The organism is Bacillus sp. EU63 (assembly GCF_038592915.1).
In the GTDB taxonomy this organism is placed as follows: Bacteria; Bacillota; Bacilli; order Bacillales; family Bacillaceae; genus Bacillus; species Bacillus velezensis.
On the sequence record NZ_CP151944.1, the window covers coordinates 1,205,370 to 1,666,742 of the forward strand.

426 protein-coding genes, 6 pseudogenes, 9 riboswitches and 1 other annotated feature (2 of these 442 running past the window's edge) are annotated in these 461,373 nt (G+C 45.7%); of the genes and pseudogenes, 341 read left to right on the forward strand and 91 right to left on the reverse strand.

What is annotated here, in order from left to right; all coding sequences use genetic code 11:
• Positions 1 to 200: the end of a class A beta-lactamase gene (gene bla, locus NYE38_RS06270; protein WP_139068257.1), read on the forward strand. The gene continues 721 nt to the left of window position 1, outside the view; 200 of the gene's 921 nt are visible here — the last part of the coding sequence; its start codon lies off the left edge, out of view; it ends in the stop codon at positions 198 to 200.
• Positions 201 to 289: 89 nt separating this feature from the next.
• A complete protein-coding gene (locus tag NYE38_RS06275) occupies positions 290 to 592 on the forward strand; it encodes a putative quinol monooxygenase (RefSeq protein ID WP_223255052.1) in 303 nt (100 codons plus the stop codon).
• A 99-nt stretch (positions 593 to 691) separates the two neighbouring features.
• Here NYE38_RS06275 and NYE38_RS06280 read toward each other — a convergent pair whose 3' ends face one another.
• The 9 genes from NYE38_RS06280 to lacG form a co-directional block, all read right to left on the reverse strand.
• Entirely contained in the window at positions 692 to 2,104 is a 1,413-nt protein-coding gene (locus tag NYE38_RS06280; RefSeq protein WP_017417563.1) for an MDR family MFS transporter, read from the reverse strand.
• A 132-nt stretch (positions 2,105 to 2,236) separates the two neighbouring features.
• Positions 2,237 to 2,710: a MarR family transcriptional regulator gene (locus NYE38_RS06285; RefSeq protein WP_017417564.1), complete on the reverse strand. Its 474-nt coding sequence runs from the start codon at positions 2,708 to 2,710 to the stop codon at positions 2,237 to 2,239.
• A gap of 285 nt (positions 2,711 to 2,995) precedes the next feature.
• Positions 2,996 to 4,108, reverse strand: coding sequence for a glycosyl hydrolase 53 family protein (locus NYE38_RS06290; RefSeq protein ID WP_017417565.1), 1,113 nt, complete (start codon positions 4,106 to 4,108; stop codon positions 2,996 to 2,998).
• Between the two features lie 51 nt (positions 4,109 to 4,159).
• On the reverse strand, positions 4,160 to 5,659 hold the full coding sequence (gene galT / locus NYE38_RS06295) for a UDP-glucose--hexose-1-phosphate uridylyltransferase (protein ID WP_017417566.1): 1,500 nt from the start codon (positions 5,657 to 5,659) through the stop codon (positions 4,160 to 4,162).
• A 1-nt stretch (position 5,660) separates the two neighbouring features.
• Positions 5,661 to 6,653, reverse strand: coding sequence for a UDP-glucose 4-epimerase GalE (gene galE / locus NYE38_RS06300; RefSeq protein ID WP_017417567.1), 993 nt, complete (start codon positions 6,651 to 6,653; stop codon positions 5,661 to 5,663).
• A gap of 3 nt (positions 6,654 to 6,656) precedes the next feature.
• A complete protein-coding gene (locus NYE38_RS06305; protein WP_025649613.1) occupies positions 6,657 to 7,826 on the reverse strand; it encodes a galactokinase in 1,170 nt (389 codons plus the stop codon).
• 15 nt (positions 7,827 to 7,841) lie between these two features.
• Entirely contained in the window at positions 7,842 to 9,548 is a 1,707-nt protein-coding gene (locus tag NYE38_RS06310; RefSeq protein ID WP_063636835.1) for a PTS lactose transporter subunit IIBC, read from the reverse strand.
• Between the two features lie 11 nt (positions 9,549 to 9,559).
• Positions 9,560 to 9,874, reverse strand: a complete 315-nt coding sequence (locus NYE38_RS06315) for a PTS lactose/cellobiose transporter subunit IIA (RefSeq protein ID WP_063636834.1) — start codon at positions 9,872 to 9,874, stop codon at positions 9,560 to 9,562.
• 62 nt (positions 9,875 to 9,936) lie between these two features.
• The gene (gene lacG, locus NYE38_RS06320) at positions 9,937 to 11,337 is read right to left on the reverse strand and encodes a 6-phospho-beta-galactosidase (RefSeq protein ID WP_063636833.1); all 1,401 of its coding nucleotides are present in this window, start codon (positions 11,335 to 11,337) and stop codon (positions 9,937 to 9,939) included.
• Between the two features lie 252 nt (positions 11,338 to 11,589).
• Between lacG and NYE38_RS06325 the strand changes: the two genes are divergently transcribed.
• Positions 11,590 to 12,351 (forward strand): DeoR/GlpR family DNA-binding transcription regulator, encoded by a 762-nt coding sequence (locus NYE38_RS06325; protein ID WP_017417571.1) that lies wholly within the window; start codon positions 11,590 to 11,592, stop codon positions 12,349 to 12,351.
• Between the two features lie 17 nt (positions 12,352 to 12,368).
• The gene (locus NYE38_RS06330; RefSeq protein ID WP_017417572.1) at positions 12,369 to 13,052 is read left to right on the forward strand and encodes an HAD family phosphatase; all 684 of its coding nucleotides are present in this window, start codon (positions 12,369 to 12,371) and stop codon (positions 13,050 to 13,052) included.
• Between the two features lie 133 nt (positions 13,053 to 13,185).
• Here NYE38_RS06330 and NYE38_RS06335 read toward each other — a convergent pair whose 3' ends face one another.
• A complete protein-coding gene (locus tag NYE38_RS06335) occupies positions 13,186 to 13,575 on the reverse strand; it encodes a DUF3147 family protein (RefSeq protein WP_017417573.1) in 390 nt (129 codons plus the stop codon).
• Entirely contained in the window at positions 13,559 to 13,984 is a 426-nt protein-coding gene (locus NYE38_RS06340; protein ID WP_063636830.1) for a MarR family transcriptional regulator, read from the reverse strand. The genes NYE38_RS06335 and NYE38_RS06340 overlap by 17 nt, the downstream gene beginning before the upstream one ends.
• Positions 13,985 to 14,346: 362 nt before the next feature.
• On the opposite strand from NYE38_RS06340, the gene NYE38_RS06345 reads away from it, so the two are divergent.
• Positions 14,347 to 14,982, forward strand: coding sequence for an MgtC/SapB family protein (locus NYE38_RS06345; protein ID WP_063636829.1), 636 nt, complete (start codon positions 14,347 to 14,349; stop codon positions 14,980 to 14,982).
• Between the two features lie 340 nt (positions 14,983 to 15,322).
• Here the strand turns inward: NYE38_RS06345 and NYE38_RS06350 are convergent, their stop codons facing one another.
• From NYE38_RS06350 to NYE38_RS06360, 3 genes are all read right to left on the reverse strand, one after another.
• Positions 15,323 to 15,496, reverse strand: a complete 174-nt coding sequence (locus NYE38_RS06350; protein WP_012117340.1) for a YjfB family protein — start codon at positions 15,494 to 15,496, stop codon at positions 15,323 to 15,325.
• Positions 15,497 to 15,539: 43 nt separating this feature from the next.
• A complete protein-coding gene (locus tag NYE38_RS06355) occupies positions 15,540 to 15,941 on the reverse strand; it encodes a DUF2809 domain-containing protein (protein ID WP_063636828.1) in 402 nt (133 codons plus the stop codon).
• A gap of 98 nt (positions 15,942 to 16,039) precedes the next feature.
• On the reverse strand, positions 16,040 to 16,567 hold the full coding sequence (locus NYE38_RS06360; RefSeq protein ID WP_065180416.1) for a YjgB family protein: 528 nt from the start codon (positions 16,565 to 16,567) through the stop codon (positions 16,040 to 16,042).
• Between the two features lie 151 nt (positions 16,568 to 16,718).
• On the opposite strand from NYE38_RS06360, the gene fdhF reads away from it, so the two are divergent.
• The 4 genes from fdhF (at position 16,719) to NYE38_RS06380 (ending at position 22,820) form a co-directional block, all read left to right on the forward strand.
• Positions 16,719 to 19,676 carry a formate dehydrogenase subunit alpha gene (gene fdhF / locus NYE38_RS06365; protein WP_063636826.1) on the forward strand — a complete coding sequence of 986 codons (2,958 nt, stop codon included), beginning with the start codon at positions 16,719 to 16,721 and terminating at the stop codon, positions 19,674 to 19,676.
• Positions 19,669 to 20,211, forward strand: a complete 543-nt coding sequence (locus NYE38_RS06370) for a DUF1641 domain-containing protein (RefSeq protein WP_012117344.1) — start codon at positions 19,669 to 19,671, stop codon at positions 20,209 to 20,211. Before fdhF ends, NYE38_RS06370 begins: the two co-directional genes overlap by 8 nt.
• A 207-nt stretch (positions 20,212 to 20,418) precedes the next feature.
• Complete coding sequence (locus NYE38_RS06375) at positions 20,419 to 21,639, forward strand: cytochrome P450 (protein WP_063636825.1); 1,221 nt, start codon at positions 20,419 to 20,421, stop codon at positions 21,637 to 21,639.
• Complete coding sequence (locus NYE38_RS06380) at positions 21,636 to 22,820, forward strand: macrolide family glycosyltransferase (RefSeq protein WP_063636824.1); 1,185 nt, start codon at positions 21,636 to 21,638, stop codon at positions 22,818 to 22,820. Before NYE38_RS06375 ends, NYE38_RS06380 begins: the two co-directional genes overlap by 4 nt.
• A 38-nt stretch (positions 22,821 to 22,858) precedes the next feature.
• Here the strand turns inward: NYE38_RS06380 and NYE38_RS06385 are convergent, their stop codons facing one another.
• Positions 22,859 to 23,044, reverse strand: coding sequence for a hypothetical protein (locus NYE38_RS06385; RefSeq protein ID WP_003154919.1), 186 nt, complete (start codon positions 23,042 to 23,044; stop codon positions 22,859 to 22,861).
• A gap of 175 nt (positions 23,045 to 23,219) precedes the next feature.
• On the opposite strand from NYE38_RS06385, the gene NYE38_RS06390 reads away from it, so the two are divergent.
• Positions 23,220 to 24,038 carry a uroporphyrinogen-III synthase gene (locus tag NYE38_RS06390; RefSeq protein WP_063636823.1) on the forward strand — a complete coding sequence of 273 codons (819 nt, stop codon included), beginning with the start codon at positions 23,220 to 23,222 and terminating at the stop codon, positions 24,036 to 24,038.
• Positions 24,039 to 24,062: 24 nt separating this feature from the next.
• Here NYE38_RS06390 and fetB read toward each other — a convergent pair whose 3' ends face one another.
• Genes fetB through NYE38_RS06405 form a run of 3 tightly spaced genes read right to left on the reverse strand, consistent with a single transcriptional unit; the run spans position 24,063 to position 26,573 of the window.
• The gene (gene fetB, locus NYE38_RS06395; protein ID WP_017417582.1) at positions 24,063 to 24,824 is read right to left on the reverse strand and encodes an iron export ABC transporter permease subunit FetB; all 762 of its coding nucleotides are present in this window, start codon (positions 24,822 to 24,824) and stop codon (positions 24,063 to 24,065) included.
• Between the two features lies 1 nt (position 24,825).
• Positions 24,826 to 25,563 (reverse strand): ATP-binding cassette domain-containing protein, encoded by a 738-nt coding sequence (locus NYE38_RS06400; protein ID WP_021494043.1) that lies wholly within the window; start codon positions 25,561 to 25,563, stop codon positions 24,826 to 24,828.
• A gap of 26 nt (positions 25,564 to 25,589) precedes the next feature.
• On the reverse strand, positions 25,590 to 26,573 hold the full coding sequence (locus tag NYE38_RS06405) for a multidrug resistance efflux transporter family protein (RefSeq protein WP_065180403.1): 984 nt from the start codon (positions 26,571 to 26,573) through the stop codon (positions 25,590 to 25,592).
• A 129-nt stretch (positions 26,574 to 26,702) separates the two neighbouring features.
• Here NYE38_RS06405 and NYE38_RS06410 point away from each other — a divergent pair, with 129 nt between their 5' ends.
• The 21 genes and pseudogenes from NYE38_RS06410 to NYE38_RS06510 all read left to right on the forward strand — a co-directional run bounded on the left by NYE38_RS06410 (position 26,703) and on the right by NYE38_RS06510 (position 51,817).
• A complete protein-coding gene (locus NYE38_RS06410; RefSeq protein ID WP_014417507.1) occupies positions 26,703 to 27,200 on the forward strand; it encodes a cupin domain-containing protein in 498 nt (165 codons plus the stop codon).
• A 386-nt stretch (positions 27,201 to 27,586) separates the two neighbouring features.
• On the forward strand, positions 27,587 to 28,003 hold the full coding sequence (locus tag NYE38_RS06415) for a DUF1641 domain-containing protein (protein WP_003154908.1): 417 nt from the start codon (positions 27,587 to 27,589) through the stop codon (positions 28,001 to 28,003).
• Positions 28,004 to 28,042: 39 nt separating this feature from the next.
• The gene (locus NYE38_RS06420) at positions 28,043 to 29,221 is read left to right on the forward strand and encodes an NAD(P)/FAD-dependent oxidoreductase (protein ID WP_014417508.1); all 1,179 of its coding nucleotides are present in this window, start codon (positions 28,043 to 28,045) and stop codon (positions 29,219 to 29,221) included.
• Positions 29,222 to 29,406: 185 nt separating this feature from the next.
• A complete protein-coding gene (gene uxaC, locus NYE38_RS06425) occupies positions 29,407 to 30,804 on the forward strand; it encodes a glucuronate isomerase (protein WP_025649629.1) in 1,398 nt (465 codons plus the stop codon).
• A 24-nt stretch (positions 30,805 to 30,828) separates the two neighbouring features.
• Positions 30,829 to 32,206, forward strand: a pseudogene (locus tag NYE38_RS06430) (glycoside-pentoside-hexuronide (GPH):cation symporter).
• Between the two features lie 70 nt (positions 32,207 to 32,276).
• Positions 32,277 to 33,275 (forward strand): LacI family DNA-binding transcriptional regulator, encoded by a 999-nt coding sequence (locus NYE38_RS06435; protein WP_014417511.1) that lies wholly within the window; start codon positions 32,277 to 32,279, stop codon positions 33,273 to 33,275.
• Positions 33,276 to 33,350: 75 nt separating this feature from the next.
• Positions 33,351 to 34,796, forward strand: coding sequence for a tagaturonate reductase (locus NYE38_RS06440; RefSeq protein WP_017417586.1), 1,446 nt, complete (start codon positions 33,351 to 33,353; stop codon positions 34,794 to 34,796).
• The gene (locus tag NYE38_RS06445; RefSeq protein WP_063636819.1) at positions 34,793 to 36,286 is read left to right on the forward strand and encodes an altronate dehydratase family protein; all 1,494 of its coding nucleotides are present in this window, start codon (positions 34,793 to 34,795) and stop codon (positions 36,284 to 36,286) included. The genes NYE38_RS06440 and NYE38_RS06445 overlap by 4 nt, the downstream gene beginning before the upstream one ends.
• A 184-nt stretch (positions 36,287 to 36,470) precedes the next feature.
• Positions 36,471 to 37,142, forward strand: a complete 672-nt coding sequence (locus tag NYE38_RS06450; RefSeq protein ID WP_015417275.1) for a response regulator transcription factor — start codon at positions 36,471 to 36,473, stop codon at positions 37,140 to 37,142.
• Positions 37,139 to 38,497, forward strand: a complete 1,359-nt coding sequence (locus NYE38_RS06455; protein WP_017417588.1) for a HAMP domain-containing sensor histidine kinase — start codon at positions 37,139 to 37,141, stop codon at positions 38,495 to 38,497. The genes NYE38_RS06450 and NYE38_RS06455 overlap by 4 nt, the downstream gene beginning before the upstream one ends.
• Before the next feature lie 119 nt (positions 38,498 to 38,616).
• Positions 38,617 to 39,552, forward strand: coding sequence for an ATP-binding cassette domain-containing protein (locus NYE38_RS06460; RefSeq protein ID WP_017417589.1), 936 nt, complete (start codon positions 38,617 to 38,619; stop codon positions 39,550 to 39,552).
• Positions 39,533 to 40,264 (forward strand): ABC transporter permease, encoded by a 732-nt coding sequence (locus tag NYE38_RS06465; RefSeq protein ID WP_017417590.1) that lies wholly within the window; start codon positions 39,533 to 39,535, stop codon positions 40,262 to 40,264. The genes NYE38_RS06460 and NYE38_RS06465 overlap by 20 nt, the downstream gene beginning before the upstream one ends.
• 17 nt (positions 40,265 to 40,281) lie before the next feature.
• Positions 40,282 to 40,473 (forward strand): hypothetical protein, encoded by a 192-nt coding sequence (locus NYE38_RS06470; RefSeq protein ID WP_003154894.1) that lies wholly within the window; start codon positions 40,282 to 40,284, stop codon positions 40,471 to 40,473.
• 65 nt (positions 40,474 to 40,538) lie between these two features.
• On the forward strand, positions 40,539 to 41,789 hold the full coding sequence (locus tag NYE38_RS06475; protein WP_017417591.1) for an ATP-binding protein: 1,251 nt from the start codon (positions 40,539 to 40,541) through the stop codon (positions 41,787 to 41,789).
• Positions 41,790 to 41,800: 11 nt separating this feature from the next.
• Positions 41,801 to 42,466 carry a response regulator transcription factor gene (locus NYE38_RS06480; protein ID WP_017417592.1) on the forward strand — a complete coding sequence of 222 codons (666 nt, stop codon included), beginning with the start codon at positions 41,801 to 41,803 and terminating at the stop codon, positions 42,464 to 42,466.
• Between the two features lie 192 nt (positions 42,467 to 42,658).
• On the forward strand, positions 42,659 to 42,841 hold the full coding sequence (locus NYE38_RS06485; protein ID WP_003154891.1) for a plantaricin C family lantibiotic: 183 nt from the start codon (positions 42,659 to 42,661) through the stop codon (positions 42,839 to 42,841).
• Between the two features lie 86 nt (positions 42,842 to 42,927).
• Positions 42,928 to 46,110 carry a type 2 lanthipeptide synthetase LanM family protein gene (locus NYE38_RS06490; protein WP_017417593.1) on the forward strand — a complete coding sequence of 1,061 codons (3,183 nt, stop codon included), beginning with the start codon at positions 42,928 to 42,930 and terminating at the stop codon, positions 46,108 to 46,110.
• Positions 46,100 to 48,247: a peptidase domain-containing ABC transporter gene (locus NYE38_RS06495; RefSeq protein WP_017417594.1), complete on the forward strand. Its 2,148-nt coding sequence runs from the start codon at positions 46,100 to 46,102 to the stop codon at positions 48,245 to 48,247. The genes NYE38_RS06490 and NYE38_RS06495 overlap by 11 nt, the downstream gene beginning before the upstream one ends.
• A gap of 206 nt (positions 48,248 to 48,453) precedes the next feature.
• A complete protein-coding gene (locus tag NYE38_RS06500) occupies positions 48,454 to 48,630 on the forward strand; it encodes a class II lanthipeptide, LchA2/BrtA2 family (RefSeq protein ID WP_017417595.1) in 177 nt (58 codons plus the stop codon).
• 36 nt (positions 48,631 to 48,666) lie between these two features.
• Positions 48,667 to 48,843, forward strand: a complete 177-nt coding sequence (locus NYE38_RS06505; protein WP_017417596.1) for a class II lanthipeptide, LchA2/BrtA2 family — start codon at positions 48,667 to 48,669, stop codon at positions 48,841 to 48,843.
• Positions 48,844 to 48,931: 88 nt separating this feature from the next.
• The gene (locus tag NYE38_RS06510) at positions 48,932 to 51,817 is read left to right on the forward strand and encodes a type 2 lanthipeptide synthetase LanM family protein (RefSeq protein ID WP_025649635.1); all 2,886 of its coding nucleotides are present in this window, start codon (positions 48,932 to 48,934) and stop codon (positions 51,815 to 51,817) included.
• A gap of 46 nt (positions 51,818 to 51,863) precedes the next feature.
• Here NYE38_RS06510 and NYE38_RS06515 read toward each other — a convergent pair whose 3' ends face one another.
• Both NYE38_RS06515 and NYE38_RS06520 read right to left on the reverse strand, forming a co-directional pair.
• The gene (locus tag NYE38_RS06515; RefSeq protein ID WP_015388360.1) at positions 51,864 to 52,628 is read right to left on the reverse strand and encodes a sulfite exporter TauE/SafE family protein; all 765 of its coding nucleotides are present in this window, start codon (positions 52,626 to 52,628) and stop codon (positions 51,864 to 51,866) included.
• A 148-nt stretch (positions 52,629 to 52,776) separates the two neighbouring features.
• The gene (locus NYE38_RS06520) at positions 52,777 to 53,244 is read right to left on the reverse strand and encodes a DinB family protein (RefSeq protein ID WP_017417598.1); all 468 of its coding nucleotides are present in this window, start codon (positions 53,242 to 53,244) and stop codon (positions 52,777 to 52,779) included.
• A 204-nt stretch (positions 53,245 to 53,448) separates the two neighbouring features.
• Here NYE38_RS06520 and NYE38_RS06525 point away from each other — a divergent pair, with 204 nt between their 5' ends.
• From NYE38_RS06525 to NYE38_RS06535, 3 genes are all read left to right on the forward strand, one after another.
• On the forward strand, positions 53,449 to 54,585 hold the full coding sequence (locus NYE38_RS06525) for a Rap family tetratricopeptide repeat protein (protein ID WP_087920760.1): 1,137 nt from the start codon (positions 53,449 to 53,451) through the stop codon (positions 54,583 to 54,585).
• Complete coding sequence (locus tag NYE38_RS06530) at positions 54,575 to 54,709, forward strand: PhrA family phosphatase inhibitor (RefSeq protein ID WP_003154881.1); 135 nt, start codon at positions 54,575 to 54,577, stop codon at positions 54,707 to 54,709. Before NYE38_RS06525 ends, NYE38_RS06530 begins: the two co-directional genes overlap by 11 nt.
• 142 nt (positions 54,710 to 54,851) lie before the next feature.
• Entirely contained in the window at positions 54,852 to 55,805 is a 954-nt protein-coding gene (locus tag NYE38_RS06535; RefSeq protein ID WP_065180405.1) for an N-acetylmuramoyl-L-alanine amidase, read from the forward strand.
• A gap of 37 nt (positions 55,806 to 55,842) precedes the next feature.
• On the opposite strand, the gene NYE38_RS06540 is transcribed toward NYE38_RS06535, so the two are convergent.
• Positions 55,843 to 56,220: a PH domain-containing protein gene (locus NYE38_RS06540; RefSeq protein WP_017417600.1), complete on the reverse strand. Its 378-nt coding sequence runs from the start codon at positions 56,218 to 56,220 to the stop codon at positions 55,843 to 55,845.
• A gap of 109 nt (positions 56,221 to 56,329) precedes the next feature.
• Here NYE38_RS06540 and NYE38_RS06545 point away from each other — a divergent pair, with 109 nt between their 5' ends.
• Positions 56,330 to 56,935, forward strand: a complete 606-nt coding sequence (locus NYE38_RS06545) for a poly-gamma-glutamate hydrolase family protein (protein WP_017417601.1) — start codon at positions 56,330 to 56,332, stop codon at positions 56,933 to 56,935.
• Positions 56,936 to 57,089: 154 nt separating this feature from the next.
• Here the strand turns inward: NYE38_RS06545 and NYE38_RS06550 are convergent, their stop codons facing one another.
• Both NYE38_RS06550 and xre read right to left on the reverse strand, forming a co-directional pair.
• Complete coding sequence (locus NYE38_RS06550; RefSeq protein WP_003154873.1) at positions 57,090 to 57,680, reverse strand: ImmA/IrrE family metallo-endopeptidase; 591 nt, start codon at positions 57,678 to 57,680, stop codon at positions 57,090 to 57,092.
• A gap of 148 nt (positions 57,681 to 57,828) precedes the next feature.
• Positions 57,829 to 58,167: an HTH-type transcriptional regulator Xre gene (xre, locus tag NYE38_RS06555; protein WP_003154871.1), complete on the reverse strand. Its 339-nt coding sequence runs from the start codon at positions 58,165 to 58,167 to the stop codon at positions 57,829 to 57,831.
• Positions 58,168 to 58,358: 191 nt separating this feature from the next.
• On the opposite strand from xre, the gene NYE38_RS06560 reads away from it, so the two are divergent.
• The 15 genes and pseudogenes from NYE38_RS06560 (at position 58,359) to NYE38_RS06630 (ending at position 65,505) form a co-directional block, all read left to right on the forward strand.
• Positions 58,359 to 58,538 carry a hypothetical protein gene (locus NYE38_RS06560; RefSeq protein WP_104843288.1) on the forward strand — a complete coding sequence of 60 codons (180 nt, stop codon included), beginning with the start codon at positions 58,359 to 58,361 and terminating at the stop codon, positions 58,536 to 58,538.
• A complete protein-coding gene (locus tag NYE38_RS06565; RefSeq protein ID WP_101562925.1) occupies positions 58,528 to 59,355 on the forward strand; it encodes a FaeA/PapI family transcriptional regulator in 828 nt (275 codons plus the stop codon). Before NYE38_RS06560 ends, NYE38_RS06565 begins: the two co-directional genes overlap by 11 nt.
• On the forward strand, positions 59,255 to 60,055 hold the full coding sequence (locus NYE38_RS06570) for an ATP-binding protein (protein WP_063174228.1): 801 nt from the start codon (positions 59,255 to 59,257) through the stop codon (positions 60,053 to 60,055). The genes NYE38_RS06565 and NYE38_RS06570 overlap by 101 nt, the downstream gene beginning before the upstream one ends.
• Positions 60,055 to 60,222, forward strand: a complete 168-nt coding sequence (locus NYE38_RS06575) for a hypothetical protein (protein WP_340802969.1) — start codon at positions 60,055 to 60,057, stop codon at positions 60,220 to 60,222. The genes NYE38_RS06570 and NYE38_RS06575 overlap by 1 nt, the downstream gene beginning before the upstream one ends.
• Positions 60,223 to 60,319: 97 nt before the next feature.
• Positions 60,320 to 60,661: a hypothetical protein gene (locus NYE38_RS06580; protein ID WP_039251797.1), complete on the forward strand. Its 342-nt coding sequence runs from the start codon at positions 60,320 to 60,322 to the stop codon at positions 60,659 to 60,661.
• The gene (locus NYE38_RS06585; protein WP_003154859.1) at positions 60,651 to 60,854 is read left to right on the forward strand and encodes an XtrA/YqaO family protein; all 204 of its coding nucleotides are present in this window, start codon (positions 60,651 to 60,653) and stop codon (positions 60,852 to 60,854) included. Before NYE38_RS06580 ends, NYE38_RS06585 begins: the two co-directional genes overlap by 11 nt.
• Before the next feature lie 113 nt (positions 60,855 to 60,967).
• On the forward strand, positions 60,968 to 61,480 hold the full coding sequence (locus NYE38_RS06590; protein WP_340802965.1) for a sigma-70 family RNA polymerase sigma factor: 513 nt from the start codon (positions 60,968 to 60,970) through the stop codon (positions 61,478 to 61,480).
• 112 nt (positions 61,481 to 61,592) lie between these two features.
• A pseudogene (locus tag NYE38_RS06595) lies at positions 61,593 to 62,144 on the forward strand (terminase); the annotation flags it as partial.
• Positions 62,145 to 62,149: 5 nt separating this feature from the next.
• Positions 62,150 to 62,617 (forward strand): annotated as a pseudogene (locus tag NYE38_RS06600) (hypothetical protein); the annotation flags it as partial.
• A gap of 12 nt (positions 62,618 to 62,629) precedes the next feature.
• Positions 62,630 to 63,001 (forward strand): XkdW family protein, encoded by a 372-nt coding sequence (locus NYE38_RS06605; RefSeq protein WP_017417608.1) that lies wholly within the window; start codon positions 62,630 to 62,632, stop codon positions 62,999 to 63,001.
• Positions 63,002 to 63,005: 4 nt separating this feature from the next.
• Positions 63,006 to 63,203: an XkdX family protein gene (locus tag NYE38_RS06610; RefSeq protein ID WP_007610833.1), complete on the forward strand. Its 198-nt coding sequence runs from the start codon at positions 63,006 to 63,008 to the stop codon at positions 63,201 to 63,203.
• Between the two features lie 56 nt (positions 63,204 to 63,259).
• The gene (locus NYE38_RS06615) at positions 63,260 to 64,021 is read left to right on the forward strand and encodes a hypothetical protein (protein WP_025649639.1); all 762 of its coding nucleotides are present in this window, start codon (positions 63,260 to 63,262) and stop codon (positions 64,019 to 64,021) included.
• Positions 64,022 to 64,072: 51 nt separating this feature from the next.
• On the forward strand, positions 64,073 to 64,336 hold the full coding sequence (locus NYE38_RS06620; RefSeq protein ID WP_031378810.1) for a hemolysin XhlA family protein: 264 nt from the start codon (positions 64,073 to 64,075) through the stop codon (positions 64,334 to 64,336).
• Between the two features lie 13 nt (positions 64,337 to 64,349).
• Positions 64,350 to 64,613, forward strand: a complete 264-nt coding sequence (locus NYE38_RS06625) for a phage holin (RefSeq protein WP_003154813.1) — start codon at positions 64,350 to 64,352, stop codon at positions 64,611 to 64,613.
• A 13-nt stretch (positions 64,614 to 64,626) separates the two neighbouring features.
• Positions 64,627 to 65,505 (forward strand): N-acetylmuramoyl-L-alanine amidase, encoded by an 879-nt coding sequence (locus NYE38_RS06630; protein WP_007407257.1) that lies wholly within the window; start codon positions 64,627 to 64,629, stop codon positions 65,503 to 65,505.
• Between the two features lie 34 nt (positions 65,506 to 65,539).
• On the opposite strand, the gene NYE38_RS06635 is transcribed toward NYE38_RS06630, so the two are convergent.
• The 6 genes from NYE38_RS06635 to NYE38_RS06660 form a co-directional block, all read right to left on the reverse strand.
• Positions 65,540 to 65,665 (reverse strand): hypothetical protein, encoded by a 126-nt coding sequence (locus tag NYE38_RS06635; protein ID WP_003154809.1) that lies wholly within the window; start codon positions 65,663 to 65,665, stop codon positions 65,540 to 65,542.
• A 96-nt stretch (positions 65,666 to 65,761) separates the two neighbouring features.
• A complete protein-coding gene (locus NYE38_RS06640; protein WP_003154807.1) occupies positions 65,762 to 65,932 on the reverse strand; it encodes a type II toxin-antitoxin system SpoIISB family antitoxin in 171 nt (56 codons plus the stop codon).
• A complete protein-coding gene (locus tag NYE38_RS06645; protein ID WP_007407256.1) occupies positions 65,933 to 66,679 on the reverse strand; it encodes a type II toxin-antitoxin system SpoIISA family toxin in 747 nt (248 codons plus the stop codon).
• A gap of 103 nt (positions 66,680 to 66,782) precedes the next feature.
• A complete protein-coding gene (locus NYE38_RS06650; protein ID WP_017417610.1) occupies positions 66,783 to 67,781 on the reverse strand; it encodes an inorganic phosphate transporter in 999 nt (332 codons plus the stop codon).
• Between the two features lie 12 nt (positions 67,782 to 67,793).
• A complete protein-coding gene (locus tag NYE38_RS06655; RefSeq protein WP_003154804.1) occupies positions 67,794 to 68,411 on the reverse strand; it encodes a DUF47 domain-containing protein in 618 nt (205 codons plus the stop codon).
• Positions 68,412 to 68,697: 286 nt separating this feature from the next.
• On the reverse strand, positions 68,698 to 70,014 hold the full coding sequence (locus NYE38_RS06660; protein ID WP_007610842.1) for an amino acid permease: 1,317 nt from the start codon (positions 70,012 to 70,014) through the stop codon (positions 68,698 to 68,700).
• A 326-nt stretch (positions 70,015 to 70,340) separates the two neighbouring features.
• Here NYE38_RS06660 and NYE38_RS06665 point away from each other — a divergent pair, with 326 nt between their 5' ends.
• The 3 genes from NYE38_RS06665 to NYE38_RS06675 all read left to right on the forward strand — a co-directional run bounded on the left by NYE38_RS06665 (position 70,341) and on the right by NYE38_RS06675 (position 74,619).
• The gene (locus tag NYE38_RS06665; protein WP_237586758.1) at positions 70,341 to 71,276 is read left to right on the forward strand and encodes a ring-cleaving dioxygenase; all 936 of its coding nucleotides are present in this window, start codon (positions 70,341 to 70,343) and stop codon (positions 71,274 to 71,276) included.
• A 182-nt stretch (positions 71,277 to 71,458) separates the two neighbouring features.
• Positions 71,459 to 73,636, forward strand: a complete 2,178-nt coding sequence (locus NYE38_RS06670) for a glycosyltransferase family 39 protein (RefSeq protein ID WP_014417530.1) — start codon at positions 71,459 to 71,461, stop codon at positions 73,634 to 73,636.
• Between the two features lie 11 nt (positions 73,637 to 73,647).
• On the forward strand, positions 73,648 to 74,619 hold the full coding sequence (locus NYE38_RS06675) for a glycosyltransferase family 2 protein (protein ID WP_340802959.1): 972 nt from the start codon (positions 73,648 to 73,650) through the stop codon (positions 74,617 to 74,619).
• A gap of 86 nt (positions 74,620 to 74,705) precedes the next feature.
• On the opposite strand, the gene NYE38_RS06680 is transcribed toward NYE38_RS06675, so the two are convergent.
• Positions 74,706 to 74,882, reverse strand: coding sequence for a hypothetical protein (locus NYE38_RS06680; RefSeq protein WP_014417532.1), 177 nt, complete (start codon positions 74,880 to 74,882; stop codon positions 74,706 to 74,708).
• A 99-nt stretch (positions 74,883 to 74,981) separates the two neighbouring features.
• Complete coding sequence (locus tag NYE38_RS06685; protein ID WP_340802958.1) at positions 74,982 to 76,331, reverse strand: trypsin-like peptidase domain-containing protein; 1,350 nt, start codon at positions 76,329 to 76,331, stop codon at positions 74,982 to 74,984.
• A 288-nt stretch (positions 76,332 to 76,619) separates the two neighbouring features.
• Between NYE38_RS06685 and NYE38_RS06690 the strand changes: the two genes are divergently transcribed.
• From NYE38_RS06690 to NYE38_RS06735, 10 genes are all read left to right on the forward strand, one after another.
• A complete protein-coding gene (locus tag NYE38_RS06690) occupies positions 76,620 to 78,155 on the forward strand; it encodes an MFS transporter (protein ID WP_021493817.1) in 1,536 nt (511 codons plus the stop codon).
• Positions 78,156 to 78,310: 155 nt separating this feature from the next.
• Positions 78,311 to 79,135 carry a M55 family metallopeptidase gene (locus tag NYE38_RS06695; protein WP_007407248.1) on the forward strand — a complete coding sequence of 275 codons (825 nt, stop codon included), beginning with the start codon at positions 78,311 to 78,313 and terminating at the stop codon, positions 79,133 to 79,135.
• 14 nt (positions 79,136 to 79,149) lie between these two features.
• A complete protein-coding gene (locus NYE38_RS06700; RefSeq protein ID WP_021493816.1) occupies positions 79,150 to 80,076 on the forward strand; it encodes an ABC transporter permease in 927 nt (308 codons plus the stop codon).
• Positions 80,077 to 80,081: 5 nt separating this feature from the next.
• Complete coding sequence (locus NYE38_RS06705; protein WP_003154782.1) at positions 80,082 to 81,029, forward strand: ABC transporter permease; 948 nt, start codon at positions 80,082 to 80,084, stop codon at positions 81,027 to 81,029.
• Positions 81,030 to 81,034: 5 nt separating this feature from the next.
• On the forward strand, positions 81,035 to 82,063 hold the full coding sequence (locus NYE38_RS06710; RefSeq protein ID WP_159354056.1) for an ABC transporter ATP-binding protein: 1,029 nt from the start codon (positions 81,035 to 81,037) through the stop codon (positions 82,061 to 82,063).
• Positions 82,060 to 83,679: a peptide ABC transporter substrate-binding protein gene (locus NYE38_RS06715; protein ID WP_022553464.1), complete on the forward strand. Its 1,620-nt coding sequence runs from the start codon at positions 82,060 to 82,062 to the stop codon at positions 83,677 to 83,679. The genes NYE38_RS06710 and NYE38_RS06715 overlap by 4 nt, the downstream gene beginning before the upstream one ends.
• Before the next feature lie 75 nt (positions 83,680 to 83,754).
• Positions 83,755 to 84,702 (forward strand): LD-carboxypeptidase, encoded by a 948-nt coding sequence (locus NYE38_RS06720; protein ID WP_162131138.1) that lies wholly within the window; start codon positions 83,755 to 83,757, stop codon positions 84,700 to 84,702.
• A gap of 6 nt (positions 84,703 to 84,708) precedes the next feature.
• Entirely contained in the window at positions 84,709 to 85,806 is a 1,098-nt protein-coding gene (locus tag NYE38_RS06725; RefSeq protein WP_014417539.1) for a dipeptide epimerase, read from the forward strand.
• Positions 85,803 to 86,702, forward strand: a complete 900-nt coding sequence (locus tag NYE38_RS06730; RefSeq protein WP_014417540.1) for a C40 family peptidase — start codon at positions 85,803 to 85,805, stop codon at positions 86,700 to 86,702. The genes NYE38_RS06725 and NYE38_RS06730 overlap by 4 nt, the downstream gene beginning before the upstream one ends.
• A 3-nt stretch (positions 86,703 to 86,705) precedes the next feature.
• Positions 86,706 to 87,677 (forward strand): oligopeptide/dipeptide ABC transporter ATP-binding protein, encoded by a 972-nt coding sequence (locus NYE38_RS06735; RefSeq protein WP_285002077.1) that lies wholly within the window; start codon positions 86,706 to 86,708, stop codon positions 87,675 to 87,677.
• 27 nt (positions 87,678 to 87,704) lie between these two features.
• Here NYE38_RS06735 and NYE38_RS06740 read toward each other — a convergent pair whose 3' ends face one another.
• Positions 87,705 to 88,754, reverse strand: coding sequence for a lactonase family protein (locus tag NYE38_RS06740; RefSeq protein ID WP_012117380.1), 1,050 nt, complete (start codon positions 88,752 to 88,754; stop codon positions 87,705 to 87,707).
• Between the two features lie 70 nt (positions 88,755 to 88,824).
• A complete protein-coding gene (locus NYE38_RS06745; protein WP_061862113.1) occupies positions 88,825 to 89,685 on the reverse strand; it encodes a dimethylarginine dimethylaminohydrolase family protein in 861 nt (286 codons plus the stop codon).
• Positions 89,686 to 89,874: 189 nt separating this feature from the next.
• Between NYE38_RS06745 and NYE38_RS06750 the strand changes: the two genes are divergently transcribed.
• The 8 genes from NYE38_RS06750 (at position 89,875) to NYE38_RS06785 (ending at position 96,120) form a co-directional block, all read left to right on the forward strand.
• Positions 89,875 to 90,393, forward strand: coding sequence for an acyl-CoA thioesterase (locus NYE38_RS06750; protein ID WP_159354058.1), 519 nt, complete (start codon positions 89,875 to 89,877; stop codon positions 90,391 to 90,393).
• A gap of 99 nt (positions 90,394 to 90,492) precedes the next feature.
• Positions 90,493 to 91,038, forward strand: coding sequence for a GNAT family N-acetyltransferase (locus tag NYE38_RS06755; protein WP_159354059.1), 546 nt, complete (start codon positions 90,493 to 90,495; stop codon positions 91,036 to 91,038).
• 12 nt (positions 91,039 to 91,050) lie between these two features.
• A riboswitch (guanidine-I (ykkC/yxkD leader) is annotated at positions 91,051 to 91,159 on the forward strand.
• A gap of 66 nt (positions 91,160 to 91,225) precedes the next feature.
• On the forward strand, positions 91,226 to 91,564 hold the full coding sequence (locus NYE38_RS06760; protein ID WP_007407236.1) for a multidrug efflux SMR transporter: 339 nt from the start codon (positions 91,226 to 91,228) through the stop codon (positions 91,562 to 91,564).
• Positions 91,564 to 91,878: a multidrug efflux SMR transporter gene (locus NYE38_RS06765; RefSeq protein WP_007407235.1), complete on the forward strand. Its 315-nt coding sequence runs from the start codon at positions 91,564 to 91,566 to the stop codon at positions 91,876 to 91,878. The genes NYE38_RS06760 and NYE38_RS06765 overlap by 1 nt, the downstream gene beginning before the upstream one ends.
• 74 nt (positions 91,879 to 91,952) lie before the next feature.
• Complete coding sequence (gene purU, locus NYE38_RS06770) at positions 91,953 to 92,855, forward strand: formyltetrahydrofolate deformylase (RefSeq protein ID WP_003154764.1); 903 nt, start codon at positions 91,953 to 91,955, stop codon at positions 92,853 to 92,855.
• A 369-nt stretch (positions 92,856 to 93,224) separates the two neighbouring features.
• On the forward strand, positions 93,225 to 94,337 hold the full coding sequence (gene proB / locus NYE38_RS06775; protein WP_032874651.1) for a glutamate 5-kinase: 1,113 nt from the start codon (positions 93,225 to 93,227) through the stop codon (positions 94,335 to 94,337).
• Positions 94,334 to 95,581, forward strand: a complete 1,248-nt coding sequence (gene proA / locus NYE38_RS06780) for a glutamate-5-semialdehyde dehydrogenase (protein WP_012117384.1) — start codon at positions 94,334 to 94,336, stop codon at positions 95,579 to 95,581. Before proB ends, proA begins: the two co-directional genes overlap by 4 nt.
• A 113-nt stretch (positions 95,582 to 95,694) precedes the next feature.
• Positions 95,695 to 96,120 (forward strand): organic hydroperoxide resistance protein, encoded by a 426-nt coding sequence (locus NYE38_RS06785; protein ID WP_095061377.1) that lies wholly within the window; start codon positions 95,695 to 95,697, stop codon positions 96,118 to 96,120.
• A gap of 27 nt (positions 96,121 to 96,147) precedes the next feature.
• Here the strand turns inward: NYE38_RS06785 and NYE38_RS06790 are convergent, their stop codons facing one another.
• Entirely contained in the window at positions 96,148 to 96,657 is a 510-nt protein-coding gene (locus tag NYE38_RS06790) for a MarR family transcriptional regulator (protein WP_014417547.1), read from the reverse strand.
• A gap of 73 nt (positions 96,658 to 96,730) precedes the next feature.
• Between NYE38_RS06790 and NYE38_RS06795 the strand changes: the two genes are divergently transcribed.
• The 4 genes from NYE38_RS06795 (at position 96,731) to NYE38_RS06810 (ending at position 99,478) form a co-directional block, all read left to right on the forward strand.
• Positions 96,731 to 97,141 carry an organic hydroperoxide resistance protein gene (locus NYE38_RS06795; protein WP_003154758.1) on the forward strand — a complete coding sequence of 137 codons (411 nt, stop codon included), beginning with the start codon at positions 96,731 to 96,733 and terminating at the stop codon, positions 97,139 to 97,141.
• A gap of 140 nt (positions 97,142 to 97,281) precedes the next feature.
• Positions 97,282 to 97,860 (forward strand): hypothetical protein, encoded by a 579-nt coding sequence (locus tag NYE38_RS06800; protein ID WP_021493803.1) that lies wholly within the window; start codon positions 97,282 to 97,284, stop codon positions 97,858 to 97,860.
• Between the two features lie 21 nt (positions 97,861 to 97,881).
• The gene (locus tag NYE38_RS06805) at positions 97,882 to 98,346 is read left to right on the forward strand and encodes a hypothetical protein (protein ID WP_021493802.1); all 465 of its coding nucleotides are present in this window, start codon (positions 97,882 to 97,884) and stop codon (positions 98,344 to 98,346) included.
• Positions 98,347 to 98,350: 4 nt separating this feature from the next.
• Positions 98,351 to 99,478 carry a glycosyltransferase gene (locus NYE38_RS06810; protein WP_094295707.1) on the forward strand — a complete coding sequence of 376 codons (1,128 nt, stop codon included), beginning with the start codon at positions 98,351 to 98,353 and terminating at the stop codon, positions 99,476 to 99,478.
• A 21-nt stretch (positions 99,479 to 99,499) separates the two neighbouring features.
• Here the strand turns inward: NYE38_RS06810 and NYE38_RS06815 are convergent, their stop codons facing one another.
• On the reverse strand, positions 99,500 to 101,581 hold the full coding sequence (locus tag NYE38_RS06815) for a collagen-like protein (RefSeq protein ID WP_134986492.1): 2,082 nt from the start codon (positions 101,579 to 101,581) through the stop codon (positions 99,500 to 99,502).
• A 240-nt stretch (positions 101,582 to 101,821) separates the two neighbouring features.
• Positions 101,822 to 103,006, reverse strand: coding sequence for an MFS transporter (locus tag NYE38_RS06820; RefSeq protein WP_017417630.1), 1,185 nt, complete (start codon positions 103,004 to 103,006; stop codon positions 101,822 to 101,824).
• An 81-nt stretch (positions 103,007 to 103,087) separates the two neighbouring features.
• Between NYE38_RS06820 and yeiL the strand changes: the two genes are divergently transcribed.
• A complete protein-coding gene (gene yeiL, locus NYE38_RS06825; RefSeq protein WP_053285017.1) occupies positions 103,088 to 103,759 on the forward strand; it encodes a transcriptional regulator YeiL in 672 nt (223 codons plus the stop codon).
• 48 nt (positions 103,760 to 103,807) lie between these two features.
• On the opposite strand, the gene metE is transcribed toward yeiL, so the two are convergent.
• Positions 103,808 to 106,096, reverse strand: coding sequence for a 5-methyltetrahydropteroyltriglutamate--homocysteine S-methyltransferase (gene metE, locus NYE38_RS06830; protein ID WP_017417632.1), 2,289 nt, complete (start codon positions 106,094 to 106,096; stop codon positions 103,808 to 103,810).
• An 83-nt stretch (positions 106,097 to 106,179) separates the two neighbouring features.
• A riboswitch (SAM riboswitch) is annotated at positions 106,180 to 106,334 on the reverse strand.
• Positions 106,335 to 106,473: 139 nt separating this feature from the next.
• Complete coding sequence (locus tag NYE38_RS06835) at positions 106,474 to 107,433, reverse strand: S8 family peptidase (RefSeq protein ID WP_014417556.1); 960 nt, start codon at positions 107,431 to 107,433, stop codon at positions 106,474 to 106,476.
• Positions 107,434 to 107,652: 219 nt separating this feature from the next.
• On the opposite strand from NYE38_RS06835, the gene NYE38_RS06840 reads away from it, so the two are divergent.
• The gene (locus NYE38_RS06840; RefSeq protein ID WP_029974682.1) at positions 107,653 to 108,486 is read left to right on the forward strand and encodes an STAS domain-containing protein; all 834 of its coding nucleotides are present in this window, start codon (positions 107,653 to 107,655) and stop codon (positions 108,484 to 108,486) included.
• A 45-nt stretch (positions 108,487 to 108,531) separates the two neighbouring features.
• On the opposite strand, the gene NYE38_RS06845 is transcribed toward NYE38_RS06840, so the two are convergent.
• From NYE38_RS06845 to NYE38_RS06855, 3 genes are read right to left on the reverse strand one after another with little or no spacing between them, the layout of a single operon-like run.
• Entirely contained in the window at positions 108,532 to 109,293 is a 762-nt protein-coding gene (locus NYE38_RS06845) for an energy-coupling factor transporter transmembrane component T (protein WP_017417634.1), read from the reverse strand.
• Positions 109,268 to 110,905 carry an ABC transporter ATP-binding protein gene (locus NYE38_RS06850; RefSeq protein ID WP_017417635.1) on the reverse strand — a complete coding sequence of 546 codons (1,638 nt, stop codon included), beginning with the start codon at positions 110,903 to 110,905 and terminating at the stop codon, positions 109,268 to 109,270. The genes NYE38_RS06845 and NYE38_RS06850 overlap by 26 nt, the downstream gene beginning before the upstream one ends.
• The gene (locus tag NYE38_RS06855) at positions 110,892 to 111,491 is read right to left on the reverse strand and encodes an ECF transporter S component (protein ID WP_014417560.1); all 600 of its coding nucleotides are present in this window, start codon (positions 111,489 to 111,491) and stop codon (positions 110,892 to 110,894) included. The genes NYE38_RS06850 and NYE38_RS06855 overlap by 14 nt, the downstream gene beginning before the upstream one ends.
• 179 nt (positions 111,492 to 111,670) lie before the next feature.
• Positions 111,671 to 111,784, reverse strand: a riboswitch (TPP riboswitch).
• A gap of 148 nt (positions 111,785 to 111,932) precedes the next feature.
• On the opposite strand from NYE38_RS06855, the gene NYE38_RS06860 reads away from it, so the two are divergent.
• The 3 genes from NYE38_RS06860 to mgtE all read left to right on the forward strand — a co-directional run bounded on the left by NYE38_RS06860 (position 111,933) and on the right by mgtE (position 115,283).
• Positions 111,933 to 113,195 carry a glycoside hydrolase family 18 protein gene (locus NYE38_RS06860; protein WP_017417636.1) on the forward strand — a complete coding sequence of 421 codons (1,263 nt, stop codon included), beginning with the start codon at positions 111,933 to 111,935 and terminating at the stop codon, positions 113,193 to 113,195.
• A gap of 88 nt (positions 113,196 to 113,283) precedes the next feature.
• Entirely contained in the window at positions 113,284 to 113,421 is a 138-nt protein-coding gene (locus tag NYE38_RS06865) for a transcriptional regulator SplA domain-containing protein (RefSeq protein WP_003154740.1), read from the forward strand.
• Between the two features lie 106 nt (positions 113,422 to 113,527).
• A riboswitch (M-box (ykoK) riboswitch) is annotated at positions 113,528 to 113,693 on the forward strand.
• 234 nt (positions 113,694 to 113,927) lie between these two features.
• A complete protein-coding gene (gene mgtE, locus NYE38_RS06870; protein WP_017417637.1) occupies positions 113,928 to 115,283 on the forward strand; it encodes a magnesium transporter in 1,356 nt (451 codons plus the stop codon).
• Between the two features lie 35 nt (positions 115,284 to 115,318).
• Here mgtE and NYE38_RS06875 read toward each other — a convergent pair whose 3' ends face one another.
• Positions 115,319 to 115,651 carry a MerR family transcriptional regulator gene (locus NYE38_RS06875; RefSeq protein WP_014417562.1) on the reverse strand — a complete coding sequence of 111 codons (333 nt, stop codon included), beginning with the start codon at positions 115,649 to 115,651 and terminating at the stop codon, positions 115,319 to 115,321.
• Between the two features lie 193 nt (positions 115,652 to 115,844).
• On the opposite strand from NYE38_RS06875, the gene NYE38_RS06880 reads away from it, so the two are divergent.
• The 4 genes from NYE38_RS06880 (at position 115,845) to NYE38_RS06895 (ending at position 117,612) form a co-directional block, all read left to right on the forward strand.
• Positions 115,845 to 116,000 carry a hypothetical protein gene (locus NYE38_RS06880; RefSeq protein ID WP_003154733.1) on the forward strand — a complete coding sequence of 52 codons (156 nt, stop codon included), beginning with the start codon at positions 115,845 to 115,847 and terminating at the stop codon, positions 115,998 to 116,000.
• Positions 116,001 to 116,089: 89 nt separating this feature from the next.
• Entirely contained in the window at positions 116,090 to 116,272 is a 183-nt protein-coding gene (locus tag NYE38_RS06885) for a Fur-regulated basic protein FbpA (RefSeq protein WP_015388327.1), read from the forward strand.
• 142 nt (positions 116,273 to 116,414) lie between these two features.
• On the forward strand, positions 116,415 to 116,879 hold the full coding sequence (locus NYE38_RS06890) for a MarR family transcriptional regulator (RefSeq protein ID WP_007610911.1): 465 nt from the start codon (positions 116,415 to 116,417) through the stop codon (positions 116,877 to 116,879).
• 178 nt (positions 116,880 to 117,057) lie between these two features.
• On the forward strand, positions 117,058 to 117,612 hold the full coding sequence (locus NYE38_RS06895; protein WP_007407215.1) for a hypothetical protein: 555 nt from the start codon (positions 117,058 to 117,060) through the stop codon (positions 117,610 to 117,612).
• Positions 117,613 to 117,621: 9 nt separating this feature from the next.
• Here NYE38_RS06895 and NYE38_RS06900 read toward each other — a convergent pair whose 3' ends face one another.
• Together NYE38_RS06900 and NYE38_RS06905 are read right to left on the reverse strand one after the other, a co-directional pair.
• Entirely contained in the window at positions 117,622 to 119,457 is a 1,836-nt protein-coding gene (locus NYE38_RS06900; protein WP_065180230.1) for a DNA ligase D, read from the reverse strand.
• Positions 119,458 to 119,459: 2 nt separating this feature from the next.
• Positions 119,460 to 120,341, reverse strand: a complete 882-nt coding sequence (locus tag NYE38_RS06905; RefSeq protein ID WP_007610913.1) for a Ku protein — start codon at positions 120,339 to 120,341, stop codon at positions 119,460 to 119,462.
• A gap of 599 nt (positions 120,342 to 120,940) precedes the next feature.
• On the opposite strand from NYE38_RS06905, the gene NYE38_RS06910 reads away from it, so the two are divergent.
• The 4 genes and pseudogenes from NYE38_RS06910 to NYE38_RS06925 all read left to right on the forward strand — a co-directional run bounded on the left by NYE38_RS06910 (position 120,941) and on the right by NYE38_RS06925 (position 124,737).
• The gene (locus NYE38_RS06910; RefSeq protein WP_007407212.1) at positions 120,941 to 121,510 is read left to right on the forward strand and encodes a DedA family protein; all 570 of its coding nucleotides are present in this window, start codon (positions 120,941 to 120,943) and stop codon (positions 121,508 to 121,510) included.
• Positions 121,511 to 121,640: 130 nt separating this feature from the next.
• Positions 121,641 to 122,539, forward strand: a pseudogene (locus NYE38_RS06915) (TerC family protein).
• A gap of 276 nt (positions 122,540 to 122,815) precedes the next feature.
• Positions 122,816 to 123,571, forward strand: coding sequence for an RNA polymerase sigma factor SigI (gene sigI / locus NYE38_RS06920; RefSeq protein ID WP_003154719.1), 756 nt, complete (start codon positions 122,816 to 122,818; stop codon positions 123,569 to 123,571).
• Complete coding sequence (locus tag NYE38_RS06925) at positions 123,568 to 124,737, forward strand: anti-sigma factor domain-containing protein (protein WP_340802944.1); 1,170 nt, start codon at positions 123,568 to 123,570, stop codon at positions 124,735 to 124,737. The genes sigI and NYE38_RS06925 overlap by 4 nt, the downstream gene beginning before the upstream one ends.
• A gap of 6 nt (positions 124,738 to 124,743) precedes the next feature.
• On the opposite strand, the gene NYE38_RS06930 is transcribed toward NYE38_RS06925, so the two are convergent.
• Positions 124,744 to 124,938, reverse strand: a complete 195-nt coding sequence (locus NYE38_RS06930; RefSeq protein ID WP_003154717.1) for an alpha/beta-type small acid-soluble spore protein — start codon at positions 124,936 to 124,938, stop codon at positions 124,744 to 124,746.
• A 135-nt stretch (positions 124,939 to 125,073) separates the two neighbouring features.
• Positions 125,074 to 125,775, reverse strand: a complete 702-nt coding sequence (locus NYE38_RS06935) for a DUF1836 domain-containing protein (RefSeq protein ID WP_012117404.1) — start codon at positions 125,773 to 125,775, stop codon at positions 125,074 to 125,076.
• A 148-nt stretch (positions 125,776 to 125,923) separates the two neighbouring features.
• Here NYE38_RS06935 and htpX point away from each other — a divergent pair, with 148 nt between their 5' ends.
• From htpX to NYE38_RS06955, 4 genes are all read left to right on the forward strand, one after another.
• Positions 125,924 to 126,817, forward strand: a complete 894-nt coding sequence (htpX, locus tag NYE38_RS06940) for a protease HtpX (RefSeq protein WP_007407207.1) — start codon at positions 125,924 to 125,926, stop codon at positions 126,815 to 126,817.
• Between the two features lie 158 nt (positions 126,818 to 126,975).
• On the forward strand, positions 126,976 to 128,328 hold the full coding sequence (locus tag NYE38_RS06945) for a TrkH family potassium uptake protein (protein ID WP_007408478.1): 1,353 nt from the start codon (positions 126,976 to 126,978) through the stop codon (positions 128,326 to 128,328).
• 94 nt (positions 128,329 to 128,422) lie between these two features.
• The gene (locus NYE38_RS06950) at positions 128,423 to 129,097 is read left to right on the forward strand and encodes a YetF domain-containing protein (protein WP_017417641.1); all 675 of its coding nucleotides are present in this window, start codon (positions 128,423 to 128,425) and stop codon (positions 129,095 to 129,097) included.
• Between the two features lie 30 nt (positions 129,098 to 129,127).
• Positions 129,128 to 129,268, forward strand: a complete 141-nt coding sequence (locus NYE38_RS06955; protein ID WP_095240833.1) for a hypothetical protein — start codon at positions 129,128 to 129,130, stop codon at positions 129,266 to 129,268.
• A gap of 41 nt (positions 129,269 to 129,309) precedes the next feature.
• Here the strand turns inward: NYE38_RS06955 and NYE38_RS06960 are convergent, their stop codons facing one another.
• Positions 129,310 to 130,332: an acyltransferase family protein gene (locus NYE38_RS06960; protein ID WP_065180231.1), complete on the reverse strand. Its 1,023-nt coding sequence runs from the start codon at positions 130,330 to 130,332 to the stop codon at positions 129,310 to 129,312.
• Positions 130,333 to 130,587: 255 nt separating this feature from the next.
• Between NYE38_RS06960 and NYE38_RS06965 the strand changes: the two genes are divergently transcribed.
• The 3 genes from NYE38_RS06965 to NYE38_RS06975 all read left to right on the forward strand — a co-directional run bounded on the left by NYE38_RS06965 (position 130,588) and on the right by NYE38_RS06975 (position 133,511).
• Positions 130,588 to 132,807, forward strand: a complete 2,220-nt coding sequence (locus NYE38_RS06965; protein WP_014417571.1) for a PAS domain-containing sensor histidine kinase — start codon at positions 130,588 to 130,590, stop codon at positions 132,805 to 132,807.
• Positions 132,804 to 133,301 carry a methylated-DNA--[protein]-cysteine S-methyltransferase gene (locus NYE38_RS06970; protein WP_007610941.1) on the forward strand — a complete coding sequence of 166 codons (498 nt, stop codon included), beginning with the start codon at positions 132,804 to 132,806 and terminating at the stop codon, positions 133,299 to 133,301. Before NYE38_RS06965 ends, NYE38_RS06970 begins: the two co-directional genes overlap by 4 nt.
• Before the next feature lie 90 nt (positions 133,302 to 133,391).
• Positions 133,392 to 133,511, forward strand: coding sequence for a hypothetical protein (locus NYE38_RS06975; protein WP_003154705.1), 120 nt, complete (start codon positions 133,392 to 133,394; stop codon positions 133,509 to 133,511).
• A gap of 31 nt (positions 133,512 to 133,542) precedes the next feature.
• Here the strand turns inward: NYE38_RS06975 and mtnA are convergent, their stop codons facing one another.
• The 3 genes from mtnA to NYE38_RS06990 all read right to left on the reverse strand — a co-directional run bounded on the left by mtnA (position 133,543) and on the right by NYE38_RS06990 (position 136,931).
• Positions 133,543 to 134,604: an S-methyl-5-thioribose-1-phosphate isomerase gene (gene mtnA / locus NYE38_RS06980; RefSeq protein WP_017417644.1), complete on the reverse strand. Its 1,062-nt coding sequence runs from the start codon at positions 134,602 to 134,604 to the stop codon at positions 133,543 to 133,545.
• Between the two features lie 6 nt (positions 134,605 to 134,610).
• Positions 134,611 to 135,795: an S-methyl-5-thioribose kinase gene (mtnK, locus tag NYE38_RS06985; RefSeq protein WP_014417574.1), complete on the reverse strand. Its 1,185-nt coding sequence runs from the start codon at positions 135,793 to 135,795 to the stop codon at positions 134,611 to 134,613.
• 109 nt (positions 135,796 to 135,904) lie between these two features.
• Positions 135,905 to 136,060, reverse strand: a riboswitch (SAM riboswitch).
• Between the two features lie 91 nt (positions 136,061 to 136,151).
• Positions 136,152 to 136,931, reverse strand: a complete 780-nt coding sequence (locus NYE38_RS06990; protein WP_063636599.1) for a carbon-nitrogen family hydrolase — start codon at positions 136,929 to 136,931, stop codon at positions 136,152 to 136,154.
• A gap of 91 nt (positions 136,932 to 137,022) precedes the next feature.
• Here NYE38_RS06990 and NYE38_RS06995 point away from each other — a divergent pair, with 91 nt between their 5' ends.
• The 6 genes from NYE38_RS06995 (at position 137,023) to NYE38_RS07020 (ending at position 142,032) form a co-directional block, all read left to right on the forward strand.
• Positions 137,023 to 138,219: a pyridoxal phosphate-dependent aminotransferase gene (locus NYE38_RS06995; RefSeq protein ID WP_014417575.1), complete on the forward strand. Its 1,197-nt coding sequence runs from the start codon at positions 137,023 to 137,025 to the stop codon at positions 138,217 to 138,219.
• Positions 138,220 to 138,255: 36 nt separating this feature from the next.
• Positions 138,256 to 138,355: riboswitch (SAM riboswitch) on the forward strand.
• A gap of 81 nt (positions 138,356 to 138,436) precedes the next feature.
• Positions 138,437 to 139,651, forward strand: coding sequence for a 2,3-diketo-5-methylthiopentyl-1-phosphate enolase (gene mtnW / locus NYE38_RS07000; protein WP_044801329.1), 1,215 nt, complete (start codon positions 138,437 to 138,439; stop codon positions 139,649 to 139,651).
• A complete protein-coding gene (gene mtnX / locus NYE38_RS07005) occupies positions 139,648 to 140,352 on the forward strand; it encodes a 2-hydroxy-3-keto-5-methylthiopentenyl-1-phosphate phosphatase (RefSeq protein ID WP_017417648.1) in 705 nt (234 codons plus the stop codon). Before mtnW ends, mtnX begins: the two co-directional genes overlap by 4 nt.
• A complete protein-coding gene (locus NYE38_RS07010) occupies positions 140,310 to 140,939 on the forward strand; it encodes a methylthioribulose 1-phosphate dehydratase (RefSeq protein ID WP_022553436.1) in 630 nt (209 codons plus the stop codon). The genes mtnX and NYE38_RS07010 overlap by 43 nt, the downstream gene beginning before the upstream one ends.
• A 15-nt stretch (positions 140,940 to 140,954) precedes the next feature.
• On the forward strand, positions 140,955 to 141,491 hold the full coding sequence (locus NYE38_RS07015) for a cupin domain-containing protein (RefSeq protein WP_022553435.1): 537 nt from the start codon (positions 140,955 to 140,957) through the stop codon (positions 141,489 to 141,491).
• 280 nt (positions 141,492 to 141,771) lie between these two features.
• The gene (locus NYE38_RS07020; protein WP_003154690.1) at positions 141,772 to 142,032 is read left to right on the forward strand and encodes an aspartyl-phosphate phosphatase Spo0E family protein; all 261 of its coding nucleotides are present in this window, start codon (positions 141,772 to 141,774) and stop codon (positions 142,030 to 142,032) included.
• A 210-nt stretch (positions 142,033 to 142,242) separates the two neighbouring features.
• Here the strand turns inward: NYE38_RS07020 and NYE38_RS07025 are convergent, their stop codons facing one another.
• Positions 142,243 to 143,760 (reverse strand): ATP-binding protein, encoded by a 1,518-nt coding sequence (locus tag NYE38_RS07025; protein ID WP_050586618.1) that lies wholly within the window; start codon positions 143,758 to 143,760, stop codon positions 142,243 to 142,245.
• A gap of 198 nt (positions 143,761 to 143,958) precedes the next feature.
• Between NYE38_RS07025 and NYE38_RS07030 the strand changes: the two genes are divergently transcribed.
• Positions 143,959 to 144,405, forward strand: coding sequence for a MarR family transcriptional regulator (locus tag NYE38_RS07030; protein WP_003154686.1), 447 nt, complete (start codon positions 143,959 to 143,961; stop codon positions 144,403 to 144,405).
• Positions 144,406 to 144,440: 35 nt separating this feature from the next.
• On the opposite strand, the gene motB is transcribed toward NYE38_RS07030, so the two are convergent.
• The 3 genes from motB to clpE form a co-directional block, all read right to left on the reverse strand.
• Positions 144,441 to 145,226: a flagellar motor protein MotB gene (gene motB, locus NYE38_RS07035; RefSeq protein ID WP_017417652.1), complete on the reverse strand. Its 786-nt coding sequence runs from the start codon at positions 145,224 to 145,226 to the stop codon at positions 144,441 to 144,443.
• Entirely contained in the window at positions 145,198 to 146,013 is an 816-nt protein-coding gene (motA, locus tag NYE38_RS07040; RefSeq protein ID WP_007408461.1) for a flagellar motor stator protein MotA, read from the reverse strand. Before motA ends, motB begins: the two co-directional genes overlap by 29 nt.
• A gap of 169 nt (positions 146,014 to 146,182) precedes the next feature.
• Entirely contained in the window at positions 146,183 to 148,279 is a 2,097-nt protein-coding gene (gene clpE / locus NYE38_RS07045; RefSeq protein WP_017417653.1) for an ATP-dependent protease ATP-binding subunit ClpE, read from the reverse strand.
• A gap of 401 nt (positions 148,280 to 148,680) precedes the next feature.
• Here clpE and NYE38_RS07050 point away from each other — a divergent pair, with 401 nt between their 5' ends.
• The 6 genes from NYE38_RS07050 (at position 148,681) to queF (ending at position 153,526) form a co-directional block, all read left to right on the forward strand.
• Positions 148,681 to 149,718 (forward strand): membrane protein, encoded by a 1,038-nt coding sequence (locus tag NYE38_RS07050; protein ID WP_017417655.1) that lies wholly within the window; start codon positions 148,681 to 148,683, stop codon positions 149,716 to 149,718.
• Positions 149,719 to 149,815: 97 nt separating this feature from the next.
• The gene (locus NYE38_RS07055; RefSeq protein WP_257988936.1) at positions 149,816 to 150,937 is read left to right on the forward strand and encodes a hypothetical protein; all 1,122 of its coding nucleotides are present in this window, start codon (positions 149,816 to 149,818) and stop codon (positions 150,935 to 150,937) included.
• A gap of 108 nt (positions 150,938 to 151,045) precedes the next feature.
• A riboswitch (PreQ1 riboswitch) is annotated at positions 151,046 to 151,090 on the forward strand.
• Positions 151,091 to 151,186: 96 nt separating this feature from the next.
• Positions 151,187 to 151,846, forward strand: coding sequence for a 7-cyano-7-deazaguanine synthase QueC (gene queC / locus NYE38_RS07060; RefSeq protein WP_003154679.1), 660 nt, complete (start codon positions 151,187 to 151,189; stop codon positions 151,844 to 151,846).
• Positions 151,847 to 152,287 (forward strand): 6-carboxytetrahydropterin synthase QueD, encoded by a 441-nt coding sequence (gene queD / locus NYE38_RS07065; RefSeq protein WP_025650398.1) that lies wholly within the window; start codon positions 151,847 to 151,849, stop codon positions 152,285 to 152,287.
• Complete coding sequence (queE, locus tag NYE38_RS07070) at positions 152,280 to 153,011, forward strand: 7-carboxy-7-deazaguanine synthase QueE (RefSeq protein ID WP_017417657.1); 732 nt, start codon at positions 152,280 to 152,282, stop codon at positions 153,009 to 153,011. Before queD ends, queE begins: the two co-directional genes overlap by 8 nt.
• Positions 153,012 to 153,028: 17 nt before the next feature.
• Complete coding sequence (queF, locus tag NYE38_RS07075; protein WP_017417658.1) at positions 153,029 to 153,526, forward strand: preQ(1) synthase; 498 nt, start codon at positions 153,029 to 153,031, stop codon at positions 153,524 to 153,526.
• A 517-nt stretch (positions 153,527 to 154,043) separates the two neighbouring features.
• On the opposite strand, the gene NYE38_RS07080 is transcribed toward queF, so the two are convergent.
• A complete protein-coding gene (locus NYE38_RS07080) occupies positions 154,044 to 154,412 on the reverse strand; it encodes a winged helix-turn-helix transcriptional regulator (RefSeq protein ID WP_017417659.1) in 369 nt (122 codons plus the stop codon).
• A gap of 168 nt (positions 154,413 to 154,580) precedes the next feature.
• On the opposite strand from NYE38_RS07080, the gene NYE38_RS07085 reads away from it, so the two are divergent.
• A complete protein-coding gene (locus NYE38_RS07085) occupies positions 154,581 to 155,327 on the forward strand; it encodes a glucose 1-dehydrogenase (RefSeq protein WP_224443613.1) in 747 nt (248 codons plus the stop codon).
• A gap of 136 nt (positions 155,328 to 155,463) precedes the next feature.
• Positions 155,464 to 155,676, forward strand: a pseudogene (locus NYE38_RS07090) (7-cyano-7-deazaguanine reductase); the annotation flags it as partial.
• Positions 155,677 to 156,863: 1,187 nt separating this feature from the next.
• Here the strand turns inward: NYE38_RS07090 and NYE38_RS07095 are convergent.
• Positions 156,864 to 158,618, reverse strand: coding sequence for an AIPR family protein (locus tag NYE38_RS07095; RefSeq protein WP_017417662.1), 1,755 nt, complete (start codon positions 158,616 to 158,618; stop codon positions 156,864 to 156,866).
• A 698-nt stretch (positions 158,619 to 159,316) separates the two neighbouring features.
• Between NYE38_RS07095 and NYE38_RS07100 the strand changes: the two genes are divergently transcribed.
• Complete coding sequence (locus NYE38_RS07100; protein WP_014417589.1) at positions 159,317 to 159,592, forward strand: DUF3219 family protein; 276 nt, start codon at positions 159,317 to 159,319, stop codon at positions 159,590 to 159,592.
• Between the two features lie 72 nt (positions 159,593 to 159,664).
• Here the strand turns inward: NYE38_RS07100 and NYE38_RS07105 are convergent, their stop codons facing one another.
• A complete protein-coding gene (locus NYE38_RS07105; protein WP_003154669.1) occupies positions 159,665 to 159,850 on the reverse strand; it encodes a YkvS family protein in 186 nt (61 codons plus the stop codon).
• Positions 159,851 to 160,013: 163 nt separating this feature from the next.
• On the opposite strand from NYE38_RS07105, the gene NYE38_RS07110 reads away from it, so the two are divergent.
• The 6 genes from NYE38_RS07110 to NYE38_RS07135 all read left to right on the forward strand — a co-directional run bounded on the left by NYE38_RS07110 (position 160,014) and on the right by NYE38_RS07135 (position 166,483).
• On the forward strand, positions 160,014 to 160,208 hold the full coding sequence (locus tag NYE38_RS07110) for a hypothetical protein (protein ID WP_014304905.1): 195 nt from the start codon (positions 160,014 to 160,016) through the stop codon (positions 160,206 to 160,208).
• A 274-nt stretch (positions 160,209 to 160,482) separates the two neighbouring features.
• On the forward strand, positions 160,483 to 161,106 hold the full coding sequence (locus tag NYE38_RS07115) for a cell wall hydrolase (protein WP_014417591.1): 624 nt from the start codon (positions 160,483 to 160,485) through the stop codon (positions 161,104 to 161,106).
• A gap of 115 nt (positions 161,107 to 161,221) precedes the next feature.
• Positions 161,222 to 162,562 (forward strand): polysaccharide biosynthesis protein, encoded by a 1,341-nt coding sequence (locus tag NYE38_RS07120; RefSeq protein ID WP_003154663.1) that lies wholly within the window; start codon positions 161,222 to 161,224, stop codon positions 162,560 to 162,562.
• A 62-nt stretch (positions 162,563 to 162,624) separates the two neighbouring features.
• The gene (gene stoA, locus NYE38_RS07125) at positions 162,625 to 163,119 is read left to right on the forward strand and encodes an endospore biogenesis thiol-disulfide oxidoreductase StoA (protein WP_017417663.1); all 495 of its coding nucleotides are present in this window, start codon (positions 162,625 to 162,627) and stop codon (positions 163,117 to 163,119) included.
• Positions 163,120 to 163,361: 242 nt separating this feature from the next.
• Positions 163,362 to 165,275 carry a heavy metal translocating P-type ATPase gene (locus tag NYE38_RS07130; protein ID WP_017417664.1) on the forward strand — a complete coding sequence of 638 codons (1,914 nt, stop codon included), beginning with the start codon at positions 163,362 to 163,364 and terminating at the stop codon, positions 165,273 to 165,275.
• A gap of 113 nt (positions 165,276 to 165,388) precedes the next feature.
• The gene (locus NYE38_RS07135) at positions 165,389 to 166,483 is read left to right on the forward strand and encodes a Xaa-Pro peptidase family protein (protein WP_017417665.1); all 1,095 of its coding nucleotides are present in this window, start codon (positions 165,389 to 165,391) and stop codon (positions 166,481 to 166,483) included.
• A 57-nt stretch (positions 166,484 to 166,540) separates the two neighbouring features.
• On the opposite strand, the gene NYE38_RS07140 is transcribed toward NYE38_RS07135, so the two are convergent.
• Positions 166,541 to 166,666: a hypothetical protein gene (locus NYE38_RS07140; RefSeq protein ID WP_017417666.1), complete on the reverse strand. Its 126-nt coding sequence runs from the start codon at positions 166,664 to 166,666 to the stop codon at positions 166,541 to 166,543.
• 99 nt (positions 166,667 to 166,765) lie between these two features.
• Between NYE38_RS07140 and NYE38_RS07145 the strand changes: the two genes are divergently transcribed.
• The 9 genes from NYE38_RS07145 (at position 166,766) to NYE38_RS07185 (ending at position 177,535) form a co-directional block, all read left to right on the forward strand.
• A complete protein-coding gene (locus NYE38_RS07145; protein ID WP_017417667.1) occupies positions 166,766 to 167,731 on the forward strand; it encodes a LacI family DNA-binding transcriptional regulator in 966 nt (321 codons plus the stop codon).
• Positions 167,732 to 167,781: 50 nt separating this feature from the next.
• On the forward strand, positions 167,782 to 168,648 hold the full coding sequence (gene glcT, locus NYE38_RS07150; protein ID WP_012117426.1) for a ptsGHI operon transcription antiterminator GlcT: 867 nt from the start codon (positions 167,782 to 167,784) through the stop codon (positions 168,646 to 168,648).
• Positions 168,649 to 168,879: 231 nt separating this feature from the next.
• Positions 168,880 to 170,976: a glucose-specific PTS transporter subunit IIBC gene (gene ptsG / locus NYE38_RS07155; RefSeq protein ID WP_007409599.1), complete on the forward strand. Its 2,097-nt coding sequence runs from the start codon at positions 168,880 to 168,882 to the stop codon at positions 170,974 to 170,976.
• Between the two features lie 96 nt (positions 170,977 to 171,072).
• Positions 171,073 to 171,339, forward strand: a complete 267-nt coding sequence (locus NYE38_RS07160) for a phosphocarrier protein HPr (protein WP_003154654.1) — start codon at positions 171,073 to 171,075, stop codon at positions 171,337 to 171,339.
• The gene (gene ptsP, locus NYE38_RS07165) at positions 171,339 to 173,054 is read left to right on the forward strand and encodes a phosphoenolpyruvate--protein phosphotransferase (RefSeq protein WP_017417668.1); all 1,716 of its coding nucleotides are present in this window, start codon (positions 171,339 to 171,341) and stop codon (positions 173,052 to 173,054) included. The genes NYE38_RS07160 and ptsP overlap by 1 nt, the downstream gene beginning before the upstream one ends.
• An 87-nt stretch (positions 173,055 to 173,141) precedes the next feature.
• Positions 173,142 to 173,381, forward strand: coding sequence for a transcriptional regulator SplA domain-containing protein (locus NYE38_RS07170; protein ID WP_003154646.1), 240 nt, complete (start codon positions 173,142 to 173,144; stop codon positions 173,379 to 173,381).
• 84 nt (positions 173,382 to 173,465) lie between these two features.
• Positions 173,466 to 174,494, forward strand: coding sequence for a spore photoproduct lyase (splB, locus tag NYE38_RS07175; protein WP_017417669.1), 1,029 nt, complete (start codon positions 173,466 to 173,468; stop codon positions 174,492 to 174,494).
• Between the two features lie 126 nt (positions 174,495 to 174,620).
• Positions 174,621 to 176,588 carry a methyl-accepting chemotaxis protein gene (locus NYE38_RS07180; protein ID WP_063636805.1) on the forward strand — a complete coding sequence of 656 codons (1,968 nt, stop codon included), beginning with the start codon at positions 174,621 to 174,623 and terminating at the stop codon, positions 176,586 to 176,588.
• A gap of 80 nt (positions 176,589 to 176,668) precedes the next feature.
• Positions 176,669 to 177,535 (forward strand): NAD(P)-dependent oxidoreductase, encoded by an 867-nt coding sequence (locus tag NYE38_RS07185; RefSeq protein WP_003154640.1) that lies wholly within the window; start codon positions 176,669 to 176,671, stop codon positions 177,533 to 177,535.
• Positions 177,536 to 177,570: 35 nt separating this feature from the next.
• On the opposite strand, the gene NYE38_RS07190 is transcribed toward NYE38_RS07185, so the two are convergent.
• Positions 177,571 to 178,347, reverse strand: a complete 777-nt coding sequence (locus tag NYE38_RS07190) for a CAP domain-containing protein (protein WP_017417671.1) — start codon at positions 178,345 to 178,347, stop codon at positions 177,571 to 177,573.
• 340 nt (positions 178,348 to 178,687) lie between these two features.
• On the opposite strand from NYE38_RS07190, the gene NYE38_RS07195 reads away from it, so the two are divergent.
• Both NYE38_RS07195 and NYE38_RS07200 read left to right on the forward strand, forming a co-directional pair.
• Positions 178,688 to 180,820 carry a penicillin-binding protein 2 gene (locus tag NYE38_RS07195; protein ID WP_017417672.1) on the forward strand — a complete coding sequence of 711 codons (2,133 nt, stop codon included), beginning with the start codon at positions 178,688 to 178,690 and terminating at the stop codon, positions 180,818 to 180,820.
• A 177-nt stretch (positions 180,821 to 180,997) separates the two neighbouring features.
• Entirely contained in the window at positions 180,998 to 182,818 is a 1,821-nt protein-coding gene (locus NYE38_RS07200) for a PAS domain-containing protein (protein ID WP_017417673.1), read from the forward strand.
• 25 nt (positions 182,819 to 182,843) lie between these two features.
• Here NYE38_RS07200 and NYE38_RS07205 read toward each other — a convergent pair whose 3' ends face one another.
• Both NYE38_RS07205 and NYE38_RS07210 read right to left on the reverse strand, forming a co-directional pair.
• On the reverse strand, positions 182,844 to 184,013 hold the full coding sequence (locus tag NYE38_RS07205; RefSeq protein WP_007611083.1) for an aminotransferase A: 1,170 nt from the start codon (positions 184,011 to 184,013) through the stop codon (positions 182,844 to 182,846).
• 200 nt (positions 184,014 to 184,213) lie between these two features.
• Complete coding sequence (locus tag NYE38_RS07210; protein WP_007409608.1) at positions 184,214 to 184,375, reverse strand: hypothetical protein; 162 nt, start codon at positions 184,373 to 184,375, stop codon at positions 184,214 to 184,216.
• A gap of 188 nt (positions 184,376 to 184,563) precedes the next feature.
• Between NYE38_RS07210 and cheV the strand changes: the two genes are divergently transcribed.
• Positions 184,564 to 185,475 (forward strand): chemotaxis protein CheV, encoded by a 912-nt coding sequence (cheV, locus tag NYE38_RS07215; protein WP_017417674.1) that lies wholly within the window; start codon positions 184,564 to 184,566, stop codon positions 185,473 to 185,475.
• 42 nt (positions 185,476 to 185,517) lie between these two features.
• Here cheV and NYE38_RS07220 read toward each other — a convergent pair whose 3' ends face one another.
• From NYE38_RS07220 to NYE38_RS07235, 4 genes are all read right to left on the reverse strand, one after another.
• Positions 185,518 to 185,982 (reverse strand): YkyB family protein, encoded by a 465-nt coding sequence (locus NYE38_RS07220; RefSeq protein WP_014417605.1) that lies wholly within the window; start codon positions 185,980 to 185,982, stop codon positions 185,518 to 185,520.
• A gap of 122 nt (positions 185,983 to 186,104) precedes the next feature.
• Positions 186,105 to 187,397, reverse strand: a complete 1,293-nt coding sequence (locus NYE38_RS07225) for an MFS transporter (protein ID WP_326116773.1) — start codon at positions 187,395 to 187,397, stop codon at positions 186,105 to 186,107.
• Between the two features lie 75 nt (positions 187,398 to 187,472).
• Positions 187,473 to 187,967 (reverse strand): L,D-transpeptidase family protein, encoded by a 495-nt coding sequence (locus NYE38_RS07230; RefSeq protein WP_094296114.1) that lies wholly within the window; start codon positions 187,965 to 187,967, stop codon positions 187,473 to 187,475.
• A gap of 74 nt (positions 187,968 to 188,041) precedes the next feature.
• Complete coding sequence (locus NYE38_RS07235) at positions 188,042 to 188,905, reverse strand: metallophosphoesterase (RefSeq protein ID WP_022553417.1); 864 nt, start codon at positions 188,903 to 188,905, stop codon at positions 188,042 to 188,044.
• 143 nt (positions 188,906 to 189,048) lie between these two features.
• Between NYE38_RS07235 and fadH the strand changes: the two genes are divergently transcribed.
• From fadH to NYE38_RS07305, 14 genes are all read left to right on the forward strand, one after another.
• Positions 189,049 to 189,813, forward strand: coding sequence for a 2,4-dienoyl-CoA reductase (fadH, locus tag NYE38_RS07240; protein ID WP_003154618.1), 765 nt, complete (start codon positions 189,049 to 189,051; stop codon positions 189,811 to 189,813).
• A 113-nt stretch (positions 189,814 to 189,926) separates the two neighbouring features.
• Positions 189,927 to 190,475: a hypothetical protein gene (locus NYE38_RS07245; protein ID WP_017417677.1), complete on the forward strand. Its 549-nt coding sequence runs from the start codon at positions 189,927 to 189,929 to the stop codon at positions 190,473 to 190,475.
• A gap of 141 nt (positions 190,476 to 190,616) precedes the next feature.
• Positions 190,617 to 191,837 (forward strand): EAL-associated domain-containing protein, encoded by a 1,221-nt coding sequence (locus NYE38_RS07250; protein WP_014417611.1) that lies wholly within the window; start codon positions 190,617 to 190,619, stop codon positions 191,835 to 191,837.
• 442 nt (positions 191,838 to 192,279) lie between these two features.
• Positions 192,280 to 192,519 carry a DUF1797 family protein gene (locus tag NYE38_RS07255; RefSeq protein WP_003154613.1) on the forward strand — a complete coding sequence of 80 codons (240 nt, stop codon included), beginning with the start codon at positions 192,280 to 192,282 and terminating at the stop codon, positions 192,517 to 192,519.
• A 122-nt stretch (positions 192,520 to 192,641) separates the two neighbouring features.
• Positions 192,642 to 193,160: a ribonuclease H-like YkuK family protein gene (locus NYE38_RS07260; protein ID WP_012117439.1), complete on the forward strand. Its 519-nt coding sequence runs from the start codon at positions 192,642 to 192,644 to the stop codon at positions 193,158 to 193,160.
• Positions 193,161 to 193,300: 140 nt separating this feature from the next.
• Positions 193,301 to 193,492, forward strand: coding sequence for an antirepressor AbbA (abbA, locus tag NYE38_RS07265; RefSeq protein WP_003154609.1), 192 nt, complete (start codon positions 193,301 to 193,303; stop codon positions 193,490 to 193,492).
• Between the two features lie 143 nt (positions 193,493 to 193,635).
• Complete coding sequence (cbpB, locus tag NYE38_RS07270; protein WP_003154608.1) at positions 193,636 to 194,079, forward strand: cyclic-di-AMP-binding protein CbpB; 444 nt, start codon at positions 193,636 to 193,638, stop codon at positions 194,077 to 194,079.
• Between the two features lie 139 nt (positions 194,080 to 194,218).
• Positions 194,219 to 195,100 (forward strand): transcriptional regulator CcpC, encoded by an 882-nt coding sequence (ccpC, locus tag NYE38_RS07275; RefSeq protein ID WP_007611101.1) that lies wholly within the window; start codon positions 194,219 to 194,221, stop codon positions 195,098 to 195,100.
• 112 nt (positions 195,101 to 195,212) lie between these two features.
• Positions 195,213 to 195,686, forward strand: a complete 474-nt coding sequence (locus tag NYE38_RS07280) for a flavodoxin (RefSeq protein WP_017417678.1) — start codon at positions 195,213 to 195,215, stop codon at positions 195,684 to 195,686.
• Entirely contained in the window at positions 195,676 to 196,569 is an 894-nt protein-coding gene (locus NYE38_RS07285) for a sialidase family protein (RefSeq protein WP_017417679.1), read from the forward strand. Before NYE38_RS07280 ends, NYE38_RS07285 begins: the two co-directional genes overlap by 11 nt.
• Positions 196,570 to 196,595: 26 nt before the next feature.
• Positions 196,596 to 197,051 carry a flavodoxin gene (locus tag NYE38_RS07290; protein WP_340802905.1) on the forward strand — a complete coding sequence of 152 codons (456 nt, stop codon included), beginning with the start codon at positions 196,596 to 196,598 and terminating at the stop codon, positions 197,049 to 197,051.
• An 81-nt stretch (positions 197,052 to 197,132) separates the two neighbouring features.
• Entirely contained in the window at positions 197,133 to 197,843 is a 711-nt protein-coding gene (dapD, locus tag NYE38_RS07295; RefSeq protein ID WP_007409623.1) for a 2,3,4,5-tetrahydropyridine-2,6-dicarboxylate N-acetyltransferase, read from the forward strand.
• A gap of 70 nt (positions 197,844 to 197,913) precedes the next feature.
• Complete coding sequence (locus NYE38_RS07300; protein WP_063636606.1) at positions 197,914 to 199,038, forward strand: N-acetyldiaminopimelate deacetylase; 1,125 nt, start codon at positions 197,914 to 197,916, stop codon at positions 199,036 to 199,038.
• 60 nt (positions 199,039 to 199,098) lie between these two features.
• Complete coding sequence (locus tag NYE38_RS07305; RefSeq protein WP_003154596.1) at positions 199,099 to 199,344, forward strand: YkuS family protein; 246 nt, start codon at positions 199,099 to 199,101, stop codon at positions 199,342 to 199,344.
• A gap of 33 nt (positions 199,345 to 199,377) precedes the next feature.
• Here the strand turns inward: NYE38_RS07305 and NYE38_RS07310 are convergent, their stop codons facing one another.
• Positions 199,378 to 200,184, reverse strand: coding sequence for a mechanosensitive ion channel family protein (locus NYE38_RS07310; protein ID WP_025649509.1), 807 nt, complete (start codon positions 200,182 to 200,184; stop codon positions 199,378 to 199,380).
• Between the two features lie 287 nt (positions 200,185 to 200,471).
• Between NYE38_RS07310 and NYE38_RS07315 the strand changes: the two genes are divergently transcribed.
• Together NYE38_RS07315 and rok are read left to right on the forward strand one after the other, a co-directional pair.
• Positions 200,472 to 200,930 carry a TlpA disulfide reductase family protein gene (locus NYE38_RS07315; RefSeq protein WP_017417682.1) on the forward strand — a complete coding sequence of 153 codons (459 nt, stop codon included), beginning with the start codon at positions 200,472 to 200,474 and terminating at the stop codon, positions 200,928 to 200,930.
• Positions 200,931 to 201,381: 451 nt separating this feature from the next.
• On the forward strand, positions 201,382 to 201,978 hold the full coding sequence (rok, locus tag NYE38_RS07320) for a transcriptional regulator Rok (RefSeq protein WP_003154591.1): 597 nt from the start codon (positions 201,382 to 201,384) through the stop codon (positions 201,976 to 201,978).
• A 20-nt stretch (positions 201,979 to 201,998) separates the two neighbouring features.
• On the opposite strand, the gene NYE38_RS07325 is transcribed toward rok, so the two are convergent.
• Entirely contained in the window at positions 201,999 to 202,991 is a 993-nt protein-coding gene (locus tag NYE38_RS07325; protein WP_017417683.1) for a hypothetical protein, read from the reverse strand.
• A 145-nt stretch (positions 202,992 to 203,136) separates the two neighbouring features.
• Between NYE38_RS07325 and NYE38_RS07330 the strand changes: the two genes are divergently transcribed.
• From NYE38_RS07330 to lepB, 14 genes are all read left to right on the forward strand, one after another.
• On the forward strand, positions 203,137 to 203,739 hold the full coding sequence (locus NYE38_RS07330) for a molybdenum cofactor guanylyltransferase (protein ID WP_257989135.1): 603 nt from the start codon (positions 203,137 to 203,139) through the stop codon (positions 203,737 to 203,739).
• 51 nt (positions 203,740 to 203,790) lie between these two features.
• Positions 203,791 to 204,810, forward strand: a complete 1,020-nt coding sequence (locus NYE38_RS07335; RefSeq protein ID WP_110085530.1) for a molybdopterin-synthase adenylyltransferase MoeB — start codon at positions 203,791 to 203,793, stop codon at positions 204,808 to 204,810.
• Positions 204,811 to 204,827: 17 nt separating this feature from the next.
• Positions 204,828 to 206,120, forward strand: a complete 1,293-nt coding sequence (glp, locus tag NYE38_RS07340; RefSeq protein WP_065180238.1) for a gephyrin-like molybdotransferase Glp — start codon at positions 204,828 to 204,830, stop codon at positions 206,118 to 206,120.
• Positions 206,081 to 206,602 carry a molybdopterin-guanine dinucleotide biosynthesis protein B gene (mobB, locus tag NYE38_RS07345; protein WP_029973679.1) on the forward strand — a complete coding sequence of 174 codons (522 nt, stop codon included), beginning with the start codon at positions 206,081 to 206,083 and terminating at the stop codon, positions 206,600 to 206,602. Before glp ends, mobB begins: the two co-directional genes overlap by 40 nt.
• Positions 206,603 to 207,073, forward strand: coding sequence for a molybdenum cofactor biosynthesis protein MoaE (locus tag NYE38_RS07350; protein ID WP_021493751.1), 471 nt, complete (start codon positions 206,603 to 206,605; stop codon positions 207,071 to 207,073).
• Entirely contained in the window at positions 207,070 to 207,303 is a 234-nt protein-coding gene (gene moaD, locus NYE38_RS07355) for a molybdopterin converting factor subunit 1 (protein WP_007409633.1), read from the forward strand. The genes NYE38_RS07350 and moaD overlap by 4 nt, the downstream gene beginning before the upstream one ends.
• A gap of 323 nt (positions 207,304 to 207,626) precedes the next feature.
• Positions 207,627 to 208,325, forward strand: a complete 699-nt coding sequence (locus NYE38_RS07360) for a Yip1 family protein (protein WP_017417688.1) — start codon at positions 207,627 to 207,629, stop codon at positions 208,323 to 208,325.
• Position 208,326: 1 nt separating this feature from the next.
• The gene (locus tag NYE38_RS07365; protein WP_065180239.1) at positions 208,327 to 209,463 is read left to right on the forward strand and encodes an efflux RND transporter periplasmic adaptor subunit; all 1,137 of its coding nucleotides are present in this window, start codon (positions 208,327 to 208,329) and stop codon (positions 209,461 to 209,463) included.
• On the forward strand, positions 209,464 to 210,156 hold the full coding sequence (locus NYE38_RS07370) for an ABC transporter ATP-binding protein (protein WP_007409637.1): 693 nt from the start codon (positions 209,464 to 209,466) through the stop codon (positions 210,154 to 210,156). It abuts the gene before it with no gap.
• Entirely contained in the window at positions 210,153 to 211,346 is a 1,194-nt protein-coding gene (locus NYE38_RS07375) for an ABC transporter permease (RefSeq protein WP_014417626.1), read from the forward strand. Before NYE38_RS07370 ends, NYE38_RS07375 begins: the two co-directional genes overlap by 4 nt.
• 281 nt (positions 211,347 to 211,627) lie before the next feature.
• On the forward strand, positions 211,628 to 212,383 hold the full coding sequence (locus NYE38_RS07380) for a DeoR/GlpR family DNA-binding transcription regulator (RefSeq protein WP_014417627.1): 756 nt from the start codon (positions 211,628 to 211,630) through the stop codon (positions 212,381 to 212,383).
• Positions 212,380 to 213,291 (forward strand): 1-phosphofructokinase, encoded by a 912-nt coding sequence (pfkB, locus tag NYE38_RS07385; RefSeq protein WP_003154572.1) that lies wholly within the window; start codon positions 212,380 to 212,382, stop codon positions 213,289 to 213,291. Before NYE38_RS07380 ends, pfkB begins: the two co-directional genes overlap by 4 nt.
• A gap of 14 nt (positions 213,292 to 213,305) precedes the next feature.
• The gene (locus tag NYE38_RS07390; protein ID WP_014417629.1) at positions 213,306 to 215,210 is read left to right on the forward strand and encodes a PTS fructose transporter subunit IIABC; all 1,905 of its coding nucleotides are present in this window, start codon (positions 213,306 to 213,308) and stop codon (positions 215,208 to 215,210) included.
• A gap of 130 nt (positions 215,211 to 215,340) precedes the next feature.
• Entirely contained in the window at positions 215,341 to 215,922 is a 582-nt protein-coding gene (lepB, locus tag NYE38_RS07395) for a signal peptidase I (RefSeq protein WP_003154568.1), read from the forward strand.
• A 37-nt stretch (positions 215,923 to 215,959) separates the two neighbouring features.
• Here lepB and NYE38_RS07400 read toward each other — a convergent pair whose 3' ends face one another.
• Positions 215,960 to 216,229 carry a hypothetical protein gene (locus NYE38_RS07400; protein ID WP_017417691.1) on the reverse strand — a complete coding sequence of 90 codons (270 nt, stop codon included), beginning with the start codon at positions 216,227 to 216,229 and terminating at the stop codon, positions 215,960 to 215,962.
• A 162-nt stretch (positions 216,230 to 216,391) separates the two neighbouring features.
• Here NYE38_RS07400 and NYE38_RS07405 point away from each other — a divergent pair, with 162 nt between their 5' ends.
• Entirely contained in the window at positions 216,392 to 218,011 is a 1,620-nt protein-coding gene (locus NYE38_RS07405; RefSeq protein WP_017417692.1) for an ATP-binding cassette domain-containing protein, read from the forward strand.
• Positions 218,012 to 218,123: 112 nt separating this feature from the next.
• Entirely contained in the window at positions 218,124 to 219,032 is a 909-nt protein-coding gene (locus NYE38_RS07410) for a ketopantoate reductase family protein (protein WP_025649506.1), read from the forward strand.
• 28 nt (positions 219,033 to 219,060) lie between these two features.
• Here NYE38_RS07410 and NYE38_RS07415 read toward each other — a convergent pair whose 3' ends face one another.
• From NYE38_RS07415 to mreBH, 3 genes are all read right to left on the reverse strand, one after another.
• Positions 219,061 to 220,293, reverse strand: a complete 1,233-nt coding sequence (locus NYE38_RS07415) for an aminopeptidase (protein WP_007409644.1) — start codon at positions 220,291 to 220,293, stop codon at positions 219,061 to 219,063.
• 100 nt (positions 220,294 to 220,393) lie between these two features.
• Positions 220,394 to 220,528, reverse strand: a complete 135-nt coding sequence (locus NYE38_RS07420) for a protein YkpC (protein WP_003154559.1) — start codon at positions 220,526 to 220,528, stop codon at positions 220,394 to 220,396.
• 71 nt (positions 220,529 to 220,599) lie between these two features.
• On the reverse strand, positions 220,600 to 221,607 hold the full coding sequence (gene mreBH / locus NYE38_RS07425) for a cell shape-determining protein MreBH (protein ID WP_014417632.1): 1,008 nt from the start codon (positions 221,605 to 221,607) through the stop codon (positions 220,600 to 220,602).
• Positions 221,608 to 221,877: 270 nt separating this feature from the next.
• On the opposite strand from mreBH, the gene NYE38_RS07430 reads away from it, so the two are divergent.
• From NYE38_RS07430 to ade, 5 genes are all read left to right on the forward strand, one after another.
• Positions 221,878 to 222,162: an AbrB/MazE/SpoVT family DNA-binding domain-containing protein gene (locus tag NYE38_RS07430; RefSeq protein ID WP_014417633.1), complete on the forward strand. Its 285-nt coding sequence runs from the start codon at positions 221,878 to 221,880 to the stop codon at positions 222,160 to 222,162.
• 172 nt (positions 222,163 to 222,334) lie between these two features.
• Positions 222,335 to 223,639 (forward strand): ATP-binding protein, encoded by a 1,305-nt coding sequence (locus NYE38_RS07435; RefSeq protein ID WP_014417634.1) that lies wholly within the window; start codon positions 222,335 to 222,337, stop codon positions 223,637 to 223,639.
• A gap of 1 nt (position 223,640) precedes the next feature.
• Positions 223,641 to 224,468 carry a gamma-glutamylcyclotransferase family protein gene (locus NYE38_RS07440; protein WP_014417635.1) on the forward strand — a complete coding sequence of 276 codons (828 nt, stop codon included), beginning with the start codon at positions 223,641 to 223,643 and terminating at the stop codon, positions 224,466 to 224,468.
• 40 nt (positions 224,469 to 224,508) lie between these two features.
• Positions 224,509 to 225,174: a Ktr system potassium transporter KtrC gene (gene ktrC, locus NYE38_RS07445; protein ID WP_003154554.1), complete on the forward strand. Its 666-nt coding sequence runs from the start codon at positions 224,509 to 224,511 to the stop codon at positions 225,172 to 225,174.
• 148 nt (positions 225,175 to 225,322) lie between these two features.
• On the forward strand, positions 225,323 to 227,056 hold the full coding sequence (gene ade, locus NYE38_RS07450; RefSeq protein ID WP_017417696.1) for an adenine deaminase: 1,734 nt from the start codon (positions 225,323 to 225,325) through the stop codon (positions 227,054 to 227,056).
• Between the two features lie 31 nt (positions 227,057 to 227,087).
• Here the strand turns inward: ade and rnjA are convergent, their stop codons facing one another.
• Together rnjA and NYE38_RS07460 are read right to left on the reverse strand one after the other, a co-directional pair.
• Positions 227,088 to 228,755 (reverse strand): ribonuclease J1, encoded by a 1,668-nt coding sequence (rnjA, locus tag NYE38_RS07455; protein ID WP_003154550.1) that lies wholly within the window; start codon positions 228,753 to 228,755, stop codon positions 227,088 to 227,090.
• A 5-nt stretch (positions 228,756 to 228,760) separates the two neighbouring features.
• Positions 228,761 to 228,970: a DNA-dependent RNA polymerase subunit epsilon gene (locus tag NYE38_RS07460; protein ID WP_003154548.1), complete on the reverse strand. Its 210-nt coding sequence runs from the start codon at positions 228,968 to 228,970 to the stop codon at positions 228,761 to 228,763.
• Positions 228,971 to 229,324: 354 nt separating this feature from the next.
• Here NYE38_RS07460 and NYE38_RS07465 point away from each other — a divergent pair.
• A pseudogene (locus tag NYE38_RS07465) lies at positions 229,325 to 230,097 on the forward strand (Cof-type HAD-IIB family hydrolase).
• Positions 230,098 to 230,131: 34 nt separating this feature from the next.
• Here the strand turns inward: NYE38_RS07465 and def (NYE38_RS07470) are convergent.
• Positions 230,132 to 230,686 carry a peptide deformylase gene (def, locus tag NYE38_RS07470; protein WP_003154544.1) on the reverse strand — a complete coding sequence of 185 codons (555 nt, stop codon included), beginning with the start codon at positions 230,684 to 230,686 and terminating at the stop codon, positions 230,132 to 230,134.
• 112 nt (positions 230,687 to 230,798) lie between these two features.
• A complete protein-coding gene (locus NYE38_RS07475) occupies positions 230,799 to 230,978 on the reverse strand; it encodes a YjcZ family sporulation protein (RefSeq protein WP_007409651.1) in 180 nt (59 codons plus the stop codon).
• Between the two features lie 244 nt (positions 230,979 to 231,222).
• Between NYE38_RS07475 and NYE38_RS07480 the strand changes: the two genes are divergently transcribed.
• The 14 genes from NYE38_RS07480 to lpdA all read left to right on the forward strand — a co-directional run bounded on the left by NYE38_RS07480 (position 231,223) and on the right by lpdA (position 290,984).
• A complete protein-coding gene (locus NYE38_RS07480) occupies positions 231,223 to 231,861 on the forward strand; it encodes a YkyA family protein (protein WP_032864209.1) in 639 nt (212 codons plus the stop codon).
• 434 nt (positions 231,862 to 232,295) lie between these two features.
• Positions 232,296 to 234,602: an ACP S-malonyltransferase gene (gene fabD, locus NYE38_RS07485; protein ID WP_063636616.1), complete on the forward strand. Its 2,307-nt coding sequence runs from the start codon at positions 232,296 to 232,298 to the stop codon at positions 234,600 to 234,602.
• A 21-nt stretch (positions 234,603 to 234,623) separates the two neighbouring features.
• On the forward strand, positions 234,624 to 246,881 hold the full coding sequence (locus NYE38_RS07490) for an SDR family NAD(P)-dependent oxidoreductase (protein ID WP_340802889.1): 12,258 nt from the start codon (positions 234,624 to 234,626) through the stop codon (positions 246,879 to 246,881).
• Positions 246,881 to 251,653, forward strand: coding sequence for a type I polyketide synthase (locus tag NYE38_RS07495; RefSeq protein WP_340802887.1), 4,773 nt, complete (start codon positions 246,881 to 246,883; stop codon positions 251,651 to 251,653). Before NYE38_RS07490 ends, NYE38_RS07495 begins: the two co-directional genes overlap by 1 nt.
• A 47-nt stretch (positions 251,654 to 251,700) precedes the next feature.
• Positions 251,701 to 260,412, forward strand: coding sequence for a type I polyketide synthase (locus tag NYE38_RS07500; protein ID WP_340802885.1), 8,712 nt, complete (start codon positions 251,701 to 251,703; stop codon positions 260,410 to 260,412).
• Positions 260,405 to 267,409, forward strand: a complete 7,005-nt coding sequence (locus NYE38_RS07505) for an SDR family NAD(P)-dependent oxidoreductase (protein ID WP_340802883.1) — start codon at positions 260,405 to 260,407, stop codon at positions 267,407 to 267,409. The genes NYE38_RS07500 and NYE38_RS07505 overlap by 8 nt, the downstream gene beginning before the upstream one ends.
• Positions 267,410 to 267,432: 23 nt before the next feature.
• Complete coding sequence (locus NYE38_RS07510; protein ID WP_340802881.1) at positions 267,433 to 273,144, forward strand: SDR family NAD(P)-dependent oxidoreductase; 5,712 nt, start codon at positions 267,433 to 267,435, stop codon at positions 273,142 to 273,144.
• Complete coding sequence (locus NYE38_RS07515; RefSeq protein ID WP_110085520.1) at positions 273,144 to 280,526, forward strand: type I polyketide synthase; 7,383 nt, start codon at positions 273,144 to 273,146, stop codon at positions 280,524 to 280,526. The genes NYE38_RS07510 and NYE38_RS07515 overlap by 1 nt, the downstream gene beginning before the upstream one ends.
• A 50-nt stretch (positions 280,527 to 280,576) precedes the next feature.
• Positions 280,577 to 284,425, forward strand: coding sequence for an alpha/beta fold hydrolase (locus tag NYE38_RS07520; RefSeq protein ID WP_017417706.1), 3,849 nt, complete (start codon positions 280,577 to 280,579; stop codon positions 284,423 to 284,425).
• A gap of 32 nt (positions 284,426 to 284,457) precedes the next feature.
• On the forward strand, positions 284,458 to 285,549 hold the full coding sequence (locus NYE38_RS07525) for a serine hydrolase domain-containing protein (protein WP_014417648.1): 1,092 nt from the start codon (positions 284,458 to 284,460) through the stop codon (positions 285,547 to 285,549).
• A gap of 470 nt (positions 285,550 to 286,019) precedes the next feature.
• Complete coding sequence (gene pdhA, locus NYE38_RS07530) at positions 286,020 to 287,135, forward strand: pyruvate dehydrogenase (acetyl-transferring) E1 component subunit alpha (RefSeq protein ID WP_007611171.1); 1,116 nt, start codon at positions 286,020 to 286,022, stop codon at positions 287,133 to 287,135.
• Positions 287,136 to 287,138: 3 nt separating this feature from the next.
• On the forward strand, positions 287,139 to 288,116 hold the full coding sequence (gene pdhB, locus NYE38_RS07535; RefSeq protein WP_003154528.1) for a pyruvate dehydrogenase complex E1 component subunit beta: 978 nt from the start codon (positions 287,139 to 287,141) through the stop codon (positions 288,114 to 288,116).
• Between the two features lie 122 nt (positions 288,117 to 288,238).
• The gene (gene pdhC, locus NYE38_RS07540) at positions 288,239 to 289,567 is read left to right on the forward strand and encodes a pyruvate dehydrogenase complex dihydrolipoyllysine-residue acetyltransferase (RefSeq protein WP_134986500.1); all 1,329 of its coding nucleotides are present in this window, start codon (positions 288,239 to 288,241) and stop codon (positions 289,565 to 289,567) included.
• A gap of 4 nt (positions 289,568 to 289,571) precedes the next feature.
• The gene (lpdA, locus tag NYE38_RS07545; protein WP_007409663.1) at positions 289,572 to 290,984 is read left to right on the forward strand and encodes a dihydrolipoyl dehydrogenase; all 1,413 of its coding nucleotides are present in this window, start codon (positions 289,572 to 289,574) and stop codon (positions 290,982 to 290,984) included.
• Between the two features lie 47 nt (positions 290,985 to 291,031).
• Here lpdA and NYE38_RS07550 read toward each other — a convergent pair whose 3' ends face one another.
• Positions 291,032 to 291,406 (reverse strand): hypothetical protein, encoded by a 375-nt coding sequence (locus NYE38_RS07550; RefSeq protein WP_014417650.1) that lies wholly within the window; start codon positions 291,404 to 291,406, stop codon positions 291,032 to 291,034.
• Positions 291,407 to 291,654: 248 nt separating this feature from the next.
• Between NYE38_RS07550 and NYE38_RS07555 the strand changes: the two genes are divergently transcribed.
• Both NYE38_RS07555 and NYE38_RS07560 read left to right on the forward strand, forming a co-directional pair.
• Positions 291,655 to 292,455: a polysaccharide deacetylase family protein gene (locus NYE38_RS07555; RefSeq protein WP_007409665.1), complete on the forward strand. Its 801-nt coding sequence runs from the start codon at positions 291,655 to 291,657 to the stop codon at positions 292,453 to 292,455.
• 113 nt (positions 292,456 to 292,568) lie between these two features.
• On the forward strand, positions 292,569 to 292,688 hold the full coding sequence (locus NYE38_RS07560) for a GapA-binding peptide SR1P (protein WP_003154518.1): 120 nt from the start codon (positions 292,569 to 292,571) through the stop codon (positions 292,686 to 292,688).
• 47 nt (positions 292,689 to 292,735) lie between these two features.
• On the opposite strand, the gene NYE38_RS07565 is transcribed toward NYE38_RS07560, so the two are convergent.
• Complete coding sequence (locus tag NYE38_RS07565) at positions 292,736 to 294,208, reverse strand: aminotransferase class I/II-fold pyridoxal phosphate-dependent enzyme (protein ID WP_134986501.1); 1,473 nt, start codon at positions 294,206 to 294,208, stop codon at positions 292,736 to 292,738.
• 179 nt (positions 294,209 to 294,387) lie between these two features.
• On the opposite strand from NYE38_RS07565, the gene NYE38_RS07570 reads away from it, so the two are divergent.
• Positions 294,388 to 294,654 carry a UPF0223 family protein gene (locus NYE38_RS07570; protein WP_007409667.1) on the forward strand — a complete coding sequence of 89 codons (267 nt, stop codon included), beginning with the start codon at positions 294,388 to 294,390 and terminating at the stop codon, positions 294,652 to 294,654.
• Positions 294,655 to 294,688: 34 nt separating this feature from the next.
• On the opposite strand, the gene NYE38_RS07575 is transcribed toward NYE38_RS07570, so the two are convergent.
• The gene (locus tag NYE38_RS07575) at positions 294,689 to 295,321 is read right to left on the reverse strand and encodes a DUF1054 domain-containing protein (RefSeq protein ID WP_007409668.1); all 633 of its coding nucleotides are present in this window, start codon (positions 295,319 to 295,321) and stop codon (positions 294,689 to 294,691) included.
• A gap of 235 nt (positions 295,322 to 295,556) precedes the next feature.
• Between NYE38_RS07575 and NYE38_RS07580 the strand changes: the two genes are divergently transcribed.
• From NYE38_RS07580 to NYE38_RS07590, 3 genes are all read left to right on the forward strand, one after another.
• Positions 295,557 to 295,745, forward strand: coding sequence for a hypothetical protein (locus tag NYE38_RS07580; protein ID WP_003154513.1), 189 nt, complete (start codon positions 295,557 to 295,559; stop codon positions 295,743 to 295,745).
• Positions 295,746 to 295,878: 133 nt separating this feature from the next.
• Positions 295,879 to 296,676, forward strand: coding sequence for an inositol-1-monophosphatase (suhB, locus tag NYE38_RS07585; protein ID WP_065180249.1), 798 nt, complete (start codon positions 295,879 to 295,881; stop codon positions 296,674 to 296,676).
• Positions 296,663 to 297,115, forward strand: coding sequence for a GNAT family N-acetyltransferase (locus NYE38_RS07590; RefSeq protein WP_015239788.1), 453 nt, complete (start codon positions 296,663 to 296,665; stop codon positions 297,113 to 297,115). The genes suhB and NYE38_RS07590 overlap by 14 nt, the downstream gene beginning before the upstream one ends.
• Before the next feature lie 51 nt (positions 297,116 to 297,166).
• Here NYE38_RS07590 and NYE38_RS07595 read toward each other — a convergent pair whose 3' ends face one another.
• On the reverse strand, positions 297,167 to 298,732 hold the full coding sequence (locus NYE38_RS07595) for a M4 family metallopeptidase (protein ID WP_025649493.1): 1,566 nt from the start codon (positions 298,730 to 298,732) through the stop codon (positions 297,167 to 297,169).
• Between the two features lie 322 nt (positions 298,733 to 299,054).
• On the opposite strand from NYE38_RS07595, the gene NYE38_RS07600 reads away from it, so the two are divergent.
• From NYE38_RS07600 to NYE38_RS07615, 4 genes are read left to right on the forward strand one after another with little or no spacing between them, the layout of a single operon-like run.
• Complete coding sequence (locus NYE38_RS07600; protein WP_237586723.1) at positions 299,055 to 300,992, forward strand: hypothetical protein; 1,938 nt, start codon at positions 299,055 to 299,057, stop codon at positions 300,990 to 300,992.
• Positions 300,982 to 301,251, forward strand: coding sequence for a hypothetical protein (locus NYE38_RS07605; protein WP_017417713.1), 270 nt, complete (start codon positions 300,982 to 300,984; stop codon positions 301,249 to 301,251). The genes NYE38_RS07600 and NYE38_RS07605 overlap by 11 nt, the downstream gene beginning before the upstream one ends.
• On the forward strand, positions 301,252 to 301,773 hold the full coding sequence (locus NYE38_RS07610; protein WP_017417714.1) for a sigma-70 family RNA polymerase sigma factor: 522 nt from the start codon (positions 301,252 to 301,254) through the stop codon (positions 301,771 to 301,773).
• The gene (locus NYE38_RS07615; protein WP_017417715.1) at positions 301,770 to 302,063 is read left to right on the forward strand and encodes a zf-HC2 domain-containing protein; all 294 of its coding nucleotides are present in this window, start codon (positions 301,770 to 301,772) and stop codon (positions 302,061 to 302,063) included. The genes NYE38_RS07610 and NYE38_RS07615 overlap by 4 nt, the downstream gene beginning before the upstream one ends.
• Positions 302,064 to 302,100: 37 nt before the next feature.
• On the opposite strand, the gene NYE38_RS07620 is transcribed toward NYE38_RS07615, so the two are convergent.
• Positions 302,101 to 302,718, reverse strand: a complete 618-nt coding sequence (locus NYE38_RS07620) for a hypothetical protein (protein WP_017417716.1) — start codon at positions 302,716 to 302,718, stop codon at positions 302,101 to 302,103.
• 311 nt (positions 302,719 to 303,029) lie between these two features.
• Positions 303,030 to 303,218 (reverse strand): YlaF family protein, encoded by a 189-nt coding sequence (locus NYE38_RS07625; protein ID WP_003154504.1) that lies wholly within the window; start codon positions 303,216 to 303,218, stop codon positions 303,030 to 303,032.
• A gap of 111 nt (positions 303,219 to 303,329) precedes the next feature.
• Here NYE38_RS07625 and typA point away from each other — a divergent pair, with 111 nt between their 5' ends.
• Positions 303,330 to 305,168 (forward strand): translational GTPase TypA, encoded by a 1,839-nt coding sequence (gene typA, locus NYE38_RS07630; RefSeq protein WP_003154502.1) that lies wholly within the window; start codon positions 303,330 to 303,332, stop codon positions 305,166 to 305,168.
• Between the two features lie 56 nt (positions 305,169 to 305,224).
• On the forward strand, positions 305,225 to 305,545 hold the full coding sequence (locus tag NYE38_RS07635) for a YlaH-like family protein (RefSeq protein WP_014304952.1): 321 nt from the start codon (positions 305,225 to 305,227) through the stop codon (positions 305,543 to 305,545).
• Between the two features lie 41 nt (positions 305,546 to 305,586).
• Here NYE38_RS07635 and NYE38_RS07640 read toward each other — a convergent pair whose 3' ends face one another.
• Together NYE38_RS07640 and NYE38_RS07645 are read right to left on the reverse strand one after the other, a co-directional pair.
• The gene (locus NYE38_RS07640) at positions 305,587 to 305,796 is read right to left on the reverse strand and encodes a YlaI family protein (RefSeq protein WP_003154499.1); all 210 of its coding nucleotides are present in this window, start codon (positions 305,794 to 305,796) and stop codon (positions 305,587 to 305,589) included.
• A 101-nt stretch (positions 305,797 to 305,897) separates the two neighbouring features.
• A complete protein-coding gene (locus tag NYE38_RS07645) occupies positions 305,898 to 306,521 on the reverse strand; it encodes a YhcN/YlaJ family sporulation lipoprotein (protein WP_003154498.1) in 624 nt (207 codons plus the stop codon).
• A 154-nt stretch (positions 306,522 to 306,675) separates the two neighbouring features.
• Here NYE38_RS07645 and NYE38_RS07650 point away from each other — a divergent pair, with 154 nt between their 5' ends.
• On the forward strand, positions 306,676 to 308,004 hold the full coding sequence (locus tag NYE38_RS07650; RefSeq protein WP_003154497.1) for a PhoH family protein: 1,329 nt from the start codon (positions 306,676 to 306,678) through the stop codon (positions 308,002 to 308,004).
• On the opposite strand, the gene NYE38_RS07655 is transcribed toward NYE38_RS07650, so the two are convergent.
• On the reverse strand, positions 307,999 to 308,475 hold the full coding sequence (locus NYE38_RS07655) for a hypothetical protein (RefSeq protein WP_003154496.1): 477 nt from the start codon (positions 308,473 to 308,475) through the stop codon (positions 307,999 to 308,001). The genes NYE38_RS07650 and NYE38_RS07655 overlap by 6 nt on opposite strands.
• A gap of 103 nt (positions 308,476 to 308,578) precedes the next feature.
• Here NYE38_RS07655 and glsA point away from each other — a divergent pair, with 103 nt between their 5' ends.
• The 4 genes from glsA (at position 308,579) to pyc (ending at position 314,835) form a co-directional block, all read left to right on the forward strand.
• Entirely contained in the window at positions 308,579 to 309,508 is a 930-nt protein-coding gene (gene glsA / locus NYE38_RS07660; RefSeq protein WP_017417717.1) for a glutaminase A, read from the forward strand.
• A 107-nt stretch (positions 309,509 to 309,615) separates the two neighbouring features.
• Complete coding sequence (locus NYE38_RS07665) at positions 309,616 to 309,897, forward strand: YlaN family protein (RefSeq protein ID WP_003154494.1); 282 nt, start codon at positions 309,616 to 309,618, stop codon at positions 309,895 to 309,897.
• A 204-nt stretch (positions 309,898 to 310,101) separates the two neighbouring features.
• Entirely contained in the window at positions 310,102 to 311,313 is a 1,212-nt protein-coding gene (locus tag NYE38_RS07670; RefSeq protein ID WP_017417718.1) for an FtsW/RodA/SpoVE family cell cycle protein, read from the forward strand.
• Positions 311,314 to 311,388: 75 nt separating this feature from the next.
• Entirely contained in the window at positions 311,389 to 314,835 is a 3,447-nt protein-coding gene (pyc, locus tag NYE38_RS07675; RefSeq protein WP_017417719.1) for a pyruvate carboxylase, read from the forward strand.
• Positions 314,836 to 314,931: 96 nt separating this feature from the next.
• On the opposite strand, the gene ctaA is transcribed toward pyc, so the two are convergent.
• Entirely contained in the window at positions 314,932 to 315,858 is a 927-nt protein-coding gene (gene ctaA / locus NYE38_RS07680) for a heme A synthase CtaA (protein WP_017417720.1), read from the reverse strand.
• A gap of 343 nt (positions 315,859 to 316,201) precedes the next feature.
• Here ctaA and cyoE point away from each other — a divergent pair, with 343 nt between their 5' ends.
• The 6 genes from cyoE (at position 316,202) to ctaG (ending at position 322,175) form a co-directional block, all read left to right on the forward strand.
• A complete protein-coding gene (cyoE, locus tag NYE38_RS07685) occupies positions 316,202 to 317,119 on the forward strand; it encodes a heme o synthase (protein WP_003154486.1) in 918 nt (305 codons plus the stop codon).
• Positions 317,120 to 317,337: 218 nt separating this feature from the next.
• Positions 317,338 to 318,408 (forward strand): cytochrome c oxidase subunit II, encoded by a 1,071-nt coding sequence (gene coxB / locus NYE38_RS07690; protein ID WP_014417699.1) that lies wholly within the window; start codon positions 317,338 to 317,340, stop codon positions 318,406 to 318,408.
• A gap of 31 nt (positions 318,409 to 318,439) precedes the next feature.
• Positions 318,440 to 320,308, forward strand: coding sequence for a cytochrome c oxidase subunit I (gene ctaD, locus NYE38_RS07695; protein ID WP_014417700.1), 1,869 nt, complete (start codon positions 318,440 to 318,442; stop codon positions 320,306 to 320,308).
• Positions 320,308 to 320,931 carry a cytochrome c oxidase subunit III gene (gene ctaE, locus NYE38_RS07700; RefSeq protein WP_065180254.1) on the forward strand — a complete coding sequence of 208 codons (624 nt, stop codon included), beginning with the start codon at positions 320,308 to 320,310 and terminating at the stop codon, positions 320,929 to 320,931. Before ctaD ends, ctaE begins: the two co-directional genes overlap by 1 nt.
• A 2-nt stretch (positions 320,932 to 320,933) precedes the next feature.
• Positions 320,934 to 321,266 carry a cytochrome c oxidase subunit IVB gene (ctaF, locus tag NYE38_RS07705; protein ID WP_007409686.1) on the forward strand — a complete coding sequence of 111 codons (333 nt, stop codon included), beginning with the start codon at positions 320,934 to 320,936 and terminating at the stop codon, positions 321,264 to 321,266.
• Positions 321,267 to 321,290: 24 nt separating this feature from the next.
• Positions 321,291 to 322,175: a cytochrome c oxidase assembly factor CtaG gene (gene ctaG / locus NYE38_RS07710; RefSeq protein WP_025649488.1), complete on the forward strand. Its 885-nt coding sequence runs from the start codon at positions 321,291 to 321,293 to the stop codon at positions 322,173 to 322,175.
• 33 nt (positions 322,176 to 322,208) lie between these two features.
• On the opposite strand, the gene NYE38_RS07715 is transcribed toward ctaG, so the two are convergent.
• On the reverse strand, positions 322,209 to 322,568 hold the full coding sequence (locus tag NYE38_RS07715) for a YugN family protein (RefSeq protein WP_007409688.1): 360 nt from the start codon (positions 322,566 to 322,568) through the stop codon (positions 322,209 to 322,211).
• A gap of 139 nt (positions 322,569 to 322,707) precedes the next feature.
• Here NYE38_RS07715 and NYE38_RS07720 point away from each other — a divergent pair, with 139 nt between their 5' ends.
• The 8 genes from NYE38_RS07720 to coaD all read left to right on the forward strand — a co-directional run bounded on the left by NYE38_RS07720 (position 322,708) and on the right by coaD (position 327,297).
• Positions 322,708 to 323,151 carry a CBS domain-containing protein gene (locus tag NYE38_RS07720; protein WP_017417724.1) on the forward strand — a complete coding sequence of 148 codons (444 nt, stop codon included), beginning with the start codon at positions 322,708 to 322,710 and terminating at the stop codon, positions 323,149 to 323,151.
• 84 nt (positions 323,152 to 323,235) lie between these two features.
• On the forward strand, positions 323,236 to 324,276 hold the full coding sequence (locus NYE38_RS07725) for a CAP domain-containing protein (protein WP_014417703.1): 1,041 nt from the start codon (positions 323,236 to 323,238) through the stop codon (positions 324,274 to 324,276).
• A 164-nt stretch (positions 324,277 to 324,440) separates the two neighbouring features.
• Positions 324,441 to 324,851, forward strand: coding sequence for a YlbD family protein (locus NYE38_RS07730; protein WP_007409691.1), 411 nt, complete (start codon positions 324,441 to 324,443; stop codon positions 324,849 to 324,851).
• A gap of 15 nt (positions 324,852 to 324,866) precedes the next feature.
• Entirely contained in the window at positions 324,867 to 325,106 is a 240-nt protein-coding gene (locus NYE38_RS07735) for a YlbE-like family protein (protein WP_003154475.1), read from the forward strand.
• 70 nt (positions 325,107 to 325,176) lie between these two features.
• A complete protein-coding gene (locus tag NYE38_RS07740) occupies positions 325,177 to 325,626 on the forward strand; it encodes a YlbF family regulator (RefSeq protein WP_003154472.1) in 450 nt (149 codons plus the stop codon).
• Between the two features lie 58 nt (positions 325,627 to 325,684).
• On the forward strand, positions 325,685 to 325,957 hold the full coding sequence (locus NYE38_RS07745) for a YlbG family protein (RefSeq protein ID WP_014417705.1): 273 nt from the start codon (positions 325,685 to 325,687) through the stop codon (positions 325,955 to 325,957).
• 298 nt (positions 325,958 to 326,255) lie between these two features.
• Positions 326,256 to 326,810 carry a 16S rRNA (guanine(966)-N(2))-methyltransferase RsmD gene (gene rsmD, locus NYE38_RS07750; RefSeq protein ID WP_017417726.1) on the forward strand — a complete coding sequence of 185 codons (555 nt, stop codon included), beginning with the start codon at positions 326,256 to 326,258 and terminating at the stop codon, positions 326,808 to 326,810.
• A gap of 4 nt (positions 326,811 to 326,814) precedes the next feature.
• Positions 326,815 to 327,297, forward strand: a complete 483-nt coding sequence (gene coaD, locus NYE38_RS07755; RefSeq protein WP_003154467.1) for a pantetheine-phosphate adenylyltransferase — start codon at positions 326,815 to 326,817, stop codon at positions 327,295 to 327,297.
• A gap of 18 nt (positions 327,298 to 327,315) precedes the next feature.
• On the opposite strand, the gene ylbJ is transcribed toward coaD, so the two are convergent.
• Complete coding sequence (gene ylbJ, locus NYE38_RS07760; RefSeq protein WP_071181751.1) at positions 327,316 to 328,542, reverse strand: sporulation integral membrane protein YlbJ; 1,227 nt, start codon at positions 328,540 to 328,542, stop codon at positions 327,316 to 327,318.
• Between the two features lie 179 nt (positions 328,543 to 328,721).
• Here ylbJ and NYE38_RS07765 point away from each other — a divergent pair, with 179 nt between their 5' ends.
• The gene (locus NYE38_RS07765; protein ID WP_063636623.1) at positions 328,722 to 329,501 is read left to right on the forward strand and encodes a patatin family protein; all 780 of its coding nucleotides are present in this window, start codon (positions 328,722 to 328,724) and stop codon (positions 329,499 to 329,501) included.
• A gap of 5 nt (positions 329,502 to 329,506) precedes the next feature.
• Entirely contained in the window at positions 329,507 to 330,529 is a 1,023-nt protein-coding gene (locus NYE38_RS07770) for a SepM family pheromone-processing serine protease (RefSeq protein ID WP_003154464.1), read from the forward strand.
• A gap of 18 nt (positions 330,530 to 330,547) precedes the next feature.
• Here the strand turns inward: NYE38_RS07770 and NYE38_RS07775 are convergent, their stop codons facing one another.
• Entirely contained in the window at positions 330,548 to 331,795 is a 1,248-nt protein-coding gene (locus tag NYE38_RS07775) for a nucleotidyltransferase (protein ID WP_071181753.1), read from the reverse strand.
• A gap of 208 nt (positions 331,796 to 332,003) precedes the next feature.
• Between NYE38_RS07775 and NYE38_RS07780 the strand changes: the two genes are divergently transcribed.
• The 3 genes from NYE38_RS07780 to gerR all read left to right on the forward strand — a co-directional run bounded on the left by NYE38_RS07780 (position 332,004) and on the right by gerR (position 333,457).
• A complete protein-coding gene (locus NYE38_RS07780; RefSeq protein WP_003154459.1) occupies positions 332,004 to 332,522 on the forward strand; it encodes a DUF177 domain-containing protein in 519 nt (172 codons plus the stop codon).
• A gap of 21 nt (positions 332,523 to 332,543) precedes the next feature.
• Positions 332,544 to 332,723, forward strand: a complete 180-nt coding sequence (gene rpmF / locus NYE38_RS07785; protein ID WP_003154457.1) for a 50S ribosomal protein L32 — start codon at positions 332,544 to 332,546, stop codon at positions 332,721 to 332,723.
• Between the two features lie 158 nt (positions 332,724 to 332,881).
• On the forward strand, positions 332,882 to 333,457 hold the full coding sequence (gene gerR, locus NYE38_RS07790) for a sporulation-specific transcriptional regulator GerR (RefSeq protein ID WP_003154450.1): 576 nt from the start codon (positions 332,882 to 332,884) through the stop codon (positions 333,455 to 333,457).
• A 40-nt stretch (positions 333,458 to 333,497) separates the two neighbouring features.
• On the opposite strand, the gene NYE38_RS07795 is transcribed toward gerR, so the two are convergent.
• The gene (locus NYE38_RS07795; protein WP_007611262.1) at positions 333,498 to 333,980 is read right to left on the reverse strand and encodes an N-acetyltransferase; all 483 of its coding nucleotides are present in this window, start codon (positions 333,978 to 333,980) and stop codon (positions 333,498 to 333,500) included.
• Between the two features lie 162 nt (positions 333,981 to 334,142).
• Here NYE38_RS07795 and NYE38_RS07800 point away from each other — a divergent pair, with 162 nt between their 5' ends.
• The 51 genes from NYE38_RS07800 to NYE38_RS08050 all read left to right on the forward strand — a co-directional run bounded on the left by NYE38_RS07800 (position 334,143) and on the right by NYE38_RS08050 (position 391,562).
• Positions 334,143 to 335,024, forward strand: a complete 882-nt coding sequence (locus NYE38_RS07800; protein ID WP_026092251.1) for a 2-dehydropantoate 2-reductase — start codon at positions 334,143 to 334,145, stop codon at positions 335,022 to 335,024.
• Positions 335,025 to 335,110: 86 nt separating this feature from the next.
• Positions 335,111 to 336,730: a bacillithiol biosynthesis cysteine-adding enzyme BshC gene (bshC, locus tag NYE38_RS07805; RefSeq protein ID WP_017417730.1), complete on the forward strand. Its 1,620-nt coding sequence runs from the start codon at positions 335,111 to 335,113 to the stop codon at positions 336,728 to 336,730.
• Between the two features lie 125 nt (positions 336,731 to 336,855).
• The gene (gene mraZ / locus NYE38_RS07810; RefSeq protein ID WP_007409703.1) at positions 336,856 to 337,287 is read left to right on the forward strand and encodes a division/cell wall cluster transcriptional repressor MraZ; all 432 of its coding nucleotides are present in this window, start codon (positions 336,856 to 336,858) and stop codon (positions 337,285 to 337,287) included.
• A gap of 69 nt (positions 337,288 to 337,356) precedes the next feature.
• Positions 337,357 to 338,292 carry a 16S rRNA (cytosine(1402)-N(4))-methyltransferase RsmH gene (gene rsmH / locus NYE38_RS07815; protein WP_007409704.1) on the forward strand — a complete coding sequence of 312 codons (936 nt, stop codon included), beginning with the start codon at positions 337,357 to 337,359 and terminating at the stop codon, positions 338,290 to 338,292.
• A gap of 39 nt (positions 338,293 to 338,331) precedes the next feature.
• Positions 338,332 to 338,685 (forward strand): cell division protein FtsL, encoded by a 354-nt coding sequence (gene ftsL / locus NYE38_RS07820; RefSeq protein ID WP_017417731.1) that lies wholly within the window; start codon positions 338,332 to 338,334, stop codon positions 338,683 to 338,685.
• Between the two features lie 6 nt (positions 338,686 to 338,691).
• The gene (pbpB, locus tag NYE38_RS07825; RefSeq protein ID WP_017417732.1) at positions 338,692 to 340,836 is read left to right on the forward strand and encodes a penicillin-binding protein 2B; all 2,145 of its coding nucleotides are present in this window, start codon (positions 338,692 to 338,694) and stop codon (positions 340,834 to 340,836) included.
• A 113-nt stretch (positions 340,837 to 340,949) separates the two neighbouring features.
• Positions 340,950 to 342,869, forward strand: a complete 1,920-nt coding sequence (locus tag NYE38_RS07830) for a stage V sporulation protein D (RefSeq protein WP_014417716.1) — start codon at positions 340,950 to 340,952, stop codon at positions 342,867 to 342,869.
• Positions 342,870 to 343,065: 196 nt separating this feature from the next.
• Entirely contained in the window at positions 343,066 to 344,538 is a 1,473-nt protein-coding gene (locus tag NYE38_RS07835; protein ID WP_017417733.1) for a UDP-N-acetylmuramoyl-L-alanyl-D-glutamate--2,6-diaminopimelate ligase, read from the forward strand.
• 107 nt (positions 344,539 to 344,645) lie between these two features.
• Positions 344,646 to 345,620, forward strand: coding sequence for a phospho-N-acetylmuramoyl-pentapeptide-transferase (mraY, locus tag NYE38_RS07840; protein WP_007409707.1), 975 nt, complete (start codon positions 344,646 to 344,648; stop codon positions 345,618 to 345,620).
• A complete protein-coding gene (gene murD / locus NYE38_RS07845; protein ID WP_025649484.1) occupies positions 345,621 to 346,976 on the forward strand; it encodes a UDP-N-acetylmuramoyl-L-alanine--D-glutamate ligase in 1,356 nt (451 codons plus the stop codon).
• 58 nt (positions 346,977 to 347,034) lie between these two features.
• Positions 347,035 to 348,135: a stage V sporulation protein E gene (gene spoVE / locus NYE38_RS07850; protein WP_003154430.1), complete on the forward strand. Its 1,101-nt coding sequence runs from the start codon at positions 347,035 to 347,037 to the stop codon at positions 348,133 to 348,135.
• Positions 348,136 to 348,251: 116 nt separating this feature from the next.
• Positions 348,252 to 349,343 carry an undecaprenyldiphospho-muramoylpentapeptide beta-N-acetylglucosaminyltransferase gene (gene murG / locus NYE38_RS07855; RefSeq protein ID WP_014417719.1) on the forward strand — a complete coding sequence of 364 codons (1,092 nt, stop codon included), beginning with the start codon at positions 348,252 to 348,254 and terminating at the stop codon, positions 349,341 to 349,343.
• A gap of 25 nt (positions 349,344 to 349,368) precedes the next feature.
• Positions 349,369 to 350,280 (forward strand): UDP-N-acetylmuramate dehydrogenase, encoded by a 912-nt coding sequence (murB, locus tag NYE38_RS07860; RefSeq protein WP_015388267.1) that lies wholly within the window; start codon positions 349,369 to 349,371, stop codon positions 350,278 to 350,280.
• 128 nt (positions 350,281 to 350,408) lie between these two features.
• Positions 350,409 to 351,197 (forward strand): cell division protein FtsQ/DivIB, encoded by a 789-nt coding sequence (locus tag NYE38_RS07865; protein WP_007409710.1) that lies wholly within the window; start codon positions 350,409 to 350,411, stop codon positions 351,195 to 351,197.
• A 549-nt stretch (positions 351,198 to 351,746) separates the two neighbouring features.
• Positions 351,747 to 353,060 carry a cell division protein FtsA gene (ftsA, locus tag NYE38_RS07870; protein WP_003154425.1) on the forward strand — a complete coding sequence of 438 codons (1,314 nt, stop codon included), beginning with the start codon at positions 351,747 to 351,749 and terminating at the stop codon, positions 353,058 to 353,060.
• Between the two features lie 35 nt (positions 353,061 to 353,095).
• Positions 353,096 to 354,244 carry a cell division protein FtsZ gene (gene ftsZ / locus NYE38_RS07875; protein WP_029973501.1) on the forward strand — a complete coding sequence of 383 codons (1,149 nt, stop codon included), beginning with the start codon at positions 353,096 to 353,098 and terminating at the stop codon, positions 354,242 to 354,244.
• A gap of 272 nt (positions 354,245 to 354,516) precedes the next feature.
• The gene (locus NYE38_RS07880; RefSeq protein ID WP_110085516.1) at positions 354,517 to 358,812 is read left to right on the forward strand and encodes a S8 family peptidase; all 4,296 of its coding nucleotides are present in this window, start codon (positions 354,517 to 354,519) and stop codon (positions 358,810 to 358,812) included.
• 216 nt (positions 358,813 to 359,028) lie between these two features.
• Complete coding sequence (gene spoIIGA / locus NYE38_RS07885) at positions 359,029 to 359,958, forward strand: sigma-E processing peptidase SpoIIGA (RefSeq protein ID WP_014417723.1); 930 nt, start codon at positions 359,029 to 359,031, stop codon at positions 359,956 to 359,958.
• A gap of 57 nt (positions 359,959 to 360,015) precedes the next feature.
• On the forward strand, positions 360,016 to 360,735 hold the full coding sequence (gene sigE / locus NYE38_RS07890; RefSeq protein WP_007409714.1) for an RNA polymerase sporulation sigma factor SigE: 720 nt from the start codon (positions 360,016 to 360,018) through the stop codon (positions 360,733 to 360,735).
• A gap of 139 nt (positions 360,736 to 360,874) precedes the next feature.
• Positions 360,875 to 361,657, forward strand: coding sequence for an RNA polymerase sporulation sigma factor SigG (gene sigG, locus NYE38_RS07895; RefSeq protein WP_003154420.1), 783 nt, complete (start codon positions 360,875 to 360,877; stop codon positions 361,655 to 361,657).
• A 128-nt stretch (positions 361,658 to 361,785) separates the two neighbouring features.
• Positions 361,786 to 362,583 (forward strand): ABC transporter ATP-binding protein, encoded by a 798-nt coding sequence (locus tag NYE38_RS07900; protein WP_007611292.1) that lies wholly within the window; start codon positions 361,786 to 361,788, stop codon positions 362,581 to 362,583.
• A gap of 4 nt (positions 362,584 to 362,587) precedes the next feature.
• Positions 362,588 to 362,692: riboswitch (TPP riboswitch) on the forward strand.
• Between the two features lie 75 nt (positions 362,693 to 362,767).
• A complete protein-coding gene (locus tag NYE38_RS07905) occupies positions 362,768 to 364,048 on the forward strand; it encodes an acetylornithine deacetylase (RefSeq protein WP_065180259.1) in 1,281 nt (426 codons plus the stop codon).
• A 60-nt stretch (positions 364,049 to 364,108) separates the two neighbouring features.
• Positions 364,109 to 364,360, forward strand: a complete 252-nt coding sequence (locus tag NYE38_RS07910; RefSeq protein WP_003154415.1) for a YlmC/YmxH family sporulation protein — start codon at positions 364,109 to 364,111, stop codon at positions 364,358 to 364,360.
• Between the two features lie 154 nt (positions 364,361 to 364,514).
• Complete coding sequence (gene pgeF, locus NYE38_RS07915; RefSeq protein WP_014304972.1) at positions 364,515 to 365,351, forward strand: peptidoglycan editing factor PgeF; 837 nt, start codon at positions 364,515 to 364,517, stop codon at positions 365,349 to 365,351.
• Positions 365,352 to 365,355: 4 nt separating this feature from the next.
• Positions 365,356 to 366,048, forward strand: coding sequence for a YggS family pyridoxal phosphate-dependent enzyme (locus NYE38_RS07920; protein ID WP_017417740.1), 693 nt, complete (start codon positions 365,356 to 365,358; stop codon positions 366,046 to 366,048).
• Entirely contained in the window at positions 366,045 to 366,503 is a 459-nt protein-coding gene (gene sepF, locus NYE38_RS07925) for a cell division protein SepF (protein ID WP_007409719.1), read from the forward strand. Before NYE38_RS07920 ends, sepF begins: the two co-directional genes overlap by 4 nt.
• A gap of 6 nt (positions 366,504 to 366,509) precedes the next feature.
• Positions 366,510 to 366,788 (forward strand): YggT family protein, encoded by a 279-nt coding sequence (locus NYE38_RS07930; RefSeq protein WP_003154408.1) that lies wholly within the window; start codon positions 366,510 to 366,512, stop codon positions 366,786 to 366,788.
• Between the two features lie 61 nt (positions 366,789 to 366,849).
• A complete protein-coding gene (locus NYE38_RS07935; RefSeq protein ID WP_017417741.1) occupies positions 366,850 to 367,620 on the forward strand; it encodes an RNA-binding protein in 771 nt (256 codons plus the stop codon).
• 94 nt (positions 367,621 to 367,714) lie between these two features.
• Entirely contained in the window at positions 367,715 to 368,209 is a 495-nt protein-coding gene (gene divIVA, locus NYE38_RS07940) for a septum site-determining protein DivIVA (RefSeq protein ID WP_003154406.1), read from the forward strand.
• 61 nt (positions 368,210 to 368,270) lie between these two features.
• Positions 368,271 to 368,499 (forward strand) — a binding site (T-box leader).
• A gap of 51 nt (positions 368,500 to 368,550) precedes the next feature.
• The gene (gene ileS, locus NYE38_RS07945; RefSeq protein WP_110085515.1) at positions 368,551 to 371,316 is read left to right on the forward strand and encodes an isoleucine--tRNA ligase; all 2,766 of its coding nucleotides are present in this window, start codon (positions 368,551 to 368,553) and stop codon (positions 371,314 to 371,316) included.
• A gap of 149 nt (positions 371,317 to 371,465) precedes the next feature.
• Positions 371,466 to 371,837, forward strand: a complete 372-nt coding sequence (locus NYE38_RS07950) for a TraR/DksA family transcriptional regulator (protein ID WP_003154399.1) — start codon at positions 371,466 to 371,468, stop codon at positions 371,835 to 371,837.
• A 101-nt stretch (positions 371,838 to 371,938) separates the two neighbouring features.
• Positions 371,939 to 372,400: a signal peptidase II gene (gene lspA / locus NYE38_RS07955; RefSeq protein ID WP_003154398.1), complete on the forward strand. Its 462-nt coding sequence runs from the start codon at positions 371,939 to 371,941 to the stop codon at positions 372,398 to 372,400.
• A gap of 1 nt (position 372,401) precedes the next feature.
• The gene (locus NYE38_RS07960; RefSeq protein WP_063636627.1) at positions 372,402 to 373,316 is read left to right on the forward strand and encodes an RluA family pseudouridine synthase; all 915 of its coding nucleotides are present in this window, start codon (positions 372,402 to 372,404) and stop codon (positions 373,314 to 373,316) included.
• A 188-nt stretch (positions 373,317 to 373,504) separates the two neighbouring features.
• The gene (gene pyrR / locus NYE38_RS07965) at positions 373,505 to 374,050 is read left to right on the forward strand and encodes a bifunctional pyrimidine operon transcriptional regulator/uracil phosphoribosyltransferase (protein WP_003154392.1); all 546 of its coding nucleotides are present in this window, start codon (positions 373,505 to 373,507) and stop codon (positions 374,048 to 374,050) included.
• 154 nt (positions 374,051 to 374,204) lie between these two features.
• Entirely contained in the window at positions 374,205 to 375,515 is a 1,311-nt protein-coding gene (pyrP, locus tag NYE38_RS07970) for a uracil permease PyrP (RefSeq protein ID WP_007409727.1), read from the forward strand.
• Positions 375,516 to 375,656: 141 nt separating this feature from the next.
• Positions 375,657 to 376,571: an aspartate carbamoyltransferase catalytic subunit gene (locus NYE38_RS07975; protein ID WP_017417745.1), complete on the forward strand. Its 915-nt coding sequence runs from the start codon at positions 375,657 to 375,659 to the stop codon at positions 376,569 to 376,571.
• A complete protein-coding gene (locus NYE38_RS07980) occupies positions 376,555 to 377,841 on the forward strand; it encodes a dihydroorotase (protein ID WP_017417746.1) in 1,287 nt (428 codons plus the stop codon). The genes NYE38_RS07975 and NYE38_RS07980 overlap by 17 nt, the downstream gene beginning before the upstream one ends.
• Complete coding sequence (locus tag NYE38_RS07985) at positions 377,838 to 378,932, forward strand: carbamoyl phosphate synthase small subunit (RefSeq protein WP_007409730.1); 1,095 nt, start codon at positions 377,838 to 377,840, stop codon at positions 378,930 to 378,932. The genes NYE38_RS07980 and NYE38_RS07985 overlap by 4 nt, the downstream gene beginning before the upstream one ends.
• Positions 378,917 to 382,132 (forward strand): carbamoyl-phosphate synthase (glutamine-hydrolyzing) large subunit, encoded by a 3,216-nt coding sequence (carB, locus tag NYE38_RS07990; protein ID WP_237586718.1) that lies wholly within the window; start codon positions 378,917 to 378,919, stop codon positions 382,130 to 382,132. Before NYE38_RS07985 ends, carB begins: the two co-directional genes overlap by 16 nt.
• Positions 382,129 to 382,899: a dihydroorotate dehydrogenase electron transfer subunit gene (locus NYE38_RS07995; protein ID WP_063636628.1), complete on the forward strand. Its 771-nt coding sequence runs from the start codon at positions 382,129 to 382,131 to the stop codon at positions 382,897 to 382,899. Before carB ends, NYE38_RS07995 begins: the two co-directional genes overlap by 4 nt.
• Complete coding sequence (locus tag NYE38_RS08000; RefSeq protein WP_017417749.1) at positions 382,899 to 383,834, forward strand: dihydroorotate dehydrogenase; 936 nt, start codon at positions 382,899 to 382,901, stop codon at positions 383,832 to 383,834. The genes NYE38_RS07995 and NYE38_RS08000 overlap by 1 nt, the downstream gene beginning before the upstream one ends.
• Positions 383,803 to 384,522, forward strand: coding sequence for an orotidine-5'-phosphate decarboxylase (pyrF, locus tag NYE38_RS08005; RefSeq protein ID WP_063636629.1), 720 nt, complete (start codon positions 383,803 to 383,805; stop codon positions 384,520 to 384,522). The genes NYE38_RS08000 and pyrF overlap by 32 nt, the downstream gene beginning before the upstream one ends.
• A complete protein-coding gene (gene pyrE, locus NYE38_RS08010) occupies positions 384,519 to 385,151 on the forward strand; it encodes an orotate phosphoribosyltransferase (protein WP_007611309.1) in 633 nt (210 codons plus the stop codon). The genes pyrF and pyrE overlap by 4 nt, the downstream gene beginning before the upstream one ends.
• Positions 385,152 to 385,252: 101 nt before the next feature.
• A riboswitch (SAM riboswitch) is annotated at positions 385,253 to 385,357 on the forward strand.
• A gap of 127 nt (positions 385,358 to 385,484) precedes the next feature.
• Complete coding sequence (locus NYE38_RS08015) at positions 385,485 to 386,186, forward strand: phosphoadenylyl-sulfate reductase (RefSeq protein ID WP_003154369.1); 702 nt, start codon at positions 385,485 to 385,487, stop codon at positions 386,184 to 386,186.
• Positions 386,187 to 386,198: 12 nt separating this feature from the next.
• On the forward strand, positions 386,199 to 387,263 hold the full coding sequence (locus NYE38_RS08020; RefSeq protein WP_012117522.1) for an inorganic phosphate transporter: 1,065 nt from the start codon (positions 386,199 to 386,201) through the stop codon (positions 387,261 to 387,263).
• A gap of 48 nt (positions 387,264 to 387,311) precedes the next feature.
• Positions 387,312 to 388,460 carry a sulfate adenylyltransferase gene (gene sat, locus NYE38_RS08025; RefSeq protein ID WP_063636630.1) on the forward strand — a complete coding sequence of 383 codons (1,149 nt, stop codon included), beginning with the start codon at positions 387,312 to 387,314 and terminating at the stop codon, positions 388,458 to 388,460.
• A 13-nt stretch (positions 388,461 to 388,473) separates the two neighbouring features.
• Positions 388,474 to 389,067, forward strand: coding sequence for an adenylyl-sulfate kinase (cysC, locus tag NYE38_RS08030; protein WP_007611313.1), 594 nt, complete (start codon positions 388,474 to 388,476; stop codon positions 389,065 to 389,067).
• A gap of 124 nt (positions 389,068 to 389,191) precedes the next feature.
• Entirely contained in the window at positions 389,192 to 389,965 is a 774-nt protein-coding gene (gene cobA / locus NYE38_RS08035) for a uroporphyrinogen-III C-methyltransferase (protein ID WP_007409740.1), read from the forward strand.
• A complete protein-coding gene (locus tag NYE38_RS08040; RefSeq protein ID WP_340802830.1) occupies positions 389,966 to 390,751 on the forward strand; it encodes a sirohydrochlorin chelatase in 786 nt (261 codons plus the stop codon).
• Positions 390,732 to 391,220 carry a bifunctional precorrin-2 dehydrogenase/sirohydrochlorin ferrochelatase gene (locus NYE38_RS08045; protein ID WP_063636631.1) on the forward strand — a complete coding sequence of 163 codons (489 nt, stop codon included), beginning with the start codon at positions 390,732 to 390,734 and terminating at the stop codon, positions 391,218 to 391,220. The genes NYE38_RS08040 and NYE38_RS08045 overlap by 20 nt, the downstream gene beginning before the upstream one ends.
• Positions 391,221 to 391,313: 93 nt before the next feature.
• Positions 391,314 to 391,562: a hypothetical protein gene (locus NYE38_RS08050; RefSeq protein ID WP_017417756.1), complete on the forward strand. Its 249-nt coding sequence runs from the start codon at positions 391,314 to 391,316 to the stop codon at positions 391,560 to 391,562.
• Between the two features lie 81 nt (positions 391,563 to 391,643).
• On the opposite strand, the gene NYE38_RS08055 is transcribed toward NYE38_RS08050, so the two are convergent.
• Positions 391,644 to 393,350: an NFACT RNA binding domain-containing protein gene (locus NYE38_RS08055; RefSeq protein WP_014417738.1), complete on the reverse strand. Its 1,707-nt coding sequence runs from the start codon at positions 393,348 to 393,350 to the stop codon at positions 391,644 to 391,646.
• A 119-nt stretch (positions 393,351 to 393,469) separates the two neighbouring features.
• On the opposite strand from NYE38_RS08055, the gene NYE38_RS08060 reads away from it, so the two are divergent.
• The 17 genes from NYE38_RS08060 to spoVM all read left to right on the forward strand — a co-directional run bounded on the left by NYE38_RS08060 (position 393,470) and on the right by spoVM (position 411,023).
• Entirely contained in the window at positions 393,470 to 396,142 is a 2,673-nt protein-coding gene (locus NYE38_RS08060; protein WP_014417739.1) for a calcium-translocating P-type ATPase, SERCA-type, read from the forward strand.
• Positions 396,143 to 396,223: 81 nt separating this feature from the next.
• Positions 396,224 to 397,099, forward strand: coding sequence for a YicC/YloC family endoribonuclease (locus tag NYE38_RS08065; RefSeq protein WP_014417740.1), 876 nt, complete (start codon positions 396,224 to 396,226; stop codon positions 397,097 to 397,099).
• Positions 397,100 to 397,175: 76 nt separating this feature from the next.
• Positions 397,176 to 397,445 carry an extracellular matrix/biofilm regulator RemA gene (gene remA, locus NYE38_RS08070; protein ID WP_003154355.1) on the forward strand — a complete coding sequence of 90 codons (270 nt, stop codon included), beginning with the start codon at positions 397,176 to 397,178 and terminating at the stop codon, positions 397,443 to 397,445.
• Positions 397,446 to 397,452: 7 nt separating this feature from the next.
• A complete protein-coding gene (gene gmk, locus NYE38_RS08075; protein ID WP_003154347.1) occupies positions 397,453 to 398,067 on the forward strand; it encodes a guanylate kinase in 615 nt (204 codons plus the stop codon).
• A 3-nt stretch (positions 398,068 to 398,070) separates the two neighbouring features.
• Positions 398,071 to 398,274 (forward strand): DNA-directed RNA polymerase subunit omega, encoded by a 204-nt coding sequence (gene rpoZ / locus NYE38_RS08080; protein WP_003154346.1) that lies wholly within the window; start codon positions 398,071 to 398,073, stop codon positions 398,272 to 398,274.
• 90 nt (positions 398,275 to 398,364) lie between these two features.
• Positions 398,365 to 399,585, forward strand: coding sequence for a bifunctional phosphopantothenoylcysteine decarboxylase/phosphopantothenate--cysteine ligase CoaBC (gene coaBC / locus NYE38_RS08085; RefSeq protein ID WP_014417741.1), 1,221 nt, complete (start codon positions 398,365 to 398,367; stop codon positions 399,583 to 399,585).
• Positions 399,582 to 401,993, forward strand: coding sequence for a primosomal protein N' (priA, locus tag NYE38_RS08090; protein ID WP_017417759.1), 2,412 nt, complete (start codon positions 399,582 to 399,584; stop codon positions 401,991 to 401,993). Before coaBC ends, priA begins: the two co-directional genes overlap by 4 nt.
• Positions 401,994 to 402,017: 24 nt before the next feature.
• Positions 402,018 to 402,500, forward strand: a complete 483-nt coding sequence (gene def / locus NYE38_RS08095) for a peptide deformylase (RefSeq protein ID WP_014417743.1) — start codon at positions 402,018 to 402,020, stop codon at positions 402,498 to 402,500.
• A gap of 4 nt (positions 402,501 to 402,504) precedes the next feature.
• A complete protein-coding gene (fmt, locus tag NYE38_RS08100; protein ID WP_106067968.1) occupies positions 402,505 to 403,458 on the forward strand; it encodes a methionyl-tRNA formyltransferase in 954 nt (317 codons plus the stop codon).
• Positions 403,445 to 404,788, forward strand: coding sequence for a 16S rRNA (cytosine(967)-C(5))-methyltransferase RsmB (gene rsmB / locus NYE38_RS08105; RefSeq protein WP_003154341.1), 1,344 nt, complete (start codon positions 403,445 to 403,447; stop codon positions 404,786 to 404,788). Before fmt ends, rsmB begins: the two co-directional genes overlap by 14 nt.
• A 3-nt stretch (positions 404,789 to 404,791) precedes the next feature.
• A complete protein-coding gene (gene rlmN, locus NYE38_RS08110) occupies positions 404,792 to 405,883 on the forward strand; it encodes a 23S rRNA (adenine(2503)-C(2))-methyltransferase RlmN (protein WP_017417761.1) in 1,092 nt (363 codons plus the stop codon).
• A gap of 5 nt (positions 405,884 to 405,888) precedes the next feature.
• Entirely contained in the window at positions 405,889 to 406,650 is a 762-nt protein-coding gene (locus NYE38_RS08115) for a Stp1/IreP family PP2C-type Ser/Thr phosphatase (protein WP_017417762.1), read from the forward strand.
• Complete coding sequence (gene pknB, locus NYE38_RS08120; RefSeq protein WP_017417763.1) at positions 406,644 to 408,587, forward strand: Stk1 family PASTA domain-containing Ser/Thr kinase; 1,944 nt, start codon at positions 406,644 to 406,646, stop codon at positions 408,585 to 408,587. Before NYE38_RS08115 ends, pknB begins: the two co-directional genes overlap by 7 nt.
• 14 nt (positions 408,588 to 408,601) lie before the next feature.
• Positions 408,602 to 409,492, forward strand: a complete 891-nt coding sequence (gene rsgA / locus NYE38_RS08125) for a ribosome small subunit-dependent GTPase A (protein ID WP_014417748.1) — start codon at positions 408,602 to 408,604, stop codon at positions 409,490 to 409,492.
• A 1-nt stretch (position 409,493) separates the two neighbouring features.
• Positions 409,494 to 410,144 carry a ribulose-phosphate 3-epimerase gene (gene rpe, locus NYE38_RS08130; RefSeq protein WP_014417749.1) on the forward strand — a complete coding sequence of 217 codons (651 nt, stop codon included), beginning with the start codon at positions 409,494 to 409,496 and terminating at the stop codon, positions 410,142 to 410,144.
• A 68-nt stretch (positions 410,145 to 410,212) separates the two neighbouring features.
• Positions 410,213 to 410,857: a thiamine diphosphokinase gene (locus NYE38_RS08135; RefSeq protein ID WP_014417750.1), complete on the forward strand. Its 645-nt coding sequence runs from the start codon at positions 410,213 to 410,215 to the stop codon at positions 410,855 to 410,857.
• An 85-nt stretch (positions 410,858 to 410,942) separates the two neighbouring features.
• Entirely contained in the window at positions 410,943 to 411,023 is an 81-nt protein-coding gene (gene spoVM / locus NYE38_RS08140) for a stage V sporulation protein SpoVM (protein WP_003154329.1), read from the forward strand.
• A gap of 77 nt (positions 411,024 to 411,100) precedes the next feature.
• On the opposite strand, the gene rpmB is transcribed toward spoVM, so the two are convergent.
• On the reverse strand, positions 411,101 to 411,289 hold the full coding sequence (gene rpmB / locus NYE38_RS08145; protein ID WP_003154328.1) for a 50S ribosomal protein L28: 189 nt from the start codon (positions 411,287 to 411,289) through the stop codon (positions 411,101 to 411,103).
• A 258-nt stretch (positions 411,290 to 411,547) separates the two neighbouring features.
• Here rpmB and NYE38_RS08150 point away from each other — a divergent pair, with 258 nt between their 5' ends.
• The 56 genes from NYE38_RS08150 to fliR all read left to right on the forward strand — a co-directional run.
• Complete coding sequence (locus tag NYE38_RS08150) at positions 411,548 to 411,910, forward strand: Asp23/Gls24 family envelope stress response protein (RefSeq protein ID WP_003154327.1); 363 nt, start codon at positions 411,548 to 411,550, stop codon at positions 411,908 to 411,910.
• 15 nt (positions 411,911 to 411,925) lie between these two features.
• A complete protein-coding gene (locus tag NYE38_RS08155; RefSeq protein WP_014417751.1) occupies positions 411,926 to 413,593 on the forward strand; it encodes a DAK2 domain-containing protein in 1,668 nt (555 codons plus the stop codon).
• 142 nt (positions 413,594 to 413,735) lie between these two features.
• The gene (sdaAB, locus tag NYE38_RS08160) at positions 413,736 to 414,398 is read left to right on the forward strand and encodes an L-serine ammonia-lyase, iron-sulfur-dependent subunit beta (RefSeq protein ID WP_017417764.1); all 663 of its coding nucleotides are present in this window, start codon (positions 413,736 to 413,738) and stop codon (positions 414,396 to 414,398) included.
• A 20-nt stretch (positions 414,399 to 414,418) separates the two neighbouring features.
• A complete protein-coding gene (gene sdaAA, locus NYE38_RS08165; RefSeq protein WP_003154324.1) occupies positions 414,419 to 415,321 on the forward strand; it encodes an L-serine ammonia-lyase, iron-sulfur-dependent, subunit alpha in 903 nt (300 codons plus the stop codon).
• The gene (recG, locus tag NYE38_RS08170; RefSeq protein WP_017417765.1) at positions 415,299 to 417,347 is read left to right on the forward strand and encodes an ATP-dependent DNA helicase RecG; all 2,049 of its coding nucleotides are present in this window, start codon (positions 415,299 to 415,301) and stop codon (positions 417,345 to 417,347) included. The genes sdaAA and recG overlap by 23 nt, the downstream gene beginning before the upstream one ends.
• 106 nt (positions 417,348 to 417,453) lie before the next feature.
• Positions 417,454 to 418,020, forward strand: coding sequence for a transcription factor FapR (fapR, locus tag NYE38_RS08175; protein WP_003154320.1), 567 nt, complete (start codon positions 417,454 to 417,456; stop codon positions 418,018 to 418,020).
• 13 nt (positions 418,021 to 418,033) lie between these two features.
• Positions 418,034 to 419,032 (forward strand): phosphate acyltransferase PlsX, encoded by a 999-nt coding sequence (plsX, locus tag NYE38_RS08180; RefSeq protein ID WP_007409758.1) that lies wholly within the window; start codon positions 418,034 to 418,036, stop codon positions 419,030 to 419,032.
• Positions 419,033 to 419,050: 18 nt separating this feature from the next.
• Positions 419,051 to 420,004: an ACP S-malonyltransferase gene (gene fabD / locus NYE38_RS08185; RefSeq protein ID WP_007409759.1), complete on the forward strand. Its 954-nt coding sequence runs from the start codon at positions 419,051 to 419,053 to the stop codon at positions 420,002 to 420,004.
• Positions 419,997 to 420,737 (forward strand): 3-oxoacyl-[acyl-carrier-protein] reductase, encoded by a 741-nt coding sequence (gene fabG, locus NYE38_RS08190; protein WP_003154312.1) that lies wholly within the window; start codon positions 419,997 to 419,999, stop codon positions 420,735 to 420,737. Before fabD (NYE38_RS08185) ends, fabG begins: the two co-directional genes overlap by 8 nt.
• 84 nt (positions 420,738 to 420,821) lie before the next feature.
• A complete protein-coding gene (gene acpP, locus NYE38_RS08195) occupies positions 420,822 to 421,055 on the forward strand; it encodes an acyl carrier protein (protein ID WP_003154310.1) in 234 nt (77 codons plus the stop codon).
• Between the two features lie 138 nt (positions 421,056 to 421,193).
• Positions 421,194 to 421,943 carry a ribonuclease III gene (rncS, locus tag NYE38_RS08200; RefSeq protein ID WP_014417754.1) on the forward strand — a complete coding sequence of 250 codons (750 nt, stop codon included), beginning with the start codon at positions 421,194 to 421,196 and terminating at the stop codon, positions 421,941 to 421,943.
• Between the two features lie 101 nt (positions 421,944 to 422,044).
• Positions 422,045 to 425,605 (forward strand): chromosome segregation protein SMC, encoded by a 3,561-nt coding sequence (gene smc / locus NYE38_RS08205; protein ID WP_017417767.1) that lies wholly within the window; start codon positions 422,045 to 422,047, stop codon positions 425,603 to 425,605.
• A 19-nt stretch (positions 425,606 to 425,624) separates the two neighbouring features.
• Positions 425,625 to 426,614, forward strand: a complete 990-nt coding sequence (ftsY, locus tag NYE38_RS08210) for a signal recognition particle-docking protein FtsY (protein ID WP_003154301.1) — start codon at positions 425,625 to 425,627, stop codon at positions 426,612 to 426,614.
• A gap of 83 nt (positions 426,615 to 426,697) precedes the next feature.
• Positions 426,698 to 427,468 carry an aminoglycoside phosphotransferase family protein gene (locus NYE38_RS08215; protein WP_017417768.1) on the forward strand — a complete coding sequence of 257 codons (771 nt, stop codon included), beginning with the start codon at positions 426,698 to 426,700 and terminating at the stop codon, positions 427,466 to 427,468.
• Positions 427,469 to 427,589: 121 nt separating this feature from the next.
• Positions 427,590 to 427,922 carry a putative DNA-binding protein gene (locus NYE38_RS08220; RefSeq protein WP_003154299.1) on the forward strand — a complete coding sequence of 111 codons (333 nt, stop codon included), beginning with the start codon at positions 427,590 to 427,592 and terminating at the stop codon, positions 427,920 to 427,922.
• A 13-nt stretch (positions 427,923 to 427,935) separates the two neighbouring features.
• Entirely contained in the window at positions 427,936 to 429,276 is a 1,341-nt protein-coding gene (ffh, locus tag NYE38_RS08225) for a signal recognition particle protein (protein WP_007409763.1), read from the forward strand.
• Between the two features lie 105 nt (positions 429,277 to 429,381).
• The gene (gene rpsP, locus NYE38_RS08230; RefSeq protein ID WP_003154296.1) at positions 429,382 to 429,654 is read left to right on the forward strand and encodes a 30S ribosomal protein S16; all 273 of its coding nucleotides are present in this window, start codon (positions 429,382 to 429,384) and stop codon (positions 429,652 to 429,654) included.
• Positions 429,654 to 429,899 (forward strand): KH domain-containing protein, encoded by a 246-nt coding sequence (locus NYE38_RS08235; RefSeq protein ID WP_007611392.1) that lies wholly within the window; start codon positions 429,654 to 429,656, stop codon positions 429,897 to 429,899. The genes rpsP and NYE38_RS08235 overlap by 1 nt, the downstream gene beginning before the upstream one ends.
• A 90-nt stretch (positions 429,900 to 429,989) precedes the next feature.
• Positions 429,990 to 430,376 carry a YlqD family protein gene (locus NYE38_RS08240; RefSeq protein WP_003154291.1) on the forward strand — a complete coding sequence of 129 codons (387 nt, stop codon included), beginning with the start codon at positions 429,990 to 429,992 and terminating at the stop codon, positions 430,374 to 430,376.
• Between the two features lie 4 nt (positions 430,377 to 430,380).
• The gene (gene rimM / locus NYE38_RS08245) at positions 430,381 to 430,905 is read left to right on the forward strand and encodes a ribosome maturation factor RimM (RefSeq protein ID WP_003154290.1); all 525 of its coding nucleotides are present in this window, start codon (positions 430,381 to 430,383) and stop codon (positions 430,903 to 430,905) included.
• The gene (trmD, locus tag NYE38_RS08250; RefSeq protein ID WP_017417770.1) at positions 430,902 to 431,633 is read left to right on the forward strand and encodes a tRNA (guanosine(37)-N1)-methyltransferase TrmD; all 732 of its coding nucleotides are present in this window, start codon (positions 430,902 to 430,904) and stop codon (positions 431,631 to 431,633) included. Before rimM ends, trmD begins: the two co-directional genes overlap by 4 nt.
• 140 nt (positions 431,634 to 431,773) lie before the next feature.
• Positions 431,774 to 432,121, forward strand: coding sequence for a 50S ribosomal protein L19 (gene rplS, locus NYE38_RS08255; RefSeq protein ID WP_003154288.1), 348 nt, complete (start codon positions 431,774 to 431,776; stop codon positions 432,119 to 432,121).
• A 142-nt stretch (positions 432,122 to 432,263) separates the two neighbouring features.
• Positions 432,264 to 433,112, forward strand: a complete 849-nt coding sequence (ylqF, locus tag NYE38_RS08260; RefSeq protein WP_007611396.1) for a ribosome biogenesis GTPase YlqF — start codon at positions 432,264 to 432,266, stop codon at positions 433,110 to 433,112.
• A gap of 72 nt (positions 433,113 to 433,184) precedes the next feature.
• Positions 433,185 to 433,952: a ribonuclease HII gene (locus tag NYE38_RS08265; protein WP_007611398.1), complete on the forward strand. Its 768-nt coding sequence runs from the start codon at positions 433,185 to 433,187 to the stop codon at positions 433,950 to 433,952.
• Between the two features lie 16 nt (positions 433,953 to 433,968).
• Positions 433,969 to 435,672, forward strand: a complete 1,704-nt coding sequence (locus tag NYE38_RS08270) for a glycosyl transferase (protein ID WP_110085557.1) — start codon at positions 433,969 to 433,971, stop codon at positions 435,670 to 435,672.
• Positions 435,669 to 435,950 (forward strand): FlhB-like flagellar biosynthesis protein, encoded by a 282-nt coding sequence (locus NYE38_RS08275; RefSeq protein WP_014417762.1) that lies wholly within the window; start codon positions 435,669 to 435,671, stop codon positions 435,948 to 435,950. The genes NYE38_RS08270 and NYE38_RS08275 overlap by 4 nt, the downstream gene beginning before the upstream one ends.
• A gap of 174 nt (positions 435,951 to 436,124) precedes the next feature.
• Complete coding sequence (sucC, locus tag NYE38_RS08280; protein ID WP_003154283.1) at positions 436,125 to 437,282, forward strand: ADP-forming succinate--CoA ligase subunit beta; 1,158 nt, start codon at positions 436,125 to 436,127, stop codon at positions 437,280 to 437,282.
• Positions 437,283 to 437,310: 28 nt separating this feature from the next.
• Positions 437,311 to 438,213 (forward strand): succinate--CoA ligase subunit alpha, encoded by a 903-nt coding sequence (gene sucD, locus NYE38_RS08285; RefSeq protein WP_014417763.1) that lies wholly within the window; start codon positions 437,311 to 437,313, stop codon positions 438,211 to 438,213.
• A 64-nt stretch (positions 438,214 to 438,277) separates the two neighbouring features.
• On the forward strand, positions 438,278 to 439,177 hold the full coding sequence (gene dprA / locus NYE38_RS08290) for a DNA-processing protein DprA (RefSeq protein ID WP_014417764.1): 900 nt from the start codon (positions 438,278 to 438,280) through the stop codon (positions 439,175 to 439,177).
• Between the two features lie 181 nt (positions 439,178 to 439,358).
• Positions 439,359 to 441,434: a type I DNA topoisomerase gene (gene topA, locus NYE38_RS08295; protein ID WP_065180268.1), complete on the forward strand. Its 2,076-nt coding sequence runs from the start codon at positions 439,359 to 439,361 to the stop codon at positions 441,432 to 441,434.
• Positions 441,435 to 441,498: 64 nt separating this feature from the next.
• Positions 441,499 to 442,806: an FADH(2)-oxidizing methylenetetrahydrofolate--tRNA-(uracil(54)-C(5))-methyltransferase TrmFO gene (trmFO, locus tag NYE38_RS08300; RefSeq protein WP_012117550.1), complete on the forward strand. Its 1,308-nt coding sequence runs from the start codon at positions 441,499 to 441,501 to the stop codon at positions 442,804 to 442,806.
• 69 nt (positions 442,807 to 442,875) lie between these two features.
• Positions 442,876 to 443,793 carry a tyrosine recombinase XerC gene (gene xerC / locus NYE38_RS08305; RefSeq protein ID WP_007409774.1) on the forward strand — a complete coding sequence of 306 codons (918 nt, stop codon included), beginning with the start codon at positions 442,876 to 442,878 and terminating at the stop codon, positions 443,791 to 443,793.
• Positions 443,794 to 443,808: 15 nt separating this feature from the next.
• The gene (gene hslV / locus NYE38_RS08310; protein WP_003154267.1) at positions 443,809 to 444,354 is read left to right on the forward strand and encodes an ATP-dependent protease subunit HslV; all 546 of its coding nucleotides are present in this window, start codon (positions 443,809 to 443,811) and stop codon (positions 444,352 to 444,354) included.
• Between the two features lie 7 nt (positions 444,355 to 444,361).
• Positions 444,362 to 445,774: an HslU--HslV peptidase ATPase subunit gene (gene hslU, locus NYE38_RS08315; RefSeq protein ID WP_257986734.1), complete on the forward strand. Its 1,413-nt coding sequence runs from the start codon at positions 444,362 to 444,364 to the stop codon at positions 445,772 to 445,774.
• Between the two features lie 37 nt (positions 445,775 to 445,811).
• The gene (gene codY / locus NYE38_RS08320; protein WP_003154263.1) at positions 445,812 to 446,591 is read left to right on the forward strand and encodes a GTP-sensing pleiotropic transcriptional regulator CodY; all 780 of its coding nucleotides are present in this window, start codon (positions 445,812 to 445,814) and stop codon (positions 446,589 to 446,591) included.
• A gap of 353 nt (positions 446,592 to 446,944) precedes the next feature.
• Positions 446,945 to 447,334, forward strand: coding sequence for a flagellar basal body rod protein FlgB (gene flgB, locus NYE38_RS08325; RefSeq protein ID WP_003154260.1), 390 nt, complete (start codon positions 446,945 to 446,947; stop codon positions 447,332 to 447,334).
• Positions 447,334 to 447,786 (forward strand): flagellar basal body rod protein FlgC, encoded by a 453-nt coding sequence (gene flgC, locus NYE38_RS08330; RefSeq protein ID WP_003154259.1) that lies wholly within the window; start codon positions 447,334 to 447,336, stop codon positions 447,784 to 447,786. Before flgB ends, flgC begins: the two co-directional genes overlap by 1 nt.
• A gap of 10 nt (positions 447,787 to 447,796) precedes the next feature.
• Positions 447,797 to 448,117, forward strand: coding sequence for a flagellar hook-basal body complex protein FliE (fliE, locus tag NYE38_RS08335; RefSeq protein ID WP_017417776.1), 321 nt, complete (start codon positions 447,797 to 447,799; stop codon positions 448,115 to 448,117).
• A gap of 42 nt (positions 448,118 to 448,159) precedes the next feature.
• A complete protein-coding gene (fliF, locus tag NYE38_RS08340) occupies positions 448,160 to 449,770 on the forward strand; it encodes a flagellar basal-body MS-ring/collar protein FliF (protein WP_022553346.1) in 1,611 nt (536 codons plus the stop codon).
• Between the two features lie 12 nt (positions 449,771 to 449,782).
• Positions 449,783 to 450,799 carry a flagellar motor switch protein FliG gene (gene fliG, locus NYE38_RS08345; RefSeq protein WP_003154256.1) on the forward strand — a complete coding sequence of 339 codons (1,017 nt, stop codon included), beginning with the start codon at positions 449,783 to 449,785 and terminating at the stop codon, positions 450,797 to 450,799.
• A complete protein-coding gene (gene fliH, locus NYE38_RS08350; protein ID WP_063636636.1) occupies positions 450,792 to 451,547 on the forward strand; it encodes a flagellar assembly protein FliH in 756 nt (251 codons plus the stop codon). The genes fliG and fliH overlap by 8 nt, the downstream gene beginning before the upstream one ends.
• On the forward strand, positions 451,544 to 452,860 hold the full coding sequence (gene fliI, locus NYE38_RS08355) for a flagellar protein export ATPase FliI (protein ID WP_007611430.1): 1,317 nt from the start codon (positions 451,544 to 451,546) through the stop codon (positions 452,858 to 452,860). Before fliH ends, fliI begins: the two co-directional genes overlap by 4 nt.
• Before the next feature lie 5 nt (positions 452,861 to 452,865).
• Complete coding sequence (gene fliJ / locus NYE38_RS08360) at positions 452,866 to 453,309, forward strand: flagellar export protein FliJ (protein WP_003154253.1); 444 nt, start codon at positions 452,866 to 452,868, stop codon at positions 453,307 to 453,309.
• Positions 453,310 to 453,320: 11 nt separating this feature from the next.
• Entirely contained in the window at positions 453,321 to 453,935 is a 615-nt protein-coding gene (locus NYE38_RS08365; protein ID WP_007409780.1) for a MotE family protein, read from the forward strand.
• A gap of 6 nt (positions 453,936 to 453,941) precedes the next feature.
• Positions 453,942 to 455,282 carry a flagellar hook-length control protein FliK gene (locus tag NYE38_RS08370; RefSeq protein ID WP_025649462.1) on the forward strand — a complete coding sequence of 447 codons (1,341 nt, stop codon included), beginning with the start codon at positions 453,942 to 453,944 and terminating at the stop codon, positions 455,280 to 455,282.
• Complete coding sequence (gene flgD / locus NYE38_RS08375; protein ID WP_007409782.1) at positions 455,283 to 455,723, forward strand: flagellar hook assembly protein FlgD; 441 nt, start codon at positions 455,283 to 455,285, stop codon at positions 455,721 to 455,723.
• A gap of 24 nt (positions 455,724 to 455,747) precedes the next feature.
• The gene (gene flgG / locus NYE38_RS08380; RefSeq protein ID WP_007409783.1) at positions 455,748 to 456,524 is read left to right on the forward strand and encodes a flagellar basal body rod protein FlgG; all 777 of its coding nucleotides are present in this window, start codon (positions 455,748 to 455,750) and stop codon (positions 456,522 to 456,524) included.
• A 39-nt stretch (positions 456,525 to 456,563) separates the two neighbouring features.
• Positions 456,564 to 456,779 carry a flagellar FlbD family protein gene (locus NYE38_RS08385; RefSeq protein ID WP_003154243.1) on the forward strand — a complete coding sequence of 72 codons (216 nt, stop codon included), beginning with the start codon at positions 456,564 to 456,566 and terminating at the stop codon, positions 456,777 to 456,779.
• The gene (fliL, locus tag NYE38_RS08390) at positions 456,776 to 457,195 is read left to right on the forward strand and encodes a flagellar basal body-associated protein FliL (protein WP_014417773.1); all 420 of its coding nucleotides are present in this window, start codon (positions 456,776 to 456,778) and stop codon (positions 457,193 to 457,195) included. Before NYE38_RS08385 ends, fliL begins: the two co-directional genes overlap by 4 nt.
• A gap of 33 nt (positions 457,196 to 457,228) precedes the next feature.
• Positions 457,229 to 458,227 (forward strand): flagellar motor switch protein FliM, encoded by a 999-nt coding sequence (fliM, locus tag NYE38_RS08395; RefSeq protein WP_003154240.1) that lies wholly within the window; start codon positions 457,229 to 457,231, stop codon positions 458,225 to 458,227.
• Entirely contained in the window at positions 458,217 to 459,353 is a 1,137-nt protein-coding gene (fliY, locus tag NYE38_RS08400) for a flagellar motor switch phosphatase FliY (RefSeq protein WP_025649461.1), read from the forward strand. The genes fliM and fliY overlap by 11 nt, the downstream gene beginning before the upstream one ends.
• A gap of 26 nt (positions 459,354 to 459,379) precedes the next feature.
• The gene (gene cheY / locus NYE38_RS08405) at positions 459,380 to 459,742 is read left to right on the forward strand and encodes a chemotaxis protein CheY (RefSeq protein ID WP_003154238.1); all 363 of its coding nucleotides are present in this window, start codon (positions 459,380 to 459,382) and stop codon (positions 459,740 to 459,742) included.
• A 14-nt stretch (positions 459,743 to 459,756) separates the two neighbouring features.
• The gene (fliZ, locus tag NYE38_RS08410; protein WP_003154237.1) at positions 459,757 to 460,410 is read left to right on the forward strand and encodes a flagella biosynthesis regulatory protein FliZ; all 654 of its coding nucleotides are present in this window, start codon (positions 459,757 to 459,759) and stop codon (positions 460,408 to 460,410) included.
• The gene (gene fliP, locus NYE38_RS08415; RefSeq protein WP_007409786.1) at positions 460,403 to 461,068 is read left to right on the forward strand and encodes a flagellar type III secretion system pore protein FliP; all 666 of its coding nucleotides are present in this window, start codon (positions 460,403 to 460,405) and stop codon (positions 461,066 to 461,068) included. Before fliZ ends, fliP begins: the two co-directional genes overlap by 8 nt.
• A 14-nt stretch (positions 461,069 to 461,082) precedes the next feature.
• Positions 461,083 to 461,352: a flagellar biosynthesis protein FliQ gene (gene fliQ, locus NYE38_RS08420; RefSeq protein WP_003154234.1), complete on the forward strand. Its 270-nt coding sequence runs from the start codon at positions 461,083 to 461,085 to the stop codon at positions 461,350 to 461,352.
• Between the two features lie 6 nt (positions 461,353 to 461,358).
• Positions 461,359 to 461,373, forward strand: partial view of a flagellar biosynthetic protein FliR gene (gene fliR, locus NYE38_RS08425; protein WP_025649460.1) — the beginning only. The gene runs 765 nt beyond the window's last position; 15 of the gene's 780 nt are visible here — the first part of the coding sequence; it begins with the start codon at positions 461,359 to 461,361; the stop codon falls past the right edge of the window.

Below are 461,373 nucleotides of genomic sequence, written 5' to 3' on the forward strand. Positions count from 1 at the left end.
GCGCTCCTGCAGGATGGGAAGTCGGCGATAAATCCGGAGCCGGAAGCTACGGCACACGAAACGACATTGCGATCGTTTGGCCGCCTGACAGAGTCCCAATTGTTTTGGCAATCCTGTCAAACCGGTTTACGGAAGATGCCAATTATAATAATGCTCTTATCGCTGAAGCTGCAAAAGTCGCTCTTAATGCTCTTAAATAAACATTGCCGTTCATTTTTTATGGACGGCTTTTTATTTGTTGAGAATGCGGTATGCCGGTTTCGATGTTATAATGTAAAGCCATAAAAAGATGGGAAGAGGGGGAGTTTCGATGCATTACATAACGGCATGCTTAAAAATCATCAGTGATAAAGACCTTAATGAAATAATGAAGGAATTCAAAAAACTTGAGGAAGAAACGAACAAAGAAGAAGGCTGTATTCAGTTCCATGCTCATCCGCTCGAACCATCAGAACGCAAAATCATGCTTTGGGAGATTTGGGAAAACGAAGAAGCTGTTAAAGTCCATTTTACGAAAAAACATACAAAAGACGTTCAAAAACAAGAATTAACGGAAGTAGAATGGTTAATGAAAAGCAATGTGAATGAGTAAAAGGCTTTGTCTATTGTTGGCCGACTCTGCCGACAACGATCATCAGTTTCATTCACTAAAACCCTTGCTGTGCAAGGGTTATTTACTTTGAAAAGTTCTTTATTTCGCAGTCTTTTTATGGGTAAGGAACAGGCTTGGAATGAAGATGGCCGCAAGGATGATGACGGATACTAGGAATCCGGCATGGTAGCCTTTTAAACTGTTCGGAATCGTCGGCTGCAATCCTTGTATGACAGTTGCGGTAACGGTTGCGATCACAGCTGACCCAAAGCTGGAACCGAGGTTTTCAATCATATGAATACCGACACCCGCTTCCGGAAGCTGCTTGCTGTCAAGGCCTGTATAAGCGTCACTCATTAATGGGAGCATAATTCCTCCAAAACTGGTGCCGCGGATAAATAATACGACGGAAATCCAAATCATACTTGTGTTATCGGTGATAAAAATAAGCGGGATAGATCCGATCAGCGAAAGAACAAGACTGACCGTAACCACGTATTTCGCACCGATCTTATCAATCATTTTTCCGATCAGCGGACGAGTCATGAGCATTCCGACTCCTTGAGGGATTAAAGCGAGTGCTGCTCCGACTGCCGTGAAATGACGAATGTTTTGAAAAAACAGCGGAAGTATTAACATCGGCCCCATGATGGCAACATTCGCTAAGAACAACCCGATCGAAGATGATAAGAAGCTCTTGTTTGCAAACAAATTCATAGGCAGCACGGTTTGGTTTTTCTTGATCAGATTATATACAAGATAAATGGCTGCTGAAACAAGACCGATGCCCGCCCATAAAATGGTGTCGCTATTGTTAAATGATGCATGATCCGCCGCTTTTGTAATAGCGTAAATCAATGCCGCGCTCATTAATGACAAATTGATAATCCCGAAAATATCGAGTTTACGATCTTTGTTGAATGGTTCAAAGTCTGGAATGGTTTTCATCATAAGCGGTGCAGCAATCAAAACGATGAACACGTTGATGTAAAAAATCCAATGCCATGAAGCGCCTTGGACGATGAAGCCTCCGATGACAGGTCCTAAGATCGGGCCGAAGATCATAGGGGTGCTGACGATTGCCATCACTTTTCCCAGGTTTTCCGGACCTGCCGTTTTAACCAAGAGTGTTGACATAAGCGGAGTCATAATGCCGGCGCTGAATCCTTGAAGCAAACGAAAGAAGATAAAGTTGGAAACGTCACGGCTCATCCCCGCAAAAACAGAAATGACACCAAAGGCGATGACTGAGCCGATGAAGATTTTCTTACCGTTATATTTGTTCATAAGCCAGCCGGATACGGGTACTGCAATCGCAAGTGCTAAGACATAGCCTGTAACGGACCACTGAATGGTATCCAATGTCGTGTTGAAGTCTTTGGTCAGTTTGTCGATGGCGATGTTTACCATCGTAGAGTCAAGCATTGGAGCGATTGCTCCCAGTGCAATAGCCCAGGCGGCTGTGAGAACTTCTTTTGGCAGCCGAAGTTCCTTTCTTTTATGTGTTGACATATTATTCTCCTCTCAAAATCGCTGTATTTGTTTCCTTGTCAACAAAATAATAGAGTGATTTTGTTTCTTTGTCAACAATAAGAGAGATATAAAAAGGCAGCCCGTTTTCATGGAGCGGGGCTGCCTATGGTTTTATTCCGATTTGATGTCTGCACCAAGTTTCTTTATTTCTGAATCCAAATGCCTGCTGTATGTTTCCACGAAGTTCAGCATCGTGTCAAATTGTTCATCGGTTACTTGTTCAAACACGATTTTGTCGCGTTCTTGAAACTCTTTGTGCAATTCCTCGTGAATTTTATAAATGACTTTTCCTTGCTCGGTAAGCCTGAAATAGATTTCTTTCTTGTTAAGCGGCTTCTGATAGCTTTCGATAAGGCCTTTATTGATAAGCTTCTTCGTTAATTTACTTATGGCGCCTCTTGTCATATAAAGAGACTCCGCAAGTTTTGTCACATTGGCGTCTTCAATTTTTTCGATGAATTCGATGCAATGCACTTCAGAAGGTTTATGCCCCTTAAGGCTTTCTTCCATCTTCAGCCTATTCAGCCACACCATCTTGTTAAAAAAGTCCCTGAAATCCGTGAGGAGCTGTTCTTTTTTGTCCATGGCCCGTCCTCCTGCTCGGTGGTGCTTACACAATATTATAAAATTTTTGTTTCTTTTTCAACAATCGTAAAGTTATTATTTAGGAACTGAGAGATAGTGCGCAGAAATAAGAAGGAGGGGGAACAGAAGAAGTATTCTATTTAAAAAGCGGTTTTTTAACCGAAACGTGGGTTTTCGGGTATTTTTCTTTCCGTATTCGTTACTTTCTCAGTTTCATAACAGGCTAACTCTACAGCCTTATAAAAAAGCAGGCTGCGCAATGAGCCTGCTTGAGATTCGCATCAATCATTTTCCTGTTGCGGCGTCATAAAAAGCGTCAATTGCGGTTGTGTATTTCAAGACGTTTTTAGACACTTTGGCGGTTGCGCCTAATGGATACGCGTCTGACAGAACGCTGGAGTGAGCCTCGGGCTCCCAGTAAAATACGCCGGTTCCTTTGCCGTTCGGAACCGCTTTCACCAGTTTTATGGTGTCTTTTATGGTCCAGTAGGAATCTTTCGGATTATTTTCATCTCCGCCCAGTTCAACCACCATGACTTCCTTGTTGTAGCGTGAGGCGATGTCATTCAAATTAGATGATAATTGGCCGGTGAGCTCCCAGTACGGCTTACCTTCCCAATAGGGATAGAATGAAACGCCGATGATGTCGGTTTTTCCTCCGTTTTTAAAGAATTGATCAAACCACCATCTGAATAGGCTGTTGTCCGTGCCGTGTGCCAAATGGCTGATGACCTTGGTGGCCGGGCTGACGGATTTCACGGCGTCATAGCCTTTGTTCAGTAAGGCGGTCAATTTGCTGAAATCGTTCGTGCTGCCGTCGGGCAGTAAAATTCCTGAATTCATTTCATTCCCTACTTGCACCCAATCAGGGGAGATGCCGTGATTTTTAAGTTCTTTCATGACATCGTACGTATGGTTATACACGGCTGCCTGCAGCTGGCTGCTTGAATAGCCGGTCCATTGGTTCGGCTTGATCTGGTGGCCGGGATCAGCGAACACATCACTGTAATGGAAGTCAACCATTACCTTCATTCCTAACGCTTTTGCCCTTTTGGCCGCCGCAAGTACGCCCGCTTTGTCACTATAGCCGAGCATGGTCCATGTTGTGCCGTCTTTCAGCCAATAATAGCTGCTTGGCGGATTCACAAACACTCTCAGTCTCACGGCATTTATTCCGTGATCTTTAAGAATCTGCAAGGCATCTTTCTGTTTTCCGCCGTCATCCAGCCAGCGCACACCTTCATCCTCCATTTGTTTCAGCCATCCTATATCAGCGCCATAGGCAAACGGGGCATCCGCTTTTGCTTTAGGAGACTTCTCAAAGAATGTAAAAGCGGTGAAAATGAGAGAAAGACAGATTGCGTTTACAAATACACGTTTCAATCGGTTTTTGAACATCACAATACCTCCTGATAAAAAAGATTGTTGATTGATTTCACTCTGAATGTTTCAGCTGCCATTCTCCAATAACGTCGTGAAACGCTGAAACGCCTGAATTCCTTCGGATGTCATTTTAAAAACGCCTGCATCGGTCAGCGCGCGTAAAAATACATTCGCGGTTTCTTTTTGTAAAACAGCGGCTGCATTTTCCGGTGTCACGTCTTCATCCGCTTTGATGTTTTCAGCCCACGGAAGATGAATGTCTTTGATGTCATGAGGTTCATTCAGTAAATACTTTTTCACTTCTGCCAGCTCATCTTTCAGGCGGGGAGGTAAAACGGCGAGCCCCATCACTTCAATCAGACCGATATTTTCTTTTTTGATGTGATGGACATCTTGATGCGGGTGAAAAATGCCATCCGGATAATCTTCGGAGGTGCGGTTGTTTCTGAGAGCGAGATCGATTTCGAAATCCGTTCCCCTGCGTCTGGCAATCGGGGTGACGGTATTATGGGGTTCATTCGTCTTCGCGATGATGCTGACGGTTTCGTCTGAATATCCCCGCCACTTTTCAAAAACATACGCAGCGGCATCTGTCAGCAAATCCGGATCTTTTGCGCGAAGGCGGATCACTGATACCGGCCACTTCACGGCTTCGGCCTGAACGTCTGGAAAATGACGCATATGAAAAGGGTAGAGGGAACCCGCTTTTGCCATCGGAAACTCATGGGCGCCGCCTTGATAATGATCGTGTGAAAGAATGGAACCCCCTACGATCGGCAAGTCTGCGTTTGATCCCGCGAAATAATGCGGGAAAATTTCCGTAATGGCCAGAAGCCTTCTGAAGCTGTCGCAGCTGATTTTCATCGGCTTGTGCACGCTTGAAAGAAAGATGGCATGCTCGCTGTAATACGCATAAGGAGAGTATTGAAAACCCCACTGTTCTCCCGCTAAGTCAAGCCTGATGATGCGGTGGTTTGAACGGGCGGGGTGATGCGGTGTTCCGGCATACCCCTCGTTTTCCATACAGAGCAGGCATGTCGGATACCGGTTTTCCGGACTGTTTTTTACCGCGGCGATGTCTTTAGGGTCTTTTTCGGGCTTTGATAAATTAATGGTGATGTCCAATTCTCCAAAAGGTGTTGGTGAGCGGTACACGATATTTTTTCGGATGGCCCGCGTCTTAATATAGTCGTTGTTTTGGCTCAATCTATAAAAATAATCTGTTGCTTTTTTCGGGCAATCTGATAATAATTCGCTGAATGCGGCATTGATCAGAGAAGGGGCCGGTGTGATCACGTCCATGATTCTGCTTCCCAGCATGTCTCTTTCAGCCGGCGTATCGTTTATGATTGACCGTTTTACCGCGTCTTTCACCATTTCGTCCACATAGTGAAGCCTGTTTTGTTTCTTGATATGTTTCGGTTCTGCATAATCCGTCAGTCCGAGCAGATCGAGAAGTCTGTTTCTTGTGTAAATCACATCTGTTTCATTAATGTCGCCTAAGACAGTGCTTTCTTTCAGAAACCCTGCCACTGATTCAAAAACGTCAATGACCGCCGCCTCCATTTCATTTGTCCTTGTATCCGTTTGGATGATGCCGATGCCAATTCCATGCTGACGCAATGATTTCCGATATGTCCGTTTGTTTCGGATTCCAGCCGAGAATGTTCCGCGCTTTATCGCTGGAAGCGATGAGGGTGCTTGGATCACCGGGTCTTCTTGCGGCCGCTCTTACTTTTATGTCTCTTTTGGTCACTTGCCGGGCCGCTTCCGCCATTTCTGATACGGAAAACCCGGTGCTTGATCCTAAATTGAAAATGCCGCTGTCTCCGCCGTTTTGCAAATATTCCAGAGCGAGAATATGAGCATCGATTAAATCGGAAACATGGACATAATCGCGGATGCACGTGCCGTCTTTTGTATCATAGTCAGTGCCGAATATCAAAACCTCCTCGCGCTGACCGAGCGCGGTTTGTAAAAGGATAGGGATAAGATGGGTTTCCGGATGATGATCTTCTCCGATGGAACCGTCCGTTTTCGCGCCGGCAACGTTAAAATACCGAAGCGAGACATATTTTATGCCGCAGGCGGTTTCACACCACTTCAGCATTTTTTCTGCCATGAGTTTTGATTCGCCGTATGCGCTTTCCGGCTTTTCCGGCATGTCTTCTGTGATGGGCACTTTTTCAGGTTCGCCGTATACAGCGGCGGATGAAGAAAACACAATGTGTTTCACCCCGAATTCCTGCATGACCTCCAGCGTAATTTGTGTACCGTACACATTATTATTGAAATATGAAAGAGGGTCTTTCATTGATTCGCCCACAAGGGATTGAGCGGCAAAATGGAGAACGCCTGTTACGTTCTCCTTCGCAAACACAGAGCGAAGAAACGGTTTGTCACGGATATCTCCATAGTAAAAAACTGCTTTTTCATGGACAGCTTTCCGGTGGCCTGTCTGCAGATGATCCACAGCTATCGTTTTCAATCCTTTGTTTAATAATTGATCAACCGCATGAGAACCGATATAGCCGGCGCCGCCGAGAACGAGAATCGCCATGATTTAGTTTTCCCTCCATTCAGCCGCGCCATCGCTTATATCTGCGATGTAAAAAGAAGCTTCAAGACCTGTCCTGCTGCGGTAGTGAGATGAAACGGCCCGGATAAAGCCGGCGGTTTCTTCACTTTCTACAATGGCTATGGCGCAGCCGCCGAACCCCGCGCCCGTCATCCGCGCTCCGAGTGCTCCTTCTTTCCAGGCTGCTTCAGCGAGCGCGTCTAATTCGTCACCGGTCACTTCATAATCATCGCGTAACGAACGGTGGGACGCATTCATCAGCTCGCCGAACGTTTTCAAATCATTCGATTTGAGAGCTTCCGCGGCTGAGAGGGTTCGCTCGTTTTCATTGACCGCGTGCCGGGCTCTTTTACACAAAGTTTCACAGGAGAGAAGGGATTCGAGTTCGTTGAATTCTTCTGCCGTCAATTCCGCAAGTGATGCGATATTCCGATATTGCCGCAGTTCCGAGAGAGCCTCGTCACATTCGCTGCGGCGTTCATTATATTTTGAAGCCGCCAGCTCCCGGCGCTTGTTCGTATTCATAATGACGATTTTATATCCGTTAAAAGCAGCCGGAATCATTTCGTGCTCAAGCTTATCGCAGTTTAACAGAATAGCCATGTTCTTTTTGCCTTTTTGCACTGCGAATTGATCCATAATGCCTGAATTCACGCCGATAAATTCATTTTCGACTCTTTTTCCGATAAGCGCCAGTTCAGTATCGGAAACATCCAGACTGAATAACTTCCTTAAAATGGAACCGGTTAACATTTCAATAGAAGCGGAGGAGCTTAAACCGGCTCCGTTTGGAATCGTACCGTGAAAAAGAATATCCATTCCGCTGTCTATTTGGCCGCCGGCTTTAAGAAGGTAATGGATCATCCCCTTCGGATAATTGGCCCAGCCGTCTTCTTTTTTGTATGCTGTGGCGGAAAGATCAAGGCAGACAATGCCGCTGTCAGGAAAGTTTTCTGAGTATAACCGGATCTGATGATCTCCGCGTTTTGCGCATACGGCATATGTTCCGATCGTAATCGCGCAGGGGAGAACGTGGCCGCCTATATAATCCGTATGTTCCCCGATCAGGTTGATCCGGCCGGGTGCGAAAAACAGTTCTCCGTTACTTCTCTTGAAAACGTCTTCGAATCTTAATTTCAAAAGTTTTGCATCCATGATAAACCCCCGATTCTATTTTGAGGTATGCTCCAGTATGAACTGAATGGCTTTTTGTGAATTTCTGGTGAGGCTGATATATTCCGCTCCTTTCGTTGCGATGAGTTTCACTTGCAGGCGATCCGCATCTTCTTTAATGTCATCGTAATAAGAGCCGACTTGCGGAGCCAAAATGATCATATCGAAGTCTTTCATGATGTCGTAATGGGAACCGTAGGCGCCTGCTGAGGCGGTAATCGGCACGTTATATTCTTCGGCTCCTTCTGTCAGTGCGTTCGCAAGCATGGCGCTCGTTCCCGCTCCGGCGCACAGCACTAACACATTGGTGCTGTGTTCCAAGGCGGATGAGGATTCCTGAAGATTTGTGCTGATGACGGAGGACGCGTCTTCTGAGGCGCCGGCCATGGCGGGCTGTCTCTCCCAGGCTTTTTGCGGCGCGCTTTCAGGCTCGGTGTGTTGGGCTTCTTTCGCCGCTAATACTTTGTCATAAGCTTTGCAGAATGGCAGGTATATCAGGAAATCGACAATGATTAATACAGCCGTCAGCACAAAAGCCGAGAGCCCCATGCCGGTTCCGAGAATCAAGCCGGCGGGCGCCGGAGTGGCCCACGGAAGAACATACATAAAACTGTTCATTCCGATAACATCCACAAAAAATTTAAACAGACAGACATTCACCATCGGCGTTACAACAAACGGAATGAAAAAATAAGGATTTAAAATGATCGGCGCAGCAAAGAGAAGAGGTTCGTTTACTGCGAAAGACACCGGAACTGCGGATGCTTTTCCGACTGCTTTCAATTGCTTGGATTTCGCGAAAAGCAGAAAGATAAACGGAACAACAAGGGTTGCGCCGGTCCCTCCCATTGTGCCGACGAAGTTCCCGAGTCCGACGGTCAGCACGTTGGACGCTTGCTCGCCGGCATTATGAAGCTGAAGATTCGCCTCCACATTTGCGTAAATAATAGCTGCGATGGCAGGTTCCACAATAGAAGGCCCGTGAACGCCGACAAACCAGAACAGCGCCATCATTCCCCAAATGACACAAATCCCAAGATAACCGTCTGCGGCGGTAAAAAACGGCGATAAGAGAGAGGAGAGAGCCTCTGCAAAAGATACGTTCAGCGTATTCCTGATCAATAAATCAACGATCACCATGGCCAAAACGGAAAAAGCGAACGGAAAAACATCTTTAAATGTTTGTGAAATGGTACCCGGCACTTCTTTAGGCATTTTAATCGTAATATTTTTCAGCACGCAGAATCTGTAAACGTTCACCGTTATGAAAGCGGATACAAAAGCGGCTAAAAGACCTTTTGTGCCGAGATATTCCGTGGAGAACCCGCCGTCGATTTGAGTGACGCTTAAAATGAGAAACCCGACGACTGAAGCAAGCATCGCTGAAACGGGGTTGATCCCTTTGTTTTTCGGCATTTTTCGGTTCATTGATTCACTCAGGCATTTCGCACTTGTTGCCGCAACGATCAGACCGAGGGCGCCCATTGAATAGTTATAAACTTTCCAAAGCCATTCAGAAACACTTTTAGGCCAAGTGAAACCCAACACTTCCGGCACAGCGGCGGTGAGGATGAAAATGCTGGCGAATAAAATAACAGGCATGGCAGTTAAGAAGCCGTCGCGGATCGCGCCTAAATAAATGTTTCTTGAGATTTTTTCGAAAAACGGTTTTCCCTTTTCGATTTGCTTGATGATACCGTTCATTTTTCCACTCCTTATCGGCGGCTTCGGTAGAGTTCTATAAAATCCTGAATAAGATCACGGAGCAAAAGGGTTGTCATCAAGTGGTCCTGACCGTGAACGAAAATAAACCCTAATTCCATGTCCTTGCCGTCAGCTTCTTCAGCTAACATTTTCGTTTGCGCATTGTGGGCGAGGGTTAAATTTTCATCGGCGCTTTTCAATGCTGCTTCCGTGTTTTCGAAGTTTCCGCCACGGACTTCTTTCAGGACTTTCAATAAAGTGCTTCTGGCGTCGCCGGCATAGGCGACGATTTCAAAACCGAGCATCTGCAATTCTTCCTTTGTCATGAAAAAACCTCCTAAAGATGGCACACATGATGAAAAGATACTCTTTTCACCATGTATGATCGTTAAATGATTGTTTTTGTTTCACTTACAAGTTTGTACCAGTAGGCCGATTCTTTCGGATACCGTTTTTGGGTGTCGAAGTCGACGTAAAAAAGACCGTAACGTTTGTTGTAGCCGTTGGTCCATGAAAATAAATCCATTAAGGACCATAAGAAGTACCCCTTTACATTGACTCCGTCGGTAATCGCTTTACTGACGGCTTCTAAATATACTTTTAAATAGTCGATTCTTGCCTTATCCATAATGATGCCGTCTTCAAACTCATCTTTATAGCCCATGCCGTTTTCGGTAATGTAAATTTTGTTATATTGCGGATAGTCCCGTTTGATGCGCATCAGCATGTCATACATGCCTTCAGGATAGATGAGCCAGTCCCAATCGGTCCGCTTCAGGCCTTCTTTGTAAATTCGTTCGCCGATTCCTTTTACTTTATAGACCGAAGTGCCCTTATCGCCCGTTCCGTTATGGTGAATAACGGTTTCTCCGTCGTACGCTTTGACGAAATGGCATTGATAATGATTGATGCCGAGATAATCATTGCGCGTCGAGGCTTTTTTCATCACGTCAAAGTCACTGTCTGAAAACTCGTATGAAGCGCCGTTTGCCTCACAGATTTCATCCAGAGCCCGCATGGTTTCCTCAGAATAATAGCCAAGGTAGGTGGCATCGAGGAGGAATCTCACTGATAACGCGTCATCCAGAAAACAGGCGTGGCGGTCTTCTTCTGTGCCGCTGGCGGGATATTTTGTTTCCAATGAGTGGACGACCCCGATTTCTCCCGGATAACCGCCGTCTTTAAAAAGATTGACGGTCATCGCATGCGCTACCATCATGTGATGGAGGCATTGAATGACTTTTGTGATATCACTTTTAACAGATGGCGGGAAAACCCCGAGTAAATACTGGTTGGTGGCTGTGGGATAAATTTCGTTAAACGTGCTCCAATATCTGATTTCGCTGAATTCTTTAAAGCAAAACTCCGCATAGCTGACGAACGCTTCTATTGCAGCGCGGTTGAGGAAATCTCCCTGATCAAATAATCCTTTCGGTGTATCGAAATGATGCAGCGTGACAAAAGGGGTGACGCTGCGTTTATGGCACTCTGAGAAAATACGATGATAGTAATCAACACCTTCCTGATTGATTTTGCCCGTGCCGTCAGGAAAAATTCTCGTCCAGGCTATAGAAAGGCGGATGCCGTTTATTCCGAATTTTTCACATAGTTTAATATCTTCCGGAAACTGGCGGTAAAAATCACTTGCCGGATCAGGGCTGAATCTTCCCTGTTTTTCAAGAAATTCATCCCAGGCCACAGGCCCTTTGCCGCCTTCTTTTGTGGCGCCTTCCGCTTGATATGCCGCAGTCGCTCCGCCGAAAATAAAGTCATGAGGTAATTTGAGCATTACTGAATCCTCCTTCGCCAATGTGTGAATTGGAGTTTGTTAATGTTTGTAATTGTTATCTTTTGTTTAATAGTAAACGCATACATTTTTGTTGTCAATAGCTTCATAAAGAAATAACATCTGTATTTATAGGGGTTATGTAAGTTTGTCGTTGTTTTATATGTTAATTATGTTGTTTGTTAGTGTTTGTTTTTGTTGACCGGATTGCCGCAGTATGTTAGATTGTGTGTAAAGTTGAGGGGATGATTGAACATGTTAAAAAAAGAGCGGCTTTTAAAAATCATCGATATTGTAAACTCGCGGGGGTTTATTACGGTGAGTGATATTATCGATGAACTGGAAGTTTCTGATATGACAGTGAGAAGAGATCTGGACGAGCTGGATAAGGCCGGAAAAATCGTACGTATTCACGGAGGCGCACAGAGCATATCTTATTCCATTGATCACGAATTATCGCATAATGAAAAACTGGGTGTTCAAATGGAGGAGAAGGGGAAGATCGCGGAACTCGCAGCTTCCTATGTAAATGACGGCGATACCGTTTTTTTAGGGCCCGGCACGACGATTGAACTTTTAGCCAAACACCTGCTGCATAAGCGAATCAGGATTATCACAAACAACTATCCCGTATTTGATATTTTGAAACATGGCGACATTGCGGATACCATCCTGATTGGAGGCGACTTCCGAAAAAATACCGGTGCCTTCGTCGGCCCCATCGTGAACGGCAATCTGCAGAAATTCAATTTTACGAAAGCTTTCATCAGCGCAAACGGCATACATAATGATGAGATTTCTTCTTACAGCATTGAAGAAGGGGAAGCCCATCAAATCGCGCTGAATAATTCGCGGACGAAATTTTTGCTGGCGGATAATAAAAAATTCAACCGGGAAGATTTTTACGTGTTCTATAACTTGCATGATATGGATTATCTGATTACGGATGATAAAGTGATGAAAGATGTTCAAATTCATTACGAGCAATATGTAGATGTCAAAATCGCAAAAAAATAAAAAAGGCGGGCGGTTCGATGAAAGGGGTTATTTTTGATTTCAACGGCACGATGTTTCAAGATTCGTATCTGCACGAAAAAGCATGGTTTTTCATGGTGAAAAAATACGGGCCGAAAACCATTTCTGATGAAGACATTTTCGTTAACATTCACGGGAGAACAAACAGTGAAATCCTGACGTATTTTATTTCCGGCGATTTAACAAATGAAGAAATCGAGAAGCTGTCTTTTGAAAAAGAAGCCTACTACAGAGAATTATGCCTTGAAAACAAAGATGAGTTAAAGCTGACGAAGGGACTGACCGGCGTATTGAACCATCTGAAAAAATCAGAAACGCCAATGACCATTGCCACGGCTACGGTAAAGGAAAATGTCGAGTTTTACTTTGACGTCTTTCAGTTGGATCGGTGGTTTGATTTTGACAAAGTCACGTTTGATGACGGGAGCTTCCCCGGAAAACCGGCGCCGGATATTTTTCTCATCGCATCGGAAAAGTTAGGCCTCAAACCTGAAGATTGCTTAGTCATTGAAGATGCCTTTTCGGGGCTCACAGCGGCGAAAAAAGCAGGTGCAGGCAAGATTATGGCCATTGACCCGCTCGGAAAAAACCGCGCGCTATTTGAAGAAAAGCAGCTGGCGGATGACGGGATACTGACAGATTTCACCTCGTTTTTTGAGGTGATTGCCGGACATTCTGTTTGAGAGATCAGCCGGTTTTTTATGCCGATATGGCTGTACAGGCTGCGGACTCCGTTCGCAACACGGGATGTTTTTGTGTTCGGCGGTGTCTGCTTCTCGTGAAGAAAGGGGGTTCGCTTTTTAATCGGAGTCACTTTTAAGACAGGGGTATCCCTGTTTTTTTAAATTCCTCGTATTTACAAACAAGCGCGTTTATATGTTTCACGATAAAATCCTGAGCATACAAGAAAACCAGCCATCCTGTAAGTCCAAGCCCTGATGCGGCAATGAAAGACAGTGAATGGCGAAGGGCGATGCCGATAATGACCAGCATAATGACTGTAGAGGGGATGCCGGAAGCCACGCTGAATGCAAAATGACTTAATGTCTCCTTCGTTTCGCCTTGGATGTACAGCCAAATCATGCTCAGCATACTGACAATTGGTAAAGCCGCTATAATACCTCCATAACTCGGGCTTCTTCTTGATATTTCAGTGATAACCCCAATAATAGCAGCGGAGACAATGATTTTAACGATCGTAAACATCTTCAGCACGCTCCTTCATCAAACTGAATGCTTTTAAGACAAGTGTTCGTTCTTCATTATTCATGTTGTCAAAAAGAAGCTGTTTAAGCTTTTCTTCATCAAGACCGGAATGCCGGTAAAGGACATCCGCCCCCAAACTGGTAAGTTTTAAAATGACTTTCCTCTCATCTTCAACACTTCTGGTTTTATAAACATACTTTTTCTTCAGTAACCGCTTTATATGTTCCGAAGCGGTATTATGCGATACTTGAATCGCTCCGGCAATGTCTTTTATTCCGACTGCCTTCTCTTTTTGAATGACTTGCAGAATCCGTACACCTTGGTGAGTGATTTTTTCATGGTGCTGATAACGGAGCCGATAGTAAATATCTGTCCAGAGGTCATTTAATCGTATAATTTCGTTAGACATCATAAGCCACCTTTTATCGTTTATTAAGATTATATCTTATATTACGATATATTTTCGCGGATTGAAAGCAATTTTTGAGCATGAGGGAGCGGCATTCGTTCTGTTTTTAGAAGATTGGAAGAGACAAGCGGCCGCAGCTTCAACGAATAAACTTATTTAATATACTCTCAATAAGTCATTTTCCTTATTTTAAGAAACGGCAGCTTAATACCTTCCGCATATAAATAAGAGCACTGACAATATGATAAAGAACCAAAGTATATATTCAAATGCAGTTTTTTTCAGCAGGGCAGTCCTGTGCTGATTGAAAAAGATACGGGGGATAAAAAGCGGGTAAGAAGATAAGGAAAGGAGAGAGACGGATGGAACTTGATTTTGTGATTCGTCTGGCGGTTGCGGGTCTGCTTGGGGCTCTTATTGGATTGGAGAGAGAATTCAGGGCGAAGGAAGCCGGTTTGAGGACGCATTTTTTAGTGGCCGTCGGCAGCGCCTTGATGATGATCGTTTCCAAATACGGCTTTTTTGATTTGTTATCCAACAGCCATACGTCCTTTGATCCGAGCCGGGTGGCGGCGCAGGTCGTCAGCGGTGTCGGATTTTTAGGAGCCGGCACGATTATTTTGCAGCGGCATGTCGTGCGGGGGCTTACGACGGCAGCGGGGATTTGGGCTACGTCGGGGATCGGGCTGACGATCGGGGCAGGTATGTATGTCATCGGCATCAGCGGCACGATTTTGGCGTTAATCGGGCTTGAACTGTTAAATTTTCTGTTTAAACCGGCGGCGCATTCTTTGTCTGTCAGTTTCAGGATTGAAGAGAAAGCCGTCATGCATGATATTTTAACTTCTCTTGAGGAAAAAGGAATTCTGATTACGTCCTATGAATTGAATAAGGCGGTGCTTGAAGTGAAGGGAAGGGTGAAAAGCAAAAGCGGGAAAGCAGCGGTATTGGAGAAAGTTCAAGCCCTCCCGTATATTCTGTCGGTCAAAGTTGAATAGCAGACAGGGGAAGCCTCCTGTCTGCAGTCATTTCTTTTCAAACATTAATACCAAGGATAGAACGGGATATACGGCCGCGGATAGTATGGGTATGGTCTGGGGTAATAATAAGGCGGCCGCGGATAGTATGGATATGGTCTGGGGTAATAATAAGGCGGCCGCGGATAATGATATGGCACCCGTTCGTGGCTCTCGGCTGTGTATTCATGATCGAAAGGATCGTACAAGAGGAAAACCTCCTTTTCAAATGTTGGTTCCGTTTACCTTATTCCTGTATGCCCGGTACGGTGTATGTACAACGGGCAAAAAAAAGACGCCGGTTATCATCCGGCATCTTTTTTTACACTTTCACATCAATTGAATGGCCGGCAGTCGGGTGCTGGGACGGCAGCATTTTCACTGTTTCTTCCGCCGCAGCCTGTGCATGCTGCATGACCGTTTTTGTTAAAGCGATATTTACATTCTGCGCCAGAGATGCCTGATGCATTGCGATTGATAACGCAGGGATATCCATAGCTTCCACCTCCTTATCCCTTCATATCGGCGGCGTGCTCCGATTATGAAGAGGGCTGGCGGTTTCTTTTTACGGCCCATTCTAAAAGTGCGGCAGCGCATACCCCGAGGGTATAGGCGAAAATGTCACTCCAGACAAATTGCCAGCCGAGGATCAGCCCGCCGAGCGTGCTGCTTCTGATCGCGTCAATCCACGGCGCGTGATACAGCTGGCTGCATTCAATCAGAAAGCAAAACGAGAGGCTCAAAATTGCGGCTGTTTCCGTCCGGATGTGCCGAAACAAAAGCCCGAATCCTGTAAAAATCATGGCCGCCCACAGGGCATCTCCTAAATAAGCGTTTATGATGCCGGGCAATAGGGCGGTGATGTATGCGGTTCTGGACAGCAAACCGAGGGCGATGATAAAAACGGTACATATTCCGTATGTCAATGGATGTCTATTCACTTCACACTGTTCCCCTTTTTTTGTACTCCCATGTATTGTAAGGAACGACGGAGAAGCTGTCTATGAAAAAAACGGCCCGGAAGGCCGCTTTTTTTGCGTTATCTGGCTTTTAGGTTGACATGATCTGCTTTTTGATCACTGCCGATGACGAAGCGGAGCTCATACTGCCCCGTATGGTAGACGTAATCTGTTTCGCCCGTTTTTGGCACTGTCAGGATTTTGTCAGCGCTGCCGATTTGTTTGCTTAAGACGTCAGGTGTGACGCTGCCGAGGTTTAAGCGCCGCTCGACCCCCGTTCCGAAATAGCGTATTTCCGAGATTTTTCCGTTTTTATGATAGGAAAATCCGTAGCCGGGGTTTCCCATGTTCCAGCTGTATAAATCAAATGGATTGCGGCTGTCTGCTTTTTGTTCCGGCTCGCCGATTTTATTGTAAACGTCCTGTCTTGTGCTTTGGTTGATTTTCAGGCCTTTCACATTTTGCGGCATTTCCCCTTTAAATGCCGATTGGTAAAGGCTGTTCACCAGTTCTTGTGCACGCTGGTTTTCCGTTTTTGAAGCGGCTGCGGCATGGACGGGCTGTGTATCCGAAAATGCTTCTGCTCCGAAAGCGCATCCCGTGAGCATCACGTGACGAGTGTTTTTTTCTTCAACATGTGAACGCCTCCTTTTTACCGCTCATACCCGTATGTTTCCTGAGATAAACCAGATGTTTTAGTGAAAGGCCGGTTGGGAATCATAGAGGATGTATAGAGGGGTACAGAAAGGGGAAAAGAAAATGGCTGATACAAAGAAAGTTACAATCAATGGGGTTGAAATGGAAGCGCCGGACGGCCAAACCGTTTTGCAGCTTTTGAACAATAGTTCAATTGACGTGCCGCACGTGTGTTATCACCCGAGTCTCGGGCCGATTGAAACGTGCGATACCTGTATCGTCAATGTTAACGGGGAACTGGTGCGTTCGTGTTCCGCGCAAATAAAGGACGGAGATGTCATCGATACGCTTTCGTCCGATGTGAAAAAAGCGCAGGTTATCGGCATGGACAACATTTTGCACAACCATGAATTGTACTGCACGGTCTGTGATTACAACAATGGGAGCTGCGAAGTACATAATACTGTAAAGGAAATGAAAATCAATCATCAAAGCATTCCGTTCGATCAAAAACCGTATCCTAAAGATGAATCAAATCCGTTTTACCGATATGATCCCGATCAGTGCATTTTGTGCGGACGCTGCGTCGAAGCCTGTCAGGACGTACAGGTAACCGAAACGTTAAGCATTGATTGGGAGCGGAAACGCCCGCGGGTCATTTGGGATCAGGATGTGCCGATCAATGAATCATCATGTGTTTCCTGCGGACATTGTTCGACGGTATGTCCGTGCAATGCCATGATGGAAAAAGGCATGGAAGGCGAAGCTGGGTATTTAACAGGCATTAACCAAGAGACGCTTCGGCCGATGATTGACATCACAAAAGGCGTCGAAACCGGATACGGATCAATTTTAGCCATATCGGATATGGAATCGGCCATGCGGGATGAAAGAATCAAGAAAACGAAAACCGTATGCACATACTGCGGTGTCGGCTGCAGTTTTGATATATGGACGAAAGGAAGAGACATTTTAAAGGTCGAGCCTCAGGCTGAGGCGCCCGCAAATGGAATTTCGACGTGTGTGAAAGGGAAATTCGGCTGGGATTTCGTCAATAGTGAAAAGCGCCTTACCAAACCGCTTATCCGGGAAGGAGACTCGTTTCGGGAGGCGGAATGGGATGAAGCGCTGCAGCTGATCGCTGATAAATTTACCGATATAAAAGAACATTTCGGCCCGGACGCTCTTGCTTTTATCACATCTTCCAAATGCACGAATGAAGAATCATACGCGATGCAGAAGCTTGCAAGAGCCGTTATCGGAACAAATAATGTCGACAACTGCTCACGCTACTGCCAGTCTCCCGCCACGGCCGGATTGTTCAGAACGGTCGGATACGGCGGCGATTCAGGATCAATTACAGATATAGAAAAAGCTGAGCTCGTGCTGATTATCGGTTCAAATACATCTGAGTCTCACCCCGTCTTGTCCACACGCATTAAACGTTCTCATAAGCTGCACGGACAGAAGCTCGTCGTCGCTGACTTGCGAAAACATGAAATGGCCGAGCGCTCCGACGTGTTTTTCCAGCCGCGTGCCGGATCAGATATTGTCTGGCTGAATGCCGTATCGAAATATCTGCTTGATCACGATTTGGCGGATACTGCATTTCTGAAGGAGAGAGTGAACGGATTAGATGAATTCGTGAAAAGCCTTGAACCTTATACGATGGAATATGCGGAGAAACATACCGGTGTGGACAAGGATACCTTAATCAAAGTGGCCCGGATGATTCATGAAGCCAAAAGTGTATGCGCACTGTGGGCGATGGGGGTCACCCAGCATATCGGAGGAAGTGATACGAGCACGGCCATTTCCAACATGCTTCTTGTGACCGGAAATTACGGCAAGCCCGGCGCAGGCTCATATCCGCTTCGGGGCCATAATAACGTGCAGGGAGCCAGTGATTTCGGCAGTATGCCTGACAGCTTCCCCGGCTATGAAAAAGTAACGGATGAAAAAGCCCGCAAAAAGTATGAACAGGGTTGGGGAACAGACCTGCCGAAAGAAATCGGAATGACAAATCATGAAATGATCGAAGGCATCCACTCAGGAAAACTGAAGTCCATGTACTTAAAAGGAGAAGAAATGGGGCTTGTCGACTCCAATATCAACCATGTTCATGCCGCATTTGAAAAGCTTGATTTCTTCGTTGTGCAGGATATCTTTCTTTCGCGTACGGCCGAGTTCGCCGATGTCGTGCTTCCGGCAAGCCCGAGCCTTGAAAAAGAAGGGACGTTTACGAATACGGAACGGAGGGTGCAGCGCCTTTACGAAGTGTTTGAACCGCTGGGCGATTCAAAGCCTGATTGGCAGATTATTACGGACATCGCCAACCGTCTGGGCGCTGATTGGCACTATGAACATCCGGCAGACATTATGGAAGAAGCGGCAATGCTTTCGCCGCTCTACGCAGGCGTCACTTACGAACGTCTCGAAGGCTACAATTCACTGCAATGGCCGGTTGCAGCGGACGGAACCGATTCACCGCTTTTATTTACGGATAAGTTCCCGTTTTCAGACGGCAAAGCGATTTTATATCCCGTTCAGTGGACCGAGCCGAAAGAATTTGGTGAAGAATATGATATCCATGTGAATAACGGGCGGCTGCTCGAGCATTTTCACGAAGGAAATCTGACTTACCGATCAAAAGGAATATCCGAAAAAACACCGAGTGTGTTCCTTGAGGTCTCGCCCGAACTCGCCGAAGAAAGAGGGCTGGAAGACGGAACGCTTGTCCGTCTGACATCACCGTACGGAAATGTGAAAGTCAAATGCGTCATTACAGACAGGGTAAAAGGCAAACAAGTCTATCTCCCGATGAACGATTCAAAAGACGCCGCCATTAACCTTTTGACAAGCAGCTATGCGGATAAGGATACCGATACACCGGCTTATAAAGAAACATCAGCGAAGATGGAGATTTTGAAAAAAGAAGGCGTTAATCCGCTTCCGAAAATCAATTTCCGTTACGGAAACCCGCAGCCGCAGATCGGTGTCCGGGTTGAGCGGAAATGGGCGCGTAAAGATTATGTATTTCCGGGAGACGCCGTAAAAAGGGGGAAACAGCAAAATGGCTAAAGCAATCAGCGGCATCCGAAAACAGACCGTCACAGAAGAAGACAAACGAAAAAAGGACTTAGAAGAGATCGAGACGGCTCTTTTACGAAATAAAGACGCGATTTTGGAATCTCTGCACATTCTTCAGCACATGAACGAGCGCGGCGTTTTGGCGCTTCTGCGCGGGCTCTTCGGCCAGGGAGACAAAGTGATGGATATCCTGGTGAAGAAGGCGAATACTCCGGAAACGGCCAATATGCTGAAAAATCTCCTGCTGTTAAGCGGCGTTCTCGGCATGCTCGATGTAAAACAGCTTGAGCCGTTTATCGTTAAAATCAATGCGGGCGTCACAAAGGCCGTCGAGGAAAAAGACAGCGGCAGGAAGACGGGGTATTTTGATATCGTCCGCGCTTTAAAAGACCCGGAAATCAACAAGGCCGTCACTCTGCTGTTTTCTTTCCTGAAAGGCATGGGCGCTGATACGGACGATATGGAAAGAAATACGCAGCCTCCTGAAGACCAAAAGCAGCACCAGAAACCGCAGACGAATGAGTGAACATATCTCCCGAGCCTGGCCGAAGGCTCGGGTTTTTTGTGCGCTTCTGCTGTTTTCTTGGGAGAAATTTCACCTCCGGATTTATGACTTTTGTTGTGTTATGTTAATAGTTCAGGTTATGAATAGAAAAAAATTGAAAATATGTGCTAGGATAAAATTCAAGGTACGTCAACTATTCAAATATGAAACAATCAGGAGTGATGAAACATGAGTAAGCTGAGGAGCACGAGACAAGCCATCCAAAGAACCCTGATGAAAGGAAAAAACGGCCTGGACGTATACAACCCTTTTCCTTGGTATGAAAAAATGAGACGGGAAAGCCCTATATACTTTGATGAAGAAACGAAGGTTTGGAGTGTGTTTTTATACGATGATGTCAAAAAAGTCATCAGTGATAAAGAGACGTTCTCAAGCCGCATGACTGATGTGAAAAGCTCGATTGCAAAGTCCATGCTGAATATGGACCCGCCGAAACATACCCAAATCAGATCTGCCGTCAATCGCGCTTTCACTCCCCGCGTCTTGAAGGAATGGGAGCCGAGAATTAAAGACATTACCGATCATCTCCTGAAACAGGCAAAGAACAAAGGGCGGATTGATATCGTTAAAGATCTCTCTTACCCTTTGCCGGTCATGGTGATTTCAGAATTATTAGGCGTTCCGTCCGAACGTATGGATCAGTTTAAAAAATGGTCGGATATTCTCGTCAGCATGCCGAAAGATGCGAGTCCTGAAGCGGCGGAGAAAAATCAGCAGGAACGTGACCAATGTGAGGCGGAGCTGGCGGCGTTTTTTGCGGGAATAATAGAAAGCAAACGAAAACAGCCCGGCCAAGATATTATTTCTATTTTGATAAAAGAGGAAGAAGAGGGAGAGAAGCTCACGCCAGAAGATCTGATCCCGTTTTGCAACCTGCTTTTAGTGGCGGGAAATGAAACAACGACTAATCTCATTTCAAATGCGGTTTACAGCATATTAGAGACGCCCGGCCTTTATGAAGAGCTGAGACAGGACCCTTCTCTCATCGCGCAAACGGTGGAAGAAACGCTGCGTTTTCGCGCTCCCGCTCCGTTTGTCAGAAGGACGGTCCGGCACGACACTGAGCTGCGCGGACGCCGCTTGAAAAGCGGGGAGATCGTTCTCTGCTATGTTGCATCTGCCAACCGTGATGAAAACAAATTTGAGAAGGCGGGCGTATTTGATATTCATCGCCAATCGAATCCGCACCTTTCCTTCGGATTCGGCGTACACTTCTGCTTAGGCGCTCCGCTTGCCAGACTTGAAGCGGAAGCCGCGCTGAAAGGAATTGTAAAAACCTTTTCACACCTTGAGCCCGTCCGGATTGAGCCGATCCGAAACAGTGTCATGTACGGGCTGGAGTCTTTAGAAGCGGAGATAAACGAAAATGAAGGAGAAGAAAAAAGATGAGAAAAACACACATCGCCATTATTAATGTGGCCGCTCACGGTCATGTCAATCCCACGCTGCCTGTGGCCGAGGAACTTGTCAATCGCGGGTATAAAGTGACATTCGCTACGACTGAGGAATTTGAAGCTTCCGTTGCCAAAACGGGTGCTATTCCCGTTTTATACCGCACAAGCATAAAGGCGGACCCGAAGACGATAAAAGAACGGGTAAATAAAAGTGACGCGTTTGTAATGTTTCTGGAAGAAGCGGTTGAAGTGCTTCCGCAGCTGGAAGAGCTGTACAAAGACGACCTTCCTGACATCGTCCTGTTTGATTTTTTAGCGCTTGCCGGAAAATTGTTTGCGGATAATGGCGGCATCCCGGCCGTAAAGTTCTGCCCGAGCTATGCAATGAATGAGTATTTTCAATTAGGAAGAGACGAAGAAACGATGGAAGCGGCCAAACAGGCGATAGAAGAATATCAGGAGAAAATTGAAAATGAACAAGTGAAACGGATGACAATGGAAGAATTTTTCATGCCTGAAAAATTGAATATCGTCTTTATGCCAAGGGCCTTTCAGCCGAAACAGGAAACCTTTGATGAACGATTCTGTTTTGCGGGTCCGTCTCTTGGAGAACGCACAAATACGGGAAGTCTGGAAATTGATGCAGCCGATGACCGTCCGCTTATGCTCATCTCACTGGGAACGGCGTTTAACGCCTGGCCTGAATTTTACCGGATGTGTATTGACGCGTTTCGGGACTCGGACTGGCGGGTTATTATGTCAGTCGGCACAACAATTGATCCGGAAAGTTTTTCGGATGTGCCCGATCACTTTATCATCCGCCAGCACGTTCCGCAGCTTGATGTGCTGGAGAAAGCAAAGCTGTTCGTATCTCACGGCGGGATGAACAGTACAATGGAGGCGATGAATGCGGGTGTTCCGCTCGTTGTCGTTCCGCAAATGCACGAACAAGAGGTTACCGCAAAGCGTGTGGATGAATTGGGGCTTGGCGTGCATCTGCCCCCGAAAGAAGTCACTGTGGCCCGTCTGCAAAAAGACGTTCAGAACGTATACGGCGATAAAAACATCCTCAGCCGCGTGAAAAGCATGCAGGAGAAAATAAAAGAAACCGGCGGCCCCAAACAGGCTGTTTGCGCCATTGAAGAATTTTTGGAAAAGGCGTCCGTCGAAAATTGATTAGGAAAACAGGCAGCACCGGACGGCTGCCTGTTTTGTTATATATTTTTCTTCATGCCGCATCTCCGGCATTCCCTCAAAAATTTTCCGCCCTTCACTGAACTTTTAAACAGCGTGTAATCGCAATTGTCACATCGGCCGCTGTGAACATCAGGATATTCATTGAACTCATAAATGACCGAAGTATCGTATCCTTTTGTCTCGAACTCTTTTTTTGTTTCCATGATTGAAAGTCCCTCCGCGAATCAAATCGTTCTGCCCGGTTAATGATACAGCAACTGCACGGGGGATTCAACGGGAGCATAGCTTGATTTTCCCGGCTGATTGCGTAACAATAATAGAAATAAATGACGGCCTGCCATAGGGCGCCCGGCATCTGAAGGGAAGAAGAAAACAGCGATGGGAAAAGGATTGAACGGGAAACGGATTGCCATCGGCGGTTCGCGGAAAACAGAAGAGATCACAAAATTAATAGAAAAGCAGGGCGGAACGGCGGTCATCCGTTCCCTCCAAGGAACCGTATACCTGGCGGAGGATCAAATGGAACCCGACGTAAGAACATTTGCCGAGCAAAAAGCCGACTGGGTGATATTCACCACAGGCATCGGTACGGAAACGTTATTGTCGGTATCGGAAAAAATCGGTCTGAAAGAAGAATTTTTAGCGGCCGTTCATGAAGCGAAAATCGGCTGCAGAGGCTATAAAACATATGCGGCCTTAAAAAAGCTCGGCATCACACCGCATGCCTCAGATGAAGACGGTACAACAAGAGGGCTGATCCGCTCCTTGGAACGATTTGACTTTAAAGATAAAAAAGTCATGATACAGCTTCATGGCGAGAAAGCGCCGGTTTTAACGGAGTTCCTTGAGAAAAACGGAGCGGAGGTATTCCCTGTTCTGCCGTATCAGCATATTCCGCCTGAAAGAGAGACGGTCGATAAACTGCTGGGAGAGCTGTTAAACGGAGAGGTCGATGCCGTATGTTTTACGACAGCCATTCAAGTGCGCTCTCTCTTTGATTATGCAAAAGAAAAAGGATCCGCAAAGGAATTGCAGCAGGCATTCGAAAAACACGTGCTTGCCGCCGCAGTCGGCAAAGTGACGGCTGAAGCGATCCGGGATGAAGGGGTAAAGAGGGTCCTTGCTCCGGACATTGAGCGGATGGGAGCGATGATTATTGAATTATCCCGTTACTATGAATCTCTGACCTTGTCATGAACCACCATTCAGCAGGGAAAAAGCTTACGCTTCCCTGCTGAATTTTTTTAATTGCCAGTGTTCCGTGAAAAGGGAAGGATATGTCAAGGCGCTGAGTATGATACATGTAAGAAGAGCGGAGGCCATCGTTGTAAAAACGATCAGCAGCTGAAAGCGCACCGCCTGTATCGGATCAGCCCCCGCTAAAATCTGCCCCGTCATCATGCCGGGAAGCTGAACGAGACCCAATGTTTTCTGGCTTTCAAGCGTCGGGATCATACTGAGCTTCATACTGGACGTCAATATCTGCCGGACGGCCTGCTTAGGCGTTCCTCCAAGAGAGAGAATCAGCAGGATTTCTTCTTTCCGCAGGTCTGCTTCCGAACTGATCCGGCTTAAAAACAGGCTTGAGAGCACCATGGAGTTTCCGATGACCATGCCGCTTATCGGAATGACATATCTTGAAGTGAACGGAATGATGTGAAGGGTCAGTAAAAGTCCCTGCGTCACGGTTTCCGCGATTGCCAGTGTCAGAAAAACGCGCCAAAATGAGCCGATCCGCATTTTTTTCCGTTTGGCGACATTGTGCGAAGCGGCCGTGAGCATGAGAAGCACCATTAATATGATAAATATCGGGTGATCACCGCGAAAAATCAGCGACAGCACATAGCCGATGATGAGAAGCTGAATGACGGCCCTGACGGTTGCGACGATCATATCCTTTTCGACGCCGGCTTTAAAAGATTTAGACAGGAATAAAGCGATAATGACAAATATACTTGTTAGTAACAGTGAAAGATCATTCATATCAGCACCCGCTCCCTTGTAAAAGCGCCCGGGCCTTTTCGTGTTTCGGTTCCTTAAAGAACGTTTTCGTTTCCGCGGTCTCTAAAAGCCGTCCCTCAGCCATAAACCATACCGTATCGGATAATCGTTCCGCTTGTTCAAGGTTATGGGTGATCCACAGGATTGTCAGCTGTTTTTGCCGATGGAGTTTCGTAATCAGTTTCTCAATGGTGAGAACGGATGAGGGGTCGAGCGCCGAGGTGATTTCATCCAGCAGCAGGATGGACGGCAGTCCGGCGAGAGTTCGCGCTAATGAGAGCTTCTGCCGCTGACCTCCGGATAATTCCTTTGCATTCCGATCCAGAAGCCCGCGCGGAAGGTCTGTAAAATCTGCGAGCTCTTCAGGCGTATAGTGCTGTGCCCCGTGGAGTTTTTCTGCGAGCAGAAGGTTGTCCCGCACCGTTCCCTCGAGGACGGGAGCTGATTGAAATGCAAGGCCCGCGGTTTTTCTGAGCTCTCTGATGTCCCAGTGTCTTATTTCTTTTCCGAATACAAGCACTTCCCCTTCATCAGGTGTATTCATCAGATTGCAAAGTGACAGCAATGTGCTTTTTCCCGCGCCGGAAGGCCCTATCAACGCCGTGATAGAACCTTTTTGAATATGTCCGGTTACACGGCTTAGGACATCAAAGGACGTATGGTTTTGTTCAAAGCGTTTGCCGGCTGACAGAAAAGATATTGCCGGAATTTCTTCTTTCATACAGGATGACACCTTTCGTAAAAAAATCAGGAACCGGTGAGATTGGCTGACGTTTGCTCAGCTGTTTTCTGGTCTGTCTGCCGGGAAGCGAATGTATGCATGACCATTCCCGCAATAATAATGAACAGTCCGGCAAATGAAAGAAGTGACGGAAACACCGCGGATAAAAAGACGATTTCGCCGATCAGTGCAAAAAGAACCTCTCCGGACTGCGTCGCCTCAACAGCAGCGAGCTTCTGCGGCTCATTCCTCACCATATCGGTGGCGCGGAAAAATAATACTGTTGCGATAACGCCAGAACTGAGTGCGACGATAAAGGATTGGAATGTCTGTCCCATTGAGGGAAGCCCGTCTCTATGCCAGCCGAAAGCGGCGATCAAAAGCCAAAACGGAAGGCTTGCGAGCGTCATGCCGAGCACCCGCTGAAACGTATCGAGTTTTCCGCCGTATTGTTCCAGCATTTTGCGGTTGCCGAGCGGATAGGCAAAAGCCGCGATGACGACCGGCGCCACGCTGAATAGTATCGTGCGGCCGGACAGAGAACCCGCATGCTGAAGCTGAATCAGCCCGGCTCCGATCAGGATGATGACGGAAGTAACCAGCGAAATCAGCGGGATCTTTTGTCTGACGGAAACCGGGCCCGCCGGTGAATTTTTTGTTTCGTAGAAAAACGGCGACAGAAGCACACCCGCGACAATTGTAATCTGCCACGTGCCGGCGATCAGCCAGCCAGGCCCATATGCCGCCGCAAACGTAATCGGGGCATAAAAAAGCACGAACCCGGTAAAACTCCACTTCAGCCAAAAAAACGGTTTTTTCCGGATTTCATGCCAGAGCGGCGCCCATTTTCCTTTCGCATAAACAATCAAAAATAAAAACGGAATCATAAAAAGAAAACGCAGGGAAGAGCTCCACATCCAGCTTCCGCCGGAAAGCTCCATCGCCCTGTTTAAAATAAATGTGACTGCAAAAAACAGAGATGCCAATATTCCGATCACGATGGCTTTCATTAAATCCCTCATTTTGACACATATTTTTTTATACTATACTATTCACCGGCAGGCTTCGCAATGGAATATGAAAAAATAGCGTTTTAACAAATGATGAATGGGAAACAGACATATACGGAGGTGAAAACAGTGCAGAAAGAGGATATTCAAGTGCTTTATTTCGAAGATGACGGCCGCATTCCGAATAACCCGAATCTTCCGCTTGTTATTTATAAAGCGGTATTTAATGAAGAAACGGTACAGAAAGCAGAGTCCGTCCTCCGCCGGCACGATTGGTCGAACAGCTGGACGGGCGGAGTATTTCCGTATCACCATTTTCACAGCACCACGCACGAAGTTCTTGTCGCGGTAAAAGGAAACGCGGTTTTGAGGTTCGGCGGGGAACAAGGAGCGGACGCCGTTCTTCAAATGGGAGACGCAGCGGTCATTCCGGCCGGCACCGGACATAAAAAACTGTCGGGCAGTTCTGATTTTACCGTGATCGGGGCTTATCCGGGCGGCCGGCAGTACGATACAAAAACGGAGAAAAATGATAGAACTTCAGAAGAAATCAGCCGTGTCCCGCTCCCGGAATGCGACCCCTTTACGGGAAAATCGGGCCCGCTTTTAAAATTGTGGGAAAAATGACAGGGGAAAAGCGGATGGTCTGTAAAAAAATAGCCTAAAAGAAACGTTATTACACCCCCGCCATATAAATAATTTCATAAACGAAACAATTCACGTTCAAATTTTGTTCAAAAAGTGTTATTATATAAGAGTAAATCAAATTGGGGTTTTTTATGTTTGCTATTTTCAGAGAGGAAAAAGAAATTTTGACTTATTCAATTGTTTTTGTTGATATAAAAATAATACTGGATATGGCAAAGTGAAAAACTGGGTAGTAAACATTTATTTTTGTAAATGATTGTGCATGAATTCACAATCTTGCTTTTTCATGCTTTTCTGCATGAAGGGGGAAAGGCTACCCTTTCCAAAAAAATCAGCATACTGCTTATAGTAAAGGAGAATCGGATATGCCAGAAACAATCGATCAAACAAATGCATCTGTCAGCCAAGGTCAACGCGATCTTATTGATCAGCTGCTAAAACCTGAAGTTCAAGAATCACTGACTGTTTTAGTGGATCAGCTTCCAAAACTGACTGAGTTAGTAAATATTTTAACGAAGTCTTATGATTTTGCACAGTCTGTAGCGACAGACGAAGTATTGAAGAGCGATACAGTGGGTGCGCTTACAGAAATTCTTGAGCCGGTGAAAGAAACAGCGAAAGAAGTTGCGGCTACTGCGATCGAAGCAAAAGACCGCGCGGATGCAAGCAATGAAACGATCGGACTTTTCGGCCTGCTGCGCATGCTGAAAGATCCTCAAGCTCAAAAGCTGTTCCGTTTTGCTAACAGCTATCTTGAAATCATGAACGAAAAACAAAAATAATCTCAGATTCAAATTGATATAAAGGACGGAGGATATACGATGTCAAAACATATTGTCATTTTAGGCGCTGGTTACGGCGGAGTTCTTTCTGCTTTAACCGTTCGTAAACATTACAGTAAAGATGAAGCACGCGTAACCGTTGTGAACAAATACCCGACTCACCAAATCATTACAGAACTGCACCGCCTTGCAGCAGGCAACGTGTCTGAACAGGCTGTTGCTATGCCGCTTGAAAAACTTCTGAAAGGAAAAGACGTCGACATTAAAATCGCAGAAGTCAATTCTTTCTCAGTTGATAAGAAAGAAGTTGCCCTTTCTGACGGTTCTAAGCTGACTTATGACGCGCTTGTTGTCGGACTTGGTTCTGTTACGGCTTATTTCGGCATTCCTGGACTCGAAGAAAACAGCATGGTGCTGAAATCTGCTGCTGATGCCAACAAAGTATACAAACACGTGGAAGACCGTGTGCGTGAATACGCTAAAACGAAAAACGAAGCTGATGCAACGATCCTTATCGGCGGCGGCGGCTTAACAGGCGTCGAGCTTGTCGGTGAGCTTGCTGACATCATGCCGAACCTTACGAAAAAATACGGCGTAGATCCGAAAGAAATCAAACTGAAATTAGTAGAAGCAGGTCCGAAAATTCTTCCTGTTCTTCCTGATGACCTTATCGAACGCGCGACAAAAAGTCTTGAAAAACGCGGCGTTGAGTTCTTAACAGGTCTTCCTGTTACAAATGTTGAAGGAAACGTTATTGATCTGAAAGACGGTTCAAAAGTCGTTGCCAACACATTTGTATGGACAGGCGGCGTACAAGGCAACCCGTTAGTCGGCGAATCTGGCCTCGAAGTGAACCGCGGCCGTGCGACGGTTAACGATTTCTTACAATCTACTTCTCACGAAGATGTATTCGTTGTCGGAGACAGCGCTGTATACTTTGCGCCGGACGGCCGTCCGTACCCGCCGACAGCGCAAATCGCTTGGCAGATGGGTGAACTTGTCGGTTACAACCTGTTCGCTTACTTAGAAGGAAAAACGCTTGAAACATTCAAGCCTGTAAACTCTGGTACGCTTGCAAGCCTCGGACGTAAAGACGCGGTTGCCATCATCGGAGCGAACTCTACTCCGCTGAAAGGTCTTCCGGCATCTTTAATGAAAGAAGCAAGTAACGTACGTTATTTAACACATATCAAAGGATTATTCAGCCTCGCTTACTAATCCTTAAGATCACACAGAAGACATTGCCGGACTTTCTCGGCAGTGTCTTTTTTTGTATGAAAATGTTAACGGATACAATTTTCTGAAAAATAAAATAAAAATGATTGATATGTGAGAAAGAGGAAGCTAAAATAAAAAAGAACCATTTTGTTAACGTTAACATTTTTAAGAGGGAGGATGAAAGTGTGAAAGCTTTTATGGGTGATGATTTTTTACTGGATAGTAAAACGGCCGTAAAGCTGTACCGGGAATACGCTGAAAACATGCCGATCATTGATTATCACTGTCACTTAAGCCCAAAGGAAATCTATGAAAATAAAACCTTCGCAACCATTACGGAGGCATGGCTTTACGGTGACCACTACAAGTGGCGGATTATGAGGGCCAACGGCATTGAAGAGCGCTGCATTACCGGAAACGCTTCAGATGAAGAGAAGTTTTTCGCCTGGGCAAAAACGGTGCCGATGGCGATAGGCAATCCGCTGTACAGCTGGACGCATTTAGAGCTGCAGCGCTGGTTCGGCATTTATGACGTATTGAATGAAAAAACGGCCGCGGCTATTTGGAAAAAAACGAATGAGCTCCTGCAGGGAGACGGGTTTGGCGCAAGGGATCTCATTCTGAAATCAAATGTCAAAGTCATTTGCACAACCGACGATCCTGCCGATGCGCTGACATACCACGAACTGTTGAAAGAAAGTGATTTTCCGGTTCAAGTGCTGCCCGGATTTCGGCCTGACAAAGGACTGGACATCAGCAGCCCGGGTTTTGCCGATTGGGTCCGTTCGCTGGAGAGCGCTTCCGGAATAGCTGTCACCACCTACCAATCGTATTTAGATGCGTTAGAATCCCGCGTCCGCTTTTTTCACAATGCCGGGGGAAGAGTGTCGGATCATGCGTTAGATCAAATGGTTTATGCCGAGACGACCGAAGAGGAAGCGGCCCGGATTTTTGCAGCCGGATTAAGCGGAGAGCATGTGTCTTTTGAAGATGAAAAGAAATTCAAAACACGGACGCTGAAATATCTTTGCGGTCTTTACACCGAACTGGACTGGGCGATGCAGTTCCATATTAACGCGTTAAGAAATACCAATACAAATAAGTTCAGCAGCCTCGGTCCTGATACGGGATATGACTCAATTAATGATGAACGTATCGCAAAACCGCTTGCCCGGCTGTTAGATTCCGCCGAAAAAAAGCGGCAGTTGCCTAAGACGATTTTGTATTCTTTGAATCCGAATGACAACTATATTATCGCCAGCATGATCAACAGCTTTCAGGATGGGAAAACACCGGGGAAAATTCAATTCGGCACAGCCTGGTGGTTCAATGACACGAAAGATGGGATGCTCCAGCAAATGAAAGCGTTATCAAACATAGGCCTGTTCAGCCGTTTTATCGGGATGCTGACGGATTCAAGAAGTTTCTTGTCCTATCCCCGCCATGAATACTTCAGGCGGCTTGTCTGCACGCTGATCGGCGGCTGGGCGGAACAAGGCGAAGCGCCTTACGATATGGAGCTTTTAGGAAAGATTGTCGAGGGGATTTGTTACCGGAATGCTGAGGAATATTTCCGCTTTTAAAAAATGGAATGAAAGAGGTGGCCTATGAGTAATGTGCCTGTCGTGACAGCACCTGCCGCAAAAGTGAAGGAGCTTAAGCTGAGTCTGAAAGAAAAAGTATCCTATGGATTTGGAGATTTTGGGAACGGATTTATGTTTGATCTCGGGCAGATCTATTTGCTGAAGTTTTTCACAGATGTCGCAGGCATTCCGGCAGCGTTCGCCGGCAGTATTTTTTTGGTCAGCAAGCTGTTTGCGGCTGTGACTGATCCGATTGTCGGCTCGGCCATTGACTACAGAAAAAAGATCGGACCCCGGGGTAAATTCAGGCCGTATTTATTATTCGGAAGTATTATTCTTGCGGTCATGACCGTATTGATTTTTGTGTCACCGGACGTGAGCGTCACCTGGAAGCTTGTGTACGCCTATGCTTCTTACATGCTGTGGGGGGTCGCTTATTCTTTCGTCAATATTCCGTACGGCTCCCTCGGCGCGGCCATTACACAGGATGCGGAGGACAGAACGGCGCTTTCTGCATTCCGCCAGATCGGCTCCCTCGGCGCGCTGCTCATTACAAGTGTCATCGTCATCCCGATTCTCGTTCATTTTGATAACGTTCACATCGGCTACCCGGCAGTCATGGGAATGATGGCCGTAGTCGGAATCGCGGGATTTATGATCTGCTACCGAAACTGCAAAGAAAGAATTATCGTCCGTGAAGCGCCGAAAGAAAAGCTGTCCGTCATGTCGGTTTTCAAATGCTTTATCGGCAACAAACCGCTTCTGACCGTCGTTTTCATGACGATTTTCTCAATATCGGCATATAACATTAAATCCGCTATGCTTGTTTACTTCGCCCAGTACAATCTCAACAATGCGGAGTTGATGTCCTACATGAGTTTTATCATCATCGGTTCTTCATTTTTAGGTGTTTTGTTTATGCCGAAACTCGTCAAACGCTTCGGAAAAAATCGGTTTTGCCGTCAGCGCCGCGGCTGATGCGCTGAATTTCTGTCTCCCGTCAAATGTATATATCTTTACGGCGTTAGCGAGCATTGCTTTTATCGGGATCAGCATACCAAACGGCATTACGTGGGCGCTTGTGTCGGACATTATTGATTACGGAGAATGGAAGACGGGTGAACGGAAGGAGGCGACGACATATTCGCTTTTCAACTTCTCCAGAAAACTCGCCCAATCTTTATCAGGTTTTCTTTCAGGCATCGGGCTGAGCGTTATCGGCTATATCCCGAATGCATCTCAGACAAAAGGCACGTTAATCGGGATTAAAGGGCTTCTGCTGCTGTACCCGGCTTTCGCTTTAGCGTGCGCCATGCTGATTATCGGTTTGATGTATAAGCTGACGGACCGGCAGCATGCCGAGCTCGTTCAGGACTTACATCATGCAAAACCTCAACTTTAGTGATTTTATGGACTGTCCGTTAATGGTACAATAGAAATAAATGACAGCATATAGAAAGAAAGGAAAAACGATGGTAACCATAAAAGATATCGCAAAACTCGCCAACGTATCCCACACCACTGTATCCCGGGCACTTAACGGCAGCCCCTACATTAAAGAGCATACAAAACAGAAAATATTAGCGCTCGCTTCACAGCTGAATTACACACCGAATGTAAATGCAAAAAGCCTTGCCATGCAAAAGTCCCATACGATCGGACTGTTTTTTACAAGCATCACAAACGGAACCTCACACAGCTTTTTTTCCGATACCATCAAAGGTGTAAACCGCACAATCAGTGAGGAATACAATTTGTTCGTCCGCGCGATTGACGACCTGAAAAGCTTTGAAACCATTACGCCCATGAGATATGACGGAATCATTTTAATGAGCCAAAGCGACAGTGATAATTCATTTATTTATCATATTCGCGAGAAAAACATCCCGCTTGTCGTGCTGAACCGGGACATTGATGACCGGAGCATCACGAATATCCTGTCAAACGATAAAGAAGGCTCCAGACAGGCGGTCGACTGCCTGATCGCAAACGGACACAGAGATATCGCGATCATTGAGGGAAAGGAAGGATTCAGGTCAACTTCTCAGCGGAAAGAAGGCTATTTGACATCTTTAATTGATCATTCTATTCCGATTAAGCATGAATACAGTGTAAAAGGCCGCTATGATATGGAAAGCGGCAGTCAGGCGATGGAAAAACTCTTGGCGCTTCAATCACCGCCTACGGCTGTTTTTTGTTCAAACGATGATATGGCGATCGGGGCGATGAATGCCATTTTCGCCAAAGGCCTGAACGTTCCGGAAGATATATCCGTTATCGGGTTTGATGACATCGGCATTTCCCAATACATGACGCCGAGGCTTTCGACAGTAAAACGCCCGGTTGAAAACATCAGCATACTCGGCGCAGAGAAGATTTTGGCGCTAATCGCCGACCCGGATACGGCGGCGGAAAAAATATACGAAAACACCGAGGTGATGATAAGAGATTCAATTAAAAAACTCACATAACGGCCCGTCTGATTATCCGGGTTTTCGTACAGAAAAATGTTAACGTGTGCATAAATGCAGAAGGAGGCGGACAGCTTGCGTCAGCTGAATAAAAAGATGTGCGGTGAATACATTCAATATCCTGAAAAAGTCCTTCAGTTCGGCGAAGGCAACTTTTTGCGGGCCTTCGCAGACTGGCAGATCGATCAAATGAATCAATTGACGGATTTTAACGGAAGCGTTGTCGCCGTACAGCCGAGAGGCTCTGAGAAAATCAAACGTTTAAACGAGCAGGACGGTTTGTTTACGCTTTTTTTGCGGGGGATAAAGGACGGAAAACCGGCTGAAGAACACATGATCGTCAAATCCATCAGCCGCGGCATTGATCTTTTTTCTGACTATGATTCCTTTAAACGGCTGGCAGCACAAGAGGAGCTTCGTTTTATCATTTCCAATACGACAGAAGCGGGAATTACGTTTGAGAAAGGCGACCGGCTTGAAGATAGGCCTCAAAAAACATTCCCCGGGAAATTAGCGGCGTTCCTTTATTTCCGCTATAAGGCATTTGCGGGTGACGCCGAGAAAGGGTGCATTGTGCTTCCATGTGAACTGGTCGAAGAAAACGGACGGAAACTGAAGGCTGCCGTGCTTCAATATGCCGGGCTGTGGGAGCTGGAGCCTGATTTTACTCAATGGATTCATGACGCGAACATCTTCTGCAATACTCTCGTGGATCGGATTGTTCCCGGATTTCCTGTTGATACCGCGGAAGAACTTACCGATTTTCTCGGATACGAAGACCGTCTGATTGTGGTCGGTGAGCATTATTATTTGTGGGTGATAGAAGGGCCGGAACAGCTTCAGAATGAGCTTCCTTTTGCTGAGGCCGGGCTGAACGCACTGATCACGTCTGACCTTACGCCTTACAGGACAAAAAAGGTGAGAATCTTAAACGGCGCTCACACGGCATTGGCGCCAGTGGCTTTACTATACGGACTGCAAACCGTCCGGGAAGCGGCTGAGCACGAGGTGACGGGCAGATTCATCGAAGAGCTGATCAATGAAGAAATCCTCCCTGTGCTGCAAATGGAGGGTGTCACCCAATACGCGGCAGATGTGTTACAGCGGTTTAAAAACCCTTATATCCAACATTATCTGCAAAGCATTACCCTTAACGCCGCCGCGAAATTCAAAACAAGAAACCTGCCGACGCTGAAGGCTTATATCGAACAGGAGGGCCGGCTACCTGAGAAGCTGGTATTTTCGTTCAGCGCCATGATCTATTCATACTGGAACGGACCGAACAAACCGGCTGACGGCGAGGAGGTTCTTAACCGTTTTCAAATGGCGCGGTCCCGTTGCAAAGATGATATGTTTCAAGCGGCATCTGCCATATTAGGAGAAGAGCGATTGTGGGGGAAGAATCTGAATCATCTTCCGGGGCTGACTGAACGAACGGCTTTTTTTCTGTCTGTCATTCATAAGCGGGGTATGAAGCATGCGTTACATGAATGCTGCGGCAAAAAGGGGGAAGTAAAATGAAAGAGGTCATAAAAATCCATAAAAACGATAATGTGCTTCTCGCCATGCGCCATTTTAACAAAGGGGAGCGGCTGCATACAGACGGACTGACGATTGAAGTGAAGGACCCTGTAAAGCGGGGGCATAAAATCGCGCTGCAAACCATTGAAGAAAACGGCAGCATCATTAAATACGGTTTTTCGATCGGGCGTGCGACAAGGCGGATTTCGGCCGGCGAGCATATTCATACCCATAATCTGCAAACGAATTTATCCGATGTGCAAGAATACACGTATTCACCGCGCTTCGAGGACAATCCTTTTACAAATGAGAACCGGACATTTAAAGGCTACAAAAGAGAAAACGGTACATCCGGCGTCCGGAATGAACTGTGGATCGTGCCTACAGTCGGCTGCGTAAACGGCGTCGCTGAGAAAATCCTGCAGCGCTTCGTAAAAGAGGCGAAAGACATTGCGCCCTTTGACAATGTGCTGGTTTTAAAGCACCAATACGGCTGCTCCCAGCTTGGCGATGATCATGAGAATACGAAACAAATGCTGATAAACGCCATCCGTCATCCAAATGCGGGCGGTGTGCTGGTTTTAGGGCTCGGCTGTGAAAATAATGAGCTGGCGGCGATTAAGGAAACGCTTTCTGAAGTGAACGGAGATCGGGTGAAATTTCTCGAATCACAGGCTGTCACAGATGAAATTGAAGCAGGGACTGCGCTACTTAAAGAGATACACCTTGCGGCAAAGGGAGATAAACGTGAGGAGATTCCGCTGTCAGAATTGAGCATCGGATTGAAGTGCGGCGGGTCGGACGGTTTTTCCGGCATCACCGCAAACCCTTTATTAGGGAGATTTTCAGATTACTTGATTGCACAGGGAGGGAGCACGGTCTTAACGGAGGTGCCTGAGATGTTCGGCGCTGAGACGATTCTCATGCAGCGTGCGGCGAGCGAAGAAGTGTTTCATAAAACAGTCCGATTGATCAATGATTTCAAGCAATATTTTATGAAGCACGAGCAGCCGATTTATGAAAATCCGTCACCAGGGAATAAGGAAGGCGGCATTTCAACGCTCGAAGACAAGTCGCTCGGCTGCACCCAAAAAGCCGGTCTTGCACCGGTTTCTGATGTGCTGACATACGGTGAAACCCTGAAAACAAAGGGATTGATACTGCTCAGTGCGCCCGGCAATGATTTAATCGCTTCTTCAGCGCTCGCCGCGGCGGGCTGTCACATCGTTTTGTTTACAACCGGAAGAGGCACGCCGTTCGGCACATTTGTCCCGACTGTGAAAGTATCAACAAATACCGATTTATTTCAATCAAAGCCTCATTGGATTGATTACAACGCGGGCAGATTGGCGGAAGACCAAACAACAGAAGATCACATTGTAAGAGATTTTATTCAATACATTATTAAAGTTGCAAGCGGAGAATGCGTCAATAACGAAAAAAACGATTTTCGGGAGCTTGCAATCTTTAAGTCCGGTGTGACGTTATAAGGGAAAAGGCGATCTGACAACAGACCGCCTTTTCGCGTTGACTGATCGTTTTGCCCCTTGATGAATTGTGAATATCTATAGGTTATAATAATGGAATGGTGCCTTACATAAAGGAGATTTTTATAATATATATAATTATTATGGAAGATTGATTTTCAGTCACATATTTCAGAGGGGGGTCCTAATGAATAACATTTTATACATTGAAGATGACCAAGAAATTGGCCAATTTGTAAAGGGTGATTTAGAAGATCGGGGCTATATGATTATATGGCTCACTTCTTCCTATAATTACGAAACATATATAGAAAAGGCTGATCTGATCGTGCTTGATATAATGATGCCCGGTTTAGATGGATTTACAATCGGTCAAAGGATGAAAAAAACACATCCGCAGATCCCGCTCTTGCTTTTAACAGCCAGAACGGGTCTGGAAGATAAACTGAAAGGCTTAGGATTTGCGGATGATTACGTGACAAAGCCCTTTCATCCCGATGAACTGGCTGCTCGAATCGAAGTATTATTAAGAAGATTTGACAAGACTGCCATTCATGAATTGAAGCTAAAACACTTAAGTGTTCACTTGAAAGAAAAAAGAATTTTAAATCATCAAAGTCATGAGGAAATATTTTTAACTGATAAGCAGTTAAGGATTTTTTTGCTTTTGCTTAGACATCCCAATCAAATATTAACAAAGGAACAAATTTATGAAAATATTTGGGAACAGCCTTATATCGAAGGGGATAAGACGTTGATGGTACATATCCGGCATTTACGGCAAAAAATCGAGATCAATCCAAATGAGCCGGAAATTCTTGAAACAATCAGAGGGATTGGATACAGGATCAAACAATGAAATTATCAACCAAATACCTTATTAATATCGTTGCCTCAATTTTGTTTTTTCCGATAGCCTTTTTAGGCGTGAATTTTCTATACTATGTCACATTAACATACTTGATTGATCACCAGGGGCAAGTACACTATGAACCAAACAAGTTGGAAAGTGATTGGAAGTCTGATGTGGAAGATTTTTCAGGGAAATCCAATCGGGAAATTACGTCTGCGTTCCCGCACATGAAGCAATATAAACACTCTGATATTGTATGGATAAATGATAAGGGGAAGGTGATGTTTTCGAACTCAGAACGGTTGGCCAAAAAGGGTGAGGTTATTCACGTTAGCGAATTGATTAAAATGATAGAACAAAACCAAAAGAATTATTTATTGCTGAGTGCTTATTTAAATGGGAGTGAAGACAGCGGATATGCATTTTTAGAAACTCCGCGCTCAATTATAGGATCTCAATGGGAGGTTATGAGGGCTAAGTATTCCTATATATGGTTTATTGCCTTGATTTTTGTCTGTTCACTTTTTGTGATTAATTCATGGATGTTTTTTGCGAAAATACAAAAAAGGTTAATTTCTTTGGGGAATCATATGAAAAAACAAGATAATGACGGCATACCGGAATTTGTAACAGTTAAACAGAAGGATGAACTGGGCCAAGTGGAATATTCATTCAACCAGATGGTTGAGGAACTAAGGAACAGCAGACAAAAAGAGCGCGAAGAAGGCGAAATCCGAAAAAACTTGATTGCTGATTTATCTCATGATTTAAGGACCCCTCTTACGGTTATAAGAGGGCATACATTTACGTTAAAGAATGAAATAAGCAGTGAAAATGGAAGGCATTCTTTAGGCATCATAAACGATAAAATAACGTTTATGGGCGAACTGATTGACAATTTGTCATCATTTTCTCTTCTTGCCGCAGGTAAATTGCCGCTTCATAAAAAGAGTTGTGACATATTAAAGATAATACGTTCTTCGTTAACAGCTTGGTATCCGATTTTTGAGAAAGAGCAATTTACAATAGATATTGATCTGAAGGAAAACATCGTATGGGAAATAGACGAGACTTGGTTGAAGAGAATTCTTGATAACATTTTTCAAAATGTTTTGCGCCATGCTCATTCAGGAAAATACGTTTCCGTACAGACAAAGCTAATTGAAAACAAACCCGTAATCATAATTGAGGATAGGGGCCCGGGAATGAATAATAAATCTGAAAGAAAAGGCGCTGGGATTGGCTTATCGATCATTAATATGATGCTTAAACAAATGGGGCTTGAACATAAAATAAAGAGCAATCAAAACGGGACGATTTTTATTATTTATCCAAACAGCAGTGAATACGTGAAGCCGTAGAGGCTTCACGTATTTTTTATGTTGAGAAATTTAAACGTAAATTAACCTTGATTATATCTTCTTTTTAACCTCGTAAGTTTATATTATAAACAGAACAAGACGGAAAGGAATGATGAAAAGTGGGAAAGGCTGATCCAGCTTTAATATCCAAAGGTATCAATGTATCTATAAAAAAGAAAAAAATTTTACATGATATAAATTTAACATTGGAAAAAGGTAAAATATATGGTTTATTAGGTCCCAACGGTGCAGGAAAAACGACATTGCTTAAAGTTCTTTTAGGGATATTTCCTCCAACTTCAGGTGAAGTGATTTTTGAGGGGAATAACTTATATGGCAATCCAAATAATGATGTGATTCAGTCTATAGGAAGCATTATAGAATTTCCTGGCTTTTATGAAAATTTGAATCTTTTTGAGAATATTAAATTACATCTTAACTATTTAAAAAAATCAGCTTCTGATGAAGAAATAAATGAGATTTTAGGAAAGGTTGGACTTTTTGAACATAAAGATAAGCTGTTTTCGCAAACTTCATTAGGAATGAAACAGAGGTTGGGAATTGCCAGAGCAGTTGCGCATGCTCCTGCATTGCTTTTGCTGGATGAGCCGACGAACGGTTTAGATCCATATGGTATTAAAGAAGTACGTGAAATGCTGATCCAAGAAGTAATGAAAAATGGAACCACAGTCGTTATTTCAAGTCACCTTTTAAGTGAGATTAATCTCATGGCCGATGAATTGCTTATTATGAATAAGGGGCAGATTATTTTCGAGTCAGCCTTTATGAAAAATACGCAACATCTTTATTTATACAAAATTCCAGCTGAAGCGGGTATTAATTGGGCGGATATTGAGAAATTTGCGGATCATGTTATTTCAAAGAATAAACAGCAATTCGAGTTTATTTCAGTAATTCACCCGTCGGAAATGAAAGAGAAATTAAATTCTTGTGGATTTAACAAGGCACCTATTGACGGATTTAAGCTATCTTTGGAAGATCTTTATTTAAAACTGCTGGCAAAGGAGAAAGGTCATGAGTCTGTTAGTGCGTAACGAGTTTCTAAAACTTAAAAGACTGAAATCAATTTATGTTATTTTCTTTCTAAGCTTTTTGCCATTTCTCATAAACGGGATCGGTCTTTTGACTATGAACGAAAATACAGATTGGAACAAATTTTATATGTTTGTTTTTAATCAGTATTCGACCCTATTTCCGACTATTATTTTTATTTTTTCAGGTTTTTATTTTTATTTAGAATTTAAAAACAGGACAATGCTGAATTGGATGTCATATCCGTATCATAAATTCAAATTGATATTATCAAAGCTAGCTGCAGCTTTTCTATTTTTGTTTTTAATTTCAGCTGTTAATCATATTATTCACTTATCCACCTTGTTTTTCTTTTTTCGGGAAGATATCTCAGCAAGCGACTTATTAAGATTAATAGCGACTTCTTTTACTTCTACTACTTTGAGCCTGCTAACCATTCCGATTGCAGCTTTAATTGCTTTTTTAAGTAAAAATATAGTGGTTGTCATGATAACCGGTGTAGCTTCCTTTTTAATAATGACGATACTGTTAGCAAGTGATGTCTCAATAGCCTTTCCTTTTTCTTTTATTTATCGTTTCAGTATTCAAATTTTTGAAAGTGATATGGGATATTCCAATTCAATTCTTTTAGTTTGGGGATTACTGATCATGGGGCTGTATGTTTTGGTGTCCTTATCAGGATTATACGTATATTCGAAAAAAAACAGAATGTAAATGGAGGATGAGTATACATGGAGCAAGTTATTTTTGTGATTTCAATGCTCGCTTTAGGAGTTACACTGGTTACCTTTTTCGGAATGATTTTGAATGACGGATTAAGAGGCGTACTAAACTTTTCAAGAAAACCTGTAAAATTTATGACTGGATCATTTCTGGTATACATTGTTGCCTTTGCTGTTTATATTTTAATAAGTGTAAAGTAACTTTTTCATTTTAAGGGGATTCAAAGGGATTCCCTTATTTTCCTTAGTAAGGGGCTTGGATACAAATGAAAGATAATTGGGTGAAGCTTAATATTGAGCAGTTTGCAAGAAATTTTGTTTTCTCCTTATTATTGTTTTTTATGCTTTTGCTTATAACAGACAGCCAATTACAGTTTAAACAGTATAGTCTATTTTTTGTTCTAAGTATATTCGGCAGTAGTTGTTTATGCTTTACCTATGATGACAGAAATAAGACATATCTTCGCAGCCTGTTCCGTTTTTCAGAATTATGTCAAGAGGGATCCGATGCAGATCAATTGATAAAAGAACTAACCAATGAAATACAGAGTGTGCTCTTAGGAAAGCAGATTGCTCTTATAAACTATGACAAAAAAACATTAAAATTGAAAGGAAATCACATTCAGGTTCCTAACATAAACATTTCAAATTTTAAGATAGGAGAAATACGTGAAACCGCCAGCGGATCAATTCTGTTTATCGGGGAGAAGTGTGATACATTTGTTTTTATTCATTTATCACATAAAGGACACCCTATAAAGATTCGTGAAAACGAAGCAGATTGGCTGCGAATGCTGGCATTCTGCACAGCATCTGCACTTCAGAACAAATTATTGATTCAAAAAAAAATTGATGAAATTATCATAGACGATCAACATAAATGTAAGTCGGCTGTACTTTCTAAGGTTTTATTTTCTATTTCAGAAATAGAGAGAACCAAGCTTGCACAGGATATTCATGACTCTATCATTCAAGAGCTGATATTTGTATGCAGAGAATTAGAGTATCATGTTGAGAAATACAAGGATATTTATTACATAAGAGAAATTTTGCTGGACAATATCCAGTATATAAGAGAAAAATGTTTTGATTTAAGACCACCTTTTTTAATGGAGATGGGACTTCTTCGAAGCATTCAAGTCCTGATTGATAAACATAAAAGCAACTATCAGCTTGATATTGAATTTTTTGTAGATGTAAAAGATGATTCTATTTTTACAGAAGATATCACAATAAACTTTTACCGGATTGTTCAAGAACTGCTTACTAATGCTGTTAAACACTCAAAAGCCAGTTATATTGTTTTGACGATGATTCAAAAAAAAACAAGTCTTATGTTTGTTTACGAAGATAATGGAATCGGCATTGATTGGAATAAAGTAAATTCAAAAACAAACAGTTTTGGGCTGACAGGGATCAAAGAGCGTATAAATTGTATGAGTGGTATTCATAATATATCTTCAGGCGTAAATGAAGGATTGCTGTTAAGGTTTGAAATAAGTACGAAAAATGAATAGGGAGCGCTGACATGATAAAGATTCTATTAATTGATGATCATATTGGTGTTGCTCAAGGGACAAAAGCCATTCTTGAAAAAAGCAATAAAATGGGAGTAACAATATTGTCTTGCTGTAAAGAAGTACTTAATCACCTTAAGCATTACGAGTATGACTTACTTTTACTTGATTTATATATGCCGGAGTTAAATGGAATGGAATTGTCAAAAATGATTCTTAGAGAGAGTCCCGATCAAAAAATTATAATTTATACTGGTTTTGATATCTCTGTCCATTTCAATCTTTTGGTTGAAGTTGGTGTTTCCGGGTTCATAAGTAAGTCTTCAACAGAAGAGCATATGATAAAAGTAATTGAAAGTGTCATTGAAGGAGATACCATTATTCCTACCCATCTCTTTAAACAATTAAGAAGAACAGAAGCAAATACGTTCAACATTGATAAGCTTGAAGATACAATAAGAGATATTACTTTAAATGAAAGAGAACAAGATATCTTAGCGGGCGTAGCGGAGGGAATGACAAACCGGGAATTATCAGCACAGCTGTTGATCAGTCAAAGAGCGGTTGAATACATTCTTACTGGTGTGTACAACAAGCTCGGAGTAAAATCCAGAACAGAGGCACTGATCAAAGCAAATCGATATTCATTAATTTCTATGAAAACTATATATGAGTAAATGAATCGGGATTAACGGAACAGTTAATCCCGATTTTCTTTATAACCTATACTTCGGAAACGCGCAAAAAAAAAGCGCTTTTCCGAATATGACTTTTCGGTGCCTATAGGTAAAAGATCGTTTATCATAGATTTATAGAAATATATGGATTCAGATCCAATATATTTCAAAAACTCAAGGGGAGGAATATTAATGAATGAGAAAATGTATCGTTTTGCCGGTGATTTAAGAGAAGAACTTGAGGAAATTTCTTTAAGTGAATTCAGCGGAGGAGGAGGCGCAGAACAGCGGGGGATTTCTCAAGGAAATGATGGTAAGCTTTGTACGTTAACTTGGGAATGCGGTCTTTGTCCTACTCACACTTGCTGGTGTTAAAACAAATCCGAAAATAAGAAAATAGATTTCCAATGCTCTGGGAGATCCAGCTGTCTCCCTCTTTTTTAAAAGGAGATGAATATTAAATGAATTCGCTGACTAATATTCTATTAAGTAAAGAAAAAAAAGCTGCTGTCTCTCAATTTGATGAAAATGAGAATCTGTTTGATCGAAACTTAGAATTAATCTATAAGAATGATATTCAAATGGCCCAGGAAAGCATTCATAATGTGTTATCCATTCAATCAATTGATAAAGTGAAAAACTTATATCAAACCCCCCTACATAAATCCGCTTTTACAGTTCATGTTTTCGAAAACCTAAAAAAAGGGATCGCTCACCAAGCTATTAAAAAAGAAGACGTAAATGAAGAAATCATGTTTCACGTTTTTGCGTTAAAAGTGTCCTCTTACTTCAATGATCTACTTAAAAAATCAAAGTTTCCTTCTTATGACTATCTGCTGGAACAACCGGCTCTTTTTCATCATTGTATTTCAAATCAATTAGAAAAAATCATTTTAAAAGTCTCCTATAGAACACTTGTATTGGATATGAATATGAATCGGGAAAAAGGTTTTTTGGCAGGGGAGACTCCTAAAGAAAAATATGGTTATTATAATAAAACTCTTTTGTGCAGTCCGGAGTATCTCGAGAGTTTTTTCCAACAATATCCAGTATTATTAAGAGTGATCGGAAATGAACTGAGAAAATTTAAAAAATTCATACTGGAATTTATCTCCCGTTTTGAAAAGGACAAGCCTGAACTGCTCTCTTTATTTGGTTTTTCAGAACAAGTCAAAATAAGGGACATTGAAGTAGGGATGGGTGATTCTCATTCTGATGGGAGAAAGGTTACTAAAATAACATTAAATGAAGGCAAACTTATTTATAAGCCGAGAAGTTTAGAAATTGATCTATTATATAAAAAGATAATTGAATTTTTGAATGAGAAAATTAGAGATCATGATATAAAATTGAGCACTCCGAATGTCCTTAGCAGAGACGGATATGGATGGACTGAATTTATATCTTTTAAAGCATGCAATTGTCTAAAAGATGTTCAAAACTTTTATCAGCGTACAGGAGCTCAAATCGGTTTGTTATATGCATTGAAAGCCGTTGATTTTCATTCGGAAAATCTCATTGCCAACGGGAGCTATCCAGTTCTCATTGATTTGGAATCCTTATTTCATCCTGCATACCAGAAAAAAAAGGATGGGATGGACGCTTATGAAAAAGCTGAAACGCAGCTTCATAAATCTGTCAGAGCATTAGGACTGCTTCCTTTTTTCTTTGCGGGCAAAGCCGACATCAGCGGAATAGGCCGGAAAGGGAAAGCAAAGTCGATCATTAAAGTTCCTCAGCTTATCAATTTAAAGACAGCAGAAATGTCGGTCAAACGAGACTATGTCGAAATTGATACAGCTAATAATCACCCTATGCTTGAGAATAAATTTGTATATGCAAAAGATTATGTCGAAGAACTGAAGCAAGGTTTTTCAAAAGCATATATGACTATATTAAAACACGCTTCGGAGCTGATTCGCATAATAGAAAAGAGCGAAAACAAGATATATGTTCGGTTTATATCAAAACCGACAATAAAGTATTCTGCTTTATTAGAATTAAGTTTTCATCCTAGATTTTTACACAACTCTATTGATAGAGAAATTTTCTTATCAAAAATATGGGAGAGACCAAAGCAAGAAGATGAATATCAATCTATTGTTAAATATGAGTTCAACGATTTAATTAATAATGATATACCTTATTTCAAAGTGAAATTGAATGAGAAAGACTTACTAAGCTCAAAAAATAAGAAAATTGAAAATTACTTTCCGGAAACACCAGCTCAAAGTGTAAAAGAACGAATTTCAAATTTATCAAAAGACGATTTAAAGTTTCAGCTCTATGTTATCGAACTGTCCATGCTTGCTTCGGAGGATGATCGGCAAATTGTTTTGAAAGAATTTATAACAAAAGAACCAGGACAATATGAAAATGTTTTCAGTAGTTACCAAGAAAGTATCTTAATAGAAAAAGCAGAGGAATTGGCCGCTTATATTTATAATCAATCTTACAAAGCACACACAGATAAAGGAAGTTCGTATTCTTGGCTTAACGCTACTCCTATTGGAGTTGATGAAATTCAATGGAACTTATCCGTTATGGGTGATACCTTTTACGACGGGCTTTCCGGGATGGCTTTCACCTACCTGGCTTTATGGCGCGTCACGAAAAAAGAAAAGTATCTGGACATTGCTGAAAAAATTATGAAAGATGTCGTCTCTCGTTTTATTGATATTGAGGTGAAACCGGACGAAGACAGCAGTATGTCTGTAGGTGCTTTTTCCGGAGTGTCTTCAATAGTATATACTTTAATGAATTTCTATATGTATACTAAACGCGAAAAATATAAACAGGATGCAAAACAAATCGCTCAGCTTATTCCGTCTTTGCTTCCTTATGATAAAGAATTGGATATAATCGGGGGCACAGCGGGGGCTCTTATTGTAATGATACGTTCGTTTGAAATAGAGAATGATACATTCTTTTTATCATTGGCTGAACAATGCGGTTCATTTTTAATGAAACAAGCGATCTTTCTTGATGAGGATTTTGTCACTTGGGAAGGTATTGCAAATAAGCCGTTAACGGGTTTTTCCCATGGAAACGCTGGAATGATATATGCCCTTCAATTACTCGAGAAACATTCAAAACATCAAGATATAAGTATGTACATCCGAAAAGGACTTGCTTTTGAAAATTCAAAAAAAGTAAACGGTAACTGGCTTGATCTGAGAAAAACGGTAAATGAAGCTGCAACATCTGCATGGTGCCATGGATCCCCTGGAATTCTATTAAGCAGATTAGAATTGAAAGATTCAAAACACCCTGATATTGCCGAAGTGGCCAAAAAAGATCTGAATAAAACCGTTTCTAACATTTTTTATGACGGTTTTGGCCGAGAGCAAAGCCTTTGTCACGGAGACATGGGAAATGCTTTAATACTGATCGAATATGGAAAAAAGACTGGTGAAAGTCAATTTGTAAATATCGGAAAAAACTTGATTTTGGAGAGTGTACAAGACAAAAATATAGGTTTCTACCAATGCGGAGTGGGAAGGGATGTTGAAACACCTAATTTAATGCTTGGTTTGGCAGGGATCGTATATGGAATGCTGTATGCAGCAGACGCGGAATTGCCGAATATTCTCAACCTTGAAATAGGACGTGTAGATACATTAGGAGACATTTATGAAAATTAGAAAAAGAAAGCTTCCGGTTATTCTTCAAAGAAATCAATTTGATTGCGGTATTACTTGTTTAGCCATGGTTTTGAGCAGGGCTGAGGGAATAAAAATCAATCCTAACAAATTAAAATTAAATAAAGAAATTATCGGAAGAGACGGCACTGATTTAATTGAAATGAAAAGGATTTCTGAAACATTCGATTATGATTTCAAAGCATTCCGCACAGACAATATAACGCAGCTTAAAGAGTTAAATAAAAACCATCCGCTAATTGTTCATTGGAATCATAATCATTTTGTAGTTGTGGACGCATTTGGCACAGATAACGTTAAAATTATAGACCCTTCATCTGGCAGACTGACAATCACATTAGAAGAGTTCAAAACCTTCTATAATGGCATTTCTATTATGTTAATCAGAAAGAACGAAATTGAGAGAAAGGATAAGACTGCTTCGTCATTAAAAGATGTGTCTTCATTTAGAAAGATCGGAAAATATCTTTTGAAAGATAAAAAATTATTGGGGGTTATTATAAGTTTCACTTTTATTTTTCAAGCATTAAACTTAATGACCCCTTTTTTGACTCAATATATTATTGATTCATTTATTGACGGGAATGAGAAAATTCTTCCCATACCAATGCTTTTCATGATTGTTATTGTTTCAATCGCATTATTCTTTAGTCTGTCCTTACTCAGAATGAAATTTATTATCAAACTGCAATTAAAAATTAATAAGAGTATGACTGATAAAATAATTCATAAAATATTTAGTCTTCCATTAAAGTTTTTTGAGGCGAATACTGCCGGGGATATCTCAACTAGAATCCATAACATTGCTGTAATTCGTGAAGTCATTTCCAGGTTAGCGTCTACTTTGATATTAGATATCAGTCTTATATTTGTATTTTTCATAGTCATGTTTGTTTATTCCCCGATATTATCTTTTATAGTTTTATTGGGAGCAGCTATACAGGTGATGAGTACTAAAATTTTGCTTCCGAAAATTGAAATGTTCACAAAACAGGAAGTAAATAGTCAATCCAATTTTCAGAGCCAGCTAATCGAAATCTTAAGATCAATGACATTTATAAAAACAATAGGAGAAACCAGGAATATTGAGAGCCAATTAAATTATAACTTTAATCATCAGTTAGATTATTTCTCTAAAAGAATGAATTATTCATCTTTACTGGGTGCGGTCTCCAATGCAATCAATCTATCTTTGCCATTATTTATTTTAATTGTGGGTACTTGGTCAGCAGTATCTATAGGCCTTACGCTAGGCGCAGTAATTGCTTTTTCTAACATTGCCGGACGGTTTATGTCACCGCTTGGATCAATTATCGGCAGTCTTGAGTCTATTAAATTAGTCGAAGAAATGGTAGACCGCGTTGAAGCTGTACTGGACGAAAAAGATGAGGAAGTAAATGATAAAAGCAGTGAACTATTTAACCCGGCCGCTCATAATATCAGCTTGAAAAATATTGATTTCAGCTACAATGGAAACGATTATATTTTGAATAATATAAATTTTATGATCCGGCCGAGAGAAAAAATCACATTAATTGGAAAAACTGGAAGCGGGAAATCTACTTTGATTAAAATCATTGCCGGCCTTTATCAAAAAACAGCAGGAGAAATTTGCTACGGTGAATTCAAAATAGAGGACGTTAATATGGTTAAGCTGAGAGAAACGTTAGGTTATATTGTTCAAGATGTCAATCTGTTTAATGACACTATTATAAATAATATAAAATATTTCAATGAAAAAATAACAATGGAAGAAGTTGTACAAGCTGCAAAAGAAGCATGTATTCATGAGGATATTATAAAAATGCCCATGGGGTATCATACCATGATTGGAGAAAATGGTATTACCTTATCAGGTGGACAGCGGCAGAGAATCTCAATAGCCAGAGTATTAGCGAAAAATCCGCAAATTCTATTTATAGATGAAGGAACAAGCAATTTGGATAAGGATACAGAATTAAATATATTAAATAACATTTACAAAAAGGATATCACTGTAATTTCTATTACTCATAGAACCGAATGGCTCGAATTCTCCGAATCTGTCTACGAGATTGAAAATGGAAACTTAAAGACCATTAAGGCCAAATATGAATCGCAACTGCAGCAGACTTATTAACTTGAAAGGAGGTGAAATATGGAATATGAAAAAGAACTTCAGCGCGTTGTATGAAACATCAGAACAAGAATTAAAAGAGCTTGTTGGAGGGCAAAACTCAGTATCAATAACAACATATCCAATCACAAATCATATTTGTCCAACTATCACAGTAGGCTGCGCATGTCCGCAAAGGCAAGTATAAAAAACAATCGGGGGGATTTTTAATGAAAAAAGAATTTTTAGCATTGGAACTAATGACTGAGGAAGAATTAAAAGAATTGGCGGGGGGATCGGAGGCAACTCCAATGACTGTAACACCGACAACCATCACAATACCAATCTCTTTAGCAGGCTGTCCGACGACTAAATGTGCGTCTATTGTCAGTCCATGTAACGACTGAAATTTATAAAAAACTCAAACAATAGGAGGAATTAACATGAAAAAAGATTTTCAAGCACTGACTCCAATGACTGAAGAAGAATTAAAAAACCTTGCAGGGGGATCAGATGCAACCCCGATGACCGTAACGCCGACAACCATCACAATACCAATCTCTTTAGCAGGCTGTCCGACGACAAAGTGTGCGTCCATTGTCAGTCCATGTAACGATTAATCATAACCGGAAAAGAATATGTATATGCGTACATATTCTTTTTCTTTTTTGTCGAAGACAGTCAAGAATATATAAGGAAGTGATAAATGTGAACAAAACACAGAATTCGGATAACTATGTTTATGAAAACTCTATGTTAAATGTTTTTAAAGAAGAGGATTATTTCGAAGGTTTTGCGCAATATTATATAAGTATTTTTAAAGCTCAGATTGTTAAAGAAATAGATAGAATACCATCCGAAAGTTTACTGGATAAGGGATGTCTAGTTGAATCGATATTAATTAATTATAAGAAAAAAATATACTATTTGGCGGGGAAAACACTTATCCATGAGTTTCATCAAACTTTTGACGAGTTTGATCAAAAAAATGAATCTAAAAATTATGATATATTCTCAGAAAGGCTGAAAAACTCCGCATTTGTTGAAGAAATACTCAATAATTATCCTGTATTGCAAGGTTTAATCTCCAGATCCACCTCTGATTTTATACGCTTCACTATATCTATTATTAAACATTGGGTTAATGACTATAAAAAAATCCAACAAAAATTCAATCTTTCGTTCGGAAAAATGAGAAAGATTAATATGAATGCAGGAGATGTTCATAATGGGGGTAAAAGTGTTGTTATTATTGAATTTGAAAATAACAAACTCGTTTATAAACCCCGTTCACTTGAAATTGATGTTTTTTATGAAAAGGTCATTGATTATGTCAATCAGTATTATCAAACTAATTTAAAAACACCTTTATCCTTGGATCAAGGTGAGTACGGGTGGCAAGAGTATGTACAGTCTGAACCGTGCGATAATATTGAACAGGTAAGAAATTATTATTACCAATTTGGAATGCATTTAGGATTTATTTATGCTTTTCAAGGGTCAGATTTTCATTTTGAAAATATCATAGCATGTCGTGATAAACCGGTGTTGGTTGATCTTGAGACTCTGTTTCAAAGCAGCCTCTTTTTTTCTGAGGAGAACAAGGAAAATGTTAATTTAATGGCATCAGCACAGGTAAATAAAACAATATTAAAATCTGCACTTTTTAACTATATGAGTTTTCCGGAAGATAACGGGCTGACTAATATAGGAGGCTTGATAAACACAGAAAATCAAAAAGGTGAAAAAGAAGAAGTACTTCATATAAAAACAGATAAAATTTCTATGAGAAAGAAACAATATCTCTTCAAAAGAGGAAGGAATCTTCCTGTTTACAAAAATAAAGTAGCAGAATGCTTTGAATTTGAAAGAGAATTTATTGAAGGTTTCAAAAGAATATACTTTATTTTGAAAGAAGATTTATATATACGGAACCTTATAAGGGATTTAAATTATGCCCCTATTAGAATTATTGTCAGACCTACATATGTTTATGCTTCATTTCTTGAAACCCTCCTCCATCCTATGTATTTAAAAGATTATGGAGAAAGGATAAGGGTTTTATCTTTTATTAAGGATGCTTATACAAAATATGAAGTATTTGATTCCATCAGTCCATTTGAGATCAAGGATATGATGATCGGTGATATACCCTATTTTAATGCTCCTATTAGTGAAAAAAGGGTTTATTCAAATTCAATACATGTGGTGGATACAGGGATTATGAAACAAAGCGCTAAACAAGAAGTTTTAACTCGTTTAGCGAATATGTCGGAAGAAGACATGCATCAGCAAGTGAGCTTGATAAATATGGCCTTAAGCTCCACAGCGGCTAATTTGGATATTATTTATAAAAATCAAATTGATGATTTTGTACCTGGATATTTTAAAAATGACATACAAATCAAAGAGCTGATTCAAATAGAAACAGATTGTATATTAAAACAAGCAATCGAATCGGAGAAATATCTTCAATGGGTATCAATAGTCTCGGCTCCCAATGGCACCTTATCCGTAGGACCGCTGAGTTTTGGGCTGTACGATGGGTTAGCTGGAGTGGGGCTTTATTTTTCAGCTTATGATTTTATTTATAATGATGAAAAAGTCAAATCGGTTCTTCGTAAAATAGTGAATTCAATTAATCAAATATATGAGCACAGTATTTATAAAACAAATTTCTCTGCTTTTTACGGGTCAAGTTCTTATATCTATTTTGTCAATAAAATGAGAGATACCGGACTTTATTCGGAAAATGAAGTGAATAGTATGTGTAAAGCATACTTAGAGAAACTTCGTCAGGAAACCGGTCAAATAACACATACTGATTTTATAGGCGGACTCGCAGGTATATTAAAGGTTGTGATTCAGCTTGGCAGGTATCATCGGACTGAATTAATGGAAGATACGGCAAGGGCAGTTTGTAAAGAAATATGCAAAAGAGCGATTCAAAATAGAAATGAAGCATATTGGAAATCCGACGCGGATGAGAATATTGTTTTAGCAGGGTTTTCTCACGGTATTACTGGGATTTGTTATGCACTATCTGAATATTATGCGCATATTGAGGCATCTGGAGAAGTACTTAGACTGATTGAATCAGCTCTCAAATACGAAGATAAATTTTTTGATATTAAAATAAATAAATGGAGAGATAACAGAAAAAATGAGTTGGATTATTCTTCCGCAATGTGGTGTCATGGGTCTTGCGGTATTCTTCTTGGAAGAAGCAGGATATACGAGAATGTAGACGGGCGTATTCACGTTGGGTATATTAATGAGTCTTTAGATGACACATTGCTGAATGGAAATTTCCACCGTCAGGGCTACTCATTATGCCATGGAACGATGGGGAATATAGATGTACTTCACGCTATTAAGGAATTATCTCTCTTTAAAAATCGCAAGCAAGAGATTGAGAATACAATTAATATATGGGTTAACCATTTTAAAGAGACTCTGTTAAAAAATGGATGGCAAAATGGAATAAGAAATGATCATTCGGGACTTGGTATGATGTTAGGGAAAACCGGACAATTATATGCACTCTTAAGGCTAGTTAATAAAGAAATTCCCACCCCATTGGCTTTGGATTGAGGGGGGATTTCCTATATAAAAAAGCGATCCTGTAAAGGACGCTTTTTTATATTAATTTTATTCCGCTGATTAAAATAATCGCCGCCATCACAAACTGCAGCGGGCGCGGTGAGAATTTCGGCGAAAAGAAGCTGCCGAGAAGCACACCCGGCACAGAGCCGATCAACAGATTCAATACAAGCAGGTAATCGACGCTTCCGAAGCTTGCGTTTAACAGACCGGCAACAGTTACGAGCAGAAAGGCATGTGCGATATCCGTTCCCACCACTTCTGCCGTTTTCATTCTGAACAGGTATAACATGGCGATCGCAAATAATGAGCCGGACCCAATAGATGTCAGGCCGACGATGAAGCCGAAAATGACGCCGATCAGTATCATGAGTGTCCGCTTTTCTTCAAGCGTTTTTTGCTGCCAGCGGTTCGGCCGCAGTTTTTTATCGAAAAAAAGGCGGGCGATAATGGAAATAGCGACAAGGGTCAGCACGTAGCCGAGCGCCTGTTTGATAATCTGCTCCTGATGCTGGTGAAAAGCGGGAAACAAGTGAAGAATACCGATGGCGGCTGTTGCGCTGGGAATGCTCCCGAGCGCCAAGTAGCCGACAAGTTTAAATTGAACGGTGCGCTGCTTCCAATGAGAAACAACACCGAACAGTTTGGTGATGGAATTATATAAAAGGTCAGTGCCGACGGCGATTGAGGGGTTGATCCCTAAAACGATCAGTAAAGGAGTCAAAAGCGCCGCTCCTCCCACACCCGTCAATCCGACCAGCGTTCCGACAAAGAAACCCATAAACACAATGCTTACAGTCATCTGTGTGCCTCCTGAATAATCCTACTATTTTTATCAGATTATATATGATTAAGAGGCGGTAATCAATTAAATTTTCGGAAAATTTTATACAGAACAAAAAAATCCGCCTGCCTGCTGTTATTTCGCAGATCGGCGGATGATGGCCGGATTATGATTTTTGCTGATAAAACGGAAGTTCCGTGTGGCCCATTTCTCTGACATACACGAAAAGATTGCCTTTATGATGAATTTCATGCTCCATGGCAAGCTGAAGGAGAGCCGCGCCGGTTATTTTTCTGCCGAAAGAGGCAGTCAGGTCAATTTCGCGGTTCAGCTGCTCTTCAGTCAGCTGTGACAGGATGTTTGTCGTTTTTTCAGTACATGCTTCAGCCAGTTTGACGAGGTCTGTTTCCGCTTCTTCTTTCGGTTTGTTCTGGATAGCTGATCCGTTTCCGTCGTTAATGACGTTTGCAAACATAAGAAAAGAATAAACGATGTGTTTTACAAGTTCCTGAGCGGACATTGATGTCTCTGCCGGCTTGTAGTCGTAATGCTCGCGGCTGATTTTTTCCGCCAGCTCAATCGTCACGTTTCGATGTGACAGAAAGTGGCTGACCAATTGATTTTGTGCTGTCATGTGAAAACCCCCATTTAATACAGAATAAAAGCTGCAAGGATATGCTATATCAACGGCACGGAAGAAACAAGCAATAAGCCTGTGATGGAGATAAATCGTTGCGGATATCCGAAATTCGACAATTGCGGTCTTTTTGCGTTCTTCTTTTTCTAGCAATTATGATAAAATATGACATATCTCGGTCATTCCAAAAGGGGGGATTTATTGAGGATGAAGCAAACTATTCCGTCCTCTTTTGTCGGGCTCAAAATTAATGAATGGTATACCCATATCCGGCAGTTTCACGTCCTTGAGGCGGAGCGCGTCAAACGTGAAGTAGAGAGAGAGATTGAGGATATGGAAGAAGATCAGGATCTGCTGCTGTATTATTCATTAATGGAATTCAGACACCGCGTCATGCTGGATTACATCAAGCCCTTAAAGGAGGACCCTTCTCAGCCTGAGTTTTCAGAATTATTGGAAGACATTGAAGGCAACCAGTATAAACTGACAGGACTGCTTGATTACTACTTTAATTTTTTTCGAGGAATGTACGAATTTAAACAGAAAATGTTCCTAAACGCCATGATGTATTACAAACGGGCTGAAAAAAACCTTGCACTCGTTTCTGATGACATCGAGAAAGCTGAGTTTGCTTTTAAAATGGCCGAGATTTTTTACAACCTGAAACAAACCTACGTCTCCATGAGTTATGCCGTTCAAGCCCTTGAAACGTACCAATCGTATGAGACGTACAACGTCCGCAGAATCCAATGTGAATTCGTTATTGCAGGGAATTATGATGACATGCAGTATCCAGAAAGAGCATTGCCCCACTTAGAACTTGCTTTAGATCTTGCAAAACAAGAAGGCAATCCCCGTCTTATCAGTTCAGCCTTATATAATCTCGGAAACTGTTACGAAAAAATGGGAGACCTCTCTAAAGCAGCCGAATATTTTGAGACATCCGTTTCCATTTGCAGGTCAGAAAAGTTCGATAATCTTCCGCATTCTATTTACTCATTAACACAGGTTCTTTATAAACAGAACACTACAGCCGAAGCAGAGAAGCAATATCGCCTCGGGCTCAGTATCGCCCGCGAATACAATGATGAATTGTTTGTAAATCTGTTCCAATTTTTGCATGCGTTATACGGCAAGGAAATGGATAACGCATCCGTCAGGCACACGTTTGATTTTCTGGAAGAACACATGCTGTATCCGTATGTGGAAGAATTGGCGCATGACGCTGCCAAATTTTACATGAAACACGGACAGCCTGAAAAAGCGCTCACGTTTTATGAAAAAATGGTGCACGCCCAAAAACAAATCCAGAGAGGAGATTGTCTATATGAAATCTAAACTGTTGTCAGGATTGCTGCTTGTTGCTGTCGGGTTCAGCTTTACACAGGTGATCGGCCATGAAAGCCATTTGGAAAACCAAGCGGACGGCACATTCCATATTGCCGCGCGCAACCAAACATAACATAAAGACCCTTCTTTGGAAGGGTCTTATTTTTTGCATGCGTATCCATTCCATTTTTATCCGAATGCAGGGTCTATATGCTCAAGTTATCTGTCCTACGAATGCCACCTATTGATGAAAAAGGCATAAGGAGAGATGAAGAGTGGGGATTGAAGTGAAAAAACGGCTCGTATCGGCTGATAAATATGCGTTAAAATGTCCGAATCCGATGACGCCGGAGTATATTACCATTCATAACACGGCAAACGACGCATCCGCCGCTAATGAAATCAGCTATATGACGGGAAACAGCGAATCAACGAGCTATCATTTTGCGGTTGATGACAAAGAAGTGATCCAGGGAATTCCGTTGGACCGGAATGCCTGGCATTCGGGAGACGGCACGAACGGTACCGGAAACCGAAAGTCGATTGCTATAGAAATCTGTTACAGCAAGTCAGGCGGCGAACGGTACAGAGCCGCAGAAGAACTGGCGATTGCGTTCGCGGCGCAGCTTTTGAAAGAACGGGGCTGGGGGATTGACAGAATCAGAAAGCATCAGGACTGGAACGGAAAGTACTGCCCGCACCGCATTTTGTCTGAAGGCCGCTGGGATGAAGTGAAGGCGAAGATTGCAAAGAAATTAAGCGGAAGTATGCCGGCGAAAAAAGCCTCTATTTCTTCTTCCGCCTCTGAATACCATGTGAAAAAAGGCGACACCTTATCGGAAATCGCCGCATCGCACGGTGTCAGCGTAAAATCGCTGCAAAGCATCAACCATATCACCGATCCGAATCACATTACAGTCGGACAAGTGATCAAGCTCGCTCAGACGGGTTCTTCTTCAAAAAGTCAGGCTGTGCCTTCCTATCCGCTTCCATCCGGTGTGATCAAAGTGACGAAACCGCTGACGAAAGGGACAAACGTAAAACAAGTGCAAAACGCTTTATCCGCTCTTTATTTTTATCCCGATAAAGGAGCAAAAAATCATGGGACGGACGGCGTTTACGGTCCGAAAACGGCAAATGCCGTAAAACGTTTTCAATCCGTCAGCGGATTAACGGCAGACGGAATTTACGGCCCGAAAACGAAGGCGAAAATTGAAGAAAAACTGTAATCAATAAAACGGAAGCTCCCCGGGCTTCCGTTTCTTCTTACATACAAACTGCGGCAAGGGCCTTTTGAATATCATAAATGCTTTCATCTTTTTTAAACTGCTTTGAGACAGCGGGAAGTTCCGCTCCTGAAATCCAAATTTTCAGCTCTGAATCAAGGTCAAAGCGGCCGGCGGTTTCTACGCTGAATCTGGAAATGCTCTTGTACGGAATGGATTGAATCTCCGTTTTCTTCCCCGTGAGTCCCTGTTTATCAACAAGAATAAGACGCTTATCCGTAAAGACAATGATATCTCGTACGAGCTTAAACGCGGCGTTGACATTCTCACCTTCCAGCAGAATACGGGCCAGTTCTTCTTTTGCTTCAGCCGTCGATATTGTCGACGCATTGCCCAGCAATCCATTGATGAACCCCATGATATATCCCCCCTGATACGTATTCTATCAAATCATACTATAAAAAGGTTTCCATTCCCAGATGAGTAGAGTAAACTGGTGCTGACTGGAAAAGGAGAGCATGTTACACATGAAAGATAGATATGACAATTTCGCAGCCCTTTCAGCTGCTGAATCGGAATACAGAATTATTTATGAAGAAAAAGAGGGAAGTAAATGTATCGTCCTCGCTCCCCACGGCGGGAGAATTGAGCCGGGTGTCAGTGAGCTGGTGCGGGCATTTTCTGACCAAAGCTCAATTTACTTATTTGAAGGGACGAAGCGGTGCAATAACCGTTCTCTCCACTTGACAAGCACACGCTTTGACGAACCCCTGGCTTTAGAAAAAGTGACCGCCCATCATTACGGATTGGCTTTTCACGGGTATCATGATCTGAAAAAGGCAAATACACTCGTCGGGGGCGCGGATTTGGAAAAAGCAAGACTGATTTGTGATCTGCTGCGTGAAGCGGGATTTGATGCCGAGCTGACAGAGAAGAATGATCGGCTGGCAGGTGTAAATCCCGGCAACATTGTCAATCGGACAAAAAGGAAAATGGGGCTGCAATTGGAAGTGAGCACGGCGCAGAGACACGCGCTGTTCAGCAATTTTGGCTGCCGGGGAGAAAAATATACGCCAACCGATCTGTTTTTTCGTTATGTAGAAGCCGTGAAGGCCGGTTTTTATGATAAATGAACAGGGGGGCCCGTTTTTACATTCACTGGAGCTATGCGGCGCAAGAAGTGCTTGGCGGGCAGCACGGTGAGAACAGCGTCATGATGCAAAAACCTTTCCTGCGATTTAAAATGATGACATTCTGCCGGCTGCGTTTTAAGCCGGCGGAGAATCGCTAATTTTCAATAAAATACGGCGTTTTTTCTTCAGCGGCATGCAAGTGTGTCTGTCCGCTTCCATAATACACATTCGGCCGCTTGTCGGATAACAGACAAGCGAGCCGCTTCTGAAATTGAATACCTGCTTTACGCCGTTCAAACAGCTCGAGCCTTTTTTCCGCAAATGATGCCGTCACCCGGAAAGCGGCTGCGATTAAAATAACGGCGTGGCTCCTCCGCTGGGGAAGCTCCATGTTTAACAGCATAAAGGTCGGCACACAGAAGTGGTACATAAAATGGTTGGCCTGAAATTCCTGCAGTTCCCTGAACAGCTTGTTCATATGAAAATGGTTCCCGGTATGCTTCAGCACATGGCACAGTTCGTGCGCAAAATCCTGCCATTGCTCTTCGGGTGACTTTTTTTGATTCAGGACGATGCTGTACATGCCGTCCCGCTTCAGCATCATACTGTGCGTATCTTCAAAATGAATCCAAATGTCAAGCTCCTTGGCAATCATCTGCATATCAATATGGAGAGGGGCGGTCATTCCCATGCGGCAATATAAGTTTTTGACGTATTCCTCAAGATGTGTTAAAAAATCGCCCAATTGAATACACCCTTTCGAACGTATGTTCTTTTTTAAGCGAGAAAGAAAAGCCCTGATCGGACTTTGAATCAATTCCCTTTTCTTTTAAAAATAAACATTCAGCTTTTATATCGGCTGAACGTTAAGCAGTTTAAAGGAAAAGAGCGGATTATTTATGTTTCGGCCTGCGGTTTTTCTCTTTTTCTTTTAAATAATTAATGAATTCAATGGCCTGCTGCTTGCTTTCCGGGGAAAAGTCCTGCATGTCCCGATATGCGATCTGCAGGTCGGGATCGGCAAACATGTCTTCATCTGAAGGTTCTTTTCCGGTTAACAAATAATCAGTCGACACTTTGAAATAATCCGCAAGCTTTTGCAGCGTGTCGTAATCGGGTTCAGATCGGCCGTTTTCATAATGAGAATATCTGGCGCGCGAGACACCGATATGATTTGCGACTTCTTCCTGCGTTTTCTTACCTCTGAGACTCTTTAATCTTCCGCCTATCATCCGAAATGACCTCTCTTTTTTCAACACCCTAAGTTACTTATGATTATAGATACAAAATGTATCAAAAGAAAGGGATGATAAAAAAAGTATCAAAAAGGTCTTGATGATACGAAATGTATCGTATATAATCAACATCATAGGGATACAAAATGTATCAAGATACGATAAGAAATTGATCAGGAGGGTGAGAGATGCAGGCGATAATCATCCGTTTCAGCAGCAATCCGGCTGACCAGAGATGTTTAGGAAAAGCAGGCGGTTCGATATCTTTTACCGCTTGCGGACTACCGGTATTCCGATTTGATAACCGATTGCAGTATGAACGCTATATAGGTCTGAAGAAAAATGGAGATGTCCCTTATGAATCGTAAAAGCTGCCCGTTTTTCATCTATTCCGGATTATTGAATTCAGAACATTATGACAAAATAGGGTCCGCCATTTGGCTGTTTTTATGGTTCATCAGCTCAACGACAAAGGAACATGTAAAAGACGGCGTAAAGTGGGGGATCGTCCTCGGACATAAGCCCGTAAAAACAAGAGAAATGGCCGATGTATTCGCGGTCAGTGAAAAAACCGTCAGGCGGTGGCTTGAGAGCTTGGAACAGCATGAGTATATCAAAACCGTCCGCGCCCCTTACGGACTCATCGTCTCCGTAAAGCACTCGAAAAGATTCACGCCGAAAAAGACATTGACCCGCCCGGAAGTTACAGACCGGACAATATCGGCGGATCATCGGGACAAAAATGTCCGGAGAGAAATAGATATAACAAAAAATCATACTGCTGAAGAAGCGATTAACGACATTGCCGCCCATTTTATCAGATTAAGGTCTGCACAGGAGGGGCGGAGCGTATACCCCTCGCCGCGGGATTATCAGGCCATCGCCCGTATTGTTTCCCTCGGTGCTTCAGCACAAGAAGCAATCAAATGGCTCGGCGAATGCTTTACCGCTTTTGAACAGCGGCGCACCTCTTCAGCTGAAACGATCAAGGCTTTCAGCTATTGCGCCAAGTATATGGAAGACCGCTTGAATGCACGAATTGCGGGAAGGACAATCACAACAAAAAAAGAGAGGAATACGATACATGACAAAACGAACGATCGAGCAGATTCTTGCCGACCTGAAAAACGGAAAACGTCCATTACTGGCGGACAGACCGGAAGAATCAGACAAAAGCCGCTTTGACTGCCCGCTCTGTAAAGATCAGGGCGGTTATCTCAAAAACCAGCTGGGCATGGAAGTGTGGGTGAAGTGCCGCTGCGCCGCCGAACGGAAAGTAGAACGCATTCTCGGCGCAAGTGAGATTACAGATGCCTTTCGGAAGCTGGATTTCAAAGGATTTATCACGCGGGGCAAGCCTCAGGCAGTCGTCGACGCATATGAGTGCGCCCTTGAATATGTTGAGAACTTCGACAAGATGAAAAACTGCCGGAAAAACAGCATTGCCCTTTTAGGGCGTCCGGGATCGGGAAAAACCCATCTTTTGACCGCTCTCAGCAATTATGTCATGAGACAGAAGCAGACACCGGTGCTGTATTTTCCTTTTGTGGAGGGCTTTACGGATTTAAAAAATGATTTTGATCTGCTCGATGCAAAGCTTGGCCGTATGAAACAGGCGGATGTGCTTTTTATTGACGATCTGTTCAAACCGCTGAACGGAAAACCCCGGGCGACCGATTGGCAGATTGAACAAATGTACGCCGTCGTGAATTACCGCTATTTAAATCATAAGCCGGTTCTTATCTCGAGCGAGCTGGCATGTGACGGATTGGTGCAGGTTGATGAAGCCTTGGGCACAAGAATTTATGAGATGTGCAGCGATTATTTAGTCATCATTAATGGCAATTCATTTGACGTAAACCACAGATTAGAGGGGGCGAGATAATGTGTAAGCTGTGCGGGCCGAAGAAGGTCATTGTGATGGAAACGGGTTTCGGCGCTGTCTTTCACCCTTGCCCGAACTGCAAAACAGGCACTGATTTAACGCCGGTCATTAAACGGCTTGAACGAATGGTTCAAGACGAAAAAGCGAGGCTTGATGCACGTGTGTAAATATATCAAATGGCTTTTTTGCCTGCTGTTCAGGGCAAAACGGATAGAAAAGCAAATTGAAGCATGGCATGAGGCTGATGGAAAGTGAGGATCACCATTGCAAGAAAAACACAGCCCCGCTCCATGGCGGGCCGTACACAGCGGAGAAGAAAAACCCATTTACATTTATTCCGCTTACAGCGAAGCGGATAAAGAGAAGTTCCCTTATTCAAACGGAAGGCTCATCGCGGCCGTTTTCAACTTAAGTTCATACTCACAGCAGATCAACGCGGCATTGATGGCGAAAGCCCCGGAACTCTTTGAGGCGGCCGAGACGGCTCTCCGCCTGCTCCGGGGAGAAAGTTCTGAAGAAAAAGAAGCGTTCATAAATAAGCTCGGAAGCCTCATACATGAAGTGAACATTTTGAAAAAGACGGAGGACGTAAAACATGAATCCTAAAAAACTGACTGACATTGAACATACAACATTAAAAAGCCAGCTGGAAGAAGGCAAGGTTCGGGTGATTATAGTAGACGGACTGAAGAAGGAAGCATGGCTCGCCGAAGCGCCGGAGCACGGCAAAACGCTTGTCGAAACGCGAAAAGGGGATCTGGCCCGGGTCGAATATGAAATCGGCTTTAAATTGAATTAATCGAAAAAAACAGAATACGTCCAAGACGGAAAGCCTGCGGACACTGATCAATCGCGCACATGCTGCGCATTGGTTGGTGTCCTTTTTTTGTTCCGAAAAAGAGGAGGATCTACATGGAAGACTTACTATTTGCATATAAACGCACGCTGAAAGAGACGAAAAAGTGGTACAAGCAGCTGGAGGCAGCCGATGAAACGGTGCTTACTTCAGAAGAACTGAAAGATAAAAAAATCATCAGAACGATTATTACAGATTTGGAGTATGTCATCGAATGGCTTGAAAAAGGCCGGCAGCCCGGCATAAGAAGAGCGATAGACCGCAGAGACGCTTATCAGAGAATGCTCATTAAAGATCCGAGAATCATAGAAACCTATTCGCAGGCGCTGATGTTTGAACCGTCCGCAAATGTGACTGAAGAAGACAGAATCAGACTGCGGGACGCATTAGCCGTTTTAACGGATAGAGAAAAAGAAATGCTGCTGCTCCACAAAGCGGAATGCTTTTCGTATGAACGGATCGCCGCCTTGCTGAATGTAAAGAAATCAACCGTACAAACGACGGTCAAACGGGCGCTTCTGAAAATTCAAAAACAGCAGGAACAAAGAAATCAATCGCCTGCTTCATAAGTTGTCATACGTTTGCCACCTAGAAGTGAATAGTAGATCATAAAAAGCGGCCCGATTAGAAGCCGCTTTTTATTATAGACAATCATGTCGGAGGTGGCGGTGATGCCGTAGCATGAAAAACGCAAAAAGAGAACAGGCATTTACAATCTATCAGTCTCATAAAGGCCGCATCACAAATCGCGCCCTTGCCGGCAAATCAGGCGTATCCGCAAGAACGATCGGCAGATGGAAAAAAGAAGGGCGCTGGGACGAGGCGCTTAATAAGAACGCGGAAAGCGGCGGAAAAAACAACCCGGGCGAAGGTGATGAGTTAAACGAACGCCAGCGGCTGTTTTGTCTTTATTATGTGAAAAGCTTTAACGATACAAGTCTTTACGATATGATGCTAAAAGCGTTAAAGCAGACAAAAAGCCAGACGGGGCGCAATTATCAGCTCTATTCAGAAAAAGGCAGGCTCGGCTTGCGTGAATGGCCGGAGCCGTCTGACATATGGGTGCTGGAAACAGGAGTTAATATCACAGGGTATCAATACAGCACCTCAATTGATGATACCGCAACCCGTGTCGTCATGCGGCTGCAAAAAGACGATAAAACCGTGAAGGCTTCCGCCTCAGACAGCGCGGGCATGAAAACATTCGGCGTTTTGCAGTATACCGAAACGGTTTCTGCATGTTTCATTTTACCTCTCTTGACAGTGAGGGAAAGGGAACGTTTGGGTATGTCATTGCCGTCGATTATAAAAATAATATGTTCACGAACTATTTGGATTTGAACTTGGGCTGGCAGGGCTGGCGTCGCCTCGTTACTGAACTTGATACTGAGAATGTACCTTGGATAAATGTTCCTTATAAAAATGGCGCTAAATCAGGAGACAGGCCGCTTCAATACCGCAAAGTGGGAAACACCCTTCACCTGAACGGACACGTTCTTACGGACAGAGAAGTGGTATTCGGGAGTGTGCCATCCTCTTGTGCGCCGGCCAAAGGCGTTGTAACGATGGTTGCAGCCAGCGGCACAACCGGTTACAGCAAGTTTATTATTTATTCTAATGGAGATATGAAGCTGACGGGAATTATGGCCAATATAGAAAATAACGTGAACGGCTATTATATTGACCTTGTTTTGGCACTCACGTAAAGGAGCGAGAATATGAAATTAATATTTCCGTATGACAATGACAACATTTATACAGGCACTCCGGTTGAGCTTTATCCGGATTCTGAGACAGGAGATTATTTGATGCCGGCTAACGCTGCGGACTTTCCGCCGGAAATAAACGGCGAAGGCATGTGGCGCCCATTTTTTGATGAAGAGAAACAAGAATGGGTGGAAACGGCTGACGAAGCATATAAAGACAGCTTAAAAAAAGATACGGCTCCCGATTCAAACCAGCTTGCAGGCCTCGGGGGACAGCTGGCGAATGAGAAATTGGCCAGAAAAGCAGCCGAACAAGCGCAGCAGTCACTCGGCAGGCAATTAGCGTCTTTAAAATTAGAATTATTAAACATAAAAGGAGAATGAAAAAATGAAGAGACTTAACTTTTGGGTTTACGCTTTGTTTTATAAGTGGGCCTCAATAGAAATGGTAAAACAGGCTATGGGCTATGATGACTGTTCTGCCGAAGATCTGGCGGAAGGTGTGGCCGCGAAGTATATCACGCCTGAGGAATTTCAAGAAATAACGGGTGAAACATACGAAAACTATAAAAATGCTGTGTCATAAGCCGAACGGCTTTTTTTATTTGTCATTTTTAATAAATCAGAAAAGGAGGACGGCCGATGAAAAAGCATTCATTTGAATTTCCCGCCGATCAACTTGGCAGGCCCGGCGCCGTAAAAGCTTATCGCGGTAACAAAAACGATTATGTCACACCGGTTGCTGATTTGTCCGGAATGGGAGAGCTTCTTACCAATACGCCGCTAGAAGCGATTGAAGTATACAGCCAATTCGGACAAGACCGTTTAGGAGCCGTCTTAATAGACAGAGCACAGGGGTGGGCTTATTCGGACCGCAGCGGAACTCTTTTTATCGAAGAGAGCGAGGATAACAATTCGTGGACGGCTTCACATTCTGTCGCAGTCAAAGGCGGAGTGCTGACCGCTTCGGGGTGGGTCAGTCTGACAAAAAGATATTACCGGTTCCGTTTTGAAAATGGAAATCAAAAGCAGTCCGAATTTGTTTTATACCAATCTGTCGGTACGGGCGGTGATATGGCGTTTTCATATACAGACGTGATTTTTCATGAAAATGCAGCAGAGGCGGGCGAGGGAAGCATCTTCTCAGCGGGCGCTTGGAAAAAACTTCTCGTCGAAATCACCGGCACGGCTGAGTCGGGCCATGTCGCGTTTTGGGGGAGATCCATCTCGGGAAAAAATGTGCCGATCAGAGGAATCAGGTCTGAAGACGGAACATCAGCCGCCGGTACATCAGGCACAGACGAAGTGTGGTCATTTGATATTGCCGGCTTTAAGGAAATCGTCATGGAAATCAAAAGCATTTCCGGCGGGAGCCTTTCTGTCAAAGGCACGGCATTTTCGTAAGAATGAAACTTCCGAAGGGAGGTGAGAACAATGTAAGAGGGGGGAGCGGAAGTGCTTCTGGATGAACAAGCGGTGCAAAAAGAATTCGCAGGAATCAAAGGTGAACAAAAGGTGCTTGAACAGCGGGTGGCCGTATTAGAGCGGGTATCCGACCGGCAGGATCAGCAAATCATGACGCTGAATGAAAAACTGAACAAAATTGACGAAAACACAACATGGATTAAGCGGACCATTACAGGAGCGATCGTGACAGCAATCTGCACGGGCGTCATTGGCGGAGCCATCGCCATCATGTACAATCTGCTGCAAAAGTAGGGGGGAAACCGATATGAAATTCGCGGACAAAGGCACGGTCGTCAGGACGGTGCTTCTTTTGCTTGCTTTATTGAATCAAACTTTGCTGATGTTCGGCAAATCGCCGCTGAATATTCAGGAGGACCAGGTCAGCCAGCTTGCAGATACGCTGTATGCCGCCGGGTCGGCCGTTTTTACAATCATAACGACTGCCGCCGCCTGGTTTAAAAACAATTACGTTACAGCAAAAGGGAAAAAACAGCAGGCTTTATTAAAAATAAACAATTTATCGAAATAGGAGAGATGAGAATATGGTAAAAATTACACAGGATTTTATCCCGGCAGGAAACAATAACCGCCCAGGCTATGCAATGACACCGATTTACATTACGGTGCACAATACAGCCAATACCGCAGTCGGAGCTAACGCCAAAAGTCACGCAAGCTATGTGAAAAATCCCGATACACCGACAAGCTGGCATTTCACAGTCGATGATACGGAAATTTATCAGCATCTTCCGCTGAACGAAAACGGCTGGCATGCCGGTGACGGAAACGGGGACGGCAATCGTAAATCCATCGGTATTGAAATTTGTGAAAACGCAGACGGCAACTTTTCACAGGCCGTGGCAAACGCCCAATGGCTCATCCGCACATTAATGACGTCGCACGGCATCCCGCTTGCGAATGTCGTTGCGCACAAGCATTGGTCAGGAAAGCTTTGTCCGAGAAGACTGTTGGATACATGGGATGAGTTTAAAGCGGGAATCGGTTCTGGGGAAAGACAGACGTATACCGTCCAAAAAGGAGATACGCTGTCAGCGATCGCGCGGAAATTCGGCGTCAGCGTGGCCGATCTGCAGAAATGGAATAACATCGCTGACCCGAACCTGATTAAAGTCGGACAAGTACTGATCGTCAGCCCGCCGGTTGAAGCACTGTATTCTCTTCCGGACGAGGTGATTCAGCTGACAGAGCCGTACACGTCCGGTGAAAAGGTATACCAGGTGCAAAACGCGCTCGCCGCACTTTATTTCTATCCTGAAAAAGGAGCTGTCAATAACGGCATTGACGGTATCTACGGTCCGAAAACCGCAGATGCCGTGGCCCGCTTCCAATCTGTAAACGGACTGACGTCTGACGGCGTCTACGGTCCCGCTGTAAAAGCGAAAATTCTGATGCAGCTTTAACAAAAAAGGCTGAGTCCCGTTCACATTGCGGGATTCAGCCTTTTTTCTTTTTTAACCGGTTCAATAGCCCGAGATTCCTCGCCCGCATCCTCAGCGAGTAAGCGGAAAGCCCGAAGCGTCCGTAATCCACAAACTTTACGCGCCTGACAATTTTCTTCACATCATCACCTGTCGCATCTCTTTGTTGGTTTTATTATATGAAAGATAAGGAAAAAAGGAATAAGGACAAGAGCCGTGTCTCCTGTCCTTAGTGTAATCAAGCTTTTTTTTGTTTATACTTGTCAATCAGCCGCTCGTTTTCTTTGAAAATTCTGGCGGTATGAGGGCTGACCTGGTAACTTGCGATACTTGTCATTGAACGTTTTTTAAACATTTTGAACGGTTTCGCTCTTTGTTCCGGCTGCCCGTTTTGAAATGCCTGCTCCATTTAACCGTCACCTTCCTCTTCTATTGGCAGCATTAAATCATAAATGCTCGTTAGCGATGTGAAAAGCAAATAATCGAATTCCGTCAACAGGTTTTCCGACGTGAGTTTGATCACGTAATGGCGGTTTTGGACTGTAAACGGAATAAGCACAAGCCTGCCTTTTTGATCATAGTAGACGTCTTTACGGTTAAGACGGGACTGAACGTCTGCCGCATCAGGCATATGCTCCGTCAAGCGGTCCTTATCCGATTGTGCGGAATAGTCGCACAAGGAAGCCGTGACATTCATTTTTTCGGCATAAGCGGCCAGCAGTCTGCTGATGCCTTCCGCATAAGCTTCTGTACTTCCATAATATACATGGATCGGTTCATTTTTCAACAGATATTGATAGGTTTTCAGTTTTTCAAGATAGGAGTGAAGCATTTCGTTATTTTCTTCTAAAATTTCCCGCGTATCCGTCTCTAATTCATTGCCGGCGAGCTTTTTGATATACGCGCTCAAAAAGATAAACGCATCAATAAGGGCAAAGCAGACGGCAACAATCAAATATTGTCTCCATGCGGCAAAGAGCGATTCGGGATCATATGTCCAATAGACCATGGAGCCCAGTACAAATAGTAAATACCACGTTTTACGGATGGCAAACATTTTTTCTTTTACCTTTGCCTCATACCGCCAGGATGCGTACACATATAAAATGAGTGCGGCCGCCATCGTCCACACCATAATCTGAAAAAACAAAAGCATGAGCATCCCTCACAATTTGAAAAATGGTCTGCTATGTTCATTCTATGTCATGACATCATTTTCCTGTCACAAAAAAACCGCTTCTGTAAAGAAGCGGATGTCATCAGAAAAACAGATCTAAGATGAAAAAGGCGATGGCGCCGAGTGTACCTGCAATCGGCAGGGTGACGACCCATGTAATGAGCATCCGTTTAGCCGTTCCCCAGTTTACGCCTTTTACGCGGTGGGAAGCGCCCACACCGAGAATGGAAGACGAAATGACGTGTGTCGTGCTGACAGGGAGATGAATAAACGTGGCCCCGAAAATAATGGCTGCGCCGGTTAAGTCGGCAGATACGCCGTTTACCGGACGGATTTTCATAATTTTCCCGCCGACGGTTTTAATGATTTTCCAGCCGCCGATGGATGTGCCGAGACCCATTGCCAGGGCACAAGAGAGCTGCACCCAAAAAGGAATGGCATCACTTTTATGTAAATTGGCAGTCATAAGCGCCATCGTAATGATACCCATCGCTTTTTGCGCGTCGTTCGTTCCGTGTGTATAGGACTGAATGGCAGCCGTCAAAATCTGCACTCTGCGGAAGCGTTTATTTGTTTTCGCCAGATTGCTGTCTTTAAAAATCAGCTTCACGATCGAATATACGATAAAGCCGAGAACAAAGGCGATGATCGGTGATAAAATAAGTGCTTCGATAATTTTAATGAACCCTTTATAATTAAGCGTCGCAAAACCTGACGCTGCAATGGCCGCTCCGGCGATCGCTCCGATAATCGCATGTGAAGAGCTGCTCGGAATGCCGAAATACCATGTGATCAAGTTCCAGGCGATTGCGGCGAGTAGAGCCGCCAGAATGACAACTGACCCGTTGTCTAATGTATAAGGATTCACAATGTCCTTTGTAATGGTTTTCGCCACACCGGTAAATGTCATCGCTCCGAGAAAGTTCATGATGGCGGCCATGACGATTGCGTGCCGCGGCTTCAGCGCTTTTGTCGAAACTGAGGTGGCGATTGCGTTTGCGGTATCGTGAAATCCGTTAATGAAGTCAAATACCAAAGCGCATATGACAATTAATATCGTTAAAAGTAATAGAGTATCCATTATAACCCCTCGTTACGCGTTTTTCATAATAATGGTTTCAAGGTTATTGGCAACGCTTTGGCAAGAGTCGGCAATTTCCTCAAGCGTTTCGTAAATCTCGCGGTACTGAATCACTTTAATCGGATCGGTTTCTGTGCCGAACAGATTTTTTAATGATTTACGGTGCAGGTTATCACAGCTGTGCTCGTATTCCTTAATTTTAATGGCGTGAGGGTGAATGTCCTTCAATCGGTTTTCTGCAAGCAGCTCAATCGTGATTAAAATTTCCTTCGCGCACTCTCTGATGTATCCGCTGAACTTATCGATATGCTCATCGGAAGAAGTGATCGAGAAAATCTCCATCATTGCTGAAAAATGTTCGATTCCGTCAAGCACGTCATCGAGGCTGTTTGTCAGCTCAAGGATGTCTTCACGTTCAATGGGAGTGATAAAAGCTTTGTTCAGCTCTTTAATCATGACATGAACATGATTATCTCCTTTTGTTTCAAACTCTTTTAACGTATCGGCAAATTCCTTTAAAGTCGTCTGGTTCGTCACTTTAAAGTTGACAAAGTATTCTGCGGTTTCGTCTATGTTTTTTGCGATTTCTGTTAAAAGGAGTGAGAACTTATCTTTTTTTCTTTTTATCATTAAAAACCCTCCATTGTTTGAATGAGACAATGCACACATCAAATTATTATATAGCCTTTTGTCGAAAAAAAACAGATAAAGTCGAAAAAAACGCCTCTTGATTTTTTCGTAAAAACGTGTCTCATCCTGTTTTTCTTATGTTACCCACTTCGCCAAAAAAACGTAACATACTTCGAATTCAGACATCTTGCTTAAAAAGTATAACAAAAGATGTGAATTTGCTGTCAACTTTTGCACGTGATTTTGCCAGAAAAAAAAACGGCTCCCGTAAAAGGAACCGTTTTTATCAGTTTTTTCTGCCGTTTTTCAGCCAAAAATAAAGCGGCAGCCCGGCGAGGCCGATCAAGAGGGACAGCGCGCAGCTCAGTGTATCTGTAATGATCGTGCTGATCAGCACAAACAGTGAACCCGCGATGGCCAAAACAGGAATGATCGGATACAAAGGCACGCTGTAGGCGCGCGGTTTTCCGCCGCTTTTTTTTCTGAGGATAAACACGGCGAAAAAGGCCATGACGTAAAAAATATAAATCATGAAAATAGAGATTTCAGACAGCTTATCGGGATTGCTGGCGATCATAAAAATAATGGCCAGCGCGATCTGAAATGACACGGCAATCCACGGGGTGCGGAACGTCGGATGAACCCGCGAAATCTGTCCGGCAAACGGCAGCTGTTTCCGTTCCGCCATCGCAAACGAGACACGCGGAAAAGCGAGAATCTTTCCGTTTAAACAGCCGAAGATGCTGACGATGATTCCGACGCTGATCAATTTTCCTCCGATGTCGCCAAACAGCATTCCGGCAGCGGTGCCGGTCGCATTTTCACCGAGTTTGACGATGTCGGTCGCAGGAAGAATGTGCAGCAGCGCAAAGTTAATGAAAAGATAAATGGCGGTGACGACCAGCAGTCCGCCCGTCATCGCTCTCGGGAGCAGCTTTTCCGGATTTTTCATCTCGCCGCCGAGTGCCGCAAGCAGAATCCAGCCGTCATAAGCAAACAAGGTGGCCAGTATGGCAGCGCCGAAATTCATGTCCGACATGCTGCTTGTAACGGCTGTGAAAATATGCTGATCGCCTTTCCAAAGGCCGAACACGATCATGCAGATAATCGGAATCAATTTGCCGACAGTCGTAATTCCCTGTACGATGCCGCCATATTTCGTTCCGATAATATTAATGATGCTTAAAAACAAAACGGCTGAAATCCCGATCAATTTAGACCAGCCGGAATCCCAATTGAACAAGTGCGCCATCAAAGATCCGAAATACAAGCCGATTGCTCCGATAATGGCGGGGCCGTAAATGATAATTTGAACCCATCCGCACAAAAAGCCCCAAAATTCGCCGTACACTTCTTCGAGATATGTATAAAGTCCGCCCGTTTTCGGAATCTGAGTGCCGATTTCCGCAACGGTCAATCCGCCTGCAAGCGTCAAAATACCTCCTAACAGCCACGCGATAAGCGCGGTTTTCGCATCACCGGAGTAGGCAAGCACGGCGCCTGGTTTCATAAATACGCCGGAACCGATGATGGTGCCGATAACAAGTGAGAGGGCGATGGTAAGGCCGATCTCTTTTTTAAGTCCGTTCTCTTCAATCTGCATATCCTTTCCCTCCAGATGTAAAATCGTCATGATGAAAAAACTATTTTCCATATTGTAAACCCTAATTGCTGAAACACGAATAAAATAAATTTTCTGATTTTGTTGTTTTCCCTAAAAGATAAAGGTTTCTGCTTTTGAGAAGGAAAAAATACCGTTTTAAAAGCGAACATTAATGGTTTTTTTATATCAAAGGTTCGTTATTTAGGTAGCGGCAGTCTGCAGACCGTCTGTGAAGCAGATGGGTTGACTTTACGATCCGGATAACATAAATTGTATATATAAATATCTCGAAATCGAGATAATTGACTGGAGGATAACATAATGAAATACACCATGTATCAGCATTGACGGCTGATGCGCAGAAAAATTTAGATTTCTATCGGAACATCCTGGGACTGAAGCTTGTGAAAAAGTCCGTAAACCAAGATGAACCGACGATGTATCATTTGTTTTACGGTGATGAAACAGCCAATCCGGGATCTGAATTGACGTTTTTCGAGATTCCGCGGATTGCGCCGTTTCATGCGGGAACAAACAGTATTTCTTCAATCGGCCTGCGTGTCCCGGATGCACAAGCGCTCCAATATTGGAAAAAACGATTTGAAGAGCATCAGGTCTCTCACAGTGAGATCGTGAAAATAGCGGGCAGGGACACACTCGCTTTTCAGGATCATGAAGGACAGCGGCTTGTGCTGACAGCTGACGAAAAAGGAAAAGACATCGGTGAAGCGGTGAAGCAAAGCGGCATACCGGAAGAATATTCTTTCCGCGGTCTTGGTCCCGTTGAATTGACCGTCCCGTATGCAGAACCGACGCTGCGTGTGTTAACCGATGTGCTGGGCTTCACTGAAATCGGGAAAGAAACGCATGAAGACCGGGGCACGGTTACGGTGCTCGAATCCGGAAACGGAGGCGCGCGTACAGAAGTCCATCTCATTGAAAGAAACGATCTTCCGCGCGAGCGTCCTGGAAAAGGCAGCGTGCACCATGTGGCCTTCCGCGTCCAGAATGAAGAGGAGCTTGCTTTATGGCACCGCATCATTACGAAAGAAGGTTTCAGCAACTCAGGCATTGTAGAGCGTTATTATTTCAAAGCGCTGTACTTCCGGGAGCCGAACGGAATTCTGTTTGAATTGTCAACGGACGGTCCGGGATTTATGGTTGATGAAAAACCTGAAGAGCTAGGCAAAACGGTTGCGCTCCCGCCTTATCTCGAACACCGCCGTTCTGAAATAGAAGCACGGCTGAAACCGATTCAGTAAATCAGAAATCATGACAGATGCCTCCCGGCTTGACGGGGGCATCTTTTTTTGCTTTTTTACCCGTTTTGTCATTCTTTTTACCTATTTGTAAACGGCAAAATAATTGTCTTTGTTTATTAATAAATTTTTCACATTTGGTTGTTACACTTGTTCAAAGTTAAACAAAAGGAGTGAAAACACAGGTGAAAATGAAAAAACGCGAGATAGACGCAGTCTTAATTCTCATTTTACTCGCTTCCGCATTCTTGAATATGTACAACATCTGGAATGACGATACGGTGAATCCTTATTACACCGCAGCGGTAACGAGTATGCTTCAAAGCTTTCATAATTTCTTTTACGCTTCATTTGACGCAGCCGGGTTTATCACGGTAGATAAACCGCCTGTTACATACCAGATTCAAACGATCAGCGCGCTGATATTCGGTATGCACGGGTGGAGCGTCATCCTGCCTCAGGCATTGGCGGGTGTAGGTTCAGTTCTATTCATGTACTTATTAATAAAGCCGACGTTCGGAAAAACGGCGGCGCGCATCGCCTCATTTGTCATGGCGTGTACACCGATCGCAGTAGCGGTCGCGCGGACGAACAATGTCGATGCTTTACTGGTCTTTTTCCTCTTGTTCGCCACATGGCTTCTCTTTAAAGCGATCAGAAAAGGCAGACTGATCTGGCTTTTGGCGGCATTTTTTGTCGTCGGAGCAGGCTTTAACACAAAAATGCTTCAGGCTTATATGATTTTGCCGGCCTTCTTGCTGTTCTATATGATTGCGGCAAACACCACGATTAAGAAAAAAATCATTTCATTGGTAAGCGCGTTAGCCGTTTTAGCAGCCGTTTCATTGTCATGGCCGCTCATTGTTGACAATATTCCTGCCAGCAAAAGGCCATATGTCGGAAGCAGCCAGACAAACTCCGTATTGGAATTGGCCTTCGGATATAACGGGATTCAGCGGCTGACAGGGCAAAGTTCCGGCGGCGGCCAGGGCGGGCCGGACGGAAACGCATCGAAAGAGATGTCTTCTTCCGGCGGTTCTTCACAAATGCAAAAACCGCCTGGCCAGTCTTCAAGCAGCAGTTCAGCAAGCGGAGACAAATCACAAAACGGCAGTATGACGGCACCTCCATCTAACGGGAAAATGCCAAGCGGCGGCGAAATGCCAAGCGGCGGTCAAGGAGGCCCTCCAAGCGGCGGAGATGGCGGCGGAGGCGGTCCTGGCGGCGGAGGAAAAAGCGGTACAGGCACCGGCTCGAAAATGCAATCAGGTTCAGGAATGTTCGGTACGGGAACCCCTGGTCCGCTGCGCCTTTTCCAAACGGAATTATCTGATCAGATCAGCTGGCTCCTGCCGTTTGCGATTTTTGGAATGGCCGGTTTATTGATCGCCGGGGCGAGAGAAAGAAGACGATTATCAGCAGAACAGAAGGAAACGATCTTTTGGGCAGCGTGGCTTGTGCCGATTGCCGGATTCTTCAGTGTCGCAGAATTTTTCCACCATTATTATCTCATTATGCTGGCGCCTCCGATCGCGGCACTTGTCGGTGCGGGATGGGTCGCCCTCGTTCATCTGTACCGCAAGCAGGCGGGATGGAAAACTTGGCTATTGCCGGCCGCTATTCTTGTGACAACCGGATTTGAGCTGTTTATCCTCAGAAACTACAATGATCAAATCGGCGCAGGCTGGAGCATCGGAGTAGGCGTTATCGGCGCAGTGGCTGCCATCGCTCTGTTCGTATTCAAACAGCGCCAAAAACCGCTCAGTTACTATGTTTCACTTGCAGCCCTTCTCGTCTTGATGGTCATGCCGATTTATTGGGCGAGCACACCGCTTCTGTACGGAGGCAACAGCTCATTGCCTGAAACAGGCCCTCAGCTCGCTTCAACAAGCGGAAAAGGCATGGGAATGGATAACGCATCTGTCAATACAAAACTGATCAACTATTTAGAGAAACACAACGCCGGAGCGGACTATCTATTTGCAACAACCGATTCCAACACTGCGGCGCCTTACATTATTAAAACGAAAAAAGCGGTCATGGCGATCGGCGGATACAGCGGGTCTGACCCGGCCATTACGCTGGCCCAATTTAAAAAGCTCGTAAAAGAAGGGAAAGTAAAATACTTCTTAGCATCCGGAATGGGCAAAGGCGGAAATAACGATATTGTGCAGTGGGTTGAGAAAAACGGAAAGAAAGTATCTTCAGATAAATGGCAATCAAACACAGATCAGAAAACGAAAAATAGTGATGCAGCTGATAAAAAAAGCAGCAAGGCCTCAGGTAAAAACAGCCGAATGAGCGGCGGGCCGGGCGGAATGAATCAATCAGCTTCACTATACGAACTTCAATCTGATGAATAGGAGGAAAAAACATGAGTAGACATATTCAATATTCAATAGTCGTCCCGGTTTATAACGAGGAACTCGTCATTCAGACAACCTATCAGCGTCTGAAAGAAGTGATGGATCAAACAAAAGAGCATTATGAATTGATCTTTGTCAATGATGGAAGCAAAGACCGCAGTATTGAGATTTTAAGAGAGCAAAGTCTGATTGATCCGAGAGTGAAAATTATAGATTTTTCCAGAAACTTCGGACATCAGATCGCGATCACAGCGGGTATGGATTATGCAGAGGGGAATGCAATCGCCGTCATTGACGCCGATTTGCAGGACCCTCCTGAATTAATCCTTGATATGATTGAGCAGTGGAAAGAAGGCTACGATGTGGTGTACGCCGTCAGAACGAAACGAAAGGGAGAAACCTTTTTCAAGAAACAGACGGCCTCTATGTTTTACCGGCTGCTGCGGAACGTGACTGATATTGATATTCCGCTCGACACCGGAGATTTCCGCCTGCTGGACAGAAAAGTCTGTGATGAGATGAAAAAATTAAAAGAAAAAAATCCTTTTGTCAGAGGGCTCGTCAGCTGGGTTGGCTTTAAGCAGACTGCTGTAGAATATGAACGAGATGAGCGGCTTGCGGGGGAAACGAAATACCCGCTTAAAAAAATGCTGAAGCTTTCCATGGACGGGATCACAACGTTCTCTCATAAACCGCTCAAGGCGGCAAGTTATGCGGGAATGATCATGTCCGGAGCGGGTTTTCTCTATATGTTTATCGTTTTATACATGAAGCTTTTTACAGACAGCACCATTACGGGCTGGTCCTCTCTGATTGTGATACAGCTGTTATTCAGCGGCATCGTTCTATTAATGCTCGGAATGATCGGCGAATATATCGGAAGGATTTATGACGAAGCAAAAGATCGTCCGCTCTATATCGTGCAAAAAGCGTACGGCATGAAAAACGAAAAGATTTATCGGGACCAGCATATGTCTTAACAAACACCCTGTCCGGCCAGCGGACAGGGTGCTTTTATGTAAAATAAAAGCCGCGGGATGACAGAATGTCCCGCGGCTTTTTTCATTCATCTGCGGCCGGTCTGCGTGTGCAGAGAGCGCATGATCAGTCCGGTTCCCGAAAGGTTCAGTAAAATGCTTGCACCAAGCGTCATTCCCCAAGCAGCGTTTTGCTGAGGAAGCTGAATGCTCAGCTGCAGCAAGATCAGACCGGTAACGACCAGCAAAAGTCCGGTTTGTTTCATGTGTATGTATCCTCCTTTGTACACTAAGTCATACGGCTGATCCAGGCCTAAAGTTTCATCCGTATATAAAAAATCCAAGGCGGCTGCCTTGGATTTTTGTTAAGAAGATGTTTCTTCTTTTTGAGTCAGTTTCATTTTTTTCGTCATTTCCTTGCCGTTTCTGATAATCTTCACGTCAACGGTGCTGCCGACTTTCGTATTCTTGTAGAGAATATTGCGAAGTTCGCTGCCCGTGTCGGTTTCTTTCCCTTTTAAGCTGATAATGATGTCTTCTGCTTTTAATCCGGCTTTGGCTGCAGGTGAGCCCTGCGCCACTTCGCGAATATAAACGCCTTTATTCAGCTGTTTGCCGAAAAGCCCGAGTGTGCCTTCCTGATAGTTTTGCGGCACTTGTTCCAAGTCGATCATGCTCACGCCGATATAAGGGCGCTCCACCTGTCCTTTCGTGAGAAGCTCTTCGGCGATCGGTTTTACATCGTTGCTCGGAATGGCAAAGCCGATGCCTTCTACATCATTTTCGCTGATTTTCATGCTGTTGATGCCGATGATTTTGCCGTCTGTATTCAAGAGCGGTCCGCCGCTGTTTCCGGGATTGATGGCGGCATCGGTTTGGATGACGTTGATGCTTGACTCACCGGCTGACGTGGAGATCGAGACGGTTCTGTTTAAGCCGCTCACGATGCCCTGTGTGACGGTGCGGGAAAGGTCTTTTCCGAGCGGATCACCTATGGCGATGACGGATTCACCCGTTCTGAGAGCGGATGAGCTGCCGAAGCTTGCCGTTTTTGTTACGTGTTTATCACTGATTTCTAAAACGGCCAAGTCTGTCAGAGAGTCGCTGCCGACGAGTTTAGCTGTTACATCGGTGCCGTCATATAATGACACTTTAAGGGAAGAGGCGCCTTCGACCACGTGGTTATTCGTAATGATATACGCTTTGCCGTTTGCTTTCTTAAAAATAACGCCTGAACCCGATCCCGTTTCCGCATCATCACCCGATGAATTAGAGTTTGAATCTGAGCTTGATCCGAATCCGAATAAATCGGAACTGCTTTGCTGCTTTTGCAGATTAGTGATTCCGACGATCGCCGGTGAAATGTCTTCCACCATATTCGAAATGCTGCTTGAATTTGCCGATGAGCTGTTTGCCGATTTGCTGCTGCCGGAATCAGAAGATGTCTGCTTGGCGGTTACCGATGACGTTTCCTGAGCGGGAGCCGTATTGGAAGTATCTTGAGTCTGATGGTCTCCAAGCGGCGTAAATGTATAGATGCCGAGGGCGAGCCCTCCGCCGATCACTCCGCCGAGAAGCGGTCTGAACCAGCCGAAGCTTCGTTTTTTCTTGTCCTCGTCCGACGCGGAATATCCGGCCGGCTGCGGGTTTTCTTTTACTAAAAGGACTTCCTGTTCTTTTTGGTCTGTCCGATTTTCATCACGATAGTTATCCATCATGTTCACTCCGTTTCTCTATTTTCATCATAGCATGATTTGCCTATTATTACTGACTCCATCTTAAACAAAAAGTGTGGGATAATAATGAAAAGATTGTGGGAAATTGTGAAAAAGGCGTAATCGGACGGAGGCGCTTTATATTGACAATTTCCATCGGATTTGAAATAATAAATGAGATATTATGTTCAATCCTTCACATGAAAAGATATGAAAAATTCTGTCAAGCTAATGGGGGAAATCTGTTAGCTTTTTCACTTTGTTAAATAGTCAGAAAGGAGTTGTCAAATGAAAGAAAAACATCACTGGATTATTTCTCTGCTCGCTGTATTGGCGGTCGGGCCGGGGCTGATGTCGAATACCGCACTTTCGGCTGTCCAAAGCCTTGTCCGGCAGACGGTCGGCGGTGAAAACTTTGACTCTTTTCATCCGATTATTATCGGTAATATGGCATTTGCCTTATTCGTGCCGGCGGGGCCGTATTTAAGAAAAAGATTCGGCTCCCGGCCTGTCTATATGATTTCGATGGCCGCGGGTGTCATCGGAGCGCTCCTTGCTGCTGTGACAAATGATATTTATCCGCTCGCCGCGGGCCGTTTTTTACAGGGAGCTGCGGCGGGCACTATGCTGATGATTATGATCCCGATGCTGGTGCTTTCGTTTCCGATTGAGCGCCGGAATTACGCATTATTTGTGTTAATCGGCGGATTTTACGGGTCCGTCATTATGGGGACCGTTTTAGGCACGGCGGCGGCAAGCGCCGGCCATTGGCATTGGCTGTTCGGCATTTTTGGCCTGCTGTCTTTTTTCGGCCTCATTTTCAGTTATATGTGGCTGCGGGATGACGCTCATAAAAATGCTGAAAAATCTCCATTTGACGGCATCGGTTTTCTGTTAGCGGGTGTATCAGCCGTGCTGACCGCCTATACATTTATTCATCTGCCGAAATGGGGCTTTTCATCATGGCAGACATTGGCGGGATTTGGAGGAAGCATCGTCATTCTTCTGATCTTGCTGATCATGCAGTACAGAAACGAACATGCGCTGATTTCGATTAAACTTATGCTGATTCCAAAGCCGATTCTGGGTGTTTTCATGATCGCTGCGGGCAGTATTTCCATAGCGGTCAGTCTTTCTGCATTTCACGGGGAGCTTCAGACCGCATATCATATGTCACAAACTCAACTGATATTCCTATATGCGAGCCTTTTGGGAGGCGTGGCCATCGCCGCTGTCATCAGTGCATTAGCATATGATAAAGTCGGTCCGGGCATGCTCGGCATAACAGGCTCTGTTATACTGGTGTTCGTGAATTTTCAATGGATGACGGCGGATCATCATATACCGCTTATTCTATTTGCGGGGCTTTTCGTGATGCTGGCGGCCGGGACAGGGCTTATTGTGGCAGCCGGACTGATGGGAGCCGCGTTGGGCGGACCGCTTCCGGAACTGGTGAAACGCATGACGGCAGTTCAGTTTTTAAGGCTGTTCATTTATATGGGCGCACCTGTTTTAATAGGGTATTTTACGAAAAGAGATGCTTCCGGCATGCTTCGGGGCGCGCGCGGCACACAATCACCGCATGACCTGCTGATGGGGACATACAGCGATTTGTTTCTTATTGCTTTCATCTTAAGCTTGCTTTTAGTGTGTTTATCATTTGTCATGAATGCGACCGGCATGGGACATAAGCTGGCGCATAAACCGCATGCCGTCCGTAAGCAGGCGGCTGAACCGATCAGGCATCAGGTCATTCCCGATCATGAATACAGAAGTGCGGTCAGACAGTTTCAGCGTCATCATATAAGCAAAAACAGTATGTAACTTTTTCTAACAGCAAACCCTTTTCCCGGTGAAAAGGGTTTGTTTTTTCCCATAATAGCAGAATGGTATATTGCATGTTTCATCCTTTTTTAATATAATTTGTTAGAATATTCATAATTTAATATCGAAATTTTAAGTAAAAAAGGAGGCATTACATGAAACTGTATCTATCTGTGGATATGGAAGGGATTTCCGGACTGCCTGATGAAACATTTGTCAATTCCCGCATGCACAATTATGAGCGCGGCAGGGTTCTGATGACCGAAGAAGCAAACTGGTGCATCGCAGAAGCGTTTAATAACGGATGCACGGAAGTGACCGTGAATGACAGCCACTCAAAGATGAATAATCTGCTCGCGGAAAAACTTCACCCTGAGGCAGAGCTGATTACGGGGGATGTCAAGCCGTTTTCCATGATGCAGGGGCTTGATGAATCGTATTCAGGTGTGATGTTTATCGGCTATCATGCGAGAGCGTCGATGCCGGGCGTCATGTCGCACAGCATGATATTCGGCGTCCGCCACTTTTACATAAATGATAAGCCGGTCGGTGAACTGGGGTTAAATGCCTATCTCGCCGGATTTTACGATGTCCCTGTCATCATGGCTGCCGGAGACGATTGCGCCGCAAAAGAAGCGGAGGAGCTGATCCCGAATGTAACGACTGCCGCCGTCAAACAAACCATTTCAAGAACCGCGGTCAAATGCCTGTCCCCTCAAAAAGCCGGACGGCTCCTGACGGAAAAAACAGCCTATGCGCTCAAAAATAAAGATAAGGTCAAACCGCTGACTCCGCCTGAAAGACCTGTATTAGGCATTGAATTTGCCAACTACGGACAGGCTGAATGGGCCCATTTAATGCCGGGCACAGAAATCATCCCGGGAACGACAATCGTTCAATTTCAGGCAAAAGACATGCCGGAAGCCTATCAGGCCATGCTCGTCATGACAGAACTCGCCATGAGAACAACATTCTGTTAAAGGGGTGAACGGCATTGCTGCGGTATTTTATCAAACGTTTTATCGCCATGATTATGACCGTCCTCGTCATCACCACTCTGACATTTGTCATGATGAAAGTGATACCCGGCTCGCCTTTTAACGAAGAGCGGGGCACAAACGAAGCGGTCCAGCGAAATCTCGAATCCTACTACCATCTGAACGAACCTCTTATCACTCAATACGCCATCTATCTAAAATCCATTCTTACCTTTGATTTCGGTCCTTCAATTAAAAAACCGTCAGACAGTGTAAACGCCATGCTTGAACGCGGGTTTCCGGTCTCATTTGAGCTTGGGATAACGGCGATCATCATCGCTGTGATTTCCGGGCTCGCGCTCGGCATAATGGCCGCTCTCAGGCGCGGCGGCTTTCTCGATTATGCGGCCATGAGCCTTGCGGTGCTCGGGATTTCCATTCCGAATTTTATTATGGCTACGCTGCTGATTCAGCAATTTGCGGTTCATCTGAAATGGTTTCCGGCAGCTACTTGGACGAGTCCCGTTCACATGGTCCTGCCGACTGTTGCGCTTGCCGTCGGTCCCATGGCCATTATCGCGAGGCTGACAAGATCAAGCATGTCCGAAGTGCTGACTCAGGATTACATCCGCACGGCAAAAGCAAAGGGGCTTTCTCCCGTCAAAATTGTGATCAAACACGCATTAAAAAACGCTCTTATGCCTGTTGTGACAGTACTCGGGACGCTTGCCGCAAGTATTTTAACGGGCAGTTTCGTCATCGAGAAAATTTTTGCCATACCGGGAATGGGCAAATATTTCGTAGAAAGCATCAATCAGCGTGATTACCCGGTCATCATGGGAACGACCGTATTTTACAGTGTGATTCTGATCGTCCTGCTGTTTCTGGTTGATTTGGCATACGGCCTGTTAGACCCGCGCATAAAACTTCATAAGAAAGGGTGATCCTGATGAATCTCCCGCAAGAAACGGTAAAACACACAGAAGTGCCTGATGACTGGTTTCAGCCGGGCGCGGAAAGAAAGGGTGAAACCGAGTCGGTCAAGCGTCCGAGCCTGTCTTACAGTCAGGATGCGTGGCGGCGGCTTAAAAAGAACAAATTGGCGATGGCCGGGCTTGTGATTTTATGCTGCCTGTTTCTATCGGCTGTGTTCGGTCCGCTGATATCACCGCACAGCGTGACAAGGCAGACGCTCGCCGAGCAGAATCTTCCGCCGTCTTTTTCACACTGGTTCGGAACCGATGAACTTGGCCGGGACGTGTTTACAAGAACGTGGTACGGAGCGAGGATCTCTTTATTTGTCGGTGTGATGGCGGCGCTGATCGACTTTTTGATCGGCGTTATCTACGGAGGGGTCGCCGGATACAAAGGGGGCCGGACAGACAGCGCCATGATGAGAATCATCGAGGTTCTCTACGGATTGCCGTATCTGCTCGTTGTCATTTTGTTAATGGTGCTGATGGGGCCGGGGCTCAGTTCCATTATCGTCGCTCTGACCGTGACGGGATGGGTCGGCATGGCGCGGATTGTCAGAGGGCAGGTGCTGAGGATGAAGCATGATGAACACGTATTGGCTTCGAAAACGTTTGGAGCGAAAACATTTCGGATCATTAAGAAAAATCTGCTGCCGAATACGATGGGAGCCATTATTGTCCAAATGACGCTTACAGTGCCGGCGGCGATTTTTGCGGAATCATTTTTAAGTTTTCTCGGACTCGGCATTCAGGCGCCGTTTGCAAGCTGGGGCGTCATGGCAAACGACGGGCTGCCGGCGATTTTATCAGGCCATTGGTGGCGGCTGTTTTTTCCCGCTTTTTTCATTTCCTTGACGATGTACGCGTTTAACGTACTTGGAGACGGCTTGCAGGACGCGTTAGACCCGAAACTGAGGAGGTAGGAAAAATGGCGCAGCAAGTTCTTTCCGTTAAAAATCTGCATGTTACTTTTTCAACATACGGAGGCACTGTAAAAGCCGTAAGAGGCGTCAGCTTCGATTTATATAAAGGTGAAACGTTTGCGATCGTCGGTGAATCGGGCTGCGGAAAAAGCGTGACGTCACAAGCCGTGATGGGTCTTCTTCCGAAACATTCGGCAAAGATTGAATCCGGAAGCATACAATTTAAACAGAAAGACCTTTGCCAAATGTCGGATCGGGAAATGCGGGGAATCCGGGGGCGCGATATTTCTATGATCTTTCAGGACCCGATGACGGCGCTCAATCCGACTTTGACCATAGGGGATCAGCTCTCAGAAGCGCTGTTGGAACACCGCGCCATGACAAGAAAACAAGCTGAATCCGAAGTTCTCGCCATGCTGGATCTGGTCGGTATCCCGGACTCGAAATCCCGCCTGAAGCAGTACCCCCACCAATTAAGCGGGGGCATGCGGCAGCGGATCGTGATCGCGATGGCTCTGATCTGCGAGCCGGAAATTATGATCGCCGATGAACCGACAACGGCTCTTGATGTGACGATTCAAGCACAAATCCTTGAATTATTTAAGAAGATTCAAAGAAAAACAGGCGTGTCTATTATTCTGATCACACACGATCTCGGCGTCGTCGCTCAGACCGCCGACAGAGTCGCCGTCATGTATGCGGGGAAAATCGCCGAAATCGGCACGAGGCATGATATTTTTTACCGTCCGGCTCATCCATACACAAAGGGGCTGCTTCGTTCAGTGCCGCGGCTGGATATGGAGGATAGTGAGCTGTCGCCGATTGACGGGACGCCGCCTGATTTATTCGATCCGCCGCCGGGCTGCCCGTTTGCCGCCCGCTGCCCGGACAGGATGATCGTCTGTGAAAAGGTATACCCGGCAACAACCGTGACATCCAAAAGCCATATCGTTAATTGCTGGCTTCAGGATCACCGTGCAGAGCGGCTGAAGCAGCAGCTGACGGCAGCAGAGGAAAAAGGGGGATTGAAATGAAAAAGAGATGGGCGATCGGTGTGATTGCTGTTGTTTCGTTTGCTCTGATGGGCTGTACAGCCAATGAACAGGCGGGGACAGAACCCGGCAAAGCAAAAGAACAGGGGGGTGAAACGGTGCTGCGGCTCAATAACGAAAATGAGCCGACCTCACTTGATCCGCCGATCGGATTTAATAATGTTTCCTGGCAGCCGCTGAATAACATCATGGAAGGATTGACGAGGCTCGGAAAAGATAATAAACCCGAACCGGCCATGGCGGAAAGCTGGAAGGTGTCCGCTGATAAGCTGACATATACCTTCAATATCCGTGATAACGCCGAATGGACAAATGGCGATCCCGTTACGGCGGAAGACTTCGTGTACGCCTGGAAACGGATGCTCGATCCGAAAACGGGCGCATCTTCCGCATTTCTCGGCTATATGATCAAAGGCGGGGAAGAATTTAACAGCGGAAAAGGCAAAAAAGAAGACGTGAAAATCACGGCAAAAGATAAAAAAACGCTTGTCGTCACATTGGCGGCACCGCAGGATTATTTTCTGAGCGTCGTGTCCAATCCGGCGTATTTCCCGATTAATGAGAAGGTCGCCAAGGCTGATCCGAAATGGTTCACTGAAGCAAAAACCTTTGTCGGCAACGGGCCGTTCAAACTGACGGAATGGAAGCATGACGACAGCATGACGATGGTCAAAAACGAGACGTATTGGGATAAAAAGACGGTGAAACTGGATAAAGTCACATGGGCGATGGTCAGTGATCGGAATACCGACTATCAGATGTTCCAGTCGGGGGATTTGGATACCGCCTTTGTGCCGGCAGAGCTGAGCGAGCAGCTGATGGGAGGAAAAAATGTCCGCACGTGGGATCAGGCCGGACTCTATTTCTATCGTTTTAACGTAAAAATGGAGCCGTTTCAAAATGAGAAGATCAGAAAAGCGTTCGCGGCAGCGATTGATCAGAAAGAAATCACGGATTATGTGACCAAAAACAGTGAAAAGCCGGCACATGCCTTTGTATCCCCGGGATTTACTCAGCCTGACGGGAAAGATTTCCGCGAAGCGGGCGGCAGTTTATTAAATCCGGATGAATCAGAAGCCAAAAAACTGCTGGAAAAAGGCATGGCGGAAGAGCATTATGACAAGCTGCCCGCCGTTACATTGACATACAGCACAAAACCGGAGCATAAGAAAATAGCGGAAGCGGTTCAGCAGAAGCTCAAAAGTGTGCTCGGTATAGACGTTAAGCTCGCCAATATGGAATGGAACGTCTTTTTAGAAGAGCAGAAAGGACTGAAGTTCCAGTTCTCTCAAAGCTCATTTTTACCGGATTACGCAGATCCGATCAGTTTTCTTGAGGCTTTCCAAACGGATAATTCCATGAACCGCACCGGCTGGGGCAGCGCGGCATACGACGGCTGCATCAAGCAGGCAAAACAGGAGGCCGATGCCAAAAAACGTTTTGCGCTCATGCATAAAGCGGAAAAGCTGCTCATGAATGAGGCTCCGATCATTCCGATTTACTTTTACAATCAGGTGCATCTGCAGAACAGCGGCGTGAAGGGCATTGTTCGGCACCCCGTCGGTTACATTGATCTGAAATGGGCGGAAAAGTCCTGATCTTACAGCGGAAACATATGCCGCTCTTTATCCATTAAAGGAGCGGCGTGTTTCACTTTTCAATCCGGAAAGGAGATTGAAAAAGTTATGAACCATAAACCGAAAGCACTGCAAAAAGGCGACACGGTCGGTGTGATTGCGCCCGCAAGCCCGCCTGAGAGCGGGACGCTGCAAACCGCGCTGCTGTTTTTAGAGAATGAGCTTGGCCTTCATGTGAAACTCGGCCGGGCGCTGAAGACCCGTCACGGCTATTTGGCGGGAGAAGACCGGGCGCGTCTCGATGATCTCCATGACATGTTTAGTGATCAGAATGTCAAAGCGGTGATATGCGCGTGCGGAGGATTCGGCACGGGCCGCATTGCCGCCGACATCGATTTCGGCTTAATCCGCCGCAATCCGAAAATTTTCTGGGGATACAGTGATATCACGTTTTTACATACCGCCATTCATCAAAATACAGGGCTCGTCACATTTCACGGCCCGATGCTGAGCACGGATGTCGGGCTTGAAGACGCTGATCCCCTGACAAAAGCGTCGTATCATCAGCTTTTTACAGAAACGGAATTCACCTATACGGAGGACATTTCTCCCTTAGAGGTGCTGACAGGCGGAAGGGCCGAGGGAGAGCTTGCGGGCGGCAATCTGTCGCTCATTACGTCCACACTCGGCACGCCGTTTGAAATCGATACGAAAGACAAATTGCTGTTTATCGAGGATATTGATGAGGAGCCGTATCAAATCGACAAAATGCTGAATCAATTAAAGATGGCAGGAAAACTGTCAGACGCAGCCGGAATCCTGGTCTGTGATTTTCACCAATGCGAACCGAAGCATAAAGAAAAGTCGCTTACTTTAGAGCAAGTGCTGAATGATTACATTGTCAAATCAGGGAAGCCCGCGCTTAAAGGCTTTAAAATCGGCCATTGTTCACCGAGCTTCGCCGTTCCGATCGGAGCCCGCGCGGTTATGGATACGGCGGCCAAAGCGGTAACGATTGAATCGGGGGTTTCCGGAAGGGAGTGATCAGGCGTGAGGATAACAGATATTCAAACGGGACGGATGTCCGTGCCGCTGAAAAAGCCGTTTAAGACCGCTTTGCGCACGGTTTACAATGCTGAATCGGTCATTGTGAAGCTCACTTTTGACAACGGTCTGACCGGCTGGGGGGAGGCGCCGCCGACGGTTGTCATTACAGGCGACAGCACGGCCGGTATTGAAAGCGCCGTCCACGATGTGCTGAAGCCCGTTCTCTTGGGGCGGAGCCTTTTCGGCACGGAAGCTGTTCTGTATGATATCAGCCGGCTGTTGGAAAGAAATCAAAGCGCAAAAGCCGCGGTGGATATGGCTGTATATGACGGATGGGCGCAAATGCACGGACAGCCGCTTTACCGGCTTCTCGGCGGCTATCGGAATACACTGGAAACAGATTTTACCGTCAGCGTCAATTCTCCTGAGGAGATGGCGGGGGATGCAGACCGTTATATGAACAAAGGATTTCATATTTTAAAAATAAAAGTCGGCATAGGTGACATATCGGACGATGTTGCCCGGATTCAGGCGATCAGATCACGTGTCGGCGGAAACGTCAAACTGAGATTGGACGCCAACCAAGGCTGGACGCCGAAAGAAGCCGTGACTGCGATCCGAAAGATGGAAGACGCCGGCCTCGGCATTGAGCTGGTCGAGCAGCCTGTTCATAAAGACGATATCGCCGGGCTGAAGCAGGTTACCGATGCCGTAGACACGCCGATTATGGCGGATGAGAGCGTCTTTACCCCTCGTCAGGCCTTTCACGTGCTGCAGACGAGAAGCGCCGATTTAATTAATATTAAGCTGATGAAAGCGGGCGGCATAAAGCAGGCGGAAACAATCAATGCGATGGCCGAAACGTGCGGCGTGGAATGCATGGTCGGCAGCATGATTGAGACCAAGCTCGGCATCACCGCCGCGGCTCATTTTGCCGCGGGCAAACGGAATGTGACAAGGTTTGATTTTGATGCGCCGCTTATGCTGAAAGATGATTTGATTCAAGGCGGCATCACATACAGCGGCAGTCAGATTACGATTCCCGACGAACCGGGTCTCGGCATTACCGGTGTGTCGATACAAGAGGAGGCGAAAAGATGAGAGCAGCCGTTACAGCGGCGGCAGCCAACGTATGGACGCTGCCGTCATCTCCCCGTTCGGATGATGCGCCGATGCTTGAAAACCCGCCGCAGATCAGAAAATGGTTAGCGTTTATGGGATATGAAGAGCGGCTGCAATTATGCACAGACAACCTTGTCCAAACGCAAGCGCTTTTCGGGGAAGAAGTGATCATTCTCAAAGAGGAAGGGGAATGGGCTTTTGTCGCCGTTTCCGGCCAGCCTTCAAACAAGGATGCGCGCGGATATCCGGGCTGGATGAAAAAAAGCCAGCTTTCAAAAGACGGCTTTCATACATCTTCCCCCGCCGTATGGATTACCAAACCGACAGCTTTTTTATATCACACAAACGGCGAACCGGACTTGGAAGTAAGTTTCTTAACGCGTCTTCCGGCATCAGGACGTGAGAAAGGCTTTTTCCGGGTGCTGACGCCCCTCGGAGAACGGTTCGTAAATGAAGCTGACGCAGACGAGTGCCGGCATACGGAAGGACGGGCGGCCGATGTCATCGAAACGGGCATGATGTTTCTCGGGCTTCCGTATTTATGGGGAGGACTGAGCGGTTTCGGGTTTGACTGTTCCGGGTTTATGTATTCGATATTTAAAGCAAACGGCTATACCCTTCCCCGTGATGCAAAGGACCAAGCAAAAGCCGGATGCGGCGCGGCGGTAAACGATATCCGGCCGGCTGACCTTTTGTTTTTCGCCTATGAAGAAGGAAAAGGCGCGATCCACCATGTCGGTTTGGCGCTGGGAGACGGCCGAATGCTGCACTCCCCGAAAACGGGGAAAACAATCGAAGTGCTGTCTTTGGAAGGAACCGTCTATGAAAAAGAATTATGCACCGTACGCCGCTGTATAAGCGAAAAGGGGGAATAGAAAATGACGGCATCTCCGCTCCTTGAAGTCAGCGGGCTGAAAATGCATTTTGACGCAGGAAGAAAGAAAGCCGTAAAAGCAGTCGACGGTGTCAGTTTTCACATTAAAAGAGGGGAAACATTCGGACTTGTCGGAGAATCGGGATGCGGTAAATCGACGCTCGGAAGGGTTATTCTCCGTCTGTATGACCCGACGGCCGGTTCGGTATCATATGAAGGGACGGATATACACCGTGCCGCGGCAGAACAGCGGTCTGTCTTCTTCCGCAAGCTGCAGATGATTTTCCAAGACCCTTACGCCTCGTTAAATCCGCGCCTGACCGTAAGGGAAATTATTATGGAGCCGATGGAAATCCACAATCTTTACAATACAAGAAAAGCCCGTCTGATGATGGCGGATGAACTGCTTGAAGCTGTCGGGCTCCATCCGGATTTCGGCAGCCGGTATCCTCACGAATTCAGCGGCGGACAGAGGCAGAGAATCGGGTTTGCCAGAGCGCTCTCTCTGCATCCCGAATTTATCGTGGCGGATGAGCCGATTTCCGCGCTGGATGTGTCGGTACAGGCTCAGGTCGTCAACCTTTTAAAAAGGCTTCAGAAAGAGAAAGGGCTGACATTTTTATTTATCGCCCACGATTTATCAATGGTCAAGCATATCAGCGACCGGATCGGCGTGATGTATTTGGGCCGCATGATGGAAATTACAGAAAGCGCTGCGCTTTACCGGGAACCGCTTCACCCTTATACGAAGGCGCTTTTATCCTCAATCCCGATTCCTGATCCGCTTCTTGAGGACAAGCGTGAACGGATTATTCTGAAAGGGGAGCTGCCGAGCCCCCTTAACCCGCCGAGCGGCTGTGTATTCAGGACGCGGTGTCCTGAAGCGATGGAGCTCTGCGGTAAGATAACGCCTGAGCTTGAAGAAGTGAAGGCGGGGCGTTTTGTCGCCTGCCATTTATACAAAAAAGAAAGCTGACAATATAAAGTCAGCTTTCTTTTTTGATTAAACCTGATGCAGAAATGACACGCAGACCGGATACGGAACCGGAATGTCAGATTGAAGCAGAGTCAATTTGCCTGTTTCCGGATCACGTTCAAACAAAACCAGATTTCCCGTTTCTTCGTTTGACGCGACAAGGAATGTCTCGGAAGGGTCAAACGCGAAATCACGCGGCCAGTTTCCTTCTGTCGGCACCCATTCAATCAGAGACAATTCACCGGAATATTGGTTGATCTTATAGATGGCGATGCTGTCATGTCCGCGGTTGGCGGCATAAAGAAATCTGCCGTCTTTAGATATGCGGATCGCGCTGCCTTGCGATTTGTCCGTAAAGCCTTCAGGCAAAGCGGAAATGACCTGCAGCTCTCTGAATTCACCTAAGGTCGGGTTGTATTCAAGCGCGATGACTTCATTACTGATTTCCGTCATGACATAGGCGTATTTTTCCGCCGGATGAAAAACGATATGGCGCGGCCCTGAACCCGGTGCGAAAGAATGAGTTTTCACCTCTGTGAGCGAACCGTTTTTCATTTGGTAAGTATAAAGCGTATCCGTCCCTAAATCGACGGCTGCAATGTAGTTATGCTCAGGTGTATAGCCTGCGAAATGGGTATGCGGTTTCTCTTGTCTTTCATGAGGACCTGTTCCCGTATGAGCGGCTTCGGCAGCCGGCTCCCGCAGACTTCCGTCCTCATTGACGGGAAAGGCGTGCACTTTTCCGCTGTGGTAATTAGCGGTTAACACATATTCATGTTTATCATCAATGCTGACGTGGCATGGAGACGGGCCTTCAATCAGCTGGTGGTTCACAAAAGTTAATTCCCCGCTGTTCTGATGAATCTGATAGGCTGCGACACCGCCTTTTCCGTCTGCCTTTTCAATGGAATACAGCATGCTGTTATCAGAATTCGGAGTGACGTATGTCGGGTTGCCGAGCTTTGCTGCCAGCTTCGGACGGCTGAGCCGTTTCGCTTCTGTATCAAGTTCAAAACAATAAATGCCTTCGCTTCCGCCTTTTGTATATGTTCCCGCGTATCCTATGTACTTAGCCATTCGGTTTCCCCCTTTAGAGTCTTGTCTTCTCTATATTAACGTATCTTGAAGGAAACTGCCTTGTAAATGTTTAAGATGTTCTGACAAGCGGCAAGGTGCAGCAGCGGAAGGAACCGCCTGATTTAATAATTTCGGAAAACTCGGTTTCAATGACCGTATAACCTCTTTTTCTGAGCTCGCGGTTCGTATGACGGTGCTGCGGCAGGCTGATAATTGTCTGATTGCCGATTGACAGGATATTCGGGCCGAGCGTGAATTGCTCTTCTTCAGGCACTTCTATCATCTCAAAACGTTCGGCGAGAAGATCAATTTCTTTCTGCCGCAAGCCATTTTTGCAGTATAGCGCTTCCGTTTCCGAGATCATATTAAATACACAGTCCAAATGTAAGAAATCCTCCTTGAGAGGGATCGGCACAACCGTCATCTCCGGCAGCGCCTCCTGCAGCTCCCGGACAGCCGCTTTATCCGTGCGCTTGCTCAGCCCGGCGTAAACGGTGCCGTCTGCGATCAAGATGTCGCCGCCTTCAATGTTCGCTTTTTTCAGTCGCGTATAAGGGATTTTCTTATTGTCAAGCAGGCCTTGAAACACGGTTTCTTCTCCCTGCCGGACTGAAGCCGCCATGTTTGAAATAAACGCCGTCTCGCCTAAGACAAATCCGATATCCCGGGTGAATACCTGCTCAGGCAATGCGGGATCGGCAGGCAGCAGGACGACTTCAATCTGATGAGATCTTAAAATGTCAATAAACTCACTATGCTGTTTGAGGGCAACGGGTATGTTAATATTTTCTTGTTTGAAATGTTTCTGCGTTCCGTTAATAATATCCTTGATGGCCATGTGTTCCGGCCGGCATAAGATGACTGTCTGCAAAGCATCAAACTCACTGCGGCAAGCCGGTTTCCGCGTGGATTTGGGAATGGATACGTCCATGTGATATCCTCCTATCGGTATTCAATGTGCGTTTATTATTCCCGGATGTGATGAATAATGAAACATTTCTGAGAGAATATCTAACCAACTTAATATTTAAAATTTTAGACAAAACGGTCAAAGTATTGTTTAATAGGGTACAGATGAATGAGTCAAAACGACCAGACACCAAAGGGGAGTTTAAATAATATGAAGTTGCCAGAATCAAGATTTTGCAAAGAAACAAGGGTTGTTAAAACAAGCAGGGTTTTTCCGCTTGATACGAATAATCACAATACGCTGTTTGGCGGAAAGCTGATGAGCTACATTGATGATATCGCTTCAATTTCCGCGGCCCGCCACTGCCGGTGTGAAACAGTCACGGCTTCAATGGATTCTGTAGATTTTTTGCGCCCCATCGGCCAACAGGATTCCGTATGCCTTGAATCTTACGTCACATGGGTCGGCACATCGTCTATGGAGGTGTTTGTCAAAGTCATTAAAGAGCATCTGATGACGGGCGAACGCGAGCTTGCGGCAACGTCGTTTCTGACCTTTGTCGCGCTTGATTCAAACGGGAAATCGGTACCCGTTCCGCGGATCGTGCCGGAAACCGAGGAAGAAATCATGCTTCACAATACGGCCGTTCAGCGCGCCCGAGAACGAAAAAACCGCTTAAAACACAGCAAAGCCCTGGCCGAGGCGCTCGGAACAGATAAACCTTGGTAATCGTCAAACCGCTTTTTTAAAAAGCGGTTTTTTTATGCTGAGAAAGGACTTTTCCTGCCGGATCCATAATCTATAACAGGGAAAGGAGACGTGGCGTGCATGATGAAACATAAGTCTTCCGGCACCATCCTGACAACCGGGCGTATCCGTCTGCGGACTATGCGGGATGACGATGAAGAAAATTTGTACGGGCTGTTTACCGACAGAGAGGTCATGAAATATTATCCTTCTCTCAAAAGCAGACGGGAAACGAAGGAATGGATTGCCTGGAACAAACGATTGACCGCAGGATACGGCGTCAGTCTTTGGATCGCAGAGGAAAAAGAGACGGGCGCATTTCTCGGTCAATGCGGAATCGTTCCGCAGACGGTAAACGGGAACACTTTGATGGAAATCGGCTATATGTTTGCCCGCCGCCGCTGGGGCTGCGGCTATGCGACAGAGGCGGCGAATGCCTGTCTGGACTACGGTTTTCATATGCAGCAATACGGACGCATAGCGGCGCTGATTGATCCGGAAAACGCTGCCTCCGTCCGTGTCGCGGAAAAAATCGGCATGGTGCCCGGTGAGACCGTTACCAAATGGGAGAGGCAGCTGACGGTTTTTGACATCACATCTGACGTTGAACGTTTCGGCGAAATGTAGTATGATACAAACAGATATGTTTTCTAGGGTTCCGCATGTTCATACATGGCCTGGTCCGAGAGAAGACACATATGCGGACATATCCCGCATATGCACACGGAGGGAAAAAAGCCCGGGAGAGTCAATCTCATGTGAGACGACTATCCGGGCTTTTTTGTATTGTCCGGATACAGAAAGGGTGAAGAACATGAAATGGGGTTTAGTGGTCATAGCGGCCGTATTTGAAGTGGTATGGGTCACCGGCCTGAAACATGCTGATTCGGCACTGGCGTGGAGCGGCACGATTACGGGAATCATCATCAGTTTTTATCTATTAATCAAGGCGACAGACAGCCTGCCCGTAGGAACGGTATACGCGGTCTTTACCGGACTCGGGACAGCGGGCACCGTGCTCAGTGAAATCCTGCTTTTCAAAGAACAGGCCGATCCGGTGAAAATCGTGCTGATCGGCGTTTTGCTGATCGGTGTCATCGGATTAAAGCTGGTCACACAGGATAAGCCTGAGACGAAGGAGGAGAAGGCGTAATGCATTGGATCAGCCTGATAGCCGCGGGTCTTTGTGAAATGCTCGGGGTCATTTTAATGAATCAATTTCAAAAAGAAAAGAAAGTCAAGTGGATTCTTTTCATTATCGCCGGATTTGCGGCTTCTTTTTCCCTGCTTTCTTATGCGATGGAGACGATCGCGATGGGCACGGCCTATGCGATCTGGACCGGTATCGGCACAGCGGGCGGCGCATTAGCCGGCATTCTTTTCTACGGCGAGCAGAAGGATGCGAAGCGCATCTTTTTCATTGCGCTTATTTTATGCGCTGCCGTAGGGCTGAAAATTCTTTCGTAAATTGATTTTTATCAAATCTTCAGTATAATCTATTAGTAAGTTACGAATTATGAAGATACGAGGGATTAAAACAGATGAATTCATATATGACACAGCGGCTGAAAGAATACCGCCGCGGGAATGAGGAAAAAGGGCGCCTGCTTGTCAGCTGCCCCGACCAGCCGGGAATTGTATCGGCCGTGTCGGCGTTTTTGTTTGAACATGGCGCAAACATTATTGAATCAAATCAATACACGACTGACCCTGAAGGCGGACGGTTTTTTCTTAGGATCGAATTCGACTGTAAGGGCATTCGTGAGAAAAAAGAGGACTTACAGCAGGCGTTCGCCTCAATCGCCCAGACATTCGGCATGACATGGAGCCTGTCTCTGGCAAGTGAGCTGAAGCGAGTGGCGATCTTTGTATCGAAGGAGCTGCACTGTCTTCATGAACTGATTTGGGAGTGGCAAAGCGGCAATATGATGGCCGAAATTGCGGTCGTCATCAGCAACCACGAAGAGGCCAAAGAAGTGGTCGAACCGCTGAATATTCCGTTCCATTACATGAAAGCTAACAAAGACATCCGCGCCGAAGTGGAGCGGCGCCAGCTTGAGCTGCTGGAGCAGTATAAGATTGATGTGATCGTTCTTGCCCGATACATGCAGATTTTGACGTCTGATTTTGTATCTGCCCATCCGAATCGGATTATTAACATCCACCATTCATTTCTGCCGGCCTTTATCGGCGCTAATCCGTATAAACGGGCTTATGAGCGCGGAGTGAAATTAATCGGCGCGACTTCTCACTATGTGACGGACGATCTTGACGAAGGGCCGATTATTGAACAGGATATTGAACGCGTCGATCACAGAGATCACGCAGAGGATCTGAAGAATATCGGCAGAACGATTGAGCGGAGCGTGTTGGCAAGAGCCGTAAAATGGCATCTGGAAGACCGCGTCATCGTTCACGGAAACAAAACGATCGTATTTAATTAATGACGGTCCGCCGGGGAGGCGGACTGTTTTTTATGGATGAAAATGTCTTGACAAGAACCTGTTTTCTTTGCATAATATAAAAAAATCATTGAGCGTTGAAGAGGATCAGTACGCAGAACTTTCTGTGACAGAGAGCAAAATGGCCCGCTGAAACATTTTGCCGCATGAAACCTGCCGAACCTGCCTTGGAGTCCTGAGGGGAAAACTCAGGCGCGATAACCTGGCGTTACAGGAAAGCGGGACGCGTGAAAAACGCGTTCAAACAAGGTGGTACCACGGAAAGCCCATTTCGTCCTTATTTTTCAGGACGGAATGGGCTTTTTTTATTGACGAGAGCCGGTTTGGATTGATTGCCACGGAGGAGAAATGATGAAAAAACAAAGAATTGTTGTGAAAATCGGGAGCAGCTCGCTCACCAACAGTAACGGAAGTATTGATGAAGCAAAAATCAAGGAACATACGGAAGCCATTTCTTTATTAAAAGAAAACGGGCATGAAGTGATCCTCATTACCTCAGGCGCGGTGGCAGCGGGTTTTTCCGCTCTCGGCTATCCGTCGCGACCCGTTACGATAAAAGGAAAGCAGGCAGCTGCCGCAGTCGGCCAGACGCTTTTAATGCAGCAATATATGGACCATTTAAAAAGATACGGTCTGACACCGGCACAAATTTTATTAACAAGAAATGATTTCTCAAAAAGAGAGCGGTACAGAAATGCCTATGCCACTGTAATGGAACTGTTGGAGCGTGGCGTCGTGCCGATTATTAATGAGAATGATTCCACATCAGTCGAAGAGCTGACGTTCGGTGATAACGACATGCTGTCGGCGCTTGTAAGCGGGTTGATTCATGCAGACCAATTAATGATTCTCACAGACATTAACGGGCTGTACGATGCCAATCCGAATGAAAACCCCGACGCAAAGCGGTTCGACTATCTGAATGACATCACACCTGAATTGCTTGGATATGCCGGATCAGCAGGCTCAAAGGTCGGCACCGGAGGCATGAAGTCAAAACTTCTCGCCGCCCAGACCGCATTGTCGCTCGGGGTGAAGGTATTTATCGGAACCGGCTCCGGACGGGAAAAACTGATGGGAATTTTAGACGGAAAAGGCGACGGCACTTATATCGGCGATAAAGACCTGTCCTCAGTGAATAATACACGGCAATGGATCATGTTTCATTCTCCGATATCAGGGGAAATCATCATTGATGGGGGAGCGGAGCAGGCGATGATCCATAACGGGTCAAGTCTCCTCCCGGCCGGCGTCGCCGATGTCTGCGGCAGTTTTCCGAAAGGGGCCGTAGTGGAAGTCAGAGGACCCGGCGGCATTATCGGAAAAGGGCAGACGCAGTACTCATCCGATGAAATTTTAGAAGTCAAAGGGAAGCGGAGCGACCAGCTTTCAGGAACGAAGCAGGTGGAAGTGATTCACAGAGATGATTGGGTGAATTTATTTGACGAGGGGGAACACAAATGAGTGAAGTATTGCAAAAAGCGGCTTTGGCAAAAGAAGCGGCTGCCGAAATGGTCATGAAAACGACGGCTGAAAAAAACGAAGCGCTCCAATGTATTGCAGACGGACTCAGAAATGAACGCCGGCTGATTTTAACAGAGAATCAGAAAGATATTGAAGCGGGACGGAACAGAGGACTGACACCTGACATTATTGACAGGCTGACTCTTGATGAAAAACGCCTGCTCGATATCGCGGACGCCGTGGAACTGCTAATCGGTCTTGAAGATCCCGTCGGTGAATCGCTGGAGACCATTCAAAAAGAGAATGGATTATCTATTGAAAAAATCCGCGTGCCCCTTGGAGTAGTGGGCATGATCTATGAGGCCAGACCGAACGTTACCGTAGACGCGGCGACACTCTGCCTGAAAACCGGAAACGCGGTTGTGCTCAGAGGAAGTTCTTCCGCCATCCACAGCAACATAGCGCTTGTCAGTGTGATGAAACGCGCACTTGGGCTGTCAAAGCTTCCGATTGATGCCGTTCAGCTCATAGAAGATACAAGCAAAGAAACCGCCAAACAGCTCTTTACATTAAATGACGGGCTGGATGTATTGATCCCGCGCGGCGGTAAAAATTTAATTGATCTTGTTGTCAGGGAATCAACCGTACCCGTTTTAGAAACCGGAGCGGGCAATTGCCACGTGTACATAGATGAGTCAGCAGATCCTCAAATGGCAAGCGAGGTCGTCATCAATGCCAAAACACAGCGTCCTTCGGTCTGCAACGCGATTGAATCTCTTTTGATTCATGAAAAATGGGCCGAAGAACACGGACGAAAGCTGCTGAATCAGCTGACAGAAAAAGGGGTGGAGCTCCGGGGAGACCAGGTGATTTGCAGACTGGAGCCTCAAGCGAAACAAGCAGAAGAAGCCGATTGGGGAGCGGAGTACCTGGCGCCGATTCTCAGTGTGAAAACGGTGCAGGACGTACAGGAGGCGGTCCGCCACATTCAGCAGTACGGCACAAACCATTCAGAAGCCATTCTGACGGAGAACGCCGAGCATGCGGCTTACTTCCAGACCGCCGTTGACGCCGCCGCCGTGTATCATAATGCTTCAACCCGGTTTACAGACGGTTTTGAATTCGGATACGGAGCCGAAATCGGCATCAGCACGCAAAAGCTTCACGCGAGAGGGCCGATGGGGCTTCCGGCGTTAACATCTACAAAAATCATCATCAAAGGAAACGGACAAATCCGCGTATAATCTTTTAAGCTTATCCTTCAAAAAGGGTAGGCTTTTTTTATGCGGAAAGATTGACGGTTTCTATTATATTGTGTAAGATTAAATTGTACACAATATAATAGAGGTGAATTCACATGACAAAACCATTATTTACTGCAACCGTATCAGCCGCCGGCGGACGTGAAGGGAAAGTCACGTCTTCTGACGGAGTGCTGAATCTTGATGTTGCCATGCCGGGAACGCCAAGAGCAAAAAAGCTCGAGCATGCCACAAACCCTGAACAGCTGTTTGCCGCAGGATATTCAGCCTGCTTTGACAGCGCTCTTCAGCTCGTAGCAAGAAAAGAGCGTCTGAGTATTGAAACAGAGGTCACTGCGCATGTCAGTCTGCTGAAAGATGAAGCAGACCAAGGATATAAACTAGGCGTTACGCTTGAGGTCAAAGCAGCCGGCATTGATAAACAGGAGCTTGAAGCCCTTATCCAAAAAGCGCACGGTGTCTGCCCGTATTCAAAAGCGACAGCGGGAAATATTGAAGTGAAGCTTCTGGCAGCAGAATAAAAATAAGGATGCCCATTTGGGGCATCCTTATTTTTTGCCGTGCAGCGTATTCAAAACCTCATAAAGCGACTGCTTTAACTGCTTTAATTCCTCTTTTGACCGTCCCGTCTGTTCCAGCATGGCAATGGGGATATCCGCCGCTGTTTTCTGCAAGGCCCGTCCTTCATCTGTGAGCCTGATCGTCACGGATCGCTCGTCTTCAGCCGACCGCTTTCTCATGATGATTCCGTGCTGCTCCATCCGTTTCAGCATCGGTGTCAGCGTTCCGGAATCCAGGTACAAAAGCTCACCCATCCGTTTCACATTCAGTTCTTCGTGCTCCCATAATAAAAGCAGCGCCAAATACTGGGGATAAGTTACGTTGAGCTTATCAAGCAGCGGTTTGTACCGTTTCGTCATTTCCCTTGAGCTTGCGTACAGCAAAAAACAAAGCTGATTCTCCAGTTTCATATGTTCAAAATCTTTTTCTGCCATTACTTCTTTCACCAACTCTTTGTTTGTTAACGTTACCCCTATTGTAGCCGAAAAACGGTCCATTTCCTATTCCTCATGTTTAAAAATATGAGCAGGGGCAATATATACAGTAAGTACAATGAGGAGGCTGATAATAATGGCATTATTTACTTCAAAAGCGACCGCAGTCGGCGGACGAGCAGGACATATTAAATCCGAAGACGGGGTGCTGGATTTTGACATCATCATGCCGAATGCAAAAAAAGACGGAGAAACCGGCACAAACCCTGAACAGCTCTTTGCGGCAGGGTATGCTGCCTGCTTCGGGGGAGCGCTTGAGCTTGCCGCCCAAAAACAAAAAATCGACATGACCTCTGAAATTGAAGGACAGGTCAGCCTTTTAAAAGATGAGAGTGACGGAGGTTACAAAATCGGCGTAACGCTCGTCATTGATACAAAAGATCTTGACAAAGAAACGGCGGAGAAGCTAGTGCACGCCGCTCACGAGTTCTGTCCGTATTCAAAAGCAACAAGAGGAAATGTAGACGTCAAACTTGAATTAAAATAAATCAACGAACGAATATCCCGGATTTCATATCCGGGATATTTTATTAACGAAAACATCAGTAATGATCTCTTCTCTCCCGGAATAAGTATACGATATAGCACTTTTGCATAATGACACCAAGAGAAAAGAGGGAGAAATCGATGTCTCTTCCAAACATACCGAACATCACCCCCGACATTACACTCTCCAGATGTGAGACCCTGAACCTCCTTCTTTCATCCGTGGCTATGGAAGAAATCGGACTATCCCATATTCTGCAGGCGGAAGCGGAAAGGATTCAAATGTTTCTCGGCGCTTCCGGCGATCCCTCCTTGGAGGAACTGTCATCAATCAATAGAAGCACTGAACGGCTCCTGCGCACCGTCATGAAATCACAACTCCTTTTGCAGACGAAGCTTGAGGACATTATCTTCTTACAGGATTCTGAAGCCTGTATGGACCCGGACGACCCAAGCAATCCGAGTAATCCGGGCGATCCTGATGACCCATGGAATCCGGACGACCCAAGTAATCCGAGTGATCCGGGCGATCCTGATGACCCGTGGAATCCGGACGATCCCAGTGATCTGGATGATCCGGAAGATCCATGCGACCCGTGCTTTCCGAATCCGCATCCTGAAGATCCGTGTGACGGCCTGTTTTACGGCCGCATTGGCTGCTGTGAGTGCGGGGATTGTGAGGACTGCGGTTGGAAGAAAAAAGGCGGGGAGCGTTCATAAAAAAAGAGACGGGTGAAGCATATGCCGTATCCAAGCATCTCAAAAGCGAAACAGACATCTTTTGAAGCCATGCATTGCCTCACGATTGCGCTGTTAAATATATTATCTGTGACCGTGGATAAAAGAAGGGATTCAAATTACAAAGAAGAAATCAGGCTGTTCTCCGCATTGTGCCGCTGGCAGATGGAAACTGGCGGCCGGCTGTTTTTAATGGTCAGCCTGGAAGAAGAGCAGAAGCAGATGTATGAGCGGCACTTTCATGAAATGAAGACAGTTACGGAACGAACGAAAAAATTCATTTTTGAAAGCCCGCGCGAATTCCGGGCGCATCCCATTACGAAGCGGGCTGTCAGGCAGCTTCAGGAATGGGATGCAGAATCAACTGCCGAACCTGCCGTCAGATGGGTGCGGCCTGTCATCATAACGATGAACGGCACTCCTGAACGGCCTTGGTTCAATCAACAACTCCAAAATCGGGAAAGGTGAGAAAATGAGCGGAAATGCTGAATGTAAACTGACTCTTTGCATGATTGTGAAAAACGAGGAGAGATACATCTCCCGTTGTTTATCAAGTGTACAAGACATCGTTGATGAGATCGTCATCGCAGACACCGGATCACAAGATAATACAAAAGATATCTGCAAAAGCTTTCAGGCAAGAGTGTTTGATTTCGAATGGGAGAATGATTTCGCAAAGGCCAGAAATTACGCCCTGCAGCATGCCGAAGGGGATTGGATTTTAATGCTTGACGCGGATGAAGAGCTCGATCAGGAGACGGGCCGCTTTTTAACTTCGCTGCTTCATGACGGATTACCGAGCCGGGGCCTTTTGAAAATCATCAATTATACGGGGAAGCAGCTCGATGAAAACGAAGCGTTTGAAAGCATGCAGCCGAGACTGTTCCGCAATCATAAAGGCCTTCTGTATCAAGGCAGAATTCACGAGAATATCTCGGCTCCCAATGAGGAAGAAAACAATGCTTTTTTCACGCTCCCATGTGTGATTCATCACTACGGCTACTTGGAGCAGGAAGAAAAGATCAAGCAAAAACATAAACGGAATATCAGCATTTTAAATGAAGAGCTTTCAGAGGAAAATCCTGATCCGTGGCTTGTCTATCATTTGGCAAGTGAATGCTACAGAATAAAAGACTATGAAAAAGCATTACATCTTGTCAACGGCTCAATTTTTCAATTTTTAAGCGAAAAACGAATGCCTCCGTCTCTCCTGTATTATTTGAAATATACAATATTGCTTGAGCTCAAACGGTATGAAGAAGCCGAACAAGGGATTGAAAAAGTGCTCAAGCTATATCCTGATTACAGCAATCTTCATTATTATAAAGGCCTTGTATTATATCATTTGGAAAAGTACAGAGCGGCAATCAAAGCATTTGAAAACGGAACGCAGGTTGAAGGAGAAAACGCTGATCACTTAATTTTAAAAGGTGCCGCCGATTTCAGAGCTTTTTATTATATGGCAAAATGCCATGCTGAATTAAACCATGATATGACGGCCATCGCTTACGCCAAAAAATCCGTGAAGTTCAATCCTCAATTTAAACCCGCGCAAGAGCTTCTGTCTCAATTAAAAAAGGATCAGCGGACAAACGCCTGATCCTTTTTTTTGCATGTTTCATTAAGATAATCGAATAATGTTTAAAGCTGCACCGACGCTTCCTCCAAGCAATGTGGCCGCACCCAATAATCCGAACAGCTGAAGCTGGATGGTGCTGCCTGCTGGCAAAGTCACAATAAAGGAGTTATTAAAGTTTGCCAAAGACGCGACCGGGGCGATAATCGAACTTGCAGGAGGAGTGCCGTTGATTAAAATACGCGAACTTACAAGCAAGCCGGCCGTTAAATTAATATGGTAGGAGATATAGTAACGTCCCGCCGGAGCAACGGTGAATACGGTATTTGCGGCATTAGCCGTTATATCCGCCGAAAGGTTTTGTTCATTCGGTAAAGAAATGGTCGTGCCGCCGACAATAACTGCGACAACACCGCCGCCCGTATTGCTTGCATAGCCGGAAGTTGCTGTCAGACTTGTTCCGGTGCTTCCGGTCGGTCCGGTGCCGCCAGTGGCGCCGGTGATTCCGGTCGGTCCGGTAACGCCAGTAGCGCCGGTGCTTCCAGTCGGTCCGGTAACGCCAGTAGCGCCGGTGATTCCGGTCGGTCCGGTTTCGCCAGTAGCGCCGGTGATCCCGGTCGGTCCGGTGCCGCCAGTAGCGCCGGTGATTCCGGTCGGTCCGGTGCCGCCAGTAGCGCCGGTGCTTCCAGTCGGTCCGGTGCCGCCAGTAGCGCCGGTAATTCCAGTCGGTCCGGTTTCGCCAATAGCGCCGGTGATTCCGGTCGGTCCAGTAACGCCAGTAGCGCCGGTGATTCCGGTCGGTCCGGTTTCGCCAGTAGCGCCGGTGATCCCGGTCGGTCCGGTGCCGCCAGTAGCGCCGGTGATCCCGGTCGGTCCGGTGCCGCCAGTAGCGCCGGTGCTTCCAGTCGGTCCGGTGCCGCCAGTAGCGCCGGTAATTCCAGTCGGTCCGGTTTCGCCAATAGTGCCGGTGATTCCGGTCGGTCCAGTAACGCCAGTAGCGCCGGTGATTCCGGTCGGTCCGGTAACGCCAGTAGCGCCGGTGATTCCGGTCGGTCCGGTGCCGCCAGTAGCGCCGGTGCTTCCGGTCGGTCCGGTGCCGCCAGTAGCGCCGGTAAATCCGGTCGGTCCGGTGCCGCCAGTAGCGCCGGTGATTCCCGCCGCAGCTAAAAGTGTATAGTCAGCTGAGGCTCCAGGGGTTCCCGCCGGGCTGTTTACGTTTGCGACGTAAGAGCTGCCGTTGAAAGTAACTGGCTGTCCGGCGGTATAGGCAGCGGCGGCGAGGGGATCAAACGGTACGATGCCTTGCAGTCCGGCGCCCGTGACCCCTGTCGGCCCGGTCGGCCCCGCGGCGGCAAGCAGTGTATAATCCGGCGATGTCCCGGGAATGCCTGAAGGGTTATTGATATTTACGACATAAGAAGCACCCTCATACAATACAACCTGCCCCGCTGTATAAAAAGGCGCAGCAGCGGGATCAAAAGCTGTCAATCCTGTCAATCCGGCTCCTGTAGCGCCTGTTGGTCCGATCGGCCCGGTTGATCCTGCGGCAGCTAAAAGCGTATAATCGGCAGACGTATCCGGAATCCCTGCCGGCGAAGGTGTGTTCACGACATAGGAGCTTCCGTTATACAATACAACCTGTCCGGGTGTATAAGTGGGAGCAATCAGCGGATTAAAAGCAACAATCCCTTGAAGACCCGCACCGGTGACCCCCGTCGGCCCGGTCGGTCCGGTTGGCCCTGTCGCTCCGGCCGGGCCGATTGCTCCCGTAGGTCCTGCGGGCCCTCCGGCTGGTCCCGTCGGCCCCGTAGCACCAGTCGGTCCCGCCAGTGTAGGGATATTTGAGATACTGTCCAATTTTGAACCGAGAAGAAGCTCCTGTTTCATTAAGCTGTCAAGCGTATCCCGGACGCTCTCATTCAGGTTCAGAATATCCGCAAGACTTGACGGGGGCCCTGTTAATCCGGGAATCGTTCCGAGCGCGTATTGGATTTTTTCCCCTTCCGCATTCAGAATATGTGCCATTCCCAGCTCTTCCATAGCAATTGACGAAAGAAGAAGGTTAATGGTATCGTCTCTGGAAAGTGTAACGACAGGGGTGATATTAGGCAAATTAGGCTGTGACACAATGTCCCTCCTTATGAGTTGGCTGAAAATCATTTTATTACGAACAAAGTTCCCCGAAATAAGCGTAAGCAGTACTGTATCAGTATATTCACTGACTCTGTCCAAGTTTCTGAACGAATTCCCTTCATTAAATTCATCATATATGAAGGAAATACTTTAAATATAGAGAAAATACATCGCACAGCATTCGCAAATCGGTCAAAATGACAGCGGGACATGTGATCGTCTATAAAGCGATGGCTACATATCTTGAGCGTTTCCTGCAAAAACGCTCTTTTTCATTTCAAGTTTTCTGTATAAAAGGGCGAGAAGCATGGATGGTATCGTACAAACAATCATTCCGATAAAGGCATACCGGGGTTCAATTTCATATAAAAAACCTCCGAAAATAGTAAATACCGCAGTGCTCCAGCTGAGAGCAAGCGCTGAATATATGCCTTGGGCTTTCGGGATTTGCGCCGGTGAAATATTCTTAATTAAGTATTTCATAAATGCATAGTGTCCCATCGCGAATGAACAGGCATGCAGCGTCTGCGCAATACAGAAAATGATGACATGCGGAAAGGCAAATACGAGTATCCAGCGTACGGTAGCACCAAGCGCCGCCAGGGCGAGCAAAGAGCCTGCCGTAAATTGATGAAAGTATCGGTCAGCGATTGCAAAGAAGATAATCTCCGCGATAACGGCGATGTTGATGATGATTCCGATGGCATATGCGGGCGCATCGATTTCCTGCAAAAAGAGATAACCGTAATTGTAGTAAGATGCATGTGCCGCCTGCAGTAAGATAACGATTGCGAGCACCAGACCGAAATATTTGATGCGGAATAAGGCAAACATACCCTCTTTTCTTGCGCGGTCTGTTTCCGGCCGTTTTGAAAGAACAGCTGGCGCATGCATAAAGCTGAGACATGCGAATATCAGGGTGCCTAAAAGCAGTGCCCATAAAATCGCTTGATCTCCGAATATACCTGTAAAGACGGACAGGATGACGCCGGCTGAAACAAAACCCGCGGACCCCCACTGGCGGCTTGTCCCATAAGCCTTTAATTCGTTATGCTGTACAAGGACGCCGCAAGCGCTGTCTAAAGCAGGCATTAAAGCAGGGTAGAACACATGCAGCACTAATGTGACAAGAAGCAGGCTTTGAAAAGAATCAGCGGGAATATAACATAAAAGTGCGAGAAGCGTCCCGATTCTGGCGCCGTTTAATAAGGCTTTGCTGCTGAATTTTCCTGATAAATAAGGGAAGAAAAATAATGTGGAAATCCCTCTTGCCGCCAAGCCCAGGCTCATAATGAAACTGGCTTCGGATACGGAAACCCCTTTTATATGCACCATCCATCCCGTCCAATAGGGCAGAAAAACACCCCATGTCATAAAAAAACTAAAAAAATGCAGACTCATCCAGCGATATGCTTTCATTCCCGTTCCTCCTTTAATTGGCATGTTATCATGTAAAGACATAAAGACAATATGAGATATCTCATATTTTTGGGGTGGACGATGGAAATTTATAAAGGCGAGAAAAAGCGGCATCAGTTAGAAAAACACTCAATCGCGCATTTATTCTCTTTCCCCGCTGAAAAGTTTATGGAAGTGCACGAATATGAGCGGGACGAATGGATGATTCAAGAGGGCAGGAGGCCTGACTTCCTGTTTTACGTGATTGAAGGAAAAGCGAAAATATATGTAACCCATCAAAACGGGAAAGTTTCTTTAATTAATTTTATCAACAAAAATGATTACATCGGAGAGATGGAACTATTACATGAAGTGTATTACACAAAAGGAATTCAAGCCTCAGCGAAGACTGTTTGTTTTGCTCTGCCTATTTACCGCTGCCGCGCGCAATTGCTGCAGGATGCGAAATTCCTGCGTGAGTTGGCTAAGTTTTTAAGTGCTAAGGCAACGCTTATGGCTTCGAAATATTCACAAAGTCTGGCGTTCCCGCTTGAAAACCGGCTTGCTGATTTTATTTTGCAGACGGCTTATGAAGGGGTTTATAAAGAGAAGCACGTAACGGTCTGTGATTATTTGGGTGTATCTTACCGTCATCTCTTGCATGTGCTGACGCAATTCTGCCAAAAAGGGTATTTGCAAAAAGAAGGGCGGGGCTATCAAATTAAGCAGCATGATTCATTATATGAACTTGCAGAAGCGCTGAAGAATAAGTAGCACGCCCAGAAAAAACAGCCACCCGCGATTTGCGGATGGCTGTTTTCATTATACAAGCTGAGCTTGTTTTTTTCGTGCCTGTTTCGCGGCGTCGACCATATTTTTTAATGCCGCAACAGTTTCTTCCTGCTGTCTTGTTTTCAGTCCGCAGTCCGGGTTTACCCAGAAGCGGTCAGTCGGACACACTTCAAGCGCGTCATCAATAATTTGATAGATTTCTTCAGTTGCCGGCACACGCGGGCTGTGAATGTCGTATACACCGAGTCCGAGGCCTTTCACGTAAGGATGTTCTTTCAGGTACTCTAAAAATCCTCCGTGGCTTCTGCTGTGTTCGATTGTAATGACATCCGCGTCAAGATCATTGATCGTATCTACGATATCTTCAAAGTTGCTGTAACACATATGCGTATGAATCTGTGTCTCGTTTCGCACAGAAGATGTCGTTAACCGGAATGCTTCTGCGGCCCAAGTTAAATATTCATCCCAATCCTGCGTTTTTAACGGCAGTCCTTCGCGGAGCGCGGGTTCATCCACTTGGATAATCTGAATACCGGCATCTTCAAGCGCTTTTACTTCTTTTCTGAGGGCAAGCCCGATCTGGAAGGCGATTTCTTTTCTTGAAATATCCACACGCGGGAATGACCAGTTTAAGATGGTGACAGGTCCCGTCAGCATGCCTTTCATGTGTTTTTCAGTCAGCGATTGGGCGTAGACAGTATCTTTTACCGTCATCGGTTCGATAAATTCGACATCTCCGAAAATGACAGGCGGACGTACGCAGCGTGAACCGTAAGACTGCACCCATGCATATTTCGTAAAGGCGAATCCGGCCAGTTTTTCACCGAAGTATTCGACCATATCCGTCCGCTCAAATTCTCCGTGAACGAGCACGTCTAAGCCGATTTCTTCCTGAATGTCAACCCAGCGCTTCGTTTCCGCATTAATAAAGGCTTGGTACTGTTCATCCGTCCAATCTTTTTTCCGCCATTTTTGCCGTGCGCTCCGCACCTCGGCAGATTGAGGGAAGCTTCCGATTGTCGTCGTCGGCAGAAGAGGAAGACCGAGTGATTCATTCTGCAGCGCCAATCGTTCTTCAAAGCTTGCCGGACGGGAGAAGTCTTTTTCCGTCAGCTGATTCAGCTCTTCTTTTTGAGCTGAGTTCGCTCCTGTTGCGAATGCTTTTAAAGCCTTAAGTGCCGCTTTTGATTCTTCGATCTGCTCACTGACGGCCGCTTTGCCGGACAGAAGCCCTTCTTTTAAGACGCCGAGTTCCGCCAGTTTTTCTTTAGCATATGACAGGCCGTTCAGCAAATCCTTTTCAAGATGCTCGTCAGGGTGTTTCGCCACCGGCACGTGCAGAAGGCTGCTTGAAGGCTGAATCCATAACTCCTCAACATCAGCGTGGCTGAGGATATCCAAAGCCGCATCAAGGCGTTCTTCAACATCAATTTTCCAAATGTTCCGGCCGTCGACCACACCGGCTGCCAGCACTTTATCTTTCGGGAAGCCGTGCTTTTTCAATTGCTCAAGGTTTCTGCCTTTATCATGCACGAAATCAAGTCCAATTCCCTGTACAGGATAAGAAACGAGTTCTTCATATGCATCAACCGAATCGAAGTATGTCTGCAGGAGGACATTCAGTCCTGAAAGCTCTTTTGTGATCGCTTCATAGAGGTCTTTGGCGGCGCGGACGTCTTCAGAAGAAGCTGTCACAAGGGCCGGCTCATCAATCTGAACCCATTTGACGCCTTCTGCTTCAAGTTCTTTCAGCAGCTGCACATAAAGAGGAACAAGGCGTTTTTGAATCGCTTTCGCTTCTGATTCTTCGTATCCTTTCGCAAGCGTGACGAATGTATACGGACCGACGATGACAGGTTTCGTTTCCGCTCCGAATTCTTCTTTGATCCGGCGGTAGTCGTCAAGCTGTTTGTTTCTCGTCAGACGGAATTCAATGCTTTCGTCATATTCAGGAACGATGTAATGGTAGTTGGTATTGAACCATTTCGTCATTTCACTGGAAACGGCGTCTTTTACACCGCGGGCAATCGCAAAGTATGTATCAACGGGATCCGTGATGCTGCGGAATCTTTCCGGAATCCAGTTAAAGCTGACGGCGGTATCAAGCACATGGTCATAATGAGTGAAATCAGAGACCGGCACGATATCGATATGTTGGTCAAGCTGGGTTTTGACAGCTGATAAGAATAAGCCGTCAAGCTCTTTAAGAAACGTTTCTTTATCAGTGTTTCCTTTCCAATAAGCCTCAAGTGCTTTTTTCCATTCTCTGTTCAAGCCGATTCTCGGAAAACCGAGGTTCGAAGTTTTGATTGTTGTCATTAAGTCTCCTCCTTTAAGTGAGATGTAACAAAAAAGCCCCTTTCTCATGAGAGAAAGAGGCTTTAACTTCAAAATGTAAGCCTCTCTCATCTCTCAGATCACGTCTGATGGAATTAGCACCGTGCCTTATGAGACAGTCGTCTCGGCGCAAAAATCACGCGCCCCATTTCACAATGGAATTACGGTCGGTTGCTGTTGGGGTCAAAAGGCCAATCCCTCGCCCAACTCTCGATAAGAGAAAGTATTTCAATTTTTTTGAAAAGTTACATCATTTGTTGGTTATCTTATCAGCTTATTCAGATCACTGTCAATAGAAAATCTCACATTTTAAAAATTGGTGATGTGACAAGCTGACCATTCATTATATGAGAAAAATATCAGAAAGACAGCAGCTGTGCCTGTTCGGCTCTTTCCATCAGCACTTCAGGCGCGTCTAAATACAGAAACCCGTTCCCGGCCAATGTTTTGGCGATGTCCAAAGGAAGGGTCCGCCGCACGAGCTGGGCGTAGACTTCAGCCTCAGAAAGCGTCCGCTGAAACGCGTCCTGTTCAAGCCCTTTTATTAAGGCAAGCGCTCCGCTCACATGCGGGGCGGCCATTGAAGTGCCCGTCAGCTTCCCGTATTTATGGTTGGGAAGGGTGGAGAGAATATTTTCTCCCGGAGCCACCAGGTCAATCTCTTTATTGGCGTTTGAAAATTCAGACGATTTACGGGCGATTGAGACTGATCCGACTGCGATCACTTCGTTGTAAGCGGCCGGATACGACAGTTCCTCTGTACGCTCGTCTCCGTCGCCTTCGTTTCCTGCCGCGCAAACGACCAGAACACCGCTTTTTACCGCATTTGCGACGGCTTCTTTCAATTCAGGCACATCGCTTGGCCCGCCGAGTGACATGGAAATGATATCGGCCTTTTGTTCAACGGCGTAGTTGATGCCGTTAATGATCCATTCGTATTTGCCGCTGCCGTTTTGACCGCCGAGAACTTTAACAATTAAGAGGCTTGCTTCCGGCGCGACACCCGAAATTCCGCCGTTTGAATCATTGGCGGCAATCGTTCCGGAAACGTGTGTCCCGTGTCCGTTATAATCGGAAATCGCGTCTTCTTTGCCTCCGTCATCATCGGTGAAGTTTTTCCCGCCGACAATCCGATCTTTCAAATCAGGATGATTGATGTCGCAGCCTGTGTCAAGCACCGCGATTTTAATATCCTTGCCTTTAAACCCTTTTGCCCACAACTCTGGCGCCTTAATCACTTTAATACCCTCTGGAAGCTCGTTCACATCCATGATCTGTTCATCCGTGACATAAGGAATCAAATGCATTTCACCATTCATAAAAAAGCCCTCCTTTTTTATGCTTGCGAGTGGATACAAGGGTGTTGCTACTATTTTATGGCAGAGCATGCCGGCCGGAAAGAGTCATTTGAAGCATTTTCATAAAAAAGGCGTAATCTATTGCACTAAAAAATTTCAAATAAATGGATAGTTTAACAGCTTTTATTTTCATTCATGACCCGCTGACGCTATAATTGGAAATGGGAAAGGAGAAGAGATATGAAGATAAATGAAGCATTATACGACTATTTTACAGAACAAGCGGATCAAATTGCGAAAGAGTGGATCGAAACGATGGAAGATTCGGACCCGAATTCGATTTATTCTTTGACAAACCCCGTCATCACAGAAGAACTGACGGAGCAGGATAAAGAATTTTACCGGCATATTAATAAAATGTATATCATGCCGGAAAAAGAATTTTTAGAAGAGTTCGAGCGGTGGGTGATTGAGCTCGCGAAAGACCAGAAGCATCTGGATACTCCCGTCCAGTATGTGGTCCGTGAATTCATGAGAAACCGGAGACTATACATCACTTATTATGATGCGTTTGCCGATAAACATGAATCTTCGTTTGCACAGGGAGAAAGGAAGAAATGGGAGAATTTAATTGTACGAGTATTTGATTTTACGATTTACACATTTGTCGATCATGCCGAGCATAACTCGAAAATGCAGCTGAACGCGCAAAGAGAAATGATTTTGGAGTTAAGCTCGCCGGTTATCACGCTGAGCAAACGGACGGCGCTGCTGCCGCTTGTCGGCGATATTGACACGGAGCGCGCCAAATTCATTCTTGAAAATACGCTGAGCACATGTGCAAAACGGCTGATTGAACATCTGTTTATTGACCTGTCGGGTGTAGTGGTTGTCGATACGATGGTGGCGCATCAGATTTTTAAATTAATTGAGGCGCTGAACCTGATCGGCGTCACGTCCACTTTATCCGGAATCAGGCCGGAAATGGCTCAAACCGCCGTACAGCTCGGCATTAATTTCTCAGATATTACGATCAAGTCCAATCTCGCTCAGGCTCTCAATTATCATCAATAACATACATAACAAAACAGGCTGCCGAATCACTCCGGCGGCCTGTTTTTATACAAACAACAATGAAATGAGCCAGCTTGCGCCGAATAACAGAAGCACGAGCAGGAAAAAGCACCAGTCGGCGCGGCGCACGGTAATAGTTCTGTAAAACGTGCGGTTTCGGCTCCCCGTAAAGCCTTTAGATTCCATCGCGATCGCCGTGCGTTCCGCCTTTCTGATTGCGCCTGCCAATAGCGGAATGGTGAAGCGCCTGACGGCGGAGAGCTTTCCTTTCAGCCCGGAATCAGACGCCGCGCCCCTGATTCTGTGCGCCTGCCGGATGATCAGGATTTCATCTTTCAGAAGAGGGAGAAACCGGAACCCCGCGATAACGCCGTATGCAAGCTTGGGCGGCAGCTTACACTGCTGAATCAGACTGAGCATGAACAGAATCGGATCGGTTGTGAAAAGAAACATCATCGACAAAGCGGAAAAACATAAAATACGAAACGCGATAGAAATCCCGAGCGCCGCGTTATCACTGTTGACGGCAATCGGCCCGAGCTTAAACAGCAGGTTGCTTCCGGTTGTCGGGACGTTTCCGAATACGGCGGCTGTCCATAAAGAACCGAAGGCCAGAATGACAAACGGAATCGTGAACAGCAGCCATTTTTTCAGCGGCACACGCCCCGCCGAGAGGACGCCTCCCGCAATGATGATATAAAACAAAGCAGGGGTGTACGGATTATAAATAAACGACAGCATAATGACGCATAACAATACAGCCGCCGCCTTTATTGACGGGTTAACAGCCTCCAGCCGCAAGTTCATTTCTCCGCCTCCTGTCGTGTTTCATCCATTCATACCGCAGCGGCAAAGCCAAATGCGCCTGCTCGGCGATCCCGGTGTTATCAGAAAATAAAGCGTCGGGAGTTCCCCGGAATACCAGTTTCGTGCCGCAGAGCACAAGGATCGTGTCGGCATAATCTGAGACGAGTTCCATATCGTGTGTCACCATCAAAACAGCCGTTCCTTCCTTTTGAATCTCACGGAGCATTTGCATACACTCCCGCGCCGTTTTGGCATCCTGTCCGAAAGTCGGTTCATCAAGCATCAAAACGTTCACATTGTGCATAAGCATTGTCGCGACACTGAGCCGGCGTTTTTGTCCTTGGCTTAAAGAAAACGGATGCTGTGAGGCATGGCGTCTCAGGCCGAATCGGGTTAACAGCTGAAGAGCTTTCTCCTTTGCGGGTCTGCTGCTTTCAAAACCGAACATCAGCTCTTGAATGACAGAATCTGTGACAAATTGGTGTTCAGGATTTTGGAAAACATATCCGGTCAGCCGCCGCAGCTCTTTTTCAGAATAGGAATCAATCGGTCTGCCGTCTATTTTGATGTCTCCGCCCAGCGGACGGATGAGCTTGGCCGCGGCAGAAAGGAGCGTGGATTTTCCTGTTCCGTTAGGGCCGGCAATCGCGGTGATTGAACCTTTTTTTACGGAAAAGCTCACATCCTGAAAAATGACGTCTGCTCCTCTTGAGAATGACAGCTCGTGAACGCTCAGCGCGTCTTCTGCCGAAAGCGCGGCGGGCCGGGGTTCGGGCAGAGATGGTATAGGTTCGTGAAACAGATTTTCTTTACACAATGTAAAAGGAATGCTGACGTGCTCCTGCAATGAGATCACACGCGGAATCGGAATGCCGAGCTGCATCAGCTCTTCAATCTTTGTTTCAAAGATAACGTCCGTCTCTCCGTCCATCACCTTCTGACCCGTTTCGTCAAGGACAATCGTCCTGTCCATCCACGGCGCCCAATGATCAAGCTGATGTTCGATAACGAGAAGGCCGAAGCCTTTTTTTGCTTGTAGATCTTTGATCAGCCGCACTAATTCACGTGCGGAATATGGATCAAGCTGTGCCGTCGGTTCGTCCAAAATAATGAGTTCCGGTTCCATCGCAATGATACAGGCAAGCGCCACTTTTTGTTTTGAACCGCCTGACAGCGAAGCGATCGTTCGCGTTTTCAGATGAGTGATCTCTAATTTTTCTAAAACGTCATCGATGATTGCGTCCATATCTTCTTTTGTATATTGCAAATTTTCCAAGCCGAAGGCGATTTCATCTTCAACCGTCAGCATGCAAAACTGCTGGTCCGGATCTTGAAACACGACGCCGATGGACCTGGCGGCGGGTTCTGTCAGATGTGAAAGAGGTGTTCCGTATAAAGAAACGGTTCCCGATTGAACCCCATCACATGCTTCCGGGTACAGACCGTTTAAACAGAGAGCGAGCGAGCTTTTGCCGCATCCGCTCGGCCCGAGCAATAAAGCCCGCTCTCCTTTGCGGAGCTGAAAGGACACGTTTTGAAGAATCGGCTTTTCATCCTGATCATAAGAAAAGGTAAGACAGCCGGCCGATAGAAGGGGCTCAGATGCCTGCATCTTGGTTCACCTGTTTCTTTTTCTTCTTGAATTGTTTTCCGAGCGCCATGCCGTTCAGCACCCCTGTGTAAGCCAGCGCATCACTGATTGCTTTGCCGAGAAGGCCGGCAAGAAGCGCACCTGAGATCAGACGGACAAGAAGCATGACGGCTAATAAACCCGGATTCAAAACAGAGTATCCGGAAACGAACAAGTCATAAATGAAGCTCGTCACAGAAGACCCCATACCGGATAAAAGAAGCACGGGCAGGGTATAAATCCGCCAGCGTGTCGCAAAAAAGACCGCTTCCGCACCGATTCCCTGTGCGATCCCGATCAGAATCACCATCGGTCCTGACGGATTTCCGAGTAAGCACTCCACAAACGCGGCGATGATTTCAGAAACAAGAGCCGCTCCCGGTTTTTGAATAATGTACGCGGCAATTACCGAGACGATAAACCAGATACCGTAAATCGGTTCGTAGCTCATCCGGCCGAAAAACCCTGCCGCTATATTGCTTGCATGAGTTGATACTAAATAAATGACAGCAAATACAACACTGATGACGGACATGACGACAATTTCTCTCATTTTCCAATTTTTCATTGTGATCTCCTGCTTTCTTATCGGATAGTCGTATGTATGAAAGAGATGATTTTACAGGCGGTTTATATTCAGTTTCATATTGCGGTGTCCTCCCCCGTTTTTTAATGAAAAATAAAAAACTGCATATCCGAGGGAATATGCAGCAGCAGAACGAAAACGCATGGGGAAAAACCCTGCGCTCCGGTCAATCTGCACTTCCCCACGCTGGTATTATCCAGATCGGGTTATAAGGGATCAAAACACGCCTGCCGCATGTTTTATCTCAGCCGATAACAGCACCCCTAGTGCGTTTCCTATACAGTTTTTTATGATGACATCATCATAGTTGATCATGTCTGATTTGTAAACAGCCTTTCTCCAAACAGAGTTTGGAATCGGACCGGATGATCATTCATAAAGATAAGAAGAGCCCTTTTGATCAAAAGGAAACGGAGGACATCTATGTTTGTTCATACAGTGCAGTCTGGCGACTCGTTATTTTCCATCAGCAGAAAGTACGGATACCCTGTTGACAGCATCAGAAGCGTCAACGGGCTTGAGGAAACGAATATCGTTCCGGGGCAGGCGCTTTTAATCCCTCTTAATGAATATACGGTTCAGCCGAATGATACGTATGCCGTTATCGCAGGTAAGGCTTATGTGCCGCAGATGCAGCTGATGCAGGCAAACCCGGATATTCCGCCGAACCGGCTGCGGGCGGGTATGAAAGTGAAGATCCCTGATATCTCTAACTATCTTGCGGGAACCCTGCAATTTTATGTCATTCGGACGCCTGAAGCGGATAGAGAGTTAATTAATGATTTTGCGCCGTATTCTTCGGCGATTTCTTTGTTTGAATATCATTTTGGACCGAACGGAGATATCATTAACGATTTAAACGACAGAACCGCAATAGAAACCACATGGCAGAACAGAGTGCGCCCGCTTGCCGTCATTACGAATCTGACAGAAGGGGGATTCAGTCCGGAATTAGCCCATCAAGTGCTGCAAAATCCGACGGCACGAACGAATCTCGTCAACAATATCGTCTCCTTAACCGTAAGAAGGGGATACGGCGGTGTAAATATCGATTTTGAACGGGTCAGAGAAGCTGACAGGGACCTCTTCACAGGATTTCTCCGGCAGTTAAAAACCCGGCTTTCAGAGCATCAGCTCGCGTTAACGATATCGGTTCCGGCAAAAACAAGTGATGCAGTGCCGTGGCTGAGGGGATATGATTACGGCGGAATCGGAGCCGTCGTCGATTATATGTTCATTATGGCGTACGACTGGCACCACGCCGGCAGTGAGCCGGGACCCGTGGCGCCTTTGACAGAGGTCAGGCAAACGATCAATTTTGCCATCAGCAGGGTGCCGAGAAGAAAAGTGATTCTCGGTGTTCCGCTGTACGGGTATGATTGGGTGATTCCGTCCCGTCCCGGAACGATCGGATCCGCCATCTCCAATCAGCGCGCCATGGAAACGGCCATGAAGCATCAATCAGTGATCCGTTATTCCCGGCAGGAGCGTTCCCCTTACTTCCGGTATACTGATGAAAATGGAAGAACGCATGAAGTGTGGTTTGAGGATGTGCGGAGCATGAGTGAAAAAATGGTTCTCGTTCGGGAGTTCGGACTGCAGGCGATCGGCGCGTGGCAATTAACGCTCGGTTTCAAACCGGGCCCGTGGCTGCTTAGGAACTTTTTCACGATCCGAAAAATATAGCTGCATGTCCCGCTCCGCAAGTGATTTTTTTTCCTATGATAACGGGTCTTCTTTTGGACAATCTAAAATTGAACAGGAGGTCTGTCATATGAAGAAAAGGGAAGAGCAGTATATCAACGAGGCTGAGTATGTACCGCATCCGACAAAAGAAGGGGAGTACGCGCTCATGCTGCATGAATCCTATCATTTCCTTTCAGAAGAGGATGAAAGCGATTTGCCGGAATAAGGGCTTTATGCCTTTATTCCGTTTATTTTATAGGCATGTGCTGAAATCACAAATTTAAGGTTGACACATTCCTTTTTTTTCTGTAATCTCAGTGTGTCAATTCAAATAAGAACTTCGTTAGGTGAGGCTCCTGTATGGAGATACGCTGCTGCCCAAAAATGTCCAAAGACGCCAATGGGTCAACAGGAATCATCGACATAAGGTGATTCTTAACGCAGCTGGATGGCTGTCCTATGCCATACAGTGCTAAAGCTCTACGATTGGAGGCCCCGCACGTTTATTTGCCGTGCTTGTTTTCGCCTTCATATCGGAAGGTTTTTTTTATGCCTCAAAACGTACACGACTGAGCATGATAAGGAGGTGCGGAGTATGGATTCTCCCCATTCGAGTATGTCAGAAGAAGTACCCATATACAGCCAGATAACCAGTGACGACATGATGAGGAGACAAACCGCCGCACTTCCCTTGACGGACGGCGCGTCTCCGTAAAGGAGGTACGAGTCCCGATGGTCCAAAACATGACCTATGACGAACTCATATTACGCATTATCATTTTATTGCGGGACGGAAAAATAAAAGAATTCCGAAACATGATAGATGAGCTTCAGCCCTATGATATGGCATTTTTGTTTAAAGAAATGCCGGAAAAGCACCGGGCCCGCTATCTGTCATATATGACGGTTGATGACATCACCGACATGATCGGAGAGCTGGAGCGGGAATTTCAGCTTGCCGTTTTGCATAAAGTCGGTAAAACGAAAGCCACTCTCGCAATGAATAAAATGGATAACGACGATCTCGCCGCATTGCTGGAAGAGATGGATGAAGAACTGAAAGAACAGCTTTTATCCAGCATGGAAGCTGAGGAATCAAAGGCCGTACAGCTTTTGATGAACTATCCGCAAGAATCGGCGGGCCGGATGATGACGAACCGCTTCGTCTGGATTCCGCAGCATTATACAGTAAAAGATGCGGTCGTGAAGCTGAAAAGCTTTGCAGAAATCGCAGAATCAATAAATTATTTGTACGTGATTAATGACAGCAAGCAGCTTGTCGGAGTGCTCTCTTACAGAGATTTAATTCTCGGCGAGCCTGAGGACAAAGTGCAGGATCTCATGTTTACGCGTGTCATCTCGGCCGGGGTGCTCCAAGACCAGGAAGAAGTCGCCCGGCTGATCCAGCGGTATGACTTTTTAGCCATTCCGATCGTGGAAGAAAATCATGTGCTTGTCGGTATTGTCACTGTCGATGATATTATTGACGTCGTGATTAAAGAAGCCGATGAAGATTACGAAAAATTCGCAGCCTCCGGTAAGGCGATTACATTTGATACGAAAGCGTACGTTGCGGCGTACCGCCGTTTGCCGTGGCTCATTCTGCTTTTGTTTATCGGATTGATTTCCGGAAGCATTCTGAATTATTTTGAAGATACATTGCAAAAAGTAGTCGCCCTCGCATTTTTCATGCCGATGATTGCGGGAACGACGGGTAATACAGGCACACAGTCACTCGCCGTCGTCATCAGAGGACTGGCTAAAGAAGAAATGAATAAAAAAACCATCTTTAAACTGATTTTCCGTGAATTAAGAACCAGTATCTATATCGGCATCGTCTGTGCGATCGCGATTACGATTGTCGCAACCGTCTGGCAGAAAGACTTAACGCTCGGTTTTGTCGTCGGTTCATCGCTGCTTGCAACGTTGATTATCGGTACGATGGCCGGAACGATCGTCCCTATTATTCTTCATAAACTGAACATTGACCCGGCGATTGCATCAGGACCGCTGATTACGACGCTGAACGATATTTTGTCCTTATTAATTTATTTCGGCATTGCAACTGCATTTCTTCATGCTTTATAAAAAAAGTCCGTCTCACAGGAGGCGGACTTTTTTGATCAGCGGTTTTTATACTTAAAATGAGCATTAAGCTGTCCTTCCAGCATTTTTTTGCGGAGCTGCGGGTCGTTTTTGAGAGCCTGTTCTTTTTTTCGCATGTCTTTTAAAATCTCAGCCGTCTGCACGCCGTCTTCCCGCTTGTTGGCAATATCCATCAGCCGCTCAACGTCCGCGAAGGAATACTTTCTCGTTCCCCGTGATGATCGCTGCGGGTAGATTAATTTCCGTTCTTCATAGTATCTGATCTGTCTGACTGACAATCCGGTTAATTCGCTTACAATGCCGATCGAGATTACTTTTTTATCTTTGTAAGATTGTTCGTCTGCCGTCATTTTTCCACCCCTGGATGTCTTTTACTCATATTATATAAGAAAAAAAGAGAAAAAACCTGACGCTTGTCAGGTTTTCTGACGCGGAATAGAAAATTTTAGAAAAAAAGCGGCAGAAAAATTGACAAGGTTAATGCATGGTCCTTTGCCCCGTTTTATGCTTACTGTACAGACACAATGAGGAGGAAGGATAGGAATGGAGAAAGAAAAAGCGGTTTCGCTGGCAAAAGAAATCATTGAATTAGATATGAAACGCGATGAAATGCTGGAGGCGTTCATGCAGCTTGCCGGGGAACATGCTTTTCCGCTGCTCAGAGCCGTCCAGAACGGACTTTACCGAAAAACATCATAATCCTACAGAAGTTTTACAATGGCTTTATACGTCTTTGATATAAAATCGTTATTCTGATCATAGAATAACGGAAAACAAAGGAGGCCGCCATGAGTCATTTGCTTCAAAATGCATTGGACAAAGAGAGAAACCATTATTCCAAAAAGCTTCTTCAGATCGGAGTCTATACGAAAGAAATACTCAATTCCATGACAATTACGGAGCTGAGAAAGGAATACGCGTATTTTTTTCGGAACATTCCCTATAAAGAACGGAACCCTTATACAAATTAAATGATGTATAAGGGTATTTTTTTATATAAAAAAGAAGGAATTCTGAAAAACGGCACGAATAGAATATAAAACAAAGAACGACTCTTATGAATTGTAAGGGTTTACATTATTTTTTTATAAAAATCTTAAATACGGGGTAGATATGATGAGATTATCATTTAACGAAGAAGAAGTGATGCGTTCGATGAATTTGTACAAAGTTTTTGCAAGGGCTTTCAAGAGTGTGTCTGAACACAGCATCCGCGACAGTAAAGAACACGGTTTTAATCCGACTGAATTTGCCGTTTTGGAGCTGCTCTATACGAGAGGACCGCAAAAGCTTCAGCAAATCGGGTCGCGTCTTTTGCTTGTCAGCGGGAATGTCACCTATGTCATCGACAAGCTTGAAAGAAACGGGTTTTTGGTCAGAGAACAAGACCCGAAGGACAAACGGTCTGTTTACGCCCATTTAACTGATAAAGGAAACGAGTATTTGGATAAAATTTATCCGATTCATTCATTGAGAATTGCGAGAGCGTTTTCAGGACTTATGCCTGAGGAACAGGAACAGCTGATAGCCTTACTGAAAAAAGCGGGAATTCACAGCCAGCATTTGCTTTTCCGTTAAAAGAAAGCGGATACAAACACTCTTCTTCAGGAAGAGTGTTTTTTTCTGTTCCGGACAGTAGAGCCTGAAGCGGTTTTTGCATAAGCTGATACAGGTCGGCATCATTATTTACCAATCATAATGTGACATGCCCCATGCCAAAATATGAGGGTGCTTTGAATATAAAGAAGGTGAACATGTGAGAAGCTGTCTGCTGTCTATATGGTACTTACTTGATCCGCTTTATTTTTTCTTTACCCGGCTGACGCTGATTGATAAACGGCAATCGAATGTATTCCGCGTCCGTTTGACAAGATATAAAGGAAAAGAAGTCATCCTGAGCGACGGAACCAGAATTAAAAAAAACGACGTGTTAGTTAAGATTCATCTTCATAATGTCAAACTCCTGAAAGAGCTGCAGCCTATTGAAAGCGCGGTCAGAAGGGGGATTATGCTATATCAGAAGGTATATCAATCCATGCCTCATTTAGCGGATTATATTAACCAGCATAAACGGAAAGACGAGATTAAGGGAGTCGTCGGCATTACAATGCTTCATAAAGGAGCGGCGAGACTCGGTTTTGATGTGATAAAACCGTCCAGCGGCTGCTACAGGCTGTTTAAGAAAGCGGCCCATATTCCGATTTTATACTTTACTGCAAAACAGCTCACCCTCAAAAACATTCCTTACTCCTGCTATTTATTTATTTCCAAAGAAAAATTGATGTGCACGTATCAGACTGAAAAGAGCTGACAAAAAGCGTCAGCTCTTTCTCTTGATTTGCTCAAGCACGATTGAAAGCGGGCCGTCCTGCGGATTCCGGTAAAAATCATAAAACGGATCTCCCTCTGTCCTGACGCGGTTCACTACTGTATCGATCGTATAATCATCAGGTGTTAAAGAGGAGTTGACTTCGCTCCAATAAAGGGGAGCCGCAACCGTTCCCAATTCGTTGCCCCGGGTCGAATAGGGGGCGATAATGGTTTTCCCTTCGGCATGCTGCAAATAATCTAGGTAGAGCCTGCCGTTTCGGTTTTTGATAAACCGCTCTGTCGTAAAAAGATCCGGGCGCGTCCTGACGCAATAATCGGCGATGAGCATTGTGAACGCACGGGTTTCTTCATAGGTGAATGCTTCCGGTGAAAGCGGGATGTAGAGCTGAATGCCTTTATTTCCGGAGAGCTTCGGGAATGACGTAATGCTGAATGAGTCAAACAGCTGTTTCAGCACATGCGCAGCCTCCACTGCCATGGGAAAATCATTCCTTGACGGAGGATCAAGATCAATGACGATTTCTGCGGGCCTTTCAGAATGCACTGTCTGAAACGGAACGTGAAATTCAAGCGCCAGCTGATTAGCCAGCCATAAAAGTGACGGTATGCTGCTGCATACGATGTGCTCGTGGCTCCCGTCAAACACGCTTGAGACAAAGTCCGGCGTGTAGTCCGGTTTGTTTTTTTGAAAAAAAGATTCGCCAGGCGCGCCGTGCGGATAACGGATCACCGTGACGGCCCGATCTTTAAGAAAGGGCATAAGAAAATCGCTCATTTTCACCATATAACTAAGGAAATCTGCTTTCGTTTTTTCACGTTTTTTAAAAACGATCTTATCCAGGCTTGTGAACTGCAGCTTCGGCGGCAGCGTTTTAGAGCGGAGGATAAGCTGCTGATACGTGCATTCCGTCCAATCCATTTCAAACTGAAAAGACACAAAGGATACTTCACGCAGCGTGTCCTGCAATATGGTTAAATACTGCACGGTCATGCAGATAGAAGGCTCAAGTGTATACTCGCCGTTGGGCAGTTTTTTTCCGTGGGTCTCCATAATGGTTCTGACGGCGTTTTTTTCTTCCGCCTGCATGCCGTGGGAAACGGAAGCGATCGGGACGACGGTGCCGTCTTTTAATACCGAGGTCGTCACATACCCGTTCTTCGGATTGAATCCGGTTAATAGCACGTGAGCCGTTTTCATATGTTTATACTTTTGCCAGTCGGGAGAGCGTTTATTTTCCGCCCAGCCGCTGGAAGCCCTTTTTGCTACGATGCCTTCTCCGTCATGGCGGACGACCTTGTCCCAAAGCGCATCAAAATCAGTGTGCTCCGGAATGTATTGAATCGCTTCTTCCGCTAAGTGATGAGGGCAGGCGGGAAGATTTGCTTCTTTAAACAGTTTGGAAAGGGCGCGCTTTCGTTTCACATACGGTAATGAGACGGTGCCGGCGCCTTCCAGAACGAGGAGATCAAATGCCAGAAAGCGGCACGGCCGTCTATCAGCGGTGCTTTCAATTGCTTCTGTCCGTTTTAAACGTCCGCGGATTTGAAGATGCTCAAAGTCCGCTCTGTACGGATTGATTAAATAGACAAGCTCTCCGTCAAGCGTAATGGGGAACCTGTCTTTCATGTGCTGAAAACACCGGGCCGCAAAAGCCGTGATTTCCGGAAATTGATTCGTCAGCGTCTGTCCGTTTCTGCTGGTTAATGTAACGCCGCTTTCGTCTATGCGGAGAAGACAGCGGAATCCGTCATACTTTACCTCATAGCGCCACTCACTGCCTTCAGGCGGTTCAGAGGTCAAAATCGGCTGCATCGTCAGCACCATGATTAAGACGTTCCGGCTTTTTGTCTGGTCGTCTTTTGCTTTTTGCCTCCGCCGCCTGCTGAAGCGGCGTCTTTTGTCCGCGCCGGTGCAGCCTGTTCGCGATCCGGCCGCTTCGTCCGGTCAATGCTTGCCTGAAGCGCGCTGACAAGATCGATGACATCTTCGCGCGGACCGGCAGCAGCCGGTGTCACGCCCGCTTCTTCATGTTCGAGCTTATCGTTAATTTTAGCGAGAAGGGCTTTCCGGTATGTGTCTTCGTATTGTTCCGGGTCAAACTCGGTTGTCAGTTCATTAATTAACGTAATCGCCGTCTGCAGCTCTTTTTCATTAACGGCTGTCTGCTCGGGAACGCCCGGCACATGTCCGGCATTTCTGACTTCATCCGGATAATGAATGGATTCCATCACGATGCAGTTGTCATACACGCGAAGAATCGCAAGCTGCTGTTTAGAGCGGATCGTAATGGAGGCAATCCCGATTTTACCCGTCGTTCTCAGCGCTTCCCGCAGAAGTGTATAGGCTTTTGTACCGTTATCTCCCGGCCCGACATAATACGACCGGTTAAAATAAATCGGATCAATTTCCTGCAGCTGGACAAAGTCAACAATCTCAACCGCTTTTTCTTCATGTTCCTGTTTTACGTCTTTCAAGTCTTCGTCTGTCATAATGACGTATTTCCCTTTTACATACTCATAGCCTTTCACGATTTCATCAGGTTCCAGACTTTTTTCACATCCGGTGCAGATTTTTTCGTATTTAATCGGCGCATGGTCTTCTTTATGAAGACTGCGGAATTTTATATCTTTATCTTCAGTGGCCGCGAAGAGCTTGACCGGGATATTGACGAGGCCGAAACTGATCGAACCCTTCCACATTGTGTGCATGAATAAAAACTCCTTTTTGTCTTTATTGTGGATAAACGGGTCCGTTCCATGTGTAGCAACTTATGGGTGTTGCGCCGCTTCATGGAGCGGCTGTTCCATTTCCTCAGGCGGAAATGGTCGGCTGAAAAGGAAATGAATTCTTTATTTACAATCAGTGAATCGGTAAGTTCTTTAAAGCGCTGAAGTCCCTGAAAATCATCAGCGGTAATCAAAAAGATTATACAAAATCATTCCCCGGGAAATGCCCACGCATTCCCATGTGGTGACTGAGAAAATTTCCCGCTCCCATATGAACTGAATCCGCGGTCAGCCGCCGCTTACTTTTCGGGAGATCTTAAGTGATGTAAACGCCGCCAGACAAGCAATCAGGAGACAGGCGGGACGTTGTATTGCGCATGTCATTCCCTCCCGCTATACCGATCTGAAACGACTCACATTTATAAAGGGCATGTCTAAAAGATATTTCAGCCTCAAGGTTTTGTGTTAAAATCATTCTTAAGTTTCGGAATATAGACGTAAGCCGGGAGTGATAGATCATCGAAGATTTCATCATATCAATAATAGAGGCGTTTAAAAGCTTATCTTATGCCGGAATTTTTTTGGCGCTCAGTATAGAATTCATCCCGGCGGAAATTGTTCTTCCGCTTGCGGGCTATTGGGTCTCAAAAGGGGATATGACACTTGCCGGGACCGTGTTTGCCGGTTCGCTCGGCGGTGTTTCAGGTCCGCTTGTCTTATATGGAATCGGCAGGCTGGGCGGTCGGCCGTTTTTGCTGAAATATGGAAAGTATATATGGATAAAACCCGAATCCCTGCAGAAATCAGATGATTTCTTTCAGAAGCACGGAGGTTTGGTCGCGTTCAGCGGCCGTTTTATACCGGGGGTCAGGACGCTGATTTCTTTGCCGTGCGGCATAGCGAAGATGAATGTCTGGGTGTTCTCTCTATATACATATGCAGCGATGCTGCCGATTACATTTGCTTACGTATACCTCGGAATGAAACTCGGGGAAAATTGGAAAAGCGTCGGTTCCATTCTCGATCAATATATGCTGCCGCTCGGTATATTCATTGTGTTGCTTCTCATTCTTTGGATGTTTTTAAAGAGAAGAAAACAGCGGGCCAAAACAGAAAAAATTTCTCAATTTGTTAAAAAAGTTAAGCGTTGACAAATGATGAAACAGGCTTTATCATGAGCGTATAAACAAATATTTCTTGAAATCCCAAAGGGGAGTAGCGTCCGGATATTCCGGAAACAAAGTCGTCAATTCATGGATCATATCCATCGGCTTTGTTGGCATGCCAATCATTCATGTCTAGCAAGACCTTTGCCTTATATCGGCAAAGGTCTTTTTTGCGTAAAAAAACCGCCGGTATAAGCTCGGATGATAGAAAAAAGAAACGGAGGGAATGGATTGGACTTTGCATTATTATTGGAGTATGGATGGGTTCTTCTCGTTTTAATCGGGCTGGAAGGGATTTTGGCGGCGGATAACGCGCTGGTGATGGCTGTGATGGTGAAGCATCTTCCTGAAAAACAAAGGAAGAAGGCTTTATTTTACGGATTGGCGGGTGCATTTATTTTGCGTTTCGGGTCGCTGTTCGCCATTTCTTTTCTGGTGAATGTTTGGCAGGTCCAGGCCGTCGGCGCTTTATATCTGTTTTACATTGCGGTCAGCCATTTGCTGAAGCGGTATGTATTTAAAGATAACGCCGGTCAGAAAACGCAGAAAGAAAGCGGGTTTTGGCAGACTGTCTTGAAAGTGGAGCTCGCGGACATCGCTTTTGCCGTTGACTCCATTTTAGCTGCGGTCGCGCTTGCCGTAACGCTCCCGGGAACAGAGCTTCCTGCCATCGGCGGCTTGGACGGCGGTCAGTTTCTCGTTATTTTAGCCGGCGGCGTAATCGGTTTAATCATTATGCGTTTTGCGGCATCAATGTTCGTATCCTTACTGAAAACCAGGCCGGGCCTTGAAACGGCGGCATTTGTGATTGTCGGATGGGTAGGCGTAAAGCTCGCTCTTTATACATTGGCCCATGAGGAACTCGGTATAATTCCGGCAGATGTCATCCATTCGGCGGCCTGGAAAATCATTTTCTGGGCGGTTCTGGCTGCCATCGCGGTTTGCGGATGGTTTATGTCAGGAGCAAAACAAATAGAGTCTGGCGCGGAATCGGAAAAAAGAGAACACGCGTAAAATGATCAAAAAGGGAGTCTGGCTTTTTAAAAAGCAGGTTCCCTTTTTTGTTTGAAACGCTTACATTTAAGACATATGATAACAATTTTATAACAGCATTGTTACAAAAAACACAGAGAAAACCCCCTTAATTCTGCATGGGGGCACGAAATCATGTATAGTACGTCTTATTGGCTTGTCATAATTGAGACAAATGAAATCGATTTCTCTTTTTCTTCCTTTGCGAATCCCTACTAAATTAGCTATGATTATGAGTAGTTATAGGGAGGAACTGAGGTGAAACCAGTGCTTAGCCTTTTGTTTAAATTGGGAAAAAAGAAGCAAACGCTTGAAACATCTGTTGAAAAAATACAAAAAGGCGACAAAGATCTGCAGAACGATTTAATACAGCAATATAAGCCTTTTATCGCGAAGACGGTTTCATCCGTTTGTAAACGATATATAGATGAAAAAGACGACGAATTCAGCATCGGGCTGATCGCGTTTAACGAAGCCATTGAAAAGTATTCGGCTGAAAAAGGTAATTCGCTGCTTGCATTTGCAGAGCTGATTATAAAAAGAAAAGTGATAGACTATATCAGAAAAGAAGCAAGAACCGCTCAGCATATCAATATGGATGTGCAGGAAGGCGACGACCAGGAATCTTCGCAGAGCCTTATCGAAGCGGAGCTTTCCATTGATGAATACCGCAAACAGATAGAGCAGGAACAGCGCCGGGAAGAAATTCTTTTTTTTCAGAAGCAGCTCAAAGAATACGGGCTGTCTTTTAAAGAGCTGCTGGAACAATCGCCGAAGCATACAGATGCGAGGCAGAATGCGATTAAGGTAGCCTACACGCTTGTTGAAAATGAAGAGCTGGCGTCCATTTTGCACCAGAAAAAACAGCTTCCTGTCAAACAGCTGGAGCAGCTCGTGTCGGTCAGCAGAAAAACGATCGAACGGAACCGAAAATATATCATCGCCATGAGTATTATTATTACCGGTGATTATATTTATTTAAAAGATTATCTTAAAGGGGTGTTGCACTCATGAGAAGAGGGATCATAGTAGAGAAAAATAAAAAATTCGTCACGTTGCTAACCCCTGACGGACAATTTTTAAAAACAAAAAATGATCACCGCACTTGTGAAATCGGAGAGGAAATTACGTTCGAAGGCGAAACGCGTATGGGAAGAAGGGCCAGCTTTTTTGATTTTCTGAAACTGCGCCCTTTTAAATTGGGAGTGTTTACGATGACTGCTATTATTTTGTTTATTTTAATTTTGCTCCCGGTTTTTTCGGATAACAAAGCTTACGCGTATATGACGCTTGACATTAATCCCAGTATTGAAATGGCTTTAAACAGCAAATATGAAGTCATTGAACTGACACCGCTGAACCATGACGCCAAACAGGTCATCAGTGACATCGGAGATTGGAAAAGCAGCGATTTTAAGGAAGTCATCAGTAATATTATTACCGATTGCAGCAAGCATGGATATGTAAAGGAATCAAAAGAGATTTTAATTTCCACGGTTTATGAAAATACAGATGACAATACATATAAAAAAGGCGTTAAAAAACAGCTGGCCGACATGACTGAAAAATATAAGGGCACCTACCAGGTCCAATCGCTTGAATCTGATATGGAAACAAGAGAAAAAGCAAAACAGGAAGGGGTGTCAACAGGCAGCTACATAAGAAGAAACGAAAAGAAAACAGAAGAAAAACAGCCTGAAAAGCAAACCGACGGCAATGAAACAGATCAAAAAGATACCGAAACAGACGCTGATCAAAGCGAGCAGCCGGACACAGATAAGCCGGCGGCTGATGAAAAGACAGCTCCTGATGAAGAAAAGGCAGCAGAGAAGCCGGGAAATAATGAAACAACGCCCGGTACGGAAGAAGCGAAGCCGGACAGTCAGGACGGCAATCAGCAAACCGAAAAAAATGCAGCTTCCGGATCAGAGGAAAACACACAGAAGGAACAAGATGGGGAAACAGAGCAGCCCCCAACACAAAATCCTCAGGAAAACGGAAATGACAAAGAGCCTAAGCAAAAGTATTACAATCATTACTGGAATCATGATCGCAATAAACATTGGGAATCCTATCGGCATCATGAAGATTCGTCAGACCGAAGGAATCCGAACGGCTACCGGCACGGAAAGGAGAATGCCGATAAATATCAAAATTCGCCGAGAAGTCCCGGCGAATAAGCTGCATTATTGATTTTTCCCGTTTAATTGTGATTGAGCCTGCTGTACAAGACGTTTTGTCATTTCCCCGCCTACAGAGCCGTTTGCGCGTGCTGCTGTATCAGAGCTAAGGTTCACGCCGAATTCTTGAGCCACTTCGTATTTAAATTGGTCAAGTGCCTGCTCAGCCCCTGGAACTAAGAGTTTATTTCTGCTCGCCATCTTTTTCATCTCCTTTTCTCTGGCAAGATGTGTTTTCGCATTTTAGTTTCAAACGGAACGGTATTGATTATGCTGGCAATTGTTGTACAGCAAAAAAACCCCGGCGCAGACACCGGGGCGAAGAAGCGTTATGAATTATAATAAATGGCTGATCATTTTGTAGGCTGAGGCTTGAATATGGAAAGTCAAAACGGAGAGCACCGTGACGGCGATTATGGATCTGATATTGTTCCATTGTCCGCTTCCGAGTTCTTTAAAGCAGCCTTTGAGCTTGTCCGTCTGCTCTTCGACGAGCTCCTGCAGGCTCGTTTCCTTCATCGGCGGGTTTGCCTTATGATGAAGATAATCAATCACTTGGGCGCAGCTTTCATAGTAGCTGATCGGGCTGATGACGTCGTCTGATCTGTCTGTGATCGTGTTAAAAGCAATTTTTAATATGCCGCGTATATGTTCGAAGTCATAAATTGATTTTAAATCACGTACAATGAGAAGGATGACAGCTTGTTCAATTGTATATTTTTTGCCGAGTAAGGGGTGGCCGATTAAATCTTTAATATCGCGCTTCACCCAGTTTTGGACGGCGGTTGATTTTAAAGACGTCAGCTCGCACAGATTTCCCAGCTCGACAATCTCGTTAGTTGAAAGCCCGTATTCCTTTTTCTCTTTTTTTCGTTCGAATCTCGTCAGAAATTCAGGGATATGCAGACGGCTTTCCGCTTCATCCAAGGTCATATCCGCTGATTGCAATAAGATTTGGAGAGGAGTTGCGTCTCCTTGGCCTTTTAACGCGTAAAGAAGCCGGACCATATCAGTTCGGGTCAGTTTAAACGTGTTCATGGTTCACCTCTGATTGATTACGTGTTCACTTTTTAATATCACTGAGAATTACATTAACATCATACGTCGAAATTGTTGCATTTTCAAACAGATCATTTATAATTTAAGTAAATAAGTTCTTTTGATCTTAAAAAAGACGGAGGTAATTATGGCGAAAAGAATATTTCTGTTTATTTTAACGAACCTTTTGGTCATTACGACAATCGGAATTGTGCTTACGATTATTACAAGCGTTACCGGTGTCGGCTCGTATATACAAAATGGCCGCATTGATCTGATGGCATTGCTCGTGTTCAGTCTTGTCGTCGGTTTTGTCGGTTCTTTTATTTCTCTCGGAATGTCCAGATGGATGGCCAAAACGATGATGGGCGTCCGGGTGTTAAATCCGAAGAAACAGTCGCTCAGCTATGAAGAGCAGCAATTGGTTGACCGTGTGCACAGATTGTCACGTGCCGCAGGGATGACGAAAATGCCTGAAGTCGGCATTTATCATTCCCCGGAGGTCAATGCTTTTGCGACCGGGCCTTCTAAGCGCCGTTCGCTTGTCGCGGTTTCTTCAGGTTTATTGCAGCAGATGGATGATGCTGCGGTGGAAGGGGTTCTTGCCCATGAAGTCGCACACATCACAAACGGTGATATGGTCACGATGACGCTGCTGCAGGGAATCGTCAATACGTTCGTCGTATTCCTTTCCCGAATCGCGGCATGGGTTGCAAGCCGCTTTGTCAAAGAAGACCTCGCACCGGTCGTTCATTTTATCGCGATGATCGTGTTTCAGATTATCTTTTCCATTCTCGGCAGTCTTGTCGTCTTCGCCTACTCGCGCCACAGAGAGTTTCACGCTGACCGCGGCGGTGCAGACCTTGCCGGCAAGGATAAAATGATTCACGCCCTGCGTACGCTGAAGTCTTATACAGGACATGTGAATGAAGAAGACCAGACGGCAGTGCAGACGTTAAAAATTAACGGCAAAAAGCATTCGTCATTGTTCTCCACACACCCTGATCTCGATGAGCGCATTCGCAGGCTGGAAGCAAAATAATCAACAAAACCTCTGACAATCGTTTCAGAGGTTTTTTGTTTAAAGATCGGCAAACTACATAAGGTAATGAAAAATCTTTCTAAAAAGACCTTTAAAAATTCTCCCAATATCATTAGAATAATTACGTACTACATTTGAGAGGCAGAAGGAACTATCTTATGAAATTAAAACTGAAGAAATTCATACAGATCTTGTCGCCAGCACAGCTGATTGCATTATATTATTTTCTTGCTGTGACGGTGGCATTTATTTTGCTAAGTCTGCCGGCCGCCCACAAACAAGGGGCCAGCTGGTCGTTTATAGACGCGCTGTTTACGGCTGTCAGCTCAGTCAGTGTCACCGGTTTAACGGTCGTCAACACGGCTGATACATTCAGCACGGCCGGGATTGTCATTTTGGCTTTCGTGCTTCAATTCGGCGGAATCGGCATCATGACGCTCGGAACATTCGTCTGGCTCATTATGGGCAAACGGATCGGTCTGCGGGAACGGAAGCTCATCATGGTGGATCAGAATCAATCGCAGTTTTCCGGTATCGTCAACCTGATGAAGCAAGTGCTGTTTTTGATTTTATTAATCGAGTTTTTAGGCGGCATCATCTTAGGAACATATTTTTTAACGTATTATGATTCGTTTGAACAGGCGTATTTGCACGGATTCTTTGCGAGCGTCAGCGCCACGACAAACGGCGGTTTTGATATTACGGGTAATTCACTCGTCCCGTTCAGACATGACTATTTCGTGCAGTTTATTACGATGCTTCTGATTATTTTCGGTGCGATCGGTTTTCCGGTGCTCGTTGAAGTAAAGGACTTTTTGTTTTCAAAACAGCGCAGATACTCATTCACGCTGTTTACGAAAATTACGACCGTTACGTTCGGAATGCTCGTTTTGTTCGGAGCCGTGGGCATTTACGCGCTTGAAGCAAGCCATGTTATGAAGGGGAAAAGCTGGCATGATGTTTTATTTTTATGTCTCTTTCAATCAACTGCTACGCGAAGCGGCGGGCTTGCGACAATTGATATCAGCCAGCTGTCGGCGCCGACATTATTTTTCATCTGTGCCCTCATGTTTATCGGTGCATCACCGAGCTCGGTCGGCGGCGGAATCCGTACGACGACGTTTGCGCTTAACCTTCTTGCTCTGTTTCATTTTGCCCGGGGGAATAAAGCGGTCAAGGTCTTTAAACGCGAGCTTCACCAGGCTGATGTCATGAAGTCGCTTGTCGTTACGATGATGGCGATTCTGCTCGTGTTCGGATCGACGCTGATTCTGGCCGTGACGGAGAAAAATCAGACGCTGCTCGGACTGCTTTTTGAAGTGTGTTCCGCTTTCGGAACGACCGGCCTGTCGCTCGGGATTACTCCGCATTTAAGCGACATCGGAAAATGCGTGATCATGATTGTCATGTTTATCGGCCGGATCGGCATTTTGACGTTCCTTTATTTGATCGGCCGAAAAGAAATCGAAGCAAATTATCACTATCCGAAGGAAAGAATGATTATCGGCTGACACCGTTTTTCAGAAAGCGGTGTTTTTTATTGCCGTAAAATGGATGAGTGGAAACAGTTTCTTTGGAGATTCTACTTGTAAAGAGGTGACGTCATTGTTTGCCGTATTTTGGAAGTCGGTAGTTATGATAGCGGTCGGTACCTTTTTATTGCGGATTGCCGGACGGAAATCAATCAGCCAGCTGTCGGTGACCCAGACAGTCATCATGATTTCGATCGGCTCGATTATTATTCAGCCGTTTATTGAACATAATTTATGGGAAACTATTTTCGCGGCGGCGATTTTTATTGCGGTGTTAATCCTGATGGAATATTTAGAAATCAAATCAAGCTTTTTTGAGTTTTTATTTTCAGGAAAAACCGTCGCCGTTGTCAGAAACGGAAAAATCATCCCGGAAAACTTAAAAAAAATGCGTTTTACCGAAGATCAGCTGTCAATGAGGATCAGGCAGGAAGGCCTCGGAGACATTCAAGATTTTAAATATGTGCTGCTTGAGCCGAACGGACAGATCGGCTATGAACTCATTGATGAGGCCAAAAACGTGACAGTGCGCGACTTGAAAAAAATGCTTGATGAATTCAAAATAGATTTGCTGACAGAAGGAGGAAATCAAATGAAACGCAAAGCAGCAAAGAATGAAGCTTTAACCAACAACAACACACCGACTGAGAGCATGGACAAAGATGCATACAAAACACAATACGACGGTGATCCCGGACTGAGAGGCGCAAACCGCAAATCAAAACACGGCAAACAAGGAGGCGAGTAACATGACGAAAAAAACCGCCACAGCAAAGACATGCAAAACCATAAAAAGCCGATGGACCCTAAATTGCTTGAAGAAGAGTTTTCAAGCGAGCTCGGTGATTATAACGCCGGAAAATGGATTGAAACGCTTGAACAGACGAAGCCGAAGAAAAAAGAAGACGGCAAAAAATAAAAAATACCTCTTAGGCGGCAACGCTTAAGAGGTATTTTGCATTATTTCGAATAAGCACCGTTTCTTGTTCCTTTCACCGCTTGAAGCAAGCCTGTTATCCGCAGCTCAATAAATGGCTGTGCGGCCGTTTTCACCGCATTGCTGGAGAGAATGGACGTAAGAGCGGCCGTTAACATTAAGAGCATGACTAAATTCTGATAATCAGACAAGTGATCTTCAAGCCCGATCTGCCGCAGCGTTTTTATAATGAATCCATGCAGCAGATACACGTAAAACGTTCTCGTACCCCATTTCGTAAAGAAATAACGCTTTTGCGGAACGAGCGCCAAAAAGCTGAAAGTGGCGGCAAAGGCCAAAACATACCAGCCGATGCGTGACAGACCGCTCAACAGCGACACTGTGCCGAATGTGGAATAAGGCTCCGATCCGAACAGCCACGAGTAATCAAAGTCAATGCACCAGCATAACAGGAAAACAATCCCCAGCACGCCCGCGGCAATCTGCCTGCCTCTTTTAGCCCGAAGCAAATCAAAGTGCTGTTTCTTTAAATAAAACCCGACGAGAAACATCGGAAGAAAAACAAACGTCCGTGAAAGACTCAGCGTGCTGCTGATAAAATCAAGATACCCGATCATGACGGCAAGCCCGCAGCTCGCCCCAAGCGCCCACATTTTCGGCAGCTTCGTAAAGGGATAAAGCAGCAGATTCCAAAAGAATAAGCTGACTAAAAACCAGAGAGACCACTGCGGATCAATCGGATTGACGCTTGCCATGCTTTCATCCTGAATCAAATAGTAAAAAACTGAGTAAATGCCCTGGAAAATCAGGTACGGAATAATCAGCTTCACAGCCAGCTTCTTCACATAACCTGTCCGCTTAAAGTTTTTTGCGAAATAGCCGGAAACCAGGATAAAGGCCGGCATATGAAAAGTATAAATGAATTTGTAGAGATGGAGCATAAACTCATTTCCGTTAATAAATGACCGGAGGATATGGCCGAACACCACCAGAAAAATCAAGATAAACTTGGCGTTGTCAAAGTAACTGTCTCGCGATTTTGTCATAGCATCACCTTCTCTTCAAAAATCATCCACCGCATGATTATTTCCTGTTGGTGTTCATTTTAAAATAAAAAACAAAAAATTGAAGGAGGACAAAAGGGATTGTTAGGATGATGTAACGGGGAGGTAAGGATCGTAGAAAAAGACTTTAACTTGTCATATCATTGAAATTTTCTGAAATGTATAGGGCGAATGAAGGAAGATGAGGTATTTTGTAGAAATATTGAAGGATAGGTTTTTGAAGAAGGAGTGTACTGAATGGCTGAAACTCTGGATTTGCAAACAAACGAGTCGCTGAAAGAGCAGCTGAAGCGGATGAAAGAGGAAAATGACCGCCTGAAGAGTGATTTGAACCGGTATCACGTGATTATGAATAACACGCTTGATGCCATTTTTATATGCCGTAAGGAAATGAAAATCGTCCAGGCGAACGAGGCTGCGGCCCGGATGATGCAGATTGAGGCAGAGAACCTCATTAACCGCTCCGTCCTGGATTTTTTATATTCCGTGCCTCAGGAAGAACTGAATAAGGCCGTGAAAAAGTTTTTAAAAAAAGGCCATCTGTGGAAAGAGGTGCCGATTAAGCTTGACAGCGGCGCGACGAAATACATTGAATTCCTCGCCAGAGACGGAATTGGGGAGGATTATTTTTTTGTGGTGATGAGGGATATCTCCTCTAAAAAAATATTAGAGCGCGAATTCTCCATGAACGAGCAGCTGTTTAAAGATTTGTTTGACAGGGCTGTCGACGGCATCGTGCTGTTTGATAAGGACGGCGGGTTTATTGATGCGAACCTCTCTTTTTGCAAAAGCTTTGAGATCGGCCAGAATGAATTGTCCCATCTGTCGCTCCGCCATTTTACCGACGGAGAAAACAAAAAGCATCTGAAAGAAATCTGGGAAACCCTCCGCAGAAAAGGAAACGCCAAAGGAGAACTGCCCGTCAAGCTTCGGTCCGGCGAAGAGAAGCTGTTTGAATTTACGATTACGTCCAACTTAATCAGCGGGTTCTACATGTCCATTATGAGAGACATAACAGAGAAACGGCTGATGGAATTGAAACTCTTTAAAAGCGAAGAGCGATTCCGCGAAATTTTTGAAAACGCCATGGACGCGATTGTCATTTGGTCTGATGACGGAAAGATTGCCAAAGCAAACGAATCGGCGTGCCGCATTTTCGAACTGCCGATGGATAAGCTGGTGGAGACGAATTTATGTACGTTTATCGTTGATCCGCAGAAAAAATACAAGCAGATTAAGAAGAAATATGAAAAATACGGGGAAATCCGTGAAGAAATGCTGTTTCAGATGGCAAACGGCCAATTTAAAGAGCTGGAATTCACATCAAAACGAACCATACTTGAAGGTCAGCATTTAACCATTTTAAGAAATGTCAGCGATCGTAAGCGGATGGAAAAAGAATTGCGGGAAAGCGAGCTGAAATTCAGAAAAGTATTCAACGGCTCAATGGACGGCAAGGTCTTATTTGACAACCAATTCCGCATTATTGACGCGAATCCTCTCGCAAGCCGTATACTTGGTATGCCGGATGAGGAGCTGAGAGCGTACACCGTTCCGGATATTCTTTCTTTATTTGATATTGAAAACGCGGGTGTTCCCGCCAGAAAGATTGATTTAGAAGGAATGGATAATGAAATCCCCTTCCTGTTAAGCAGCAGCGACAGCCGCAAACTGGAATTCTCCTTCAAAAGAAATATCATTCAAAATATGAATCTGGCCATCTTTAAAGATGTCACAGAGGCCAAAGAGCTTGAAGAGAGGCTGCGGAAATCCGATACTCTTCATGTTGTAGGGGAGCTGGCGGCGGGCATCGCCCACGAAATCAGAAACCCGATGACGGCGCTGAAAGGGTTCATTCAGCTTCTTCAAGGAAGCATTGAAGGCGAATATTCTCTGTACTTTAACGTCATTACCTCAGAATTAAAACGCATCGAGTCTATCATCACTGAATTTTTAATTTTAGCGAAACCCCAGGCGATATTATATGAAGAAAAAGACGTGACGCAGATTATGAAAGACACGGCTGATCTTTTGAATGCCCAGGCCAATCTTGTCAATGTGCAGATCCATCTGAACCTGACCGGAAACATCCCGCCGATTTACTGTGAACCGAATCAATTAAAACAGGTGTTTATCAATATTTTAAAAAACGCCATTGAAGTCATGCCGGGCGGCGGCAATATCTACGTGACCATTCAGTCTTCTGATCAAGACCACATTTTGATTTCTATTCAAGATGAAGGAACAGGCATTTCCGAAGACAAATTAAAACGTCTGGGTGAACCATTTTACACGACAAAAGACAGGGGAACGGGCCTCGGCCTCATGGTCAGTTATAAAATCATCGAAGAGCATCAGGGCCGCATTCATGTGGAAAGTGAAGAAGGGAAGGGCACCGTTTTTCATTTGACGCTTCCGATCCGGCAGAATACGGAAGAAAGAAGGAGCGGGGAATGATCTGTTTTACAAGTGTAAGAGCGCCGTTTGGAACCGTCATCGTAACAGAGGAAGAGAGCTTTATTACCGGCCTGTTTCTCACCGGGGAAGATTTTGAGGAATGGCGGAAAGACGCGCCCGGCGTAAAGCCGTGCGAAACCGCTTTGCTGTCGGAGGCGAAACAGCAGCTGGCATCATATTTTTCAGGAGAAAGAAAGCAATTCTCTCTGCCTCTGAGACAAAAAGGCACACCCTTTCAGGAAAGGGTGTGGAACGCGCTGACGATGATTCCTTACGGGGAATCCCGAAGCTACGGCGATATGGCTGAAGCGATCGGAAAACCGAAAGCGGTGCGCGCCATCGGACAAGCCAATAAACGAAACCGGCTGCCGATTTTGATCCCGTGCCATCGGGTAATCGGCAAAAACAGCGCCTTAACGGGATACGCGGGCACGAAGACGGATGTAAAAGCGGTGCTGCTGAACATCGAACAAATATCCTATAAAGAAAAATAAAGCGTATGGCACGTTCCGTTTTTTCGCGTCCGACATATCATTTTATTAAGTGAAAAAAGTTGCCCTGATGAAAAAGGAGGACGAAGCCTGATGAAAATGAGCCGTCCGCAAAAGATAGCCGGTTATGCAGAGCTGTTTTTTAAAATGCATCTCATTACAGCCGCCCAAAAAGATGAAGTGATTACATTGTGCAGACAAAAAAACCGCTGACATTGCCTGAGGCAATATCATCAGCGGTTTTTCAGCTCAGCTGGCAGTCAGCGAATAATTGTTCAATTTCTTCCGTGTAAGAACCGGTCACAATTCCTTTCTCGGTTATTATGCCAGAAATCAGGCTGCCCGGTGTGATGTCAAAGGCCGGATTGAAGACCGGAACATCCTCGGGAGCGGTGCGTATGCCGGAGATCTGTCTGACTTCATCCGGATCTCTTTCTTCAATCGGAATCTGATCGCCGTTTTCAATCTGCAAGTCAAATGTCGAAAGCGGTGCGGCCACAAAAAACGGAATTTGAAAGGCGTTTGCCAAAATAGCGAGGCCGTACGTTCCGATTTTGTTGGCCGTATCACCGTTTTTTGCAATTCTGTCAGCGCCGACAATGACCGCAGAAATATGTTTTTCCTTCATTGTATGGGCGGCCATGCTGTCCGTAATGAGCGTGACATCAATTCCGCCCTGCATCAGCTCCCACGCCGTCAGCCGTGATCCTTGAAGAACGGGTCTTGTTTCACATGCGTAGATATGAAGGCCGAGGTCTTTTTGTTTCGCTAAGTAAAAGGGGGCAAGCGCCGTACCGTACCGGCTTGTGGCAATCGAGCCCGCATTGCAGATGGTCATGATCTGATCGCCTTTATTAAAAAGGTGCAGAGCATTTTGGCCGATCATTCGGCATGTTTCTTCATCCTCAATCTGAATTTGAATGGCTTCATGAACGAGCGTTGTCTTCGCTTCATTGATTGAGATCGCATCCCTGATCGAATCCGTAAGTCTGTCAAGCGCCCACGCAAGGTTGACGGCAGTGGGCCTCGAACTGTTTAAATACGCTTTGACATCCGCGAATTGACGTCGGAAATCTGAAAGGTCGCGGGCTTCAAATGACTTGGCGGAGAGTGCGAGTCCGAACGCTGCGGTTATACCGATGGCCGGGGCGCCCCTTACTTTCAGCGTGACAATCGCGTCGAATACATCTTCCTTTGTTTCAAGTTCCGCATATTCAGTGACGTCGGGAAGCTTTTGCTGATTTAAAATGCGGATGTAGGTTTCTTTCCATTCCACAGAACGGGGGATGGCAAATTCATTGGTCATGCTGCATCATTCCTTTACACGGAGCTTAAATTGGTCCAGAACCTCGGTGATATGCTTCAGTTTTTTTCTGTTTTCGATATAATAGGCGCCGATGTCAAGCGCCAGCTTCTTCCGTTCGATTCGTTTGTCAAACGGAGTGATTTCATCTAAGTCAGCCACATGGGCGAGTCCGATCGTGCGCCGGATCAATTCGCATCCCGCAAAACCGACCGCTTCCTCAAACGCGTTTTTCAGTGTGTCTTCCAGCAGGTGTCTGCGGGAAGGCAAGCAGTCTTTCTCCCATGCTTCACTGAATGTTTTCACAAATGTATCCCATACGGCAGCGGTGTGGTCATATAACGGCTGTCTGTCGTCACCGTCGCGGCTGAGGGCGTTTAACAGCAGATTGGCGATAAATTGGCCGATGTCAAACCCGATCGGTCCGAAGAAAGCAAACTCGGGATCAATCACCTTTGTTTCATGTTCATCTGCGAAGATGCTTCCCGTGTGCAGATCGCCGTGAACCAATGTTTCCGCGGAATTCAGAAAGATGGCTTTCAATTCGTCAGCGCCTTCTTTCAGCCGGGAATTGTTCCAAACTTTTTCTGCGTATGGGCGCAGCTCCTCTTCAAAATCGTTTGTCTCATGGTCGAGAAACGGTTCTGTAAACACAAGCCTTTCTGTAATATTGCAAAGCTCAGGATTTGTAAACTGCTTTGCGAGCTGCTGCTTTACTTTCGCATCAAGCGCATAATCGGATGAGTAAAAAAGCGTTTTCCCTAAAAATTCACCGATATGAACCGATAAGTTCGGATAATGCTGCCCTTCCAGCAGCCCTTTTCTTGAAATCCGCAAATGGGAGAGGTCTTCCATTACCGTGACGGCCATTTCAGTATCGGAATAGTAAACGGCCGGAACGAGGTGCGGCACGTGTTCGCCCTGGCGGATGAGGGCGCTGCTTTCGATTCTCGCCCGGTCAATGGTAAGCGGCCAGCTTTCACCGACGACTTTCGCGTAAGGGATTGCCTGTTTAATAATCAGTCCTTTTTTGTTTTCTTTATCGTAAACATGAAAGACGTAATTTAAATTGCCGTCGCCGATTTCACGGCATGTCAGAGTGCTTTTGCTTTGGAATAAGCCGAGCTTGACGGCTAACGCGGCGGCGGAGCTTTCTGTTAATTGTTCATAAAGACTTGTTTTAGTTGCTGACATGGATTTACCCTCCAATTATGTAGTGGCAGTAAGAGATCGTGACGGAGAATACGCCCGAAAAAAAGCCTCCTTCTCTGAAAGAGAAGGAGGCTGAAACAGTGCAGTCCGCCTCTTATCTCTCAGATAACATCTGATGGAATTAGCACCGTGCCTTATGAGACAATCGTCTCGGCGCAAAATGTACGCGCCCCATTTCACAATGGAATTACGGTCGGTTGCTGTTGGGGTCAAAAGGCCAATTCCCTCGCCCAACTCTCGATAAGAGAAAATATATTGATTTGTATCACAATTCGGATTAATCAGTTGATGAAAATATTAGCAGGTGCCGGATATTCTTGTCAACGTTTTTTTGAAAATTAATATAAATCACGCCGCAAGTCTTGGAAAACCGGAATGGTTCCGCGGACGGCCGCGCTTTCTGACACATCAATTTCCGCCCGGACTGAGCCTTCCGTCCGGTCTCCTTCGGCTAAAATCCGGCCCCACGGGTCAATAATCAGGCTGTGGCCGGCAAATTCATTATCGGGATTGGACCCCGTGCAGTTAGAGGCTGCGACAAAACATTGGTTTTCAATTGCTCTGGCGACAAGCAGGCTTCGCCAATGATCAAGGCGGGGCAGAGGCCATTCCGCAGAGATAAACAGGACATTCGCGCCCTGGGACGTATGCTTTCTGATCCATTCGGGGAAACGGATATCATAGCAGATCAGCCCGGCGCACTTGACACCGTCAAGCTCAAAGGAACCGTCGCTATTTCCTGCTGACAAGTAAAGGTGTTCATCCATCAGCTGAAACAGATGTGCTTTCTGATACCGCTTCACGATCTGTCCGCTGTTATCGGCGATGTACATGGTGTTATAGACATTTTCGCCTTCTTTGACCGCAAAAGATCCGGCAACGAGGTGTACGTTGTATGTTTTTGCCGTTTCTTTAAGCCATTGTTCCGAAACTTTGCCGTTTTCATCCGCCAGCTGATCTAGCCGTGTGAGATCATAGCCGGTCGTCCACAACTCAGGAAGCACGATTACATCCGCATGGCGGCTTTCTTGCTCAATCAAAGATTCTGCTTTTTTAAAGTTTTCTGAAGGATTTCCGTATGAAATATCAAATTGCAAACAGGAAACGGTCCATTTCATTTTTTAACACCTCAAGTTTCTCTTTACTTTTTTTATTTAACCATATATGATGATGGACTATCATTTCAAGACATTTTTAGAAGGTGAAAATATGAACTTTGAAATCTCAGATGTACTCAAACAGCTGCCGGAACAATTTTTCGCATCATTGGTGCAAAAAGTGAATCAAAAGCTGAAAGAAGGCAGAGACGTCATCAATTTAGGGCAGGGAAACCCTGATCAGCCGACGCCTCAGCATATTGTTGAAGAAATGAAGCGCGCCGTCGAAAGGCCGGAAAATCATAAATACTCATCATTCCGGGGCGCTTACAGCTTCAAAAAAGCAGCCGCTGCATTTTATGAAAGGGAGTACGGGGTCACGCTTGATCCGGAAACGGAAGTCGCCGTGCTGTTCGGAGGCAAGGCGGGACTTGTTGAGCTTCCGCAATGTCTTTTAAACCCTGGAGATACCATTCTGGTGCCTGATCCCGGATATCCTGATTACTGGTCAGGCGTCGCCCTTGCGAAAGCGAAAATGGAAATGATGCCGCTGACGGAGGAAAGAGGGTTTCTCCCTGATTACAGCGTAATTCCTGAAAAGGTGCGGAGCGAGGCGAAGCTGCTGTATCTCAATTATCCGAATAATCCGACCGGCGCTGTGGCGACAGAGGCGTTTTTCGAGGAGACGGTCGGTTTTGCGGAGCAAAACGGCATTTGTGTCGTTCATGATTTCGCGTACGGAGCCGTCGGCTTTGACGGGCATAAACCGCTGAGCTTTTTGCAGACCGAAGGCGCAAAAGAGACGGGAATCGAAATCTATACCTTGTCTAAAACCTATAATATGGCGGGCTGGCGGGTCGGATTTGCCGTCGGAAACGCTTCTGTCATCGAAGCGATCAACCTTTATCAGGATCATATGTTTGTCAGTTTGTTTCCCGCGGCGCAGCAGGCGGCGGCAGCCGCTCTTTTAGCGGATCAGGCATGCGTCGCAGCGCAAAATGACAGATATGAATCGAGACGCAATGCATGGATTGAAGCCTGCCGCGATATCGGCTGGGATGTGACGGCTCCGGCGGGCTCCTTTTTTGCATGGCTCCCTGTGCCTGACGGTTATACGTCACAGTCGTTTTCAGACCTGCTGCTCGAGAAAGCGGATGTCGCGGTCGCTGCCGGAAACGGGTTCGGAAAATGGGGGGAAGGCTATATAAGAGTCGGTCTTCTGACAAGTGAAGAAAGACTTAAAGAAGCTGCGGAACGGATCGGGAAACTGAATCTTTTCACCCGAAAAAGCATTGACATATCAGGATAACAATGCGATAATTCAAAATACTTTATAAAATCATTATTCTTATCAAGAGCAGGCAGAGGGACGAGCCCGATGAAGCCCGGCAACCGACTGATAAAGCACGGTGCTAATTCTTGCAGCAGGAGCTGAGAGATAAGATTCGGACATAACACGAAGCCTCTTTCTGCTCATACGGAAGAGGTTTTTTTATGTTTTGTGAAAGAAAGAGAGGCGTTCACGCATGAGCGAAGTATTGGCAACATATCTTCTGACAGACACAACGGACAGTGAAAAGCGGGCGGAACAGATTGCGGCGGGGCTGACGGTAGGCTCCTGGACTGACCTGCCCCTGGTGAAGCAGGAACAGCTCAGAAAACATAAAGGCCGGGTCGTAAAAGTTGAGGAGAAAGAAGGAACCTCAGAAAACGAAACACAATCCGTCATCACCATCGCCTATCCCGAGGCGAACTTTTCAAGAGATATTCCGGCCGTCCTGACGACGGTATTCGGAAAGCTGTCACTGGACGGAAAAATAAAATTGACTGATCTTGAATTTTCCGAAGGGTTTAAACGCTCCCTTCCCGGGCCGAAATTCGGTATATACGGCATCCGCAAACTGCTGGGCGAATTTGAAAGACCGCTTCTGATGAGCATATTTAAAGGCGTGATCGGACGGGATCTCGCCGACATTAAAGAACAGCTCAGACAGCAGGCGCTCGGCGGCGTGGATCTTATTAAAGATGACGAAATTTTCTTTGAAAATGAACTGGCTCCGTTTGAAACCCGCATTATCGAAGGAAAACAAGTCCTGAAGGAAACCCGGGAGGAGACGGGGCATAAAACGCTGTATGCCGTAAACCTTACGGGAAGGACCGCTGAATTGCGGGATAAAGCGAGGCGCGCGGCAGAACTCGGGGCGGACGCGCTTTTATTGAATGTGTTCGCTTACGGTTTAGATGTGATGCAGAGCCTTGCTGAAGACAGGGAAATCCCGCTTCCGATCATGGCGCATCCGGCAGTCAGCGGCGCGTTCACATCATCTCCCGTTTACGGCTTGTCGCATGCGCTTTTGCTCGGCAAGCTGAACCGCTATTGCGGCGCTGATTTCAGTTTATTTCCGTCACCTTACGGATCCGTTGCTCTTCCGAAGGAGTCCGCGCTTGCAATCCATGATGAATGTGTAAAAGACGATGTCTTTCATCCGTCGTTTGCCGTCCCGTCAGCAGGCATTCACCCCGGTATGGTGCCATTATTGATGCGCGATTTCGGCATCGATCACATCATCAATGCCGGCGGAGGCATTCACGGCCACCCGAAAGGAGCCGAGGGCGGCGGAAAAGCGTTCCGCGCCGTCATTGATGCGGTGCTTGAAGCGCAGCCGATTGAAGAAAAAGCCGCGTCGTGCAAAGATCTTCAGCTCGCATTAGACAAATGGGGAAGGGTGGAAGCCGTATGACCCGCACACCGCTGATTATTTGTGATTTCGACGGAACGGTCACCATGAACGACAACATTGTCAGCATGATGAAAGAATTCGCGCCTCCTGAGTGGCTTGAATTAAAAGACGGTGTTCTGTCAAAAAGCATATCAATCCAAGAAGGAGTCGGCCGGATGTTCGGACTGCTGCCGAGCAGCTTAAAAGAAGAACTGACCGGCTTTATCCTGAAGGATGCGAAAATACGGGACGGCTTTTTGGATGTTGTCTCGTTTGTCCGCTCAAACGATCTCCCGTTTTATATCGTAAGCGGGGGAATGGACTTTTTTGTGCATCCGCTTTTGGAAGGGATCGTAGAAAAGGAGCGGATTTTCTGCAATCATGCATCCTTTGACAATGAATATATTCATATAGACTGGCCGCACGCCTGTGACGGAGACTGTACCAATCAATGCGGCTGCTGCAAACCGTCAGTCATCCGGAAGCTATCCGATCAGCAGAAATTTCTCGTTATGATCGGTGATTCGGTCACGGATGTCGAGGCTGCAAAGTTATCCGATATGTGTTTTGCGAGAGATTATCTTTTGACTGAATGCAAAGAACTCGGCCTCCGGCATCTGCCTTTTCAAGATTTTCATGAGGTGAAAACAGGCATTGAAAACATCGGGGAGGTGCAGGCATGGCTGCAAAAGAAGAACGCTGGCGCGAACTTGCCGAGGTAAAACGCGAGCTGGCCGAAAGAGACTGGTTCCCGGCAACGAGCGGGAATCTTTCCATCAAAGTATCTGACGGGCCGCTGACTTTTCTCGTTACGGCGAGCGGAAAAGACAAACGAAAAGAAACAGACGAAGATTTTCTCTTGATCGATGAGAACGGGAAGCCCGCTGAGACCGGCCATTCTTTAAAACCCTCAGCGGAAACGCTTCTCCATACTTACTTATACCAAAAGACAGACGCAGGCTGCTGTCTGCATGTCCATACCGTCAATAATAATGTCATCTCAGAACTTTACGGGGATGAAAAACAAATCACTTTTCAGGGGCAGGAGATGATTAAGGCGCTCGGATTATGGGAGGAAAACGCGTCCGTGACCGTTCCGATCATTGACAATCCGGCGCACATCCCGGCATTGGCCGAAAATTTCGCGCACCATGCGGACGCCGGATCAGGCGCGGTGTTAATCCGCAATCACGGCATTACGGCATGGGGACGGACCGCATTTGAAGCGAAAAGAGTGCTGGAAGCCTATGAATTTTTATTCAGCTGTCACCTCAAGCTTCTGTCACTTCGTCCGCAGCTGGTAAAATAAAAGGAGGAATAGAAAATGGCGACCATCAGAATTCATGACGAAAAGAATACGATCATTGAACATCAGGAAGAAGTAGCGCGCTTCTTAGACGAGCAAGAGGTGATCTATGAGCAGTGGAACATTGAAAAACTTCCGTCTGAGCTTTCGGAAAAATACGATCTAACCGAAGATGAAAAAGAACGGATTCTCGCGGCGTTTGACACGGAGATTCAGGACATTTCAGCCCGGCGCGGATATCAGTCTCAGGATGTCATTTCTTTATCAGATACCACGCCGAATCTTGATGAATTATTAAAAAATTTCCAAAGAGAACATCACCACACGGATGATGAAGTCCGCTTTATCGTCAGCGGACACGGCATCTTCGTCATTCAAGGCAAAGACGGCACATTTTTCGACGTCCGTTTAAATCCGGGAGATTTGATTTCAGTTCCGGAGAACATCCGCCACTACTTTACGCTTCAGAAAGACCGCCGGGTCGTCGCAATCCGAATCTTTGTGACGACTGAGGGCTGGGTGCCGATTTACGAAAATGAAAGTGTGCAAAACTGATAGACGCCCGAACCTCTCATGCACCCACCGGCATGAGAGGTTTTTTATTGTAATATAAAGTCAGCTGTGGCTGTTTTTTAATTCCTGAATATGCCGCATTCTGTTTATATCATTACCCGAATGGGAATTATTCTCGTATTCATGCTAAAGATTCCAATATGAAATGAAAAAATAAGTTATTTAGTAAAAAAATGTTTACAAATAAAGTATAATCTGTAATAATGCTCAATAACCCAATCAAACTTGTTTCCTATTCTTTTAGCGGTGAGGGGTGAAGTGAATGGGCAGTTATTCTGAACAAGAAAAATTGCTTGTATCTATTGATAAAAAAAGAAAAATGATGATAGATGCGGCTAACAGGCAAGGGTTTACAGGATATGACACGATCAGGCACAGCCAGGAACTGGACTGTCTGATGAACGCGTATCAGCAGCTGGTAAACCGTGATCGTACACATCACCAAGGAATACAGGGCCTTGTGAAGAAAATAGGCTTGTTCTCCCGCGGTGACGTCATGCCTGCATATGAAGCAAACAAATGATTGATGATAAAACAGATAACGAAGACTGAATGCGCTTCCTGATCAAGCGCCGCATCCGAAAGATGACCGCGTACAGTCAGCAGATTTTTCCGCTGGCACGGCTCACGAAGCGCCTCGTACTATCTGCCGGCTATGATGCCGTTCCTCTGGTATATCCTCTTACACATATTCTTCTTTAAATAAAAAACACCCCGATCCAGGGTGTTTTTTTCATCGTGAAGCGGCAGGGAGGGTAATGGTGACCTCTGTCCCCTTATCGACTTCGCTTTGAATGTCAATCGAACCGCCGTACATCAGCATGATTCGTTTACATACGACAAGGCCGAGGCCGGTGCCTTTTTCCTTTGACGTGACAAACGGAAGAAAAATGTGTTCAAGCATATCTTCAGAAATGCCCATTCCGTTGTCGGCCACCTTAATGACTGCTTTATGGTCGCGGGCTTCTAAATAGATGGACAGCCGGCCGCCTTCCTGCATGGATTCCAGTGCGTTTTTCGCGACATTTAAAATCACCTGTTTAATATGGTCTTTCGTACAGTTGACCTTGAGCGGCCGATTGACGAGAATCTCCACATTCACTTCCACATTATACAGATTCCCTTCAGAATAAATAATCGGCATAATTTCATCAAGAATATCCTGCAGCGAGTTCACTTCCAACCGTTCAGCAGTAGGTTTACCGAGCACTAAAAACTCACTGACAATCTGATTGATCCGTTTAATCTCCTGCTCAATAATTGAGAAATACAGCTGATCTTCCTCCGATTTGTATTTTTTCTGCAAAAGCTGAATGAAGCCGCTGATCCCTGTAAGCGGGTTGCGGATTTCATGGGCGGTGCTGGCGGCAAGCGTTCCGATCAGCTCCAATTTCTGCGCTTCATTTTGAGCGCGCTCCAGCTGGGTCTTGCGCTTAAGCAGATAATATTGAACGAGGATGAACAGAATATTCAGCAGCACGGCAATACTGGACATCGGCAGCAGCACGCTTTTGGTCAGCTCGTTCAGCTCAACCGGTTTCGGATAAACATTGATATTCCAATTAATATCATCCAGATAGCCGCTGACCGGTTGCACCCCTTCTGATTGATCAGCCCGTCCGCTGGCAAATATCACTTTATTCTGATTGGTTGCCTTGACATAAACGTCAGGGCTCAGCATATTGATCATATTTCTCAAATAATCGACTTGAATGGCGGCTACTAAATAATCCGTGACTTCCCGTTTTGCGTCTAACACCGGCACGCAGATCGTGAAGATGCGCTGGCCTGTAATTCTGCTGGAGTAGTCATTTGTGATAACCGTTTTTTTCGTCTTTTTCGCCTTCGTAAAATACGGTCGGTCGGCCAAATTCACCTTTGATTTCAGATCAGTCGTGCTTGCGATGACATCACCTTTGGAATTCAGCATATACAGACCGCTGAATCTGGGTTCATCCTCAAAAGCCTGATCGAGAATATCAATGATCTTTTCTTCATTGACAGGCTTATCGACAGCGATCGCAAGTGTTGTCATCCGGGCTTTTGTTTCACCGATTAAATAATTGAGCTTATTGCGGTGAAGGTTGAGCATCATACTGGCTTCCTGTATGTGTTTATCGGCTATTTTCTGCTTTTCTTTTTCATTAATGAAAAAGCTGATAATAAGTGCCGGGATGATCACCAATATGAGATAAAGTTTGATCTTTCCCCGGGCACCTTTAAATGTATTCACTCTGCATCGCTCCAACATTACACTTGAATAGAGGTATTATATCATTTTTATACTTCTTTAATAAGAAAAAATAACCAAAATGATAGAAAAACAAATTATTTTATTAAGGCCAGACAAAAAGAAGAGAAATTTTGGAAACATTTTTGTTGACATTTTTCATTTTGTTTATTAATGTTTCTCTGTAACGGTTTCTTTTGTAAAAGGATGATTGAATGTATGACGGATAAAACAGAAAACTCATTGAAATTATTTATTGTACTGTCACGTGCGTACCGATCTATTAACGACCATATGAATAAACATATTCATAAGCACGGTCTGAACCCGACGGAATTTGCGGTGCTTGAGCTGCTGTACCACAAAGGCAACCAGCCGCTTCAGCAGATCGGCGACAAAATTTTATTAGCGAGCGGAAGTATTACATACGTTGTTGACAAATTAGAGAAAAAAGAACTTCTCATCAGAAAAGCCTCGCCGACTGACAGAAGAGTGACTTTCGCACAAATTTCCGAAAAGGGAATCCGTCTTTTGGACGATATTTTCCCCGATCATGCTGAAGAAATTAAAGAAATGATCAGTGTGCTGAGTGATGAAGAGATAGAAATGTGTACGGAAATGCTGAAAAGAGTGGGGTTAAACGCTAAACATTTTCATCAGAAATAAAAAAGGAAGCCGTTTGAAAGGCTTCCTTTTTTATATTACTGATTTTGGTCAGTCGCGGCGTTTCTAGGCTGTATCAATACCTCGACGCGCCTGTTTTTACTGCGCCCTTCAGCGGTTTTGTTCGACACGGCCGGTTTATACTCTCCGAAACCTTTGGCGCTGAAAACTTTTGCGTCAAGTTTCGGGTTTTCTGTCAGAATAGCCATGAAGTTGACGGCCCGCATGACGCTTAAATGCCAGTTAGATTGATATTGTGAGTTTTTAATCGGTACATTGTCCGTATGTCCGCTGATGATAATGTTCCTCGGCGGATTCAGCACAAGGAGATTCGAGATTTCCTTGGCAAGCGGAATATCTTCCTGACGGATATCCGCCCGTCCGGAATCAAAAAAGATACTGTCTTTAATCGTAATTAAGAGTCCTTCTTTAGTCAGCTTTGTTTCAAGCTGAGTTTCAAGCTTTTTATTTTTTATAAATTGATTGACTTGCTTTTGCACGCCTTCAAGTTCTTCGCGGTCGGCTGCTTCTCTTTCTTTCTTTTTCTGTTCTTTATCTTTTTCCTTGTCTTTTTTTAACTGATCAACGCCGTCTTTTTCGTTTTCAGGAGGGGTGAGGCTTGAATATTCAAGAACACCCGTGCCTCCGGTAAACACGGCGTTAAATGATTTAGACAGCATTTGGAATTTCGCCGCATCGACCGAGCTCATGGCGAACAATACAATGAACAGAGCCAAAAGAAGGGTGAGCAAATCCGCGTACGGGATCAGCCAAGACTCATCCACATGCTCGTCATCATGCTTCTTCTTCTTTTTTCTCGCCATTGTTTGCCTCTCCTTCTTGTTCAGCGACTTTTGCGCGTTCATTCGCAGGAAGATACATGAGAAGTTTTTGTTCGATCACTTTCGGAGCCTGTCCTTCAAGCACTGACAGAACGCCTTCGATCATGATTTCACGCAGTTTGACTTCCTGCTTTGATTTGCGTTTCAGTTTGTTGGCGAAGGGATGCCATAGTACATATCCTGTGAAAATCCCGAGAAGGGTGGCGACAAACGCCGCACTGATGGCATGTCCGAGCGCCTCGGTGTTGTTCATGTTGGAAAGAGCGGCGATAAGGCCGATGACCGCACCCAAAACGCCGAGTGTCGGCGCATATGTGCCGGCTTGTGTAAAGATGGCTGCGCCGGCCTGGTGTCTGTCTTCCATCGCTTCAACTTCCTCAGTCATAATATCTCTGATAAATTCTGCGCTTTGTCCGTCAACCGCCATGCTCAGGCCGTTTTTCAAAAATGCGTCATCCACGTCTTCAATGCTTGCTTCCAATGCGAGCAGACCTTCACGTCTGGCGATTTGCGCCCATTGAGAGAACATAGGAATTAATTGCGCAATTGTCAGCTGTTTGTTTTCTTTAAACAGCACTTTAAAAAGGGCAGGCACTTTTTTGATTTCTTTTCCGGGGAATGCGATGATCACCGCAGAAATCGTACCGAACAAAATAATCAGAATAGCTGCCGGGTTAGCGAGTGCGCTTAAGCTGACCCCTTTCAGCACCATGCCCACGCTTAAAGCAATCAAGGCGAGGATGATACCGATAATCGATGTTTTATCCATAGTTTTCACCAAATCCTTTATACTAGCTTTCTATGGTTAATATCGGTGGCAGTGCATGGAACTTTAGGGTGATTGAGAAATTGTTCCCGAATTCTTCACAGTTTCTCCCTTCCGGCATGGAGAAAGAAACAAAAAAGCGGCTCCCCGAAAGGAGGGAACCGCTTTTTTCTTATTGTGCCCGGACTTTGATGCCGTCCTCTTCCATTACGACATGGAAGGCTTTTATTTCGTTGTCATCCAATAAGAGATCTGTCATTTCGTCCTCGATCAATTCTTGGATGGTTCTTCTGAGCGGGCGTGCTCCGAAAGCGGGGTGGTAGCCGATTTCAGCGATTTTTTCTTTCGCATCATCGGTGACGCTCAGGCTGATGCCGCGCTCTTTTAATGTGTCTTCAAGCTCTGTGAGAAGCAGGCTGACGATTTTCACGAGATGTTCTTTTTTCAGGGATTGGAATTCAATAATGCTGTCAAATCGGTTTAAAAACTCCGGTTTGAAGAACGCGCTCAGTGAATCAATCAGCGTTTGTTCTTCCAGGACGCTCTCTTCAGATTGGAATCCGACTTTCACCTGTTTTTCGCCGGTTCCAGCGTTGCTTGTCATAATCAAAACGGTATCTTTGAAGCTGACCGTTCTGCCCTGGCTGTCTGTCAGACGGCCGTCCTCCATAATCTGCAGAAACATATGCTGGACATCAGGGTGGGCTTTTTCAATCTCATCGAGCAGCACGATGCTGTACGGATTGCGGCGCACTTTTTCCGTTAATTGACCGGCTTCATCGTGTCCGACATATCCCGGCGGTGAACCGATGATTTTTGATACGGCGTGTTTTTCCATGTATTCACTCATATCGAGACGGATAATGGAATCTTTTGTACCGAACAGTTCATCTGCGAGTGTCTTTGATAACTCGGTTTTTCCGACTCCGGTCGGTCCGACAAAGAGGAAGGAGCCGACAGGTCTGTTTTTGGATTTTAAGCCGGCGCGGCTTCGTCTGACCGCTTTCGCCACTTTTTTCACGGCTTTTTCCTGACCGATGACGCGCTGATGAAGATGCTCTTCAAGTTCCTTCATTTTTACTTGTTCATCAGCCTGGAGTTTTCCGACCGGAATGCCTGTTTTCTGTTCAATGATGGCTTGAATATGCTCCGCCCCGATTTCAGGTGAAGAGGCCGGTGTTTCATGCGCCAGCTGTTTTTCCAACGCCGCTTCTTCATCACGCAGTTTCGCGGCAAGCTCATAATTTTCTTCATGAAGCGCTTTTGTTTTCTCCGCGTCAATTGCTTTGAGTCTCTCAGCCGCATCTTCTTCATTTACGGTATCAAGCTCCAGGTTCGCCTTAGAGCCGGCTTCATCTAATAAGTCGATCGCTTTATCCGGCAGGTGGCGGTCCTGAATGTAACGGGATGAAAGCGTAACACAGGCGTTTATCGCTTCATTGCTGAATGTGACGCCGTGGTATTTCTCATATTTATCTTTAATGCCTTCCAGAATGCTGATGGCTTGTTCTATTGTAGGCTCGTGAACCATGACAGGCTGGAAGCGTCTTTCAAGCGCCGCATCTTTTTCAATCTGGCGGTACTCTTTCAGCGTTGTCGCCCCGATGACCTGCAGCTCGCCTCTGGCAAGCGCCGGTTTCAGGATGTTCCCGGCATCCATTGATCCCTCGGCAGAGCCGGCGCCTACAAGAAGATGAATCTCATCAATGAACAAGATGACGTTTTTCCGTTCTTTTAATTCGTTCATTAATTGTTTCATTCTTTCTTCAAACTGGCCTCTGATCCCTGTATTGGCGACGAGAGAAGCGACGTCAAGCAGGTAAAGCTCTTTGTTTTTCAATTTGTTCGGCACATCGCCTTCAGCGATTTTAAGCGCGAGGCCTTCTGCAATAGCCGTTTTACCGACGCCCGGCTCACCGATCAGCACCGGATTGTTTTTATTCCGGCGGTTCAAAATTTCAATTACGCGCGCCACTTCATTATCGCGGCCGATCACAGGGTCAATCAGACCTGCTTTTGCGCCGTTTGTGACGTTTTGAGCGAGCTCGTCGAGCAGGCCTTTTTCAGGGCCGGCCTGCTGTTTATTTTGATTGGGAGCGAAACCTTGCTCAAACGGGAATCCGAATGATTGCGGCCCCATGCTCATAGACGGTTTTCGGGTTAATTCTGTATAACATGTTTCACATAAAACGAATTGTTTTTGAATGGAATTGACTTGCATGTTCAGGCGAATCGTCGCCTCGTTTTTCTGACAATGTTGACAACGCATTTGCCAAAACCTCCTTGAAAAATGTTTGATCATCTTTGACCAAATGGATTAGAAAATAAGGTCTTAACTTTGACCTTCTTTGATTAATAGTATACTCTGACCTTCTTTGACTTTCAAGTATTTTGTTTCAAACCCCGAAAAATAAATGTTTACAGCATGATAAGTGATATTTGTGAGGTTTGATTATTTTTGACCAATATAGTCAGAAAGGAAATGAAATGCTTTGACCTTTCTTGATGAAGAGTATACGCCGGCCCTTTTTTTCTTTCAATATTTTTGCTTAGAGGAGAGAGCTGAATCTGTTTTCTCCGGGGAAGGACGATTTGTTCGTCTTTTCGGGCGACTTGTCTCATAAGCATATATAAAGGCCTGGACAAATCTGCGCTTAGCCGGAGGGAGAAATGGGACAAACAAAAGGTTCTGCAAGTCAGCTTGCATTTGTATACGTAGGCACGGTTGTCGGAGCCGGTTTTGCCACGGGACGGGAAATCGTTGAGTTTTTTCTGAAGTTTGGCTGGATCGGTCTGTTCGGTATCGTGGTAAGCGGTCTGATGTTTACATATTTAGGCGCCAAAATCATGATCATTTCCAAACGGATTCACGCAGCGTCTTATCAGGAATTGAACACATATTTATTCGGCCAGTCCATCGGCCGTGCCGTAAACATGTTTATGATGTTTATATTGCTGGGAGTGACCTCTGTCATGCTGTCCGGAGCGGGGGCGCTGTTTCATGAACAGCTTGGATGGTCCGCACAAGCGGGGATCCTTTTGACGATCGTACTGAGCTTTGCCGTCATGACAAGCGGTGTTAAAGGTGTGTTCGGCGTCAATATATTGGTTGTGCCGCTTTTAATTTCTTTCTCTTTTATCGTGACAGCTGATTCATTTGTATTTACAAGCACGAGAAACGCGGACGAATGGGTATGGCCTGACAAGTGGAATTGGCTTTTGTCCGCCGTCTCTTACGGCGCGTTAAATTTATCGCTCGCCCAAGCCGTCCTTGTGCCGCTTGCGAACGAAATGTCTTCAGAGAAGGTGATCAGAAAGGGGGCTTATTTAGGCGGTGTTCTTTTGACACTGGTGCTTGCCGCGAGCTTTTTATCATTATCGGTGCTGCCGGATGTGCTGGAGTTTGACATTCCGATGGCTCAAGTTGTCTATTCGTATTCGCGTTCGCTTCATATCATTTATTTGTTTATTATTTTCGGGGAAGTGTTTACGTCAGTCATCGGCAATCTATACGGATTGGAAAAACAATTAAACAGTTTTCTTCATATAAAAAGTACATATATTTACGGCGGCATTTTGGCGTTTGCTTTCATTATCAGCCAAATCGGCTACGGACAGCTGATTTCCACCGTTTACCCGGTGTTTGGATATGTGAGCCTCGCTTTTATCGGCGCATTGATTTGCAAAAAAATCCCGAAAGAAAAATAAGGATATAAGGAAAATGTCTGTATTTTTTGGGAATTCCCCTTCTTTTTTCCTGCCATTTCTGTATAATGAATTGGGAAATGATGGGGAGGAGTAAGAGATGAAGGATCGACGTGTATTATTGGGATTTATTTTTATTTGTATCGGCATTGCGTTTTTTTTACAGAAGGCGGGAGTTATACATATATCCGCAGGTTCGGCGTGGCCGTTTCTTTTCATTATAATGTCCGCAGGATTTCACGCCGGATTTATTTTTGCGAAAAAAACGCCTGAACAGGCGGGACTGCTCGTTCCCGGCGGTATGTTTCTTGTGCTGGGCTGCCTGTTTTGTTTTGAGACCGCAACGGGATGGACGTATTCAGGCGTGACGTGGCCTGTTTATATATGGGCGCCTGCTCTCGGTCTGTTTGAGCTGTGGTATTTCGGCGGGAGAAAGATCGGCGTATTGATTCCTGCTTTCATCCTGACAGCCGCGGGAGCACTATGCTTTGCCGGAATGCTGATGACGGGGCTGTGGCCGCTTTTGATCATCGCAGCCGGGCTTTTGTTTCACGCCGCTGCCTTTATGCAGCCGAAAAAAAGATCGGGCCTTCTTATTCCGGGCGGCATTTTGCTTGTGACGGGCGGCTTGTTATGGTTTGAAACGCTGACGGATTGGACATACGCAAATGTGACATCGCCTGTCTACCTCTTTGCCGTTGCGTTCGGGCTGTTTGAAGCCTGGCTGTTCGGCAGAAGGCAAAGAGGGCTTTTGACTGCTGCTGCGGTTCTGTGCGCCGCGGGCATTTTCGGCATATTCACCAATGCAAATGAAGTCATCAGCGAACGCGGCTGGCCCGTTCTCATTCTTTTGCTGGGCGCCGCTTTTCACATTCCGATTTTCGGCCCGAAACCTGTCAAAAACGCGGGGCTTCTCGTACCGGGCGGCATCTTATTGATTACGGGGTTCTTGTTTGTCTTTGAAACGGCAACCAATTGGTTCTACTCCGATGTGACATGGCCTGTTTACCTGTTGGCAACGGCATTCGGTTTATTTGAGCTGTGGCTGTTCGGCGGGAAACAGAAGGCGCTGCTCATCCCGGTTGCGGTGCTGACCTTGACAGCACTTTGCTTTATGATGACGTATCAGCCGATCATTCCGGTTTCTGTTTTCTGGCCTGCTTTATTTGTTCTGATCGGGATTGCGCTGATGGTATTTCCGGGGAAAAAACGCGGGGCTTAAATCCGCTTTTGCAGCCTGACACAGGTTTCAGGCTGTTTTTTTATTGTCACGGGAAACAATATTATGGTATGATAGCAAAAGTGAAAAAAGAAGAAAATCCGTATTGATGCGGGAGAGGTTCTAGCTACACCCTCTATAAAAAACTAAGGACGAGCTGTATCCTTGGATACGGTTTTTTTATGTTTTTTAGGGCGCCTTCTCCGAAAAAGGCGCTTTTTTTATGGAATGATAGATAAGGGAGAGAAAGACATGAAAAAAGAAAAAGCAGTTGTGGTGTTCAGCGGAGGCCAAGACAGCACGACTTGTTTATTATGGGCTTTGCAAAACTTTGAAGAAGTGGAAACTGTTACATTCCATTATAATCAGCGTCACCAAGAAGAAATCGATGTGGCAAAATCGATTGCCGAAAAGCTCGGTGTCAAAAACCACTTGCTTGATATGTCTCTTTTAAATCAGCTTGCGCCGAATGCGCTGACAAGAGATGATATCGAAATTGAAGCGAAGGACGGGGAATTGCCGACAACCTTTGTACCGGGACGCAACCTTGTATTTTTATCCTTTGCATCGATTCTTGCATATCAAATCGGTGCGCGCCACATTATCACCGGTGTTTGCGAGACTGATTTCAGCGGCTACCCGGACTGCCGTGACGAGTTTGTCAAATCCTGCAATGTCACCGTCAATTTGGCGATGGAAAAGCCGTTCGTCATTCATACGCCGCTTATGTGGCTGAACAAAGCAGAAACGTGGAAACTTGCGGATGAGCTCGGCGCGCTTGATTTTGTAAAGAATAATACACTGACTTGCTATAACGGCATCATTGCGGACGGATGCGGCGAATGCCCGGCATGCCTGCTCCGCAATAAAGGATATGATGAATATATGAAAATGAAAGGAGAGCGGAACTAATTGCTTTCTCAAATTTACCCGCAGGTTCAGCATCCTTATTCGTTTGAGTTGAATAAGGACATGCACATTTCAGCCGCGCACTTTATTCCCCGCGAAAGCGCCGGAGCGTGCAGCAGAGTCCACGGGCACACGTATACGGTAAATATTACAGTTGCGGGGGATGAACTGGATGATTCAGGCTTTCTCGTGAATTTCAGCGTGCTGAAGAAATTGGTGCACGGCGCTTATGACCATACATTGCTGAATGACCATGAGGAATTTTCTGAAGATGACAGATATTCACTGCCGACGACCGAGGTCGTGGCCAAAACGATTTATGATAAGGTGCAGTCCTACCTCGAAACACTGGAGAATCAGCCGGTCTGCGTGCAGGTTTTTGTCAGGGAAACCCCGACAAGCTATTGCGTATACCGCCCGAAAAAAGGTGATAGGAATGGCTAAAGGAATTCCGGTATTAGAAATTTTCGGCCCGACGATACAAGGGGAGGGCATGGTTATCGGCCAGAAAACCATGTTCGTCCGCACGGCGGGCTGCGACTACTCCTGCAGCTGGTGCGACTCCGCTTTTACATGGGACGGCTCAGCCAAAAAAGATATCCGCTGGATGACAGCGGAAGACATTTACCGCGAGCTGAGAGAAATCGGCGGAGACGCCTTTTCTCATGTCACCATCTCAGGAGGAAACCCGGCGCTGTTAAAGCAGCTTGACGCGCTGATTCTGCTGCTGAAAGAGCACGGGGTGCGCGCCGCTTTAGAAACGCAGGGAACGGTCTATCAGGATTGGTTCACAATGATTAACGACCTGACGATTTCACCGAAGCCGCCAAGTTCGGGGATGACAACCGATTTTGCAAAGCTCGATCACATTGTGTCTTCGCTTGATGCGGCAGAAAGGCTTAACGCGGTCAGCTTAAAGGTCGTCATTTTTAATGATGAAGATCTGCAATTCGCGAAAACCGTGCACAAGCGGTATCCGAATATTCCATTTTACCTTCAGGTCGGAAACGATAACGTCCATACGACAGATGATCAGTCACTGATTGCACATTTGCTTGGGAAATATGAAGCGCTTGTTGATAAGGTAGCTGTCGATGCGGAGCTGAATCTCGTCAGAGTGCTCCCGCAGCTGCACACCCTGTTATGGGGCAACAAACGCGGAGTATAATAGAAAGGAAGATGAACATGACGACAAGAAAAGAATCAGAATTAGAAGGTGTAACATTACTAGGCAACCAAGGTACAAATTATTTGTTCGAATATGCACCGGACGTGCTGGAATCCTTCCCTAATAAACATGTAAACCGTGACTACTTTGTAAAATTCAATTGTCCGGAATTCACATCTTTATGTCCTAAAACAGGGCAGCCGGACTTCGCAACCATCTACATCAGCTATATTCCGGATGAAAAAATGGTGGAAAGCAAATCGCTGAAGCTGTATCTTTTCAGCTTCCGCAACCACGGAGATTTCCACGAGGACTGCATGAACATCATCATGAATGACTTGATCGAATTAATGGATCCGCGTTATATCGAAGTATGGGGCAAATTCACGCCAAGAGGCGGAATCTCCATTGACCCGTATACAAACTATGGCAGACCGGGAACAAAATATGAAAAAATGGCCGAACATCGGATGATGAATCATGATATGTATCCGGAGACGATTGATAATCGGTAATTATTCCGTTGTGTGATACGGAGTGTGAAACGAAGTGGAGTCACAGTAAAATCCGAACATTCAGCGTTAATTTTCAGCGGAATTGTAACCGAGTCACAGCGAAGTGTGACCCGAAGTGACCGGAGTGTGACCCGCACTAAGCTCAATAAAAGTGTGACCTGAGGTGCAACCTGAACTGTGACTTTTATGCAGTGAAAAATTGATAGTACAGAAGCAGATTAAGGCGTACAATTTGTACGTCTTTTCTTTTTTATCCGAATGAAAAAATGCCTATCTAGAGATCATAGGCATTAAATATTATTATCAATATCTTCATTTATTTTTTGGCTAAGTTTCTGAACCTTCTCTTTAACAATTGAAACAGCTCTTTTTTGAATTTCATCAAAGTTCTCCTGAATATAGTCTATGACACTTCTTATTAGAACTTCACTTTCAAAATTGAATATCTCATTTATTTCTGACTGTTCTTCATCTGTTAGGTGATGGTATTGAAGTTGTTTAGCATTTACTTCAGCAGCTACATCAATCCTAACTTTAGTTGTTCTGGTTGTACAATTTCATATTCACCTTCTGCATACTCTTGCTCCGCATAATGGCTTCCCCATTGACAGAGCTCCTGCAAGATAGGTTTAAGAGATTCTCCAAGTTCAGTGGATGAATATTCAACCTTCGGCGGTACTTGATTATACATCTTTCTGCTCACAAGTCCACTGGCTTCAAGCTCTCTAAGTGTTTGAATCAGCATTTTCTGAGTTATATTTGGGATAATGCGCTTTAATTCACTCGTTCTCTTTGGTCCATTCATTAAAAAGTATAATACAAGGCCTTTCCATTTTCCGCCAATAACTTCCTTTGTCACTTCAAACCCACAACTAAATTTTTTCATGTCTAAAGCTCTCCATTCCACATTTATTACTTTTTAGTTACTATATCACAAAAAAGTGGGTACTTCCGATAATGTGCTTACTGAAGGATACTATATCTTGTAAGTTGTTCTTCAAGTACTTAAAGGTACTAGACATAAAATAAAATTAATTCTAAAGGAGTGTTAAGTATGGGTAAATTTGAAGGTAAAATAGCGCTTGTAACGGGTGGAACAAGTGGGATTGGTCTTGCTGCAGCACAAAAATTTGTAAACGAAGGTGCATATGTTTATATCACGGGACGTAGACAAAACGAACTTGATAAAGCTGTTAACCAAATTGGCAAGAACGTAACCGGTGTTCAAGGTGATATTTCTAAGCTTGAAGACTTAGACAAACTATATGACATTATAAAGCAGGAAAAAGGTAAGTTGGACATTCTTTTTGCTAATGCAGGCATCGGCAACTTCCTTCCATTAGGTGAAATTACTGAAGAGCAGGTTGATAGAACGTTCGACATTAACGTTAAAGGAACCATCTTTACTGTTCAAAAAGCGTTATCACTATTCCCGGAAAAAGCAGGTTCTATTATTGTAACGGGCTCTACTGCTGGATCAATTGGCAACCCAGCGTTTAGTGTATATGGAGCATCTAAAGCAGCATTAAGAGCACTAGTTCGCAACTGGATTCTTGACCTAAAAGGTACTGAAATCCGTGTAAATGTGGTTAGTCCAGGAGCTATTCTTACACCTGCCTACGATGAGCTTTTTGGTGATGCACTTGAAGAAGTAATGGAAAATAGCAGAAATACTGTTCCAGCTGGAAAAGTTGGGACACCTGAAGAAGTAGCAAACGCTGTATCTTTCCTTGCTTCAGACGAAAGCAGTTACTTGACGGGTGTTGAATTGTTCGTAGATGGCGGGCTAGCACAGGTATAATTTCACTTCGTAGAGATTACAAATAGTCCCCAAAAAAGGTTAAAATCAATCGTTTGGTAAGGTGTGAAATTGGTGTGACTTCATGATTAATGTCTAGAGCAAGTACTTATGGGACAAGACTTTGACCTGCCTTTTCTTCCACGAGGATTGCATGAACATCATCATGAATGACTTGATCGAATTAATGAACCCCCGCTGCATTGAAGTATGGGGCAAATTCACGCCTAGAGGCGGAATCTCCATTGACCCGTATACAAACTACGGCAGACCGGGAACAAAATATGAAAAAATGGCCGAACATCGGATGAAGAATCATGATATGTACCCGGAGACGATTGACAACCGTTAATTTTCAGACGGAGTACGGTCTCGGAATATAACCTAAATACCCCTGGTTGTGATACGAAGTGTGAAACGGAGTGAGGTCACGGTAAAACCCGAACATTTAGCGTCAGTTTTAGACGGAAATGTGACCGAGTCACAGCGCAGTGTGACCCGTAATTAGAATAAAATAGAGTCGATAATGAACGTAAGTGTGACTGAAGTGACCTCGTCTTTTTAGGCGGGGTTATTTTTTTGTCCATTTTCCGAAGTGTATATTCACAATTAATAAATAACGGATGAAAAAAGTTTCATCGACCTTGTCGAAAAATCATTCAACACTTACACATTATACAAAGGCAAACAGATTCTAAGCCGATAGATAACGATCAGAAAAAGGGGGCGGGGTTACCGCAAATTAATTCGAGCGGCCGTCGAGCTTTTTGTAAAAGGCGACCTGCCGATTAGAGATTTACGTACCCTAAGATAGGCAATACGGAGTGTTATATCGCAGTCATTCAAAATGGAAATTTGTTTGCATTAAAGTGAAGAGTGCTCGATCCGAAGATTTCCAATGGTTAAATTCGGCCTAGCATATTCAAGCACATCCAGTCGCTTTTAAGGTATACGCAAACACAATGTGAAAATCGATACATAGGAGAAAACGGGCGGCAGTTCTCTGATGGTTATCGAAAGTTTCCGCAGATTAAAAGCAGGTGTGTCAAAAGAGGGGTCCGCATAAATAGTAGAGGAGTGATCGGATAAGCTTCAGAAAGACCAGTCGGAGCAGATTTGCTATTTCAGAGATCGTCATTTTGAATTTGAGCCAGCCAGCTTGAAAAAAGATTTTGTAGCATATTGGAGATGAAAATCTAAAAATACAAGTTAAAACACGGGTAAATGGATAGAAGGTACTGGAGTCAATTAAAATCAGCAATCCCATTAAACTTGTATAAAAATAAGACTATTCAAAAGAAGATGTACATATTCGATAATCGGTTCATAAACGAGAAGGGAGACTATTCGGTGAGGTTAGCCAAGAAATTACCTTTCAATTTAGACTGGACAGGGTCACAATTACCGGTTTTTTTTAGATCATGTCTTCTATATCTAGTGTGGGACTGTCATTTTTAATTTGTAGTCTTCGATAAAACTCAGAGATAAAAAAGGGGTAAAATTTCAAGTTACCCCCTAAAACACTTAAGATGTTGTTATTCATTTTGTAATTAGGTCTGAAATATTTTCATTTATAAAGTCACTTAATGCGATTTGTTTTGAAACGTAGGTTAAGTTTGTTTGGGAGATTTCCTCAGAATATTTTAAAACTAATTCTTTTGTAAAGCTATACGCTGTAAAGATTATTTCATCAGTTATATGTTCTACGTCTATGTTACATAAATCTCTATCGCCATTGAACCGAGCTTTATCTAATACTACAGAAGCAAGCACCCTAGATATATGGAAATTGTAATGTGTTGATAGAGCAATATCTATATCGTCATTTGGTGCAAACACTTGCTTTATAAATTGTTCAACTCGTTTCATCAATTTTATTGATTGAAGGTAAGTTTCCATCGGTCTATTATCTGGGAAAAGTCTATTATAATCACTCTCCTTTTTAGTAAGAATTGTTGGGTTTGATCTTGCTTTTGATGGGTTTTTTTCAACAATTGATGTTATACATTGAGATAGATAATTTATAGAAATTATTTTTTTTATCGGCTTGTTTTGATTTCTATAATAATTTTTTCTTCTATCATAAAAGTAGCCGTTCGCTAAGAAGTAATCTTCGATGTCTCTTTGTACCTTATGAGTAGCTCTTAATAAGGCTGGAGGTACAGGGTTATGAGAGTTATTTGACTTGATAATAGTGTCCATTGTTTCTTTTTTATTTGTTATTATAATTTTTAATAATATCGAACGGGTATCATTTTTAGGAAGATCAACGCTGAAGGCGTTATAAAGAGTATGTGAAGTCTGTAAACCATTTACAATCTGGATATTTTCTAATTGTAGTGTTTTTCCAATCAATGTCCCATTTTCTGCAATAATAGTTATCCCGTTATTTAACCACCAAAAATCAAATTCATTTTTTTCCCTAAGAGTTTCTGCTATGTCGTTATTTACAGATGTATTGTTTTGAAAATCCCGAATGTTAGATTCAAACAGATATTTTCTTAAAGTATTATCTCCATCACATAGAAATTTATAATATTCTTTCACATTTACAGAAGCAATATAACCCCTTTGATCGGATTCTCTGTAATCTATAGCAATTGGGTTTTCATTTAGTTTTAATGCAAGCGAATAGTCTGGTTCTTTACGTAAAAGGTTTAATATGTATTCAGCATCAATAAGTTTATAATTAAAATTCATTTTGCCTAGATTTGATTGAAGTGTCTTTTCTCTTAAAATACTGATTTTATTTAGATATGAATGGTTCTTATACTTGGGGCCATATATCTTTTGTTTATCTCCTTTGCAAACATGATAAAAATTAATGTTCAATGTTGGATGCTTTATTGCTATTTTCTTAATTATATTATGTATTAAATAAATTTTTTCGATAAGATTTTCAGAAACAGCTTTTTTTATTGATTCTAAATCTTTGTCTAAATCAAATATAATGTTCGTTGCTACAATAAATTTATCAATCACAGATTCATTAATGGTGTTAGTATTTTTATATTGAAGAAAATGGAGGTCTAGTTTCATTTTACTTTGGATTTCAACCTCTTCTAGGTTATTGATTAATTCATCATTCAAATAAATATAGACTCCGTCAATCCCGTAATCCTTACTATCACCAACTAAACCAAGTAATGCTTCGTCAAATGCAATGTCTTGGTTTTTAAATATTTGTTCGGTTGAGAACACCTCAAATGCTTTATCTTTTGTTTGAAATTGGTTGCCATTTTTATTTATATAATCATCTAAATGAACATTTAATAAAGTCAATTGGTTACTCAAAATTCTCACTCTTTTCAATTTTAATTAGTCGTTAATAACAATATCAAATTAATTACATTATATCCATAAGTTTGTTTTTGCGAGGGTCGTTTGAATTGAACAATATCGAGTGAAATGTATTGGTTAGAAATATAAGTTGAGTGTATTCCACATGTAAGAGTATTGTGATTTAAAGTCGCTTCTATTTAAGAAAATAAGAGTAGATCAGGGTTATTACAATATACCCCTTGTTTGGTTTTGTGAGTATTATTAATGTTAAATATCTATAAAGGGGATATTGATATCGAAAAGGAGATTTTTTGGAGTTAAATTGATGTGATATTGAATTTGGGTAATGACATCGAAAGATAAGTATTGAAATTGACTAGCGGTTTTTCTAAAGTGGGTGAGTTGTAATCATTGTATAACAAAAACGATATTTAAATTAAGTTTCCACTTTTCCTTTTCCATGCATGATTTTCCTGCCAAAGAATAAATAGTACATGAAAGTTCAGTATTAAAAAGACGAGTAAACCCGGGGGAGTGTACTCGCCGCTTCATTACGTGACGGGTGCTGGATGGCAGCTCGTCTGTTTCATTATAAAATAGGGAACGTATGTTTGTAAAGACCTGCGCTGTTTTTTCTCATTCGGAGCGGATCAATTGTAAAGGAATGGTCAGCATGATAGCATGTCCTGTAAAAAGAAGGAGTGTTCGTTATGGAGCCGTTAGAGTTAAACGGTGTAAGGCTGAAAATGTATGATTGTAAAGAAAGTGCGGGCAAAAACGGCCGTATGATTTCATTTGTATTGAAGGTGACCTCTGAAACGTATCATGATATTGCCGTCCTTTTGTATGAAAAAACATTTGACATCAAGGCGCCCGAGCGCGGGCTTGAATTCCGCGGTAAAATAACCAACTACTATACATCCGTCACAAATCTTTACAATAAAGATGAGACCGGTGATTTTTATGTAGAAATGACCGAGATCTGAATTCATTTGAAAAAGCTGCCGGGCGGCAGCTTTTGTGCGGGATATGTAAATGGTTCGGATGTTCGGGGGGGTTTAATAGGAGTCTCTGATGATTTTATAATTCTTATGGTTGACGACAGTGAGGGAATCTAATTCAAGGTCACGATAATTATCCATGATGGTTACATCAACGATGACGGAGTTTTCATTTACTTTTTCAACAATACCGGTTAATCCGTTTTTAAATTCAATGACGTTTCCAACCTTAGCAATTTTCACGAGCTTCCTCTCCTTTATCATAAATCCTGTTTGAAAATATTTTGCAGTATTTTCTTTAAGAAGTAAAGCGATATGGGTATCAGCCCGCTCAATCATTGTCCCAGCGGGGGAAAGATGGTATATTGTTTTTCGGGAAAAAGCCGAGAAAAGGAGGCTGTATTCGTTGCTGCCTGAGGAAATTTCAGAACGTATCAACCAAATGCGCACCGGTGAAATCAAAGAATTCAGGGTGCAGAAAGAACATTTTCTTGCATTTCGAGCGGTTTTGTCGAAGCAGGAAGATTTTAAGCATTTCCGCGGTATTGCCCAGCAGGGCGGAGATGTTATATTTCAGTATTTAGAACAGCCAAGAAGCTGACGGCTCCTCGCACTTGAGGAGTCTTTTTTGGGGTTTCAGTTTCTCATTTCATCTGGCTGTAACAGATGTAAACAAAATGTAAAATCCCTCCGATGGATACTTTTACTGCTATTTGGTTAATGTTGTGAAAATGACGGCTGTTTTCCTGCCAATAACAAGGCTGTTAACGAACTTCTTCCATCATAAAAGCTGATTGGGAGCACTGGAAAATCTTTAACCGTGAATTTGCGCACAGCTCTTGTTAAGGTAGTGAAGTATTTAAGGAGGAAATCGTATGACGACAAAATTTGCTGCCTTGGCTGTCTTTTTTCTATGTTTTATGCCTGCATCAAAAATTGAACATACAGAAGCTCTGTTTACTTTTGCGAAGAAGCCAAAGCAAGAACCCAGCACACTGGTTGCTGATTTAAATAAAAAAAGCTCGGTTCCGAAGCTTTCAAAAACGGATCATAAGCATTCTATCCAACCGATAAAGCTGTCATCTCACCAAGAGAAGAAAGCAAAACCGGAAGAGACGGCTTATCAGCCGCCGAAAAAAACGTATTCCCGCGCTGACAGACAACTTCTGGCACGTCTCGTTCACGCAGAAGCGAAAGGTGAATCTTATAAAGGGAAGGTTGCGGTAGCCAGCGTAGTGCTGAACCGCACTGAAAAAAACGGCTTCCCGGATACCATTCGGGGTGTGATCTATCAAAGGAATGCATTTGAACCGGTAGCAAACGGAAGCATTAATCAAAAGCCGGATAAGGATTCCGTCGCCGCCGCAAATGAGGCGCTTGATCATCCGGGCAGAGAAACGAACGCGTTGTTTTTCTACAATCCGAAAACGGCATCTGACCACTGGATCCGTTCGCGAAAAATTATCGAGCGGATCGGCAGACACGTATTTGCGATGTAAGCATAGCGGGATCAAAAATATCCCGGCTATGCTTTTTTCAATTTTGAGAAATCGAAAATATTTTCAGAACTTGTCTCATATGATGATGGAAGAACGAGAGACAAGGAGAGACACCATGAATCGATTTGTGAAAGGGATCATTCTTTTATCCATCGCCGCCTTTTTCGCGGAATGTCTGGAATTTGTCGTGAATATGATACTGGCGCGGGAGCTTGGCGAGCATGGGATGGGGCTTTACATGAGCATTCTGCCCACCATTTTTTTAATTATCGTGATCGCCAGTCTGGAGCTTCCGATCTCTATTTCAAAATTCATCGCGGAATCCAATCAGAAGCTGCATGAAAGCATGCTCCGGCATGCCTTCAGAATGACCGCCGTTTTTACCGCGTTTTCAACCGCGGCCGCAAGCATCGCGCTGCCGTTCATTCCTGTATTCGATACGTATCACCCGTTTATTAAAGGGATTGTCATCGGGCTGATTCCAGTCGTCGCTTTTACATCCATCGCCAGAGGTTATTTTATGGGTGTGCAGCAAATGGGAAAAATCGCGGTTGCGAATGTCTTGAAAAAAATCATTCAAGTGCTTTGTCTGTTTATCTTTTTTCAATGGTACTCTTTTGAAATTGATATGGCCGTGCTCATTTCGTTATTTGTGCTGGTCGCAAGCGATGTTGTGGTGTTCGTTTACTTGTATACGCAGTTTATTTTGGCGCGGAGGGCGCTTTCCGGCCATCAGCACATTCATCTTCGCGGGAAAGACGTGCGGAAACGCCTCCTGGCCGTATCCATCCCGACAACGGGACTTCGTATATTTCATGCGGTGACAAACGCCATTGAACCCTTTTTAGTGAAAGGAGCGCTGCTGGCGTCCGGGGCAGCCGGGACAGCCGCGATTGATCAATACGGCATGCTTGCCGGTGTAGCGATGACAATCGGTTCGTTTCCCGCATTTATCGCCCATTCGCTGATGGTCGTCATGATTCCCAGCATTTCAGAAGCGTATGCGCTGTCCCAATATGATATTGTGCTGAAACGGCTGAGACAAGCGATTTTTATTACATTCGGCTACGGCATTCCGGCAGTCTGGGTCATGTTTCAGTTCGCGGGCCCGCTGACCCATTTGTTTTTTCAGTCTCCGGAAGCGCAGTATTATTTGCAGCTTTTGTGGCCGTTTTTTCTTTTTCATCTGTTTGTGATGCCGCTTCAGGCCTGTCTGATCGGCATCGGCCACGTGAAAACGGCGTTTTATCATAACGTATGGAGCAGCATTGTAGGGCTTTCGATGATGTATGTGCTCGGTTCTATGCCGGAATTGCAAATGCTCGGCATTATACTCGGCATGAATACCGGGATGATTCTTCTGACAAGTTTACATTACGCGACGATCTGCAAAGACCTCGGTGTCTCCGTGTTTTTGACGGGCGGCGGAAGAACAGCGCCCCGGATCGAAAGCTGAAAAGGCTGATACATTTCAATAAGGAAGGGCAAGCTATCCGAAACGCGTGAAAGGAAGATCATATGCATAAAAACCGCCTAATTGTATGTGCAGTCCTTTTGATAGCTGCCGCCGTCTGGATGCCTGAAGCAAACGCCTCATCAGAAAAACAGGCAGTTCCCGCCGTGTTTCTGATGAAGACGATTGAAGGAGACGAGATATCGATTCCGAATAAAGGGCAGAAAACGATATTGCATTTTTGGACATCGTGGTGTCCGCCGTGCAAAAAAGAACTGCCGCAATTCCAAACGTATTATGAACAGCATCAGTCCGATGATGTAAGCCTTGTAACGGTAAATCTGATGAATGCCGAGCGAAACAAAAATACCGTTCAAAACTTTGTCAGTCAGCACCATCTCACTTTCCCGATTGTTCTTGACACGAAAGGCGAGCTTATGAAGGAATACGATGTCATGACGATTCCCACGTCATTTCTGCTGAATGAAAAAGGAGAAATCGAAAAAAAGATCGTCGGTCCGATGACCGCCTCACAATTAAAAGAATGGTCAGAGAAATAAAAAGGTGCGGGAGGAATTCTTCCCGCACCTTTTTTGAATATAATGAACAGCTGAAGAAACACTAATGATAATTATTATCAAAAAGAAATTAAAACAATTATAATTGAAATCTTCCGCCGGCATGCTATAATAAAGAAAACACTGCGATAACACTGTGAAAATGCTGCCTGTCAGGCGGCTGTTTTGCTTTTATCGGGGAATTGAAGATGATTTGCGTTCTCAATTAGAGAGGAGAATTCATAATGAATGAACAAGTGATGACACAAACCCATTCACAACAGCACATACAAGAAGAGCGGGCCGGAAAAAAGTGGCTCCAGCATGCAGAACTCATTGCGGCGCTCGTATCCGGCGTCCTTATTCTTGCGGCCTGGTTTTTTACCGAAACAAAAGGCCTGTCCGTCACTTTGTATATCCTTGCCTTCCTGATCGGGGGATTTGCAAAAGCGAAAGAGGGAATTGAGGATACCATTGAGACGAAGGCGTTAAATGTGGAACTGCTGATGATTTTTGCGGCTGTCGGCTCCGCCCTGATCGGTTATTGGGCGGAAGGCGCTGTTCTTATTTTTATTTTTTCGTTAAGCGGCGCGCTCGAAACATACACGATGAATAAAAGCAGCCGTGATTTAACCTCTTTGATGAAACTGGAACCGGAGGAAGCGACTCTGCTTGCGGACGGACGGGAAAAGCGGGTGCCGGCTGCTGAACTTAAGATCGGTGACATGATCGTCATTAAGCCGGGCGAACGCGTAGCGGCAGACGGGATCATTGAGTCTGGCGTGACGAGCCTCGATGAATCGGCGCTTACGGGTGAAGCGATGCCGGCGGAAAAAACAGCCGGAGATTCTGTGTTTACAGGAACGGTAAACGGAAACGGCTCCTTAACGGTCCGTGTGACGAAAACAAATGAACAGTCTTTATTCAGAAAAATCATCCGGCTGGTGGAATCAGCCCAAAACAGCGTGTCACCGGCTCAGGCATTTATTGAGCGGTTCGAAAGTGTCTATGTCAAAGGCGTGCTGTTAGCCGTGGCTTTGCTTTTATTCGTTCCTCATTTCGCTTTAGGCTGGAGCTGGAGTGAAACCTTTTACCGGGCGATGGTGTTTATGGTGGTCGCCTCCCCGTGCGCGCTTGTCGCTTCTATTATGCCCGCTGCGCTTTCCCTTATCTCAAATGGGGCCCGCAACGGATTATTGGTTAAAGGAAGTGTGTTTTTAGAGCAGCTGGGAAGCGTACGGATGATCGCTTTTGACAAAACCGGCACGGTCACTAAGGGACAGCCGGCAGTCGCGGCATTTCAAGCTGCGGAAAATGTGAGTGAAGATGAGATCATGCAGGCGGTGTATGGGATAGAAAAGCAATCAAGCCACCCGCTTGCAAAAGCGATAGCTGAATTTGCCGAAAGCCGGGGCGCCGCGCCCGCAGGACATCTATCGATTGACGAGACGTCCGGATTCGGTGTTCAGGCTGAAATAGAAGGCGTCAAATGGATGGTCGGAAAAGCGGGATTTGCAGGTGAAGATGCGGCAGATGCTTTTTTGCAGACATCGGGAAAAGAATTAAAGGATAAAGGCTTTACACTGGTCTTTGTCAAGAAAGATGACCGGATTGCGGGCTGCTTTGCCTTAAAGGATCAAATCCGACCTGAAGCGAAAGCCGTGATGGCTGAGCTTGAATCACTGGGCATTCAAACAGCCATGCTCACCGGCGATCAGTCTGAAACTGCGGCTGCCATTGCAAAAGAGGCGGGCATGACGACGGTTGTTGCCGATTGTCTGCCGGACCAAAAGGCAAAAGAAGTGAAGAAGCTGAAAGAAACGTACGGCACAATCGCCATGGTGGGGGACGGCATTAATGACGCGCCCGCTCTGAAAACCGCTGACGTCGGTATTGCGATGGGCGGGGGAACGGACGTGGCTCTTGAAACGGCTGACTTAGTCCTTATGAAAAATGATCTTCACAAGCTTGTGAAAATGTGCAGACTCTCAAGGAAAATGAACCGGATTATTAAGCAGAATATTGTTTTCTCGCTCTCGGTCATCTGCCTTTTGATCTGCGCTAACTTTCTGCAGGTGATGGAACTGCCGTTTGGCGTGATCGGGCATGAGGGGAGCACGATTCTGGTCATACTGAACGGACTGAGATTATTAAAATAAACATGACAGCCGCACATCGGGCGGCTGTTTTTTTAATGTTCGTTCACAGCATAAACGCCGGAAAACTGATAGAATGAATAAAGAGTCACTTTGGTAAGGAGGAAAAGCAAAAAATGAACAGATTAGAACGTGTTTCATCTTGGCTGAAAAAAGAAGGACATGATGCGGCGTTTATACATACAAAGGAAAACGTATTTTATTTAACTGATTTTTACACGGATCCGCATGAGCGGTTAATGGGATTGTTCCTGTTTCAGGAACAGGAGCCGTTTTTCGTTTGCCCGGGAATGGAAGCCGGACAAGCCCGAAGCGCCGGGTGGGAGCATGGTATTATCGGCTACGGCGATCACGAAGACCCGTGGGAGCTGATCAAAGCCGAGCTCACAAAACGAAATGTGCGGCTTGATTCCATCGCGGTTGAAAAGGATTCGATCTCTCTTTCCCGCTCAGAACAGCTCAAACAAGCTTCAGGGGGCGCGGCATTTGTTTCGGCAGAAGAAACGCTCAACCAATTCCGTCTCGTAAAAGATGAGAAGGAAATCAGCATTCTCAGGGAAGCGGCAAAACTCGCGGATTACGGAGTTGAAGTCGGTGTCGCGGCGCTTAAAGAGGGTGTGAGTGAAACCGAAGTACTCGCGCAGATTGAGTTTGAGCTGAAGAAAAAAGGCGTGCAGGGCATGTCATTTTCAACGATGGTGCTGTTCGGGGAAAAATCAGGCCAGCCCCATGGAAATCCGGGTGCAGACCGGTTGAAAAAAGGCGATTTCGTTCTGTTTGATCTGGGTGTTATTCTTGACGGCTACTGTTCAGACATTACGAGAACATTCGCATACCAATCAATCAGCCCGAAACAGGAAGAGATTTACGAAACGGTGCTTAAAGCTGAACAGGCGGCGCTTCAATTAAGCAAACCCGGCGTCAGAATCGGCGATCTTGATTTAAAAGCCCGCGGCATTATTGAAAAAGCAGGATACGGAGACTATTTCCCGCACCGCCTCGGCCACGGACTCGGGATTTCGGTTCACGAATATCCATCAATGAGCAGCGCGAACAACACACTCCTCAAAGAAGGCATGGTCTACACGATAGAACCGGGGATTTACGTGCCGGATGTCGGCGGCGTGCGCATTGAAGACGATGTGTTCGTCACAAAAGACGGCGCCGAAGCATTAACGCAGTATCCGAAAGAATTAACGATTCTGAAATAGAAAGCTTTGTGATAAAAAAGGACGGTTCTGGAACGCAGCGTCCTTTTTTATCACCTTTTAAATGAAAAAATCATCAAAATGCTGAAATGGTTTGATGTCATGCTTTTCATTCAGGGGCCGCATGGCAAGGTAACTGCCGCCGATTATGGCCAGACACAAACCGATTAAGCAAAGAATCCCCATCGCTGTTCTTCTCCTTTCAAACGAATAGGCTGTATCTGTTTCTAGCTTACTGTATGAAACGCATTCCAGATCAAGGGAAAAAAAGAAAGGGGGGACGCCATGGCTACGATCAGAGACATTGCCGGCGCTGCCGGGGTTTCCGTTACCACGGTATCAAGAGTGTTAAACGATCATCCTTATGTAAGTAAGGACAAAAGAGAAAGAGTGAAAAAAGCGATGCAATCGCTCGGATATACGCGCAACATTCATGCTGTGCATTTATCCAAAGGTTTTTCCGATATGATCGGCGTGGTGCTTCCGTCGGTGAATCTGCCGTATTTTGCAGACCTTGTTGCAGGTATTGCCGAGGCTGCCGAAGCGTCAGGCGTGCATCTTTCTTTATACCAGACAGATTATCAGGAGCAAAAAGAACGTTTTGCTTTATCACAATTACAGGAGCGCCAAGTGGACGGCCTGATTATCTGCTCCAAAGCAATTCCTGATGAGCATCTGCTTACCGTGAAAGAACCGCTCATCCTCTGCCAGTACACTGATGCGGCGGGGCTTTCCTCCATCAGTAATCCGCATCGGGAAGCATTTCGGCACGGTCTGGATTATCTGATAGAAAAGGGACACCGGAAAATAGCGATCAGCCTGGCCAGAAAAAAGGGAAAAAACAGTCAAGTACGCATTGCCGCATACAAAGAGGCGCTGAAGAAGATCGGGCAGCCTTACAGGGAAGAGCTGGTTGTGGAAAAGGCGCTGACGCTGCTTGACGGGAAAGCCCTTTTTCATAGATGGAAGAGCTGGGATGACAAACCGACTGCGCTGTTTGCAGCGAATGATCAAGTATCCGCAGGTCTTTACCTTGAAGCTAAGGCAAACGGGATACGCATCCCGGAAGAGCTTGCGATTTTGAGCATCGACAATCATGATATCAGCAAGATGTTAGGTATTTCCACAATAGATATACAAACAAAAGAAATGGGAAAGCAGGCTTTTCACATGCTTGAGAACAGGATCAGCGGCGGGCCTCCGGCAAGGAAAGTTCTTGATTACCGCCTTATTGAACGATCAACCGTCTAAAAAAAGAATTGACGCGCTTTCCGTTCGTTTTGTACGATATGAGGTATTGAATGACAAAGGAGCTGAGGATCATGAAGGGGTCCTTTACAGTTGAAAAGGTATTAAATAACAATGTGCTCATCGCAACACATGATAGATACAGTGAGGTCGTCTTAATCGGAAAAGGGATCGGCTTTGGAAAAAAACAAGCGGATGTCATTGAAGATAAAGGGTATGACAAGATGTTCATCTTAAAGGATGAAAAAGAACAAAAACAATTTAAAAAGCTCCTCGGTTATGTGGACGAGACACTTGTCGACATCTCCAATGACGTCATTTATCATATCAAGAAGCGGACAAGCCAACCGTTAAATGAGCATATCCATATTGCGCTGACTGACCATATCGCCTTTGCGGTAAAGCGGCTGCAGCAGGGTTTTGACATTAAAAACCCGTTTCTCATGGAAACCGAAACGCTTTATCCGGAAGAATTTCAAATTGCCCGTGAAGTCGTCGGCATGATTAATGAAAAGACGGGAATCTGCCTTCCGGAAGGAGAGATCGGCTTTATCGCTCTGCATATCCATTCCGCCCTGACGAATCGGCCCCTTTCAGAGGTCAATCAGCATTCACAGCTGATGTCCCGCCTCGTTCAGGTGATTGAGGAATCTTTCCAGATGAAAGTGAATAAAGAAAGCGTCCACTATTTGCGGCTGATCCGGCATATCAGATTTACCATAGACAGGATTAATCGGGAAGAGCAGACAAAAGAACCAGAAAAGTTAATGTTATTATTGAAAAATGAATACCCGCTATGCTACAATACTGCTTGGAAACTGATAAAAATCTTGCAGCAAATACTGAAAAAACCAGTTCATGAGGCGGAAGCGGTTTATCTCACGCTTCATTTGTACCGATTAACCAATAAAATTTCATAATTTCAGTTGAAACCTTAAAAACGTGTCACTGATTCGATCAGGCATGAGTGATTGAGGGTAAAAAAACGGGAAGAACGATCCCGTTATTTTGCACACCCTTTTTACTCATGCCTTTTTTGTTGTGTAAAAGGGCAAATGTAAACGGTTAAACTGAAGACTTGCGCCAGTGAATTCGTTGTCATGAATTTTCGCTGTAAGGTCACACTAGCTAACAGAGGAGGTACATCTTTTATGTTTAAAGCATTATTCGGCGTTCTCCAGAAAATCGGCCGTGCTCTTATGCTTCCGGTTGCGATTTTACCGGCTGCAGGGATCTTGCTTGCGTTAGGGAATGCCATGCAGAACAAAGATATGATTCAAGTCATGCATTTCTTAAGCAATGATAACGTTCAGCTTGTGGCGAACGTCATGGAAAGCGCCGGCCAAATCGTATTTGACAACCTGCCGCTTCTTTTTGCAGTAGGGGTTGCGATCGGTCTTGCCAACGGAGACGGTGTTGCCGGAATCGCGGCTATTATCGGATACTTGGTCATGAACGTATCCATGAGCGCCGTGCTTATGGCAAACGGCAGTATTCCGTCTGACAAAATTGAACGGGCAAAGTTTTTTGCGGAAAACCATCCGGCCTATATTAACATGCTGGGGATACCCACTTTGGCGACGGGCGTGTTCGGCGGTATTATCGTCGGGGTTCTGGCCGCGTTATTGTTCAACAAGTTTTATAAAATTGAACTTCCGCAGTACCTCGGATTCTTTGCGGGTAAGCGGTTCGTCCCGATTATCACATCAATTTCCGCATTAATTCTCGGTCTTATTATGTTAGTGATCTGGCCTCCGATCCAGCACGGTCTGAATTCCTTCTCCACGGGTCTTGTGGAAGCGAATCCAACCTTGGCGGCCTTTATTTTCGGGATGATTGAGCGGTCATTGATTCCGTTCGGTCTTCATCACATTTTCTACTCGCCGTTCTGGTATGAATTTTTCAGCTATAAAGATGCCGCCGGAGACATCATCCGCGGAGATCAGCGGATTTTCATGGCTCAGATCAAAGACGGCGTGCAGCTGACGGCGGGAACATTTATGACGGGGAAATATCCGTTTATGATGTTCGGTCTTCCGGCGGCAGCGCTTGCAATCTATCATGAAGCGAAGCCTGAAAAGAAAAAACTTGTAGCCGGAATCATGGGTTCTGCCGCTCTGACAAGTTTCTTAACGGGAATTACCGAGCCGCTTGAATTCTCATTCTTGTTTGTGGCTCCTATCCTGTTTGCGATTCACTGCGTATTCGCGGGGCTTTCCTTTATGGTCATGCAGCTGCTGCATGTAAAAATCGGTATGACCTTCTCAGGCGGTCTGATTGACTACTTCCTGTTCGGAATTCTGCCTAACCGGACGGCTTGGTGGCTTGTCATTCCGGTCGGCTTAGGATTAGCCGTCATTTACTACTTCGGTTTCCGGTTTGCGATCAGAAAGTTCAATCTGAAAACGCCGGGCCGTGAAGAAGAGGCTGCGGATGAAGGTGCGGGCGCCTCAGGCGAAGCCGGCGACCTTCCTTATGAAATCCTGCAGGCAATGGGTGATCAGGAAAACATTAAGCACCTTGACGCTTGTATCACGAGACTCCGCGTTACGGTCAACGACCAGAAGAAAGTGGATAAGGCCCGTCTGAAACAGCTTGGCGCCTCAGGCGTTCTTGAAGTCGGAAACAACATTCAGGCCATTTTCGGCCCGCGTTCTGACGGTTTAAAAACACAGATGCAGGATATTATTGCCGGACGCACGCCGCGCCCTGAACCGAAAGTATCCGCGCAAGAAGAAGTCAGCCAGCAGGTTGAAGAGGTTATCGCAGATCCGCTCCGAAACGAGCAGGGTGAAGAAGTGTTCGCTTCTCCGATCACCGGCGAAATCCATCCGATTACTGATGTGCCTGACCAGGTGTTCTCAGGAAAAATGATGGGTGACGGTTTTGCGATTCTTCCTGAAGAAGGAATCGTCGTATCGCCTGTCCGCGGAAAAGTGCTGAATGTTTTCCCGACAAAACATGCGATCGGCCTTCAGTCTGACGGCGGAAGAGAGATCCTGATTCATTTCGGAATCGACACAGTCAGCCTGAAAGGTGAAGGATTCACTTCTTTTGTTTCTGAGGGTGACCGGGTTGAACCGGGGCAAAAACTGCTTGAAGTTGATCTTGAAGCGGTTAAACCTCATGTTCCTTCATTAATGACACCGATTGTCTTTACAAATCTTGCCGAGGGTGAAGCGATTTCCCTTTCGGCCGAAGGTACCGTAAAACGGGAACAAAAAGATATTGTGAAAATCGGAAAATAAGCATATAAATACGCCGTGCTTGTCAGATGACAAGTACGGCTGTATGATATAATATTGTGTAGTAAAATAGCTTTAATTTAAAGGAGAATGATAATCATGGCACAAAAAACATTTAAAGTAACAGCAGATTCCGGAATCCACGCTCGTCCTGCGACAGTTCTTGTACAGACTGCAAGCAAATACGATGCTGACGTAAACTTAGAATATAACGGCAAAACAGTAAACCTTAAGTCAATCATGGGCGTTATGTCTCTAGGTATCGCTAAAGGCGCTGAAATCACAATTTCCGCTTCAGGCGCTGACGAAAACGATGCTCTTAACGCTTTAGAAGAAACAATGAAAAGCGAAGGACTCGGCGAGTAATGCAAGAATTAAAAGGAATAGGCGCTTCAGCCGGAATTGCGATTGCGAAAGCATACCGGCTTGAAGAGCCGGACTTAACGGTTGAAAAGAAAAACATTGCTGATGCTGCGGCTGAAGTAAGCCGTTTTGATGAAGCGATTGTACGTTCTAAAGAAGAGCTTGAAAAAATTAAAGAGCATGCTTTAAAAGAACTGGGACAAGACAAAGCTGACATTTTCTCCGCGCACCTTTTAGTTCTGAGTGATCCTGAGCTGTTGAACCCGGTAAAGGAGAAAATCAGCACAGATTCAGTCAATGCTGAATTCGCTCTGAAAGAAACAGCTTCCATGTTCGTTACTATGTTTGAATCAATGGATAACGAGTACATGAAAGAGCGTGCGGCGGATATCCGTGACGTAACAAAACGTGTGACGGGGCACCTGCTGGGCGTGGAAATTCCGAACCCGAGCATGATCTCAGAAGAGGTTGTTATCGTGGCTGAAGATTTGACACCGTCTGATACGGCGCAATTAAACCGCCAGTTTGTAAAAGGTTTTACAACTGATATCGGCGGACGCACTTCACACTCCGCGATCATGGCCCGTTCGCTTGAAATTCCGGCTGTTGTCGGCACAAAAGCGGCTACAGGGACAATTGAAAACGGTGTTACGGTAATCGTAGACGGCATCGATGGTGATGTGATCATCGATCCTTCCAGTGAAACGTTAAAGAAATATGAAGAAAAGCACAGTGCTTACCTGGCGCAAAAAGCTGAGTGGGCGAAGCTCGTCAATGAACCGACTGTTTCTAAAGACGGCCATCATGTAGAGCTTGCCGCAAACATCGGCACCCCGGATGATGTAAAAGGCGTTCTTGAAAACGGAGGAGAAGCTGTAGGGCTTTACCGTACGGAATTCCTTTACATGGGACGCGACCAGCTTCCGACGGAAGAGGAGCAGTTTGACGCTTATAAAACGGTTCTTGAGCGTATGGAAGGAAAATCAGTTGTCGTGCGGACATTGGATATCGGCGGCGACAAAGAGCTTCCATACCTGCAGCTCCCTAAAGAAATGAACCCGTTCTTAGGCTACAGAGCCATCCGCCTTTGCCTTGAAGAGCAAGAAATCTTCAGAACTCAGCTTCGTGCGCTGCTTCGTGCAAGTACATACGGAAACTTAAAAATCATGTTCCCGATGATTGCGACAGTAAACGAGTTTAAACAGGCGAAAGCGATTCTTCTCGAAGAAAAAGAAAAACTCGTTGAAGCCGGCGTAGCGGTTTCTGACGATATTGAAGTCGGTATGATGGTAGAGATTCCGTCTACAGCCGTTATCGCAGATCAGTTTGCCACAGAAGTTGACTTCTTCAGTATCGGAACAAATGACTTGATCCAATACACGATGGCTGCTGACCGCATGAACGAGCGCGTAGCTTATCTGTATCAGCCATACAATCCGGCGATCCTTCGTCTGGTCACCCTTGTTATTGAAGCTGCTCACAAAGAGGGCAAATGGGTCGGCATGTGCGGAGAAATGGCGGGAGACGAAATTGCGATTCCGATTCTTCTCGGCTTAGGCTTAGATGAGTTCTCAATGAGCGCTACATCCATCCTTCCGGCAAGAACGCAGATCAGCAAGCTTTCTAAAAAAGAAGCTGAATCATTCAAAGAAACAATCTTGTCTATGAGCACGACAGAAGAGGTTGTCGCATTCGTTAAAGAAACATTCAATAAGTAATACAAAAGCCAGACGGTGTAAGCCGTCTGGTTTTTTTCATATTCGGAAAAAAGGGGGGAACAATAACTTTCAACAGGAGGGATTATTATGACAAAATCATTTGCAGCGGGGGATACGGTCTATGTGATTTACCGCAATCCGCATGCCGCCAATGTTGCCCATATTAAAGAGGCGGAGATCGTCCATCACCCGTATCATGAGGGAGAACTTTCTCTGTTTTTATACGAAACCTATCATCCGCTGGCCGAAGATGACGCGGTCTTTTCGACATATGAGGAAGCGGAAGCGCTTTACAGCGAGCTTTTTGAAGAAGACCGGTATCATTGATCAAAGGAAATGTTTACAACGCATATTCACTCTCTTTTGGACGGAAAGTAACAACATGAGAATATGTAAAGGGAGTGTCTGTCTATGCTGAAGCCGTTTGTTCCCCAGCTTGTTTATATAGAACCGAGAGCGCTCGAATACCCGTTAGGACAAGAGCTGAAAAATAAGTTTGAAAACATGGGGCTTGAGATCAGAGAAACGACATCGCATAATCAAGTCCGGAATATTCCGGGAAAAAATCACTTGCAGCAATACCGGAACGCGAAATCAACATTGGTAATCGGCGTCCGGAAAACACTGAAATTCGATTCTTCAAAGCCGTCCGCCGAATATGCCATTCCATTTGCGACGGGCTGTATGGGGCATTGCCACTATTGCTACCTGCAGACGACGATGGGGTCAAAGCCTTACATCCGGACATATGTCAATGTGGAAGAGATTCTGGATCAGGCTGATGAGTATATGAAAGAACGGGCGCCGGAATTTACAAGATTTGAAGCCTCTTGTACGTCTGATATCGTAGGAATCGATCATCTGACACATACATTAAAAAGAGCCATTGAACATTTCGGACAAAGCGAATTGGGACAGCTCAGATTCGTGACTAAATTTCACCACGTCGATCATTTGCTTGATGCAAAACATAACGGAAAGACTAGGTTCAGATTCAGCATCAATGCGGACTATGTCATTAAAAACTTTGAACCGGGAACTTCTCCGCTCGACAAACGGATAGAAGCCGCCGTCAAAGTCGCTAAAGCGGGCTATCCGCTCGGTTTCATCGTGGCGCCGATTTATATTCACGATGGCTGGGAGGAAGGCTATAAGGAACTGTTTGAGAAACTTGACGCGGCGCTTGATGAAGGCGTTCGGCATGACATCACATTTGAACTGATCCAGCACCGTTTTACAAAACCGGCCAAACGGGTGATTGAGAAGAACTATCCGAAAACAAAGCTTGAGCTTGATGAAGAAAAGCGCAGATACAAATGGGGACGCTACGGAATCGGCAAGTATATATACCAAAAAGACGAAGAGCATGCTTTAAGGGAAACACTGGAGTCTTATATCGAAACCTATTTCCCGAAAGCGAAAATCGAATATTTTACGTAAGGCGGAGCTGTCGGCATGACGGCTCTTTTTTTGCTGCGCCAAATGGCGGAAATTTTTGATATTTATTTCAAGGTTTATTCATTTTCTTGGCCGAAAGACCGATATAACTCTCAGGAGGGGATGGTTATGTTTAAAAAAATGCATATCAAAATTGCTGTGTTTGTCTCGGCAATGCTTATTGTAACGGTTGCTTTTTTAACGGTTTCTTCATATTTGACATTAAAGCCGATGATGACGGAGGAAGCAAAACGTACGACAGAGAATGTCACCAATTCACTCGGTCAGAACATTGAGCTTCAGCTGAAAAATGATGAGACCGTATTAATGAGATTAGCAGGCGGTGAATTGTCCCGGTCTTTTCTATCAGATGGGAAGAAAGAAACCGCGCGGCTTTTTAACGATGAGTTAAAACAGATCGGACAGAATGACAAATATGTCGCGCTTGCGTATGTCGGAACCGCAAACAAACAAATGTTTACATATCCAAAGGCCGATTTTGCCAAAGACTATGATCCGACAAATCGAACGTGGTATAAGATGGCGGCCGAAAAACCCGATAAAGTTGTCTGGACTGACCCTTATAAAGATGCAGTGACGGGAGACATGATTGTGACGGCGTCAAAAGCCATTCAAAACAGCGGAACCGTCGTCGGAGTGGCGAGCTTAGATCTGAAGCTGTCCTCCATTCAGAGCATGGTCAACGAGCAAAAGGTTCCATATAAAGGATTTGCGTTTTTGGCGGATGAAAACGGTTCTCTGCTGGCGCATCCGGAAAAACAGGGGAAAAATATTTCGGAAGATCAGACGTTAAAAGACATCACTACGGACAAAGAAGGCATCAAAGAGCTGCAGGGGAACATGGTCGTCTACCAAACGGTAAAAGAAACAGGGTGGAAAGTCGGAACGCAGTTTGAAAAAGATCAGCTGATGGGAGTAGCCGACAAAATGAACACGGTGAGCATTTTTATGTCACTGATCGCCCTTGTGATTACGATCGGACTCAGCTATTTCCTAGCAAAAACGATAACCGGGCCGATTCAGCAGCTGATCGCAAAAACAAATTCAGTCTCAGCGGGAGATTTAACCGTCCGCGCTCAGACGAAATCAAAAGATGAAGTAGGCGAGTTAACAAAAGACTTTAACCAAATGGTTGAAAATATGAAAGAGATGGTCGAACAGGTCAAGGCCTCCTCAGAAAATGTGTCTGATACATCTGACCAGCTAACCGTCATCTCACAGGAGACAAATGAAACGAGCGGACAAATCGCAAAAGCGATAGAGGAAGTCGCCGCCGGAGCGACAGAGCAAGCGTCAGAGGTTGAGACGATCAACGAAAAATCGGAAAATCTCTCAGTCAAAATAAAAGGAATCGCAGATCGCGCAGGCAGCATAAAACAACTCTCAAAGTCTTCAGAGGATGCCAGCTACAAAGGACTGGACGCGCTCGGGCAGCTGCTGATGAAGTCAAACGAAGCCAATTCAGAAACGAAAAAAGTAGAGGCAATGCTGAATGACCTGGAAGAACAAACGAAAAACATAGAAGAAGTCGTGACGGCAATATCCGCTATTTCAGACCAGACGAATCTCTTGGCGCTGAATGCGAGCATAGAAGCCGCAAGAGCGGGAGAAAGCGGACGGGGCTTTGCCGTCGTCGCTGAAGAAGTCCGCAAGCTTGCTGAACAATCAGCTCTTTCTTCCGGCCATATCAGTGAGACGGTCCGTCTGATTCAATCTGAGACAAAAGAAGCGTCACACGCGATGATTGAGGCGAGCAGAATGAATGATGAACAAAACAGCGCCATTCATGAAACGGGTGAGGTTCTCAATCTGATCACGACGGAAATGCAGTCTCTCGTTCAAGGTATAGATCATATTTACAATGACATTCAAAAAATGAGTGAAGAACAAGCCGCGATTCAAGAAGCGATTCAAAGCATCTCCGCCATTTCTCAAGAATCAGCGGCAGCCGCGGAAGAAGTGAATGCTTCTACTGATGAACAGCTCGTTACGCTTGAAAAAGTGAAGCAATCGACTGATATGTTAAAGAGCGCAAGCGAAGATCTGATCAGCGCCATTTCTAAATTCACCTTGTAACGCGGACTCTATCAGCCTATAATATGGTAATATAGACATGAAAGAGTGATATATGAATCGCATCAGGGGAGGAAAGCGCAGTGAACAAAACGGTCGGATTTATCGGTTTAGGCGTCATGGGAAACAGTATGGCATCGCACATTTTAGAAGCGGGCTATCCTGTTTTAGTCTACACGCGGACGAAACAAAAAGCGGAAGAGATTCTGAATAAGGGAGCGGTCTGGCAGGAGACGGTCAAAGACCTTTCAGAGAAAGCTGACATCATTATTACCATGGTCGGCTATCCGAGTGATGTCGAGGAAATCTATCTCGGCGAAAACGGCATTCTCCGGCACGCAAAAGAAGGGGCGTTTGTCATTGATATGACGACATCAAAACCATCTCTGGCGAAGAAAATAGCGGAGAAAGCCAAAGAAAAGTCCATTCACGCCCTGGATGCACCCGTTTCCGGCGGAGACATCGGCGCGAGGAACGGAACGCTTGCCATTATGGCCGGAGGAGAAAAAGAAGCGTTTGAAGCATGCCTGCCGCTTTTCTCCGTTATGGGGGAAAACATTCAGTATCAAGGGCCGGCTGGCAGCGGCCAGCATACGAAAATGTGCAATCAGATCGCGATTGCAGCGGGAATGGTCGGAGTGGCTGAAGCGATGGCTTACGCTGAAAAATCCGGTCTGAACCCGGAACAAGTGCTGAAAAGCATTACAACCGGAGCGGCTGGCAGCTGGTCATTGTCAAATCTCGCCCCCCGTATGCTGAAAGGCGATTTTGCACCAGGATTCTACGTGAAACACTTTATTAAAGACATGGGAATTGCTCTTGAAGAAGCGGAGCTCATGGGAGAAGAGATGCCCGGATTGGCGCTCGCCAAATCATTATACGACAAGCTTTCCGCGCAAGGTGAAGAAAACAGCGGAACTCAAAGCATTTATAAGCTTTGGGTGAAATAAAAAAGATTGCCCGCAGGGGCAATCTTTTTTATTATTTATTTTCCGATAAATTGCTGTGTCCAGATGTTTCCTGATTCTACATAACCGACACCGATTTGAGTGAACTCAGGATTCATGATGTTCTTTCTGTGGCCTTCACTGTTCATCCAAGCTTTAACGACAGCTTCAGGAGTCGGCTGTCCTTTGGCGATATTTTCACCGGCGGTTTTATAAGTGATTCCGAAAGACTTCATCATATCGAAAGGTGAGCCGTAAGTAGGACTTTGGTGATCAAAATAGTTTTTGTCTTTCATATCTTGTGATTTTGCGTGAGCGGATTTGCTTAATTTTTCATCAATCTGCAGAGGTTTTAAGCCTTGCTTTTGTCTCTCTGCATTTGTCAATTCAACGACTTTCTTTTCGTACGCACTGACAGATGAAGGAGTTTTCTCGCTGCTGTTGTTTGTGTTATCTGTCTGCTTTGCATTGTCAGCCGTCTGGTTTTGATCGGCTTTCGGTTTTTCGGCAGCTGTCGGAGCCGTTTTTGCCGGTGTTTCTTTTTGAACGTCTTTAACTGTCATATCAGAATGCTTTGCGTGTTTTTGCAGCAGCTGAGTCAGTTCTTTCTCATTTTTAACGTTCAGCTTTTTCACGCTCGTTTTCATATGTAGTTTTTCAACAGCCTCTTGAAGAGTCAGATGCTGTACGGTGTTTCCTTTTTTCACAGTAACGACGTGCTGGCATGACAGCTCTTTGGCAGATGCCTGCTGAATGCCTCCGAATGTAATCAAACTGACTGCCGCGGCGGCAGATAAGAGAAATGCTTTTTTCATAAGTTTATAGCCTCCCAGAGAAGTTGTTTTTTTCTACATGAAAAATCTTATCACAGCTTTTTTGTCATAATGCAGGCAGCCATTTCCTTTGACAACAAACTCTTGTCATAATTGTAATTGAGCGCAGAAAAACGGCTCTATACCGGGAAAAACGATCTGTATTTATTTTTTAAAATCCGTTACATCTCTTCAAATTATTTGAAGTGTTAGATATATTTTAAGATAATTTGATCTTGACAGTTTTTTTTACCCGTTTTCGCTGTAACAACTTTTACAAAAATGTTACAATTAAAATCTGTTTATGTAAATATATTCAATGATTTGAGAGGTGTAACAGAAAGTGGCTGAAGTCGCGCGCGAACCAAAGAAAAAAACGAAACGTTACAGAGCGCTGAGAATGAATCTCTATTTTTTGATTGTTTTTCTTCTCTTTACGGCACTGATTTTTAAACTCGGCATCGTCCAGATTGTCGAAGGGGATAAACACCGCCAGGATGCGGAGAAGGCAAATGCAAAAACCGCCTATTATCCGACACCGCGGGGAAAGATGTATGACAAGCGGAACAGGGTGGCGGTTGATAACCAGGCTGTGCCTGAAATTGTATATGTATCCACCTCAAAAACCTCGGCAAAGGACAAATTGAAAACGGCAAAAAATCTCGCCGCACTGATTCATATTGATACTGAATTTATGAAGGATCGAAATATCATTGATTACTGGCTTGCTGCACATCCGAAGAAGGCGGAAAAGCTTATGAAGGATTCAGAAAACAGCCTGAAATCCCAAGAAGTGTACAAACGCCAGATTGAACGCGTCCCGAAGCAGGAGATTGATGCGATCAAAAAAGATAAAAAAGAGCTGGAAATCGCGGCGATTTATACGCGTTTTTCAAGCGGCAACGCTTATCAGCCGCAAGTCGTCAAATCAATGGACCCGAATAAGCTGAACGGAAACGGAAACAGCGGTTCACTGCTTGACGAGCATGAAAACAACAAGCAAAAACCGAAAAGCGACCTGACATATGAAGAAGTTTCCGTCGTATCTGAGCACCTGAAAGAGCTCCCCGGCATTGACGTAATCAATGACTGGACGCGGAAATATCCGTACGACAAAACACTGTACTCTCTGTTCGGCGGTGTGACGACACCGGAACAGGGATTGTTGGGCGAACGGAAAGATTACTATGTCACAAGAGGCTATTCACTGAATGACCGAGTGGGAAAAAGCTACATCGAATATCAGTATGAAGACTATTTAAACGCGCATAAAGAAAAAGTAGAGTATGTGGAAAACAGCAAAGGTGAGGTCGTCAGCCAAAAGCCCGTCGATGAAGGCAGCAGAGGCTACGATCTGCAGCTCTCGCTCGATATGGAACTACAGTCGAAAGTCGAAAAAGTCATTGAAAAAGAGCTGAGAAGAAGCCGAGCCGCAGGCAACTATATGGTTGACAGAGGATTTGCCGTCATGATGGACCCGAACAACGGGGACATTCTCTCAATGGCGGGGAAACGAATCGATCTCGAAACAAATAAAACACAGGATTTTGCGATCGGAGCATTTACGACCCAATATGAGATGGGCTCTTCTGTTAAAGGAGCGACTGTTCTTGCAGGTTACCAAAGCGGCCTCCCGCATTATAAAACGTTTGTCGACGCACCGCTTAAGTTTAAAGACGGCACGGAAAAGCAATCGTGGACACAAATGGGGACCATTACTGAGCTGACCGCGCTGCAAAGAAGTTCAAACATATATATGTTTCATGTGGCCATGCATATCGCGGGCATTACTTACGTTCCGCACGGCACGCTGCCGGCCGGATTAGATGATATTAAAAAAATGCGCAACTACTACGCTCAATTCGGTTTGGGTGTGAAGACCGGGATTGATCTTCCCCAGGAATCAGCGGGCATGCAGTCAAATCCGCAAATGGTCGGGGGATTGCTGCTTGACTTTGCGATCGGACAATTTGATACATATACGCCGCTTCAAATGGCTCAATATATTTCAGCCATCGCAAACGGCGGGTATCGCGTCCAGCCGCGGATCGTCACAAGCATTCATGAACCGGACAGCAAAAATAAGATTGGAAAAGCGATTGAACAGCGGGATATTAAAATTTTAAACAAAGTAAATAACAGTCCGAGCGATTTTGACCAAGTTCATAAAGGAATGAAATTGGTCACAAGCTCACCTCAAGGAACGGCTTATTCAACATTCCAAGGTTCCGGCGCTGATGTTTCCGGAAAAACGGGAACCGCGGAGACGCACTATTACGGCACGAACAAAAACTGGTGGGGGAAGTACACGTATAACCTGACCTTTGTCGGCTATTATCCGTCAGAACATCCAAGAGTGGCATTCAGCGTCGTCGTTCCGTCTGTTGGAAATGATAAAGATCATGTAAGCAAAAACATTGCTAAGGGAGCAATTGACGCTTACAAAGAACTTGAAAAGAAATACAATAAAAAATAACAAAAGAAAGGGCGGCCGAACATATCGTGCGCCCTTTCTTTCATTCAGGAAAATTGACGTTCACAATAAGAATAGAAGGAGAATGCTCATTTTTTAGCGAATCAATCTAGTGGAATTTCTTTTTATACCAGTCCGTGGCCAGCCTGCAGTGCGAGTATAATGCAAAGGAGGGATTCTGTGGAACAGGATACTCAGCATGTCAAACAGTTTCAATCGAAAACCGATCTTCATGCCGTTTTGACGTCTAACGGGCGTATTATGTATATTTCTGCAAACTGCAAATCGTACTTCAGTTATTCTCAGGAAGAGATGATTGGGTCATTTCTCAAAACGTTCCTGCATGAAGAAGATCAATTTTTGGTTGAAAGTTACTTCTATAATGAGCATCATTTGATGCCTTGCACCTTTCGTCTTATTAAAAAAGATCATACCATCGTATGGCTTGAAGCGGGTGTGGAAATTGTCACACCGCAAATGGAGGGGACGGATCGGGAAATCATCCTCAAAATCAAGGTGCTTGAGGAGAAGACGCCCCGCCGGCCTTATATGTATGAACAAAAGAAGCAAAAGGCAGAACAACAGTCGGAAGATGCGGCTGGAAACGGCGAATTCGAGCGTCTTGTCGAAATGCTGCCGAATCCTTTATATGTCAGCATCAACGGCACAATCGCATACGCCAACAACGCGATGCTTGCCATGCTGGGAGCCGAAAGCAAAGACGAGGTAATCGGCAGGCGCTCTTATGAGTTTATTGAAGAAGAGTATCACGACATTGTGAAAAACCGAATTGTGCGGATGCAAAAAGGAATGGAAGTCGGAATGATCGAACAGACGTGGAGAAGGCTCGACGGCACGCCCGTTCATTTAGAAGTAAAGGCGGCACCGACGACATATAAAAATCAGCGGGCGGAATTGCTGCTTCTGATTGATATTTCTTCACGGAAAAAATTCCAAACGATTCTGCAAAAAAGCAGAGAGCGTTATCAGCTCCTCATTCAGAATTCAATTGATACGATCGCCGTGATTCACAATGATAAATGGGTATTCATGAATGAGTCGGGCATTTCGCTGTTTGAGGCTGAAACATATGAAGATTTAATCGGGAAAAACGTCTATGATCAGCTTCATCCCTGTGATCATGACGGCGTGAAACAGCGGATCCAAAATATTATCAACCGAAAGACCGAGTCAGAAATTATTAAGCAATCGTGGTTTACCTTTAAAAACCGGCTGATCTACACGGAAATGGTCTGCATTCCGACGACGTTTTTCGGAGAAACGGCCGTGCAGGTCATTCTGCGTGACATTTCTGAGCGGAAGCAGACGGAGGAATTAATGCTGAAGTCGGAAAAGCTGTCTATCGCAGGGCAGCTGGCGGCGGGAATCGCTCACGAAATCCGCAATCCGCTGACGGCGATCAAAGGATTTTTACAGCTCATGAAGCCGACGATGGGGGAAAACGAACATTACTTTGAAATTGTGTTTTCTGAACTGAGCAGAATCGAATTAATTTTAAGTGAGCTTTTAATGCTTGCCAAACCTCAGCAAAACGCCGTGAAAGAGCGTGTAAACTTAAAGAAAATTATAAGTGAAGTGACCGCTCTTTTAGAGACGCAGGCGAATCTTAAAGGGATTTTTATCAAAACGGATTACGAACATGACAGCATGTATATTAACGGTGATCAAAATCAGCTGAAACAGGTGTTTATCAATCTGATTAAAAATGCCGTTGAGTCGATGCCGGATGGGGGAACGGTTCACATCATCATGACAGAAGATGAGTATTCCGTTAATGTGACGGTGAAAGACGAGGGTGACGGGATACCGGAAAACGTGCTGAAACGAATAGGCGAACCGTTTTTGACAACGAAAGAAAAAGGAACCGGCCTGGGGCTGATGGTCACATTCAACCTTATTAAAAACCACCAGGGAGCCATCCAAGTAGACAGCAAACCGGATAGAGGCACGGCCTTTCACATTACATTCCCGAAACAATAAAAAAACAACGGCGTTATGCCGTTGTTTAAATAGTCTGCATGGATTCTCTCGTTTTTAAAATAAATGCTTCCAGCCGGTCCAAGCCTTCTCTCAATGTATCCAGTGAATATGCGAATGACAGCCTCACATACCCTTCACCCAATTTTGAAAACGAGCTGCCGGGCACTAGAGCCACACCTGCATCCTCTAAAAGAGCCATACTAAAATCAAACGATGACATTCCGAATGACTTAATGGAAGGGAAGATATAAAATGCGCCTGACGGCTTTACGACGTCAAGCCCCATTGAAACAAGACGGTCATATACATAGTCAAGCCGCTTTTTATACTGTTCTCTCATAATAAGCGCATCATCAACACCGTTTGTCACCGCTTCAAGAGCCGCTTTCTGAGAGATTGAAGACGCGCATGTCACACTGTATTGGTGAACTTTTAAGATGTGCTTGGCAATTTCTTTCGGTGCGAAAATGAAACCGATTCTCCAGCCCGTCATGCTGTGTGATTTTGACAGGCCGTTGATGACGATCGTCTGGTCTCTCAAATAAGACGCGATCGAATAATGCGGTCTGTCATAGGTTAATTCGCTGTAAATCTCATCAGACAGGACAAAAACATTTCTGCCCTTCAGGACGGCTGCGATGTTTTGCAGCTCTTCCTCAGACAATGTCACTCCGGTCGGGTTTGACGGATAAGGAAGAATGACGCATTTTGTTTTTGGTGTCAGCGATTCTTCAATGAGCCGCGCCGTCAGCTTAAATCCGTGTGTCGTCGTATCCACATGGACCGGAACGGCGCCCGACATGCGAATGATCGGTTCGTAGCCCGGATATATCGGTCCGGGGAGAATAACTTCATCGCCCGGAGATAAAATCGTCCGCAAAGACGCGTCAATCGCTTGGCTTGCCCCGGTTGTGACGATGATTTCAGTTTCAGCTTCATAATTCAAGTCAGCTTTTTTCTTCATATAAAGCTGTACGGCCTGTCTCAGCTCAAGGCCGCCCGCGTTCGGAGTATACGCCGTTGCGTTCTCGTCGATTGCCTTTTTGGCAGCCGCTTTGACATGGTGCGGCGTGAAGAAATCCGGCTGGCCGATCGTAAGCGAAATGACATTGTCGTGCTGAGCTACAAGATTTGAGAATTTGCGAATTCCTGAAATTTCAATTTCTTTTACATTCGGATTAAGCAAATGTTCCATAATTCATCACCTTATACTATATATTGAGTTTATCCTATTTTACCACTAGCTGAGCATTTGTCATCTTTTTATTGAACTATCCCGAGTATATGTCCGATATGTGAAAACATACCTTCTTTCAGAAAAAAATAAGACAACCAGCTGAAATGATTGTCTTCATTGTATCATGATCTATCTATTGTGATATGTGGCGAATGTCATTAATACCCGTATTCAAAGCTGACGTCTTCCCGCCATAAGATGTATGGAGCGGGCTTGTCGGGACGCTCTTTCGCCTCTTTTTTCATTTGCAGGTAAGCCGTTTTGCTGATATCTTCTAACACCGTCATTTGATCTTGGTCGAATATGACTACTGTACCCATTTATTACACCCTTCTTCCTGAAAAATCCTTGACTATTTTACCACTCGATGTCAAAAAGTCAATGGGATATCAGAAAAAAGCATTTTTTTATAAAGAGTTCATGGCCAGTTGGACCGAATACATTCACTTTTTCCGTTTCCAGCCGATATATACAGTACAATACTGAATGCGGATAGCGAGGGATTGAATTGTCTTTACAACAATACGATATTTTATTGGATTCAGGCACAAACGAATTAGAAATCGTCAAATTTGAAGTAGGCGTCAATACATTTGGCATAAATGTGATGAAAGTCCGGGAAATCATTCAGCCGGTAGATGTCACATCTGTGCCTCAGTCTCATAAAGACGTAGAAGGGATGATTAAGCTGAGAGGCGAAATTCTTCCCGTCATCAGTCTGTATTCCTTTTTCGGCGTTGATGCCGAAGGAGCAAAAGACGATAAATATATCGTAACGGAATTCAACAAACGGAAAATCGTCTTTCACGTCGGTTCCGTTTCACAAATCCACAGGGTGTCCTGGGAGGCGATTGAAAAGCCGACTTCCCTGAACCAGGGCATGGAGCGGCATTTAACGGGAATCATCAAACTGGAAGACACGATGATCTTTCTGCCTGATTATGAAAAGATCATTTACGATATTGAATCGGCATCGGGAGTTGAGACTTATCATGTCCATCAGGAAGGATTTGATGAAAGACGGGCGGGTAAAAAACTGATCATCGTTGAAGATTCGCCGCTTCTGATGCGTCTTTTGACGGATGAGCTGACTGAGGCGAGGTACAGTGAAATCGTTACGTTTGAAAACGGAAAAGAAGCGTATGATTACGTCGTGGAACTGACGGATAACGGAGAAAACCTGTCAGACCATATTGACATGATTATCAGTGACATTGAGATGCCGAAAATGGACGGGCATCGTTTGACGAAGCTCCTTAAGGATAACCCGCAAAGCTCTGATGTGCCGATTATGATTTTCTCGTCCCTGATTACGGACGACCTGCGCCACCGGGGCGAAGTAGTCGGAGCGGATGAACAGATCAGCAAGCCTGAAATCAGCGAGCTCATTAAAAAAGTGGATACGTACGTGATTGAATAGAAAAAAGCCGATGCATGACGCATCGGCTTTTTTGCGGCGGAATTAAAAATAACTCTCACCAAGTTTTTTAAATACGGGTTTATGATAAGCGGGCTGCTGCCTGTTGGCGGCAAGCGGTTTTTCCTTTAAGCCCACATATTTTTGCAATACGTTTTTCGCTTTTGTCAAAGACATTTGTGCTTTAGGATTGCGGTACGATTGATTTAACGTACCTAAATGCGGAAGATGCCGGAAGTCTTCTTTTGTTGGAGGCATGTGAAAATAGTAGTCTCCGATAGAGATAAGTACGTCTGACTGCTGTTGGCTAAACCTGGGATTATTTGAAAAGTGAAGCCCTATTTTTTTCCCTTTGCCTTCTTTCACAAGCTTTTGTAATGCCCGTTTTTTCAGCAGATAAAGGTATTTAGGGTTGGGGGCGGTTTTTGCATGGCGGTTCACAGTATAAACAGCTTTTGAAAGATTCTCGATGGTTGGCTGCAGCTCTTTCGAATAAGCGTGGTCGTCCATTATTTCTCTCCTTTGCATTGATCAAGTTCATATATAGATTATACTTTTTTAGCGTTGAAATGCAAATATTGATTATAAAAATACGCCTTTTTCTGATGAAAAGGGCGCATCTTTTTCCTTTATTAGACAGTATTCGCATGTTTTTCGGAATCAGCCTTTAATGATTGCTGCACATCGACCTCTGCTGCCTCGGCGCTGTATTTCGGAAGAGCGATAAAATAGAACACAAATACCGCTAAAATCACGATTCCCATGCCGTAATAAAGGTAATCAATATTGGAAACGAATTTCGGAAATAACAGGGCAACCAGTCCGAGTGTAATCGATTGGGCAAACATCATAAAAGGGTCCTGCCAGCCGCTGACCCGGCCCATTATTTTCGGATGAACAATTTTCGGCATCCAGCCGCCGATGGCGATATTGACAGGGCCGATGCACATGCCGAGGACGAAAGCCGCCGCATAATAAATCCACAGCTTATCCGTATAGCCGAGGACAAAAATGAGCAGTCCGGCTGCCAAAATAGGAATCGACATCAAATGATGCGGTTTGACTTTTTTCGCGATCATCGTTCCGATCACACTTCCTGCAAGCAGGCCGAAGCCGAGTGCGACGGTGAAGATGGAAGTATGTGATTCGTAATGATCAGGCGCAAGTCCGTATTTCATCGTAAACATCGGCAGTACGGCAAAGCCGCCGTTGACAAAACCAAAGATAAAAAAGCCGAAAATAAGGGAAGCAAGCAATTTGTTTTTAACAATATATACGATCCCTTCCTTAAAATCAGCGACCGAGTCTTTCAGAAACGAATCTCCCCATTTAAAAGGGCCGTTCGGCTGACGGGCTTCTTTCGGAATGCGGCAGGCGCGGATCAGAAAGCCTGATACAATAAAGCTGACAAAATCAAGGATAATGGCTCCGTGAATACCGATCGTTTTATACATAAACGCGCCTATACCGACGCCGAATACCATGAAGATGCTGAACAGGATCTGGTTAAGTCCCGCCGCTTTCGCGTAATGCTCCTTAGGCAGAATAGCTTGTACAAGGCTGGCTTCCGCCGGGAAAAAGAACTTGGTCACGGCGCTTCTGATGAACAAAATACAGAACACGAGAGGGATGCTCCCGGTGTATAGTGCGGCAAACAATACGATCGTCAGTCCGGCTCTGATCCAGTCACAATTCTCTGCGACCTTTTTCCTGTCAAGCCGGTCAGCTGCGACACCGACAATCAGAAATACGAAAACTGTCGGCAGTGAATACATCAGCTCAGCCAAAGTCGTGTATGCCGGCTGATTTGAAAAATGGTCCAGCAAGTAAAAAGCGAAAGCCATATTACCTACAGTCGTTCCCATTTGAGAAGCGAGTGCTGCGAAAAAGAGACGAACAAAATTGCGATTTTTAAATATATCCATAAACACGCTCCTTACCCTAAAGGTCCCACTGTAATATATTATCATCAGCTCGTTCCATTAACAAATAAGATCTTTCTATCTTATAATAGTCACCCTTGTTCCATTAGGAACGGTAGCGGCAAGTTTAGTGACGTCCTGATTATACATCCGGATGCATCCTTTTGATACCGCTTTGCCGATGGAGGAAGGATTATTTGTCCCGTGAATGCCGTAATGAATTTTAGAGAGGCTGAGCCAATAAGCGCCGAACGGGCCTCCGGGCTTAGGCTGGCGGTTCACGATGTAAAATTCTCCGGTCGGCGTGGTCGTCAATATTTTTCCGACTGCGATGGGGTACGTACGGATGAGCCTGCCAAGGCGGTATAACTCCAGTTTCTTCGCTCCGATATACACGATGATGGAGTAGGGAATGGTGGATGGGTCAGGAAGATTCGGTATGATAATGTGCTGTCCCGCGTATATGACCGATTGGATTGAGGGATTTGCCTGAAGGAGAGCAGCAGTGCTTATTCTGAAGTCTTGCGCAATGCTTGAGATGGTTTCTCCTTGTTTCACTTGATATGTCAGCAGTTTCATCACCCTCCTTTTTGCTCTTTTCCATATACATATTACGGAGGGGGTGTCTGTGCATCAGGATAAAAGTCTTATTTTTGCTCGGTTTTCAATGTGAACAGCGTGATTTCCGGTCTGGCTAAAAATCGATACGGCAGTCTTGTCGTACCGAGCCCGCGATTGACGTAAACGGCTGTGTCATGAAGCGTATACATGCCGTCGGTATACGTTTTTCCGTAAGGAGGCGTAATGAGAGGGCCGAAAAACGGGAGCTGGACCTGGCCGCCGTGAGTGTGTCCCGACAGCTGGAGGTTTACGGGATATCCGCCTATCTCGAGAGCGGCATCAGGCTCGTGGACGATTAAAATGGAAAACGCATCTTCGGAAAGGCGGGACAGGGTGCCTTCATAATCGGGTTTTCCGAGCATTACATCATCCAAAAACGCGAGTTCAATCCGGCTTCCGTCTGTCAGCTGCACCTGACGATAGCCGTTTCGAAACACTTGAAAATCAGCAGCTTCCATCAGAGCCTTGTACGTGTTCGTACCGTAGCCTCCGTGGTCATGGTTTCCGTAAACACAAAGTTTGCCGAAGGGAGCTTCAAGATTTTGCAGCACGGCGAGTGCATGCTGGTGATCATTAAATAAATGCGGCTTATCAATTAAATCTCCCGTAAAGATGAGCAGATCGGGTTTCAGCTGATTGATTTTTTCCGCTGCTTTATTCAAGTCACCGGATGTATACACATCACTGAGATGCGTATCGCTGAATTGAACGATTTTAAAATTGTCAAAGCCGCGGGGGATCAGGCGGTTGGTGATTGTATGCCGGGTGATTTCAATCATGCGCGGTTCAATATACCGGGCATAGCCGTAGCCACCGCAAGCCGTTGCAAGAGCTGCACCCAAAACACCGAATCCTCTTTTTAAAAATGTTCTTCTGGTCATTTTCTCCATATGTAAAACCAACCTTTGTCAGAGTTTTTCTATTATATCATCAGCTTGGCTGAAAAATCCCTTCTCAGCATGTAATGACGCGGAAAGACATCTGTGATAAAATTATGAATGATTATTCATTCAATAAAAGGGGTGGGTTTGTTATGGATAAGAAAGCGGTAATCATTACAGGCGGTTCAAGCGGCATGGGAAAAGCAATGGCGAAAAAACAGGCTGAATTAGGATGGCACGTCATGGTGACAGGGAGGAACCATGAAGCACTTGAGGAAACAAAAAAAGAAATTGAGACCTTTGAGGGGCAGGTCGCCTGTTTTCAAATGGATGTCCGTTCTGATTCCGCCGCTTCAGACATGATTACAGAAGCGAAAAAAGTCTTTGGCCGGCTCGATGCGCTGATTAACAATGCGGCCGGCAACTTTATTTGCCCGGCAGAGAAGCTGACGCCCAATGGATGGAAAGCTGTTATTGAGATTGTTTTAAACGGCACATTTTTCTGCAGCCAAGCCGCGGCAAGGCATTGGATCGAGCAGGAGCAGAAGGGCGTCATCTTAAATATGGCCGCTACATACGCATGGGGAGCGGGAGCGGGTGTCGTTCATTCCGCTGCAGCCAAAGCGGGGGTATTGTCACTGACAAGAACGCTGGCCGTTGAATGGGGGAGCAAATACGGCATCCGCACAAACGCGATAGCCCCAGGCCCGATTGAACGGACAGGCGGTGCGGAGAAGCTGTTTGAATCGGAAAAAGCGGTGTCCCGCACTATGAACAGTGTGCCGCTCGGCCGGCTGGGCACACCGGAGGAAATCGCCGCGTTGGCAGCATTTTTGCTTTCTGATGAAGCGTCCTATATAAACGGGGATTGTATCACAATGGACGGGGGGCAATGGCTGAATCCTTATCCGTTTTAATTTTTCATATATTGATGATTTTGCAAAACAAGCGAACGTTAAAGCCGGCGTTCGCTTGTTTTATTTTCTATTCGAAATTATGATATAATTTTGAAAGATTAAGGGGCGGTTAATTGAAGAAATTATTAAAATGGTTCGTTGTACTATTTGTAAGCAGTTTAGCTATCATCTTTAATATTTGGTACTTTATTATTTGTGCTTTTACTCCGGAGTATTATCAAAATACCAATCTTACATCTGATGAAATAATCAGATTTGAAAAGCTATATCACATCGATTTTCCTGATGAAACGAAATGTATTAAAGCCAGGGAGTATTTGAGTGGGCTCGGAGGCGATACATCGGCTGTATTATATGTGTCTCTGCCAACCAAGCTGGCGGAAACAATTTTATCTGATTATACGTATATGCCAGTAAATCATACTGATCATGCCGGTTCAATGTATGGAGTTGACGTTTCCGAGAGTGTTGGCGGGTTAACAACTCTTACATTTGGCACTTTAGATAAAAAAGGAACTTTCTTTCAGTTGAAACATGATGATGATTGGATATTTAACAGCACTGATTGGAGCCATTATTTTTGGACAGCTGCCGGTTATAATGCTCTTATATTTATCCTTTTATTTGTGATTGTGAAACAAATGAATAACGTCCTTAATTAACCGGTCTGAAGAGTGATCTTAAAAATATCCCCCTTTTATTTTAAGCTGCTGCCATACTGCCTCCTTTTCCCCTAATCTAAACATTTGTGGTGCTGATATAATTGTGTATAATCAGACAAAGATAGAGAAGCAGGTGATAACATGTTGGACCCACTTGATATACTGACGAATATTGATGATGTCATTCCGTATTACCAAGCGATTTTTAACGCTGAAGAACAAAGAGTCGTAGGCTATGAGGTGCTTGGGCGTATTTTGGCAGATGCGGAGATTGAGAGCCTCGGGTCGTTTTTCTTAGATTCCGGCATTCCGGAAGAATATAAGCTTGAGGTCGATGACAGAGTCATCAGGCAGGCGCTGGAGCGGTTTAAAGAAGCTGATCGTGATCTGTTGATTTTTATCAATCAGGATGCGAATGTATTGATGCTTGACCACGGCGAAAGCTTTCTTGAGCTTTTGAAAGAATACGAAGAGCAGGGCATCGAATTGAACCGTATTGTGCTTGAGATCACCGAGCACAATTTCGAAGGCGACATTGAACAGCTGTACCATATGCTTGCCTACTATCGTACATACGGCATTAAAATCGCGGTGGACAATATAGGTAAGGAGAGCAGCAACCTGGACAGAATCGCGCTCCTTTCACCGGACCTTCTGAAAATAGATTTGCAGGCGCTGAAGGTATCTCAGCCGTCACCATCATATGAGCATGTGCTGTACAGCATTTCATTGCTGGCGAGAAAAATCGGCGCCGCGCTGCTGTATGAAGATATAGAAGCTGATTTCCAGCTCCAGTACGCATGGAGAAACGGAGGCCGATTTTTTCAAGGCTATTATCTGCAGGCGCCGAGCGGCGATTTTATAGACCGGAGCCTGTTAAAAGCACGCTTGAAAACGGAGTTTCAGCAATTTATTACGAGAGAAAAAAAGAAGCTGGAAACGGTATATGAACACTCTGAGAATTTTTATAAGCGGGTCAATCAGGCAGTTTCCGAGCTGAAGAAAACCCATCAGGCGGACGATGAGTTTATTAAAAAACTGGCGGAAAACCTGACCGACTGCTGCTTCAGAATTTATATGTGTGATGAAGAAGGCTATCAGCTGACGGGAAATGTGTTCAAGCAGTCCGGCGAATGGCTTTATCAGCCTGAATATATGGAGAAAAACTGGAGCTGGCGTCCGTACTTTTTAGAAAACATCATGAAGATGCGGAATTCAAGAAAAGGTTTTTTCAGTGACCTGTACAGTGATATTGAGACGGGTGAGATGATCAGAACCTTTTCATACCCGATGGATGACAATATGTATTTATTTATCGATCTGCCTTACTCTTATTTATATGAACAGGACGGATTACTTTAAAGCGGCTGCTGTATGCCGCTTTTTTTATAAGTGTGAAAAAGTTTTAAAAAACGATTGACAATGATACTGATAATCATTATCATTTAGTTATAGAGAGAAGTTACTCTCTGTTCCCCAACCCCTCTATCAGATCAAGATCCGAAAAAACTTGGCGCTACCCCCGCCAAGTTTTTTTATGCCGTCTGCGCATAAAAAGGCTTCTTCTCACATACATCTGACAATGGCGGCTCAAAAAGCGAAAAATTTTTTTTGAAAGGTGTATGACATTCCGAAAAAAGCTTCAAACTATTCGAAAACACGGTTTTCCCGTTTATTTCTTTTTGAAAATCCAGCGGGAAAATGCCATCCCGGTCTACTTTATGGTATGATGCTCTGTAGAACTTGTATTATAATAAATACTTGTTGATTTGAAGTTGTTTTTTGAAAGGAGTCTTTTTTTAGAATGTCACAATTAATGGGTATCATCACACGGCTGCAAAGTCTGCAAGAAACAGCGGAAGCGGCGAACGAGCCGATGCAGCGTTATTTTGAAGTTAACGGCGAAAAAATTTGCAGTGTTAAATATTTCGAAAAAAATCAAACGTTTGAACTGACGGTTTTCCAAAAAGGTGAAAAACCTAACACATATCCGTTTGATAACATTGACATGATTTCTATTGAAATTTTTGAGCTCCTTCAGTAATTTGATTTGATTTTTCAGGCTGACCAAGCTTCCGGTCTTCCGCAAGCGGAGCTTTATTAAATGATGCAAAGGAACGTGCTTGTTCGTTTGGTTGTAGACTCTGGAAAGAGGAGTGTCCGTACATGGCTGATTCTTTTCTGTTTTATAATCTTTCTGAGGCACAGATGACCTTTCAAGACGTGACGGAGCGGCTGAAACGCTTTGTCAATAAAGACCCCCGTTCAGCATACGTGCTGTCTGTAGGGACTGATTCACAAGTTTACCGCGACTTCACAAAGTTTATTACGGCTATACACTTGCACCGTACAGGCAAGGGAGCTTGGGGCTGTTTGAAAAATCACGATCTTGCAAGACCGATACATAGCCTTCGCGAAAAAATTTCGCTGGAAACCGCGTTCAGCCAGGAGATGGCTGCGCATATCCTCGACGGCCGTCTTATGGAAATGACAGATTTGCTCTTGCCTTTTGCGGATGAAGGGGCGGATCTTTCATTTGAAGTGCATCTGGATATCGGTCAAAAAGGGCTGACAAAAGAATTGATACAAGAAATGACCGGCCGCATTACCTCGATGGGCATTGAAGCGAAAATCAAGCCCGATTCCTGCACAGCATTCAGTTATGCCAATCGTTACACAAAATAATATTTCATACAGAATCCGCAAAATGTCGAATTATGCGGTTGACGATTTTTTTCTGTTTACTTATTCTAGCGGTAGAGCTGAAAGCAAATTTCACCTTGCTTTCAGAGGTATTCAGTTAAAAATAGGGGGCCTGATTACGTATGAGTCTTATCAGTGAACGATTTACGGAAGAAGAACAGAAACTTCTGCTGAATATCCTGATCAATCAAGAATATGCCATTGAGCTTTTGACCAGCGAAATCAACGATATAGAAGCAGGGTCAAAAAGCGTTGATGGAACCACTTATAAAAAACTCGTAACGCTCTATGACCGTTTTCGGAACGAAAATTAATCAGCGGCCTATAAATTGATACTCGATTGCAAAGAGTATCTTTTTTATTGACGGAAACTTTTCGACAAAAAATGATAATGTTTATATTATTGCAATATAGGGAATACATGCTTTGATGAAAAATGTAAAGGGGTCGAAGTGACATGATTAGCTTACAATCAGATCAGCTTCTTGATGCAACAGTCGGACAATTTATGATCGAGGCGGATAAAGTGGCGCACGTTCAAGTCGGAAACAACCTTGAGCATGCTCTTTTAGTGCTGACCAAAACCGGCTATACCGCCATTCCCGTCCTCGACGCTTCGTACCGTCTGCACGGTTTGATCGGGACAAATATGATTATGAACAGCATTTTCGGACTTGAACGGATCGAGTTTGAGAAGCTGGATCAAATTACGGTTGAGGAAGTCATGCTGAAAGACATTCCCCGTCTCCACATCAATGATCCGATTATCAAAGGATTCAGCATGGTCATTAACAACGGCTTTGTCTGCGTTGAAAATGATGAAGGCGTCTTTGAAGGCATTTTCACGAGAAGAGTCGTGTTAAAACAGTTGAGCAGCCATATCAGGTCATTGAATAAGTAGGCTCGCACGATCAGCCTATTTGTTCTTTTGTATGCCGGAAAAAGAAAACGCATACATATGAGTGGCGCTTGCCTCGGCAGCCTTTATTTTATTAGAATGGTAGATAAGAAATACGAAAGGCATTGAAAAGGAGGACGACATGCAGCTTCAAGAGCTTCATATGCTCGTAGTTTTAGCTGAGGAATTAAACATGAGGAAGGCTGCCGAACGGTTATTCGTGTCACAGCCGGCTCTGTCCCAGCGATTGCAGACCATTGAAAAAGCCTGGGGAACAAAGATCTTTCTAAGATCTCAAAAAGGACTTACGGTAACGCCGGCAGGAGAAAAAATCATACAATTTGCAAATGACGTCACGGATCGGCAAGAAAGAATCAGAGAAAACATTGATGAACTTGAGGGTGAGATTCACGGCACATTAAAGCTTGCCGTCGCCTCCATTATCGGGCAGCACTGGCTTCCGAAAGTGTTAAAAACATATGTGGAACGATATCCGAATGCAAAGGTCTCTCTCATTACAGGGTGGAGCAGCGAAATGCTGAAAAGTCTGTATGAAGATCAGGTACATATCGGCATTATCCGGGGAAATCCGGAATGGAAAGGCCGGAAAGATTATTTAATGACCGATCATTTATATTTGGTTGATACGGAAATTTCCTGTATTGATGATATTGCCCATACCGATCGGCCGTTTATCCAATTCAAAAGTGACAGTACATATTTTCAGGAAATTCAGCATTGGTGGCATCAAAAATTCAAAACCTCGCCGAAACAGACCATCCTCGTCGATCAGATTGAAACGTGCAAGCAGATGGCGCTGCATGGGATCGGTTATGCCATTCTGCCGTCAGTCACTTTAGAAGAGGAAGACAAAGTAAATAAAATGCCCCTGCTTGATACAAAAGATCATCCGATCGGCCGTGACACATGGCTGCTCGGTTATGAGCCGGCATTTGAATTAAAACAGGTGCAGGCTTTTGTTTCTGTCATTAAAGATATGCTGAAGCAGGAACGCCCATTTTAGAAAGACAGCAATCATGCTGTCTTTTTTTTATTTTTTATTGACAATGAAAATCATTATCATTTAAAGTGTTATATATGTTAATGAAAATCATTATCAATTACGAGGTGATCTTATGCAGAAAGCATTAATGATATACGCAAGCATGTCGGGGAATACAGAGGATATTGCCGGTATTATAAAAGAAACACTGAGCGGGCATCAGATAGCAGTTGACTGTCTCGACATGGATGAGGCAAATGCGGATTCTCTCGAAGCATATGATTATGTTTTTGTCGGCACGTACACATGGGGGGATGGTGATCTTCCTTACGAAGCGGAAGATTTTTACGAAGATATTCTGCACAGCCAGCTCAACGGACTGAAAACGGCCTGTTTCGGTTCAGGCGATCACGCCTACCCGAAGTTTTGCGAAGCGGTCACGCTGTTTTGCGATGCGTTTGAACAGGCCGGAGCCAATTTATATCCGGAAACGCTGAAAATCGAGCTGGCGCCCGAGACGGCTGAGGATCAGGAATGCTGCAAAGAATTTGTCCGCGGTTTTCTTGCATGGGCCGCTCGCCACGGAGACCGGTGCCATGTTTCATAAAGGCGCGACGGCTGTCATGGCATCAGTGACCTCAGGATATTTTGTCGCGGTGAAAGACGAAGGTATTTTTCATTTTTCGGCGGAAGAAGGTTGGAAAAGACTGTTCCGAGTGAAAAGCAGGATTCATGTGCTGACTTACATAGGGCCCTACATATTCGCGGCTGGAGAAAAAGGCGCCGTCCTCAGATCAGCCGATCAGGGAAAGACTTGGACGGCCTCCCGATTTCCGACCAGCGCCTCCGTATGGGCCGTTGCCGGGCGGAATGACGGGTTTGTCTGTGCGCACGGCACATATTGCCTCTACTTATCTGATGATTTCGGCGTCACTTGGCATGTGGCTAAGCCCTTTTCACAATTAAAGGAGCCGCCTGTCATCCGTTCGCTTTGTTTACACGGTCAGACGATTTATATCGGCACCCGGATTCATATGAATCATGGCGGCATTTGGGCGTATGATCTGACGGAAGACCGCATCCGGCGTATAAGCCGCGAAAGGCAGCGCATGACGGCTTCAATGATGATGTATCAGAATGACTGGCTCATTGCAGCAAAGGGCGCGGCAAAGGGAGAACGGGGGGAGGTTGCCGTCCGAAACGTGCGGACGCAAGAGGAGTTTGCCATTACAGCCGGGCCCGCCGTACGGGAAAAATCATTTCTCGACGTTTCTGAGGATAACGGGATTATTTATGTTACATCATCACAGGACGAAAACGGATTTTCGCGTATTTATCAAGCTGATCTCGCCGCCGGTGAATTAAAGTGGTTTGATACGATCCGCGGTCACGGATGGCGGGTGGCAAACCGGGAAGAAAACTTTTTTTGCGCGGGCCTTTACGAAAGTAAGTTTGTCAGACCGTATGAGGCGGTTCGGCTCGCACATTAGTTTTTATGCATAAAGGAGAGACGAAGATGGGGAATGTACTGCTTGTTTACGCTACAATGTCAGGAAACACCGAGGCGATGGCGGATTTAATTGAAAAAGGGCTGATCCAAGCACAAGCATCCGTAGACAGATATGAAGCGATGGATATTCATGCCGAACTTTTTAATGATTACGAGTATATTTTATTAGGCACATATACGTGGGGAGACGGGGATCTTCCTGATGAAATGCTCGATATTGCTGAAGATATGGAAAACCTGGAGTTTACGGGAAAAACATTTGCTTTGTTCGGTTCCGGAGATACGTCCTATGAGTTTTTTTTCGGGGCGGTTGACGAATTGGAAAAAGTAATCACGGCCCGCGGCGGGCGGGTGGTGCTGCCGTCGGTCAAAATTGAAAACAACCCTGAGGGCAGTGAGGAAGAAGAGCTCCGGGAATTCGGAAGACAGTTTGCCGCGCTGTGCAGCCAGCCGGCAGAATAAAGGCTTGTTCCTTTTTTTCTTGTCTTTGTATCCTTCCTTTGTTACAGTAATGAGGTAGAAAATCAGAGGAGGACAATACATATGAAAATGATGGATGCAAATGAAATTATTTCATTTATTCAAAATAGTACAAAATCAACGCCTGTAAAAGTGTATGTAAAAGGCGATCTCGAAGGAATCAGCTTTGGCGATTCCGCTAAAACATTCCTGAACGGCCAATCCGGCGTCGTTTTTGGCGAGTGGGCTGAAATTAAAAGCGCAATCGAAGAAAACAAAGACAAAATTGAGGATTATGTCATTGAGAATGACCGCCGCAACTCTGCGATCCCGATGCTTGATTTAAAAGATGTTAAAGCGAGAATCGAGCCCGGCGCTATTATCCGCGACCAAGTCGAAATCGGCGACAATGCCGTTATCATGATGGGTGCGTCTATTAATATCGGTTCAGTCATCGGCGAAGGTACGATGATTGATATGAACGTTGTTCTCGGTGGGCGCGCGACTGTCGGCAAAAACTGCCACATCGGAGCGGGTTCTGTATTAGCGGGCGTTATTGAGCCGCCTAGCGCTAAGCCTGTTGTCGTGGAAGACGACGTTGTGATCGGCGCAAATGCGGTTGTGCTTGAAGGCGTAACAATCGGTAAAGGCGCGGTTGTCGCTGCGGGAGCCATCGTTGTGAACGATGTCGAACCATATACCGTTGTAGCGGGAACACCTGCGAAAAAAATCAAAGATATCGATGAAAAAACAAAAGGCAAAACAGAAATCAAACAGGAATTACGCCAGCTGTAAGGAATGGTTTGATAGAATGGGCGTGGATGATAAAATCCACGCCTTATTCTTATCTCAAGGAGGAATACATATGGAAAAAGAGCGGCTCATTGCCATCCGAAGAGATCTGCACCGCATTCCGGAGATCGGCTTTCAGGAATATAAAACCCAGCAGTACCTGCTGAATCTATTGAACCAATATCCGGAGGAAAGAATTGAAATTGAAACTTGGAGAACCGGCATCTTTGTCAAAGTCAACGGCACGGCTCCGGAAAAAATGCTCGCCTACAGAGCGGATATAGACGCTCTGTCGATTGAAGAGCAGACGGGACTTCCGTTTGCATCTGAACACCCCGGTTTTATGCACGCATGCGGCCACGATATGCACATGACCATCGCGCTCGGCATTATTGATCATTTTGTCCATCATCCCGTCAAACATGATCTGCTCTTTTTATTCCAGCCGGCTGAAGAAGGACCGGGCGGAGCGGAACCGATGCTTGAAAACGATGTGCTGAAAAAATGGACGCCGGATTTGATTACCGCTCTCCATATAGCACCTGAGCTTCCTGTAGGCACAATCTCCACCAAAAGCGGATTGCTGTTTGCCAATACGAGCGAACTCGTCATCGATCTTGAGGGGAAAGGCGGGCATGCGGCATATCCGCATACAGCAGACGACATGGTCGTTGCCGCGAGCACGCTTGTCACGCAGCTGCAAACGGTCATATCCAGAAATACGGATCCGCTTGACAGCGCTGTGATAACTGTCGGAACGATTACCGGGGGCACGGCGCAAAATATCATCGCAGAGCATGCTCATCTGGAGGGAACCATCCGGACGCTTTCCGAGGAATCAATGCGTATGGTGAAAAAGCGGATTGAAGAGCTTGTCAAAGGAATTGAAATCGGCTTCCGATGCAAAGGAAAAGTCACGTATCCGTCCGTTTATCATCAAGTTTATAATACAAGCGGCCTGACCGAAGAATTTATGCAATTTGTCAGCGATCATCAGCTTGCTGACGTGAAAACGGCGAAAGAGGCGATGACCGGAGAAGATTTCGGATATATGCTGAAAAAATATCCCGGCTTTATGTTCTGGCTGGGGGCCGATTCATCCCATGGGCTTCATCACGCAAAGCTGAACCCGGATGAAGATGCAATGGAAACCGCGGTAAATGTCATGGTCGGATATTTTTCGAAGTATGCCAATTAAATCCGAAAAGAAGAATAATCTAACAAAAATTGAGCATTCTACATAACGGAGGTGTTCAATATGACGAAAAAAATTGGAATTGAACAATCTTTATCGGATGTAGAACAGGCGTTAAAACAAAAAGGATATGACGTAGTGATGATGAAGACTCCTGAGGATGCGAAGAATTGTGACTGCTGTGTCGTAACCGGACTTGACAGCAATGTCCAAGGAATTGCCGATACGTCAACTCAGGCTCCCGTCATTACGGCTTCCGGAATGACCGCCGACGAAATCTGCAGCGAAGTGGAAAAAAAATTTCATTAAAAAGAAAAAACCGAAGCTTACGCTTCGGTTTTTCTATTCGGCGGAAGCGGCGTTTTTAAAACGGTCGAGCGCGATTTTCATTTCTCTCCGCAGTACGCGTTCAACCCGCCATTGCTCCATATTTTCTGTTTTGGCAATGATTCTGATCACCATTTCTGACGAGCTTAAATCCTGAACCCCGATGACGTCCGGCCCTTCCTTAATCTGCGGGAGCTCAGCGGCTGCTTTGTCACACGCGGTTTGCAGGATTTGAATGGTTTCATCAAGATTTTTTTCAAGCGGCACTTTAATATCGACAAGCGCCTGCATCGTTCCGCGGGAATGGTTGCTCACATTCGTAATGCCCCGGTTGGGAAGATAGTGAAGCGTGCCGTCAAAGCTCCGGATTTGCGTCGTACGGAGACCGACCTGCTCGACAATGCCGCTGTAGCCGGCAACCGTAATATAATCACCGACGTCGATCTGTTTTTCCAAAAGGATAAAAAATCCGGTGACGATGTCACTGACAAGCCCCTGAGCCCCGAAGCCGACTGCGAGACCGACCACGCCGGCGCCGGCAATGAGAGCGCTCGGATTGTAGTGAAATAAATCCAAAATCATTACGATAAAAACGAAAATCAGGATGTATCCATATACATTAAGCGCGAGGCTTCGCAAAGTATAAGCGCGGCCTGTAGAGAGGTTGTTTTGTTGCTCGAATTTCTGAAACAGATGCTTGATCAGCTTTTTTCCTGCCGTCCGGAAAATAAAATACGCTAAAATAATGAGAGCCAGCTTTATGATGAAAATCCCGGCAGATGTGAGAAGCCCGGCCCAATCAAAGTGTTTTAGATCAATCATAGTGATGTCTTCCTTTCAAGTCTATTGCGGAAAAAGCTAAAAGTGATATACCCGTTTTTAAAATAAAATAAACCTTTTAATAGAAATCAGTTATTTCATTTATGATTTGTTCATATTGCCCGGTTTCAATATGATCATTTTTGTGAAGATATGAACTAAGGAATCGCCACACTCATTTTAACATGGTGATTCAGCCAAATCATATCCTTTGGAGGGAAAACAGGATAACGTTGCCCGGCGGACTGAAAGCCCCGGCAAAAAACCTTTTTCGTAAGGAGGGAAATAAGATGAAATTACGTCAGCAAATGCCTGAATTGACAGGCGCTAAAGCATGGATTAACAGAGAAGTCACGAAGGAACAGCTGGTCGGCGGAAAGCCGGCACTGATTCACTTCTGGTCCGCCAGCTGCCGCATGTGTAAAGAAGCGATGCCTGAGGTGAACGGGTTTCGTGATAAATATAAAGATCAGCTGAATGTGGTGGCCGTTCACATGCCCCGTTCCGAAGATGATCTTGATCTTGAGAAAATCAAGAAAACAGCGGCTGAACATGATATCTCTCAGCCGATTTACGTCGACAGCGATCATACGCTGACTGAAGCATTTGAAAATGAATATGTGCCGGCTTATTACGTTTTTGATAAAAGCGGACAGCTCCGCCATTTTCAAGCGGGAGGAAGCGGGATGAAAATGCTTGAAAAACGCGTCAGCCGAGTACTTTCAGAAACGGAGCAGGCATCTGAGTAATCGGGGCAATCTCCGTCGGACTATTGTCTCGGTTCCGCAAACCCTTTGCCGTTTAGGTAACAGGGTTTTTTTGTGCCTATTGGACAAAAAATTCCAATATGACATGTGTGGCTTAAAAAATAAGAGAAACAGCCGTAAACACGCTGTACCGCTTGTTTTATCCATATCATTATCTTTTACATATTATAGTCGAAAATTGTAGATATCACGCTAATTTTCATTAAACAAGTAATTTCAAGTTATATTTTGAAATGGTTGAATAAATTGGAACTTTGTCCAGAATCCCCTATATGATAAGGATTTTTGTATATAAAGTACCATTTTCAGAAAATAAGCAATTTTTCATAGAGTAAATAAAATAGTAAAATGATAAAATAATAGTTGATAAAATTACTTTTGTAATCTAATATCTTAATAAAAGCGTTTAAATTTTTGACAGGGGGTTTTACACATGTTTAATGAAAGAGAAGCGCTGCGCTTACGTTTAGAACAATTAAACGAAGCAGAGGTAAAAGTCATTCGTGAATATCAAATAGAACGTGATAAAATATATGCAAAACTGAGAGAATTAGACAATACAGGCAGCCTGTCCGATACAAAAAAAGAGTTTCGTCCGGAGAAAAAAAGTGACTCTCTCCCGGTGCTTGCAGAGCTTGCGGCACAGGAAATGAGAAGCTATCAAAAGCCGCAGACACAGCCTCAATCCTCCCAGCCGCAGATGCAGTCTATTACGTCTCTTCCCGCCGGCATTCCAGACGGTTCTACAAGAAGAAGAAGAGGGACGGCGAGACCGGGATCAAAAGCGGCAAAACTGCGCGAAGCAGCGATTAAAACGTTGAAACGCCACAATGCAGCGATCAAAAGTTCCGAACTGCAAAAGGAAATTGAAAAGGAAAGCGGCCTTGAAATTCCTAATATGACAACATTTATGCAAAGCTTAATTAAAATGTATCCGGAAGTGAAAAAACCATATCGCGGCCAATATATTCTTGAGGGAGAAATTTCTCAGGAAACAGCAGAAACGGCAAATGATACGGCTGCTGAATAAAACAGTAAAAACTGCTTGCGTTACTCAAGCAGTTTTTTTGCGTTTTCCCGCTTATTCTGCGGAAGTGACGCATCTTTTCCAGGCTTTTTTTCAAGCTTGACGACATATTTTTGGAAAGGCTTTTCGCCGTCAGCACGTTCTTTCAACGCATCCAGTTTTTCATCAAGCGACTGATCGCGGGACTCTGATTGTACAAATTGTTTTTGCAGGGAGATGACTTGTTCGGTAACGGCTTTAAGCAAGTCTTCTGCCTGAACAGTCTCTTTGGAAACAGAAGGGATTTCCAGAGCTTGTTCCGCTGGTTCCGCCGTGCGGCTGTCAATATCAGCAAAATGGCCGGCAATCCAAGCATCACTTTCGTCCAGCTGCCGTTTATACGAAAGAATGGTTTCTTGAAATAACTTTTCTTTCGTTTTTTCTATTTCTACAAGCCGTTCTTTTGTTTCTAGTATTCGATCTCTCATATGATTAATTTCTATTTTAATATGTTTGAGCTGGTATTCTTTTTCTATCATTTGTGTTTGGAGCCGGGTATTTTCGTCTGCAGCGGCATGATAACGCTGTTTCATATCTTCGTGAGAAGTCCGTTCAGTTTGAATGGCGGTCTCAAGTGAGCGGATGCGGGTATGTAAGTTTTTGTTTTCTTCTTCAAATTTTACATTTGTAAGATGCAGACGGTGCTTTTCTTCCATCTCATTTTTCCGCCGAAACGTTTCCTGCTGAAGCAGTTCTTGCAGAATGACGATTTTATCGAGCAGCCCGGCTCTGATTTCATGCAAAGAACGTTCCGTGTCACTTGTCTGTTTGTGTTTTTGAGCCATGGCTTCCAATTCGTCAGAAAGCTTGTGAAGCCGCTCTTTAATATTGGCGTTTTCCTCCTGAAGCTTATTATTTTTCTGATGGAAGTAGCTTGCTTCAAATTCTGAAATTAATTTTCTGCATCTGGAAAGTTCGGATTTCAAGTAAAGGTTCTCTTGAGAAGTGTCGTGGAAAAACGGACCGGATATTTTCATAAGAACCATCTCCCTCATGATGTTAACACTACAATATGGGAAAGGATCAACGGCTATTCCTCTTAATTAAACAGACAAGCACCGTAATATTGTATTTCGGCTGAGGCGTTTGCTATGCTTTTATATAGAATGGGAGAGAGATGACATGAAACGGGTGAATGTAATATTAGCGGGGGGAGCTTCCCGAAGATTCGGAGAACCGAAAGCTTTTGCAAAGTGGAAGGGCGGCATGTTTTATGAACAGGCGAAAAAAGCCTTCGGCGGCGGAGAAACGGTAATTATCAGCCGCCCTGAGCATATAAAAAAGTTCTTATCAAACAGGGAGCGGCATGTTTTTGCCGATGAGCCGCGGTTTCGGGGAATGGGCCCGCTGGCCGGCATATATACGGCAATGAAACAAACGGAAGGCGAAACATACACGGTCATATCCTGTGACACGCCGCTCGTGACAAGAAAGACGATGGCTGCACTTGAAATGAAGCTGACCGGAAATCTGGACGCTGTCATACCGGTTTGTGAAAACAGAGAGCAGCCCCTCTTGGCGGTTTACCATAAACGGGTGCAGGGTGTGCTTTTTGATCAGCTGACACAAAACAAACTGAAAATGACAGACACGCTGAAACGGCTGTCTGTCTGTTATGTGCAGGCTGAAGACATCGGCGCCGGGCCGGAGGAGTTCGCTAATATCAACACACGGGACGATTACACCAGACTTTTGGCGCATGTCGAGTCTTCAAATCAGGACTGATCGGGAAGAAACATGGTATGATGGAAATAAAAATGCAAGGGGACAACACAGATGGAAGAGCGCTATTCGCGGCAGACAAGATTTAAGCCGATAGGGGAAAAAGGGCAGCAGGCGCTGGCTGACAGCAGTGTCCTGATTGTCGGAGCCGGAGCCCTCGGAACAGCCGCGGCAGAGGGCCTGGCAAGAGCCGGAGCGGGCCGTATGACGATTATTGACCGGGATTATGTGGAATGGAGCAATTTACAAAGACAGCAGCTGTATACAGAAGAAGACGCGAGACAGCGCCTGCCGAAAGCAATGGCGGCCAAGGCGCGTCTTTTGGCGGTAAACAGTGATATACATATCGATGCTTACGCGGCGGAAGGTACGGCGGAAACGCTCGAACCGCTGATCGAACAAGCGGATTGCATCGTGGATGCGACAGATAATTTTGAAACGAGAATGGTCATCAATGATCTGGCGCTGAAAACGGAAACACCTTGGATTTACGGTGCCTGTGTCAGCAGTCAGGGAATGTGCATGACGATTATTCCGGGGGTTACGCCGTGTTTATCCTGCCTGTTTGAGCAAATGCCCGTGGGCGGAGCGACATGTGATACAGCAGGTATCATACCTCCGGCGGTTCATATCGTCTCCGCTTATCAGCAGGCTGAGGCGCTGAAATTGCTGACAGGAAATCATGCGGCGGTAAATCGGCGCTTTTTCACGTTTGACGTGTGGAATAACACCAATATGAGCATAAATGTGGATCAGATCAAACGGGATCATTGCCCTTCCTGCGGCGCGGAGCCCGTATATCCGTATCTGCAGCCTGAAAACAGGCCGAAAGCAAGCGTGCTGTGCGGAAGAGACACCGTTCAAATCAGATCGGAAGCCTTAAAGAGGCTGGATAAAGAAGAGCTTGTCAAACGTCTGAAGCAGATCGGTAAAGTGGAAGCAAATGAATTTCTGCTGCACATGGCGTATGAGCGCTTCAGAATCGTTATTTTTCAGGATGGCCGGGCTCTGATTCACGGTACAAACGATATAAAAGAAGCAAATTCAGTTCTGGCCAGGGTGATCGGACTGTAGGAAGGGGAGATATTGCTATGCTTGAAAAAAGAACGCCGATTCAGGTGGACGAAGCAGTCCGCCGGGTGAGCCGGTATAAAAAACAGGGGGATACCGAATGGGTGGCGCTTGAGGACAGTCTCCACCGCTATTTGGCGGAGGATCTTAAGGCGGATCATGATGTGCCGGCCTTTAACCGTTCCCCGTATGACGGGTTTGCCATCAGGGCGAGCGATTCAAAAACGGCTTCCCGTGACAATGCCGTCACCTTTGAAGTCATTGACCATATCGGAGCCGGCGCCGTGTCAGAAAAAGAACTCGGGCCTTATGAAGCGGTCCGCATTATGACGGGGGCGCAGATTCCAAAAGGCGCGGATGCCGTAGTGATGCTTGAGCTGACAAAAACGTTTTCTGAAAACGGGACGAATTACATGTCAGTGAAACGCCCTTTTCATGCGGGCGATAATATTTCATATCAAGGAGAAGATGCGAAAAAGGGCAGCTCGCTATTAAAAAAAGGGACGAAAATCACGCCGGGCGTAACCGCTCTTTTAGCAACCTTCGGCTATGCTTCCGTTCCCGTGGTCAGAAAGCCGGTTGTCGGCATTATCGCAACGGGAACCGAGCTTCTTCATGTCAGCGATCCGCTTGAGCCGGGGAAAATCCGCAACAGCAACGCTGCCATGGTGTATGCCCAGGTCATTGAAGCGGGCGCGGTACCGCTGAACTTAGGGAAAATTTCCGATGATTTTGATGACAGCTATGCTGCGGTGAAGGAAGCTATGAAAAAAGTTGATTTTCTGATCACGACCGGCGGCGTGTCAGTCGGCGATTTTGATTTTCTTCCAGACATTTATAATAAGCTCGGAGCGGAAGTTCTTTTTAACAAAGTGGCAATGCGCCCGGGGAGCGTGACAACTGTCGCCCGGGCCGATGACATGCTGCTGTTCGGCCTTTCAGGCAATCCGTCCGCATGTTATGTCGGATTCACCCTGTTTGTCAAACCGATGATTCAGACGTGGCTTTTGAATGAAAAACCTCATTCCGGATGGGCGGAAGCCGTGTTAACAAACGACTTTCCGAAGCCGAATCCGTTTACGAGATTTGTGAGGGCATTTGTTTATCATAAGGACGGAAAGATGATGGCGTCACCGGTCGGTCTCGACAAATCAAGCTCAGTCACATCTCTAGCCGAAGCAAACGCGTTTATCCTTCTGCCGGGAGGAACGAGGGGGTATGAAGCGGGCCGGACGGTTCACGTGCTCCTCATCCGTGATGAGAATGGAAGTGAATGGCCGTGGTCAATTCTTTCCCGATCGTCCAGATCGTAGGTTTTCAAAACAGCGGTAAAACAACGTTTATTGAACGTGTGCTGAAAGCGGCGCCGAAAGAGTGCGATATTGGATGTTTAAAACATCACGGACATGGCGGAGAACCGGAACCTTTTTCTGACGGAAAAGACTCGGAGCGTTTTTCAAAAGCCGGAGCCGCGGTTACGGCAGTAGAAGGGGACGGCGTCCTGCAGCTTACGGCGCGAAAAAAATGGGATCTGGCGGGTTTGATCAGTCTGTATGAATGTCTGGGAATTGACGGTCTTCTCATAGAGGGATTTAAACATGCGCCGCATCCGAAAATCATTATGATCAAAGACAGCGAAGATTGGCAAAAGCTCAAACATTTGGAGCGCGTGATCGCGGTTATCAGCAGAAATATGGAGCATATGCCGGCAGATGCAGGCATGCCCGTATTCCATGCGGATGATCCGGCTGCCATTATGTTTGTGCTTTCGCAGCTGAAAGGGGAATCTGCATAAATGGAACGTTTTCAAATTACAAGGGAACCTATCATTGCGGAAAATATCGTAAAAAAAGTTGAAAAGCGTGAAGCCGGCGCCATCACAACGTTTATCGGCACGGTCAGAGAGTGGACTGCAGGACGGCGGACGGTACGGCTCGAATATGAAGCGTATGAACCGATGGCTGTTCAAATGCTTTCTCAAATCGGCGATGAAATCAGTGCGAAATGGGAAGGAGCCGAAGCTGCAATCACACACCGTGTCGGCGTCCTTGATATCGGAGAAGCAGCGGTCGTAATCGCCGTGTCTTCACCGCACAGAAAGGCGGCATATGAGGCGAATGAATATGCAATTGAACGGATAAAACAGATTGTGCCGATATGGAAAAAAGAAATCTGGGAAGACGGCGAAGAATGGATAGGCGATCAGCTGGAAACAACGCCCTATCCGAACGGAGAACCGGATTTGGATAAAGGGGAATCGCGATGATTAAAGTACTATTGTTTGCCGGGCTTGCGGAGCAGGCGGGAACACCGGTCATTGAACTTGACGAAAAAGAGACGGCGGCGTCTGCTGTAAAAACACTGTTAAAGGAACGGTACGGACTTCAGACGATTGACAATGCCATGATCGCAATCAATGAAACATATGTAAAAGACAACAGCATCGTAACAGAAGGTGATACCATTGCCTTTATCCCTCCTGTAAGCGGAGGGTGAAAAAAGAGCCGGATGAGCATCATTGCCATCCGGCTTTTTTGTATATAGGAGCTGAATTCCAGAGAATATCTAAATGGGATTTAAAGGGATTTGTGATTGAGACGGTTTTGATTAGATGAATAGGCTGAAGACAGTGCCTTCACAAGGCTTTGAGCCTCCCGTCATACCGGTCTGACAATACTTTTTTTTACATAATTATGGAACGTAAAGCTAAGAATTTGTGTTACAATTTAGCATAAATACGCAAACGGCAAAAAAATTGAAACTTCTCTCAGCCTAAAGCGTACGTATAAACAGAATAATACATAGGAGGCATCAGCAATATGGAACCAAACCTGGAAAAAAGCAATACGGCAGTAACGGAAAAGCCGTCAATTTTCGGCGTCATTACAAGTCCTGTTGTGCAGTTTAAAAGATTAAAAGAAAAGCCGGTCATCGGCATTCCTCTCCTGATTGTCATCATTCTCATCGCGGCCGGCAGTATTTTGCGCGGACTGGGGATGAATTATGAAGAAGTGCTGAACAGCACATCTCTTGACGGATTGTCGGATGATCAGATTGAAATGACCAAAACCATTGCTAAATTCGGCTCGATGTTCGGAGGAATCTTCGGGGGCATTATCGCTCTGTTTATCGTTCCGCTCATTTACTGGCTGTGCGTCAAAATTTCAGGCGGCGTGACAACTTACAAAAAAATGCTCTCACTCAGCCTGTTTACGGCATTCATTACCAATATCGGCTTAGTCATTAACGGTCTTGTCACTTATTTTACCGGTGCGGGCTCACTGTACGCCGTTACATCTTTGGCGAGTGTCATACCGGCCGGAGACGGCGTCGCGGTCTTTTTAAGCGCGTTCGACATTTTCAGCATCTGGAGCTATATTCTGCTCGCTTTGGGACTTCGCTATACAGGCGGCATTTCAAAAAAAGCGGCCTGGACTTCCGCGATTGTCCTGTTTGTTATTATGCTTTTGGTTTCGGCAGTCGGAGGACTGTTAAGTTCAGTGACAGCAGGTGTATAACATGAAAAAAATTTGGATCGGAATCGGCATCGCCGTAATTGTTGCAGTATTCATCGGTATCAATATTTATAAGTCTGCCGCTCCCGCGGGCGGCAGCGCCGGGAAAAAAATCGAAACCGGAACCTTGGAAAACAGAGAAATCTCCTCTACGGTCATGGTTCCGGGAACACTTAAATTCTCTAAAGAACAGTATGTTTTTTATGAAGCGGATAAAGGAACTCTTGATAAAGTGAAAGTAAAAGAAGGCGACAAAGTAAAAAAAGGGTCGTCGTTAGTCACGTATACAAATGAGCAGCTCAATCTTGATAAAGAACAAAATGAGTTGACAGAACAATCAAAACGGATGCAAATCGAACAAGTTGAAGAAAAACTCAGAGCATTAAACAGCAAGGAACAAGATCTGGCAAAACAAGTGGGAGAAGCTGAAGCCAAAAAACAAATTGAATCCGAACGGACTGATCTGCAGCTTCAGCAAAAAACGGCGGAAATCGAATTAAAGCAATCTGATTTGCAAAAGCAGTCTCTTGAAAATCAAGTGGCGAATCTCAATGTTAAGAGTGAGATGGACGGGACGGTTATCTCGGTAAATCAAGAAGCGGCTTCTAAAAAATCGGATATTCAAGAACCGGTTATACATATAGGAGACCCGGAACACCTGATCGTTGCCGGCAATTTGTCCGAATACGACACGCTGAAAGTGAAAAAGGGCCAAAGCGTTACGATTACCTCAGACGCCATTCCCGGTAAAACGTGGAAAGGGAGAGTGGCGGCTGTCGGCCTCGTTCCTGATCAAAAGTCAAGCGCTGCTTCGGGGGAAAGCACGGAACAGGCCGTGCAGTATCCGTTCCAGGTTAAGCTGATCGGAAACCTTCCGGAGGGCAAGCCGGGGTTTAAATTAATTATGAACATTGAAACCGACAAACGGAAAGCCGATACGCTGCCGTCCTCCGCGGTCAAAAAAGACGGAGATGAGCACTGGGTCTTTACGGTAAAAGACGGGAAGGCCAAACGCGTGAAAGTTAAAGTCGGCGATACCGCAAATCAGCTTACGGAGATAAAAGAGGGGCTTTCAAAGGATGATAAAGTCATTCTGAATCCGGCTGACGGTTTGACTGACGGAACGGATGTGAAAGCATAGATGATTCAGCTTTCAAAGGTGAAAAAAAGCTATCAGATCGGCAAGGAGACGTTTGATGTTCTTCGTTCAATCGACCTGACGATTGAAGAAGGAGAATATGTGTCAATTATGGGACCGTCGGGATCGGGAAAATCTACGATCATGAATATCATCGGCTGTCTGGACAGACCGACGTCCGGCAGTTACAGGCTTGCGGGCGAAGATGTTTCTTCATGTACCGAAAAAGAGCTTGCGGCGGTCCGGAACAAATCAATCGGATTTGTCTTTCAGCAATTTCAGCTGCTGCCGCGATTGAATGCAAGAAAAAATGTCGAACTCCCCATGATCTACGCCGGTATCGGCAAAAAAGAGCGTGAGGAACGGGCTGAGCATGCGCTGGAAAAAGTCGGTTTGGCGGATCGGATGCGTCACATGCCGAATGAGCTGTCAGGCGGCCAGAAGCAGCGTGTCGCGATTGCAAGAGCCATCGTGAACGAACCGAAGCTCATTTTAGCTGATGAACCGACCGGCGCGCTGGATACGAAAACAAGCATTTCTATTATGGAGCAGTTCACAGAGCTTAATGCAGAGGGCGTGACCGTGGTGCTTGTCACTCATGAGCCTGAAGTGGCGGACTGTACAAACAGAGTGATTTTCGTCCGTGACGGCATGATCGTTTCCCGCGATGCTGAGCAGAGGAGAGTGGGAGAATGAGCCTGTTAGAAAATCTCCGGATGGCCCTCAGTTCCGTAAGAGCTCACAAGCTGAGATCGATTCTGACGATGCTCGGAATCATTATCGGCGTCGGTTCAGTAATTGTTGTTGTGGCTGTCGGCCAGGGCGGAGAGCAAATGCTGAAGCAATCCATCAGCGGGCCGGGCAATACGATTGAATTGTTTTACCTTCCGAGTGATGAAGAATTAACAGCCAATCCGAACGCCTTACAGGAAGCGAGTTTTACAGAAGAAGATATTAATGGATTAAAAGGAGTGGACGGCGTAAAGCAGGTTGTCGCTTCCGCGGTAAAATCCATGACGGCCCGTTACCATGAAGAAGACACGGATATTACGCTGAACGGCATTAACAGCGGCTACATGGACGTAAAAAAGCTGGACGTTCAAGATGGACGGACATTTACGGACAATGATTTTCTTTCCGGGAAAAGAGCGGGAATCATCTCGAAAAAAATGGCTGAAAAGCTGTTCGGGAAAACGTCTCCGCTCGGAAAAATCGTCTGGGCCGGCGGACAGCCCGTTGAAGTAATCGGCGTACTGAAAGAAGAGAGCGGTTTTTTATCGTTAGGACTCAGTGAAATGTATGTGCCGTTCAACATGCTGAAAACGTCTTTCGGTACTAACGACTACAGCAACGTTTCCGTTCAGACGGAGTCCGCTGATCAAATCAAAACAACAGGAAAAGAAGCGGCCCGTCTCTTAAATGACAATCACGGTACAAAAGAGGCCTATCAAGTCATGAATATGGAAGAAATCGCGGCGGGAATCGGTCAGGTCACGACCGTCATGACGACGATCATCGGTTCGATCGCCGGTATTTCTCTCATTGTCGGCGGGATCGGGGTCATGAATATTATGCTCGTATCAGTGACGGAACGGACAAGAGAAATCGGCATCCGCAAATCGCTCGGTGCCACGAGAGGACAGATTCTGACACAATTCTTAATTGAATCTGTTGTGCTTACATTAATCGGCGGCTTAATCGGAATCGGTCTCGGCTACGGGGGAGCATCACTCGTTTCTCTTATCGCAGGCTGGCCGTCGCTCGTTTCCTGGCAGGTGGTTTGTATCGGCGTACTGTTCAGTATGCTGATCGGTGTCATTTTCGGCATGCTGCCCGCCAACAAAGCATCACGCTTAGATCCGATTGAAGCATTAAGGTATGAATAACCTGCGCCCCATGCAGTCTGCATGGGGTTTTTTGTGTTTTAATGATTGAATGAATATAATAGACTTTTTTCATTTATGATAAAAAGAAAATGTCATACAATTGTCCCCCTTTTTGTCGAATTTACAGTTTACAAACCCTATGTACATACGTTAATATGAACAAATGTGAAAGATTTTGATAGTTATTGAATGAATTTGAGTGATTTTAGTTGCTTGAAGTAAAAAAAGCGTTTACAATTATCTTGCAGCCGAAATGAATACGTTTTCAAAGGAGGCGGAATATGCTCACTCCTGAAAGGTATCAGCTGATTATGGATCAGATTGAAAAGCGAGATGTGGTGAAGATTCAAGAGCTGATAAGCATGACAAACGCTTCTGAATCAACGATCAGAAGAGATTTATCAACACTTGAAGAGCGCGGGTTTTTAAAGCGCGTTCACGGCGGGGCGTCTAAACTTTCCAACAGCAGGCAAGAACCCGATATGCTTGAAAAATCCTCCAAAAACCTTCAAGATAAACTGAAGATCGCAGAAGAAGCGGCATCTTTATTAGAAGAAGGTGACTGTATTTACCTCGATGCGGGAACAACTACATTGCACATGATTGATTTTATAGATCATACAAAGGACATTGTGGTTGTCACAAACGGAGTTATGCATATCGACGCTTTAATAAGGAAAGGGATTCCTTTTTATCTTCTCGGAGGATATGTGAAGCATAGAACAGGTGCGATGATCGGCGGCGCCTCATTAACGGCGGTCAGCCAGTACCGTTTTGACAAAAGCTTTCTCGGGGTGAACGGCGTGCACATTGAAGCCGGCTTTACAACACCCGATCCGGATGAGGCTCTTCTGAAGACAAAGGCTGTGAGACAGGCGAAAAATGCGTATGTTTTAGCCGATCCTTCTAAATTCGGCGAGATTTCTTTCGCAGCGTTCGCCGCCTTGGGCGATGCCGCTATCATTACCACTGAAGCTGAAGAACTTGCATTCGATAATTACCAAGAAAAAACTGTCGTAAAGGTAGTGAAACCATGATTTACACTGTAACCCTCAATCCGTCTGTTGACTATATCGTTCACGTTGAAGATTTTGCCGTAGGCGGTTTAAACCGTTCCAGCTATGACACGAAGTATCCCGGCGGAAAAGGCATCAACGTTTCGAGATTACTGAAAAGACACCATGTGCCGTCAAAAGCATTGGGGTTTGTCGGCGGATTTACCGGAAATTATATCACGTCATTTTTGCAGCAGGAAGGTCTGGAAACGGCTTTTTCTGAGGTAGATGAAGACACGCGTATAAATGTAAAACTGAAAACGGGCGATGAAACGGAAATTAACGGACAGGGCCCGACGATTTCAGACGAAGTGTTCAATGCCTTTTTAGAACAGTTCTCCGCTCTGGAAGAGGGAGACATCGTCGTTTTAGCGGGAAGCATTCCTTCTTCCCTGCCGCATAACACGTATGAAAAAATTGCTGAGGCATGCAGAAAGCAGAATGCCCGGGTAGTGGTGGACATCTCCGGTGAAGCGCTGATGAAAGCGACAGAAATGAAACCGTTTTTGATGAAGCCGAATCATCATGAGCTTGGGGAAATGTTTAATACGGTCATTGATTCAGCCGAAGCTGCCGTTCCTTACGGTAAAAAATTAATTGAACAAGGCGCTGAACACGCGATTGTTTCGATGGCTGGCGACGGTGCGCTTTTATTTACGAAAGAGGCGGTTTTCCTCGCCAATGTTCCTAAAGGAAAGCTTGTCAATTCCGTAGGCGCGGGTGATTCCGTCGTCGCGGGATTCCTTGCGGGAATTTCAAAACAGCTGCCTTTGGAAGATGCGTTCCGTTTAGGAGTTGCTTCCGGAAGCGCGACGGCATTTTCTGAAGAACTCGGAACTGAAGAGTTTGTACAGCAGCTTCTTCCTGAAGTTAAAGTCACACGTCTATAGAGGAGGAAAGAAAAGTGAAGATAACTGAGCTGTTAACAAGAGATACAATTCATCTCAATATAGAAAGCAAAGAGAAAGAAAACGTTATCGATGAAATGGTGACAGTGCTTGACAAAGCCGGCAGATTAAATGACAGAGAGGCTTACAAAGCAGCCATTTTAAATCGTGAAAGCCAAAGCTCGACGGGAATCGGCGAAGGCATTGCCATTCCTCATGCGAAGACGGCGAGCGTCATTAACCCGGCCATCGCATTCGGCCGTTCAAAAGATGGTGTGGATTATGAATCATTAGACGGTCAGCCGGCACACCTGGTCTTTATGATTGCGGCAACCGAAGGAGCGAATAATACGCACCTTGAGGCATTATCAAGACTTTCAACGCTTCTTATGCGTGAGGAAATCCGCAAACAGCTTCTTGAAGCTGAATCAGAAGACGCGATCATTGACATCATCAATCAGCATGACAAAGATGACGATGAGGAAGAAGAAGAGCAGGAAGAACAGGCAGCGCCGTCAGGAAAAGGCAAAATCCTTGCCGTTACGGCATGTCCGACAGGTATCGCCCATACGTTCATGGCAGCTGACGCACTGAAGGAAAAAGCGAAAGAGCTCGGCGTTGACATTAAAGTCGAGACAAACGGCTCAAGCGGTATCAAACATAAGCTGACGGCTCAAGAAATTGAAGACGCGCCTGCGATCATCGTGGCGGCTGATAAACAGGTTGAAATGGAGCGCTTTAAAGGCAAACATGTTCTTCAAGTACCTGTAACAGCTGGTATCAGACGTCCTCAGGAACTGATTGAAAAAGCCGTTAACCAAGATGCGCCGATTTACGAGGGCAGCGGCGGCGGATCTTCCGCTTCAAATGAAGACGGCCCGAAACAGAAATCAGGCACAAGTATCGGAAGCACTTTCTATAAACACTTAATGAGCGGTGTCAGCAACATGCTGCCATTTGTCGTCGGTGGCGGAATTCTCGTTGCGATCTCATTCTTCTGGGGAATTCATTCAGCTGATCCGAAAGACCCGACATACAACACGTTTGCCGCAGCGCTGAACTTTATCGGCAGCGATAATGCGTTAAAACTGATCGTTGCCGTTCTTGCCGGATTCATCGCAATGAGTATTGCGGACCGTCCGGGATTTGCGCCGGGTATGGTCGGCGGATTTATGGCTACGCAGGCGAATGCCGGATTCTTGGGCGGACTGATTGCCGGATTCTTAGCCGGTTATGTCGTAATCCTGCTGAAAAAGCTGTTTGTCTTTATCCCTCAATCTCTTGACGGATTAAAACCTGTACTGATTTATCCGCTGCTCGGTATTTTTATCACAGGAGTTCTGATGCAATTTGTCATAAACACTCCTGTAGCAGCGTTCATGAATTTCTTAACAAATTGGCTTGAAAGCCTTGGAACTGGAAACCTTGTCTTAATGGGTATTATTTTAGGCGGTATGATGGCTATCGACATGGGCGGCCCGCTCAATAAAGCGGCCTTCACTTTCGGTATCGCGATGATCGATGCCGGAAACTATGCGCCGCATGCGGCCATCATGGCGGGCGGAATGGCTCCGCCGCTTGGAATCGCACTGGCGACAACATTCTTTAAACACAAATTCTCTAAACGTGACCGTGAAGCCGGTATTACGTGCTACTTCATGGGAGCAGCTTTCGTTACAGAAGGCGCCATCCCGTTTGCAGCGGCTGATCCGCTTCGCGTCATCCCTGCAGCCGTTGTCGGTTCTGCGGTAGCGGGCGGGTTGACAGAGTTTTTCCGGGTAACGCTTCCTGCACCGCACGGAGGAATATTCGTTGCATTCATTACGAACCATCCGCTGCTTTACTTAATGAGTATCGTGATCGGAGCGATTGTAACGGCGGTTATCTTGGGAATCGTCAAAAAACCGGTTGTAGAGAAATAAGCAAAAAGCGTCCTTTACGGGCGCTTTTTTCAATCATGTGCGCATAGAAGCGTTATGTATTTTATGATGAGTTATGATAAAGTAAAGATGGTACATGAACCGAAACAGTGATCGTCTAGGAGGAACCACGTTGACTGAAGAACAAAAACCTACTTCTGAAAAATCGGTAAAAAGAAAATCCAACACATATTGGGAATGGGGAAAGGCCATCATTATAGCGGTCGCACTTGCGCTGTTAATCCGCCATTTCCTGTTTGAACCGTACTTAGTGGAAGGATCATCAATGTACCCGACATTACATGACGGTGAAAGGCTGTTTGTCAACAAAAGCGTCAATTATATCGGAGAAATCGAGCGGGGGGACATCGTCATTATTAACGGCGATACATCGAAAGTCCATTATGTAAAGCGGCTCATCGGAAAACCGGGAGAAACGGTGGAAATGAAAAATGACACGCTTTATATAAACGGCAAAAAAATCGCAGAACCGTACCTCGCGAGCAATAAAAAAGAAGCGAAAAAACTGGGAGTCAACCTGACGGGAGATTTCGGCCCCGTAAAGGTTCCGAAAGGCAAATACTTCGTCATGGGTGACAATCGGCTGAACTCAATGGACAGCCGGAACGGACTCGGTTTAATTGCCGAAAACCGGATCGTCGGCACCTCGAAGTTTGTGTTCTTCCCGTTTCATGATATGCGTCAGACAAAATAAAAACGCCGCGCTGCCCGATTTGGACAGCAGGCGTTTTTTATTTGGCAAACGAGGCGGCGACGGCAATGAACAATACCGTGGCCAGCACTGATCCGACAATGGCCAGAACGCTGAAAAAAAGATTCACCTGCTTCTTCTCTTTGCCGCGTTTTTCAAGCATCCGTTTTGAAAAGAGATGCGAAAACGTATAAATGAGGGCGATTCCGATGTACAAGCCGATGTCACGGGCCGTAAAGCCTGTGACGGCCAGAAAAACCCCGGTGAAGAAAATCATAAGACAGTATTCTGTGAGTGTTAAAAGCTTCAACTTGTTCCTCCGTGATGAATATGTATATATATCTATTGTATCACAGCGCTCCGGGTTTGACGCCTGCATCTTTTCAAACCCGTATATTCGCAGGGAAACATTTCTCTTCCCCTTTATTCATGGTATACTTTTAATGATGATAGACACGATGGAGGATTCTAAATGATTGCTGTAAATAATGTGAGCTTGCGTTTTGCGGATCGCAAGTTATTTGAAGATGTCAATATTAAATTTACGCCGGGCAACTGCTACGGATTAATAGGCGCAAACGGTGCCGGAAAATCAACATTTTTGAAAATTTTATCCGGTGAGCTGGAGCCGCAGACCGGCGATGTCCATATGAGCCCGGGTGAACGTCTTGCCATTCTGAAGCAGAACCACTTTGAATATGAAGACTTCGAAGTGCTGAAAGTCGTCATTATGGGACATAAACGTTTATACGAAGTTATGCAGGAAAAAGACGCGATTTATATGAAGCCTGATTTTTCAGATGAAGACGGCATCCGCGCCGCTGAGCTTGAAGGAGAGTTTGCGGAATTAAACGGATGGGAAGCTGAAAGTGAAGCCGCTATTTTGTTAAAGGGCCTGGGCATCTCTGAAGACCTGCATACGAAGAAAATGGCGGACTTAGGCGGTTCAGAAAAGGTGAAAGTGCTTTTGGCACAGGCGCTGTTCGGCAAGCCGGACGTTCTGCTGCTTGATGAACCGACCAACCACTTGGATCTGAAAGCGATTCAGTGGCTGGAAGAGTTTTTAATCAACTTTGAGAACACAGTCATCGTCGTATCCCATGACCGTCACTTTTTAAATAAAGTGTGCACGCACATCGCCGATCTTGATTTTAATAAAATTCAAGTGTACGTCGGCAACTATGATTTCTGGTATGAATCCAGCCAGCTTGCTTTAAAGCTTTCTCAGGAAGCCAACAAGAAAAAAGAAGAGCAGATTAAACAGCTTCAGGAGTTCGTGGCCAGATTCAGCGCCAACGCTTCTAAATCAAAGCAGGCGACATCAAGAAAGAAACTCCTTGATAAAATCACGCTTGATGATATCAAACCGTCATCACGCCGTTATCCTTATGTCAATTTCACGCCGGAACGCGAGATCGGAAATGACGTGCTGCGGGTTGAAGGCTTAACAAAAACGATTGACGGGGTAAAAGTGCTTGATAACGTCAGCTTTATTATGAACAGAGAAGATAAAATCGCTTTTACGGGCCGCAACGAACTTGCCGTTACGACATTGTTTAAAATCATTTCCGGGGAAATGGAAGCTGACAGCGGCACATTTAAATGGGGCGTGACCACTTCTCAGGCGTACTTCCCTAAAGACAACAGCGAGTATTTTGACGGCAGCGATGTGAACCTTGTTGACTGGCTCCGCCAATACTCGCCGCATGACCAAAGCGAAAGCTTTCTGCGCGGTTTCTTAGGACGCATGCTGTTCTCAGGAGAAGAAGTCAACAAAAAATCAAACGTTCTTTCCGGAGGAGAAAAAGTGCGCTGCATGCTTTCAAAAGCGATGCTTTCCGGCGCGAATATTTTAATTCTGGATGAACCGACAAACCACTTAGATTTGGAATCCATTACGGCGCTTAACAACGGCTTAATCAGCTTTAAAGGCGCTATGCTGTTTTCATCTCATGACCATCAGTTTGTACAGACAATTGCCAACCGCATCATTGAATTAACGCCTAAAGGCATTGTTGACAAACAAATGTCTTATGACGAATTTCTTGAAAACGCGGATGTACAGAAAAAGCTTGAAGAGCTATACGCGTAATAAAGAAGCAGGGGAGACTCTGCTTTTTTATTTATGAAAAAAGTTTTCAATCTTCTGACTTCCCGTTACAATAAATGAATACATAACTTGAAAAGATACGGAGGAATGCATCATGAAGTTTTTAATTGTCGGAGCTGGAGGAGTGGGCGGATATATCGGCGCGCGTCTTGCAGAAAAGGGAAATGACGTTACGTTTCTCGTCCGCAAGAAACGGGCGGAACAATTACAAGAAACGGGTTTGACCGTCAAAAGTGCAAAAGGTGATGTTTCAATCAAGCCGAAATTAATGATGGCGGGCGAAGAAGGAGCATTTGACGCCGTTATTATCGCTTCAAAAGCGTATTCTTTGCAGGACGTTATTCGGGATGTCAAACCGTTTGTCAAACCTTCGTCGGTCATTATTCCTTTTTTAAACGGATACAGGCACTATAACCAGCTGTTTGAAGCTTTTTCAAAACGGCAGGTGCTGGGCGGCCTCTGCTTTATTGAGAGCGCCCTTAACGACAAAGGGGACATTCTTCATACGAGCGCTGCCCACCGCTTTGTTTTCGGTGAATGGAACGGGGAACGCACAGAACGTATGAACGAGCTGGAAAACGCATTTGCAGGTGTGAAAGCGGATGTCATCATCAGCCGGGATATTGAAAAGGACATTTGGAAAAAATATATGTTTATTGCCGCGCAGGCGGGAGTGACCACTCTGTTTCAACAGCCGGTCGGACCGATTTTAGAAACAGAAGGCGGCCGCAACACGGCAAAGCGCCTCTTTGCTGAAATCGGAGCCATTTTCAAGGCTGCCGGCATCCCGAAAGATCCTGGTCTGGAAGAAGAGAGTTATCGCACATTGACAAGCATGTCTTACCATATGAAATCGTCGATGCTGAGAGATATGGAAAAGGGCAGGGTGACGGAAGGTGATCATTTACACGGATTTTTGCTTGAGAAAGCGAAAGGCTTGTCAGTTGATACACCTGTTTTGGAAACCGTCTGCGCCAACTTGCAAATGTATGAAGCGAAATAAAAAGGAGGCCTGATCGCCTCCTTTTTTATTAAAATGCCCAGTTTCCGTTTCTGAAGATCGGTTCTCTTTTGCCGTCCGCCGTAATGCCGTCGATATTCATATCTTTGGAACCGACCATAAAATCTACGTGTGTAATGCTTTCATTTAAGCCCTCTTTGACAAGCTCTTCCCGTGTCATTTGTTTACCGCCCTCAATATTAAAGGCATACGCACTGCCGATCGCCAAGTGGTTAGAGGCGTTTTCATCGTACAGTGTGTTGTAAAATAAAATATTTGATTGTGAAATCGGTGAATCGTACGGCACTAAGGCCACTTCTCCGAGATAGTGTGAGCCTTCATCGGTTTCGACGATGCCTTTTAAAATCTCCTCGCCTTTTTCAGCTTTCACATCGACAATGCGGCCGTTTTCAAAGGTAAGAGTGAAGTTATCAATAATGTTGCCGCCGTAGCTCAGCGGTTTCGTGCTGGAAACCGTGCCGTTCACCCCGTCACGCTGCGGGAGGGTGAAAACCTCTTCTGTCGGCATGTTGGCCATGAATTCGTGCCCGCTCTCATTCACGCTTCCCGCGCCTGCCCATACATGTTTTTTCGGCAGTTCAATGGTTAAGTCTGTTCCTTCAGCTTGATAATGCAGGGCGCTGTAATGTTTTTTGTTCAGGTGTTCCACTTTCTCATGAAGATTTTGATCATGTTTTTTCCATGCTTCCACAGGGTTTTCTTCATTTACGCGGGTCGTTTTGAAAATTTCTTCCCATAAAAGCTGAACGGCTGTTTCTTCCGGCTGATCCGGGAACACTTTTTTCGCCCAGCCTGTTGAAGCCGCTCCGATCACCGTCCAGCTGACCTTATCTGATTGAATATATTGTCTGTATGTATGCAATGCTTTTCCGGCGGCTTTTTGGAACGCTGCAATCCGTTTGCCGTCAGTGCCTTTTAACAGGTCGGGGTCGGATGAGACAACAGAAATAAACGCAGCCCCTTTTTTCGCGAGCTCTTCTTTTCCTTTTGCTTCCCATTCAGGATACTCTTCAAACGCTTCAAACGGTGCCATCTCGTATTTTAATCTGGACAGTTCATCGTCCTGCCAATTTACGGTGACGTTTTTTGCGCCTTTTTCATAAGAATGTTTGGCAAGCAGTCTGACTAGTTCCCGAACATCAGTTGAGGCATTGATTACGACATGCTGTCCTTTTTGGACATTGACGCCGACTTCTACCGCCAGCTGAGCATATGTATGTAACTTTTCAGTAAACGAACTCATCGTTCATTCCTCCTCATCGGTTTTTCTCATCATATCAAATATCGCCTCATAAAGGAAAGAAAGGAGCACAAACGAAAAAGACACAGCTTTTGCTGCGTCTTTACGGGTGATTCAGTTTTACGGCGCCGCCGGCCGGAGAATGGGGCATATTGGCCAGTGAAATGCTCATACCCCCCAAAATAATTCCGCTTAAAATGACGGCTACTGCTACGCGTCTTCCCACATCTCTAAGCATATGCTTCCTCCTTAATGTTTCTCCAGTTCTCACAATATGAGCCGGCCGGAGAAAAAAGAAGAACAATCTTATTATTTAATCGCTTTTTGCAGCTTGTCGATGACGTCTAATGAACGCCCCGTGCCGATAGCCACTGATTCAAGCGGATTTGCCGCCAAATGAACGGGAACGACGATTTCTTCTGTCAGCCATTCTTTCATCCCGTTTAAAAGGGAGCCTCCGCCGGTTAACACGACGCCGCGGTCAACAATATCACCGCTGAGCTCCGGCGGACAATCTTCAAGTGTCGCTCTGATCGCTTCAAGAATATGCAGGAGCGACTCACGCATCGCGTGCTGAATTTCATTAGACTGCAGTCTGATTGTCTTCGGCAGACCGGTTACAAGGTCACGGCCGCGGATTTCCATCGTTTCCGGCACATGTTCAATCAATGCAAAACCGATTTCCATTTTCACTTGTTCTGCCGTACGTTCCCCGATCAGCAGGTTGTATTTTTTTCTGACGAACGAGGCGATATCTTCATCAAGCTGGTCGCCGCCGATTCTGATCGAATGGCAGGATACGACGCCCCCGAATGAGATGATGGCGACTTCAGTCGTACCGCCGCCGATATCTACGACGACGTTTGCGACCGGCTCGTCAACAGGGAGGTCGGCCCCGATTGCAGCGGCTACGGGTTCTTCAATCAAGTGAACGTTTTTCGCTCCGCAGTTTTTGACAGCGTCACTGATGGCGCGGCGTTCAACGGCTGTTGAGCCTGAAGGCGTGCAGACGACGACATTCGGTTTGCGGAAAGTCATTCCGATTTTTTTTCCGGCTTTTTTCATAATGTGTTTTAATAAGTCAGTTGTCATATCATAATCAGCAATGACACCGTCTTTCATCGGCCGTACGGCGACGATTTTCCCCGGCGTCTTTCCGATCATGCTTTTGGCATCCGTTCCGATGGCAAGCACCGCTTTCGTTGTTGTATCTACAGCGACAACGGAAGGTTCGTTTAAAATAATTCCTTTATTTTTACTGTAAACAAGTATATTAGCGGTTCCTAAGTCGATTCCGATCTCAGTTGATTGAAACATGTTTTCACCCAATCCCTATCCTGATTTAATTGATTCTACATTTAAAGTTTCTGAGAAAAACCACGATTTTTGGGGGTTTCCGCCGGGAATGAAATGTTTTTGTAAAAAAGGAGGGAAAGTCTGTATCCCATATTTCAAAAGGATTTTCTTTTGTAAAAAAACATTCAGTTCCGGATGCTGAGAAACTTTTGCTCCGTTCCTTTCGTCTACGTTTATGAAGGATTTTCCTTGGACATAAAGAAGAGACATTAAAGGAAGTAGGGGATTTCTATGAAATCAATTGGTGTAGTAAGAAAAGTAGACGAACTCGGGCGTATTGTCATGCCGATTGAATTGAGAAGAGCATTGGATATCGCTATTAAAGATAGTATTGAATTTTTCGTTGACGGAGACAAAATTGTCTTAAAAAAATACAAGCCGCACGGCATTTGCTTAATGACGGGGGAAATTACCTCCGAAAATCAGGAGTACGGCAACGGCAAAATTATTTTAAGTCCTGAAGGAGCGAAAATGCTGCTTGAGGAAATCGAGGAAGCGTTAAAAGGTAGATCATAATCGGCAAAAAGGGCGGAGCATCATTCCGTCCTTTTATTATGAACTTGTGCAAAAACTCACGGGAAAAGTAAGCGAACCTGCTCAATTAATTGGGAATAGTTATCATTTTTTAGTCAATAATGCAGTCAACAATGTTACAATATATGTAGAAATGCTAGCGGCAGGTGGGACTATGGGAAAATATCAAGCGCGTATCATTTCCTTAATCTTGGCAATGATTTTTATTATGTTTTGGGATTATTTATTTTATATGATTGAACGGAATCCGATTAACTGGCCAGTTGACATCACCTTTACCGCCGTCACATTAATCGGCGTCTGGCTGCTGGCTTATTATGTGGACAATAAAAAGCAGCTGCTGGCGGAGCTGAAGGACAGCGAGCAGAAAGCAAAGGCGCTTTCAGATGAGAAAAACCGGATCATGGACAATCTGCAGGAAATCGTTTTTCAGACGGATGCACAAGGGAATATTACATATTTGAATCAGGCCTGGACGGCGATTACGGGCCACTCCATCAGCGAATGTATGGGCACGATGTATAATGATTATTTTATAAAAGAAAAACATATCATTGATTATATTATCTCCCAAATCAAGCAGCAGTCCCCGTCAGGAATGTTTACGGCCAAATATATTAAAAGAGACGGCTCGATCTTTTGGGGAGAAGTCCATTATAAGCTGTATTATGACCGCAGACAGAAATTTGTCGGAAGCCTGGGGACGATGTCTGATATCAGTGAACGGAAAAAAGCGGTCGACGAGCTTCTGGAAACGAACGAACGCCTTGCCATGCAATCTCAAAAGCTGGCCATTGCCGGGGAGCTTGCGGCAGGAATCGCCCATGAAGTAAGAAATCCTTTAACGTCAGTCAGCGGCTTTCTCCAGCTGATGAAAGCCCAGTATCCGGAAAGAACGGATTATTTTGATATTATTTTTTCGGAGATTAAAAGGATTGATCTCGTGCTGGGGGAGCTGCTTCTGCTCGCCAAGCCGCAGACCGTGACGTTTACCGCTCATCATCTCAACCATATTTTAAGGCAGGTGGCGACGCTTCTTGACACGAACGCGGTGCTGTCGAACACTGTGATTGAGAAGGATTTCAGGCAGACTGAGTCCTGTATGGTCAACGGTGACGAAAACCAGCTGAAACAGGTATTTATCAATATTATTAAAAATGCGATTGAAGCGATGCCTGACGGCGGGAATATTCATATTTATACAAAGCGGGATGAAGAATACGCGGTGATCAGCATACAGGATGAAGGGAACGGTATGTCGAAAGAAAAGCTTGAAAACATCGGGAAACCGTTTTTCTCAACAAAAGATCAGGGAACGGGTCTCGGTCTTCCGATTTGTTTACGAATTCTGAAGGAGCATAATGGTAAACTTAACATTAAGAGCAAAAATGGAGAAGGCAGTACGTTTCAGGTGATTCTGCCGTTAGAAGCGGCTGCTGTCCAAAAGGAGGAAAAATAACTTGCTTCTTTTTGTATACGGTTTGTTACGGAAGCGTGAAGAAAACCATGAACTGCTGAAAGGCGCTCCGTGTGTGTGCGAGCAGGCCGCGATAAACGGCGTGCTGTACGAAACGGATAAAGGTCAGCCTGCGGCGTCTTTAGCAGAAACAGCTTTTGTGTACGGGGAATTGTATGAAACAGATCATCAGATGATCCGTAAGCTGGATGCGTATTATGCTGATTTTGATCGGAAAGAGGTTGCCGTGACGACGGATGCCGGGAATAAAACCGCCTTCGCATATGTCGTAAAGCCCGGCCAGTGTGCCTCATTCAGCCGTATCAAAAGCGGAGACTGGAAAGAATACCGTTTTATGAAACGGGAGGATGACAGTCCGGTTTATTATTTCGCTTACGGCTCCTGTATGGACAATGCCCGGTTTAAACAGGCGGGGGTCGACCACTTTTTTGCCGAGCCGGTCGGAGGGGCGGTTGTTGAAGGGTATTCGACGAGATTCACGTTAAGGCGTCCTGACGGTTCCAGAGCCGATCTTGTTGAAGACGGGGGGCGAACTGAAGGCGTGCTGTACAAGCTCCCGTTTGAAGCGGCAACCTATCTGTACAAAAGAGAAGGTGTTGATAACCACACATACCGTCCCGCGTTCATAGAAGTGTGTGCCGGCGGCCGTGTATACAGAGGCGTCCTGACGTTTCTCGTTCTTGATAAAGCTGAGGAAATTGCGCCTCCGGGTCACTATCAGGAAGAAATCGAACGCGGAGCGGACCTGTATTTATCGCCCGCCTTTTCAGAAAAGCTTAAACGCTATATGAACTCATTGCCGAAAATGTGATACTATTCCTATTAGAGATATTGTTTAAAGGAGTACTGTTATGAGAAAAGAGTTTGCCGTTATCGGTCTCGGACGCTTCGGCGGAAGTATTTGCAAAGCATTAAGTGAAGAAGGCCTTGAGGTCATGGCAATGGATATTGATGAAGATAAAGTAAATGAATACGCCAAAATCGCATCACACGCGGTCATCGGCGATTCAACCGATGAATCGGTGCTGAAAAACTTAGGGCTGCGCAACTTTGACCACGTCATTGTGGCAATCGGCGAAAATATACAGGCGAGCATTTTAACGACGCTGATCTTAAAGGAACTCGGCGTGAACACGATCACGGTAAAAGCGCAGAACGATTATCATGAGAAAGTGCTTGCGAAAATCGGCGCCGACCACATCGTCCACCCTGAACGTGACATGGCAAAACGCATCGCCCACAACATCGTATCAAATAATGTACTTGATTATTTGGAGCTGTCCGACGAACACAGCATTGTGGAGATCGTGGCCAACAGCAGGCTTGCGGGCAACACACTGCTTGATCTGGACATCCGGGCGAAGTACGGCATTAATATCGTGGCCATCAAGAGAGAAAAAGAAGTGATCGTATCTCCGCTGGCGACTGAAATGATCCAAAAAGAAGATATTCTCATCGTTATCGGCTCTCTTACGGACATTTCCCGATTTGAAAAAAGAGTGCTTCATACAAAGTGAAAAGCCGTCCGTAAAAGGACGGTCTTTTATTATGTCAGAATAATAAGACATTTATCGTGTAAGCGTTATTTTCTGCGATTTTTATTGACTATGATCAGGCGATCCGATAGCATATTGTACCATATAAAGAAAAAGAGGAGGCCTCATTTTGAACAAAGAAACACTGGCTGAACGGCTGAATGCATCAGCCGGCAGACAAAAAGCCGATACCGTCATTAAAAACGGAAAAATCATGGATGTATTTAACCAGGAATGGATTTCTGCAGATATCGCCATTACGGGCGGAGTGATCGTCGGGCTGGGCGAATATGAAGGGGAAGAAGTCATTGATGCAGAAGGCCAAATGATCGTTCCGGGCTTTATTGACGGACATGTTCATATCGAGTCCTCTATGGTTACTCCGATTGAATTTGCTAAAGCCGTCCTCCCACACGGAGTGACTACTGTCATTACTGATCCTCACGAAATTGCGAACGTTTCCGGAGCAAAAGGCATTTCATTTATGATAGAGCAGGCGAAAAAGGCGCCGCTGAACATCCGTTTCATGCTTCCTTCCTGTGTTCCCGCCGCTAGCTTTGAACGCTCAGGAGCCGTATTAAAAGCCGAGGATTTAAAGCCTTTTTATCAGGAGAAAGAGGTGCTCGGACTTGCGGAAGTAATGGATTATGTGTCTGTTGCGGAAGGTGAAGAGGATATGCTTCAGAAACTGCTTGATGCCAAGCGTCACGGAAAACGGATCGACGGGCATTTAGCCGGACTCTCTTCAGATATCATCAATATATATAGAACCGCAATGGTGTCAAATGATCATGAAGTGACGACAAAAGAAGAAGCGCTGGACAGAATCAGACGGGGAATGTATGTCATGCTGCGCGAAGGATCGGTGGCAAAAAATACGCTCAATGTGCTGCCGGCGGTGAATGAAAAAAACGCGCGGCGCTTTTTCTTTTGCACGGATGATAAGCATGTAGATGATCTGCTTTCAGAAGGAAGTGTGAACCACCAAGTCAAAATGGCGATGAAGGCGGGACTTGATCCATTCCTTGCGTATCAGCTTGCCAGCTTAAATGCGGCTGAGTGCTACGGTCTTGAAACAAAAGGGGCGGTAGCGCCGGGTTTTGACGCAGATCTGCTGTTCATTTCAGATGTACGGGAGGCTGCCGTCACGAAGACCATGGTCGCCGGCCGGACCGTTGCCGAGAATGGACGCACGGTTTATGAACAGTCTGCCGGTTCCTATTCGCCGGACCAGGCGCTGTTGGATACAGTGCGGCTGAAAGCGCCGCTGACTGAATCGGATTTTCATATACCGATTCAAGAGGGCAAGACAATGAATGTAATCGAAATGATACCGAATCATTTGGAGACGAGAAAAAAAGAAGTGCCTGCACCGTCTGTTGACGCGTTTCGTCCTGATACAGAAAATGATTTATTAAAAATCGCCGTCGCAGAGCGGCACAGCGGCGAAAAAATGATAGGACTCGGGATTGTACAAGGGTTCGGGTTAAAAGAAGGCGCCATCGCCACAACCATTTCTCACGATTCCCATAATATCATCGCCGTCGGTACAAACGATGCCGATTTGGCAAAAGCAATCAACAGGCTCCGTGACACCGGAGGAGGATTAACAGCCGTGAAAAACGGAGAATTGCTTCACTCCGTTCCGCTTCCGATCGCCGGGCTTTTGTCTGATAAGTCGGCGGAATGGGTCAATGACAGCTTGGGCGTGCTTCATGAAAAGCTTCCGCTGCTCGGATTCACCGGTGATTTCAATCCGTTTCTCACATTATCGTTTTTAGCGCTTCCGGTGATTCCGGATATTAAAATGACAGCAGCCGGTCTGTTTGATGTCAAAGCCTTTCAGCATATTCCGCTGCAATAAAAAAACTGCACTCGTAATGAGTGCAGTTTTTTTAGACCTCCATAATGATCGGAAGGATCATCGGGCGGCGTTTTGTTTTTTCGTATAGGAACGGAGCAAGCGTATCGGTAATTTCGTTTTTAATTTCGGACCACTGCGTTGTTTTCCGATCCATTACTTTCTCCAGATGGTTCGAAATGAGCTGCTGCGCGTCATTGATCAAATCACCGGATTCTCTCATGTATACAAAACCTCTTGAGATTAAATCAGGTCCCGCTGAAACCTTAAAGTCGTCCATATTGATGCTGACAACAACGATAACAAGGCCTTCTTCTGAAAGAATGCGGCGGTCGCGGAGCACGATATTGCCGATATCACCGATTCCGCTTCCGTCAATGTAAACGGAGCCGGACGGAATTTTGCCTGCCACAGCGGCTTCTTCGCCTTTGAGGGCCAGCACTTCGCCATTATCCATGATAAAGCAGTTTTCTTCGGGTATGCCGCAATCAGTCGCGAGTTTGACGTGCATTTTCTGCATTCTGTACTCACCGTGAATCGGCATAAAGAACTTCGGTTTGATCAGGCGGAGCATTAATTTCTGCTCTTCCTGTCCGCCGTGTCCGGATGTATGAATGTCATTCAATGAACCGTGAATGACTTCTGCGCCCGCACGGTACAGCTGGTTGATGGTGCGGCTTACGCTGATTGTGTTTCCGGGAATCGGAGAGGAAGAAAAGACGACCGTATCTCCGGGATTAATGGAAATCTGCCGGTGCGTCCCGTTAGCGATGCGTGATAACGCCGCCATCGGTTCACCTTGGCTTCCCGTACATAAAATCGTTACCTTATTGGCAGGCATACGATTGATTTCGTTATGCTCAATAAACGTATTTTTAGGACAGGTAATGTAACCGAGATTTTGTCCGATTTCAATAGCCGATTCCATACTGCGTCCGAATACGGCAACTTTTCTGCCGTTTAAAACGGCTGCTTCAATCACCTGCTGAAGACGGTGTATATTCGAAGCGAATGTCGCAAATATAATTCTGCCGTCCACTTTTCGGAAAATATCGTGAATGCTTTCGCCTACGCGGCGTTCTGACATGGTGAAATCAGGAACCTCACTGTTTGTACTGTCAGAAAGCAGGCACAGAACGCCTTCTTTCCCGATTTCAGCCATCTTAGTCAAGTTTGCCGGTTCGCCTACCGGTGTGAAATCGAACTTAAAGTCCCCGGTATGTACGATATTGCCCGGCGGTGTTTTGACGACGATTCCGTATGAATCCGGAATGCTGTGTGTCGTTCTGAAGAAGGATACAGACGTCTTGCGGAACTTCACGATGTCGTCTTCACCGATGATGTTTAATTTGGTCTGTCTTAACAGCCCGTGCTCTTCAAGTTTATTCCGAAGTAAGCCGATCGCGAGTTTACCGCCGTAAACGGGAATATTTACTTGTCTGAGCAGGTACGGAATACCGCCGATATGGTCTTCGTGACCGTGGGTGATAAACAGACCTTTAATTTTATCTTCATTTTTTACTAAATACGTGTAATCGGGGATTACGTAATCAATGCCGAGAAGTTCATCTTCCGGGAACTTGATTCCCGCATCAATCAGTACAATTTCATCCTGAAACTGCACCCCGTACGTATTTTTCCCGATCTCGCCCAATCCGCCGAGGGCGAAAACGGCAGTCTGGTCATTTTTTACAAATTTCATTCCGCTCATAACTCCAATACTTTAAAATTTTCGCTCTGCTTCTCATATTCTAAAAAAGCACCGTCCACAGGCTGAACAAATTCAATGTTGTATTTCTGATCTTTCAGTTTCGTTCTGACGTCCCGTTCTGAAACGCCCTCAATGTAAAGTGAATCTGTTTTTTCCCGAACAGGTACTTCGTCAGCCTTCTCTTGATAAAATACCTTATAAATCATCCAAATCTCTCCTTAAATGCCGTATGTTAGACTCGCTTATTCTATTATATTCGAAAACGGATTATAAGGAAAGTCTCGAGCAAAAAAGGGACTTTCAAAAACCGAAAGATCCCTTCTACGCGATGACTTTTTTCCGGAGCATTCCGCCCCACTGTCTTCTGAGTTTCTTCCGTAATCGGCGCAGCATTGTATACCTCCTTTGAAGCCCTTTATAGCAGTAGTATGCGGAAAAACTGAATTTGTTTTCGTGGGTAAAACTGGAATTTCATCAAGGCGGTTTTCCGGAAGAAAAACTTTCTGTATGATGATATTGAAAAAGACACGACTGATAAACGGGAAAAAGGAGAAATTGACATGAAACCAAAATTGATTTTTTTTGATATTGACGGCACGATCTATGACCATGATAAACATATTCCCGATAGCGCAAGAAACGCCGTGACGGCGCTTAAAGAGGCTGGCCATCACGTTTTTATCGCCAGCGGAAGGTCCCCGTTTATGGTAAAACCGATTCTGGAAGAGCTTGAGATTGAATCATTTATTTCATACAACGGCCAGTATGTCGTATTTGAAGGTGAGGTCATTTATAAAAATCCGCTTCCTGAAGATGCGGTTGCGCGTTTATTAAAGCAGGCGGCAGAAGGGGAGCACCCCGTCGTATTTATGGCGGAAGACACGATGAAAACGACCGTCCCCGGACATCCGCACGTCTCGGAAGGTATCGGCAGTCTGAAAGCGCCTTATCCGAAGTGGATGAAACTTTTTATAAAGGAAAAGAAATTTATCAGCTGCTTTTATTCTGCCGCGGTCATGAAGAAAAAGCATATGCCGCTTTTCCGGAGTTTGATTATGTCCGCTGGCACGAATTGTCAACGGATGTGCTTCCGAAAGGCGGTTCAAAAGCGGAAGGCATTAAAAGAGTGCTTGAGCGGCTTCCGTACAGCGTAAGTGACACTTATGCATTCGGCGACGGACTAAATGACCTTGAGATGATCCATTTTGTCGGCACCGGGGTGGCGATGGGAAATGCGGTTCCGGAATTAAAAGCTGCCGCTGATTTCGTCACAAAGCCGGTGGATGAGGAAGGAATCAGCTGGGCCGTCAAAGAACTGGGCCTTTTGAAATAGAGAAAACCGGCACTTTGGGAAGTGCCGGTTATTTTTAACGGTCAATGGCAATGGCGTTTTCAGGTTCTTTGAACGGATTTTCTTTATCGATATGGTCGTAAAACATCACGCCGTTCAGATGATCGATTTCGTGCTGAAACACGATGGCCGGAAAACCTTTGAGGCGGATGTCAATCTGTTCTCCTTCAAGCGTCACCGCCTTTACGCGGATGCGGGCGTAGCGCGGCACATAGCCGGGAATGGGTTCGTCTACCGACAGGCAGCCTTCTCCGCTCGTCAAGTAGCTTTTTTCCACTGAGTGGCTGACGATCTTAGGGTTAAAAAGAGCATAGCTGTATAAAGTGCCTTTCGCATCTTCTGCATGGACGGCGATCATCCGTTTTTTTACGTCTGTTTGCGGAGCGGCAAGACCGACGCCCGGACGAAGCTTGTATTTCTCGGCTAATTCAGGATTTTGGCTGTTTTTCACAAACTCAATCATATCAGCAAGATGCTGTTTTTCTTCGTCAGAAGCGGGAAGCTGAACCTCTTCAGCGATCTCTCTGAGCGCGGGATGTCCGTCGCGAACAATATTTTCCATAGTAATCAAGAAACTTCACTCCTAAAGCTTAATATGTAAATTATAGCGAATTTCTTTATCGCGGCGCAACGAAACAATTGGCCGGCCATAGCAGGCCGGCCGATGTTCATGGTGTATAAGGTCAGCAGCCGCAGCCTAAATAAGCGGCACCGACGATGATTAATAAGATAAACAATACGACGATTAATGCGAATGTGCGGCCGTATCCGCCGCCGCAGCCGTAACCGTAACCGCCGCCATAACCATATCCGCCGCCGCAACAACCGCCGCCAAATCCGCCGCCAAATCCATATCCGTACATAAAAAAACCTCCTCTTTTAATTACGCTGACCCTCTGTCAGCAGGGCCGGCGTCTACTATAAGCTATGTAAAAGCCAAAAAGATGTATGGTCATCCGCCCTGTTTTCTCAATTTTTTACGCAAGTATTCTTTGAAAGCACCGTAAGCGTCTTTACCCGGTCATGCCAATTACAGCTCAGCTATTGTCAAAAAGCGTTCGGGCTTCTATAGTGGAAATTGTCAAGATTGGGGGATTTTAAGTGAATATGATTCAAAAAAAGGTATTAGCAGGAATCGGAGCGCTCGGCGCCGCAAGTATGCTGCTTGCCGGCTGCGGGGGAAAAGATCCGGTTGAATCGCTTCATGAGTCGATGGAAAAAGCCGTTCAAGCGGAAAAACCGTTTCAAAAAGAGCAGAAAACATTAGAAAAATTGGAGAAAAAAGAGCATAAGCTATACGACAGCGCGGTTAAACTGAATATGGATGATTACCAGAAAATTGTCACACTGTCTGATCAGGCTCTGAGCAATGCAAATCAGCGAAAAAAACATCTGAAAGCAGAAAAAGACAGTATTGATGATTCAAAACAAGCGTTTGAATCCGCAAAAAAAACTTCTCAAGAAATAAAGGATAAGAAAGTAAAAGAAAAAGCCGGGCATGCGGTCGCTTTAATGGAGAAAAGGTATGCATCTTATGACCTTTTGTACAAAAAGTACGAAAAAGCCATTTCACTTGATAAGGACCTTTATAAACTGATTAAAGATAAAAAGCTCACATTAGCGGAGCTGGAAGAGCAAATCAGCAAAGTAAACTCAGTTTACGAAAAGGTGCATAAACAAGCAGATGAGTTCAATCAATTTACTAAAGACTACAACAAAGAGAAAGAACTATTATTCCGCAAATAGTATAGTGAAGGCATATCGGCATGGGCTGATGAACTGATAACAACCGAGTTCAGCCGCCTGTAAAAAGGCGGCTGAAGAATTGGTATATACGTGTGTTTCCCATTGACAACAAGTAAATCATGGTATAGTATTTATTTAGGGAAATATTCACATAAAACCAATCGTTGTTTCGGCACGTTGGAATGTTTTTATTATATTGATATATATATAAAAACAGAATGAAAATGTGATTTTAATTATCAGAAAATTCTATCTATTTATATTTACGGCAATATGATATTTGTACATGCTTTTTGCTTTTAAACCTTTATCCGGCATAAAGGTTTTTTTATTTTGCTTAGTAATGCTTATTAAGTAAGGGTGCTGAAAGTAAACGACAATTTCAAAATCGGAACGAAAAGAAACGGCAGAAATACGGAACAGGAGGAAAACAAATGCTTGCTTACGTCTTTCCCGGACAGGGAGCGCAGTTTAAAGGAATGGGCAGAGACTTATTCGATGAATTCAGTGAGCTCATTAAAAAGGCAGATCATATTTTAGGATACTCCATAAAGGATTTATGCCTTTCAGACGAAAAAGAGAGGCTGACTGATACGAAGTATACACAACCTGCAATTTATACAGTGAGCGCACTGCAATATTTAAAGGGTTTAAAAGAAGGTTATACACGCCCAGATGCTGTTGCAGGACATAGTCTGGGTGAATATACTGCGCTTTTTGCGGCCGGTGTTTTTAATTTTGAAACAGGTCTCCGGCTGGTTGCTAAAAGAGGCGAGTTAATGAGTGAGGCTTCTGAGGGCGGAATGGCTGCCGTGATCGGACTGGATGAGCACCACATAAAAAAAATACTTCAAAAGTATGAATTCGGCCAAATAGATATCGCCAATTACAATACATCTTCACAAATTGTGATAGCAGGGGCTGCAGAAGAGATAAAGCGGGCAGCCTCTTTTTTTGAAAAAGAAGGGGCGAAAGCTTATATCGTATTGCAGGTCGGCGGAGCTTTTCATTCTCGTTTCATGGAAAGTGCACAGCGTGAATTTGCGGAATTTATCGAGGAGTTTCATTTTTCTGAATTGAATTTCCCGGTCATTTCTAACTACACGGCAAGACCTTATAAACAAGAAGATATCAAACGGAATTTAATTGAACAAATAACAAACTCGGTAAAATGGACTGAAAGCATCAGGTATCTAATGGGACAAGGCGTTACTGTGTTTGAAGAGATCGGTCCCGGAAACATTCTGACTAAATTAATTCAAACCATACAAAGAGATGAGGAACCGCTTACTATTAGTGCGCCGGAAGACAGTCTCTTTTTTTCTGAAGGGAACAAGGACAATTCGGAAAGCGGGAAAGAGCATAGCCTCTTGGCCGAAAATATAGAGAGCGGTGCAGCTTCACCGGTGTCCCGATTGGGTGATCAATCTTTCAAAGAAGATTACGGTTTGACATACGCGTATTTGGCAGGTGCGATGCATAGAGGGATCTCTTCCGCTGAAATGCTGATCCGCCTCGGGAAGAAAGGAATGCTGGGGTTCTTTGGAACAGCAGGTTTAACGATAAGGGAAATTGAACAGGCCCTTATTTCTATTAAGAAGACACTCAAAAATGGCCAGCCCTACGGAATGAATCTGCGATTTGAGCCGGATCATCAAGATAGAGAAAAGGAATTGATAGATTTATATATCAAGCATGACGTACGAGTAATAGAAGCGTCTTCGTATCTTTCCGTCAGCGCGCCATTAATTTATTACAAAGCGCATCAGTTGAAGATAGACAAAAGCGGCAGCGTCATACCTCATAATCGGATCATTGCCAAAGTTTCACGGCCGGAAGTTGCGGCCGCATTTCTGAGTCCGCCTCCTCAAAGTATCGTAAAGAGAATGTGTCAGAACGGTATGCTGACGGAAGAGCAGGCGGAGTGGCTCAGCCGTATTCCGGCAGCAGACGATATCATTATTGAAGCAGATTGCGGAAGTAATACTGAACAGGGCTCATTGACGGCGATGCTGCCGTTTTTTGTTAACCTGCGGGATGAAATGATGGAAACACACAAATACGCAAGGAAGATAAGGATCGGGGCTGCGGGAGGAATCGGGACTCCCGAGTCTGCCGCGTCTGCTTTTTTAATGGGCGCTGATTTTATTATGACGGGATCCATTAATCAATGTACAGTTGAAGCCGAAACAAGCGGTTTTATTAAAGAAATGCTGAGTGAGACAGGAATATGCGATACTGCTTATGCGCCTTCGGAGACTCTGTTTGAGTTCGGAACAAAGGTTCAGGTGCTGAAAAAGGGCACGCTGTTTCCGGTCAGGGCAAATAAATTATTTCAAATCTACCAACAATACGAGTCTTTGAATGAGATAGATGAAAAGACAAAGATTCAGCTCGAAAATGATTATTTTAACAAGACTTTTGATGAAAACTACGAAAGCATAATAGAAAAACAGCCGAACCTGGCCCAAAAAGCTGAGCGCAATCAAAAATATAAGATGCTGTTACTATTTAAGTGGTATTTGCAAAGAGGATGTCTGCTTGCTTTGGAAGGGCAGGAAGAACAAAAGGTGAATTTCCAAGTTCATTGCGGCCCGTCTTTAGGCGCTTTTAATCATTGGGTAAAGGGCACGGATTTGGAATCATGGAGAAACAGACATGTCGATGACATTGGTGAAAAATTGATGAATGAGACCGAAAGTCTGCTGAGGCGCAGATTGGATACGTTATTTCTAGACTAAAGAAGGGGCGGGTGGAGGCCAATGGTTCATTTGAATAAACAGAGTGCGGATATCGCGATAATCGGGGTTGCTTGCAGATTCCCCGATGCAGATCATTATCATGAATTCTGGGAAAACATAAATAGCGGCAAAGATTCCATCCGGGAAGTGCCGATTGAACGGTGGAATCCCGATCTTTATTATTCAGCCGATATCAGTATACCGAACAAAACAATCAGCAAGTGGGGAGGTTTTATTCATAAAGCTGACCATTTCGACCATAAGTTTTTTAATATCTCTCCCCGGGAAGCGAAAAACATGGACCCTGAGCAAAGAATCCTTTTAGAAGAAACTTGGCGGTGCATCGAAGATTCCGGGGTTTCTTTGCAGGATCTCCAGCGTAAAACCACTTCTGTTTTTGCGGGTATTATGAATTCTGACTACCGGCAGACAGGTCATGCTGAATCGGAAATCGACAGTTACGCCTGTTTAGGAAGTTTCGAAGCTATGCTTTCCAACCGGCTTTCATACACATTCGGTTTGACCGGAAAAAGCATGTCTGTAAATGCCGCTTGTGCATCGTCGCTTGTTGCTTTACATGAAGCGGTTAAGTCATTGCGGACAAAAGAAAGCGATTATGCAATCGCATCGGGAGTAAACTTGAATTTCCAACCCGGAAAATATATTTCTTTTTCCAAAGCCAGAATGCTGAGTCCTGACGGCAAATGTAAAACCTTTGACGCAGCGGCGAACGGGTACGTTCCCGGAGAAGGGGCAGGCGTTGTATTGCTGCAGCGCCTTGGTGATGCAGTAAAAGCCGGTCACCATATATACGGGATCATAAAAGGGACAGCTGTTAATCATGGCGGTAAATCCCGTTCCATAACCGCTCCCAGAGCAGAAGCGCAGAGCCGGGTCATCTCAGAAGCTTTACACAACGCTGCTGTCGATGCTGCGACGGTTTCTTATGTAGAAGCACATGGCACAGGAACATCTCTGGGCGATCCGATTGAAATAGAAGCATTGACAAAAGCGTATCGGCAATATACTGAGGATACTCAATATTGCAGGATCGGAAGTGTGAAAACAAATATCGGTCATACAGAAGCAGCGGCGGGAATGGCCGGATTGATAAAAGTTCTAATGATGATGAAACACCGGAGGGTGCCGAAAAGCCTGAATGTACATACGGTAAATCCAATTATACAGTTTGAAAAAACACCGTTTAGGCCGGCACTTGATTCAAGTGATTGGAAGGCGGCAGACGGGGCTCCGCTCAGGGCGGGAATCAGCTCCTTCGGTTTTGGGGGTGTCAACTCTCACGTCATCATCGAAGAATTTATACATACAAAAGACGAATCTGACAGAAAAGGAAGGGTACCCTTCCTTTTTTCCGCTAAAAGTGAAGAAAGCATGAAACAAATGATACATCATTGGAGAACCTTTGCTGACGATTCAGAGGAATTTTGCAAAATATCAAATGAAGTGATCAGCAGCACCCTTTTAACAGGGAGGACATCGTTTGATTACAGGGCTGGTTTATTGGCAGGCAGCAAGGAGGAATTTAAAAATCAGCTTAAAGAGGGATTGAGTTTTCGGAGGAAACAAGATTCTGAATGGGCGCTTGCCATCGGTGACTTCAAATGGGAAAGTTATAAACAATTTGCCGTTTTGAAACGGGTGTTCCCTGATTTAGAAAAGAACGTAAGGCCGGTGCTGAAGGGTATACCGACATTGCACAGTTCATTTAAAAGAAAATGGACGCCTGAGAAAATCCGCTTGTATTCTTTAGTTATCAATACGGAAATCATAAAAAGTATCCTGGCATCCGGTTTTAAGCCAAGCCTCATTACAGGCGCCGGAGACGGATATTACGTCGCTCTTGCAGCAGCGGGTATCATCAAAATTGAAAAGGCCATTTCTGTCATCACAGGCGCTGAAAAACCTTCGCACTTATCCTGTGAGCCGCCGTCCATTCCATTTGTCAATCCGTACACTTCAAAAACGTACCCGCCGGTTCGATTAAATGAAGAATATGTAAGGATGCTGCTGAACGGTCTGAGCTTCCCGGCTGATTTTGCAGACCGCCTGTACGGGAAAACACGGCTGCTTCTTGAGCACCAATATACGTTTAAAGGGTTTTTAGAAGAGTGGGATAAAGCGGGAAAGACTCAGGAAATCGAGATTTTATCTTATATTGTGAATCGCACGGCGGATAAAAGAAACGCACTGCCGGCTGATGAGGAAGCGGCGATCATGGCTATCCTTGCCTCTATGAGAAGACTGTATAAGAGATGGGATTTAACAGATTATGATGGATTCTTTAATAATGATTATGTTCTGGAAATATTAAATTTACTTGATGAAGGGATTTTGTCTAAAGAACTTTTTCTGAGCATGTTATTGAAAAAGCAAGACGGAATTAAACAGGCTGTTGCTTGTATGAATGAGCAGCCGGCAGATTTTTATGATAAGGATCGTTTTCCGTTGATGACAGAATACAATCAAATGGATGCCGTGTCTCAGGAGATAGCTGATCATATGCCGCTTCACACGGAAGAAAAGGGAACGGAGCCGGATGTGGGTATTTCTGAGTTTTCAGTTTTTCAATTCGGATCGCTCCCTCCATCAGCAAAACTAAACAAAGCGGCTGCTTTTGAAGCGGACAAACCAGCTGATGAGGCTCTTTATCATTCATTTATGCAAATGTGGCTTTCAGGAGAAGAGATTGAATGGGCGAAACTAGGTGACTATCATAAAAGAAAAGCCCCGCTTCCGCCTTATCCGTTTGAGCGCTGTCAATTTTCTTTAAACCCTCAGCAGGTAAAATCAGACGCGGCTTTTTCAGCAAAGAAGAATCAGGCACTTTATACGCCGATATGGAAAGAAACCGCACTTGAGAATGAAGCGGACAGCGGACAAGCCTGTACTATTTTGCTGTTCTCCGAGAATAAAGACTATTTTGAAGAGATGAAAAAAAGAGAGAATACGTCCGCATATCTTATTATGCCCGGTGACCGTTTAGAGCAGATAAGCGATAGTGTTTTCACGATCAACAGGCAGCGTCCCGATGATTATCAAAGTGTCATTCGTCTGTTAAAAGAAAAAGGCGCAGCGCCTGATGCAATTTTGCATACGTGGTCTGAAAAACAGCCTGAACTGGAAGAAACACTCGAATCAGGAATTTATTCCGTGTTTTATCTGACTAAGGCTTTAATCAGCGAGAACCTTATAAACAAAGTAACGTTCATTTATACATTCAGCGCAGATCAAAAAGAAAAATTGCCGTATTTTGAAGGTGTGAACGGTTTTTTAAAATCGGTAAAACAAGAATATCCGCAGCTGCATTGTAAGACGGTTTGCTTTGAACATGATTCTGCAGCCGTTTCATTTTCAGAGAAGGCTGCCATTCTTTATAAAGAAATAAACACAGCACCTGATCGGCATATTCATATCACTTACAGAGGCTGCGTAAGATATGCACGGATGTTAGAGAAGCAGAGAGAAACATACACAAAGACCATTCAATACCCTGAAAAAGATAAAGTATATTTAATTACAGGGGGATTTGGGGGGATTGGCAGTAAAGTCGCTGAATATTGCGCGAAAACTGAAAGATCCACCATTATTCTATCGGGGCGATCTGCTTTAACCGGAGATAAGCAGAAACATTTAGAATACCTGAACAGCTTTAAAGCCAAGGTTTATTATATACAGGCGAATATATCCGATAAAGAAGCGGTAAAAAAAATGATTGACGGTATTACCGATCAGCATGCAGGTCTTCATGGCGTCATTCATTGCGCAGGAGTTATCAGAGACTCGCTGCTTTTTCAAAAAACAAAGCAGGAACTTTCAGAGGTGATTGCTCCGAAAGTTCATGGTGCGTTGAATCTTGATCATGCAACGAAGTCGCTGGAATTGGATTTTTTCGCCGTTTTTTCTTCAGTCGTCTCTATTGCAGGGAACGAAGGCCAGTGTGATTATGCATATGCAAACGGCTTTTTAGATCATTTTGCAGAATATCGGGAATGGAAACGGCAAAATTCTCTGCGCAGCGGCCGTACGCTGACAATCAATTGGCCTTTATGGAAAGACATCGGAATGGGGGCGAACCTGTCAGGTCAAGGGCGGACGTCTCTTTTTCATGGTTCCGGGCTCGAAGAACTTCCTGCTGAAGACGGAACGCAATGGTTTTCGCGGATTGTAACTTCGGGTCAGCTGCATAATATTGCAGTCTGCGGTGATCATGAGCGCTTTGAACAATTTATGCGGCAGAGATTTTTGACGGACGAAACAGAGACAGGCAGTGCCATTCCTTTGGCCCAAGGCGATATTTTGGATCAGACAGTTTTGTTTTTAACCAATATCATCTCCTCTGAGGTCGGTGCAGAACGGGAAGAGATCGATCAAGATGTGCATCTGGCTGAATATGGAATGGATTCGGTTATGATTCATCAATGCAACACAAAGCTGGAGCAGTCACTGGGAGCAATTTCGAAAACGCTTTTATTTGAATTTCATACAATCAGAGATTTAGCAGATCATCTTGTAAAGGAATATCCGGATCGGCTGGGGCGTTTATTTTCACGGGAGGAAAAAGGAAAACAGATTCAGAGCATTACCCCTGCCAGGCCGGAACAAAACATCACTGCACCTGCGGCGGAGGAAAAAGAACATCTTGACGGGATAGCGGTAATCGGTATCAGCGGCCGTTATCCCGGGGCTGAAAATATCGAAGAATTGTGGGAACTTCTATCAAAAGAGAGAACCGCAATCACAGAAATTCCGAAGGAACGTTGGAATTATGAGACCTACTATGATCCAGACCCCGCTAAAGCGCATGAGGGGAAAATTTATTGCAAATGGGGCGGATTTTTAAAGAACGCTGAATCATTTGATTCTTTGTTTTTCCAAATATCGCCGAGAGAAGCAGAAGCGATGGATCCTCAGGAACGAATATTTCTCGAAACCGTGTGGAAAGCATTTGAAGATTCGGGATATACCATTGAAGGGTTGAGAAAGCAGACCGAAAAACATGTCGGTGTATTTGCGGGAGTGACGACCAATTCTTACAAGCTGCTCGGCGAAAGAATACCGACGGACAAAAACGATGTACTTCCAAATTCGTTCCCATGGTCTCTCGCGAACAGAGTGTCTTACACATTTGACTTTACAGGTCCCAGTGTCCCTGTAGATACGGCTTGCTCTTCATCCTTAACGGCAATTCACATGGCTTGCCAAAGTTTAAAAAAAGGTGAGTGCTCGGTTGCGGTTGCGGGAGGAGTAAATTTGTATCTTCATCCTTCTGACTATTTATACCGATGTCAGATGGGGATGCTTTCAAAATCGGGAAAATGCAGAAGTTTTGGAGAAGGCGGCGACGGTTTCGTACCCGGGGAAGGTGTCGGGGCCGTTATTCTTAAACCGCTTAAAGATGCCATACGTGATAATGATACTGTGTACGCCGTCATCAAAGGAACGGCAATTAATCACGGCGGAAAGACGAATGGCTATACGGTGCCTAATCCTGCCGCACAGGCCGATTTAATCCAAGGAGCTCTTAAAGCGGCCGGTTGGAGCGCCAGAAGTGTCAGCTTTATTGAAGCCCACGGCACTGGAACGCCGCTGGGTGACCCGATTGAAGTCCGAGGCCTGACCAAGGCGTTTAGAGCTTATACCGAAGATGTTTCATATTGCTCTCTCGGATCGATTAAATCTAACATCGGTCATCTCGAAGCGGCTGCGGGTATTGCCGGCCTGACAAAGATTATCTTACAAATGAAGTATAAAAAAATAGCCGCAACACTGCATGCTGAACGGGTGCATCCGGATCTTTATCTGGAAGAGACACCTTTTTGCCTTCAGCAGGAAACCGCCGACTGGATAAAACCCGCGAATGAAAAACATTCTGACAGCAAATATCCGCGGCGTGCGGGATTAAGTTCTTTCGGAGCGGGCGGGGCGAATGCTCATATTCTTGTGGAAGAGTATGAGTCTGCTGCTGACTGTTATACGGATTGTGAGGAAAGTGAGGAACTTATCGTACTCTCAGCCAAGCATTCACTGAGTTTACGGGAATCGGCAAAACAGCTGGTGGAATATCTTCAAAAGGCCCGTCAACAACAGGGCGAGTTTTTGCAGCAAGCGGGAACAAACAAGCCGCTTCACCTTTCTGATATTGCGTATACCCTTCTTGAAGGGCGTGAAGCCATGCCGGAAAGGCTTGCTGTCATTTCAAATAATATCGATGATCTGATGTTGAAATTAAATCACTTTTATAATGGAATTGACGATCACGAAATATTTAGAGGGAAAAAACTGAATCATAAACGCAGACAGCAGCAATCGGATCTTCCGCTCAAATCCGGCAGAACCACATTAGCCGAAATGGCTGAATTCTGGGTATCAGGAGGCAATTTAAGCTGGGAAGATTTCCGCACCGGCAGAAAACCGGCGAAAATTACCCTGCCGACTTACCCTTTCTTAAAAAACAGACTGTGGGTGTCAAATAAGGCGCAATCAAAATCAACAGCTGATAAAGCTCCTTTATTTGATTTTTCTGCAGGTGAGTGCCGATTTTATAAAACGCTTTCTGATTCTGAATATTATGTAAAAGATCATGTTGTGCATGGGAATATGGTTCTGCCAGGAGCGGCAATCATCGAAGCGGCCAGAGAAGCGGGAGAGAGGCTGTACGGAAAATCAGTCATAAAACTGAGTCAGGTTGTATGGGCGGTTCCGATAAACGTTGAAAAAGAAAAGACGATAATGATAGATCTGCTGCCGAATCAAAAAGACGGCAGATTTGTGGTGAAAACCGATATGCAACCTGAAGCGGCAGTTCATTGCCAAGGAAACATTATCACATGCGGAGATCAAGATGCCTCTCAAACAGAGCGTTTTCAATTGGACAGCTGGTTAACCGGACAGAAAAGATTAATCAGCGGCGCTGAGTGTTACAGGGATTTCCGGCAGAGCGGTTTGGACTATGGAACCAGTTTTCAGGTAATAAAACAGCTGTTTATCCATGAAAATGCTGTTCTTGCACGAATATCACTTCCTGAGAGCATTCATAAAAAATCCGGCACGCTGCTGGAACCGTGTTTATTGGATGGCATTTTTCAATCCACAACCGGGTTTACGTCCCGTCAAGAAGGGGATCACACCGCATATTTGCCTTTTGAATTAGGTGAGCTGGAGATTCTTCATGCACCTTCGGCAAACGGCTATGCTTACATTACAGCTGCCGATGAAAGACAACATGATGATGTCAAAAGGTTTCATATATTATTTATGGATGAAAACGGATCTGTAAGTCTTAAAATAAAAAACTTAGCGTTGAAGGCGTTAAGGGCTGCACCGCAGACTCAGGATGAGCGGCATTCAGTTAAGTACTACACTGATATGTGGAAGCGGGCTCCTCTGCTTCATCAGCCTGAAGCCAGCGGTTTAAACAGCTGCCTTGTGATTTCACTCCGTCGGGATATATCAGAACCGCTGATCCGCCAGGCATATAAAGATATCGGCTTGAACATGATCTTTGTCCGCCATGGCGGCAGTTTTCAAGAAAAAAGAGCTGATTCCTTTGAATTGAACAGCGTCAAACTTGACGGCTATCAGAAATTGCTGGCGATTCTTAAAGAAAGACAAGTGACAATTGACCGCGTCATTTTAATCGGGATGTGCCCTGAAACGGGAATTGAGCAGAACATTCATGAAAAGCTGGAAGAGGCTGTTTTGCCGGTTTTCAATGTAACGAAAGCTCTGCTAGCAACAATCCCAAGACATAAAATCCTGATATCACATGTATTTTTCACAAGGGAAAATCAAATCTTACCTTATCAAATGGCAATCAGCGGCTTTTTTAGGTCACTTCATTTAGAACATCCAATGTTGTCCGGTAAAAATATTGAAATACAAAGCGATGAAATTCAGTTACAGCTGAACACCGGTCTGCCTGAATTAAAAAACCTTGTGAAAGAAACAATCATCAGCGATGATACTTCAGAAATCAGATACAGAGATGGAATCAGGCAGGTCAAGCACTCTGCAGAAATTGAAAGTGCCGAGCCCCCCAAAAAGATGGAAGTAAAAGAAGGGGGAGTTTACCTCATTACAGGAGGAACGGGCGGTCTGGGACTGATTTTCGCCAGACATCTTGTGCGAAAAGGGAGAATAAAACTTGTCCTTATCGGCAGGTCAGAGCTTTCTGAGGAAGCCGTAAGCAATGTAAAAGAGCTGGAAAAAAACGGATCAGAGGTTTTTTATGTAAGAACCGATATTTCTGATAAGGAAAATGTCAATAACCTGATAAACCTCGTCAAAAACAAATTAGGTCCTGTTAAAGGAATTATTCACAGCGCCGGTGTGATAAAAGATTCATTACTCATCAATAAGCGTGAAGAGGATCTCGATTCAGTCTTGGCCAGCAAGGTTTACGGAACGATATGGCTTGACCGGTATACAGACAGAGAACCTCTGGACTTTTTTGTAATGTTTTCATCTATCAGCGCAATAATCGGGAACGCGGGACAAACCGATTATGCTTATGCAAACCGGTTTATGGATTATTTTGCGGAAATGAGAGCGGCGGAAAATAAACCTGGAAAAACAGTCTCGATGAATTGGCCTTTATGGAAAGAAGGCGGTATGCGAATTGATATTCATTCAGAGAAGTTCCTTTATGACCGTTTCGGAATGCTGCCTCTGGGAAAACGGGAAGGCCTTGCAGCATTTGATCAAGCAATGACAGGGTGTGAACATCAAATAATGGTATTTAGCGGTAATGAATTAAAGCTGGAACGAATGATAACGATTGACAGCGGAAAAAGTGACCCGGCAATCGCCGACGAAAATCACGAACCGAAAGAGCTGTCAATAACTGAATCTTTAAAAAGCACTTTGACGCGCATCGTCACCGGCGTATTAAAAATTGAAGAACGGGAATTTGATTTTGAACTGCCGATAAGTGAATACGGATTTGATTCAATTATGTTTACAATGCTGGGCAGCGAATTAAACGAGTCATTAGGAATATCAATGATGCCGTCAGATTTTTTCGGTCTTACTGATTTTAATGAACTTCTTGAGTTTTTAAAGAGTGAGTATTCCGAGGAGCTTCATCTCTGCGGTTCTTTTTCTTCAGATGAATCTGCGGCGAAAGACCGGAGAGAAAATCTGATTGAGGGCATCGCAAAGATGATGTCAAGTATTTTGAAGATTGACAGAAAGGAAATAGAAGAAGAGACTTCATTCGGCGAGTACGGATTTGATTCTATTACGTTTACCAGACTCGGAAATGAAATCAATCAACAATATGGTACGGAATTATTGCCGTCCATTTTCTTTGAGTGCAATTCACTGGCTGAAATGACTGATTATGTAATCGAGGAATACGGAGAAATCCTTTTTGCTGAGACAGAATCTTTTTCTGCAGCTGACGAAAAAACATTGTACAGCACGCCTCCGCCGGAATCTTATGAACATTCCCCTGAGCCTGAAAATAAAACTAGGCAAGAGGAAAGACATATAAATGAGCCGGTGGCAATAGTGGGAATAAGCGGCCGTTTCCCCCAAACAGATACGCTGGATGACTTTTGGGAAGGAATTGAAAAAGGGCGGGATATGATTACAGACATTCCTGAAGACCGTTGGGACTGGAAAGAGTTTGACGGCGATCCGATCAGGGACGTCAATAGAACAAAAATAAAAAAAGGCGGATTTATCAAAGGCGCTGACAGTTTTGATCCGTTGTTTTTCGGGATTTCTCCCGCCGAAGCAGAATTAATGGATCCCCAGCAAAGAATTTTTATGGAGACTGTATGGAAAACAATAGAAGATGCGGGCTATAAGCCGTCTGATTTGGCAGGGACGAAAACCGCGGTGTTTGCAGGGGTCGCCACAACGGATTATGCTGAACGTCTGAATGAAAATGGCATCTCTGTTCAGGCGCAGACCGCAACCGGTTTAAATCATTGTATATTGGCAAATCGTATTTCTTACCAGCTGAACCTGACGGGTCCGAGCGAACCGATTGACACTGCCTGTTCAAGTTCGTTAGTTGCGCTTCATCGTGCGGCTGAGGGGATTCAAAGAGGCGATTTTGAAATGGCGATTGCAGGCGGAGTGCATATTATGACAAGTCCTACTCTGTTTATAGCTTTTGATAAAGCAGGTATGCTTTCCAAAGACGGAAAGTGCAAAACGTTTGATAAAAGCGCTGACGGCTATGTAAGGAGTGAAGGGGCGGCTGCAGTATTGCTCAAGCCGCTCAGCAAAGCACAGGCAGACGGTGATCATATATATGGTTTGATTAAAGGATCAGCTGTAAATCACGGCGGCCGCGCCAATTCTTTGACAGCTCCGAATCCGAACGCACAGGCGGACTTATTAACCGAAGCTTGGCGGAAGGCGGGGGTCAGCCCTGCCACTGCGGGATATATAGAAGCGCATGGCACAGGGACAAGTCTTGGCGATCCGATTGAAGTGAACAGCATCATAAAGGCATTTAAAACGTTATATCAAGAATGGGACATTCCTTTTGCGAAACAGAAATGCTGCGGAATCGGGTCTGTGAAAACAAACATCGGCCATCTCGAAACCGCTGCCGGAATAGCCGGAGTGATGAAAGTGTTACTGGCTTTTAAATATCGCAAACTTCCGGGACTCGCCCATTTTTCAGAACTCAATCCATACATCAAACTGGAAAATACGCCATTTTATATCACAGAAACCGCTCAAAAGTGGAATCCGATAAAAGATGAAGAGAACAAAGATCTGCCGAGGAGAGCAGGCGTCAGCTCATTCGGATTCGGCGGTGTGAACGCGCATATTGTTTTAGAGGAATATAGGGAACCTCAAAAAGAAGTGCCGGAAAACAACGGTAACACACATATTTTTGTTTTATCTGCGAAAACCAAAGATCAATTACTTGAGTATATCCGGCATATGGTTCAGTACTTGGATCGCGTGATTGCCGGTGACATGACCGTTAATGCCAGTGACATGGAATTTACATTGCAAAACGGCCGGGAAGCAATGAACGAAAGAATTGCCGTATGTGCAGCGAGTCTGACTGAGCTGAGAGATAAATACGTCAGCTTTCTTGATGACAGCAAGGTGCAAAAAGGCGTATTTATAAGCGAAATCACTGAAGAGCGCACAGCTGTTTCTGAATATATGATTCAGGAGGCTCTTCAAAGCGGAAAAGAGGAGCTGCTCGCACAATGGTGGGCCAATGGAGCCGAGTTTGAATGGAAGACAATCGGCAATAAGAAATTGAATAGAGTGCCGATGCCAACTTATCCGTTTGCAAAAGAGAGTTATTGGTTTACTCCGAAAAAGAACAAAAGCGAGGTTAATAGTAAAAGTCTTCACCCATTAATCAGCGAGAATGTCTCAACATTAAAGAAACAAGCATTTAAAACTGTTATTTCCGGAACTGAATTTTTCGTCACTGATCATCTTGTTTCAGGAGACTATGTGCTGCCAGGAGCCGCTTCGCTTGAAATGGCTCTTGTTTGTGCGGAAATAAGCGGAGAAAGTAAAGTATATAAAATAAAAGACGTGATGTGGAACAGACCTATATTATATAAAGGAAAAACGCTGCACATTTATACCGACTTGGAAATGAAACAAGATAAGTTGAACGTAATGATATGTAAAGAGGGTCCGGATGGCGTGCAGCAAATCTGCACACAAAGTGAAACAGTATTCGGAGACATAAACAGCAATCCTGAGTATGTCGATATTGATCAGTTCATACGCAGCAGTGAGCCGGTCATAAGCCGGGAAGAGTGTTATCACCGCTTCAGCCGTATGGGCCTGACATATCATAGCAGTTTTCAAACATTGAAAGCCGTATATCGCGGTGATATGGAGTTAATGGCAGAATTGGAGCTTCCTGCTCATTTAGCGAACGGGTTTTCACATTTTACACTTCATCCTTCATTAATTGACGGCGGTTTTCAAGCGGCGGCATTTTTGTTAAGAGATAATGAGAAAGAGGGCTTATTTGTTCCATATTCACTTAGAGAGCTTCACATTAAGAGGGCGCTTACTGCCCGATGCCATGTCTCGGTGAAAGAAACCGGTTTTTATACGTATAACATTGATTTTATTAACGAGAGCGGCGAAATAGCCGTGAGCATGAAAGACTTTTCTGTCAGAAAAGTGACCGGGGGAGAATTAACCGCAGGACGTAAAAATGAAGATCAGGAAATTCTCTTCTTATTAGAACGATTGAAAAACGGTGAACTTTCTGCTGACCAAGTTTATCAGCTGCTGGAGGGAAAATAGTGCAGATCAAACAAATACTTTCCTTAATTGAAGAACAGCAAATGTCTCCTGATGCAGGACTGGAGCTAATTCGCACTTACAGAAAAGAACAAATGGAAAAAAAGGCGGAGCCGGAATCACAAGCTCCGTCCCCAACCATTTTTTTTAAGAACGAATGGGTAAGGACAAATAACATTGATAGGCCGAATCAGCAGGCACCGGGAAATATGCTGATTTTTGATCAGGATAACCGTCTTTTTCAGCATGCCGAGATGATGAATGGAGAACATAACCGTGTCATTCTCGTAACGCCCGATTCTGATTATAGAATTGAGCGGAATAGATGCACAATCAATCCTTCTGATGAAAATCATGTCGAAATGCTGCTGTCTGATTTGGCTGAAAACGGATTTACACCTGATGTCGTGCTTTATTTATGGAACGGAGAAATCAGAGAATTCACTGAAGAATCCGTTAACGAAACTCTTCGCAGAGGGATAAACTCGCTCTTTTTATTATCAAAAGCTTTAATGCGAAGAAACGAACCTGTTACGTTATTGCATATTTATTGGACAAGCGGTCTGAATCAGCCGTTTCATGAAGCTGTCGGAGGGTTCATGAAAACGGTAAACATGGAAAGCTCCAAGCTTAAAGCGAAAACCATACAGATTCGCCATGAGCATTCTGAGATAAATCCTCCGGTTTCCAAGGTGTGGGATGCTGCAATCAGTGAAATACAGCACTTTCAATCCGATGAATGTGAGGTTTTAATAGACTCACATACCCGTTATGTGAAAGGGCTGCAGCATATTGATAATCCGGAACACGATAACGGATCTGTAACGTATCAAAAAGGCGGCATATATATCATTACCGGAGGAGCGGGAAAACTCGGGCTGCTGTTTGCGGAACACATCGCTAAAGAAAACCAAGCCGTGATTATACTTACAGGCCGTTCTTTTTTAACAGCTGATCAAAAAGAACGGATCAGTAAGCTTAATGAGAGCGGCTCTATTGTTGAATATCAGCGGACGGACATAACAAATCGAACCGAGACAGAGCGATTCATTTTCGGCGTTAAACAGCGGTACGGCAGCATAAACGGGATCATTCATGCTGCCGGCATCCTTCGTGACTCATTTCTTGTAAATAAAAGTCTCAGTGATTTTACGGACGTACTGAACCCGAAAGTTTACGGGACAATCTGGCTGGATGAGCTGACAAAAGACGAAGATCTTGATTTTTTTGTTCTCTTTTCTTCTTTTTCCGCTTACGGAAATGCCGGCCAAAGTGACTATGCGTACGCAAATCATTTTATGGACAGTTTTGCAGTGCTTCGATCTCAGCTCTCCCGAAACGGAAAAACCCTTTCAATCAATTGGCCGTTATTGAAAGATGGCGGGATGAGTCTCGACAGCAATGGAATCATTCAAATAAAAGAAAAATACGGAATGACTCCGATGCGAACTTCCTCTGTTTTGGAAGCGTTTCTGAAAATGCTGCGGTCTTCATTTACCAGCTTAATGCCTGCAGAAGGAGAGCGGGATAAAATGATAAAAGCGCTAGCGATTCATAGAAATACAGCTGCAGCAGATCAAGATACACTCACGGCGGAACACGATGAAGAAGAGGAATATGCTGCGAAAGAAAAAGTCAATGACTATTTAATCAAGATCATCAGCGGTGTCTTGAAAATCCAATCTCATAAAATAAATGCGAAAGACTCTTTTGAGAAATTCGGAATCAACTCACTTATGATCATGTCACTTATTTCAAAGCTTGAAGATACTTTCGGGGATCTTCCAAAAACAATCTTTTTTGAATATCAGAACATTGAAGAGCTTTCAAACTTCTTCCTAACATCTTTTAAAGAAAAAGTGCTTAAGGCCGCAGGGGCAGCTCCGGTAACAAGAGTGCCGAAGAAAAGAGAAAATCTGAGTAAAAAACAGCACCGGCAGCAGAAGGTTGCATCTGCACCGAGCATGGTTCCGCCGGGTGAGGATATTGCCATTATCGGTGTGAGCGGAAGATATCCGAAATCCGATACTCTTGAGGAGTTCTGGGAAAACATTGCCGGAGGGAAAAACTGTATTATTGAAATCCCCGAGGAACGTTGGGATTTCAGATCGACTTACAGTCCCGACAGAATGGAGAAGGGGAAAATCAACAGTAAGTGGGGCGGTTTTATCAGCGGTGTTGATCAATTCGATCCGCTGTTTTTCCACATTTCTCATAAAGAAGCTGAGCTGATGGACCCTCAGGAGCGAATTTTTCTCGAAACCTCCTGGCATACGTTTGAAGATTCAGGATATACAAAAGAGAAGCTTGACGGTATGAAAGCCGGTGTGTTTGTCGGAGCCATGTACGGACAATATCAATTATTCGGCGCAGAAGAAACTGCGCGGGGCAATCCGATCGCGCTCAGTTCCTTCTTTTCATCTATTGCGAACAGGGTTTCATACTTTTTTAATCTCTCCGGCCCGAGCATTGCACTGGATACGATGTGTTCATCATCGCTGACGGCCATTCACTTGGCATGTGAGAGCATTAAAAGAGGGGAAAGTGAAATTGCGCTTGCGGGCGGCGTTAATGTGTCCATACATCCCAGCAAATACCTTTGGCTGAGTCAAGGTAATTTTGTTTCCACCGAAGGATTGTGCAGAAGTTTCGGAGAGGGCGGAGACGGCTATGTCCCGGGAGAAGGTTCGGGAGCCGTCCTGTTGAAACCTCTGGAAAAAGCAATTGCTGATCAGGATCATATATACGGAGTGATTAAAGGAACATCTGTAAATCATGGCGGAAAAACCAATGGATTTACGGTTCCGAACCCGAATGCACAAGCTGAGCTGATTGCTGAAAATTTCAAGAAATCAGGCATCAGTCCGCGATCCGTCAGCTACTTGGAAGCACACGGAACGGGTACCTCGCTCGGAGATCCGATTGAGATCGCAGGATTGACAAAAGCGTTTGAGAAATTTACGGATGATAAACAATTTTGTGCTATAGGTTCAGTGAAGTCTAATATCGGACATTTGGAGTCTGCTGCAGGTATAGCAGCTCTTACAAAAGTTCTTTTACAATTTAAGCATCAGAAATTGGCGCCATCCATTCACTCGGAACAGCTGAACCAAAATATCCGATTTGAAAAGACGCCTTTTTACGTTCAGCGGAAAGAAGAAGAGTGGCGGAAAGAATCAGGCGCCTCCAACAGGAGAGCAGCAATCAGTTCGTTCGGAGCGGGAGGAGCAAATGCCCATGTCATTGTGGAAGAATATCAAAACCATGCTGACACACAAACAATAAGCGGTCCGTTTGCCGCAGTTCTCTCTGCCAAAAATGAAGACAGACTGAAAGAATACGCCCGGCGCCTTCTGCAATTCACAGAGCGGGAGACAAAGGCCTCGGCAGCTGATATCGCTTTTACATTGCAGACATGCAGGGAACCGATGGAAGACAGACTTGCTGTTGTAGCTTCCGATTTGCCGGAACTTAAGGAGAAGCTGAGAACTTTCTGGACTGAAGGAACAATTGGAGAGGGCGTATACAAAGGCAATGTTACGAAAGATTTTGATAAAGTCTTTATCTTTCATGATCAAAAGATGAAAGATAAATTCCTCGAGGTGATGATGGAGACAAAGGACTTGAATCTTCTTGCAAAATTATGGTCTTTCGGGGCTGATATTCAATGGAGAGAGTTATATGAAGAATATACCCCGAAAAAGGTCAAGCTTCCTTTATATCCATTTGCTGAGGAGTCTTACTGGGTGCCTGGAAGCCAAAGTGCAATATTTCCGGAAACATTGCCGCAACAGTCTTCACTGCACCCGCTTCTGGATTCGAATGAATCTACTCTGGAACAGCAGTTTTTTAAAACGACATTAAGAGAAAAAGAGATTTGGTTAAAAGACCACATTGTAAAAAACAAGAGCATTCTCCCGGCAGCTGCTTTTCTTGAAATGGCATGCGCAGCGGGAACGCGGTCATATCGAAAGAAAAAGGTCACTCGTTTAAAAAACGTGATATTTGCCAGACCGGCCATGCTTTTGCAAGAGAGCCTGACCATTTACACTCACATTTCCGTAAAAGACGGCAGCATATTATTTAACATGTCACCTGACGAGGATGCTGCTGTAAGGACTGGATTTGTGACGGGGGAATTATATTATGATCATCATTACAGTGATGATGATATAGAGAACATCGACAGACAAGAGATGATAAACAGAAGTGCTTTTGTCCGTGAACAAGATGAATGTTACGAGTATTTTCGGGAAAACGGGTTCCTGTATGGGCGCGCTTTTCAGCCGATTCAACGTTTATGGGGCGGCGGAACGGAAGCGGTTGCACACTTATTGCTGCCAAAAGAAGCCGCATATGCTCTTGAAAATTATACATTGCATCCGTCTTTAATTGATGGGGCTCTGCAATCTTTGTTCGGAATTACCGACGGAAGAGAAGAGGCATCTGTTTATGTTCCTTTTTCAATAGGAGAGATTACGATTCGGAAAAAAGTTTCAGCAGAATGCTGGGCTTATGCGCGTAAAACAGGCCAAAAAGGTCAATCCGAGCTTATTTACGATATTCAGCTGCTTAATGAACACGGAGAGAGACTTGCAGGTTTGAAGGATGTAACCATTCGTAAAAAAGAAACGTTTTCCGCGGAGACACAGACTCGTGCAACAGCGGATTCCAATGGAAAGAACGAGAGAGTAAAAGAGCTCCTCAGACAATTAAAAGCGGGCGAACTGACTGCGGAGGAAGCAGATTATGCGCTGGAGCGTATGCAGGATTAGTTTATCATTTTGCGGCAGTGCCATTTGTAAAGGGGATGAAGATTTTTATGAAAGAAGCCCGTCATATTAGAAAAAAAGTACTTTCTGACATAGAAAGCGGCATCATTTCTTTGGAAGAAGGAGTAAAGCGGATACAGCAGCTTGGTTCTCATTCCGCAGGGGGTAACGGACAGGCGATATATTATCAGACGGTCTGGCAGCGGACAGATCTCAGCATTCATGTAAAAGGCGGCCGGCGTGAGGGCAGCCTTTTATTATTTGATAAAAATGAAATTGTGAGAAATGAACTTGCTGCATTGCATGATACAAGGGTTATTTTGGTTAAGCCGGGGAAAGAGTTTCGAAAAACCGGGGACGGTGTATTTGAAATCGACCCCCGCTCTGAAAGAGATTACATAAACCTGTTAGGATGGCTTATAGAAGAAGAGAAGTCAGATATACGGGAAGCGGTGCATTTATGGTCAGACATGCCGTTTGAAAAGACTGAGAGAGCGATTCGTGAACAATGCGACAGCGGAGTCTATTCTTTGTTTTTACTGCAACAGGCGCTCTTCAAAAATAACTGCCGCAAACCGATCAAGCTGTTATACGGATATTTTTCGCATCTTTCCGGAGAACAGCCTCTTTACGCGGCGGCAAGCGGATTTTTGCGGACATTGCAGCTGGAAAATCCGTTAATCTCAGCAAAAAGCATTGAATTGGAGCAGTCAATAGCAGCCGTTCACGCGGCTGATATCATACGCAATGAGCTGAGTGATTTCCAGCCTTCAGATGTAGAGATCCGTTATAAAGACATGCAGCGTTATGTTAAACAGCTCAAAACGTATGAACCCGAAAAAAATTCCGGAAGCGGAGATGTGCCGCTGAGAGAAAATGGAGTATATATTATCGCAGGAGGCGCGGGCGGATTAGGATTTACCTTTGCAGAATATTTGGCTTTTCAAACAAAATGCTGCCTTGTTTTAACGGGGAGATCTCCGCTTTCAGATCATATAAGAAAACAGCTGAGACGATTAGAGGATGCCGGTTCTTCAGCTGTTTATGTTCAGGCTGATATTACCAATAAGGAAGAAGCCGAATATGTAGTCAAAAAAGCCAAAACTTCTTATGGAAAAGTAAACGGGGTCATTCAGGGCGCGGGAATCATCCGTGATTCTTTCCTTCTTAACAAGTCACGAGAGGAATTCGATCAGGTAATCAGACCGAAAGTATTGGGTACGATGTGGCTGAATGATGCTGTTGAGAAAGAAAATCCTGACTTTTTCATTTGCTTCTCCTCTACTTCCGCAGTGTTGGGAAATGTCGGGCAATCTGATTACGCGTTCGGAAACAGTTATATGGATCATTTCATGAATATGCGTTCTGCCCAGGATTCTGATACGATTTCTCTCTCTCTGAACTGGCCGCTGTGGAAAGAAGTCGGCATGCAAGTGGATGAGCGCACGGTAGAGACAATGAAAAAGGCGGGTTTTTATCCTTTAGAAAAAGAGGAAGGTAAAGAAGCGTTTGCAGTCGCATTGTCCTCCGGTTTTTCGCAATTTACTGTATTTTACGGAGATGAGCAAATTGACAATCATGTTCAGCAATTATATGAACGAAAAGACAATATTCAGGCAGATGAAGGAACAGGGAGAAATATCGAATCATTTGATTCAGAGAAACTGACAGCTGAAACATCTGATTTTATTATAAAAATGATTGCTGCAGAATTCAGGATGCCTGCGGACAAAATAGATGCAGAAGAGGCATTGGAAAAATACGGACTTGATTCCGTTATGATTATCAATATGACGAATGAGCTTGAAAAACATTTCGGCGCGCTCTCAAAAACGCTGTTATTCGAATATCAGACTGCGGCAGAATTGTCACAGTATTTCGTTGAGGAGCACAGGGATACTCTTCTTCATAAACTCCGGTTAGGAGAAAACAGGAGCAGCACCCCATCTCAGAAGAAAAAAGACAATAAACAGACAGCCGAAGTTAACGGGAAACAGAAAATCCAGATGAAAAATCAGGTGCAGCAGCAGGAGAAGTATCATGACAATGATATCGCGATTATCGGTATCAGCGGACGTTACCCGATGGCAAATGATCTTGATACTCTGTGGGAAAACTTATTGAACGGTAAAGACTGTATAACTGAGATACCTAAGGATCGGTGGGATTCGGGGCTGCACTATCAGCCCGCAGCGGGCGATGAAGTGAAAAACCAAAGCAAATGGGGGGGATTTATTGACGATGTGTATCATTTTGATCCGTTGTTCTTTAATATTTCTCCTGCCGAAGCTGAATTAATTGATCCGCAGGAGAGACTGTTTTTAGAGACGGTTTGGCACACCATAGAAGATGCGGGGTACGCAAAGAAAACGCTTGAAAGAAAAAACGTCGGTGTTTTTGCAGGGGTTATGTACGGCCAATATCAGCTGTACAGCGTTGGTCACGAAGCGGCCGTTTCTTCCTCATATGCATCAATCGCCAACCGGGTATCCTACTTCTTTAATTTCAGCGGGCCAAGTATTGCTTTGGACACGATGTGTTCCTCATCATTAACGGCTGTTCATTTTGCCTGTGAAAGTTTAATCAGGAATGAATGTGAAATTGCAATTGCAGGAGGCGTCAATTTATCCATTCATCCTCATAAATATGAACTCCTGACTCAAGGCGGATTTTTATCCAGTGATGGCCGGTGCAGAAGCTTCGGTTCAGGAGGAGACGGCTATGTGCCGGGAGAAGGGACAGGTGCCGTGCTGCTGAAACCCGTAAAAAAGGCTATTGCCGACGGTGATCAGATTTATTCAGTTATTAAGGCAACAGCCATCAACCACGGTGCTAAGACGAATGGATATACCGTGCCGAATCCCAAAGCTCAAAGTGAGGTCATTACGAGAGCCTTAAAAAAAGGGTTTATTGATCCAAACAGCATCAGCTATATAGAAGCTCACGGAACAGGCACCGCGTTAGGAGATCCGATTGAAATCACCGGTCTGACCAAAGCATTTTCAGGTGCCGAACGCGATAAGAAGACATGCGCGATCGGGTCGATTAAATCAAATATCGGACATCTTGAGGCTGCTGCAGGCATAGCGGGCATTACGAAAGTTATTCTTCAAATGAAACATAAAACAATTGTTCCGTCACTGACTCATTCTGCTGAATTGAATGAAAATATACCGTTTCAAAAAACACCTTTTTATGTACCGGACAGTGCCGAAAAATGGGAGTCATCCGTTCCCAAGCGTGCCGGAATCAGTTCTTTCGGGGCAGGAGGAGCTAATGCCCATGTTATTTTAGAAGAATTTGCGGCTGAAGCTATCTCTCCTCTCGCGGCTGAAGAACCTGAACAGCTTTTATTTGTTTTTTCTGCAAAAAATGCCGACAGGCTGGCAGAATATGCAAAACGCGCAAAAGAACATATAGCAGCCAGAGATTATCCATTAGAAACACTTAGAAATACAGCATTTACTTTACAAACCGGCAGAGAAGAAATGCCGCACAGATTGGCTGTTATCGCCTCCACAAGAGATGAATTGCTTAAAGGACTGACAGACTATACCCTCGGAAACGCGATGGATCATATTTTTACAAGCGGCAAAGACACAACAGAAGCAAAAAGGATGAACAAAGCTGAGATTGAAGAAGCAGCCGCAAACAGGGATCTTGTGAAGATTGCTGAATACTGGGTTGCCGGAAACGGGGTAGATTGGCCGTCACTTTATAAAGGTGCCACTCTGAGACGGGTATCAGCACCCGGATATCCATTTGCCAAAGAGCTATGCAGAATAGATGCGCAAAATACGGGAAGCCGCCGGATGAACGGTAATAACGATCTGCATCCTTACATTTCATGCAATATATCTGATTTTAAAGCACAGAAGTTTCTTATCAATGTAAGCGATACCGATTTGTATATAAAAACAAAGTATCAAGACAAGGAAATGTTTCCGTTTCTCAGCCAGATTGAAATGGCGAGAGCTGCCGGAGCAATGGCTTCAGGGAATCCGATTATTAAATTAACAGAGCTCTCCTTTAGAGAACCGATGTTACAAAGCGGAAGCAATGAGCAGATCCGGATTGTATTAACCGCGGATAATCAGGGTGCATCGTATTCTATAGAAAAACAGAGCGACTCATCCATTTATTCCTCAGGGCGGCTCGAATTAGAAGGCGGGGCGTACGAGAACGGAAATATTCATCTTGAGCCGTTCCTGTCTCAGCGCGCAGACCGCATACCGTATGAAGCATTTTATCAGCGGCTTGCCGAATTCGGATACAGCTGCAGTGACAGTCTGAAAGCCGCAGAGCAATGTGTCAGCAGGAACGGACAGGTACTTTTAAAGATAAAAGCAAAGGCCGAGCCGAAAGGGTGCATAATCAAACCGGAAGTTATTGAGAGCGTATATCAAGCCGTCATATACCTTGCGGGGGAAAATGCCGGAGAGCTCCCGGAAAATATTAAAGAATGTACGATTTTTGATCATGAGACTGAACCCGTTTATGTATATGCAGAACAAACTGAAGAAAGCGATTCGGCTTATGATGTGTATGTATTAGACAATGCCGGCGGGATTTTGATGGAACTGAGCGGACTGGTTTTTGGCGGAAAGCCTAATAAAAATGTACGTTTTTATGAGCATAAGTGGGATCAAAAAAACCCTCTGATTGAAATGAAAGATAGGGAGCCAAAAACAATTCTGGTCTTTGCAAAAGATGAAGCATTGGCTGGAGCTCTGAAAAATCAATCAGACAGCCGTGTCATTCTCGTCACGCCGGATCAGCGGCAGACCGATCAAAATCTGCTGACATTCTGTGTAAACCCGGAAGTGACGTCAGATTATATTCGTTTATTCGAAGAATTGGAGAAAAAGGGGTTTTCTCCGGATGTCATCTTGCACACGGGAGAAACATTTTACGCGGGTGACCGCCTTCTCAGCGGCCTGGAAGCAATTTTTTATTTATTAAAAGCGCTGAGCGCCCGCAGTGACGCCTCTCTTTATCTTCATTCTCTGCTTCTTGTTCACTCTTTTAAAGAAGGCGTGAATGATCCGTATACGGGCGCTCTTGCAGGCTGTTTAAAAACGGCGAATATGTTGGTGCCATCCGCAGAGAATGTGAAGTCAATCGGTTTTTCAGAACGTATATCAATTGAAAAAATGGCTGAATTTTGTCTTAACGAAATGGTTTCAGGCGTGGAACGGCAGGCGGAAGAAGTTAAATATATAAATGACAAGAGGTATGTTAAGACATTAAAGGAGTATGTATTCAATCATACAGAGCACCCTCATCAGCTGAAACAGGAAGGGATTTACCTCATAACGGGCGGTTTGGGCGGTCTGGGCCTGATTTTCGCAAAATATTTAGCCTCTCAGTATCAAGCAAAATTAGTATTGACGGGAAGGTCACCGTTAACAGCTGATAAACGACATAACATTGACCGGCTGCAGGCGCTTGGAGGAGATGCGGTATATTATCAAGCTGATGCCGCAGATCAAAAGACGATGGGACGGGTCATAGAAGAAACGAAACGGACTTGGGGCTCCATTCAAGGCGTTATTCATTCAGCTGGTCATGCCGATGATCGGTTATTTACAGAGATGAATCTGGCTGATTTTTCAGAAGGCATGACTGCTAAAATTGAAGGAACGGTATGCTTAGATGAATTAACGAAAGATGAGCCGCTTGATTTCTTTATCGTATTTTCTTCTATTTCTGCGGTCTTCGGAGATTTTGGACAGGTTAATTATGCGTTGGGCAATTATTTTCAAGATCAATATATAAATTGGAGATCCGAACAGAGCCGCCGGCAAGAGAGACAAGGCAAGAGCATTTCGATTAACTGGCCGTTGTGGCGTAAAGGCGGAATGCATTTAAACAAAGAAGCTGAAGAAGCATATCTTTCCGCATCCGGGTTTGATTATTTGGAAACGGAAGAAGGGATAGCGGCTTTTGAGGCGATTTTGGCAAGTGACTGTCCGCAAATTTCGGTTGTTACCGGGGATGCCGAAACGACACCAGCAAAAAAAGATCTGCCGCATCAAAAAGTAAATACGCTTCCGGTTCGTCAAGAGGAAATTTCTTATACAGCACCGGCTTATACAGACAATGTCCTGGAAGAACTGAAGCAAATGGTATCGGAATTATTGAAAATTAACATTGAACAGCTGGATACGGCAGAGAATTTCGGCAATCTCGGCTTTGATTCTATCAGTTTGAAAACATTAGCTGTCCGGCTGAATAAAAAATACAAGCTTAAGCTGACACCTGCCGTTTTCTTTACTTACAGCCATATTAAGTCTCTTTCAGAATTTCTAAACAGTGAACTGCGTACTGTTGCAAAAGGGAATACAGATGCAGAAAAAAACATTTCTGAAAAAAGGAAAGTAGTGCACGCTGGGAAAACCGCCGGGAAAACCGTGAAGCCGCCGCGAAGTTTTCCGTTTGAAAAAAAGACAACAAGACAGGCTGACCATCATCCAGAGAAGCAGCCAGTTGCCATTATCGGGATGAGTTGTGTTTTTCCGGGATCAAAAAATGCAGATGAGTTCTGGATCAATTTAATCAATGAAAAAGATTTGATTCAGGAAATTCCCCCGGATCGCTGGGATTGGAAAAAATACGCCGAAGGCAAAGGAAGCAGCGAAGTACATTCGAAATGGGGCGGCTTTATCACAGATGCCGATAAATTCGATGAGGCGTTTTTCAATATTAATCCGCGGGAAGCAGAACTCATGGATCCTCAGCACAGAATTTATTTGCAGGAAACCTGGAAAGCGATAGAAGATGCGGGTTACAAAGCTTCAAAGCTGTCTGGCAAAAATATCGGGGTGTTTACGGGCATTCAATTTAATGATTACCGCCAGCTGCTGATGAGGCATTCGGACGGGGCGCACGCGTTTGCGGGAACCGGAAACAGCCAGGCGCTCATCAGCAATCGTGTATCCCACTATTTTAATTTCAGAGGTCCGAGTGAGTCCATTGATACAGCCTGCTCAAGCAGTCTTGCAGCAATCCACAGAGCTGTGCGCTCGATTCAAAATGGCGAAAGTGAGCTGGCGGTAGCAGGCGGGGTTTCGCTGCTCTTAGATCCAGTCACACATATGTATACTGATAAACTCGGTATTTTGTCTAGGGACGGCCGGTGTAAGACGTTTGATAAACTTGCCGACGGTTATGTCCGCGGTGAAGGTGCAGCTGTTCTGTTATTGAAACCATTGCAGGCGGCAATGAATGACAGAGACAATATTTACGGAGTCCTGAGAGGAACCGGAGAAAATCACGGAGGAAGATCTGCTTCATTGACCGCTCCGAACCCGGAAGCTCAGGCTGAACTGTTAACGTCTGTTTACAAAAATGCCGGTATTCCTGTTGATACGATATCTTATATTGAAGCACACGGAACCGGGACAGAACTGGGAGATCCGATTGAGATTGAAGGCTTGAAAAAAGCGTTTGGATCTTTTGAGCCGCATCCAGGAAAGAATCATGACCAATATTGCGGCATCGGTTCAGTAAAAACGAATATCGGTCATTTAGAGCCCGCCTCTGGAATGCCGGGGCTGATTAAAGTATTACTATCCATGAAGTATAAAACATTGCCTGCCACACTTCATGTCAAGGAGCTGAACCCTTACATTCAATTAAGCGGAACACCGTTTCATATTGTCAATAAAACGATGAAGTGGGCCAGATTAAAAGATCGAAAAGGAAATGAAATTCCGCGCCGTGCCGGAGTCAGTTCCTTCGGATTCGGCGGGGCAAATGCTCATGTCCTTGTGGAAGAATTTGAATACGGACAAGATAAAGCAGTAACTGCCGAGCGGGAACAAATCATTGTTCTATCGGCCAAAACAAAGGAAAGGCTGATGGTTAAAGCCAAAGAGTTAACAACGTTTTTACATGAAGAACGATCAGTTCAATTCAGTCAGCAAGAGGTGCAGGAACGTGATTTACAAGAGGCGGTTCGGGAAGCGGCAGCGGGTATCCTGCGTTTAGATACCGCAGATATAGATGCAAAGACACCTCTTTCGGAATTCGGATTTGATCCGTTGGCTTATTCCGAATTAATCTCTTTTATAAACCAAATGTACGGCACAGAAATATCACTTGACATATTTCAGGAATTAAAGACACTGAGCGAGCTGTGCCGCTATATCAGCCGCATCCGGAATCGATCAGCTGATAAACCGCATAACGGCAATTTTAGAGAAAAGTCCGGATTCGGTCTTGAAGAAATAGCATATACGCTGCAAACCGGAAGGGAACCATTTGAATGCCGCCTTGCGATCACTTGCTCGAATACCGGAGATCTTCTTGAAAAATTAAACGGTTACATCCAGGGGAGCAGGCTGCAAGGTGTTTATGAAGGAAATGTAACGGATTTTGATAGTCTGTACGCTCCTTTATTCGGCGGCCCCGAAGGTCATGCATATGTTCAATCACTAATTCAGCAAAACAAGCCGGCCAAACTGGCTCAGTTGTGGACGATCGGTTGTGAAATCAGCTGGGAAGACTTGTATGAGGAGGAACTCAAACCGGTTAAACTGTCTCTTCCTCTTTATCCTTTCAGCAAGAACAGACATTGGATTCATTTAAATAAAGATGAAGCGCAGAAGGCTGAGGCTTTCTCGAACACTGAGCTTCACAACTCAAATAAAGATACAGCAGATGGAGAAATCATGTCGCTTCTTGAAAAAGCACAAACAGGTGAGATGAATACGAAAGAGACATCAGAGCTGATAGAGGAGTTGCTTTTCCATGAATGAAAAAACGATGCAAATTGAGCAAATCGTGAAAAAGGTGAAAGAACGCAGCCTGACGCCTGAAGAAGGGCTGGAATTCATTAAGAGCTTGGGGAAAACCCATCTATATGAAATGGTATGGGATAGACATGAATTTAAAGGCAGTGAAAAATTCCCGCATACGAAAGAGCCAATTTTATTTTTTTGCGAAGACGACAGCATGTATACCGTAATGAAGAGGCAGCTTGAAGGCTATGAGGCACCTTTCATTTACGTGACTTCCGGCGAGCGTTTCGAAGATTGCCGGAACGGTCGTTTTACAATGAACTTTGCAAAAGGTGAGGATTATGATGCGTTATGCGGGGTTCTGCGTTCTCAAAATATAAGACCCCGCCATATTATTCATTTTTTGGCTGCCGGGCTCTTCAAAAATACGGAAGATGCAATGAGAAAGCAGCTCAATAAAAGTCTGTTTTCCTTGTTTCACATGTTTCAGGCCTTAATGGCGAACAAACTTTGTCCGAAAGCAGAAATTTTGTACCTGTATGAAAATACCGAGGGCGAGGTTCAGCCGATTTATAACGCGGTTGAAAGTTTTCTTAAGACCGTACAGGCCGAAAATCCGAATTTCACATGTAAGGCTGCAGAGCTGAAATCAATGTTTGACGAGCCGTTTACAAAGCAGCATATTGCAGATGTCATCTCTTTTGAATGGAACAATCAATGTAAAACGGACCACTTTACCTGCTATGAGCCGAGGCATTATTATAAAAGGCAGCTTCAAAGAGTAAAAAAAGAAGATGGGGAGAAACAAAGTTTCAGTGTAAAAAAGAACGGTGTGTATTTAATTACGGGAGGAGCCGGCGGTCTCGGGTATCTGTTTGCTGAATATCTGGCGAAACAGGCAGAAGTCAAGCTGGTATTAACCGGGCGTTCCCGGGCCTCCCGTGAAACGGCGCAAAAATTGAGCGCTCTTGAAAATCTTGGCGCTGAAGCCTTATATGTCCCGGCAGATATTTCAAAGGAAAAAGAGACGGACGCTTTGATTAAGCACATTAAGCAGACATTCGGAGAATTAAACGGAATTTTGCACAGCGCCGGACTTGTTAAGGATGCATTTATCATAAAAAAAACGAAAGAAAGCATAGAAGAAGTTATAGCGCCTAAAGTATTCGGAACCGTTTGGCTGGATAAAGCAGCTGAAGAAGAGCCTCTTGATTTCTTCGTTATGTTTTCATCCCTTTCGGCCGTTCTGCCTAATGCGGGTCAAAGCGACTACGCCTTCGCTAACGGATGTATGGACGGATTCACCCAGTATCGAAGCATTAAAGGACGTCCCGGGAAAACACTTTCTATTAATTGGCCGTTATGGGATGCGGGCAATATGACAGTCGGGCCGGGAGAGCTGCAAGCTTTAAGACATGCAGGGCTGGAACTTTTATCCGCCCAAGCAGGGCTTGCCGCTTTTCAGGACAGTATGAGCCGCTCTGCTTCTCAGCTGGCTGTTATCAGCGGAGACAAAGATAGAATAAGTGAATTACTCTCAACTGACCATAAAAAGATAGAGACTGTGCCTGAAAACAACAGTAATCTGCCGCAATTAAATGAAAGGGATCTGAAAAAACAAACGGTTCGTCTTTTGACAGAGATTGTCGGTGCGGAAACGGGAAGACCGGCGGACAGTATTTTACCCGAGGATACGTTTGACCGTTACGGAATTGATTCTCTAACGATTTTAGGTCTTAACTCCCGTCTGGAAAAATATTTTGGAAGAGTGTCTAAGACTCTTTTCTTTGAATACAGCAGTGTTGAAGAGCTGTCAGAGTATTTTCTTGAACACTATCATCATGAGTTGAAGAAGGCGTTTTTACCGGCAGCCGAACAGCGAATTGATCATTCGGCGCCGGCGAAACGGGAGAAGCTTTCCATTTCCCGCATACCATCCGCACCTTCCGAGGAAGATATTGCAATTATCGGTATAGCCGGCCGCTACCCGATGGCGAAGGATGTGGAACAGTTTTGGGAAAATATTTGTTCCGGAAAAGATTGTATAACGGAAATACCGAAAGAGCGCTGGGATTTTCGGAAATATTATCACACAGGTGACAATGCCCGTCATGACAGCAAATGGGGAGGTTTTATAAAAGACGCTGATAAATTCGATCCGCTGTTCTTCTCAATTTCGCCCCGTGATGCCGAGTTAATTGATCCTCAGGAACGGTTATTTTTAGAGACAGCGTGGCACACGTTTGAAGATGCGGGTTACACAAAGAAAAAGTTGAAACGGCATAAGACAGGTGTATTTGTCGGCGTCACCTACAGCCACTATCAGTTATTTGCAGCCGGTGCTTCAGATGATGAGGAACGTCAGGCGCTCCTGTCTTCTTATTCGTCTATCGCAAACCGGGTGTCATATTTCTTTGACCTGCACGGACCCAGCCTTGCAATTGATACAATGTGTTCTTCTTCACTTTCTGCTGTTCATTTTGCATGTGAAAGTTTAAAAAGGGGAGAATCCACCCTCGCTATTGCCGGAGGAGTGAATTTATCCTTACACCCTGATAAATATACTTTGCTTTCACAAAATCATTTTGTTTCAAGCGATGGGCGCTGCAGAAGCTTTGGAGCGGGAGGAGACGGATATGTGCCGGGAGAAGGAGTCGGGGCCGTTCTTTTGAAATCGCTTTCTGCCGCAAAGGCTGACGGGGACAGGATTTACGGTGTGATTAAGGGAACATCTGTAAATCACGGCGGAAAAACAAACGGATACACTGTGCCAAATCCGGGCGAGCAGGCAAACGTCATCAGTGAAACTCTTGATAAGGCGGGGATTGATGCAGACAGCATAAGTTATATTGAAGCGCATGGCACCGGGACATCTTTGGGAGACCCGATTGAAATTTCAGGATTAACCAAAGCTTTGCACAGCTCGAAAAGCGATTATCGTTGTGCAATTGGTTCGGTTAAGTCAAATATCGGACACCTAGAGGCTGCGGCGGGAATTGCTTCTATTACAAAAGTGCTGATGCAAATGAAGTATAAACAGCTTGCTCCTTCCCTTCATTCCGATCACTTAAATCCTAATATTGATTTTGAGGAAACACCGTTTTACGTGCAGTCTGAACTGACCGATTGGGAGACGCCGCAAAATCAAGCCAGAAGGTCAGGCATCAGTTCTTTCGGCGCTGGAGGATCTAATGCCCACATTATCATCGAAGAGTATAAGAATGAAGAAAAGATGGAAACGGTACAGAGCAACAAGACGCAAATTATTCTGCTTTCTGCCAAAAATGAAGAACGGCTCAGACTCTTGATTGATGCATATATAAAAGAACTCGAGCCAAAAACGTCACTAGCTGATGCTGCGTACACCTCGCAGACCGGGAGAAACGCTATGGAAGAGCGGCTCGCTGTTGAGGTTAGCAGCATTGACGACCTTCGCAATAAGCTGACGATGTATTTGCGGTCAGATCATAAGTTAAACGGTTTATATAGGGGAAAGGCCCGCCGGGGCTCTGGTCAAAAGGATGCCATGTCAGCCGCTCACTTTAATAGTGCAAGAGAAATGGCCATTCACTGGGTGAACGGAGGAGATGTTCAATGGGAAGAGATGTACACTTCCGAATTGCCGAAGCTTATCTCTCTTCCTGCATATCCTTTTGAACGGAACAGATATTGGGTGCCTGCCGCAAAAGCAGCACAGAAACAGAAAAAAACAGGCGTACCGCAGAGTCTGCCCCATGCACCGACTGACTTATCATTTGATGTATTAAAAAAATCGTGGAAAAAACAAAAGGCTGCGCCTTCCGCTTTTACGAAAGGACAGGTGATGATCCTGGCTAATAGTGAAAGTGAGCGGCTTGCATTCGAATTGTTTGATTCAGACCCTATGATTGAATCCGCTGTCATTTGCGCAGATAACTGGGATCATTCGGATGGGGAAGCCAAAAAAACGGCTCTAGCAGTCATAGAAGAAAATCCGGAAATCATCGGCATGATTGACCTGTCAGATTTCCGGAGTGATCAAAACGGGGCACGCACCGGCACAATCGGGAAGCTGACACTGCTGCAGGAAATCATAAAGACACATAAACAGCTTTTCGTTTTACATGTGACCAGAGGGCTGCAGACATTTCTGAATGACAAGCCGTCGTTAGCCGGAGCCGAAACAGCCGGACTATATAAAATGCTGAGTGCGGAGTATCAAAAGATAAAATCAAAAACAATAGATGTAGACGGGCATGTCGGGACTGCGGCGGAATTGAGACAGATAATCACAGATGAAGCTTGCGCTGACGGGCTGTATAGTGAAATCTGCTACCGGAACGGTGAACGTTATATTCCATACGTCGAGAAATTACATGCAGCGGAAATAAACCGGAAACGATCCGGTCTGCCAGTATGCCGTACGGATCAAACCCTGGTTATTACAGGGGGAACAAGAGGGATCGGAGCAGAACTTGCCAGACATTATGCCGGCAAGGGAGTCAAAAAACTTGTGTTGATGGGAGTAACCGACCTTCCGGAATCTGATAAAATAGCCGGCATGTTAAAAGACACCGATGAAAAGTCACCTCTTTATTCGAAATTACAACTGCTGCATGAGTTGGATCAAAAGGGAGTTCAGGTGGAAGTGTATTCCGGGCCGCTCACGGAAAAAGAAAAATTACATCGCTTCTTTTCAGAGGTGCGAATGAAGTTCGGCAAAATCGGCGGGGTGATTCATTGCGCTGGTGCAGCCAATCATTCGAATCCGGCTTTTATCCATAAATCTGATCAAGAAATAAGAGAAGTATTTGAGCCAAAGGTTCAAGGGATGCAAGTACTTCATGACATTTTTATTGATGACGAACTTGATTTCTTCATTTTGTTTTCATCTGTTGCGAGCGCTTTTCCTTTATTAGGCGCCGGAACAAGTGACTATGCCGCGGCGAACGCTTTTATGGATTACTTTGCGGCGTATCAGCATGCAGCCGGCAGAACATATTATCAATCAATTAACTGGCCGAGTTGGAAGGACATTGGAATGGGCGAGGTGACAAGTCCATCATATCAGGCACTCGGTTTACTTTCACACTCAACAGAAACAGGTATTTCCATGCTGGATGAAATCATGACGATAAACGGATATCCATGCCTTATACCGGCAAAGACACATCAGGAGAAATTCAAGCTGCAGCAGCTGCTTCAGACAAGAATTCAAGCTGCTAAAAATAACCCGGATGCTGAGGAAAAAGTGATCTCTGGTCATGGAGACAATGAAGCTATGATCAGGAAGTTAATGGAGATTTTTTCCGCGGAGCTGAAAATACCTTACGGGAATTTGGATCAGGATACGTCTTTTGCGGATTACGGAGTTGATTCAATCTTACTGGTTCAGCTTGTCAAAAAAGCGGAAGATGCATTTCAAATAAAAATTGAACCTTCGGCTTTTCTGGAGTATCCGAGTTTTTCACAACTGGGCGCCTATTTGAACGAGTTATTTGCAAGTGAGGGGATCAGTCCTCAAATTAATTCAGAAAACATTGAGGGTCGGAAAAAAGAGCAACATATAAATCAAAATGCTTCCGAAGTACGGGACAGCGGATCTCAAATGCAACAAACCAGTCTGAACCAAATCGCTATTATCGGAATGGGCTGTGAGTTTCCGGATGCTCCGGACACAGAAACGTTCTGGAGAAATTTGAAGAAAGGACAAAATAGTGTCCGTGAAGTCCCGGCGTCGCGATGGGATATTTCTTCATACTACTCTGACACCTATGAAAAAGGAAAAAGTATCAGTAAGTGGGGCGGATTTCTTCAAGATATTGAGTCTTTCGATCCCGCGTTTTTTAATATGAACAAAAGTGAAGCATCAGAGCTTGATCCGTTAATCAAAAAATGCCTTGAGGTCAGCGTCCAGACATTGAGAGACGGCGGCTATACAAAAGAAGAAGTATCAAACAAAGAAGTCGGCGTTTTCATCGGTTCGCGGACCGGGACGTTTATGTCCAAAATAGGTTCACCTTCAAAAAATACGATCGTGGGTATAGGACAAAATTTCATAGGCGCGCATATCTCACATTTTTTTAATCTGAAAGGACCGAATCTGGTTGTAGACACGGCATGTTCTTCCTCATTGGTCAGCGTCCATCTCGCTTGTCAAAGCCTGATGTCAAAAGAGTCAGATATGGCGATTGCGGGCGGGGTTGACATTTTGCTGGATCAAAAGCCTTACGTCATGCTGAGTGAGGCTCGGGCGCTTTCACCTGAAGGAAAATGTCATACATTTGATGAAAAGGCAGATGGATTTGTACCGGGAGAAGGATGCGGCGCAGTCCTTTTGAAAAGACTTGATGACGCCCTTGCCGAAGGTGACAGAATTTACGCGGTAATTGACTCATCCGCGGTTAATAATGACGGACAGACAATGGGAATGACAACACCTAATCCGAAAGCGCAAAGCGCAGTGATAAAAAAAGCCCTGAAAAAAGGCGGAATTGATGCAGATACTCTCAGTTATGTCGAGACGCATGGCACCGGTACGATGATAGGAGATCCGATTGAATTAAAAGCGCTGACTGAAGTGTTCCGGGAGGTTACGGAAGAAACGCAATTTTGCGGAGTAGGCAGCGTAAAAACGAATTTCGGACATTTAATGAGCGCAGCGGGGATAGCGAGTATTATAAAGGTTGCCTTATCCATAAAAAATCAGATGCTCCCGCCGACATTACATTGTAAAACGCCAAATCCGCGTTTTAAATTTGATCAGTCGCCATTCTTTCCGAACACGTCTTTAAAAGAATGGCGTCCTAGAAAAGGGGTTTTGAGAGCCGGAATCAGTTCTTTTGGATTCGGGGGCACGAACGCACATATGATATTGAGCGACAGCCATCTCACATTAGGATATGGAGAGACAAAAAGACACCCGCTTTCTCCGGTTATATTCAATAAGGAACAATGCTGGATCGACAATGGAGAAACTCCAGAAAAGGAAGAGTCAGAATTGCTGATTCCTTTACTTGATTTCAAAGAATTATAAAGAAAAGAAAAGGAATGAGACAGTTGGCCAGTAATCAAAACTATCAGTTCACATTAACAATTAAACATACGGACTATATTGTCAGGGATCACCGGGTGCATGGCACCCGGATTATACCCGGTGTCACATTTTTAGATATGATATACCGTATGGCGCTGAGCAAAGGTTTGCCTATTGAAGAACTCGAGTGTCAGAATATTTTGTATTTGGAACCTGTAGCAACATCGGATACCTTTGACAGAGAAATCCGCATCCGTTTTCAGGGATTGGAACAGGGATGGGAAATTCAGGCGAAGAGCAGAAAGGTAAAAGATGACTGCATTCTGGATGAAAGCTGGGATGAGAATATGACCTGCAGGCTCATGCAGAAATTCCCGGAAAGCATGAGTTCAATCCATATCGATGAAATCAAACATGCCTCCGTCCGTGAAGCCGATATGGAGATATGTTATGACTATTTAAAAAAGGTTGATATAGAGCATTTTGAATTTATGAAGAGTTTGGGGAAGGTTTATGCGTCTGACCATTCTGTACTTGCAGAGTTGACGCTCAGCCAAATTGCCAATCAATATACTGGCTATTTTCAATTGCATCCCACTTTTCTTGATGCGTCTACCATCATATCGATCCTTTATCAGGCATGTCCCGAATATTTTACACAAGGATCTCCGGCAAGCCGGATGAAAACGTATATTCCCATTCATATTGAATCTTTCCGTATGAGGAAGCGCCTGGAAGACAGGTGTTATGTGTACATAGAGAAGCAAGACCAACATCATGATTCAGGGGATGTCATCCAAGTAAGTTACGGTTTGTACGATGCACACGGGGGGATGATCGCTTATTTTACGCGGCTGTCTGTGAAACATATCCGCTCAAAAGATTTAATTGAAAACCTGAAGCAGACTCGTTTGGAAACTGAAGCGGCTTCTCAGCCAAAAGACAGCCTGATCAGAAAAGATTCAATCATAAATCGAAGCGAAAGCATCGAGACACACCTTAAAGAATTAATATCCGGGGTTTCAAATATAGATCTGCGTGACATAAGGACAGACATTGGTTTTTATGAACAGGGCCTGGATTCAGCTTCTTTGCTTGCCATTGTCAAAGAACTTGAAAACAAAACAGGGGAACAGCTGTATCCTACACTCCTGTTTGAGCAGAAAACGATCCGGGAACTCGCCGCGTATATTAAAGAAAATCAAAAAATGTCCAGTTATTTCTTAACGCGAAATCAACCGGCTGAAAAGCCTGACATGAAAGAAAGTAAGAACGAAAATCTTTCCGCTCTTATAACAGAAGGAGACATTCAGCAGCTGATCGCAGATATCAAAGGGACTGCTCCTGAAACACTCTCTGTTGTAAAAGGTTTTTATGAACAAGGCCTCGATTCCGTAACACTTATGCAAGCCGTAAAGGCATTGGAAGAGAAAACAGGCAGGGAACTGTACCCTACTTTATTGTTTGAGTATCCGACGATTCAAAAACTTGCAAATTATTTTGCAGAGAGCGGCGAAAAGACTTCCGTTGAAAAAGACCGCCCTCTTCATCATGGAGAGAATCATACGGCTCTGACCTATTTAACGCCGCATTGGAGACAAAAGGCTGCCGCTTGGGACCCGAATTGCGGAAATAAAAAGAAAAGAACATGCCTGCTGTTTCAATATGACAGAGAGCTTTTTCATTTTATGCGGGAAAATGCTGAAAATGGATTCGAAAATACACAGATCATTCTCGTTTTATCAGGGAATCGTTTCTCCTATCACGGAGACGGTGTTTATGAGATAGATCACAGGGAGGAAGCTCACTTTGACAGGCTTGCAGCTGATCTGAAAAAAAGGGGGCAAATGCCCGACACCGTGGTTTACGGGTGGCCGGAAGGGTCATTTGCCGGCCCGGAAAAAATAAGTGAACAGCTTTCTAAAGGGGCTTACCCGCTATTCTTTTTCAGCCGGGCATTGATGCGCAGCAAGGCGGAAAAAAAGGTTGTATCGCTTTTCCTTTATCCGGCGGACCATAAAAATGATCAGCCGCTTTACGCTTCAGTCCATGGCGCAGGGCAGTCTATTTTGCTTGAGAACCCGAAACTGGCCCTTAAGACAATCGGGATATCAGTTTCAGACAAGTCATCGTTGCCGGAACTTACAGCTGAAATCATCAGAGTCGAATCTACGGAAGCGCATCCGGGAGAAACCGATCTTTATTATGAAAGAAATGTGCGCTGGGTCCGTGCCTTACGGGAAGCGGAACCGGCTCAAAACTCAGGTTTCTCCTTTAAAGAAAACGGAGTATACATGATTACAGGAGGGGCCGGCGGCTTAGGCCTTATATTTGCAGAACATATCGCAGCCCAAACGAAAGCCAATATTATTTTAGCGGGCCGTTCTGAACTTACGGAAGACAAAAAGAACAAAATCAGCCGAATGAAAGCAGGCGGTTCTTCGGTTCAATATATAAGAGGTGATTTTTCAGATAGCCGCGATGCAGAGCGAATCATAAAAACCATTAAAAGGCAATTCGGAGAAATCAACGGTGTGATACACAGTGCCGGTGTGACGCACGACGCTTTATTGATTCAAAAATCAAAAGATGAAATTCAGGAAGTGATCGCTCCGAAAATAAATGGGACGGTCTTATTGGACAGCTTGCTGCAAACCGAACCTTTGGACTTCTTTGTGATGTTTTCATCAAGCAGCTCGATGTACGGGAATATCGGACAGACGGATTACGCATTGGCCAACCGCTTCATTGATCTTTTCGCTGAGTGGCGTGAAGGAATGAGGCGGAAAAAAGAACGCTCCGGCGTCTCAGTAGCCATCGGCTGGCCGCTATGGGAAGACGGCGGCATGAAAGTGGATAAACAAACTGAAAAATGGATGAAACAAAAAATCGGTATGGTTCCTCTTAGTAAAACCAATGGGATCAAAGCTTTTCAAGATTCACTCTCTCTGAACGCATCACAGCTGATCGTGTTTGAAGGTGACAAAGAAAAATTAGAATCTGCACTTCAAGATACCTTCATGGAGGATGAAAACCGTGAGATCCAAATAAATGAAACAGCTGATACAAGGCATGAGGACATTGCCATTATCGGATTAAGCGGAAAGTATCCGATGGCTGAAGATTTACCTGAATTTTGGGAGAATTTAAAGAGCGGAAAAGATTGTATTACAGAAGTCCCGCCTGACCGCTGGAATATGGATGATTTCTTCAGCGAAGACAGAGATATGAAAGGGAAGTCTTACAGCAAGTGGGGAGGTTTTATCAGCGGAGCCGATCAATTTGATCCGCTTTTCTTTCATATTTCCCCAAGGGAAGCAGAACTTATGGATCCCCAGGAAAGGCTCTTTTTAGAAACGGCCAAAAATTGTTTTGAAGACTCAGGGTACCCGAGAAACATGCTGGAAAAGATGAAAGTCGGTGTATTTGTCGGTGCAATGTGGGGCCAATATCAACTATTTGAAGGGGAAGAAAACGGAGTGGCTTTCTCGCCGGCGTCCGTCTATTCTTCAATAGCCAATCGGGTGTCTTATTATTTTCATTTAAAAGGTCCGAGTTTGGCTCTGGATACAATGTGCTCTTCATCACTGACCTCTATTCATTATGCATGCCAAAGCATACATTGCGGAGAGAGCGATATGGCATTAGCCGGCGGAGTGAATTTGTCAATACATCCGAATAAATATAAGTTCCTCAGCATGGGACAGTTTCTATCAAGTGACGGCAGATGCCGGAGTTTTGGAAAAGACGGAAGCGGTTATGTTCCCGGTGAGGGAGTCGGAGCCGTATTGTTAAAACCATTGAAAAAAGCAATAGAAGATCAAGATCAAATATACGGTGTGATTAAGGGAAGCGCCGTTAACCACGGAGGAAAGACGAGCGGATATTCCATACCGAATCCGGATGCACAGGCGGAGGTCATTTCAGAAGCGCTTCGTAAAGCTGACATTGATCCGAACACCGTCAATTATATTGAAGCGCATGGAACAGGGACTTCATTAGGCGATCCGATTGAAATTCAAGGACTGAAAGATTCCTATCAATTGAACCATCCTTGCGCCATCGGTTCGGTGAAATCAAATATCGGACATTTAGAATCTGCGGCAGGAATCGCTGCGGTAACGAAAGTGCTTCTCCAAATGAAGAATAAGCAGCTTGTTCCTTCTCTGCACTCCGATATTGTTAATCCGTTTATAGATTTTGATCAGGTTCCTTTTCAAGTGCAGCGGAAAGCGGCTGAATGGAATATTCCGCAAAACAGCAATGCTGTTCACCCTTTGAGAGCCGGGGTAAGCGCTTTTGGGGCAGGAGGAACAAACGCGCATCTTATATTGGAAGCGTATGAGCCGCCAAAAGCTTTTGATCATCAAAGCGGCCGAGTGATCTTTGTTTTATCGGCTCAAGACAAACAACGGCTGATAAAATATGCAAAGGTTATGGCTGATTTTCTATCAGAAAATGAATCGAAGGATAACAATCATAAACTGCGTCTTCAGGATATTGCCTATACACTTCAGACGGGACGCGATCATATGGAAGAACGGCTGGCGATAGTGGCAGATTCCGGGCAGGTCATTGCTGAAGAGCTTTCAGCTTATATCAGGGGTGAAAAAAGCAGCTTGAGCCATACCGGTCATACATTCGAATCAGAAGTTCACAATGAAATGCCTCACGTTTGTTCAGATTACGCCGAAGCAGCATCCAAATGGGTAAACGGAAGAAAGATAGATTGGGAGACTTTTGAGGTGAATCGGAATGCTCGCAGGATTTCTATTCCGGGACAACCGCTGATCAAACGGCGGTATTGGATAGCGGAAAAAGGGGAAGCACTTGTTTCAGCGGATGTGAGTAAGCCGGGTCACCCTTTCTTGGGGAGTAACACGTCCGATTTTAATCAGTTCAGTTTCACGAAAAAAATCAGCCGTAATCATCCGTTTGCACTAAGTCTGTCTGAAGGAAACGTGTCCTTTTTCCCTTATGCATCTTTGGCTGAAATGGCTATCGTCAATGCAGCGGAGGCATTTGGACAACCAGTTCATACATTGACTGATTTATTGTGGACCGAAAGCATGAACGGAATGACTGATATACGGGAACTGATGATTACGCTGACGCCTGAGCGCGGCTTTGCGCGGTTTGACATATATGCAAACACAAAAAATGAGAATAAAGTACGTCTTGCCAGGGGAAATGCGCATATTGTTAAGCCTGAAAGCGGTAGGCTTCCTGAAGCGCTTGATATTGCTGAAATCAAATCAGAAATGACTGAACATCCGGCTGAAGCGCCTTTTGTCATTGAATCAGCGAAAAACAGTGACGGAATGCTGTCGTTTCATTCATTGCCGGATGAGCTTTATGCAAAAAGAGAGAATTTTACGATCTCTCCTGAAGCGCTTGAGTCCGCGATTCAAGCCAGTGCGTTTTTTGTCAGCGGAGAAACCTTCCCGGAATTGATCGGAATGGGAGCGGCGGATGTCTATCAGCCTCTCGCTCAAAATTTTTATGTCTATACTCAAAAAGAGAACCGGCAGAACAGCCGTGATGTAACGTGTCATATGACATTTACAGATGGAAACGGAAGCATTCTGGCAGAGTGCAGAGATGTGAGATTCAGATATGGTCATGAAAAAGACACTGTTCAGACGGACGATGAACTCATTCGTCTCCTGCGTCAATTGGAAACCAATGATATTGATCAGAAGGCTGTATTGAAACAATTAATGGGGGAAGAATGATGAACGGAAAACGTGAACAAATCAGCGATATTCTTGATCTGATTCAAACAGGACAAATATCGGCTGACGAAGGCTATGCCCGTGTGACATCCATTCAGAATCAAAAATCACGGGCATCGAACCATCCGCTTTTTTATTACAAGCCGGAATGGACAGAATCGTTCATTCCGAGTAAGAAGAGCGTACCCTTGACGGGATTGCTCCTGATTTTTGCAGAAAATGAACGGCAAATACAAGAATTGAGCGATTTGTTTAAGGGCTGTACTCTCTTGTTTGTCATCCGCGGAAAAGAATTTGCTGTTTTACATGATGATACGATTTGTATGAACCACGTGAAAAAACACGATTATCTAAAGCTGTTCCGATACATTCATGATCATTATCAGCTGCCCGAAAAGATTCTTCACTTGTGGTCTGATTCTCAGGCTGACATGAGTAAAGGAGGTATACAGAAACAATTGGAAAACGGATTGTTTTCTCTTCTGTATATTACACAGGCGCTGATTGAACTAAAATGGAAAAAGATAATAAAGCTGACGCATATTTTTCAAACAGAGAATAAAGAACAACTGCCGCTGCATCATGCGCTCGGCGGATTGGTGAAAACCGTTCACCAAGAACACCCCAATTTTCACTATCAGATTATCAATATCACGCAATCAGAGGGTGCGGGAGCCGCTCTTCCAGCAATAGCGGACATATATCAGAGAGAGTGTGACGAAAAACGGGATATCCATTTTGAAGTGCGCTATGAAAACGGCAGACGTTTTACGAAAAGCTATAATAAAGCCGGCTCATTCGATTTAACTCAGCCGCTGAAACATCATGGGAATTATCTGATTACAGGAGGCCTGGGCGGTCTCGGTTATATTCTGGCAAAACATCTGTCGGAAAAATGGAAAGCGAATCTCATATTAACGGGGCGCTCTGATTTAACTGAAGAGCAGGAGAAAAAGATCGAATATTTAAGAAGTTCAGGTTCAACAGTTGAATATATCCGATCTGATGTTTCAAAACAAAGTGATGCTGAACGGATATTTGCTTTTGCAAAAGAGCAGTTCGGCACCTTACATGGAGTATTTCACAGTGCCGGCGTACTCCGTGACTCTTTTATCTTAAGAAAGACAAAAGAAGAAATTGATCAAGTCACAGGTTCGAAAGTTTATGGCACGCTGTGGCTGGCGGAAGAAATCAAAAAAATGAAAGTTGAATTACTTGTCTTGTTTTCATCCACATCGGCAGTCTTCGGCTCAGCCGGCCAATGTGACTATGCTTTCGCCAATGCCTTTCTGGATCAGTATGCAGCAGTTATGACCGCGACAGAGTCTGCCGAAAGGGTAGTGTCAGTCAATTGGCCGCTATGGACTTCCGGCGGGATGAATATTGACGATGAAGGAGTATCCTACATGAAACAGGAACTCGGTCTTGACCCGTTAGATGACAGTGACGGAATACAGGCTCTGGAGAACAGCTTGTGTCAATCATCTGAACAGCTGATTGCCCTGAAAGGCCGTAAAGAAAAGATTGAGGATGTGCTGAAGCGTGCCGGCACAATCAGCTTTCATTCAGAGCAGCAGGAAGATGCTGATTTGCAAAACGATGAATTAAGACAAAATATAATTATTTATCTGAAAAATATAATGTCAGAGGAATTGAAATTACCGGCCTCACTCATAGATGAAAAACAATATCTGGAGAAATACGGCATTGATTCAGTGATGATCATGCGTCTGACTAAAAAGCTGGAGCAAAGTATCGGCAGATTGTCGAAAACATTATTTTTTGAGTATCATTCAATATCGCAGTTAGCCGAATATTTCCTGAGTCATCACAGCGAACGAATGATGAAACTGCTGAACCCGGCCGGCACATCTGAACTTGTCTCATATCAAAAAAAGCAAAAAAGAAAACCAGTGGAAACAAAAGTGCCGGTACGCTCTGAAGGAGAAGATTCAAAAGAGCACATTGCGGCCGATCCCCTTTCTGCTGATATAGCCATTATCGGTGTCAGCGGCAGATACCCGGGTGCGGAAAACATCAGGGAGTTCCAGAATGTGCTGATGAATGGACGGGATTGCGTAAGCGAAATTCCCGATGACCGGAAGGAAATGCTGGAGGGAAGCTGCTATAAGTGGGGAGGTTTTCTGAAAAATCCAGACCGGTTTGATCCTTTATTTTTCCGGATATCACCGAAAGAAGCGGCTTTTCTTGATCCTCAGGAACGCCTCTTTTTAGAGACAGTGTACAATACCATAGAGGATGCGGGTTATAAACCTTCAGATCTGACCCGCAAAAAGGTCGGAGTATTTGCAGGCGTCACATATGGAAGCTATCAATTTTTCGGCGTTGAAGAATCACTTAAAGGAAATGAACTGGCCGTCGGGTCTCCATTTTCTGCAATAGCAAACAGAATATCATATTTCTTTAACTTTAAGGGGCCGAGTATGGCGGTTGATACAATGTGTTCATCCTCTCTTAACGCCATTCACTTAGCCTGTGAAAGTATACGAAGAGGAGAAAGCACACTTGCTGTTGCGGGCGGGGTCAATCTTACGCTTCATCCGAATAAATATACATTATTAAATCAAAGCCGCTTCTTTGCAAGTGATGGCCGGTGCCGTACATTCGGCGAGGGCGGTGACGGTTATGTACCGGGAGAAGGAGTGGGATCCGTACTTTTAAAGCCGGCGGCGGAAGCGGTAAGGGACGGAGATCATATTTATGCGCTGATTAAAGCGACAGCGGTCAATCACGGAGGGAGAACAAACGGTTTTACGGTTCCTAATCCAAATGGTCAGTCTGAACTGATACAGGACGCGCTTCAGAAAGCTTGTATTGACCCTCGTACAATTAGTTATATTGAAGCTCACGGAACGGGAACTTCTCTGGGAGACCCGATTGAGATCACCGGATTAACAAAAGCGTTTCGGGAATTTACGGAGCACACTCAATATTGTTCAATCGGTTCTGTCAAATCAAATATCGGCCATCTTGAGGCCGCAGCGGGAATTGCCGGTTTGACAAAGGTTCTTTTGCAAATGAAACTGAAAAAACTGTTTCCCTCCATACATGCGGAGACGTTGAATCCAAATATTGATTTTAAAGCATCTCCCTTTTATGTACAGCGGTCATTGCAAGACTGGAAGAAACCGAAACTGCAGGAAAACGGAAAAACAGTAACTGTTCCGAGAAGAGCGGGGATCAGCTCATTCGGAGCCGGAGGAACGAATGTTCATATCATTATAGAAGAATATGAAGAAACAAACGTCTCAACAGAACATGTTGAGAACGAACCGCATATTGTCCTGTTATCTGCCAAAGACAATGAACGTCTTCTTGAGTATGCCGAAAACATGAAAGATTTTATTCAACGTTCACTAAGTCCTGAAGTAAAGGATAAACAGCCTGATATGAAAGAAAAGGTGTATGAAGTACTCAAACCGTTTGTTTCGGAATTGCTTCATATCCATCCGGAAGAAATTAATATTGCTGATCACCTGAGTGAATTTGGCGTAGGGCCTTTGGAATTAAGCCGGATGGCGGATTTTATTAACGAAATGTTTCATATTGAACTCACGATGTATGAATTAACTGATTGCGCCTCCATTCAAGCGGTTACTGAATACTTATTGAAGGAATATGCCGGAGCGATAAGAAACATGTTCCCGAATGAAGTGATGGAAGCCGGCCAATCGGAAAGCGTCGTTTTACGGGATCTGGCATACACTACACAATCGGGCAGAGAAGCGATGGAGGCCAGAGCGGCGATTACCGGTACCTCTCTTAAAGAAATGAAAGATAAATTATTTGAGTTTTGCCGCGGTGACAAGCAAGTTCCAGGCGTATATGTTAATCAGCAATCAGCAGATGCATTCGCTGAAAAAATGAAGGCGTTAACGGAAGGCAGAGCAGGTGAATTGTTTGTAAAGACCATTATTGAGAACGGTGAAGCGGAAAAGCTGGCTCAATTATGGGTTTGGGGGGCGGATATCGACTGGAAATCCGTTCATCAACATTTACAGCAGCCGGGTAAACGGATCTCAATTCCGACTTATCCGTTTGCAAAAGAACGTTATTGGGTTCCGTCCAGGACTGAGAAGGCAGAGATCCCTCAGCATTCTTTTCAACATCATTTGCAAAAAAAATGGAGGGAGAATCCGTTTGTAAATCCATCCGAAACAAAAGAGTACGGACTGACAGTAGCATTTGTAAATCAAGACACAGAATCAATTGCCCGCACCATTTGTTCGGATATAGATCAGGAGAATCTGATTGTCATAAAACATCACTCTTCATTTATAAAACACTCTGATCAAATGTTTGAGTGTTCTTTATTAGATGAAAACCACGCATACGACGTTATCCGTGAGATCTTCTCGGGCGGTGAGCGGCAGGTCGAAAATATATTTGATTTCTCAGATATCGGAAACCAGAGTGACAATCAGAACGGCATCCCATATGGTAAATTCTTATTTATACAAGAAATAATTAAGCGGAGTAAAAAGGAAACACCATTATCCATTTTACAAATCACCAATGGCTTGCAGGTATTTAAAGCGGAAAAACCAAAGCTGACGGGGGCGGAATCAGCGGCTTTTCTGAAAGCCCTTTCTGCGGAATACGGCTTTGTTCATGTGAAAACAATAGATATAGACAGCATGAAAGAAACGCATGAGCTGAAACAAATCTTTGAGAATGAAAGGGCGCAATGTACCGGAGAGAATGAAGTATGCTACCGCAGCGGCGTCAGATATGTTCCGTATTTTGAAGAAGAAAGAATCCATACCGGCGGGCCTGTTTCATTTCCTGCGGATAAAGCCATCGTGATTACCGGCGGGACAGGGGGTATTGGCAGAGCAATAGCTGAAGATTTGGTGAAACGGGGAGTGAAAAAACTCGTGCTGACGGGGACGCGTCCATTACCTTTGCGAAGTGAATGGGATCATTTGCTGAAAGAGGGCAGACAGGACGAAAAGACAGTCAGCAATATCAAACTGTTTCAAAGTTTTGAAGAGAAAGGTGTCAACTATCTGTATTACAGCGGTTCTCTCACAAATGAAGAGAAGCTGCGTTCATTCTTTCACCAAGTAAGCCTTGAATTTAAAGATATAAGCGGTGTCATACACTGTGCCGGACTGCACAGCGGCGGAAATCCGGCCTTTATTCATAAAAGAATGAGTGAATTTAAGACGGTGTACGGGCCGAAAGTCACTGGACTTCAGAATTTGGAGCGGATTTTTAATAATAGGCCGCTGGATTTCTTTATTCTATTTTCATCAATTGCTGCACAGTCACCCAAACTGTCGAAAGGAATGACTGATTACGCGTCTGCAAACGCATATATGGACTATTTCGCGGCTTATCATTTTCAAAAGGGGAGAACGTATTTCACGTCCATCAATTGGCCGAGCTGGAAAGAAGTCGGAATGGGTACTGTGACGAGTCCTTTATATGATGAATTGGGATTGGACTCTCTTTCCACACGGGAAGGACTGGCGATTTTGTATCATGCACTGGAGAAAAAATCGGCCAATATCATTCCTATCGTGAAAAAAGGAACAGTGTTTCATGCAGACAGTCTCCTGAATATCAATAAAACCGGCAAGGCTTCATTTCCAGTGCGAAGACAGGAGACTCCCGACACTTTTGATCATTCAGAAGGGCTTGTCAGTGAACTTTCTGCCGTATTTGCCGAGGAATTGAGCATTCCCCTTGAAAAGCTTAACCCAAATACGAATTTTCAGGAATACGGTGTGGATTCTATACTTCTTGTCAGCATTATACATCGTATAGAAGCAATGATTCAGAAAAAAATTGACCCTACTGTGCTTCTTGAACACAACACGATTCATGGTCTTGCGGAATATATCGGTAAGACGGCGCCGCCGTTGAAAAAACAAATCGAACAGACTGATTCTCAAAGCAGCAATCAGCATGATATGCAGTCTGTGACGAGCCGAAATACAGAACCGCAGACGGCTTCCTCTGCAAAGATAGCTGTTATCGGAATCGGATGTAAGTTCCCTGGAGCGGCTGATAAAGAGGAATTTTGGGACAATCTGAGAAAAGGGAAGAATCATATTAAAGAAGTACCTGATTCCCGGTGGAATATAGAAGAAAATTACTCTCCGGTGCAGCAAAAGGGAAAAAGCATCAGCAAATGGGGAGGATTTATCAATGGAATCGGCAGCTTCGATCCGGAGTATTTCCGCATGGAAGAGGAGAAAGCCATCCAAACGGACCCGCTGATAAGACATTTCTTAGAAACGAGTGTACAGACTGTACGGGATGCCGGTTATGAAGAAACAGAATTATCGGGAAAAAAAGTCGGCGTATTTGTCGGTTCCAGAATGGGCGGCTACGGTCACAAACTGCCGAAAGAAAGCAGCAGCCACATCGTCGGGCTTAGTCAAAACTTTATTGCTTCACACGTGTCGCATTTCTTTAATTTTCACGGTCCAAGCATGGTTTCTGATACCGCTTGTTCTTCTTCATTAGTCAGCATTCATTTAGCCTGCCAAAGCATAAAAAACGGTGATTCAGAGATGGCGCTGGCAGGAGGGGCGGATCTGCTTTTGGATGAAATTCCTTACCTGATGTTAACAGAAGGAGGAGCTCTTTCGCCGGACGGTCAGTGTTTTACTTTTGATGAAAGGGCAAACGGCTTTGTACCCGGAGAGGGTTTTGGCGCTGTTCTGTTAAAACCGCTCGAGAAAGCGAAAGCGGACGGAGATCGGATATACGGTATCATTGAAGCATCAGCTATTAATAACGACGGTGCGACAATGGGAATTACGACCCCGAATCCTAAGCTTCAAGAGCAGGTTATTCAAGATGCATTTGAAAAAGCCGATATCACTCCCGGATCAGTCAGCTACGTCGAAACTCACGGCACAGGCACGATGATTGGAGATCCGATTGAGCTACAGGCTCTGACAAAAGTATTCCGAAGAGACACAAACAAAACGCAATTTTGCGGAGTAGGAAGTGTAAAAACCAATATCGGACACTTATTAAGCGCTGCCGGAGCGGCAAGTTTCATTAAAGTGATTTTATCAATATGGCATAAGGAAATTCCGCCTACATTGAATTGTGAAACGCCAAATCCCCGCTTTGAATTTGAAAAGTCGCCTTTTTATCCGAATACAGAGCTGAGAAGCTGGAAGGATGGAAAACGGAGGGCGGGCATCAGCGCTTTCGGTTTTGGCGGAACAAACGCCCACCTTTTGGTAAGCGGCCTGGATGATTCATATCATGCCGTCAGAACTCCGCTGCCGCCTGCCGAGTTTGTCAGAAAAGAGTACTGGCCGGATTCAAATCGAAAAAAACAAATCAAACAGAATAAAAAACGGCTTCTTGAAATTATTGATGAAACAGAGTAGCACCTGCTCTGTTTCTTTACTTTGTAAAAGAAGAAAGGTTGTCGAGTTGCATGAGGTTCAGCGTATTAGTCAAACATGACGATTATATTGTTTCAGACCATGTCCTTCATCAAGTGCGTACGATACCCGGCGTAACGTATCTGGATTTAATAACACGATTTTTAGCTGAGAAAGGGATATCCCCCCGAAGTTTTGAAATCAAACATGTTTTATTCCGTGAACCTGTTGCGACGTCAGTCCATTTTGATAAAAAAGTCACCTTCCAGTTTACGGAACAAGAAAACGGCTGGCTTGTTGAAACAACAAGCAGGAAATGGGTCGCTGAAAAGGCGGAAGGTGAAGCGTCAGTCAACTTGCAGGCGGAAATCATAAGAAAAAATGCGATAAACGAAAAGACAATTTCAATCGAAGAATTAAAGAAAGGAGCCGTCCGGACTTCGGATGCTGAATCCGCCTATCGTAATTTGCGCAGGGGCGGCCTGATTCATAAAGATTTTATGAAATTGGAAGGTACAGTATATGAAGGTGAAAATTATATTCTGGGAGAGGTCAGTTTAAGCGGACTTTCAAAAGAATATACAGATGACTTTTACATGCATCCCGCATTTTTGGATGGGTCTCTCAGCTTGTTGGGAATCCTTACATCAGACTTGCCGGATGAAGGAACAAATGCGTTTATCCCTATATATATTGAGACATTCCGGGCACTGCATAAAACAACTGGGTCTTGTTTTGTGTATATTGATAAAAACAGTATAACGCAGCCGCCTTCTAAAGACATTTTATATGCGGACATAGAAGTATACAGGCCTGATGGAGAGCTTGCTTTTTATTATGAGCGATTCGGTGTGAAAAGAGTCAGAAATGAAAAATCAATACAAAGGCTGGAGCATTCCCAAAAAGCTAAAGAGGTTGGCAGCGCAACGAACAATAAAGAAATGATCAGAAATAATTTGATCCAAGAGATAGCCGGCATGATTGAAAAACCTGCTGAAACAGTGAAGAATGATATTTCCTTTTACGAGATGGGCTTGGATTCTAAACAATTATTAGACTTATCCAAAAAATTAGAACTGATGTTAGATACAAAGCTGTACCCGACTTTATTATTTGATTACTCCACAATCGGTGAATTGACGGAATATCTGCAGGAGAAATACGGAGCTGACATTACAGACTCTATCTCTGATACAGTTTTGCACCAAGACAGTCAAAAAACATTAACAGATGAGCTGTCATCCATTATTGGAGAGGTTACAGACACACCGCCAAATAAAGCGGACAAACACCAATCTTTTTACGAACTGGGTCTTGACTCAAAACAGCTGCTGCATATATCGAAAATGCTCGAGGAAAGATTGGATACACAATTGTATCCGACATTGCTTTTTGATTATAACAATATTCATGATTTAGCGGCTTATTTAGAAGAAAAATATGATGTGCGTAATACACCGGCTGCAGCTTTTAAAGAAAAAACGCAAACGAAAGAGCCGTCTGAAAAGCCGATGCTTGAATCTTTGTATTTACAAAAAGAATGGATTGAGTCGCCATTAAAGTCCGGAGAAGTGTCTAAGGAAAATACTTTGATTTTCGATTTCGACAGTTCATTGAGTGATGAAATCCGCAACTACACCGGCAGTGAAAATGTTATTTATGCGGCAGCCGCCGCTGAATATGAAATGGTAAATGAAAAGCATTATAAATTTAACCCGGAGCAGTCTGCTCATTACACCAGACTGTTAGATGATATGAAAAAGTCCGGAGCGTTTCCGGCGTCAATCATTCATTACCTGTCAAAAAAAGCTTATACTGAAGCGGCGTTAGACCTGACTCACAGCTTTTATTCAATCCTTTATTTAAGTAAAGCTTTGATCCGTCAAAAAACAAAAGAAAACATCAACATTCTGTACGTACATGACAAGGATCAATATACAAATCCGGTTTACGCCGCGATTGGAGGCTTTTTTAAAACGCTGAATGCGGAGCAGCCGAATATAAAGTGTAAAACGGTTGAGATTTCTTCAAGACAAACCATTGAAAAAGCACCTTTGCTTCTCAATGAATTAAGTGCCGGACATCATCAGACTGTGAAATATGACGGCAATCAAAAAAGGTGGGTGACAGCATATAGAGACGCTTCGCTGCAAACAGGACAAAAGGCCGCAAAGTTTGCAAAAAACGGGGTGTATCTCATCATCGGAGGGTTAAGCGGCATCGGCTGGATTATTTCAGCGTTTCTTTATGCAAATCACGGAGCCAGCGTTATCATTGCCGGGCGATCGAAAATGACAGCAGACATGGAAGAAAAATTAGACAGCATCCGATATGACGGGGCAAGCATTTCTTATATCCAGGCTGACATGTCAGATAAACAGCAGGTCATCAAGTTAGCGGAAAAAATTCGTGCTGATTATTCCGAAATCAACGGGGTCATTTACAGTGCAGGCGTGTTAAAAGACTCTCTCATTATGAATAAAACAGACGCGGAAGCTCAAGCGGTGCTGCAATCAAAGGTCAATGGTGTGATTCATTTGGATGAAGCGCTCAGAGATATGCCTTTAGACTTTTTTGTTTTGTTTTCTTCCATCTCCTCAGAAATCGGAAGTCTGGGTCAAGCCGATTATGCCTACGCCAATCGTTTTCTGGAGCATTTTGCCGAGTGGAGGGAATGTATGAGAAAGGCGGGGGGAAGATCAGGAAAAACCATCGCTGTAAATTGGCCTTTCTGGAAAGACGGAGGCATGTCAGTTGATCCCGGCATCCAAGATATTATGAAAAGGGAGTACGGACTTCACCCATTAGAAAATACTGCCGGAATCAAAGCTTTTGAACACTCGCTTCTCGGCCAAGGCCACCAGCTGATCGTGTTATACGGAGAAAAAGAAAAAATACAAAACGATTTCAAGCCGTTATCCGCCCGTTCAGCACCGCCTCTGGTAAGAGATTCAGCGATTGCAGCCGATTTTGATGCTTCGTCAATCGTTACGGAAGCTGAAAGTCCTTTCCGGATACTCGGCACGGCTTCCAATCGTCATCTCGATGATTATTTGCATTATTGGAGCAGACTGAAGAAAGGAGCCCTTCAGCACAATCAAAGCGATGCCGCAAAAAAACTCATCGCTTTTTACCAGACAGAAGAAACGGAAACCGTTCATTTTCTGGCAAACACAGAAAATGCCCGGCATATGGAGATATTGATGAGCGGTAAGGGCGAAACAATTTTACTGATTTGCGGTTTTGCTACCACTGCTTACATGTGGAAAGAACAAATGAAGGAGTGGGCAGACCAATTTAATGTAATTGTCATCCACACACCGGGTTACGGGCTGAGTGAGGGGAGCGCCGATTTTACATTGAGCGGGCTGGCTCAGACTTTTATCGAAGTGCTGAACGAGATAGGGGTTGCTTGGCCGATCCACATTGCGGCAGCTTCTTGGGGAGGCATGATAGGGCAGAGGATAGCCTATGAATACCCTGAAAAAGTAAAAACACTCATTCTTTCCGGAAGTTACACCGAATACGAAGAAGACCCTGAAAGCAGTGTCGAGGAAAAACTGAAAAATGATTTTATAGCTATAGGAAAATCGCATGAATATGAAAGTTTATACAGTAATCAATTCTTAAATGCTTCTATTGAACGTTTTATGAAGATACATCAACAAGAAGGCTATTCTACGATCGGCTTTTTAAAAGACATTCATACAAGAACGCTTATCCTTACGGGTGAGAAGGAAAGCGTAGTTGATCAGAAAGAAACAAAAAGGCTGCAAAAACTGCTGAGCAATGCAGAATTAAAGAAAATTAAGGGAGCGGGGCATCTTCCGAACATCACACATCCGGAAGAATTTAATAAAGCGGTGTCAGAATTCATCAAGAAATCAGTAAGTAAAGGATGAAAACGATACATACAGTACAGGGGGAGAAAACAATGAAACAAACAATAAGCAATCCGGCATTTGATATGAAACAAATTAACGCTCTTAACAGCCATTATCAGACGATGATAGACAATGGAGATCTGCAATGTGCGAGTTATATGATGTCAAGAGGAGGTGAGGTTTTTGCAGCTGAGTCGTTAGGGGAATTTACCGGCGGACAAAACGAAAAGCAAACATTTCAGCTTGATACAATCAGAGAAATCGGTTCTTTGACAAAAGTGTTTACCGCTGTAGCCGTCATGCAGCTCGTCGAAAAAGGTTTGCTCGATCTGAAAATGCCGGTCAAGCTCATTTTGCCTGCGTTTGATAAACCGGGTTTCGGAGAAATTAAAATTTTGCACCTTTTGACTCATACGGCGGGATTAAGTTTTGAGCTGGATATTCAAAAGGCTGAAGGCATTGACTTAACGAATGAGGAAGAATGGATAAACTATCTCGTCAGTACGCCTTTGGAGTACGGAGTGGATGAAGCGTGGAACTATTCCAGAACCGGTTTTGTTATACTTGGCATCATTATTTCAAAAGTAACAGGCGTATCCTACGAACAGTATGTAACAAAGCATATTATTGAAGCGCTCGGATTAGAAAGAACGTATTTTTATGTGCCTGATGCTTTAAAAGAAGAAGTTTGTGTGATCAATGAACACGAGTGCGTACAGCTGGAAAAAAGTCATCACCCGTATTTTCCGAATAAAGCGACAAGCGGTCTGTACTCTTCGTTGCGGGATATTTGGAAGTTGGCTGAAATGTTTAGAAATAAAGGCAGATTGAAAGATAAGAAGCTGCTTGGAAGAAAAACAGTCGAGGCGATGCTGAGAAATCAAATAAAGCCCGGTCTTCCTTTTTACTTCTTCGGAGCGCCCAGAGAGGAAGGCGGCTTTGGTTTAGGCGTTAATTTGTGGCCGGCCGGCGACCATTATTTCATGACAGAAGGCACCTTTTCACATCTTGGAATGGGTTGGTGCGGCATGTTTTCTGATCCAGCCGAAGATTTTACGTATGTATTTTTCACTCCGATTTCCGAGTTTCATCCTCATGCCGTGCTGACGCCGCTGAATATCGTGTGGGCGGGTATTGAATAATTAGACAAAAGCATCGTTCCGTCTGTTCGGCAGGCGGGACGATTGCTAACTGCCCGTTTTTATCCCGCGGCATCTTTTCAAAGCCCGCCCCTAAGTTAAATAACTTAATTTACTCTTTGTAATTTTTTTTAATTATAGTACAGTAGAGCATTTTTATAATACAGTTTAAAGTCTTTTATAGTACAGTTTGGCGCAATATGATCTTAAGTTTTATAAGCGGTTTCAAAATGAGGTTATAAATGATTGACGGCTTTGTTTAATTACTGTAAACTATGGTTGTTGATCATATTGTACTAATAAAAAATCTTTTTTTATTAGTACAGTTTAAACGTCCTTATCTTTGCTTAAGCGCTATGTGAATTTCTGAATGATTAATTTTAGAATTGCAGAGCATGATAAGACTGTTTTTAATACGGATGGCTAAACGGTATCCTAACCCTGTTAAATCAAAAGAAGAGGTGGTTTAAAAAATGGCTGCAAAGACAAAAACTTCAATTGTTGATAGCAAAAAACAATTTGATGCTATTCATAAGCAGTTTGAAACGTTCCAAATTTTAAATGCTGAAGGAGAAGTCGTAAATAAAGACGCAATGCCTGATCTTTCAGATGATCAGTTAAAGGAATTAATGAGAAGAATGGTGTATATCCGCATTTTAGACCAGCGTTCAATTTCTCTTTCCCGTCAAGGACGTTTAGGTTTCTATGCACCGACAGCGGGCCAGGAAGCTTCTCAAATTGCATCACACTTCGCGCTTGAACAGGACGACTTTATCCTTCCGGGTTATCGTGACGTTCCTCAGCTGATTTGGCACGGGCTTCCTTTACATCAGGCATTCCTGTTCTCAAGAGGCCATTTTAAAGGTAATCAGATGCCTGAGGGAGTAAATGCTTTATCACCTCAAATTATTATCGGTGCTCAAATTATCCAAACCGCAGGTGTAGCTTTAGGTCTTAAAAAGCGCGGTAAAAAAGCGGTAGCTATTACTTACACTGGTGACGGCGGAGCTTCTCAAGGTGACTTCTATGAAGGAATGAACTTTGCCGGAGCATTTAAAGCGCCAGCGATCTTCGTTGTTCAGAATAACCGCTATGCGATTTCAACTCCTGTAGAAAAGCAATCATCCGCACAGACAATTGCCCAAAAAGCAGTTGCCGTCGGTATTACAGGTGTTCAAGTAGACGGAATGGATGCACTTGCCGTTTACGCTGCAACCGCAGAAGCACGCCAGCGCGCAATTAACGGTGAAGGTCCGACTCTGATCGAAACTCTTACATTCCGTTACGGACCTCATACAATGTCCGGTGACGATCCGACTAAATACCGTACGAAAGAAATAGAAAATGAATGGGAGCAAAAAGACCCGCTCGTACGTTTCCGCAAGTTCTTGGAAAACAAAGGACTATGGTCTGAAGAAGAAGAGAACAAAGTGATTGAACAGGCCAAAGAAGAAATCAAACAAGCTATCAAAAAGGCTGACGGCGAATCAAAACCGAAAGTAACAGAGCTGATTGAGAATATGTTTGAAGAGCCGACGTTCAACTTAAAAGAACAACTTGAAATTTACAAAGCGAAGGAGTCGAAGTAAGCCATGGCGCAAATGACAATGATTCAAGCGATCACTGATGCGTTACGCACAGAACTGAAAAACAATGAAAACGTTCTGCTTTTCGGGGAAGATGTAGGCGTTGCCGGAGGCGTATTCCGTGCAACTGAAGGCCTTCAAAAAGAATTCGGTGAGGACCGCGTATTTGACACGCCGCTTGCTGAATCCGGTATCGGCGGTCTCGCTCTCGGTTTAGGCCTGCAAGATTACCGTCCTGTTATGGAAATCCAATTCTTCGGATTCGTATATGAAGTAATGGATTCAATCTCAGGACAAATGGCTCGTCTCCGCTACCGTTCCGGCGGACGCTGGACTTCTCCGGTGACAATCCGTTCTCCATTCGGCGGAGGGGTTCATACACCTGAACTTCACGCTGACAGTTTGGAAGGCCTTATCGCTCAGCAGCCGGGTATTAAAGTTGTTATCCCTTCCACTCCTTACGATGCAAAAGGACTGCTGATTGCCTCTATCAGAGACAATGATCCGGTTGTTTTCTTAGAGCATATGAAACTTTACCGTTCTTTCCGTCAGGAAGTTCCTGAGGAGGAATACACAATCGAGCTTGGCAAAGCTGATGTGAAACGCGAAGGTACTGACCTTTCTATCATCACATACGGCGCGATGGTTCATGAGTCGCTTAAGGCTGCTGAAGAGCTTGAAAAAGAAGGCGTTTCTGCTGAAGTTATCGACCTTCGCACTGTAAGTCCGCTTGATATTGATACGATTATTGCTTCTGTTGAAAAAACAGGCCGCGCAATTGTCGTGCAAGAAGCTCAAAAACAAGCCGGCATCGCTGCCAACGTTGTAGCTGAAATCAATGACCGCGCGATTCTGAGCCTGGAAGCTCCGGTTCTGCGTGTTGCGGCGCCTGATACAGTATTTCCTTTCTCGCTTGCTGAGAGCGTATGGCTTCCAAACCATAAAGACGTTCTTGAAACTGCGAAAAAAGTTCTTGAATTTTAATCAGGCATCATAAAAGACGGTAAAGAGAGTCCTTTTCTCTATATGAAGGAGTCTGTTTACTAGGTTCAATGCTTGCGAATGCATAACTAAAATTTGCTTAATCAACTAGGAGGTCGAAAACTGTGGCATTTGAATTTAAACTTCCGGATATCGGGGAAGGTATCCACGAAGGCGAAATCGTAAAATGGTTTGTTAAGCCGAACGACGAGGTAGAAGAAGACGATGTTCTGGCTGAAGTGCAAAATGATAAAGCAGTGGTAGAAATTCCTTCACCTGTTAAAGGAAAAGTATTAGAATTAAAAGTTGAAGAGGGAACAGTTGCAACTGTTGGACAAACGATTATTACGTTTGACGCACCTGGTTACGAAGATCTTCAATTTAAAGGAAGCCATGATTCAGGAGATGCGAAAACTGAAGCTCAAGTTCAGTCGTCTGCTGAAGCAGGGCAGGATATCGCTAAAGAAGAGACTCCTAAAGAGCCTGCAAAAGAAACCGGCGCAGGACAGCAGGACCAAGCGGAAGCTGATCCGAACAAACGCGTGATCGCGATGCCTTCCGTACGCAAATATGCCCGTGAAAAAGGCGTGGATATCCGTAAAGTAACAGGTTCAGGCAATAACGGACGTGTTGTAAAAGAAGATATCGACAGCTTTGCAAATGGAGGAGCGGCTCAAGAAGCGGCACCGCAAGAAACAGCTGCACCTCAGGAAACAGCTAAACCTGCAGCGGCTCAGGCTCCTGAAGGCGAATTCCCTGAAACACGCGAAAAAATGAGCGGTATCCGTAAAGCGATCGCGAAAGCAATGGTGAACTCTAAGCATACTGCACCGCACGTAACTCTTATGGATGAAGTTGACGTAACAAATCTTGTTGCTCACCGCAAACAGTTCAAACAAGTTGCTGCTGATCAAGGCATCAAGCTGACTTATCTGCCTTACGTCGTCAAAGCATTAACATCCGCTTTGAAAAAATTCCCTGTTTTAAACACATCTATTGATGATAAAACAGATGAAGTGATCCAAAAACATTACTTCAACATCGGAATTGCAGCGGATACCGAAAAAGGCCTGCTTGTGCCGGTAGTGAAAAATGCCGACCGTAAAGCCGTTTTCGAAATCTCTGATGAAATCAACAGCCTTGCTACAAAAGCGCGTGAAGGCAAGCTTGCACCTGTGGAAATGAAAGGCGCTTCTTGCACGATCACAAATATCGGTTCTGCCGGAGGCCAATGGTTCACACCGGTTATCAACCACCCAGAGGTTGCGATTCTCGGTATCGGCCGTATTGCTGAAAAAGCGATCGTCCGTGACGGTGAAATTGTAGCTGCTCCTGTCTTAGCTCTTTCTCTCAGCTTTGACCACCGTATGATTGACGGAGCAACTGCACAAAATGCGTTAAACCACATCAAGCGTTTACTGAACGATCCACAACTTATTTTAATGGAGGCGTAATGTTATGGTAGTAGGAGATTTCCCTATTGAAACAGATACTCTTGTGATTGGTGCGGGACCCGGCGGCTATGTAGCTGCCATCCGCGCTGCTCAGCTTGGACAAAAAGTAACAGTCGTTGAAAAAGCAACTCTTGGAGGCGTTTGTCTGAACGTCGGCTGTATTCCTTCAAAAGCGCTCATCAATGCAGGCCATCGTTACGAGAATGCAAAACATTCAGATGACATGGGAATCACTGCTGAGAACGTAACAGTTGACTTTACAAAAGTCCAAGAATGGAAAGCTTCTGTTGTAAATAAGCTTACCGGCGGTGTTGCAGGTCTTTTAAAAGGAAATAAAGTGGACGTTATAAAAGGGGAAGCTTATTTCGTAGACAGCAACTCTGTCCGTGTAATGGATGAGAACTCTGCGCAAACATACACATTTAAAAACGCAATCATTGCTACCGGTTCTCGCCCTATCGAATTGCCAAACTTCAAATATAGCGAACGCGTTCTGAACTCTACAGGCGCACTTGCGCTTAAAGAAATTCCGAAAAAGCTCGTTGTTATCGGCGGCGGATATATCGGTACTGAGCTTGGAACAGCGTATGCGAACTTCGGAACTGAATTGGTTATTTTAGAAGGCGGAGATGAAATTCTTCCTGGCTTCGAAAAACAAATGAGTTCTCTCGTTACCCGCAGACTGAAGAAAAAAGGCAACGTTGAAATCCATACAAGCGCTATGGCTAAAGGCGTTGAAGAAAGACCTGACGGCGTAACAGTTACATTCGAAGTAAAAGGCGAAGAAAAAACGGTTGATGCTGATTACGTATTAATCACTGTCGGACGCCGTCCGAACACTGACGAGCTCGGCCTTGAGCAAGTCGGTATCGAAATGACTGACCGCGGTGTCATTAAAACAGACAAGCAGTGCCGCACAAACGTACCGAACATTTACGCAATCGGTGACATCATTGACGGACCTCCATTGGCTCACAAAGCGTCTTACGAAGGTAAAATCGCTGCGGAAGCTATTTCAGGAGAGCCGGCTGAAATCGATTACCTCGGTATTCCGGCGGTTGTATTCTCTGAGCCTGAACTGGCTTCTGTCGGTTACACTGAAGCACAGGCGAAAGAAGAAGGCATTGAAGTCGTTGCAGCTAAGTTCCCGTTTGCAGCAAACGGACGTGCGCTGTCTCTTAACGAAACTGACGGCTTCATGAAGCTGATCACCCGTAAAGAAGACGGTCTTGTAATCGGTGCGCAAATTGCCGGCGCAAGCGCTTCTGACATGATTTCTGAATTGAGCCTGGCGATCGAAGGCGGAATGACTGCTGAAGATATCGCAATGACAATTCACGCTCACCCGACATTGGGCGAAATCACTATGGAAGCTGCCGAAGTAGCAATCGGAAGCCCGATCCATATCGTAAAATAATAATGTAACAAAGAAACAGCCCCCGTTTGTAAAAGCGGGGGCTGTTTTTATTGTGCAAGCACATGCTGCATAGGTTTGATGATATCCTCTTTTTTCTTTACGGATCCCTCAATCTTCATGACCACATGCCGATGATTGATCACCATCAGCGCAGGGAACGTATTGATTTCCTCTTCCCATCCCTTTCTGTTGTCATAAACCTTCATTTGATCGACATGATGGGGATATTTCTTTTCTAAATCAAGGATCGCATCGTAATAAGGCACTTCTTTATCTATATGATTTTCATCGGAAAAAAACAAGATTTGAGTGTGATGAATGCTGTCGATCCGGTTTTTTTTGAATGGACTGACAGTAGAAACCGAACAGCTTGACAGAACGAACAGCATCAAAAAAAAGGGAATCACCGTACGGTAGCGCATCTATCTTACTCCTCTGTTTTATATAATATATGGGTTCATCCATTTAAAAGGACTATATCAAGTGTATCACGAGAGGTGAAAAACCTAAGGCTTGTTACTGAATTGTTATATAATTGAAACCGTTTTTAATGAAGAAATAATACGTGTGACAACTTGCGCAGCCGATGTGTAAAAAAGGCACATTGTTTTTCGTGAGAGCGCTGTTTTTTCGTTATACTGAGAGCAAAACCATATCAGGAGGGATTGTCATGTATAAAGCCGCTGCAGCTGTCATATGTATGTGCTTACTCGCCGGCTGCCAATCAAATGAAAAGATGCAAACAAACAAACCCCATTCTCAAGCCGCGGCCAATCATGCCAAACGGGAAAACCACCATACAAAAGAGGAAAAACAGAAAAAACAGAAGGCGGAGCCCCGTTACTATATCAATCCGAAAAGCTTTTCTGTGGAAAAAATGGATGAACAGAAAGAGAAAAAACCGATCGCATTGGTAACGATCGATGACGCGCCTGATCAGCATGCCGCTGAGATTGCGGACAAACTGCACGATCTCAATGCGTCAGCGATCTTTTTTGTAAACGGACATTTTTTGAAAAAAGATGAAAATAAGAAAGCGCTTAAGCATATTCATGAGTTAGGTTTTATGATCGGTAATCATACAATGACTCATCAAAACTTAAAAGATCTTTCCGAACAAAAACAACGGGAAGAAATCATCGGCGTCAATAAAGCGGTTGAAAAGGTAATAGGAGAGAAACCCGCATTTTTCAGGGCGCCTTTCGGAAGCAATACGGACTACAGTGACAGACTTATAAAAAAAGAAGGTATGGTGAAAATGAACTGGACCTTCGGGTATGATTGGGATCAGAAATATCAATCCAAAAAAGCGCTTACCGATATCACACTGAACAGTCCTTATCTGCGGGACGGGGCCAACATATTGATGCATGACCGGAAATGGACGGCGGAAGCCATGCCGGACATTGTAAAAGGATTGCGTCATAAAGGATATACTGTGATTGACCCTCGAGCTATAAAAAGACCGTAAAAAATAAATGTGTTATACAATTTATCAGTTGACATATTAAATGTGACATAATAATATAATAACAACAAGTGAAAATTAAGCGTTTTCAAATTCTGAGAAATGGGGAATGACAGATGGGTACAATTGTTTGCCAAGACTGTAACGAAGCGATTCATTACTTTGAGGATGAGAAGGTCACGACGTTATACGGAACATGCTGCGGACAATGCCAGTGTCATCTTGAAGAAGAGTAAAAAGCGTAAAAAGGCCCGAAACGATTTCGTTTCGGGCATCTTTATGTTTATTGGATGGCTCTTTGCTCTTTGATGACTCTGATCATTTCAAGCGTTGCATCTTCGGGACCCTGCACAGGAAGGCCGGCGTCCAAGTTTTTAAAAATGTAGCTGATATTTTCTTCAGTAATGATCTCACCCGGAATAAAGATCGGAATTCCCGGCGGGTACACCATGACAAACTCTGCGATGATCCGTCCCGCGGATTCTTTTAACGGAATGACTTCCGTATTTGCGTAAAACGCGTCTCTTGGCGTCATCGCTAACAGAGGAATTTCAGGAAGCAGAACTTCGGTTTGCTGATGAGCATAGTCATTGTCGGAAGCCTGCTTTGAAATGTCTGTAAGCGCGCTTACAAGACGGTCGGCATCTCCCGCTCTGTCGCCGGGGGTGAAAATACATAAAATATTATACAAATCGGACAGCTCGACTTCGATATTATATGATTCGCGGAGCCATTTTTCAACGTCATGACCCGTCAGTCCGAGGTTTTTGACCGAAATGATTAATTTAGTCGGATCATAACTGAAGGCAGCTTTAGACCCTGTGATTTCTTCGCCGACACAGCGGATGCCTTCAATTTGATTGAGGCGTTCCCGTGTCTGATCCGCCAGCAGAATCGTATCTTCTAGAAGATCGCGGCCTTCTGTAGCGAGGCGTTTTCTTGCGACATCCAGTGAAGCGAGAAGCAGATAGGATGTTGACGTTGTCGTCAGCATGCTTAAAATCGACTGTACTCTTTCTTTGGAAACAAGACCTTCTCTCACATTTAAAATGGAGCTCTGCGTCAGGGAGCCTCCCAATTTGTGCACGCTTGTGGCTGCCATATCAGCGCCCGCCTGCATGGCGGACAGAGGAAGCTTATCATGAAAATGAATATGCACGCCGTGCGCTTCATCGACAAGCACAGGCACATCGAAAGAATGCGCGAGCTTTACAATGCTGCTTAAGTCAGCTGCCACACCGAAGTACGTCGGATTTATGACAAGCAGGCCTTTTGCGTCAGGGTGCTCCGTCAAAGCCCGCTCGGCGGACTCAAGCGTAATGCCGTGAGAAATTCCGAGCTCATCGTCAATTTCCGGGTGAATAAAAATCGGCACCGCTCCGGAAAATACAATGGCCGACATAATGGATTTATGAACGTTTCTCGGGATGATGATTTTATCTCCGGGTCCGCATACGGCCATAACCATCGTCATAATGGCGCCGCTCGTCCCTTGTACGGAAAAGAAGGTATGGTCTGCGCCGAATGCTCGAGCGGCCAGATCCTGGGCTTCTTTAATGATGCCCTTTGGCGCATGTAAATCATCCAGAGGTTCGATATTAATTAAATCTATACTTAACGCGTTTTCTCCGATAAATTGTCTGAATTCCGGGTCCATTCCCGCGCCTTTTTTATGGCCCGGAATGTGGAATTGGACAGGCTGTCTGTCCGCGTGCTTTTTCAGTCCGCTGTACAGGGGTGTTTCATGTTGCGGCAATTGTTTTCCCACCTTTATCATAATACCTACGGATTAGTTTGTATTACATTCAGTTTTATTACCCGTTTTTTAAACGTAAAACAAATGAATTATATTATGAACTTGAAAGAAAGTAAAGAACAATTTATGATCTATGGAAGATGCTTATTTTGAGCATGATTATAAAGGAGTGAAGACATTTGGAATATCAATATCCGATGAATGAGGACTGGACGACAGAGGAGGCCGTGGATGTCATTGCTTTTTTTCAGCAGGTGGAAAACGCCTATGAAAAAGGAGCTGACCGAGACAGACTTCTGAATGCGTACCGCCGCTTTAAAGAAATCGTTCCCGGGAAAGCGGAGGAAAAGAAAATCTGCAGCCAATTTGAAGCTGACAGCACCTATTCCCCGTATCGGACTGTGAAACAGGCGAAACAATCAGATCAAGCGATTATCAAAATGTAGACAAAGCGAGCCGGCAATCGGCCCGCTTTTTATGTTATGAGACTTTCTGAGTCAGTGTGTATAAAAAGGAAAGCTTCCTAAAAGCATCTTCAATGGTTTGCAGGAATTCATTGTTGTTCATGTTGATCACGTCTTCTTTTTGCAGCTGAATGCCGCACAAAAGCTCTGCTTTTTTCACTGTCTGCAGGCGTTCAAATAATGTTTTCAGCTGCTCCTGATCCATGTCGGACTGCTTGTACGCCCCTGGCTTCGTATGATCCGGCGACCATACAAAATGACCGGGAATCTGTTTTGTGATGTCCTCCTGCTTCGCTTCCAGCAATCTGCCGTATTCCTCTTTTATCGGAGATTCATAAATGATGGCAAACCATACAAACATATGGGTGTCCCATAAACCGATCTGAAAGTGAGGGAGTTTCTTATACCCGCGTTTGCTGTTGGCAAAGGCAACCCAGCTGTCAGCCGGCGGGTTGACAGATCTTCTCGCGTGCTTGGCGACATGCGGGAACATTTCATCGCCTGTCAATGCTGACAATGTCGGTGCGAAATGCTCTCCTAACAAGGTCAGCTTCGGACGGACTTGTTCTTTTAACACCTCCATGCGCGGATCTAAACCTTCTATTGTAAATGTATCGAAGTCTTCTTTTGTAAAACGCATCTGAGTCATCTTTTTCCTCCTTATCGTAAGTATTCATATTTTACCACAGCCGCCGCCGGCCGCAAAAACATTGAGAACGTTTGAGCCGAGAGGATTGGGGTAAAAAACGAATAGGTAAACACACAATTTTAAGAATGTTGTTACAGCCGAATATAAGTTTCCATACGATATAAGAAGTATCATTAATAAATTGGAAAAATGGGATGCTTTTTTAACAAATGATCTCTGGAAGGGGCGAAAGACAATGAGGCAAGTGGTGAAGGAAGGATTCAGGGAGGAAAAAAATAACCGTGTAGCTGTCTGGAGACTAGAGGTTGATTATGAATTGGCAACCCTGTATGAGGCCATGCAAAAAGAGAATGAAGATCAAATCGATCTCAGCAAAAGAAAACTGGAACGTCTCAGAAAAGAATGGATTCGGCTTAACGGATAAAGAATAGTAAAAACGAACCGCAGGAAATGGTTCGTTTTTACGTGAGAAGGCATTTTTTTCATTTTCCTTGCTTTTTCATCGCCTTTATCAGTATGCTATAGAATAAGCTATACATAGAAAAGAGGTACACGGTATGACAAATTGGACGGAAATTGATGATATCGCAAAAAAATGGGTAAAAGAAGCCGGAGCGAGAATCAGACAATCCATGCAGGAAAGCTTGACGATTGAAACAAAATCAAATCCGAATGATTTAGTCACAAATATTGATAAAGAGACGGAACGCTTTTTCATTGACCGTATACAAGGAACTTTTCCCGGACACCGGATTCTCGGAGAAGAAGGGCAGGGGGATAAACTCCGCTCCCTTGACGGAATTGTCTGGATCATTGATCCGATTGACGGAACGATGAATTTTGTCCATCAAAAGCGGCATTTCGCGATCTCCATCGGCATCTTTGAAGACGGAAAAGGCAAAATCGGCTTAATTTATGATGTGATGCAGGACGAACTGTATCACGCATTCAGCGGAAAAGGGGCTTATCTGAACAATACGCCGCTTGCTCCTTTAAAAGAAGCTTCCATTGAAGAAGCCATTATTGCAATCAATGCCACATGGGTGACGGAAAACAGAAGGATTGACCCGAGTATTTTGGCGCCGCTCGTAAAACGGGTCAGAGGAACGCGTTCCTACGGTTCGGCGGCACTTGAGCTGGCCAGTGTTGCGGCCGGCCGCATTGACGCATACATTACGATGAGGCTCGCGCCGTGGGATTACGCTGCCGGCTGCGTGCTGCTGAACGAAGTCGGGGGCATTTACACGACCACAGACGGCGAACCGTTTACGTTTTTAGACAACCACAGCGTGCTTGCGGGCAATCCGGCAATACATAAAATTATCTTTGACGATTATTTACATGCTGACAGGTAGAGATTTTGAAGAAGAAGATCTCGGGTTTCTGGAGCAGCTGGCGGCATCACACCCGGTGTGGAAAAACGAAGAGTTCGGAACAAAAAATGCGGCGGAGTTTATGCTTGCATACTCCATGTACAATGGAACGTGGCTCGTATGGGAGATTGACGGCGCTCCTGCCGCCGTCAGTTTTCATTTGGAATGGGCGCCTTCAAACGGAAAACCGTGGCTCGGAACCGTGGCCGTCGCTCCGGAGGCAAAAGAGAAAGGAATCGGACGCGCGGTCATTGAAGAGATTGCGGGCCGGCTGAGAGGGGAGCATAAAGCGATGTTTTCAGCCGTTCCCCTGGACAGGCAGGAATGGGTTTTGTTTTTAAGCCAATGCGGCTTTGAACAGCTTAAGCTTGAAAAAGACGATCAGGAAAAAACATATATGATCATGGTGAAGCCATTGTGAAATGTTTCAGATATAAAAAAGAGACCGGATTTCTCCGGTCTCTTTTCTTGTTTACAAGCCGACCGCATTCCAGGCCGCTTCTACGCTTGCAGCGTCTTGAGAGCCGTAAAGGTCCCGCGCTGATTGAATCAAAGCTGCTTTTGCATCTTTAAAGCTTGATGACGGAGTGAGATATACCGTCAGTGCACGGTAGTAAATCTGCTCCGCTTTTTTCACACCGATTTTTGTAATCGTGTTGTAAGCGGCTTTGTTCGGAATTCCGCTGTTTGTATGCACGCCGCCGTAGTCGCCGGCATCAGTGTTCGGAAGGTTTCGATAATTTTTGTAATGGTCGGGCTGTCCGTATTTTGTCGGATTGGATAAACTGCGGAGAGCCGGCTGGCTGACCGTAATATCTTCACCGATATCCCAGTCCTCAGTATCATTGAAGTATCCGAATACATCAGAGAAGGATTCGTTTAAAGCGCCCGGCTGATTTTCATAGTTCAGGTTGGCTGTTTCCTGTGTAACACCATGTGTCATTTCATGGGCCGTTACGTCCATTGAACCGGAAAGAGGCGAGAAGAATGAGCCGTCACCGTCACCGTAAATCATTTGGTCGCCGATCCAGGCCGCGTTATTGTATTTGCTGCCGTAATGAACGGAAGATACGATTTTGCCGCCTTTATTGTCGTAGCTGTTGCGTTTAAACGTCTGATAGAAATAATCGTACACTTTGCCGAGATTGTAATGCGCATCAACGGCAGCGCGCTGAGAAGAAGTTGTGAACTGGTTTGTAGTGCTTGATACGAGCGTGCCCGGCAGGTTATATTGTCGGTTTTGCAGATCGTACGTAATAATTTGCGTTCCGGTAGGTTTAGAAAGATCACGCATTACATATTTGCCGCTTTCAGAAGAAATATTTAATGAGACCGTTTTTCCTTTAAGAGTCGTACCTGTTCCGGTTGCAGCGGCATGCTCCACTTTGTTTTGCTTTTTCAGGACTTTCCCTGTTTCCGCATCAACGGTTACTTCCCAGTTAGCTGGTTCCGGTTCGATGTAGCGGATGGTTACATCATAGGCGAGGCGGTATTTACCGTCTTTTGTGGCCGCTGCTTTCAGCTCGGCTTTGTTTTTGTTTGCAACGTTGCCGCTAGAGACGGCTTCAGGTGATTTGCCGATTGCTTTAAAAGCATGATCCAGCGCCTGATTTGCAGATAATTTTTTGCTGTTTGCCGTTTTGGCAGAAGCATCGTTGTTTAATTCACCGTTAATCGCATAGACATTGTTGGATTTATCGACGTGAATAATGACTTGCGAGTCTTTCACAGGCACACCGTTAACGACAGGCACATAACGGAAGTGCTTGTAGCCGAGATCATCGGTCGTGTGGTCAATCAGCTTCAGTCTCTCAGAAGGGTTGCCTTTGAAGACTTTGCCGTTTTGTTTCAAGTATTGCTTGATTGCTTTGTCACTGACTGAAGGCAATTCAGATTGCACCAAAGAATGCTTCGGCACAAAGTTCGTCAGGTTTTCTTTAAGCTGAGGATTCTCAGCGGCCTGAACACCCGGAAGACTGATGGTTAAACTCATAAAGGAAGCGGCGACAGCAACAGACAATTTCTTACCTAAACCCACAATAAATCCCCCTTTTTGAAAATAATGAAAACTTATATTGTTATAATAAACCAGCATTCTCTCATTCTGCAATATAAAACTAGACTCCGCTGATGAATTGATAGAATCGTCCCGGAAAGGCTTCCGGCGGCCAGCATCGGGGTATAAGCCGAGAGGCACGTGTTGAATCAGACATGAGTCGAATGATGCGATTTATTCTGAAAAAAATGACAAATGAAGTCGGGAAAAATGATAGGGGAAAAATGTTCCGATTTGTAAAACTTTTTTTATAGCCGTTTGTCTAAACGGGTGAGGCCTTAATAAACGAAAAGGATTGTTTCAGATGTCAGAGATTTTCAGTCATTTTATTCAGCATTTCGACAGATATTTCATTTTAAGCAGACAGAGCGTGTTGATCATTCAGTGGTCAGCCGTCTGCCTTGCTGTTTTATACGCGCTGACTTTTCATCCGAAAATCAGCTGTGAGAGAGTTTGGTTTTATTCAGGAATTCTGCTCAGGGCCGTATTATTGGCGGGCATAACAGTTGAATTGGTTCATCAGGTGCAGAGTACTCGCTTTAGCGCGAACTATTTGATATCGGAAGAAAGAGAGCTTCTTCCGATCGTTCATCTCTTAATGTATGGGTATGTGCTGCTCACCGCGTTTCACTATATGCTCATGCCGCAGAAGCAGAGGGGAAAGGGCATATTTTATACCTTTGATCTCACTGTGGTGACACTGCCCGTCATTCAGCTGATCTTCAGTTTTTTCACTTTCTGGAATAACAGTCCCGATGCGATGGCGGGGGAGGATATAGTTTCGATGCTATGTTTTATTACGGTTGTTTTACTACTTCTGATTTCTATGAATGTTTTATTCTTTAAAATGTATTGGAAACCGAGACCCGTTTTTATCGGCGTGTTTTATGCCGGGGTCATCGGGCTGTTGGTGTGGGTGCTCGCTGCGCCCTCGGCAGGTGTAACAAAAGATTACGGCAGACTTCTCCCATTTACGGTGTATTTAACGATGGTCGGTTTTCTGATGACCCATCATTTATTTCATCGGTCAGACAGGATCAGACAGCGGACGAAAAGCTTTCTTGCGGCGGCAACGGCCGCTGGTTTTATTGTCTTTTTGAATCCGGTATACAATGCGGGCGATGCAGCTTTTGCGGTTTCAAAGCCGATAGCTGAAGATTCTGTTGATAATGTGGGTGAACATATCACTTCAGACCAAGCGGAACGGATCCTTACTTCATTTTTTCCGGCTGAGAATCCGATTTATTTAACAGAAACCAATCAGGACCTCCATTACTTTTACCGTTTTAAAACGGAAGATTATGAAGCGGAAGTGGACGAGGTTTCCCGATTGATTACAAATTATCAATATCTTAAAAAACCGGAAGGCCGCACTTTTACAGAAGAGGAATACCGGAAAAAGTCGCTGGATTTCTTATCGGCACACGGCCGAAAAATAAAAACACAAGGCATTCAGACAACAGTGAGAAAAGAAAACGGACAGTTTGTCGTGGAGATTGCGCCGAAAACACAAGGGACGAAACACGAAGATTCGGGCACAGTATTTTACTGGGAAAAAGACACCATTATGGGTTTTTCAGAAGATCCGTCTATTTATCAGCTTGAGTCCCTGCCGCAGGTGCATATGACGGAAAAAGACATAGTGAAAGCATCAAAAGCCGCCTTTCGTACGCTTCAAATGCCTGATCAGACATTTGAAATCACAAATACAGATATAAACAGCCTGATCGGCAGCAGTTTGACCGTAACTGCGAATAACGGAACGGAGCTGATATTTGATGCAGTATCCGGACGTCTTATGAAAATCAGAGTCTCACCTGACAGCACCGTTTTAACAAAAACAGAACTTCAGAAAAAGCTTTTTTCATTGCTGGGTGCGGATACTTCAAAGCTTAGACAGATTGACAAATCGGAAGGCAATCTCGTTTTTGAAAACTCTGAAGGCACATTCGTTTATACGCTCCAGAATGAAGAAGGCATGAAAGAGGCCTCATTCTACGGACAGGGAAGTGCCAAAACATTCCCGCATACATACAGAGACGGACAAACAGCATTCAAAAAAGTGGCGGCAGCTTATAACGGCATCATTTACAAAAAGCGGGTGAAGCCTGTCATAGCGGTGAAAGACGGCGTAACATATAACGCATGGCTTGTCATTATTCAGCCGTTCGGTTCAAACCGTCATGACGTATATGTAGTGAACGCGGATACTTACGAGGCGGTGAACCTTTATGAACAATAAAGAAAAAAAGGCTGTCTTCTTCGATTTATACGACCTATATAAGGAGGGGGAACTCGAAGGCGGCACGCTCCAGTGGATGAAAGAACATGAGCCTTTATTCGGAGCTGAGGCGGAAAACAGAAAAGGGCAGAATGAACATGGTTTGAATGCGCCGTCCGGCGATATCCGCCAGATTAAGTACATGAAATGCCTGACGTATGGATTGTACGGATTCTTCATTGTGCTCTCAATCTGGATGACAGTGTGGTTTTACTTTTAAATGAAAAACAAGATGTCAATTGAACAGCTGTACCGTGAACATTATCAAGATATTATGTATTACCTTTACAGACGCACACAACATGCTGAGACCGCTAAGGACCTCGCTCAGGATACATTTATGAAAGCATTTAACGGGCTTGAGTCGTTTAAGGGACATTCGTCTATCAGAACGTGGCTCTATGCAATTGCCCATCATACCTTCATCAATTGGTACAGACGTGATAGAAAATATCAATTTTCAGATATCACCCTGAATGAAGGGCTTCAGCAAACAACATATGAACTGCCGGAGCATTACGTCGCCCGGACAGACACTCAGAATGCGCTGACCGGGCAGATTCAGCGTCTGAAAAGCGATCAGCAGACCGTTTTAATTTTAAGGGAATTTCAAGAGCTGTCTTACGAAGAGATTGCTGATGTTTTGGACTGGAGTCTTTCGAAGGTGAAGAGCACCCTGTACAGGGCGAGAATGCAGCTGAAACAGCATTTGGCGGAAAAAAGGAAGGACGGACAGATATGACTTGCTGTTTAGTGAGAGATTTACTGCCTTTATATATTGAAGGCGATTGTGAAACAGAAACGGAGCGGTTTATTTCCCGCCATCTTGAATCATGCGGTAAGTGCGGGAGTTTATATCATATGATGAAGGAGCCGCTTGACCTCGGCAGCCCTGAGATGAAGGCGCCCCCCTGTTATGCAGAAGAAGAAAGGCGGTTTAAGGAACGGTATTACGGGAAGCTGCTGATAAAAGCAGCCGGTTTGTTCGGCGCTGTTTTCTTTATCATGCTGATCCTTAAAATGCTGATTTAAAAAAACGCCCGGCTGAATGACCGGGCGTTTTATCCGTTTACTCAGCCGGATGAAAGGCTGTATAAATGCCTTCAAGCAATTCCTGCGGCAGTGAATTAAAGAATCCGGCACACAGCTTTGCTTCTTTTTTTCCTGCTCCTGCTTTTTCAGCAAGGTCCTGATCAAACGTATACACACCGTCTTCTTCAATCAGCGCAGATTGAAGGATATGAAGACTTTGGGAAAAAGCGGTGAACAGCTGATCAACGATAAGGGCCTCTTTTTCCGTAAAGCCGAGCTCCACCGCTTTTTCTTTATTAAATGTATATTCGCCGTCCGTTTTCTCAATACATTGAGAAAGAACGGTTAAAAATTCGGTTGAACTGTCCCACAGCTTTTGAATGGTCTGTGCGGTTTCTTTATCTAATCCCAATTCAACCGCTTTTTCACCGTCAAAATAATAGACGCCGTCTTTTTCGTAAATGGATTGGCTGATGATGTCAATGAGTTTTGCCGCGTCTTCCGGTGTTTTCTCTCCGGAAGCCTGCAGAGCATGCGGTTCATTTGCCTGGATCGTTTTTGCGCCGGCAGAATCAAGCGGACTGAATGCAAGCAAGGCGGCTGAGGCGGTTGCGGCGGCAGTTACAGCGGTTTTCTTCAAAAAAGATGTTTTCATTTCATTCTCTCCTTGTCATGTGTATTTGCTTACAGTCACAAGTATAAAAAGACAATGATGGAATTGATATAGGAGGTATGGTATTTTCTGCATAACGATGCCGGACTATTTCAGACTGTATATTCTGAGGGAATCTGCTGATGTAACTAGAGTGGGGGCCGTCATTTCCGGCTTCCTGACTAGGCGGCGGGGGAGATAAGCCTTACATCTAAAGCCTGTTTTGAGGATGTAAAAAAGCCTGAATCTTTGATTCAGGCTTTATTAGATATTGTGCTTTTCATGTTTACGGAATTTTGCAAAGGGTCATGCTTTTAATCAAGCAGTCCCTGTTCGCGCATTTTTTTCTTTACGGTGAAACCGCTTCCCATCATGGCGATAACGAGAACAATGCTTCCGATGATGCCCCATGCGCTTTTCTCAGCGATTGATACGCCGATCAGCATCATGCTGAAGACTGCTGCGAATGCAAATAATAATAAGAGCCAATTCAATTTTTTCATATTTCCATCCCCTTTAACGTCATACTTTCAGTTTACAGAAAAACGTAACGCTTTTAAAGAGGATGTGTGGTATAATATGAAAGTTATCTAATTTTTTTAGGAGATGAAAATGTGAAACTTCGAAACGATCTTCGCAACATCGCGATTATTGCCCACGTTGACCATGGGAAAACGACTTTGGTAGACCAATTGCTTCACCAAGCCGGAACATTCCGTGCCAACGAAAATATTGCCGAGCGCGCAATGGATTCAAACGATCTTGAACGTGAACGCGGTATTACAATTCTTGCGAAAAATACTGCGATTAACTATAAAGATACACGCATTAATATTTTGGACACTCCGGGACACGCCGACTTCGGCGGAGAGGTAGAACGGATTATGAAAATGGTTGACGGCGTTCTGTTAGTCGTTGACGCATATGAAGGCTGCATGCCGCAAACCCGTTTCGTACTGAAAAAAGCCCTTGAGCAGAACTTAAATCCGGTTGTCGTCGTAAACAAAATCGACCGTGATTTCGCCCGCCCGGAAGAAGTCATTGATGAAGTGCTTGATTTGTTCATCGAGCTTGACGCAAACGAAGAACAGCTTGAGTTCCCTGTCGTCTACGCTTCTGCGATTAACGGAACGGCAAGTCTGGATCCGAAAAAGCAGGACGAAAACATGGAATCACTGTATGAAACGATTCTTGAACATGTCCCTGCCCCGGTAGATAACGCCGAAGAGCCTCTTCAATTCCAAGTGGCGCTGCTTGATTACAATGATTATGTCGGCCGTATCGGTATCGGACGCGTTTTCCGCGGCACGATGAAAGTGGGTCAGCAGGTTTCATTGATGAAACTTGACGGAACGGTTAAATCATTCCGTGTAACGAAAATCTTCGGTTTCCAAGGATTGAAACGCGTGGAAATTGAAGAAGCGAGAGCGGGAGACCTTGTTGCCGTTTCGGGCATGGAAGACATCAACGTCGGTGAAACGGTTTGTCCGGCTGACCACCATGAGCCGCTGCCGGTTCTGCGCATTGATGAGCCTACGCTTCAAATGACATTTGTCGTAAACAACAGCCCGTTTGCAGGCCGTGAAGGCAAATATGTCACAGCCCGTAAAATTGAAGAGCGTCTGAACGCGCAGCTTCAAACAGACGTCAGTCTTCGTGTCGAACCGACTGCATCACCAGACGCATGGGTTGTTTCAGGACGCGGTGAGCTTCACCTGTCCATTTTAATTGAAAACATGCGCCGTGAAGGCTATGAGCTTCAAGTGTCTAAACCTGAAGTTATCATTAAGGAAATCGACGGCGTCAGCTGCGAGCCTGTTGAGCGCGTGCAGATTGACGTGCCTGAAGAGCATACCGGTTCTGTTATGGAATCAATGGGTGCGAGAAAAGGCGAAATGCTTGATATGATTAATAACGGAAACGGCCAGGTCCGCCTGATCTTTACCGTACCTTCACGCGGACTCATCGGCTATTCTACTGAGTTTCTGTCACTGACACGCGGTTTCGGTATCCTGAACCACACGTTTGACAGCTATCAGCCGATGCAAAAAGGCCAAGTCGGAGGCCGACGTCAAGGTGTGCTCGTTTCCATGGAAAACGGAAAAGCGACATCTTACGGAATTCAAGGTATTGAAGACCGCGGCGTCATCTTCGTTGAGCCCGGAACAGAAGTATATGAAGGCATGATTGTCGGCGAACATAACCGTGACAATGACCTTGTCGTCAATGTCAGCAAAATGAAACAGCAGACAAACGTCCGTTCCGCTACGAAGGATCAAACGACTACGATTAAGAAAGCGCGCATTATGTCGCTTGAAGAATCACTCGAGTACTTAAACGAGGATGAATACTGCGAAGTAACGCCGGAATCCATCCGTTTAAGAAAGAAAATCCTGAATAAAAACGAACGTGAAAAAGCGGCGAAAAAGAAAAAAACAGCAGGAATGTCTTAATCACTTGCAGAATTTGAAAAGGTAGAACCCGAACGGAAAAGGGGAGGGGGATCTTTTTGAATGAAGTAAGTGAACGGCTGTCGTTCTTTGCGGCTCTTTACCAAGTGGATGAGCATCCGCTGGCGGGAATGTGGCTGTTATACGGAACGATCGTCGTGCTTTCGGTGATTGTATTTAAACTCGGCTTTGCCAAACGGCTGCCGGTGTTGAAGGCTGCGGCAGTTTATCTCTTTCTCGTGCTCGGCTGCACCGTGCTGACTTTTTTCGGTGTGTTTCTGCCGGTCGGAGAAGGGCTTGTTGTCGCCGCCTTGATTTTGATCATTTACAAAATCCGTCTGCACCAGTCCAAAAAAAGCCAGTCAGCTAAACCGCAATAAAAAAATGACCTTGCCTTCCGGCGGGTCATTTTTTATTCGGTTTATTTTTTCAGTTTATCTTTTTTCGCTTTTTGTCCGGGATGAAAGGAAAAGTGTCCGGTATTCAGCCGCGCCTCCGTTTTGATTTTGATTCGGTCATGGCATTCCCGGCACATATATGTATGAATCGGACGATTGCGGAGGCGTTTGGCTGTCAGTGTTTCATCATCAATTTGTTCGATTTTGTCGCAAATGGAACATTTTACTCTCATTGATTTTCACCTCTTTCACTATGACAAGCATTATATCATGGATGCCCCTCCTGCCAAAGGGAAAGAAAGCAGCGCCCTTCCTTTGGAGCGGGCGCTGCTTTTTACTGGCGGTTTTTCATATGATGATCCGATTGATCGTTCTGTTCGTTCTGCAGCTTGTTCTGGTCTCTTTGGTTCAGCTGATCATCATTCGATTGAGTCGGTGATTCTTTTTCATTGTCGGTCACATCATTCGGGACTTCCGGCATGACACGACCGACGATGGCGGCAAGTTCGTCCAAAATGCCTGAAACGGGGCGGCCGGCTTTAATGTCGCTGCCCATGCCTCTCAGACGGGAAACCGTATCAGGATCAGCCACGACAACGGCATTGGCGCCGTAAGGATCGTTTTTTAACGCCTGGGCAACGGTGTATTTAATGCTCTCCACTTTGCTTCTTTCTAAATTGTCATCCACATCGATTCCGACAACGGAGTATCTTCCGAGTACAACCGCGGTGGCATCTGAAATGCCGGGGATTTTTTCGGTTACTTCGACGAGATGCTTAGCGATGTCTGTCCGGCCGGGATTTTCAGCTGTCTCAGGAGCCGTATTTTTCACATGAATCGGTTTTGCATCACGCTGATCGGTTGATTCGTTCTGGATATTGCGGCCTCGGCCGTCCTGTACAGCAGTGCAGCCGGTCAGGATAAACAAGGCTTGTATGATAATGAAAAGAATTCGCACGTCAGATTCCCTCCTTGAATGCTTTCATTTATTTTATTGTTGAATTAACCTTCTATCTTTATTCACCAAATCATATATTTTAGCAGGCATCCCCGTTTTTCGCGGAAAGAGAAGCACACGATGGGCTTTGATCCTTATTTCAGGAGGCTGAGACTTGAGTAAAATTTATGTGTTAGATACGAATGTACTTTTGCAGGATCCTAACGCCATTTTTTCCTTTGAAGAAAACGAAGTTGTCATCCCCGCCGTCGTGCTGGAAGAGGTCGATTCAAAAAAGCGGTATATGGACGAGGTCGGGAGAAATGCGAGGCACGTATCTAAGCTGATAGACGGGCTCAGGGAGAAAGGTAGGCTGCATGAGAAAGTTCCGCTTGAAAGCGGAGGAACGCTCAGAATTGAACTGAACCACCGGTCATTTCATCAGCTCCAAGAAATTTTTATCGAAAAAACGAATGATAACCGCATTTTGGCGGTGGCAAAAAATTTAAGCCTTGAGGAGGAAACGAAAGAAAACGGCCGCCTCGTCATCCTGGTCAGCAAAGATGTGCTTGTCAGGGTAAAGGCGGATGCCATCGGGCTTTTGGCGGAGGATTTTTTAAACGACAGAGTCGTTGACCATGATGAAATATATAGCGGGTACAAAGATATATTTATGAATAAAGAGCGGTTTGCCTCGTTTTATAAAAACAAACAAATTCCAGTCAAGGAGCTTCAGCAGCATCAGGTTTATCCGAATCAATTTGTGCTGATGAAAGATGAATTAGGAGGATCTTCGTCTGCGGTCGGCATGGCGGATAAGAAAGGAGAGACCGTAAAAAGACTTGTTTTCGATGATGAGCACGTATGGGGTATCAGGCCGAAGAACGTCCAGCAGACAATGGCGCTTGAACTCCTGCTGAGGGAAGATATCCCGCTTGTCACCCTGATCGGAAAAGCGGGAACGGGAAAAACCTTGCTTGCTCTCGCGGCAGGGCTTCTGCAGACTGAGGATCTCGGTATTTATAAAAAGCTGATCGTCGCGCGTCCCATCGTCCCGGTGGGAAAGGATATCGGATATTTGCCGGGCGAAAAAGAGGAAAAGCTCAAGCCGTGGATGCAGCCGATCTTTGATAATCTTGAATTTTTATTCAATGCGAAAAAGCCGGGTGAACTTGAAGCGATTTTGGCAGGAATCGGATCGATTCAGGTGGAGGCGCTGACATACATTCGGGGAAGAAGCATTCCGGATCAGTTTATTATTATTGATGAGGCCCAGAATCTGACGAGACACGAGGTCAAAACGCTTTTGACAAGGGTGGGAGAGGGAAGCAAAATTGTCCTGATGGGCGATCCGGAGCAAATAGATCACCCATACTTAGACAGTTTAAACAACGGACTTGCTTATGTTGTAGAGCGGTTTAAAGGACAAACCGTCTCCGGCAGCGTGAAGCTTGTGAAAGGTGAGAGATCCGGCCTTGCACAGCTTGCCGCCGATTTGTTATAAAACTTCGATTTCTGTGACGCCCGTTATCGGTTTTTCAAAGTCTCCGTCCACGTAAAAATGGACCGGGCCGCCGTCTTGAAGCGGTTTCCCCGCATCGCTGAAATGCGCGATTGCGTCCATCGCCTTTTCGAGCGGCACTTCGGTTCTTTCTGATTTTGAAATAAATGCGCACAGGACAGCGCTTTCTTTCGGCTCGGCATTTGCTAAAACAGCGCCGAGCTTCATGGCGAAGCTGCCGTTCATCAGTCTTTCTTTTTCATAACGTTTTTCGCTTTTTAAAGTCGGCGGCGAAATGCGCCCTTCTCTGATCACCCGTTCCGGATCAAGTGTATGCTCCTGGGTTTCTGCAGAGCCGTCCGGATGAACGGGCTGATTGTTTTCAAACGGAAACTTACGGTCATCGAAAATCCAGACACTCGGATCAATTGTAATCGGGTATGTAACATTGCCTTTTACTTGAATAACGCTCATGGTGAAGCCCCCCTTTACTTAAAGTATAAAAGTTTTCGCATGAATTGTCACTTTGCGTCGCAAATTAGATGTATACAACGGCAGCGAAGTGAGGGTGATCGACATGGTATGCCGGCATTACCAAGAGCTGGACGCATTAGTTCAGGAAGCGAAAAAAAGGACCGAAGAAGGCAAAGTGGCAGACTATATTCCAGCTCTGGCTGAATCTGAACAAGACAGCCTTTCGGTCACGATTTATCATGCGGAAAATACATGTCTGTCGGCAGGAGACGCCGACCGGACATTTACGCTGCAGAGCATTTCGAAAGTGCTTTCTCTGGCGCTCGTACTGATGGATTACGGAAAGGAAAAGGTGTTCAGCTGCGTGGGTCAGGAGCCGACCGGCGACCCGTTTAATTCCATGATTAAGCTTGAAACAATGAATCCGGGCAAGCCTTTAAATCCGATGATTAATGCGGGAGCTCTCATCGTTACGGGTTTAATTAAAGGGCATTCGCCGAAAGACTGCCTGGATTACCTGCTCGGATTCATCAGAAGACTTGCGAATAATCAGGACATTACATATTGCAGCCATGTCGCGGAATCGGAATTCAAATCTTCCATGATTAATCGGGCCATGTGTTATTACATGAAGCAGTATGACATTTTTAAAGGCGATGTTGAAGAGGTCATGGATTTGTATACAAAACAGTGCGCGATTAAGATGAGCAGTCTGGATTTAGCCAAAATCGGCTGTGTATTCGCCCTTGACGGCAAGCATCCGGAAACCGGGGAGCAGGTCATTAAAAAAGATGTGGCGAGAATCTGCAAGACGTTTATGGTGACATGCGGCATGTACAATGCGAGCGGGGAATTCGCAATCAAGGTCGGCATTCCCGCTAAAAGCGGCGTTTCGGGAGGAATCATGGGCATTTCGCCGTACAACTTCGGAATCGGTATATTCGGCCCGGCGCTTGATGAAAAAGGCAACAGCATCGCGGGTGTGAAGCTTTTGGAAATCATGTCTGAGAAATACAGGCTGAGTATTTTTTGAAACATTTTTTATCATAACATCTGCTTAAATCCTCTTGCAATTTCACCTGATACCCTTTATGATAAATAGAAGAATTAGGTACTCGCCTGGGGAACGGAGGGATACTTTTGGCTTCAGAGATTATAGTCGACCATCAGCAGAAAGCATTCGAGCTGTTGAAGTTAGATGCTGAGAAGATTTTGAAGCTGATCCGAGTACAAATGGATAACTTAACGATGCCTCAATGTCCTCTGTATGAAGAGGTCTTGGATACTCAGATGTTCGGACTGTCGAGGGAAATCGATTTTGCTGTCCGCCTGGGATTAGTTGACGAAAACGACGGCAAAGAGCTGCTGGACAGACTTGAAAGAGAACTGTCTGCTTTGCATGACGCGTTTACAGGAAAATAAATGATCAAACTCAAACTATTCAACGGTTTGGGTTTTTTTATAACCGTAAACCGTTTTTTTGCATCTTCTTTTCGTAAGACGGTCTCTTAATCTGCATTTCATCCGAAAAACTATAAAGAAACTGCGTAAATTGTTTATGAATTATAGTAAAATATAATACGCAATAGGTATTAAACGTAAGCTTTAAGCAGGAAAGAGGATGTTATGTTTAAAAGAATGTTAAAATCTTACGATTATTCATTGATATGCGCTATCATTCTGCTGTGCAGTTTCGGATTGGTCATGGTATACAGCTCAAGCATGATTACCGCCGTTATGCGTTACGGCGTGAGCAGCGACTATTTCTTTAAACGGCAGCTGTTCGCCGTCATCGCGGGGTTTGTGCTGTTTATTATCGCGGCCGTTTTTCCGTACAAAGTGTTCGCTCATCAAAAGATTCAGAAATTCGTACTGCTTGCGTCAGTGGCTGCGCTTTGCGCGCTGTTTGTTTTCGGACATGTTGCCGGAAACGCGCAAAGCTGGTTTAAAATCGGCGGAATGGCCATTCAGCCGGGGGAATTTGTCAAGCTGACCCTGATACTGTACCTTGCCGCGGTATACGCAAAGAAACAAAGCTATATCGATCAGCTTTTGACGGGGGTTGCGCCGCCGGTGATCGTCACCGTAGTCATTTGTGCGCTTATCGCTATTCAGCCTGACTTCGGAACGGCGATGATTATCGGTCTGATCGCGCTTTGCGTTATTATGTGTTCGGGATTCAGCGGAAGGACCCTGCTCAAGCTGGTTCTCATGGCGGGAATCGTATTGCTCCTTGTCAGCCCGATCATCTATCTGAAATGGGACGATATTTTGACACCCGGGCGTATGAGCCGGTTTGAAAGCCTTGAAAATCCCTTTAAATACGCCAGCACATCAGGCCTGCAGATTATAAATTCGTATTATGCGATCGGCTCAGGCGGTTTTTTCGGTCTCGGTCTTGGAGAAAGCATTCAAAAATACGGTTATCTGCCTGAATCGCATACAGACTTTATTATGGCGGTTATTTCAGAGGAGCTCGGCATTTTCGGCGTCCTGTTTGTCATTGTGCTGCTGGCTTTTGTCGTGTTAAAAGGTTTTTATATTGCGAGAAAATGTGAAGATCCGTTCGGGAGCCTTTTGGCAATCGGGATATCCAGCATGATTGCGATTCAGACCTTTATCAATCTCGGCGGTGTCAGCGGTTTAATTCCGATCACAGGTGTTCCGCTGCCATTTATCAGCTACGGGGGCTCATCAATGTTTTTGTTATTAACGAGCGCCGGTATATTGGTGAATGTCAGCATGCATGTCAAGTACTCAGAAAAGAAGAAAAAGAGGGAGCCCGTTCCGTCTAAGGGGGTAAAAAGACGGCAGACGGAAAAATCTGTGTATCTCTAAAAAACAAGTGTATACACAGGACGGATATTCCTTTATTATAAACTACATATTTATTAGGCCAAGGGGGAGAAAAGTTTGTCACAACAATCCATCCAAAAAGTGTTAGTAGCAAACAGGGGAGAAATTGCGATCCGGATTTTCCGGGCGTGCACAGAATTGAACATCAGAACGGTAGCCGTTTATTCAAAAGAAGATTCGGGCTCCTATCATCGCTATAAAGCGGATGAAGCTTATCTTGTGGGAGAAGGCAAAAAACCGATTGACGCGTATCTTGATATTGAAGGGATTATTGAGATCGCAAAAAGAAACGGCGTAGATGCCATTCATCCGGGCTACGGATTTCTCTCTGAAAATATCCAATTTGCGAGGCGCTGTGAAGAAGAGGGCATCGTATTTATCGGACCGACGTCAGCGCATTTGGATATGTTCGGAGATAAGGTAAAGGCGAGGGAGCAGGCAGAAAAAGCCGGCATCCCCGTTATTCCGGGGAGTGACGGACCGGCTGAAACATTAAAAGATGTCGAACAATTCGCAAAAGTACACGGATTTCCGTTTATTATTAAAGCATCGCTCGGAGGCGGAGGCCGCGGAATGAGAATCGTCAGAAGCGAAAGCGAATTGAAAGAATCGTTTGAGCGGGCCAAATCAGAAGCGAAAGCCGCATTCGGAAACGATGAAGTGTATGTTGAAAAACTGATCGAAAATCCTAAGCATATTGAAGTTCAGGTGATCGGAGATAAAGAAGGCAATGTCGTCCATCTGTATGAGCGGGACTGTTCCGTTCAGAGACGCCATCAAAAGGTCATTGAGGTGGCGCCGAGTGTATCTTTGCAGCCTGAATTAAGGGACGAAATCTGTGAAGCGGCTGTGGCGCTTGCGAAAAATGTCGGCTATATCAACGCGGGGACCGTGGAATTTCTCGTAGCGGGCGGTGAATTTTACTTTATTGAAGTGAACCCGCGCGTACAAGTGGAGCATACGATTACGGAAATGATAACGGGGGTTGATATCGTTCAGACGCAAATCCTCGTCGCGCAGGGCCACGGACTGCACAGCCGTGCCGTCAATATCCCAGAGCAGAAAGACATTTTTACAAACGGGTATGCGATACAATCACGTGTGACCACCGAAGATCCGCTGAATGACTTTATGCCTGACACGGGTAAAATTATGGCTTACCGCTCAGGCGGCGGCTTCGGCGTCCGCCTTGATACGGGAAACAGCTTCCAGGGCGCCGTCATCACGCCTTATTATGATTCACTGCTCGTCAAGCTGTCGACATGGGCGCTGACGTTTGAACAGGCATCAGCGAAAATGGTCCGCAACCTGCAGGAATTCAGGATCAGAGGCATTAAGACCAATATTCCGTTTCTTGAAAACGTGGCAAAGCATGAAAAATTCCTGACGGGCCAATACGACACATCGTTTATCGACACAACGCCTGAGCTGTTTGTTTTCCCAAAACAGAAGGACCGCGGAACAAAAATGCTTTCCTATATCGGCAATGTCACGGTGAACGGTTTTCCGGGAATCGGGAAAAAAGAAAAACCTGCATTTGATAAGCCTCAGACCGTTACGTTAGGTATCGAAGAAAAGCCGGCAAGCGGTACGAAACAGATCCTTGATGAAAGAGGCGCTGAGGGGCTTGCAGACTGGGTGAAAGAGCAAAAATCCGTGCTTCTGACTGATACAACGTTCAGGGATGCCCATCAGTCCCTGCTTGCAACCCGGATCAGATCCAATGATTTGAAAAAAATCGCGAATCCTACGGCTGCCCTGTGGCCTGAACTGTTCAGCCTTGAAATGTGGGGAGGCGCGACATTTGATGTAGCGTACCGTTTCTTAAAAGAAGACCCTTGGAAACGCCTTGAAGATCTTCGCAAGGAAGTGCCGAACACATTGTTCCAGATGCTGCTTCGTTCATCAAATGCCGTCGGTTATACAAACTATCCGGACAATGTCATCCAAAAATTTGTCCGGCAGTCAGCGGAGTCAGGTATTGACGTATTCCGGATCTTTGACAGCCTGAACTGGGTAAAAGGGATGACGCTGGCCATCGATGCCGTTCGTGAAACCGGAAAAGTGGCGGAGGCTGCGATTTGTTACACGGGAGATATTCTTGATAAGACCCGGACGAAATATGATTTGAAGTATTATCTTTCTATGGCGAAAGAGCTTGAGGCGTCTGGTGCGCACATTCTCGGCATTAAAGACATGGCCGGTCTTTTGAAACCTCAAGCCGCATACGAACTTATCTCAGCGCTGAAGGAAACGATTGATATTCCCGTTCATCTTCACACGCATGATACGAGCGGCAATGGCGTCTTTCTCTATGCCAAAGCTGTTGAAGCGGGTGTGGACATCGTGGATGTCGCCGTCAGCTCAATGGCGGGTCTGACTTCACAGCCGAGCGCAAGCGGATTTTATCATGCCCTTGAAGGAAACAGCCGCCGTCCTGAAATGGATGTCCGCCAGGTGGAAAGACTGTCACAATATTGGGAATCAGTCCGTCAGTATTACAGTGAATTTGAAAGCGGGATGAAGTCTCCGCATACTGAGATTTATAATCATGAAATGCCGGGCGGCCAGTACAGCAATCTGCAGCAGCAGGCAAAAGGAGTCGGCCTCGGTGATCGCTGGAATGAGGTGAAAGACATGTACAGCGTCGTCAACCGCATGTTCGGCGACGTCGTGAAAGTAACACCTTCTTCCAAAGTCGTCGGAGATATGGCGCTTTACATGGTGCAAAACAATTTAACAGAACAAGATGTTTATGATAAAGGCGAAACGCTTGATTTTCCGGATTCAGTCGTTGAGCTCTTTAAAGGGCAGATCGGCCAGCCGCACGGCGGATTTCCGGAAAAACTGCAAAAGCTCGTTCTGAAAGGACAGACGCCGATCACGGTAAGACCGGGTGAGCTGCTTGAACCGGTATCTTTTGAAGGCATTAAAGAAGAATGGAAAGAAACACATCAGATGGAATTGAGTGATCAGGACGCAATCGCGTATGCTCTTTATCCGAAGGTGTTTACAGAATATGTTAAAACAGCTGAACGCTTCGGTGATATTTCCGTATTGGACACACCGACTTTCTTCTACGGCATGACACTCGGTGAAGAAATCGAAGTGGAAATCGAGCGCGGAAAAACGCTGATCGTGAAGCTTGTATCTATCGGTGAACCGCAGCCAGATGCGACACGTGTCGTTTATTTCGAATTGAACGGCCAGCCGCGCGAGGTGGTCATTAAAGATGAAAGCATAAAATCGTCCGTACAGGAAAAATTAAAAGCAGATCGGACAAACCCAAGCCACATTGCGGCATCCATGCCGGGAACCGTCATTAAATTGTTAACGGAAACCGGGGCAAAGGTAAATAAAGGCGATCATCTGATGATTAATGAAGCGATGAAAATGGAGACGACGGTACAGGCGCCGTTCTCCGGGACGATACAGCAGATTCATGTGAAAAACGGTGAACCGATTCAGACAGGTGATTTACTGATCGAAATTGAAAAAGCGTAAAAAATGAATATAAAAAACCTGATCCGCCCCCGTGTGCGATCAGGTTTTTTATATGTAGAAAGACCGAAGCTCTAATGCTTCGGCCTTTTCATGTGTTCAGATGTTCCGCTGTTTTGATTCATAGCGGAAGCGGGCGATTAATAATAAGAAATAGCATAAGACGCCGAACAGGCCGGCAATAAAGAGCGAATGGGCAAGTGCAAAACCGGTGGCCATTTCTGAATAAACAACCATGATTCCGGACAGCGCCTGTAATAAAACAAAGACAAGAGCCGCTATCCAGCCCCCAAGAATCTGTTTTTGATCTTTGTAGGAGCGCACCGCATGCGCAAAAGCGACAAGAATCCATACGAACAGAAGCAGTGCTGCCGTTCTGTGGCCCATCTGCACATATTCCTGAAAATGGGACGGAAGCCCGTGATTCAGCCTGCTGCAAAGCGGAACGTCAGGGCAGGCAAGGCTTGATTTCGTATGGCGCACATAAGCCCCCGTATAAACGACGATATACGTGTAAATCGAAAGGCCGATCATATGAAACTGCATTTTTCTGCCGATTCTGAGCGGCTTGACGAGCTTTTTGTCTGATTTATCAGCTTCGAATATGAGCAGCGTCAAAATCAGAACAGAAGCGAAAGAAATCAGCGATATGCCGAAATGAAGCGCCATAACGAGCGCATTTGATCCGAAAACAACCGCTAATGCGCCGAGAAGCGCCTGTAAAAATAAAAAGATAATGGACATAATGGCGAGAAAGGTTGTTTCACGGAAAACAGGCGTGACTTTTCTCCATGCCCAAAAAGCGAGACTCAGCACGAGAACGATTGAGACACCGCTTGCGAGTCTGTGGCTCCATTCAATGATAGAAGCGGCGTTAAGCTCCGGGAAAAACCGGCCGTGGCAAAGCGGCCACTGCCTTCCGCAACCGAGACCCGATCCTGTCTTTGTGACAAGAGCGCCGCCGATCAGCACGACGAGCATAACGAATGTCGTCAGTACGCCGAGCGCTTTCAAAGCTTTATTCATTTTACATTCACCTTCTTAACAAACTGGACAAAATGATATACGTACCAAGTGTAAGCGAATATGTGTTTTGTGGCAATTCTCAATTCTGTTTGTTCACAAAAATATAATAGAATCAGGACTTCTTAGATAATGGGGTTGATTATTCCAGATGGGTCTGATAGAAATAAAGTAACCGCTTTATTAAGAAACCGGCGGATTTGGTAAAATTCATAAAAAGTTCACAAATAAATTCCTGTTTCTCGTTTAATATTTAAGAGGATGTTTTTTTACAGGTCATTATCTTGTATGATAGAGTTGCAGGTCTTAAAAAACCTGCTTTAGGTTTGTAAGGGAGGTTTACGTTATGGCTAATTCCAGAATTTTAAACGATACAGCTATAGACGGACAGATTGAAGAGACGACGGCATGGAAGGATTTCCTTTCGCTTATCAAAATAGGAATCGTCAATTCGAATTTAATTACGACTTTTACCGGCATGTGGCTTGCGTTACATATATCCGGTCTGAGTTTTTTAGGCAATTTAAACACCGTGCTTCTTACATTAATAGGATCTTCTTTGATCATCGCCGGTTCTTGTGCGGTTAACAACTATTACGATCGTGATATTGATCATTTAATGGAACGCACGAAAGTAAGACCGACGGTAACCGGAAAGATTCAGCCGAATCAAGCGCTGTGGTCAGGAATTTTACTCATTGCTTTAGGACTTATCATGCTCTTGATGACCACTGTGATGGCAGCAGTCATCGGTTTTATCGGCGTGTTTACGTACGTTGTTCTTTATACAATGTGGACGAAACGCCGTTATACGATTAATACGGTTGTCGGAAGTGTATCAGGCGCCGTGCCGCCGTTAATCGGCTGGACAGCGGTTGAAGGGCACATCGGTGTTGTCGCGTGGGTTTTATTCATGATTTTATTCATCTGGCAGATTCCGCACTTTTTAGCGCTTGCGATTAAAAAGACGGAAGATTACAGAGCAGCGAATATCCCGATGCTTCCGGTAGTGCACGGCTTTGAAGTGACGAAAAGACAGATTATCGTCTGGGTCGCATGCCTGCTGCCTCTTCCGTTTTTCCTCGGCAGTCTCGGTCTTCCGATCGTCATTCTCGGCACTTTGCTGAATGTCGGATGGCTTGTTCTCGGACTGATGGGATTCCGCATGAAAAACATCATGAAGTGGGCAACTCTTATGTTTGTCTATTCGCTTAATTACATGACCATTTATTTTGTAGCGATGGTGGTCTTCACGCTGTTTTAATTGAATAATGAGCTTGTTTGATCGCCAAAACAAACAATGACAACTAGTAAACGCCGCCTTGACCTTTTGTTTAATCAGGCGGCTTTGCTTTTATACATAGATGGAATTTTAAGTAAAAAATCTCATATTTTAAGAAATGAGGAAATGAAGTATTTCGGCTGGAAGCAGATTTACTGCTTGTGCATCTCGTACTGATTCAAAAAAAGGGGTTGGGTGAAATGTTAAAGCGTTGGCGTCTTTTATCATTATTAGCCTTAGTGCCGCTTTTATTGAGCGGCTGTGGAAAACCGTTTCTGTCCACACTCAAGCCTGCCGGCGAAGTGGCTGATAAACAATATGATCTGACGGTGCTCAGCACACTTATCATGGTTGTCGTCGTTGCGGTCGTAGCAGTTATTTTCTTTTACGTCATTGTGAGATTCAGACGGTCGCGTGTAGGGGAAGACACGATACCGAAACAGGTGGAGGGGAACCGTTTTTTAGAAATCACCTGGACCGTTATTCCGATCCTGCTTCTGATTATTCTTGTCATTCCGGTTGTCATCGACACATTGGCGCTGGCGGATACGTCGCCGATGGATAAGAAAAACCGTAAAGCAGAGGATGCGCTCGTGATTAATGTAAGGGCGAATTTATACTGGTGGGAATTCGAGTATCCTGATTACGGGTTTGTGACAAGTCAGGAGCTGATCGTTCCCACAGATGAACGCGTCTATTTCAAGCTGAAGTCCTCAGATGTGAAACACTCTTTCTGGATTCCGTCAGCCGGGGGGAAAATCGATACGAATACGGATAATGACAATACTTTCTTTCTGACCTTCGATTCTAAACGCAGCAAAGAAGCGGGAGAATATTTCTTCGGGAAATGCGCAGAGCTGTGCGGACCTTCACATGCGCTGATGGATTTCAAAGTGAAACCGCTGCCGTCAAAAGAATTTAAACAATGGACGAAAGCGATGAAAAATTATAAGCATACAACAGATTCCGGTTTAGCCGCGCAAGGAGAAGAGCTCTTTAAGGAAAAAAACTGCCTGAGCTGTCATGCGGTTGAGCCCAATGATAAACGGGCTGAAGCGGCAAGAACGGCTCCGAACCTCGCTACCTTCGGTGAACGGGTCAAAGTGGCCGGCATTAAGGATGCGAATAAAGAGAATATAAAAGCCTGGCTGAAAAATCCGGACAGCATTAAACCGGGCAATAAAATGACAGGCACTTATCCGAAGCTCTCGGACGCTGAAACGGATGCGCTGTATGAATATTTAAAAGGGCTGAAAGCGGAGAACAAGTGAGGACAGGGAGATATCAGGGGGGAGGTCGCAAATGATGAATACGCTTACAGGACAGCAAAGAAAAAGCTCTTTGCTTTGGGATTATTTGACGACGGTTGACCATAAGAAAATCGCGATTTTATATATGATCGCCGGGGGATTTTTCTTCGTCGTCGGCGGACTTGAGGCCATGCTTATCAGGATTCAGCTCTTGAGGCCGGGGAACGATTTTATGGGTGCGCAGCAGTTTAATGAAATTATGACGATGCACGGCACGACAATGATCTTCCTGGCGGCGATGCCGCTGTTATTCGGGCTGATGAACGCGGTTGTGCCGCTGCAGATCGGGGCGCGTGACGTATCATTCCCATTTTTGAATGCGCTCGGATTTTGGCTGTTTTTCTTCGGAGGCATCTTTTTGAATCTGAGCTGGTTTTTAGGGGGCGCTCCTGATGCAGGATGGACGTCGTACGCGTCACTTGCGCTGAATTCGAAAGGGCACGGCATAGACTTTTTCGTGCTCGGCCTGCAAATATCAGGCTTAGGTACGCTGATTGCGGGGATCAATTTTCTCGCCACGATTATTAATATGAGGGCGCCGGGTTTGACGTATATGAGATTGCCGCTGTTTACGTGGACGACATTTGTGGCGTCGGCACTCATTTTATTCGCATTTCCTCCGCTCACCGTCGGTTTGGCGCTGATGATGCTGGATCGTTTGTTCGGAACGAATTTCTTTAATCCTGAATTGGGCGGCAATACGATAATCTGGGAGCATCTGTTTTGGATTTTCGGGCATCCGGAAGTGTACATTTTAATTCTTCCCGCCTTTGGGATTTTTTCAGAAATCATTCCCGTATTTGCGAGGAAACGTCTGTTCGGTTATTCGTCTATGGTCTTTGCGATCGTGCTGATCGGCTTTCTCGGGTTCATGGTTTGGGTTCACCATATGTTTACGACGGGACTCGGACCGATCGCTAATGCGATATTTGCGGTTGCGACGATGGCGATCGCGGTGCCTACGGGCATTAAAATTTTCAACTGGCTTTTGACCATCTGGGGAGGAAATGTCAAATTCACGACGCCTATGCTGTATGCCGTCGCCTTTATTCCTTCTTTCGTACTCGGAGGAGTCACGGGTGTCATGCTGGCGGCCGCAGCGGCAGATTATCAGTTCCATGATACGTATTTTGTCGTAGCGCATTTCCACTACGTCATTATCGGCGGCGTTGTGTTCGGCATCCTGGCGGGCGTGCATTTCTGGTGGCCGAAAATGTTCGGGAAGGTGCTTCATGAAACGATGGGAAAAATTTCGTTCGTCTTATTTTTTATCGGGTTTCATCTTACCTTCTTCATTCAGCATTTCCTCGGCTTGATGGGAATGCCGCGGCGCGTTTACACATATCTGCCCGGCCAGGGGCTTGATACCGGCAACCTGATCAGTTCAATCGGCGCGTTTTTCATGGCGGGCGCGGCAGTTTTACTCGTCGTCAATATTATTTATACCTCAATAAAGGGGAAATACGTCGGGAACGACCCGTGGCTGGACGGTCGTACGCTTGAATGGGCGGTCTCTTCGCCGCCGCCGGAATATAATTTTAAACAGCTTCCGTTTGTCCGGGGACTTGACCCGCTGTGGATTGAAAAGCAGGCCGGAAATGAAGGGATGGCGCCTGCAGAGCCTGTAGAGGACATTCATATGCCGAACGGCTCCATCATGCCGTTTATCATATCTTTCGGGCTGTTTGTCGCAGCGTTTGGGTTTTTATACCACTCCGATTATTCATGGGGGCTTCCGGTTATCTTCATAGGGCTCGGCATCACATTCTTTACCATGCTGCTTCGCTCTGTGGTCGATGATTACGGCTATCATATTCACAAAGAAGATCTGCCGAATGATGATAAAGGGGTGAAGGCGTAATGCAGCTGCAGGAAAAAATGACGGCTGAAACCTTTCCGGCTTCTCCTGAAAAAGCAACGCTGGAGGGGAAAAATAAGTTTTTGGGATTTTGGCTGTTTCTCGGCGGCGAAACGGTCCTGTTCGCCTCGCTATTTGCGACATTTCTTGCTTTACGGGAATCTAAAGCCGGAGGGCCGTCAAAGTCTGAGATGTTTGAGCTGCCGATCGTGTTTATCGCGACGATGCTTCTTTTAACGAGCAGCTTAACGAGTGTGTATGCGATGTATCATATGAAAAATTTCTCCTTTAAAAAAATGCAGGTGTGGCTTCTGGTTACCGTATTATTGGGAGCGGGATTTTTAGGGGTAGAAATCTATGAATTTATGCATTACACTCACGAATTCGGCTTTACCATTACAAGCTCTGCGCTCGGCTCAGCGTTTTACACGCTCGTCGGCACACACGGAGCACACGTGGCGTTCGGGCTGTTGTGGATCAGCGCGCTGATGATCCGGAATGCGAAAAGAGGGCTCAGCCTTTATAATGCGCCGAAATATTATGTGGCCAGCTTATATTGGCATTTTATCGATGTCGTGTGGGTCTTTATCTTTACCGTTGTATATTTGATGGGGATGGTGGGATAACGATGGACGATAACAAAAACAGAGGGACTGTCAGTACGGATCTCGAATATCGGAAAAAGAAAAATGCCGAGGAGATGAAATATCAGGTCATATCCTTCGGTTTGATGATCGGCCTTACGCTTGTCGCGTTTTTGACGGTGGCTGCTGACGGCATTGCCGGATGGTTTACGATGCCGTTTCTGATCCTGCTTGCGGTCATCCAGGTCATCTTTCAGCTGTTTTACTTTATGCATATGAGCCAAAAGGGGCATGAAGCGCCGTCATTATTTCTGTATTCGGGAATATTTGTCGCGTTTATCACCGTGCTTGCATTTGTCACGATTATTTGGTGGTAATCGGGGCGGCGGGGAGTGAGAGATTTGATTAATTTGGAAATGTTCGGGTTTCGCGCAATGTGGAGCCCGTATCTGTTTTGCATAACTGCCGTGATAACAGGTGTTTACTTTTACTGGTGCAGCCGGCATAAAGGACGTGTGGCCGCTAAGGAGAAGGTGCTGTTTGTGCTTTCCGCGCTATTTTTTTACACGGCTGCGGGAAGTCCGGTTGATTTATTGGGCCATGTGATGTTCAGCGCCCATATGACGCAGATGGCGGTTCTGTTTTTAGTCGTACCGCCGCTGTTGATTTCCGGAATTCCCGGCTGGGCATGGAAAAAACTGATCTTCCGTCCTGTCGTAAAGCCGCTGTTTTCGTTCTTTTCAATGCCGCTTATCGCATTAGTGCTGTTTAACGGTATTTTTTCACTGTATCACATCCCGTTTATATTTGATTTCGTCAAAACGGATTCGCTGTATCATACGCTGATGAACGGACTCATCTTTGTAACGGCGTTTTTTATGTGGTGGCCGCTTGTGCATAAGGTGGACGGTCTGCCCCGTCTCAGCGGTTTAATGAAGCTGGGGTATATTATGGCAGACGGGATTCTGTTAACACCGGCCTGCGCGCTCATTATGTTCAGCGGGGCGCCCATGTATGCCACGTATACAGATCCGGCGGCTTGGGCCGAAGCAATGAAGCTTTGCGTTCCTTTAGACTTGTTGGAGGAGATCCCTTTATCCGGACCGGAGATGTTTAACACGCTCCCTCCTCTGGAAGATCAGCAGCTTGGTGCAGTACTGATGAAAATCATTCAAGAGGCGGTCTACGGAACATATTTGGCTGTCATCTTTTTTCAGTGGGTCAGAACGGAACGGGAAAAAGATACGCTGTCAGAGCCGCCGTATATCGAGCATACCGTCTCGTAAAAAAAGTACAGCAGAATATGCTGTACTTTTTTATTACATTTGCACTGTTTTTAATGACTCTTCCAATTCAAGCAGTAAAGCTTTGCTTTCAGCGACGACATGTTCCGGAAATTCTTCAGCGCTGCCGTATTCTACGCCGTGCGGATAATAATGCTTTCCTAAAAGAGGGGCCTTCAGCTGAATCACGGCCCGGCTGCCGCCGACATCGCCCTCTTTTGCCGTTCCTTGAATCCGCAGATAAAATGTCCCCTCAGGTACTGAAAACTTTTTGTCGTAAGTCACTCTTTCATAATCCCATTGTCCAGCCAGAATGAGTCCTTTGCCTTCCATCAGATCATTCAAGCGGCTGAGTTCCGCTGTTACCCCTTCAAGACCGCTGTTTTCAAACTTCAAACCTTCCCCCTCCTTTTAAAAATGCCCTTTCCTGACAATCATAGTATGAAAGCGTTACACTTTCAATGATTCATACGGTGAAAGTATGCAAAAAGAAAAATTTGACGACAATAGTAGCAGAAAAAGGAGGAATTCCGCAATGACAAAGATCAATAAGCTCATGACGTCAGACTTGCAATATTGTACAGTATTAGATAATGTATATGAAGCTGCGGTGAAGATGAAAGACGCGGATGTCGGCGCCATTCCGATAGTGGATGAAGACGGCGCGACCCTTGTCGGGATCGTGACAGACAGAGATCTCGTATTACGGGGAATTGCTTCAAAAAAGCCGAACTCTCAAAAAATAACCGACGCAATGACAGAGCGGGTTATCAGTGCAGAAGAAGACGCCTCTGTGGAGGAGGTGCTCCATTTGATGGCTGAACATCAGCTCAGAAGAATTCCCGTCACAAAGGATAAAAAACTGGTCGGCATTGTTACGCTCGGCGATCTTTCGTTGGCCGAGCAATCAAATGAGCAAGCAGGCCGGGTGCTGTCTGACATTTCTGAAGACGGCGGTCCGGAGGGGTTTATCCATTAAACATAAATCACGGACGATGCAAATAGGCTGTACTGTATAAGAGTAAACAAAAACAGAACGGTTTGAACATATGGGGGTGAGAGGTTGAAAAATATCGCAAGGGCTCTCGTTATCCTTTTGCTTATTTACGGAGCGTATGTTCTGTTTATACAATATGGATCGGCTCCTCAGAAAAAGACGGATCAGGAGGAGCCTCAGGTTTCCAATGAAGAAGAGAGCGGAAAACGGCTGAAAATGCCGTCATCCGGACTGCTTTCTCTCATGGGGAAATCTGCCGCCGATGTGAAAAAGAAACTTGGGGAACCGTCCCGGAAAGATCCTTCTGCCTACGATTACGAGTGGTGGGTGTACAACCAGGGGAAAGACCAATACGTACAAGTCGGTATTTTGAATGATAAAGCCGTGACTTTGTACGCTTCGGGAAGCGGCATCAACGCAAAACCGTTTAAGATCGGCGAATCGACGGGCGAAGTTTTTAAAACGACGCAGGTTTCTCCTTTTGTCAATGTGACTGACAAGGGAAACACGTATCGGTTCGAGTTTTCTGAAGAAGATATCAATACCCGTCCCACCGTCAAGATAGGCGGAATGTATGTTCAGCTGTACATGGACAAATTTGACGGGAATCTGTCAAGCATCAGGGCATTTGATGCGGAAACACTTGTGAAACAAAGGCCGTATGAAGTCATGTACAGAGGAAAGCTGACAGAACCCGAGCCAGTTTCTGATGAAAAATGGAACGACATTGAACGAGCGAGTGAGCAGCAGATTCTCGACATTACAAATGTCATCCGCGTGAAACACGGACTGGCAAGGCTGAAATGGGACGAAGGCGCCGCAAAAGTGGCATTCGGCCACAGCAAGGACATGAAGGATAACAAGTATTTCTCTCACGTCTCAAAGAAATACGGGACTCTGAAGGACCGCTTAGAAAAAGGCGATGTGAAATACCGGGAGGCCGGTGAAAATATTGCCTACAACTATGTGGACGGTCCTGCCGCCGTGGAGGGCTGGCTGAACAGCGAAGGCCACAGAAAGGCGCTGTTAAGCCCGGATTATACGCACCTCGGTGTCGGCGTGGACCGGAAGTATTATACGCAAAACTTCATTAAGCCTTGGCAGTAAAAAACCGCAGAGGGGCGCGTCCCCCGCGGTTTTTTTATGTTTTTTCGCGAGCGGCGCTCCTGCTGAAAAAAATATACCTGCTTTTTTTCGCAATTTAGGCGAACATTAAGGCGAATGAACCGATACATTATAGCAGGCAAAACTTTTCGGAGGGAGTGAGAATTGTGGCGAATCAGCAATCACGGCAATCAATCGATGATTTTAAACAATTCGTAAAAAAGCATCCCAAACTGATCCAAAATGTTCGCAAGGAACAAAGGAGCTGGCAGGAAGTCTATGAAAATTGGGTTCTTCTGGGCGAGGATGATCCGATATGGGATCCTTTTAAAGACGAGGCCGTTCAGCCTTCTTCCGACGCGGAAACCAAACAGGAACCAGCTGAAAAAAACGATTTCGTTTCAAAAATGGTCACTGCCGTCAAAAAGATGGATATCAACCAAATGAATGAGCAGATCAATAAAATGAGCCAGTCCATTTCATCATTGCAAAGCCTTTTAAGCCAATTTTCGGGGAGCAGCACGAAGCAGCCCCGGCAAGGCTCCGGACAACATCCTTTTTCGTTCAGAAAGGATTAAAGAAGGGGATCGTGTATGCGAAAAGAGGTTCAGGAATTCATATCCGCAGATGAGGAACGGAAACGGTTTATACGGCAGCGTCCCGTCTGGTACCGCAGACTTGCGAGAAAACCGGACGATCTCAATTCCTTTCAGCTTGACATGATGAATTTTTATGAAAAGACGATACCGCATCGGGTAAGCCAATTCTCAAACGGGATTCAAATGGCGCAGATGATGATGCAGATGGTTCACGCCATGCGTTCACAGGATTAAAAAGCGTTTAAACGCCGCATTTTCCAATTGGGTGGTTTCATGGTAAACTAGCAACTGGAGGTGCGTATTTATGTATGCAACAATTGAGTCCGTCAAGCTTCAAAGTGAAGCGGAGCAGCTTGCCGGCATGATTCTGCAGTCTGAGACGGCTGAAAATTACCGCGATTGTTACAAGCGTCTCCGTGAAGATGAAGAGGCAGGGCGGATCATTCGTTCTTTTATGAGCGTTAAAGAGCAGTATGAGGATGTGCAGCGCTTTGGCAAATACCATCCTGATTATAGAGAGATTTCCCGCAAAATGAGAGAAATGAAGCGGGAACTGGATTTAAACGATAAGGTGGCCGAATTTAAAAAAGCGGAGACTGAGCTTCAGTCGCTGCTTGACGAGATCAGCATTGAACTCGGAACGGCCGTCTCGGAGCATGTAAAAGTTCCGACGGGGAATCCTTATTTTGACGGCCTGTCATCCTGCGGCGGCGGGTGCGGTTCCGGCGGCGGCTGCGGATGCAAAGTTTCCTGACGAGACGGCCGTCTCGTCTTTTACATAAAATGAACAGAAAGTCAGGCGGGTGATCATGATGGAAAATAAGCGCCAAGGCATAATCGTATATCTGCATTCTTTAAAACACAGCAAAATGCTGAGAAAATTCGGCAACGTTCATTATGTTTCCAAGCGGCTGAAATACGTTGTGCTGTATTGCGATATGGATCTAATCGAAAAAACAATGGAAAAGATTTCTTCTTATTCTTATGTGAAGAAGGTAGAGCCTTCTTATAAACCTTTTTTAAAGCTGGAATTTGAATCAAAGCTTGATAAAGCGAAAGAGTACGATTATAAAATCGGCATATAAAAAAATCCCCGCAGATACCTGCGGGGTCCTTCTATTCCTTAACAAGTTAAGGAGAAGGAAAAGGGAGAGGAGAAACCGGAGGAAGAACTTATGGGGAAACGTAAGTCTTCTCCGCGGTTGGCAACAACATCATTCATTGATGCTGTTACACTTAGTCTTGACAGGAATGTGAATATGTATACACGATTTCACGTTCATTGTTTGAAAGAATGCTTTATGATAAGATAGGGATTGTTTTGATACATAACGGCTCAGCCGATGAGAAACATCAAAGTTTTCAGAAAAAGTGGTGTGAATAATGAGAGTAATTTCCGGTTCAAGAAAAGGACGAGCCTTAAAGGCTGTGCCGGGCACATCAACAAGGCCGACGACGGATAAAGTAAAAGAGTCTATTTTTAATATGATCGGCCCGTATTTTGACGGAGGAACGGGGCTGGATTTGTTTGCGGGGAGCGGCGGTCTCGGGATTGAAGCGCTGTCGCGCGGATTTGACCGCTGTATCTTTGTGGATCGTGATTTCAAAGCCATCCAAACGGTAAAAGCGAATATCAAAGCGCTTGATCTGCTGTCTTCAGCGGAAGTATACCGCAATGATGCAGAGCGGGCCCTCTATGCCGCGGCGAAACGGGAAAAAGGTTTTGACGGAATTTTCTTAGATCCTCCGTATAAGGAACAAAAGCTGAAAGCGCTTATCGAAATGATTGATGAGCAGAACATGCTGAATGAAGGCGGTTTTGTCGTAGCCGAGCATGATAAAGCCGTTGTGCTTCCTGAAGCCGTCGGCGCGCTTTCCGTAACAAGAAGGGAAATTTACGGGCTTACAGGAGTGACGATATACCGAAATAGGGGGTAATGATGTGGCAAGTATAGCTGTATGTCCCGGAAGTTTTGATCCCGTCACCTACGGACACCTGGACATTATCAGACGGGGGGCAAACGTGTTTGAGCATGTGTACGTATGCGTGCTCAATAATTCTTCTAAGCAGCCGCTGTTTACAGTCGAGGAACGCTGTGAGCTGTTAAGAGAAGTGACAAAAGACATTCCGAATATTACGGTCGAGACGTCACAGGGACTGTTAATCGACTATGCGAAAAAAAAGCGGGCGAAAGCGATTATCAGGGGGCTCAGAGCTGTTTCTGACTTCGAATATGAGATGCAGGGGACTTCCGTCAACCGCGTGCTTGACGAATCAATAGAAACTTTTTTTATGATGACGAACAATCAGTACTCTTTTTTAAGTTCAAGCATCGTAAAAGAAGTCGCAAAATATAACGGGCCTGTTTCAGAGTTTGTTCCTCCGGAAGTTGAACAGGCGCTGAAGCAGAAATTTAAAGGATGAGAAGCGCTGATCGGCGTCTCATCCTTTTTTTGTCCGTGCTGACAGCCTGTAACAATAAATCAATGCGTATACGGCGAGAGCTGTCAGCGTGATGGCGGGCCCGGTTTCAACAAGTGTATTCCATCCGCTGACGGCAGCAGATCCCGCTTCCTGATCGCGGAAAGGGAGGAATACGGACTGGTAAGGTTCGTCCAATGCAAGGTAAAGCGGCTTCCACAGTAAGAGAATAAAGAGTGCGGCATAAATGCCCTGAAGGATACGCGCCGCGAAAAACGGTTTAAAGCGGATATCTGTTTCCGATAAAATGCCGGCTACCTGGGCCTGTACGGAAAGGCCGCTGAACCCGAGAATAAAACTCACAATCATGGCTTTCGGCAGCAAGTCGGCATCAGCTTCACTGACCAGTTTGCTCCCAAGTGTAATTTCAAACATCCCGCTGATAAGAGGGATGTCCAGATTTGCCGGAAGATGAAAAAGCGAAAGCAGCGCGTTTGTAAATACAGAAAGCACATCCATGACTTGTACGATTGATAATAACCGGCTGAAAACCGAAAACAATATAATAAAACCGCCCACCATCAGCAAGGTTTGTACAGAAGAGGTGACGGCGTCGCCCAAAATTTTTCCGAGCGGCCGCTTTTCCGAAAGCCGCGCCTTGTGGAGGGCCAGAAATGCTTCCTTCAGAGAAGGGAGAGCGATCGTCTTTTTACCAGTATACGCCGCTTCTTCTTTCCGTCCGTATGAACGCATCGTCAGGCCGACGGCGATGTTTCCGAGATAGTGAGCCGATGCCAGCAGAATGCCGAGAGACGCGTTATGAAAAAAGCCGACTGCCACAGCAGCGAATATAAATAACGGATTGGATGAATTGGTAAAAGAGACGAGGCGTTCAGCCTCTACTCTGGAGATTTGTTTATCCTGGCGCAGCCGTGCAGTCAGCTTCGCGCCGGCCGGATTGCCTGAAGCCATGCCCATAGCCAGTACAAATCCGCCGACCCCCGGCACTCTGAAAATGGGACGCATAAAGGGTTCGAGTAAAAGGCCGACAAACTTGACAATGCCGAATCCGATTAAAAGCTCAGATAGAATAAAAAACGGAAGCAATGAAGGAAAAACTACCTCCCACCACATGGAAAGACCGGTTTTGGAGGCTTCGAATGAGGCCTGAGGGTGTGAAATAACCGTCGCCGTCAAAAAAATGAAAAACAATGAAATCAAAAATGTATGAAACTTAGACAAATTCATTCTTACCTCCCCGATGCTAAAATTGCACACTGACATTTATATCATGATAAAATATAGAACAGACCTTAAAGGCGGCCGGGCAAGTACCTATTTGTCATCCTGTACTAATATACGAGCATAGGGGTTCAATTTAGACCATAGAATTCATGTATAGGATGTCTATTAGGGGGTTCGTCGCGTTGGCCAAACCTACAATCGGGTTAGCGTTAGGTTCGGGAGGGGCAAGAGGCATCGCTCATCTCGGAGTGTTATCCAGTTTACATAAGCATCAGATTCCAATTGATATGATTGCCGGCAGCAGCATGGGAGCATTAGTCGGGAGCTTTTATGCGGCCGGGCATGACGTGGCGACGATGAAAAAAGTCGCCAAAGCATTTAAGCGGCGGCTGTACGCGGATTATACGATGCCGAGGCTCGGATTTTTAAAAGGAGACCGCATCAGGCAGCTTGTTCATGCCTATACGTACGGCAAGCCGATAGAAGAACTGCAGATCCCGCTCGGCATCGTGGCCTGCGACCTTCAGACCGGCGAAAAACTCGTTTTTACGAAAGGTTCAGTGTCCGAAGCCGTCCGCGCGAGCATCAGCATACCGGGCGTTTTCGTCCCGCAAAAAATGAACGGACGTATGTTAGTCGACGGCGCGGTAGTTGACAGAATCCCGGTTTCCGCCGTAAAAGATATGGGTGCTGATATCGTCATCGCCTCTGACGTATCCCGGGTGAAAAAAACGGAAAAAGCGGCACATATTTTTGATGTAATCATGCAAAGTATGGATATACTGCAAAATGAATTGGTCCGTCACCAGACCATTGCTGCAGACGTCATGATCCGCCCTTCTCTTGAATCATTCAGCTCAAGTTCTTTTGCCAACATTGATCATATGATCACAGCGGGCGAAGAAGCCGCAGACCGGATGATCGGCCGGATTAAACAAGAAATAGAGAACTGGGAGGGCTAACTCATATGAAAGCAAAACATTTTCGCTGGGTGTTTATCATCCTGATCTTATTAATTGCTGTTACATTTATTAAGCTTCCGTATTACATTACACAGCCGGGAGAAGCATCAGAGCTGAGACCGCTGATTAAGGTGGACGGAGGCTATCCTGAAAAAGGAAGCCTTTCCTTGATGACTGTCAAAGTAGGCCCCGCCAATCCGTATACATATCTTTGGGCGAAAGTGCATCCTTACGATGAAATCGTCCCTGATGAAAGCATAAAAGAAGAGGGCGAATCGGACTCGGATTATATGAAGCGCCAGCTGCAAATGATGAAAAGCTCCCAAGAAAACGCGGTCATTGCCGCTTATCAAAAAGCCGGGAAACAGGTGAAATACTCATTTAACGGGATTTTCGCCAGCTCAGTCGTCTCTGACATGCCGGCAAAAGGAAAAATAGAGGTCGGTGATAAAATCATCAGCGCGGACGGGAAAACATACGAATCCGCTGAAAAGCTGATTGATTATATCAGCAGCAAAAAAGCGGGGGAAAAAGTAACGTTTCACATTGAACGGGACACGAAAGAAAAGACCGTTGACATTGTGCTGAAATCATTCCCGGACGACCCGAAAAGAGCGGGAATCGGCGTAGCGTTATATACGGACCGGAACGTGAAAGTAAAGCCGGATCTCCATTTCAGCATTGAAAACATCGGCGGGCCTTCTGCGGGTCTCATGATGTCTTTAGAAATTTACAACCAGCTGACAAAACCTGACGAAACAAAAGGCTATAATATAGCCGGAACGGGGACAATCGACGTGGACGGCAAGGTCGGACCGATCGGCGGAATCGATCAGAAAGTCGTCGCCGCAGACAAAGCGGGAAAAGATATTTTCTTTGCGCCGAATCAAAACGGAGCTGAAAATTCTGATTACAAAAATGCGGTAAAAACGGCGAAAGCAATCAAGTCCGATATGAAGATCGTCCCTGTCGACACCATGCAGGACGCACTTGACTATTTGGATCAGCTGAAAGTAAAAAGCACCTGATACTGGCAGGTGCTTTTTTTACGCATTCAAAAAACGCTTTTCGTCTTCATCATAGCGGATCGGCGCTTGTGAAAATTCCTGTTTCTCAAACAATGTGCGTTCAGGTTCTTTTATCGGCAGGCTGTAAACCCGTCCCGCCAGTATGTCCAGATCCAGAGCGGGATGAGAGAAAGAAGAGAGCTTGCTGACGAGAGGTGCGGTAAGCTCTTTTTTCTTTGCCGACAGGTACGCCTGTCCTTTTTTCGTCATTCCGAGAAGACGGATATAAGGAGCGCTTGAAGGCTGCAAGAGCCGATGCATGTCTTCTTTTTTCGTCCGTGTCAGAATGTGCGTGTTCATCCGCTGCAGCCTCGTCCACGTGTATCGTTTTGTTTTCAATCGTTCCATCATTTCGCGATAGGATCGGGCTTGTCTGATGGTGCGCAGAATTCTGTGCTCAAGGCCTTCTTCCACTTCATAGATTCGGCTCAATTCTTCAGCGGACAGAGTGCTGAGGCTGTATTTTACATATGAAAAATAGTCTTCCGTGCTGTGCCATATCCCGTATGAATTTCTGTATGCCTCCAGCTCACGCGCAGACGCTTCCGGGAGAAAGCTCCTTGCGGCCGCCGTTCCTTTTTCTATCAGCGCTTTCCGGATGCTTGTTGCGCTGGCTATCCGGCTGTTATCTCCGGGAAGCTCGGCGTCATGATATTGGGAAGCGATTCTGGCTGTTGTATAAGGCTTCATAGCGGAACCGGAGGTGTGTATCGCTCTAACGTAGTGAAAACCGAGAATATTGTTCGGCTTGGACAAATCGAGCATGTCCCGCCCTTTGAATATGTGTGAAAAAGCTTTTGAGGCGGCGGCAGGATAGCTGAGACCCTTTTTCAGCTCCTCTTTCAGAATCAGGCTGCAGTCATCTTCCTTTCGGCTGAACGCTTCAGACGCTTCAATAAAGGGTTCGATCCGCCCGTTTTCGCTGCCGAAAAACAAGCTGCTGCATCCTAAATGATGAAGAAGCGAAACGCTGCCGCGCGCGAATAATTCTGCTTTTTGTACGGCATACATATAAGGGAGCTCAATGACGATATCCACGCCGTTTTCCAGCGCCATTTTTGTCCGGGCCCACTTTGAGACGGCGGCCGGTTCTCCGCGCTGCAAAAAAGGGCCGCTCATCACCGCCGCCGCGACGCTGCTGTCCGTTTTGATTTTTGCTTGTTCCGCATGATAGCGGTGTCCGTTATGAAAGGGATTATATTCAACAACCAGGCCGACTGCTTTCATATTTGTCCCGCCTTTCTTGCTATGTTTTGCTTCGTGTGGTACATTTGCAAATGAAGTGCATATTTTAGTCCGTTTCGTTTAGTGTATGCATAGCCTATCCGGCTGTCAACGATTGCATGACGGCGGCATTATGCTGTAAAGAAAAAATATTGACAAAAACATTCTGAAAAGCTATAATCATGTTTGTTGCTTTCCTGAGGTGATACAAATGAAATGGACGATTTATCAGCTTCATCAAATGGCGAAAAAGAGCTTTGAATTTGATGAAACAGTTGAGTTAAATGAGCTGACAAAATTGAATTCTGACATCCGCCGCATTTCTCCCGTCCGGGTGAAGGGCCGCGCGGAGATTGAATCCAAGCAAGTTTCGTTTGACTTTACGATTTCAGGCGAAATGGTTTTGCCGTGCTCAAGAACTTTAGTTGATGTGCCGTATCCATTTACAATCGCGACAAAAGAACTGTTTAGATTTCATAAGTCGGATGATATAGAAGATGAGGACGTTCATATTGCTGAAGACGATATCGTCGACTTAACTCCGATCGTAAAAGAAGAGATTCTTTTAGAAATTCCTATGCAAGTCTTTTGTGAAACTGAACAAAAAGAAGGAGCCGCTCCCCAAGTGGGGAAGGATTGGCAAGTGATTTCTGAGGAAGACAAGAAAAATCAAATCGACCCCAGACTTGCGGATCTGAAAAAGCTCTTAACACAAGATGATGAATCTTAACTCTTTAAGGAGGTGGGAATAATGGCTGTACCTTTTAGAAGAACTTCTAAAATGAAAAAAAGATTGCGCCGTACACATTTCAAACTAAATGTACCTGGTATGACAGAATGCCCGTCATGCGGAGAGATGAAATTGTCTCACCGTGTATGTAAAGCATGCGGATCATACAACGGCAAAGACATAAATGTTAAAAGCAATTAATGTATGAAGAAAAGCGCGGGAATCTCGGTTCCTGCGCTTTTCTTTTTTTTTGCCCCTCCGGCCTGCTTCCGCCGAAAAAATTGTGAGCGCCAGTAGTCTATCTAATCTATCAGCGGCATATGTATGAGGTAAATGAGCAAATATGGAGGGAGATACGATTGACGATAACGAGACAAGACGCGTGGACGCAAGATGAAGATTTGCTGCTGGCCGAAGTGGTGCTCAGGCATATTCGGGAAGGCGGGACCCAGCTTTCCGCTTTTGAAGAAGTCGGCAGAGCGCTGACGAGAACGGCTGCCGCCTGCGGGTTCAGATGGAATTCTTATGTCAGAAAACAATATCAGTCAGGGATAGAACTGGCGAAAAAACAGCGGAAGGAATTAAGAAAGCAGATCGGGGTGCATTCCGCCAATCTGCCGGGAACCGTCAAACAGCCTCCGATCCGCAGGGCGGAAGGAGAAAAAGAGCTGTCCATTGATGATGTCATTTTGTTTCTTCAGCAATTTAAAGAGTCGCCGGCCGCAGCGGATGTGCGTCATGAAAAAGAAAAACTCACAGAACAGCTGACCGCGCTGCAAAAAGAAGTCGAGGATCTGCGTGAGGAAAATGAAAGCTTGAGAAACAAGCTGGAGATGACGGAAGAAGATTATAAAGCGCTAATTGACATTATGGACAGAGCGAGAAGGATGGTCAATTCAAAAGAAGACGACAGAAAATCGGCGCAGAGCCTGTAAAATGAACCGGCCTGGGGGCGGCGGCCCCGCCGGTTTTTTATTATGCCGTTTCTCCGGATGTCATTTCACCGTCCATATCGGGATGCCAGATATAAGGATTTTCTCCTTTATCACGCGCCATATCATATTTAACGGGCTCAAAATTCATCTTATCCCAGAAATCTGCTGATTTCATGCGTGAATTTGTCCTGATCGGCATTCTGAAGGATTTTGCAAAATCAACAAGCGCTTTTCCGTATCCGTTATTTTGATAGCCCGGAAGAACCTCAAGCTTCCAAAGTTCCAAAAAGTCCTGACGCTGATCAAAATATGGATTCGCACCTCCGTTTACCTGATATAAACTCATTCTCGCCACTAGTTTATCCCCGAAGTAAATCCCGTAAAAAGGCGAGGTGCTGTCATTTTCAATGATATTATCCTGAAGATCTTCAAGCATCGACAGCTCCTGCATCCCGTATTCCTTAAACCTTTTAAATTCTTCGAGTGTCTTAAAGTTGATGAGCAGTCGCTCTATTTTCAACACAAACTCCCCCTTTGTTGTGTTCTACCATTATTGTAAACGCTTTAATTGAAAATTCCAACTATAATATGCTTGCCAGTCTTTTTGCTCAAAACGAAATTGAAGTAATTTGCGGCGGCTTCTGCTATGATAATATGGAAAAATGCAGATATAGGGTGTGACAGTGTGAAAATCGGAATTATCGGCGGCGGAGCGGTAGGCCTTTTATGTGCTTACTACTTATCGTCCCGCCATCAGGTAACGGTCATTACGCGGCGGACGGAGCAGGCTGATGCGATTAACTCAGGCGGTATACGGCTTTTGAAAGACGGAATAGAATGTACGGCGGCATGCAGAGCGCAAACCGGCATCACTTCCGGATTCGACCTCTTAATCGCAGCCGTTAAACAGCACCAGCTCAGTGCTGTGCTGCGGGACCTTGAGACGATAAAAGGGACGAATGTGCTGTTTTTGCAAAACGGTATGGGACACATACACGACATGAAAGATTGGCAAACAGATCATTCGCTTTATGCCGGCACAGTTGAGCACGGAGCAAAAAAGATATCAGATCATGCCGTTGAACATACGGGAGCGGGAGCCGTAAGATGGAGTGTATTCAGCGCTTCCCGGCCGGAAACGATCAAAAGCATCTTTTCCGGCATGCACCGGGATTTTCCCGTATATGATGAAAACGACTGGTATCGGCTGTTAACGGGAAAACTGATCATAAATGTATGCATCAACCCGTTAACTGCATTGCTTCGCGTGAAAAACGGAGAGCTGTTAAGAAATGACGCTTACAAAAAGTATATGAGAAACGTATTTGAAGAAGCGGAGACAATTCTTGGCCTCGCCGATAGAGAAAAAGCGTGGAACAAGGTTTGCGAAGTGTGCAGACTGACGGAAAAAAATCATTCTTCGATGCTCGTCGATATCATGGCAGGCAGGCGGACAGAGGTTGATGCGATTATCGGCTACCTTGTAAAAGAAGCGGAAAGCCGCGGATTGCCGGCCGTTCATCTCACGTTTTTACACCGCAGCATAAAAGCGTTAGAAAGAAACTGAAACAAAGTCTTTTGAGGTTTTCCGGTAACATGCTATACTCATTTCGGAAACCTAACTATTTATTGGAGAAAGGAAGTTCCAGACAGATGCAGCTAACTGAACTTTCCATCAAAAGTCAAAATAAGTTTGTGCAGCACTATATAGATGGAGAAAACATGTCTTCATTTTTTGATTATGATATTCATTCAGAGGACGTATGGCAAAAGCGGCTCCATGACTTGTCTTCGCGGCCGTTTGCCAGAGAGGAATTAGCGGATTATTTATCCTCCTATCACGAAAAATTTCACTCCGCCGCCATGCAGGCCTCCATCGAAAAACTGAGAGATCCAAAAAGCGCAGCGGTTGTAGGCGGCCAGCAGGCCGGTCTTTTAACGGGGCCTCTTTACACCATACATAAAATTATCTCCATTATCGTACTTGCCAGACAGCAGGAAGAGGCGTTACAGATTCCTGTCGTTCCGATTTTCTGGGTGGCGGGTGAAGATCACGATCTGGAAGAAATCAATTTTGTGCATACGTCAACAGAGAATAAAGGTCCGGTGAAACAGAAACTGCCGCAGTCGTACTGGAAAAAAACATCGGCGGCTAAAACCGAGCTTGATCAGGAAAAATGCGCGGCTTGGATTGATGAAGTGTTCGCTGCTTTTGAGGAAACGGATCACACAAACACACTCCTTCAAAACGTGAAGCGATGTTTACGCTCATCAGAGACATTCACGGACTTTTTTGAGCTGTTGATCGCCGACTTGTTTCAAGAAGAAGGCCTTATTCTGATGAATTCGGGAGATCCGGGGATTAAAAAGCTCGAAACGGGTATGTTTCAGCAGATTTTAAAACACAATCATGAGCTTGCCAAAGCCGTTTCAGACCAGCAGCGTTTTATGCGGGAAGCCGGTTATCACCCGATTATTGAATCGGACAAAGATCAGGCCAATCTGTTTTACGAACACGAGGGAGAGCGTTTCTTAATTGAAAAAGAAAACGGCGTTTTTATGATTAAAGAGCTTGACCTGAAGTGGACGAACGACGAGCTTCATACCCATATGGAAGAAAAACCGGAATGTTTCAGCAATAACGTTGTGACAAGGCCGCTTATGCAGGAGTTTCTCATCCCGACTCTGGCGTTTATCGCGGGACCGGGGGAGATCAATTATTGGGGTGAGCTGAAGCAGGCTTTCTCATTAATGGGCTTTCGCATGACGCCGGTAGTGCCGAGACTGAACATTACGATTCTTGAGCGCCATATTGAAAAGAAGCTTTCAGAACGGAATATCCCGCTTCAGGAAGCGATCGAACACGGCACCGGACACCTGAAAGACAATTATTTTGAAGAGCAGATTCCGGAAGAGTTTTCTTCTGTAATGGAGCAGGCGAAGTCTCAGATTGAAGCTGTCCATAAAAGCGCAAGGGACGAAGCGCTGAAGGTCGATTCAAGCCTTGAGCCGCTCTTACAGAAGAATGCCGCTTTCATTCAAGATCAGCTCTTGTTTTTAGAACGGACGGTAACGAAAAGAATTGAAGAAAAAGAAGGCTTTGTGCTGCGTGACTATGAAAGAATCCAAAACAGCATCAGACCGCTCGGCGCTCCGCAGGAACGGATTTGGAATGTGATGTATTATCTGAACCGCTACGGTCCAAAATTCTTCACAACCTTCAAACATCTGCCATTTTCTTTTCAAAACCAACATCAGATTGTCAAACTTTGAAATAAAGTTTTAAAGAACCCTGAATAGTTCAGGGTTTTTTTTTATGTGTAAACAGTGTAAAATGAGGTTGTGGAGAGAAGTGGCGGATAGTGGTGAGTTTAGGGGAGAAAGTGGGGGTCCTTATCATGTTTATGGGTGAATACCGGCATACTGTTGATGCAAAGGGCCGCATGATCGTACCCGCAAAATTCAGAGAAGGCCTCGGTGAGCAGTTTGTGCTGACCAGAGGACTGGACCAATGCCTTTTCGGCTATCCGATGAATGAATGGAAGCTGATTGAAGAAAAGCTGAAGGCTCTGCCGCTCACCAAAAAAGACGCCCGCGCATTTACCCGATTCTTTTTTTCCGGTGCGACCGAATGCGAACTGGACAAGCAGGGAAGGGTTAATATTGCGTCATCTCTTCTGAATTACGCAAAACTGGAAAAAGAATGTGTTGTCATCGGGGTTTCCAATCGAATTGAATTGTGGAGTAAGGTAATATGGGAACAATACACAGAAGAGCAAGAAGATTCATTCGCTGAAATTGCTGAAAACATGATTGGATTTGATATATAATGGATCTTCGTGCATCACAACAACAACTGACAATTCAATTCATTCCTGATAAAGGTGGGACCGACACAAATGTTTCAGCATAAGACAGTACTTCTTCGTGAAACCGTCGACGGTTTAAATATCAAACCGGACGGAACCTATGTGGACTGCACCCTTGGCGGCGCCGGGCACAGTACATATTTATTGCAGCAATTATCGGAAAAAGGACGCTTGATCGCCTTTGACCAAGATGACACAGCACTTGAAAACGCAAAGAAAACATTGTCCGAATACAAAGGACAGCTTATTCTGGTGAAAAGCAACTTTCGTTATTTAAAAGAGTGTTTACATGAACACGGCATTACGAGTGTTGACGGAATTTTATTTGATTTAGGAGTATCCTCTCCGCAGCTTGATACACCGGAACGGGGATTCAGCTATCATCATGACGCACCGCTGGACATGAGGATGGACCAGTCGGCCGCCCTTACGGCGAAAGAAGTCGTAAATGAATGGCGGTATGAGGACCTTGTGAGGATTTTCTTTAAATACGGAGAAGAAAAATTCAGCAAGCAGATCGCCCGAAAAATTGAAGAGGCTAGAGAAAAATCGCCTATTCAAACAACCGGCCAACTGGTCGATCTAATAAAGGACGCGATACCGGCTCCGGCGAGAAGAAGCGGAGGTCATCCGGCCAAACGTGTATTCCAAGCCATTCGAATCGCCGTAAACGACGAGCTTCAAGTATTTGAAGAGGCCCTCTTGCAAGCGATAGAGGTGCTGAAGCCGGGCGGAAGGGTGTCTGTGATCACTTTTCACTCGCTGGAAGACAGAATGTGCAAGACGACATTCAAGGAAAAATCATCACTTCCCGAACTGCCTCCGGGTCTTCCCGTGATACCGGAAGAATTTGAACCGGAATTAAAACTGATTACGAGAAAGCCCATTACGGCATCAAAAGAGGAGCTTGAAGAAAATAACCGCGCCCGGTCAGCGAAGCTCCGCATTGCGGAGAAACGAAAATAACGGGCAGCAAATGACAACATTAAAGGAGGTCATCAGCCTATGAGCAACTTAGCTTACCAGCAGGAAAAACAACAACGGCCAGTGATAAGTCCCGAAAAAAAGGTGATTGTCAAAAAGAGGGCTTCCATTACACTCGGGGAAAAGGTGCTGCTCGTCCTGTTTGCCATTGCCGTTCTCTCCACATCAATGTTTATCGTATCAAAGGCATACGCGGCTTACCAATCTAATATTGAGGTGCAAAAACTGGAGGAGAAAGTATCTGAGCAGAATAAGCAGATCGGTGATCTCGAAAAGACGGCTGCTGACTTAAGCCAGCCGCAACGCCTGATGGATATCGCCAAAAAGCACGGTTTGAATCTGAAAGATAAAAAAGTGAAAAACATACAGGAATGATAACCCATGCCGAAAAAAAATAAGTTTATGAACAGAGGAGCAGCGATACTCAGTATTTGTTTCGCTCTCTTTTTCTTTGTCATTCTCGGGAGAATGGCGTACATTCAATTAACCGGTAAAGCAAACGGTGTAGAACTTGCAACAAAAGCGACCGAGCAGCACGAAAAAAAGCGGACGATAGAAGCGAGCCGCGGCTCTATTTTTGACCGGAACGGCAAAGTGCTTGCAGAGGACACGGCGACATATAAGCTCATTGCCGTGCTTGATAAAAAGATGACGACCGACAAGAAGCATCCTCAGCATGTCAAAGACAAAGAGAAAACGGCGGAAAAGCTGGCGACCGTTATCAATCTTGATAAAAGCGAGATTCTGGACATCTTAAACAGGGATGGCGCGAAGCAGGTGGAATTCGGTTCAGCCGGCCGCGATATCTCTTATGCGAAAAAACAAAAGATCGAAAAAATGAATCTTCCGGGTATTTCTTTCTTAAGAGATACGAAGCGCTACTATCCGAACGGTGTATTTTTGTCAAATGTTCTCGGCTATGCCGATGTGAATGAAAAAACAAACGAGATACAGGGCTCTTTAGGGCTTGAAAAAATACTGAATAACTATCTGACGGAACGCGACGGATCTGTCACTTACGAAAGTGATAAATCCGGCTGGAAACTTCCGAACAGCAAAGAAAAAATCACCGCACCTAAAAACGGTGACAATGTATATTTAACCATTGATCAGAAAATTCAAACCTTTTTAGAAGACAGCATGACGAAAGTAGCGGAAAAATATAAACCGAAAAAAATTATGGCGGCTGTCGTAGAACCGAAAACAGGCAAAGTGCTCGCGATGGGGCAGCGTCCGAGTTTTGACCCGAATATCAGAAACGTCACCAATTATTACAATGACTTAGTGTCGTACGCGTATGAACCGGGTTCAACGATGAAGATCTTTACGCTTGCCGCGGCGATTCAGGAAAATGTGTTTTCTGCAAACGAGAAATATAAATCAGGAACATATAAAGTGGGAGGCAAACCTGTTAAAGATTGGAACGAAGGCGCCGGCTGGGGTATGACAAGCTTCCGTGACGGCCTCATGAGGTCATCGAATGTTGCTTTCGCCAAACTGGCCAACGAAAAACTGGGGTTTGACCGGTTTAATGAGTACCTGCACAAATTCGGGCTCTATCAAAAAACAGGGGTTGATCTGCCCGGTGAAGTATCAAGTAAAATTAACTACAAATATGATTTTGACAAAGCGTCTACGGCTTACGGCCAAGCATCGGCGATAACGCCGATCCAGCAGCTTCAGGCCGTCACGGCGATTGCCAATAACGGCAAAATGATGAAACCTTACGTCATTGATCATATTGTCGACCCCGATACGAAAAAAGTCGTCAAGCAGACAAAACCAGAGCAAGTAGGCACGCCGATTTCAGCCGATACGGCGAAAAAAGTCCGGAACCTGCTCGGAGAAGTCGTGACGTCAGACATCGGAACGGGAAAACCTTATAAAATTGAAGGATTTGACGTCGCGGGTAAAACGGGAACCGCGCAAATCGCCGGGACGGGCGGATATTTAAAGGGAACGAGCAACTATGTGTTTTCATTCATGGGCATGGCGCCGAAAAATGATCCTAAGCTCGTCATCTATGTAGCCGTGCAGCAGCCGCAATTAAAAGCGGGTCAAAGCAGCACTGATCCTGTCGCGGAAATCTTTAACCCGACGATGAAAAACAGCCTCCACTACATGAATATCGAACCGACGGAAAAAACAGATTCCGGTCAGGAAGAAACGAAAAGCCAAAAGATGCCTGACCTGACAGATAAGACGGTCAAGAGCGCTGAGAAGGAAGCGAAAAATGAACATCTCACACCGATTGTCATCGGCAGCGATGTTGCCGTAAAAGAGCAGTATCCGACAGCTGGAGAAGATGTGATCACCAATCAGAAAATCTTCTTAAAAACAGACGGAAAGATGACGATGCCGGATATGTCCGGATGGTCGAGACGGGAAGTGCTTCAATTCAGCAAAGTATCAGGCATTCACATTGATGTGAGCGGTGAAGGTTACGCTTCAAGCCAAAGTGTGAAAAAAGGAAAAGAACTGAAAGAAAATACCGTGATCAAGGTGAAATTTAAAAATCCTGATTAACGGGACAGAGAAGTCCGCGGATGCCCGCGGGCTTCTTTTTTATGCGCCGCCGTTCTATGTGTCCAAGCTGAGGCATAAATTGAAACAAGCCTAAATAAGGAGTGGACGGTCCCTTGCGCGTTTCAAATGTAACGGTTCGAAAACGTTTATTACTGGTTTTGCTTTTTGGCGTAATCATTTTTTTGATCATTGACAGCAGATTAGGCTATGTCCAATTTGTGATGGGAGAAAAGCTGACTTCACTGGCTAAGGATTCCTGGAGCCGGAATTTGCCGTTTGAGCCTGAGCGGGGAGAGATTCTTGACCGAAACGGCGTGAAGCTGGCTACTAATAAAAGCGCGCCGACCGTCTTTGTCGTACCGCGCCAGATCCAAAATCCCATAAAAACGGGCAAGCTTCTCGCGTCAGTTTTAAATATGTCGGAAGAGAAGGTCTACAAACACATTACTAAGAAAACCTCCATAGAAAAAATCTCACCCGAGGGTCGGAAAATTTCCAATAAAAAAGCGAAAGAAATCAAAGCGCTCGACTTAAAAGGGGTTTATGTGGCTGAAGACAGCATCCGCCATTATCCGTACGGAAGCTTTTTGTCCCATGTTCTCGGTTTTGCCGGTATTGATAACCAGGGCCTTCTCGGATTGGAGGCTTATTATGATGATGACTTAAAAGGTGTAAAGGGATCTGTGAAATTTTATACGGATGCCAAGGGGAAGAAAATGCCTGATGAAGCGGATGATTACAACCCTCCGAAAGACGGACTTGATATGAAATTGACGATTGATGCCAAGGTTCAGACGATTATAGAAAGGGAGCTCGACAATGCAGCGGCGAAATATAACCCGGACGGAATGATTGCGGTCGCAATGAATCCGAAAAACGGGGAAGTGCTCGGCATGTCAAGCCGTCCTGATTTTGATCCGGCTGACTATCAATCGGTGGATCCGTCCGTTTACAACCGGAACCTGCCGGTATGGAGCACATATGAACCGGGTTCGACCTTTAAGATTATTACGCTTGCGGCGGCTCTCCAAGAGCAAAAAGTAAACTTGCAAAGAGACCACTTTTATGACAAAGGATTTGCCGAGGTCGACGGCGCCCGCCTCCGATGCTGGAAAAAGGGCGGCCACGGTTCGCAATCTTATCTTGAAGTCGTTCAAAATTCCTGCAACCCCGGGTTTGTACAGCTGGGGGAACGGCTCGGAAAACAAAAGCTGTTTCAATATATTAAGGACTTCGGCTTTGGAAAGAAAACAGGCATTGATCTGCAAGGGGAAGGAACGGGGATCTTATTCCCGCTTGACAGAGTCGGACCGGTCGAACAGGCGACAACCGCTTTCGGACAAGGGGTTTCCGTCACGCCGATTCAGCAGGTGGCAGCCGTTTCCGCGGCAATAAACGGCGGAACGCTTTATACTCCGTTTATCGCCAAAGAGTGGGTTGATCCCGTTACGAAAAAAACCGTTAAGAAACAATCGCCGATTGCGAAAAGGCAAGTTATTTCCCAGGAAACGTCAAAGCAGATCAGATATGCTTTAGAAAGCGTCGTCGCTCAGGGAACGGGGCGGAATGCCTTTGTGGAAGGATATCGCGTCGGCGGAAAAACAGGTACCGCACAAAAGGTTAAAGACGGCAAATATCTCGAAAACAACCATATCGTCTCCTTTATCGGTTTTGCGCCGGCTGATGACCCGAGCCTTGTCGTATATGTCGCGGTTGATAATCCGAAAGGTACGATTCAATTCGGGGGAACCGTCGCCGCGCCGATTGTCGGAAATATGATGAGAGACAGTCTGCCTGAGCTCGGCGTCAAACCGCGAAAAAATCAAATCGAGAAAAAATATCAATGGAACGACACAAAAACAATAGAGGTTCCGAATGTTGTAGGGATGTCTGTCTCTGATCTTGAGTCGCTGCTTGTCAATTTGAATATAGACTCCTCAGGAAAAGGAAGCAAAATTGTGAAACAATCACCTGCAGCCGGAACGAAAGTAAAAGAAGGCTCAAAGATCCGTGTTTACTTGAGTGAAGAATGAGTCTTTTTGAGGCAGCCGGATTGTTTTCGGCTGCCTCTTATCATAAAGAGAAAAAAAGAAGATAACTTTTAAGATTAACTGGATGTATCCTTTTATTTACGCTAAAATATGAACTGTATGTTTAAAAGCCATTCTGACTTTTATAAACGGTTATCATGATAAAAGAATGAATAGAATTTCTGAGAGGTTTGATACAATGAAACTTACAAAGCTGCTTACATATTTAATGGCCGAACCTGTTCAAAATGACTTTCATGACCCTGACATAACTTCAATTGAGATGGACTCCAGGGAAGTGAGAAAAGGGAGTCTTTTTGTATGTATAAAAGGGTATACGGTAGACGGACATGATTTCGCCCAAAAAGCCGCAGAAAACGGCGCAGCGGCCATCGTTGCCGAGAAAGAGCTTGACGTCGATGTTCCTGTCATTATCGTCCGCCGGTCACAGCGGGCGCTCAGCGTTCTTTCTGACGCGTTTTACGGGCAGCCGACAAAGCAGCTTCAGCTTATCGGCATCACCGGCACAAACGGCAAAACATCAACGACGCACATGGTTGATGAGATTTTCAAAAAAGCGGGAAGGCAGACCGGTTTAATCGGAACGATGTACATTAAAATCGGGGATGAGACATTCCCGGTCAAAAATACAACGCCCGAAAGCGTCACACTGCAAAAAACGTTCAAGAAAATGAATGATGAGCATGTTGACACAGCTATTATGGAAGTGTCTTCTCACGCTCTGTCACTCGGCAGGGTTCACGGCTGCGATTATGATATCGCCGTATTCACGAACCTGACGCAGGACCATTTAGACTATCACAAGACGATGGAAGACTACAGACAGGCTAAAAGCCTCCTGTTTTCCCAGCTGGGCGGCTCCTTTAACCACGAAAAGCCGAAGCGGGCCGTTTTAAACGCAGATGACAAAGCCAGTGCTTATTTTGAAAAAGTGACGGCGGCGCACATCCTTACATACGGAATCGAGAACGATGCCGATGTCATGGCGAAACAAATCGAGATCTCTGCGCAAGGCACAAGCTTTGAACTCGTTACGCCAAAAGGAACAAAGCAGATCACGGTTTCACTCGTCGGCCGCTTCAACGTGTATAACGTACTGGCTGCAGCGGCGACAGCGATCGCAGCGGGACTGCCGTTTGATACGATCGCAAGCGCTCTTGAAGAGCTTCAAGGTGTCAGAGGCCGGTTTGAACTGGTGAATCATAATCAGCCGTTTCCTGTGGTCGTCGATTACGCGCACACGCCTGACAGTCTGGAAAACGTTCTGAATACATGTAAAGACATGACAGAGGGCAAGCTTTTCGTCGTCGTCGGCTGCGGCGGAGACCGGGACAAAACGAAACGCCCGAAAATGGCCGAAATTGCGGTGCGGATTGCCGACGAACCGATTTTTACTTCAGATAACCCGAGAAGCGAGGACCCGCTGGCCATATTAAGAGATATGGAAAGAGGGGTAGAAGGCACCTACTATCACAGTATCGCAAACCGCGAGCAGGCTATCTTTTTTGCCATTGCCAACGCGAAAAAGGGAGATGTGGTTCTGATTGCCGGGAAAGGGCATGAAACCTATCAGCAGATCGGCAATGAAACATTCGACTTTGATGACGCCGAAGTAGCGGGTAGAGCTATTGTTGAGCTGAATAAAAAGTAAAACAGGAAAGAGTGTTAGAATGAGGGAAATGAAAAGAATTACGGGGACACAATGTGAATATGATAAATACGTATGTCGTTTGAACGAAACGGGAGGAGAAAAGAGCAATGCTTGAGCAAGTGATTTTATTTACAATAATAATGGGATTTTTAATCAGTGTTCTGATATCTCCGATTCTTATCCCGTTTTTAAGACGTTTAAAATTCGGCCAAAGTATCAGGGAAGAGGGGCCGAAATCACATATGAAAAAATCAGGGACGCCGACGATGGGCGGGGTCATGATTATTGTATCCATCGCCATTACGGCGATTGTCATGACGCAGAAATTTTCGCATCTGAGCGCGGAAATGTTTCTTCTGCTGTTTGTCACGATCGGATACGGCCTGCTCGGCTTTCTGGATGACTATATTAAAGTAGTAATGAAACGGAATCTCGGATTGACGTCGAAGCAGAAATTGATCGGCCAGATCATTATTGCCATTGTATTTTACGGAGTATATCATTATTGCCATTTTTCAACCGGCATCAGGGTGCCGGGCACACATCTGTCAATCGATCTCGGCTGGGGATACTTTATCCTCGTTCTCTTTATGCTTGTCGGAGGTTCAAATGCCGTCAACCTGACAGACGGTCTGGACGGTCTCTTGTCCGGTACCGCGGCTATCGCATTCGGCGCTTTCGCCATCCTTGCGTGGAACCAGTCACAATATGACGTTGCGATTTTCTCGGTTGCCGTTGTCGGCGCCGTTCTCGGTTTTCTTGTATTCAACGCCCATCCCGCCAAGGTATTTATGGGGGATACCGGTTCGCTTGCGCTCGGAGGAGCGATCGTGACCGTTGCCATTCTGACGAAGCTTGAAATTCTGCTCGTCATTATCGGCGGAGTATTTGTTATTGAGACCTTATCTGTTATCTTACAAGTCATCAGCTTTAAAACGACAGGAAAACGAATCTTTAAGATGAGTCCGCTTCACCACCATTACGAATTGGTCGGATGGTCTGAATGGAGAGTTGTCGTCACATTCTGGACTGCGGGACTGCTGCTTGCCGTTTTAGGAATTTACATCGAGGTGTGGTTATAAGTGGAAAACGAACTTTTTTTGCAAAAACAAAACTTTCTGGTCCTCGGACTGGCGAAAAGCGGATATGCGGCTGCGTCGATTCTTCATGAAAAAGGCGTTAACGTCGTCGTGAATGATCAAAAAGCCTTTGAAGAGAACGAACCTGCCCAAAGGCTTGCAGAAAGAGGAATTGAAGTCATCTGCGGTGAGCATCCGACGTCACTTTTTGATCAGCATCACATTACCATTCTGATCAAAAATCCCGGAATCCCGTATGAAAATATCATGGTGGAGGAAGCGCAAAGAAGAGGCATCCCGGTCTGGACGGAAATCGAGCTTGCGTATTATATCACCAATGCAAAATTCATCGGCATTACAGGTTCAAACGGGAAAACAACAACGACGACCCTGATTTATGAAATGCTGAAAGCTGACTCGATAAAGGCGCTGATCGCAGGGAATATCGGCACTGTCGCCAGTGAAGTGGCTTATCATGCTGACGGTGATGAATGGATCGTCACAGAGCTTTCTTCGTTCCAGCTTATGGGGACTCATGCGTTCAGACCTGAAATCGGCCTGATTTTAAATGTGTTCGACGCTCATTTGGATTACCATCACAGCCGTGAAAACTATGAAAAAGCCAAGCAGAACGTGTATCTTCATCAGCTTGAGAGTGATACGGCCATCGTGAATCAAAGCGATGAAACAGTCGTGCGGCTTGCCGAAAGCGGAAAAGCCGGCACCGTTCCGTTTTCAGTTCACCAGGAACTGTCAAGCGGCGCATTCATTAAAGACGGAATGCTGATGTTCGGCGATGAAGCGATTCTGCCTGTTGATGACATCGTACTGCCGGGCGCGCACAATTTAGAAAATATATTGGCCGCTGTAGCCGCGGCAAAAACGGCGGGCGCGTCTAATAAAGCGATTCAGAAGGTGCTGACAAGCTTTACCGGTGTCAAACACCGTCTGCAGTATGTAACTGCGATCCAGAATCGTAAATTTTATAATGACAGCAAAGCGACGAATATTTTGGCCACAAGCAAAGCGCTCTCCGCGTTCAAAGCTCCGGTTATTCTGCTTGCAGGCGGACTGGACCGCGGCAACGGTTTTGACGATCTGAAACCGTATATGGACAATGTCAAAGCGGTCCTGACGTTCGGACAGACAGCGCCGAAGATAGAAAAACTGGGCAATGAGCTGGGAATACAACATGTCAAACGTGTCGATAATGTTGAACAAGCAGTATCTGCGGCGTTTGCGCTCTCAAATGAAGGAGACGTCATCCTCTTGTCACCCGCGTGTGCAAGCTGGGATCAGTTCAAAACATTTGAAGAACGCGGTGACATGTTTATAGATGCCGTGCATATGCTTAAGTAAGGGCTTGTCTCTGTTCATCGGCAGCCCTAAATGACTTATGCTTGGGGTGTCGATTGCTTTGACTACTAAAAAAACAGCGCCTGATTTGTTATTAGTTATCATTACGTTATTGCTTTTAACAATAGGATTAATTATGGTCTACAGTGCAAGTGCGGTATGGGCGGATTATAAATTTGACGACTCGTTTTTCTTCGCGAAACGGCAGCTGCTGTTTGCGGGGATCGGCGTCATTGCCATGTTTTTCATTATGAATGTGGATTATTGGACATGGCGCACATGGTCGAAGCTGCTTCTGATCATTTGTTTTTTTCTGCTTGTGCTTGTGCTGATTCCGGGAGTCGGAATGGTGCGGAACGGTTCAAGAAGCTGGATCGGAGTTGGAGCGTTCAGCATTCAGCCTTCGGAGTTTATGAAACTCGCGATGATTGCGTTTCTGGCTAAATTTCTTTCTGAAAAACAGAAGAACATTACGTCATTCAGACGCGGATTCGTTCCCGCGCTCGGAATCGTGTTTTCTGCATTTATTATTATCATGTGCCAGCCCGACCTGGGAACGGGGACGGTAATGGTGGGCACGTGCATCGTGATGATTTTTGTTTCCGGTGCGCGAATCGCTCATTTCGCGTTTCTCGGACTCATCGGTTTAAGCGGATTTGCGGCGCTTGTTCTGTCCGCTCCATATCGGATTAAACGGATTACCTCTTACTTAAACCCGTGGGAGGATCCGCTTGGAAGCGGATTTCAGATCATTCAGTCGCTCTATGCCGTAGGTCCGGGAGGTCTGTTCGGGATGGGGCTGGGTCAAAGCCGGCAAAAGTTTTTTTACCTGCCGGAGCCGCAAACCGATTTCATTTTTGCTATTTTATCTGAGGAACTCGGCTTTATCGGCGGTTCGCTCATATTGCTGCTGTTCAGTATTTTATTATGGCGGGGCGTCAGGATTGCCCTCGGCGCGCCGGATTTATACGGAAGCTTTGTCGCCATCGGTATTATTTCTATGATAGCTATTCAAGTCATGATTAATATCGGCGTTGTGACGGGGCTGATCCCGGTAACAGGAATTACGCTGCCGTTTTTAAGCTACGGAGGCTCATCACTGACGCTGATGCTCGCAGCGGTCGGCGTGCTTTTAAATGTCAGCCGGTACTCGAGGTATTGATCTGTATCTTGCCTCATCACTCATGATTTATTCGTTATCTATAAAAAAACAGACAACATCAATAACCCTGTCCTAAAAAACAGGGTTATCGCTATGTGATTAAGGGGGACATACGAATGCGTATTGCAGTAAGCGGAGGCGGAACCGGAGGACATATTTATCCGGCCCTGGCCTTTATTAAAGAAGTTCAGCGCCGGCATCCGGATGTGGAATTTTTGTATATCGGAACAGAGAACGGCCTTGAGAAAAAAATTGTTGAACGGGAAAATATCCCGTTCCGCGCCATTGAAATTACAGGTTTCAAACGAAAACTTTCTTTTGAAAATGTAAAAACCGTCATGCGTTTCTTAAAAGGCGTGACGAAAAGCAAATCATATTTAAAAGAGTTTAAACCGGATGCCGTTATCGGTACAGGCGGCTATGTATGCGGTCCGGTTGTATACGCGGCGGCAAAAATGGGAATTCCGACGATCATTCATGAGCAAAACAGCCTGCCCGGCATCACAAATAAGTTTCTCTCGAAATATGTTAATAAGGTAGCAATTTGCTTTGAAGAGGCAAAATCGCATTTTCCTGCTGAAAAAGTTGTGTTTACGGGAAACCCGAGAGCCTCTGAAGTCGTCTCAATTAAGACAGGCCGCTCATTAACTGAGTTCGGGCTGAAAGACAATCAAAAAACGGTGCTCATTTTCGGCGGAAGCAGAGGCGCGGCTCCCATTAACCGTGCCGTTATAGATATGCAGGAAGAATTGAAAACGAGACCTTACCAAGTGCTTTATATTACCGGGGAAGTGCATTACGAGAAGGTAACGGCTGAGCTGAAAGGCGGAAAAGCCGCTGATAATATGGTGACAAAACCGTTTTTGCACCAAATGCCGGAGTACTTACAATCAATTGATGTCATTGTGGCCAGAGCCGGAGCGACGACGATTGCGGAAATCACCGCTCTCGGCATTCCGAGCGTGCTTATTCCGAGCCCGTATGTGACAGCCAATCACCAGGAAGTCAATGCGAAGGCGCTCAGCCAGCATGACGCTGCAATCGTACTGAAGGAAACCGAGCTCAGCGGAGAAAAACTGATCGCTGCGCTGGACAAAATCGTCATGAATGAAGAAACCTTAAAAGACATGAGTGAGCGGACAAAATCACTCGGTGTTCCGGATGCGGCAGCCAGACTGTACAGTATCATGGAAGACATAAAAAAATAGAGCAAATGGAATGCGGAGGTTTATGATGGAGAACGTAATTCAGGAATTAAGAGACCGCGAAGTCGGCAAAGTGCTGGAACAAGAACCGCTCGCGAACCATACAACGATGAAAATCGGCGGTCCGGCGGACATTTTGATCATCCCCAACCGTGTGGAAGCGGTCAAAGATATTATGGATATTGTGAAAAAACATGATCTGCCATGGACGGTTATCGGCCGCGGTTCAAATCTGCTCGTGCTTGATGAAGGCATAAGAGGAGTTGTCATCAAACTGGGCGCGGGTCTGGATCATTTGGAGATTGACGGTGATCAAGTGACGGTCGGAGGCGGCTATTCGGTCGTCCGGCTTGCGACTTCCATGAGTAAAAAAGGAATGTCCGGTCTCGAATTTGCAGCGGGCATTCCCGGATCAATCGGCGGAGCCGTCTATATGAATGCCGGGGCGCACGGATCTGATATGAGTGAGATTCTTGTGAAAGCCCGTATCTTATTTGAAGACGGCACAATCGAATGGCTGACAAACGAAGAGATGGATTTCAGCTACAGAACGTCTGTTTTGCAGAAAAAACGCCCCGGCGTCTGTCTCGAGGCAGTTCTTCAGCTTGAGCAGAAGGAACGGGAAGCCATTACGGCGCAAATGCAGCAGAACAAAGATTACAGAAAAAATACTCAGCCGTATTCAAGCCCCTGCGCCGGAAGCATATTCAGAAATCCGCTGCCGAATCATGCCGGAAACCTCGTTGAAAAAGCGGGATTAAAAGGACATCAGATCGGCGGAGCGAAAGTATCCGAAATGCACGGGAATTTTATCGTCAATGCCGGCGGAGCGACTGCCAAGGACGTTCTAGACCTGATTGAGTATGTGAAAAAGACAATCCGTGAGCAGTATGATGTTGACATGCATACAGAAGTTGAAATCATCGGAGGGAATCGTTAAAAGGTTCTCTGATTACATGAGCTCATGTGATATACTTTTAACAAATGTCAAACGGCATCACAGCATGCCGTTTGTTTTTCAATCAGACGAATGTCAAGCTGTTTCATTCTTAGTGAGGTGGACAGGCAGTGAACCCAAATCATGAAAGAGAAAAAATCGTAAATATTGAAGAGCGGATTCCGAAAATCAAAGAGCAGCGGAAACAAAAAGCAAACCGCCGGCTGATTTCATTCATTGTGCTCTTTTTTATGATGGTGCTGATCATCGTGTACTTGCAGATGCCGATCAGCAAAGTGTCTTCTGTCACCGTTTCCGGAAACGAAAACGTTTCTGTAAAAGAGATCAACGCGCTTTCTGATATACATAACGGACAAACCGAGTTCTGGAGTCTGAACAAGAAACAAACAGAAGAAAAGATTGAGCAGAATAAGCTGGTGAAAAAGGCGGAACTTTCAAAAGTATTTCCTAACAAAGTCAGCATTCACATTGAAGAATACAAGACGATCGCGTATCTGCAGCGACATGATGTGTATTATGAAGTGCTGGAGAACGGCACTGTGCTGCCGAACGAAGTCACACCGGATGACGCGGGCCCGATTTTGGTTGACTGGACAAACGCGAAAAAGCGGGTCAAAATGGCGGAGCAGCTTGATAAGCTTTCCGGTTCGCTTAAGCAGTCGATTTCTGAAATCTATTATACACCGGTAAAAATGGATCAGGACCGGATCAAGCTGTATATGAACGACGGGTATGTAGTTACCGCTTCTATTAAAACGTTTGCCGGCCGGATGAAGACCTATCCTTCTATCGTTTCCCAGCTGGACGGCGGGAAAAAGGGGATTATCCACTTAGAAGTCGCTACGTATTTTGAAGAATTTAACAAAGGTAAATCCGGCAAGAAAAAAGAAAATGATTAATAGTTCTAAAGAACTAATTTAAAGGTGATTCAAAAGAATCTATTACAATCAGCGGGGCAGCCGATATAACCGATAGCGGAATCATTATGACTATGTTTGTTTTTGCCCGGGATATGGCTGCCGGACAAGCGGAAAATTCTCAATGCAATGGGCGTGTCTTCTGCAATGAGCATTGCATTTGGAATTTTCCTCCTGTTTCTTCTTTTTTCGGATGTTTCTGGCAATATCTATAGCTTTTCTGGAGGTTCATCTTAGTGTAGACTAATGGAAAGCGGGTATATTTGCATCTGGTTTGCACATTATGGCACCGTGACAGGAAATCTTACGGTAAGGTGGGCCGTCTCTAAAAAAAATAAAAAAAATGCGATATAAAAGAGGATATACATAGAATATAACGAATAGTTTCATTAAACATAAATTGTGAGAAATCAGATAAGAATTTGTTGATGCTGTTGTTTTTGTTACACACTTGTAAAGCCACATTCATTGTATTGTTGTTCCGCAAATAATAGAATAGAATTTGATCGAAATGTGAGGAGGTGCCATAGAATGAACAACAATGAACTTTACGTCAGTCTTGACATCGGTACGTCCAATACAAAAGTGATCGTCGGAGAAATGACAGATGATTCCCTTAACATTATCGGAGTGGGAAATGTACCGTCTGAAGGGTTGAAAAAAGGCTCAATCGTTGATATAGATGAAACCGTTCATTCTATAAGAAAAGCGTTTGACCAAGCTGAAAGAATGGTAGGTTTTCCGCTGAAAAAAGCCATTGTCGGCGTTAATGGAAATTATATTCATATTCAAGATACGAACGGCGTTGTCGCTGTTTCCAGTGAAAACAAAGAAATTCACGTTGAAGACGTCCGCAGGGTAATGGAAGCGGCACAGGTCGTGTCAGTTCCGCATGAGCAGCTGATCGTAGACGTCGTTCCTAAACAGTTTATCGTTGACGGAAGAGACGAAATTACCGATCCGAAAAAAATGCTCGGCGTGCGCCTGGAAGTAGAAGGCACGCTGATTACCGGCTCCAAAACGATCTTACATAATTTACTTCGCTGTGTGGAGAGAGCGGGCGTTGAAATTACTGATATCTGCCTGCAGCCGCTTGCGGCCGGTTCGGCGGCTTTGTCAAAAGACGAAAAAAACCTCGGAGTCGCCATGATTGATATCGGAGGCGGCTCGACGACGGTGGCGGTATTTGAACAGGGACACCTGAAGGAGACAGCCGTCATTCCGCTCGGAGGCGAAAACATCACGAAAGATGTATCGATCGGATTGCGCACTTCCACCGAAGAGGCTGAAAGAGTAAAAAAACAATTCGGACATGCATTCTACGATGAGGCTTCAGAAGATGAAGTATTTGAAGTCACCGTCATAGGAACGAATCAAAAGCAATCTTTTACACAGCAGGAAATTGCCAATATTATTGAAGCAAGAGTGGAAGAGATTCTTGAGATTGCCGCAGCCGAAATTGAGCATATGGGAATTACAGATCTGCCCGGCGGCTTTGTGCTGACCGGCGGACAGGCCGCTATGCCCGGAGTGCTTTCATTGGCACAGGAAGTGCTGAGGCACAATGTAAGGGTCGCAAGCCCGAATTATATCGGTGTAAGAGACCCTCAGTATATGACGGGTGTCGGCTTGATACAATTTGCCTGCCGAAATGCCAGAATTCAGGGAAGAAAAATAGGCTTTCATATGCCGGAAGAAGCCGTGCAGGAAATCGCGGTCTCTCACGAAGAAGAACATCATCAGCGGCCAGAGGCGCAGCAGCGTCCAAAAGCAAAACAAAAAACACAAGCCGAACACAACAAACCGAGCAAAATGAAAAAACTATTAAGCATGTTTTGGGAATAGATTGATAGTCATTCGGCAGATTAGGAGGATTTAGCATGTTGGATTTCGAAACAAACATAGACGGCTTAGCATCAATTAAAGTAATCGGAGTAGGAGGCGGCGGTAATAACGCGGTCAACCGAATGATTGAAAATGAAGTACAGGGTGTAGAGTACATTGCGGTAAACACGGACGCGCAAGCTCTTAACCTGTCAAAAGCGGAAGTGAAAATGCAGATCGGGGAAAAGCTGACCCGCGGTCTCGGAGCGGGAGCGAATCCGGAAGTCGGCAAAAAAGCCGCTGAAGAAAGTAAGGAACAAATCGAAGAAGCGCTAAAAGGCGCTGACATGGTGTTCGTTACAGCCGGAATGGGAGGCGGTACCGGAACGGGAGCCGCACCGGTTATCGCGCAGATCGCAAAGGACTTAGGCGCTTTGACTGTCGGTGTCGTAACAAGACCGTTTACATTTGAAGGAAGAAAACGCCAGCTGCAGGCTGCAGGCGGTATCACGGCAATGAAAGAAGCCGTTGACACACTGATCGTTATTCCGAATGACCGCATTCTTGAAATTGTCGATAAAAACACACCGATGCTTGAAGCATTCCGTGAAGCTGATAACGTGCTTCGGCAAGGGGTGCAAGGTATCTCTGACCTCATCGCGACGCCTGGTTTAATCAACTTGGACTTTGCCGATGTCAAAACCATCATGTCCAACAAAGGTTCAGCATTGATGGGTATCGGGATCGCTACGGGCGAAAGCCGTGCTGCTGAAGCTGCCAAAAAGGCGATCTCCAGTCCGTTACTGGAAGCGGCAATCGACGGAGCGCAAGGTGTTTTGATGAACATTACGGGAGGTACAAACCTGAGCCTCTACGAAGTGCAGGAAGCAGCCGACATCGTCGCTTCTGCATCTGACCCTGATGTCAATATGATTTTCGGTTCAGTTATCAATGAAAATCTGAAAGATGAAATCGTCGTCACCGTTATTGCGACCGGTTTTATCGAACAGGAAAAAGATGACTCAAAACCGCAGCGCCCGACTTTAAACCAAGGATTGAAGTCTCAAAGCCAAAACGCTGCGAAACGTGAGCCGAAACGAGAAGAAACACAGCATCAAAACACGTCGAACCGCCATACATCACAGCCTGCGGATGATGCCCTCGACATTCCTACATTTTTAAGAAACCGCAACAAACGCGGCTGATGTAAAAAAGGACAAGACCACATGGTTTTGTCCTTTTTCTTTTTTGTGCCAGTCTTCCTTCCTATCCCCATGATCTATACAGTGAAAAAAGCAACTTTATACCTATGACGAATTGATTGTTTTTTAGTTTTATACGGCTTTCTACAGAATGTGACAATATCTGGATGGAAGATTGTCTACATTTAACGTACAGCATCGAAATGACAAACGATTCCAATTATGAAGGAGGGATACACATTTTATAGTGCGTTACCAAATAAGGGGGGATACGATTGAAGAAAAAAACGAGAAACAGATGGACAGGCTCCGTTTTAAGCGCGATTGTCGTCAGTTCACTGTTGTTTCCGGGTGCAGCCGGAGCGAACAGCACACCGGGGGCAGTTTCTTTCACCAAAGATCTTTCTTCCTCTAAGAGCATTCAGCATAAGATTTCCGATTCAGTCAAGAAGCGTTTTGAAAAAAATGATAAAGTCACGTTTCTTATCAAATTTAAAGAGAAAGCCAATACGAAAAAAGCGGTCAAAGAAGCAGAAAAAAACGCCAAGTCTCAATCGCTTTCCGCAGCAAAAACCGAATATCAAAAGCGGTCAGCCGTCGTTTCTTCTTTAAAACTGGCGGCTCATGATGCGCAGCAGAATCTGAAAACATATTTGGAAAAACAAAAAAAGAAAGGCAAGGCTGATCACATCCATTCCTATTATATTGTCAACGGAATGGCAGTCACTGCTTCGAAAGAGGTAATGGAAAAAGCCGCCTCATTTCCTGAAGTAGAAAAAGTTCTTCCGAATGAAAAACGTCAGCTTACTCAACGACAATCAAAAGCTCCTTTTCAAATGAAGAAAAAACAAAAAGAGATCAAAGCAAAGGAAGGCATCGAATGGAATATCAGCCAAATTGATGCGCCGCAGGCCTGGGCCTCAGGATACGACGGAACCGGCACGGTTGTCGCCTCCATTGATACGGGAGTTCAGTGGGATCATCCGGCGCTTAAGGAAAAATACCGGGGTTACGATCCTGAAAATCCCGCAGCGCCGAATCATGAAATGAACTGGTATGATGCCGTGTCCCATAAAGACGCTCCCTACGATGATCTTGAACACGGCACTCATGTAACAGGGACCATGACGGGTTCAGAACCTGACGGCTCAAATCAAATCGGTGTGGCTCCGGGGGCGAAATGGATCGCAGTAAAAGCATTTTCAGATGACGGAGGAACCGATGCCGATATTTTGGATGCCGGTGAATGGGTGCTCGCGCCTAAAGATAAAAACGGCACGCCGCATCCCGAGATGGCGCCGGATGTTGTTAATAATTCCTGGGCAGGCGGTTCGGGAATGGACGAGTGGTACCGCGATATGGTGAATGCGTGGAGAGCGGCAGGGATTTTTCCGGAATTCTCTGCGGGAAATGAAGACTTATTTACACCGGGAGGACCGGGTTCAATCGCGAATCCGGCCAATTATCCTGAAGCATTTGCGACAGGTGCGACTGACATCGACAAGAAACTCGCTGATTTCTCACTTCAAGGCCCCTCACCGTATCATGAAACAAAACCGGACATTTCGGCTCCGGGAGTGAATATCCGTTCTTCGATTCCTGGAGGAACATACGAAGGCGGCTGGGACGGAACTTCAATGGCCGGGCCGCATGTGGCGGCGACGGCGGCTTTGTTAAGGCAGGCGAACGCCTCTATTACGGTCGATGAAATGGAAGACGTTTTGACGCGCACCGCGGAAAAGCTGACAGATTCCGTTTTTCCGGAATCACCGAATAACGGTTACGGCCACGGTCTCGTTAACGCTTTTGATGCCGTTTCTGCCGTAACGGACGGAATCGGAAGCGTAGCAGGCAAGGTCTCTTCTGCGGGCGAAGATCACAATCCGCCCAGCTTTCATCATGAACCGGTCTCAGTGGCTTACAAAGGGGCAAACCTTCCGTTAACGGTTACAGCAGAAGACGATGTAAGCGTAACTGAAGTCATCCTTTCCTATCAGTTTGATGAAGGAGAGTGGAAAACGACAGCCGCCGTTCAAAAAAGCGGTGATGAAAAAAAGGGAACATACCAGGCGGAAATTCCGGATGTAACGGGAAGCAAGATAAGTTATAAATGGACCATAAAAGATTTCGGAGGTCATTCTGTAGAATCTGATACGTACCGGGCTGACGTGAAACCGAGCGTTACGGCGGGATACAAAGAGGATTTTGAATCACAGCCGGCGGGCTGGTCCAGTTACGGGACACATGACCAATGGGAATGGGGTACCCCGGGTTCAGGGCCCGGCACCGCATTTTCCGGAGATAAAGTGTATGCGACGAATCTGTCCGGCCCTTATGCCGATTCAGCCAACATGAATTTGGTGATGCCTCCGATTCAAGTTCCGGAAACAGGACGGCTGTTTTTACAATTTAAAAGCTGGCACAAGCTCGAAGAATTTTTTGATTACGGGTATGTGTTCGTTCTGCCGGAAGGAAAATCAAATTGGGAGCAGGCGGCCGTTTACAATGGTGACTCCGCAGGATGGAACGATGAAGAGGCTGATTTATCTGCGTATAAAGGCCAAAACATAAAGCTCATGTTTAATATGCAGTCAGACGAAGTACTGAATGAAGACGGATGGTATATCGATGATGTCCGGCTTTCAAGCAGCCCTCTCGGCAAGGCGGCCAAAAAAAATAAACACAAAAGACAAACACCTCCCGGCCACCTGAAGAAAAAAGCCGTCAGTCCGAAACAGGCCAAACCGGCAGTGAAATCACCCGGAAAAAGAGTGAAACGTGAAACAAACCTCCTGCCGCTCAGAGCGCAAATCAGTGTCTCCGAGACGGGGAAATCCGTATATTCCGACCCTGCAAGCGGAAGCTACAGCCTGTCGCATAAGGCGGGAAGCTATACGCTGAAAGCCGAGGCTTACGGATTTAAGTCCGCTTCGAAACAAGTTTCTATTCAATCAGACAAAACCGCACAGGCAGACTTTACACTGGAGCAAATGCCGTCCGGCACGCTAAAAGGAACCATCACCAATCAGTCAACAGGCGAACCGGTAAAAGGGGCTGCGCTTTATGTGGCTGAGGATGCCGCAATTGAACCGGCGGTGACAAACGATAAAGGGGAATATTCGCTTAAGGCGTACGAAGGCTCCTACACAATCAAAGTAGCGGCAAAAGGCTTTTACAATAGCGAATTTTCCGTTGACATCAAAGGAGATGCTGAAAAAAACGTCAAGCTTAAGCCGTATATCGGTTATGAAGGGGAAATTGCCTATGATAACGGAACGGAAGAAGCCGCGCTGTCATATTTTAAAGCCGGCAGCAAATCTGCCGTAAAGATGACGCTTAAAGACGGAAAAGAACACGGTATGCTGACGGAAGGCCTTTTTAAATTTTGGGGCGCCGACTGGCCTGATCCGGGCGGTACCGAATTCCAAGCAGAAGTATATGATGCATCCGGCCCTGATGGAGCTCCGGGCAGCAAAATTGCCGGCCCGTTCCAAGCTGAAGCGCTTCGAAACGGCGAATGGACCAAAGTGGATCTCAGCTCAAAAGGAATCGCGGTCGGAAAGAATTTTTATCTTGTGTTCCGCCAGACGAAACCCGATCCTTATACACCTGCCCTGTCATCTGATGACGGCAGTCCGTACTCGAACAGAAACTGGCAATACCTCGACGGCCGCTGGTCTAAAACCGATAAATCAGACGGAAACTTTATGATCAGGGCTTTGGTCGACTACGAAGCTTCTGTGCCTGACATAACGTCGCCTGAAGACCGGTCATTTACAAACAAGAGGTCAATCACGGTGAAAGGAACGGCTTCACCAAAAACCGCTGTCCGTCTTACCAATAACGGTAAAACCGCCGCAGAAACGAAAGCAGATGCAGACGGCAATTTCCAGGCCGGCGTCACACTCACTGAAGATGCCAATCGGCTGACGGCGGCATCTGTGACAGACAGCGGGTCAACCGATGAGTCACGCCCTGTCACGGTCATACTGGATGAGGATAAGCCGGATGTGACGATTGACAGTCCGGCAAACGGTGATAAAACAAATAAAGAAGCAGTGACCGTAAAAGGAAAAGTGCACGACGCCCATTTAGAATGGGTAAAGGTGAACGGAAAAAAAGCTGAAGTAAATAACGGTTCTTATCAAGCGAGAACCCTTCTGGAAAACGGCAGCAATGAGATCAAGGTCACGGCCTCAGATGAAGCGGGTAACAAAACAACGAAAAAGACGGTAATCGATGTCAATTACAATGCTCCCGTCATTTCCGGATTGGTTCCCGGAGCGGATAAGGAATTAAAAGCCGGAGAATCAGTGAAAATCGCTTTTTCAAGCGGAAAGAAATTAGACGCTTCCTTCGTGATCCGTCTGCCTCTGACAAACGCCCGGGCAGGGAGCCAAAACGCAACAGAGCTTCCGCTGAGAGAAATTTCTCCGGGACGATATGAGGGTTACTGGACGGCGACTTCTTCCATCAAAGCAAGCGGAGCAAAAATTGACGTTATCGCAAGAGATGACTACGGAAATGAAACGAGACAGACGGCTAAAGGAAAACTTTATATCAATGAGTAAAAACAGAGCGCTGCCAAATCACGGCAGCGCTTTTTTAGTTGAAGGGGACAATAGGAAATCAACCCTTTCGGCCCTCGACAAATAAAACGGTTATCCCTTAAAAATTGTACTTTACCCTCAACATTAATTGACAGACTTTCCCACAGAGCTTGCTTTATACTTATGAAACAAGAGAGAGAAACAGATAAGTAAGACAAAAGAGGAAAGGGGTCAGATGTGAAAATCTATCTGGATGTCATTTGGCTGTTGAACTTTTGTTTTGATTCTCTTTTGCTTTTATTGACCGCCTTTATTTTAAAACGCCAGGTGAAAAAAAGAAGAGTGGCCGCCGGCGGTTTCATCGGGTCAGCCATTGTGCTTCTGATGTTTACGCCTGTTTCTCCCTTTGTGGAGCATCCGGCGGGAAAAATGGCGTTTTCGGTAGTCATCGTGCTTACGGCTTTTGGCTTTAAACGGTTCCGATACTTTTTTCAAAATTTGTTCGCCTTTTATTTCGCGACTTTTCTCGTCGGCGGGGGAATGATCGGCGTACATTCCCTGCTGCAGACAGAATCAATTGTGCAGCAAGGCGTAATGGTCACAAGCCAGACCGGATTCGGCGACCCGATCAGCTGGATGTTTGTAGTTATCGGATTTCCGGCCATATGGTTTTTTTCGAAAAAGAGAATTGAAGACATCGAGACGAAGTCCATTCAGTACGATGAACTTGTCATGGTGCAGGCGGAATTCAGCGGACAGACAATCCGCGCGAAAGGATTGGTGGATTCCGGGAATCAGCTGTATGATCCGCTGACGAAAACGCCGGTCATGATCCTTTGCATTGACAAATTCGCTCCGATTCTCAGCGAAAAGGAAACGGACCTCATCAAATCCGCCAGTCCGCTTGAAGTGATAGAGCAGCTTGATGATTCGTTCCGCCATGCGGATAAGCTGAGGCTGATTCCGTACAGGGGCGTCGGCCAGGACAATCAATTTTTACTCTGTTTAAAGCCGGATTACGTCACGATTTTAACAAAAGACGAAATGATCGCTTGTGAAAAATGCCTGATCGGCATCAGCACGAAACCATTATCCGCGGACGGTGAATTTGACGGAATCGTTCATCCGAAGATGCTGACAGGGAAGGCTGTAAAACATGTTTCCTGACGAAAAGTCTGTTATTCATCATACTCAAAATGCATTGTATTTAGAAGGGGGAGGAAGATGAAAAAACTTAAGCTGCGTCTGACATATTTGTGGTATAAATGGCTGATGAAACTCGGACTGAAAAGCGATGAAGTATATTACATAGGAGGAAGCGAGGCGCTGCCGCCGCCTTTGTCTAAAGAAGAGGAGCAGGTGCTCTTATTAAAGCTGCCGAGCGGGGATCAGGCGGCGCGGGCCATCCTGATTGAGAGAAACTTACGTCTTGTCGTTTACATTGCCCGCAAATTCGAAAACACCGGCATCAATATCGAGGACTTAATCAGCATCGGCACCATCGGTTTGATCAAAGCGGTAAACACTTTTAATCCGGAAAAGAAAATCAAACTCGCCACCTACGCGTCGCGATGTATCGAAAACGAAATTTTAATGTACTTGCGCCGTAACAACAAAATCCGTTCAGAGGTATCATTTGATGAACCGCTGAACATTGATTGGGACGGAAACGAACTGCTGCTTTCGGATGTGCTCGGCACAGATGATGATATTATTACAAAAGACATTGAAGCCAATGTGGATAAAAAACTTCTGAAAAAAGCGCTTGAGCAATTAAACGAAAGAGAAAAGCAGATTATGGAACTGCGTTTCGGGCTTGTCGGAGAAGAAGAAAAAACACAAAAAGATGTAGCCGACATGATGGGGATTTCACAATCTTATATCTCCCGGCTCGAAAAGCGGATTATCAAAAGACTGAGAAAAGAGTTTAACAAAATGGTGTAAAATTTTTCCATCTGACAGCCCTTACTGCTGCAAGGATTGCCGCAGCCGGATGTTTATTTCTGTAAAATGGCGGTGCATATTTTTCCCACCCGAGGAGATACTTAACGTTGTACAGCAGCTCCTAGTGGGAGGGAAAAACGTGTCAAGAAATAAAGTCGAAATTTGCGGGGTGGATACCTCCAAATTACCGGTGCTCAAGAATGAAGAGATGAGAAAGCTGTTTAGGCAATTACAGGATGAGGGCGATGATTCAGCGAGGGAAAAGCTTGTAAACGGCAATCTGCGCCTTGTCTTAAGCGTCATTCAGAGGTTTAACAACAGAGGAGAGTATGTTGATGACTTATTTCAGGTCGGCTGCATCGGACTAATGAAATCCATTGATAATTTTGACCTAAGCCATAATGTTAAGTTTTCAACATACGCTGTACCGATGATCATCGGAGAAATCCGCAGATATTTGCGGGATAATAATCCGATCCGCGTCTCGAGGTCGCTTCGCGATATCGCATATAAAGCGCTTCAAGTAAGAGAGCGGTTAATCAGTGAGACAAGCAGGGAGCCGACAGCAGAGGAAATCGCCAAAGTTCTTGAAGTGCCCCATGAAGAAATTGTGTTTGCCCTTGACGCCATCCAGGATCCGGTTTCACTGTTTGAGCCGATTTATAATGACGGCGGCGATCCGATTTACGTGATGGACCAGATCAGCGATGAGCGCAACAAGGATACACAATGGATTGAGGAGCTGGCTCTGAAAGAAGGCATGAGAAGACTGAACGAACGGGAAAAAATGATTTTGCGAAAGCGCTTTTTCCAAGGGAAAACCCAAATGGAAGTCGCTGAAGAAATCGGCATATCCCAAGCTCAGGTCTCAAGGCTTGAAAAGGCAGCCATTAAACAAATGAATAAGAATATCCATCAATAACGGAAAAAGCCTTTAAACCTTGTTTAAAGGCTTTTTTCATGCGATGGTTTACGTTTGCAAAAAAGTGATGTATTCTAATGTGTAAAAGTTTTTAGAAAATTTAAATAAAGTAAACGGGGGAAATTGCAGTGATTTTACAGCTGGACAGTGTGTCATTAAAAAGAAACGGGAAATGGATTTTGAAAGATATTAACTGGCGCGTCGAGAAAAACGAAAATTGGGTGCTGTACGGATTAAACGGAGCCGGAAAAACGGCTTTGCTGAATATGTTATGCTCTTATTACTTCCCCACTTCAGGAGAGATGCAGGTGCTCGGCCATCAATTCGGCAAAACAGAGCTCGGTGACAGGCTCAGAAGGAAAATCGGCCTTGTTTCGGCAGGTCTTCAGCACAAATTATATGCCGCGGACTCCGCTTTTGAAATCGCCCTCAGCGGCGCGTACGCCTCAATCGGGCTGTACGAAACTCCGAGTGAGCAAGTAAGGGAAAAAGCGATCGGTCTTCTGAAGGATTTGGGCGCCATCGGTTACGCCGACAGACGGTATGAAACATTATCACAAGGGGAAAGACAAAGAGCGCTGATTGCGCGGGCGCTTATGGCTGATCCGGAACTGCTGATTTTGGACGAACCCGTGACGGGTCTTGATTTTATGGCAAGGGAGCAGCTGCTGGACACGATTACGTCGATCGCCGAAAAAGAAAATGCGCCGTCCATCCTTTATGTCACCCATCACGCTGAAGAAATTCTGCCGGTATTTGATCAGGCGCTTCTTTTAAAACAGGGCGAGGTGTTCGCCTCCGGGAAAATCAGGGACATGCTTTCTGACGAGCGGCTTACAGCGTTTTTCGATATGCCTGTCAATGTCTTATGGAACAATGGCCGCCCGTTTTTAACACGTGCAAAAGAGGCATCATCCGTAAAATAACATAAATTCACCCTGGGGGTGCTGCCACGCGGCTGAGAGAGGCGTTGTCTCAACCCTTAACGGACCTGATCCGGATCATGCCGGCGGAGGGAAGCGGTGAAAAAAGCGGAGGAAGATCCGTTTTTTACCCGTTCCATTTCATGAATGAACGGGTTTTTTGATACAGCCAAAGGGGAGATTTCCAATGCATCAGATTGATATGCTGTTACACCAGGCGGAGAAACGGCGGCACGACTTCATACATATTGCTGAAAGACTGATAGCCTTTCCCACTCCGGCCCCGCCAGCAAGAAATACGGCAGAAGCCCAAAAGTGGGTGGCCGGCTTTTTAAAAGAAACGGGCTGCTCGGTCGATATGTGGGATGTGTATCCGGGAGACCCGAATGTAGTCGGTGTTTTAAAAGGGACAGATTCAAGCAGGCATCAAAGCCTGATTTTAAACGGACACATTGATGTGGCAGAAGCCGGGGGCGAAGACTGGCACTCTGATCCTTTTCAGCCGCTCGTAAAAGACGGCATGCTGATCGGAAGGGGCGCCGCTGATATGAAAGGGGGATTGGCGTGTGTTCTTTTCTCTCTGAAGCTGATCCATGATGCCGGCATTAAGCTTCCGGGCGACCTCATTGTACAGTCTGTAATCGGAGAAGAAGTCGGTGAGGCGGGGACGCTGGAATGCTGCAAACGCGGCTATCACGCGGATTTTGCGGTTGTCGCGGATACGAGCAGCCTGCATATTCAAGGGCAGGGCGGTGTCATCACCGGCTGGATAGAATTGAAAAGCAAACAAACATTTCATGACGGCATGAGGCGCAATATGATTCATGCAGGCGGAGGCACATTCGGAGCGAGCGCCATCGAAAAAATGGCGAAAATCATCGCTGCCTTGGGAGAGCTGGAGCGCCACTGGGCGGTAACGAAAAGCTATCCCGGCTTTGCGCCCGGCACCAATACGATCAACCCCGCCGTCATTGAAGGCGGAAGACACGCAGCGTTTGTCGCCGATGAATGCCGGTTATGGATCACCGTCCACTTTTATCCGAACGAAACGCACGAACAAGCAGCCGCAGAAATCGAAGACTATATTAATCGTGTCGCTGACAGTGATCTGTGGCTCAAAGAAAACAGGCCGGTGTTCAAATGGGGCGGATCTTCGATGATTGAAGACAGAGGAGAGGTGTTTCCGGCGCTGGAAATCGACCCGGACCATCCGGCAGTTTCTGTCTTGGCTGCATCACACTCAGCCGTCAAAAAACAGGAGCCCGTCATTGATGTTTCCCAAACCGTAACTGACGGAGGGTGGCTTTATCATGCCGGGATTCCGAGCGTCATATACGGTCCCGGCGATTTAAAAAACGCCCACTCCGTAAACGAGGAAGTGTCCGTTGATGAGCTTATGGACTATACGAAAATCATACTGAGATTTATCCTCGGCTGGTGCAGCCGCAAAAAAGATTGCCCGATGTGACAAGGTTCAGCCCGGCCGTTCATATAATAGGAAAAAGAACGGGCAAAGGGCGTGATACGGATGATCAGCATATCTGAATTTCAAATAAAAGATGTGGTAAACGTGTCGAACGGAAAAAAACTCGGAAGCATCGGTGATATTGATATTAACGTGACAACGGGAAAAATTCAGGCGATTATTTTAGGCGGAAGCGGAAAAGTTCTCGGTTTTTTCGGAAAAGAAGAGGAAATGATCATTCCTTGGCGAAATATAGTTAAAATTGGGGAAGATGTCATCTTAGTGCGTGTAAATGAACCAAAGGGGGGAGCGTAATCCTCCCTTCACTTGTAAAAAGCCGGAAATCTCAATGTTTCCGGCACATTTATTTATCTCATTTTTCAATCAGCCGCTAAACGTATGCTTAAAATTGTGTTAAAATGAGTGGGAAATTACGCTTTTTTAATGTTTGTCGAAAGGTTGGATCTCCATGAATACATATCACCCGTTTAGTCTTACCACCCCCTCGGCACTCATGATAGAAGACTGGAACTGTGTGAATCAGCTTAACACAAAGGTCATCGCCGGATTCACGACGAAAAACGGCGGGGTCAGCAATCCTCCGTATGAGTCATTAAATACCGGATTGCACGTCCGGGACGAAGCTCATGATGTTGTGACAAACCGTGAAGTCATAGCGTCCTTATGCGGTACTGATCTGGATTCCTGGGTGTTCGCCGACCAGACACATGAAAACCGCGTCCGGCGCGTGACAGCCGGGGATAAAGGAAAAGGAGCGAGAGACTATTCTTCCGCATTCCGCGGGACGGACGGGCTCTACACGAAAGATGCGAATCTTTTTTTGGCCCTTTGTTTTGCGGACTGTGTGCCCTTGTATTTTTATGACCCGGTGAAATCCATTATCGGCGCTGCCCATGCCGGATGGAAGGGGACGGTCAAACAAATCGGACGCATCATGACGGAACGCTGGGTAAACGAAGAAGGCTCCCGTTTAACAGATATTCAGGCTGTCATCGGTCCGTCCATCAGCGCGGGAAGCTATACAGTCGACGACCGCGTCATCAATGAAGTGCGGGCGCTGCCTTTTACGGCTGAATCCGCCATATGCGAAACGGAAAAAGGCCAGTATCAGCTTGATTTAAAAGAGGTCAACCGTCTTCTTCTGATACATTGCGGCATTCCGGAAGAAAACATTTCAGTCAGCGGTTTATGCACTGAACGAGAGCGTGAACTATTCTTTTCACACCGCCGCGACAAAGGGAAAACGGGACGCATGATGTCCTTTATCGGAATGAAGGAGGCGTAAGATCTTGCGTGTTGCTGATCAATTACGACATATAAACGAAAGAATAAACGAAGCATGTAACAGATCGGGCCGAAGCCCCGAAGATGTTACCGTCATCGCGGTTACAAAATACGTATCAGCCGAAAGGGCTCAAGAGGCCGTTGATGCTGGTATTACAAGTCTGGGAGAAAACCGGGATGCCGAGCTTATCCATAAGCAGGAAGTCATCAAAGGCAGCCCGGAGTGGCACTTTATCGGCAGTCTTCAGTCCAGAAAGGTGAAGGCCGTCGTTGACCGTGTGTCTTATATTCATTCCTTAGACAGACTGTCATTGGCAAAAGAGATTGAAAAACGGGCGCAGCATACGGTTCGCTGTTTTGTGCAGGTGAATACTTCGCTTGAGCCGTCTAAGCACGGTTTGAAAACAGAGGAGGTCATCCCCTTTATCAGAGAGCTTTCTGAATTTAGAAACATTTCTGTAGAGGGCCTGATGACGATGGCTCCCCTGACAGACGATACAGAAACGATCAGAGACTGCTTCCGGCAATTGCGTGATATGAGGTATCAGGTGCAAAAACTGAATCAGACAAACGCACCGTGCCGGGAACTGTCAATGGGCATGTCAAATGACTATGAAATCGCTGTTGAAGAGGGCGCAACTTTTATCAGAATCGGCTCTTCATTAGTCGGAAATGAACCGGGGGGTGTAAACAAATGAGCATGAAAAATAAACTGAAAAACTTTTTCTCAATGGATGAGGAGGAGTACGAGTACGAATACATTGAAACGGAGCAGGATCATCCGGAAGAGCATGAACAGCAGAAAGATAAACAGCCTGCTTACGCTCAGAAGCCGCAGGGCAAGCAGAACGTAGTAAGCTTGCAAAGTGTTCAGAAATCCTCTAAAGTGGTGTTGAGTGAACCGCGTGTATATGCGGAAGCGCAGGAAATCGCCGATCATTTAAAGAACAGGCGGGCGGTAGTCGTCAATCTGCAGCGCATCCAGCATGATCAGGCGAAAAGAATCGTCGACTTTTTAAGCGGTACCGTCTACGCCATCGGCGGCGACATTCAGAGAATCGGTTCAGATATTTTTCTGTGCACGCCTGATAATGTCGACGTTTCCGGCACGATTTCGGAGCTTATAAATGAAGACGAACATCAGAGGTGGTAAAGCAGGATGATTCTTTATCAAATTTTTTCCGTTCTGAGTTATTTAATTTACATCTACTCGTTTGCCCTGATCATCTATATCTTTATGTCATGGGTGCCGAGTACGAGAGAAACGGCGGTCGGACGGTTTCTCGCAGCGATTTGCGAACCGTATTTAGAGCCGTTCAGAAGGATCATTCCGCCCATTGCCATGTTGGATATATCCCCGATTGTAGCGATTATCGTGCTTCGGTTTGCCACGACGGGACTTTGGGGCCTATACCGCATGATCGCAATGTATACTTGAATGCGACAGTTTGATACGGGCTTGGCACCAGCCAAGCCTCTTTACATAGAAAGGAAAGAACATGAGCGATATTTACCAGCACTTCAGACAAGACGAGCGGCCTTTTATTGATCAGGCGCTTGAATGGAAACAGATTGTCCTGGACCAGTATCGGATGAAGCTGACTGATTTCTTAGATCCCAGAGAACAGGTGATTGTAAAAGCCGTTATCGGCGACGCCTGCGGTCTTGCGTTTTTCGGAGGATATGACAGAGCTGAGCGCAAACGCGCGATTTTATACCCTGAATATATGGAACCTGAACAGGATGATTTTGAGCTTCGGGCTTTTGACGTTCAATACGCTGAAAAATTCGTCAGCATTGACCACCGCTCTCTTCTCGGATCATTAATGGGGATCGGCTTAAAGCGGCAGAAATACGGCGATCTGATTTTCTCAGAGGAAGCCGTGCAGCTGATCGTCTCCGGTGAAATCGCCGATTTTGTCAGCACTCAGCTGACCAAAGCGGGCAAAGCGCCGGTAAAGCTTGAGAAAATCGAGCTTTCCGCTCTTCACATTCCCGCTTCAGATGTCGAAATAAGGGATGACACGGTTTCTTCATTGCGTCTCGACGCCGTCTGCGCTTCAATGAGCAGGCAATCCCGTCAGAAAGCGCAGGCGCTTGTGAAAAACGGCCTCGTTAAGGTGAATTGGAAAGTCATTGAAGATCCGTCTTTTCAGGTTGCTGAAGGGGACATGCTCTCGATTCGCGGCTTCGGACGATGCAGTTTGGCAAAAGTTGACGGAAAAACGAAAAAAGACAAATGGAAAGTTACATTTGAACGGCAAAAATGAGTCGTTTTTTCAGTTTTTTTCTCCATCTGTGCCGTATTTGTTTTATAATGTGAACTAGATAACCGTACTGAAATGTAAAAATGGAGGTGGCAATATGCCATTAACGCCGAATGATATCCATAACAAAACGTTTACAAAAGGTTTTCGCGGATATGATGAAGATGAAGTAAATGAATTTTTAATGCAGGTCAGAAAAGATTACGAAATCGCACTCCGTAAAAAAACGGAGCTTGAGGCGAAAGTGAACGAGCTGGACGAAAAAATCGGCCACTTTGCCAATATCGAAGAAACGCTGAATAAATCAATTCTCGTAGCCCAGGAAGCCGCAGAAGACGTAAAGCGCAACTCGCAGAAAGAAGCGAAGCTGATCGTCCGTGAAGCAGAAAAAAATGCTGATCGCATCATCAATGAGTCGCTTTCCAAATCAAGAAAAATCGCAATGGAAATCGAAGAGCTGAAAAAACAGTCTAAAGTCTTCAGAACACGTTTCCAAATGCTGATTGAAGCGCAGCTCGATCTGCTGAAGAACGATGATTGGGATCATCTGCTGGAATACGAAGTCGACGCGGTATTTGAGGAAAAAGAATAATTTTCTGATTTTCTTGACATTCTCCGGCCCGTTCGAATATAATACGTTCATAAATTCAGATGAAAAGACGATTGAAAGGGACCGGCATGACTCAAAACAGGCTATAAAGCGACCCGGGGAAGGTGAAAGCCCGGGATGGCCGGAATCATGCAGATCAGCCCTTTAGTTTCCTTTCTGAACCGAGAGTAGGAAAGGACGTTCCATCACGTTACGATGTTCGAGAGGAAAAGACGGATGATCCGTTTTTTCTAAAAGGGTGGTACCGCGAGATAAGCTTTCTCGTCCCTTATGGGATGAGAGGGCTTTTTTTATTTTCTGAAAAATGTTGTGGAGGAATGAAAATGGATTACAAAGATACGCTGTTAATGCCGAAAACAGATTTTCCGATGCGCGGAAATCTGCCAAATCGTGAGCCGGACATGCAAAAAGACTGGGAGGAGCAGGACATTTACCGTCTTGTTCAAGAACGGACGAAAGACCGCCCGAAATTCGTGCTGCATGACGGACCTCCTTATGCAAACGGAGACATCCACATGGGCCATGCCCTGAACAAAATCCTGAAAGACTTCATCGTCCGCTATAAATCAATGAGCGGCTACAACGCACCGTACGTGCCGGGCTGGGATACGCACGGACTGCCGATTGAAACGGCGCTGACGAAAAACAAAAAAGTCAACCGGAAAGAAATGTCAGTAGCGGAATTCCGCAAACTATGCGAAGAGTACGCTTGGAAGCAAATCGAGGGACAGCGTGAGCAATTCAAACGTCTTGGTGTCCGCGGTGACTGGGAAAACCCATACGTGACATTAAAACCGGAATACGAAGCGCAGCAGATCCGCGTATTTGGTGAAATGGCAAAACGAGGCTACATTTACAAAGGCCTTAAACCGGTTAACTGGTCACCTTCAAGTGAGTCTGCTCTGGCTGAAGCCGAGATCGAATATCAAGACAAACGTTCAGCATCTATTTACGTCGCTTTTGGTGTAAAAGACGGAAAAGGCGTTCTTGAAAACGGCGAGCGCATCATCATTTGGACAACAACGCCTTGGACAATTCCGGCGAACCTCGGAATCTCAGTGCACCCTGATCTTGAGTACAGCGTGATTGCAGTAGGTGAAGATCGCTTTGTCGTAGCAAGTGCCTTAGTCGAAAATGTTGCATCGGCATGCGGATTTGATCAGTATGAAGTGACAAGAACGGTCAAAGGGAAAGAACTTGAGAACATTATCGCTGAACACCCGCTATATGGCAGAGACTCTCTCGTTATGCTTGGTGAACACGTAACAACTGATGCCGGAACAGGCTGTGTTCATACAGCGCCAGGACATGGGGAAGATGACTTTATCATCGGCCAAAAATACGGTTTAGATGTGCTTTGCCCGGTTGATGAAAAAGGTGTAATGACAAGCGAAGCTCCTGGGTTTGAAGGCATGTTCTATGATGATGCAAACAAAGCGATCACACAGCAGCTCGATGAAAAAGGAGCACTTGTGAAGCTTGAATTCATTACTCACTCTTATCCGCATGATTGGAGAACCAAAAAACCAACCATTTTCAGAGCGACAGCGCAATGGTTTGCGTCTATTAAAGATTTCAGATCAGACCTGCTGGATGCCATTAAAGAAACCAAATGGGTTCCTGAATGGGGTGAGCAGCGTTTGCACAACATGGTTCGGGACCGCGGAGACTGGTGTATTTCCAGACAGCGTGCGTGGGGTGTGCCGATTCCGGTATTTTACGCTGAAAACGGAGAACCGATTATTACAGATGAAACCATTGAACATGTTTCTGAATTGTTCAGACAGCACGGATCAAACATTTGGTTTGAAAAAGAAGCAAAGGATCTTCTTCCGGAAGGCTTTACGCATCCTGGCAGCCCGAACGGCACATTTACAAAAGAACAGGATATCATGGATGTTTGGTTTGATTCAGGCTCTTCACATCAAGCAGTGCTTGAAGAACGTGATGACCTCGTTCGCCCGGCTGATTTATACCTAGAGGGATCTGACCAATATCGCGGCTGGTTTAACTCTTCTCTTTCTACAGCAGTAGCCGTAACAGGAAAAGCGCCGTATAAAGGTGTGCTCAGCCATGGGTTCGCACTGGATGGAGAAGGACGCAAGATGAGTAAATCAATCGGTAACGTTGTTGTTCCGGCTAAAGTCATGAAACAGCTTGGTGCCGACATCTTAAGATTATGGGTATCGTCAGTGGATTATCAGGCGGACGTTCGCGTGTCTGACGCCATTCTGAAGCAGGTTGCGGAAGTATACCGGAAAGTCCGCAACACGTTCCGCTTCCTTCACGGCAACCTGTTCGATTTCAATCCAAGCGTCAATGCCGTTGATGTAAAAGATCTCCGCGAAGTGGATCAATATATGCTGATCAAGCTGAATAAGCTGATTGATAAGGTGAAAAAAGCGTACGATGAATATGAATTTGCGGTTGTTTATCACAGCATTCACAATTTCTGTACGATCGAGCTCAGCTCCTTCTATCTTGATTTTGCAAAAGATGTTGTGTACATCGAGCATGCGGATCATCCGGACCGCCGCAGCATGCAGACCGTCTTTTATGAAACGCTGCTGGCTTTAGTGAAGCTGACGGCGCCGATTCTCCCGCATACGGCGGATGAAATGTGGTCTCACTTATCATTTGTTGAAGAAGCAAGCGTGCAGCTGACAGATATGCCGGAAACCATTGCTGTTCCGGACAGTCAAGCGACAGAAGAAAAGTTCGACCGCTTCATGGAGCTTCGAAACGACGTGCTGAAAGCTTTGGAAACAGCCCGTAACGAAAAAATTATCGGAAGATCATTGGAAGCGAGCCTGACTTTGTATCCGAACAAAGAAAACCGCGACCTCTTGTCATCCATTAAAGAAAACATCGCGCAGCTGTTTATCGTCTCAGAACTGACAGTAAAAGACGAAAGTGAAGCGCCTGAAAACGCGCAAAGTTTCACAACAGGAAAAATGACCGTAGAAAAAGCGGAAGGCCAGATGTGTGAACGTTCCCGCGTCATTTCTAAAGATGTCGGAGCCAATCCGAAATATCCGACATTATCACTGCGCAATGCGGAAATCGTTGAAAAATATTATCAAAAATAATAAATGGGAAAGCGCCTGGTGTCAGCCGGGCGCTTTTTTACATGCCACTAATGTCATCGATTAGAACGACAGGAAAAATCTTATGGGCTTCAAATGGCGCTCTGGGGGCAACAATAAAGCCATAACATCAAGAGCAGGAGTTGTGATGAATGAATGATCAACTGACCGCAATCCACACGGAGCTTCTCATGATGAAAGAAGAACTTCAATCAAGATTATTCGAATATTCTTGCTTTCAAATGTCAGCATCTGTTGAACCTTCAATGAACGACCAAGAAGCAACTCTGATCTATCATATAAAAGAAGAACTTCAGGACGTTCTTCTTGCCCTGTCTAAGTTTGAAAACAATACGTACGGTTATTGTGAAAAAACAGGCGCCCCCATTCCGATTGAAAAACTTGCGGTGTTGCCGACGGCCAGAACCGCTGATGATTTTTATTATCCCGCTCAATTTGAAAAGAAAACCCTTCCATATTGGGAACCCGGAGATTATGCATATGATCAGGCGCTGTATGAGTGACAGCGTCTGTTTGCATGCGCTTATGATCTGCCTTTACTCTGGCATCTTTTACTGATAAAATTCATAAAGGATAAAAGTAACTGTATACTGGAGGAACGTGTGTGCTTTATTATCTTATCGCTCTTTTTATTATTATTGCCGACCAATTGACCAAATGGCTTGTCGTCAGCCATATGGAATTGGGACAAAGCATACCTGTCATCGATCAGGTGCTTTATATCACATCTCATCGCAACACGGGAGCGGCGTGGGGTATTTTAGCCGGCCAAATGTGGTTTTTCTACGTCATTACCATCGCCGTGATTATCGGAATCGTTTATTACATACAGCGTTATGCAAAAGGGCAGATGTTACTCGGAATTTCTCTCGGCTTAATGCTGGGCGGTGCGGCCGGAAACTTTATTGACCGGGCGGCGCGCCAGGAAGTGGTGGATTTTATTCATGTCATCATCGTGGATTATCACTATCCGATTTTTAATATCGCGGACTCCTCACTGTGCGTCGGTGTAATACTTTTATTTATTCATATGCTGTTTGACAGCGGGAAAAAGAAGGAGCAATAACATGAATCAATTTGAGATAACCGTTCAGCCTGAACAAAAGAGCGAACGGATTGATAAATTTTTGGCTTCAACGGGAGAAAACTGGTCACGCACTCAAGTGCAGCAATGGGTAAAAGAGGGACTGGTATCCGTTAACGGCAAATCCGTAAAAGCGAATTATAAAATGCAGCCCGGCGATCAGGTAAACGTCACCATTCCTGAACCGGAAGAATTGGACGTGCTTGCAGAACCGATGGATTTGGACATTTACTATGAAGACCAGGATGTCTTGGTTGTGAACAAACCGCGGGGCATGGTTGTACACCCGGCGCCCGGCCATGTGACAGGGACGCTTGTAAACGGACTGATGGCTCACTGCAACGACCTTTCCGGCATTAACGGCGTCATGCGCCCGGGAATCGTCCACCGGATTGATAAAGATACTTCCGGTCTGTTAATGGTCGCTAAAAACGATATGGCGCATGAATCACTCGTTAATCAGCTCGTCAATAAAACCGTGACCAGAAAGTACACAGCGGTTGTCCACGGGATGATTTCACATGATGACGGAACGATTGACGCTCCGATCGGGAGAGATAAAAAAGACCGTCAAAGCATGACCGTAACAAGAGAAAGCAGCAAAAACGCCGTCACGCATTTCCACGTGCTTGAGCGTTTTCAAGATTTCACGCTCGTAGAGTGCCGTCTTGAGACCGGAAGAACGCATCAGATCCGTGTTCATATGAAATATATCGGGTTTCCTTTGGCGGGCGATCCGAAATACGGACCGAGAAAAACCGTTGATTTTAACGGTCAGGCGCTTCATGCCGGAATATTAGGTTTTGACCATCCGCGGACGGGCGAATACATTGAGTTTGAAGCGCCCCTTCCTGAAGATATGAAAAAACTCATTGAAGATTTAAGAAATAGCCGTTGACAGCGAGTTTCTTTTCTGAAATAATAAAAACAAGCTGAATAGATTCTTTAACACAGTCCAGAGAGGCTGAGAAGGATAACGGATAGGACAGAAGAGATACGCATGTGTCTTCGTCCTGGAAAGGAACCCCTCTATGCTCTGGCAGGAGGGGTTTTTTCTTCTTATATACGAATGGAGAGGTGTCACGAGTGAATCAAAAAGCTGTTATTCTCGACGAACAGGCGATCAGAAGGGCGCTCACAAGGATAGCCCATGAAATGATCGAACGGAATAAAGGAATGAATGACTGCATTCTTGTAGGAATTAAAACAAGAGGCATTTATTTAGCGAAGCGGCTGGCCGAGCGAATCGAACAGATTGAAGGGAATCCGGTCACCGTCGGGGAAATCGATATCACCCTTTACCGTGACGATCTCACGAAAAAAACGAGCAATGAAGAGCCGCTTGTAAAAGGCGCGGACATTCCGGCCGATATCACAGACCAAAAGGTCATTGTGGTTGATGATGTGCTTTATACCGGCCGGACGGTGAGAGCTGCGATGGATGCCCTCGTTGATGTCGGGCGGCCGTCATCGATACAGCTTGCCGTGCTTGTCGACAGAGGGCACCGGGAACTGCCGATCAGAGCGGACTATATCGGGAAAAACATTCCGACCTCAAAAGCTGAAAAAGTGATGGTTCAGCTGAGCGAAGTTGATCAGACTGATATGGTCGCCATTTATGAAAATGAATAATCACCCTTTTTAAATGCATTCCAGAGAGTTTGCAAAGAGGATTTTAAAACACAAAGCCGGGCGGATCGACGCGGCCGGGTTTTGTATGCCTCTTTGCGCAAAAAGCAAAGAGGTTTTTTTATACCATTTGAAAGTCAACCGGGAGGAAAACGCCATGAGTAAGAAAAAAGTAAACCTGGGAGTCAGGGACGTCCCCAATCCATTGTCCTGGCTGTCATTCAGCCTGCAGCATTTATTCGCCATGTTCGGCTCAACCATACTCGTGCCGAAACTGGTCGGAATGAGCCCGGCTGTGGCGCTTGTCACGAGCGGAATCGGGACACTCGCCTATCTCTTGGTGACAAAAGGCCAGATTCCCGCTTATCTCGGCTCATCATTCGCCTTTATATCACCGATTATCTTAGTGAAGGCGACGGGAGGGCCGGGGGCTGCCATGGTCGGCGCTTTCCTGGCGGGAATTGTGTACGGCCTGATCGCACTTCTCATCAGGCAGCTTGGAACGGGGTGGCTGATGAAGCTGCTGCCCCCGGTGGTCGTCGGGCCGGTCATCATCGTCATCGGCCTCGGACTGGCAAGCACAGCCGTCAATATGGCAATGTATGCTGATCCGAATGCGAAGGAACTCGTCTACAGCTTGAAACATTTCAGTGTAGCCGGCGTCACTTTGGCAATCACCATTATCTGCGCCATCTTTTTACGAGGATTTTTAAGCCTGATTCCGGTATTGATCGGCATTATAGGCGGATATCTGTTTGCGCTGACACAGGGCATCGTCAATTTTCAGCCGGTCATTGATGCAAAGTGGTTCGCCGTTCCTGAATTTATCATCCCTTTCAAAGACTATACGCCGTCAGTGACATTGGGCATTGCGGCTGCGATGGTGCCGGTCGCTTTCGTGACGATGTCAGAACATATCGGCCACCAAATGGTGCTGAGTAAAGTCGTCGGACAGGATTTCATTAAAAAGCCGGGACTGCACCGCTCCATAATGGGGGACAGCGTAGCGACGATTATCGCTTCGTTAATCGGCGGCCCGCCGACGACAACATACGGCGAAAACATCGGTGTACTGGCAATTACGAGAGTTTTCAGCGTTTTTGTCATCGGCGGCGCGGGTGTGATTGCGCTGTGCTTCGGATTTATCGGAAAAGTTTCAGCGCTGATCAGTTCTGTTCCGTCCGCGGTTATGGGAGGCGTTTCCTTCCTGCTCTTCGGAATTATCGCCTCCAGCGGCTTAAGAATGCTGATTGACAACAACATTGATTATGAAAACAAGAGAAATTTAATTATCACGTCCGTCATCCTCGTGATCGGCGTCGGAGGGGCTTTTATTCAAGTATCAAAAGGTGGGTTCCAAATATCCGGCATGGCGCTTGCGGCAATTGTCGGAGTCATCCTGAACCTTATCCTGCCGCATGCAAATGAAGAAGACGCGATTGCATCAGAAAAACAAAATCATATGTAAACCTTTTAAAGAAAGTCCAGAGAGGCTTGGAAGGGTTATAACGGGAAGAAGCTGTACGCCGCTTCTCTCTTTAACCGCACCCCGAGTCTATAGACCGGGGTGTTTTTTTACGGCCTTCAAGCGGAAACGGAGGAGAAAAATATGAATCATTTAACGGCAATGTCTGAACTGAGCACTGCTGAAATTACAGAACTGCTGCGTGAGGCAAAAGCGATAAAAGAGGGAACAGTCCGCCCCGATCTCGCGGGGAAATTCGTTGCGAATCTGTTTTTTGAACCGAGCACGAGAACGCGGTTCAGCTTTGAAGTGGCGGAAAAGAAACTCGGAATGAACGTGCTCAGCTTAGACGATACGAGCACAAGCGTTCAAAAAGGCGAGTCCTTATATGACACGGTCAAAACACTGGAATCAATCGGAGCGGACGCCTGCGTCATCCGGCACAGCACGGATGAATATTACAAAGATCTGACCGGCAGAGTCAATATTCCGATCTTAAACGCCGGCGACGGCTGCGGCCAGCACCCGACTCAGTCATTGCTCGATTTAATGACGATTCAAGAGGAATTTGAGTCCTTTCAGGGCCTGACGGTTTCCATTCATGGCGATATCAAACACAGCAGGGTGGCAAGGTCGAATGCCGAGGTGCTGACAAGGCTCGGCGCACGCGTGCTGTTTTCTGGTCCGCCGCAATGGCAGGATGAGAAAAACGCCTTCGGCACCTGTGTTCAGACGGATGAAGCCATACAAGCTTCAGATGTCGTCATGCTGCTCCGCATCCAAAATGAAAGGCATCAGACAGAAGCCGACCAAAAAGGCTACCTGGAAGCATACGGGCTGACCGCAAAGCGGGCGGGGAGCATGAAGCGGCATGCCATCATCATGCATCCCGCACCGGTGAACAGAGGAGTCGAAATTGACACAACATTAGTGGAATGCGGAAAATCAAGAATCTTTAAACAAATGGAAAATGGCGTGTATATCAGAATGGCAGTCTTAAAAAGAGCACTGCAAACCAATGTGAAAAGGGGAGAAGCGGCTTATGTCTTATCTCATTAAAAACGGCTGGATGTTAAATGAACAGGGAGAAAAAGTGGCACAGGATATCCGGGTAACGGGTGAATTCATTACGGAAACCGGGCTTCTGACAGCGAAAGACGGAGAAACGGTGATCGACGCTGAGGGACTGTTCGTTTCACCGGGGCTCGTAGACCTTCATGTCCACTTCAGAGAACCGGGCGGCGAGAAAAAAGAAACCATTGAGACGGGCTCTAAAGCCGCGGCGCGGGGCGGTTTTACTACAGTCGCAGCCATGCCGAATACAAGGCCGGTGCCGGATACGAAAGAGCAGATGGAATGGCTGCAAAACCGGATCAAAGAAACCTCATCTGTCAGGGTCCTTCCTTACGCATCAATTACGATCAGACAAATCGGCGAAGAAATGACAGATTTTGAGGCGCTTCATGAAGCGGGCGCATTCGCCTTCACCGATGACGGCGTCGGCGTTCAGACGGCAGGAATGATGTATGAAGCCATGAAACGGGCGGCTTCAATGAATAAAGCGATTGTCGCTCATTGTGAGGATAACTCGCTTATTTACGGCGGAAGCGTGCATGAAGGATCTTTTTCAAAAGCGAACGGCCTGAACGGCATACCTTCCATTTGTGAAGCGGTACATATCGCCCGTGACGTCCTGCTGGCGGAAGCGGCGGGCTGCCATTACCATGTGTGTCATATCAGCACGAAAGAATCCGTCAGAGCCGTAAGAGACGCAAAAAAAGCGGGAATCCGCGTGACGGCGGAAGTGTCGCCGCACCACCTGCTGCTTTGTGACGAAGATATCCCGGGACTTGATACCAATTTTAAAATGAATCCGCCCCTTCGCAGCAAAGAGGACAGAGAGGCGCTGATTGAAGGGCTTTTAGACGGCACGATTGATTTCATCGCCACTGACCATGCGCCGCATACAGAAGAAGAGAAAAACACGGATATGAAGCTTGCGCCTTTCGGTATCGTCGGTTTAGAAACAGCCTTTCCGCTTCTGTACACACATTTTGTGAAAAACGGGACGTGGACGCTGAAGCAGCTGGTTGATTTCATGACGGTAAAACCTTGCGAGGCATTCGGTCTTCCGTACGGAACGCTTGCACCGGGGGCGCCGGCTGACATTACCCTGATTGATCTGGAAAAAGAAGCGGCCATTGACAAAGATACATTTTTATCTAAAGGAAAAAATACGCCATTCAACAAGATGAAGTGCTTCGGCTGGCCTGTTGCAACGATGGCTGCCGGTAAGCTTGCATATGAAGAAGGGAGACTCGTCAAATGAAAAGAAGACTAGTGCTGGAAAATGGAGCGGTATTTGAGGGTGAAGCATTCGGGAGCCTGGAACATACCGCGGGTGAAGTTGTATTCAACACGGGAATGACCGGTTATCAGGAAATTTTATCAGACCCTTCTTACTGCGGGCAGATCGTGACGCTGACGTATCCTCTGATCGGCAACTACGGAATTAACAGAGATGACTTTGAATCCATCACTCCTTTTGTAAAAGGGCTGATCGTAAAAGAACTGTGCGAGCTGCCTTCCAACTGGCGTTCGGCTTACACGCTTGACGAGTATTTGAAAATGAAAAATATCCCCGGCTTACAAGGGATTGACACGAGAAAGCTCACAAGAATGATCCGCACGGCCGGCGCATTAAAAGGAACGTTTGCTTCAAGCGAGGAGAATGTCGGTGAGGTTCTTGCAAGGCTGAAAGAAACGGAACTGCCGAGAAATCAAGTCGCTCAAGTATCTGCGAAAACGGCATATCCGAGTCCGGGCCGCGGCAAACGCATCGTACTCGTCGATTTCGGTATGAAGCACGGCATTTTAAGAGAGTTAAACAAAAGAAAATGCGATGTCATCGTTGTGCCGTACAATGTAACGGCGGAAGAAGTGCTTCAGCTCAAGCCGGACGGCATCATGCTTTCTAACGGACCCGGAGATCCGAAAGATGTGCCGGAAGCCATTGAAATGATAAAAGGCATACTCGGGAAGGTGCCGTTATTCGGAATCTGCCTCGGCCACCAATTATTTGCGCTGGCATCCGGAGCGGAAACGGAAAAAATGAAATTCGGACACAGGGGTTCCAATCATCCGGTTAAAGAGCTTGCGACAGGGAAAGTCGCTTTAACCGCCCAAAACCACGGATATACAGTTTCTTCAATAGATGAGACAGAGCTTGAAGTGACGCACATTGCGATCAATGATCAAACGATCGAAGGACTCAAGCATAAAACATTGCCGGCATTTACGGTTCAGTACCACCCTGAAGCTTCACCGGGGCCGGAAGACGCCAATCATTTATTTGACAGATTCATTGACTTGATCGAAACAACTGAGAAAGAAGGGGAAGCGGTATGCCAAAACGCATAGATATTAAAAAGATTTTAGTGATCGGATCAGGCCCGATTATTATCGGACAGGCGGCGGAATTTGATTATGCGGGCACACAGGCGTGTCTCGCTTTAAAGGAAGAAGGCTATGAAGTCATTCTCGTCAACTCGAATCCGGCAACGATTATGACGGATACGGAAATGGCTGATCGGGTATACATAGAGCCGCTGACGCCGGAGTTTCTCACGCGTATTATCAGAAAAGAACGGCCGGACGCCATCCTGCCGACTCTGGGAGGACAGACCGGACTGAACCTTGCCGTCGAGCTGTCTGAACTCGGGGTTCTTGAGGAATGCGGGGTGGAAGTGCTCGGCACAAAGCTGTCCGCCATCCAGCAGGCGGAAGACCGCGACTTATTCCGTACGCTGATGAATGAGCTGAATGAACCGGTGCCGGAAAGTGAGATCATCCGCACTTTACAGGAAGCCGAGGAATTTGTCGGCCGGATCGGGTTTCCGGTTATCGTGCGCCCCGCTTACACATTAGGCGGAACGGGCGGCGGCATCTGCTCGAATGAAGCGGAACTGAAAGAGATCGTCGAAAACGGATTAAAACTCAGCCCCGTCCATCAGTGCCTTCTGGAAAAAAGCATTGCCGGTTACAAAGAGATCGAATATGAAGTCATGAGAGACAGCAGAGATCACGCGATCGTCGTCTGCAACATGGAAAATATCGATCCGGTCGGCATCCATACGGGCGACAGCATCGTCGTTGCCCCGAGCCAGACTTTGAGCGACCGGGAATATCAGCTTTTGCGCAATGTTTCATTAAAGCTGATCCGCGCGCTCGGCATTGAAGGCGGCTGTAATGTTCAGCTCGCGCTCGATCCCGACAGCTTCCAATATTACATTATCGAAGTGAATCCGCGGGTGAGCCGCTCATCTGCCCTCGCTTCAAAAGCGACGGGTTACCCGATCGCAAAGCTTGCGGCGAAAATCGCAGTCGGGCTTTCTCTTGATGAAATGATGAATCCCGTAACGGGAAAAACATATGCGGCTTTTGAGCCCGCGCTTGACTATGTCGTTTCTAAAATCCCGCGCTGGCCGTTCGACAAATTTGAGTCGGCAAACCGCAGGCTCGGGACGCAAATGAAAGCCACCGGAGAGGTCATGGCCATCGGACGCACCCTTGAAGAATCGCTGTTAAAGGCGGTCCGCTCACTGGAAGCCGATGTCTATCACCTGGAACTGAAGGATGCGGAAGAGATTTCGGACGGACTTTTGGAAAAACGGATCAGAAAAGCCGGGGATGAACGCCTGTTTTATCTTGCTGAAGCGTTCAGAAGAGGCTATACAGTGGAGCAGCTTCATGAGTTTTCCGCAATTGACGTATTCTTTTTGCACAAGCTCTGGAAGCTGGTCGCTTTTGAAACAGAGCTGAAAGCGGAAAAAGGCAGCCTCGCCGTCCTTCAGACAGCGAAGGAACTCGGTTTCTCCGACAAATATATCAGCCGGGAATGGAATATGCCGGAACAAGAGCTGTACCAAATGCGAAAAGAAGCAGACATCAAGCCTGTATATAAAATGGTGGATACATGCGCGGCGGAATTCGAATCAGAAACCCCGTACTTCTACAGCACATATGAGGAAGAGAACGAATCTGAGGTTACTTCAAGAAAAAGCGTCGTCGTCCTCGGTTCCGGGCCGATCCGTATCGGACAGGGCGTCGAATTTGACTATGCGACCGTTCATTCTGTCTGGGCGATCAAGCAGGCAGGCTATGAAGCGATTATTATCAACAACAATCCTGAGACGGTGTCCACTGATTTCAGCATATCAGACAAACTGTATTTTGAACCGCTGACGGTTGAAGATGTCATGCACATCATTGATTTGGAACAGCCGGAAGGCGTTGTTGTCCAATTCGGCGGGCAGACGGCGATCAATCTTGCGGAAGAATTGAGCGCCCGCGGCGTCAAAATTCTCGGCACATCACTTGAAGATTTAGACCGTGCGGAAGACCGGGATAAGTTCGAGCAGGCGCTTGAGGCGCTGAATGTGCCGCAGCCGCTCGGAAAAACCGCCGTGTCGGTGAACGAAGCTGTCAAAATCGCCGCATCCATCGGCTATCCGGTACTTGTCCGCCCTTCGTATGTGCTCGGCGGCCGGGCGATGGAAATCGTCTATCACGAAGAAGAGCTGCTTCACTATATGAAAAATGCGGTCAAAATCAACCCGCAGCATCCGGTGTTAATCGACCGTTATCTGACGGGGAAAGAAATCGAAGTCGATGCCGTATCTGACGGCGAAACAGTCGTTATTCCGGGAATTATGGAGCATATCGAGCGGGCCGGCGTCCATTCAGGGGATTCAATCGCCGTATATCCGCCTCAGTCTTTAAGCGAAGACATAAAGAAAAAAATCGAACAATACACTGTAGCCTTGGCAAAAGGCCTTAACATCATCGGGTTGCTGAACATCCAGTTCGTACTTTCGAAAGGCGAGGTGTATGTGCTTGAGGTAAATCCGCGGTCAAGCAGAACCGTGCCGTTCTTAAGCAAAATCACAAAAATCCCGATGGCGAACCTGGCGACAAAGGTCATTCTCGGCCAAAAGCTTGCTGATTTCGGCTATCAAGAGGGGCTGCAGCCTGAACAGCAGGGGGTATTCGTGAAAGCGCCTGTCTTCTCATTCGCGAAGCTGAGAAGAGTGGATATCACGTTAGGCCCTGAAATGAAGTCGACGGGAGAGGTCATGGGCAAAGATTCAACCCTGGAAAAAGCGCTCTATAAAGCGCTGATTGCTTCTGGCATTCAAATCCCGAACTACGGCTCAGTGCTGTTGACTGTTGCCGATAAAGATAAAGAAGAAGGACTGCTGATCGCCAAGCGGTTCCACGCCATCGGCTATAAAATCTTGGCAACGGAAGGAACGGCGGCTTATTTGAAAGACGCTCAGATTCCGGCTCAGGTCGTCGGAAAAATCGGCGAAGAAGGGAAAAATCTGCTCGATGTCATCAGAAACGGCGAAGCGCAATTTGTCATCAATACGCTGACAAAGGGCAAACAGCCGGCCAGAGACGGCTTCAGAATCCGCCGCGAATCCGTTGAGAACGGAGTCGCCTGCCTGACATCTTTAGATACGGCCGAAGCCATTTTGCGGGTATTGGAAAGCATGACATTCCGGGCGGATCATATGCCTGCATCCGAAACCAATCAAAAGGCGGCAGTCACGATATGAAAAAAGCGCATTTGACTGTTCAATCCAACTTAGAGATTGCCGACAGGATTTATAAGATGGTGCTGAAAGGAGAGCTTGTCCGGCACCTTACCGAGCCGGGTCAATTTCTTCATCTGAAGGTGAGTGACGCGGTCACGCCGCTATTAAGAAGACCGCTCAGCATTGCGGACGTCAATTTCGCCGCGAATGAAGTATCCGTTATCTACAGAGCTGACGGTGAGGGAACGCGTCTTTTGTCCGAGAAAAAAGAGGGCGGCAGGATAGACGTTCTCGGCCCTCTCGGCAACGGATTCCCCGTCCGGCGGATTGAACCCGGCAAAACCGCGCTGTTAGTCGGAGGCGGAGTCGGGGTTCCGCCTTTGCAGGAACTATCAAAGCGCCTGACGGAAAAAGGCGTAAACGTCATTCATGTGCTTGGATTTCAATCAGCAAAGGATGTTTTTTACGAACAGGAATGTCGTGCGTACGGAGACACCTATGTGGCGACGGCTGACGGAACATATGGAGAGAAAGGATTTGTCACCGATATCATCCGTGAAAAGCAGCTCGAATTCGATGTCCTGCTAAGCTGCGGACCGACACCGATGCTGAAAGCTCTGAAGCAGCAGTACGGCCATAAAGAGGTTTACCTTTCGATGGAAGAGCGGATGGGCTGCGGCATCGGGGCCTGCTTCGCCTGCGTGTGCCGCACGGGTGAAAGCGATACATCCTATGTAAAGGTCTGCCTTGACGGGCCGGTATTTAAAGCTGAGGAGGTGGCGCTGTAATGTTAGAAGTGAATCTGCCGGGTCTCCAATTGAAAAATCCGATCATCCCCGCTTCCGGATGTTTCGGTTTCGGGAAAGAATATGCCGGATTTTACGATTTATCATGTCTCGGAGGCATTATGATTAAAGCAACGACGAACGAAGCCCGCTTCGGAAATCCTACGCCGAGAGTGGCGGAGACAAGCGCGGGAATGCTGAATGCCATCGGACTGCAAAATCCCGGGCTTGAGCATGTGCTCAATCATGAGCTGCCTTGGCTCGAACAATTTGACACGCCGATTATCGCAAATGTCGCCGGTTCTCAGGTGGACGACTATAAAGAAGTGGCCGAGCACATCAGCCAAGCGCCGAATGTGCATGCGCTTGAGCTTAACATTTCATGTCCGAATGTCAAAACGGGGGGGATTGCTTTTGGCACTGATCCCGTCATGGCGGCCGAACTGACAAAAGCGGTGAAAGAAGTTTCCGCAGTGCCTGTGTATGTGAAGCTTTCGCCTAATGTCGCAAACATAGCCGAAATTGCCAAAGCGATTGAAGCGGCCGGTGCTGACGGTCTGACGATGATTAATACACTCATCGGGATGAGGCTCGATCTCAAGACGGGACGGCCGATCTTAGCAAATAAAACGGGCGGACTGTCAGGCCCGGCGATCAAACCGGTCGCCATCCGGATGGTATACGAAGTCAGCCAGGCCGTTCAAATCCCGATTATCGGGATGGGCGGCGTTCAGACCGCAGAGGATGCATTAGAATTTCTTCTTGCGGGAGCGAGTGCGGTTGCCGTCGGCACGGCGAACTTCGTCAATCCGTTCGTCTGCCCGGAAATCATAGAACAGCTCCCCCGTGTGCTGCGCCAACACGGCTTTCAATCTGTAAGTGAATGCATCGGAAGGAGCTGGAAACATGAAAAACAACCTGCCCATCATCGCGCTTGATTTTGCATCAAGGGAAGAGACTTTAACGTTTTTAGACTTGTTTGAAAAGGAAAGGCTTTTTGTCAAAACGGGGATGGAACTTTTTTATCAGGAAGGCCCCGCCATCATTCACCAATTAAAAGAACGGAACTGTGATATATTTTTAGATTTAAAGCTTCATGATATCCCGACTACGGTCAATAAAGCGATGAGGCGGCTTGCCGGCCTCGGCGTTGATCTCGTCAATGTGCATGCGGCAGGGGGCGCACGCATGATGCGCGCGGCCCTAGAGGGGCTTGAAGAAGGCACGCCGGCAGGCAGAAAACGACCGTCTTTAATCGCGGTGACTCAGCTGACCAGCACTTCAGAGCAGGTGGCGAAGGAAGAGCTTCTGCTGCATAAGCCGCTGTTAGAAACGGTTGTGCATTACGGCAAAATGGCGGAAGAGTGCGGGCTGGACGGAGTGGTATGTTCGGTACATGAAACAAAAGCCATTTATGAAGCGGTCCGGCCTTCATTTCTGACAGTCACACCGGGCATCCGCACGGCCAGTGACGCAGCTGACGATCAAGTCCGGACGGCGACTCCGTTATTTGCGAAAGAAAACGGGTCGTCAGCCATCGTCGTGGGCCGCTCAATTACAAAAGCGGAAAACCCCGTTAAAGCATATGAAGCAATTAAACTGGAATGGGAGGGCGTTCGCCGATGAAACAGGCTATCGCAAAACATCTATTACACATTGAAGCTGTCTTTTTACGCCCGAATGAGCCGTTTACGTGGGCGAGCGGCATTTTATCACCGATCTATTGTGACAACCGTCTGACATTGTCGTATCCAAAAGTGAGAAATGATGTGGCGGACGGGCTCGGAAAACTGCTGAAAGAGCATTTCCCCGAGGCGGAGATGATCGCGGGCACTGCAACGGCGGGCATTCCGCATGCTGCGCTTCTCGCAGACCGTACAGGCGCGCCGATGTGCTACGTCAGAAGCAAACCGAAAGCGCACGGCAAAGGAAATCAAATAGAAGGCGCCATTAAGAAAGGACAAAAAACAGTCGTGATTGAAGACTTGATTTCTACCGGGGGCAGCGTGCTTGAAGCTGCGGCGGCCCTTCAAAGAGAGGGCGCGGAAGTTCTCGGCGTCATTTCCATTTTTACATACGGACTGCCGAAAGCAAAAGAAGCCTTTAAAAAAGCGGGTCTTCCTTATTACTCGTTAACGGATTATGACACGCTGATTGAAGTCGCGCTTGAAAACGGAACGATTCATTCAGCTGACATTGAAAAACTGAAATCATGGAAATTAAATCCCGAGTCAAAAGATTGGTTTAAAAAATAATGACAATAAAAACAGGCCTCAGGGCCTGTTTTATTATTCCTATCAAAAAACTCGGGTTGACTTCTGTTAGAATTGTGCTAAAATTTAGTACAAATCTAAAAAGCTTATCAAGAGCGGCTGAGGGACTGGACCGATGACGCCCGGCAACCTGCGTGAATTGCAAGGTGCCGCATCCAGAAAAATGCACAGCATTTTGAAGATAAGGGCTATACCGGGTCACTGTCTTTCATTCCGCTGGATTGAAAGTTTTTTATATGAAAAAAAGATTGAGGGATAAGACAACCGGCAGAAAACAACAGCTGTTTGATTGTCTCCGGGAGGAGGAAAGAAAAAATGCTAACGTATGACACATGGGAAGAGCCGGCGATTACATTTCCGGAAGACGATTCCTATAAAGGCGCGCTGTCCGTTTTAAAATGGGCATACGGCCACTACGGAGACCAGCTTGTTTACGCGTGCAGCTTCGGGATTGAAGGCATCGTCCTGATCGATTTAATTTCTAAAGTAAAGAAAGACGCGGAAATCGTGTTTCTTGATACGGGTCTTCACTTTAAAGAAACATATGAAACGATTGAAAAAGTGAAAGAGCGTTACCCGGGGCTGAACATTATCCTGAAAAAGCCAAGCCTTACTCTTGAGGAACAGGCCGAGGCTCACGGAGATAAACTGTGGGAAAGAGAACCGAACCAGTGCTGCTACATCAGAAAAATTCTGCCGTTAAGAGAAGCGCTCGCGGGGCATCCGGCATGGCTGTCCGGTCTTCGCCGGGATCAAGGGCCGAGCCGGGCGAATACGAATTTCCTGAATAAAGACGACAAGTTTCAATCGATTAAAGTATGCCCGCTGATCCATTGGACATGGAAAGACATCTGGAGATATACTTCCAAGCATGAGCTGGATTACAATATCCTCCACGATCAGGGGTATCCGAGCATCGGCTGTGAACCGTGCACTTCACCTGCATTTACCGCGGAAGATTTGCGGAGCGGCAGATGGAACGGCATGGCGAAAACAGAATGCGGACTGCATGAATAAAGGAGCTGCACGATGGAATTAGCCGCTATTTTATTCTGCCTGTTTTTTGCCATGAATATCGGAGCCAGCGGAGCCGCGGCTTCAATGGGAGTCGCTTACGGGTCCGGCGCCGTTAAAAAGAAAACGTATGCGCTGATCATTTGCGCGGCCGGAGTCCTGTCAGGGGCGGTTATCGGCGGCGGAGAAGTCGTTAAGACGATCAGCGGCGGAATCATTCCCGAACAAACCATTACGCTCACCATTGTCTGCATTATTATCGGATCGGCGGCGCTATCGTTATTCACGGCGAATGTGCTCGGCATTCCGCTGTCGACGAGTGAGGTCACTGTCGGGGCGATTGTCGGTGTCGGCGTCGCGTACAAAGTATTGTTTTTACAGCATCTTTTGGTCATCGTGAGTTTTTGGGTGCTCGTACCGTTCGTCGCGTTCTGTTTCACGTTTCTCGTCTCGAAGGTATTCAGTTCTCTGAATATTCGAGTCATTTCGAATCGGAAACAGAAGATTTTAGGGATTGTGCTGCTGATTGCGGGGTTTTGGGAAGCTTTTTCAGCCGGAATGAACAATGTCGCAAATGCGGTGGGCCCTTTGGTTGCTGCGGGCGTGCTCAGCGTGTCCAAAGGAACGCTGTACGGAGGCATCTTTGTCGCTCTCGGCGCTCTGCTTTTAGGACGTAAAGTGCTTGAAACCAACGGGAAAAAGATTACGAGATTTTCAGCCGGAGAAGGCATACTGCTTTCAGGAACCGGCGCGGGGCTTGTCATTATCAGTTCCGTCTTCGGTCTGCCGGTCCCATTGGCGCAAGTCACATCATCATCAATTATCGGCATCGGAATGGCCAAAAACGGGCCGAACGTTTTTCATAAAGAAGTCGTGAAAACGATGCTCAAAGTATGGGTCGTTTCGCCGTTTTTGTCACTGTCGATTTCGTATCTGCTTGTCTCCCTGCTGTTAAAAGGAGATTACTATTCCATCTTTATGATGGCCAGCGTGCTTTTGGCAGCTGGCGGAGCCGCCAGTCTGATGAAAGCCATCCGAAAAGAGAAACGCTCTGTCCATGAACAAGGCGGAGGCATTTAACTATTAATCTGAGTTTATTTATCTGTTAACTGGGAGGAGTCATGTATTATGAGTTTAGCACCGCACGGAGGAACATTAATTAATCGGGTGAATGAGCAGTATGATCTTACATCCGTCCAAAAAGAAATTGAGCTTGATTTGATTTCGTTCGCTGATTTAGAGCTGATCGGCATCGGGGGGTACAGCCCGATTGAAGGATTTTTCACAGAAAAAGATTACGTGTCAGTCGTTGAAAATATGCGTCTGGCATCCGGGGTTGTCTGGTCCTTGCCGATCACGCTTCCGGTCGATTCAGAAAAAGCGGCTGAGCTTGCCGTCGGCGACACGGTGAAACTGACTTACGGCGGAGAAACATATGGCGTCGTCGACATCGAAGATATTTATACGCCGGATAAACAAAAAGAAGCTGTTCACGTATATAAAACCGATGATGCCGCGCATCCGGGCGTGAAAAAATTATTTTCACGCGGCGATACGTATATCGGCGGGCCGATCACATTAGTTAAAAAAGCGTCAAAGCAGTTTCCCGAGTTTACATTTGAACCTGCCGATACAAGACGAAGCTTCGAAGAAAAGGGCTGGAAAACCATCGTCGGTTTCCAAACGAGAAATCCGGTTCACCGCGCCCACGAATATATCCAAAAAACCGCGCTTGAGACGGTTGACGGCCTGTTTTTGAACCCGCTCGTCGGTGAAACAAAATCAGATGACATTCCGGCGGATGTCAGAATGGAAAGCTACCAGGTGCTGCTCGATCATTATTATCCGAAAGACCGTGTTTTCCTCGGCGTATTTTTGGCGGCAATGCGGTATGCGGGGCCGAGAGAAGCCATTTTCCACGCGCTTGTCCGCAAAAACTACGGCTGCACGCATTTTATCGTCGGCCGCGATCATGCCGGCGTCGGTGATTACTACGGCACATATGAAGCGCAAGAGCTGTTTGATCAATTTACAGCGGATGAACTCGGGATTACACCGATGAAATTCGAGCACAGCTTCTTCTGCCGGAAATGCGGCAACATGGGAACGGCCAAAACATGCCCGCATGACAGAGAAGACCACGTCATTCTGTCAGGAACAAAGGTTAGAGAAATGCTGCGAAGCGGCGTCATGCCGCCGGCGGAATTCAGCCGTCCTGAAGTTGTCGAGGTGTTGATTAAAGGGCTGAAAACGAAAGAAGAATCAGGCGTTTCTTAAGGAGGAAAATAGAGTGACAAATCGTGATATCGTGTGGCATGAAGCCTCAATAACGAAAGAAGAATACCAGCAGAAAAACAAGCATAAAAGCTCTATCCTCTGGCTGACGGGCTTAAGCGGTTCAGGGAAATCCACGATTGCAAACGCCGCAGCGCGCGAGCTGTTTGAACAAGGCTATCAAGTCATCGTGCTTGATGGTGATAACATCCGCCACGGCTTAAACAAGGACTTAGGTTTTTCCGATGATGACCGCAAGGAAAATATACGCCGAATCGGGGAAGTGGCGAAGCTTTTCGTTCAGCAGGGAACCATCGTCATCACGGCTTTTATTTCTCCGTTCCGTGAGGACAGAGATCAGGTGAGAGAGCTTGTGGCAGAGGGCGAATTTAATGAAATCTATGTGAAATGCGACCTCGATATATGTGAAAAACGCGATCCGAAAGGTTTATATAAAAAAGCAAGAAATGGTGAAATTCCGTTCTTTACGGGGATCGACTCACCGTATGAAGAGCCGAAAGCGCCTGAGCTCGTACTTGATTCAGGCAAATGTGAACGCGAAGAATGCACCGGAAGACTGGTTGACTTTGTGAAAAACAGCTTAGCATAATAGGTCCAAAAAGGCCGCGCAATCAACCGGATATCCCCCCTAATGGCGGGATATGGTAAAATAGCTGAAGTGCGGCCTCGCGGCTGTTCTGGGAAGATTTCAAAACGGATCGGGGAGACATGCTATGGGGAAAGTATTTATCGTTGGAGCCGGTCCGGGAGATCCGGACTTATTAACGGTGAAGGCAATGAAAGCCATACAGAAAGCGGACGTTATATTATATGACAGATTGGTAAGCAAAGAGATTTTACAGTATGCCGGAGAAGAAGCGGATCTGATTTACTGCGGCAAGCTCCCGGATTTTCACATTATGAAACAGGATACGATCAACCGTTTCCTTGTGAAGTATGCGAAAAAAGGAAAAACCGTTGTAAGGCTAAAGGGGGGCGACCCGTTTGTTTTCGGCCGCGGAGGCGAAGAAGCGGAGGCTCTCGCGCAAAACGCCATTCCGTTTGAGATCGTTCCCGGCATTACATCAGGAATCGCGGCTGCTGCTTATGCCGGCATTCCCGTGACGCACAGAGAGGCGAGCTCCAATGTCGCATTCGTTACGGGGCATTATAAACAAGAAGACGACTTTGAAGAAAAATGGAAAGCGCTGGCGACGGGTATTGATACGCTGGTGATTTATATGGGAATTAAAAATATCCGGCAGATTGAAAGAATGCTGCTGGAAAACGGCAGAGACGCCGGCACCCCGGCAGCCTTTATTCATTGGGGAACGACGGACAGGCAAAAAACAGTCGTCTGCACCGTCGGCACGCTTTCAGACACAGTGATAAAAGAAGAAATCAAAAACCCGAGCTTAATTGTTATCGGTGATGTCGTCAATTATCACTGCAAACTGGACTGGTATGCATCTGAACAGAAAAATCTGGATTTGAGCGAGGCGTTGTAAATGAAGCAGGCGATTTTATACATCGGGCACGGAAGCAGGCTGAAAAAAGCGCAGACAGAGTCGGCGGCGTTTTTAAAAGGGTGCATGCCGCACGCTGACGCTCCCATTCAGGAAATCTGTTTTTTAGAACTGCAGGAACCGTCTATTGAAGCGGGATTTGAAGCATGTGTCAGACAAGGCGCCACTCATATTGCGGCCGTGCCTTTGCTGCTGTTGACCGCTGCCCACGCAAAACATGACATTCCGGCTGAAATCGCCCGTGCGGCGGCCCTGCATCCCGATATAAAAGTGACATATGGTGTTCCGATCGGAGTGGACGATGAAGTCGTAAAAGCGGTGCATCATCGCATTGAAGATACCGGAGTGCCCATTGAGCAGGCGAAAGTGGTGCTGATCGGAAGAGGAAGCACAGATCCGGCGGTTAAACATGCCGTCAGTAAGATTGCCGGAAAACTTGAGGCGATTACACCTGTTAAAGAAGTCATCCCTTGTTTTTTAACAGCATGTGACCCGCACTATAAAGAAGTGTTTGCCGGCCTTGAAGAGGATGACGGAGCACCCGTTTTTATCGTTCCATATCTTCTGTTTACCGGGCTTTTAATGACTGAGATTGAACGGGAAGTTCAAAAGCTTCAAACGATCAATCAAAATGTTCATCTCGCTTCATACTTAGGTTTTCACCCGCATATTAAGCAGGCGTTTTTGAACCGTGTGTCAGAAGCTGTTCGAAACCCCGGCGGCCAGTTTGATTTTAAGGGGGGACAGTATGCTGCCTCTGCACATTAATCTAAGCGGAAAAAGAATTATCATCGCGGGCGGAGGCAATGTTGCCTTAAGAAGGCTCAAAACGGTGCTTCCGGAAGGCGCGGATATTACTGTAATCAGTCCCGATGCCCTGCCTGAAATGAAACAGCTGGCGGATGAAGGACGTATTCGCTGGGTTTCCCGTAAAATTGAAATGAAGGATCTCGCGCCCGCTTTTTTCATCATTGCCGCGACAAATGACCGCAGCGTGAATCAGGAGATAGCCGCGACCGCTTCTGAAACGCAGCTGGTCAATTGTGTAAGCGAGGCTGAACAGGGCAGCGTGTATATGCCGAAGATCATCCGCAAAGGTCGCATTCAAGTATCCGTATCAACAAGCGGCGCAAGCCCGGCACATACGAAAAGACTGGCTGAGGACATAGAGCCTCTCATTACTGCTGATTTGGCTGAAGAAGTGGATCGTTTATTTGAGAAAAGAAGAAGATCATAAAAAACACCTTGTCTGTCATCAGGCAGGGTATTTTTTATACTGTCCTGACAGTCCCCGAATGTGAACAATTCAAAACGAAAGCGGGCAGTTTGAATGTTATATGCCGACAAGCGGTCAGGATTGCGAAGTGACGCGGAATATTTATCTGGTCCCGATGCCGCCTGGATTCCGCCCGCATACAAAGGAAAGGTCAGAGACCCGCCCGGATGTGCTCAGGTTCGGCGAGGGAAGGTGACAGTATCCGCCGCCAAATCAGGTGTGACCGTTTTAATCAGAGACGGCCCCGGCGGATCAGGCAGACATGACGGGAAACTGATCAGATACTGTAAAGATCGGTTCTGACGGCTGGGAGAGTTTCGTCTCCGTTTATAAGTAATAAAAAACACCTCCAAGCTGAGTGCGGGTTTCAGCTTGGAGGTGCGTTTATTTTTTCAGCCGTATGACAAGGTCGGCATCAGGTGTGACAAATACGGTATGCTGGCTGTCATAGGTGACAAATCCGGGCTTTGCGCCGTTTGGCTTTTTCACGTGTCTGATTTTTGTATAATCAACGGGAACGGAGCCGGAATCTTTCGCCTTGGAAAAATAAGCGGCGATCGCAGCCGCCTCCAGTATGGATTGTTCATCCGGATCGCTGCTTTTAATCACAACGTGGGAACCGGGAATGTCTTTCGTGTGGAACCATAAATCATCCCTTGCGGCAGCTTTTGTCGTTAAGTATTCATTTTGTTTATTGTTTTTGCCGACAAGAATCGTCAATCCCCGTGAAGATTCATATTGCTCCAAAACAGGAACGTGCTGCTTCTGCTTTTTCTGTCCTCGCTGCTGTTTCGGTCGCAGATATTTGCCTTCCACAAGCTCTTCCCTTATTTCGTGAATATCCTTTGTGGAGGCGGAGGAGAGCTGCTGGATCAGCTGATCGAAATAAGCGATTTCCTCCTCGGCCAGACGGATCTGTTCTTTTACCACCTCGACGGAATTCTTAGCCTTTTGATACTTTGTAAAATACATCTGCGCGTTTTCTGACGGTGTTTTGTTCGGATTTAAAGGAATGGTCACTGTCTTACTTTCTTCATCATAATAATTGATGACTTCCGCTTCTTTGTCACCTTTTTTCAGCATATATAAATTCGCCGTCAGCAGTTCGCCGTATAGCTGGAATTCCTTCGCGTTCTCTGAGTAGTCGAGCGTCTTTTCCAGCTTTTTTATCTTATTGGCGTTCTTTTTCCGTTCATTTGCGACAAATCGCTCGAGATCCTGAGCCTGCTGTTTGACGCGGTCGCGTTCCGCCTTGCCGAAATAAAACCGGTCCAACAGCTCACTCAGTGAGTGAAAGGTGCGCTCCTCTCCGTTTACATGTGTGAGAGACAGGAGATAAAAGTATTCCTTTCCGCCGGCTGTTGTAATGTTTGGTGTAAACCTGCAATCTTTCACGGCATGGAACATTTCAATCAGCGTCTTCGGCAGCGTTATTTTGTTAGCGAGACCCGCTCTGTGAACGGCTTCTTTTGCAAACAGCGGAGAAACACCGGAGAAATGTCTGACGATCTGCTGGTCAAGCCGTCCTTCCTGAAAACTGAGATAACGCAAAACGTCTTCTTCGTCCGCGGCGAGCGGCGAAATTTTTTCCTGAGCGGGAGGAAGCTTGTAATCATAGCCCGGCAGAACGGTCCGGTAGCTGTTCATCGACGGAGATAAATGTTTCAGCCCGTCGATGATGGCTCCTTCTCCGTCAGTCAGGATAATATTGCTGTGCCGCCCCATAATTTCAACATACAGCGTTCTTACGGTTTCGTCGCCGATTTCATTTCTGCTTTTTATGCGGAATATCATAATCCGGTCTAATCCGGCCTGTTCTATTTTCTCAATAAATCCGCCTTCTATATGCTTTCTGAGCAGCGTACAAAACATCGGCGGCTCGCTCGGATTTTCATAGGCCTGATTCGTCATGTGCACCCGTGAATAGCTCGGATGCGCCGATAATAATAATTTATGGTTTTTTCCGTTAGCGCGGATATGGAATATCACATCGTGCTTAAAAGGCTGATGGACTCTCGTGATCCGGCCTCCGGCAATCCGGCTGTTTAATTCATGTGTCATTCCGTATGTAAACATGCCATCAAAAGACATATAAAACACCCTTTCCTTCTTCCTGCATTCGATAATTATAGCATGAAAAGGGACGAGTCAGAATAAGCTTGTTTACAGAGTGACATCTCTAAAGCGAGGCAGGGGAGTGGACGAGAAGAATGAAGTTTCATGAAATGGGACAAACCGATTTGCTGAAAGCAACAAATACGTCCATTAAACAGGGGTTGACCGAAAAAGAGGTGAAAAAACGCCTTGAAAAGCACGGGCCGAACGAGCTTCAGGAGGGCAAGAGGACACCGGCGATCGCCGTGTTTTTCGCCCAATTTAAAGATTTTATGGTGCTCGTGCTGCTGGCGGCAACCTTAATATCCGGGTTTTTAGGCGAATATGTAGATGCCGTAGCGATTATGGCGATTGTATTTGTCAATGGGGTTCTCGGTTTTTTTCAAGAGCGGCGGGCGGAAAAGTCTTTACATGCATTAAAAGAGCTGTCAACGCCGTATGTGTCAGCGTTGCGGGACGGGAGCTGGAAGAAAATTCAGTCCAAGGAGCTCGTTCCCGGCGATATCATGAAATTTTCAAGCGGCGACCGGATTGGCGCGGATGTGCGGATCGTTGAAGCGAAAAGCCTTGAAATTGAGGAATCGGCGCTGACCGGGGAATCAATTCCGGTGGTTAAACAAGCCGATAAATTGAGAAAGCCGGATGTTTCGTTAGGCGACATCAGCAATATGGCGTTTATGGGTACGATCGTAACGCGCGGCAGCGGTGTCGGCGTCGTTGTCGGTACAGGAATGAATACGGCAATGGGGAAAATCGCCGATATGCTGGAATCCGCCGGCAGCCTTTCAACACCGCTGCAGCGAAGACTTGAAGAGCTCGGCAAAATTTTAATTATCGTCGCGCTCCTTTTAACGGTATTGGTCGTTGCAGTCGGCGTCTTACAGGGACATGATCTTTACAGCATGTTTTTGGCCGGGGTGTCATTGGCCGTCGCCGCGATTCCGGAAGGGCTTCCCGCCATTGTTACGGTGGCATTATCAATCGGCGTCCAGCGCATGATCAAACAAAAATCAATTGTCAGAAAGCTCCCGGCGGTTGAAACATTGGGCTGCGCCTCTGTCATTTGTTCTGATAAAACCGGCACGCTGACACAAAACAAAATGACCGTCACCCATATGTGGTCAGGCGGCAAAATTTATAAAGTGTCGGGCATCGGCTATGTGCCGGAGGGCGTTTTCACTCGCGATGAGCGGGAAATCAAGCCGAAAGATGAGAAGATTCTTGAACAGATGCTGGTTTTCGGCGCGTTGTGCAACACATCTGAAATCTCACTGAAAGACGGCCGTTATGTACTCGACGGTGATCCGACAGAAGGAGCGCTGCTGACGGCTGCAAGAAAGGGCGGCTATTCAAACGATTGGCTCAGCGGGCAATACCGCGTGGTTGCCGAGTTTCCGTTTGACTCCGTCCGCAAAATGATGACCGTCATTATAGAGGATAAGGAAAAAAAGCAGTTCGTCATCACTAAAGGAGCGCCCGATGTGCTGATTGACCGCTCGTCACATCTGATGCACGGCGCAAGAAGTACGCCTTTTTCAGGAGAAAAGAAAGCAGAAACGGAAGCGGTTCTGAAAGAGCTGGCGTCGCAAGCTTTGCGTACGATCGCGATTGCTTATAAACCGCTTAAGCCCGGAGAAAAGCCGACAATGGAGCAGGCGGAAAAAAATCTGACGATGCTCGGCTTGTCAGGCATGATTGATCCGCCCCGTCCGGAGGTCAGACAGGCCATTAAAGAATGCCGTGAGGCCGGCATTAAAACGGTTATGATCACAGGAGATCACGTCGAAACGGCAAAGGCCATTGCAAAAGATTTGCGTCTTCTTCCGAAAAAGGGGCGTGTGATGGACGGCAAGACGCTGAATGAGCTTACGGAGAAAGAACTTATCGAAACGGTCGATGATGTCTACGTCTTCGCACGCGTGTCACCTGAACATAAATTGAAAATCGTCAAAGCGTTTCAGGAAAACGGACACGTCGTCGCCATGACGGGAGACGGGGTTAATGACGCGCCGGCCATAAAGCAGGCAGATATCGGTGTTGCCATGGGCGTGACGGGAACGGATGTGGCAAAGGAAGCCTCTTCTCTCATTCTGGTGGATGATAACTTTGCTACGATTAAATCAGCCATAAAAGAGGGACGGAATATCTATGAAAATATAAGAAAATTCGTCCGATATTTGCTCGCCTCCAACGTCGGTGAAATTTTAGTGATGCTGTTTGCGATGCTTCTCGCTCTGCCGCTGCCGCTCGTTCCGATTCAGATATTGTGGGTGAACTTAGTCACTGACGGGCTGCCGGCGATGGCCCTCGGTATGGATCAGCCGGAAGGAGATCTGATGAGGCGGAAGCCGCGGCATCCGAAAGAAGGAGTGTTTGCGCGAAAACTGGGCTGGAAAGTCGTATCAAGAGGGTTTTTAATCGGAGCCGCAACCATTTTAGCGTTTATCATCGTCTATCACCGCAATCCTGAAAATCTGCCCTACGCACAGACCGTTGCATTCGCGACTCTTGTCCTGGCTCAGCTTATACACGTGTTTGACTGCCGGAGCGAAACGTCTGTTTTCTCCCGGAATCCGTTTGAAAATATCTATCTGCTCGGCGCCATCATTTCTTCTATCTTCCTGATGGTCATCGTCATCTATTATCCGCCGCTGCAGCCGATTTTCAAAACAGTGCCGATTACGCCGGGCGATTGGATGCTGATTATCGGGATGTCGGGCATACCTACTTTTTTGCTGGCGGGTTCACTTTTGACAAGAAAAAAATAATTCCATATGATATAATCTTAGGGGTAATAGCATGTCTATTGCCCTTTTATTTTGATAACGGGAAAGAATTGGGTGTTTCATATGATACGGAGTATGACAGGCTTCGGCAGCGCAAGCAGCACAAAAGGCGATCTCTCGGCAACCGTTGAATTGAAATCCGTCAATTACCGGTTCAAAGAAGTGAACGCCCGCCTGCCACGGCCTTTGCTATATGTAGAGGATAAGCTGAAACAAACGATATTGCAGCATATACAGCGCGGAAGAGTAGAGCTGTTTCTCACTGTAAACAGTGACGCGCTCATAAAAAGAAGCCTGAACATCGATTGGGAGCTCCTTGATGAATATGTGAGCGCCGCACGCGTCATGAAAGAGCGCTACAGCCTGGCCGCAGAACCCGATGCAATGGATTTCTTTAAATTTGAACATATTGCGCAGATACACGAAGAACAGATGCGTGATGACAAGCTTGAAGAAGTCATCAGGGAAGCCGCTGAGCTGGCTGTAAAGGAACTTTGTGACATGAGGGAAAAAGAAGGACGGCTTTTGGCGGAAGACTGCTTTCTGCACATTGAGCGGCTTGAGACGCTGTCCGAACAGGTGAAAGAGCGCGCTTCGGCCGTTGTTATTCAATACCGCGAGCGTCTTTACGCCCGAATGAAGGAATGGACGGAGGACGCACTCGACGAAAGCAGGCTGATCACGGAATGCGCCATTTTCGCCGACCGTTCTGATATCACGGAAGAAATTACCAGATTGAAGAGCCATTTTGTTCAATTCCGTGATATATTAAAAGAAGGCGGGGCAGTCGGCCGCAAACTTGATTTCCTTGTTCAGGAGCTTAACCGGGAAGCGAACACGATCGGCTCAAAAGCCAATGATCATCAAATCACAAAGCTTGTCGTTGAAATGAAAAGTTCTATTGAAAAATTGAAGGAACAAGTGCAAAATATAGAATAGCGACTGTGCGTATTGTTTACAGACGGTCTCTTCAGGTTACACTAGAGACGTCTATTTTACAGGGGGAACGTAGAAGATGACGATTAAACTGATTAATATCGGATTTGGCAATATCATCTCCGCCAATCGGATGATTTCGATTGTCAGCCCGGAGTCTGCGCCAATAAAGCGAATGATCCAGGATGCAAGAGACCGCGGAATGCTAATAGACGCTACATACGGACGAAGAACCCGTGCAGTTGTCGTCATGGATAGTGATCACATTATCTTATCTGCCGTCCAGCCTGAGACAGTTGCACACAGACTTTCTGTGAAAGAAGAAATTATGGATGAAGGGCAGGGGTAATTGCCGCATGAAAGAAAGAGGGTTATTAATCGTTCTCTCAGGTCCCTCCGGAGTTGGAAAAGGAACGGTTCGGCAAGCAATATTTTCACAACAGGACACAAAATTTGAATACTCAATTTCAGTCACGACGAGAAACCCGAGAGAGGGCGAGGTCGACGGCGTCGATTATTTCTTTAAATCTAGAGATGAATTCGAACGCATGATTGAAAACAACAAACTGCTTGAGTGGGCGGAATATGTCGGCAACTATTACGGAACGCCCGTTGATTATGTCGAACAGACGCTTCAAGAAGGAAAAGACGTCTTCTTAGAGATTGAAGTGCAGGGCGCGCTCCAAGTGCGGAATGCATTTCCGGAAGGCCTGTTTATCTTCTTAGCGCCGCCGAGTCTTTCTGAACTGAAAAACAGAATCGTGACAAGAGGGACTGAAACCGACGATTTAATCGAAAACAGAATGAATGCCGCAAAAGCTGAAATCGAAATGATGGACGCGTATGATTATGTCGTTGAAAACGACGATATCCAAACGGCTTGCGATAAGATTAACGCAATCGTTCTCGCCGAGCACTTAAAACGTGAACGCGTCGCTCCGAGATATAAGAAAATGCTGGAGGTAGAATAACTTATGTTAGATCCGTCAATTGACTCTTTAATGAATAAATTAGATTCTAAATATACGCTGGTGACCGTGTCTGCAAGACGCGCGCGTGAAATGCAGATCAAAAAAGACCAGCAGATTGAACATACCATTTCTCACAAATATGTAGGCAAAGCTTTAGAAGAAATTGACGCGGGCCTGCTTTCGTTTGAAAGAGAAGACAGCGAATAACAAGCACACGTAGCAACCTATCTCTACATAGGTTGTTATTTTTTTCCGTTTGGGATTTGTCCAATGCTTTCATAAAGGGGAGAAGACTTCATGAAAAACCGAAACATTCTGCTATGCGTAAGCGGAGGAATTGCCGTTTATAAAGCTTCCGCACTCACGAGCAAGCTGGTTCAGGCCGGCGCAAACGTCAAAGTGATTATGACTGAGTCCGCGCGTGAGTTTGTTTCTCCGCTGACATTTCAGGCGCTGAGCCGGAATGAAGTGTATACAGATACATTTAATGAACAAAATCCGAAGGTGATTTCTCATATTGATGCCGCTGACTGGGCGGATTTAATTATTGTCGCGCCCGCTACGGCAAATATCATCGGCAAGCTTGCCAACGGAATTGCTGACGATATGCTCACAACGACGGTGCTGGCGGCTGAGGCCCCGGTCTGGGTGGCGCCTGCGATGAATGTCCATATGTATGATCATCCGGCGGTGAAACGGAATATCTCTGTGCTTTATCAGGACGGGGTCCGCTTTATCGAGCCGAGTGAAGGCTATTTGGCATGCGGATATGTCGGCAAAGGAAGGCTGGAGGAGCCGGAGCTTATTGTTGAGCGTGTCAGAGAGCATTTTAAGGAGCCTGAAGACGATGCGCCGCTGAAAGGAAAACATATTGTCATTACGGCCGGTCCGACGCGCGAAGCCGTGGACCCTGTCCGCTTCTTCACAAATAAATCCACCGGCAAAATGGGCTACGCCGCTGCTGAAGCCGCCGTCCGTCTCGGAGCGCGGGTGACGCTGATTTCAGGTCCGGTGTCAATAGAGCCGCCAGTCGGGCTGTATCAGTTTCTTCCTGTGCAATCGGCAGCTGATATGAAAGAAGCCGTGCTTTCTGTGTTTGATTCATGCGACATGGTGATTAAGACGGCGGCCGTGGCCGATTTTACGCCGGCGGCTGTTTCTGATCACAAAATGAAGAAGAAAGACGGTTCGCTCGTGATCGAATTCAACCGTACGGCAGACATACTGAAAGAACTCGGCGAACGGAAAACACACCAGCTGCTGGTCGGATTTGCGGCTGAAACGCAAGACGTCGAACGCTATGCGCGCAGAAAACTCGAACAGAAAAACCTTGATATGATCGTTGCGAATAATGTGAAAGCGGAAGGGGCCGGATTTGGCACGGATACGAATGTCGTCACCTTCTATTTCCGGGACGGAAGAAAACGGGAGCTTGCGCTTATGTCTAAACTTGATGTTTCCTTTGAAATGCTGAAGGAAATGACCGCTTTGAAAGCCGAGGACCGAAAACCGGTATGAATGTAGCAGAAGTCATTGTCGATGTCAGCTCCAAAAACATTGACAGACCCTTTGATTACAAAATTCCCGATCATTTAAAAGGGATGATCGAAGTCGGCATGCGGGTGATTGTCCCGTTTGGCCCGCGCAAGCTTCAAGGATTTGTGACCGGTTTGAAAGATTCGTCTGAATTAAACGGCGGCTCAATGAAGGAAGTCGAGAAGCTTCTTGATTTGACGCCCGTTCTGACTGAGGAACTGATGCAGCTGTCTTCATGGCTTTCTGACAAAACGCTGTCGTTTAAAATCACGGCGCTTCAGGCAATGCTGCCCGCCGCACTGAAGGCGAAGTACGAGAAAGAGCTGAAAGTCGTTGACGAAGAAGCGCTGACACCGGACATCAAACAGCTTTTCAGGAATCAAAAAAGTCTTCTGTACTCGGATATTACCGATGAAAGCATTCTTTCGTCACTTCAGAAATTCGTGCGCAAAGGAAGCATTGATGTCACATATAAAGTCGCCCAAAAAACGAATAAAAAAATGATCCGCATGATCGAAGCGGGGGCAGACAAAGAAGAACTCGCCCGGCACGCAGGTTCATTGACAAAACAGGCTTCTAAACAGCTCGCCGTGCTTACTTATTTTATCGGCGGGGGAGCAAAGATTTCCGCGGCCGAGCTTTGCAAAAAGACCGATTCCAGTTCCGCGACGCTGAAAACGCTTCTTAAAAAGGGGCTTCTTACGGAAAGCTTTGAGGAGGTTTACCGCGATCCTTATCAGGACAGAATGTTCAAAAAAACAGAGCCGCTCTCTCTTACAGAAGAGCAGCAGGCCGCTTTTGAGCCGATTAAACAAGCCGTAGCCGATCATGTCCATCACGTCTTTCTGCTTCACGGCGTCACGGGAAGCGGCAAGACGGAAATTTACCTGCAATCCATTGAAAAAGTGCTGGCAAAAGGACAAGAAGCTATCGTGCTCGTTCCGGAAATCTCGTTGACACCGCAAATGGTCAACCGTTTTAAAGGCCGCTTCGGCTCGCAGGTTGCGGTCATGCACAGCGGATTATCCACAGGTGAAAAATACGATGAATGGCGGAAGATTCAGCGCAAGGAAGTCCGGCTTGTCGTCGGAGCCAGATCGGCCATCTTTGCCCCGTTTGAAAATCTCGGCATGATCATTATTGATGAAGAGCACGAATCTTCCTATAAGCAGGAGGAAATGCCGCGGTATCATGCAAAGGACGTAGCCATCCACCGGGCCGAGCATCACAGCTGTCCGGTCGTCCTCGGGAGCGCCACGCCGACATTGGAATCATTTGCGCGGGCGAAAAAAGGCGTTTATGAGCTGCTTCCGTTAAAACATCGCGTAAATCGCCAGCTCATGCCTGACGTTTCTCTCGTTGATATGAGAGAAGAACTGAGAAACGGCAACAGATCAATGTTTTCAAGAGAGCTGATGGAACAGCTGGAAGAGAAGCTTGCAAAAAAAGAGCAGGCCGTCCTTTTCCTGAATAAACGGGGGTATTCCTCGTTTGTGATGTGCCGGGACTGCGGTTATGTGCCGCAATGTCCGCATTGCGACATTTCAATGACTTATCACCGCTACGGACAAAGGCTGAAATGCCATTACTGCGGCCATGAGGAACCTGTCCCGGGAACATGCCCGGAATGCGGCAGCGAACATATCCGCTTTTTCGGCACGGGCACGCAGCGTGTGGAGGAGGAGCTTACCAAAGTGCTGCCTCAGGCGCGCGTGATCAGGATGGATGTGGACACCACTTCAAGAAAAGGCGCCCATGAAAAACTGTTGTCAGCGTTCGGTGAAGGGAAGGCGGATATCCTGCTCGGTACGCAAATGATCGCAAAAGGGCTTGATTTTCCGAACGTGACGCTCGTCGGAGTATTAAGCGCAGATACGACGCTTCACATCCCTGATTTCAGGGCTGCGGAGAAGACATTCCAGCTGCTGACGCAGGTAAGCGGACGGGCCGGGCGGCATGAAAAGCCGGGAACGGTGGTCATTCAAACGTATACACCGTCTCATTACAGCATTCAGCTGACGAAAACGCACGACTATGAAACTTTTTTTCAGCAGGAAATGGCGCACAGACGGGCCCAGTCATACCCGCCTTATTATTACGTGGCGCTGGTGACCGTTTCTCATGAAGAAGCGGCAAAAGCCGCGGTCACCGCAGAAAAGATTACAAACTATTTAAGAGCGGGATGCGGGCCTGATACGAAAATTCTCGGGCCGGCGGCTTCCCCGATCGCCAGGATCAAAGATAGATATCGCTATCAATGCGTGATAAAATACAGACAGGAAAACGAGTTGCAGATTCAGTTGAAAAAGATACTGGAGCACTATAAACGCGACATTGCGCAAAAGCATGTAATGATTTCAATCGATATGAATCCGTACATGCTGATGTAACATTAGTTTTTGGAGGGCAAAATTTTGGCTGTGAAAAAAATCGTCACACACCCGGCGGAGGTTCTGGAAACACCTGCCGAAGAAGTGACAGTGTTTGATAAAAAATTAAAAAAACTGCTTGATGATATGTACGATACGATGCTCGAAATGGATGGCGTCGGCCTCGCCGCGCCGCAAATCGGCATTTTAAAAAGAGCGGCCGTCGTGGACATCGGTGAAGAAAGCGGCCGGATCGACCTTGTAAATCCGGTTATTCTTGAAAAGAGCGGTGAACAGACCGGAGTCGAGGGCTGCTTAAGCTTTCCCGGGGTTTACGGCGATGTCACCCGCCCGGATTACGTAAAGGTAAAAGCCTATGACCGTAAAGGAAAACCGTTTATTTTAGAAGCGGAGGGTTTTTTGGCCAGAGCCGTTCAGCATGAAATGGATCATTTAGACGGCATTTTATTCACATCAAAAATTACGGCTTACTACACTGAAGAAGAACTGGCAGAAATGGAAGGATGATTGGATGACAAGGATCGTTTTTATGGGAACGCCCGACTTTTCAGTTCCCGTCCTGCGCACGCTTATTGAAGACGGATATGAAGTGGTTGGTGTCGTTACGCAGCCTGACCGCCCGAAAGGCAGAAAAAAAATCATGACGCCCCCTCCTGTAAAGGCTGAAGCTGAACGTCACGGCATTCCCGTGCTTCAGCCCGAAAAAGTAAGGCTCGAAGAAGAAATAGAAAAAGTGCTCAGCCTGAAGCCGGACCTGATTGTTACGGCGGCATTCGGACAGATCCTCCCCAAGCAGCTGCTGGACGGCCCGAAATACGGCTGTATCAACGTACACGCGTCACTATTGCCTGAATTAAGAGGCGGAGCGCCGATACATTATTCGATTCTCCAAGGCAAGAAGAAAACGGGCGTGACGATCATGTATATGGTTGAAAAGCTTGATGCGGGCGATATGATTTCTAAAATCGAAGTGGAAATTGATGAAACGGATAACGTCGGCACGCTTCACGACAAATTAAGCATAGCGGGGGCAAAGCTTTTGTCAGAGACCGTTCCGAACGTCATTTCCGGGAATATTAAACCGATCAAACAGGACGAATCAAAAGCGACTTACGCGCCTAACATTAAGCGTGAGCAGGAGCTGATTGATTGGGCAAAGCCCGGAGAAGAGATTTACAACCAGATCAGAGGTTTAAACCCTTGGCCTGTCGCCTATACAACTTTGAACGGTCAAAATATTAAAGTATGGGCTTCTGAAAAAGTTGCGGCAAAAACTGAAGCTGCGCCCGGAACAGTCATCCGCACGGAGCAAAACGGCATTGTCGTCGCATCAGGAAACAGCACAGCCCTTTTAATCACTGAGCTGCAGCCGGCGGGAAAAAAACGGATGAAGGGCGAAGATTTTGTAAGAGGCAAAAATGTGCAGCCCGGTGACGTGTTAGGAGAAGCAAATGAAGAAAATTAATGTCCGGGAGCTCGCCCTTGAAGCGCTTGAGAAGCTTGAGCAAAATCAGGCATACAGCAACCTGCTTCTTACATCGGTTATCAAAACGAACACGCTCAGCGATCAGGACAGAGGGCTGCTGACAGAGCTTGTCTACGGAACGCTGCAAAATAAAATCGCCTTAGACTATATGCTGAAGCCTTTTATCCGCAAGCCGAATAAGGTGAAGCCGTGGGTGATTCAGCTGCTTCGTCTGTCCGCGTATCAAATGGAGTATTTAGAAAAAATTCCGGATCGCGCCGCCATCCATGAAGCGGTTGAAATCGCCAAAAAACGCGGGCATAAGGGCATTGCGTCCTTTGTCAACGGCATCCTCCGCTCCCTGCAGCGTGAGGGGGCGCCGTCATTCGCTGAAATTGAAGACCCGGTTCTCCGTCTTTCCACAGAGACAAGCCATCCCGAATGGCTCGTAAAAGAGTGGGTCGAGGCGTACGGCTTTGAGGCGGCTGAAAAGATCTGCCGGATTCATCTCATTCCGCCGAAGCAGACGCTCCGTGTCAATCACATAAAGAGCGACAGGGAAACGGTGCTGAATGAGATGGAGAATGCCGGTCTGGAAGCAGAAGCCGGAGACCTTTCTCCTGATGCGATTAAGCTTTTAAAAGGAAGCATCGCGAACACGGCATTTTTCCAAAACGGCCGGGTATCCATACAGGATGAAAGCTCAATGCTTGTCGCGCGGGCGCTGGACCCGAAGCCGGGCGAAACCGTTTTAGACGCATGCGCCGCACCGGGCGGAAAGTCGGCTCACATTGCGGAACTGATGGAGAACGAGGGGAGCCTCACATCGCTTGATCTTCACCGCCATAAAGTGAAGCTGATTAAAGAGGGCGCAGAACGGCTCGGACTTACGATCATCGATGCACAAACGATGGATGCGCGAAAAGCGGGAGAGGCCTTTGGCGCAGAACGGTTTGACCGTATTCTCGTTGATGCCCCTTGCTCAGGTTTCGGCGTCATCAGAAGAAAACCCGATATGAAATATACGAAGACGCCGGAGGACAGCAGACGGCTGTCAGAAATCCAGCTCGGCATTTTAAGGGAAATCGCCCCATTAGTAAAAAAAGGTGGCACACTCGTATACAGTACGTGTACAATGGACCGGACAGAAAATGAAGAAGTTATGCATGCGTTTATACAAGAACACCCTGAGTTTGAACCCGATTTGTCTCTTGAAAAGCGGCTGCCTGAAAAGGCGAGACCCTTTGTTCAGGATGGAAGCCTTCAAATTCTTCCGCATTATTTCGGAACAGACGGTTTCTTTATTAGCAGCATGAGAAAGAAGGGATAAAAAATGACACAATTAAAAAAGACAAGCGTACGGAAAGAGCTGCGGACTGAGCAGCCGTCCATTTACTCTTTTGAATTAGATGAAATCAAACAATGGCTGACTGAGAATGGCGAAAAGCCGTTCCGCGCGGCACAGATTTTTGAATGGCTCTATGAAAAGCGGGTTTCTTCATTTGATGAAATGACAAACCTCTCAAAAAGCCTGCGTGAAAAACTCCAGAGCCATTTTGTGCTGACAACGCTGAAAACGGCTGTAAAACAGACATCTCAAGACGGCACGATGAAATTTTTATTTGAGCTTCATGACGGTTATACGATCGAAACGGTTTTAATGAGACACGAGTATGGTAATTCTGTATGTGTAACGACACAGGTCGGCTGCCGGATCGGCTGCACATTTTGCGCGTCAACGCTCGGCGGTCTGAAACGGAATCTTGAAGCGGGAGAAATCGTCGCTCAAGTCGTGAAAGTGCAAAAGGCGCTTGATGAAACGGATGAACGCGTCAGCTCAGTCGTGATCATGGGAATCGGTGAACCTTTTGATAACTTTAACGAAATGCTCGCTTTCTTGAAAATCATTAACCACGATAAAGGGCTGAACATCGGAGCGCGTCATATCACAGTTTCCACCAGCGGAATCATTCCGAAGATTTACGATTTCGCCGATCAAAAAATGCAGATCAATTTCGCGATTTCTCTGCATGCTCCGAATACGGAAATCAGAAGCCGTCTGATGCCGATTAACAAAGCCTATAAGCTTCCTGACCTTATGGAGGCCGTCAAATATTACATCGAGAAAACAGGCAGACGGATCAGCTTTGAATACGGGCTGTTCGGCGGCGTAAATGATCAGGTCGAACATGCAGAAGAGCTTGCAGAACTGTTAAAAGACGTGAAATGCCATGTCAATTTAATTCCGGTAAACTATGTGCCTGAACGGGATTACGTCCGCACACCGAGAGATCAGATTTTCGCATTCGAAAAAACGTTAAAATCCCGCGGTGTAAATGTCACGATCAGAAGAGAGCAAGGCCATGACATTGACGCGGCCTGCGGTCAGCTTCGCGCGAAGGAGCGTCAAGACGAGACGAGGTGAAGAGGTTGATTACAGCCTTGAAAACAGATACAGGTAAAGTCCGCCGGCATAATGAAGATGCGGCGGGCATTTTCACAAAAGAAGACGCGGTGCTTGCGGTTGTCGCCGACGGCATGGGCGGTCATCTTGCCGGAGATGTAGCGAGCAGGATGGCGGTTGCGGCGATGGAAGAGCAGTGGAACCGGACCGAAACGGTTCCTTCTCTGCCGTCTGCTTGCGAGGATTGGCTGAAAGACCGGATTCATGAGGCGAATGTCAAAGTACATGACCACGCTAAAGCGAATGAAGAATGCCGGGGAATGGGCACCACCGTTGTTTGCGCCTTATTCACCGGGAAGTTTGTCACTGTGGCTCATATCGGTGACAGCCGATGCTACCTGCTTCAAGATGGGGAATTCACTCAGCTGACTGAAGACCATTCGCTTGTGAATGAGCTGGTCAAGACGGGGGAAATTTCGAAAGAGGACGCCGAGCACCATCCGCGGAAAAATGTATTGACGAGAGCGCTGGGGACAGATGAAACCATCAGTTCCGACGCCCGTTCTTTTGAACTGTCTGACGGCGATCAGCTGCTTTTATGCTCTGACGGACTGTCAAATAAAATAGAAGATCACGAGATCAAACAAATGCTTCAAGCCGAATCTGATCCTCAGGAAAAAGTAGACCTTCTCATCAGCAAAGCGAATCAAAACGGCGGCGAAGATAACATCACGGCTGTGTTGATTGAGTTTTCCGCAGATGCAAAAGAGGGTGAAGACAAGTGCTAACCGGCAAGCGGATCAGCGGGCGTTATCATATCCTCCGGCCCATTGGCGGCGGCGGAATGGCAAACGTTTTTTTAGCTGAGGACATCATTCTCGAACGTGAAGTCGCAATTAAAATTCTGCGGTTTGACTTTGTGAATGACATTGATTTTATCAGGCGTTTCAGAAGAGAAGCACAGTCGGCATCAAGCCTCGATCATCCGAATATCGTCAGTATTTACGATATCGGGGAGGAAGGCGATATTTATTACATTGTCATGGAATATGTGGAAGGCATGACATTAAAGGAATACATAACCGCACACGGGCCGCTTCATCCGAAAGAAGCGCTGTCCGTTATGGAGCAGATCGTCTCGGCCATCGCCCATGCCCATCAAAACCATATCGTGCACCGGGATATTAAACCGCACAATATATTGATAGATCATTTAGGGCATATCAAGGTGACGGATTTCGGCATCGCCACAGCGCTTACGTCTACGACAATCACACATACGAATTCTGTGCTGGGCTCGGTTCATTATTTGTCTCCGGAGCAGGCGAGAGGCGGTCTGGCAACGAAAAAATCAGATATTTACGCGCTCGGCATCGTGCTGTTTGAGCTTTTAACAGGTAAGATCCCTTTTGACGGAGAATCAGCCGTCAGCATAGCGCTAAAGCATCTGCAAACAGAAACGCCTTCCGCCAGAAAGTGGAACCCTTCCATTCCGCAGAGCGTCGAAAACATTATTTTAAAGGCAACCGCTAAAGACCCGTTTCACCGCTATGAAAGCGCCGAGGACATGGAAGCGGACATCAGAACGGCTTTTGACGCCGGCAGGCTGAATGAACAAAAATTTTCCGTTCAGGATGATGAGGAAATGACAAAAGCCATTCCCGTTATTGCTGACGGCGCAAAAGCCGCGCCTCAGGCGGAAACGCCGGGGGAGACGGATGATAAGGAACAGCAGCCCGCCAAAAAGAAAAAACGGAAATGGCCGTGGGTTTTGCTGTCCGTCTGTTTCATTTTCATTATGGCGGCTGTTCTTGCTGTCACTGTGTTCCCGTCTTTATTTATGCCTAAAGATGTAAGCGTCCCCGACGTACGGGGCATGAAGTACGAAAAAGCGGAAGCACTGCTTGAAAAGAACGGGCTCCGGGCGGATCCTGATATAACGGACATTGAAGATGACAAAATAGAAGAGGAATTAATGGTCAAAACGGACCCAAAAGCGGGGTCTACCGTTAAAGAAGGCTCTTCTGTAAAACTGTACAAAAGCATCGGAAAACCGAAAACCCAGCTGATCGACGTGAAAGGGCGGCAGATCGGCGACGCAAAAAAAGCGCTGAAGGACAAAGGCTTCAAACATGTCAATGTCAAAGAAGAGAACGATGACAGCGAGGCCGGCACCGTAATTGATCAGGACCCGTCAGCCGGCACCGACATGGTCGGAAGCGACGATGAAGTCAATCTAACGGTCAGCCTCGGCCCGGCGGACGTTACGCTGAGGGACTTAAAGACTTACAGCAAAGAAGCGGCTTCAGGGTATCTTGAAGATAACGGCCTGCAGCTTGTTGAAAAACAAGCCCATTCAGATGACGTGCCAAAAGGACAAGTCATGAAGCAAGAGCCGGCAGCCGGCACTGCGGTTAAGCCGGGAAGTAATGTTGAAGTGACGTTCTCGCTCGGACCTGAAGAAAAACCGGCGAAAACGGTAAAAGAAAAAATCAGCATTCCTTACGAACCCGAACATGAAGGGGACGAGCTTGAAGTGCAAATCGCCATCGATGATAAGGACCACAGCATCTCTGATACGTATGACTCATTTAAAATAAAAGAGCCGACTGAAAAAACAATTGAACTGAAGATTGATCAGGGACAGAAGGGGTATTACCAAGTGATGGTCGATCATAAAGTCGTCAGCTACAAAACGATTGAATACCCGAAAGATAATGACTGACAAGGAGGGACCCTATGCCTGAGGGCAAAATTATAAAAGCGTTAAGCGGATTCTATTATGTCTTGGATGAATCACAGGACAAGATCATTCAATGCAGGGGCCGGGGCATTTTCAGAAAAAATAAAATAACGCCCCTGGTCGGCGATTATGCCGTTTATCAGGCTGAAAATGATAAAGAAGGCTACTTGCTGGAAATCAAAGAACGAACAAACGAGCTGATCAGGCCGCCGATTTCAAATGTCGATCAGGCCGTTCTCGTCTTTTCTGCCGTTCAGCCGGCGTTCAGCACGTCTTTATTGGACCGTTTTCTCGTCCTTGTGGAAGCCAACGGCATTCACCCGATCATCTGCATAACCAAAATGGACTTAGCTGCAGACGGGGAATCGAAAGAGGCGATACTTTCTTACGTGAAAGACTATCAGGGGATCGGTTATGACGTATATGTGACGTCATCAAAAGAAAACAGCGGTTTAACAGGCATTGTGAAACACTTCGAGAACAAAACGACGGTGTTTGCCGGTCAGTCGGGAGTCGGAAAATCTTCGCTTTTAAATGCGATCAGCCCGGAGCTTGAGCTGAAAACAAACGAGATTTCCGCGCATTTGGGACGCGGAAAACATACGACGCGCCATGTGGAGCTCATTCATACATCAGGCGGTCTGGTGGCGGATACTCCGGGGTTCAGTTCGCTTGAATTTACCGGCATTGAGGAAGATGAGCTGGGCAGCACGTTCCCTGAGATCAGAGAAATAAGCGCCTCTTGCAAATTCAGAGGCTGTCTGCATCTTAAGGAGCCGAAATGCGCGGTAAAGCAAGCGGTGGAAGAAGGAGAGATTCAGCCGTACCGTTATGAGCATTACAAAGAATTTATGCAGGAAATAAAAGAGAGAAAGCCGAGGTATTAATATGATTAAGGTTGCGCCATCAATTCTTTCCGCCGATTTTGCTTCACTGGGCGAGGAAATTAAAGACGTGGAAAAAGGAGGGGCGGACTATATCCATATTGATGTCATGGATGGCCATTTCGTCCCTAACATTACAATCGGGCCGCTTATCGTTGAAGCCGTCCGTCCGGTGACTGATCTGCCGCTGGATGTCCATCTTATGATTGAAAACCCGGACCGCTACATACCGGCATTCGCAAAAGCCGGCGCGGACATCCTTTCCGTTCATGCTGAAGCGTGTCCGCATCTTCACCGGACCATTCAATTGATAAAAGAGCAGGGGGTAAAAGCGGGAGTTGTGCTCAATCCGCATACGCCCGTCCAAATGATTGAACATGTGATCGAGGAACTTGACCTTGTGCTGTTAATGACGGTTAACCCCGGTTTTGGCGGCCAGCGCTTCATTCATTCGGTTCTGCCGAAAATCCGTCAGGTCAAACAGCTGGCTGAGGAGAAAGGCCTGTCTGAGCTTTTAATCGAGGTGGACGGAGGCGTTAATAAAGAAACAGCCCCTTTATGCGCTGAAGCGGGCGCCAATCTGCTTGTTGCCGGGTCTGCCGTATATAATCAGCCGGATCGGAAAAAAGCCATCGCTGACATCCGAAACGCGTAATAAACATGCTGAAAAAGAGCCCGGTGAAAGCCGCCGGCTCTTTTCGCGTCTAAGAGAGAGGAAAACATATGAAGACAATCAATATCGTTGCGGGCGGCCCGCGGGAACTTATTCCCGATCTATCCGAATACACAGACGGAGATACGACGTGGGTCGGAGTCGATAAAGGGACGGTTTCTCTTTTGGAAGCCGGAATCATTCCGCAGGAAGCTTTCGGTGATTTTGACAGCATTACGGAAGAGGAGCTCATGCAGATTCAAAAAGCGGCGCCGGCCCTCCATGTGTATCAGGCGGAAAAAGATTATACCGATCTTGAACTCGCCCTTGACTGGGCTTTACAAAAAGAACCGGAAACCATTCGGATGTTCGGTGTGACGGGCGGAAGAGCCGATCACTTTTTAGGGAACATCCAGCTGCTGTATAAAGCCTTACATAAGAATACCGATGTCGAGCTGATCGACCGGCAGAATGACATTCAGATGTTCGGGCCCGGCCGTTATACAATTGAAGAAAAAGCGCGCAGACGCTATATTTCTTTCATTCCATTTACGGAAGCGGCAGACGGCCTGACACTCGACGGTTTTAAATATCCCCTTGATAATTGTCATATTCCTCTGGGTTCCACACTATGTATTAGTAACGAACTCATTCATTCACGAGGTACTTTTTCGTTTGCAAAAGGCATATTAATAATGGTAAGGAGCGCGGATTAAAAAGCGGCTTCTGCCATATGCGGAAAAAACCATGAATCCTAAAGTGATGAACGCAGCGGATACGGGACTTATAGGAGGGGACAAAATGAAATTTTATACCATTAAATTGCCGAAGTTTTTAGGAGGAATTGTCCGGGCGATGCTGGGCTCATTTAGAAAAGAGTAAGCCCAAGAAGCTGAAATTGCCCTCTTTGAACGCATAAAAAACGCCTGCCGCATAAAAGGGCAGGCGTTCATTTTTGCTTATACACGCTCAACTTTACCGGATTTTAAAGCCCGGGCAGATACATACACTTTTTTAGGTTTGCCGTCAACGAGGATGCGGACCTTTTGAAGGTTGGCGCCCCAAGTACGCTTAGAAGCGTTCATTGCGTGAGAACGGTTGTTTCCGGCTTTTGTTTTTTTACCTGTAATAAAACATTTACGTGCCATTTGTTTCCCTCCTAACTGCGCGAAACATCTTTTCAAACATAGTTTCTCAGATGCTTTCGTTATACAATACTTTAAATAATTTACCACAGCTAAAAACCGTTTGCAACTATTGTTTCCCTTACTTTCAAGAAAAATCACTTGACATGTAAAACCAATCACATTTCCGCGCTGAAGGCCGCTGTCTGTATCTTTTCTTTTCATAATGGGATACATATAGTAGAATAATGATAACTCTATGCACCTGAAGGAGGAACCTGTGTGTCCATTGAAATGAAGACAAAATACGGACAGATTGATATATCCAACGAAGTCATCGCAATGGTTGCCGGAGGCGCTGCCATTGACTGTTACGGAATAGTGGGGATGGCCTCAAAAAACCAGATTAAAGACGGTTTGTCTGAAATCCTCCGGAGAGAGAACTTCGCAAAAGGCGTACATGTCCGTCAGGAAGCCGAACAAATACATATCGACATGTACATTATTGTCAGCTACGGCACTAAAATATCCGAAGTAGCCCACAATGTTCAGACGAAGGTAAAATACACAGTAAATCAAACAATCGGACTTGCAGTTGATTCTGTAAATATTTATGTCCAAGGCGTACGAGTAACGAACCCGTAGTGAGGAGGATGAGTATTGTCTAGACGAAACTTAGATGGGAGAGCTTTTGCGGCAATGATTCTGGCGGGGGCTGAGACATTGTCTCAAAACGCATCCGCGGTGGATGCGCTGAACGTGTTTCCCGTGCCTGACGGCGATACCGGAACAAATATGAATTTATCGATGTCATCCGGTGCAAGAGAGGTAGAGCACATTGACTCACCCGACATCGGCAAAGTCGGCATCGCCCTGTCAAAAGGCCTGCTTATGGGAGCGAGAGGAAACTCAGGGGTGATCTTGTCCCAATTGTTCAGAGGTTTCACAAAGAGCATTGAAAACAAAAACCAAATAGACGCCCAAGAATTTGCCGCAGCACTCCAAGCGGGAGTGGATATGGCATATAAGGCGGTCATGAAACCGGTTGAAGGAACGATTTTAACCGTGGCTAAGGATGCGGCTAAAAAAGCGGTCGCCTCGGCCAAAGAAGAAACCGATATTATTTCGGTCATGGAGGCCGTTATTGAAGAAGCGGAAGCGTCGCTGAACCGCACGCCGGATCTGCTTCCTGTTTTAAAGGACGTCGGTGTCGTTGACAGCGGCGGAAAAGGTCTGCTTTGTGTATATGAAGGCTTTTTGGCTGCTTTAAAAGGAGAGGCCGTACCGAAAAAAGCGGTTCTTCCGGCACTCGATGATATGGTGAATGCCGAGCATCATAAAAGCGCGCAAAGCATGCTGAGTACAGAAGACATTGAATTCGGATTTTGTACGGAAGTGATGGTGAGGCTGGATCAAGATAAACGGACGTTCAAGGAAGAGACGTTCAGAAACGAACTGAGCCGTTTCGGCGATTCATTGCTGGTCGTGGCTGATGATACGCTGGCGAAAGTCCATATTCATGCCGAAGAACCAGGGAACGTACTCAATCTCGCACAGCGTTACGGCGATTTGATTAAAATTAAAATTGAAAACATGAGGGAACAGCATACTTCAATCATCAGCCAAGAACATGATGAAAAAAAGCCGGCCGGCGTTATGAAAGAAGCCCGCAAGCCTTTTGGCATCGTGACTGTGGCAATGGGAGAGGGCATTTCTGAATTGTTTACGAGCATCGGCGCTTCACACGTAATCGAAGGCGGCCAGACAATGAATCCGAGCACGGAAGATATTGTTGAAGCCGTTCAGTCTGTCAATGCGGAGACGGTTTTCATTCTTCCGAACAATTCCAATATTGTGATGGCTGCCAATCAGGCGGCGAGCGTGGCTGAAGAAAATGTCATTGTCATTCCGGCAAAAACGGTCCCTCAAGGCATGACCGCCCTGCTTGCGTTTAACCCTGACCAGCCGGCTGACGTAAATGAAGCCAATATGCTTGAGGCCATCCGGAATGTGAAAAGCGGACAGGTGACATATTCAGTCAGAGACACCCATATTGACGGCAAAGATATTAAAAAAGGTGATTTTATCGGCATTTTAAACAGTTCAATTATCGGCAGCGCCGAAGATCGGATGAGTGCGGCAAAATTGCTGCTGGATGAAATGATCGGGGAAGAAGATGAAATTGTCACCATCTTGTACGGAGAGGACGCTCCGGAAGAAGAAGCTGAGAAACTCGCTGAGTATATTGCTAGCGTCTGTGAAGATATCGAGGTTGAAATCCATAACGGCAGACAGCCTCTGTATCCATATATATTTGCGGCAGAATAGAAGGGCTTATCAGGCCCTTCTATTCTTATGTCTTTATTTACCTGCGGCAGTGCGGCAGTGTGCCTGCTTGCCAATTGAGAAATGTTCAATTAGTCTAAAGAAAAGCGCTGAATGAAGTGATGTTAAGGAGGAACAAACCAGCATGAAGTATAGAAGCGTTTTTGATATTATCGGCCCGGTAATGATCGGTCCGTCCAGTTCACATACCGCAGGCGCCGCCCGGATCGGCAGAGTGGCCAGAAGCCTATTCAGGCGGGAGCCCCGCCGGATCATTGTGTCTTTTTACGGATCATTTGCGGAGACGTATAAGGGTCACGGCACTGATGTCGCGATTATCGGCGGCCTGCTTGATTTTGATACATTTGATGAACGGATTAAAACAGCGATTCAAATTGCGGAAGAGAAGGGCATATATGTAGAGTTCCGTACAGAGGATGCCGTGCCCGTTCATCCGAATACAGCGCGTATCGTCATTTCTGATGATGAGGGAGAGCTTGCCCTTACCGGTATTTCCATCGGCGGCGGAAAAATAGAAATCACGGAGCTCAACGGCTTTGAGCTGCGTCTTTCCGGAAACCATCCGGCTATTTTAGTCGTTCACAATGATAAATTCGGCACGATTGCAGGCGTTGCCAATGTGCTTGCGAAATTCTCCATCAACGTCGGACATATGGAAGTGGCGCGTAAGGACGTCGGCCAGCTTGCGCTGATGACGATTGAGGTCGATCAGAATATTGAAGAAGAAGTGCTTGACGAGCTTTCAACACTTCCTAATATTATACAGGTTACTAAGATAGCTGACTAAAAAGTCAGGAGGAAAATGACATGTTTCGTAATGTAAAAGAATTAATAGAAATCACTCAAGAAAAACAAATTCCGATTTCGGAAGTGATGATCACGCAAGAGATGGAAGTGACGCAAAAAACGCGGGAAGAAATCTTTCAAGGAATGGAGCGCAATCTCTCCGTCATGGAAGCAGCTGTTGAAAAAGGGCTGAAGGGCGTCACGAGTCAGACCGGTTTAACAGGCGGAGATGCCGTGAAACTTCAGGCATACATCCAATCGGGAAGAAGCCTGTCGGGCAATCTGATTTTAGACGCCGTTTCTAAAGCTGTCGCGACAAATGAAGTCAATGCGGCGATGGGAACGATCTGCGCTACACCGACCGCCGGCTCTGCCGGGGTCGTGCCGGGAACGTTATTCGCCGTAAAGCATAAGCTGAACCCTACGACAGAACAAATGATCCGTTTTCTGTTTACAGCCGGCGCGTTCGGTTTTGTCGTAGCAAACAATGCGAGTATTTCAGGAGCGGCAGGAGGCTGTCAGGCGGAAGTCGGGTCAGCATCAGGCATGGCAGCGGCTGCGATTGTGGAAATGGCGGGCGGAACGCCTCAGCAATCAGCGGAAGCAATGGCGATTACACTGAAAAATATGCTCGGTCTCGTATGTGACCCGGTCGCCGGATTGGTAGAAGTGCCGTGTGTCAAACGAAACGCAATGGGAGCATCCAACGCGATGATCGCGGCGGATATGGCGCTGGCCGGGATTACAAGCCGCATTCCTTGCGATGAGGTGATTGACGCGATGTACAAAATCGGCCAGACAATGCCGACAGCACTGCGTGAAACGGGACAAGGCGGTTTAGCCGCGACACCGACGGGAAGAGAATTAGAGAAAAAAATTTTCGGAGGAGCGCTGAAATCAAGTGACACACCATCAGCAAACTAGTATAGCGGAAATTAAGGGCATTGGGCCGGAAACAGAAAAAACATTGCACGAACTTGGTATCTATGACATTTCTGATCTTCTGAATTATTTCCCTTACCGTTATGACGACTATGAGCTGAGGGATTTAGAAGAAGTAAAACATGAAGAAAGAGTGACGGTAGAAGGGAAGGTTCATTCAGAACCTTCTCTTACCTATTACGGCAAAAAACGAAACAGGCTGACATTCAGGGTGCTTGTCGGCAATTATTTAATTACCGCGGTCTGCTTTAACCGTCCCTACTTAAAAAAGAAACTGACGTTAGGTTCTGTCGTCACGATATCGGGGAAATGGGATAAACACAGACAGACCGTTTCCGTGCAGGAATTAAAAAACGGTCCTCATCAAGAAGATAAAAGCATTGAGCCTGTTTATTCCGTTAAAGAAAACGTCACCGTAAAAATGATGAGACGGTTTATTAAGGAAGCGCTGCAGCATCATTTGGACAGTGCGGCCGATCCGCTTCCTGAAAAATTGAGAATCCGCTACAAGCTGCCTGATTACAAACATGCCCTGCAGACGATGCATCAGCCTGAAACGAGGGAATCGTTACAGCAGGCAAGACGCCGGTTTGTTTACGAGGAATTCTTATTATTTCAGCTGAAAATGCAGGCGTTCCGTAAAGCGGAAAGGGAACAGTCAAAAGGCATCAGCCATGTGTTTCCTGCTGAAAAGCTCGCTGCTTTCACAGACAGCCTGCCGTTTTCGCTCACAACCGCACAGACGCGCGTGCTTCGGGAAATTATCGCTGATATGACATCCCCTTACCGAATGAACCGTCTGCTGCAAGGTGATGTCGGTTCAGGGAAAACGGCCGTCGCCGCCATCGCTTTGTACGCTGCGATTCTGTCGGGGTATCAGGGGGCATTAATGGTGCCGACTGAAATTCTGGCCGAACAGCATGCAGATTCTCTCGTATCGTTGTTTGCAAATGAAGATGTAAATATCGCGCTTTTGACGAGTTCTGTAAAAGGAAAGCGGCGCAGGGAGCTTTTGGAGCGGCTTGCTCTCGGAGAGATTGATATTTTAGTAGGGACCCATGCTTTAATCCAGGACGAAGTGGAATTTAAAGCGCTGAGCCTTGTTATTACGGACGAGCAGCACAGGTTCGGAGTCGAACAGCGCAAAAAACTCAAGAATAAAGGTCAGGATCCGGATGTGCTGTTTATGACAGCCACTCCGATTCCGAGAACGTTGGCCATTACCGTCTTCGGAGAAATGGATGTTTCCGTGATAGATGAAATGCCCGCGGGGCGAAAACAAATCGAAACGTATTGGGTGAAACACGACATGCTGGAGCGGATTTTGGCTTTTATAGAAAAAGAGCTGAAACAGGGAAGGCAAGCCTATATTATCTGCCCGCTCATTGAAGAGTCGGATAAACTGGATGTGCAGAATGCGATTGACGTATATAACATGCTGTCTGACGTTTACCGCGGTAAATGGAATGTCGGCCTGATGCACGGGAAGCTCCATTCTGATGAAAAAGATCAGGTGATGAGAGAATTCAGCGCCAATCAATGTCAGGTACTTGTGTCAACAACCGTCGTAGAAGTCGGGGTGAACGTGCCGAATGCGACGATTATGGTCATCTATGACGCCGACCGTTTCGGATTATCTCAGCTTCATCAGCTCCGCGGCCGGGTCGGGCGGGGAGACCACCAATCTTTCTGTATCTTGATGGCCGATCCGAAATCCGAAACCGGGAAGGAACGGATGAGAATCATGTCAGAGACAAACGACGGCTTCGAGCTGTCTGAAAAGGACCTTGAACTGCGCGGCCCCGGGGATTTCTTCGGAAAAAAACAGAGCGGTATGCCCGAGTTCAAGGTGGCGGATATGGTTCATGACTACAGAGCTTTGGAGACGGCCCGCCAGGATGCGGCCAATCTGGTGTCTTCAGAGGCTTTTTGGAAAGATGACGAATACCGCATGCTGCGCGGCCAATTACTTTCAAGCGGCGTCCTAGAAGGGGAGAAATTAAGTTGATTCTGTAAAATTCGGCGGCTTTCAAAAAACAATCATTGCATTCCAATCTATGAGATTATATACTACTATTAGTACCTAGTCTTAATTGTCCGGATGGTGTTTACAGATGAGAAGAAGCAAGAAAGAACGCCAAAAATTATTGCAGCAGACGATCAAATCGACACCCTTCATCACAGATGAAGAATTAGCGGGGAAATTCGGCGTCAGCATTCAGACGATCCGTTTAGACCGCTTAGAGCTCTCAATACCGGAGCTGAGGGAAAGAATTAAAAACGTGGCAGAACAAACGCTTGATGATGAAGTGAAATCACTGTCTTTAGACGAAGTGATCGGTGAAATTATTGATCTGGAGCTTGACGGCCAGGCCATTTCCATATTAGAAGTAAGACGCGAACATGTCTTCAGCCGCAATCAAATTGCGCGGGGGCATCATTTGTTTGCGCAGGCGAACTCACTCGCCGTAGCCGTCATTGATGATGAGCTGGCGCTGACCGCAAGCGCAAATATCCGCTTTACAAGACAGGTGAAAGAAGGCGAGCGCGTCGTTGCGAAAGCCAAAGTGACGGCAGTCGAAAAAGAAAAAGGCAGAACGGTAGTTGAAGTCAACAGCTATGTGGGAGAAGAAGTCGTGTTCTCCGGCAGCTTTGACATGTACCGTTCAAAACAATCATAAAGGTGGAGCATGCATGAGAATAGCTGTAGATGCAATGGGAGGCGACAACGCACCCAAAGCTGTTATTGACGGAGTAATGAAGAGTATTGAGGCATTTGACGATCTTCATATTACGCTGGTCGGTGACAAGACAACGATAGAATCACACTTGCCAACAACATCAGACCGCATCACTGTGTTGCACGCCGATGAAGTGATTGAACCGACGGATGAACCGGTCCGCGCCGTACGCAGAAAGAAAAACTCTTCTATGGTGCTGATGGCGCAGGAAGTGGCTGAAAACAGAGCGGACGCCTGCATCTCAGCGGGGAATACAGGCGCACTCATGACAGCGGGACTGTTTATCGTCGGCAGAATTAAAGGAATCGACCGGCCTGCGCTTGCGCCGACGCTTCCGACCGTTTCAGGCGACGGTTTCCTTCTTTTGGACGTGGGAGCCAATGTCGATGCCAAACCGGAGCATCTCGTCCAGTACGGAATTATGGGATCTGTATATGCCCGGCAGGTTCTCGGAATCAGCTCGCCCCGCGTCGGCTTGTTAAATGTCGGCACGGAAGAAAAGAAAGGAAACGACCTGACAAAAAAGACGTTTGAATTATTAAAAGAAACAAACGTGAATTTTGTCGGAAACGTTGAGGCGAGAGACTTGCTCGAAGGTGCTGCTGACGTCATCGTCACAGACGGCTTTACGGGCAACGTCACGTTGAAAACATTGGAAGGTTCAGCGTTATCGATTTTCAAAATGCTGAAAGATACACTGACTTCAAGTTTTGTTTCTAAGCTCGCAGCGGGAGTGCTGAAGCCGAAGCTGATGGAAATGAAACTGAAAATGGACTATTCTGAGTACGGCGGGGCGAGTCTTTTCGGTTTGAAAGCGCCCGTCGTTAAAGCGCACGGCTCTTCTGACGCACGCGCTGTTTACCATGCGCTGCGCCAGGCGAGAGAAATGGTCAGCCAAAACGTGGCCGCATTTATAGAAGAAGAAGTAAAAGAAGAAAAAACAGATGAGTAGTCTGGAGGTTACCGCATCATGAGTAAGATTGCATTTTTATTTCCCGGACAGGGATCACAATATATCGGTATGGGAAAAGACCTGTACGAACGCGAAGAAGCGTCAAAACGTATTTTTGATGAAGCGGATGAAACGCTTGAAACAAAGCTGAGCTCGCTCATTTTTGAAGGTGACGCCGAAGAATTGACCCTTACATACAATGCGCAGCCCGCGCTGTTGACAACGAGCATCGCCGTATTGGAAAAGTTTAAAGAATCAGGCATCACCCCTGATTTCACCGCCGGCCACAGCCTCGGAGAATATTCGGCGCTTGTTGCGGCGGGAGCGATGACATTTAAAGATGCCGTTTACACGGTAAGAAAACGGGGAGAATTCATGAATGAAGCCGTGCCGGCCGGAGAAGGCGCCATGGCAGCTATTCTCGGAATGGATGCGGAGTCCTTGAAAAAGGTGACGGATCAAGTGACGGAAAACGGTCATCTCGTACAGCTTGCAAACCTGAACTGCCCCGGCCAGATCGTCATTTCCGGAACGGCAAAAGGCGTGGAGCTGGCTTCAGAGGAAGCGAAAAACAACGGAGCAAAACGGGCGATCCCATTAGAAGTAAGCGGACCGTTCCATTCTGAATTAATGAAGCCGGCAGCGCAAAAACTCGAGGAGGTGCTCAGCGCCTGTGAGTTGAAAAATGCGGCTGTTCCCGTGATTTCAAACGTTTCGGCTGACGTTATGACAGAAAAAGACGATATCAAGAAAAAACTGATCGAACAGCTGTATTCGCCTGTTCGCTTTGAAGAAACCATTAACAAACTGATTGACGAAGGCGTCACGACGTTTGTTGAAATCGGGCCCGGAAAAGTGCTTTCAGGCCTTGTGAAAAAAGTGAACCGCCGCCTTAAAACAATCGCGGTTTCTGACCATGAAACCATCGAACTGGCGATTCAAACGCTGAAGGAGGAGAATCAGGATGCTTAATGAAAAAACAGCAGTGGTAACGGGGGCGTCCCGCGGAATCGGGCGGGCGATCGCGCTTGATCTTGCGAAAAACGGCTGTAACGTAGTAGTCAACTACTCCGGGAATGAAGCGAAAGCGAACGAAGTCGTAGATGAGATCAAATCTTTGGGCCGAAACGCGATCGCGGTAAAAGCCGATGTATCAAATTCCGAAGAAGTACAAAACATGATGAAAGAGGCTGTCGCTGCATTTTCTTCAATCGACATTCTCGTGAACAATGCGGGGATCACAAAAGACAATCTTCTGATGAGAATGAAAGAAAATGAATGGGATGATGTCATTAACATTAACCTGAAAGGTGTATTCAACTGCACGAAAGCCGTTACAAGACAGATGATGAAACAGCGCTCCGGCCGGATTATCAACGTATCATCAATCGTCGGCGTCAGCGGAAACCCCGGCCAGGCGAACTATGTGGCGGCAAAAGCCGGTGTAATCGGCTTAACGAAGTCATCAGCCAAAGAGCTTGCGAGCCGCAATATTACGGTCAATGCCATTGCTCCGGGCTTTATTTCTACAGATATGACGGACAAGCTTTCTAAAGAAGTCCAAGATGAAATGCTGAAGCAGATTCCGCTCGCGCGTTTCGGTGATCCTTCCGATATCAGCAGCGTTGTTACGTTCCTTGCTTCTGAAGGATCGCGTTATATGACGGGCCAAACCCTTCATATTGACGGCGGAATGGTGATGTAAAGATTTGTTTTTAAAATTTCATCCTACTTTCTCTAGTTTTTTAAAAACGAATCCTCTATAATACTTGAGGGGAGGTGAATTGCTATGGCAGATACATTAGAGCGTGTAACGAAAATCATCGTAGACCGCCTTGGCGTTGATGAAGCTGACGTCAAACTTGAAGCTTCTTTCAAGGAAGACTTAGGTGCTGATTCCCTAGATGTAGTTGAGCTTGTTATGGAACTTGAAGACGAGTTTGATATGGAGATTTCTGACGAAGATGCTGAAAAGATTGCAACAGTCGGCGACGCTGTGAACTACATACAAAACCAGCAATAAGCTGATGCTAAAAGTCCCGCCTGACAGCGGGGCTTTAGCCCTTTAATCGTTCGGTTACCGGCGTCTGACGCTGTACGCGCTGCCGATTCCGTTTACGGCGGGGAGCGCGGTGAACCTGATGTGCCTATGGAGGTTACTATGTCAAAACACTCACATTTTAAAGATAAAAAAAAGTTCTATAAAAAAATAGAGCAATTTAAAGAGTTCCAAGAACGGATTTCGGTTCATTTTCAAAACGAGAAACTTTTGTATCAAGCATTTACACATTCATCTTATGTGAATGAGCATCGGAAAAAGCCGTATGAAGACAATGAAAGGCTTGAATTTTTAGGTGACGCTGTTTTGGAACTGACGATCTCCCAATTCTTATTTGCCAAATATCCGGCCATGAGTGAAGGAGATTTGACGAAGCTGAGAGCCGCTATCGTATGCGAGCCGTCACTCGTCTCACTTGCCCATGAATTGTCATTCGGCGATCTTGTTCTCTTGGGAAAAGGAGAAGAAATGACGGGCGGCAGAAAGCGTCCTGCGCTTTTAGCGGATGTGTTTGAAGCGTTTATCGGCGCACTGTATCTGGATCAGGGCCTTGAGCCGGTTCAGCAATTCCTGAAAGTGTACGTGTTCCCTAAAATAAACGATGGTGCTTTTTCTCATGTGATGGATTTCAAAAGCCAGCTTCAAGAATTTGTACAGCGGGACGGAAAAGGATCGCTTGAGTACAAAATTCTCAATGAAAAAGGGCCTGCCCACAACCGGGAATTCGAGGCGCTTGTCTCTCTTAAAGGTGAGGCGCTCGGTATCGGGAACGGACGTTCCAAAAAAGAAGCCGAGCAGCATGCGGCACAGGAAGCTCTTGCAAAAATGCAAAAACATCATACGAAACAATAAAATCCCCCTGTTTCCCTAGGGGGATTTCAGTATGTCTGCGCCTGATATAAGCGGGTGATTATGATAATATTGAGATACTTATACGATAAGGAGGATCTGGGATGTTCCTCAAACGTTTAGACGTTATAGGATTTAAATCATTTGCAGAACGGATATCCGTTGACTTTGTAAAAGGCGTCACGGCCGTTGTCGGTCCGAACGGCAGCGGAAAGAGCAACATTACCGAAGCCATCCGCTGGGTGCTCGGCGAACAATCAGCCCGCTCGCTTCGGGGCGGAAAAATGGAAGATATCATTTTTGCGGGAAGTGATTCGCGCAAGCGGCTGAACCTTGCCGAAGTCACGTTAACGCTTGATAATGAAGATCATTTTCTCCCGATCGATTACCACGAAGTCAGCGTGACGAGACGGGTGTACCGTTCCGGAGAAAGTGAATTTCTCATCAACAATCAGCAGTGCCGCCTGAAAGATATCATTGACTTATTTATGGACTCCGGGCTCGGGAAAGAAGCATTCTCTATTATCAGCCAGGGGAAAGTCGAAGAGATTCTCAGCAGCAAAGCGGAAGACCGCCGCAGTATTTTTGAAGAAGCGGCCGGCGTGCTGAAATATAAAACAAGAAAGAAAAAAGCGGAAAACAAACTGTTTGAGACGCAGGATAACTTAAACAGGGTGGAAGATATTCTCCACGAGCTTGAAGATCAGGTCGAACCGCTGAAAATCCAGGCTTCAATCGCCAAAGACTACTTAGAAAAAAAGAAAGAGCTTGAACATGTCGAAATCGCCCTTACCGCCTTTGACATCGAAGAACTGCATGGCAGATGGTCGGGTTTAAAAGAAAAGGTGCAGGCGGCAAAAGAAGAAGAATTGGCGGAATCATCGGCTCTGTCCGCAAAAGAAGCGATGATAGAAGAGACGAGAGATAAAATCCACGCGCTTGATGAATCCGTCAACGAACTGCAGCAGGTTCTGCTCGTGACAAGTGAAGAGCTGGAAAAGCTGGAAGGCCGGAAAGAAGTGCTGAAAGAGCGCAAAAAAAACGCCGCGCAAAACCGGGAACAGCTTGAGGAATCCGTTACACATTACACGAACAAAGAAGCCGAACTGAAAGCGGACATTGAAAAGCAGTCTGCCGTCTATGATAAACTTCGTGCGGAAGTGAAGCGGTTAAACGCCCAGGTGAAAGAAAAGCAGCAGGCTCTCAGTCTGCATAATGAAAATGTAGAAGAGAAAATCGAACAATTAAAAAGCGATTACTTTGAATTGTTAAACAGCCAGGCGTCGATTCGCAACGAGCTGCAGCTTTTAGATGATCAGATGTCCCAATCTGCGGTCCAGCAGGCGAGACTGACCGCAAACAATGAAAAATACCTTGAAGAACGTAACGATATTGCAGTCCGCAAAGCGGCGTGCGAAGAAGAATTGGCCGCCGTTGAAGAGGATATTCACAATCAGGTCGTCCGCTTTCGCGAAGTCCAGACAGCATATGAACAGAAAAAACGCCAGTATGAAAAGAAAGAATCAGCGCTGTATCAGGCATATCAATTCGTCCAGCAGGCCAGATCCAAAAAAGATATGCTTGAAACGATGCAAGGCGATTTTTCAGGATTTTACCAAGGCGTAAAAGAAGTGCTGAAGCAGAAAGAGCAGCTTGGCGGCATCCGCGGCGCCGTTCTCGAACTGATTGCCACCAAACAAAAATATGAAACGGCGATTGAGATTGCACTCGGCGCAGCGGCGCAGCACGTTGTCACAGACGATGAGCAGGCGGCGCGGAAAGCGATTCAATATTTAAAACAGAATTCCTTCGGCCGCGCGACGTTCCTGCCGCTTACGGTTATGAAACCGCGCCAGCTCCAAACCCGTGATGAACAGACGGCTCAGAAGCATCCGTCTTTCCTCGGCACAGCGAGCGGGCTTGTCACATATGATGCGGCGTATCGGAATGTCATTCAAAACCTTCTCGGCACCGTGCTGATCACTGAAGATTTAAAAGGCGCGAATGAACTGGCCAAGCTTCTCGGGCACCGCTACCGCATCGTGACGCTTGAGGGCGATGTCGTCAATCCAGGCGGATCAATGACAGGCGGCGCGGTCAAAAAGAAAAACAATTCTCTGCTCGGCAGAAGCCGCGAGCTTGAGACGGTGACTGCGCGGCTTGCCGAAATGGAAGAAAAAACAGCTCTGCTCGAAAAAGAGGTCAAAGCGCTGAAGCAGGCCATTCAAGAGCTTGAACATACGCTGAGCGGCCTCCGTGAAGACGGTGAAGCTTTCAGAACAAAGCAGCAGGATGTAAAAGGCAGGCTGTATGAACTCGAAGTTGCTGAAAAGAACATCAATACCCATCTGGAGCTTTACGATCAGGAGAAAGCATCACTGACGGAAAGCAGCCGGGAAAAAGAGACGCGCAAATCAGCTCTGGAAGAACAGCTGAGTGAGGCATCCGGCCAGCTGAAAGAGCTTGAGGAAGAGATGGAAAGGCTGACAAAACAAAAGCAGACCCTATCCTCAACAAAAGAAACGCTCTCTCATGAACTGACGGAATGTAAAGTGGCCGCTGCGAAAAAAGAACAGGCGTGCTCGAGTGAGGAAGACAATCTCAAAAGGCTGAAAAAAGAGCTTGAAGAAACGCAGCTCGCTCTGAAAGAAACACGGGAAGATTTAAGCCTCCTGACCTCAGAGATGACGTCCAGCACAAGCGGTGAGGAGCAGCTTGAAGAAGCAGCCCATCATAAGCTTCACGATAAAACGAGAACGATCGAATTGATCGCCAGCCGGCGCGACCAGCGTGTGAAGCTCCAGCGGGCGCTTGATACGAACGAGCTTGAGCTGAAAGAGATGAAGCGTCTGTACAAGCAAAAAACGGACATTCTGAAAGATGAAGAGGTAAAACTCGGCCGGATGGAAGTTGAGCTTGATAATCTCTTGCAATATTTACGCGAGGAGTACAGCTTATCCTTTGAAGGGGCAAAAGAACAATATCAGCTTGAACTCGAGCCTGAAGAGGCGAGAAAACGGGTCAAACTGATCAAGCTTTCAATTGAAGAGCTCGGAACGGTCAATCTCGGCAGCATCGATGAATTTGAAAGAGTAAACGAACGGTATCAGTTTTTAACAGAGCAGAAAAATGACCTGACGGAAGCGAAAAACACACTGTTTCAAGTCATTGAAGAAATGGATTCTGAAATGACGAAGCGATTCCATGAAACGTTTATCCAGATCCGTTCTCAATTCAACGATGTGTTCCGTTCTTTATTCGGAGGAGGACGGGCTGAACTGAAGCTGACTGATCCGAATGATCTTCTTAATTCCGGGGTGGACATTATCGCGCAGCCTCCGGGCAAAAAACTGCAAAACTTAAATCTTTTGTCAGGGGGAGAACGGGCGCTGACTGCCATTGCCCTTTTATTCTCTATTCTGAAAGTAAGGCCCGTGCCGTTCTGCGTCCTTGATGAAGTGGAAGCTGCGCTTGATGAAGCCAATGTATTCAGGTTTGCGCAATATTTAAAAAAATACAGCGGCGACAGCCAGTTTATCGTCATCACCCACAGAAAAGGCACCATGGAAGAAGCGGATGTCCTCTACGGTGTTACGATGCAGGAATCCGGCGTTTCCCGAATGGTTTCGGTCAAACTGGAAGAAACAAAAGAATTCGTTCAGTAACGAGGAAAGAGGTTGAAAGATGAGCTTTTTTAAAAAATTAAAAGAGAAAATCACGAAACAGACAGACTCCGTCTCTGAAAAATTTAAAGATGGTCTTGAAAAAACAAGAAATTCCTTCTCAAATAAAGTGAACGAACTCGTCTCCCGCTACCGGAAAGTCGACGAGGATTTCTTCGAGGAGCTTGAGGAAGTGCTGATTGGCGCTGACGTAGGTTTTACAACCGTCATGGAGCTGATTGATGAGCTCAAGAAAGAAGTGAAGCTGAAAAACATCCAGGATCCTCAGGAAGTGCAGTCCGTCATTTCTGAAAAGCTTGTCGACATTTATAACAGCGGTGACGAACAGATTTCTGAATTAAATATTCAGGACGGGCGCCTGAACGTTATTCTGCTTGTCGGGGTAAACGGCGTCGGAAAAACGACAACGATCGGAAAGCTTGCCCATAAGCTGAAGAATGAAGGCAAATCGGTTGTGCTCGCTGCCGGAGACACCTTCAGAGCCGGGGCGATTGAACAGCTTGAAGTGTGGGGAGAGCGTACAGGCGTGCCTGTCATTAAGCAGGCTGCCGGAAGCGACCCTGCGGCGGTTATTTATGATGCCGTACACGCGGCTAAAGCAAGAGGAGCGGATGTGCTGATTTGTGATACGGCCGGCCGCCTTCAGAATAAAGTTAACTTAATGAAAGAGCTTGAAAAGGTCAAACGCGTCATCGAACGCGAAGTGCCTGAGGCTCCGCATGAGGTTCTCCTCGCGCTTGACGCGACGACAGGTCAGAATGCGATGGCGCAGGCGAAAGAATTCTCCAAAGCGACGAATGTGACGGGTATCGCATTAACGAAGCTTGACGGCACCGCAAAAGGCGGTATCGTCCTGGCGATCCGCAATGAGCTTCACATCCCCGTGAAACTGGTCGGCCTCGGAGAAAAGGTTGACGATCTCCAGCGGTTTGATGCAGAATCTTACGTATACGGTCTCTTTTCGGATTTAGTTGAAAAAGCCGAGGATTAATGAATAAAAAACGAGTATAAAATGGACGGTTTTATACTCGTTTTTTTATACGCATTGATAGATCGGAATGGAGGGGGCAATTGTTGGACAAATGGCTGAAAGCTGAATTGGAAAGTAAGATCGGCGCGATAAACCATATGTCGCTGTTGGATGAACAGGGAGGCACTTCAACCGTTCGAAAAATAGTGACCGGTCAAGACGCATTTCTGCTGAAAAGTTCTTTTCAACAGAAGTATCGGGAATGGTTAATGAGAGAAGCCTTCGTTTTACAAAAACTGACGGAAACTCGTCGTCTGCCTGTTCCTGTTTATTATGGGATGATACAGGAACAGCATGCCAGCCATATCATCATGTCATTTGAGGATGGAATCACCCTGACTTCGGCTTTAAGAAAAGCAAAAGGGGATACTGAAAAGAAAAAGCTGATCAAAAGTTTCGGCCGGTTTCTGCAACGGCTGCATGAAACCGAAATGGTCCCTGGTTTACAGCCGGAAACAGACTGGCTCGATCTGCAAATCAAACGAGCCGGGGAATATGTCAAAAAAGGGCAGGCTGAAGGAAGTGCAGAGCTTTTGAAGGAATTGGACAGGTACAGGCCTGTTCCTGTTCAGCAGACAATGATTCACGGTGACTGCCCGACTGATAATGTGCTGGTGAAAGACGGAGAGGTCTATCTGTTTATCGATGCTGCGGGAATATCGGCGGGAGATCCGCGATATGATGAATCATTAGCGATCAGTCATTTTGTCACAAATGAAGCATGCCTCAATGCTTTTTACGAAGGCTATTGCCGCTACCGTGTATCAAAACAAGAATTCGAGTATTTTAACGACGGTCTATATGAATTTTTTTGAAAAAACTTATGATGTAAAAAGAGCATCATGCTTTGACAAGATAAAAACTTGACACACGCTCTGAAACCATGTAAACTAAGTTTTTGTAAAGGGATTTGACTTAACAAAGGGGAGAGCTCAAATGTCGCTCGAAAAAACGACGAGAATGAACTATTTATTTGACTTCTATCAGTCGTTGCTGACGTCAAAACAAAAGAGCTATATGTCGCTTTATTATCTGGACGATTTCTCCCTTGGTGAAATAGCCGAAGAGTATGACGTTTCAAGGCAAGCCGTTTACGATAACATCAAACGGACTGAAGCGATGCTTGAACAATATGAAGAAAAACTGCTCCTTTTTAAAAAGTTTCAGGAGCGTAAAGAAATGTTTACAAAGCTGAAAGAGCTTGCTTCCGGGTTGCAGGAAGAGGAAAAAATGACGGCTCTGATTGAAGCGCTTGAGAAATTAGATTAGGAGGCGGCAAACAATGGCATTTGAAGGATTAGCCGACCGACTGCAAAAGACGATTTCAAAAATCCGCGGAAAAGGAAAAGTCAGCGAACAAGACGTAAAAGAGATGATGCGTGAAGTTCGTCTTGCGCTTCTTGAGGCTGACGTTAACTTTAAAGTCGTAAAGGATTTTGTGAAAAAAGTAAGTGAACGGGCTGTCGGACAGGACGTCATGCAGAGTCTGACACCCGGTCAGCAGGTTATTAAAGTCGTAAAAGAAGAGCTTACCGAGCTGATGGGCGGCGAAGAAAGCAAAATTGCCGTCGCCAAACGCCCGCCGACCGTTATTATGATGGTCGGGCTCCAAGGTGCCGGTAAAACGACAACCACGGGGAAGCTTGCCAACCTGCTGCGCAAAAAACATAACCGCAAACCGCTGCTCGTGGCTGCGGATATTTATCGCCCCGCCGCGATTAAACAGCTGGAAACCCTGGGGAAACAGCTTGATATGCCGGTCTTTTCGCTTGGCGATCAGGTCAGCCCGGTGGAAATTGCCAGACAGGCGATTGAAAAAGCGAAGGAAGAGCATCATGATTATGTGATTTTAGATACCGCCGGACGGCTGCATATCGATCATGAACTGATGGATGAGCTCTCCGGCGTAAAGGAAGTCGCAAATCCTGAGGAAATTTTCCTTGTCGTCGACTCAATGACCGGTCAGGATGCGGTAAACGTCGCCAAAAGCTTTAATGACCAGCTCGGTTTAACGGGTGTCATTTTAACAAAGCTTGACGGGGATACCCGCGGAGGTGCGGCGCTTTCTATCCGCGCGGTCACCGAAACGCCGATTAAATTCGCCGGAATGGGAGAAAAGCTCGATGCTCTTGAAGCGTTCCATCCTGAACGGATGGCATCCCGGATTCTCGGAATGGGTGACGTGCTGACGCTGATTGAAAAAGCTCAGGCGACCGTTGATGAAGACAAAGCCAAAGAGCTTGAGCAGAAAATGAGAACGATGAGCTTCACATTGGATGATTTTCTGGAGCAGCTCGGCCAGGTCCGAAACATGGGGCCTCTTGACGAACTGCTGCAAATGATGCCCGGCGCAGGCAAAATGAAAGGCTTAAAAAACATCCAAGTCGATGAAAAACAGCTGAATCATGTGGAAGCGATCATTAAATCAATGACTGTTCTTGAAAAAGAACAGCCGGATATCATTAACGCCAGCCGGCGGAAGCGGATTGCCAAAGGAAGCGGAACATCCGTTCAGGAAGTCAACCGTCTTTTAAAGCAGTTTGAGGAAATGAAAAAAATGATGAAGCAGATGACCAACATGACAAAAGGGAAGAAAAAAGGCTTTAAATTACCTTTTATGTAATCGGTTATACATGATAAAACCGTTGTTAAGAAAAAACACTTTACAAACACTTTTATCATTGTTAATATACTATCTTGTTGAAATATTTTCGGAGGTGCTAGTAAAATGGCAGTAAAAATTCGTTTAAAACGTATGGGAGCAAAAAAATCTCCTTTCTATCGTATTGTTGTAGCAGATTCTCGTTCACCGCGTGACGGCCGTTTCATCGAAACAGTCGGCACATACAACCCGGTTGCAAAGCCGGCTGAAGTGAAAATCAACGAAGAGCTTGCTCTTAAATGGCTTCAAACAGGAGCTAAACCTTCTGATACAGTCCGCAACTTGTTCTCAAGCCAAGGAATTATGGAAAAATTCCACAACGCTAAACAAGGCAAGTAATGACTGATCAGAACTTGGAAGATTTGATTGTCAGCATTGTGGCTCCGCTTGTCGACCATCCGGAAGACATAACGGTCACAAAGGAAGAGACTGATCAAAAGATTGCGCTGCGCTTATCTGTCAATAAGTCAGATACCGGTAAAATTATCGGAAAGCAAGGCCGGACTGCAAGAGCGATTCGAACCGTCGTTTTTGCAGCTGGCGCACAGTCTTCTAAGAAAGTTCAATTTGAAATATTTGACTGAAAAAGGGAGAGGGCCGGCACCTCCCCTTTTTTTACACGTAAAAAAGGCAAATGAACAGAAATATGTTGGAAGAGTGGGGAGTCTGGTCCTATGCAGATTATTCACAGGGTAACCGTTATGCAGGTTCTGACCGAGCAAAGCAAGGAAAAGCTTTTGGCCTCTTTTGCAGAAAAAAAGCAAACGCTTGAACGAGAATGCAGCCAGCTCTATTTTCAGCTTAGAAAACATGAAAAAGATCAGCAGAATCCCGATGTAGCAGAATCTTTTAAAAAAGCCATTGAAAAAAGACAAGACAAAATCAAAATGATCGATTTCCAAATAAGCCAGACAGAGTCGCTCCCGCTTGGAAGCGAAGTGAAGGAAAAGGAGATCGATGCGCTGCTTTCAATCAATGTCGGTGATAACTGGCATGAAAAAACAGCGGCAAATACCATCGTCATAAAAGACGGGGTAGTAATTGAAATCCGCCCGAGGTGATAATATGACAAACAGATGGTTTAATGTAGGCAAAATTGTAAATACCCACGGCATTAAAGGCGAAGTGCGGGTCATTTCTAAAACGGACTTTGCCGAAGAACGGTACAAGCCCGGCAATACGCTCTATTTGTTTGCGGAAGGGGCTGCGGAGCCAATCAAAGTAACGGTCAGCGCCCACAGGCTTCACAAACAGTTTCACCTGCTGCAATTCAAAGAAATGCCGAGTCTCAATGAAGTCGAACACTTAAGAAACATGGTGATCAAAGTCCCTGAAGAAGACTTGGGAGAGCTTGAAGAAGATGAATTTTATTTTCATGAAATCATCGGCTGCGAGGTTGTGTCAGAAGACGGGGAACTGATCGGCACAGTGAAGGAAATCTTGACGCCCGGGGCTAATGACGTATGGGTGGTTGCAAGAAAAGGCAAAAAAGATGCGCTCATTCCGTATATTGCTTCTGTGGTAAAGGATATTAATATAAATGAGAAGAAAATTAAGATTCATGTAATGGAAGGGTTAATAGACGAATGAAAATCGACTTTTTAACACTGTTTCCCGAAATGTTTCAAGGGGTGCTCGGCTCCTCCATTCTGCAAAAAGCACAGGAAAAAGAGGCTGTCCGTTTTGACGTCATCAATTTCCGGGCTTTTTCGGATAATAAACACCAAACAGTTGATGATTACCCGTACGGCGGGGGAGCCGGAATGGTGTTAAAGCCGCAGCCCGTATTTGATGCGGTTGAAAAGCTGACAGCCGGTACGGACGCCAAGCCGCGCATTATTCTCGTCTGCCCGCAAGGTGAGCGTTATACGCAGAAGAAAGCCGAGGAGCTGGCGGAAGAGGAACATCTCATGTTTATTTGCGGACATTATGAAGGGTATGATGAACGGATCCGGGAACATCTTGTCACTGATGAAATCTCCGTCGGGGATTTTGTGCTGACCGGGGGAGAGCTCCCTGCCATGATGATTGCCGACAGCGTTGTCAGGCTTTTGCCGGGCGTCCTCGGAAAAGAAGCATCCCACGTGGAGGATTCCTTCAGCACGGGGCTTTTAGAGCACCCGCACTATACGAGACCCGCAGATTATAAAGGCTTAAAAGTGCCCGAGACCCTTCTGTCCGGCAACCATGCCAAAATACAAGAATGGCGCAATAAAGAATCAATCAGAAGAACCTTTTTAAGACGTCCGGATCTTCTTGAAAACTATCCTCTCACTGATGAGCAAAGAAAATGGATTTCCGAGTGGGAAAACGAATAGATTCTATTGCGCAGGTGATGAAGATATGATAAGATACTACTTGTGGCTTAAGGAGGCTTATCCTTCAGAAGCTTGAAAACGATGTTCCGCTGTGCCTTGCAGTTGTGGCCAAGAGCATCTGTTGGAAGGAGTTGAAAACGATGCAAAAACTAATTCAAGATATCACAAAAGAACAGCTTCGCACTGATCTTCCTGCGTTCCGTCCTGGTGACACTTTACGTGTACACGTAAAAGTTGTTGAGGGTAACCGTGAGCGTATCCAGATCTTCGAAGGTGTTGTGATCAAGCGTCGTGGTGGTGGAATCAGCGAAACGTTCACAGTTCGTAAGATTTCTTACGGTGTTGGCGTTGAACGTACATTCCCTGTACACACACCAAAAATCGCGAAAATCGAAGTTGTACGTTACGGTAAAGTACGTCGCGCTAAGCTTTACTACCTGCGTGAACTTCGCGGAAAAGCGGCTCGTATTAAAGAAATCAGACGATAATGATAACGAACGAAAAGAGCTTGTTACCCGTAACAGGCTCTTTTTTTATATGAAATTTGTAAAAGCGGAACAAGCAACGTAAAATACATAAGAGATCATCGGAACATCCGGTTCCGGTAAATAAGGCAGGTGTCGAAGTCACATGACCATTCAATGGTTCCCGGGCCATATGGCTAAAGCGAGACGGGAAGTAACAGAAAAACTGAAATTAATTGATATCGTATACGAATTGGTGGATGCGAGAATCCCGATGTCATCGAGAAATCCGATGATTGAGGAGATTTTGAAAAATAAGCCGCGCATTATGCTTTTAAATAAAGCCGATAAGGCGGATGCGGCTGTGACTGCCCAGTGGAAGGACCACTTTCAGGAACAGGGCATTCCCTCTCTTTCAATAAACTCCGTTAACGGGCAGGGACTGCATCAAATCGTGCCGTCCTCGAAAGAGCTGCTGAAAGATAAGTTCGATAAAATGAAAGCAAAAGGCATTAGGCCGAGAGCAATCCGCGCATTAATCATCGGCATTCCGAATGTCGGCAAATCTACGCTCATTAACCGGCTGGCCAAGAAAAACATTGCCAAGACGGGAGACAGGCCCGGCATTACCACTTCACAGCAGTGGGTAAAGGTAGGCAAGGAATTAGAGCTGCTCGATACACCGGGAATTTTATGGCCTAAATTTGAAGATGAGCTTGTCGGCTTGCGCCTGGCGATCACCGGGGCGATTAAAGATACGATTATCAACCTGCAGGATGTGGCCGTCTTCGGGCTGCGCTTTCTGGAAGAGCATTATCCCGACCGCTTGAAGGAGCGCTACGGACTTCAGGAAATCCCTGAGGATATCGCCGCTCTTTTCGACGCGATCGGTGAAAAACGCGGCTGTTTGATGGGCGGCGGAATGGTTGACTATGATAAAACAACGGAAGTCATCATTCGGGACATCCGGACGGAAAAATTCGGCAGGCTTTCATTTGAAACACCATCAGAATAAAGACGCGCAGCGATGCGGGTCTTTATTTTTTCCGCAGAATACCGATATACATAATGTAAGGGAGAAGAGAACGTGAATACATTAACCGTAAAAAGCGTAAAAGAACGCCTGCAAGAGGTCAGGGACGAAAGCGACCCCTTCCTTGCCCAATGTGAGAAAGACCCGAGAAAAAGCGTACAGACGCTTTTAGAGCAATGGCTGAAAAAGCACGCGAAGGAAAAAGCTCTTAAAGAGCAATGGCTGAACATGACGGCATACGAAAGACTGTCATCCAAAAAGGGCTTCCGCCTGATTGCGGGTGTTGACGAAGCCGGAAGAGGGCCGCTTGCCGGACCGGTTGTCGCCGGCGCCGTCATTTTGCCGGCAGAATGCGAGATTCTCGGTCTCACGGACTCGAAGAAATTGTCGGAAAAGAAGCTCGAGGAGTATTACAGCCGGATCACGGAAGAAGCGGCGGCTGTAGGAGTCGGCATTGTCCATGCGGACGTCATTGACCGGATCAACATTTATGAGGCCGCGAGACTGGCGATGGTAAAAGCCGTCAATGCTTTAACGGAAACACCTGATTATCTGCTTGTTGATGCCATGACCCTTCCGCTTGACATTCCGCAGTCATCAGTTATAAAAGGGGATGCCAAAAGCGTGTCAATTGCCGCCGGAGCCTGCATCGCAAAAGTAACGCGGGACCGGCTCATGGCTGAGTACGCCAAAACCTACCCCATGTACGGCTTTGAAAAAAATAAAGGCTACGGAACGAAAGAACATCTTGAAGCTCTTCAGGCATACGGACCGACAACTATTCACCGAAAAACGTTCGCTCCCGTTCAATCTTATTGTTAGAAAAGAGGCTTAAGACATGAACATAAGCGGCGAAATCCAAGCGGCTTTCAGACAGCTGACGGCGGAAATCCCTCCGGACCGGCAGGACGGCGGTAAAGACAGCGGCGCTCAAAGGCTGCTGTTAGGGAAGGTTCTCCGTTTGCTGGACGATCAAAGCGCTCTTATCCAGATCGGCGGCCGGACGATGCAGGGAAAGCTTGAAACCGCCCTCCGACCGCAGGCGTATTACTGGTTTTCTTATGACAAACAGCCGGCGGAAAAAACGGGCCGGCTTCATGTCATCGACCAATTCGAAGGAAGCCCGAAAACCGTTCAGGAAGCAGCGGGTAGACTGTTAAACGCTCTTTCCGTCAAACCGGGCCCTGTGTCTCTGCAGATTGCCGAAACGTTTATGCAGCAGAAGCTGCCGATGACGGAAAACAGCCTCAAAGCCTGCATCCGCTGGGCTGAATCGCTTCCGGCCGCCGAATTGAAAAAAGCGGCGGAAACAATCGTATTTGCGCTGAAACGGGAACTGCCCGCACATCCGGAAGTCTTGTCAGCCATTCATGCCGTTAAATATCCGGTTCCGACCCGTCGCCTCCTCTCAGGACTGCTTCAGGCAATCAATCAGGCTCCGCAATCGGCAAAAGAGCTGTCTGTGCTCAAAGAGGCGGTTTCTGACGTATTAAACGCGGAAACGGATCTTCATGCAGAACGTCTCTTGAAGAAGCTTGCCGAGGCTGCACGCATGCCGATCCCAGAAACCGGGCTGATGGATGAAGAAGAACGGACGGAATCCAAACAATCACCATTTGTCCGAGAGACTCGTGAAAACGGAAAGGCAGTCTCAAGCCAACCTTCTCCTCCGAGTGCGCGGACAGATCCGGAACTTCCTGAAAAAACGGCAAAACAGATTATAGAGAAATTAATGACATCGGCAGAAAAAACTGAAAACCGCCCCGTAAAAGTAACGGCGGAGATCATTAAGGCTTTCATTTCTCAAGAAAAAACATTTAAAACAGCACCTGTTCTTCAAAAAGCACATCTGACAGAACAGGAGGCGGCTGTTTTCGAAAAAGCCGTTCAGCTCACCGAATTGAAATATGCGGAAAAACATGATGTATTAAGCCTTTTGCAGAAAATCAAAAAAGGATTGGGCACGCGTGATGAATTATCATTCATTACAGCGCTTGAAAAAGGCGTATCTCTTCAGCCGGAGAAACAAGCGCTGAAAACCGCCCTCCAAGCCGTCCGGACGCTTCAAGAAGCGCCCCAATCCGTTAAACAAGAGGCGGAACCGCTTATTCATAAATTAAACGGCCAGCTGTTTATTGAGCAGCATAACCCTTCTTTTACGCAGATGGTGCTGTCATTTCCGCTGGGAGCGTCCGCGTATGAGAATGACATCACAGTTCTCTTTAAAGGACGGAAGAAGCCGGACGGAAAACTCGATCCGTCACATTGCAGGCTCCTGTTTTTGCTGCATCTTGAAACACTGCAAGAAACCGTTGTGGACTGCATCATTCAGCAAAATGTAATGACTATTACGGTTGAGACTGATTTTGAGCTTCAGGCGGCCATCGACCCTCTCGTACCGGCTTTAAAAGAAGCCGTAAAAGAAACGGGCTTCAGTCTGTCAGGCGTCACGGCTAAAAAACGGCGCCCGAAAGACCAGAGCGCTCTTGTGGAAGAGTTTATAGAAAAAGACGGCGGAAGAAAAGTGGATGTGAAAATATGAAAGAGCAAACGCCGTTAAGAAGAGCTGTCGCCCTGCATTACGACCGGCAGAAAGACCAAGTCCCGAAGGTTGTCGCAACAGGCAGGGGGCACGTGGCGGAAAATATTATAAAAGAAGCTGAGAAGGCTGGGGTCCCCATTCAGGAAGACAGAACCCTTGTCGAATTAATGCGCCATTTGACGGTTGACGATCAGATACCGGAGGCGCTTTATGAAACCGTTGCCGAAATTTTTTCATTTGTTTACAGACTGGACGAAACCCTGAAAAACGAAAAATAAGGACCATTCATTTCCCGGACTCCGTTTAAATTTATATTTTCAATAAAATAAAAGTTAGAATGTTTGGAAGGATATAAAGATTTTGTTTTGAACCCTAGACAATTCTTCCAGTATTATATAGAATGAAAGCGCAGTCTATTTTTAGTTTTGCTACATAAGTTAGGAGGATGGGAAATGAATATCCATGAGTACCAGGGAAAAGAAGTCCTCAGAAAATACGGGGTGTCTGTTCCTGAAGGTAAAGTGGCTTTTACAGCAGAGGAAGCAGTTGAAAAAGCAGAGAGCCTGTCAAGCTCGGTTTATGTCGTAAAGGCGCAAATCCATGCTGGCGGCCGCGGCAAAGCTGGTGGGGTAAAGATTGCAAAAACAAAAGATGAAGTGAAAGAGTATGCCGAAGAACTGTTAGGCAAGACGCTCGTCACACATCAAACGGGTCCGGACGGACAAGTAATAAAACGCTTACTTATTGAAGAAGGCTGCGATATTAAAAAGGAATACTATGTCGGGCTTGTACTTGACCGCGCTACTTCAAGAATCGTTTTAATGGCGTCTGAAGAAGGCGGAACGGAGATTGAAGAAGTAGCGGAAAAAACACCTGAAAAAATTAAAAAAGCGGTAATTGATCCGGCTGTCGGCCTTCAGGGCTATCAGGCAAGGGAAATTGCATTCGCAATTAACATCCCGAAAGAGCTTGTCGGCAAAGCCGCTAAATTTATGCTCGGTTTATACAAAGCATTTGTTGAGAAGGACTGCTCCATCGCCGAGATCAACCCTCTCGTCGTTACGGGGGACGGAAACGTCATGGCGCTGGATGCTAAGCTGAACTTCGACAGCAATGCGTTATACAGACAAAAAGACATTATGGAATACAGAGATTTAGATGAAGAAGATCCGAAAGAAATCGAAGCGTCAAAATACGATTTAAGCTACATTTCCCTTGATGGAAATATCGGCTGTATGGTAAACGGCGCGGGTCTTGCAATGTCTACAATGGATATCATTAAACACTACGGCGGAGAACCTGCAAACTTCCTTGATGTCGGGGGCGGCGCAACCGCAGAAAAAGTGACGGAAGCTTTTAAAATCATTCTTTCCGATCAAAACGTAAAAGGAATTTTCGTTAATATTTTCGGAGGCATCATGAAGTGTGATGTCATCGCCGAGGGCGTTGTTGAAGCGACGAGACAAGTCGGATTGACATTGCCGCTGGTCGTGCGCCTTGAAGGGACAAACGTAGATTTAGGAAAGAAAATCCTGAATGAATCAGGCTTAAACATCACATCTGCGGAATCAATGGCAGACGGCGCACAGAAAATCGTATCCTTAGTTTAGGAAAGAATGAAAGGCAGGGGACCAGATAATGAGTGTTTTTATCAATAAAGATACAAGAGTTATTGTACAGGGGATTACAGGTTCTACCGCTTTATTTCATACAAAGCAGATGCTGGAATACGGCACGAATATCGTTGGCGGTGTAACACCTGGAAAAGGCGGAACGGAAGCGGAAGGCGTACCGGTATTCAATACGGTCGCAGAAGCGGTTCATACAACGGGCGCTGATGCGTCAGTCATTTACGTTCCGGCTCCGTTTGCGGCGGACGCAATTATGGAAGCGGTTGACGCGGAAATTGATCTTGTCATTTGTATCACTGAGCACATTCCGGTTTTGGACATGGTGAAGGTGAAGCGCTTTATGGAAGGCAAGAAAACGAGATTAATAGGGCCGAACTGCCCGGGTGTTATTACACCTGAAGAATGCAAGATCGGCATTATGCCGGGATACATTCATAAAAGGGGCCATGTAGGCGTTGTATCCCGTTCAGGAACATTGACATACGAGGCCGTCCATCAGCTTTCAGAAGCCGGCGTAGGCCAATCTACCGCTGTAGGGATCGGCGGCGATCCGGTCAACGGCACGAACTTTATTGACGTGTTAAAAGCGTTCAATGAAGATCCTGAAACACATGCCGTCATCATGATCGGAGAAATCGGCGGCACAGCTGAAGAAGAAGCGGCTGAGTGGGTGAAAGCGAACATGACGAAGCCTGTTGTCGGCTTTATCGGCGGTAAAACCGCGCCTCCGGGAAAACGCATGGGCCACGCGGGCGCCATCATCTCCGGAGGAAAAGGCACGGCAGAAGAAAAAGTCAAAACGATGAACGCCTGCGGAATTGAAGTCGCGGAAACCCCTTCTGTAATGGGTGAAACGTTGATTAAGGTGTTAAAAGAAAAAGGCTTATTTGAAACGTGCAAAACGCACTGATCGAAGCAGGGGCAGCCGTAACGGCTGTTCCTGTTTTTGCTGAAAAAAGAGGAGGTTGCCAGATTTGGATCAAGCATCGCGCTGTTTAATGGTCTGCAGTATTAATCAAATCATTTCCCCGTCTCTTCTATTAAAATGGTGGAAAGCTGACCACTCTCTGTCTTTTTTACCGGATCCGCATCCATTAACTGTTTTATCAGAAGGGAAAACAGCCCCGGAAGCAATTTTTCGGGAAATAGAGCGCAAGGAACCGGAACTTGATGAAGTTCTGTCCGATTACCGCCGCAAAGGCATTACTGTCATTCCGATTTCATCAAGCCGCTATCCAACATGGCTTAAAGCGATTTATGATCCGCCGGCTGTCTTGTATGCAAAAGGGAACACGCTGCTTCTTGAAAAAGGCAGAAAAATCGGGATTGTAGGAACGCGGAAACCGACGGAAGACGGAATAAAAGCGGCTGGGCATCTTTCCGCCGAACTCTCAAAAAAAGGCTGGGTCATTGTAAGCGGGCTTGCATCCGGTATAGACGGATTGTCTCATAAGGCGAGCATCAGGGCAAAAGGACTTACGATCGGCGTGATAGCCGGCGGATTCCATCATATCTATCCCCGGGAAAATCTCCTGTTAGCAGAATACATGGCTGAACACCATCTCCTACTCTCAGAACATCCTCCTGAAACAAAGCCGAAAAAATGGCACTTTCCGATGAGAAACCGCATAATCAGCGGACTAAGTGAAGGAATTGTGGTCGTGCAGGGAAAAGAAAAAAGCGGTTCATTAATCACAGCTTACCAGGCCCTCGATCAAGGCAGAGAGGTATTTGCCGTTCCGGGTTCCATATTTAATCCATATTCCGGAGGACCTATAAAACTCATTCAAGAAGGGGCGAAAGCTGTATTATGCGCAGAGGATATTGACGGAGAGCTGACCGCCCGATGCGTTCAGTATACGGAACCCTTTTGAAATATCGTTTGACAAACGGTATTGTAATATTTAATAATAGTGAGGATTTAAAGTTGCACATTATTTTCATGTATAAAATGACGTTCATCATAAAGAATGAAATGTTGAAAGCCATAAAAAGGCAGCTCTAAAATGAATTGATACTTGAAAAGAGAGAGAACACCTCTTGAGGGGGATGAAAATGTCTGATTATCTAGTCATCGTGGAATCGCCGGCAAAGGCGAAAACGATTGAACGTTATTTAGGGAAGAAATATAAAGTCAAAGCTTCAATGGGACATGTCCGGGATCTTCCGAAAAGTCAAATGGGAGTTGACATCGAACAGAACTTTGAACCGAAATATATTACGATCCGCGGAAAAGGCCCTGTTTTAAAAGAATTAAAAACAGCGGCAAAGAAAGCAAAAAAAGTCTATCTCGCGGCCGACCCCGACAGAGAAGGGGAAGCGATTGCATGGCATCTCGCACACAGCCTTGATCTGGATCTCAGCTCGGACTGCCGGGTCGTCTTTAATGAAATAACGAAAGACGCCATTAAAGAATCATTTAAACATCCGCGCATGATTAATATGGATCTTGTCGATGCGCAGCAGGCGCGCCGCATACTAGACAGACTCGTCGGATACAAAATCAGCCCGATTCTTTGGAAAAAAGTAAAAAAAGGCCTCAGTGCGGGCCGTGTGCAATCCGTTGCGCTCCGGCTGATCATCGACCGGGAAAAGGAAATCAACGACTTTAAACCTGAAGAGTACTGGACGATTACCGGCTCATTTTTAAAGGGAAAAGAGACGTTTGAAGCCGGATTTTTCGGGAAAAACGGCAAAAAGCTTCCTTTAAAAAGCGAAGAAGACGTAAAAGCCGTCCTTGCTCAGCTGAAAGGCAATAAGTATACAGTTGACAAGGTGACGAAAAAAGAGCGCAAACGAAATCCCGCTCTGCCGTTTACAACGTCCACTCTGCAGCAGGAGGCTGCCAGGAAGCTGAATTTCAGAGCGAAGAAAACGATGATGATCGCTCAGCAATTATATGAAGGAATTGATCTCGGCAAAGAAGGGACAGTCGGACTCATCACATATATGAGAACGGACTCAACGCGGATTTCCAATACAGCCGTTGAAGAGGCGTCAGCTTTTATTGATCAGGCATACGGAAAAGAGTACTTAGCGGGAAAACGGAAACCGGCAAAGAAAAATGAAAACGCTCAAGATGCCCACGAAGCGATCCGCCCGACTTCAGTGCTCAGAAAACCAGCCGACTTAAAAGCGGTGCTTGGAAGAGACCAGCTCAGACTATACAAGCTGATTTGGGAGCGCTTTGTTGCAAGCCAGATGGCGCCTGCCGTCCTTGATACGATGAGCGTCGATCTCAGCAATAACGGATTGACATTCCGGGCAAACGGAAGTAAAGTCAAATTCGCCGGCTTCATGAAAGTCTATGTAGAGGGTAAAGACGATCAGCTGGAAGAAAAAGACCGCATGCTTCCGGACCTTAAAGAGGGAGACACGGTTTTATCAAAAGATATTGAGCCTGAGCAGCACTTTACTCAGCCGCCTCCGCGTTATACAGAGGCGCGCCTGGTTAAAACACTTGAAGAACTGGGGATCGGCCGTCCTTCGACATATGCGCCGACTCTTGACACCATCCAGCGCCGCGGTTACGTGGGATTAGACAATAAACGGTTTGTGCCGACTGAGCTTGGGCAGATCGTGCTGGATCTTATCATGGAGTTTTTCCCGGAAATCATCAACGTTGAATTCACGGCTAAAATGGAAAGAGACCTTGACCATGTTGAAGATGGCCAGACAGAATGGGTTCAAATCATTGACAGCTTCTACACCGACTTCGAAAAACGCGTGAAAAAAGCGGAAGCCGAAATGAAAGAAGTGGAAATCGAACCTGAATACGCCGATGAAGATTGTGAATTATGCGGCTCCCGGATGGTTTATAAAATGGGCCGATACGGCAAATTTATGGCGTGCTCCAACTTCCCTGACTGCCGGAACACAAAACCGATTGTCAAACAAATCGGCGTAAAATGTCCTAAGTGCCATGAAGGAAACATTGTCGAACGAAAATCAAAAAAGAAACGCGTCTTTTACGGCTGTGACTGTTATCCTGAATGCGACTTCGTATCTTGGGACAAACCGATTGAACGAAAATGCCCGAAATGTGAAAATATGCTCGTAGAGAAAAAGCTTAAAAAAGGCATACAAGTCCAATGCGTCGAATGCGATTATAAGGAAGAACCACAGAAGTAGCGGTGAGCAGAGCCTTGCTCACCTTCTTTGTGTGGAAGGGACAAACAACAGGAGATGAAAAGAAATGAACCAGCAAACAGTTAATGTAATCGGAGCAGGCCTTGCCGGAAGTGAAGCGGCATGGCAGCTTGCAAAACGAGGAATTCAAGTAAAACTATACGAAATGCGGCCCGTCAGGCAGACGGCAGCCCATCATACTGATAAATTCGCTGAACTGGTATGCAGCAACTCCCTCCGTTCAAATACACTCGCCAATGCGGTAGGCGTATTAAAAGAAGAAATGCGGGCGCTTGACTCAGCAATCATTCAATCTGCTGATAAATGCTCGGTTCCCGCAGGGGGAGCGCTTGCAGTTGACCGCCATGAATTTGCGCAAAGCGTGACGGATCTCGTGAAAAACCATCCGAACGTAACAGTTCTTACTGAGGAAGTAACAGAGATTCCGGAAGGCCCGACGGTGATCGCGACCGGACCGCTTACGTCAGAATCGCTTTCACAGCAGCTGAAAGAGCTCACGGGAGAAGAGTATCTGTATTTTTATGACGCGGCGGCGCCGATTGTCGAAAAAGACAGCCTTGATATGGAGAAAGTGTACTTGAAATCCCGTTACGACAAGGGAGAAGCGGCATACTTAAACTGCCCGATGACAGAGGAAGAGTTTGACCGTTTCTATGAAGCATTGACGACGGCTGAGACGGTTCCTTTAAAAGAATTCGAGAAAGAAATCTTCTTTGAAGGCTGTATGCCGATTGAAGTCATGGCGAAAAGAGGCAAGAAAACGATGCTGTTCGGACCGATGAAACCGGTCGGACTGGAAGATCCGAAAACAGGCAAGCGCCCTTATGCAGTCGTTCAGCTCAGACAGGATGACGCGGCGGGAACGCTTTATAATATTGTAGGTTTTCAGACACATTTAAAATGGGGAGACCAAAAAGAAGTGCTTAAACTGATCCCCGGCCTTGAAAATGTTGATATCGTCAGATACGGCGTCATGCACAGAAACACATTTATCAACTCGCCGAGCCTTTTGAACCCGACATATCAATTTAAACAGCGGAACGATCTGTTTTTCGCGGGCCAAATGACCGGTGTAGAGGGTTATGTTGAATCTGCCGCTTCAGGTCTTGTAGCGGGAATCAATGCCGCCAAACTTGTGCTCGGTCAGGATCTTGTGACATTCCCGCAGGAGACGGCGATCGGAAGCATGGCTCACTACATTACGACGACAAATCAGAAGAACTTCCAGCCGATGAATGCAAACTTCGGCCTCTTAAAAGAATTGCCTGTAAAAATTAAAAACAAAAAAGAACGAAATGAAGAATACGCTAAACGCGCAATTGAGACTATTCAAACTATTTCGAAAACGATATAGCTTTTCATTGCAACTTCGATGCATTATATGATACCATTTAAAAGCCCTTCGGAGAGGGAGGTCTTCATAATGACTGAGAATGTTAACTTTTTTTTAAAGTTATTCGTTGAATATTTACAAATTGAAAAAAATTATTCACAATATACTATTGTGAATTATGTTAATTCGATTGAAGAATTTGGGATGTTTCTGCATGCTCAAAATATAAATGGAATGAAAGAAGCTGCATATCATGATGTGAGAATATTTTTGACAGAGGCTTATGAAAAAGGCCTGTCAAGAAAAACAATCAGCAAGAAAATTTCAGCTTTGAGAAGCTTCTATAAATTTTTAATGAGGGAAAAGCTTGTTGAAGAGAATCCGTTTCAGCTTGTTCATCTGCCGAAACAAGAGAAACGGATTCCGAAGTTTCTTTATGAAAAAGAACTTGAGGAACTATTCGCTGTCTCAGACAGAAGTCAGCCGTCAGGGATGCGCGATCAGGCCCTGCTTGAGCTTCTTTATGCGACCGGAATGAGGGTCAGTGAGTGCTGTACGCTCACTGTCGGCGATCTTGACCTGTTCATGGATACGGTGCTCGTTCACGGGAAAGGCAAGAAGCAGCGCTATATCCCGTTCGGCTCATATGCCCGTGATGCGCTGGAGCTGTATATCAACAGCGGAAGGCAGTGCCTGCTTGAAAAAGCAAAAGAGCCTCATGATGTGCTGTTTGTCAATCAAAGAGGCGGCCCGCTGACCGCCAGAGGAATCCGGTATATTTTAAGCGGGCTTGTAAAAAAAGCATCCGGCACTTTACATATACACCCGCATATGCTTCGGCACACGTTTGCGACTCATCTGCTGAATGAAGGGGCTGATTTAAGAAGCGTCCAGGAGCTTTTGGGCCATTCCAATCTGTCTTCTACGCAGATATACACGCATGTATCGAAGGAAATGCTGAGAAACACATATATGTCCCACCACCCGAGAGCTTTTAAAGAAAATTAAAAGGAGGCCCTTCTCATGTCATCTTTTCATGCGACAACGATTTTTGCCGTCCAGCATAACGGGAAAAGCGCTATGTCAGGAGACGGCCAGGTCACATTCGGTCAGGCTGTAGTCATGAAACATACCGCGAGAAAAGTGAGAAAGCTGTTTAACGGAAAGGTTCTGGCCGGATTTGCGGGATCTGTTGCAGACGCTTTCACACTTTTTGAAATGTTTGAGGCGAAGCTTGAAGAATACAACGGCAATTTAAAACGTGCGTCGGTTGAGCTTGCGAAAGAATGGCGCAGCGATAAAGTGCTGCGCAAGCTGGAAGCCATGCTGATTGTCATGAACCAGGATACCTTGCTTCTCGTATCGGGAACAGGTGAAGTGATTGAGCCGGATGACGGTATTTTGGCCATCGGCTCCGGCGGAAACTACGCCCTGTCAGCAGGAAGAGCGCTGAAAACCTATGCCGGAGAGAATCTGTCCGCCAAAGATATTGCAAAAGCCGCTTTGAAAATCGCGGGCGAGATTTGTGTGTACACAAACGATCAGATCATTTTGGAAGAACTTGAATAGAAAGGACTTGAGGCGCATGGAAAACAAACCGTTAACACCGAGACAAATCGTAGATCGGTTGGATCAATACATTGTAGGACAGCAGGATGCGAAAAAAGCTGTCGCCGTGGCATTAAGAAACCGCTATCGCAGAAGTCTTCTTGATGAAAAACTGAGAGACGAGATCGTTCCCAAAAACATCCTGATGATGGGCCCGACCGGGGTGGGGAAAACAGAGATCGCCAGACGGATCGCCAAGCTTACCGGTGCGCCATTTATAAAAATTGAAGCGACAAAATTTACAGAAGTCGGCTATGTAGGCAGAGATGTTGAATCAATGGTCAGAGACCTCGTTGAGACATCCGTGCGGCTCATTAAAGAAGAAAAAATCAGCGAAGTGAAAGAACAGGCTGAAGAAAATGCAAACAAACGTATAGTGCGGCTTCTCGTTCCGGGAAAGAAAAAACAAGCGGGTGTGAAAAATCCGTTTGAAATGCTTTTCGGAGGAAGCCAGGCGGCAAATGATGATGAAACCGACCAGCAGGAAGAAGCAAGCCTTGAAGAGAAAAGAAAGCGCATGGCGCATCAGCTCGCATTGGGAGAGCTCGAAGACCATTACGTCTCCGTAGAGGTGGAAGAGCAGCAGCCGTCGATGTTTGACATGCTGCAAGGCTCCGGGATGGAGCAGATGGGCATGAATATGCAGGATGCGCTGAGCAATCTGGTGCCAAAAAAGAAAAAACGCCGCAAAATGACGGTCAGAGAAGCAAGGAAGGTTCTGACCAATGAAGAGGCAGGCAAATTAATCGATATGGATGAAGTCGGCCAAGAGGCCGTGTTAAGAGCTGAAGAGGGCGGCATTATCTTTATTGACGAAATAGATAAAATCGCAAAAAACGGAGGGGCTTCTTCCTCAGCAGATGTATCGAGAGAAGGCGTTCAAAGAGATATCCTTCCGATTGTCGAAGGCTCTACCGTCGTCACGAAATACGGCTCCGTCAAAACAGATCACGTGCTGTTTATCGCAGCCGGGGCATTCCATATGGCAAAACCGTCTGATCTGATTCCGGAGCTGCAGGGCCGCTTTCCGATTCGTGTAGAATTGAGCAAGCTGACGGTAGATGATTTTGTGAAGATTCTCGTCGAACCCGATAACGCGCTGTTAAAACAATATCAGGCTTTATTGCAGACAGAAGGTATATCTCTTGAATTTTCTGACGAAGCTATTCGTAAGATCGCCGAAGTGGCTTATCATGTGAATCAGGATACGGACAACATCGGAGCGAGAAGGCTTCACACGATATTGGAACGTCTCTTGGAAGACCTGTCGTTTGAAGCGCCGGACGTAACGATGGAAAAAGTAGCCATCACGCCGCAATACGTTGAAGAAAAGCTCGGAACGATTGCAAACAACAAAGATCTAAGTCAATTTATATTGTGAAAATTTAATAAGAGGAATTCTAGGAGGATTATTTATCATGGCTTTACTACAAAAAACACGAATTATTAACAGCATGCTGCAGGCTGCGGCAGGCAAACCCGTAAACTTTAAAGAAATGGCTGAAACGCTTCGTGACGTCATTGATTCTAATATTTTCGTCGTCAGCCGCAGAGGAAAGCTTTTGGGCTACTCTATTAATCAGCAGATTGAAAATGACCGCATGAAAAAAATGCTTGAAGACCGCCAGTTCCCGGAAGAGTACACGAGAAATCTGTTCAATGTTCCGGAGACGTCTTCAAACCTTGATATCAACAGCGAATACACGGCGTTTCCTGTGGAAAACAGAGACCTGTTCCAAGCGGGCTTAACAACGATCGTGCCGATCATCGGCGGAGGAGAGAGACTGGGCACGCTCATTCTGTCCCGTCTGCAGGATCAATTTGAAGATGATGATCTAATTCTTGCTGAATACGGAGCAACCGTTGTAGGAATGGAGATTTTAAGAGAAAAAGCGGAAGAAATCGAAGAAGAGGCGCGAAGCAAAGCAGTTGTTCAAATGGCGATCAGTTCTCTGTCTTACAGTGAACTTGAAGCGATTGAGCATATCTTTGAAGAGCTTGACGGAAACGAAGGCTTGCTTGTGGCAAGTAAGATTGCGGACCGTGTCGGCATTACGCGTTCAGTCATCGTTAACGCGCTGAGAAAACTGGAAAGCGCAGGCGTCATTGAATCCAGATCACTGGGAATGAAGGGGACGTACATTAAAGTTCTGAACAACAAATTCCTTATTGAATTGGAAAACCTTAAATCTCATTAAGAAAAAAGCAGGATCCCTGAAAATGGGGGTCCTGCTTTTTTTATGGACAATAGGTGAAAAGTTGCAGTTTAAAGTTGCTTATTGGAATCTGATCTGAGATAATCCATCTTGCTGTGTGAAAAAAGGAGGAAGATACAGAAATTCTGCTATTTTCAGTCTTATATTAAACAAATCCTTGTAGTACAAATATTCTAGGACTTAATACCTACATGTAAAATAGATATAATTGAGCACTTTTTTTTAGCCTAACTTCATAGACTTTAAGCCTGTTATTTCTTACAATAAGCATATGGTTTTACAATTCTCGACAAGGATTTTTAGGAGAAAAATATCTGAAATGGAGGTAAGTGGATTTGGACTTATTTTCTGGAACTATACAAAATCTTGAGAATGCCTTGGGGAGAGCGGACATTAAGCAAAAAGTCTTAACTAATAATATCGCCAATATAGATACACCGAACTATAAGGCAAAAAAAGTCTCTTTCCGAAATTTGTTAGATCAGGAAACATCCAATCTTGAGGCTGTAAAAACCGACTATCGGCACGTTGACTTTACGGGTTCGGGGGACGATTATTCTATCGTGTCCAGCAGTGATACATCGTACCAGCAAAACGGAAACAATGTCGATATCGACAAAGAAATGACAGATTTAGCCGAAAACCAAATTAATTATCAGGCTTTGGTTGAAAGAATGAGCGGCAAATTCAATTCTCTGAAAACCGTCTTGACAGGAGGAAAATAATGAGTGGCTTTCAAAGCTTAAATATTTCGGGTTCCGCTTTAACTGCACAGCGTGTCCGGATGGACGTCGTATCGTCCAATCTGGCCAATATGGATACAACGAGAGCGAAGCAGGTAAATGGCGAATGGGTGCCTTATAGAAGAAAGCTGGTATCTCTCCAATCCGGAGGCGAATCATTTTCGTCCCTTTTACATTCCAAGATGAACGGAACAGGGAGCGCGGGAAATGGCGTAAAGGTATCTGGTGTTACGGAAGACCCGTCCGCTTTTAATCTCGTTTATGATCCGGAGAATCCTGATGCGAATAAAGACGGATATGTACAAAAACCAAATGTAGATCCATTAAAGGAAATGGTGGATCTTGTCAGCAGCACGAGATCATATGAAGCAAACGTAACTGCATTAAACGCCTCCAAAGGCATGCTTTTGAAGGCTTTAGAAATCGGAAAGTAAGGTGATGTAAGTGGTTAACGCTATTACTCCTTTTCAGCTTCAACAAACCCAAAACACTCAAAACGTAACGAATCAATTAAACCAAACTCAAAAAACTGATTCTTCAAACCAAACAAACTTTTCGGAGCTTTTAAAAAACTCTATTGATTCGTTAAATGAGTCACAAGTGAAATCTGACCAAATAACGAACGAACTGGCTGCAGGAAAGGATGTAAACCTTGACGAGGTCATGATCGCTGCCCAAAAAGCAAATATTTCTCTGACGGCCGCTACCGAATTCCGCAATAAAGCCGTGGAAGCCTATCAGGAGATCATGAGAATGCAGATGTAGTGGTCAGATTGAAGAGAATGACTGGAATGACCGGGGGTTAACATGAATCGTACTCTAATGCAAATGAAAACCAAAACGGCAGCGTTTTGGAACAACAGATCAAAAACACAGAAGATACTCATGGTAAGCGGCTTGGCCGCATTCATTATTTTACTCATCGTCGTTATTATTTTTACTTCGTCTGAAAAGATGGTGCCTCTTTATAAAGATTTGTCCGCGGAAGAAGCGGGGAAGATTAAAGAAGAGCTCGATACGAAAAAGGTGTCTTCTGAACTTGCTGACGGCGGCACGGTCATTAAGGTTCCTGAGAGCCAAGTGGATTCGCTTAAAGTCCAGCTTGCCGCAGAAGGCCTGCCGAAAACGGGATCAATTGATTATTCGTTTTTCGGACAAAATGCGGGCTTCGGCCTGACGGATAATGAGTTTGACGTTTTAAAGGTTGAGGCGACTCAGACCGAATTGTCAAACCTGATAAATGAAATGGACGGTATTAAAAGCTCGAAGGTCATGATCAATATGCCGAAAGAAGCCGTGTTCGTCGGTGAAGATCAGCCGGCAGCATCCGCTTCAATCGTTTTGCAGATGAAACCGGGCTACTCGCTTGATCAAAACCAGATCAACGGGCTGTACCATCTCGTTTCTAAAAGTGTTCCGAACTTAAAAGAAGATAATATCGTCATAATGGATCAAAATTCTACATATTATGACAAAAGTGACAGCGGTGCAGGGTCCGTTTCTGACAGTTATGCTTCTCAGCAAGGTATTAAGTCGCAGGTCGAAAAGGACGTTCAAAAACATGTTCAGTCACTGCTCGGCACAATGATGGGGCAGGATAAGGTCGTTGTTTCCGTGACGGCGGATATTGACTTCACGAAGGAAAAACGCACTGAAGACACTGTCGAACCTGTCGATAAAGATAACATGGAAGGCATAGCGGTAAGCGCCGAAAAAGTTGCGGAAACGTATAAAGGCGACGGCGCGGCCAACGGCGGCACGGCCGGAACGGGAAGCAATGACACCGCGAACTATGCCGAGACAAACGGCGGTTCAAACAGCGGCGACTACGAAAAAAGCAGCAATAAAATCAACTATGAAGTCAACCGCATTCATAAAGAAATCGCTGAAAGCCCGTATAAAGTGCGTGATTTAGGCATTCAGGTCATGGTGGAGCCGCCTAATCCGAAAAATGCCGCTTCCTTATCAGCGCAGAGACAGGCTGATATACAGAAGATTTTAGGAACGGTCGTCAGAACGTCTCTTGATAAAAACGAAACGCAAAATCAAAACCTGACAGACAATGATATCAACAATAAAATCGTTGTATCCGTTCAGCCGTTTGACGGAAAAACAAGCCTGAACACAGATTCGGCACAATCTTCAGGTCTTCCGATCTGGGTATACATTACAGGCGGCGTACTGCTTGCGGCCATTATTCTGCTTATTATTCTCCTCATCAGAAAGAAACGCTCACAAGAGGATGAATACGAAGAATATGAATATGAAACACCGCCGGAGCCGGTTCGATTGCCTGATATCAACGAAGAGAAAATTGAAACGGAAGAAACAGTCAGACGAAAACAGCTTGAAAAAATGGCTAAAGAAAAACCGGAAGACTTTGCTAAATTGCTTCGAAGCTGGCTGGACGAGGATTAGGGGGAATGGAAAATGGCGAAACGTGATCAGAACAAGCTTACAGGAAAACAAAAAGCAGCCATCCTCATGATTTCCTTAGGCCTTGATGTATCAGCTTCTGTGTACAAGCATTTGTCTGAAGAAGAAATTGAAAGATTGACTCTCGAGATTTCGGGAGTCAGAAGCGTCGATCATCAAAGAAAAGATGAAATCATTGAAGAATTTCATAATATCGCAATCGCTCAGGACTATATTTCACAAGGCGGTTTAAATTACGCCCGCCAAGTGCTTGAAAAAGCGCTCGGAGAAGACAAAGCGGTAAGCATTTTAAACAGGCTCACCTCTTCTTTGCAGGTAAAGCCGTTTGATTTTGCAAGAAAAGCGGAGCCCGAACAGATTTTAAATTTCATTCAGCAGGAACATCCGCAAACGATGGCGCTGATTTTATCCTACCTTGACCCGGTTCAGGCCGGACAGATTTTGTCTGAGCTGAACCCGGACGTTCAGGCTGAGGTGGCAAGAAGGATTGCGGTTATGGACAGAACGTCTCCCGAAATCATAAATGAAGTGGAGCGGGTCCTTGAACAAAAGCTGTCCTCCTCCTTTACGCAGGATTATACGCAGACCGGCGGCATAGAAGCCGTTGTTGAAGTGTTAAACGGCGTAGACAGAGGAACGGAAAAAACGATCCTTGATTCATTAGAAATCCAAGATCCTGAATTGGCGGATGAAATCAAAAAACGGATGTTTGTCTTTGAAGATATTGTCACCCTTGATAACCGTGCGATTCAGCGCGTGATCAGAGACGTTGAAAACGACGACCTCCTGCTTTCATTGAAGGTTGCGAGCGAGGAAGTCAAAGAGATCGTCTTCAGCAATATGTCACAGCGTATGGTTGAAACGTTTAAAGAGGAAATGGAAATTATGGGGCCTGTGCGTTTGCGTGATGTGGAAGAGGCGCAATCAAGAATCGTGGGCGTCGTCCGCAAGCTGGAAGAAGCCGGAGAAATTGTAATCGCGCGAGGCGGAGGAGACGATATTATTGTCTAATATCATTAAACAGCAATCATCATTTTCTCCTGAACAAAAACGGCGTAAGCTTTCCTTGCAGGAAGTCAGGAAAACACATTCCCAGCCAGACCGGGAGGAACTTGAAAATCCGGAGGCGCTCATGGCCTTTGCCAAGGCCGAAGCCGACAGGGTGTCTGAAGAAGCGAAAAATCAATTTGAGCACACTCTTCGTCAGATTGAAGAAGAGAAACACCGCTGGGCGGAAGAAAAACAAAGATTGATAGAAGAAGCAAAGGCAGAAGGATATGAAGAAGGCATGGCATTGGGAAAAGCCGAGGCTCAAGCTGAATACGCCAATCTCATCAGCCGGGCCAATGCCGTTATGGAAATGGCGAGACAGTCAGTCGAGGAAAAACTGGAAAGCGCTGAGGAAGAAATCATTGAGCTTTCCGTTGCGCTCGCTAAAAAAGTATGGCGGCAAAAAAGTGATGATAAAGAGGCTTTCCTTCTGCTGGTCAAACAGGTAGTAGCCGAAGTAAAAGATTATGATGACATCTCCATCTATGTGGACCCTGAATATTATGAGACGGTTCATCAGCATATGGACGAAATTCAGCAGCTGTTATACAAAGAATGCAGATTAAGCTTATATGCCGATGAAAAAGCCGCGAAGGGAACGTGCTCGATAGAAACTCCGTTCGGACGTGTCGATGCAGGCATAGATACCCAGCTGATGCAATTAAAGCAAAAACTTTTAACGGCGCTTGAGGCGGGAGCGGAGCAATGAAGACACAGTATTTAATAGACTCAATTGAAACAGCGGATCCGTACAAGCGCTACGGCAAGGTTAAACGGGTCATCGGGCTGATGATTGAATCAAAAGGGCCCGAAAGCTCAATCGGAGATGTTTGTCTCATTTATCCGAAAGGCCATGCGAAAAAAGCGATTAAAGCTGAGGTTGTAGGCTTCCAGGATGAAAACATTCTGTTAATGCCTTATCTGGAAGCGGCCAGCATCGCGCCGGGCAGCATTGTGGAGGCCACTGGCGAGTCGCTCCGCATCAAAGTAGGCGCGGGTTTAATCGGACAAGTTGTCGACGCGTTCGGCGAACCTCTTGACGGCCGGGCGCTTCCGAAAGGTTTGTCCCCCGTTTCGACGGAACAGCCGCCTCCAAACCCGATGAAACGCCCGCCGATACGGGAAAAGATGGGTGTCGGCGTCAGATCGATTGACAGTCTGCTGACGGTAGGAAAAGGGCAGAGAATCGGGATTTTTGCCGGAAGCGGGGTCGGAAAAAGCACCCTGATGGGAATGATCGCGAAGCAGACTGAAGCTGATTTAAACATTATCGCACTCGTCGGTGAACGGGGGCGCGAGGTGCGTGAATTCATCGAGAAGGATTTAGGCGAAGAAGGCCTGAAACGCTCGATCGTCGTAGTCGCGACCTCTGATCAGCCCGCCTTAATGCGTTTGAAAGCGGCGTATACGGCCACCGCCATTGCAGAGTATTTCCGCGATAAAGGCCGGAATGTGATGTTCATGATGGACTCCGTCACGAGGGTCGCGATGGCTCAGCGGGAAATCGGCCTGGCAGCGGGAGAACCGCCGACAACAAAAGGATATACACCTTCCGTGTTCGCTATTTTGCCCCGTTTGCTGGAAAGAACGGGCGCGAATGAACAAGGAACGATAACCGCTTTTTATACGGTTCTCGTTGACGGAGATGATATGAACGAACCGATTGCCGATACGGTGCGCGGAATATTAGACGGGCATATCGTTCTCGATCGGGCGCTTGCCAACAAAGGGCAGTTCCCGGCCGTGAATATCCTGAAAAGCATCAGCAGGGTCATGTCTAATATTTCAGACACATCGCATATAGAGGCGGCCAACAAATTCCGCGATCTTCTGTCAACTTATCAAAACTCTGAAGATCTCATTAATATCGGAGCTTACAAAAGAGGGTCATCAAGAGAAATTGATGAAGCGATTCAGTTTTATCCGCAGCTTATTCAATTTTTAAAACAAGGAACGGAAGAACCTGCTCAATTGGAAGACAGCATTGCGGCATTGACGAGTCTGACAGGAAAAGAGGAATAAACATCGTGGCATACCAATTCAGATTTCAAAAGCTGCTGGAATTAAAAGAAAATGAAAAAGACCAAACATTGACTGAATACAGACAATCGGTTTCTGAATTTGAGACAGTGGCTGAAAAACTATATGAAAATATGAGCAAAAAAGAATTGCTCGAAAAAGACAAAGAATCAAAGCTGAAATGCGGGATGAGCGTTCAGGAAATGAGACATTATCAGCAATTCGTTTCCAATCTTGAGAACACCATCTATCATTATCAAAAGCTTGTCATCATGAAACGAAATGAAATGAATGAGAAGCAGGAACAGCTCACCGAAAAAAACATTGAAGTAAAGAAATTTGAAAAAATGCGGGAAAAACAATTTAACATGTTCGCACTTGAAGACAAAGCTGCAGAGATGAGGGAAATGGACGACATTTCAATCAAGCAGTTTATGATTCAGGGGCATTAGGAGCGAATGAAATGGCCGATAAAGAAAAGAGATCTGGAAAGTTCGGTTCAATCCTGCTTTTTATCATGATCCCGCTGATTTTTCTGATCATCGTCGCAAGCATCATCCTTTGGGCTGCCGGCGTTGATGTGATGAAGCCGATTCAGGAAACAGCCGCTAAAACGCCTGTTTTAAAAGAATTGGTTCCCGAAACGAAAGAAATGAAAAGCGCGGCGGAAAAGCAGAAGGAAGACAGAACGGCTTCTCTTGAAAAGACCATAAAGGAACAAAAAAGTGAAATTAACATTTTGAATAAAGATTTAGACACAAGCAAGTCCGAAATCGATAATCTGAATCAGAAAATCCGTTCACTGAAACAGGAAGCTGAACAGCAGCAGAAAACGAAGACGGATGAAACGAAAAAAGACGCTGCGGATTCAGCCGGAAAAGATAAAATGATCAACATCTATAAAAGTATGGACAGCGGTAAAGCGGCAAGCATTATCGTAAAGCTGAAAGAAAAAGAAGCCCTCGATATTTTAAACGGATTAAGTAAAAAGCAGCTTGCTGAAATCTTGACGAAAATGACTCCTGAACAAGCGGCTAAATATACAGAAAAACTATCCGCTGACGGAAATAAGGAGTGATGTAAGTTGAAGCTGCTTGAATTAACGGGTAATCGTACGCAGACTGCGCAAAACAGCAATATGAAGATGAATGTAAACAGCTTAGGTCTATTTCAGAACTGGCTCCTGTCGGAAATCACTTCTCCCCGGCAGCCCGGAGATGAAACAAAAACAAGTGATGCAGAGCTGAATGATGCCCTATCGAAAATCGGTGATTGGCTGAAAGCCGGCCCGGAAGATAAAGAATTGCAGCTAAAACAGCTGCTTGAGGCGGTAAAAGCTCTTGAAGGAAAGCAGACGGCTGAAACAGCTCTTCCTTTATTGAAACAGCTTGCCGAATCTGTTGAAGACATGTTAGCGGGAAAACAGCATGGGGGGAAGCCTGAAACGGATGAGCCGGATTCTTCCGCAAAAGACGGGGATTCCGTCAAGGATGCGCTTGAGAAGGGGCTGCTGTTCATTCAAGAAGCCGTATCCCAGCTCTTCACATCTCAGCAGGAACTGCCTGACAGCGCGCAGGCAAAGGCGGTTTACCAGGAAGGCGCCCGTTTATTAGAGGCATTGAAAAAACAAGGTGTCCCGGACCGCGTGATTCAAGACCTGCGGCAGACATTTTTTCCGAAAAACGAATCTGCATCTAAACTTTACTCCATGACAGCCGCTGAGCTGAAGAGCTTTCAAAGCGTCACGGAGCAGCTTGCGGGCCTTTCTCAAAAGGGAACAAAGGATTGGGATATGGCTGAAACTGAGCTGAAAGCTTTTGTGTTATCTCAATCATCTGAATCATTCCAAGAGTCAGCCGGGAAAACAGAACAGCAAAACGGCGGCACGGTTTCTCACGCAAAGGAGCCTGACAGCAAATTGTCTGCACATATACTGTTTTCGGGAACGAGAAGCCTTGCCGGCATTCAGCAAACGTCCGCAGGGGAACAGCAGCCGGCAGAAAATAAACCGTTAACGGATCAGGTCATCAGCGGCTGGAAACAGATGAAATACACGCCTTTCGGGAAAACAACCGGAAGCTTTACGATTCGTCTTAATCCCGAGAACCTCGGATTTGTCACAATTAAGGTGACAAACGAAAACGGGATGTTTCAAAGCAAAATAATCGCATCCAGCCAGTCTGCGAAAGAGCTGCTGGAACAGCATCTTCCTCAGCTGAAACAGTCGCTTCCGAATATGGCGGTCCAAGTCGACCGTTTTACAGTCCCGCTTCAAAGCGGGGATCAGCAGCCTGTTTACGGACAGACGGCCGATCACAATAAACAGCAGCATCAGGGACAGAGAGAGCAGAAGAACCAGCAGCAGTCAGGCGATTTCGGAGATATGCTGGAGGAGCTTTCTCTCAATGAAATGGAGGAAGAATAGTTGACATCAGTAAACTCGGATTATGCCGCGGCGGGCGCTTCAACCACATCAAGCGCGAAGAGCACCTCCGCAGTAAACAGCAGCACGAATTTAGGGAAAGACGAATTCCTGAAGATCTTAATGACACAGGTTCAAAACCAGGACCCGCTCAATCCGGTTGATGACAAAGAATTCATCAGCCAGATGGCGACATTTTCTTCATTGGAGCAAATGATGAATATGAATACGACGATGACTAAATTTGTAGAAAATCAAGATCCGTTTACGATGTATGTGAACTGGATCGGCAAAAATGTCACATTCAGCGACAGCGACGGGAAGGATCAGACAAGCCCGGTCAATTCAGTCAAGCATTCAAACGGCAATTACGTGCTCGTGCTTGAAAATGGCAAAGAGGTCAGTCCGTGGAATGTCACGGCCGTCAGCGAAACATCTAAATAAAAAGAAACCCAGGGGGAATTTAACATGTTACGTTCATTATATTCCGGTATCAGCGGCATGAAAAACTTTCAGACAAAACTAGATGTAATCGGCAATAACATCGCCAACGTCAACACAGTGGGATTTAAGAAAAGCCGCGTTACATTTAAAGATATGATCAGCCAGACAGTCGCCGGCGGTTCAAACGTGACCAATTCAAAACAAATCGGCTTGGGTGCCGCGACTTCTTCCATTGATGTCGTTCATTCAACCGGCGCCCCGCAGGCTACACAGAATAAAACCGACCTAGCCATTGACGGAGACGGCTACTTTCAGATTAATACAGGTGCGGGAATTGTTTACACACGTGCGGGGAATTTCGGAAAGGACAATCAAGGAAACCTTGTTACGACTGACGGGTACTATCTTGAAAAAATCGGCGGCGGCAAAATCAATATTCCGACTGATGCGAAAGATTACAGCATCGGTGCAGACGGAACCGTTACATATACTGATGCAGGGGATGAGGTTCATGATGCCGGACAAATCGGTCTGGTCACGTTCCCTAACAGCGCCGGTCTGGAAAAAATCGGAGGCAACCTTTACAGAGAATCATTAAGTTCAGGAGCTGCGAGCGCAGTCACCACTCCGGGCGAAAACGGAACGGGTAAGCTTTTGGCAGGCTATCTTGAAATGTCAAACGTAGATCTGACAGATGAATTTACCGAAATGATCGTTGCTCAGCGGGGTTTCCAATCAAACTCAAAAATCATTACGACTTCAGATGAAATCCTTCAGGAGCTGGTTAATCTGAAACGGTAAGGAGGGAGGAGAGGCGGTTAAGCCGCTTCTCCGGATTGCATGATTCAAGTCACCCGTTTAAACGGCCAGCCTTTTACGCTGAACGCGCTGTTTATCGAACAGATTGAGTGCTTCCCCGACACGACGATTACACTGTCCAACGGCAAAAAGTTCGTAGTGAAAGAACCGGAAGAAGCAGTTCTCAAAAAAGTCATATCGTTTTACCATAGCATACAAATATTTTCACTGGATCAGGGAATAGAGGAAGAAGAATGAAGAAAAAATTAGTCATCATTTTGCTGATTATTTTAATTGTCATCGCCGGCCTCGGAACGGCAGCATATTTTGTCGTCAGCGGAAATTCGGGCAAAGATAAAAAGCCGACAATTGACGAAGTCGTTGCAGCCACTGTGTCTGTCGACGATATCACGACAAACTTAAAGTCTGACAGCATCATCCGTATCGGCATCAAGCTTGAAACCGACTCGGCTAAAGCGAAGGAAGAACTTGAAAAACGCGATTTTCAGGTGAAAGACAACATCATTTCCATTTTAGCCGACACAAGCGCCGGAGAGATTGAGGGAGATAAAGGAAGAGAAGCGTTTAAACAATCATTAAAAGAGAAAGTAAACAGCTATCTCCAAGAAGGAAAAGTTCAGAAAGTGTACATTACCTCCTTTAATCTGCAATAAAAACAAATTTGACAGAATACGGAGGTGAAGAAAATGTCAGGAGAAGTTCTCTCCCAAAATGAAATAGACGCACTGCTTTCCGCCATTTCCACGGGTGAGGCGGATGCGGAAGAGCTGAAAAAGGAAGTAAAAGAGAAAAAAGTAAAGGTATATGATTTTAAACGGGCTCTCAGATTCTCGAAAGATCAGATACGCAGTTTAACCCGGATACATGATAACTTTGCGAGGCTTCTCACAACACACTTTTCCGCCAAGCTCAGAACGTATATTCATATATCCGTCAGCTCAGTTGATCAGGTGCCGTATGAAGAATTTATCCGTTCCATACCGAACATGACGATTTTAAATTTATTCGATGTTCATCCGATGGAAGGCAGAATCATGATGGAGGTTAATCCCACCATCGCATACGCAATGCTTGACCGCGTCATGGGAGGCATCGGCATCACTCATAACAAAGCTGACAGCCTTACGGAAATTGAAACGAATATTATTTCTAATTTATTTGAAAATGCACTGGGCAACTACAAAGAAGCTTGGCAATCGATTGCTGATATTGACCCTGAAATGACTGAATTTGAAGTGAATCCTCAGTTTGTACAGATGGTTTCCCCAAATGAAACAGTCGTTGTCATTTCTCTCAATACACAGATAGGTGAAATCAGCGGTGTCATTAATCTTTGTATTCCCCATGTCGTACTTGAGCCGATTATCCCTAAGCTTTCCGTACATTATTGGATGCAATCAGACCGGAATGAAGCGAAGCCCGAAGAAACGAAGTTGCTTGAAAAGCGCATCATGACGGCTCAAATTCCCGTTGTGGCTCTATTGGGCGCTTCTGAACTGACAATAGAAGAATTTTTAAGTTTGGAAGTCGGGGACTGTATAACTCTGGACAAATCAGTGACTGATCCTCTTACTGTATTGGTCGGAAACAAACCGAAGTTTTTAGGGCAGGCCGGCCGGGTGAATCGAAGACAGGCAGTGCAAATTTTAGATCACGACATAAGAGGTGAACAAGATGAACAATAGATTATCTCAAGATGAAATCGATGCTCTTCTTAACGGCACAAGCAGTCAATCAGAGGATACAGAACAGCCTCAAGGGGCGAACTTGTCTGAACTTGAGCGCGATGCGATCGGAGAAATCGGGAATATTTCGTTCGGCAGCTCGGCTACGGCGCTGTCCACTCTTTTAAATCAAAAAGTGGACATTACAACACCGAGTGTGACCGTCATTTCAAAAAGCAAAATCAGTGATGAATTTCCTCATCCGTATGTTGCCATTGAAGTGAACTACACAGAAGGCTTTGACGGCAGCAATTTGCTCGTCGTCGAACAAAGCGACGCGGCCATCATCGCGGATTTGATGATCGGCGGAGACGGCCGGGGCGCCGATCCGTCACTCGGTGAAATCCACCTGAGCGCCGTTCAGGAAGCAATGAATCAAATGATGGGCTCGGCTGCTACGTCAATGTCGACCGTGTTCAGTAAAAAGATTGACATTTCTCCGCCAAGGGTTGAACTTCTGGATTTGACGGAAGAAAAAGGGACCGACAGAATACCTGAGGATGACCTGCTCGTAAAAGTGTCATTCCGTCTGAAAGTCGGTGAATTAATCGATTCGAGCATCATGCAGCTTTATCCGATTACGTTTGCGAAAGATCTGATCGCAGAACTGATGACTGCAGACCAGCATGAGTCAGAGGCCGCAGAAACCGTATCAGAACCACAGGAAACATACGAAACGCCGCAGCCGGAACCTGCCATGCAGCCGGAGCCGCAGGCAAAACCCGAGCTTCCGAAGAGACAGGGAACCGCAAAAAAAGCTGCTCCTGTTCAAGTCGCTCCGGTGGAATTCCAGGCGTTTGATCATAACGAAGCGGCGCAAGGATCAAGGAATAACCTTGATATGCTGATGGATATTCCGCTTTCCGTTACGGTTGAGCTCGGCAGAACGAAGAGAAGCGTCAAAGAAATCCTTGAACTTTCTGCGGGAAGCATTATTGAGCTTGACAAGCTGGCTGGTGAACCTGTTGACATCCTGGTCAACCAGCGGATCGTGGCAAAAGGCGAGGTCGTCGTCATAGAAGAAAACTTCGGCGTGAGAGTCACTGATATTTTAAGTCAGGCAGACCGCCTTAACAATTTAAAATAAGCGAACATAGAGGAGAGAAACAGATTATGGCACACAGAATTTTAATTGTAGACGATGCAGCATTTATGAGAATGATGATCAAAGATATTTTAGTGAAGAACGGTTTTGACGTTGTAGCTGAAGCTTCAGACGGAGCGCAGGCGGTCGAAAAATTCAAAGAGCATTCCCCCGACCTTGTGACAATGGATATTACAATGCCTGAAATGGACGGGATTACAGCTCTAAAGGAAATTAAACAAATCGATCCGCAGGCGAAAATCATCATGTGTTCGGCTATGGGCCAGCAGTCAATGGTTATTGACGCGATTCAAGCCGGCGCAAAAGACTTTATCGTGAAACCGTTCCAAGCGGACCGCGTGCTTGAAGCCATTAATAAAACATTAAGCTAAAGGGTGTACGACTGTTGAAAAAGAGTCATGGTTTACTAGCTTTGATTTGTTGTTTCGTTTTACTCAATGTACATCCGTTCCCTGCTTTTGCGGCGGAGTCTGACAATTCCACCGTCAACGAATGGTTTGACAAACAATCAACAAACAAAACAGAGAAAAAAAGCGATACATCGAAACAAACGGCTGATCAAGAGATAGGGGATGCTTCTGCATCTTCTGTCTCCGCTTTTGATTTTGTAAAGATGATTGGGGCGTTATTATTCGTCATTCTGCTGATCTATGGATTTGTCAAACTGATGAATAGAAGAAACCGTCTGTTGAAGCCGTTTCAATATGTAGAAAATATCGGCGGAACGTCAGTCGGCCAAAACCGTTCCGTGCAGCTGATTAAAGTGGGAAACAGCGTTCTCGTAGTCGGTGTGGGCGAAACGATACAGCTTTTAAAAGAAATTGAAGATGAAAAAGAGCGCGAGGCGATTCTGAGCCAATACGAAGAGTCGATGTCTTCAAAAGTGGAATGGACCAAGCTCGTAAATCCGCGTAAGGATGGAGAAAAAAAGCCGCAAACGATGCTTCCGTCGTTTTCAAAAGCGCTGAAAGAACAGTTGAACGAGCTGAAACAAAGCCGTTCTGAAGGAAAGAAGAAAGGCCCTTATCATCATGAATGAATTTATTAATCTTTTTAATTCAAGCAGTCCGACCGAAGTCAGCTCCACTGTTAAATTACTGCTGCTTTTGACTGTCTTTTCAGTGGCGCCGGGGATTCTGATTTTGATGACCTGCTTTACGAGAATCGTCATCGTCCTGTCTTTTGTGAGAACCTCACTGGCGACGCAGAACATGCCTCCCAACCAGGTTTTAATCGGCCTTGCGCTGTTCTTGACGTTTTTTATTATGGCGCCGACTTTTTCAGAGATTAATAAGGAAGCCTTAACGCCGCTGATGGACAACAAAATCAGTCTCGATGAAGCATATACAAAAGCCGAGAAGCCGATTAAAGAGTATATGAGCAAGCATACAAGGCAGAAGGATCTGGCGCTGTTTATGAACTATGCCAAGATGAAAAAACCTGAATCGATTCAGGATATTCCTTTGACGACGATGGTGCCCGCTTATGCGATATCAGAACTCAAAACCGCTTTTCAAATGGGCTTTATGATTTTTATTCCGTTTTTAATTATCGATATGGTCGTGGCGAGCGTCTTAATGTCAATGGGAATGATGATGCTTCCGCCGGTTATGATCTCTCTGCCCTTTAAAATATTGCTTTTCGTTTTGGTCGATGGATGGTATTTAATCGTGAAATCTTTGCTTGACAGCTTTTAGGGTAGGTGCTAATTGTGAGTTCAGAATTTGTAATTTCCATGGCGGAAAAAGCCGTATATGTAACACTAATGATCAGTGGGCCGCTGCTTGCGATCGCGCTGATCGTCGGTTTGCTCGTCAGTATCTTTCAAGCGACAACTCAAATACAGGAACAGACGCTTGCGTTCATTCCGAAAATCGTGGCGGTGATGCTTGGACTGATCTTTTTCGGTCCTTGGATGCTGTCGACGATTCTTTCGTTCACAACTGATCTGTTTTCTCATCTGAACCGATTTGCAGGGTAGAATCAAATGAATTCCATCATT

Excerpts from the sequence above, each read along its gene's own strand:
- NYE38_RS06275 (WP_223255052.1), top strand. The coding sequence starts at position 290 with ATGGGAAGAGGGGGAGTTTCGATGCATTACATAACGGCATGCTTAAAA.
- NYE38_RS06280 (WP_017417563.1), bottom strand. The coding sequence starts at position 2,104 with ATGTCAACACATAAAAGAAAGGAACTTCGGCTGCCAAAAGAAGTTCTC.
- NYE38_RS06285 (WP_017417564.1), bottom strand. The coding sequence starts at position 2,710 with ATGGACAAAAAAGAACAGCTCCTCACGGATTTCAGGGACTTTTTTAAC.
- NYE38_RS06290 (WP_017417565.1), bottom strand. The coding sequence starts at position 4,108 with ATGTTCAAAAACCGATTGAAACGTGTATTTGTAAACGCAATCTGTCTT.
- galT (WP_017417566.1), bottom strand. The coding sequence starts at position 5,659 with ATGGAGGCGGCGGTCATTGACGTTTTTGAATCAGTGGCAGGGTTTCTG.
- galE (WP_017417567.1), bottom strand. The coding sequence starts at position 6,653 with ATGGCGATTCTCGTTCTCGGCGGCGCCGGCTATATCGGTTCTCATGCG.
- NYE38_RS06305 (WP_025649613.1), bottom strand. The coding sequence starts at position 7,826 with ATGGATGCAAAACTTTTGAAATTAAGATTCGAAGACGTTTTCAAGAGA.
- NYE38_RS06310 (WP_063636835.1), bottom strand. The coding sequence starts at position 9,548 with ATGAACGGTATCATCAAGCAAATCGAAAAGGGAAAACCGTTTTTCGAA.
- NYE38_RS06315 (WP_063636834.1), bottom strand. The coding sequence starts at position 9,874 with ATGACAAAGGAAGAATTGCAGATGCTCGGTTTTGAAATCGTCGCCTAT.
- lacG (WP_063636833.1), bottom strand. The coding sequence starts at position 11,337 with ATGCTCAAATTACCTCATGACTTTATTTTCGGCGGAGCGACTGCGGCA.
- NYE38_RS06325 (WP_017417571.1), top strand. The coding sequence starts at position 11,590 with ATGTTAAAAAAAGAGCGGCTTTTAAAAATCATCGATATTGTAAACTCG.
- NYE38_RS06330 (WP_017417572.1), top strand. The coding sequence starts at position 12,369 with ATGAAAGGGGTTATTTTTGATTTCAACGGCACGATGTTTCAAGATTCG.
- NYE38_RS06335 (WP_017417573.1), bottom strand. The coding sequence starts at position 13,575 with ATGTTTACGATCGTTAAAATCATTGTCTCCGCTGCTATTATTGGGGTT.
- NYE38_RS06340 (WP_063636830.1), bottom strand. The coding sequence starts at position 13,984 with ATGTCTAACGAAATTATACGATTAAATGACCTCTGGACAGATATTTAC.
- NYE38_RS06345 (WP_063636829.1), top strand. The coding sequence starts at position 14,347 with ATGGAACTTGATTTTGTGATTCGTCTGGCGGTTGCGGGTCTGCTTGGG.
- NYE38_RS06350 (WP_012117340.1), bottom strand. The coding sequence starts at position 15,496 with ATGGATATCCCTGCGTTATCAATCGCAATGCATCAGGCATCTCTGGCG.
- NYE38_RS06360 (WP_065180416.1), bottom strand. The coding sequence starts at position 16,567 with ATGCTCACGGGATGCGCTTTCGGAGCAGAAGCATTTTCGGATACACAG.
- fdhF (WP_063636826.1), top strand. The coding sequence starts at position 16,719 with ATGGCTGATACAAAGAAAGTTACAATCAATGGGGTTGAAATGGAAGCG.
- NYE38_RS06370 (WP_012117344.1), top strand. The coding sequence starts at position 19,669 with ATGGCTAAAGCAATCAGCGGCATCCGAAAACAGACCGTCACAGAAGAA.
- NYE38_RS06375 (WP_063636825.1), top strand. The coding sequence starts at position 20,419 with ATGAGTAAGCTGAGGAGCACGAGACAAGCCATCCAAAGAACCCTGATG.
- NYE38_RS06380 (WP_063636824.1), top strand. The coding sequence starts at position 21,636 with ATGAGAAAAACACACATCGCCATTATTAATGTGGCCGCTCACGGTCAT.
- NYE38_RS06385 (WP_003154919.1), bottom strand. The coding sequence starts at position 23,044 with ATGGAAACAAAAAAAGAGTTCGAGACAAAAGGATACGATACTTCGGTC.
- NYE38_RS06390 (WP_063636823.1), top strand. The coding sequence starts at position 23,220 with ATGGGAAAAGGATTGAACGGGAAACGGATTGCCATCGGCGGTTCGCGG.
- fetB (WP_017417582.1), bottom strand. The coding sequence starts at position 24,824 with ATGAATGATCTTTCACTGTTACTAACAAGTATATTTGTCATTATCGCT.
- NYE38_RS06400 (WP_021494043.1), bottom strand. The coding sequence starts at position 25,563 with ATGAAAGAAGAAATTCCGGCAATATCTTTTCTGTCAGCCGGCAAACGC.
- NYE38_RS06405 (WP_065180403.1), bottom strand. The coding sequence starts at position 26,573 with ATGAAAGCCATCGTGATCGGAATATTGGCATCTCTGTTTTTTGCAGTC.
- NYE38_RS06415 (WP_003154908.1), top strand. The coding sequence starts at position 27,587 with ATGCCAGAAACAATCGATCAAACAAATGCATCTGTCAGCCAAGGTCAA.
- NYE38_RS06420 (WP_014417508.1), top strand. The coding sequence starts at position 28,043 with ATGTCAAAACATATTGTCATTTTAGGCGCTGGTTACGGCGGAGTTCTT.
- NYE38_RS06435 (WP_014417511.1), top strand. The coding sequence starts at position 32,277 with ATGGTAACCATAAAAGATATCGCAAAACTCGCCAACGTATCCCACACC.
- NYE38_RS06445 (WP_063636819.1), top strand. The coding sequence starts at position 34,793 with ATGAAAGAGGTCATAAAAATCCATAAAAACGATAATGTGCTTCTCGCC.
- NYE38_RS06450 (WP_015417275.1), top strand. The coding sequence starts at position 36,471 with ATGAATAACATTTTATACATTGAAGATGACCAAGAAATTGGCCAATTT.
- NYE38_RS06455 (WP_017417588.1), top strand. The coding sequence starts at position 37,139 with ATGAAATTATCAACCAAATACCTTATTAATATCGTTGCCTCAATTTTG.
- NYE38_RS06465 (WP_017417590.1), top strand. The coding sequence starts at position 39,533 with ATGAGTCTGTTAGTGCGTAACGAGTTTCTAAAACTTAAAAGACTGAAA.
- NYE38_RS06470 (WP_003154894.1), top strand. The coding sequence starts at position 40,282 with ATGGAGCAAGTTATTTTTGTGATTTCAATGCTCGCTTTAGGAGTTACA.
- NYE38_RS06475 (WP_017417591.1), top strand. The coding sequence starts at position 40,539 with ATGAAAGATAATTGGGTGAAGCTTAATATTGAGCAGTTTGCAAGAAAT.
- NYE38_RS06480 (WP_017417592.1), top strand. The coding sequence starts at position 41,801 with ATGATAAAGATTCTATTAATTGATGATCATATTGGTGTTGCTCAAGGG.
- NYE38_RS06485 (WP_003154891.1), top strand. The coding sequence starts at position 42,659 with ATGAATGAGAAAATGTATCGTTTTGCCGGTGATTTAAGAGAAGAACTT.
- NYE38_RS06490 (WP_017417593.1), top strand. The coding sequence starts at position 42,928 with ATGAATTCGCTGACTAATATTCTATTAAGTAAAGAAAAAAAAGCTGCT.
- NYE38_RS06495 (WP_017417594.1), top strand. The coding sequence starts at position 46,100 with ATGAAAATTAGAAAAAGAAAGCTTCCGGTTATTCTTCAAAGAAATCAA.
- NYE38_RS06500 (WP_017417595.1), top strand. The coding sequence starts at position 48,454 with ATGAAAAAAGAATTTTTAGCATTGGAACTAATGACTGAGGAAGAATTA.
- NYE38_RS06505 (WP_017417596.1), top strand. The coding sequence starts at position 48,667 with ATGAAAAAAGATTTTCAAGCACTGACTCCAATGACTGAAGAAGAATTA.
- NYE38_RS06515 (WP_015388360.1), bottom strand. The coding sequence starts at position 52,628 with ATGACTGTAAGCATTGTGTTTATGGGTTTCTTTGTCGGAACGCTGGTC.
- NYE38_RS06520 (WP_017417598.1), bottom strand. The coding sequence starts at position 53,244 with ATGACAGCACAAAATCAATTGGTCAGCCACTTTCTGTCACATCGAAAC.
- NYE38_RS06530 (WP_003154881.1), top strand. The coding sequence starts at position 54,575 with ATGAAATCTAAACTGTTGTCAGGATTGCTGCTTGTTGCTGTCGGGTTC.
- NYE38_RS06540 (WP_017417600.1), bottom strand. The coding sequence starts at position 56,220 with ATGGGGTTCATCAATGGATTGCTGGGCAATGCGTCGACAATATCGACG.
- NYE38_RS06545 (WP_017417601.1), top strand. The coding sequence starts at position 56,330 with ATGAAAGATAGATATGACAATTTCGCAGCCCTTTCAGCTGCTGAATCG.
- xre (WP_003154871.1), bottom strand. The coding sequence starts at position 58,167 with ATGATAGGCGGAAGATTAAAGAGTCTCAGAGGTAAGAAAACGCAGGAA.
- NYE38_RS06560 (WP_104843288.1), top strand. The coding sequence starts at position 58,359 with ATGCAGGCGATAATCATCCGTTTCAGCAGCAATCCGGCTGACCAGAGA.
- NYE38_RS06565 (WP_101562925.1), top strand. The coding sequence starts at position 58,528 with ATGAATCGTAAAAGCTGCCCGTTTTTCATCTATTCCGGATTATTGAAT.
- NYE38_RS06570 (WP_063174228.1), top strand. The coding sequence starts at position 59,255 with ATGACAAAACGAACGATCGAGCAGATTCTTGCCGACCTGAAAAACGGA.
- NYE38_RS06575 (WP_340802969.1), top strand. The coding sequence starts at position 60,055 with ATGTGTAAGCTGTGCGGGCCGAAGAAGGTCATTGTGATGGAAACGGGT.
- NYE38_RS06585 (WP_003154859.1), top strand. The coding sequence starts at position 60,651 with ATGAATCCTAAAAAACTGACTGACATTGAACATACAACATTAAAAAGC.
- NYE38_RS06590 (WP_340802965.1), top strand. The coding sequence starts at position 60,968 with ATGGAAGACTTACTATTTGCATATAAACGCACGCTGAAAGAGACGAAA.
- NYE38_RS06605 (WP_017417608.1), top strand. The coding sequence starts at position 62,630 with ATGAAATTAATATTTCCGTATGACAATGACAACATTTATACAGGCACT.
- NYE38_RS06610 (WP_007610833.1), top strand. The coding sequence starts at position 63,006 with ATGAAGAGACTTAACTTTTGGGTTTACGCTTTGTTTTATAAGTGGGCC.
- NYE38_RS06615 (WP_025649639.1), top strand. The coding sequence starts at position 63,260 with ATGAAAAAGCATTCATTTGAATTTCCCGCCGATCAACTTGGCAGGCCC.
- NYE38_RS06625 (WP_003154813.1), top strand. The coding sequence starts at position 64,350 with ATGAAATTCGCGGACAAAGGCACGGTCGTCAGGACGGTGCTTCTTTTG.
- NYE38_RS06630 (WP_007407257.1), top strand. The coding sequence starts at position 64,627 with ATGGTAAAAATTACACAGGATTTTATCCCGGCAGGAAACAATAACCGC.
- NYE38_RS06640 (WP_003154807.1), bottom strand. The coding sequence starts at position 65,932 with ATGGAGCAGGCATTTCAAAACGGGCAGCCGGAACAAAGAGCGAAACCG.
- NYE38_RS06645 (WP_007407256.1), bottom strand. The coding sequence starts at position 66,679 with ATGCTTTTGTTTTTTCAGATTATGGTGTGGACGATGGCGGCCGCACTC.
- NYE38_RS06650 (WP_017417610.1), bottom strand. The coding sequence starts at position 67,781 with ATGGATACTCTATTACTTTTAACGATATTAATTGTCATATGCGCTTTG.
- NYE38_RS06655 (WP_003154804.1), bottom strand. The coding sequence starts at position 68,411 with ATGATAAAAAGAAAAAAAGATAAGTTCTCACTCCTTTTAACAGAAATC.
- NYE38_RS06660 (WP_007610842.1), bottom strand. The coding sequence starts at position 70,014 with ATGCAGATTGAAGAGAACGGACTTAAAAAAGAGATCGGCCTTACCATC.
- NYE38_RS06675 (WP_340802959.1), top strand. The coding sequence starts at position 73,648 with ATGAGTAGACATATTCAATATTCAATAGTCGTCCCGGTTTATAACGAG.
- NYE38_RS06680 (WP_014417532.1), bottom strand. The coding sequence starts at position 74,882 with ATGAAACAAACCGGACTTTTGCTGGTCGTTACCGGTCTGATCTTGCTG.
- NYE38_RS06685 (WP_340802958.1), bottom strand. The coding sequence starts at position 76,331 with ATGGATAACTATCGTGATGAAAATCGGACAGACCAAAAAGAACAGGAA.
- NYE38_RS06690 (WP_021493817.1), top strand. The coding sequence starts at position 76,620 with ATGAAAGAAAAACATCACTGGATTATTTCTCTGCTCGCTGTATTGGCG.
- NYE38_RS06695 (WP_007407248.1), top strand. The coding sequence starts at position 78,311 with ATGAAACTGTATCTATCTGTGGATATGGAAGGGATTTCCGGACTGCCT.
- NYE38_RS06705 (WP_003154782.1), top strand. The coding sequence starts at position 80,082 with ATGAATCTCCCGCAAGAAACGGTAAAACACACAGAAGTGCCTGATGAC.
- NYE38_RS06710 (WP_159354056.1), top strand. The coding sequence starts at position 81,035 with ATGGCGCAGCAAGTTCTTTCCGTTAAAAATCTGCATGTTACTTTTTCA.
- NYE38_RS06715 (WP_022553464.1), top strand. The coding sequence starts at position 82,060 with ATGAAAAAGAGATGGGCGATCGGTGTGATTGCTGTTGTTTCGTTTGCT.
- NYE38_RS06730 (WP_014417540.1), top strand. The coding sequence starts at position 85,803 with ATGAGAGCAGCCGTTACAGCGGCGGCAGCCAACGTATGGACGCTGCCG.
- NYE38_RS06735 (WP_285002077.1), top strand. The coding sequence starts at position 86,706 with ATGACGGCATCTCCGCTCCTTGAAGTCAGCGGGCTGAAAATGCATTTT.
- NYE38_RS06740 (WP_012117380.1), bottom strand. The coding sequence starts at position 88,754 with ATGGCTAAGTACATAGGATACGCGGGAACATATACAAAAGGCGGAAGC.
- NYE38_RS06745 (WP_061862113.1), bottom strand. The coding sequence starts at position 89,685 with ATGGACGTATCCATTCCCAAATCCACGCGGAAACCGGCTTGCCGCAGT.
- NYE38_RS06750 (WP_159354058.1), top strand. The coding sequence starts at position 89,875 with ATGAAGTTGCCAGAATCAAGATTTTGCAAAGAAACAAGGGTTGTTAAA.
- NYE38_RS06755 (WP_159354059.1), top strand. The coding sequence starts at position 90,493 with ATGATGAAACATAAGTCTTCCGGCACCATCCTGACAACCGGGCGTATC.
- NYE38_RS06760 (WP_007407236.1), top strand. The coding sequence starts at position 91,226 with ATGAAATGGGGTTTAGTGGTCATAGCGGCCGTATTTGAAGTGGTATGG.
- NYE38_RS06765 (WP_007407235.1), top strand. The coding sequence starts at position 91,564 with ATGCATTGGATCAGCCTGATAGCCGCGGGTCTTTGTGAAATGCTCGGG.
- purU (WP_003154764.1), top strand. The coding sequence starts at position 91,953 with ATGAATTCATATATGACACAGCGGCTGAAAGAATACCGCCGCGGGAAT.
- proB (WP_032874651.1), top strand. The coding sequence starts at position 93,225 with ATGAAAAAACAAAGAATTGTTGTGAAAATCGGGAGCAGCTCGCTCACC.
- proA (WP_012117384.1), top strand. The coding sequence starts at position 94,334 with ATGAGTGAAGTATTGCAAAAAGCGGCTTTGGCAAAAGAAGCGGCTGCC.
- NYE38_RS06785 (WP_095061377.1), top strand. The coding sequence starts at position 95,695 with ATGACAAAACCATTATTTACTGCAACCGTATCAGCCGCCGGCGGACGT.
- NYE38_RS06790 (WP_014417547.1), bottom strand. The coding sequence starts at position 96,657 with ATGGACCGTTTTTCGGCTACAATAGGGGTAACGTTAACAAACAAAGAG.
- NYE38_RS06795 (WP_003154758.1), top strand. The coding sequence starts at position 96,731 with ATGGCATTATTTACTTCAAAAGCGACCGCAGTCGGCGGACGAGCAGGA.
- NYE38_RS06800 (WP_021493803.1), top strand. The coding sequence starts at position 97,282 with ATGTCTCTTCCAAACATACCGAACATCACCCCCGACATTACACTCTCC.
- NYE38_RS06805 (WP_021493802.1), top strand. The coding sequence starts at position 97,882 with ATGCCGTATCCAAGCATCTCAAAAGCGAAACAGACATCTTTTGAAGCC.
- NYE38_RS06810 (WP_094295707.1), top strand. The coding sequence starts at position 98,351 with ATGAGCGGAAATGCTGAATGTAAACTGACTCTTTGCATGATTGTGAAA.
- NYE38_RS06820 (WP_017417630.1), bottom strand. The coding sequence starts at position 103,006 with ATGAAAGCATATCGCTGGATGAGTCTGCATTTTTTTAGTTTTTTTATG.
- yeiL (WP_053285017.1), top strand. The coding sequence starts at position 103,088 with ATGGAAATTTATAAAGGCGAGAAAAAGCGGCATCAGTTAGAAAAACAC.
- metE (WP_017417632.1), bottom strand. The coding sequence starts at position 106,096 with ATGACAACAATCAAAACTTCGAACCTCGGTTTTCCGAGAATCGGCTTG.
- NYE38_RS06835 (WP_014417556.1), bottom strand. The coding sequence starts at position 107,433 with ATGAATGGTGAAATGCATTTGATTCCTTATGTCACGGATGAACAGATC.
- NYE38_RS06840 (WP_029974682.1), top strand. The coding sequence starts at position 107,653 with ATGAAGATAAATGAAGCATTATACGACTATTTTACAGAACAAGCGGAT.
- NYE38_RS06845 (WP_017417634.1), bottom strand. The coding sequence starts at position 109,293 with ATGAACTTGCGGCTGGAGGCTGTTAACCCGTCAATAAAGGCGGCGGCT.
- NYE38_RS06850 (WP_017417635.1), bottom strand. The coding sequence starts at position 110,905 with ATGCAGGCATCTGAGCCCCTTCTATCGGCCGGCTGTCTTACCTTTTCT.
- NYE38_RS06855 (WP_014417560.1), bottom strand. The coding sequence starts at position 111,491 with ATGAAAAATTGGAAAATGAGAGAAATTGTCGTCATGTCCGTCATCAGT.
- NYE38_RS06860 (WP_017417636.1), top strand. The coding sequence starts at position 111,933 with ATGTTTGTTCATACAGTGCAGTCTGGCGACTCGTTATTTTCCATCAGC.
- NYE38_RS06865 (WP_003154740.1), top strand. The coding sequence starts at position 113,284 with ATGAAGAAAAGGGAAGAGCAGTATATCAACGAGGCTGAGTATGTACCG.
- mgtE (WP_017417637.1), top strand. The coding sequence starts at position 113,928 with ATGGTCCAAAACATGACCTATGACGAACTCATATTACGCATTATCATT.
- NYE38_RS06875 (WP_014417562.1), bottom strand. The coding sequence starts at position 115,651 with ATGACGGCAGACGAACAATCTTACAAAGATAAAAAAGTAATCTCGATC.
- NYE38_RS06880 (WP_003154733.1), top strand. The coding sequence starts at position 115,845 with ATGGAGAAAGAAAAAGCGGTTTCGCTGGCAAAAGAAATCATTGAATTA.
- NYE38_RS06885 (WP_015388327.1), top strand. The coding sequence starts at position 116,090 with ATGAGTCATTTGCTTCAAAATGCATTGGACAAAGAGAGAAACCATTAT.
- NYE38_RS06890 (WP_007610911.1), top strand. The coding sequence starts at position 116,415 with ATGATGAGATTATCATTTAACGAAGAAGAAGTGATGCGTTCGATGAAT.
- NYE38_RS06900 (WP_065180230.1), bottom strand. The coding sequence starts at position 119,457 with ATGGTGCTGACGATGCAGCCGATTTTGACCTCTGAACCGCCTGAAGGC.
- NYE38_RS06905 (WP_007610913.1), bottom strand. The coding sequence starts at position 120,341 with ATGCACACAATGTGGAAGGGTTCGATCAGTTTCGGCCTCGTCAATATC.
- NYE38_RS06925 (WP_340802944.1), top strand. The coding sequence starts at position 123,568 with ATGAGAAGAGGGATCATAGTAGAGAAAAATAAAAAATTCGTCACGTTG.
- NYE38_RS06930 (WP_003154717.1), bottom strand. The coding sequence starts at position 124,938 with ATGGCGAGCAGAAATAAACTCTTAGTTCCAGGGGCTGAGCAGGCACTT.
- NYE38_RS06935 (WP_012117404.1), bottom strand. The coding sequence starts at position 125,775 with ATGAACACGTTTAAACTGACCCGAACTGATATGGTCCGGCTTCTTTAC.
- htpX (WP_007407207.1), top strand. The coding sequence starts at position 125,924 with ATGGCGAAAAGAATATTTCTGTTTATTTTAACGAACCTTTTGGTCATT.
- NYE38_RS06945 (WP_007408478.1), top strand. The coding sequence starts at position 126,976 with ATGAAATTAAAACTGAAGAAATTCATACAGATCTTGTCGCCAGCACAG.
- NYE38_RS06955 (WP_095240833.1), top strand. The coding sequence starts at position 129,128 with ATGCAAAACCATAAAAAGCCGATGGACCCTAAATTGCTTGAAGAAGAG.
- NYE38_RS06960 (WP_065180231.1), bottom strand. The coding sequence starts at position 130,332 with ATGACAAAATCGCGAGACAGTTACTTTGACAACGCCAAGTTTATCTTG.
- NYE38_RS06965 (WP_014417571.1), top strand. The coding sequence starts at position 130,588 with ATGGCTGAAACTCTGGATTTGCAAACAAACGAGTCGCTGAAAGAGCAG.
- NYE38_RS06970 (WP_007610941.1), top strand. The coding sequence starts at position 132,804 with ATGATCTGTTTTACAAGTGTAAGAGCGCCGTTTGGAACCGTCATCGTA.
- NYE38_RS06975 (WP_003154705.1), top strand. The coding sequence starts at position 133,392 with ATGAAAATGAGCCGTCCGCAAAAGATAGCCGGTTATGCAGAGCTGTTT.
- mtnA (WP_017417644.1), bottom strand. The coding sequence starts at position 134,604 with ATGACCAATGAATTTGCCATCCCCCGTTCTGTGGAATGGAAAGAAACC.
- mtnK (WP_014417574.1), bottom strand. The coding sequence starts at position 135,795 with ATGTCAGCAACTAAAACAAGTCTTTATGAACAATTAACAGAAAGCTCC.
- NYE38_RS06990 (WP_063636599.1), bottom strand. The coding sequence starts at position 136,931 with ATGAAATGGACCGTTTCCTGTTTGCAATTTGATATTTCATACGGAAAT.
- NYE38_RS06995 (WP_014417575.1), top strand. The coding sequence starts at position 137,023 with ATGAACTTTGAAATCTCAGATGTACTCAAACAGCTGCCGGAACAATTT.
- mtnW (WP_044801329.1), top strand. The coding sequence starts at position 138,437 with ATGAGCGAAGTATTGGCAACATATCTTCTGACAGACACAACGGACAGT.
- mtnX (WP_017417648.1), top strand. The coding sequence starts at position 139,648 with ATGACCCGCACACCGCTGATTATTTGTGATTTCGACGGAACGGTCACC.
- NYE38_RS07010 (WP_022553436.1), top strand. The coding sequence starts at position 140,310 with ATGGCTGCAAAAGAAGAACGCTGGCGCGAACTTGCCGAGGTAAAACGC.
- NYE38_RS07015 (WP_022553435.1), top strand. The coding sequence starts at position 140,955 with ATGGCGACCATCAGAATTCATGACGAAAAGAATACGATCATTGAACAT.
- NYE38_RS07020 (WP_003154690.1), top strand. The coding sequence starts at position 141,772 with ATGGGCAGTTATTCTGAACAAGAAAAATTGCTTGTATCTATTGATAAA.
- NYE38_RS07025 (WP_050586618.1), bottom strand. The coding sequence starts at position 143,760 with ATGTTGGAGCGATGCAGAGTGAATACATTTAAAGGTGCCCGGGGAAAG.
- NYE38_RS07030 (WP_003154686.1), top strand. The coding sequence starts at position 143,959 with ATGACGGATAAAACAGAAAACTCATTGAAATTATTTATTGTACTGTCA.
- motB (WP_017417652.1), bottom strand. The coding sequence starts at position 145,226 with ATGGCGAGAAAAAAGAAGAAGAAGCATGATGACGAGCATGTGGATGAG.
- motA (WP_007408461.1), bottom strand. The coding sequence starts at position 146,013 with ATGGATAAAACATCGATTATCGGTATCATCCTCGCCTTGATTGCTTTA.
- clpE (WP_017417653.1), bottom strand. The coding sequence starts at position 148,279 with ATGCGTTGTCAACATTGTCAGAAAAACGAGGCGACGATTCGCCTGAAC.
- NYE38_RS07050 (WP_017417655.1), top strand. The coding sequence starts at position 148,681 with ATGGGACAAACAAAAGGTTCTGCAAGTCAGCTTGCATTTGTATACGTA.
- NYE38_RS07055 (WP_257988936.1), top strand. The coding sequence starts at position 149,816 with ATGAAGGATCGACGTGTATTATTGGGATTTATTTTTATTTGTATCGGC.
- queC (WP_003154679.1), top strand. The coding sequence starts at position 151,187 with ATGAAAAAAGAAAAAGCAGTTGTGGTGTTCAGCGGAGGCCAAGACAGC.
- queE (WP_017417657.1), top strand. The coding sequence starts at position 152,280 with ATGGCTAAAGGAATTCCGGTATTAGAAATTTTCGGCCCGACGATACAA.
- queF (WP_017417658.1), top strand. The coding sequence starts at position 153,029 with ATGACGACAAGAAAAGAATCAGAATTAGAAGGTGTAACATTACTAGGC.
- NYE38_RS07080 (WP_017417659.1), bottom strand. The coding sequence starts at position 154,412 with ATGAAAAAATTTAGTTGTGGGTTTGAAGTGACAAAGGAAGTTATTGGC.
- NYE38_RS07085 (WP_224443613.1), top strand. The coding sequence starts at position 154,581 with ATGGGTAAATTTGAAGGTAAAATAGCGCTTGTAACGGGTGGAACAAGT.
- NYE38_RS07100 (WP_014417589.1), top strand. The coding sequence starts at position 159,317 with ATGGAGCCGTTAGAGTTAAACGGTGTAAGGCTGAAAATGTATGATTGT.
- NYE38_RS07115 (WP_014417591.1), top strand. The coding sequence starts at position 160,483 with ATGACGACAAAATTTGCTGCCTTGGCTGTCTTTTTTCTATGTTTTATG.
- NYE38_RS07120 (WP_003154663.1), top strand. The coding sequence starts at position 161,222 with ATGAATCGATTTGTGAAAGGGATCATTCTTTTATCCATCGCCGCCTTT.
- stoA (WP_017417663.1), top strand. The coding sequence starts at position 162,625 with ATGCATAAAAACCGCCTAATTGTATGTGCAGTCCTTTTGATAGCTGCC.
- NYE38_RS07130 (WP_017417664.1), top strand. The coding sequence starts at position 163,362 with ATGAATGAACAAGTGATGACACAAACCCATTCACAACAGCACATACAA.
- NYE38_RS07135 (WP_017417665.1), top strand. The coding sequence starts at position 165,389 with ATGAACAGATTAGAACGTGTTTCATCTTGGCTGAAAAAAGAAGGACAT.
- NYE38_RS07140 (WP_017417666.1), bottom strand. The coding sequence starts at position 166,666 with ATGGGGATTCTTTGCTTAATCGGTTTGTGTCTGGCCATAATCGGCGGC.
- NYE38_RS07145 (WP_017417667.1), top strand. The coding sequence starts at position 166,766 with ATGGCTACGATCAGAGACATTGCCGGCGCTGCCGGGGTTTCCGTTACC.
- glcT (WP_012117426.1), top strand. The coding sequence starts at position 167,782 with ATGACAAAGGAGCTGAGGATCATGAAGGGGTCCTTTACAGTTGAAAAG.
- ptsG (WP_007409599.1), top strand. The coding sequence starts at position 168,880 with ATGTTTAAAGCATTATTCGGCGTTCTCCAGAAAATCGGCCGTGCTCTT.
- NYE38_RS07160 (WP_003154654.1), top strand. The coding sequence starts at position 171,073 with ATGGCACAAAAAACATTTAAAGTAACAGCAGATTCCGGAATCCACGCT.
- ptsP (WP_017417668.1), top strand. The coding sequence starts at position 171,339 with ATGCAAGAATTAAAAGGAATAGGCGCTTCAGCCGGAATTGCGATTGCG.
- NYE38_RS07170 (WP_003154646.1), top strand. The coding sequence starts at position 173,142 with ATGACAAAATCATTTGCAGCGGGGGATACGGTCTATGTGATTTACCGC.
- splB (WP_017417669.1), top strand. The coding sequence starts at position 173,466 with ATGCTGAAGCCGTTTGTTCCCCAGCTTGTTTATATAGAACCGAGAGCG.
- NYE38_RS07180 (WP_063636805.1), top strand. The coding sequence starts at position 174,621 with ATGTTTAAAAAAATGCATATCAAAATTGCTGTGTTTGTCTCGGCAATG.
- NYE38_RS07190 (WP_017417671.1), bottom strand. The coding sequence starts at position 178,347 with ATGAAAAAAGCATTTCTCTTATCTGCCGCCGCGGCAGTCAGTTTGATT.
- NYE38_RS07205 (WP_007611083.1), bottom strand. The coding sequence starts at position 184,013 with ATGGAACATTTGCTTAATCCGAATGTAAAAGAAATTGAAATTTCAGGA.
- NYE38_RS07210 (WP_007409608.1), bottom strand. The coding sequence starts at position 184,375 with ATGGGTACAGTAGTCATATTCGACCAAGATCAAATGACGGTGTTAGAA.
- NYE38_RS07220 (WP_014417605.1), bottom strand. The coding sequence starts at position 185,982 with ATGGACGACCACGCTTATTCGAAAGAGCTGCAGCCAACCATCGAGAAT.
- NYE38_RS07225 (WP_326116773.1), bottom strand. The coding sequence starts at position 187,397 with ATGGATATATTTAAAAATCGCAATTTTGTTCGTCTCTTTTTCGCAGCA.
- NYE38_RS07235 (WP_022553417.1), bottom strand. The coding sequence starts at position 188,905 with ATGGAGAAAATGACCAGAAGAACATTTTTAAAAAGAGGATTCGGTGTT.
- fadH (WP_003154618.1), top strand. The coding sequence starts at position 189,049 with ATGGATAAGAAAGCGGTAATCATTACAGGCGGTTCAAGCGGCATGGGA.
- NYE38_RS07250 (WP_014417611.1), top strand. The coding sequence starts at position 190,617 with ATGTTGGACCCACTTGATATACTGACGAATATTGATGATGTCATTCCG.
- NYE38_RS07255 (WP_003154613.1), top strand. The coding sequence starts at position 192,280 with ATGTCACAATTAATGGGTATCATCACACGGCTGCAAAGTCTGCAAGAA.
- NYE38_RS07260 (WP_012117439.1), top strand. The coding sequence starts at position 192,642 with ATGGCTGATTCTTTTCTGTTTTATAATCTTTCTGAGGCACAGATGACC.
- abbA (WP_003154609.1), top strand. The coding sequence starts at position 193,301 with ATGAGTCTTATCAGTGAACGATTTACGGAAGAAGAACAGAAACTTCTG.
- cbpB (WP_003154608.1), top strand. The coding sequence starts at position 193,636 with ATGATTAGCTTACAATCAGATCAGCTTCTTGATGCAACAGTCGGACAA.
- ccpC (WP_007611101.1), top strand. The coding sequence starts at position 194,219 with ATGCAGCTTCAAGAGCTTCATATGCTCGTAGTTTTAGCTGAGGAATTA.
- NYE38_RS07280 (WP_017417678.1), top strand. The coding sequence starts at position 195,213 with ATGCAGAAAGCATTAATGATATACGCAAGCATGTCGGGGAATACAGAG.
- NYE38_RS07285 (WP_017417679.1), top strand. The coding sequence starts at position 195,676 with ATGTTTCATAAAGGCGCGACGGCTGTCATGGCATCAGTGACCTCAGGA.
- NYE38_RS07290 (WP_340802905.1), top strand. The coding sequence starts at position 196,596 with ATGGGGAATGTACTGCTTGTTTACGCTACAATGTCAGGAAACACCGAG.
- dapD (WP_007409623.1), top strand. The coding sequence starts at position 197,133 with ATGAAAATGATGGATGCAAATGAAATTATTTCATTTATTCAAAATAGT.
- NYE38_RS07300 (WP_063636606.1), top strand. The coding sequence starts at position 197,914 with ATGGAAAAAGAGCGGCTCATTGCCATCCGAAGAGATCTGCACCGCATT.
- NYE38_RS07305 (WP_003154596.1), top strand. The coding sequence starts at position 199,099 with ATGACGAAAAAAATTGGAATTGAACAATCTTTATCGGATGTAGAACAG.
- NYE38_RS07310 (WP_025649509.1), bottom strand. The coding sequence starts at position 200,184 with ATGATTGATCTAAAACACTTTGATTGGGCCGGGCTTCTCACATCTGCC.
- NYE38_RS07315 (WP_017417682.1), top strand. The coding sequence starts at position 200,472 with ATGAAATTACGTCAGCAAATGCCTGAATTGACAGGCGCTAAAGCATGG.
- rok (WP_003154591.1), top strand. The coding sequence starts at position 201,382 with ATGTTTAATGAAAGAGAAGCGCTGCGCTTACGTTTAGAACAATTAAAC.
- NYE38_RS07325 (WP_017417683.1), bottom strand. The coding sequence starts at position 202,991 with ATGAAAATATCCGGTCCGTTTTTCCACGACACTTCTCAAGAGAACCTT.
- NYE38_RS07330 (WP_257989135.1), top strand. The coding sequence starts at position 203,137 with ATGAAACGGGTGAATGTAATATTAGCGGGGGGAGCTTCCCGAAGATTC.
- NYE38_RS07335 (WP_110085530.1), top strand. The coding sequence starts at position 203,791 with ATGGAAGAGCGCTATTCGCGGCAGACAAGATTTAAGCCGATAGGGGAA.
- glp (WP_065180238.1), top strand. The coding sequence starts at position 204,828 with ATGCTTGAAAAAAGAACGCCGATTCAGGTGGACGAAGCAGTCCGCCGG.
- mobB (WP_029973679.1), top strand. The coding sequence starts at position 206,081 with ATGGCCGTGGTCAATTCTTTCCCGATCGTCCAGATCGTAGGTTTTCAA.
- NYE38_RS07350 (WP_021493751.1), top strand. The coding sequence starts at position 206,603 with ATGGAACGTTTTCAAATTACAAGGGAACCTATCATTGCGGAAAATATC.
- moaD (WP_007409633.1), top strand. The coding sequence starts at position 207,070 with ATGATTAAAGTACTATTGTTTGCCGGGCTTGCGGAGCAGGCGGGAACA.
- NYE38_RS07360 (WP_017417688.1), top strand. The coding sequence starts at position 207,627 with ATGGAACCAAACCTGGAAAAAAGCAATACGGCAGTAACGGAAAAGCCG.
- NYE38_RS07365 (WP_065180239.1), top strand. The coding sequence starts at position 208,327 with ATGAAAAAAATTTGGATCGGAATCGGCATCGCCGTAATTGTTGCAGTA.
- NYE38_RS07370 (WP_007409637.1), top strand. The coding sequence starts at position 209,464 with ATGATTCAGCTTTCAAAGGTGAAAAAAAGCTATCAGATCGGCAAGGAG.
- NYE38_RS07375 (WP_014417626.1), top strand. The coding sequence starts at position 210,153 with ATGAGCCTGTTAGAAAATCTCCGGATGGCCCTCAGTTCCGTAAGAGCT.
- NYE38_RS07380 (WP_014417627.1), top strand. The coding sequence starts at position 211,628 with ATGCTCACTCCTGAAAGGTATCAGCTGATTATGGATCAGATTGAAAAG.
- pfkB (WP_003154572.1), top strand. The coding sequence starts at position 212,380 with ATGATTTACACTGTAACCCTCAATCCGTCTGTTGACTATATCGTTCAC.
- NYE38_RS07405 (WP_017417692.1), top strand. The coding sequence starts at position 216,392 with ATGATTGCTGTAAATAATGTGAGCTTGCGTTTTGCGGATCGCAAGTTA.
- NYE38_RS07410 (WP_025649506.1), top strand. The coding sequence starts at position 218,124 with ATGAAGTTTTTAATTGTCGGAGCTGGAGGAGTGGGCGGATATATCGGC.
- NYE38_RS07415 (WP_007409644.1), bottom strand. The coding sequence starts at position 220,293 with ATGAGTTCGTTTACTGAAAAGTTACATACATATGCTCAGCTGGCGGTA.
- NYE38_RS07420 (WP_003154559.1), bottom strand. The coding sequence starts at position 220,528 with ATGCTTAGAGATGTGGGAAGACGCGTAGCAGTAGCCGTCATTTTAAGC.
- mreBH (WP_014417632.1), bottom strand. The coding sequence starts at position 221,607 with ATGTTTCAATCAACTGAGATCGGAATCGACTTAGGAACCGCTAATATA.
- NYE38_RS07430 (WP_014417633.1), top strand. The coding sequence starts at position 221,878 with ATGAAATCAATTGGTGTAGTAAGAAAAGTAGACGAACTCGGGCGTATT.
- NYE38_RS07435 (WP_014417634.1), top strand. The coding sequence starts at position 222,335 with ATGGGAAAATATCAAGCGCGTATCATTTCCTTAATCTTGGCAATGATT.
- ktrC (WP_003154554.1), top strand. The coding sequence starts at position 224,509 with ATGAGAAAAGAGTTTGCCGTTATCGGTCTCGGACGCTTCGGCGGAAGT.
- rnjA (WP_003154550.1), bottom strand. The coding sequence starts at position 228,755 with ATGAAATTTGTAAAAAATGACCAGACTGCCGTTTTCGCCCTCGGCGGA.
- NYE38_RS07460 (WP_003154548.1), bottom strand. The coding sequence starts at position 228,970 with ATGATTTATAAGGTATTTTATCAAGAGAAGGCTGACGAAGTACCTGTT.
- NYE38_RS07475 (WP_007409651.1), bottom strand. The coding sequence starts at position 230,978 with ATGTACGGATATGGATTTGGCGGCGGATTTGGCGGCGGTTGTTGCGGC.
- NYE38_RS07480 (WP_032864209.1), top strand. The coding sequence starts at position 231,223 with ATGATTCAAAAAAAGGTATTAGCAGGAATCGGAGCGCTCGGCGCCGCA.
- fabD (WP_063636616.1), top strand. The coding sequence starts at position 232,296 with ATGCTTGCTTACGTCTTTCCCGGACAGGGAGCGCAGTTTAAAGGAATG.
- NYE38_RS07490 (WP_340802889.1), top strand. The coding sequence starts at position 234,624 with ATGGTTCATTTGAATAAACAGAGTGCGGATATCGCGATAATCGGGGTT.
- NYE38_RS07500 (WP_340802885.1), top strand. The coding sequence starts at position 251,701 with ATGAAAGAAGCCCGTCATATTAGAAAAAAAGTACTTTCTGACATAGAA.
- NYE38_RS07505 (WP_340802883.1), top strand. The coding sequence starts at position 260,405 with ATGAATGAAAAAACGATGCAAATTGAGCAAATCGTGAAAAAGGTGAAA.
- NYE38_RS07515 (WP_110085520.1), top strand. The coding sequence starts at position 273,144 with ATGAACGGAAAACGTGAACAAATCAGCGATATTCTTGATCTGATTCAA.
- NYE38_RS07520 (WP_017417706.1), top strand. The coding sequence starts at position 280,577 with ATGAGGTTCAGCGTATTAGTCAAACATGACGATTATATTGTTTCAGAC.
- NYE38_RS07525 (WP_014417648.1), top strand. The coding sequence starts at position 284,458 with ATGAAACAAACAATAAGCAATCCGGCATTTGATATGAAACAAATTAAC.
- pdhA (WP_007611171.1), top strand. The coding sequence starts at position 286,020 with ATGGCTGCAAAGACAAAAACTTCAATTGTTGATAGCAAAAAACAATTT.
- pdhB (WP_003154528.1), top strand. The coding sequence starts at position 287,139 with ATGGCGCAAATGACAATGATTCAAGCGATCACTGATGCGTTACGCACA.
- lpdA (WP_007409663.1), top strand. The coding sequence starts at position 289,572 with ATGGTAGTAGGAGATTTCCCTATTGAAACAGATACTCTTGTGATTGGT.
- NYE38_RS07550 (WP_014417650.1), bottom strand. The coding sequence starts at position 291,406 with ATGCGCTACCGTACGGTGATTCCCTTTTTTTTGATGCTGTTCGTTCTG.
- NYE38_RS07555 (WP_007409665.1), top strand. The coding sequence starts at position 291,655 with ATGTATAAAGCCGCTGCAGCTGTCATATGTATGTGCTTACTCGCCGGC.
- NYE38_RS07560 (WP_003154518.1), top strand. The coding sequence starts at position 292,569 with ATGGGTACAATTGTTTGCCAAGACTGTAACGAAGCGATTCATTACTTT.
- NYE38_RS07575 (WP_007409668.1), bottom strand. The coding sequence starts at position 295,321 with ATGACTCAGATGCGTTTTACAAAAGAAGACTTCGATACATTTACAATA.
- NYE38_RS07580 (WP_003154513.1), top strand. The coding sequence starts at position 295,557 with ATGAGGCAAGTGGTGAAGGAAGGATTCAGGGAGGAAAAAAATAACCGT.
- suhB (WP_065180249.1), top strand. The coding sequence starts at position 295,879 with ATGACAAATTGGACGGAAATTGATGATATCGCAAAAAAATGGGTAAAA.
- NYE38_RS07590 (WP_015239788.1), top strand. The coding sequence starts at position 296,663 with ATGCTGACAGGTAGAGATTTTGAAGAAGAAGATCTCGGGTTTCTGGAG.
- NYE38_RS07600 (WP_237586723.1), top strand. The coding sequence starts at position 299,055 with ATGTCAGAGATTTTCAGTCATTTTATTCAGCATTTCGACAGATATTTC.
- NYE38_RS07605 (WP_017417713.1), top strand. The coding sequence starts at position 300,982 with ATGAACAATAAAGAAAAAAAGGCTGTCTTCTTCGATTTATACGACCTA.
- NYE38_RS07610 (WP_017417714.1), top strand. The coding sequence starts at position 301,252 with ATGAAAAACAAGATGTCAATTGAACAGCTGTACCGTGAACATTATCAA.
- NYE38_RS07615 (WP_017417715.1), top strand. The coding sequence starts at position 301,770 with ATGACTTGCTGTTTAGTGAGAGATTTACTGCCTTTATATATTGAAGGC.
- NYE38_RS07620 (WP_017417716.1), bottom strand. The coding sequence starts at position 302,718 with ATGAAAACATCTTTTTTGAAGAAAACCGCTGTAACTGCCGCCGCAACC.
- NYE38_RS07625 (WP_003154504.1), bottom strand. The coding sequence starts at position 303,218 with ATGAAAAAATTGAATTGGCTCTTATTATTATTTGCATTCGCAGCAGTC.
- NYE38_RS07640 (WP_003154499.1), bottom strand. The coding sequence starts at position 305,796 with ATGAGAGTAAAATGTTCCATTTGCGACAAAATCGAACAAATTGATGAT.
- NYE38_RS07655 (WP_003154496.1), bottom strand. The coding sequence starts at position 308,475 with ATGAGCGTTATTCAAGTAAAAGGCAATGTTACATACCCGATTACAATT.
- glsA (WP_017417717.1), top strand. The coding sequence starts at position 308,579 with ATGGTATGCCGGCATTACCAAGAGCTGGACGCATTAGTTCAGGAAGCG.
- NYE38_RS07670 (WP_017417718.1), top strand. The coding sequence starts at position 310,102 with ATGTTTAAAAGAATGTTAAAATCTTACGATTATTCATTGATATGCGCT.
- ctaA (WP_017417720.1), bottom strand. The coding sequence starts at position 315,858 with ATGAATAAAGCTTTGAAAGCGCTCGGCGTACTGACGACATTCGTTATG.
- cyoE (WP_003154486.1), top strand. The coding sequence starts at position 316,202 with ATGGCTAATTCCAGAATTTTAAACGATACAGCTATAGACGGACAGATT.
- coxB (WP_014417699.1), top strand. The coding sequence starts at position 317,338 with ATGTTAAAGCGTTGGCGTCTTTTATCATTATTAGCCTTAGTGCCGCTT.
- ctaD (WP_014417700.1), top strand. The coding sequence starts at position 318,440 with ATGATGAATACGCTTACAGGACAGCAAAGAAAAAGCTCTTTGCTTTGG.
- ctaE (WP_065180254.1), top strand. The coding sequence starts at position 320,308 with ATGCAGCTGCAGGAAAAAATGACGGCTGAAACCTTTCCGGCTTCTCCT.
- ctaF (WP_007409686.1), top strand. The coding sequence starts at position 320,934 with ATGGACGATAACAAAAACAGAGGGACTGTCAGTACGGATCTCGAATAT.
- NYE38_RS07720 (WP_017417724.1), top strand. The coding sequence starts at position 322,708 with ATGACAAAGATCAATAAGCTCATGACGTCAGACTTGCAATATTGTACA.
- NYE38_RS07735 (WP_003154475.1), top strand. The coding sequence starts at position 324,867 with ATGCGAAAAGAGGTTCAGGAATTCATATCCGCAGATGAGGAACGGAAA.
- NYE38_RS07740 (WP_003154472.1), top strand. The coding sequence starts at position 325,177 with ATGTATGCAACAATTGAGTCCGTCAAGCTTCAAAGTGAAGCGGAGCAG.
- NYE38_RS07745 (WP_014417705.1), top strand. The coding sequence starts at position 325,685 with ATGGAAAATAAGCGCCAAGGCATAATCGTATATCTGCATTCTTTAAAA.
- rsmD (WP_017417726.1), top strand. The coding sequence starts at position 326,256 with ATGAGAGTAATTTCCGGTTCAAGAAAAGGACGAGCCTTAAAGGCTGTG.
- ylbJ (WP_071181751.1), bottom strand. The coding sequence starts at position 328,542 with ATGAATTTGTCTAAGTTTCATACATTTTTGATTTCATTGTTTTTCATT.
- NYE38_RS07770 (WP_003154464.1), top strand. The coding sequence starts at position 329,507 with ATGAAAGCAAAACATTTTCGCTGGGTGTTTATCATCCTGATCTTATTA.
- NYE38_RS07775 (WP_071181753.1), bottom strand. The coding sequence starts at position 331,795 with ATGAAAGCAGTCGGCCTGGTTGTTGAATATAATCCCTTTCATAACGGA.
- NYE38_RS07780 (WP_003154459.1), top strand. The coding sequence starts at position 332,004 with ATGAAATGGACGATTTATCAGCTTCATCAAATGGCGAAAAAGAGCTTT.
- rpmF (WP_003154457.1), top strand. The coding sequence starts at position 332,544 with ATGGCTGTACCTTTTAGAAGAACTTCTAAAATGAAAAAAAGATTGCGC.
- bshC (WP_017417730.1), top strand. The coding sequence starts at position 335,111 with ATGCAGCTAACTGAACTTTCCATCAAAAGTCAAAATAAGTTTGTGCAG.
- mraZ (WP_007409703.1), top strand. The coding sequence starts at position 336,856 with ATGTTTATGGGTGAATACCGGCATACTGTTGATGCAAAGGGCCGCATG.
- rsmH (WP_007409704.1), top strand. The coding sequence starts at position 337,357 with ATGTTTCAGCATAAGACAGTACTTCTTCGTGAAACCGTCGACGGTTTA.
- ftsL (WP_017417731.1), top strand. The coding sequence starts at position 338,332 with ATGAGCAACTTAGCTTACCAGCAGGAAAAACAACAACGGCCAGTGATA.
- pbpB (WP_017417732.1), top strand. The coding sequence starts at position 338,692 with ATGCCGAAAAAAAATAAGTTTATGAACAGAGGAGCAGCGATACTCAGT.
- NYE38_RS07835 (WP_017417733.1), top strand. The coding sequence starts at position 343,066 with ATGAAACTTACAAAGCTGCTTACATATTTAATGGCCGAACCTGTTCAA.
- mraY (WP_007409707.1), top strand. The coding sequence starts at position 344,646 with ATGCTTGAGCAAGTGATTTTATTTACAATAATAATGGGATTTTTAATC.
- murG (WP_014417719.1), top strand. The coding sequence starts at position 348,252 with ATGCGTATTGCAGTAAGCGGAGGCGGAACCGGAGGACATATTTATCCG.
- murB (WP_015388267.1), top strand. The coding sequence starts at position 349,369 with ATGGAGAACGTAATTCAGGAATTAAGAGACCGCGAAGTCGGCAAAGTG.
- ftsA (WP_003154425.1), top strand. The coding sequence starts at position 351,747 with ATGAACAACAATGAACTTTACGTCAGTCTTGACATCGGTACGTCCAAT.
- ftsZ (WP_029973501.1), top strand. The coding sequence starts at position 353,096 with ATGTTGGATTTCGAAACAAACATAGACGGCTTAGCATCAATTAAAGTA.
- sigE (WP_007409714.1), top strand. The coding sequence starts at position 360,016 with ATGAAAAAACTTAAGCTGCGTCTGACATATTTGTGGTATAAATGGCTG.
- NYE38_RS07905 (WP_065180259.1), top strand. The coding sequence starts at position 362,768 with ATGCATCAGATTGATATGCTGTTACACCAGGCGGAGAAACGGCGGCAC.
- NYE38_RS07910 (WP_003154415.1), top strand. The coding sequence starts at position 364,109 with ATGATCAGCATATCTGAATTTCAAATAAAAGATGTGGTAAACGTGTCG.
- pgeF (WP_014304972.1), top strand. The coding sequence starts at position 364,515 with ATGAATACATATCACCCGTTTAGTCTTACCACCCCCTCGGCACTCATG.
- sepF (WP_007409719.1), top strand. The coding sequence starts at position 366,045 with ATGAGCATGAAAAATAAACTGAAAAACTTTTTCTCAATGGATGAGGAG.
- NYE38_RS07930 (WP_003154408.1), top strand. The coding sequence starts at position 366,510 with ATGATTCTTTATCAAATTTTTTCCGTTCTGAGTTATTTAATTTACATC.
- NYE38_RS07935 (WP_017417741.1), top strand. The coding sequence starts at position 366,850 with ATGAGCGATATTTACCAGCACTTCAGACAAGACGAGCGGCCTTTTATT.
- divIVA (WP_003154406.1), top strand. The coding sequence starts at position 367,715 with ATGCCATTAACGCCGAATGATATCCATAACAAAACGTTTACAAAAGGT.
- ileS (WP_110085515.1), top strand. The coding sequence starts at position 368,551 with ATGGATTACAAAGATACGCTGTTAATGCCGAAAACAGATTTTCCGATG.
- NYE38_RS07950 (WP_003154399.1), top strand. The coding sequence starts at position 371,466 with ATGAATGATCAACTGACCGCAATCCACACGGAGCTTCTCATGATGAAA.
- NYE38_RS07960 (WP_063636627.1), top strand. The coding sequence starts at position 372,402 with ATGAATCAATTTGAGATAACCGTTCAGCCTGAACAAAAGAGCGAACGG.
- pyrP (WP_007409727.1), top strand. The coding sequence starts at position 374,205 with ATGAGTAAGAAAAAAGTAAACCTGGGAGTCAGGGACGTCCCCAATCCA.
- NYE38_RS07975 (WP_017417745.1), top strand. The coding sequence starts at position 375,657 with ATGAATCATTTAACGGCAATGTCTGAACTGAGCACTGCTGAAATTACA.
- NYE38_RS07980 (WP_017417746.1), top strand. The coding sequence starts at position 376,555 with ATGTCTTATCTCATTAAAAACGGCTGGATGTTAAATGAACAGGGAGAA.
- NYE38_RS07985 (WP_007409730.1), top strand. The coding sequence starts at position 377,838 with ATGAAAAGAAGACTAGTGCTGGAAAATGGAGCGGTATTTGAGGGTGAA.
- carB (WP_237586718.1), top strand. The coding sequence starts at position 378,917 with ATGCCAAAACGCATAGATATTAAAAAGATTTTAGTGATCGGATCAGGC.
- NYE38_RS07995 (WP_063636628.1), top strand. The coding sequence starts at position 382,129 with ATGAAAAAAGCGCATTTGACTGTTCAATCCAACTTAGAGATTGCCGAC.
- NYE38_RS08000 (WP_017417749.1), top strand. The coding sequence starts at position 382,899 with ATGTTAGAAGTGAATCTGCCGGGTCTCCAATTGAAAAATCCGATCATC.
- pyrF (WP_063636629.1), top strand. The coding sequence starts at position 383,803 with ATGAAAAACAACCTGCCCATCATCGCGCTTGATTTTGCATCAAGGGAA.
- pyrE (WP_007611309.1), top strand. The coding sequence starts at position 384,519 with ATGAAACAGGCTATCGCAAAACATCTATTACACATTGAAGCTGTCTTT.
- NYE38_RS08015 (WP_003154369.1), top strand. The coding sequence starts at position 385,485 with ATGCTAACGTATGACACATGGGAAGAGCCGGCGATTACATTTCCGGAA.
- NYE38_RS08020 (WP_012117522.1), top strand. The coding sequence starts at position 386,199 with ATGGAATTAGCCGCTATTTTATTCTGCCTGTTTTTTGCCATGAATATC.
- sat (WP_063636630.1), top strand. The coding sequence starts at position 387,312 with ATGAGTTTAGCACCGCACGGAGGAACATTAATTAATCGGGTGAATGAG.
- cobA (WP_007409740.1), top strand. The coding sequence starts at position 389,192 with ATGGGGAAAGTATTTATCGTTGGAGCCGGTCCGGGAGATCCGGACTTA.
- NYE38_RS08040 (WP_340802830.1), top strand. The coding sequence starts at position 389,966 with ATGAAGCAGGCGATTTTATACATCGGGCACGGAAGCAGGCTGAAAAAA.
- NYE38_RS08045 (WP_063636631.1), top strand. The coding sequence starts at position 390,732 with ATGCTGCCTCTGCACATTAATCTAAGCGGAAAAAGAATTATCATCGCG.
- NYE38_RS08050 (WP_017417756.1), top strand. The coding sequence starts at position 391,314 with ATGTTATATGCCGACAAGCGGTCAGGATTGCGAAGTGACGCGGAATAT.
- NYE38_RS08055 (WP_014417738.1), bottom strand. The coding sequence starts at position 393,350 with ATGTCTTTTGATGGCATGTTTACATACGGAATGACACATGAATTAAAC.
- NYE38_RS08060 (WP_014417739.1), top strand. The coding sequence starts at position 393,470 with ATGAAGTTTCATGAAATGGGACAAACCGATTTGCTGAAAGCAACAAAT.
- NYE38_RS08065 (WP_014417740.1), top strand. The coding sequence starts at position 396,224 with ATGATACGGAGTATGACAGGCTTCGGCAGCGCAAGCAGCACAAAAGGC.
- remA (WP_003154355.1), top strand. The coding sequence starts at position 397,176 with ATGACGATTAAACTGATTAATATCGGATTTGGCAATATCATCTCCGCC.
- gmk (WP_003154347.1), top strand. The coding sequence starts at position 397,453 with ATGAAAGAAAGAGGGTTATTAATCGTTCTCTCAGGTCCCTCCGGAGTT.
- rpoZ (WP_003154346.1), top strand. The coding sequence starts at position 398,071 with ATGTTAGATCCGTCAATTGACTCTTTAATGAATAAATTAGATTCTAAA.
- coaBC (WP_014417741.1), top strand. The coding sequence starts at position 398,365 with ATGAAAAACCGAAACATTCTGCTATGCGTAAGCGGAGGAATTGCCGTT.
- priA (WP_017417759.1), top strand. The coding sequence starts at position 399,582 with ATGAATGTAGCAGAAGTCATTGTCGATGTCAGCTCCAAAAACATTGAC.
- fmt (WP_106067968.1), top strand. The coding sequence starts at position 402,505 with ATGACAAGGATCGTTTTTATGGGAACGCCCGACTTTTCAGTTCCCGTC.
- rsmB (WP_003154341.1), top strand. The coding sequence starts at position 403,445 with ATGAAGAAAATTAATGTCCGGGAGCTCGCCCTTGAAGCGCTTGAGAAG.
- rlmN (WP_017417761.1), top strand. The coding sequence starts at position 404,792 with ATGACACAATTAAAAAAGACAAGCGTACGGAAAGAGCTGCGGACTGAG.
- rsgA (WP_014417748.1), top strand. The coding sequence starts at position 408,602 with ATGCCTGAGGGCAAAATTATAAAAGCGTTAAGCGGATTCTATTATGTC.
- rpe (WP_014417749.1), top strand. The coding sequence starts at position 409,494 with ATGATTAAGGTTGCGCCATCAATTCTTTCCGCCGATTTTGCTTCACTG.
- NYE38_RS08135 (WP_014417750.1), top strand. The coding sequence starts at position 410,213 with ATGAAGACAATCAATATCGTTGCGGGCGGCCCGCGGGAACTTATTCCC.
- spoVM (WP_003154329.1), top strand. The coding sequence starts at position 410,943 with ATGAAATTTTATACCATTAAATTGCCGAAGTTTTTAGGAGGAATTGTC.
- rpmB (WP_003154328.1), bottom strand. The coding sequence starts at position 411,289 with ATGGCACGTAAATGTTTTATTACAGGTAAAAAAACAAAAGCCGGAAAC.
- sdaAB (WP_017417764.1), top strand. The coding sequence starts at position 413,736 with ATGAAGTATAGAAGCGTTTTTGATATTATCGGCCCGGTAATGATCGGT.
- sdaAA (WP_003154324.1), top strand. The coding sequence starts at position 414,419 with ATGTTTCGTAATGTAAAAGAATTAATAGAAATCACTCAAGAAAAACAA.
- fapR (WP_003154320.1), top strand. The coding sequence starts at position 417,454 with ATGAGAAGAAGCAAGAAAGAACGCCAAAAATTATTGCAGCAGACGATC.
- plsX (WP_007409758.1), top strand. The coding sequence starts at position 418,034 with ATGAGAATAGCTGTAGATGCAATGGGAGGCGACAACGCACCCAAAGCT.
- fabD (WP_007409759.1), top strand. The coding sequence starts at position 419,051 with ATGAGTAAGATTGCATTTTTATTTCCCGGACAGGGATCACAATATATC.
- fabG (WP_003154312.1), top strand. The coding sequence starts at position 419,997 with ATGCTTAATGAAAAAACAGCAGTGGTAACGGGGGCGTCCCGCGGAATC.
- acpP (WP_003154310.1), top strand. The coding sequence starts at position 420,822 with ATGGCAGATACATTAGAGCGTGTAACGAAAATCATCGTAGACCGCCTT.
- rncS (WP_014417754.1), top strand. The coding sequence starts at position 421,194 with ATGTCAAAACACTCACATTTTAAAGATAAAAAAAAGTTCTATAAAAAA.
- smc (WP_017417767.1), top strand. The coding sequence starts at position 422,045 with ATGTTCCTCAAACGTTTAGACGTTATAGGATTTAAATCATTTGCAGAA.
- ftsY (WP_003154301.1), top strand. The coding sequence starts at position 425,625 with ATGAGCTTTTTTAAAAAATTAAAAGAGAAAATCACGAAACAGACAGAC.
- NYE38_RS08220 (WP_003154299.1), top strand. The coding sequence starts at position 427,590 with ATGTCGCTCGAAAAAACGACGAGAATGAACTATTTATTTGACTTCTAT.
- ffh (WP_007409763.1), top strand. The coding sequence starts at position 427,936 with ATGGCATTTGAAGGATTAGCCGACCGACTGCAAAAGACGATTTCAAAA.
- rpsP (WP_003154296.1), top strand. The coding sequence starts at position 429,382 with ATGGCAGTAAAAATTCGTTTAAAACGTATGGGAGCAAAAAAATCTCCT.
- NYE38_RS08235 (WP_007611392.1), top strand. The coding sequence starts at position 429,654 with ATGACTGATCAGAACTTGGAAGATTTGATTGTCAGCATTGTGGCTCCG.
- NYE38_RS08240 (WP_003154291.1), top strand. The coding sequence starts at position 429,990 with ATGCAGATTATTCACAGGGTAACCGTTATGCAGGTTCTGACCGAGCAA.
- rimM (WP_003154290.1), top strand. The coding sequence starts at position 430,381 with ATGACAAACAGATGGTTTAATGTAGGCAAAATTGTAAATACCCACGGC.
- trmD (WP_017417770.1), top strand. The coding sequence starts at position 430,902 with ATGAAAATCGACTTTTTAACACTGTTTCCCGAAATGTTTCAAGGGGTG.
- rplS (WP_003154288.1), top strand. The coding sequence starts at position 431,774 with ATGCAAAAACTAATTCAAGATATCACAAAAGAACAGCTTCGCACTGAT.
- ylqF (WP_007611396.1), top strand. The coding sequence starts at position 432,264 with ATGACCATTCAATGGTTCCCGGGCCATATGGCTAAAGCGAGACGGGAA.
- NYE38_RS08270 (WP_110085557.1), top strand. The coding sequence starts at position 433,969 with ATGAACATAAGCGGCGAAATCCAAGCGGCTTTCAGACAGCTGACGGCG.
- NYE38_RS08275 (WP_014417762.1), top strand. The coding sequence starts at position 435,669 with ATGAAAGAGCAAACGCCGTTAAGAAGAGCTGTCGCCCTGCATTACGAC.
- sucC (WP_003154283.1), top strand. The coding sequence starts at position 436,125 with ATGAATATCCATGAGTACCAGGGAAAAGAAGTCCTCAGAAAATACGGG.
- sucD (WP_014417763.1), top strand. The coding sequence starts at position 437,311 with ATGAGTGTTTTTATCAATAAAGATACAAGAGTTATTGTACAGGGGATT.
- topA (WP_065180268.1), top strand. The coding sequence starts at position 439,359 with ATGTCTGATTATCTAGTCATCGTGGAATCGCCGGCAAAGGCGAAAACG.
- trmFO (WP_012117550.1), top strand. The coding sequence starts at position 441,499 with ATGAACCAGCAAACAGTTAATGTAATCGGAGCAGGCCTTGCCGGAAGT.
- xerC (WP_007409774.1), top strand. The coding sequence starts at position 442,876 with ATGACTGAGAATGTTAACTTTTTTTTAAAGTTATTCGTTGAATATTTA.
- hslV (WP_003154267.1), top strand. The coding sequence starts at position 443,809 with ATGTCATCTTTTCATGCGACAACGATTTTTGCCGTCCAGCATAACGGG.
- codY (WP_003154263.1), top strand. The coding sequence starts at position 445,812 with ATGGCTTTACTACAAAAAACACGAATTATTAACAGCATGCTGCAGGCT.
- flgC (WP_003154259.1), top strand. The coding sequence starts at position 447,334 with ATGAGTGGCTTTCAAAGCTTAAATATTTCGGGTTCCGCTTTAACTGCA.
- fliF (WP_022553346.1), top strand. The coding sequence starts at position 448,160 with ATGAATCGTACTCTAATGCAAATGAAAACCAAAACGGCAGCGTTTTGG.
- fliG (WP_003154256.1), top strand. The coding sequence starts at position 449,783 with ATGGCGAAACGTGATCAGAACAAGCTTACAGGAAAACAAAAAGCAGCC.
- fliI (WP_007611430.1), top strand. The coding sequence starts at position 451,544 with ATGAAGACACAGTATTTAATAGACTCAATTGAAACAGCGGATCCGTAC.
- NYE38_RS08365 (WP_007409780.1), top strand. The coding sequence starts at position 453,321 with ATGGCCGATAAAGAAAAGAGATCTGGAAAGTTCGGTTCAATCCTGCTT.
- flgG (WP_007409783.1), top strand. The coding sequence starts at position 455,748 with ATGTTACGTTCATTATATTCCGGTATCAGCGGCATGAAAAACTTTCAG.
- NYE38_RS08385 (WP_003154243.1), top strand. The coding sequence starts at position 456,564 with ATGATTCAAGTCACCCGTTTAAACGGCCAGCCTTTTACGCTGAACGCG.
- fliL (WP_014417773.1), top strand. The coding sequence starts at position 456,776 with ATGAAGAAAAAATTAGTCATCATTTTGCTGATTATTTTAATTGTCATC.
- fliM (WP_003154240.1), top strand. The coding sequence starts at position 457,229 with ATGTCAGGAGAAGTTCTCTCCCAAAATGAAATAGACGCACTGCTTTCC.
- fliY (WP_025649461.1), top strand. The coding sequence starts at position 458,217 with ATGAACAATAGATTATCTCAAGATGAAATCGATGCTCTTCTTAACGGC.
- cheY (WP_003154238.1), top strand. The coding sequence starts at position 459,380 with ATGGCACACAGAATTTTAATTGTAGACGATGCAGCATTTATGAGAATG.
- fliP (WP_007409786.1), top strand. The coding sequence starts at position 460,403 with ATGAATGAATTTATTAATCTTTTTAATTCAAGCAGTCCGACCGAAGTC.